Origin of the sequence: Marivita sp. GX14005 (assembly GCF_023370775.1) — a bacterium.
Taxonomy (GTDB): Bacteria; Pseudomonadota; Alphaproteobacteria; order Rhodobacterales; family Rhodobacteraceae; genus Marivita.
Map to the genome: position 1 here is coordinate 1 of NZ_JAMCCQ010000002.1, position 450,812 is coordinate 450,812.

Annotated in this window: 435 protein-coding genes, 9 tRNA genes, 1 pseudogene and 4 riboswitches; of the genes and pseudogenes, 274 read left to right on the forward strand and 171 right to left on the reverse strand. The window is 62.3% G+C overall.

Annotation, left to right across the window (positions count from 1 at the left end):
- Positions 1 to 6 precede the first annotated feature (6 nt).
- From M3465_RS06205 to M3465_RS06210, 3 genes are all read left to right on the forward strand, one after another.
- A tRNA-Met gene (locus M3465_RS06205) sits at positions 7 to 83 on the forward strand.
- A gap of 236 nt (positions 84 to 319) precedes the next feature.
- Complete coding sequence (locus M3465_RS17185) at positions 320 to 889, forward strand: MOSC domain-containing protein (protein WP_502846106.1); 570 nt, start codon at positions 320 to 322, stop codon at positions 887 to 889.
- Between the two features lie 99 nt (positions 890 to 988).
- Positions 989 to 2,665 (forward strand): ABC transporter permease, encoded by a 1,677-nt coding sequence (locus M3465_RS06210; protein ID WP_249500875.1) that lies wholly within the window; start codon positions 989 to 991, stop codon positions 2,663 to 2,665.
- A gap of 31 nt (positions 2,666 to 2,696) precedes the next feature.
- On the opposite strand, the gene M3465_RS06215 is transcribed toward M3465_RS06210, so the two are convergent.
- From M3465_RS06215 to M3465_RS06235, 5 genes are all read right to left on the reverse strand, one after another.
- The gene (locus tag M3465_RS06215) at positions 2,697 to 3,722 is read right to left on the reverse strand and encodes a Fe(3+) ABC transporter substrate-binding protein (protein ID WP_249500876.1); all 1,026 of its coding nucleotides are present in this window, start codon (positions 3,720 to 3,722) and stop codon (positions 2,697 to 2,699) included.
- A 179-nt stretch (positions 3,723 to 3,901) separates the two neighbouring features.
- Positions 3,902 to 6,028: a DUF4214 domain-containing protein gene (locus M3465_RS06220; protein WP_249500877.1), complete on the reverse strand. Its 2,127-nt coding sequence runs from the start codon at positions 6,026 to 6,028 to the stop codon at positions 3,902 to 3,904.
- A gap of 181 nt (positions 6,029 to 6,209) precedes the next feature.
- Positions 6,210 to 6,629: a universal stress protein gene (locus tag M3465_RS06225; RefSeq protein WP_249500878.1), complete on the reverse strand. Its 420-nt coding sequence runs from the start codon at positions 6,627 to 6,629 to the stop codon at positions 6,210 to 6,212.
- Positions 6,630 to 6,639: 10 nt separating this feature from the next.
- Positions 6,640 to 9,258 (reverse strand): TRAP transporter permease, encoded by a 2,619-nt coding sequence (locus tag M3465_RS06230; protein WP_249500879.1) that lies wholly within the window; start codon positions 9,256 to 9,258, stop codon positions 6,640 to 6,642.
- Between the two features lie 115 nt (positions 9,259 to 9,373).
- On the reverse strand, positions 9,374 to 10,345 hold the full coding sequence (locus M3465_RS06235; RefSeq protein ID WP_249500880.1) for a TAXI family TRAP transporter solute-binding subunit: 972 nt from the start codon (positions 10,343 to 10,345) through the stop codon (positions 9,374 to 9,376).
- A gap of 226 nt (positions 10,346 to 10,571) precedes the next feature.
- A riboswitch (cobalamin riboswitch) is annotated at positions 10,572 to 10,778 on the forward strand.
- A gap of 134 nt (positions 10,779 to 10,912) precedes the next feature.
- Here M3465_RS06235 and M3465_RS06240 point away from each other — a divergent pair.
- From M3465_RS06240 to M3465_RS06250, 3 genes are all read left to right on the forward strand, one after another.
- Complete coding sequence (locus M3465_RS06240) at positions 10,913 to 12,745, forward strand: TonB-dependent receptor plug domain-containing protein (protein ID WP_249500881.1); 1,833 nt, start codon at positions 10,913 to 10,915, stop codon at positions 12,743 to 12,745.
- A 2-nt stretch (positions 12,746 to 12,747) separates the two neighbouring features.
- Positions 12,748 to 13,563, forward strand: a complete 816-nt coding sequence (locus M3465_RS06245) for an ABC transporter substrate-binding protein (protein ID WP_249500882.1) — start codon at positions 12,748 to 12,750, stop codon at positions 13,561 to 13,563.
- Positions 13,564 to 13,659: 96 nt separating this feature from the next.
- The gene (locus M3465_RS06250; protein ID WP_249500883.1) at positions 13,660 to 14,772 is read left to right on the forward strand and encodes an S-(hydroxymethyl)glutathione dehydrogenase/class III alcohol dehydrogenase; all 1,113 of its coding nucleotides are present in this window, start codon (positions 13,660 to 13,662) and stop codon (positions 14,770 to 14,772) included.
- Here M3465_RS06250 and M3465_RS06255 read toward each other — a convergent pair.
- Positions 14,769 to 16,181: an aldehyde dehydrogenase family protein gene (locus tag M3465_RS06255; protein ID WP_249500884.1), complete on the reverse strand. Its 1,413-nt coding sequence runs from the start codon at positions 16,179 to 16,181 to the stop codon at positions 14,769 to 14,771. The two genes, M3465_RS06250 and M3465_RS06255, sit on opposite strands and share 4 nt — an antisense overlap.
- Positions 16,182 to 16,426: 245 nt before the next feature.
- On the opposite strand from M3465_RS06255, the gene M3465_RS06260 reads away from it, so the two are divergent.
- From M3465_RS06260 to M3465_RS06290, 7 genes and pseudogenes are all read left to right on the forward strand, one after another.
- A complete protein-coding gene (locus M3465_RS06260; RefSeq protein WP_249500885.1) occupies positions 16,427 to 18,043 on the forward strand; it encodes a peptide ABC transporter substrate-binding protein in 1,617 nt (538 codons plus the stop codon).
- 70 nt (positions 18,044 to 18,113) lie between these two features.
- A complete protein-coding gene (gene oppB, locus M3465_RS06265) occupies positions 18,114 to 19,037 on the forward strand; it encodes an oligopeptide ABC transporter permease OppB (protein WP_249500886.1) in 924 nt (307 codons plus the stop codon).
- Between the two features lie 11 nt (positions 19,038 to 19,048).
- Positions 19,049 to 19,975: an ABC transporter permease subunit gene (locus M3465_RS06270; protein WP_249500887.1), complete on the forward strand. Its 927-nt coding sequence runs from the start codon at positions 19,049 to 19,051 to the stop codon at positions 19,973 to 19,975.
- Between the two features lie 4 nt (positions 19,976 to 19,979).
- On the forward strand, positions 19,980 to 20,945 hold the full coding sequence (locus tag M3465_RS06275; protein ID WP_249500888.1) for an oligopeptide/dipeptide ABC transporter ATP-binding protein: 966 nt from the start codon (positions 19,980 to 19,982) through the stop codon (positions 20,943 to 20,945).
- Positions 20,942 to 21,970 carry an oligopeptide/dipeptide ABC transporter ATP-binding protein gene (locus tag M3465_RS06280; protein ID WP_249500889.1) on the forward strand — a complete coding sequence of 343 codons (1,029 nt, stop codon included), beginning with the start codon at positions 20,942 to 20,944 and terminating at the stop codon, positions 21,968 to 21,970. The genes M3465_RS06275 and M3465_RS06280 overlap by 4 nt, the downstream gene beginning before the upstream one ends.
- A 143-nt stretch (positions 21,971 to 22,113) precedes the next feature.
- Positions 22,114 to 22,989 (forward strand): annotated as a pseudogene (locus M3465_RS06285) (integrase core domain-containing protein).
- Positions 22,990 to 23,540: 551 nt separating this feature from the next.
- Positions 23,541 to 24,887, forward strand: a complete 1,347-nt coding sequence (locus M3465_RS06290) for a tyrosine-type recombinase/integrase (protein ID WP_249500890.1) — start codon at positions 23,541 to 23,543, stop codon at positions 24,885 to 24,887.
- Between the two features lie 343 nt (positions 24,888 to 25,230).
- Here the strand turns inward: M3465_RS06290 and M3465_RS17055 are convergent, their stop codons facing one another.
- From M3465_RS17055 to M3465_RS06320, 7 genes are all read right to left on the reverse strand, one after another.
- Complete coding sequence (locus M3465_RS17055) at positions 25,231 to 25,359, reverse strand: hypothetical protein (protein WP_283254968.1); 129 nt, start codon at positions 25,357 to 25,359, stop codon at positions 25,231 to 25,233.
- Positions 25,359 to 26,594: an AIPR family protein gene (locus tag M3465_RS06295; protein WP_249500891.1), complete on the reverse strand. Its 1,236-nt coding sequence runs from the start codon at positions 26,592 to 26,594 to the stop codon at positions 25,359 to 25,361. Before M3465_RS06295 ends, M3465_RS17055 begins: the two co-directional genes overlap by 1 nt.
- 769 nt (positions 26,595 to 27,363) lie before the next feature.
- The gene (locus tag M3465_RS06300) at positions 27,364 to 30,327 is read right to left on the reverse strand and encodes a type I restriction endonuclease subunit R (RefSeq protein WP_249500892.1); all 2,964 of its coding nucleotides are present in this window, start codon (positions 30,325 to 30,327) and stop codon (positions 27,364 to 27,366) included.
- Positions 30,324 to 30,734 (reverse strand): hypothetical protein, encoded by a 411-nt coding sequence (locus tag M3465_RS06305; RefSeq protein ID WP_249500893.1) that lies wholly within the window; start codon positions 30,732 to 30,734, stop codon positions 30,324 to 30,326. The genes M3465_RS06300 and M3465_RS06305 overlap by 4 nt, the downstream gene beginning before the upstream one ends.
- Positions 30,731 to 32,068 (reverse strand): restriction endonuclease subunit S, encoded by a 1,338-nt coding sequence (locus M3465_RS06310; protein ID WP_249500894.1) that lies wholly within the window; start codon positions 32,066 to 32,068, stop codon positions 30,731 to 30,733. Before M3465_RS06310 ends, M3465_RS06305 begins: the two co-directional genes overlap by 4 nt.
- On the reverse strand, positions 32,032 to 32,940 hold the full coding sequence (locus M3465_RS06315) for an Abi family protein (protein WP_249500895.1): 909 nt from the start codon (positions 32,938 to 32,940) through the stop codon (positions 32,032 to 32,034). The genes M3465_RS06310 and M3465_RS06315 overlap by 37 nt, the downstream gene beginning before the upstream one ends.
- A 166-nt stretch (positions 32,941 to 33,106) precedes the next feature.
- A complete protein-coding gene (locus M3465_RS06320) occupies positions 33,107 to 35,128 on the reverse strand; it encodes a type I restriction-modification system subunit M (RefSeq protein WP_249500896.1) in 2,022 nt (673 codons plus the stop codon).
- 397 nt (positions 35,129 to 35,525) lie between these two features.
- On the opposite strand from M3465_RS06320, the gene M3465_RS06325 reads away from it, so the two are divergent.
- Both M3465_RS06325 and M3465_RS06330 read left to right on the forward strand, forming a co-directional pair.
- A complete protein-coding gene (locus M3465_RS06325; protein WP_249500897.1) occupies positions 35,526 to 35,855 on the forward strand; it encodes a hypothetical protein in 330 nt (109 codons plus the stop codon).
- Between the two features lie 3 nt (positions 35,856 to 35,858).
- Positions 35,859 to 37,301 carry a relaxase/mobilization nuclease domain-containing protein gene (locus M3465_RS06330; RefSeq protein WP_249500898.1) on the forward strand — a complete coding sequence of 481 codons (1,443 nt, stop codon included), beginning with the start codon at positions 35,859 to 35,861 and terminating at the stop codon, positions 37,299 to 37,301.
- 83 nt (positions 37,302 to 37,384) lie between these two features.
- Here M3465_RS06330 and M3465_RS06335 read toward each other — a convergent pair whose 3' ends face one another.
- The 3 genes from M3465_RS06335 to M3465_RS06345 all read right to left on the reverse strand — a co-directional run bounded on the left by M3465_RS06335 (position 37,385) and on the right by M3465_RS06345 (position 40,121).
- Positions 37,385 to 38,842, reverse strand: coding sequence for a hypothetical protein (locus tag M3465_RS06335; RefSeq protein ID WP_249500899.1), 1,458 nt, complete (start codon positions 38,840 to 38,842; stop codon positions 37,385 to 37,387).
- Positions 38,843 to 38,864: 22 nt separating this feature from the next.
- Entirely contained in the window at positions 38,865 to 39,440 is a 576-nt protein-coding gene (locus M3465_RS06340; protein ID WP_249500900.1) for a hypothetical protein, read from the reverse strand.
- Between the two features lie 138 nt (positions 39,441 to 39,578).
- Positions 39,579 to 40,121, reverse strand: a complete 543-nt coding sequence (locus M3465_RS06345; protein ID WP_249500901.1) for a hypothetical protein — start codon at positions 40,119 to 40,121, stop codon at positions 39,579 to 39,581.
- A gap of 195 nt (positions 40,122 to 40,316) precedes the next feature.
- Between M3465_RS06345 and M3465_RS06350 the strand changes: the two genes are divergently transcribed.
- On the forward strand, positions 40,317 to 40,562 hold the full coding sequence (locus tag M3465_RS06350; RefSeq protein ID WP_249500902.1) for a helix-turn-helix domain-containing protein: 246 nt from the start codon (positions 40,317 to 40,319) through the stop codon (positions 40,560 to 40,562).
- Between the two features lie 10 nt (positions 40,563 to 40,572).
- On the opposite strand, the gene M3465_RS06355 is transcribed toward M3465_RS06350, so the two are convergent.
- A complete protein-coding gene (locus tag M3465_RS06355) occupies positions 40,573 to 40,761 on the reverse strand; it encodes a ribbon-helix-helix protein, CopG family (protein ID WP_249500903.1) in 189 nt (62 codons plus the stop codon).
- Positions 40,762 to 40,955: 194 nt separating this feature from the next.
- Here M3465_RS06355 and M3465_RS06360 point away from each other — a divergent pair, with 194 nt between their 5' ends.
- The 4 genes from M3465_RS06360 (at position 40,956) to M3465_RS06375 (ending at position 45,367) form a co-directional block, all read left to right on the forward strand.
- Complete coding sequence (locus M3465_RS06360) at positions 40,956 to 41,405, forward strand: hypothetical protein (RefSeq protein WP_249500904.1); 450 nt, start codon at positions 40,956 to 40,958, stop codon at positions 41,403 to 41,405.
- A 144-nt stretch (positions 41,406 to 41,549) separates the two neighbouring features.
- On the forward strand, positions 41,550 to 42,482 hold the full coding sequence (locus M3465_RS06365; protein WP_249500905.1) for a GIY-YIG nuclease family protein: 933 nt from the start codon (positions 41,550 to 41,552) through the stop codon (positions 42,480 to 42,482).
- Between the two features lie 77 nt (positions 42,483 to 42,559).
- Positions 42,560 to 44,629, forward strand: coding sequence for an AAA family ATPase (locus M3465_RS06370; RefSeq protein ID WP_249500906.1), 2,070 nt, complete (start codon positions 42,560 to 42,562; stop codon positions 44,627 to 44,629).
- Positions 44,630 to 45,031: 402 nt separating this feature from the next.
- Entirely contained in the window at positions 45,032 to 45,367 is a 336-nt protein-coding gene (locus M3465_RS06375; RefSeq protein WP_249500907.1) for a helix-turn-helix transcriptional regulator, read from the forward strand.
- Positions 45,368 to 45,475: 108 nt separating this feature from the next.
- Here M3465_RS06375 and M3465_RS06380 read toward each other — a convergent pair.
- Positions 45,476 to 45,550, reverse strand: a tRNA-Phe gene (locus M3465_RS06380).
- Between the two features lie 176 nt (positions 45,551 to 45,726).
- Here M3465_RS06380 and rnhB point away from each other — a divergent pair.
- Both rnhB and M3465_RS06390 read left to right on the forward strand, forming a co-directional pair.
- The gene (gene rnhB / locus M3465_RS06385; RefSeq protein WP_249500908.1) at positions 45,727 to 46,356 is read left to right on the forward strand and encodes a ribonuclease HII; all 630 of its coding nucleotides are present in this window, start codon (positions 45,727 to 45,729) and stop codon (positions 46,354 to 46,356) included.
- Positions 46,357 to 46,448: 92 nt separating this feature from the next.
- A complete protein-coding gene (locus M3465_RS06390; RefSeq protein ID WP_249500909.1) occupies positions 46,449 to 47,552 on the forward strand; it encodes a site-specific DNA-methyltransferase in 1,104 nt (367 codons plus the stop codon).
- A gap of 84 nt (positions 47,553 to 47,636) precedes the next feature.
- Here M3465_RS06390 and M3465_RS06395 read toward each other — a convergent pair whose 3' ends face one another.
- Together M3465_RS06395 and aroC are read right to left on the reverse strand one after the other, a co-directional pair.
- Positions 47,637 to 49,115, reverse strand: coding sequence for an ATP-dependent nuclease (locus tag M3465_RS06395; protein WP_249500910.1), 1,479 nt, complete (start codon positions 49,113 to 49,115; stop codon positions 47,637 to 47,639).
- A gap of 26 nt (positions 49,116 to 49,141) precedes the next feature.
- Positions 49,142 to 50,233 (reverse strand): chorismate synthase, encoded by a 1,092-nt coding sequence (gene aroC / locus M3465_RS06400; RefSeq protein WP_249500911.1) that lies wholly within the window; start codon positions 50,231 to 50,233, stop codon positions 49,142 to 49,144.
- 94 nt (positions 50,234 to 50,327) lie between these two features.
- Positions 50,328 to 50,428: riboswitch (TPP riboswitch) on the forward strand.
- A 35-nt stretch (positions 50,429 to 50,463) separates the two neighbouring features.
- On the opposite strand from aroC, the gene M3465_RS06405 reads away from it, so the two are divergent.
- The 3 genes from M3465_RS06405 to M3465_RS06415 are packed head-to-tail and all read left to right on the forward strand — an operon-like array spanning position 50,464 to position 53,628.
- Positions 50,464 to 51,453: a thiamine ABC transporter substrate-binding protein gene (locus M3465_RS06405; RefSeq protein ID WP_249500912.1), complete on the forward strand. Its 990-nt coding sequence runs from the start codon at positions 50,464 to 50,466 to the stop codon at positions 51,451 to 51,453.
- Complete coding sequence (locus tag M3465_RS06410) at positions 51,429 to 52,940, forward strand: thiamine/thiamine pyrophosphate ABC transporter permease ThiP (RefSeq protein WP_249500913.1); 1,512 nt, start codon at positions 51,429 to 51,431, stop codon at positions 52,938 to 52,940. Before M3465_RS06405 ends, M3465_RS06410 begins: the two co-directional genes overlap by 25 nt.
- Positions 52,933 to 53,628 (forward strand): thiamine ABC transporter ATP-binding protein, encoded by a 696-nt coding sequence (locus M3465_RS06415; RefSeq protein ID WP_249500914.1) that lies wholly within the window; start codon positions 52,933 to 52,935, stop codon positions 53,626 to 53,628. The genes M3465_RS06410 and M3465_RS06415 overlap by 8 nt, the downstream gene beginning before the upstream one ends.
- 57 nt (positions 53,629 to 53,685) lie before the next feature.
- Here M3465_RS06415 and M3465_RS06420 read toward each other — a convergent pair whose 3' ends face one another.
- The 3 genes from M3465_RS06420 to petA are packed head-to-tail and all read right to left on the reverse strand — an operon-like array spanning position 53,686 to position 56,433.
- Positions 53,686 to 54,477, reverse strand: a complete 792-nt coding sequence (locus M3465_RS06420; protein WP_249500915.1) for a cytochrome c1 — start codon at positions 54,475 to 54,477, stop codon at positions 53,686 to 53,688.
- Between the two features lie 18 nt (positions 54,478 to 54,495).
- The gene (petB, locus tag M3465_RS06425) at positions 54,496 to 55,842 is read right to left on the reverse strand and encodes a cytochrome b (protein WP_249500916.1); all 1,347 of its coding nucleotides are present in this window, start codon (positions 55,840 to 55,842) and stop codon (positions 54,496 to 54,498) included.
- 12 nt (positions 55,843 to 55,854) lie between these two features.
- Positions 55,855 to 56,433, reverse strand: coding sequence for a ubiquinol-cytochrome c reductase iron-sulfur subunit (gene petA, locus M3465_RS06430; RefSeq protein ID WP_249500917.1), 579 nt, complete (start codon positions 56,431 to 56,433; stop codon positions 55,855 to 55,857).
- A 219-nt stretch (positions 56,434 to 56,652) separates the two neighbouring features.
- Here petA and M3465_RS06435 point away from each other — a divergent pair, with 219 nt between their 5' ends.
- Positions 56,653 to 57,315, forward strand: a complete 663-nt coding sequence (locus M3465_RS06435; protein ID WP_249500918.1) for an outer membrane beta-barrel protein — start codon at positions 56,653 to 56,655, stop codon at positions 57,313 to 57,315.
- A gap of 18 nt (positions 57,316 to 57,333) precedes the next feature.
- Here M3465_RS06435 and pssA read toward each other — a convergent pair whose 3' ends face one another.
- The 6 genes from pssA to fsa form a co-directional block, all read right to left on the reverse strand.
- A complete protein-coding gene (gene pssA / locus M3465_RS06440) occupies positions 57,334 to 58,098 on the reverse strand; it encodes a CDP-diacylglycerol--serine O-phosphatidyltransferase (RefSeq protein WP_249500919.1) in 765 nt (254 codons plus the stop codon).
- Positions 58,095 to 58,757, reverse strand: a complete 663-nt coding sequence (locus tag M3465_RS06445; protein WP_249500920.1) for a phosphatidylserine decarboxylase — start codon at positions 58,755 to 58,757, stop codon at positions 58,095 to 58,097. Before M3465_RS06445 ends, pssA begins: the two co-directional genes overlap by 4 nt.
- Before the next feature lie 66 nt (positions 58,758 to 58,823).
- The gene (locus M3465_RS06450) at positions 58,824 to 59,423 is read right to left on the reverse strand and encodes a glutathione S-transferase family protein (protein ID WP_249500921.1); all 600 of its coding nucleotides are present in this window, start codon (positions 59,421 to 59,423) and stop codon (positions 58,824 to 58,826) included.
- A gap of 127 nt (positions 59,424 to 59,550) precedes the next feature.
- Positions 59,551 to 60,477: a tyrosine recombinase XerC gene (locus tag M3465_RS06455; RefSeq protein ID WP_249500922.1), complete on the reverse strand. Its 927-nt coding sequence runs from the start codon at positions 60,475 to 60,477 to the stop codon at positions 59,551 to 59,553.
- Positions 60,474 to 61,178, reverse strand: coding sequence for a DUF484 family protein (locus M3465_RS06460; RefSeq protein ID WP_249500923.1), 705 nt, complete (start codon positions 61,176 to 61,178; stop codon positions 60,474 to 60,476). Before M3465_RS06460 ends, M3465_RS06455 begins: the two co-directional genes overlap by 4 nt.
- A gap of 102 nt (positions 61,179 to 61,280) precedes the next feature.
- Positions 61,281 to 61,934 (reverse strand): fructose-6-phosphate aldolase, encoded by a 654-nt coding sequence (gene fsa, locus M3465_RS06465; protein WP_249500924.1) that lies wholly within the window; start codon positions 61,932 to 61,934, stop codon positions 61,281 to 61,283.
- Between the two features lie 82 nt (positions 61,935 to 62,016).
- On the opposite strand from fsa, the gene M3465_RS06470 reads away from it, so the two are divergent.
- From M3465_RS06470 to uvrC, 5 genes are all read left to right on the forward strand, one after another.
- On the forward strand, positions 62,017 to 64,212 hold the full coding sequence (locus M3465_RS06470; protein ID WP_249501600.1) for a primosomal protein N': 2,196 nt from the start codon (positions 62,017 to 62,019) through the stop codon (positions 64,210 to 64,212).
- Positions 64,213 to 64,431: 219 nt separating this feature from the next.
- The gene (locus tag M3465_RS06475; protein WP_249500925.1) at positions 64,432 to 65,229 is read left to right on the forward strand and encodes a S49 family peptidase; all 798 of its coding nucleotides are present in this window, start codon (positions 64,432 to 64,434) and stop codon (positions 65,227 to 65,229) included.
- A 170-nt stretch (positions 65,230 to 65,399) separates the two neighbouring features.
- Positions 65,400 to 66,356, forward strand: coding sequence for a calcium/sodium antiporter (locus tag M3465_RS06480; RefSeq protein ID WP_249500926.1), 957 nt, complete (start codon positions 65,400 to 65,402; stop codon positions 66,354 to 66,356).
- A gap of 15 nt (positions 66,357 to 66,371) precedes the next feature.
- Positions 66,372 to 67,151, forward strand: coding sequence for an SDR family oxidoreductase (locus M3465_RS06485; protein ID WP_249500927.1), 780 nt, complete (start codon positions 66,372 to 66,374; stop codon positions 67,149 to 67,151).
- Between the two features lie 309 nt (positions 67,152 to 67,460).
- The gene (gene uvrC, locus M3465_RS06490; protein WP_249500928.1) at positions 67,461 to 69,323 is read left to right on the forward strand and encodes an excinuclease ABC subunit UvrC; all 1,863 of its coding nucleotides are present in this window, start codon (positions 67,461 to 67,463) and stop codon (positions 69,321 to 69,323) included.
- A 78-nt stretch (positions 69,324 to 69,401) separates the two neighbouring features.
- Here uvrC and M3465_RS06495 read toward each other — a convergent pair whose 3' ends face one another.
- From M3465_RS06495 to trpS, 13 genes are all read right to left on the reverse strand, one after another.
- Entirely contained in the window at positions 69,402 to 70,160 is a 759-nt protein-coding gene (locus tag M3465_RS06495) for a TIGR02186 family protein (protein WP_249500929.1), read from the reverse strand.
- Positions 70,160 to 71,074 carry a sulfite exporter TauE/SafE family protein gene (locus M3465_RS06500; protein WP_249500930.1) on the reverse strand — a complete coding sequence of 305 codons (915 nt, stop codon included), beginning with the start codon at positions 71,072 to 71,074 and terminating at the stop codon, positions 70,160 to 70,162. Before M3465_RS06500 ends, M3465_RS06495 begins: the two co-directional genes overlap by 1 nt.
- Positions 71,075 to 71,181: 107 nt before the next feature.
- Positions 71,182 to 72,147, reverse strand: a complete 966-nt coding sequence (locus tag M3465_RS06505; RefSeq protein WP_249500931.1) for an ABC transporter permease — start codon at positions 72,145 to 72,147, stop codon at positions 71,182 to 71,184.
- Positions 72,147 to 73,238 carry an ABC transporter permease gene (locus M3465_RS06510; protein WP_249500932.1) on the reverse strand — a complete coding sequence of 364 codons (1,092 nt, stop codon included), beginning with the start codon at positions 73,236 to 73,238 and terminating at the stop codon, positions 72,147 to 72,149. The genes M3465_RS06505 and M3465_RS06510 overlap by 1 nt, the downstream gene beginning before the upstream one ends.
- A complete protein-coding gene (locus tag M3465_RS06515; RefSeq protein WP_249500933.1) occupies positions 73,231 to 75,033 on the reverse strand; it encodes an ABC transporter ATP-binding protein in 1,803 nt (600 codons plus the stop codon). Before M3465_RS06515 ends, M3465_RS06510 begins: the two co-directional genes overlap by 8 nt.
- A gap of 100 nt (positions 75,034 to 75,133) precedes the next feature.
- Positions 75,134 to 76,138: a BMP family lipoprotein gene (locus tag M3465_RS06520; protein WP_249500934.1), complete on the reverse strand. Its 1,005-nt coding sequence runs from the start codon at positions 76,136 to 76,138 to the stop codon at positions 75,134 to 75,136.
- Positions 76,139 to 76,260: 122 nt separating this feature from the next.
- Positions 76,261 to 76,701, reverse strand: a complete 441-nt coding sequence (locus M3465_RS06525) for a GNAT family N-acetyltransferase (RefSeq protein ID WP_249500935.1) — start codon at positions 76,699 to 76,701, stop codon at positions 76,261 to 76,263.
- Positions 76,698 to 77,273, reverse strand: a complete 576-nt coding sequence (gene tsaB / locus M3465_RS06530; RefSeq protein WP_249500936.1) for a tRNA (adenosine(37)-N6)-threonylcarbamoyltransferase complex dimerization subunit type 1 TsaB — start codon at positions 77,271 to 77,273, stop codon at positions 76,698 to 76,700. The genes M3465_RS06525 and tsaB overlap by 4 nt, the downstream gene beginning before the upstream one ends.
- Positions 77,263 to 77,826 (reverse strand): NifU family protein, encoded by a 564-nt coding sequence (locus M3465_RS06535; RefSeq protein ID WP_249500937.1) that lies wholly within the window; start codon positions 77,824 to 77,826, stop codon positions 77,263 to 77,265. Before M3465_RS06535 ends, tsaB begins: the two co-directional genes overlap by 11 nt.
- Positions 77,827 to 77,912: 86 nt before the next feature.
- Complete coding sequence (locus M3465_RS06540; protein WP_249500938.1) at positions 77,913 to 78,431, reverse strand: hypothetical protein; 519 nt, start codon at positions 78,429 to 78,431, stop codon at positions 77,913 to 77,915.
- A gap of 41 nt (positions 78,432 to 78,472) precedes the next feature.
- Positions 78,473 to 78,928 (reverse strand): universal stress protein, encoded by a 456-nt coding sequence (locus M3465_RS06545; protein WP_249500939.1) that lies wholly within the window; start codon positions 78,926 to 78,928, stop codon positions 78,473 to 78,475.
- Between the two features lie 62 nt (positions 78,929 to 78,990).
- On the reverse strand, positions 78,991 to 79,851 hold the full coding sequence (locus M3465_RS06550) for a branched-chain amino acid aminotransferase (protein WP_249500940.1): 861 nt from the start codon (positions 79,849 to 79,851) through the stop codon (positions 78,991 to 78,993).
- 82 nt (positions 79,852 to 79,933) lie between these two features.
- The gene (gene trpS / locus M3465_RS06555; RefSeq protein ID WP_249500941.1) at positions 79,934 to 80,965 is read right to left on the reverse strand and encodes a tryptophan--tRNA ligase; all 1,032 of its coding nucleotides are present in this window, start codon (positions 80,963 to 80,965) and stop codon (positions 79,934 to 79,936) included.
- A gap of 79 nt (positions 80,966 to 81,044) precedes the next feature.
- On the opposite strand from trpS, the gene M3465_RS06560 reads away from it, so the two are divergent.
- Complete coding sequence (locus tag M3465_RS06560) at positions 81,045 to 81,734, forward strand: rhomboid family intramembrane serine protease (protein WP_502846107.1); 690 nt, start codon at positions 81,045 to 81,047, stop codon at positions 81,732 to 81,734.
- Here the strand turns inward: M3465_RS06560 and murJ are convergent.
- Positions 81,731 to 83,275 (reverse strand): murein biosynthesis integral membrane protein MurJ, encoded by a 1,545-nt coding sequence (murJ, locus tag M3465_RS06565; protein WP_249500943.1) that lies wholly within the window; start codon positions 83,273 to 83,275, stop codon positions 81,731 to 81,733. The two genes, M3465_RS06560 and murJ, sit on opposite strands and share 4 nt — an antisense overlap.
- A gap of 299 nt (positions 83,276 to 83,574) precedes the next feature.
- Here murJ and M3465_RS06570 point away from each other — a divergent pair, with 299 nt between their 5' ends.
- Complete coding sequence (locus tag M3465_RS06570) at positions 83,575 to 83,883, forward strand: type II toxin-antitoxin system Phd/YefM family antitoxin (RefSeq protein WP_249500944.1); 309 nt, start codon at positions 83,575 to 83,577, stop codon at positions 83,881 to 83,883.
- Between the two features lie 28 nt (positions 83,884 to 83,911).
- On the opposite strand, the gene M3465_RS06575 is transcribed toward M3465_RS06570, so the two are convergent.
- Together M3465_RS06575 and M3465_RS06580 are read right to left on the reverse strand one after the other, a co-directional pair.
- Complete coding sequence (locus M3465_RS06575) at positions 83,912 to 86,665, reverse strand: [protein-PII] uridylyltransferase (RefSeq protein WP_249500945.1); 2,754 nt, start codon at positions 86,663 to 86,665, stop codon at positions 83,912 to 83,914.
- A gap of 9 nt (positions 86,666 to 86,674) precedes the next feature.
- Positions 86,675 to 87,856, reverse strand: a complete 1,182-nt coding sequence (locus tag M3465_RS06580; RefSeq protein ID WP_249500946.1) for a penicillin-binding protein activator — start codon at positions 87,854 to 87,856, stop codon at positions 86,675 to 86,677.
- An 84-nt stretch (positions 87,857 to 87,940) separates the two neighbouring features.
- Here M3465_RS06580 and rsmI point away from each other — a divergent pair, with 84 nt between their 5' ends.
- From rsmI to gshB, 3 genes are all read left to right on the forward strand, one after another.
- Positions 87,941 to 88,795: a 16S rRNA (cytidine(1402)-2'-O)-methyltransferase gene (gene rsmI, locus M3465_RS06585; RefSeq protein WP_249500947.1), complete on the forward strand. Its 855-nt coding sequence runs from the start codon at positions 87,941 to 87,943 to the stop codon at positions 88,793 to 88,795.
- A 39-nt stretch (positions 88,796 to 88,834) separates the two neighbouring features.
- Entirely contained in the window at positions 88,835 to 89,227 is a 393-nt protein-coding gene (locus tag M3465_RS06590) for a YraN family protein (RefSeq protein WP_249500948.1), read from the forward strand.
- 64 nt (positions 89,228 to 89,291) lie between these two features.
- Positions 89,292 to 90,224, forward strand: coding sequence for a glutathione synthase (gshB, locus tag M3465_RS06595; protein WP_249500949.1), 933 nt, complete (start codon positions 89,292 to 89,294; stop codon positions 90,222 to 90,224).
- A 264-nt stretch (positions 90,225 to 90,488) separates the two neighbouring features.
- On the opposite strand, the gene M3465_RS06600 is transcribed toward gshB, so the two are convergent.
- Positions 90,489 to 92,000 (reverse strand): YifB family Mg chelatase-like AAA ATPase, encoded by a 1,512-nt coding sequence (locus tag M3465_RS06600; RefSeq protein WP_249500950.1) that lies wholly within the window; start codon positions 91,998 to 92,000, stop codon positions 90,489 to 90,491.
- 235 nt (positions 92,001 to 92,235) lie between these two features.
- Here M3465_RS06600 and M3465_RS06605 point away from each other — a divergent pair, with 235 nt between their 5' ends.
- From M3465_RS06605 to M3465_RS06630, 6 genes are all read left to right on the forward strand, one after another.
- Entirely contained in the window at positions 92,236 to 93,114 is an 879-nt protein-coding gene (locus tag M3465_RS06605; RefSeq protein ID WP_249500951.1) for an RNA polymerase factor sigma-32, read from the forward strand.
- Between the two features lie 17 nt (positions 93,115 to 93,131).
- A complete protein-coding gene (locus tag M3465_RS06610) occupies positions 93,132 to 93,893 on the forward strand; it encodes a ChaN family lipoprotein (RefSeq protein WP_249500952.1) in 762 nt (253 codons plus the stop codon).
- A gap of 55 nt (positions 93,894 to 93,948) precedes the next feature.
- Complete coding sequence (coaBC, locus tag M3465_RS06615) at positions 93,949 to 95,142, forward strand: bifunctional phosphopantothenoylcysteine decarboxylase/phosphopantothenate--cysteine ligase CoaBC (protein ID WP_249500953.1); 1,194 nt, start codon at positions 93,949 to 93,951, stop codon at positions 95,140 to 95,142.
- A gap of 70 nt (positions 95,143 to 95,212) precedes the next feature.
- Complete coding sequence (gene dut, locus M3465_RS06620; RefSeq protein ID WP_283254981.1) at positions 95,213 to 95,647, forward strand: dUTP diphosphatase; 435 nt, start codon at positions 95,213 to 95,215, stop codon at positions 95,645 to 95,647.
- Positions 95,644 to 96,705: a HesA/MoeB/ThiF family protein gene (locus M3465_RS06625; protein ID WP_249500954.1), complete on the forward strand. Its 1,062-nt coding sequence runs from the start codon at positions 95,644 to 95,646 to the stop codon at positions 96,703 to 96,705. Before dut ends, M3465_RS06625 begins: the two co-directional genes overlap by 4 nt.
- A 51-nt stretch (positions 96,706 to 96,756) precedes the next feature.
- Entirely contained in the window at positions 96,757 to 98,769 is a 2,013-nt protein-coding gene (locus M3465_RS06630; protein WP_249500955.1) for a M3 family metallopeptidase, read from the forward strand.
- A 43-nt stretch (positions 98,770 to 98,812) separates the two neighbouring features.
- On the opposite strand, the gene M3465_RS06635 is transcribed toward M3465_RS06630, so the two are convergent.
- Positions 98,813 to 99,148 (reverse strand): ArsR/SmtB family transcription factor, encoded by a 336-nt coding sequence (locus M3465_RS06635; protein ID WP_249500956.1) that lies wholly within the window; start codon positions 99,146 to 99,148, stop codon positions 98,813 to 98,815.
- Positions 99,149 to 99,348: 200 nt separating this feature from the next.
- On the opposite strand from M3465_RS06635, the gene M3465_RS06640 reads away from it, so the two are divergent.
- From M3465_RS06640 to M3465_RS06660, 5 genes are all read left to right on the forward strand, one after another.
- Positions 99,349 to 99,726: an AtpZ/AtpI family protein gene (locus M3465_RS06640; protein ID WP_249500957.1), complete on the forward strand. Its 378-nt coding sequence runs from the start codon at positions 99,349 to 99,351 to the stop codon at positions 99,724 to 99,726.
- Complete coding sequence (locus M3465_RS06645) at positions 99,710 to 100,471, forward strand: F0F1 ATP synthase subunit A (RefSeq protein ID WP_249500958.1); 762 nt, start codon at positions 99,710 to 99,712, stop codon at positions 100,469 to 100,471. The genes M3465_RS06640 and M3465_RS06645 overlap by 17 nt, the downstream gene beginning before the upstream one ends.
- A gap of 61 nt (positions 100,472 to 100,532) precedes the next feature.
- Positions 100,533 to 100,757: a F0F1 ATP synthase subunit C gene (locus tag M3465_RS06650; RefSeq protein ID WP_249500959.1), complete on the forward strand. Its 225-nt coding sequence runs from the start codon at positions 100,533 to 100,535 to the stop codon at positions 100,755 to 100,757.
- Between the two features lie 86 nt (positions 100,758 to 100,843).
- Positions 100,844 to 101,404: a F0F1 ATP synthase subunit B' gene (locus M3465_RS06655; protein WP_249500960.1), complete on the forward strand. Its 561-nt coding sequence runs from the start codon at positions 100,844 to 100,846 to the stop codon at positions 101,402 to 101,404.
- Positions 101,401 to 101,961: a F0F1 ATP synthase subunit B gene (locus M3465_RS06660; protein WP_249500961.1), complete on the forward strand. Its 561-nt coding sequence runs from the start codon at positions 101,401 to 101,403 to the stop codon at positions 101,959 to 101,961. Before M3465_RS06655 ends, M3465_RS06660 begins: the two co-directional genes overlap by 4 nt.
- A gap of 116 nt (positions 101,962 to 102,077) precedes the next feature.
- Here M3465_RS06660 and M3465_RS06665 read toward each other — a convergent pair whose 3' ends face one another.
- The 3 genes from M3465_RS06665 to M3465_RS06675 all read right to left on the reverse strand — a co-directional run bounded on the left by M3465_RS06665 (position 102,078) and on the right by M3465_RS06675 (position 105,258).
- Positions 102,078 to 102,737, reverse strand: coding sequence for a YggS family pyridoxal phosphate-dependent enzyme (locus tag M3465_RS06665; protein WP_249500962.1), 660 nt, complete (start codon positions 102,735 to 102,737; stop codon positions 102,078 to 102,080).
- A complete protein-coding gene (locus M3465_RS06670; protein WP_249500963.1) occupies positions 102,728 to 104,200 on the reverse strand; it encodes a tetratricopeptide repeat-containing sulfotransferase family protein in 1,473 nt (490 codons plus the stop codon). Before M3465_RS06670 ends, M3465_RS06665 begins: the two co-directional genes overlap by 10 nt.
- 98 nt (positions 104,201 to 104,298) lie before the next feature.
- Positions 104,299 to 105,258: a porin gene (locus tag M3465_RS06675; protein ID WP_249500964.1), complete on the reverse strand. Its 960-nt coding sequence runs from the start codon at positions 105,256 to 105,258 to the stop codon at positions 104,299 to 104,301.
- A gap of 271 nt (positions 105,259 to 105,529) precedes the next feature.
- On the opposite strand from M3465_RS06675, the gene M3465_RS06680 reads away from it, so the two are divergent.
- A complete protein-coding gene (locus M3465_RS06680; protein ID WP_249500965.1) occupies positions 105,530 to 106,018 on the forward strand; it encodes a DUF3576 domain-containing protein in 489 nt (162 codons plus the stop codon).
- Here M3465_RS06680 and M3465_RS06685 read toward each other — a convergent pair.
- Positions 106,015 to 107,277 carry a glycosyltransferase gene (locus tag M3465_RS06685; protein WP_249501602.1) on the reverse strand — a complete coding sequence of 421 codons (1,263 nt, stop codon included), beginning with the start codon at positions 107,275 to 107,277 and terminating at the stop codon, positions 106,015 to 106,017. The two genes, M3465_RS06680 and M3465_RS06685, sit on opposite strands and share 4 nt — an antisense overlap.
- A 136-nt stretch (positions 107,278 to 107,413) precedes the next feature.
- On the opposite strand from M3465_RS06685, the gene leuS reads away from it, so the two are divergent.
- The 5 genes from leuS to M3465_RS06710 all read left to right on the forward strand — a co-directional run bounded on the left by leuS (position 107,414) and on the right by M3465_RS06710 (position 114,764).
- The gene (gene leuS / locus M3465_RS06690) at positions 107,414 to 109,999 is read left to right on the forward strand and encodes a leucine--tRNA ligase (protein ID WP_249500966.1); all 2,586 of its coding nucleotides are present in this window, start codon (positions 107,414 to 107,416) and stop codon (positions 109,997 to 109,999) included.
- Positions 109,986 to 110,474: an LPS assembly lipoprotein LptE gene (gene lptE / locus M3465_RS06695; RefSeq protein WP_249500967.1), complete on the forward strand. Its 489-nt coding sequence runs from the start codon at positions 109,986 to 109,988 to the stop codon at positions 110,472 to 110,474. The genes leuS and lptE overlap by 14 nt, the downstream gene beginning before the upstream one ends.
- On the forward strand, positions 110,471 to 111,496 hold the full coding sequence (gene holA / locus M3465_RS06700; protein ID WP_249500968.1) for a DNA polymerase III subunit delta: 1,026 nt from the start codon (positions 110,471 to 110,473) through the stop codon (positions 111,494 to 111,496). Before lptE ends, holA begins: the two co-directional genes overlap by 4 nt.
- Before the next feature lie 88 nt (positions 111,497 to 111,584).
- Complete coding sequence (gene fdhF / locus M3465_RS06705; RefSeq protein WP_249500969.1) at positions 111,585 to 114,350, forward strand: formate dehydrogenase subunit alpha; 2,766 nt, start codon at positions 111,585 to 111,587, stop codon at positions 114,348 to 114,350.
- A gap of 63 nt (positions 114,351 to 114,413) precedes the next feature.
- Complete coding sequence (locus M3465_RS06710; RefSeq protein WP_249500970.1) at positions 114,414 to 114,764, forward strand: PRC-barrel domain-containing protein; 351 nt, start codon at positions 114,414 to 114,416, stop codon at positions 114,762 to 114,764.
- Positions 114,765 to 114,767: 3 nt separating this feature from the next.
- Here M3465_RS06710 and M3465_RS06715 read toward each other — a convergent pair whose 3' ends face one another.
- Both M3465_RS06715 and M3465_RS06720 read right to left on the reverse strand, forming a co-directional pair.
- Positions 114,768 to 115,469 (reverse strand): response regulator transcription factor, encoded by a 702-nt coding sequence (locus tag M3465_RS06715; protein ID WP_249500971.1) that lies wholly within the window; start codon positions 115,467 to 115,469, stop codon positions 114,768 to 114,770.
- Positions 115,466 to 117,352: a hybrid sensor histidine kinase/response regulator gene (locus tag M3465_RS06720; protein WP_249500972.1), complete on the reverse strand. Its 1,887-nt coding sequence runs from the start codon at positions 117,350 to 117,352 to the stop codon at positions 115,466 to 115,468. Before M3465_RS06720 ends, M3465_RS06715 begins: the two co-directional genes overlap by 4 nt.
- A gap of 209 nt (positions 117,353 to 117,561) precedes the next feature.
- On the opposite strand from M3465_RS06720, the gene M3465_RS06725 reads away from it, so the two are divergent.
- From M3465_RS06725 to M3465_RS06765, 9 genes are all read left to right on the forward strand, one after another.
- On the forward strand, positions 117,562 to 119,526 hold the full coding sequence (locus M3465_RS06725) for an AMP-binding protein (RefSeq protein WP_502846108.1): 1,965 nt from the start codon (positions 117,562 to 117,564) through the stop codon (positions 119,524 to 119,526).
- A 187-nt stretch (positions 119,527 to 119,713) separates the two neighbouring features.
- Positions 119,714 to 120,472, forward strand: coding sequence for an ABC transporter ATP-binding protein (locus M3465_RS06730; RefSeq protein ID WP_249501603.1), 759 nt, complete (start codon positions 119,714 to 119,716; stop codon positions 120,470 to 120,472).
- A gap of 128 nt (positions 120,473 to 120,600) precedes the next feature.
- Positions 120,601 to 121,554: a branched-chain amino acid ABC transporter permease gene (locus M3465_RS06735; protein WP_249500974.1), complete on the forward strand. Its 954-nt coding sequence runs from the start codon at positions 120,601 to 120,603 to the stop codon at positions 121,552 to 121,554.
- A 57-nt stretch (positions 121,555 to 121,611) separates the two neighbouring features.
- Positions 121,612 to 121,860, forward strand: coding sequence for a hypothetical protein (locus M3465_RS06740; protein ID WP_249500975.1), 249 nt, complete (start codon positions 121,612 to 121,614; stop codon positions 121,858 to 121,860).
- Between the two features lie 20 nt (positions 121,861 to 121,880).
- Positions 121,881 to 123,110, forward strand: a complete 1,230-nt coding sequence (locus M3465_RS06745) for a branched-chain amino acid ABC transporter permease (RefSeq protein WP_249500976.1) — start codon at positions 121,881 to 121,883, stop codon at positions 123,108 to 123,110.
- Between the two features lie 44 nt (positions 123,111 to 123,154).
- A complete protein-coding gene (locus M3465_RS06750; protein ID WP_249500977.1) occupies positions 123,155 to 124,450 on the forward strand; it encodes an ABC transporter substrate-binding protein in 1,296 nt (431 codons plus the stop codon).
- Positions 124,451 to 124,523: 73 nt separating this feature from the next.
- Positions 124,524 to 125,348: an ABC transporter ATP-binding protein gene (locus M3465_RS06755; protein WP_249500978.1), complete on the forward strand. Its 825-nt coding sequence runs from the start codon at positions 124,524 to 124,526 to the stop codon at positions 125,346 to 125,348.
- A gap of 45 nt (positions 125,349 to 125,393) precedes the next feature.
- Positions 125,394 to 126,590, forward strand: a complete 1,197-nt coding sequence (locus M3465_RS06760; protein WP_249500979.1) for a phenylacetate--CoA ligase family protein — start codon at positions 125,394 to 125,396, stop codon at positions 126,588 to 126,590.
- Between the two features lie 76 nt (positions 126,591 to 126,666).
- Positions 126,667 to 128,334, forward strand: coding sequence for a peptidoglycan-binding domain-containing protein (locus M3465_RS06765; RefSeq protein ID WP_249500980.1), 1,668 nt, complete (start codon positions 126,667 to 126,669; stop codon positions 128,332 to 128,334).
- Between the two features lie 52 nt (positions 128,335 to 128,386).
- Here M3465_RS06765 and ykgO read toward each other — a convergent pair whose 3' ends face one another.
- Positions 128,387 to 128,512, reverse strand: a complete 126-nt coding sequence (gene ykgO, locus M3465_RS06770; RefSeq protein ID WP_005850168.1) for a type B 50S ribosomal protein L36 — start codon at positions 128,510 to 128,512, stop codon at positions 128,387 to 128,389.
- 81 nt (positions 128,513 to 128,593) lie between these two features.
- A tRNA-Val gene (locus M3465_RS06775) sits at positions 128,594 to 128,668 on the reverse strand.
- A 146-nt stretch (positions 128,669 to 128,814) separates the two neighbouring features.
- On the opposite strand from M3465_RS06775, the gene M3465_RS06780 reads away from it, so the two are divergent.
- A complete protein-coding gene (locus M3465_RS06780; RefSeq protein WP_249500981.1) occupies positions 128,815 to 129,678 on the forward strand; it encodes an N-formylglutamate amidohydrolase in 864 nt (287 codons plus the stop codon).
- 4 nt (positions 129,679 to 129,682) lie between these two features.
- Here M3465_RS06780 and lpxK read toward each other — a convergent pair whose 3' ends face one another.
- The 5 genes from lpxK to M3465_RS06805 all read right to left on the reverse strand — a co-directional run bounded on the left by lpxK (position 129,683) and on the right by M3465_RS06805 (position 133,570).
- Positions 129,683 to 130,672: a tetraacyldisaccharide 4'-kinase gene (lpxK, locus tag M3465_RS06785; RefSeq protein WP_249500982.1), complete on the reverse strand. Its 990-nt coding sequence runs from the start codon at positions 130,670 to 130,672 to the stop codon at positions 129,683 to 129,685.
- Entirely contained in the window at positions 130,669 to 131,895 is a 1,227-nt protein-coding gene (locus M3465_RS06790) for a 3-deoxy-D-manno-octulosonic acid transferase (RefSeq protein ID WP_249500983.1), read from the reverse strand. The genes lpxK and M3465_RS06790 overlap by 4 nt, the downstream gene beginning before the upstream one ends.
- A 4-nt stretch (positions 131,896 to 131,899) precedes the next feature.
- Positions 131,900 to 132,136, reverse strand: coding sequence for a DUF4170 domain-containing protein (locus tag M3465_RS06795; protein ID WP_249500984.1), 237 nt, complete (start codon positions 132,134 to 132,136; stop codon positions 131,900 to 131,902).
- A gap of 64 nt (positions 132,137 to 132,200) precedes the next feature.
- The gene (locus M3465_RS06800; RefSeq protein ID WP_249500985.1) at positions 132,201 to 132,821 is read right to left on the reverse strand and encodes an enoyl-CoA hydratase/isomerase family protein; all 621 of its coding nucleotides are present in this window, start codon (positions 132,819 to 132,821) and stop codon (positions 132,201 to 132,203) included.
- Positions 132,818 to 133,570 carry an SDR family oxidoreductase gene (locus M3465_RS06805; protein WP_249500986.1) on the reverse strand — a complete coding sequence of 251 codons (753 nt, stop codon included), beginning with the start codon at positions 133,568 to 133,570 and terminating at the stop codon, positions 132,818 to 132,820. The genes M3465_RS06800 and M3465_RS06805 overlap by 4 nt, the downstream gene beginning before the upstream one ends.
- Positions 133,571 to 133,705: 135 nt before the next feature.
- On the opposite strand from M3465_RS06805, the gene M3465_RS06810 reads away from it, so the two are divergent.
- The gene (locus M3465_RS06810) at positions 133,706 to 135,232 is read left to right on the forward strand and encodes a DUF2125 domain-containing protein (protein WP_249500987.1); all 1,527 of its coding nucleotides are present in this window, start codon (positions 133,706 to 133,708) and stop codon (positions 135,230 to 135,232) included.
- Between the two features lie 137 nt (positions 135,233 to 135,369).
- Here the strand turns inward: M3465_RS06810 and M3465_RS06815 are convergent, their stop codons facing one another.
- Entirely contained in the window at positions 135,370 to 136,623 is a 1,254-nt protein-coding gene (locus tag M3465_RS06815; RefSeq protein WP_249500988.1) for a UbiH/UbiF/VisC/COQ6 family ubiquinone biosynthesis hydroxylase, read from the reverse strand.
- 46 nt (positions 136,624 to 136,669) lie between these two features.
- Between M3465_RS06815 and M3465_RS06820 the strand changes: the two genes are divergently transcribed.
- From M3465_RS06820 to M3465_RS06835, 4 genes are all read left to right on the forward strand, one after another.
- Positions 136,670 to 137,998, forward strand: coding sequence for an amidase (locus M3465_RS06820; RefSeq protein ID WP_249500989.1), 1,329 nt, complete (start codon positions 136,670 to 136,672; stop codon positions 137,996 to 137,998).
- 111 nt (positions 137,999 to 138,109) lie between these two features.
- Positions 138,110 to 139,300, forward strand: coding sequence for an aminotransferase class I/II-fold pyridoxal phosphate-dependent enzyme (locus tag M3465_RS06825; RefSeq protein ID WP_249501604.1), 1,191 nt, complete (start codon positions 138,110 to 138,112; stop codon positions 139,298 to 139,300).
- An 11-nt stretch (positions 139,301 to 139,311) separates the two neighbouring features.
- Positions 139,312 to 142,230, forward strand: a complete 2,919-nt coding sequence (locus M3465_RS06830) for a DNA translocase FtsK (RefSeq protein ID WP_249500990.1) — start codon at positions 139,312 to 139,314, stop codon at positions 142,228 to 142,230.
- 92 nt (positions 142,231 to 142,322) lie between these two features.
- The gene (locus M3465_RS06835) at positions 142,323 to 142,919 is read left to right on the forward strand and encodes a LolA family protein (protein ID WP_249500991.1); all 597 of its coding nucleotides are present in this window, start codon (positions 142,323 to 142,325) and stop codon (positions 142,917 to 142,919) included.
- Positions 142,920 to 142,925: 6 nt separating this feature from the next.
- On the opposite strand, the gene M3465_RS06840 is transcribed toward M3465_RS06835, so the two are convergent.
- Positions 142,926 to 144,047, reverse strand: a complete 1,122-nt coding sequence (locus tag M3465_RS06840) for an AI-2E family transporter (protein WP_249500992.1) — start codon at positions 144,045 to 144,047, stop codon at positions 142,926 to 142,928.
- Between the two features lie 180 nt (positions 144,048 to 144,227).
- Here M3465_RS06840 and M3465_RS06845 point away from each other — a divergent pair, with 180 nt between their 5' ends.
- Positions 144,228 to 144,803, forward strand: a complete 576-nt coding sequence (locus tag M3465_RS06845) for a hypothetical protein (RefSeq protein WP_249500993.1) — start codon at positions 144,228 to 144,230, stop codon at positions 144,801 to 144,803.
- Between the two features lie 135 nt (positions 144,804 to 144,938).
- Here the strand turns inward: M3465_RS06845 and M3465_RS06850 are convergent, their stop codons facing one another.
- Positions 144,939 to 145,529 (reverse strand): transglycosylase SLT domain-containing protein, encoded by a 591-nt coding sequence (locus tag M3465_RS06850; RefSeq protein WP_249500994.1) that lies wholly within the window; start codon positions 145,527 to 145,529, stop codon positions 144,939 to 144,941.
- A gap of 226 nt (positions 145,530 to 145,755) precedes the next feature.
- Here M3465_RS06850 and hspQ point away from each other — a divergent pair, with 226 nt between their 5' ends.
- Entirely contained in the window at positions 145,756 to 146,082 is a 327-nt protein-coding gene (hspQ, locus tag M3465_RS06855; protein ID WP_249500995.1) for a heat shock protein HspQ, read from the forward strand.
- 59 nt (positions 146,083 to 146,141) lie between these two features.
- Here the strand turns inward: hspQ and M3465_RS06860 are convergent, their stop codons facing one another.
- The 9 genes from M3465_RS06860 to M3465_RS06900 form a co-directional block, all read right to left on the reverse strand.
- Entirely contained in the window at positions 146,142 to 147,185 is a 1,044-nt protein-coding gene (locus tag M3465_RS06860; protein WP_249500996.1) for a threonine aldolase family protein, read from the reverse strand.
- Positions 147,185 to 147,658, reverse strand: coding sequence for a YcgN family cysteine cluster protein (locus M3465_RS06865; protein WP_249500997.1), 474 nt, complete (start codon positions 147,656 to 147,658; stop codon positions 147,185 to 147,187). The genes M3465_RS06860 and M3465_RS06865 overlap by 1 nt, the downstream gene beginning before the upstream one ends.
- Positions 147,655 to 148,587 carry a bifunctional riboflavin kinase/FAD synthetase gene (locus M3465_RS06870; protein ID WP_249500998.1) on the reverse strand — a complete coding sequence of 311 codons (933 nt, stop codon included), beginning with the start codon at positions 148,585 to 148,587 and terminating at the stop codon, positions 147,655 to 147,657. The genes M3465_RS06865 and M3465_RS06870 overlap by 4 nt, the downstream gene beginning before the upstream one ends.
- Before the next feature lie 108 nt (positions 148,588 to 148,695).
- Positions 148,696 to 149,139: a MaoC family dehydratase gene (locus M3465_RS06875; protein WP_249500999.1), complete on the reverse strand. Its 444-nt coding sequence runs from the start codon at positions 149,137 to 149,139 to the stop codon at positions 148,696 to 148,698.
- A gap of 103 nt (positions 149,140 to 149,242) precedes the next feature.
- On the reverse strand, positions 149,243 to 150,115 hold the full coding sequence (locus M3465_RS06880) for a TIGR01459 family HAD-type hydrolase (RefSeq protein WP_249501000.1): 873 nt from the start codon (positions 150,113 to 150,115) through the stop codon (positions 149,243 to 149,245).
- A gap of 84 nt (positions 150,116 to 150,199) precedes the next feature.
- Positions 150,200 to 151,120, reverse strand: coding sequence for a manganese-dependent inorganic pyrophosphatase (locus M3465_RS06885; protein WP_249501001.1), 921 nt, complete (start codon positions 151,118 to 151,120; stop codon positions 150,200 to 150,202).
- An 82-nt stretch (positions 151,121 to 151,202) separates the two neighbouring features.
- Positions 151,203 to 152,780, reverse strand: coding sequence for a KpsE/RkpR family capsule polysaccharide export protein (locus M3465_RS06890; RefSeq protein ID WP_249501002.1), 1,578 nt, complete (start codon positions 152,778 to 152,780; stop codon positions 151,203 to 151,205).
- On the reverse strand, positions 152,758 to 153,417 hold the full coding sequence (locus M3465_RS06895) for an ABC transporter ATP-binding protein (protein ID WP_249501003.1): 660 nt from the start codon (positions 153,415 to 153,417) through the stop codon (positions 152,758 to 152,760). Before M3465_RS06895 ends, M3465_RS06890 begins: the two co-directional genes overlap by 23 nt.
- A 114-nt stretch (positions 153,418 to 153,531) precedes the next feature.
- A complete protein-coding gene (locus tag M3465_RS06900; protein WP_249501004.1) occupies positions 153,532 to 154,455 on the reverse strand; it encodes a sulfotransferase family 2 domain-containing protein in 924 nt (307 codons plus the stop codon).
- A gap of 346 nt (positions 154,456 to 154,801) precedes the next feature.
- Here M3465_RS06900 and M3465_RS06905 point away from each other — a divergent pair, with 346 nt between their 5' ends.
- From M3465_RS06905 to M3465_RS06925, 5 genes are all read left to right on the forward strand, one after another.
- Entirely contained in the window at positions 154,802 to 155,905 is a 1,104-nt protein-coding gene (locus tag M3465_RS06905; RefSeq protein WP_249501005.1) for an ABC transporter ATP-binding protein, read from the forward strand.
- Positions 155,906 to 156,009: 104 nt separating this feature from the next.
- Positions 156,010 to 157,116 (forward strand): extracellular solute-binding protein, encoded by a 1,107-nt coding sequence (locus tag M3465_RS06910; RefSeq protein WP_249501006.1) that lies wholly within the window; start codon positions 156,010 to 156,012, stop codon positions 157,114 to 157,116.
- 78 nt (positions 157,117 to 157,194) lie between these two features.
- On the forward strand, positions 157,195 to 157,482 hold the full coding sequence (locus M3465_RS06915; protein WP_249501007.1) for a DUF1330 domain-containing protein: 288 nt from the start codon (positions 157,195 to 157,197) through the stop codon (positions 157,480 to 157,482).
- A gap of 4 nt (positions 157,483 to 157,486) precedes the next feature.
- Positions 157,487 to 159,199 carry an ABC transporter permease gene (locus M3465_RS06920; protein WP_249501008.1) on the forward strand — a complete coding sequence of 571 codons (1,713 nt, stop codon included), beginning with the start codon at positions 157,487 to 157,489 and terminating at the stop codon, positions 159,197 to 159,199.
- Positions 159,200 to 159,202: 3 nt separating this feature from the next.
- Complete coding sequence (locus tag M3465_RS06925; RefSeq protein ID WP_249501009.1) at positions 159,203 to 160,393, forward strand: ABC transporter permease; 1,191 nt, start codon at positions 159,203 to 159,205, stop codon at positions 160,391 to 160,393.
- Positions 160,394 to 160,512: 119 nt separating this feature from the next.
- Here the strand turns inward: M3465_RS06925 and M3465_RS06930 are convergent, their stop codons facing one another.
- On the reverse strand, positions 160,513 to 161,382 hold the full coding sequence (locus tag M3465_RS06930) for a branched-chain amino acid aminotransferase (RefSeq protein WP_249501010.1): 870 nt from the start codon (positions 161,380 to 161,382) through the stop codon (positions 160,513 to 160,515).
- A gap of 159 nt (positions 161,383 to 161,541) precedes the next feature.
- Here M3465_RS06930 and M3465_RS06935 point away from each other — a divergent pair, with 159 nt between their 5' ends.
- Genes M3465_RS06935 through dxs form a run of 6 tightly spaced genes read left to right on the forward strand, consistent with a single transcriptional unit; the run spans position 161,542 to position 166,796 of the window.
- Positions 161,542 to 162,051 (forward strand): MarR family winged helix-turn-helix transcriptional regulator, encoded by a 510-nt coding sequence (locus tag M3465_RS06935; RefSeq protein ID WP_249501011.1) that lies wholly within the window; start codon positions 161,542 to 161,544, stop codon positions 162,049 to 162,051.
- A complete protein-coding gene (locus M3465_RS06940; protein ID WP_249501012.1) occupies positions 162,051 to 162,752 on the forward strand; it encodes a response regulator in 702 nt (233 codons plus the stop codon). Before M3465_RS06935 ends, M3465_RS06940 begins: the two co-directional genes overlap by 1 nt.
- 52 nt (positions 162,753 to 162,804) lie before the next feature.
- Complete coding sequence (locus M3465_RS06945; protein ID WP_249501013.1) at positions 162,805 to 163,731, forward strand: histone deacetylase family protein; 927 nt, start codon at positions 162,805 to 162,807, stop codon at positions 163,729 to 163,731.
- Positions 163,728 to 163,970: an exodeoxyribonuclease VII small subunit gene (locus M3465_RS06950; protein WP_249501014.1), complete on the forward strand. Its 243-nt coding sequence runs from the start codon at positions 163,728 to 163,730 to the stop codon at positions 163,968 to 163,970. Before M3465_RS06945 ends, M3465_RS06950 begins: the two co-directional genes overlap by 4 nt.
- Positions 163,971 to 163,979: 9 nt before the next feature.
- Positions 163,980 to 164,849: a polyprenyl synthetase family protein gene (locus M3465_RS06955; RefSeq protein WP_249501015.1), complete on the forward strand. Its 870-nt coding sequence runs from the start codon at positions 163,980 to 163,982 to the stop codon at positions 164,847 to 164,849.
- Between the two features lie 21 nt (positions 164,850 to 164,870).
- On the forward strand, positions 164,871 to 166,796 hold the full coding sequence (dxs, locus tag M3465_RS06960) for a 1-deoxy-D-xylulose-5-phosphate synthase (RefSeq protein ID WP_249501016.1): 1,926 nt from the start codon (positions 164,871 to 164,873) through the stop codon (positions 166,794 to 166,796).
- Here the strand turns inward: dxs and M3465_RS06965 are convergent.
- The 3 genes from M3465_RS06965 to M3465_RS06975 form a co-directional block, all read right to left on the reverse strand.
- A complete protein-coding gene (locus M3465_RS06965) occupies positions 166,793 to 167,422 on the reverse strand; it encodes an exopolysaccharide biosynthesis protein (protein WP_249501017.1) in 630 nt (209 codons plus the stop codon). The genes dxs and M3465_RS06965 overlap by 4 nt on opposite strands.
- Positions 167,419 to 168,282, reverse strand: a complete 864-nt coding sequence (locus M3465_RS06970; protein WP_249501018.1) for an SDR family oxidoreductase — start codon at positions 168,280 to 168,282, stop codon at positions 167,419 to 167,421. The genes M3465_RS06965 and M3465_RS06970 overlap by 4 nt, the downstream gene beginning before the upstream one ends.
- 96 nt (positions 168,283 to 168,378) lie before the next feature.
- Positions 168,379 to 169,368: a DNA topoisomerase IB gene (locus M3465_RS06975; protein WP_249501019.1), complete on the reverse strand. Its 990-nt coding sequence runs from the start codon at positions 169,366 to 169,368 to the stop codon at positions 168,379 to 168,381.
- Between the two features lie 121 nt (positions 169,369 to 169,489).
- Here M3465_RS06975 and M3465_RS06980 point away from each other — a divergent pair, with 121 nt between their 5' ends.
- Both M3465_RS06980 and M3465_RS06985 read left to right on the forward strand, forming a co-directional pair.
- On the forward strand, positions 169,490 to 170,974 hold the full coding sequence (locus tag M3465_RS06980) for an AMP nucleosidase (RefSeq protein WP_249501020.1): 1,485 nt from the start codon (positions 169,490 to 169,492) through the stop codon (positions 170,972 to 170,974).
- Positions 170,975 to 171,159: 185 nt separating this feature from the next.
- A complete protein-coding gene (locus tag M3465_RS06985) occupies positions 171,160 to 171,447 on the forward strand; it encodes an HU family DNA-binding protein (protein ID WP_249501021.1) in 288 nt (95 codons plus the stop codon).
- Positions 171,448 to 171,586: 139 nt separating this feature from the next.
- On the opposite strand, the gene M3465_RS06990 is transcribed toward M3465_RS06985, so the two are convergent.
- Positions 171,587 to 171,662 (reverse strand) — tRNA-Ala (locus M3465_RS06990).
- 67 nt (positions 171,663 to 171,729) lie between these two features.
- Positions 171,730 to 172,047: a TIGR02300 family protein gene (locus tag M3465_RS06995; RefSeq protein ID WP_249501022.1), complete on the reverse strand. Its 318-nt coding sequence runs from the start codon at positions 172,045 to 172,047 to the stop codon at positions 171,730 to 171,732.
- 105 nt (positions 172,048 to 172,152) lie between these two features.
- Here M3465_RS06995 and M3465_RS07000 point away from each other — a divergent pair, with 105 nt between their 5' ends.
- A complete protein-coding gene (locus M3465_RS07000) occupies positions 172,153 to 172,842 on the forward strand; it encodes a M48 family metallopeptidase (RefSeq protein ID WP_249501023.1) in 690 nt (229 codons plus the stop codon).
- Between the two features lie 30 nt (positions 172,843 to 172,872).
- Positions 172,873 to 173,523 carry a GntR family transcriptional regulator gene (locus M3465_RS07005; RefSeq protein WP_249501024.1) on the forward strand — a complete coding sequence of 217 codons (651 nt, stop codon included), beginning with the start codon at positions 172,873 to 172,875 and terminating at the stop codon, positions 173,521 to 173,523.
- A gap of 14 nt (positions 173,524 to 173,537) precedes the next feature.
- Here M3465_RS07005 and M3465_RS07010 read toward each other — a convergent pair whose 3' ends face one another.
- Positions 173,538 to 174,377 carry a universal stress protein gene (locus M3465_RS07010; protein ID WP_249501025.1) on the reverse strand — a complete coding sequence of 280 codons (840 nt, stop codon included), beginning with the start codon at positions 174,375 to 174,377 and terminating at the stop codon, positions 173,538 to 173,540.
- Positions 174,378 to 174,578: 201 nt separating this feature from the next.
- Here M3465_RS07010 and ccoN point away from each other — a divergent pair, with 201 nt between their 5' ends.
- From ccoN to ccoS, 8 genes are all read left to right on the forward strand, one after another.
- Complete coding sequence (ccoN, locus tag M3465_RS07015; RefSeq protein ID WP_249501026.1) at positions 174,579 to 176,189, forward strand: cytochrome-c oxidase, cbb3-type subunit I; 1,611 nt, start codon at positions 174,579 to 174,581, stop codon at positions 176,187 to 176,189.
- Between the two features lie 12 nt (positions 176,190 to 176,201).
- On the forward strand, positions 176,202 to 177,044 hold the full coding sequence (ccoO, locus tag M3465_RS07020) for a cytochrome-c oxidase, cbb3-type subunit II (RefSeq protein WP_249501027.1): 843 nt from the start codon (positions 176,202 to 176,204) through the stop codon (positions 177,042 to 177,044).
- 9 nt (positions 177,045 to 177,053) lie between these two features.
- On the forward strand, positions 177,054 to 177,251 hold the full coding sequence (locus M3465_RS07025; RefSeq protein ID WP_249501028.1) for a cbb3-type cytochrome c oxidase subunit 3: 198 nt from the start codon (positions 177,054 to 177,056) through the stop codon (positions 177,249 to 177,251).
- Complete coding sequence (gene ccoP / locus M3465_RS07030) at positions 177,248 to 178,120, forward strand: cytochrome-c oxidase, cbb3-type subunit III (RefSeq protein WP_249501029.1); 873 nt, start codon at positions 177,248 to 177,250, stop codon at positions 178,118 to 178,120. The genes M3465_RS07025 and ccoP overlap by 4 nt, the downstream gene beginning before the upstream one ends.
- Positions 178,121 to 178,461: 341 nt before the next feature.
- On the forward strand, positions 178,462 to 179,898 hold the full coding sequence (gene ccoG / locus M3465_RS07035; protein ID WP_249501030.1) for a cytochrome c oxidase accessory protein CcoG: 1,437 nt from the start codon (positions 178,462 to 178,464) through the stop codon (positions 179,896 to 179,898).
- A complete protein-coding gene (locus M3465_RS07040) occupies positions 179,898 to 180,359 on the forward strand; it encodes a FixH family protein (RefSeq protein WP_249501031.1) in 462 nt (153 codons plus the stop codon). Before ccoG ends, M3465_RS07040 begins: the two co-directional genes overlap by 1 nt.
- A 4-nt stretch (positions 180,360 to 180,363) precedes the next feature.
- The gene (locus tag M3465_RS07045) at positions 180,364 to 182,550 is read left to right on the forward strand and encodes a heavy metal translocating P-type ATPase (protein ID WP_249501032.1); all 2,187 of its coding nucleotides are present in this window, start codon (positions 180,364 to 180,366) and stop codon (positions 182,548 to 182,550) included.
- Between the two features lie 13 nt (positions 182,551 to 182,563).
- Positions 182,564 to 182,722, forward strand: a complete 159-nt coding sequence (ccoS, locus tag M3465_RS07050) for a cbb3-type cytochrome oxidase assembly protein CcoS (RefSeq protein ID WP_249501033.1) — start codon at positions 182,564 to 182,566, stop codon at positions 182,720 to 182,722.
- Positions 182,723 to 182,731: 9 nt separating this feature from the next.
- On the opposite strand, the gene M3465_RS07055 is transcribed toward ccoS, so the two are convergent.
- Entirely contained in the window at positions 182,732 to 184,186 is a 1,455-nt protein-coding gene (locus tag M3465_RS07055) for a D-alanyl-D-alanine carboxypeptidase family protein (RefSeq protein ID WP_249501605.1), read from the reverse strand.
- 294 nt (positions 184,187 to 184,480) lie between these two features.
- The gene (locus M3465_RS07060; RefSeq protein WP_249501034.1) at positions 184,481 to 185,179 is read right to left on the reverse strand and encodes an HAD family hydrolase; all 699 of its coding nucleotides are present in this window, start codon (positions 185,177 to 185,179) and stop codon (positions 184,481 to 184,483) included.
- Between the two features lie 94 nt (positions 185,180 to 185,273).
- On the opposite strand from M3465_RS07060, the gene clpS reads away from it, so the two are divergent.
- From clpS to hemF, 4 genes are read left to right on the forward strand one after another with little or no spacing between them, the layout of a single operon-like run.
- On the forward strand, positions 185,274 to 185,621 hold the full coding sequence (gene clpS, locus M3465_RS07065) for an ATP-dependent Clp protease adapter ClpS (RefSeq protein ID WP_249501606.1): 348 nt from the start codon (positions 185,274 to 185,276) through the stop codon (positions 185,619 to 185,621).
- 21 nt (positions 185,622 to 185,642) lie between these two features.
- Positions 185,643 to 186,656 carry a class I SAM-dependent methyltransferase gene (locus M3465_RS07070; protein WP_249501035.1) on the forward strand — a complete coding sequence of 338 codons (1,014 nt, stop codon included), beginning with the start codon at positions 185,643 to 185,645 and terminating at the stop codon, positions 186,654 to 186,656.
- Between the two features lie 18 nt (positions 186,657 to 186,674).
- Positions 186,675 to 187,478, forward strand: coding sequence for an SDR family NAD(P)-dependent oxidoreductase (locus M3465_RS07075; protein WP_249501036.1), 804 nt, complete (start codon positions 186,675 to 186,677; stop codon positions 187,476 to 187,478).
- Between the two features lie 23 nt (positions 187,479 to 187,501).
- Positions 187,502 to 188,395: an oxygen-dependent coproporphyrinogen oxidase gene (gene hemF / locus M3465_RS07080; RefSeq protein WP_249501037.1), complete on the forward strand. Its 894-nt coding sequence runs from the start codon at positions 187,502 to 187,504 to the stop codon at positions 188,393 to 188,395.
- A 79-nt stretch (positions 188,396 to 188,474) separates the two neighbouring features.
- On the opposite strand, the gene M3465_RS07085 is transcribed toward hemF, so the two are convergent.
- Both M3465_RS07085 and M3465_RS07090 read right to left on the reverse strand, forming a co-directional pair.
- Entirely contained in the window at positions 188,475 to 189,020 is a 546-nt protein-coding gene (locus tag M3465_RS07085; protein WP_249501038.1) for a pseudouridine synthase, read from the reverse strand.
- A complete protein-coding gene (locus M3465_RS07090) occupies positions 189,017 to 189,478 on the reverse strand; it encodes a nucleoside deaminase (RefSeq protein ID WP_249501039.1) in 462 nt (153 codons plus the stop codon). The genes M3465_RS07085 and M3465_RS07090 overlap by 4 nt, the downstream gene beginning before the upstream one ends.
- A 62-nt stretch (positions 189,479 to 189,540) precedes the next feature.
- Here M3465_RS07090 and M3465_RS07095 point away from each other — a divergent pair, with 62 nt between their 5' ends.
- The 8 genes from M3465_RS07095 to M3465_RS07130 all read left to right on the forward strand — a co-directional run bounded on the left by M3465_RS07095 (position 189,541) and on the right by M3465_RS07130 (position 197,054).
- Positions 189,541 to 190,374 (forward strand): pseudouridine synthase, encoded by an 834-nt coding sequence (locus tag M3465_RS07095; RefSeq protein ID WP_249501040.1) that lies wholly within the window; start codon positions 189,541 to 189,543, stop codon positions 190,372 to 190,374.
- Between the two features lie 53 nt (positions 190,375 to 190,427).
- Positions 190,428 to 190,625, forward strand: a complete 198-nt coding sequence (locus M3465_RS07100; RefSeq protein ID WP_249501041.1) for a hypothetical protein — start codon at positions 190,428 to 190,430, stop codon at positions 190,623 to 190,625.
- The gene (locus tag M3465_RS07105) at positions 190,622 to 191,479 is read left to right on the forward strand and encodes a hypothetical protein (RefSeq protein WP_249501042.1); all 858 of its coding nucleotides are present in this window, start codon (positions 190,622 to 190,624) and stop codon (positions 191,477 to 191,479) included. Before M3465_RS07100 ends, M3465_RS07105 begins: the two co-directional genes overlap by 4 nt.
- Positions 191,480 to 191,652: 173 nt before the next feature.
- Positions 191,653 to 192,552, forward strand: a complete 900-nt coding sequence (locus M3465_RS07110; RefSeq protein ID WP_249501043.1) for a 5-bromo-4-chloroindolyl phosphate hydrolysis family protein — start codon at positions 191,653 to 191,655, stop codon at positions 192,550 to 192,552.
- 28 nt (positions 192,553 to 192,580) lie between these two features.
- Positions 192,581 to 193,780 (forward strand): toxic anion resistance protein, encoded by a 1,200-nt coding sequence (locus M3465_RS07115; protein ID WP_249501044.1) that lies wholly within the window; start codon positions 192,581 to 192,583, stop codon positions 193,778 to 193,780.
- Positions 193,781 to 193,786: 6 nt separating this feature from the next.
- On the forward strand, positions 193,787 to 194,752 hold the full coding sequence (locus M3465_RS07120) for a DUF2927 domain-containing protein (protein ID WP_249501045.1): 966 nt from the start codon (positions 193,787 to 193,789) through the stop codon (positions 194,750 to 194,752).
- 15 nt (positions 194,753 to 194,767) lie between these two features.
- Entirely contained in the window at positions 194,768 to 195,886 is a 1,119-nt protein-coding gene (locus M3465_RS07125; protein ID WP_249501046.1) for an SPFH domain-containing protein, read from the forward strand.
- A 55-nt stretch (positions 195,887 to 195,941) separates the two neighbouring features.
- Complete coding sequence (locus M3465_RS07130; RefSeq protein ID WP_249501047.1) at positions 195,942 to 197,054, forward strand: TFIIB-type zinc ribbon-containing protein; 1,113 nt, start codon at positions 195,942 to 195,944, stop codon at positions 197,052 to 197,054.
- Here the strand turns inward: M3465_RS07130 and fnrL are convergent, their stop codons facing one another.
- Entirely contained in the window at positions 197,055 to 197,798 is a 744-nt protein-coding gene (gene fnrL / locus M3465_RS07135) for a transcriptional regulator FnrL (RefSeq protein ID WP_249501048.1), read from the reverse strand.
- Positions 197,799 to 197,858: 60 nt separating this feature from the next.
- Here fnrL and hemN point away from each other — a divergent pair, with 60 nt between their 5' ends.
- Positions 197,859 to 199,214, forward strand: coding sequence for an oxygen-independent coproporphyrinogen III oxidase (gene hemN, locus M3465_RS07140; RefSeq protein WP_249501049.1), 1,356 nt, complete (start codon positions 197,859 to 197,861; stop codon positions 199,212 to 199,214).
- Here hemN and M3465_RS07145 read toward each other — a convergent pair.
- The 5 genes from M3465_RS07145 to M3465_RS07165 form a co-directional block, all read right to left on the reverse strand.
- Positions 199,211 to 200,803: an ABC transporter ATP-binding protein gene (locus M3465_RS07145; RefSeq protein ID WP_249501050.1), complete on the reverse strand. Its 1,593-nt coding sequence runs from the start codon at positions 200,801 to 200,803 to the stop codon at positions 199,211 to 199,213. The two genes, hemN and M3465_RS07145, sit on opposite strands and share 4 nt — an antisense overlap.
- Before the next feature lie 31 nt (positions 200,804 to 200,834).
- Complete coding sequence (locus M3465_RS07150) at positions 200,835 to 202,025, reverse strand: ABC transporter permease (protein ID WP_249501051.1); 1,191 nt, start codon at positions 202,023 to 202,025, stop codon at positions 200,835 to 200,837.
- A 4-nt stretch (positions 202,026 to 202,029) separates the two neighbouring features.
- Positions 202,030 to 203,184: a microcin C ABC transporter permease YejB gene (locus M3465_RS07155; RefSeq protein ID WP_249501052.1), complete on the reverse strand. Its 1,155-nt coding sequence runs from the start codon at positions 203,182 to 203,184 to the stop codon at positions 202,030 to 202,032.
- A gap of 13 nt (positions 203,185 to 203,197) precedes the next feature.
- Positions 203,198 to 205,144 carry an extracellular solute-binding protein gene (locus M3465_RS07160; RefSeq protein ID WP_249501053.1) on the reverse strand — a complete coding sequence of 649 codons (1,947 nt, stop codon included), beginning with the start codon at positions 205,142 to 205,144 and terminating at the stop codon, positions 203,198 to 203,200.
- Positions 205,145 to 205,324: 180 nt separating this feature from the next.
- Positions 205,325 to 205,843 (reverse strand): c-type cytochrome, encoded by a 519-nt coding sequence (locus M3465_RS07165; RefSeq protein ID WP_249501054.1) that lies wholly within the window; start codon positions 205,841 to 205,843, stop codon positions 205,325 to 205,327.
- Between the two features lie 115 nt (positions 205,844 to 205,958).
- On the opposite strand from M3465_RS07165, the gene M3465_RS07170 reads away from it, so the two are divergent.
- Positions 205,959 to 206,792 (forward strand): prephenate dehydratase, encoded by an 834-nt coding sequence (locus tag M3465_RS07170; protein WP_249501055.1) that lies wholly within the window; start codon positions 205,959 to 205,961, stop codon positions 206,790 to 206,792.
- A gap of 82 nt (positions 206,793 to 206,874) precedes the next feature.
- On the opposite strand, the gene M3465_RS07175 is transcribed toward M3465_RS07170, so the two are convergent.
- The 6 genes from M3465_RS07175 to M3465_RS07200 form a co-directional block, all read right to left on the reverse strand.
- A complete protein-coding gene (locus tag M3465_RS07175) occupies positions 206,875 to 207,189 on the reverse strand; it encodes a DUF3253 domain-containing protein (RefSeq protein ID WP_349305029.1) in 315 nt (104 codons plus the stop codon).
- A complete protein-coding gene (gene ileS, locus M3465_RS07180) occupies positions 207,131 to 210,121 on the reverse strand; it encodes an isoleucine--tRNA ligase (protein WP_249501057.1) in 2,991 nt (996 codons plus the stop codon). The genes M3465_RS07175 and ileS overlap by 59 nt, the downstream gene beginning before the upstream one ends.
- Positions 210,122 to 210,411: 290 nt before the next feature.
- Positions 210,412 to 211,134 carry a VIT1/CCC1 transporter family protein gene (locus tag M3465_RS07185; protein ID WP_249501058.1) on the reverse strand — a complete coding sequence of 241 codons (723 nt, stop codon included), beginning with the start codon at positions 211,132 to 211,134 and terminating at the stop codon, positions 210,412 to 210,414.
- A gap of 103 nt (positions 211,135 to 211,237) precedes the next feature.
- A complete protein-coding gene (locus M3465_RS07190; RefSeq protein WP_249501059.1) occupies positions 211,238 to 212,248 on the reverse strand; it encodes a YcjF family protein in 1,011 nt (336 codons plus the stop codon).
- A complete protein-coding gene (locus M3465_RS07195) occupies positions 212,245 to 212,688 on the reverse strand; it encodes a GNAT family N-acetyltransferase (protein ID WP_249501060.1) in 444 nt (147 codons plus the stop codon). Before M3465_RS07195 ends, M3465_RS07190 begins: the two co-directional genes overlap by 4 nt.
- On the reverse strand, positions 212,685 to 214,100 hold the full coding sequence (locus M3465_RS07200) for a YcjX family GTP-binding protein (RefSeq protein WP_249501061.1): 1,416 nt from the start codon (positions 214,098 to 214,100) through the stop codon (positions 212,685 to 212,687). Before M3465_RS07200 ends, M3465_RS07195 begins: the two co-directional genes overlap by 4 nt.
- A gap of 110 nt (positions 214,101 to 214,210) precedes the next feature.
- Between M3465_RS07200 and truA the strand changes: the two genes are divergently transcribed.
- The 3 genes from truA (at position 214,211) to argF (ending at position 217,394) form a co-directional block, all read left to right on the forward strand.
- On the forward strand, positions 214,211 to 214,981 hold the full coding sequence (truA, locus tag M3465_RS07205) for a tRNA pseudouridine(38-40) synthase TruA (protein ID WP_249501062.1): 771 nt from the start codon (positions 214,211 to 214,213) through the stop codon (positions 214,979 to 214,981).
- A 290-nt stretch (positions 214,982 to 215,271) separates the two neighbouring features.
- The gene (locus M3465_RS07210; RefSeq protein WP_249501607.1) at positions 215,272 to 216,453 is read left to right on the forward strand and encodes an aspartate aminotransferase family protein; all 1,182 of its coding nucleotides are present in this window, start codon (positions 215,272 to 215,274) and stop codon (positions 216,451 to 216,453) included.
- Positions 216,454 to 216,467: 14 nt separating this feature from the next.
- Entirely contained in the window at positions 216,468 to 217,394 is a 927-nt protein-coding gene (gene argF / locus M3465_RS07215) for an ornithine carbamoyltransferase (RefSeq protein WP_249501063.1), read from the forward strand.
- A gap of 33 nt (positions 217,395 to 217,427) precedes the next feature.
- On the opposite strand, the gene M3465_RS07220 is transcribed toward argF, so the two are convergent.
- The 4 genes from M3465_RS07220 to rpmH form a co-directional block, all read right to left on the reverse strand.
- Positions 217,428 to 218,807, reverse strand: a complete 1,380-nt coding sequence (locus tag M3465_RS07220; RefSeq protein ID WP_249501064.1) for an NAD-dependent succinate-semialdehyde dehydrogenase — start codon at positions 218,805 to 218,807, stop codon at positions 217,428 to 217,430.
- Positions 218,808 to 218,869: 62 nt separating this feature from the next.
- Positions 218,870 to 219,094, reverse strand: coding sequence for a membrane protein insertion efficiency factor YidD (gene yidD, locus M3465_RS07225; RefSeq protein WP_249501065.1), 225 nt, complete (start codon positions 219,092 to 219,094; stop codon positions 218,870 to 218,872).
- Complete coding sequence (rnpA, locus tag M3465_RS07230; protein ID WP_249501066.1) at positions 219,091 to 219,510, reverse strand: ribonuclease P protein component; 420 nt, start codon at positions 219,508 to 219,510, stop codon at positions 219,091 to 219,093. The genes yidD and rnpA overlap by 4 nt, the downstream gene beginning before the upstream one ends.
- A 25-nt stretch (positions 219,511 to 219,535) precedes the next feature.
- Positions 219,536 to 219,670: a 50S ribosomal protein L34 gene (gene rpmH / locus M3465_RS07235; RefSeq protein WP_082055838.1), complete on the reverse strand. Its 135-nt coding sequence runs from the start codon at positions 219,668 to 219,670 to the stop codon at positions 219,536 to 219,538.
- A 229-nt stretch (positions 219,671 to 219,899) separates the two neighbouring features.
- Between rpmH and M3465_RS07240 the strand changes: the two genes are divergently transcribed.
- From M3465_RS07240 to M3465_RS07255, 4 genes are all read left to right on the forward strand, one after another.
- Complete coding sequence (locus tag M3465_RS07240; RefSeq protein ID WP_249501067.1) at positions 219,900 to 220,625, forward strand: TVP38/TMEM64 family protein; 726 nt, start codon at positions 219,900 to 219,902, stop codon at positions 220,623 to 220,625.
- Positions 220,626 to 220,628: 3 nt separating this feature from the next.
- Complete coding sequence (locus tag M3465_RS07245; protein ID WP_249501068.1) at positions 220,629 to 222,047, forward strand: dihydrolipoyl dehydrogenase family protein; 1,419 nt, start codon at positions 220,629 to 220,631, stop codon at positions 222,045 to 222,047.
- Between the two features lie 24 nt (positions 222,048 to 222,071).
- Positions 222,072 to 223,454, forward strand: coding sequence for a sensor histidine kinase (locus M3465_RS07250; RefSeq protein WP_249501069.1), 1,383 nt, complete (start codon positions 222,072 to 222,074; stop codon positions 223,452 to 223,454).
- A gap of 76 nt (positions 223,455 to 223,530) precedes the next feature.
- Positions 223,531 to 223,607 (forward strand) — tRNA-Arg (locus tag M3465_RS07255).
- Between the two features lie 321 nt (positions 223,608 to 223,928).
- On the opposite strand, the gene mdh is transcribed toward M3465_RS07255, so the two are convergent.
- Entirely contained in the window at positions 223,929 to 224,891 is a 963-nt protein-coding gene (gene mdh, locus M3465_RS07260; RefSeq protein WP_249501070.1) for a malate dehydrogenase, read from the reverse strand.
- A gap of 432 nt (positions 224,892 to 225,323) precedes the next feature.
- On the opposite strand from mdh, the gene M3465_RS07265 reads away from it, so the two are divergent.
- The 11 genes from M3465_RS07265 to M3465_RS07315 all read left to right on the forward strand — a co-directional run bounded on the left by M3465_RS07265 (position 225,324) and on the right by M3465_RS07315 (position 234,255).
- Positions 225,324 to 226,181 carry an HpcH/HpaI aldolase/citrate lyase family protein gene (locus tag M3465_RS07265; RefSeq protein ID WP_249501071.1) on the forward strand — a complete coding sequence of 286 codons (858 nt, stop codon included), beginning with the start codon at positions 225,324 to 225,326 and terminating at the stop codon, positions 226,179 to 226,181.
- A 3-nt stretch (positions 226,182 to 226,184) separates the two neighbouring features.
- Positions 226,185 to 226,736: an NnrU family protein gene (locus M3465_RS07270; RefSeq protein WP_249501072.1), complete on the forward strand. Its 552-nt coding sequence runs from the start codon at positions 226,185 to 226,187 to the stop codon at positions 226,734 to 226,736.
- 4 nt (positions 226,737 to 226,740) lie between these two features.
- Positions 226,741 to 226,944, forward strand: coding sequence for a DUF1737 domain-containing protein (locus M3465_RS07275; RefSeq protein ID WP_249501073.1), 204 nt, complete (start codon positions 226,741 to 226,743; stop codon positions 226,942 to 226,944).
- 19 nt (positions 226,945 to 226,963) lie between these two features.
- Positions 226,964 to 227,995 (forward strand): MaoC family dehydratase, encoded by a 1,032-nt coding sequence (locus M3465_RS07280; protein ID WP_249501074.1) that lies wholly within the window; start codon positions 226,964 to 226,966, stop codon positions 227,993 to 227,995.
- Entirely contained in the window at positions 227,992 to 228,705 is a 714-nt protein-coding gene (locus M3465_RS07285) for a DUF4344 domain-containing metallopeptidase (protein ID WP_249501075.1), read from the forward strand. Before M3465_RS07280 ends, M3465_RS07285 begins: the two co-directional genes overlap by 4 nt.
- Positions 228,706 to 228,896: 191 nt before the next feature.
- Positions 228,897 to 229,283 carry a succinate dehydrogenase, cytochrome b556 subunit gene (gene sdhC, locus M3465_RS07290; RefSeq protein ID WP_249501076.1) on the forward strand — a complete coding sequence of 129 codons (387 nt, stop codon included), beginning with the start codon at positions 228,897 to 228,899 and terminating at the stop codon, positions 229,281 to 229,283.
- Positions 229,284 to 229,293: 10 nt separating this feature from the next.
- Complete coding sequence (gene sdhD / locus M3465_RS07295; protein ID WP_249501077.1) at positions 229,294 to 229,665, forward strand: succinate dehydrogenase, hydrophobic membrane anchor protein; 372 nt, start codon at positions 229,294 to 229,296, stop codon at positions 229,663 to 229,665.
- Positions 229,666 to 229,686: 21 nt separating this feature from the next.
- Positions 229,687 to 231,489: a succinate dehydrogenase flavoprotein subunit gene (sdhA, locus tag M3465_RS07300; protein ID WP_249501078.1), complete on the forward strand. Its 1,803-nt coding sequence runs from the start codon at positions 229,687 to 229,689 to the stop codon at positions 231,487 to 231,489.
- Complete coding sequence (locus M3465_RS07305; protein ID WP_249501079.1) at positions 231,489 to 231,797, forward strand: hypothetical protein; 309 nt, start codon at positions 231,489 to 231,491, stop codon at positions 231,795 to 231,797. The genes sdhA and M3465_RS07305 overlap by 1 nt, the downstream gene beginning before the upstream one ends.
- Before the next feature lie 9 nt (positions 231,798 to 231,806).
- The gene (locus M3465_RS07310) at positions 231,807 to 232,586 is read left to right on the forward strand and encodes a succinate dehydrogenase iron-sulfur subunit (RefSeq protein ID WP_249501080.1); all 780 of its coding nucleotides are present in this window, start codon (positions 231,807 to 231,809) and stop codon (positions 232,584 to 232,586) included.
- A 499-nt stretch (positions 232,587 to 233,085) separates the two neighbouring features.
- Positions 233,086 to 234,255, forward strand: coding sequence for a type III PLP-dependent enzyme (locus M3465_RS07315; RefSeq protein ID WP_249501081.1), 1,170 nt, complete (start codon positions 233,086 to 233,088; stop codon positions 234,253 to 234,255).
- A 305-nt stretch (positions 234,256 to 234,560) separates the two neighbouring features.
- Here M3465_RS07315 and deoD read toward each other — a convergent pair whose 3' ends face one another.
- The 3 genes from deoD to M3465_RS07330 all read right to left on the reverse strand — a co-directional run bounded on the left by deoD (position 234,561) and on the right by M3465_RS07330 (position 237,701).
- Positions 234,561 to 235,265, reverse strand: coding sequence for a purine-nucleoside phosphorylase (gene deoD / locus M3465_RS07320; protein ID WP_249501082.1), 705 nt, complete (start codon positions 235,263 to 235,265; stop codon positions 234,561 to 234,563).
- Position 235,266: 1 nt separating this feature from the next.
- The gene (locus M3465_RS07325; protein ID WP_249501083.1) at positions 235,267 to 235,581 is read right to left on the reverse strand and encodes an H-NS histone family protein; all 315 of its coding nucleotides are present in this window, start codon (positions 235,579 to 235,581) and stop codon (positions 235,267 to 235,269) included.
- A 152-nt stretch (positions 235,582 to 235,733) separates the two neighbouring features.
- Entirely contained in the window at positions 235,734 to 237,701 is a 1,968-nt protein-coding gene (locus M3465_RS07330; RefSeq protein ID WP_249501084.1) for an ethylmalonyl-CoA mutase, read from the reverse strand.
- Between the two features lie 177 nt (positions 237,702 to 237,878).
- Between M3465_RS07330 and M3465_RS07335 the strand changes: the two genes are divergently transcribed.
- The 5 genes from M3465_RS07335 to M3465_RS07355 all read left to right on the forward strand — a co-directional run bounded on the left by M3465_RS07335 (position 237,879) and on the right by M3465_RS07355 (position 244,041).
- Positions 237,879 to 239,222: a 1-acyl-sn-glycerol-3-phosphate acyltransferase gene (locus M3465_RS07335; RefSeq protein WP_249501085.1), complete on the forward strand. Its 1,344-nt coding sequence runs from the start codon at positions 237,879 to 237,881 to the stop codon at positions 239,220 to 239,222.
- A 136-nt stretch (positions 239,223 to 239,358) separates the two neighbouring features.
- Entirely contained in the window at positions 239,359 to 240,645 is a 1,287-nt protein-coding gene (gene ccrA / locus M3465_RS07340) for a crotonyl-CoA carboxylase/reductase (protein WP_249501086.1), read from the forward strand.
- A gap of 354 nt (positions 240,646 to 240,999) precedes the next feature.
- Positions 241,000 to 241,719 (forward strand): helix-turn-helix transcriptional regulator, encoded by a 720-nt coding sequence (locus tag M3465_RS07345; RefSeq protein WP_249501608.1) that lies wholly within the window; start codon positions 241,000 to 241,002, stop codon positions 241,717 to 241,719.
- Between the two features lie 112 nt (positions 241,720 to 241,831).
- Positions 241,832 to 242,470: an acyl-homoserine-lactone synthase gene (locus M3465_RS07350; protein ID WP_249501087.1), complete on the forward strand. Its 639-nt coding sequence runs from the start codon at positions 241,832 to 241,834 to the stop codon at positions 242,468 to 242,470.
- Between the two features lie 38 nt (positions 242,471 to 242,508).
- Entirely contained in the window at positions 242,509 to 244,041 is a 1,533-nt protein-coding gene (locus M3465_RS07355) for an ATP-dependent DNA helicase (RefSeq protein ID WP_249501088.1), read from the forward strand.
- Here the strand turns inward: M3465_RS07355 and M3465_RS07360 are convergent, their stop codons facing one another.
- The 8 genes from M3465_RS07360 to M3465_RS07395 are packed head-to-tail and all read right to left on the reverse strand — an operon-like array spanning position 244,042 to position 252,367.
- The gene (locus M3465_RS07360; protein ID WP_249501089.1) at positions 244,042 to 245,061 is read right to left on the reverse strand and encodes an NADP-dependent oxidoreductase; all 1,020 of its coding nucleotides are present in this window, start codon (positions 245,059 to 245,061) and stop codon (positions 244,042 to 244,044) included. It lies immediately after the preceding gene.
- Positions 245,062 to 245,114: 53 nt separating this feature from the next.
- Positions 245,115 to 245,795, reverse strand: a complete 681-nt coding sequence (gene rpe, locus M3465_RS07365) for a ribulose-phosphate 3-epimerase (RefSeq protein ID WP_249501090.1) — start codon at positions 245,793 to 245,795, stop codon at positions 245,115 to 245,117.
- Between the two features lie 30 nt (positions 245,796 to 245,825).
- Positions 245,826 to 246,761 (reverse strand): 2-hydroxyacid dehydrogenase, encoded by a 936-nt coding sequence (locus M3465_RS07370; RefSeq protein WP_249501092.1) that lies wholly within the window; start codon positions 246,759 to 246,761, stop codon positions 245,826 to 245,828.
- Between the two features lie 3 nt (positions 246,762 to 246,764).
- The gene (rodA, locus tag M3465_RS07375) at positions 246,765 to 247,904 is read right to left on the reverse strand and encodes a rod shape-determining protein RodA (RefSeq protein WP_249501093.1); all 1,140 of its coding nucleotides are present in this window, start codon (positions 247,902 to 247,904) and stop codon (positions 246,765 to 246,767) included.
- Positions 247,901 to 249,844, reverse strand: a complete 1,944-nt coding sequence (gene mrdA / locus M3465_RS07380) for a penicillin-binding protein 2 (protein ID WP_249501094.1) — start codon at positions 249,842 to 249,844, stop codon at positions 247,901 to 247,903. Before mrdA ends, rodA begins: the two co-directional genes overlap by 4 nt.
- Entirely contained in the window at positions 249,841 to 250,377 is a 537-nt protein-coding gene (locus M3465_RS07385) for a rod shape-determining protein MreD (RefSeq protein ID WP_249501609.1), read from the reverse strand. Before M3465_RS07385 ends, mrdA begins: the two co-directional genes overlap by 4 nt.
- The gene (gene mreC / locus M3465_RS07390) at positions 250,377 to 251,288 is read right to left on the reverse strand and encodes a rod shape-determining protein MreC (RefSeq protein WP_249501095.1); all 912 of its coding nucleotides are present in this window, start codon (positions 251,286 to 251,288) and stop codon (positions 250,377 to 250,379) included. Before mreC ends, M3465_RS07385 begins: the two co-directional genes overlap by 1 nt.
- A gap of 32 nt (positions 251,289 to 251,320) precedes the next feature.
- On the reverse strand, positions 251,321 to 252,367 hold the full coding sequence (locus M3465_RS07395) for a rod shape-determining protein (RefSeq protein WP_249501096.1): 1,047 nt from the start codon (positions 252,365 to 252,367) through the stop codon (positions 251,321 to 251,323).
- A 328-nt stretch (positions 252,368 to 252,695) separates the two neighbouring features.
- On the opposite strand from M3465_RS07395, the gene M3465_RS07400 reads away from it, so the two are divergent.
- Positions 252,696 to 255,209: a GcvT family protein gene (locus M3465_RS07400; RefSeq protein WP_249501097.1), complete on the forward strand. Its 2,514-nt coding sequence runs from the start codon at positions 252,696 to 252,698 to the stop codon at positions 255,207 to 255,209.
- A gap of 123 nt (positions 255,210 to 255,332) precedes the next feature.
- On the opposite strand, the gene M3465_RS07405 is transcribed toward M3465_RS07400, so the two are convergent.
- Together M3465_RS07405 and M3465_RS07410 are read right to left on the reverse strand one after the other, a co-directional pair.
- Entirely contained in the window at positions 255,333 to 257,021 is a 1,689-nt protein-coding gene (locus M3465_RS07405; RefSeq protein ID WP_249501098.1) for an acyl-CoA dehydrogenase family protein, read from the reverse strand.
- A 169-nt stretch (positions 257,022 to 257,190) separates the two neighbouring features.
- Entirely contained in the window at positions 257,191 to 258,789 is a 1,599-nt protein-coding gene (locus M3465_RS07410; RefSeq protein ID WP_249501099.1) for a phosphoenolpyruvate carboxykinase, read from the reverse strand.
- A 338-nt stretch (positions 258,790 to 259,127) separates the two neighbouring features.
- Here M3465_RS07410 and M3465_RS07415 point away from each other — a divergent pair, with 338 nt between their 5' ends.
- Genes M3465_RS07415 through M3465_RS07440 form a run of 6 tightly spaced genes read left to right on the forward strand, consistent with a single transcriptional unit; the run spans position 259,128 to position 263,636 of the window.
- Positions 259,128 to 259,832, forward strand: coding sequence for a response regulator transcription factor (locus M3465_RS07415; RefSeq protein ID WP_249501100.1), 705 nt, complete (start codon positions 259,128 to 259,130; stop codon positions 259,830 to 259,832).
- Positions 259,833 to 259,834: 2 nt separating this feature from the next.
- Positions 259,835 to 261,547 carry a sensor histidine kinase gene (locus M3465_RS07420; protein ID WP_249501101.1) on the forward strand — a complete coding sequence of 571 codons (1,713 nt, stop codon included), beginning with the start codon at positions 259,835 to 259,837 and terminating at the stop codon, positions 261,545 to 261,547.
- A 4-nt stretch (positions 261,548 to 261,551) separates the two neighbouring features.
- Positions 261,552 to 261,986, forward strand: a complete 435-nt coding sequence (locus M3465_RS07425) for an HPr kinase/phosphorylase (protein ID WP_249501102.1) — start codon at positions 261,552 to 261,554, stop codon at positions 261,984 to 261,986.
- Positions 261,979 to 262,932, forward strand: coding sequence for an RNase adapter RapZ (gene rapZ, locus M3465_RS07430; RefSeq protein WP_249501103.1), 954 nt, complete (start codon positions 261,979 to 261,981; stop codon positions 262,930 to 262,932). The genes M3465_RS07425 and rapZ overlap by 8 nt, the downstream gene beginning before the upstream one ends.
- Positions 262,929 to 263,330, forward strand: coding sequence for a PTS sugar transporter subunit IIA (locus M3465_RS07435; protein ID WP_249501104.1), 402 nt, complete (start codon positions 262,929 to 262,931; stop codon positions 263,328 to 263,330). Before rapZ ends, M3465_RS07435 begins: the two co-directional genes overlap by 4 nt.
- Before the next feature lie 27 nt (positions 263,331 to 263,357).
- Positions 263,358 to 263,636 carry an HPr family phosphocarrier protein gene (locus tag M3465_RS07440; RefSeq protein ID WP_249501105.1) on the forward strand — a complete coding sequence of 93 codons (279 nt, stop codon included), beginning with the start codon at positions 263,358 to 263,360 and terminating at the stop codon, positions 263,634 to 263,636.
- Between the two features lie 6 nt (positions 263,637 to 263,642).
- Here M3465_RS07440 and M3465_RS07445 read toward each other — a convergent pair whose 3' ends face one another.
- On the reverse strand, positions 263,643 to 264,518 hold the full coding sequence (locus M3465_RS07445; RefSeq protein ID WP_249501106.1) for a 3-hydroxybutyryl-CoA dehydrogenase: 876 nt from the start codon (positions 264,516 to 264,518) through the stop codon (positions 263,643 to 263,645).
- A 148-nt stretch (positions 264,519 to 264,666) separates the two neighbouring features.
- On the opposite strand from M3465_RS07445, the gene M3465_RS07450 reads away from it, so the two are divergent.
- Positions 264,667 to 265,485 (forward strand): DUF6473 family protein, encoded by an 819-nt coding sequence (locus M3465_RS07450; protein ID WP_249501107.1) that lies wholly within the window; start codon positions 264,667 to 264,669, stop codon positions 265,483 to 265,485.
- A gap of 51 nt (positions 265,486 to 265,536) precedes the next feature.
- On the opposite strand, the gene M3465_RS07455 is transcribed toward M3465_RS07450, so the two are convergent.
- From M3465_RS07455 to M3465_RS07465, 3 genes are all read right to left on the reverse strand, one after another.
- Positions 265,537 to 266,466 (reverse strand): electron transfer flavoprotein subunit alpha/FixB family protein, encoded by a 930-nt coding sequence (locus M3465_RS07455; protein ID WP_249501108.1) that lies wholly within the window; start codon positions 266,464 to 266,466, stop codon positions 265,537 to 265,539.
- The gene (locus tag M3465_RS07460; protein ID WP_249501109.1) at positions 266,466 to 267,224 is read right to left on the reverse strand and encodes an electron transfer flavoprotein subunit beta/FixA family protein; all 759 of its coding nucleotides are present in this window, start codon (positions 267,222 to 267,224) and stop codon (positions 266,466 to 266,468) included. The genes M3465_RS07455 and M3465_RS07460 overlap by 1 nt, the downstream gene beginning before the upstream one ends.
- Positions 267,225 to 267,378: 154 nt before the next feature.
- Positions 267,379 to 269,694 (reverse strand): DNA topoisomerase IV subunit A, encoded by a 2,316-nt coding sequence (locus tag M3465_RS07465; protein ID WP_249501610.1) that lies wholly within the window; start codon positions 269,692 to 269,694, stop codon positions 267,379 to 267,381.
- Between the two features lie 138 nt (positions 269,695 to 269,832).
- On the opposite strand from M3465_RS07465, the gene M3465_RS07470 reads away from it, so the two are divergent.
- From M3465_RS07470 to M3465_RS07485, 4 genes are all read left to right on the forward strand, one after another.
- The gene (locus M3465_RS07470; protein WP_249501110.1) at positions 269,833 to 270,378 is read left to right on the forward strand and encodes an SH3 domain-containing protein; all 546 of its coding nucleotides are present in this window, start codon (positions 269,833 to 269,835) and stop codon (positions 270,376 to 270,378) included.
- A gap of 1 nt (position 270,379) precedes the next feature.
- A complete protein-coding gene (locus M3465_RS07475) occupies positions 270,380 to 271,204 on the forward strand; it encodes an SDR family NAD(P)-dependent oxidoreductase (RefSeq protein ID WP_249501111.1) in 825 nt (274 codons plus the stop codon).
- A gap of 67 nt (positions 271,205 to 271,271) precedes the next feature.
- Positions 271,272 to 271,472, forward strand: coding sequence for a twin transmembrane helix small protein (locus tag M3465_RS07480; protein WP_249501113.1), 201 nt, complete (start codon positions 271,272 to 271,274; stop codon positions 271,470 to 271,472).
- 2 nt (positions 271,473 to 271,474) lie between these two features.
- A complete protein-coding gene (locus tag M3465_RS07485; RefSeq protein ID WP_249501114.1) occupies positions 271,475 to 272,047 on the forward strand; it encodes a cob(I)yrinic acid a,c-diamide adenosyltransferase in 573 nt (190 codons plus the stop codon).
- A gap of 129 nt (positions 272,048 to 272,176) precedes the next feature.
- Here the strand turns inward: M3465_RS07485 and M3465_RS07490 are convergent, their stop codons facing one another.
- Positions 272,177 to 272,494 carry a DUF1244 domain-containing protein gene (locus tag M3465_RS07490; RefSeq protein ID WP_249501115.1) on the reverse strand — a complete coding sequence of 106 codons (318 nt, stop codon included), beginning with the start codon at positions 272,492 to 272,494 and terminating at the stop codon, positions 272,177 to 272,179.
- An 11-nt stretch (positions 272,495 to 272,505) separates the two neighbouring features.
- Positions 272,506 to 273,243, reverse strand: a complete 738-nt coding sequence (locus M3465_RS07495; RefSeq protein WP_249501116.1) for an N-formylglutamate amidohydrolase — start codon at positions 273,241 to 273,243, stop codon at positions 272,506 to 272,508.
- 139 nt (positions 273,244 to 273,382) lie between these two features.
- Here M3465_RS07495 and pyk point away from each other — a divergent pair, with 139 nt between their 5' ends.
- From pyk to mscL, 10 genes are all read left to right on the forward strand, one after another.
- Positions 273,383 to 274,828, forward strand: a complete 1,446-nt coding sequence (gene pyk, locus M3465_RS07500; RefSeq protein ID WP_249501117.1) for a pyruvate kinase — start codon at positions 273,383 to 273,385, stop codon at positions 274,826 to 274,828.
- A gap of 37 nt (positions 274,829 to 274,865) precedes the next feature.
- Positions 274,866 to 275,087 carry a hypothetical protein gene (locus M3465_RS07505; RefSeq protein ID WP_249501118.1) on the forward strand — a complete coding sequence of 74 codons (222 nt, stop codon included), beginning with the start codon at positions 274,866 to 274,868 and terminating at the stop codon, positions 275,085 to 275,087.
- A 118-nt stretch (positions 275,088 to 275,205) separates the two neighbouring features.
- Positions 275,206 to 275,406, forward strand: coding sequence for a 50S ribosomal protein L35 (gene rpmI / locus M3465_RS07510; protein WP_249501119.1), 201 nt, complete (start codon positions 275,206 to 275,208; stop codon positions 275,404 to 275,406).
- A 12-nt stretch (positions 275,407 to 275,418) separates the two neighbouring features.
- Complete coding sequence (gene rplT, locus M3465_RS07515) at positions 275,419 to 275,784, forward strand: 50S ribosomal protein L20 (protein ID WP_249501120.1); 366 nt, start codon at positions 275,419 to 275,421, stop codon at positions 275,782 to 275,784.
- Positions 275,785 to 275,911: 127 nt separating this feature from the next.
- Positions 275,912 to 276,982 carry a phenylalanine--tRNA ligase subunit alpha gene (gene pheS, locus M3465_RS07520; RefSeq protein ID WP_249501121.1) on the forward strand — a complete coding sequence of 357 codons (1,071 nt, stop codon included), beginning with the start codon at positions 275,912 to 275,914 and terminating at the stop codon, positions 276,980 to 276,982.
- A 69-nt stretch (positions 276,983 to 277,051) separates the two neighbouring features.
- Entirely contained in the window at positions 277,052 to 277,333 is a 282-nt protein-coding gene (locus tag M3465_RS07525; RefSeq protein WP_249501122.1) for a YrhK family protein, read from the forward strand.
- Positions 277,334 to 277,405: 72 nt separating this feature from the next.
- Positions 277,406 to 279,802 (forward strand): phenylalanine--tRNA ligase subunit beta, encoded by a 2,397-nt coding sequence (gene pheT, locus M3465_RS07530; protein WP_249501123.1) that lies wholly within the window; start codon positions 277,406 to 277,408, stop codon positions 279,800 to 279,802.
- Between the two features lie 21 nt (positions 279,803 to 279,823).
- Positions 279,824 to 280,456: a class I SAM-dependent methyltransferase gene (locus tag M3465_RS07535; protein WP_249501124.1), complete on the forward strand. Its 633-nt coding sequence runs from the start codon at positions 279,824 to 279,826 to the stop codon at positions 280,454 to 280,456.
- A 57-nt stretch (positions 280,457 to 280,513) separates the two neighbouring features.
- Positions 280,514 to 280,963: a YtoQ family protein gene (locus M3465_RS07540; RefSeq protein ID WP_249501126.1), complete on the forward strand. Its 450-nt coding sequence runs from the start codon at positions 280,514 to 280,516 to the stop codon at positions 280,961 to 280,963.
- 137 nt (positions 280,964 to 281,100) lie between these two features.
- Entirely contained in the window at positions 281,101 to 281,535 is a 435-nt protein-coding gene (gene mscL / locus M3465_RS07545) for a large conductance mechanosensitive channel protein MscL (RefSeq protein WP_249501127.1), read from the forward strand.
- A gap of 49 nt (positions 281,536 to 281,584) precedes the next feature.
- Here the strand turns inward: mscL and ald are convergent, their stop codons facing one another.
- Positions 281,585 to 282,703: an alanine dehydrogenase gene (gene ald, locus M3465_RS07550; protein ID WP_249501128.1), complete on the reverse strand. Its 1,119-nt coding sequence runs from the start codon at positions 282,701 to 282,703 to the stop codon at positions 281,585 to 281,587.
- Positions 282,704 to 282,839: 136 nt separating this feature from the next.
- Between ald and M3465_RS07555 the strand changes: the two genes are divergently transcribed.
- The 3 genes from M3465_RS07555 (at position 282,840) to M3465_RS07565 (ending at position 284,295) form a co-directional block, all read left to right on the forward strand.
- Positions 282,840 to 283,298, forward strand: coding sequence for an Lrp/AsnC family transcriptional regulator (locus tag M3465_RS07555; RefSeq protein ID WP_249501129.1), 459 nt, complete (start codon positions 282,840 to 282,842; stop codon positions 283,296 to 283,298).
- Positions 283,299 to 283,364: 66 nt separating this feature from the next.
- Complete coding sequence (locus M3465_RS07560) at positions 283,365 to 283,760, forward strand: VOC family protein (RefSeq protein ID WP_249501131.1); 396 nt, start codon at positions 283,365 to 283,367, stop codon at positions 283,758 to 283,760.
- 100 nt (positions 283,761 to 283,860) lie between these two features.
- Positions 283,861 to 284,295 (forward strand): FKBP-type peptidyl-prolyl cis-trans isomerase, encoded by a 435-nt coding sequence (locus M3465_RS07565; RefSeq protein ID WP_249501133.1) that lies wholly within the window; start codon positions 283,861 to 283,863, stop codon positions 284,293 to 284,295.
- 98 nt (positions 284,296 to 284,393) lie between these two features.
- Here the strand turns inward: M3465_RS07565 and metG are convergent, their stop codons facing one another.
- On the reverse strand, positions 284,394 to 286,112 hold the full coding sequence (metG, locus tag M3465_RS07570; protein WP_249501134.1) for a methionine--tRNA ligase: 1,719 nt from the start codon (positions 286,110 to 286,112) through the stop codon (positions 284,394 to 284,396).
- A 75-nt stretch (positions 286,113 to 286,187) separates the two neighbouring features.
- Entirely contained in the window at positions 286,188 to 286,829 is a 642-nt protein-coding gene (locus M3465_RS07575) for an ImuA family protein (RefSeq protein WP_249501135.1), read from the reverse strand.
- A gap of 121 nt (positions 286,830 to 286,950) precedes the next feature.
- Here M3465_RS07575 and modA point away from each other — a divergent pair, with 121 nt between their 5' ends.
- Genes modA through modC form a run of 3 tightly spaced genes read left to right on the forward strand, consistent with a single transcriptional unit; the run spans position 286,951 to position 289,549 of the window.
- Positions 286,951 to 287,724: a molybdate ABC transporter substrate-binding protein gene (modA, locus tag M3465_RS07580; protein ID WP_249501136.1), complete on the forward strand. Its 774-nt coding sequence runs from the start codon at positions 286,951 to 286,953 to the stop codon at positions 287,722 to 287,724.
- On the forward strand, positions 287,721 to 288,419 hold the full coding sequence (gene modB, locus M3465_RS07585) for a molybdate ABC transporter permease subunit (protein WP_249501137.1): 699 nt from the start codon (positions 287,721 to 287,723) through the stop codon (positions 288,417 to 288,419). Before modA ends, modB begins: the two co-directional genes overlap by 4 nt.
- Positions 288,377 to 289,549 (forward strand): molybdenum ABC transporter ATP-binding protein, encoded by a 1,173-nt coding sequence (modC, locus tag M3465_RS07590; protein WP_349305030.1) that lies wholly within the window; start codon positions 288,377 to 288,379, stop codon positions 289,547 to 289,549. Before modB ends, modC begins: the two co-directional genes overlap by 43 nt.
- On the opposite strand, the gene M3465_RS07595 is transcribed toward modC, so the two are convergent.
- Together M3465_RS07595 and M3465_RS07600 are read right to left on the reverse strand one after the other, a co-directional pair.
- On the reverse strand, positions 289,525 to 290,232 hold the full coding sequence (locus M3465_RS07595) for an NUDIX hydrolase (protein WP_249501138.1): 708 nt from the start codon (positions 290,230 to 290,232) through the stop codon (positions 289,525 to 289,527). The two genes, modC and M3465_RS07595, sit on opposite strands and share 25 nt — an antisense overlap.
- Before the next feature lie 12 nt (positions 290,233 to 290,244).
- Positions 290,245 to 290,640 carry a DUF983 domain-containing protein gene (locus M3465_RS07600; RefSeq protein WP_249501139.1) on the reverse strand — a complete coding sequence of 132 codons (396 nt, stop codon included), beginning with the start codon at positions 290,638 to 290,640 and terminating at the stop codon, positions 290,245 to 290,247.
- Between the two features lie 233 nt (positions 290,641 to 290,873).
- Between M3465_RS07600 and M3465_RS07605 the strand changes: the two genes are divergently transcribed.
- The 4 genes from M3465_RS07605 to M3465_RS07620 all read left to right on the forward strand — a co-directional run bounded on the left by M3465_RS07605 (position 290,874) and on the right by M3465_RS07620 (position 292,818).
- The gene (locus M3465_RS07605; protein ID WP_249501140.1) at positions 290,874 to 291,350 is read left to right on the forward strand and encodes an EF-hand domain-containing protein; all 477 of its coding nucleotides are present in this window, start codon (positions 290,874 to 290,876) and stop codon (positions 291,348 to 291,350) included.
- Between the two features lie 80 nt (positions 291,351 to 291,430).
- On the forward strand, positions 291,431 to 292,024 hold the full coding sequence (locus M3465_RS07610; protein WP_249501141.1) for a sigma-70 family RNA polymerase sigma factor: 594 nt from the start codon (positions 291,431 to 291,433) through the stop codon (positions 292,022 to 292,024).
- 10 nt (positions 292,025 to 292,034) lie between these two features.
- Positions 292,035 to 292,337: a hypothetical protein gene (locus M3465_RS07615; RefSeq protein WP_249501143.1), complete on the forward strand. Its 303-nt coding sequence runs from the start codon at positions 292,035 to 292,037 to the stop codon at positions 292,335 to 292,337.
- Between the two features lies 1 nt (position 292,338).
- Positions 292,339 to 292,818, forward strand: coding sequence for a periplasmic heavy metal sensor (locus tag M3465_RS07620; RefSeq protein WP_249501144.1), 480 nt, complete (start codon positions 292,339 to 292,341; stop codon positions 292,816 to 292,818).
- Positions 292,819 to 292,821: 3 nt separating this feature from the next.
- Here the strand turns inward: M3465_RS07620 and M3465_RS07625 are convergent, their stop codons facing one another.
- Positions 292,822 to 294,237 (reverse strand): diguanylate cyclase, encoded by a 1,416-nt coding sequence (locus M3465_RS07625; protein ID WP_249501146.1) that lies wholly within the window; start codon positions 294,235 to 294,237, stop codon positions 292,822 to 292,824.
- Positions 294,238 to 294,330: 93 nt separating this feature from the next.
- Between M3465_RS07625 and M3465_RS07630 the strand changes: the two genes are divergently transcribed.
- From M3465_RS07630 to M3465_RS07655, 6 genes are all read left to right on the forward strand, one after another.
- Entirely contained in the window at positions 294,331 to 294,615 is a 285-nt protein-coding gene (locus M3465_RS07630) for a DUF3572 domain-containing protein (RefSeq protein WP_249501148.1), read from the forward strand.
- A complete protein-coding gene (locus M3465_RS07635) occupies positions 294,612 to 295,334 on the forward strand; it encodes an HAD family hydrolase (protein WP_349305031.1) in 723 nt (240 codons plus the stop codon). Before M3465_RS07630 ends, M3465_RS07635 begins: the two co-directional genes overlap by 4 nt.
- 69 nt (positions 295,335 to 295,403) lie before the next feature.
- The gene (locus M3465_RS07640) at positions 295,404 to 295,994 is read left to right on the forward strand and encodes a heme NO-binding domain-containing protein (protein ID WP_249501149.1); all 591 of its coding nucleotides are present in this window, start codon (positions 295,404 to 295,406) and stop codon (positions 295,992 to 295,994) included.
- Positions 295,991 to 296,989 (forward strand): diguanylate cyclase domain-containing protein, encoded by a 999-nt coding sequence (locus M3465_RS07645; protein ID WP_249501150.1) that lies wholly within the window; start codon positions 295,991 to 295,993, stop codon positions 296,987 to 296,989. Before M3465_RS07640 ends, M3465_RS07645 begins: the two co-directional genes overlap by 4 nt.
- A 58-nt stretch (positions 296,990 to 297,047) precedes the next feature.
- Positions 297,048 to 298,409 (forward strand): mechanosensitive ion channel family protein, encoded by a 1,362-nt coding sequence (locus tag M3465_RS07650; RefSeq protein WP_249501151.1) that lies wholly within the window; start codon positions 297,048 to 297,050, stop codon positions 298,407 to 298,409.
- A 60-nt stretch (positions 298,410 to 298,469) separates the two neighbouring features.
- Positions 298,470 to 298,544, forward strand: a tRNA-Gln gene (locus M3465_RS07655).
- Positions 298,545 to 298,589: 45 nt separating this feature from the next.
- On the opposite strand, the gene M3465_RS07660 is transcribed toward M3465_RS07655, so the two are convergent.
- Positions 298,590 to 299,090 carry a MarR family winged helix-turn-helix transcriptional regulator gene (locus M3465_RS07660; RefSeq protein ID WP_249501152.1) on the reverse strand — a complete coding sequence of 167 codons (501 nt, stop codon included), beginning with the start codon at positions 299,088 to 299,090 and terminating at the stop codon, positions 298,590 to 298,592.
- A 235-nt stretch (positions 299,091 to 299,325) separates the two neighbouring features.
- On the opposite strand from M3465_RS07660, the gene ectA reads away from it, so the two are divergent.
- Genes ectA through M3465_RS07680 form a run of 4 tightly spaced genes read left to right on the forward strand, consistent with a single transcriptional unit; the run spans position 299,326 to position 303,051 of the window.
- Entirely contained in the window at positions 299,326 to 299,862 is a 537-nt protein-coding gene (gene ectA, locus M3465_RS07665) for a diaminobutyrate acetyltransferase (protein ID WP_249501153.1), read from the forward strand.
- A gap of 57 nt (positions 299,863 to 299,919) precedes the next feature.
- Positions 299,920 to 301,212, forward strand: a complete 1,293-nt coding sequence (ectB, locus tag M3465_RS07670; RefSeq protein ID WP_249501154.1) for a diaminobutyrate--2-oxoglutarate transaminase — start codon at positions 299,920 to 299,922, stop codon at positions 301,210 to 301,212.
- A 6-nt stretch (positions 301,213 to 301,218) separates the two neighbouring features.
- A complete protein-coding gene (locus tag M3465_RS07675) occupies positions 301,219 to 301,614 on the forward strand; it encodes an ectoine synthase (RefSeq protein ID WP_249501155.1) in 396 nt (131 codons plus the stop codon).
- A gap of 3 nt (positions 301,615 to 301,617) precedes the next feature.
- Positions 301,618 to 303,051, forward strand: a complete 1,434-nt coding sequence (locus M3465_RS07680) for an aspartate kinase (protein ID WP_249501156.1) — start codon at positions 301,618 to 301,620, stop codon at positions 303,049 to 303,051.
- Between the two features lie 58 nt (positions 303,052 to 303,109).
- On the opposite strand, the gene M3465_RS07685 is transcribed toward M3465_RS07680, so the two are convergent.
- The 6 genes from M3465_RS07685 to M3465_RS07710 form a co-directional block, all read right to left on the reverse strand.
- Entirely contained in the window at positions 303,110 to 304,066 is a 957-nt protein-coding gene (locus M3465_RS07685) for an ABC transporter ATP-binding protein (RefSeq protein WP_249501157.1), read from the reverse strand.
- Positions 304,063 to 305,040, reverse strand: coding sequence for an ABC transporter ATP-binding protein (locus M3465_RS07690; protein ID WP_249501158.1), 978 nt, complete (start codon positions 305,038 to 305,040; stop codon positions 304,063 to 304,065). The genes M3465_RS07685 and M3465_RS07690 overlap by 4 nt, the downstream gene beginning before the upstream one ends.
- A gap of 3 nt (positions 305,041 to 305,043) precedes the next feature.
- On the reverse strand, positions 305,044 to 305,949 hold the full coding sequence (locus M3465_RS07695) for an ABC transporter permease subunit (protein ID WP_249501159.1): 906 nt from the start codon (positions 305,947 to 305,949) through the stop codon (positions 305,044 to 305,046).
- Between the two features lies 1 nt (position 305,950).
- Positions 305,951 to 306,958: an ABC transporter permease subunit gene (locus M3465_RS07700; protein ID WP_249501160.1), complete on the reverse strand. Its 1,008-nt coding sequence runs from the start codon at positions 306,956 to 306,958 to the stop codon at positions 305,951 to 305,953.
- Positions 306,952 to 308,061, reverse strand: coding sequence for a M24 family metallopeptidase (locus M3465_RS07705; RefSeq protein WP_249501161.1), 1,110 nt, complete (start codon positions 308,059 to 308,061; stop codon positions 306,952 to 306,954). The genes M3465_RS07700 and M3465_RS07705 overlap by 7 nt, the downstream gene beginning before the upstream one ends.
- A 73-nt stretch (positions 308,062 to 308,134) precedes the next feature.
- Positions 308,135 to 309,721 carry an ABC transporter substrate-binding protein gene (locus tag M3465_RS07710; protein WP_249501162.1) on the reverse strand — a complete coding sequence of 529 codons (1,587 nt, stop codon included), beginning with the start codon at positions 309,719 to 309,721 and terminating at the stop codon, positions 308,135 to 308,137.
- A 168-nt stretch (positions 309,722 to 309,889) separates the two neighbouring features.
- Between M3465_RS07710 and M3465_RS07715 the strand changes: the two genes are divergently transcribed.
- The 3 genes from M3465_RS07715 to M3465_RS07725 are packed head-to-tail and all read left to right on the forward strand — an operon-like array spanning position 309,890 to position 312,977.
- Positions 309,890 to 311,050, forward strand: a complete 1,161-nt coding sequence (locus M3465_RS07715) for an acyl-CoA dehydrogenase family protein (protein ID WP_249501163.1) — start codon at positions 309,890 to 309,892, stop codon at positions 311,048 to 311,050.
- Positions 311,050 to 312,144 (forward strand): CaiB/BaiF CoA transferase family protein, encoded by a 1,095-nt coding sequence (locus M3465_RS07720; RefSeq protein ID WP_249501164.1) that lies wholly within the window; start codon positions 311,050 to 311,052, stop codon positions 312,142 to 312,144. Before M3465_RS07715 ends, M3465_RS07720 begins: the two co-directional genes overlap by 1 nt.
- A gap of 2 nt (positions 312,145 to 312,146) precedes the next feature.
- Positions 312,147 to 312,977, forward strand: a complete 831-nt coding sequence (locus M3465_RS07725; protein WP_249501165.1) for an HTD2 family dehydratase — start codon at positions 312,147 to 312,149, stop codon at positions 312,975 to 312,977.
- A 21-nt stretch (positions 312,978 to 312,998) separates the two neighbouring features.
- On the opposite strand, the gene M3465_RS07730 is transcribed toward M3465_RS07725, so the two are convergent.
- The 5 genes from M3465_RS07730 to irrA form a co-directional block, all read right to left on the reverse strand.
- The gene (locus M3465_RS07730) at positions 312,999 to 314,147 is read right to left on the reverse strand and encodes a CaiB/BaiF CoA transferase family protein (protein ID WP_249501166.1); all 1,149 of its coding nucleotides are present in this window, start codon (positions 314,145 to 314,147) and stop codon (positions 312,999 to 313,001) included.
- Positions 314,147 to 315,361: an acyl-CoA dehydrogenase gene (locus M3465_RS07735; RefSeq protein ID WP_249501167.1), complete on the reverse strand. Its 1,215-nt coding sequence runs from the start codon at positions 315,359 to 315,361 to the stop codon at positions 314,147 to 314,149. The genes M3465_RS07730 and M3465_RS07735 overlap by 1 nt, the downstream gene beginning before the upstream one ends.
- A gap of 169 nt (positions 315,362 to 315,530) precedes the next feature.
- Complete coding sequence (locus M3465_RS07740; RefSeq protein ID WP_249501168.1) at positions 315,531 to 315,701, reverse strand: PLDc N-terminal domain-containing protein; 171 nt, start codon at positions 315,699 to 315,701, stop codon at positions 315,531 to 315,533.
- A 234-nt stretch (positions 315,702 to 315,935) separates the two neighbouring features.
- Positions 315,936 to 319,565, reverse strand: a complete 3,630-nt coding sequence (locus M3465_RS07745) for a DUF4214 domain-containing protein (RefSeq protein ID WP_249501169.1) — start codon at positions 319,563 to 319,565, stop codon at positions 315,936 to 315,938.
- 356 nt (positions 319,566 to 319,921) lie between these two features.
- Positions 319,922 to 320,338, reverse strand: a complete 417-nt coding sequence (gene irrA, locus M3465_RS07750) for an iron response transcriptional regulator IrrA (RefSeq protein ID WP_249501170.1) — start codon at positions 320,336 to 320,338, stop codon at positions 319,922 to 319,924.
- Between the two features lie 174 nt (positions 320,339 to 320,512).
- On the opposite strand from irrA, the gene fabA reads away from it, so the two are divergent.
- The 5 genes from fabA to M3465_RS07775 all read left to right on the forward strand — a co-directional run bounded on the left by fabA (position 320,513) and on the right by M3465_RS07775 (position 325,002).
- Entirely contained in the window at positions 320,513 to 321,022 is a 510-nt protein-coding gene (gene fabA / locus M3465_RS07755) for a bifunctional 3-hydroxydecanoyl-ACP dehydratase/trans-2-decenoyl-ACP isomerase (RefSeq protein ID WP_249501171.1), read from the forward strand.
- A gap of 79 nt (positions 321,023 to 321,101) precedes the next feature.
- On the forward strand, positions 321,102 to 322,331 hold the full coding sequence (locus M3465_RS07760) for a beta-ketoacyl synthase N-terminal-like domain-containing protein (protein WP_249501172.1): 1,230 nt from the start codon (positions 321,102 to 321,104) through the stop codon (positions 322,329 to 322,331).
- Positions 322,332 to 322,333: 2 nt separating this feature from the next.
- Positions 322,334 to 323,125 (forward strand): enoyl-ACP reductase FabI, encoded by a 792-nt coding sequence (locus M3465_RS07765; protein ID WP_249501173.1) that lies wholly within the window; start codon positions 322,334 to 322,336, stop codon positions 323,123 to 323,125.
- Between the two features lie 78 nt (positions 323,126 to 323,203).
- Positions 323,204 to 323,878, forward strand: a complete 675-nt coding sequence (locus tag M3465_RS07770) for an FAD-binding oxidoreductase (protein ID WP_249501174.1) — start codon at positions 323,204 to 323,206, stop codon at positions 323,876 to 323,878.
- A gap of 95 nt (positions 323,879 to 323,973) precedes the next feature.
- Positions 323,974 to 325,002: a PAS domain-containing protein gene (locus M3465_RS07775; RefSeq protein ID WP_249501175.1), complete on the forward strand. Its 1,029-nt coding sequence runs from the start codon at positions 323,974 to 323,976 to the stop codon at positions 325,000 to 325,002.
- 2 nt (positions 325,003 to 325,004) lie between these two features.
- Here M3465_RS07775 and M3465_RS07780 read toward each other — a convergent pair whose 3' ends face one another.
- The gene (locus tag M3465_RS07780; protein ID WP_249501176.1) at positions 325,005 to 325,871 is read right to left on the reverse strand and encodes a hypothetical protein; all 867 of its coding nucleotides are present in this window, start codon (positions 325,869 to 325,871) and stop codon (positions 325,005 to 325,007) included.
- Between the two features lie 111 nt (positions 325,872 to 325,982).
- On the opposite strand from M3465_RS07780, the gene miaB reads away from it, so the two are divergent.
- The 14 genes from miaB to M3465_RS07850 all read left to right on the forward strand — a co-directional run bounded on the left by miaB (position 325,983) and on the right by M3465_RS07850 (position 339,293).
- Positions 325,983 to 327,305, forward strand: coding sequence for a tRNA (N6-isopentenyl adenosine(37)-C2)-methylthiotransferase MiaB (gene miaB, locus M3465_RS07785; protein WP_249501177.1), 1,323 nt, complete (start codon positions 325,983 to 325,985; stop codon positions 327,303 to 327,305).
- Positions 327,306 to 327,435: 130 nt separating this feature from the next.
- Positions 327,436 to 327,960, forward strand: a complete 525-nt coding sequence (locus M3465_RS07790) for an OmpA family protein (protein WP_283254969.1) — start codon at positions 327,436 to 327,438, stop codon at positions 327,958 to 327,960.
- A 5-nt stretch (positions 327,961 to 327,965) separates the two neighbouring features.
- On the forward strand, positions 327,966 to 328,268 hold the full coding sequence (locus tag M3465_RS07795) for a hypothetical protein (protein WP_249501178.1): 303 nt from the start codon (positions 327,966 to 327,968) through the stop codon (positions 328,266 to 328,268).
- A 76-nt stretch (positions 328,269 to 328,344) separates the two neighbouring features.
- Entirely contained in the window at positions 328,345 to 329,322 is a 978-nt protein-coding gene (locus M3465_RS07800; protein ID WP_249501179.1) for a PhoH family protein, read from the forward strand.
- Between the two features lie 58 nt (positions 329,323 to 329,380).
- A complete protein-coding gene (gene ybeY / locus M3465_RS07805; RefSeq protein WP_249501180.1) occupies positions 329,381 to 329,890 on the forward strand; it encodes an rRNA maturation RNase YbeY in 510 nt (169 codons plus the stop codon).
- Positions 329,891 to 329,923: 33 nt separating this feature from the next.
- A complete protein-coding gene (locus tag M3465_RS07810; RefSeq protein ID WP_249501181.1) occupies positions 329,924 to 330,847 on the forward strand; it encodes a hemolysin family protein in 924 nt (307 codons plus the stop codon).
- A 19-nt stretch (positions 330,848 to 330,866) separates the two neighbouring features.
- Positions 330,867 to 332,315 (forward strand): apolipoprotein N-acyltransferase, encoded by a 1,449-nt coding sequence (gene lnt / locus M3465_RS07815; protein WP_249501182.1) that lies wholly within the window; start codon positions 330,867 to 330,869, stop codon positions 332,313 to 332,315.
- Between the two features lie 33 nt (positions 332,316 to 332,348).
- Positions 332,349 to 332,396, forward strand: a riboswitch (SAM-SAH riboswitch).
- Between the two features lie 3 nt (positions 332,397 to 332,399).
- Entirely contained in the window at positions 332,400 to 333,581 is a 1,182-nt protein-coding gene (gene metK / locus M3465_RS07820) for a methionine adenosyltransferase (RefSeq protein WP_249501183.1), read from the forward strand.
- A gap of 124 nt (positions 333,582 to 333,705) precedes the next feature.
- Entirely contained in the window at positions 333,706 to 334,422 is a 717-nt protein-coding gene (gene trmB, locus M3465_RS07825; protein ID WP_249501184.1) for a tRNA (guanine(46)-N(7))-methyltransferase TrmB, read from the forward strand.
- A complete protein-coding gene (locus M3465_RS07830; protein WP_249501185.1) occupies positions 334,419 to 335,045 on the forward strand; it encodes a (d)CMP kinase in 627 nt (208 codons plus the stop codon). The genes trmB and M3465_RS07830 overlap by 4 nt, the downstream gene beginning before the upstream one ends.
- A 194-nt stretch (positions 335,046 to 335,239) precedes the next feature.
- On the forward strand, positions 335,240 to 336,949 hold the full coding sequence (rpsA, locus tag M3465_RS07835; RefSeq protein WP_349305034.1) for a 30S ribosomal protein S1: 1,710 nt from the start codon (positions 335,240 to 335,242) through the stop codon (positions 336,947 to 336,949).
- A 186-nt stretch (positions 336,950 to 337,135) separates the two neighbouring features.
- Entirely contained in the window at positions 337,136 to 338,278 is a 1,143-nt protein-coding gene (locus M3465_RS07840; RefSeq protein WP_249501187.1) for a lytic murein transglycosylase, read from the forward strand.
- A 4-nt stretch (positions 338,279 to 338,282) separates the two neighbouring features.
- Positions 338,283 to 338,744 carry a hypothetical protein gene (locus M3465_RS07845; protein WP_249501188.1) on the forward strand — a complete coding sequence of 154 codons (462 nt, stop codon included), beginning with the start codon at positions 338,283 to 338,285 and terminating at the stop codon, positions 338,742 to 338,744.
- 90 nt (positions 338,745 to 338,834) lie between these two features.
- Positions 338,835 to 339,293, forward strand: coding sequence for an NUDIX hydrolase (locus M3465_RS07850; RefSeq protein ID WP_249501189.1), 459 nt, complete (start codon positions 338,835 to 338,837; stop codon positions 339,291 to 339,293).
- 16 nt (positions 339,294 to 339,309) lie between these two features.
- Here M3465_RS07850 and M3465_RS07855 read toward each other — a convergent pair whose 3' ends face one another.
- Entirely contained in the window at positions 339,310 to 340,566 is a 1,257-nt protein-coding gene (locus tag M3465_RS07855) for a cytochrome-c peroxidase (RefSeq protein WP_249501190.1), read from the reverse strand.
- Between the two features lie 36 nt (positions 340,567 to 340,602).
- Between M3465_RS07855 and M3465_RS07860 the strand changes: the two genes are divergently transcribed.
- Positions 340,603 to 341,079, forward strand: coding sequence for a tetratricopeptide repeat protein (locus M3465_RS07860; RefSeq protein WP_249501191.1), 477 nt, complete (start codon positions 340,603 to 340,605; stop codon positions 341,077 to 341,079).
- Between the two features lie 107 nt (positions 341,080 to 341,186).
- On the opposite strand, the gene M3465_RS07865 is transcribed toward M3465_RS07860, so the two are convergent.
- The 6 genes from M3465_RS07865 to M3465_RS07890 all read right to left on the reverse strand — a co-directional run bounded on the left by M3465_RS07865 (position 341,187) and on the right by M3465_RS07890 (position 346,785).
- Positions 341,187 to 342,245 (reverse strand): TRAP transporter substrate-binding protein, encoded by a 1,059-nt coding sequence (locus tag M3465_RS07865; RefSeq protein ID WP_249501192.1) that lies wholly within the window; start codon positions 342,243 to 342,245, stop codon positions 341,187 to 341,189.
- A gap of 33 nt (positions 342,246 to 342,278) precedes the next feature.
- Positions 342,279 to 343,568, reverse strand: coding sequence for a TRAP transporter large permease (locus M3465_RS07870; RefSeq protein ID WP_249501614.1), 1,290 nt, complete (start codon positions 343,566 to 343,568; stop codon positions 342,279 to 342,281).
- Positions 343,568 to 344,152 carry a TRAP transporter small permease gene (locus tag M3465_RS07875; RefSeq protein ID WP_249501193.1) on the reverse strand — a complete coding sequence of 195 codons (585 nt, stop codon included), beginning with the start codon at positions 344,150 to 344,152 and terminating at the stop codon, positions 343,568 to 343,570. The genes M3465_RS07870 and M3465_RS07875 overlap by 1 nt, the downstream gene beginning before the upstream one ends.
- A 76-nt stretch (positions 344,153 to 344,228) precedes the next feature.
- Positions 344,229 to 344,735, reverse strand: a complete 507-nt coding sequence (locus M3465_RS07880) for a flavin reductase family protein (RefSeq protein ID WP_249501194.1) — start codon at positions 344,733 to 344,735, stop codon at positions 344,229 to 344,231.
- An 8-nt stretch (positions 344,736 to 344,743) separates the two neighbouring features.
- A complete protein-coding gene (locus M3465_RS07885) occupies positions 344,744 to 345,631 on the reverse strand; it encodes an aldo/keto reductase (RefSeq protein ID WP_249501195.1) in 888 nt (295 codons plus the stop codon).
- On the reverse strand, positions 345,631 to 346,785 hold the full coding sequence (locus M3465_RS07890; RefSeq protein ID WP_249501196.1) for an LLM class flavin-dependent oxidoreductase: 1,155 nt from the start codon (positions 346,783 to 346,785) through the stop codon (positions 345,631 to 345,633). The genes M3465_RS07885 and M3465_RS07890 overlap by 1 nt, the downstream gene beginning before the upstream one ends.
- Positions 346,786 to 346,871: 86 nt before the next feature.
- On the opposite strand from M3465_RS07890, the gene M3465_RS07895 reads away from it, so the two are divergent.
- The 6 genes from M3465_RS07895 to M3465_RS07920 all read left to right on the forward strand — a co-directional run bounded on the left by M3465_RS07895 (position 346,872) and on the right by M3465_RS07920 (position 356,842).
- Positions 346,872 to 347,573 carry a GntR family transcriptional regulator gene (locus tag M3465_RS07895; RefSeq protein WP_249501197.1) on the forward strand — a complete coding sequence of 234 codons (702 nt, stop codon included), beginning with the start codon at positions 346,872 to 346,874 and terminating at the stop codon, positions 347,571 to 347,573.
- Positions 347,542 to 348,675 (forward strand): Gfo/Idh/MocA family protein, encoded by a 1,134-nt coding sequence (locus tag M3465_RS07900; protein ID WP_249501198.1) that lies wholly within the window; start codon positions 347,542 to 347,544, stop codon positions 348,673 to 348,675. Before M3465_RS07895 ends, M3465_RS07900 begins: the two co-directional genes overlap by 32 nt.
- A gap of 168 nt (positions 348,676 to 348,843) precedes the next feature.
- A complete protein-coding gene (locus tag M3465_RS07905) occupies positions 348,844 to 352,038 on the forward strand; it encodes an Ig-like domain-containing protein (protein WP_249501199.1) in 3,195 nt (1,064 codons plus the stop codon).
- A gap of 85 nt (positions 352,039 to 352,123) precedes the next feature.
- On the forward strand, positions 352,124 to 353,440 hold the full coding sequence (locus M3465_RS07910; RefSeq protein ID WP_249501200.1) for a TolC family protein: 1,317 nt from the start codon (positions 352,124 to 352,126) through the stop codon (positions 353,438 to 353,440).
- Between the two features lie 56 nt (positions 353,441 to 353,496).
- Positions 353,497 to 355,656 (forward strand): ATP-binding cassette domain-containing protein, encoded by a 2,160-nt coding sequence (locus M3465_RS07915; RefSeq protein ID WP_249501615.1) that lies wholly within the window; start codon positions 353,497 to 353,499, stop codon positions 355,654 to 355,656.
- A 4-nt stretch (positions 355,657 to 355,660) separates the two neighbouring features.
- Entirely contained in the window at positions 355,661 to 356,842 is a 1,182-nt protein-coding gene (locus tag M3465_RS07920) for a beta-barrel domain-containing protein (protein ID WP_249501201.1), read from the forward strand.
- A gap of 124 nt (positions 356,843 to 356,966) precedes the next feature.
- Here the strand turns inward: M3465_RS07920 and M3465_RS07925 are convergent, their stop codons facing one another.
- Positions 356,967 to 357,866, reverse strand: coding sequence for a LysR family transcriptional regulator (locus M3465_RS07925; RefSeq protein WP_249501202.1), 900 nt, complete (start codon positions 357,864 to 357,866; stop codon positions 356,967 to 356,969).
- 181 nt (positions 357,867 to 358,047) lie between these two features.
- Between M3465_RS07925 and M3465_RS07930 the strand changes: the two genes are divergently transcribed.
- Positions 358,048 to 358,377, forward strand: a complete 330-nt coding sequence (locus tag M3465_RS07930) for a hypothetical protein (RefSeq protein WP_249501203.1) — start codon at positions 358,048 to 358,050, stop codon at positions 358,375 to 358,377.
- Positions 358,378 to 358,388: 11 nt separating this feature from the next.
- Entirely contained in the window at positions 358,389 to 361,256 is a 2,868-nt protein-coding gene (gene lanM, locus M3465_RS07935) for a type 2 lanthipeptide synthetase LanM (RefSeq protein ID WP_249501204.1), read from the forward strand.
- A 59-nt stretch (positions 361,257 to 361,315) separates the two neighbouring features.
- Here the strand turns inward: lanM and dtd are convergent, their stop codons facing one another.
- From dtd to M3465_RS07950, 3 genes are all read right to left on the reverse strand, one after another.
- Complete coding sequence (gene dtd / locus M3465_RS07940; RefSeq protein ID WP_249501205.1) at positions 361,316 to 361,759, reverse strand: D-aminoacyl-tRNA deacylase; 444 nt, start codon at positions 361,757 to 361,759, stop codon at positions 361,316 to 361,318.
- Positions 361,760 to 361,762: 3 nt separating this feature from the next.
- Entirely contained in the window at positions 361,763 to 362,725 is a 963-nt protein-coding gene (locus M3465_RS07945; protein WP_249501206.1) for an acetyl-CoA carboxylase carboxyltransferase subunit alpha, read from the reverse strand.
- Positions 362,726 to 362,790: 65 nt separating this feature from the next.
- On the reverse strand, positions 362,791 to 363,387 hold the full coding sequence (locus M3465_RS07950) for a LysE family translocator (protein WP_249501207.1): 597 nt from the start codon (positions 363,385 to 363,387) through the stop codon (positions 362,791 to 362,793).
- 83 nt (positions 363,388 to 363,470) lie between these two features.
- Between M3465_RS07950 and M3465_RS07955 the strand changes: the two genes are divergently transcribed.
- The 3 genes from M3465_RS07955 (at position 363,471) to M3465_RS07965 (ending at position 364,748) form a co-directional block, all read left to right on the forward strand.
- A complete protein-coding gene (locus M3465_RS07955) occupies positions 363,471 to 363,914 on the forward strand; it encodes an Lrp/AsnC family transcriptional regulator (protein WP_249501208.1) in 444 nt (147 codons plus the stop codon).
- 107 nt (positions 363,915 to 364,021) lie between these two features.
- Entirely contained in the window at positions 364,022 to 364,177 is a 156-nt protein-coding gene (locus M3465_RS07960; RefSeq protein ID WP_249501209.1) for a hypothetical protein, read from the forward strand.
- Between the two features lie 94 nt (positions 364,178 to 364,271).
- The gene (locus M3465_RS07965) at positions 364,272 to 364,748 is read left to right on the forward strand and encodes a transglycosylase SLT domain-containing protein (RefSeq protein ID WP_502846109.1); all 477 of its coding nucleotides are present in this window, start codon (positions 364,272 to 364,274) and stop codon (positions 364,746 to 364,748) included.
- Between the two features lie 51 nt (positions 364,749 to 364,799).
- Here M3465_RS07965 and M3465_RS07970 read toward each other — a convergent pair whose 3' ends face one another.
- The gene (locus M3465_RS07970; RefSeq protein ID WP_249501211.1) at positions 364,800 to 365,759 is read right to left on the reverse strand and encodes an L-malyl-CoA/beta-methylmalyl-CoA lyase; all 960 of its coding nucleotides are present in this window, start codon (positions 365,757 to 365,759) and stop codon (positions 364,800 to 364,802) included.
- Between the two features lie 254 nt (positions 365,760 to 366,013).
- On the opposite strand from M3465_RS07970, the gene dgcN reads away from it, so the two are divergent.
- The 7 genes from dgcN (at position 366,014) to M3465_RS08005 (ending at position 372,364) form a co-directional block, all read left to right on the forward strand.
- A complete protein-coding gene (dgcN, locus tag M3465_RS07975; protein WP_249501212.1) occupies positions 366,014 to 367,015 on the forward strand; it encodes an N-acetyltransferase DgcN in 1,002 nt (333 codons plus the stop codon).
- Between the two features lie 76 nt (positions 367,016 to 367,091).
- A complete protein-coding gene (gene dgcA / locus M3465_RS07980; RefSeq protein WP_249501213.1) occupies positions 367,092 to 368,054 on the forward strand; it encodes an N-acetyl-D-Glu racemase DgcA in 963 nt (320 codons plus the stop codon).
- A 12-nt stretch (positions 368,055 to 368,066) separates the two neighbouring features.
- Entirely contained in the window at positions 368,067 to 368,930 is an 864-nt protein-coding gene (locus M3465_RS07985) for a D-amino-acid transaminase (RefSeq protein ID WP_502846103.1), read from the forward strand.
- A 3-nt stretch (positions 368,931 to 368,933) separates the two neighbouring features.
- Complete coding sequence (locus M3465_RS07990) at positions 368,934 to 370,133, forward strand: NAD(P)/FAD-dependent oxidoreductase (protein WP_249501214.1); 1,200 nt, start codon at positions 368,934 to 368,936, stop codon at positions 370,131 to 370,133.
- A gap of 67 nt (positions 370,134 to 370,200) precedes the next feature.
- Positions 370,201 to 370,836, forward strand: a complete 636-nt coding sequence (locus M3465_RS07995; protein WP_249501215.1) for a hypothetical protein — start codon at positions 370,201 to 370,203, stop codon at positions 370,834 to 370,836.
- Positions 370,837 to 370,963: 127 nt separating this feature from the next.
- Complete coding sequence (gene tuf, locus M3465_RS08000) at positions 370,964 to 372,139, forward strand: elongation factor Tu (protein WP_249501216.1); 1,176 nt, start codon at positions 370,964 to 370,966, stop codon at positions 372,137 to 372,139.
- A gap of 149 nt (positions 372,140 to 372,288) precedes the next feature.
- Positions 372,289 to 372,364 (forward strand) — tRNA-Trp (locus M3465_RS08005).
- 70 nt (positions 372,365 to 372,434) lie between these two features.
- Here the strand turns inward: M3465_RS08005 and M3465_RS08010 are convergent.
- Positions 372,435 to 373,196, reverse strand: coding sequence for a hypothetical protein (locus M3465_RS08010; RefSeq protein ID WP_249501217.1), 762 nt, complete (start codon positions 373,194 to 373,196; stop codon positions 372,435 to 372,437).
- Between the two features lie 105 nt (positions 373,197 to 373,301).
- Between M3465_RS08010 and secE the strand changes: the two genes are divergently transcribed.
- The 9 genes from secE to M3465_RS08055 all read left to right on the forward strand — a co-directional run bounded on the left by secE (position 373,302) and on the right by M3465_RS08055 (position 386,925).
- Positions 373,302 to 373,499 carry a preprotein translocase subunit SecE gene (gene secE, locus M3465_RS08015; protein ID WP_249501218.1) on the forward strand — a complete coding sequence of 66 codons (198 nt, stop codon included), beginning with the start codon at positions 373,302 to 373,304 and terminating at the stop codon, positions 373,497 to 373,499.
- Between the two features lie 189 nt (positions 373,500 to 373,688).
- A complete protein-coding gene (nusG, locus tag M3465_RS08020) occupies positions 373,689 to 374,222 on the forward strand; it encodes a transcription termination/antitermination protein NusG (protein WP_249501219.1) in 534 nt (177 codons plus the stop codon).
- Positions 374,223 to 374,347: 125 nt separating this feature from the next.
- The gene (rplK, locus tag M3465_RS08025) at positions 374,348 to 374,797 is read left to right on the forward strand and encodes a 50S ribosomal protein L11 (protein WP_249501220.1); all 450 of its coding nucleotides are present in this window, start codon (positions 374,348 to 374,350) and stop codon (positions 374,795 to 374,797) included.
- 1 nt (position 374,798) lies between these two features.
- A complete protein-coding gene (gene rplA / locus M3465_RS08030) occupies positions 374,799 to 375,497 on the forward strand; it encodes a 50S ribosomal protein L1 (RefSeq protein ID WP_249501221.1) in 699 nt (232 codons plus the stop codon).
- 398 nt (positions 375,498 to 375,895) lie between these two features.
- Positions 375,896 to 376,408 carry a 50S ribosomal protein L10 gene (rplJ, locus tag M3465_RS08035; protein WP_249501222.1) on the forward strand — a complete coding sequence of 171 codons (513 nt, stop codon included), beginning with the start codon at positions 375,896 to 375,898 and terminating at the stop codon, positions 376,406 to 376,408.
- Positions 376,409 to 376,477: 69 nt separating this feature from the next.
- Positions 376,478 to 376,858 carry a 50S ribosomal protein L7/L12 gene (rplL, locus tag M3465_RS08040; protein ID WP_249501223.1) on the forward strand — a complete coding sequence of 127 codons (381 nt, stop codon included), beginning with the start codon at positions 376,478 to 376,480 and terminating at the stop codon, positions 376,856 to 376,858.
- Between the two features lie 245 nt (positions 376,859 to 377,103).
- Entirely contained in the window at positions 377,104 to 381,240 is a 4,137-nt protein-coding gene (gene rpoB / locus M3465_RS08045; RefSeq protein ID WP_249501224.1) for a DNA-directed RNA polymerase subunit beta, read from the forward strand.
- An 87-nt stretch (positions 381,241 to 381,327) separates the two neighbouring features.
- Complete coding sequence (gene rpoC, locus M3465_RS08050; protein ID WP_249501225.1) at positions 381,328 to 385,575, forward strand: DNA-directed RNA polymerase subunit beta'; 4,248 nt, start codon at positions 381,328 to 381,330, stop codon at positions 385,573 to 385,575.
- A gap of 138 nt (positions 385,576 to 385,713) precedes the next feature.
- A complete protein-coding gene (locus M3465_RS08055; RefSeq protein ID WP_249501226.1) occupies positions 385,714 to 386,925 on the forward strand; it encodes a PQQ-dependent sugar dehydrogenase in 1,212 nt (403 codons plus the stop codon).
- A 38-nt stretch (positions 386,926 to 386,963) separates the two neighbouring features.
- Here the strand turns inward: M3465_RS08055 and M3465_RS08060 are convergent, their stop codons facing one another.
- Complete coding sequence (locus M3465_RS08060; RefSeq protein ID WP_249501227.1) at positions 386,964 to 388,340, reverse strand: MATE family efflux transporter; 1,377 nt, start codon at positions 388,338 to 388,340, stop codon at positions 386,964 to 386,966.
- A gap of 146 nt (positions 388,341 to 388,486) precedes the next feature.
- On the opposite strand from M3465_RS08060, the gene M3465_RS08065 reads away from it, so the two are divergent.
- The 14 genes from M3465_RS08065 (at position 388,487) to rplP (ending at position 399,256) form a co-directional block, all read left to right on the forward strand.
- Complete coding sequence (locus tag M3465_RS08065; protein ID WP_249501228.1) at positions 388,487 to 389,383, forward strand: DMT family transporter; 897 nt, start codon at positions 388,487 to 388,489, stop codon at positions 389,381 to 389,383.
- A gap of 369 nt (positions 389,384 to 389,752) precedes the next feature.
- The gene (gene rpsL, locus M3465_RS08070) at positions 389,753 to 390,124 is read left to right on the forward strand and encodes a 30S ribosomal protein S12 (protein ID WP_050931498.1); all 372 of its coding nucleotides are present in this window, start codon (positions 389,753 to 389,755) and stop codon (positions 390,122 to 390,124) included.
- A 12-nt stretch (positions 390,125 to 390,136) separates the two neighbouring features.
- Complete coding sequence (rpsG, locus tag M3465_RS08075) at positions 390,137 to 390,607, forward strand: 30S ribosomal protein S7 (RefSeq protein ID WP_249501229.1); 471 nt, start codon at positions 390,137 to 390,139, stop codon at positions 390,605 to 390,607.
- A 15-nt stretch (positions 390,608 to 390,622) separates the two neighbouring features.
- On the forward strand, positions 390,623 to 392,746 hold the full coding sequence (gene fusA, locus M3465_RS08080) for an elongation factor G (protein WP_249501230.1): 2,124 nt from the start codon (positions 390,623 to 390,625) through the stop codon (positions 392,744 to 392,746).
- Between the two features lie 84 nt (positions 392,747 to 392,830).
- Positions 392,831 to 394,006: an elongation factor Tu gene (gene tuf / locus M3465_RS08085; protein WP_249501216.1), complete on the forward strand. Its 1,176-nt coding sequence runs from the start codon at positions 392,831 to 392,833 to the stop codon at positions 394,004 to 394,006.
- Between the two features lie 136 nt (positions 394,007 to 394,142).
- The gene (rpsJ, locus tag M3465_RS08090; protein ID WP_249501231.1) at positions 394,143 to 394,451 is read left to right on the forward strand and encodes a 30S ribosomal protein S10; all 309 of its coding nucleotides are present in this window, start codon (positions 394,143 to 394,145) and stop codon (positions 394,449 to 394,451) included.
- A 14-nt stretch (positions 394,452 to 394,465) separates the two neighbouring features.
- Complete coding sequence (gene rplC / locus M3465_RS08095; RefSeq protein WP_249501232.1) at positions 394,466 to 395,335, forward strand: 50S ribosomal protein L3; 870 nt, start codon at positions 394,466 to 394,468, stop codon at positions 395,333 to 395,335.
- A complete protein-coding gene (rplD, locus tag M3465_RS08100; protein WP_249501233.1) occupies positions 395,332 to 395,949 on the forward strand; it encodes a 50S ribosomal protein L4 in 618 nt (205 codons plus the stop codon). The genes rplC and rplD overlap by 4 nt, the downstream gene beginning before the upstream one ends.
- Positions 395,946 to 396,242, forward strand: a complete 297-nt coding sequence (locus tag M3465_RS08105) for a 50S ribosomal protein L23 (protein WP_249501234.1) — start codon at positions 395,946 to 395,948, stop codon at positions 396,240 to 396,242. The genes rplD and M3465_RS08105 overlap by 4 nt, the downstream gene beginning before the upstream one ends.
- A 371-nt stretch (positions 396,243 to 396,613) precedes the next feature.
- The gene (gene rplB, locus M3465_RS08110) at positions 396,614 to 397,456 is read left to right on the forward strand and encodes a 50S ribosomal protein L2 (protein ID WP_249501235.1); all 843 of its coding nucleotides are present in this window, start codon (positions 396,614 to 396,616) and stop codon (positions 397,454 to 397,456) included.
- Positions 397,457 to 397,459: 3 nt separating this feature from the next.
- Positions 397,460 to 397,738 carry a 30S ribosomal protein S19 gene (rpsS, locus tag M3465_RS08115; RefSeq protein WP_249501236.1) on the forward strand — a complete coding sequence of 93 codons (279 nt, stop codon included), beginning with the start codon at positions 397,460 to 397,462 and terminating at the stop codon, positions 397,736 to 397,738.
- A 3-nt stretch (positions 397,739 to 397,741) separates the two neighbouring features.
- Positions 397,742 to 398,122 carry a 50S ribosomal protein L22 gene (rplV, locus tag M3465_RS08120; RefSeq protein ID WP_249501237.1) on the forward strand — a complete coding sequence of 127 codons (381 nt, stop codon included), beginning with the start codon at positions 397,742 to 397,744 and terminating at the stop codon, positions 398,120 to 398,122.
- Positions 398,122 to 398,829: a 30S ribosomal protein S3 gene (rpsC, locus tag M3465_RS08125; RefSeq protein WP_249501238.1), complete on the forward strand. Its 708-nt coding sequence runs from the start codon at positions 398,122 to 398,124 to the stop codon at positions 398,827 to 398,829. The genes rplV and rpsC overlap by 1 nt, the downstream gene beginning before the upstream one ends.
- Positions 398,830 to 398,842: 13 nt before the next feature.
- Complete coding sequence (gene rplP, locus M3465_RS08130; RefSeq protein ID WP_249501239.1) at positions 398,843 to 399,256, forward strand: 50S ribosomal protein L16; 414 nt, start codon at positions 398,843 to 398,845, stop codon at positions 399,254 to 399,256.
- A 79-nt stretch (positions 399,257 to 399,335) separates the two neighbouring features.
- Here rplP and M3465_RS08135 read toward each other — a convergent pair whose 3' ends face one another.
- Both M3465_RS08135 and M3465_RS08140 read right to left on the reverse strand, forming a co-directional pair.
- The gene (locus M3465_RS08135) at positions 399,336 to 400,040 is read right to left on the reverse strand and encodes a DUF4386 domain-containing protein (RefSeq protein ID WP_249501240.1); all 705 of its coding nucleotides are present in this window, start codon (positions 400,038 to 400,040) and stop codon (positions 399,336 to 399,338) included.
- A gap of 118 nt (positions 400,041 to 400,158) precedes the next feature.
- Positions 400,159 to 400,779, reverse strand: coding sequence for a 2OG-Fe(II) oxygenase family protein (locus M3465_RS08140; RefSeq protein ID WP_249501241.1), 621 nt, complete (start codon positions 400,777 to 400,779; stop codon positions 400,159 to 400,161).
- A 172-nt stretch (positions 400,780 to 400,951) separates the two neighbouring features.
- On the opposite strand from M3465_RS08140, the gene rpmC reads away from it, so the two are divergent.
- The 21 genes from rpmC to rplQ all read left to right on the forward strand — a co-directional run bounded on the left by rpmC (position 400,952) and on the right by rplQ (position 412,765).
- On the forward strand, positions 400,952 to 401,158 hold the full coding sequence (gene rpmC, locus M3465_RS08145; protein ID WP_249501242.1) for a 50S ribosomal protein L29: 207 nt from the start codon (positions 400,952 to 400,954) through the stop codon (positions 401,156 to 401,158).
- 12 nt (positions 401,159 to 401,170) lie between these two features.
- A complete protein-coding gene (gene rpsQ / locus M3465_RS08150) occupies positions 401,171 to 401,401 on the forward strand; it encodes a 30S ribosomal protein S17 (protein WP_249501243.1) in 231 nt (76 codons plus the stop codon).
- Between the two features lie 78 nt (positions 401,402 to 401,479).
- A complete protein-coding gene (gene rplN / locus M3465_RS08155; protein WP_116133200.1) occupies positions 401,480 to 401,848 on the forward strand; it encodes a 50S ribosomal protein L14 in 369 nt (122 codons plus the stop codon).
- Positions 401,848 to 402,159: a 50S ribosomal protein L24 gene (rplX, locus tag M3465_RS08160; RefSeq protein WP_249501244.1), complete on the forward strand. Its 312-nt coding sequence runs from the start codon at positions 401,848 to 401,850 to the stop codon at positions 402,157 to 402,159. The genes rplN and rplX overlap by 1 nt, the downstream gene beginning before the upstream one ends.
- Positions 402,152 to 402,712, forward strand: coding sequence for a 50S ribosomal protein L5 (gene rplE / locus M3465_RS08165; protein ID WP_249501245.1), 561 nt, complete (start codon positions 402,152 to 402,154; stop codon positions 402,710 to 402,712). Before rplX ends, rplE begins: the two co-directional genes overlap by 8 nt.
- A gap of 14 nt (positions 402,713 to 402,726) precedes the next feature.
- Complete coding sequence (rpsN, locus tag M3465_RS08170; protein ID WP_249501246.1) at positions 402,727 to 403,032, forward strand: 30S ribosomal protein S14; 306 nt, start codon at positions 402,727 to 402,729, stop codon at positions 403,030 to 403,032.
- A 12-nt stretch (positions 403,033 to 403,044) separates the two neighbouring features.
- Positions 403,045 to 403,437, forward strand: a complete 393-nt coding sequence (gene rpsH, locus M3465_RS08175) for a 30S ribosomal protein S8 (protein ID WP_249501247.1) — start codon at positions 403,045 to 403,047, stop codon at positions 403,435 to 403,437.
- Positions 403,438 to 403,450: 13 nt separating this feature from the next.
- Positions 403,451 to 403,984 carry a 50S ribosomal protein L6 gene (gene rplF, locus M3465_RS08180; RefSeq protein ID WP_249501248.1) on the forward strand — a complete coding sequence of 178 codons (534 nt, stop codon included), beginning with the start codon at positions 403,451 to 403,453 and terminating at the stop codon, positions 403,982 to 403,984.
- 12 nt (positions 403,985 to 403,996) lie between these two features.
- Positions 403,997 to 404,353: a 50S ribosomal protein L18 gene (gene rplR, locus M3465_RS08185; RefSeq protein ID WP_249501249.1), complete on the forward strand. Its 357-nt coding sequence runs from the start codon at positions 403,997 to 403,999 to the stop codon at positions 404,351 to 404,353.
- A gap of 134 nt (positions 404,354 to 404,487) precedes the next feature.
- Positions 404,488 to 405,078: a 30S ribosomal protein S5 gene (gene rpsE, locus M3465_RS08190; protein ID WP_249501250.1), complete on the forward strand. Its 591-nt coding sequence runs from the start codon at positions 404,488 to 404,490 to the stop codon at positions 405,076 to 405,078.
- Positions 405,079 to 405,081: 3 nt separating this feature from the next.
- Positions 405,082 to 405,270, forward strand: a complete 189-nt coding sequence (rpmD, locus tag M3465_RS08195; protein WP_249501251.1) for a 50S ribosomal protein L30 — start codon at positions 405,082 to 405,084, stop codon at positions 405,268 to 405,270.
- Positions 405,271 to 405,414: 144 nt separating this feature from the next.
- Positions 405,415 to 406,185: an MBL fold metallo-hydrolase gene (locus tag M3465_RS08200; RefSeq protein WP_249501252.1), complete on the forward strand. Its 771-nt coding sequence runs from the start codon at positions 405,415 to 405,417 to the stop codon at positions 406,183 to 406,185.
- 185 nt (positions 406,186 to 406,370) lie between these two features.
- Positions 406,371 to 407,000 carry a DUF4339 domain-containing protein gene (locus tag M3465_RS08205; RefSeq protein WP_249501253.1) on the forward strand — a complete coding sequence of 210 codons (630 nt, stop codon included), beginning with the start codon at positions 406,371 to 406,373 and terminating at the stop codon, positions 406,998 to 407,000.
- Positions 406,990 to 407,358 (forward strand): hypothetical protein, encoded by a 369-nt coding sequence (locus M3465_RS08210; RefSeq protein ID WP_249501254.1) that lies wholly within the window; start codon positions 406,990 to 406,992, stop codon positions 407,356 to 407,358. Before M3465_RS08205 ends, M3465_RS08210 begins: the two co-directional genes overlap by 11 nt.
- Before the next feature lie 150 nt (positions 407,359 to 407,508).
- Positions 407,509 to 407,982 (forward strand): 50S ribosomal protein L15, encoded by a 474-nt coding sequence (gene rplO, locus M3465_RS08215; RefSeq protein WP_249501255.1) that lies wholly within the window; start codon positions 407,509 to 407,511, stop codon positions 407,980 to 407,982.
- Positions 407,983 to 408,086: 104 nt separating this feature from the next.
- A complete protein-coding gene (gene secY, locus M3465_RS08220) occupies positions 408,087 to 409,454 on the forward strand; it encodes a preprotein translocase subunit SecY (RefSeq protein WP_249501256.1) in 1,368 nt (455 codons plus the stop codon).
- A complete protein-coding gene (locus M3465_RS08225; RefSeq protein WP_249501257.1) occupies positions 409,451 to 410,122 on the forward strand; it encodes an adenylate kinase in 672 nt (223 codons plus the stop codon). Before secY ends, M3465_RS08225 begins: the two co-directional genes overlap by 4 nt.
- Positions 410,123 to 410,314: 192 nt before the next feature.
- The gene (gene rpsM / locus M3465_RS08230; RefSeq protein WP_249501258.1) at positions 410,315 to 410,683 is read left to right on the forward strand and encodes a 30S ribosomal protein S13; all 369 of its coding nucleotides are present in this window, start codon (positions 410,315 to 410,317) and stop codon (positions 410,681 to 410,683) included.
- 15 nt (positions 410,684 to 410,698) lie between these two features.
- Complete coding sequence (gene rpsK, locus M3465_RS08235) at positions 410,699 to 411,091, forward strand: 30S ribosomal protein S11 (RefSeq protein ID WP_249501259.1); 393 nt, start codon at positions 410,699 to 410,701, stop codon at positions 411,089 to 411,091.
- Positions 411,092 to 411,206: 115 nt separating this feature from the next.
- Positions 411,207 to 412,223 (forward strand): DNA-directed RNA polymerase subunit alpha, encoded by a 1,017-nt coding sequence (locus tag M3465_RS08240; protein ID WP_249501260.1) that lies wholly within the window; start codon positions 411,207 to 411,209, stop codon positions 412,221 to 412,223.
- 119 nt (positions 412,224 to 412,342) lie between these two features.
- A complete protein-coding gene (rplQ, locus tag M3465_RS08245) occupies positions 412,343 to 412,765 on the forward strand; it encodes a 50S ribosomal protein L17 (protein ID WP_249501261.1) in 423 nt (140 codons plus the stop codon).
- A 167-nt stretch (positions 412,766 to 412,932) separates the two neighbouring features.
- Here rplQ and M3465_RS08250 read toward each other — a convergent pair whose 3' ends face one another.
- From M3465_RS08250 to M3465_RS08270, 5 genes are all read right to left on the reverse strand, one after another.
- Positions 412,933 to 413,643, reverse strand: coding sequence for an alpha/beta fold hydrolase (locus M3465_RS08250; RefSeq protein WP_249501262.1), 711 nt, complete (start codon positions 413,641 to 413,643; stop codon positions 412,933 to 412,935).
- Position 413,644: 1 nt separating this feature from the next.
- Positions 413,645 to 414,778 carry a cobalamin-independent methionine synthase II family protein gene (locus M3465_RS08255; protein ID WP_249501263.1) on the reverse strand — a complete coding sequence of 378 codons (1,134 nt, stop codon included), beginning with the start codon at positions 414,776 to 414,778 and terminating at the stop codon, positions 413,645 to 413,647.
- 107 nt (positions 414,779 to 414,885) lie between these two features.
- The gene (locus M3465_RS08260) at positions 414,886 to 416,217 is read right to left on the reverse strand and encodes an 8-oxoguanine deaminase (protein WP_249501264.1); all 1,332 of its coding nucleotides are present in this window, start codon (positions 416,215 to 416,217) and stop codon (positions 414,886 to 414,888) included.
- A 115-nt stretch (positions 416,218 to 416,332) separates the two neighbouring features.
- Positions 416,333 to 417,133 (reverse strand): histidinol-phosphatase, encoded by an 801-nt coding sequence (gene hisN / locus M3465_RS08265; protein WP_249501265.1) that lies wholly within the window; start codon positions 417,131 to 417,133, stop codon positions 416,333 to 416,335.
- A gap of 53 nt (positions 417,134 to 417,186) precedes the next feature.
- The gene (locus tag M3465_RS08270; protein WP_249501266.1) at positions 417,187 to 417,567 is read right to left on the reverse strand and encodes a helix-turn-helix domain-containing protein; all 381 of its coding nucleotides are present in this window, start codon (positions 417,565 to 417,567) and stop codon (positions 417,187 to 417,189) included.
- Between the two features lie 295 nt (positions 417,568 to 417,862).
- Between M3465_RS08270 and M3465_RS08275 the strand changes: the two genes are divergently transcribed.
- A complete protein-coding gene (locus tag M3465_RS08275; RefSeq protein ID WP_249501267.1) occupies positions 417,863 to 418,846 on the forward strand; it encodes an NADPH:quinone oxidoreductase family protein in 984 nt (327 codons plus the stop codon).
- 131 nt (positions 418,847 to 418,977) lie between these two features.
- Positions 418,978 to 419,721 carry a Bax inhibitor-1/YccA family protein gene (locus M3465_RS08280; RefSeq protein WP_249501268.1) on the forward strand — a complete coding sequence of 248 codons (744 nt, stop codon included), beginning with the start codon at positions 418,978 to 418,980 and terminating at the stop codon, positions 419,719 to 419,721.
- A 106-nt stretch (positions 419,722 to 419,827) separates the two neighbouring features.
- Here the strand turns inward: M3465_RS08280 and M3465_RS08285 are convergent, their stop codons facing one another.
- Positions 419,828 to 420,229 carry a hypothetical protein gene (locus M3465_RS08285; protein ID WP_249501269.1) on the reverse strand — a complete coding sequence of 134 codons (402 nt, stop codon included), beginning with the start codon at positions 420,227 to 420,229 and terminating at the stop codon, positions 419,828 to 419,830.
- Between the two features lie 154 nt (positions 420,230 to 420,383).
- On the opposite strand from M3465_RS08285, the gene M3465_RS08290 reads away from it, so the two are divergent.
- The 4 genes from M3465_RS08290 (at position 420,384) to M3465_RS08305 (ending at position 425,086) form a co-directional block, all read left to right on the forward strand.
- Positions 420,384 to 422,069: an NAD(P)H-dependent oxidoreductase subunit E gene (locus tag M3465_RS08290; protein ID WP_249501270.1), complete on the forward strand. Its 1,686-nt coding sequence runs from the start codon at positions 420,384 to 420,386 to the stop codon at positions 422,067 to 422,069.
- A 72-nt stretch (positions 422,070 to 422,141) separates the two neighbouring features.
- Positions 422,142 to 423,500 (forward strand): signal recognition particle-docking protein FtsY, encoded by a 1,359-nt coding sequence (ftsY, locus tag M3465_RS08295; RefSeq protein WP_249501271.1) that lies wholly within the window; start codon positions 422,142 to 422,144, stop codon positions 423,498 to 423,500.
- 79 nt (positions 423,501 to 423,579) lie between these two features.
- Positions 423,580 to 424,482 carry an EamA family transporter gene (locus M3465_RS08300; RefSeq protein ID WP_249501272.1) on the forward strand — a complete coding sequence of 301 codons (903 nt, stop codon included), beginning with the start codon at positions 423,580 to 423,582 and terminating at the stop codon, positions 424,480 to 424,482.
- A gap of 4 nt (positions 424,483 to 424,486) precedes the next feature.
- Positions 424,487 to 425,086, forward strand: a complete 600-nt coding sequence (locus M3465_RS08305; protein ID WP_249501273.1) for an inner membrane-spanning protein YciB — start codon at positions 424,487 to 424,489, stop codon at positions 425,084 to 425,086.
- Positions 425,087 to 425,125: 39 nt separating this feature from the next.
- Here M3465_RS08305 and M3465_RS08310 read toward each other — a convergent pair whose 3' ends face one another.
- Entirely contained in the window at positions 425,126 to 425,554 is a 429-nt protein-coding gene (locus M3465_RS08310; RefSeq protein ID WP_249501274.1) for an Lrp/AsnC family transcriptional regulator, read from the reverse strand.
- A 214-nt stretch (positions 425,555 to 425,768) separates the two neighbouring features.
- Here M3465_RS08310 and M3465_RS08315 point away from each other — a divergent pair, with 214 nt between their 5' ends.
- The 3 genes from M3465_RS08315 (at position 425,769) to M3465_RS08325 (ending at position 428,717) form a co-directional block, all read left to right on the forward strand.
- Positions 425,769 to 426,857, forward strand: coding sequence for a type III PLP-dependent enzyme domain-containing protein (locus M3465_RS08315; RefSeq protein WP_249501275.1), 1,089 nt, complete (start codon positions 425,769 to 425,771; stop codon positions 426,855 to 426,857).
- Positions 426,858 to 427,049: 192 nt separating this feature from the next.
- Positions 427,050 to 428,126, forward strand: coding sequence for a T6SS phospholipase effector Tle1-like catalytic domain-containing protein (locus M3465_RS08320; protein ID WP_249501276.1), 1,077 nt, complete (start codon positions 427,050 to 427,052; stop codon positions 428,124 to 428,126).
- A gap of 168 nt (positions 428,127 to 428,294) precedes the next feature.
- Positions 428,295 to 428,717, forward strand: coding sequence for a CoA-binding protein (locus M3465_RS08325; RefSeq protein ID WP_249501277.1), 423 nt, complete (start codon positions 428,295 to 428,297; stop codon positions 428,715 to 428,717).
- A 15-nt stretch (positions 428,718 to 428,732) separates the two neighbouring features.
- Here the strand turns inward: M3465_RS08325 and M3465_RS08330 are convergent, their stop codons facing one another.
- From M3465_RS08330 to hisA, 3 genes are all read right to left on the reverse strand, one after another.
- Positions 428,733 to 429,041: a phosphoribosyl-ATP diphosphatase gene (locus tag M3465_RS08330; protein ID WP_249501278.1), complete on the reverse strand. Its 309-nt coding sequence runs from the start codon at positions 429,039 to 429,041 to the stop codon at positions 428,733 to 428,735.
- The gene (gene hisF, locus M3465_RS08335; RefSeq protein ID WP_249501279.1) at positions 429,038 to 429,799 is read right to left on the reverse strand and encodes an imidazole glycerol phosphate synthase subunit HisF; all 762 of its coding nucleotides are present in this window, start codon (positions 429,797 to 429,799) and stop codon (positions 429,038 to 429,040) included. Before hisF ends, M3465_RS08330 begins: the two co-directional genes overlap by 4 nt.
- A gap of 85 nt (positions 429,800 to 429,884) precedes the next feature.
- Positions 429,885 to 430,607 (reverse strand): 1-(5-phosphoribosyl)-5-[(5-phosphoribosylamino)methylideneamino]imidazole-4-carboxamide isomerase, encoded by a 723-nt coding sequence (hisA, locus tag M3465_RS08340; protein ID WP_249501280.1) that lies wholly within the window; start codon positions 430,605 to 430,607, stop codon positions 429,885 to 429,887.
- Between the two features lie 135 nt (positions 430,608 to 430,742).
- On the opposite strand from hisA, the gene M3465_RS08345 reads away from it, so the two are divergent.
- Positions 430,743 to 431,126, forward strand: coding sequence for a DUF2147 domain-containing protein (locus tag M3465_RS08345; protein ID WP_249501281.1), 384 nt, complete (start codon positions 430,743 to 430,745; stop codon positions 431,124 to 431,126).
- 19 nt (positions 431,127 to 431,145) lie between these two features.
- Here the strand turns inward: M3465_RS08345 and hisH are convergent, their stop codons facing one another.
- Together hisH and hisB are read right to left on the reverse strand one after the other, a co-directional pair.
- Positions 431,146 to 431,781, reverse strand: coding sequence for an imidazole glycerol phosphate synthase subunit HisH (gene hisH, locus M3465_RS08350; protein WP_249501282.1), 636 nt, complete (start codon positions 431,779 to 431,781; stop codon positions 431,146 to 431,148).
- Positions 431,782 to 432,369: an imidazoleglycerol-phosphate dehydratase HisB gene (gene hisB / locus M3465_RS08355; RefSeq protein ID WP_249501283.1), complete on the reverse strand. Its 588-nt coding sequence runs from the start codon at positions 432,367 to 432,369 to the stop codon at positions 431,782 to 431,784.
- A gap of 116 nt (positions 432,370 to 432,485) precedes the next feature.
- Between hisB and M3465_RS08360 the strand changes: the two genes are divergently transcribed.
- Positions 432,486 to 432,884: a hypothetical protein gene (locus M3465_RS08360; protein WP_249501284.1), complete on the forward strand. Its 399-nt coding sequence runs from the start codon at positions 432,486 to 432,488 to the stop codon at positions 432,882 to 432,884.
- 26 nt (positions 432,885 to 432,910) lie between these two features.
- On the opposite strand, the gene M3465_RS08365 is transcribed toward M3465_RS08360, so the two are convergent.
- Together M3465_RS08365 and M3465_RS08370 are read right to left on the reverse strand one after the other, a co-directional pair.
- Positions 432,911 to 432,985: transfer RNA gene (locus M3465_RS08365), tRNA-Gly, on the reverse strand.
- A gap of 22 nt (positions 432,986 to 433,007) precedes the next feature.
- Positions 433,008 to 433,082: transfer RNA gene (locus tag M3465_RS08370), tRNA-Gly, on the reverse strand.
- Positions 433,083 to 433,507: 425 nt separating this feature from the next.
- On the opposite strand from M3465_RS08370, the gene M3465_RS08375 reads away from it, so the two are divergent.
- Entirely contained in the window at positions 433,508 to 434,551 is a 1,044-nt protein-coding gene (locus M3465_RS08375; protein WP_249501285.1) for a hypothetical protein, read from the forward strand.
- Between the two features lie 208 nt (positions 434,552 to 434,759).
- Here M3465_RS08375 and M3465_RS08380 read toward each other — a convergent pair whose 3' ends face one another.
- Both M3465_RS08380 and M3465_RS08385 read right to left on the reverse strand, forming a co-directional pair.
- Positions 434,760 to 438,203, reverse strand: a complete 3,444-nt coding sequence (locus M3465_RS08380; RefSeq protein ID WP_249501286.1) for a pyruvate carboxylase — start codon at positions 438,201 to 438,203, stop codon at positions 434,760 to 434,762.
- 57 nt (positions 438,204 to 438,260) lie between these two features.
- The gene (locus M3465_RS08385) at positions 438,261 to 439,424 is read right to left on the reverse strand and encodes an alpha-hydroxy acid oxidase (RefSeq protein ID WP_249501287.1); all 1,164 of its coding nucleotides are present in this window, start codon (positions 439,422 to 439,424) and stop codon (positions 438,261 to 438,263) included.
- 141 nt (positions 439,425 to 439,565) lie between these two features.
- Here M3465_RS08385 and M3465_RS08390 point away from each other — a divergent pair, with 141 nt between their 5' ends.
- From M3465_RS08390 to M3465_RS08410, 5 genes are all read left to right on the forward strand, one after another.
- A complete protein-coding gene (locus tag M3465_RS08390; RefSeq protein ID WP_249501288.1) occupies positions 439,566 to 441,929 on the forward strand; it encodes an ATP-dependent helicase in 2,364 nt (787 codons plus the stop codon).
- A gap of 134 nt (positions 441,930 to 442,063) precedes the next feature.
- Positions 442,064 to 442,140: riboswitch (SAM riboswitch) on the forward strand.
- Positions 442,141 to 442,197: 57 nt separating this feature from the next.
- Positions 442,198 to 443,376, forward strand: coding sequence for an O-succinylhomoserine sulfhydrylase (metZ, locus tag M3465_RS08395; protein ID WP_249501289.1), 1,179 nt, complete (start codon positions 442,198 to 442,200; stop codon positions 443,374 to 443,376).
- 105 nt (positions 443,377 to 443,481) lie between these two features.
- The gene (folE2, locus tag M3465_RS08400; RefSeq protein WP_249501290.1) at positions 443,482 to 444,570 is read left to right on the forward strand and encodes a GTP cyclohydrolase FolE2; all 1,089 of its coding nucleotides are present in this window, start codon (positions 443,482 to 443,484) and stop codon (positions 444,568 to 444,570) included.
- A 49-nt stretch (positions 444,571 to 444,619) separates the two neighbouring features.
- A complete protein-coding gene (locus tag M3465_RS08405; protein ID WP_283255000.1) occupies positions 444,620 to 445,816 on the forward strand; it encodes a benzoate/H(+) symporter BenE family transporter in 1,197 nt (398 codons plus the stop codon).
- A gap of 48 nt (positions 445,817 to 445,864) precedes the next feature.
- Positions 445,865 to 447,313: a TrkH family potassium uptake protein gene (locus M3465_RS08410; RefSeq protein ID WP_249501616.1), complete on the forward strand. Its 1,449-nt coding sequence runs from the start codon at positions 445,865 to 445,867 to the stop codon at positions 447,311 to 447,313.
- A gap of 129 nt (positions 447,314 to 447,442) precedes the next feature.
- Here M3465_RS08410 and M3465_RS08415 read toward each other — a convergent pair whose 3' ends face one another.
- Positions 447,443 to 450,607 carry a valine--tRNA ligase gene (locus M3465_RS08415; protein WP_249501617.1) on the reverse strand — a complete coding sequence of 1,055 codons (3,165 nt, stop codon included), beginning with the start codon at positions 450,605 to 450,607 and terminating at the stop codon, positions 447,443 to 447,445.
- Between the last annotated feature and the right edge of the window lie 205 nt (positions 450,608 to 450,812).

The following is a 450,812-nucleotide window of genomic DNA, read 5'->3' on the forward strand; positions in this document are numbered from 1 at the left end:
AATTATCGCGGGGTGGAGCAGCCCGGTAGCTCGTCAGGCTCATAACCTGAAGGTCGTAGGTTCAAATCCTACCCCCGCAACCAAATCACCCTTTTCTTACTACCATTCTGCCCCATCGGTTCGGTTGATTTCGCCGCCGACAACTGGGGCCATAGAAGTGCTATCTCAGCCTTCGGTTTATGATACCAATGTTGTCATGAAACCATTTGTCGTATTGGAACTGCGTATCGGGCAGGTCGCACCGCTTGGTCCGAACGGTATTTGTTCGGGAATCGACAAGATGTCTGTCGAAGCACCGACACTGGCGCGGTTCACTGGAATGGCCGGGGACGCCCAAGGCGATAGACGCCATCACGGCGGTCCTGACAAGGCGCTTCATGCTTATTCGGTAAAGCATTACGATGCGTGGGCGCGCGATCTTAGCGGGGATGCACAGCGGTTCCGTCCGGGGGCATTCGGCGAGAATTTGGTCGTCTCCGATGTCAGCGAAGCGGAAATCTGTCTTTTCGATCGGTTTCGTCTTGGTGAGGCCATCGTCGAAGTCAGTCAGTCCCGTCAGCCGTGCTGGAGGCTCAATCTGAGGTTCGGCCGCCAGGATATGGCGCGGCTGGTTCAGCGCTCCGGGCGTACGGGTTGGTACTTCCGTGTGCTACAGGAAGGCCGCATAGCGCCCGGCGATGTTGCCAAGCCTATTGCGCGACCTGCCCCGGGGTGGCCGCTGGATCGCGTCTGGACCTTGCTATACGACGATACGTTGAACCGGGCGGCCTTGACTGATTTCGCCGCACTACAAGGATTGCCGGAGCGATGGCGGATCATGGCCGAAAACCGGCTCGCGCGGGGTGAAGTCGAGGATTGGCGGCGCCGTATTGAGACACCCGGCACATAACCGGATTGTATTTCACCTTCTCTGCCGAGGTGCTATTGAGCCCGGACGAGTGATCTATTCGACCGGGCAGGATCGCGACCCGGCAGGGGTTTGCAGAGCATGGCGGATTTCGCACAATCAACGACCCGGCGAAAAGGTATCGTCGGAGCAGGCTTTCTTTGGCTTGTCGCGGCGATCGCGGCCGCGATTTGCGTCCTGCCGCATGTCAGCGTCCTGATCGCGGCGTTCCTGGGCTCGACCGAAACACTGCAATCCCTGGCGGAGACGGTGCTGGGACGATATACGCGCGCAACGGTTGGCTTGCTTTTCCTTGTTGTGCTGTTCAGCACCCTGATCGGTACCGTTGCAGCCTGGCTCGTGACAACGACGGAGTTTTTCGGCAGGCGCGTTCTGGAGATTGCGCTTGTCCTGCCGCTCGCCTTTCCGGCTTATGTGCTTGCCTATGCCTACACGCATGTGCTCGATCATCCGGGTATCGTGCAGACCACGCTGCGCTCGGTAATGGGCTGGGGGCCTCGCGATTACTGGTTTCCGGAAATCCGATCCCTTGGCGGAGCGGCGGCGATGTTGACGCTCGTTCTCTATCCATATGTGTATCTTCTGGCCCGCGCTGCGTTTTCCGCGCAGAGCGCGACCACGTTCTATGCCGCCCGATCCCTGGGGCAATCGAGGATTGGGGCATTCTGGAGAATTTCCCTCCCTTTGGCCCGTCCTGCCATCGCTTCCGGCGCCATGCTCGTCGGTATGGAAACCATCGCGGATTTCGGAACGGTTTCCTATTTCGGTGTTCAGACGTTCGCGGTCGGTATTTATTCGAGCTGGTTCACCTTCGCCGATCGCGCCGCTGCCGCGCAATTGTCGCTAGGGCTTCTGGCCTTCGCGCTGCTTCTCGCGATTGTCGAGCGGATCAATCGCGGTGAGGCGCGCTATGCTTTTGGGCGCAAGTTCGAGCGGATGCCGAGGGTTCGGCTGACCAAGGGGAAATCCGCACTTGCGTTCCTCGCATGTTTCCTGCCGGCCTTTCTGGGCGGAGTCTGGCCCGTCGTCATGCTGGCCGAGATGGCAATGGGTTCGGAACAAAGCCTGTTCAGTCCGCGATATCTCAAATTCGTTCAGAATTCGATTACATTGGGCGTCGTGGCGGCGCTGGTCACTGTTTCGGTTGCGGTTCTTTTCGGCAGCCTCGCGCGGACGCGGAAATCGTGGTTTGCCACGATCATCCTATATATCGGTCGGCTGGGCTATGCGGTTCCGGGCGGCGTGATTGCGGTTGGCCTTCTGGTGCCGTTCGCGCTTTTCGACAACGCACTCGATGCCTATATGCGCACGACCTTCGGAATCTCGACCGGGCTGCTTTTCACCGGATCGATCTGGCTGCTTGTCTGCGCCTATATGATCCGCTTTCTGGCTGCGGCTATCGGTGCCTATGAGGGCGGCGTTTCGGTTATCAATCCGAACATGGACGCTGCCGCGCGTGTGCTGGGGCAGAACGAATGGGGATTGCTCCGCAGAATTCATTTTCCGTTATTGAGGCCCAGCCTGTTCACCGCCTTGCTCATCGTTTTCGTCGATGTGATGAAGGAACTGCCAGCGACGCTGATCATGCGGCCCTTCAATTTCGACACGCTCGCCGTGCAGGCGCATCGTCTGGCATCGGACGAACGATTGTCGGGAGCGGCGGTTCCGAGCCTCGTCATCGTGGCCATCGGAATCTTGCCGGTGATTTTGCTGTGCCTGAGGATCCGAACGGAGCAAGACGTGAAAAAGGGCGCCTGAGCGCCCTTTTACGGTTTCATTCCGGATCGGCTTATTTCCAGCCAACCTCGTTGAAGATTTTCTGTGCCGTCGGCACGTTCTTTGCCACGTCGGACAGGTCGACATCGTCGGGGCGGAACAGGCCAAGCTGCGCAACCGAGTCCGACAGACCCACGCCGGGAACTGCCGGGTATTCGTCATTCCCGCCGGAAAAGTATTTCTGTGCCTGATCGGAAGCGAGGTATTCGAGAAACTTGACGGCGTTTTCCTTGTTCGGGGCATTGGCCGCGACACCGCCGCCCGAGAGGTTCATATGCGCCCCTTCGGCGTTCTGCGCGGGGAAGACCCAACCGATATTCTCGCGTGCGTCGGCTGGCAGACCGTCGACATCTTTCCGGATCGAACGGGCGAAATAGTAGGTGTTGGCGATGGAAATATCACATTCGCCGGAAACCAAGCCGCGAAGCTGGTCGGTATCGCCCCCCTGGGGCTCGCGCGCGAAGTTGTCGACCATGCCCTGCGCCCATTCGCGCGCCTTTTCCTCGCCATGGTTCTCGATGATCGAGCTCAGCAAGGTCTGCGCGTAAACATTGGTCGAAGAGCGGTGGCAAACCATGCCCTTGTATTGCGGATCGGCCAGCGACAGGTAATCGAGCGGCGGATTCTCCACATCGGTCTTGTCGTAGAAGATGATCCGCGCGCGCTGGCTGAACCCGAACCACTCGTTGTCCTTGTCCTTGAGGGATTCGGGAATGCGTGCCGCCAGAACATCGCTTTCAACAGGCTGCAGAACACCGGCTTCCTTCGCACGTTCGAGCCGCGATGTGTCGACCGTCAAAAGAATATCGGCGGGGGAATTCGCGCCCTCGGCTTCCATACGAGCGATAAGTTCATCGCCCTTGCCCTCGATGCGATTGACGGTGATGCCGGTCGCTTCGGTGAAATCGGAATACAGCCGCTCATCGGTGTCGTAGTGGCGCGAGGAGTAGAGGTTTACTTCTCCGTCTGCAAAAGCGACGGTGCCGAGCGCTGTTGTCGCCGCGAGCGCGAGGAGTGAAGTTTTAGTGAAAAAGGGCATGGGGGTCTCCGTGCTGTTAAACCTTATCGAAAAGGTCAGTTACACGAATCCGCCACAGGTTCAAGACATTCCGACAGAAACACTCGGACTTGGGGCGCGGTGAAATGAGGTCAAGAAAATGGCCCGCCAAGTTGACTTGGCGGGCCATTCTTCGACGAATCATCGATTGCTGACGCGGGTCAGACCGCGAACGGATCGTCGAGCACACCGACCAGCGGCATCAGGAATTCGCCATTTACGGCATCCATTGCCGCGCTGTGCATGATCTCGATCGCCTCGACCGCATCGGACAGGCTCTGTGCGCTGCCGTCGAACAGGGCAAGCGCTTGCGTCGCATTGTCGACGTTGGACATGCCCTTATGAACAGAGAAGAATGCTCCGAGATCGGTTTTCTGCTCCAGATAGAGCTTGTCCGCCGCTTGCCGGTCGAGGAAAGCCTGAGACGCGCCTGCCGGAGCTTCGGCATCGACGCCGCGCAGCACTTCGAGGATGAATTCGCCGCGGGTGACATGACCGTCGTCCAGCGCCTTGGTCCAGAATTGCAGGCCTTCGGAATCCGGCGAGCGACCCAACACGTTCTGATACACATCGTAAGTGAACTTGATGTTGTTGGTGCCTTCCGGATAGACCTCGATCGTTTCCTCCTGGTCGGCGAAGTAATCCGCGATCTCCTCAAGACTCATGCCATCTGCGTATTGCGTGCCCCAATAGGCGAGCCCAAGCGCATCGGGTGCGCGGTTGAAATAGGCGATATACATCTCGATGAAGAATTCCAGCGCTTCGGAATCAAGGCCGGTATGGCCGCCGAACTCGTCCAGCGCCATCGCACCATCCAGCGCCGGAATTTCGGTGCTGAAATCGATCAGTTCTACCGAATCGAGAACGACCTCGCCCCCGTCCGCACGGTTGGCGACGGTTACACCGTTTGCGCTGAAGGAAATCGTGAAGTCCGACTGATCGCCGCCGAAAACAGCGGTATCCACGCCGTCACCACCTTCAATCCGCTCGACATCCTCGGAAACAACCAACGAGTCGTTGCCCGATGTGCCGCTGTGCTTGCCCTCTATCAACTCGAAATTCGTGGCTGTAAGCGGAGATCCGCTTTGGAAATCGTGGAAAACGTCCACGGTGGTGCCGTCGCTCAACGTCACGCGGGAGACGTTTTCGGCGGCTTTGGTGACGGATGCCGCGGCAGCGGCCGTCGTGTCGAAACCGCTGTCAATCAGGCGGATGGTTTCGGTCGCGACGTCGAAGTCGGATATGGTGATCCTGTCATCGTTTTTCGCGATCTCGAAGACGTCCTGTCCGCTTTCGCCGAACAGGGTGTCATTCCCGGCGCCGCCGCGCAGAATGTCGTTGCCGGAGCCGCCTGCAAGGTAATCGTCGCCATTGCCGCCGATAAGAATGTCGTTCCCGGACTGGCCGAACAGGATGTCGTTTCCCGCCCCGCCGAGGAGCCGATCGTCGCCGCCGTCCCCCTGAAGTGTATCGTCACCGACCAAGCCGTTGATCGTATCGTTCACATCGCGACCGAAGACCAATTCACCGCGATCGGTCACGATGGGAGGCGTCGTTCCTTGCTTCGAAAATCCCGTGATCTCGTATCCGATATCCGCCAGGATCGCCTTGTCCACATCGCTGACCAGAACGCGCGTGCCGTCTGTCAGGGACGGATCGAGCGATACCGCATCATCGGCGAAGCCATTGCGGACGTGTCCGCCATCGGACGTTGTCGGGATCGGTCTGCCATCATTCTCGGCGCGTGCATTCGGGCCGGTGAAGCTGCTGCCTGACAGCCATTGATCGAACGCGCCGGAGGTTCCCACGCCGAGGATATGGCCGATCTCATGAACCGCAACCGATACGAAATCGCTCTCGTACCGTCCCGGATTACCAAGGCTGAAAGACCAGTCTGCGCTGGTGTCGAAGGTAATGGTGCCAGCCCAGGGTTCGAAATCGGTGACGGCGCCGGTGCCGCGGAAATCATCGCTGATGCGGGCATCATAAACGTCGCCAGCAGCATCCGTGCCATCGGGGCCGGCCAAGGCCAGCGTTGCGCCAGCCAGGTTCCGTGCACCGACAAAGACGATCAGATCGTCGACGGCTTGTGACAGGGTGACGGTTTCAATCCTGTCCGTCGTCGGATTGCGAATCTCGAATTGTGTGCCGGCGGGAAGATCGTCGAATTCGTCATCGATGACCGTTTCCCACTGCGCGGCGGCCATTTCGAGCGCGGCGCGGCGGTCCGGGCTGTCGAAGAACCCGGAACTGTCGAAGCGATAATCGAATTTGATCGTGAACGTCACGCCGTCATTTCCCTTTTGCTCTCGTTTCCGAAATCGGGCATTTGCCCGAAATTCCGGCGACGGTTGCACCCATCTGGTTGGGAAGGCGTAAACGAGGAGTTTGGCGCTATCGTGATCCAATTGCGGCGAGAAACCCGCCGAATTGGAACAATTTTAGCGTTATGTCGGGCTTCGGAACGGGTCAGTCGCGCAGAACGAGCACCGATTTTGCCGAATGACGTACCAGCCGCGCGGCGTTCGAGCCGAGCAGATAATCCTTCAACTGAGGCTGATGCGCCCCGATCAGGATCAGATCGACATCGAGCGAATTGGCCAGGGCGATGACCCGGTCATAGACGGTTCCCTTGAGCACATGCGCCTGCCCCGTAACGCCCGCCGCATCGATCTGACGTTTCAGCTCGGCTTCGGTCTCGACAAGGGCCGTTCTCTCGAACCCCTCATCGAGATAGGAGCCGACGATCGGCATGCCGACATTTGGAATGACCGACACGACATGCACCTCGCTGCCCCATTTCTCTGCAAAAAGCTTTGCGTGATTCAGCAGTTTCTCGGTTTCCCCCGGCAGGGAAACATCCACCGGGACCAGTATTATGTCGAACATGGAGCTCTCCTTAGAATGGGGGTTGGGTCATCCGGCGGCGTTGCAGCGCGACGACCATCAGAAGCAGCAGCAGGGCCGGGATGAAGAAAATCTCTTTCGGCAGCCTGTCATTCTCGATCTGAACCATCTCGATCTGCGCGGGCTTGTCGCCGTAGAAATCATACTCGTTCGCCAGCGTCTCGAAGAAGGGCGTTCCGGGGAACGGCTCCTCTAGCAGCAGCATGTCGCCATCCTCGATTACGCCAAGCCCGACCGCCTGAAGCCGTTCGATGCCGGAGCCTTCGGCCTCAGGAGTGATCTGGATGGTCTTGGTTCCGACGATCCCGGTGTCGAAATCGGGAGCGGATACCGTGATCCGGGCTTCCTGTCCGACAGGAAGCTCCCCGATTGCGGTCAATGCCGCCGGGCCCGTGTAGTCGGCATATCTCTCTTGCACCTGGTCGAGAAAAAAGCCGGGGCGGAACAGCATGAACACCACGAGCATCATCACGACCGCTTCCCATTTACGGGTCTTGGCGATGAAATAGCCCTGGGTGACGGCCGCGAATGTCAGCATCGCGATGAGCGAAATGAAGAAGACGAAAACAGCCTTCAGCGGTCCGACATCGATCAGCAGAAGATCGGTGTTGAAGATGAACATGAAGGGCAGAAGCGCCGTGCGGATGTCATAGGTGAAGCCCTGCACGCCGGTTTTGATCGGATCGCCCCGCGAGATCGCTGCCGCAGCATAGGCGGCGAGGCCGACGGGCGGCGTATCGTCGGCAAGGATGCCGAAATAGAACACGAACATATGCACCGCGATCAGCGGCACGATCAGACCCGCTTGCGCGCCGACGGAGACAATGACGGGTGCCATGAGTGACGAAACGACGATGTAATTCGCGGTAGTTGGAAGCCCCATGCCGAGGATCAGTGACAGAACGGCCACGAGGAGCAAAAGGATGATGAGGTTCCCGCCGGAAATCACCTCGATCACCTGCCCGATGATCTGATGCGCCCCGGTGAGCGAGATGGTCCCCACGATGATCCCTGCCGCGCCGGTGGCGACGCCGATGCCGATCATGTTGCGCGCACCTGCTTCGAGACCGAGGATGAAATCCTGCACGCCTGCGACGGCTCGATTGGCCAACTCGGATTCGCCCCGGAACAGCGCCTTGAGCGGACGGTGGGTAAGCGCAACGATGATCATCGCGATGGTCGCCCAGAAGGCCGACAGAGCCGGCGAGAGCCGATCCAGATGCTCGGTGCGCACCATGAGGTTCCAGACGAGAACGAAGATTGGCAGCGCGAAATAGGCACCGCCGAGGAAGGTCGGCGTCAGCCGCGGGGCCGAAACGGCCTTTTCCTCGGATTTGTCGACCTTGAGATCGGGAAATTTCGAAGCGAGATAGACCAGCGCGATATAGGCCACGCCAAGCAGCACGAGCGCCGGATAGATCGTGGCGCCCGGCATCAGCGGCTCCAGCGCGGCGCGAAGCAGGACCACCAGATAGGTGATCGCGGCGAGCCCCAGAAAGCCCGACAGGAACAGAATGAGGATCAACGCGATGCCGATGTGACGACCGGGCTTCTCGAGCCCCTTCAGACCCAGCTTCAGGCTTTCCAGATGCACGATGTAAAGCAGCGCGATGTAGGAAATGACCGCCGGGAGAAAGGCGTGTTTGACCACATCGATATAGGGAATGTTGACATATTCGACCATCAGGAACGCCGCCGCCCCCATGACGGGCGGCGTCAGCTGTCCATTGGTCGAGGAAGCGACTTCCACCGCGCCGGCCTTTTCGGACGAAAATCCGATCCGCCGCATTAGCGGGATCGTGAAGGTGCCGGTCGTCACCGTGTTCGCGATGGATGAGCCCGAGATCATCCCCGTCATCATGGAAGACAGAACGGCGGCCTTGGCCGGCCCCCCGCGCAGCGTGCCAAGCAAGGCAATGGCGACCTGGATGAACCAGTTGCCACCACCGGCTTTTTCCAGCAGCGCGCCGAACAGCACGAAGAGAAAAATCATCGAGGTCGAAACGCCGAGCGCAACGCCGAACACGCCTTCGGTCTGCATCCAGTAGTGGCCCATCGCCTTGGAGAAGGACGAACCGCCGTAATTGGTGATGCTGCCGATCCAACTCGAATAGCCGCCGAAGAAGGCAAGCGCGAGGAACAGCGACGCGATGATGACCAGAGGCAGGCCGAGCGAACGATAGACCGCGATCATCAGGACGGTCATGCCGATGGCGGACATCACGATGTCTGTCGTGCTCCAGAGGCCGGGCCGCGCGGCGATATCGAAGCGAAAGACGATGAGATAAAGGCAGGCCGACACACCGAGGACCACGAACGCCCAGTCATAGATCGGAATCCGGTTGCGATGCCCGAAGATCGGAAATGCCAGCGTCGCAAGAGCGAGCGCGAAGGCGAGGTGAACGAAGCGCGCTTGCGCGACGATATTGGCGAAAAGCCCGATGCCGGTCGCCTGCGCCAGCACGCCCGGCAGTTTAGACGCGATATAAAGTTGGAACAGCGACCAGGCGATACAAAGCCCGAAGATCAGCGTGTCGGCGAAGATCCCGGCATTGCGCGCACCGGTATCGGCTTCCGCAACCATGTCCTCGGCGGTTTTGGTCTCTGTCATCTTCCGTCCCCCCTGATCCGCACAATTGGCGTCTTGTTCTTATCTTATACGGCAAAACGCCGGCGCATCCCAAGGACGCGCCGGCGCTGAATGTCAAATTGCAGGCAAAGGGGTGTTATTCCAACAGACCAAGCTCTTCGTATGCCCGCTTGGCACCTTCATGCAGCGGAGCGGAGAGGCCGTCATTGACCATCTCTTCGGCCTTCAGATTGGCGAAAGCCGGGTGCAGGCCGCGGAAATCGTCGAGGTTGGACATGACCGCCTTGGCGACCGTGTAGGCCACCTCATCGGGTACATCCGCCCGCGTCACGAAGGTCGCGCCGACGCCGAAGGTCGTGGTATCCTCGAAATTGCCGTTATACATGCCGCCCGGAATCGTGGCGACGCGGTAATAGGGGTTCTCCTCGACCAGCTTGTCGATCGGCTCACCGACAACATCGACCAGGCGAACATCGCAGGTCGTCGTCGCTTCCTGAATGGCGGCGGCGGGGTGGCCGACGGTGTAGATCATCGCATCGATATTGTCGTCGCAGATCTGTTTGGCCATTTCGGAGCCCTTGTATTCCGTCGCCAGTGCGAAATCGTCCATGCCGATGCCGAACGCGTCCATCACGACTTCCATCGTCGCACGCTGACCGGAGCCGGGATTGCCGACATTCACCCGTTTGCCCTTGAGATCCTCGAAGGACTCGATGCCGCTATCGGCGCGCACCAGAAGCGTGAACGGTTCGGGATGGACCGAGAACATCGCGCGGATTTCCGGGAACGGGTTGTCGGCGAAGGTCGAGGTGCCGTTATAGGCGTGGTACTGCCAATCGGATTGCGCCACACCGAATTCAAGCTCGCCGGCCTTGATCGTGTTGATGTTGTAGACCGAACCGCCCGTGGATTCTACGGCGCAACGGATGCCATGATCCTTGCGCTCGCGATTGACAAGGCGGCAGATCGCGCCGCCGGTCGGATAATAGACGCCGGTGACACCGCCGGTGCCGATCGAGATGAACTGCTGATCCTGCGCGATGGCGGCGCCGCCAAAGGCGATGGAGGCCGCTGCGACCAGACCCGCTGTGAACTTCTGATAGGTCATTTTTCTCTCCCAGGTGTTTTCCGGGCACAATCCCGGTTTGGATGAAACGCTGCCGATGATTGCGCATCGCCCCGCCCATTTCCAGAGGGGCAGGAGATTTTTACGCGTTCCCAACCACATGAAACGTGATTCGCACCGAATGGGCCAGCCCGGCGGCCGAGGGGGTGCGGGAAATCTGCTCCGCGCCGGGGGGCAAACGGCCCTTGACGCAGCGCAAGAGGCTGGTGCAGATGGCGGTGCTTACGGTCCGGGCGCCCATGCGGCGTTCGGTGAAAAGGGAACTGCGGTGTTTCCGATGTCGGAAAATTCCGCGACTGCCCCCGCAACTGTGAGCGGCGAGCGATGCCGAAACTGCCACTGGCCCGAAAGGCTGGGAAGGCCGGCAAAGCGATGACCCGCAAGTCAGGAGACCTGCCGCAAGCCAACACCCAGTCCGGACGCGGGGCGCGTCAGGGCGGCGGCACGTCCGCAGTGGTGTCCATCACCGTCTGCGGATGCGAGCCCCGTATCCCGGATATGTCGTCACTTCCCGGCGCAACGGCGCCGGCCCAGGCCAGGATACGCGTCATGCCACGCCTTACCGCCAAACTTCTTCTTTGCAGCACGCTTGTCGCGCCGTCGCTTCTTTCGGCGCAGGATAGCGGCGGCCCCATCACCGAACTCGACGAAATCGTCATCTTCGGCGGGCTGCTTCCCACCGATCTGAACACCACCGGCACCACGATCGACGTGATCGAACAAGATACGATCACCAGGCAGGGCATCGCAGCTACCGATGCGCTGGAGGCGGTGCCGGGCGTTGCTGTCAGCTCCAATGGCGGGCTCGGCGGCAGCGCGACGGTGCGCATTCGCGGCCTCGGCGGGCCTTATATCGGGGCGCGGGTCGACGGGATCGACGTCACCGATCCGTCGAGTGTGCAAACCTCGTTCAATTTCGGCACGCTGACCACCGGCGCCGTGGATCGCATTGCGGTGGTGAAAGGCGCGCAATCGGCGGTCTACGGCTCCGATGCGATTGCCGGCGTAATCGAGATCGAAACCTGGCGACCCGCTGTCGATGGCCTGTCCGGCCATGCGCAGCTTGAGCTTGGGAGCTACGACACACACTCCGGCGCGCTCAGCCTCGGTTATCTCGATGATCGCGCCGAACTCGCGCTAAGCCTTGGCCGCGTGGCAACCGAAGGGTTCTCGGCCCGTGTCACCGACGATGAAGATGACGGGTTCGAACAGAACAACGCCAGCCTCTTCGTCGCCTATCGCGTAAGCGATGCGATCCGCGTCGGGCTGGCGGGACTCTGGTCGGACGGCACGGCGGAATTCGACCGTTCCGAAACGGACTCGTCCGGCGAGATCGACGAGACCCGCAGGGGGCTGCGGCTTTTCAGCGAGATCCAGACCGGCGCATGGACGCATGAACTGAACCTGAGTTATTTCGAAACGGAACGGTTCGATGCTGACGGGTTCACCCGCGACTTCACCGGCGAACGCGATACGGTGTCCTATCTGGCGCGGGGCGATCTGTCTCCGAACCTTGCGCTTGCCTTCGGTGCGGACTGGACCGAAGAGCGATCCGATCTCGATGGCGATGATGCCGATGCGTCCAACTCGGCCGTCTTCGCCGAAGTCAAATCCACGCCGAACGACGCCGTCGAGTTGTCCCTGACGCTCCGCTACGACGACTACTCGGATTTCGACGGTCAACTCTCCGGCCGGGCGGCGCTGTCCTACCGGCTTAGCGATGCCACGACATTGCGGGCCTCGGCCGGAACGGGATACCGGGCGCCGTCGCTCTACGAACGCTTCGGCCCCTATGGCAATTCCGGCGGGCTGGAACCGGAGGAAAGCCGCAGCCTCGATCTGGGCATCGATCACAGCTACGGCACGCGCGGGACGGTCAGCGCCACGCTGTTCTGGGCGGAGATCGACAACCTCATCGGTTTCGGCACAACGTCCGATTGCCTGCCCTCGCAACCCTTCGGTTGCTACGTTCAGACCGACGGCACATCCACGACACGCGGGCTGGAGTTGAGCGGAAGCTACGAACTGACCGACCGTATCCGCCTCTTCGGGGCATACACGCTTACCGATGCGGAGAACGACGGTGACCGTCTCGTCCGCGTGCCACGCCATGACCTGTCGCTGGCGCTTGAGGCGGACGTGACCGATCAATTGCAGCTTGCCGTCAACATGACCCGCGTTGCCGATATGCTCGACGGGTTCGGAACGCCGACGCGCCTCGACGATTACACTCTGTGGGATCTGTCCGCGCGCTACGATTTGACCGAGAAAGCCTCGCTCTACGGCGCGATCGATAACGTCACCGATGTCGATTACCAGACGGTGCGCGGGTACAATTCCCCCGAGCGGACCATCCGTTTCGGCATCGAAACCGCGTTCTGAGAATGCGGCATCTTGCGGCGCTCGCGATCCTCGCGCTGGCCCCCTGCTGGGCCAGCGCAAAGGATCTGCCGCGCGTCGCCTCCGTCAATGTCTGCACCGATCAACTGGTGCTGATGCTCGCCGATCCGGAACAGATCGTTTCCCTCAGTGCGCTGTCGGACGCGCCGCGCATGTCGGTGATGGCCGGCGAGGCCGTGAAATATCCCAAGAACATCCCCCGCGCCGAAGCGATTGCCGTTGAAGAGCCCGATATCGTCGTTGCCGGCGAATTCAACGATCCCGCGTTCATCGCCATGCTGGAAAACACGGGAACTCCGGTAGAGACATTTCCGCTGACCGTGGCGCTTGAGGATGTTCCGGATGAAATCCGCATGATGGGACGGGTGCTGCAGCAGACCGAGCGTGCGGAAGACGTGGCGCGGGCGTTCGAGGTGCGGCTCAGCCGGATTGCGGAACCCGATGAGGAGGCACCGCTGGCTGCGTTCTTCTTTCCGAATGGCTACGCGCTGGGCGCCGGCACGCTCAGCCACGACATTCTGACGGCGGGCGGGGCGCGCAATCTGTCGGCCGAACTTGGGCTGACCGGCAACAGCCGCCTGACGCTGGAGCAGATCGTGTTGCACAAGCCCGATTTCCTCGTTCAAGCCGCGCCCTATGCCGGTGCGTCCCGATCCGAGGCCATGGCCGCACATCCGGTGCTTGACGGCATCCCGGTTCTGAACAGTTCGGTCAACTGGGTCTGTGCCGCGCCGCAGCTTTTCGATGCTGTCGCGGAGGTCGAAGGCATGGTCGCTCGCGTCAAGGAGGAGCGCGACTGAGAGACCGCGCCTGCGTTGCTTGACCGCGCCAGGCCCGGCTCATACAAATCGCGGATAACGACGATCCTGTCCTGTCCACAACGAACGAGGTCTGCCATGAGAACCCGTGCCGCCGTCGCGCTCGAAGCCGGAAAGCCGCTTGAAATCATGGAAGTGAACCTTGAAGGGCCGCGCAAGGGCGAGGTTCTGGTCGAGATCAAGGCGACAGGCCTGTGCCATACCGACGAATTCACCCGCTCGGGCGACGATCCCGAAGGCATCTTTCCCGCCATTCTGGGTCATGAGGGCGCGGGCGTCGTCGTCGAGGTAGGCGAAGGGGTCACATCGCTGGAAGTCGGCGATCACGTCATTCCGCTCTACACGCCCGAATGTCGCGAATGCGAATACTGCCTCAACCCGAAAACCAATCTTTGCCAGAAGGTCCGCGAAACGCAGGGGCAGGGGCTCTTGCCGGACGGATCGACGCGGTTCTCGATGCTCGATGGCACGCCGATCCATCACTATATGGGCTGCTCGACTTTCGCCAACCACACCGTCGTTCCGGAAATCGCGCTCGCCAAGGTGCGCAAGGACGCGCCGTTCGACAAGATTTGCTATATCGGCTGCGGCGTGACCACCGGTATCGGCGCGGTGATCAACACCGCCAAGGTGGAAATCGGAAGCCGCTGCATCGTGTTCGGGCTCGGTGGTATCGGCCTCAATGTCATTCAAGGGCTGAAGCTTGCGGGTGCCGACCAGATCGTCGGTGTCGATCTGAATGATGACAAGGCGGAGATGGGGCGGCATTTCGGCATGACCGATTTCGTCAACCCCTCCAAGGTCGATGGCGACATGGTTGCGCATCTGGTCGAGTTGACCAAGGGCGGCGCGGACTACACGTTCGACGCCACCGGCAATGTCGACGTAATGCGCACTGCTTTGGAAGCCGCCCACAAGGGCTGGGGCGAGAGCATCATCATCGGCGTTGCGCCCGCCGGGGCGGAAATCAGCACCCGGCCGTTCCAACTTGTCACCGGCCGCGTCTGGCGCGGCACCGCCTTCGGCGGGGCCAAGGGGCGCACGGATGTGCCCAAGATCGTCGACTGGTATATGGACGGCAAGATCGAGATCGACCCGATGATCACCCACAAGCTGACGCTGGACGAGATCAACCACGGGTTCGAGCTGATGCACGAGGGCAAATCGATCCGCGCGGTCGTCGAGTTCTAACCCAGAAATCGCCGGATCAGACCGACAAGCCGTTTCTTACGCCCGTCATACGGCGGAAAGAGAATCGGAAGCGGTGAGAACCGATTGCGCAGGATCGCGCGTTCATGGCTGAACGCGCGGAATCCGTACTCCCCATGCGCCGCGCCGATGCCCGAGGTGTTCACTCCACCGAAGGGCAGACGCGGATGGGTGAATTGCATCACCGTCAGGTTGATCCCGACCCCGCCAGAGCTTGTGCTTTGCACGATCCTTTCGATCCGGCGCTTGTCCGTGTCGAAGATGTAAAGTGCCAGAGGCTTCGGATTGGCGTTGATGCGGTCGATCACATCGGACAAATGCTCATATTCCAAGATCGGCAGGACCGGACCGAAGATTTCCTCGTTATCGACGCGCATTTCCGGCGTGACCGCCTCGATCAGCGTTGGGCCGATGCGGTTGCCGTCGCGCCCGCCATCGCGAAGGATCCGCGCGCCTTTGTCGGTCGCATCCTCGATCAACCCTGCCACGCGGTCCGCATGTCTGGCGTTCACCATTCGCGTCAGATTGGCGCTCGCCGGTCCTTCGCCATAGGCTTCGGCAATCCGCGCCCGCAGCTTGGCGATGAACTCTGCCTTGATCGCGCGATGAACGAAAAGATGATCCGGCGCGATGCAGATTTGCCCAGCGTTGGAGAATTTGCCGAACGTCACCCATTCCGCCGCGCGGTCGAGATCGGCATGCGGGCCGATGATCGTCGGGGATTTCCCGCCAAGCTCCAGCGTGACGGACGCCAGAACCTTGCCCGCCGCCTGCATGACGATCCGCCCGACTTCGGGACTGCCGGTGAAGAAGATATGATCGAACGGCAATTCCAGAAGCGCGGTAGAGGCATCGACGCCGCCTTCGACAACGGTGACGAGTTCGGGCGGGAATGTTTGCGAAATCAGAAGCGCGATGAGCGACGAGGTTGCTGGCGTCATCTCGGAGGGTTTGACGATCGCGCTGTTTCCGGCGGCAAGGCAGGACACGAGAGGACCGAGCGCAAGGATCAGCGGGTAGTTCCAGGGCGCAATGATGAGGCACACGCCGCGCGGCTCCCGCCGCACTTGGGCGCTCGTTCCGAAAGTCGCGAGGGACGGCGACCGCCATGACGGCCGCATCCAGCGTTTTAGGTGCTTCAGCGTATGCCGGATCTCCTGCTGGAGCGGCAGGATCTCGGTCAGGATCGTTTCGGTCTCTGGCTTGCCGAAATCCTCTGTGAGCGCCGCTATGATCGCCGCCTCGTTCTGCCGGATCGCGTCGGACAGATCGCGCAGCGCGCGGCGGCGTTCGCGATAACCGAACGTGACACGGCGCTTTGCGGCCTGATCTCGCTGCCGCTCGAAACGGTTGCGAATCTCGTGAGGGGAAGGCTCGTCGGGTTCTTTCATGAAGATGAAACCTATGGGCCTTTCGCTCGCGCGCAACAGGGTTAGTCGGGATGCTACCAATCGGCGCAGGCGCGATCGATCTTGGCAAAGCACCCAAAGCGCGCTGCGCGTCGCGCGATGCGGGTTTGCTTCGGGTCACTTTCACCATCGGCTTGCAAAGCCGCACGAGTTTGACACAATGGAGCCGGTTTCGATTTTGACGCCCTTAAGGCGCAAGCAGAACCATCCATCAGAGGAGAATGAATATGAAACGTCGGACAATCCTATCCATGACGACAGCGGCCGTTCTGGCTCTTGGCCTGTCGCCAGCCCACGCCGCCACTGTTGCTGAGGGTGACACGCTCGCCGAGAACCAGACCTTTTCCTATCGTCTGCTCGACCAGTTCCCGACGCTCGATCCGCAGCTGAACGAGGAAACCGCCGGCAGCCATGTTCTGCGCCAGATCATGGAAGGTCTGATGACGCAGGACGCGCAAGGCAATCTGCGCCCCGGCGTCGCCACGGATTACGAGGCCAGCGAGAACAACACCGTCTACACGTTCAACCTGCGCGAAGATGCGCGTTGGTCGAACGGCGATCCCGTTACCGCGCAGGATTTCGTCAACGCTTGGCGTCGTGCCGCCGATCCGGCAACAGCCTCGCCCTACGCGTGGTATGTCGAGCTGACGCAGATGAAGAACGCGGCCGAGATCGTCGCCGGCGAGATGGACCCGAGTGAGCTTGGCGTCGAGGCGGTGGACGACCGCACGCTCAAGGTCACGTTGACCAAGCCTGTCCCCTATTTCCCGGCCATGACTTCCTATGCGACGCTGATGCCCATCCACATGCCGACGGTCGAAGAGCACGGCAGCGATTGGACCTCCCCCGAGAACTATGTGGGCAACGGCGCCTACATGCTGGATGAACTGGCGCTCAACGAATATTTCAAACTGGTCAAGAACCCCGAATATTGGGACGCCGAGAACGTCATCATCGACGAGGTGACCGGCCTTATCATCAATGACGTGAATCAGGCGCTGACGCGTTATGAATCCGGCGAATACGACATGCTGGAGCCGCTCCCCGCAGGCACCTATCCGCGCCTGAAGGAAGAGCGCCCCGAGGAAGCGAAGTCCGTGCCCCGCCTGTGTTCCTATTATTACGCGATGAACCAGCGCCCCGAAGGGCCTCCCGAACTCAAGGATCCCCGCGTGCGCCGCGCGCTCAGCCTTGCGGTGGACCGCGATATCATCGTCGATCAGATTCTTCAGGGTGGCCAGCAACCGGGCTATTACTTCACCCATAACGCGACCGCCGGGTTCGAGCCGCCCGAGATCGATTATGCGAACTGGACGCAAGCCGAGCGGGACGAGAAAGCCAAGGAACTGATGGACGAAGCCGGTGTGGACGGGCTCGATCTCAAGCTGATCTACAACACCGACGAGAACCACAAGAAGATCGCCACCGTCGTCAGCCAGATGTGGAAGCAGAAGCTCGGCATCGACGTGACGCTGTCGAACATGGAGTGGTCAACCTATCTCGACGTGCGCCGCGAAGGTAATTTCGACATTGCCCGCGTTGCATGGTGCGGCGACTACAACGAGGCCTCCACCTTCCTCGATATCCTGACCACCGGCCAGGAACAGAACGACGGCAAATGGTCGAACGAGGAATACGACAAGGTGATCGCGGAGTCCAAAACCTCCGGTGACCCTGCGGCAAATTACAAAAAAGCCGAAGAAATCCTTTCGGAGGATATGGGAATCATCCCGATTTACCATTATGCGAACACATTCCTGCTGAACCCGGCAATCAAGGGGTTCCCGATGGAGAACGTCGAGAACAACTGGTATGTCAAGGATTTCTATCGCGTCGCCAACTGACGCGCTTTGAAATGACAGGCAGGGGGGCGGGTTTCCGCCCCTTTGCGTTTTCACAGCTCGAGAGGCGCTCTTGACCGCATTCATCCTCAAACGGCTCGCCATTGCCGTGCCGACCATTCTGCTTTTGATCGTATTCTCCTTCCTTTTGATGGAAGCCGCGCCGGGCAGCCCCTTTGCCACTGAACGCGGCGTGCCGCCTGCGGTTCTGGCTAATCTCGAAGCGAAATACGGGCTCGACAAGCCGCTGATTCAGCGTATGGGCATCTACATCTACGACGTTGTGGTGAATTTCGATTTCGGTCCGAGCTTCAAGTTCAAGGACCGCACGGTCAACGATCTGATCGCGCAGGGCTTTCCCGTCACGCTGACCTATGGCTTCTGGTCCTTCGTCGTGGCCGTCGCGGTTGGCGGCACCCTTGGGGTTCTGGCGGCGGTGTTCCACAATTCCTGGCTCGATTACCTTGCCGTCGGCATCAGCATCGGCGCGCAGGTTCTGCCCAATTTCGTGATGGCGCCGATCCTCGTTCTGATCTTCACGCTCTGGCTCGGATGGTTGCCGGGCGGCGGCTGGCGTGGCGGGCAGATCGAATATCTGATCCTGCCGGTGATCGCGCTGTCGACCTCCTATATGGCCAGCATCGCGCGGATCACGCGCTCTTCCATGCTCGAAGTGCTGAATGCCGGGTTCATCCGCACCGCGCGGGCCAAGGGGCTGCCGATGCGCCGTGTGATTCTGCGCCACGCGCTCAAGCCCGCGATGCTGCCGGTGATCTCCTATCTGGGGCCGGCCTTCGTTGGAATGATCACCGGCTCTGTCCTGATCGACGTGTTCTTCTCCACCGGCGGGATCGGGCAGTTCTTCGTCAATTCGGCCCTGTCGCGCGATTATTCGGTGATCATGGGGATCACCATCCTGATCGGCACGCTGACCGTTCTCTTCAACCTTCTGGTCGATGTGATCTACGCCTGGATCGACCCGAAGATCCGGTATTGAGGAGCCCCGCCATGCTCGCAGGACGCCCCGCAGTCGAAGCGGCCGAACAGGCCGCACATATGGAGCCGGTCAAGGGCCGCTCGCTCTGGCAGGACGCGCGCACGCGGTTCTTCCACAACAAGGCCGCCGTCGCCAGTATGGTGATCCTGGTGCTCGTCGGGCTCTTCGCCGCGTTCGGCCAGTTCGTCACGCCCTGGAGCAACGAGGAAATCGACTGGGCGCTGCTCGGCTCGATCCCCGAGCAGGGCGGGCCCTCATGGGAGAACCGGCACTATTTCGGCGTCGATGAAACCGGCCGCGATCTTTATGCGCGCGTCGTGCAAGGAACGCGCATCTCGCTGATGGTCGGCATCGTCGGTGCACTGATTTCCGTGGTCGTCGGCACCGCTTGGGGCGCGATCGCGGGCTATGTCGGCGGGCGCGTCGATACGATCATGATGCGTATCGTCGATCTGATGATGTCGATCCCCTATATGTTCGTCCTCATCCTGCTGCTGGTCGTGTTCGAGCGATCGATCTTCATGCTCTTTATCGGCATCGGGCTGATCTCATGGCTAGATATGGCGCGGATCGCGCGCGGCCAGACGCTCAGCATCAAGAACAAGGAATTCGTCGAAGCGGCCATTGCCACGGGCGTCAGCACACCGCGCATCATCGCGCGCCATATCGTGCCGAACCTGCTGGGCGTGGTGATCGTCTATGCGACGCTGCTCGTGCCGCAGATGATCATCTTCGAGAGCTTCATCAGCTTCCTCGGCCTTGGCGTGCAGGAACCCAGCACAAGCTGGGGCGCGCTCATCAACATGGGCGCGGACAACATGCGCAATCAGACGCCCTGGATGCTTGGCTTTCCGCTGGCCTTCTTCGTGGTGACGCTCTTTGCATTCTTCTTTATCGGCGACGGGTTGCGGGATGCGCTCGATCCGAAAGATCGGTGATAACATGGCCCTTCTCGATGTAGATAATCTCGCGGTCTCGTTCCGCACGGCGGACGGTATCGTCAATGCGGTCAACGGCCTGTCCATTTCCGTCGATGGCGGTGAAACGCTGGCGATCGTCGGCGAATCCGGTTCGGGCAAGAGCCAGACGGCATTTGCCGTGATGGGCCTTCTGGCGCGCAATGGCTCCGCAAGCGGGTCGATCAAGCTCGACGGAACCGAACTTCTTGGCCTGTCGCAAGCCGAGTTGAACCGCAAGCGCGCCGAACAGGTGGCGATGATCTTCCAGGATCCGATGACCTCGCTGAACCCCTACCTGCGCGTTGGTGACCAGATGGTCGAGGTTCTGACCCTGCACAAGGGTATGAGCAAACGCGCCGCGCTCAAGGAATGTGTCGCCATGCTGGAGGCCGTGCGTATCCCAGACGCAAGGGGCCGGTTGAGTATGTATCCCCACGAATTTTCCGGCGGGATGCGCCAGCGGATCATGATCGCGATGGCGCTTCTGTGCCACCCGCGTCTGCTGATCGCCGATGAGCCGACAACCGCGCTGGACGTGACGGTGCAGGCGCAGATCATGGAGCTTCTGGCCGATATCCGCCGCGATTTCGGCACGGCGATGATCCTCATCACGCATGATCTTGGTATCGTGGCCGATACCTGCGAACGAACGGTCGTGATGTATGGTGGCCGCGTCATGGAACAGGGCGCGACCGCCGATCTTTTCGCACGGCCCTCGCACCCCTACACGCTCGGCCTGCTCAAGGCGGTCCCGCGGCTCGATGTCGATCAGGACGAGCTGGAAACCATCCCGGGCGATCCGCCGGATATGTCGCGCCTGCCCAAGGGCTGCCCGTTCACTCCGCGCTGCGCTTTCCGGCTGGAGCAATGCGCCGATGTGCAGCCCGATTTGCTGCCGTGGCAGAACGTTCTGCGTGCCTGCCACGCCGATCCGGAGAAAGTGAAATGACCCTGCTGCAAGTTCGCGATCTCGATGTCACCTTCGATGTCATGCCGCGCGGCGCATGGCCGTGGACGAAGCCGAACAAGCTTCAGGCTGTGAGCCGCATGAATTTCGACTTGGAAGAAGGCCAGACACTCGGCGTCGTCGGGGAATCCGGTTCTGGCAAGTCGACACTGGCCCGCGCGATCATCGGCACCGTAGAGGCGACCGGCGGGCAGATCCTTTGGGACGGCACCGACCTGCGCACCATGTCCGCACGGGATCGCCGCGCACATCGGCGCGAGGTGCAGATGATCTTTCAGGATCCGCTCGCCGCGCTCAACCCACGCATGACAGTGGGCGAAATCATCGCCGAACCGCTGACGACGCATCAGCCGGACGTTTCGAAAAAGGAAACCCGCAAGAAGGTCGGCGAGATGATGGAGCGGGTGGGACTTCTGCCCAATCTCGTCAACCGCTACCCGCACGAATTCTCCGGTGGCCAGTGCCAGCGCATCGGCATCGCGCGTGCCCTGATCCTCGATCCGCGTCTGGTGATCTGTGACGAGCCGGTGAGTGCGCTCGACGTGTCCGTGCAGGCGCAGGTGGTCAACCTGCTCAAACGGTTGCAGCGCGAGATGGGTCTGTCGATGATCTTCATCGCCCATGATCTCAGCGTGGTAAAACACATCTCGGATCGGACGCTCGTGATGTATCTGGGCCGTCAGATGGAGCAGGCCGAGGCGCGCGAACTTGTCCGCGCGCCGCGCCATCCCTATACGCAGGCACTGATCTCATCGGTGCCGATCCCCGATCCGGTTCGCGAGGCGGCAAGGGAACGCCCCGTTCTGGAGGGCGAGCTACCTTCACCGCTCGATCCTCCCTCCGGCTGCGTCTTTCGGACACGATGCCCGAAGGCGCGCCCGGATTGCGCGAGGGCTCGCCCGCCGCTGGATGAGGTAGAGCCCGGCCATCTGGTGGCATGTCCCTATCAGGAGGTCATCTCTCCGCTGGATACCCCGCTATCGGAACCCGCCGAGCCTGTAGGCTGACCCCCTGCATGTGCGTGCGAGACGAAACCGAACCCGCATTTTTTCTGGAAGCCATGCGAGACGGACCTAAGCTTTTGAGCAAGGGGACGTAAATCGGAACGAGATCTTGCATGGAATGACCTGCCACGGGATTTTTTCTCCATTTGGTATTAGGGTCCGACCCTACGAAGGGACGGACATTAGAGCGATCGAGATACAGCGAAGCACAGATTATCGGCATCCTGACGGAGCATGAGGCAGGCGCGAAGTGTGCTGACCTGTGCCACAAGCATGGCGTCGCGGAAGGCACCTTTATGCTTGGAAAGCGAAGTTTGGGGGATAACGGTTTCCGATGCCAAGCGTCTGAAGACGCTCGAAGACGAGAACGTCAAGCTGAAGAAGTTTCTGGCCGAGCAGATGCTCGATGCCGCGGCGATGAAGGAACTTTTGGCAAAAGATGGTAAGGCCCGCCGTGAAGCGCGAAGCCGTCTAGCATCTACAGGTCAAGCTGGGCCTGTCGGAGCGGCGGGCCTGCCGCCTTGTCGGCGCGGATCGCAACATGATCCGCTACAGTTTAGAAGGCCGCCCGAGATGGAACTGCGCCAACGGCTGCGGGACGTGGCCATAACCTCTAAGCAGCCCTCTTCCCGACGTGCTATGGCACCGAACTGACCAGTAACGCGATCTTAACCTTTGCTACGAAACGCAAGATCGAATGGCTTTTCATCGCACCTGGCAAGCCGATGCAGAACGGGTTCGTGGAGAGTTTCAACGGACGTATGCGCAACGAACTCTTGAATGAAACCATGTTCCGCAACATGCCCCACGCGCGCACTGCGCTGCGCGCCTGAGCGACAGACTACAACGAAGAAATGCCCCATTCGGCACTCGGATACGAAACGCCCAAAGCGCTTGCCGAGCGCCTCTCCGCCTCAACCGGGACCGGCGCTGCGCGAGATGAAAGCTCCGTGCCGCTGCCGGTTGTTCACATCGCGCCAATCGGCGTATCAACCAAACGGACTCAGGTTCAGCACGGATGAAAGTACAATGGCAGGTCAAGCTGGAGATCAATCGGTGGGCGGGGTTGGAAGGCAGCGAGTGATTGCTGCACGATGAAACCGCTTGGACGCGCCAACCGTCATAAATGAATAGCCTGACGTGGTGATATGGGTTCGTAAGTGCTGTTGCGGCCGTGAGCGTCACAAACGGAAATATCGCCAGCGAGTAAGATCATCCGCTGCAAAGTGCTACTCAAATGATACCCACGTCTAATACAACAGAAAGCCCATTGCAAAAAAAGTTGCTAAGTTATTGCTTTCAGATTGTAAAAATGGTGCCCGGGGGCGGAATCGAACCACCGACACGAGGATTTTCAAGCCGAAACGGCCTGATTTTCAGCGCCCTCCGATGCGGTCAGATAACCGCATTTCAGATATGATTTTTCAAATATCGCACTGTTTTTAATAGATAAAATATTACCTCGAGTCGCTCGAATCGAATTGTCTCGCATCGGGGTAGCTTGGCTTCTCTGTGCCACTGTTGTGCCACCAAGAAGCCCACCGCACATCCTTCTCGGAGCAGGAGAAATGTCATGGCGAAAGTCGAACTTACCGAAAAATTCATCAAATCCAAGAAAGTCGCGAAGCGGACGGACATCACCGATACTAGGGAAACCGGCCTGATGATACGTATTTATCCTTCAGGGGTGAAATCCTTCGCATTTCGGCTGCGGGGTCCGGCCGGAGACCTCCAAAGCACACCGATCGGACACTTCGGCGACATTCGCCTTGCAGAGGCACGGCTGGCCGCCGCGGACCTGCGGCGGCGGTTGAAAGCCGGTGAGAACATCACTGCCGCGGCAAAGAAGGAAGCCGCCGAGCGTGCCGCTGCAATGCAGTCCGCCATCCCGACCCTCCAAGAGCTTGTCGAAGAATATGAGAGGATCATGTCTACGAAGCGGAAAACATGGCGACGCACGGTCAACGACAAAGGAAGCGAAGCACGCCGGCGCATCGAACGCGTTTTCCAACCGCACCTGATGACACAAGTAACGGAGATAAGCCTGGATGATCTGGCCCACACCATGACGATATATGTGCCGCGATCCGGTAAGGGCACCGCGAATGGCCAAGTCGCGCGTGCGCGTTCCTACCTGATGACAATGTTCGACTGGGCCGCCCATCGGAACAAGTTCAAACAGATCGGCTTGGGTAGGCGCCCGAAACTTGACGTGGTAGACGTGCGCCAGACCTATGATCCGTCTGTCGAAGATCATTCGATCACCGGCGAGCGGGACCGTGCTCTCGACCATCTGGAACTTGCACGCGTGCTTCCGCTGCTTGTCTGGCCCGCGCCCGAATGTCTTGCCATGAAGGCACGTCCGGAACTTAATGTGCGGCCGATAGCCCTGCGTTTCCTCCTGCTGACCGCCGCCCGCCTGTCCGAACTCGTCGACATGAGATGGGGCGACTTCAAGGAAGAGGTCGGTATTTGGCATAAGCCCTATGTAAAAACGATCTCAGGCCCGCCGAAGCAGCAGAACCTGCCGCTGTCCAACGCGGCCATTGAACTGCTGCGGGGGCTTCCAAATTTCGAGACCCGACAACGTGACGATCTCGTTTTTCCGAATGACGAAGGTGGTAGGCTCGGTAACTGGCAGCGGATTACAGGAGCCGTGCATCGCGAGAGCGCGACGAGCGATTGGCATCGTCATGACCTTCGCAGGACTGCAGCGACGATCATGAAAATCCTGGGCATCTCGCCGCGCGTGATCGACGAGATCCTGGCGCACAATGCGTCCAGCAAGGACGAAGGGAGTTCTCGAGCCTTGGAAAACTATTTCGCGTCATCGCACCTGCTGGAGCACGTTGAGCACCCTCAGAAAGCGGCGCTGGACAAGCTGGCGGAGGCGTTAGAATTCATCGAGAGAAAAGAATGAAATCGTATTATGGTAGGGATAGGGGTGGCCGCCTGCGCGGCAGCCTACCAAACTACAATACTGGTTAAGCGAACTTCGCTTCGATCAACTCTATGAGCGACAGCTGCTGCGTCGTCGTCAGCTTGTTCAGCTCATTCAAGAGATCTTTCAACTCGCCTACGCCCTTCCCTACCTCTGTCATGACCAAGCGCGCACCTATAACCCGGATAGCGGGGCGAGTTTCTGAGCGGGCCATCCAAGCGGCAGGAAGGAAGCTAACGCGTCAAGCAGGCTAGAGAGGTCTTGCTCAGTCGATCCCAGCGGGAGCCGAGGAGACGTTGGTCGCCTCCCCGGAAAGTTGTTACTAAAGCAATGTCGCGAAAGCCATAACGCAAAACACCGCGAAAACGATCACGATGGCAAGGCGTCCGGTTGCATTGGCTTCAAAACTTTCACCAATGCGGATGAGCAGCTTTTCCTTTTCATCCTGCATCATGCACCCCCAGCGGTCAGCCGCTCAATCTCAGACCGCAGGAAGTGGTTTTCGACGGTTCGATACAGGTTGGCCCAATGGTTGCGATTCTTGCCAAGCACGTCCGGGGCGTTGCCGATGGACTTGACCGCCTCTCGCGTCTCGAGAACAAGGTCTTTTCCAATCTCACCCCACACCACCTTCACGTTGTCGAACCCGCCAACCCATTCAGCCTGGTCGCTATCCGGGTTAATCCGAACATAGTTTCGAAACGATCCAAGAATGGGGTATGCTGCGCCCTTTGTGAGCCGTCGATCATGTGGCTCGAGACCCGCAAACCGGAATTGGAAAACACCGGACTTCTTTGGCGCATCCTCAACGATTTTCAGTTTGGCCGCCTGGTTGCTGACTTCCTTAGAGTAGATACGAAGGAAGTCCCGGCGGATAATATCGTAAAGCTCGAGAACTTGCGGCAGGAGGGGTTCGAATTTCGCGTATTTGCGGCCGCCAGGTTCATCCCGGTTTTCCTTGAAATCGTCGCCATACTTTTTAAGCGGCGTTGACCACTTCTCATAGGCCGCGATGGGATGCTTCCCGCTGCGGTTCGGAAAATCAATCACGTTGATGATCTCGAGTGCCGAAATCAATTCCCGAACGTCGATTTCGCTACTGTCGCTTTCCTTATATGCAATGTCGTTCGACCACTCGAATGGAGCGACAACGTCTTTGATACCCTGGAAAGCTCCGTCCAGTTCAAAGATGGACTGCGGCTTCACGGCGATGCCCGTGTTCTGCCCACGCGCAATGTCCACCCGCATGGTATGCTCATTCGGACCTTCAACGCCGGTGATGATCTTCACCTCTACGTGCTGGCCCTCAGCGATGGTGTCGTCGTCTTGGCATTCCCAGATCAGGTTGGCCGTGTGGCCCCCGTTGGCGATACCATAGTCGTCGTCTATCAGGACCTCGAACACCCGCTTGTCGAGGGCCTTAACGTCCTCACCGATGATGGTGATGCCGAGATTGAGCAAGTCGAAGGAACCAGGCAAAGCCTCGTTGCCGCGCAGGCTTTCGCGAACGTCCTTATAGACGTTGCGGTTCATGCCAGTCGCTTCGCGCAAATTGGCTTTCTGCGGGATTTCCTTGGGCAACCGCGCTGCGGGGACCAGGAAGATGTGTTTTTGAATGTTGGGGAAATGAGGATGCTTGAAGCTGCGCGCTTCCGCGACCTCGAACCTAAACGGTCGAATAGCCATAGAATGGCTCCTTTTTTCAGTGCCGACGATGCGGCCTATGTCCTGCGGGCGCGATGGCCCTCCACAGGGGACACGATGGTCCAATTCCAAATTAGCACAGGACAATCGTCGGCACAACATCTCGTGTTGAAGGCGGGCGCACCCCCTATTTAGACATCGTTGGCTATCCCTACGTCCGTTGGTTCCTAGTTCGCAGCGTCAAAGAAATGAAATCAACGCATGGACACCCCGAGCACCCGAACGATGTATCCTCTTTCCGCCGTCCGTGACGTGACGGACGTGAAACCCGGCAAGTTCCAACGCCACTTTTACGGCGATGTCTTGGACCCTGGAACGCGACGGGGGGTTTCCGGCGCAAATATCGGCCCCCATGCGGGGCGTGGGGGTTGGGCGGTTAATGGCCTTGGACGGCGCGATCCGCCTAGAAGTGTTCTTCTGCCTCCAGTCCAGCGGAGGTCCTGCTCGCTGATCCAGATTATGATGCGGATTGGTATCGCGAAGCCCTTGTAGACAACGAAATTTCTCCGTTCATCCGACTAGATAAGTCCGTTAATGGAAATCATGCTCATTGATCGGATTGGCGCGCGACAATCGATCGGGTTCAAGTATTAAGTCTTGCGACCCGCAGACGGTGGTTCCGCCGACGCTGTTGCTACCGACCAAGATCGGATGTGGCCGAATAGCATTTCTGCGCGCTAAGCTACGGAAACTCTTCATTATCGAACGGCGAATTTCCACTTCGCTCCAATTCTACCAGATCTTGTATTTGTCACCCCTCCCGCGCCTGCCGCTGAGCCCGCTTGAAAAAATGCCGCGTGGCCTGCTCGCGCGCGTCCTTGTCGGTCATCACGATGTTCCGCATCTCGTTGTCCTGCTGGAACATCTGCACCATTCCCTGAAAGAACGCTTGGGAAAAGGCATTGTAGACCACGTCGGCCGGGTTGTTGCGAACCATCTCGGTCATATCGTCATCCATTACCGTGCGGGTCACGCGCTCGAAGCGTAAGAAATCCTCACGTGAAAACTGGGTGCCGTGGCGTTCGTTGAACGCGTCGATGATTTCCGACAGCGATCGCTCCTCTTCCTCGGTGTAGGGGTTTGCGCCGAACTCGGTGATTGGCTGCAACTCGGAAGTTTCTTCGGGGTTTAGCGATGCGCTGCCTTCCTCACCCTTCTGCAACTTGAAGGCAGACAGGTTCAGCATATCATCGGTGATCGTGATATCCGCCGGAACGTCCCGTGACGGCAGCAACCGTGACAGCCAGGATGTGTATGCATATAGTTTTTCCAGCCACGCATCGCCTAGCGAAACGACCTGCGCCGCGAACGCATAGAACCGCTGAAAGCTCTTGAGAAGCTGCCGAAATTCCTCTTTCTGCGCGTCATCTTCATCGAGTTCGAACCTGCCGACGGCGAGACGAACAATACCTTCGAGCTTGAGCCGATCTTGCGTTGTCAGATCACCTTTGAAGAACGCTTCCGCAAAACGCTCGACCTCATCCTTCTGCACATAGGTCGAGGACGCAATGCGCTGTTCCAGATCGTAAATCTGGTTGAGGTCCGTGCGCTCTTCCAGCGTGGTCGTCTCGAAGAACGGCGCGAACGCCTCCTTGATGTCCTCCATGGTGTTCTGGAAATCCAGCACGAAGGTTGGCTTGTCCTTGCCGTAGCTACGGTTCAGCCGCGCGAGGGTCTGCACAGCCTGCAACCCGGCCAGCTTCTTGTCGACATACATCGCGACGAGTTTCGGCTGATCGAAGCCGGTTTGATATTTCTCGGCCACGACAAGCACCTGGTATTCGTCCGTGTCGAATTTCCTTGGCAATTCCGTTTCGGCGAATCCGTTGGCCGTTGCTTCTGTCCAGACGTTGCCGTCGATTTCCAGATCGCCAGAAAAGGCCACGAGGGCCTTCAGCCCGGTATATCCCTTGTCCTCGATACATCGGTTCAACTGCTGCCAATACCGGAGCGCGTGTTCGCGGCTCTGCGTGACGATCATCGCCTTGGCCTGACCGTCCAGCTTTTCGGCAACATGGCGGCGGAAATGTTCGACGATCACCTCGACCTTCTGGTCGATCGCGGTCGGATGCAGCGAGGCATAGCGGGCAACCCGCGCCTGCGCCTTCCTGCCCTTGAAGGCCGGATCGTCCTCGATCGTCTTTTCAAGCTGATAATAAGCGCCATAGGTCGTGTAGTTCTTCAGCACATCAACGATGAATTCCTCCTCGATCGCCTGGCGCATCGAATAGAGGTGGAAGGGATGCGGCTTGCCATCTGGCCCGATGCGCCCGAAACGTTCCAGCGTCACATTGCGCGGCGTCGCCGTGAAAGCGAGGAACGAAATGTTTTCTTGCGGTCCGCGCGCCCTCTGGAACGCAAGCACCATATCCTCGATGTCCTCGGAGCTGTTCGCATCGCGGGTCAGCGCGTCGCTCATGGCCTGCGCGGCCTTGCCGGACTGCGAGGAATGCGCCTCGTCGATGATCACGGCGAAATTGCGCCCCGCCTGGCCCGAGATCGTCGCCAGATGCTCCGTCCCGAACTTCTGGATCGTGGTGATGATGATCCGCGCGCCGCCAAGGATCGCGTCCTTCAAATCGCGAGAAGTGCCGTCGATCTTCTTCACAACGCCTTCGGTCTGGGCAAAGCCGCCGATGGTGTTCTGCAACTGCCGATCCAACACCAGGCGGTCTGTCACGATGATCGCGGTATCTAAAAGCGGCGCATCGTCCGCGTCATGCAGGTTGATGATCTGATGCGCGGTCCAGGCGATGGTGTTCGACTTGCCCGACCCGGCGCTGTGCTGGATCAGGTAGTTCCGGCCCGCGCCGTTCGCGCGCGCTTCCGCTAGCACTTTCCGCACCGCGTCGAGCTGCTGGAAACGCGGGAAAATCAGCACCTCCCTGCCACCCCCGCGTTCAAGATGGATATACCGCCCGATCAGGTCGAGCAGCACCTCACGGGAGAAAACCGCGCGCCCCTCGGGCAGATCCTTGTAGAGGTAGGCGGTGCGGTTCTCGCCTTCCACATCCGGGTTGCCCGCGCCACCATCGCGGCCGCGGTTGAAGGGCAAGAACCGCGTCTTGCCATTCATCAGGCGGGTGGTCATCGACACGTTGTCTTGGTCCACCGCGAAATGCACGATGGCGCCGCGCTTGAAGGTCAAAAGCGGCTCACCGGCGGGGGAGCGGTCCTGCCGATACTGTTTCTCGGCGTGCTTCACGTTCTGCCCGGTCAGCAGGTTCTTAACCTCCAGCGTCGCCACCGGGATGCCGTTGACGAAAGTGACAAGGTCGATGGATTTCTTCGGATCCTTGGCGCTGTAATGCACCCGCCGCATCACCGACAGGATGTTCGCCTCGTAAAGCCGCATGAGGTCGGGGTTCAGGTTCGACGCGGGCTTGAAATGGCAGAGCGCGAAGTTAATGTTCGGCACCAGCTTGATGCCCTGCCGCAGCACCACATGGGTCGGGTTTTCCTTCAGCGCCTTTTCCAGCCGCTTGAGCACCTCGGCTTCGGCCTGCGCGCGGTAATGATCCTCCAGCACCTGCCACGCCTCGGGCTGCGTCGTCTTGAGGAAGCGAAAAAGCAATTCGGGGTCGAGCGCGTGGGCCACGTCATACTGCGCCGGGTCGCGTTCGATGTAGCCCTGTTCGCCGGTCAGGCAGGCGACGAGATGCGCCTCGAAGACCTTTTCGCGGTGGATGTCGGCGGTGGTGTGGGTGTCGGTCATGTCATTAATTTCTCAAGGATTGCGCGCGCGTCGTCGATCGAGCGCAAGCCCAGACGCGTGATCGGTTTGGTTCGAAACTCGTCGTAACCCTTGAGGTTACTATTCGCACCGTCGCGCCCCTTGCGCGCCGGATCGGGGTCTTTGTCCTGCCAGCCAGAGCCCGTCCAGACCTTCTTTGCGACGTCCACAGTGGTGGGGGGCGCCGGAGGGGTATACATGCTGACGACCCAGAGGTTCACGCGATCCTTGTGATCGAGTTCGACACCGATTGCGCGGCGCCGCCCTCGTGTAGTCCAAACCGAAAGATGCACTTGTTGACTGTTGGCGGTCTTCGGCGGGACGGGATCGCATTGCGCGGCAAGCTGGGCGCGGATGAAGGACTTGAGGTCTGCAATAGAGTCGCTCATGCGCTCATTTCCTTTTGAATGGCGTCGAGACGGCGGTCGGGCGTGCCGGATCTGGCGTAGGCCGTCACGTCGATCTGCCCCGTGACAGCGGCGGTGATCAGGGCAGAGCGGTATTCCTTGAGGCGGTCGATGGATTTCTCGGTGCTTTGCTGCACCCGGATTATCCGCTCGCGTTCTCTTTCTGCCGAGGTTGCCCGACGAAATTGCTCGCCCCTCTCGACGTATTCGAACCTGAATGAATTCACTTGATCGGGACTTATGTGTGGGACGCTTACGCCAGTCATGATCGGTTCAAAATAAGCCAAGAATTGGCGACTGGTGAGCAGCAGTTTCATGAACTTCTTGTCCAACGTCGTTCGTGGTTCGATCCGACAAACTCGTTGTAACAGCAGGGCAGGCGCATCTTGCTCTGTCACTTCCGCAACGCGGATACCCGATGAGATCCATGGACGGTCCATGCCAAGCACAACATCACCAGAAGCCAGCAAGAATCGCGACACCTCGCCAAGCCGATCACGGGACCAATAGACGGTATCGTCCCACCTGATCGAACCGGGCGAGACATTTGCCCCTCTCAGCAGTCGAATGTTACCTGGATCAGTTGAGAAATCGCTACTCGGGAACGCATAACCCGACAGAATGTCAATGTGGTGGCCGAGTTTCGTCCGCTTGCCTTTTGTCGAGATCGCGTTCTCGACGACACTCGCCCATTTGTCCGCCAGCAACGCCACCAACCGCTGCTTTTTCTCGCTTAGCAGATCTATTCTTGCGGTCTCACGGTCCAGAAAATTGGCAATCCGGCGTTGGGTCGCAAGGTCGGGACGGTAGACCCAATCGTTTGGGAAATCTGCGAACTTCACAGACTGACGAACGCCGCTGCCAAGCGAATAGTAATGCTTCGCCAGATCAAGCGCGAGCAGCGAGTAGAACCAGAAGCGCGGATCGTTGTCGCGCTGAACCTCGACCGCATCATAGGCAGAGGTGATGATACCCCGTTGAGTGACCAGACCTTGCCGAAGGCTGCGTTTGTCGTTTTGAAGATCGGTCAGTCGAAGCACGATATTGCCCGGTTCAACGATCTGATAGCCTTCGAAATTCTCCGGCAGCAGGCCATCGGCAGTCTCGATATCCTTCTGGACGATCCGCCCATAGCTGAGCGACAACAGGTTGTCTTCCCGCATCCCGGTATTCTTGTTGCCGCGCCGAACGCGAAACACCTGATGCAACTTGTCCCATTGCCAGCTTTCTGGCTTGGGCGCGGCATGGACGCGTTCTTGCAGGGTGATAATCTGGCTTTTCATCGAGCGACCCTCCATGAAGGTCTGGTTCGCCATTCGTCAGGAAACCCCATGCTGGCAGGGTCCGCCAGAGGGCATCCGTCGATCAATGCAACAACGCGGCTTCGCCATTCATTTTCCGGCGCGATCATCAGCAACAAGTAATCCAGCATCGCCAATGTGTTGTGCAGGTGGCGGGGGTCGGCACCCTTGACCGCAAGCTCCAGCTTTGCCGGACTTTTCGGCGTGGCCATTGTCACCGTGAACCGCTTGTTCCAAAGCCGACCGTGATGCGCACAAATGTTACGGATATAGCTCATGTGGTGGCAAAAAGACGTCAGAACCCGCTCGTCCAGCCCGAAAGGCTTGGCAATCGCGTTACGATCCGCCCGCCGCTCGAGGTTGAATATCCACTTTGACAGTTGTCCGAACGAAATCGTCTCTGCCGCCATCCAGATCGGCGGAAGGTTGGGTGACGTATATGTGCGGCGGTAGTGTTCGGCGAAGGTCTCGCGGGAGCGTTTGAACTCTTCGGTCAGGGTCGTCACCGCTTTGGCGTGACGGTCTTTACGATGATAGAGCCCCTGATCAAGATATCCGTGCGGCCCATGCGCCATTGCCATGTAATGCGCCCATTGCGCGCGCAAGGCGACCTCAACCCGTTCGATGGCGTCCAGAACAAGGAGCCGCAGCTCACGGTCGAAAATGTAGAGCGTGAGAACATCTTCGAAGTTGGTGCCATCTTGAAAGGCGTGCTGGCCGTTTTCCTTGGCGGGAACCTCAAACGGCAGCCAATAGGCGCGCAACCTGTAGTAGGAGATGAAGCGCAGATAATGCTGCGCGCGCGCATCGTCATCGACAACCATGCCGCGGTTTTTTAAAAGCTTGATTTGGTCGGGGATCGATGTGGAGGGTTTTTCAAACTTCATGCAGCGACACTCCGCTGATGAAGGGATACCCCAAAAACAAGTAACCCGCCGGGGTGCGCAGTGCGAAACCGAGGTTCCGTCCGAGGCGTGGCGGGTCTTGTTGAAACAACATATAGGGAGTGTCCCTTACCAAAGCAATAAGAAACCGAACGGACCAGGACAGGAATCAATCGACCACCTCTTGCAACAGCCCGGCGATCTCGGCTTCCAGCGACTTCAGCTCCGCGTCAATCTCTTCCAGCGGGCGGGGTGGCACGTATTTGTAGAAGTAGCGGTTGAAGTTGATCTCATAGCCTACGCGCCCCACGCCGCCGTCCTGCGCGTCGGTATGGCTCTCGTCCACCCAGGCATCGGGCACGAAGGGCAGCACCTCGCGCGCGACATAGTTTTGCCAATCCTCGACCAGCGGCACCAGTTCGTGATCGCGCAGGTCGGTGTCGGGCTCGGGATTACCCTTCTTGTCGGTGCAAATCTCGGCGTCCTCATCCCGCTCCGACAGGGCCGACAGGATCGCCTTGCGCACCGGCGCACCGATCTTGACGCGCGCCTCCCTGAGCGCAGCGGTGAGCGCGATGTCGAAATCGTCGCGGCAGGTCCACCTCTCATCGTCGGGCAGATGATCCTGCAATGCGCCAATCACGCGGGCCTGCGTATCATCGTCAAGCTTCAGGAACGGCTTGGCATCGCGCAGCGTCTCCAACGCTTCCGACGTCACGGCAAAGGCGAGCTTCAAGGGGCGTTCGACACGGATTTCCCGGTATCCGAAATCGGTCGTGTCGAAGATCTTTGATACATCCGACCAATCGCTGTCGCCGTTCAGCATCTCGGCATAGATGCGGGCGATCTCCTCGGTGGCCTCCTCGGGGATTTCGCGGCGTTTCGATCCCAGCGACTTGCGCATGGATTTCCAGAACCGCTCCCCGCTGGCGTCGATCAGCTGCACCTTGCCGCGCCGGGCCGATTCCTTGCGGTTGGTCAGGAGCCAGACGTAAGTCTGGATGCCCGTGTTGTAGAAGAGGTCCGTCGGCAGCGCGATGATCGCCTCGATCCAGTCGTTCTCCAGCATCCAGCGGCGGATCTCGCTCTCGCCCGAGCCGGCCCCGCCGGTGAACAGAGGCGAGCCGTTCATCACGATCCCGATGCGCGATCCCTGTTCGTCGTTGCGCATCTTGGAGATCATGTGCTGCAGGAACAGAAGCTGCCCGTCCGAGATGCGCGGCAGCCCTGCGCCGAAGCGCCCGCTCATCCCGTCTTCGGCGGCCTCGTCCTTGATCGGGTCGGCGTATTTCTTCCAATCCACGCCGTAAGGGGGATTGGACAGCATGTAGTGAAAGCAGCGGTTCGCGTGGGCGTCCTGGGTCAGCGTATTGCCGAAGGCGATGTTCTCGGGGTTGTGGCCTGTCACCAGCATGTCGGATTTGCAGATCGCGAAGGACTCGGGGTTCAACTCCTGCCCGAACAGCTCGACCCGGATGCGTTCGTTCAGCGCCTTCATCTCCATCTCGGCAATCGCCAGCATCCCGCCCGTGCCGGCAGCGGGGTCATAGACCTGCCGGATGACGCCCGACCCGGTCAGCGCGTCCTTGTCGTTGACCAGGAGGAGCGAGACGATCAGGCGGATCACCTCGCGCGGGGTGTAGTGCTCCCCTGCCGTCTCGTTCGAGATTTCCGAGAAGCGGCGGATCAGGTCTTCGAACAGATACCCCATCTCGAGGTTCGAAATGGCATCGGGGTGCAAGTCAATCTGCGTGAACTTGTCGAACACCTGGTAGAGCAGGCCCGCGTCATTGAGCCGCTTGAGCTGATCGGTGAACAGGAACTTGTCGAGGAAGATGTCGCGGACGTTGCCGGAGAACTTGGTGATGTAATCGAGCAGGTTCTTGTGGATGTCCTTGGCGTCCTGCCCCTTGAGCGAAGCGAAGGTAAACCGCGACAGGTTGTAGAGACGAATGTCCTGACCTACTGCGCCGGACAGCAACGTGTCGCGCGCGTCATCGTCCATATCATCCGGCAGCGACTTCGCCATGTCGAGCACGGCGTGCTTGGTTTCCTCGAGGATGCAGTCAAGGCGGCGCAGGACGACGAAGGGCAGGATGACCTTGCCATATTCCGATTGCTTGAAATCGCCACGCAGGAGTTCCGCAATGGACCAGACAAACGATCCGTGAGATTTGATGTCCGCGCTCATGCCCGCCGTCTGCCCCAAGCTATTGTTTCCGCGCGGGTATCCTCCCGCTCTCGTGTTGGTTGCACGCTAGCATGAGGTTTGCCCCGCGGCCAAGGCAGGAAAGTTCCCCGCGTCACCATTCCGAAAGTATCCGTAAAACGGAATTGCCACCTGTTTCCTATAGGTTCTAATCCCGGGATCCATTTAAGCCCGACCTGGAATACTGCATGGGGCGGCGTCGAACGTCGATGCTTCTTCGGCAGGGTGAATTGGGAAGGGCGAAGTGCAGGTCCAAGCTCTCATCCGGTTTTCCACAACATTCGAACACCCTAATCGATCTACCGGCTCATCAACTGATGACGACGGGCGGGATATTCATATGTGTGTTTCTGAGAAGGCTCGCGAGGCCGGTAAGACGATGGGAAACAAGATGAATGCCAAACCGAAAAAGCGGCCGAGAAACGTTTACGCATACGACGATCAATGGGAGAGGATCGACACGGCACAACGCGATCAGGGATACTCGACACTTTCCGAATACATGGTCAACCGCGCCATGTCAGAGCATGGCTGGATCCTCGGTGAGGTGGCATTCCATCTCGGCCAGCTCGCAACGATCTGCAACGAAGTGCTGACCTCGGTCGAGCATGATGTCCCGACGCAGGCGGATCGCGAAGCGGTGGTGAAAGCGGTCGAGAAGGTGATCGGCGCCTGCGATAAGGTGCTCGATATCTTGAGAAAGGGATGATCGGTGCGACCCTTCCTCACCTCACACGATACCGCTGAGCAATTCCTGGTTTACATGTTGCGGCCCGGCTCAGAGCCGCTCGGCGGCACCGTGCCGATCAAGAACCGGAAGGATGTGATCAGACGTTTCGAACGGCTCCGGCCGCCCGGCGACATGTCCAGCCCATTTCGGCATATCACCCTGTCGTTGCCTGAGGAATACATCGCCGACAAGCAAATCTGGCTCGAGATCGCTCAGACGGCAATCAAGGCGCTCGGCCTGGATCCTATGCGCATGCCCTGGATTGCCGTGCGCCATACAGACAGCAATTGCGATCACATCCATATCGGCATATGTCTTTGTGATTTCACCGGGCGCATTCATCGCATCTCGTCGCCCGAAGCCCGCTGTGAAAAGGCACACGCTTATTTGTGCGACATGCTCGGATTACCGGCCCCCGGCTACTTCGACCCCACCGCACCGCCACGCCTGGATCCGGTTACTCCGGAACGCCGGCTGACATCCGAACAGGCGCGGTTACTGCACACGGATTTGCAACATGTATTCCGGCATTCTCAGCCGGAGAGCCTGCCGGAACTTGATCGGGCTCTTTCATCACGCCCGGGAGAATTTCGAGCCGAGATAACGCCCAACAAATCCGGCCGACCCTCATTCGCATTTACGAACCCGGAGAGCACGATAAGGGGCGGTGAACTCGGAAAGGCCTGGTGGCCGAAGTTCTTGAACGCCCGCCTCTCTTTCGCGCGCGCGCTCCGACGTCTTCGTCACAACCTCGGCCTGGATCATCTAACCCAGATTCTCACACAGCCACACATGGAGAAGCTCCTTGAAAACCTCATCAAAGTCACAGACCAAGCTCGAATTGCCAGAAGATTTGCAGATAATCTACGAGCTGATCAAGATTACGGACGCGAACGTCGTGGCTCTGCATTCCTTGCTGAACCTGTTGGATCGCCCGGACGATCAACAACAGACGCTTGGGGAACGGCTAGCCACCCTGATGCAACACCTGACGGATTCGCAGATTCAGTATCAGGAACAGCTGATAGCGATGACTTCGGAAATGGCGGCACTGCGGGACGACCTGAAAGCGGCAATCGGGACCCAGAAAGAAGATCGGCGGAGACAGGAAAAGAAACTGGATCGCGTCTTGTCGCTCCTGAACCTGCCCATGGATTGACGATGGGCGCGCTCATTGCACGAGCTTGCGAAGCGGCCAGACGGGGCACACCGGGGTGGCGCATAAGACCGCTCGTGAAATCGAGGGGAGTCGCCGTGGCCTTTCATGATCGTAGCGCAGCACTTGCCGGCGTGGGCGGCGCGGAAATCGTGAAGGCAGGCGCTGCGGCCGAGATGTTTTCGAACGAATACAACGCCATCTTCAAAGACAATGAGGCTGGTGAACCCGCCTTGGATGAGGAGGCAAAACTTGGGCTGGGGGCCTGATGGTTCACAACCTTGGGAATTCATAACGGACGCTCCGCCAAGTTGCCTTGGCGGAGCCCTTGGTCCTCGATCGAATCATCGGTTTACTGAAGAACAAATATGATTGGCGTTCTGTTTTCTGCACCTTCAACAGCGAACAGCGCGATCTCGCGCTTGATCGGATTGACTCCCCTGGTGTTTTCCAACGGATCGTAGAACGGTTCGCCCTCCCGGGTTTCGCCCGCACCCGCAACGTAGGCCGCCACGCCACCCGAGTCCTCATACTGGGCCGCAGCGCCATTCTTCAATGCGATCGGATCGTAGCCGAGCTTCGCGGTGAAACCATTGAAGGCTCCTGCGGCTTCGGCACCGACGAGACTTTCAACCGCGGCTTCGGTTGACGCCGCGCGGTCGAGTTCGATCACACCGTAAGCGCGAGTCAGAACATGTCCGCCCTCAGTCGGCGAAAATTCGAGCACCGCGCAGCGATCATTCTTTTCCGGCGTATAGCAAGCCAGACCTGGCCCTGTGCCCTTGATGTCGACGGAGTAAAAGCTGTTCATGCCGGCGAGAACGCTGCTCCCGCTGAACCCGGTCGTTTTTCGCCACGGGCCATCGACCTGCTGGAGAAAGACGCGGAACGTCCGACCCGCTTCGTGCTCGGCATCGGTCACGATAGCACCTTCGTCTACCCTGAAGGCAACCTTCTTGCCGCTATCCAGATACGCGAAATCATCGCTGGCCGCATATGGGTAAGACTGTATCAGCATGCCCTTTGCGTCGGCCCAGGACGTGCCAAGCTCGGGAATTCCTGCCTTCTCGATAATGGTGGCCCTCGCATCGGCAACCATACTTGTCGCGGCATCGGGCGAAAGCGCAGCGTCTTCGACCGCGGTAAATTCGCCCAAGGGCAGGCCGTCCGGTGCGAAGTAGGCGACTTTCGTGATGAACGCATTGTAAGCGTTGGGCCGCGTTTCGGACTTCCGGAAATTGGTCATCGTGACCTCGGCCGCGATCTGGCCCTGGCTCGTTCGCGCACGAATCTCTTTGCCCTGTTCGATAGTGGCCGGGAAGATGTTGTAGTCATCCCAATTGCGGAAGAACAGCTTGTTGAAGCCAAGCCGCATGTGCATGTTCTGCGCGAAAAGGTTCACAGGAAACCCGCCGTTTTCAGAGCTGTAATCGCCGAACTTTGCTCCGAATGCGACTTTGACCTCGGTTTCTGGCACATCGAACTCTGCCTGCTCTTCCTTCAGCCGCGCAATGACGTTCTTCAGCACCTCCGCACGGGTAAATTCACTTGCGGCAAGATATTCAGGATCTTTTTTCGCCAACGCTTCAAAGTCAGGCTGTGCCCCCTCAACCGCTTGGAAGAATTTACCCCACCACCTCTGGTCGGGGTTTTCATAGGTTTCCGAAAAACTTGGAGAACCAAGGATGAGCGCAAGGCCGGTTGCCAATGCGAATCTTGTAATCATGCTGCGATCCTTTCGGTGTTTAGTGCGTGGGGAAAGACCGATCAGCGCCGCAGAGGTGATGCATGCGCCGAGACGAAATTTCATTTCGACATTTTCTTGGCTGCGCTCAGTCGTCAGTCAAAAGCCTGAAGATCGAAATTGCGTGGTCTTGCTTGAGGTTGCGCGCCAGGGTGACGACCTTGGAGCCATAACGTGCCCGCACGCGAAAACGCCGCTTTGCGGAAGACCGCGAAATAGCAAGATTCGCCCCGACCACGGCAGAAGTTGCGGCATGAGTCATTGCGCCCATTGCAGCGACCGAGGCTCCGGCTACGCCGGTTCCACCGACGATCAGCGAAGGTTGACCCACGATCTCAATGCTTTTGTCCATGGGGTTGTCGATTAGAATTTCGGAGATCCTGTCTTGCTCATACTCTACGCCGTTCTTGATGACGCCATTTGGCGTCAGCGTGAAGCTCTGCTTCTGGAACATGAGATAAATCAGGTAGCCCATTCCGATGAGCGCGATGATCGGGATAGGCCAGAGGAACGGCACAGGCAAGGTGAAGCCTAGGATAACCAGAAAGCCGATCGGAAAAACTACATAAGCGGCCCAGGAAATGCCATCTCCGCGGAATGTGACGAGCCGGTTCTCGCCGTCCGGCTCGATCTCGTAGCCTTGATTGAATTTTGCTTTCTTCATGAAGCACTCCTATAGCGGAAGTTGTTTTTCATGCGCACTGCGCGGACGACTAAACCGCCTTACGAACGGCGTCGTCTGGTTGGTAATTGCTGGTGGCTATCGGTCTGGACCGGGCCGTTCCGGTTGATGTCGCCGCGTCTATTCCCGTCGGCATTCCAGCGTGTCGCCACTCGCCGGCGAGTGCCACAGCAAGCTTGATCCGGTGACGTTGAGAAGCGAAAAACGATATCCGTCCGCTAATGTGACGCCGAAATTGTTATCGCCGAACGGCTCAATCGAACGGAAACCCGCACCGTTATACTTGTTGGCGTCGAGCGTGAAGCTCATGTGCTCGCAGTCCCACGACCCGTAAGGCATTGCCTGTGCGGTATCGCTGGTCCGAGTCGCACAGATCCGGGCATTTTCATTCACCCAACACGCACCATCGCGCTTCAGCTTACCCAGCGGATTGTGCGCACGAGGAATGCCTCCACCCCCGTTCCAGTGGGCGGAAGCGGTATTTGCCCCTTCGATGTAAACGTAGGCGAAAGAGTCGCCATCGGGCTGGGTGATCTGAAAGCTACCATCGTTCCCCGACAGAAACCGGAAATTGCATGGTCCGTCGATGTAGGATTGCCCTTCGACCTCAAGCACGCAGGCGACATCCGCTGCACCCGCGGAATGCGAAATGGAAAGCGCCATCAAGGAAGCCACACACAAAGAAATCCTAGTAGACATTACTCAATCCTCCTTAATCACAAGCCCACCCATCTAACGTCTACGCGCATGATAAAGCTGGGATGTTCGACGCAATCCCGATCGGACAATAGTCCAAGCTAGGATTTTGTAGAGTATACTCCGTGGATATATGCTCTACAACCCGTGGATGTCTCGAAAATGAATATTCGAGAGACATTCGCGCGAAATCTGCGCCAGGCACGTCGCGTCAAGGGCTTCTCACAGGAAGAACTCGCTGACAGAGCCGAGCTTGACCGGACCTACATCAGCGCCTTGGAGCGGTCTGTCTACAATGCCACGATCGAGGTTGTTGAGCGGCTTGCGACGGCGCTCGAGATTGAACCGGCCGCCCTGCTTCAGCGTCAGAAAGATCAGGCGTCGAAATCCGACCAGCTGGGCCGATAGAGCAAAACGCTCATTCTCTGTCGAAGCTCTTCTCTTCTAGCCATTCCGCGAGACCGCGCCGGATCATCTCCGGCCGCGTCGGCAGGTCGTTCTCGCGCCGCCGTAGATCATCGATCGCATCGATCATCTTGCGCGGCAGGCGCAAGTTCACGGCTTCCGTATCAACGCGCGGTCTACCTTTTTTCGATTTTTCGCTCATGACACCGAATCTCCGTTTGACTTAATGGTTTTATGGTGTCATATTGTGCGGACGGAAGCAAGGACTCCTACACCCCTGCGACCGTCCTAACCAAGTCGATCTGATAGGAGATCAAGATGGCTACCCAAACCGTTATCACGCCCCCGAGGGCGAATGAAGCCCCGCGCGAAACCCCTGCTTCCAGGACATTTCCCATGCTTCTCGCCGCGCTTCACGATTTCATCGCGGCAGAACGCGATCTGGAAGAAATCAGCTACAACCAGGATCCGGCTTATAGTGCATGGATGCGCGATGCTGAGCTTGCGCATGAGCGCCTAACCGAGACCTTGCGCAGCTTTCATGGGTTGGACGCGGAAGTTCGCGAGGACCAGCCCCTCAAGCGGATGGCGAAAGTGATCGATGAAATGCTGGGGCATGAGGAGCCCGGAGGCGCCCGCCGTTTGCACCTGGCCATGCAGGTGGCGTTCTTCACCCGTTTTCAAGCTTCGGGTATCGGCGCGACGGCAATGCACCGGAACGGACTCTTGGTTCAGGCCCGACATCTCGTGACAGCAATGATCCAGTTGCCGCTCTTCGATAGCGCCTCTCTCGAGGAGGCTGCCAGCGAGCATGATGCGGAAACCGAAATGTGGGCCGCCTTCTAGCGCTGACTTTTTCTGGCAGTTTCTCTTCCGGCCTACGCGGGAAGAGAAGCACCATCCGCTCATCATTCCACAAAGAATTTCAGTCTCTTAGCGCCGCGATCAATGACGCGTGTGCCAAGAGTCAACCTCACCGGAGGAACTTCTATGACTCAAACCCTTATGATCGCCGGCAGCCCTGTTCCTGTCTTTCCCGGGGAAATCCTGCCGCACTGGATCGAAGCCGCACGTGCAAAAGGCTACGAACTTGTTGCTAGAATCTCCGACCGCCTCCATGTCGCACTTCGCTGTTCCCAGTGCGGCGCATTGATCAGGGTTCGCATCTATACGTTGATGTCCGCACATCCGCTGTGCCCGGCTTGCGTTCAGGCTGGCTGGATCACGACGGCGCAGGCCGCAGGTCTGACATATCTCGGTCGTTGCAGTGAGGATCGGCACTATGCGATCTATCGCGCGCAGTGCGGCCATCTGGTCCGTCGGCAGTTTGAACTCGTTGAGCGGTCTGCGGCTGGAAAGACGCGCATCCGTTGCGAGGTTTGCCATAACGATTACGAAAAACAGGAAGCGGCAAAAGAAGGCTGGACGCTGCTCGGTTCTGACCCGGAAGGCAACATAAGTTACCGCAGTTACCAGCATGATGCATGCGGGCATATCCAGCGTCTTGCGAGAGCCAACATTCAGACCGGCCGGGTGTCCTGCGGATCCTGCGGCGACCAGTGGCCCGCCGCACCGAGCCATCTTTATGCAATGCGGTTCGTTTTGCCAAACAGCCATGAGTTGGTCAAATTGGGTTACTCGAACAACCCGCACAGCCGCTTGCACCATCAGTTAATCAAGGACCCGGACCTGCCCTGCGCCATCCTGCGCACCGTCCCCGTGGCGTCGGGACAGGTGGCCATCCAGACCGAAAAGGCTCTGCATCGGAAACTCCGCCGTGAGCATCCCGAAGCCGTTGTCGATCCGAAAATTTATAGGGATGCACTCCGTGTGAAGTCCGAGATCTACGACGCCGATCTGACACCCATGATCGTCGCCGAGCTGGACAAGATCGCCGCGCGAAACTCACCGACCGTCTCCTAACCTCGATCGATCGCACATCTCTTTCCCTCCGGCCAAGCCGGAGGGAGCGCCCCCTAGCTTATACGGAGTATCCGCCCATGCCTGTCTCAACCGAAAGAAACCCCTCTTGGTTCACCTACGCCAACAAACTGATCGACTGCCTGCGGCATCGCCACGGTGTCCGCCAGTTACCAAGAAAGAATGACGCTGAACCGTCTGAACTCGATAATCTTTTTCAGAAACTTGAGGGGCCGGAGCCTGGCGACACCTTTACGGACGCGCCATATGCTTCTTCGCGTCAAGTCCCAGCCCGCCAGCTTCTCACAGTCATCAGGCTCGCCGCGACTATCGGATCGCAAGATCGCGAGCGCGACTGCATGAGATGCGGTGCGCTGACCGTGATCAACGGAATTGACGTCGATGACACGCAGAATTTGAAAGAAGTGGCGACCGAGGTTCTGCCGTCACGGTTGGCGATCTTCTCTCCCGACATCTTGGAGGGAGCACTGTCGAAATCTGCTCAACCCCGTTTCGAGCGCGCGATTGGAGAAGCCCTTGATCGCATCGATCCGGCACTCATTCTCCAAGCCGACGGCGTCAAGCCGCCCAAGGCCGTGACTGCCAGCGCACCGACCGTGCTGACATTCGCCCCGGTCACAGGTGACGTGATCCTCAAGTTTATCGAGGCCGGACATCTGTCTGACCATATCACGGACCGCGGCAAGCTGCGCGATGCGCTCTGCTCTGATGAGGTTTTGGCTAAACTGTCGACAGCTGAAATCTGCGCCGCCCTCCGGGCACCTTCTCTTCACCAGGCCATCGCTCAATTGAGCCAGCTTGCTCAACGAGATCGCCGCACCGATGGGCCTTGTCTGGAAGACATGACCGGTGACGCTCCGGCGCTCGAAGCCGCGCGTCGTATCGTTTCCGACCTGCGGGCCTGGAGCGCAGGCAAAGCCGAATGGAATGAACTCAGTCATTCCCTCCTGTTCTATGGCGTGCCCGGCACCGGCAAAACTTTTCTCGCGCAAGCCATGGCCAACAGTTCCGGCATATCGCTGGTCACGGGCAATTTCGGCACCTGGCAGGCAGCTGGCCATCTTGGCGATATGCTTAGGGAGATGCGCGCAACGTTCACGGAAGCGCGGCGGCGGGCACCCTGTTTGCTGCTGATCGACGAGATCGATGCGGTCGGGTCGCGATTCGACACGGACCGGCATGGGAGCAACTACCGGGCGCAGGTGATCACCACCTTCCTCACCGAACTCGACCGGATCGGCAGCGAGGAAGGCGTTGTTGTGGTTGGGACATGCAATGAAATAGACCGCATCGACCCCGCCGTCATTCGCGCGGGAAGGATGGATGTCAAAATCGAGGTTCCGTTGCCCGATGCCGAGGCCCTTCTTGCCATCCTGCGTTACCATCTGTCGGAAGACATCGCAGACCACGAACTGCGCGTCTTGTCCCGGCGTGCTTTGGGAAAAACGGCGGCGGATATCGACGCCGCTATCCGGGCCGCGCGCTCGGATGCGCGACATCAGCGCAAGCTGTTGACCACGGCAATGCTGAAGAAACAACTGCACGTCGATTCCGCGATGGAAAACCGCGATCTGACATGGCGCATCGCAGTCCATGAAGCCGGACACGCCGTAGTCGCAACGGCACTCGGAACGGGCGACGTCGAGCGGATCTCGATCACCGAGGAAGGCGGGAAAATCTGGTGCCGTCCTCGGCGTCACGAGAGCCGCCTTTCGGATCTGGAGGCCGAGGTGACCTACTCTCTGGCGGGACGCGCAGCCGAGCGGCTCCTGCTTGATGAGATCTCCGCCGGTGCGGGTGGCCCCGCGCATTCCGATCTTGCGCAGGCCACTCGTCAGTCGATCGACATCGAAACCAGGTTCGGGCTCGGTTACGAAGGCCCAGTTTGGCATTCCAAGCCCGAAGCGGTCTACCTCGCGACTCCTCAAATCCGGGACAAGGTTCGTCAGAGGATCATCCGCGCAGAACGCCACGCGGGTGAAATCCTGACGCGAAATCAGCACCACCTTGAGGCATTGGCACGCCATTTGGTCGAGCACCGGTCCATGAAGGCGCAAGCCGTTGCTCGGTTGCTGGAGTGTGTCTCGTCTCCACCGCCGAAGCAACCCGGTCAGGACATATCCGCCTGATACGCCTCAATACCTTTTTCGCCACATCAAAACCCACACCTCCCCTTCGAGAAGGAGCCAAACCCTCACCCCAGCCAACTCACAGTTATAGAAGAAACAGCGGGGCTTAGCCCCGCATTTTCGCGACGCCATAGCGTCCTCAGTAGGCGAAACCTTTTATGGCTTCGCCTCGATCGGCGGTCACTTGGGACCGCCCCAAGAACGATAAGCGAAATAAAATGGGAGCAACCCAAGCGCAATCCACAGGATTCCACCCCTGAAGGCATGAATATCCCGACCTAGGCCGTGCCGCACCATCGCGGATGTCTTATCTTTCTTGGATACGCGGCACCTGCCGCTTCAATACACCCGGTCAGCACTTCTCAACCGCTGAAAACGGCAACAGGCAAGAGGAACCGAACCATGTCAGACACCAACACCTTTCTCCCCAAATGGCTTGCCAAACGGCACTACTGCACGATCAAGGATCTGATGAGGCTCTTCGAGGTGTCGCGGCCCACCATCGACCGCTGGCACCGCGAGAACCCGTCCTTCCCGCGCAAGCACAAGATCGGCAACCCGTTCAACGAAAACTGCAGCACGCGCTTCATCGTCGCCGAGGTGAACGCCTATGTTGCGAGCATCCAGTGTCCGCGGGCAGAGTGGACGAGGCAGTTCGATCTGGTAGATTCGGATGAGAACGAAGATGACCGCGCCGACGCGGGCCCCTCGGGGTCGGTTGCGATGCCGCCCATGTAACATGCTCTGTGCCACCCGTGTGCCACTGAGGGGAAAAACAGCAAAATCAGGGAGAGCGATGCCCATGAACGCAAGCGCGCAAGATACTGAAATTAAGATATTTTTTTATGGTGCCCGGGGGCGGAATCGAACCACCGACACGAGGATTTTCAATCCACTGCTCTACCCCTGAGCTACCCGGGCACGGGTGAACATTCGCATGTTCGGGTGGCCGCGTTCTAGGCGACGGTTCGGGGCGTGTCCAGTGGGATCTCGCGGGAATTTCGCGGAAATTCGGTGTTGGTCCAAAACGGTTCGGTTTGGGCGCGGAGCGACCGGAGAATCCTTGTCAAACCCGGCAGAATCCGCAAATTGCGCGCATGTGGCCGAACTTCGATTTCGAGCAGGAGCAGTGGAGCCGGGGCGCGATCCGTGTCGGCGGGGTCGATGAGGCCGGGCGGGGGCCGTTGGCGGGGCCTGTGATCGCGGCTGCGGTGATCCTTGCGCCGGAGGCCGTCCCTGAGGGTATCCGCGATTCCAAGACACTGCCGGCAGACAGGCGCACCAGCATTTTGGCGCAGATCACGGCGCAGGCGGATGTCGGCATCGGGGAGGCATCGGTTGAGGAAATCGACCGACTCAACATCCTGCGCGCCAGCCATCTGGCGATGTGCCGGGCGGTCGAGGCGCTGCGGCAGCGCCCATGCCACGCACTGATCGACGGCAACCTCATACCGCGCGATCTGGCGCTTCCTGCGACGGCCATCGTCAAGGGGGACGCGCTTTCGCTGTCCATCGCGGCAGCCTCGATCGTGGCCAAGACGCGGCGTGATGCGATCATGTGGGATTTGGCGCAACAGTATCCCGGCTATGGTTGGGAGACCAATCAGGGCTACCCGACGAAATGTCACAAATCGGCGCTCGAAAATCTCGGTGTTACCCCACACCATAGACGTTCGTTCAAACCGGTCTACCAGATATTGTGCCAAGAGAATTTCGTAACTTCTTGATTCAAAAAAGAAATTGACCGCGAATCGGCTTTGACTCATCTTTGTCGCCAATCACAGAGCGCTTCCACCGCGCCGGGACGAATAGGCAGAGAATGACACAGATGACCAAGCCGACCAGCGCCGATGCGCTGCCCATCAACACGATTCTCGCAGGCGACTGCATTGAGGCGATGAACGCGCTTCCCGCCGCGTCGGTCGATCTGATCTTCGCCGATCCGCCCTACAACCTGCAGCTCAAGGGCGATCTGCACCGGCCCGACAATTCGCGTGTCGATGCGGTGGACGACGAGTGGGACCAGTTCTCCAGCTTCAAGGCCTATGACACGTTCACCCGTGCCTGGCTCAAGGCGGCGCGGCGGTTGCTCAAACCCGATGGTGCGATCTGGGTGATCGGCTCCTATCACAACATCTTCCGCGTCGGCGCCGCGCTACAGGACGAGGGGTTCTGGATTCTCAACGATGTGGTGTGGCGCAAATCCAACCCGATGCCGAATTTCCGCGGCAAGCGGCTGACCAATGCGCATGAGACGATGATCTGGGCGTCGAAATCCGAAGGCGCGAAATACACGTTCAACTATGAGGCGCTGAAGGCGCTGAACGAGGGGATCCAGATGCGCTCCGACTGGGTGCTGCCGATCTGCAATGGCGGCGAGCGGCTCAAGGATGCCTCGGGCGACAAGGCTCATCCGACGCAGAAACCGCAGGCGCTCTTGCACCGTATTCTGATCGGCGCGACGAAGCCCGGCGATGTGGTGCTTGACCCGTTCTTCGGCACCGGCACCACCGGCGCGGTCGCCAAGATGCTGGGCCGCGACTGGATCGGGATCGAGAGGGAGGCAAAATATCGCGAGGTCGCCGAGAAACGCATCGCCTCCGTCCGCCGGCTCGACAAATCCGCGCTGGAGGTTTCCACCAGCAAACGGGCCGAGCCGCGTGTGCCCTTCGGCCAGCTCGTCGAACGCGGCCTGCTGCGCCCCGGAGAGGAGCTGCGCAGCATGAACGGCCGCCACAAGGCCAAGGTCCGCGCCGATGGCACGCTGATCGGCAATGACGTGAAAGGCTCCATCCACCAGGTCGGCGCCCATCTCGAAGGCGCGCCAAGCTGCAACGGCTGGACCTACTGGTGCTTCAAACGCGACGGCAAGACCGTCCCCATCGACGTCCTCCGCCAACAAATCCGCGCCGAGATGAATTGACGCGGCTCAGGTTACCGCCAGTGCCAGCGCTCCATCAGCGCGGCACTCGACTTGCCCCGCCGGAGATCCGGCGGGGTTTTTTATCTAAATCTCTATTTTGCTCTTTAGATACGTAAGGAAGTCGCTAACTTCAGCTCGGTAAGTTTCGCTCCATATTGTCGAAAAGGCCATTTGTACAGTTTTCTCTGGCACAAAACCAAGTCTTTCGCCAATTTGATTGAATAAAACGTGTTCATCCAAATTGGCCAGACGAGTTTCCGTAAGAACCTGGTGGACTTTATCGGTGTTCTCAAATTTTTGTAGAAGAGCTACCGTGAGTCGTCCTCCAACTACTGCCCATTTTTCTAGCACGCGATCAAATACATATCCTTCTGGCATCTGGCCAGGAAGTCGGAATGCGTAATCCAACAATGTGTGATCCTGCTCGCTATCTCCATCGATAACGACTAAAGCCGGATTTTTTATGGCTGGATTCTCGTTGTGGGACACTGCCATTTTGTATGCGTTCCCATCTCCGTGAAGTGCATGGATTTCGACTTGATCGAGGAAACTAGTGTTTTCTACCCTTAGGATAGCCTCCACCCAAGTTTTGGCAAAATCATCCTCGACGAAAATTGCAATTTTCTTTTCAATTTTTCCAGATATCGCTCGAAGGGATTCAACGTCCATTTTACCCTGAAAGATTCGATCTGGCGTCGCTACCCAAATCGCTTTATCGGGTAGGACTCCCAAAGCATCATTTGAGTGGGTTGTGAATACTACTTGCGAACTCTTCTCTTTAGCAGCAGAGATAAGATAGTCTACTAATCTCACAGTTGCCACTGGATGCAGGCCGTTCTCGATTTCCTCTATAAGGATCAGCGAATTTTTGTCGGCTGACTCTATTTGCGCAATCATTCGAATAACACTAGATTCGCCCGCGCCGAAATGAAACTCGGAATAGGACGATCCATCCTTGGCGCTGCCCGCCAAGAAGATTACCTTTCCCAACTCGTCTACCTTGAGCCGTTTGAAGAGGGAAATATCTTTCCCGATGACCCGTGAGGCGGCGGAAATTACCTTATCGTTAAAAAGCTCCTCATTTTCTATTGGAACCTGAAAGCTATTAGACGCATATTTTCTGAATTCTTTCTTTTCGGATGCCGGAACAGTTCTGTTAACTCCGAAAATAAGAACGTCACGGATTAGTGAGTCTCTATTCCATCTGAATTGACGGAAGCGTGCTGTTCTTTGAACTGTGCTATTTTTGCTTTCGTCTCGATCAACGAGTTCATACGTGATTTTCCAGTCTTGCATCGTGTCGTCATACTTACCTCCTTTTGGGAAAAAGCGGCCAGGCGGAACACTTTTATAAATCAAGGCGGCCGCACCTAGAATAGTAGTTTTGCCTCCGCCGTTTGGGCCGATAATCGCGGTGACTGGAAATTCAAAATTAACTCGTTGATCGCGTACGCCACGAACAAAATCTAAGTTAAGCGATGCTAAGTATTTCCCGTACTTCTTTTCTCTTACCTTTTCTAGAAGTTGGTTTATATCCGATGTTCGAATGTCACTTCTGATCATTATTACTCCTTAGCCATCGCGATGAGTTATTTCCCATTCCCCCCAACCTGCCCCCGGTGCAGCAACAGATGATCCAGCACCACGCAGGCCATCATCGCCTCGCCCACCGGCACCGCTCTGATCCCGACACACGGATCGTGTCGCCCCTTGGTAATGATCTCGGTTTCCTCGCCCGATTTGGTGATCGTGCGGCGGGGGGTGAGGATGGAGGAGGTGGGTTTGACGGCAAACCGCACGACGATGTCCTGCCCGGTCGAGATGCCGCCCAGCACGCCGCCGGCGTGGTTGGAGCCGTAGCGGGGGCCGTCTTCGCCCATGAAGATCTCGTCCGCGTTGGCCGTCCCGGTCAGCATGGCCGAGGACATACCGGCGCCGATCTCCACGCCCTTGACCGCGTTGATGCTCATCATCGCGGCGGCGAGGTCCGTATCGAGCTTGCCATAGATCGGCGCGCCCAGACCGGCCGGCACGCCGCGCGCCACCACCTCGATGATCGCGCCGACGCTTTCGCCGGATTTGCGCAGGGTGTCGAGACAGTCGGCCCAGCCGGCCGCCGCCTTTGCATCGGGGGCCCAGAACGGGTTGCGCTCGATCTCGTCCCAGTCGAAGCGGCCCCGGTCGATGGCATGCTCTCCCATCTGCACCATGTAGCCGGTGATCCGCACATCCGGCAGCAGCGCCCCGAGCGTGGCGCGCGCCAGACCGCCCGCCGCCACCCGCGCCGCGGTTTCGCGCGCCGAAGACCGCCCGCCGCCGCGATAATCGCGGATGCCGTATTTCTGCCAATAGGTGATATCGGCATGGCCGGGGCGGAATTTCTCCATGATTTCGGAATAATCCTTTGACCGCTGATCGGTATTCTCGATCATCAGCTGCACCGGGGTTCCGGTCGTCTGCCCCTCGAACACGCCCGACAGGATCTTGACCTCGTCGGCCTCGCGCCGCTGCGTGGTGTATTTGTTCTGCCCCGGTTTGCGCCGGTCGAGCCAGTGCTGGATCACCCCTTCGTCGATCGGAACGCCCGGCGGGCAGCCATCCACCGTTGCACCAAGCGCCGGGCCGTGGCTTTCGCCCCATGTCGTGACGCGAAAGAGATGTCCGAACGTATTGAGGCTCATGCGCAAACTCCCTGTGTTGAGGCTGTGTTAGGGCAGGGCGGCATGGCGCTCAAGCGGTTTCGGCTTGAACAAGAGGCGCGGCAGGGCTAGGTCTTGACCCACCTCGGGGGGCCAGTTCCTGGCTGAGATGCATGTTGCGGACCCGTTGAACCTGAACCGGTTAACACCGGCGGAGGGAAGGTCTGGATCCGATCCTGTCTTGCCCTCTCGCCGCAAAACAGGAGGATGCCATGAAACCGGCCCTTGCCTTTGCTGCGGGATTGATCGCCAACACCAGCCTCGCGCTGGCGGACGAAAAGCCCGTTCTCACCGTTTACGCGGGTGATTATATCGTCTCCGAATGGGGCCCCGGCCCCCGGATCGAGGAAATGTTCGAGGCGCAATGCGATTGCGATCTGCAATTCAAGCCCGGCGATCTGCTTCCGCGCATCCTGCTCGAAGGGGCGCAGACCAATGCCGATATCGTCTTCGGGCTGAACACCGACGTGACGAAGAAGGCGCGCGAAAGCGGGCTTTTCGCCCCGCATGGGCAGAATCTTTCGGCGCTTACCCTGCCGATCGATTGGCAGGACGAGATCTTCCTGCCCTTCAATTACGGCCACACCGCCTTCGTCTATGACGAGACCCGCGTTGAAGAAGTGCCCGAGAGCTTCGATGCCCTGCTCGACGCGCCGGACGATCTGAAGATCGTGATCCAGGATCCGCGCGCCTCTGTCTCGGGTCTGGCGCTGGTGCTCTGGGTCAAGGCGGTTTACGGCGATGAGGCGGAAGCGGCCTGGGAAAAACTGGCGCCGAAAATCCTGACGGTCACCAAAGGCTGGTCCGAAAGTTACGGGCTCTTCACCGATGGCGAGGCCGACATGGTGCTGAGCTATACCACATCCCCAGCCTATCACATCATCGCAGAGGAGGATCGGACCAAGAAGGCGGCGATCTTCCCCGAGGGGCATTATTTCATGGTCGAGCTTTCGGCAAAAGTCGCCGGAACGGACGTGCCCGAGCTTGCCGACCAGTTCCTGGAGTTCCAACTTTCCGAGGATTTCCAGACCATGATCGCCACCGGCAACTGGTCGTTCCCCGCAGCATTGCCTCAGGAAAAGTGGCCGGAGGGCTTCAAGGAACTCGCGCTGCCCGAAAAGGCGCTCTTTTACACCGAGGACGAAGCGGCGGCATTGCGGGCGGAAGCGGTTGAGGAATGGCGGCGCGCGTTGTCGCGATAATCGCAGGGCTCAGCGTGGCCGGGCTGGTGATTGGCCCGGTCATCGCTGTTCTGCTGCGCGCCGAGACGTTTTCCGGCTTCGGCCCCGCCGATTGGCAGGCGCTGCGCTTCACCTTGGTGCAGGCGTTGCTTTCGGCGGCGCTCAGCGTGCTCTTTGCGATTCCACTGGCGCGCGCCTTGGCGCGGCGCCGGTTTGTCGGGCGTGGCCTGCTTGTCGCGTTGCTTGGCGCGCCCTTCATACTTCCGGTTATCGTGGCGGTTCTGGGGCTTCTTGCTGTATTCGGCCAATCCGGGCTGCTTAACCGGGTTCTGAGCCCGCTGGGCGCGCCGCAGCTGCAAATCTACGGTTTGCAAGGCGTTCTTGTGGCGCATGTGTTCTTCAACCTGCCGCTGGCGACGCGATTGTTCCTGCAAGGCTGGCTGGCGGTTCCGGGCGAACAATTCCGGCTTGCGGCGTCGCTCGGCATGGGGCCGAGGGCGATGTGGCGCGCAATCGAATGGCCGCTGCTGAAACGCATCGCGCCGGGCGCGTTCGCGGTGATCTTCGTGATCTGTCTGTCGTCATTCGCAGTCGCACTTACACTTGGCGGAGGCCCGCGCGCTACCACGCTGGAACTGGCGATCTATCAATCGGTGCGGTTCGACTTCGACCTCGGACGGGCAGCGGCGCTCGGTCTGGTGCAACTTGCGCTTGCCCTGGCCGCCGGGCTCGTTGCATTGCGTGTGGCCTCCGTTCCGGTGGCGGCGCGCGGGCTGGACCGGATGGTTCCGAGATGGGACGGGCAGGGCAAGGGCGCGCGTATGCTCGATGGCGTCTGGATCGTGGTGGCGGCCGTGTTCCTGCTGATCCCACTGGCCATGGTTGTGCTCAATGGGGCGTCGGGAATTTTGACGCTCGGCGGCTCGGTATGGGTCTCTGCCGCGCACTCCCTTGCCGTCGCGCTTGGTTCGACTGTCTTGTGCCTCGCGTGGGCCTTGCCGCTGACCACACGCTGGGGCGAATGGCTGGGGTTGTCTGGTATCGCTCTGTCGCCGCTCGTGCTTGGGATCGGCCTGTTCCTGATCGTCAGACCGTTCACCAATCCGTTCGAACTGGCGCTCTATGTCACGGCCACGGTCAACGCCTTCGTCAGCCTGCCCTTCGTACTGCGCATCCTTCGGCCCGAAGCCGAAGCGATCCGCGCGGATTACGGGCGGCTTGGCGGTGCTCTCGGCCTGTCGGACTGGGCCTGGCTGCGCTGGGTGCTGCTGCCCCGTCTCAAGCGTCCGCTCGGGTTTGCCGCTGGCCTGACCGCTGCGTTGTCCATGGGCGATCTCGGCGTCATTGCGCTGTTTGCCGATCCGGACAGGGCGACACTTCCGCTCAAGATCTATCAACTCATGGGAGCCTACCGCATGGAACAAGCCGCCGGCGGCGCATTGCTACTTCTGCTCCTGAGCCTGAGCCTGTTCTGGGCGTTCGACAGGGGAGGTCGCGTCGGTGCTTGAACTTGACGCTATAGAGGCGCGGTCGGGTTCGTTCACGCTGACCGCCGATTTCGGGATCGAGGCAGGTGCGCGGGTCGCGATCATCGGCGCGTCCGGATCGGGCAAATCGACCTTGCTCGACGTGATTGCGGGCTTTCTCAAGCCTCGATCCGGTCATGTGCTTTGGAAGGACGCGGACTTGACCGACCTTGCGCCTGCGCGACGTCCTGTCAGCGTATTGTTCCAGGATACGAACCTCTTTCCGCATCTCACAATCGAACGGAACCTCGCGCTTGCGCTCAATCCGCGCAGCGGCACGTTGCGCAAGGGGGATGCCGCCCGGATCGAAGACGCCTTGGCGCGCGTGGGACTCGCCGGTTTCGCGCCGCGCCGCCCATCCGAAATGTCCGGCGGGCAACAAAGCCGCGCCGCGCTCGCGCGCGTTCTCTTGCAGGATCGCCCCGTCCTGCTGCTTGATGAACCCTTCGCCGCGCTGGGCCCGGCGCTGAAGGTCGATATGCTGGATATGGTCGCCAAGGTTGCGGATGCGGAAGCGCTGACCGTGCTTCTGGTCACGCATGATCCAGCGGACGCCCGGCGGTTCGCGGATCAGACGCTGCTTGTCGAGAATGGCATTGTCGGTACACCGCAACCGACGCAAGCGTTGCTTGACGATCCACCAGAAAGCCTGCGGACCTATCTCGGGTGACCCGCCAATAAAAAAGCCCCGCGTCCAGCGCGGGGCTTTTGCGTTCGGCTCGATGCCTTACGATTTCTTGATCCGGTTCTTGACCGGCGCCCAAAGACGCTTGTTGGTCAGGTAGAGCAGGACCGATAGGATCGTCAGGAAGATCACCCCGACGAACCCCGCTTCCTTGCGGGCCATCATCTTCGGCTCCGCCGCCCACATCAGAAATGCGGCGACATCCTCGGCTTCCTGCCGAATGGTGGCTTCGGTGTTGTCCGAATACTCGACATCGTCACCGTAGAGTGGCGGCGCCATCGAGATCCAGCCGCCGGGGAAGGCGGTGTTCTCGTAAAAGAGCGTGCCGGCTTCCTCCTTCTCCTCGCCGGTATAGCCGACGAGAAGGGAGGCGATGTATTCCGCGCCGCCCATGCCCTTGAAGAGCTGGTTCAGGCCGAGCCCGTAAGGCCCGTGGAACCCTGCGCGCCCCTTGGCCATCAGGCTGAGATCGGGCGCGCCGGCGGCAGTGTTGGCCGGAAAATTGTCGGACGGCTTCGCCGGACGCCAATCGTCCAGTTCCTCGTCGAACACTTCGTATGTCTGCTCGGCATAGGCGCGCACCGCGTCTTCCGACAGGCCGACACCCCCTTCGTCATGCAGCGTCCGCAGCGGGACATACTGCAACCCGTGGCAGGATGCGCAGACCTGGGTATAGACCTGCAGACCGCGCTGCAGCTGCGCCTGATCGTAGGTGCCGAACGGTCCCTCGAACGAGAAATCGAAATCCTCGACATGGCCCTCCGCCCCGGCGGCGTAAGCGCCGGACGCGGATGTCAATGCCAGGGTCGCCGCAAGGGCAAGTTTCTTAAACATTGGTTGCATGTCCTTTTCTTACTCGGCCGGGGTCGGATCGACGAGTGTTTTGGTGCCACCGGTCTTGGAGTAATGCTCGACGAAATCCTCTTCGATCGTATCCGGCTGCGGCAGCGGCTTTTCGAGCACGCCGAGCAGCGGCAGGATGACGAGGAAATAGGCGAACCAATAGGTCGCGCCGAGCAGGGCGATATAGGGGTAGATACCTTCGGCCGGGCGCGCACCAACCCATGTCAGCACGACGAAGTTGATCACGAAGACCCAGAACCACCACTTGAACATCGGACGATACCGGCCCGAACGCACCGACGACGTGTCGAGCCACGGCACCAGCGCCATCACGATGATCGCGCCGAACATCGCGAGAACGCCGAAGAACTTCGCATCGATGATGCCGCCGGTCAGCCAGTTGGCAGCGATAACGACCCAGACTTCGGAGTCGAAGGCACGCAGGATCGCGTAGAAGGGCAGGAAATACCATTCCGGCACGATATGTGCGGGCGTCACCAGCGGGTTCGCTTCGATGTAGTTGTCGGGGTGGCCGAGGTAATTCGGCATGAAACCGACGACCGCGAAGAAGATCGCGAGAATCACCGCGAGCGCAAAGAGGTCCTTGATCACGAAATAGGGCCAGAAGGGCAGGGTATCCTTCTCGGCATCGGCCTTGGACGTGCGCCGCACCTCGACCCCGGTGGGGTTATTGTTGCCGGTGCTGTGGAACGCCCAGATATGGACGATCACCAGCGCTGCGATCACGAACGGCAGCAGGAAGTGCAAGGAGAAGAAGCGGTTCAGTGTCGCGTTGTCCACCGCGGGTCCGCCAAGCAGCCATGTCTGAATCGACTCGCCGATGAGCGGGATCGCGCCGAAGAGGCCGGTGATCACGGTCGCGCCCCAGAAGGACATCTGACCCCAGGGCAGAACGTAGCCCATGAAGGCGGTGCCCATCATCAGCAGATAGATAAGCATGCCGACGATCCAGGTGATCTCGCGCGGGGCCTTGTAGGAGCCGTAATAGAGACCGCGGAAGATGTGCAGGTAAACGGCGAAGAAGAACAGCGATGCGCCGTTCATGTGCAGGTAGCGCAGCATCGCGCCGCCATTCACGTTGCGCATGATATGCTCGACGCTGGCGAAGGCCATGTCGATATGCGGCGTGTAGTGCATCGCCAGAACGATGCCGGTGGCGATCTGCAGGACCAGACAGAAGGCGAGAACGATGCCCCAGATCCACATCCAGTTGAGGTTCTTGGGCGTCGGGATCATCAGCGTGTCATAGAGCAGGCCGACAACCGGAAGCCGCGTGTGCAGCCACTTTTCGCCGCGCGTCTTCGGTTCGTAATGATCGTGGGGAATTCCGGACATTCGGGTGTCTCCTTATCCCAGCTTGATTGTTGTATCGTCGACGAATTCCGCCGGCGGAACGTGCAGGTTCTCGGGTGCAGGTCCTTTGCGGATGCGTCCCGACGTGTCGTAATGCGAGCCGTGGCACGGGCAGAACCAGCCGCCGATACCGCCCTCGACCGTGTAATCGCCGGCGCCGACGATCGGCACGCAGCCCAGATGAGTGCACACACCGATCTGCACCAGCCATTCGCCGGTATCGTCGAGCGCGCGGTTCTCATCCGTCGCGGCGGCCGCACCGTCGAGATTGGCGTTGCGCGCGATCTGGTCGGGCAGGTCGGCCAGATCGACGGCCTTGGCGGCCTCGATCTCGACCTCGGTGCGGCGACGGATGAAAACCGGCTTGCCGAGCCATTTGACCGTAAGTTGCGTTCCTTCGGCTACGCCCGACACGTCCACGCGGATCGAGGACAGCGCCAGAACGTCGGCGGAGGGGTTCATCTGATTGACCAGAGGCCAGACGGCGGCACCGGTCGCGACAACGCCGGCTCCGGCGGTCGCATAATACAGGAAGTCCCTCCGGGTGCCTTCGTGGTGTTCTGCGTTGGACACGAGGTTTTCTCCATTCATCGCCATGACGGCGGCCACAATAGGGGTGACGCCCCGGCATCCCGGGACTTGTGAGGCGCTATTTAGCGGGATGACCCTTTGCAGTCCACCTCATCACGGGCTAGGTGAGTGAGAAGCGCCGATGTGTCGCGGTAAAAACGCGGCGCATGTCGACCAAGACGCCTATATGCTGCAAACAACCACGCGACTGGACGATTCCGCATGAAGAAAACGATTCTCTCAGGTATTCTGGCGCTGGGCGCCACGACCGCTCCCGCGCTCGCCGAAACCGAACTGTCGATCTACACCGGATGGCAGACCGCGCCGCACAGCCGGGTGGAAGGCGACTATCCCGGAACCGGAGCCGAGTTCGACAAGCTCATCGGCTGGGAAGGTCGCTCTTTCGAGATGCCGCCCTATTACGGTATTCGCGGAACATGGTGGAAGAACGAAACGCTGGGCTTCGGACTCGAATTCACCCATACCAAGGTTTACGCCCCCGACGATGAAAAAGCCGATATCGGCTTTTCGGACCTTGAATTCACCGACGGGCTGAACATCGTGACGGTCAACGCCTATCGCCGGTGGCCGGGCCTTTGGGCGGATGGTGCGCTGACGCCCTATGTCGGCGGCGGTGTCGGTGTGGCCGTGCCGCATGTGGATATAGACACCACGACCGGGATCGACACTTATGAGTTCCAGTTGACCGGTCCCGCCGCAAGGCTGACCGCCGGTGCGTCCTATAGCATCAATGACCGCTGGGCGGTGTTCGGCGAATACCAGTTCACCTATTCGAGCAATTCCGTCGATCTTCCAGACGGCGGATCGCTCGATACCGACATCAAGACGAATGCGCTCAATGTCGGTCTTTCGCTCAAGTTCTGAAACGCGGCGCAGCGCGGCTCATGGCTCGCGCGGCGCCTTTTCCTTTGCCAGTGCGCGGCGCGAGCTTGGCAGCATCCAGACAACGGCCGAGATATAGACCACGCTCAGGAGCGCGAGCGCGACCCAGGTATAGATCGCGATCGCCGCACCGATGGCGGCGAACCCGACGAGGAACATCTTTACCCGCCGCTGGCTGATTTGCGTCGTCTTGAACGACCAGACGGGAAACCGCCCGATCATCAAAAGCCCGATCACCGCGATGTAAATCGCCAAGAGCGCATCCGGCAGGATGGAGGACCGCTCCATCGCGAAAGAGACATACATCGGCAACATCACGAGGATCGCCCCGGCCGGGGAAGGGATGCCCATGAAATAGGCGTTTTCCGCCCCCGCTCCATCCTCGGCCTTGCGCGCGACGTTGAAGCGCGCCAGCCGCGTGACCGCGCAGACCGCATAAACCAGAACGGCCAGCCAGCCGAGCGAGCGCGTATCGTCGAGCGCCCAGACATAAAGCAGCATCACCGGCGCGACCCCGAAATTCAGGAAATCGGCCAGCGAATCAAGTTCCGCGCCCATCTTGCTGTCGCTGCCGAGCGCGCGCGCGAGACGGCCATCCACACCGTCGAGGATCGCCGCAAGCAGGATAAGCTGAACCGCCAGTTCATAGTTCCCCTGAAGGCCGAACCGGATCGCCGTCAGCCCGGCGCAGATCGCCGTGACCGTCAGCATGTTCGGCAAAAGCTGGATCAGCGTCAGGTGATGCGGGTCGCGTTTCGGGCTCATGCGCGCAGATCCGCGATGACGGATTCGCCGGCGACCATCGTCTGTCCGATCTTCACCGAGGGCTCCACCCCCTCCGGCAGGTAGACATCGAGCCGCGAGCCGAAGCGGATGAGCCCGAACCGTTCGCCGCGGTCGAGCACCGCGCCTTCTTGCGTGAAGCTGAGGATGCGCCGCGCGACCAGCCCGGCGATCTGAACGACGACGAGATCGCGCCCATCCTCCATTCGCAGGATCAGTGAATTACGTTCGTTATCCTCGCTCGCCTTGTCGAGCGACGCATTGAAGAACTTGCCTGGCCGGTAGGCGATCTTTTCGACCTTGCCGGCGGCAGGGGCGCGGTTCACATGGCAGTTGAACACCGACATGAACACGCTTACCCGCATGAGCGGCGTATCGGGCAACCCCAGTTCGCGCGGCGGTATCGCGGGTTCGATCAATGAAACGATCCCGTCTGCCGGACTGACGATCAGGCCTGGCCTGTCCGGCACCACCCTGTCGGGATCGCGGAAGAAATAATAGCACCAGATCGTCAGCCCCACACCGATCCAACCGAGAAAATCCTCGACCAAAAACAGCGAAAGCGTGATCGCCGCGAATATCGCCACGAATTTGCGCCCCTCGGGGTGCATCGGTTTGATGAATGTATCCGTCATCCGCATCGCGGTATGTATCCTTCGATTCCGTTACGTTCCGGTAAGCCGCCGCGCGAACGCCGGCAAGGCGGCTCAGGGCGCGGTTTCGATCATACTCTGGCGCTTGGCGAAACGGTCGAACCAATCCGCCAGCGCATCGCGCCCGGTGCGCCAGCCGCGCTCCGCATGTCTGAAATCCAGATAGGCAAGCGCGCAGCCGATTGCGATATGTCCCATGTCCAACCGCCCGGCCAGATGGCTCATCCAGCGGGTCTCGACCGCATCCAGAGAGCGCGATACCTTGGCCCACTGACCTTCGACCCACGGAGCATACACCATGTCCGCGGGCCGGAACCGCGCTTCATAGACCATCAGCACGGCGGCATCCATCATACCGTCGGCGGTCGCCTCCAGCGTCAACGTGTCCCAAAGCCGATCTTCCGGATAAAGCCCGGCCTTCGCGCGATGATCGAGATAGCGGCAGATCACCCGGCTGTCATAAAGCGTCGGTCCATCGGACCGGATCAGCGCAGGGATCTTGCCCACCGGGTTGGCGGATGTAAGGCGGGTATCCGGCTCGACGGGAGAGGCTGCGACGTCGATCTGCTCGACCTCGTGGACCTGTCCGGTTTCATGCAAGGTTACAAGCACCTTGCGTACGAAAGGGGATGGTCCGGCCCGGAGAAGTTGCATCGAAAAAGCTCCTTGTTGGATGGTTCCTAGGCTATGATCCGGGCGCGCCGATTGCAAAGCCTTGCAAACTGGGGGTTTCACCCCCAGACCCCCGAAGGTATTTTTGGCCCAAAGAAGCGGGGGCGGTTCAATTGGCTTTGGGGTGCGTGGCCTCGTAGACCCTCATCAGATGGACGGTATCGACCGATGTGTAAGCTTGCGTTGTCGAAAGCGACGCATGGCCCAGAAGTTCCTGTATCGCGCGCAGATCGCCGCCGGCGGACAAAAGATGCGTGGCAAAGCTGTGCCGCATCGCATGCGGGGTGGCTGTGGCAGGCAGGCCAAGCTGCAATCGCGCCCTTTCGGTGACCTTCTGCACCAGTCTCGGATTGAGCGGGCCGCCGCGTGCACCGCGAAAAACCGGCGAGTCCCCGGTGATCTCGAACGGACAGATGGCGACGTAGCGCTCTACCGCTGCACGGGCCACCGGCAAAAGCGGCACGATCCGTTCCTTGCTGCCCTTCCCGAGGATACGCAGCGTATCGCCGAGCGGCAGATCGCGCCCGGTCAGGCCCAGCGCCTCGGAAATGCGCAACCCGCAGCCGTAAAGCAATGTCACGACAGCCATGTCCCGCACGCCGATCCAGCTCTTGTGCGATTGCGCACCGACCGTGTCGATCATCGCGCGGGCCGCATCTTCTTTCAGCGGGCGCGGCAGCTTCTTTTCGAATTTCGGTGCGCGCGCGGACAGAACAGCGGTCGGCTCGAAACCCTCGCGCTCAGCCAGCCAGCGATAGAAGGATTTGACCGCCGAAAGCTTGCGCGCCAGCGATCGCGCGCCGATCCCTTCACTGCGCGTTCGCGCCATCCAGGCGCGCATGTCGGTCACGGAAATTTCGGCCAGCGGGGAAAGGCCCAGCGGCGCGCCCTTGTAGCCTGTCATGAAAGCGATGAAATCCACCACATCCGAACGGTAAGCTGCTATCGTCGCGTCCGCGGTTCCGTTCAGGGCGCGGCTCGACGCCAGCCATCCCTCCAGCGCATCGCGCGCGGCCGGAGAGATCTCCGTCGTCACGACAGCCAGCGCCGCATCTGGCGCTCGAAGACGCCGGTGAAGAACGCCAGCAGGTCGGTGCCTTGCTGCGGCGTGAACTGGTGCGGATCTTCCGCCCCGAGCGCGAGCAAACCGGGCAACCGTCCGGGTCCGAAATCGAGCTTCAGGCACGCCTCCGAACGAATCCAATCCGCCTTTTCGCCGTAGATTTCCGGCTCTCCGCTATCGATTTGCCGCAGCGTAACCTGTCGCAGCGGCGCATTGCGTCCGCCGTTGAGATAGCCCTCGATGAACCCCGGTGCGGCGACGGACAGGACCGACCCGAGGCGCTTGATCGCCGGATCGTCATCGTTCTGCACCGATTCCAGCACCAGCTTGACGACATCGACGCGCAGGATCTCGGCAACCTCTCCGCCCAGATCGCGCAGGAACGGCTCGAATTCGACCGGATCCATCAGCCGCAGGATCGCGCGATGGACCTGGTTGGTGCCGGCAAGGTTCTCGTAGGCTGCGGCGATGACCGAGCGATGCGTGTCTTCCAGCCGGTCGAGCCGCGCCTCCAGACGGTCCATCGCGATGCCGCGCAGATCGACGATATTGCCTCCCATCGCCCGCTCGTTCGCCGCGATCAGGGCGCGCATCAGGTCGGGATCTTCAAGGATCACGTCCGGGCGCGTCATGATCGTTTCGCGCAGATCTTCGTCGATACGGGGGCTGCTCATGCCATACTCGTTTTTATCTGTTCGCGAACCGTAGCAGGCGAGATGAAGAGATGCGCCCCTTTTCTCCGGGAAACGCATCCTTGCCGAACGACCTGTGACAGATCAGACGATCTTGATATTAGCGGCTTTCGCGTCCTTGACGAACTGATCGAGGCCCTTGTCTGTCAGAACGTGGTTCGCCATCGCCTTGATCACCGCGGGCGGCGCGGTGGCGACATCCGCACCGATCTTGGCGCAATCGCTCATGTGATTGGCGCTGCGGATCGAGGCCGCGAGGATGTTCGTTTCGAACCCGTAATTGTCGTAGATCTCGCGGATATCGGCGATCAGCTCCAGCCCGTCCAGATTGAGATCATCCAGACGCCCGATGAAGGGGGAAATGAAGGTCGCCCCCGCTTTCGCCGCCAGCAGCGCCTGATTGGCGGAAAAGCAGAGCGTGACATTGACCATCCGGCCCTCATCCGTGAGCACCTTGCACGCCTTCAGACCATCCCAGGTGAGCGGCACCTTGACGGCGATATTCTCGGCGATCCCGGCCAGCTTGCGCCCCTCCGCGATCATGTCATCGGCTTTGAGCGCGATCACCTCTGCGGAAACGGGGCCATCGACGAGATCGCAAATCTCCTTCGTCACTTCGAGAATGTCGCGCCCCGATTTCTTGATCAGCGAGGGGTTGGTGGTCACACCATCCACCATGCCCAGATCGTTGAGCTCGGCGATGGCGTCGATCTCGGCGGTATCGACAAAGAATTTCATGGGGCAGCGTCCTTCGATGGGTTGGCCTTTTCTGCCCCGCGCTTTACCCCAAGATGAGGATCACCGAAAGCCCGAACTCATGATGCAGACGCAAGGCTATTTCGATCAGGGCGCGCTGATCGGCGTGCTGACCACGCAACCGCTGGACCGCGTGCTCGACTATCGCGCGCCCGAGGGCGGCTGTCATCTGGGCGCCTTCGTCGAGGTGCCGCTGGGGCCGCGCAAGGTGCTGGGCGTCGTCTGGGGGGAGGGGCGCGGCGATTGGGATCTGTCCAGGGTGCGTTCGGTCATCCGGGTTCTGGACGCGCCGCCGATGCGTGCCGAACTGATGAGCTTTCTGGACAAGGCCGGTGCCTACACGCTCACTCCGATGCCCGCCATGTTGCGCCTTGCGACGCGCGCACCGGGCTTGGGCGATCCGCCATCCATGCGCAGGGTCTACCGGCTCGGCGATACCGAACCCGTCCGCATGACCGATGCGCGCCGGCGCGTTCTGGAGGTGCTGCGCGACATGGGCGGGCTGTCGCTGACGCTCAAGGAACTGGCCGAGGCCGCCGGCGTGACCACGTCCGTCGTCAAGGGGCTCGTCAAGCACGGAGCGGTTCGGGAAGAGGACAGCCCGCGTGACACCCCGTTCCCGGCGCTCGATCCCGATCTTGGCGGCAAGACCCTGACCGAAGATCAGCAAGCCGCCGCAGCAAGCCTGCGCGCGCGTGTCGCCGCGCGGCGCTACGGCACGACGCTGCTCAAAGGCGTGACAGGTTCGGGCAAGACCGAAGTGTATCTCGAAGCGGTGGCCGAATGTCTGGCGCAGGGTCGACAGGCGCTGGTGCTGCTGCCGGAAATCGCGCTGACGGCGGAATTCCTTACCCGGGTCGAGGCCCGCTTCGGCGCGCGCCCCGCCGAATGGCATTCCGGCGTGACCATGACAGACCGCCGCCGTGTCTGGAAGATGGTGGCGCAGGGCGGCGCGCAGCTCGTCGTCGGCGCACGCTCCGCGCTCTTCCTGCCATTCCGCGATCTGGGCCTGATCGTCGTCGACGAGGAACACGATACCTCCTACAAGCAGGAAGACGGCGTTCTTTACAACGCGCGTGACATGGCGGTCCTGCGCGCCTCGATCTGCGACGCGCAGGTGGTGCTCGCCTCCGCCACCCCAAGCCTTGAAAGCTGGGCCAATGCCGAGGCAGGCAAATACCACCGGCTCGAACTGACCTCGCGTTTCGGCGCGGCGGTGCTGCCCGACATGCGCGCCATCGACATGCGCGCCGAAGACCTCCCCGCCTCGAGCTGGATCTCCCCGACGCTGGCCCGGGCGGTGCAACAGCGGCTGGACCGAAAGGAACAGTCGCTCCTCTTCATCAACCGGCGGGGCTATGCGCCCGTCACCATCTGCCGCGCCTGCGGCCATCAGATCGGTTGCGATCACTGCGATGCGCGCATGGTCGAGCACCGCTTCGTGAAACGGCTCGTCTGCCATCAATGCGGCGAAAGCAGACCGCTGCCGCAAGCCTGCCCTTCCTGCGAGGCCGAGGACCGGCTCGCCCCCGTCGGCCCTGGTGTCGAGCGGCTGGCCGAAGAGGCGCAGGCGCGTTTCCCGGATGCGCGTCTCGCCGTGCTGTCGTCGGATATGTTCGGCTCCGCCCGCGCGCTCAAGGCCGAGATCGAGAGCATCGCCTTAGGCGGCGCCGATCTGATCATCGGCACGCAGCTTGTCGCCAAGGGTCACAACTTCCCGCTCCTGACGCTGGTGGGCGTGATCGACGCCGATCTGGGCCTGCAAGGCTCCGACCTGCGCGCGGCGGAACGCACGTTCCAACTCATACGTCAGGTCGCGGGCCGCGCCGGGCGTGCCGACAAATCAGGCGAGGCGCTTCTGCAAACCTTCCAGCCCGAACACCCCGTCATCCGCGCCATCCTGTCCGGCGACGAGCAGAATTTCTGGAGCGCCGAGGCCGAAGAGCGCCGCGCCGCAGGCGTGCCCCCCTATGGCCGTTTGGCCGGGATCATCCTTTCCTCGACCAATGCACAGGAGGTCTTCGATCTGGGCAACGCGCTCGCCCGTCAGGACGCCCCGCTGCGCCGCGTGGGCGCACAGGTGTTCGGCCCGGCCCCGGCGCCCATCGCCCGCGTGCGCGGCCGTCACCGCGTCCGGCTTCTGGTCAAGGCGCCCAAGGGCGCGCCGCTGCAACCCGCCTTGGCCGATTGGGTCGCGCCTTTCAAACTCAAGGGGGATCTGCGCATGGCCATCGATATCGATCCGCAAAGCTTCTTCTGACCCGCCCGCTCTTTCTTCTTGCCGGAAATATCCCGGGGGGCGCGGGGGGCTGGCCCCCCGTCTCGCGCGGCCGGTGGTTAACCAAAGGTTAATAGGTCCGAACCGGCCCTGATGTTTCGCATGCGAAACAATAGGTCAGCCCTTGCGCCCCATATCCGGCCCGATCATATTTGCCGCCACGCCTTGTATGCCCGGCAACGCCATTCTAGATGAGCCTGCATGAAGCGCTTTATCCCCTTCGTGAAATCCGCACCGCGCGTGTCCGTCGTGCGCTTGCACGGCACGATCGCTGCCGGCACCCGGGGCACGCTCAGCGATGCCAGTCTGCGCAGCCTTCTCGAAAAGGCGTTTCGCAAGGGCAAACCGGATGCCGTGGCGCTCGAAATCAACTCGCCCGGCGGCTCTCCTGTGCAAAGTTCGCTCATCGGCGCCCGTATCCGGCGCCTGTCCGAGGAAACAGGCGTTCCCGTCTACGCCTTTACCGAAGATGTCGCCGCTTCGGGCGGCTATTGGATCGCCAGCGCGGCCGATGAGGTCTTCGCCGATCCCAGCTCGATCCTGGGGTCCATCGGCGTCGTGTCCTCAGGCTTCGGCGCGCAGGTCTTTATCCAGCGGCAGGGGATCGAACGCCGGATCCATACCGCCGGAAAGTCGAAATCCCTGCTCGATCCGTTTCGCCCCGAAAGCGAAGAGGATGTCGCGCGGCTGGGCCGGATGCTCGGCCAGATCCACGAAAGCTTCATCGCGCATGTGAAGACGCGGCGCGGAGGCAGGCTCGCGGACGATCCCGATCTCTTCACCGGGGAAATCTGGATTGGCCAGCACGCGGTCGATGTTGGGCTTGCCGATGGCATCGGCCATCTTGCCCCCGTGATGAAGGAGCGCTTCGGCGACAAGGTGACCTTCCGGCGCTACGAGCAACGCCGCCCGCTGCTGAGCCGTTTCGGGGCGAAACTCGCCGGCGATGCGCTCGGCGCCTTTGAGGAGCGCGCCGAATTCGCGCGTTTTGGGCTCTGACGTGATCCTCAAGATCGTTCTTCTTTTCCTTCTTTTCATGGGTGTGCTTGCCATGTTCGGCAAACTCCGGCTTCCAGGCGCCAATCGTCTTGCCAGCGCGAAATGCCGCAAATGCGGGCGCTACAGGATCGGCAAGGGCGATTGCCCCTGCACCCGGAAGGGGCGCTGAGATGGTGCTGGTCTGGGGAGGTGTGATCGTCGGTCTCGCGATCCTGCTCTTGGCGGGAGACGCGCTGGTCAAGGGGGCCGTGAACCTGTCACTTCGCATGGGCGTGCCGGCGCTGATCGTCAGCCTGACCGTCGTGGCTTTCGGCACTTCGGCACCCGAGCTGCTCATTTCGATCAAGGCGGCGATGAACAACGTGCCGGGTATCGCGCTTGGCAATGTCGTTGGTTCCAATACCGCGAATATCCTTCTGGTGCTCGGCATACCGGCGATGCTGGCGGTAATGCATACCAGTCAATGCGAGACCCGGAAGAGCTATATCATCATGCTCGCGGCTTCGGTGCTCTTTATCGCACTTGCCTTTCGCGGGGTTTTCGATGCCATCGCCGGGCTGATCCTGCTGGCGGCGCTTGCGCTGTCCTTGGGAGATTCGCTGCGCGACGCGCTCGGCCATCGCCGCAATGGCAAGGCGATGGCGGAGATCGAGGATGAACCCGAGGGCGCCGATCCGAACATGCCGTGGTGGAAGATCATCGTCTATCTCGTTCTCGGCCTCGTCGGGTTGCCGCTGGGCGCCGATATCCTCGTCGACAGCGCAACAGAGATCGCGACGATCTTCGGCGTTTCGGATACGGTGATCGGCCTTACGCTGGTGGCGCTGGGCACATCGCTGCCCGAGCTTGCCACGACCGTATCGGCGGCGCTTCGGCGGCAAGCGGATGTTGCGCTTGGCAACGTGATCGGCTCGAATATGTTCAACCTCCTTGCGATCATCGGCGTGGCGTCCCTGATCGCGCCGATCCCGGTCGATCCCGAATTCCTGCGCTTCGATCTCTGGGTGATGCTTGGCGCGTCGCTCCTGATCCTGCCGCTGGTCTTTTTCGGACGCGATCTGACGCGCCTGTGGGGCGTGGGCTTGTCGGCGCTGTATGTGAGCTACATTGCGCTCGTCATCATCTAGACACGGGACAAACGCATGACGAAGGCTTTGGTGACCGGTTCCGGCAAACGGCTTGGACGCGCGATGGCGCTGTATCTCGCGGGCCGCGGATTTGACGTGGCCGTGCACTACGCCACCTCGGAGGACGGCGCGGATGACGTTGCGCAGCGTGTTCGCGAGATGGGTCGCACATCCTGCACGGTCCAAGCCGATCTGCTGAACGAAGACCAGACGCAGAGCCTTGTCGCGCGCGCCTCGGACGGGCTTGGCGGCCCGCTTACGGTCCTCGTCAACAACGCGTCGATCTTCGAATACGATACGCTGGAAACGGCAAGCCGCGACAGCTGGGACCGGCATCTGGAAAGCAACCTGCGCGCGCCTTTTGTGCTGACGCAAGCGTTCGCTGCGCAACTGCCGGAGCCGCCATTGGACGAGTATGACGAACCGGTGGCGCAGGGGCTTGTCGTCAACATGATCGACCAGCGCGTGCGCAAGCTGACGCCGGAATTCATGAGCTACACCATCGCCAAGATGGGGCTCTGGGCCTTCACCCGAACGGCTGCGCAGGCGCTCGCGCCGAAATGTCGAGTGAACGGGATCGGTCCCGGACCGACCCTGCGCGGCAGCCGCCAGAGCCCCGCGCATTTCGCCGCGCAGCGCGCCGGCACGGTTCTCCAACGCGGCGCTGACGAGGGCGACATCACCGCGGCGCTGGGCTATCTTCTGGATGCCAAGGCGGTGACCGGCCAGCTTCTGTGCGTCGATGGCGGGCAGCATCTCGGATGGCAGACACCGGACGTGATCGGCGTCGAATGATGCACCCTTGCGGCAAGTTTTGCACCGGTCGCGGCGCGGTTAAGAAAGCGTTACAAAACTGTTAATGTTATCAATAGTTTGTTAATGCTTGAAAATAATTTCAAGCTTTAACAAAGGCTTAGAAGGCCGCTCAAAAAATGGGCAATTCAGCGAAGACCCCGAAAAACAATGGAAAATACCGGTTCTCAAAAACTTCTCCGCAGCTTTATCCACAGAAGTCGTGGATGTATGAACGGTTGCCTCGGCATGCCGGATTGTGCAGCAGCGGCATGGAATCGGCCCTTTGACGAATGACGACGATCCCGGCCTATGACAGACCCTGAAACCAGCACAGTGACAGGCCACGCCTGTATCCAGAGCTATCTCAAGACGCTGGACAGCAGCCCCGGTGTCTACCGGATGCTCGATGCGCAGGCGCGGGTTCTTTATGTCGGTAAGGCGCGCAATTTGCGTGCGCGAGTGTCGAACTATGCGCGGCCTTCGGGCCATTCGGGGCGCATCGCGCGGATGATCTCGGAAACCGCGTCGATGATGTTTCTCACCACGCGCACCGAGACCGAGGCGCTGCTGCTGGAGCAGAACCTCATCAAGCAGCTCAAGCCCCGCTACAACGTGCTTTTGCGCGATGACAAGTCGTTCCCAAACATCCATGTCACCGATCACGCCTTCCCGATGATCCGCAAGCATCGCGGCGCGAAGAAGGAGAAGGGGGCGTATTACGGCCCCTTCGCCAGCGCGGGCGCGGTGAACCGGACGCTGAACCAGTTGCAAAAGGTGTTTCTGTTGCGAAACTGCTCGGACGCGATGTTCGAAAGCCGCACGCGGCCCTGTCTGCTGTATCAGATCAAGCGATGCTCGGCGCCTTGCGTGGGGCGGATTTCGGAAAGCGATTACGCCGCCTGCGTTGCCGATGCCAAACGGTTCCTGTCGGGTAAATCCACCAACATCCAGGAAACGCTCGCCGCGCAAATGGCGCAGGCGTCCGAGGAGATGGAGTTCGAGCGCGCCGCCGCGCTGCGCGACCGGATCCGCGCGCTCACGCAGGTGCAGACGGCGCAGGGCATCAACCCGCGCGGTGTGACCGAGGCGGATGTGATCGCGCTGCATCTGGAGAAAGGGCAGGCCTGCGTGCAGGTGTTCTTCATCCGCGCGAACCAGAATTGGGGCAACCGCGATTTTTACCCCCGCGTCGGCCCGGATGTGGAGGAGGCAGAAGTGCTGGAGGCGTTCCTCGGGCAGTTCTACGACACCAAGGAGCCGCCGCGCCAGGTCATCCTGTCACACGGAATCGAGAATGCCGACCTTATGACGCAGGCGTTGTCGGACAAGCTGGGGCGCAAGGTCGAGATCGTCGTGCCCCGGCGCGGCGAAAAGGTCGAGCTGATCGATGGAGCGCTGCGCAATGCGCGGGAATCGCTCGCGCGCCGCATGTCGGAATCGGCCACACAGGCCAAGCTCCTGCGCGGATTGGCGGAGGCGTTCGCGCTCGACGCGCCGCCCGAGCGGATCGAGGTGTACGACAACAGCCATATTCAGGGAACCAATGCCGTCGGGGCGATGATCGTCGCCGGGCCGGACGGGTTCATCAAGAACCAGTATCGCAAATTCAACATCCGCGGTGACGATTTGGTGCCGGGCGATGATTTCGGCATGATGAAAGAGGTGCTGACCCGGCGCTTCAAGCGGCTTTTGAAGGACGATCCCGACCGCGAGAAGGGGCTTTGGCCCGATCTATTGCTGATTGACGGCGGCGCGGGGCAGGTGTCGGCGGTGCAGGGGATCATGGAGGAATACGGCGTCGAGGATATTCCGATGGTGGGCGTGGCCAAGGGCGTGGACCGCGACGCCGGCAAGGAAGAATTCCACCGCCCCGGCACGCGTCCCTTTGCGCTGCGCCATAACGATCCAGTGCTCTACTTCGTCCAGCGCCTGCGCGACGAGGCGCACCGTTTCGCCATCGGCACGCATCGCGCCAAGCGGGCCAAGTCCCAGATAGCCAATCCGCTCGATGAGGTGCCGGGCGTCGGTGCCGCGCGCAAGCGGGCGCTGCTGGCGCATTTCGGATCGGCCAAGGCGGTGAGTCGCGCGAACCTTGCCGATCTCAGGGCGGTCGACGGGGTCAGCGAAGCGCTGGCAGAGCGCATTTACGGGTTTTTCCATGAGAACGGCTGATTGCAGCGCGAATCCTGCGTTCGGGAGCCTCCGGCGGAGGTATTTATGGCCCAAAGAAGCCCGATGCGGCGCGATATTTTAGCCCGAACGCACGAGCCGGAAGGCAGCAGAGGCGCCCCATCCGGCGGCGATGGCGATGGCGAGCGACATCAAACCGTAGATGAGCGGCTGTTCGCGCGAAAGCTCGAAAAGCCAGCGTTCCAGTCCGACCTTGCTCACATCGATGCTTGTTTCGTAGGTCGAAAGCACTTCGCCGCCGCGGGTGAGGAAGATGCGGATCGCGTAATCGCCTTCGGTCAGGTTGGCCGGCATGTCGATCTCGGTGCTGAACAGCGTGGACTGGCGCAATTCCACACCGCCCTCGTCGAGCTGGTAGAGACCGTTTTCCTTGCGGATGCGGATCACCGCGTCTGAGAAGGCCTGTGGCTCGGCGACGGACATCGGCGCGCCGACGGAGCGGATGGCTCGGGGGATCGAGATGCGGTGGCGCAGGTCTTCGGTATCGGAAATGGCCTCGTTCCACGGGCCCGATGTGGCGATCGCATAGAAGCTCGGCGCCGCATCCACATCGACCGCGTCGACATTGACCCAGATGCCGAAACGCCGCTCCTTGCGCCGGACCGTGACCGGCGCCAGCGGGCCGGAAACCGTCACGATGACATGCAGCGGGTCGGCCGCCGGGATGGGTTCCTCGCGCTTGATGGCGCCATAGAGGATGATCTCGGAGCCATCGAAATTGGTGGAGATCGCGACCTGATCGCGGCTCAGGCCGAGCACGACCTCCTCTGCGCGCAGCGGAGCCGCGAGCAGCATCAGAAGCAATAGCGCCCACCGCATCAATGCGCCCCTTCCGTGCCGAGGGTGAACAGTTCGGACGGCTGGATCAGCAGGTCGAGCGCGAGCTTGCCGCAAACGACGAGCACGAGAAGCGCCAGCAGTATGCGCAATTGTTCGGCCTGCAGCCGCGCGCCGATCACCGTGCCGATCTGCGCCCCGACGACGCCGCCGACCAGCAGCAGCACGGCAAGCACCATATCAACCGTGTAATTCGTCGTCGCGTGCAGCAGTGTCGTGAAAGCCGTCACGAAGATGATCTGGAAGAGCGAGGTGCCCACGACCACTTTCGTCGGCATGCCAAGAAGGTAGATCATCGCCGGCACCATGATGAAACCGCCGCCCACGCCCATGATGGCGGCAAGCACCCCGACGAGCACGCCGACGACGAGCGGAGGGATGACGGAGATATAAAGTCCCGATGTGCGAAATCGCATCTTGAAAGGCAGCCCGTGCACCCAGTTGTGTTTCTTGCGCGCCGGCGGTTTGCCGCGTTTCGTCTTGCGGATGGCGTTGAGGCTTTCGACGAACATCAGCGCGCCGATGATTCCCAGGAAGACGACATAGCAAAGCCGGACAAGCAGATCGACCTGGCCGAGGCTCTTGAGATAGTTGAAGAGCGCCACCCCGAGCGCGGCGCCGACAAGCCCGCCTACGAGCAGGACGGTGCCCATCTTCAGATCGACCGTCTTGCGTCTGAAATGGGCGAGCACACCGGAGAAGGACGAGGCGACGATCTGGTTCGCTTCGGTCGCGACGGCCACGGCGGGGGGAATGCCGATGAAGAAAAGAAGCGGCGTCATCAAAAACCCGCCACCGACGCCGAACATGCCCGACAGGATGCCGACCATCCCGCCCAGGCCGAGGAGCAGGAATGCGTTGACCGAGACTTCGGCGATGGGGAGGTAAATCTGCATGGATCGTCCATAGCCCCAACCGCGCGCCAGTTTCAAGCGACGCGCGTGTCGGGCCGATGCGGCCGCCCGGTTTTTGCTTCAATCCGGCGGTTCGACGTCCGGTTTGGTCAGCGTTCCTTCACATAGGGCTCGCCGCCGGCGCGGGGCGGGATCGCCTTGCCGACGAACCCGGCGAGAATCACGACGGTGAGAATGTAGGGCAGGGCATCCATGAACTGCACCGGAACGGTGAACGCCCCGAGATCGATGTTCTGATAGCGCAGCGCCACCGCCTGCAGCAGCCCGAAGAGCAGGCAGGCATAAAGCGCATACCAGGGACGCCACTTGGCGAAGATCAATGCGGCGAGCGCGATATAGCCGCGCCCGGCGGTCATGTCCTTGACGAAACCGGCCTGTAGCCCGGTGGCGAGATAGGCGCCGGCCAGCCCGCAAAGCACGCCGCAGATGCCGATTGCGGCATAGCGCAGGCCGATCACGGACACGCCCGCGGTATCCACCGCTTCGGGCGCTTCGCCAACCGCGCGCAGGCGCAGGCCGAAGCGGGTGCGGTAGAGCACCCACCATGTCAGCGGCACCATCGCGAAGGCGACATAGACGAGGATCGAATGGCCGGAAATCAACTCGGCGTAGATAGGGCCAAGGATCGGCACACCCGAGAGCGCATCCGCACCCGGAAGCGTGATGGCCTCGAACCGGCCCTGTCCGATGAGCGAGGGCGTACGACCGCCCTGACTGAACCAATCCTGCGCGATGAGCACCGTCAGTCCGGCGGCGAGGAAATTGATCGCGACCCCGGAGATCAGCTGATTGCCGCGAAACGTGATGGAGGCGAGCCCGTGAACGATCGACAGTGCGAGCGACGCGAGCACGCCCGCGACAAGCCCGATCCAGACATCGCCGGTGATCGACGCGACGGCCGCGGAAAAGAAGGCCGCAGCGAGCATCTTGCCTTCCAGGCCGATGTCGAAAATGCCGGAGCGTTCCGAAAAGAGCCCGGCAAGACAAGCCAGCAGCAGCGGCGTGGCTAGGCGGACGGTGCTGTCGAGCACCTGCAAGAGCGTGGCGAAATCCATCAGGCTTTCCTCCGGCGGGCGAGGAACAGTTTTTCAAGCGGCATCCGCACCATGTTGTCGAGCGCCCCGGTAAAGAGGATGACCAGCGCCTGAATGACGACGATCAATTCACGCGGAATGTTCGTCCAGAGCGCAAGCTCGGCCCCGCCCTGGTAGAGAAATCCGAAAAGCAGCGCCGCCAGCAACACGCCCAGCGGATGAGAGCGGCCCATCAGTGCCACGGCGATGCCGATGAAGCCCGCGCCTTCGGTTGCGTTCATCACCAGACGTTCGGCCTCTCCCATCGTGGTGTTGAGCGCCATCAACCCGGCCAGACCGCCGGAGATGAGCATGGTGATCACCGTGATGCGCACCGGGCTGATGCCGGCATAGCGCGCCGCCGACTGCGATTCTCCGAAAGCGCGGATCTCGTAGCCAAGCCGCGTGCGCCAGATCAGCACCCAGACCAGCAGGCAGGCCGCGAGCGCGATGAAGAAGGTCACATTAGCCGGGGAGCCGCGGAACATCGGCTCGGCGGCGGTTGAGAACATGTCCTGGAAGGTGGGCAGATGCGTCGGTTTGGGGAACCGGGCGGTGGCGGGATCCATCGCGCCGGGCGGGCGCAGGATGCTGACGAGGATGTAGTTGAGCAGCGCCGCCGCGATGAAATTGAACATGATCGTCGTGATAACGATGTGGCTGCCGCGTTTCGCCTGCAGATAGGCCGGGATCAGCGCCCAGAGCGCGCCGAAGATAGCTGCCGACGCGGTCGCGCCGATCAGCGCGATATACCAGTTGGGCCACGGGATGAAGAGACAACAGAGCGCGACACCGAGCCCCCCGATCATTGCCTGACCTTCGCCGCCGATATTGAAGAGCCGCGCGTGGAAGGCGACGGCGACCGCAAGGCCGGTAAAGATGAAATTGGTCGCGTAATAGAGCGTATATCCCCAGCCCGAGGATCGCATCAGCGCACCGTCGACCATGAGCTTAAAGGCGGCGATCGGATCCTCGCCGATGCCGATGATGACGAGCGCCGACAGGATCGCGGCAAGCAGCAGCGAAATCAGCGGAACGAGAAGCGCATCGGCCCAGCCGGGCATCTTATCCATGTTTGTCGGTCTCCTCGGGCTTGGGCGGGGTCGGATCGGTGGCGGAGGATGGCGCGGTCAGGGGGTTCGCCGCATCGCCGCTTTCGGAGGCATCGGCCGGGGCGGGTTGTGCCGGCTTGGGCAGCTCTTCCGTCTCCGGTGCAAGTTTGGGATCGAGCGTGTCGGCGTCGTCATGCGCCGCCTTTTGCATCTCGCCGTCCGAGAGTGCCATCGGAGAATCCGGAACATGGGCGTGCTCGGGATCGGTGATCCCGGCCATCAGAAGGCCCAGTTCCTTTTCGCTGGTCTCCTGGGGTAGCCGTTCGCCCATGATCTGACCGTCGAACATGACCGCGATCCGGTCGGACAGCGCGAAGATCTCGTCCAGCTCGACGGAGACCAGAAGGATCGCCTTGCCTTCATCGCGCAGGCGAATGATCTGCTGGTGGATGAACTCGATGGCGCCGATATCAACGCCGCGTGTCGGCTGGCCGATCAGCAGGATATCGGGATTGCGTTCGATCTCGCGCGCCAGAACGATCTTCTGCTGGTTGCCGCCGGAAAAGTTGCGCGCCGCGAGTTTCGGGTTCGGCGGCCGAACGTCGAACCGTTCCATCTTTGCCGCGGCTTCCTTCTGGATGGCGGCGTTGTCCATCAGCGGGCCGGACTGGATCGCCGGATCGTGGTGATAGCCGAAAACGGTGTTTTCCCAAGCGGTGAACGGCATGATCAGCCCTTCACGGTGGCGATCCTCGGGCACATGGGCGATGCCCCGTGCGCGCCGCGATTGTCCGTCCGAGTTGCGCCCGCTCAGATCGAGCGGCTTGCCATTGACGCGGATCGTGCCGGTCGCCTCGGCATAACCGCCCAGAACTTCGAGGATTTCCGACTGCCCGTTCCCGGCGACCCCGGCAATACCGAGGATTTCGCCGGCGCGCACTTCGAGCGATACGCCCTTGAGCCTTTCGACGCCCTTGTCGTCGGTCAGGCGCAGATCCTCGATCTCCAGAATCGGATCGCCCGGTTTCGCGGCCGTCTTGTCGACTTGCAGCAGCACCTTGCGGCCCACCATCATCTCGGCCAGCCGTTCGGGGCTTGTCTCGGAGGTCTGCACCGTCGCCGTCATCTCGCCGCGCCGCATCACCGAGACGGTGTCGGTCGCATCCATGATCTCGCGCAGCTTGTGGGTGATGAGAATGATCGTCTTGCCCTCGGCGCGCAGGTTGTCGAGGATGCGGAAGAGGTGATCGGCCTCTGCCGGGGTCAGCACGCCGGTCGGCTCGTCGAGGATGAGAATGTCGGCCTGCCGGTAGAGCGCCTTGAGGATCTCGACCCTTTGCTGGTGTCCGACGCTGAGGTTCTCGATTACCGCATCGGGGTCGACATTCAGCTCGTATTCCTCGGCCAGTTGCTTGAGAACGCCGCGCGCCTTGGAAAGCGAGGGGCGGAGCATCGGGCCGTCCTCCGCCCCAAGAATGACGTTTTCCAGAACCGTGAAATTCTGCACCAGCTTGAAATGCTGGAACACCATGCCGATCCCGGCCCGGATCGCTGCCTGGCTGTCGGGAATGTCGGTCTTCTTCCCGTTGATGAAAATCTCGCCGCTATCGGCCTTGTAGAAGCCGTAAAGAATCGACATGAGCGTCGATTTCCCGGCACCGTTCTCGCCGATGATACCGTGGATCGTGCCCGGCTTGACGCTGATCGATATGTTTTTGTTGGCCTGAACCGGCCCGAACGCCTTGGAGATGCCCTTCAGCTCGATGGCCGGCGGCGCTGTTTGCGGGGCGGTGTCCTGCGCGGAAGCGGTATTCATGGCCTATCCCTGAAGGTGATCCCGGTCTTTGCCCGCCCGGTTTACAGCATGGGGCGGCCGTTGCCAGCCGCCCCGTCCGGTTTTCTTGGCAGTCACCGGATCAGAAGTTGATCGCCGGGCAGCTGTCGTTCTCGTAATAGCTGACAACGTCGATCTCGCCGTTGATGATCTTCTCGCGGGCATCCGCGACGGTGCTCAACATCTCCTCGGTCACGATATCGCGGTTGTTGTCGTCGATGGCGACGCCGACACCGTCCTCGGACAAGCCAAGCGTCTTGTTGACGCCGGTTTCCAGATCCTCGCCGGCCATCATCACCTCGTAGACGGCATTGTCCACGCGCTTGAGCATGGAGGTCAGCACCTTGCCCGGATGCAGGTGGTTCTGGTTGCTGTCGACGCCGATGGACAGGATATCCTCGTCAGCGGCGGTCTGCAGCACGCCGACGCCGGTGCCGCCCGCGGCCGCGTAGATCACATCCGCGCCCTGGCTGATCTGCGCCTTGGCCAGTTCCGAGCCCTTGACCGGGTCATTCCATGCCGCCGGGGTGGTGCCGGTCATGTTGGCGATCACCTCGACTTCGGGGTTCTGATACTTGACGCCTTGTGCGTAGCCGCAGCCGAAATGCCGGATCAGCGGCACGTCCATTCCGCCGATGAAACCGACGGTGTTCGATTCCGTGGCAAGCGCCGCCATGATGCCGACGAGGAACGAGCCTTCATGTTCAAGGAAGGTGATGATCTGCACGTTATCGGGGATCTCTTCGAGGAAGCCGTCGATATTGACGAATTTCGTGTCCGGATAATCCGGCGCAACCTCTTCGAGCGACGATGCGATGGCGAAGCCTGTCGTCACGATGGGATTTGCACCCGCCTCCGCGAAACGGCGCAACGCCTGTTCGCGCTGCGCTTCGGACTGGATCTCGATCTCCAGATATTTCTCGCCGGTTTCCTCGGCCCAACGCTTGGCACCGGTATAAGCGGCCTCATTGAAGGATTTGTCGAACTTGCCGCCGAGATCGTAAATCAGCGCAGGTTCGGCCGCAGCGCTGCCGGCGATCATCGCCATCGCGGCGGCAGCGCCGTAGAGTGTTTTCGTAAGCGTCATCTGAAGCTCCCAGGTTTTGACCGCGACGGCTTGATTGCGTCGCTTGATGAGATCGGTTGATCAGATACGATTTAGGCCGCAGCGGGGGCGGAGGGTCAACCGCTTTCTGCATCCACGCGCAGTCACGTCACCGGCGCTTGCGCCGCTGCCGGACGGAGGGAACGGACAAGAAGCAGGGCGTCGTCCTTGCTGCCATCGCGCAGCGTATAGTAGCTCCGGCGCATGCCGAGGCGGGAAAATCCGTGCCGGTCATAGAACGCGCGCGCGGCGTGATTGCGCGCCGCTACGTCAAGGAAAATGCGGTCCGCCGCCTGTTCGGCGGCCATCGTGACGAGCCTGTTCAAAAGCCCCGTGGCCACACCTTGCCGCTGGGCGTCCGGATCGGTGGCGATGGACAGGATTTCACATTCCCCGGCAACGATACGGGCGATAAGCCCGCCCCGCTCGGCGGTCGGAAAGACGACATGCGGCATGGAGAGCGTCGCTTCGATTTCCACCTCGGTCCAGGGGCGCATCTCGGTATAGGCCCGGTCCATCAGCGCCGCGAACGCCTTAGGTGTCACGGCAGGATCACCGGTGCCTCGATGCGCGAGGGCGCGGCGTCGGCCGGTTTGATATAAAGCGGTTTCGGTCGCCCTGCGGCGGCCGCATCGGCGCTCGCGGCGCAGCTCGCAATCGCCTCGGCCAATGCAGCGGCTTCCGGCGCGAATACCGGGTTTGCCACGTCGGCGGCGGTGCGAAGCGTTGCCGTGCCGCCCGGCGGTTGGGCATAGAGCATATCGCGCGGTGCGGTCACGGCGGCCATGGCGCCGAAATGCAAATATGCAATGGCATCGAGCGTCGAAACGCCGATTGCCGGAATGCCGAGCCCAAGCGCCAAACCCCGCGCCGCGGCAACAGAGATGCGGATGCCGGTGAAATTGCCCGGCCCGATCCCCACGCCGATCCGCGCGAGATCGCGCCAGTCATGGCCAGTCTCGTTCAAAATCTCCTGGAGGAACGGCAACAGCCGCTCCGCCTGTCCCTTGGCAAGCGTTTCCGCACGGCTTTCGATCACCGCATCGCCGCAAAGCAAAGCGGCTGCGCAATGCGCAGCCGATGTGTCGAAGGCCAGGATTGGAGGGTCAGACGGCAACCGGGCGCACCTCGGTCACTTCGGGGATGTAGTGCCGCAGCAGGTTCTCGATCCCCATCTTGAGCGTAAGGGTCGAGGACGGGCAGCCGGCACAGGCACCCTGCATATGAAGGTAGACAACGCCCCGGTCAAACCCGTGAAAGGTGATGTCGCCGCCATCCTGCGCCACGGCGGGGCGCACACGGGTGTCGAGCAGTTCCTTGATCTGGCCCACGATCTCGCCATCCTCGCCGCTGTGTTCAGCATGGCCCGAGGGTGCTTGCGCATCGCCCGCCATCACCGGATCGCCCGACTGGAAATGCTCCATGATCGCGCCGAGGATCGAAGGCTTGAGATGATCCCAATCGCGCTCCTCATCCTTGGTGACGGTGACGAAATCATGCCCGAAGAACACGCCCTTCACCCCGTCGATCGCGAAAAGGCGCGACGCCAGCGGAGAGGCGGAGGCACCTTCGGAGGAAGGAAAATCGGCGGTGCCCATATCGAGCACGGTCTGTCCCGGAAGGAACTTGAGCGTGGCCGGGTTCGGCGTGGATTCTGTCTGGATGAACATATCGGAACCTCCTGATGGGCCATTCCTATATGCGTGCGCCGCAGCGGATCGTCAAGGTTTAGAACTGTTCTAAATCGTGATTGCCGTCACTCGACCGGACCGAGAACGACATTGAACGAACCGGAAACATCCGCCGGATCGCTGAGATCGACAGTTCGGCCATAATCCTCGCTCGGACCGACCGCGCCGGAAAAGCTGCCTTCGATGGCAAGAAACGGGCCTTCGACCACGCTCCGGCTGACTTGGACCGTCAGCTTGCCGTCCTCTTCATTGCCAAAAAGCCGCACCAATGCGTCGCCTTCGCCAGCGCGCAAAAGGTAGAGTTCGGGCAGGGATGCCGTGCCATTCGCAAAGTCGAAACCGAGCGACAGGCTCTTGATCTGCTCGCCTGTCGGATCGTCCGCGGGGCGGGCGGAGATACTCACCGAGGCATAGCTTTCCGAGCCGCTCCAATCGCTTTGGCTGGCGTTGAGGGGGAGTTGCATCTCTTTGCCGTCGACCATGAGGGTCACGGCGCCGCGCTCTTCGGCCCCGGCGGGCAGGGCGGCCAGCAGCGTCATGCTTGCGGCGACCAAAAGCTGTGGAATACTCGATTCGAAACTCACATTGCTCTCCCTTGTTACTTCGTCGCAGCACGCTTTCGGCCTCAGGTAATCGCCTCCAGCCGCTCTTTCGATAGCTCTCCGGGAACGATGGTGATCGGGATCGGCAGGGTGCCCGCGTTCTTCGTCAGTTGTGTGACAAGCGGCCCCGGACCTTTCTTGTCGGAATTGGCGCCGAGCACGAGCACGCCGATATCCGGATCCTCTTGAAGCTGTGCCATGATCTCGGCCACCGGCTCGCCCTCGCGGATCACCAGTTCGGGATCGACATTCTGCTTGTCCCGCATCCACTTGGCAAACACTTCGAAATGCGCCTGGATACGTTCCCGCGACTCCTCCCGCATCACGTCCCCGACGCCGATCCAGTGGTTGAACTCATCGCTTGGAATGATCGAAAGAACCGCGACGCCTCCACCTGTGCGATTGGCTCGCATGGCCGCGAAACGCATCGCGTTCAGACATTCACGGCTGTCGTCCAGAACGACCAGGAATTTACGCATCGGTCATCTCCATGGCGCGGATACTGGCGCAGGAGCACCCGGGGCGCAATAGTGGCGGAGGATCATTCCGAATGTGCCCAGTCCCAGTAGAGTTCACGCGTTCGGCGCGTCATCGGACCGACCTGGTAGGACGTATCCTCAAAGCCCGTCACGGCGGTGACCTTGCTCATGTTGCCAGACAGGAACACCTCGTCCGCATCTTCGAAATCGGCGAATGTCAGGACGGTTTCATGAACCTTCACGCCATCGCTCCGCAGGTTCGACATGTGACGCGCGCGGGTGATGCCGGCAAGGAACGTGCCGTTGGCGATGGGCGTGAACACCTCGCCATCCTTGACCATGAAGACATTTGCGGTGGCGCTTTCGGCGACATTGCCCATCGCGTCGGTGACCAGCGCGTTGCCGAAACCGCGGGCGCGGACCTCGGCGATCATGCGGGCGTTGTTGGGATAAAGGCAGCCGGCCTTGGCATCGACGACGGCATCCTCCAGCACCGGACGGCGAAAGCGCGTCTTGCCGAGCGTCACGGTCGCGGTATCGGCAGCGAAGGGAATCTCCTCCAGGCAGACTGCGAAGCCGGTGCGGCCGGCCTGCGGCACGATCGCCGTCTGATCGCCGTCGAGCGCCCAATACATGGGGCGGATATAGACCGCGGCCTCCTTGGGATAGGCGGCGAGCCCGTCCCAGACGATCTGGACCATATCCTCGGGCGTGACGGTCGGCGTGACCATGAGCGCCTCGGCGGAGCGGTTTACCCGCTGGCAATGCGCAAGCAGGTCGGGCGCGATCCCGTTCACATAACGCGCACCATCGAACACGCTGCTGCCGAGCCAGGCGCCGTGATCGGCCGCGCGCATGATCGGCGCATCGCCGTCATGCCATGCGCCGTTGAAATAGGTGCGGATATTCTTGCCTGTCGCCATGACGCCCTCCCTCGAATTTTGCGCAGACTAGGAGCGCGGCTGGGAAACGTCCAGCCGCGAAAAAGCGCCCATCGCCGGCGGTCTAACCGACCATGCCGACGATGTCATAGGTCCGCTTGAGGATCGGTGCCGCGATGGAGCGGGCGCGTTCGGCACCGGAGGACAGGATCGCGTCGATCTCCTCGGGCGCCTGCATGAGCCGGCCCATTTCGGTGGAGATCGGAGCCAGCTTCTCGACCGCGAGATCGGCCAGCATCGGCTTGAACTCGGAGAACGGCTTGCCGCCCACGTCGCGCAGAACATCCTCGACCGACTGTTCGGCCAGCGCGGCGTAGATGTTGACGAGGTTGCGTGCCTCGGGCCGATCCTCGAGCCCGTCGGCTTCCGAAGGCAAGGCCTCCGGATCGGTCCTGGCCTTGCGGATCTTCTGCGCGATGGAATCCGCATCGTCCGTCAGGTTGATGCGGCTGGCATCGGAAGGATCGGATTTCGACATTTTCTTCGAGCCGTCGCGCAGCGACATCACCCGCGTTGCGGCGCCTTCGATCACCGGCTCGGTCATCGGGAAGAACTCTGTCCGGTAGTCGTGGTTGAACTTCGCCGCGATGTCGCGGGTCAGCTCAAGATGCTGTTTCTGATCCTCGCCGACCGGCACATGCGTGGCGTGGTAGACAAGGATATCCGCCGCCATCAGCGCCGGATAGGCAAAAAGCCCGAGCGAGGCGTTTTCCTGGTTCTTGCCGGCCTTGTCCTTCCATTGCGTCATGCGCTTCATCCAGCCCATGCGGGCGACGCAGTTGAACACCCAGGCAAGCTGGGCGTGTTCGGGCACCTGGCTTTGGTTGAAGAGGATCGACCGGTTCGGATCGATGCCGCTCGCGATATATCCCGCTGCCAGTTCGCGTGTCTGGCGACGCAACGCGTCCGGATCCTGCCAGACGGTGATCGCGTGCATGTCGACCATGCAATAGATCGTTTCGAACCCGTGATCCTGCATCTCGGCAAACCGTTTCATCGCGCCAAGGTAATTGCCCAGCGTCAGCCCCCCCGAAGGCTGAATCCCCGAAAAGACACGGGGCGTGAAAACGGGAGAGGTCTGGACCCCCTCGGACATGGCGCAAACTCCGTCTGGAAAACCTGTTCCGCGTGGCTTACTCATGGCACCTGTTGCCGTCAAGCAAGGCCAGGACACCGTGAGCCATCCCCATAACGAACCGCCTCTCAACCCGCTTCCGCCCGTGGTGATCGCTCTGTTCCTGGTGATCGTCGGGCTCGAGATCGCGTTCGGCCTCGGATCGCGCGGGATCGTTGGCGGGCCGGGCGCGGTAGGCTGGCGGCTGGGCGTTCTGGAGCGGTTCGCCTTCTCGGCCGAGATCGTCACCTGGATGCGCGAGACGGGGCGCTGGCCGCCCGAGCACCTGATGCGGTTCGTCACGTATCCGTTCGTTCATGCCAACTTCACCCATGCGCTTTTTGCCGGCGTCATGCTGCTTGCGCTGGGCAAGATGGTCGGCGAGGCGCTGGGCAGTTTCGCGGTGCTGGCGATCTTCTTCGGCTCCGCAGCGGGCGGAGCGCTTGTCTATGCGCTGATCCACGCGAGCGCCCTTCCGCTTATCGGAGCGTTTCCGGCGGTTTACGGGCTGATCGGGGGGTTCACCTACCTGCTTTGGCTGCGGCTCGGCCAGATGGGAGAGAAGCAGATCCGGGCGTTTACCCTGATCGGATTCCTGCTGTTCATCCAACTGATTTTCGGCCTGCTGTTCGGGGCGAGCGCCGAATGGATCGCCGACCTCTCTGGCTTTGCGATCGGGTTCGGATTGGCGACGGTCCTCGTTCCGGGCGGGTGGCAAAAACTGCACTTTCGCCTGCGCCGCAGAAACTAGGTGCCGCGCTTCAGCGCGCGGCGAAAATCGCCGAGAGAGAAAGCGCCTAGGAGCTGACCGGCAAGCGCGTAGACCCCCATGCCCAAAGCGATAAGAGCGAGCAGGCCGAGAAAACGAAAGCCCGGAATTTCGAGGAACGGGCCAAGCAAAACCATTCCGAACCACAGTGCCGCGCCCATGATCGCCGATGCCGCCCCGATCCGCCACAGACGGCGGCGGAACCGTGCATCGAACCGCGCGGTATCGCCCAATCTGCGCCCGCCCGAGGCAAGCATCCAGACCATGACCCAGCCGGCAAGGGTGGTGGCGATGGCTGGCGCGATCCAGCCGATATAGGGCGCGAGCCCGATGGCGGTAGCGGCGTTCACGATCATCGCCCAAACAGCATATTTCAAAGGGGTTTTTGTGTCCTCCCGCGCGAAGAAAAGCGGTTGCAGAACCTTTTGCAGCACGAATGCCGGCAGGCCGAGCCCGTAGATCGCGACCGCCGCGGCGATGGCGGCGCTGTCATCGGGGCCGGTTGCACCGCGTTCGAAAAGGACGGTCGCGATGGGCAGGGGAATCACCATCAGCGCGACCGCTGCCGGAATGGTTAACGCAAGAGCCATTTCTCCGGCGCGCGACAGGGCCGCCTTGGCCCCGGCGTCATCCTGCACGCCAAGCCGGCGTGAGAGGTCAGGCAAAAGCACGATTCCCACGGCGATGCCGACGACGCCGAGCGGCAGCTGATAGAGCCGGTCCGCCGCGTAAAGCCAGCCGACGGCCTTGTCGAAATGAGAGGCAACCTGTTGACCCACAAGCAGATTGATCTGCATCACTCCGCCCGCCAGCGCGGCGGGGATCGCCACGATGACAAGCCGCTTCATCGCGGGAGTCCAGCGCGGCCGCGACAGGCGCAGCCGCAAACCAGCGCGATCGGTCGCGACCCAGACAAGCGCGAGTTGCGCAACCCCGGCAACCGGCACCGCCCAAACCAGCCAAAGGATGACGGTACCGCCCGTCAGATAGGCCCAACCCATTGCGATACATACGAATATATTGAGAAACACCGGCGCCGCCGCAGCGACCGCAAAGCGGCCCGTTGCATTTAGAACGCCGGAGAAGAGCGCCGTCAGGGAAATCAGGAAAATATAGGGAAAGACGACGCGGCCATAGTTAACGGTCAGGTCGAACCGTTCATCCCCGACAAAACCGCCCGCCGTCGCCCAAACCAGCGCAGGCATGAAGATCATCGCCAGCGCGCTCAGGATCAGCAATACGAAGGCCAACCCGCTGAGCGCTTGTTCGGCAAAGCCGCGAGGGTCGTCATCGGCGGCGAGACGCTTGGAAAACATCGGCACGAAGGAGGCATTGAACGCGCCTTCGGCGAAGAAACGGCGGAACATGTTGGGCAGGCGAAAGGCCGCGACGAACGCGTCCATCACCGGGCCGGGGCCGATGAGGGCGAGGATCATCACCTCGCGCAGCACGCCCAGGACGCGGCTGGCGAGGGTCCAGAACCCGACGGTGAGAACACCGGATATCAGGCGGATCGGTTTCATCGGGCTCCTGTTCGAGGTCTGCACGGCGTAGAGCAGAAATCGAGCCGCGAAAAGAGCCTGTTGTACGGCACGGGGGCGTGGACCGTACGGCCGGGAGCGCAATTTACGCTGCATTTGAGGCTAATTCGCAAGTTTGGCGCCGCGCGGCGGCGAGCGGTACGGTTGCGGCCGCGCTGCCGTACAGGACATCCGTACGGGGCGGAATGTGTTGCGCATTTTAACGATCCCGGCGCGGCGCGCTTACCTTTTGTCAACAGTTTGGCACCACGGTGGGCAGACACGCTGCCCGGAGGATCGCGATGTATCGTTACAACCTGTCCGAACTGGAGGATATCGGGACCGAATGGTTCCGCGCCAATCTGCGCCAAGTCTGCGATCAGGTGAGCTATCACGGCGCGCGCTACGCGCTGCTCAGGCGGGGGCGGCCCGTGGCGGGCATCGTTCCGATCACCGAGGCGCGCGCCCTGTTCGAGGCAACGCGGGCAGACAGGGAATACCGGGACATTCACCGGCAATTGCAAACGCGCGACGAGGACCGATTGAGACAGGCCGTGCGGCATGTGGCGGAAGCGGAGTCGGTTTCAGGATATGGCGGCCATGGCCGTTAGACCGGGGATGAGGCGGGCCGAGCCGCATCTATTGCCGCGCACGTTCGGCGCCTTCGGCGATGGCCGCGCGCAACTTGGCTTCGAGTGACCTTTGCTTGGATACGGAATGGAATTTCAGACCGAACATATCCTTGACATAGAATGTATCGACCACCTGTTCGCCGTAAGTGGCGATGACTGCGGAGGCGATATAGACATTCGCGTTGGCCAACGTGCGCGTCAGATCATAAAGCAGGCCGGGCCGATCGCGGGTATCGACCTCGATGATGGTGTAGATTTCCGATCCCTCATTGTCGAACGTGATCGATGTCGGCACGCGAAAGGCGCGTTCGCGTTTCCTGAGCCTGTCGCGCGGCTTGATCGCCTCGCGGGCGACGACGTCGCCGCTGAGGGTCTTGGAAATCATGTCGCGCAGGCGGGGGATGCGCGCACTGTCATAGGGGGAATCGTCGCCATCCTGAATCCAGAAGATCGCGGTGGCGTAGCCGTCCTTGGAGGTAAAGGTGCGCGCATCGACCACGTTCGCGCCGGCGAGCGCCAATGCCCCGGCAAGACGCGAGAAAATGCCGGGGTGATCGGCCAGCACGAAACAGGCGCGCGTGGCGTCGCGATCTTCATCGGGGTGAATATCGATCCGGATTTCATCTGGATGGATGTCGCGCAGAAGTTCGGCGAAGACGACATGTGCGGTGACGTGCAAACCTTGCCAATAGGGCGGATAATGGCGGGCGGTTTCCGCGCGCAGCGCCTTGCTGTCCCAATGCGAAAGCGCCGCCCGAAGAGCCTTTTTCGCCTCGGTTCCCCGGTTCTCGCGATTGAGCGCCTCCATCCCGTCTTCGAGCGCACGGCGGGTTTGCCGGTAGAGCGCACGGATCAGCACTGCCTTCCAGTTGTTCCAGGTGTCGGGCCCCACCCCGCGAATATCGCAGACCGTCAGAACACAAAGCAGATCGAGCCGTTCGCGGGTTTGAACCGCCTTGGCGAAATCGCGCACGGTGCGCGGATCGGCGATATCGCGTTTCTGCGCCATGTCGGACATCAGCAGATGATAGCGCACCAGCCATTCGACTGTGGCGATCTCCTGTTTGCTGAGCCCGAGGCGTGTGGCGACCCGCCGCGCGATCCGGGATCCGAGGACGGAGTGATCCTCGTCCCGCCCCTTGCCGATATCGTGCAGCAGGAGCGCGATATAAAGCACCTTGCGGTTGACCCCTTCGGCCAGGATGCTGCTGGCGACAGGCAATTCTTCGGTCAGCTGCCCATGTTCGATCTCGGACAGGTGCCAGATACATTGGATCGTGTGTTCGTCGACGGTGTAGTGGTGATACATGTTGAACTGCATCATCGCGACGATGGGTTCGAATTCGGGGATGAAAGCCGACAGGACGCCAAGCTCGTTCATGCGGCGAAGGGCGCGTTCGGGGTTGCCGTGTTTGAGCAGCAGATCGAGGAAGATGCGCTTTGCTTCCTTGCTCTGGCGCATGTCATTGTCGATGAGGTGCAGATTGCCGCTGATCAGGCGCATTGCGTCGGAATGGATGAGCAGGCCGGTGCGCAACGCTTCCTCGAAAATGCGCAGGAGATTCATCTTGTCGGCGAGAAAGGCCGCTTCGTCGCGGATGACAAGGCGATTATTGACCACATCGTAATCGGAGCGGACCCTGGGCGCGCGCTTGAAAAGCCGCATGAGAAGCGGCGGTTGCTTTTGCTGCGCCGCCTCGAGCGAGGTAAGGAAAATCCGCGTCAGATCGCCGACAGCGGTGGCATGGCGGAAATAGTCCTGCATGAACCATTCGACGGCGCGGCGCCCGCCCTTGTCGACATATCCCATCCGCTCGGCGATTTCGACCTGCATGTCGAAGGTGAGCTGCTCCGCCGGGCGGCGCGCGGCGAGGTGAAGATGGCAGCGCACGGCCCAGAGGAAGGATTCGGCGCGTGCGAATGTCTCGTATTCATCGGGACGGAAGACCCCGCGATGCACAAGATCCTCGATGTGATCCGTCCGGTGCACATATTTCGCGATCCAGAAGAGCGATTGCAGGTCGCGCAGCCCGCCCTTGCCCTCCTTCACGTTTGGCTCGACCATATATCTTTGGCCTTGCTTGTCGTGGCGCAGATCGCGTTCGGCAAGCTTCGCTTCGATGAATTCCGGTTCGGTGCCTTTGAAAAGCTCGTTCCAAAGCCGCTCGTCGAGTTCGTGGGCCAATGTTTCGTCACCGACGATAAAGCGATGTTCGAGCATTGCGGTGCGAATTGTCATGTCCTCTCGCCCAAGGCGCAGGCAATCGGGCACAGTGCGCGCCGAATGCCCGATTTTCAGCTTCAGATCCCACAGGATATAGAGCATCGATTCGATGACGCTCTCGGCCCAGCCGGTGATCTTGTAGGATGTCAGGAACAGCAGATCGACATCGGAAAAAGGCGCCATTTCCCCGCGCCCGTATCCCCCGACGGCAAGCACGGACAAGCGTTGACCTTCTGTAGGATTCGGATTGGGATGCATTCGTGTGGTCACAACGCGCCAGGCCAATGCGATCAACCGGTCGGTCAGCCATGTGTAGCCCTGCGTGGCGGTCGTGGAATCGAGCGGCTCGGCTTTCAGCTGTGCCGCGATCGCGGACCGCCCGTCTTTCTGCGCTTGGGAAAGGATCGCGACGGTCGCGGCACGGATGTCCCGCTCGTCATGAATAGAGGCGAGGCTGTCATGCAGCGCATGGTCGAGCGCTGCGATGTCCAGTATCCTTGCGCGTTCCGCGTGCTCCACCGGGCCGGATGTCGGCATATGAAAAGATCAGAAGCCTGCGCCGCCGAAGCCGGATGGCGCGGGATCGAGGATGGTCAGTTGGTTGTTGCGCACGGTGGCAATGGCAAGCGCGCGTTCATTGGTGCCATCGGGGCGCAGGCGGAACGCCCCGGTCGCGCCCCGGAAGCCGGAACCCTGCGTCAGCGCACGGCCGCTCAGCGCGTCGGATCGGCCTTGGCGAACCAGCGCGCCGATAGCCGCGATTCCGTCGAAAGCAAGACCGGCGAGCGGATGGGGGTCGGCGCCAAACCGCGCCCGGTAGCGCGTTTCGAATGCCGCGGCGGCGGACGGATCGGCAAGCGTGAAATAGCCGCCCTGCGCGCCCGGCATCGAAAGGATCTGCGCGGGCACGTCCCACCGGGCAAGGCCAAGATATTGCGTGGTGTCTGGCGCGATGCCGGCTTCGGGCATGAGTTGAAGCAGCATTGGCAAAGCACCGGCGGCGGTCGAGGTGAGGAAGACGGAATCGGCGCCGTTCGAGGCGATGCTGTCACGAATACGCGGAACGGCCGCGGCGACGCCTTCCTGAGAGAAAGCGAAGGATTGGATATCGGCAACGCGCACGCCGCTCTGCGCTGCTGCGGCCTGGATCGCGGCTTTCCCGAATTCACCCTCGACATTGCGCGGATGAACGATGACGACAGAATCGCGCCCCTGCCGCGCGGCGTAACGCAGCAATCGGTCCGCGGTGTTTCGGAATGTCGGCCCGAGAATAAAGACATTGCCTCCGGCAATGCTGGGATTGTTGGAGAAGCTCAGGACATTGACCCCGTTATCGGCAACCGCGACGCCGGCGGCATTCGCCGCTTCGCCGAACAGGGGACCGAGGATGATCTTTGCGCCCTCGGCCACGGCGGTTTCGGCCTGGACGGCCGCGCGCTGCGCATTGCCGCCGGTATCGTAGACGCGCAGGTCGATCTCGGCCCCATCGAGCGATTCAAGCGCGAGCTGCGCCGCGTTCTCCAGGCTGCGGGCAACACCGCCGGCGCCGCTGTCGCTGCGCGGCACCAAAAGCGCCACCGGGATCGGCGCGCCGGTGTTGACCCTGGGGCCGGCACCGCCGGCCGGGCCAGACATCATTGCCGGATCGCAGGCGGCCAGAACGATGAATGCCAACACGGCCATCGCGCGATGCACCAGCTTGCGGGGGATGGACAAAACAGCCAACATGAACGGCACTCCCTGACCTGCCGCGACACAGCGCGGCTTTTGTTTTGCGGACGATCATAGACGACGAGAAAGGCGGGTCCAGAGATGAATTGGCAGACGCGCGACATCGCGCCGGGTCTGTATCTGGTGGCGACGCCCCTGGGCAATGCGCGCGATATCACATTGCGTGCGCTCGATCTTCTGGCGAGCGCGGACCTGCTTGCGGCGGAGGACACGCGCACCTTGCGGCGCCTGATGGAGATACACGGGGTCGCGCGCGGCGAACGTCCGTTGATCGCCTACCACGATCACAACGCGGCAAAGGCCCGTCCGCGGCTGATGTCGGCGCTCGCGGCCGGAAAATCGGTCGTCTACGCCTCCGAAGCGGGAACGCCGCTTATTTCGGACCCCGGATTCGACCTGATGCGCGATGCGCTGGCTGCCGGCGTGGCATGCACCAGCGCACCCGGTCCGACCGCCGTGATCGCGGCGCTGACGTTGAGCGGTTTGCCGACTGACAGGTTTCTTTTCGCCGGGTTTCTTCCGAACGGAACGGGAAAGCGGAAAAAGGTTCTGCGCGAGCTTGCGAATGTGCCTGCAACGCTCGTTTTCTACGAATCCCCCAAACGGCTCGCTGCGATGCTGAGAGATGCGGCTGCGGAACTTGGCCCGCGCAAAGCCGTGGTTTGCCGGGAGTTAACCAAAAGGTTCGAAGAACGTTGTGAGGGAAGTCTGGAGGATTTATCGAGACGATATGAGGGGGAAAGCGTAAAGGGCGAAATCGTCGTGATCATCGAACGGGCCGCGCATCAGGATACAGATCCGGCAACGCTCGATGCTGCCTTGAAAAAGGCGCTGACGCGCGGATCGGTGAAGGATGCGGCCAGTGAAGTGGCTCAGAAACTCGGTATATCACGGCGAGAGGCCTATCAAAGGGCGATGGCGTTAGCAAAAAATTAGATGCCCTTGATGTAGGGTGATTCTGAAGGGAGATGCGTGATGCCATTTGACTTTGAGACCGGGCCCGAACGTGGGGCAAAGCAAAGAACGAACTATTACGCCGGGTTGAATGCCGAAAAATCAGTTCAACGCCACTATCAGAGGCAGGGCGCCGAATTGCGCGAAGCGCGATGGCGCGGTCCGGGAGGGGAAATCGACCTGATCCTCGCCGAAGGCGAAAGGATGGTGTTCGTCGAAGTCAAGAAGAGCCGGACGCATGACCAAGCTGCGCAGCGTATCACCGCGCGACAGATGGGGCGCATCCTGCGCAGCGCGGAAAGCTATCTCGGCCGCTGTCCGAAAGGTTCGCTTACGGAGGCGCGGGTCGATATCGCGCTTGTCGATGGGCAGGGGAAAATAGAGATCATTCCGAATGCCAGCATGATGTTCTGACGGCGCTTGTATTGGCGATACCGATGCGGCACATCCCCGGAGGGATTTCGCAAGAGGGGCCAAGATGAAAATCGCGTTTCAGATGGATCCGATCTCCGCCGTCGATATCGACGCCGACAGCACGTTTCGGCTCGCCGAAGCGGCGCAGGATCGAGGCCATGATTTGTTCTATTATTCGCCCGACCGGCTGGCCTATGCCGAAGGGCAGATCATCGCGACGGGGCAGGATTTCACCGTGCAGCGCGTTCATGGCGCGCATGTGCAACTCGGACCGGTAAGGCGTGCCGATATCGCCGATTTCGACACGGTCTGGTTGCGGCAGGATCCGCCGTTCGACATGCATTACATCACCTCGACCCATCTGCTCGATCGGGTGTCGGGCGACACCCTGGTGGCGAATGATCCGTTCTGGGTGCGGAATTTGCCGGAAAAACTGATGGTCCTCGATTTTCCGGACCTCACGCCGCCGACCATGATTGCGCGTGATCTCGAAATGCTCAAGGATTTCAAGGCGCGGCATGGGGACATCATTCTCAAACCGCTTTACGGCAATGGGGGCGCTGGGGTGTTCCGGCTGGATGCGAATGATCGCAACCTCACATCGCTGCATGAACTGTTTACGGGGTTCTCGCGTGAGCCATTGATCGCGCAGAAATTCTTGCCCGCCGTCTCGCGCGGTGACAAGCGCATTATTCTTATCGATGGCGAGCCTGCGGGCGCGATCAACCGGGTTCCGGCTGAGGGGGAGACGCGGTCGAACATGCATGTCGGTGGACGGCCTGAGAAAACCGTCCTGACGGAACGGGACCGGGAGATCTGCGCGCGGATTGGGCCGGTTTTGCGCGAGAAGGGGCAAATATTTGTCGGGATCGACGTGATCGGTGACTATCTTACCGAGATAAATGTCACGTCGCCCACCGGATTGCAGGAACTCGAGCGGTTCGACGGGATCAACGTGGCCGATCTGATTTGGGAGGCCATCGAAGCGAAGCTTTGATCCAGGTGGTCGATGCTCGGCCCACTGCCGGATGCCCAATTGTCAGACGCAGGTCGACGGCGTGATGTTCATCCATGGATCGGCAGTCCGGCTTGACGCGATAGGCCGCTTCCGAAATTGCCGATCTTGTCTTAAGACTGCGCGCCGGAGATGGCCCCCCGGCAGGGACTTGTTCGTAAATTTAGAGTGTCCTCGCGGACCATACGGTTCGGTGGTTGCGGGTAGATCGAATGATGCAGATCCCGAAATGCCTCGTCGTGACTGTCAGCCGGCGCTGGCGGGAAGGCGGTAGCTGAGGGCTTCGGCGATGTGCTCGCGTGAGATGCTGTCCGCGATATCGAGATCGGCAATGGTGCGCGCAACGCGCAGAACGCGGTGATAGCCGCGGGCGGAGAGACCGAACCTTTCGGCGGCGCTGGTGATCAGGGTTCGGGCGGGATCGGAGAGCCGGGTCAGGTTCTCGAGCAGGGCGCCTTGCAGGTCGGCGTTCTGGCGCGCGCCGCCGACGGTGTCGAAACGTTCGGATTGGATCGCGCGGGCGGCGCGGACGCGGGTGGCGATCTCGGCGCTGGAGGCGCCGGCGCTTGGCCCGTCGAGATCGCGGAAGGCGACCGGCGGCACATCGACGCGCAGGTCGAAACGGTCCATGAGCGGGCCGGAGATACGGCCCATGTAATCCTCGCCGCAGACCGGCGCGCGCGAGCAGGCGCGGGCCGGATCGGAGAGATAGCCGCATTTGCAGGGATTGGCGGCGGCCACCAGCATGAAGCGGCACGGGTATTTCACATGCGCATTGGCGCGGGCGATCATGACCTCGCCGGTTTCGATGGGCTGGCGCAGGGTTTCCAGAACGGTGCGGGAAAATTCCGGGAACTCGTCCATGAAGAGCACACCGTTATGCGCGAGGCTGATCTCGCCGGGTTTGGCGCTGCGGCCGCCACCGACGATGGCAGCCATCGAGGCGGTGTGATGCGGCTCGCGAAACGGGCGATGCCGGGAGATGCCGCCGGTGTCGATCAGGCCGGAAAGCGAGTGGACCATCGAGGTTTCCAGTGCCTCCAGCGGGGTCAGGGGCGGCAGGATGCCGGGCAGGCGGGCGGCGAGCATGGATTTGCCGGAGCCGGGCGTTCCGACCATCAGCAGATGGTGACGCCCGGCTGCGGCGATTTCGAGCGCGCGCTTGGCGCGTTCCTGGCCCTTCACATCGCGCATGTCCCGGGGATCGGGGGCGCCGCCGGCTTCTCCGGGTTCGGAGGCGGGCAGCGGGGTGCGCCCGGTAATGTGCTGGATCACGTCCATCAGGCTGGATGCACCGATCACCTGGCAATCGCCGACCCAGGCGGCTTCGGCGCCGGACGCGGCCGGGCAGATCAGGTTGCGGTTCTCCGCCGCCGCGGCCATGGCGGCGGGCAGCGCGCCGATCACCGGGACGAGCGCGCCGTCGAGCGACAGCTCGCCGAGCGCGACGGAATGGGCGGCGATGTCCTTCGGCAGGATGTCCAGTTCGGCCAGCAGCGCAAGGGCGATGGGCAAATCGAAATGGCAGCCTTCCTTGGGCAGATCCGCAGGCGAAAGATTGACGGTGATGCGCTGGCTGGGCAGCGAGATATGCAAGGTGGAGAGCGCGCCGCGCACCCGGTCGCGGGATTCGGAGACCGCCTTGTCCGGAAGGCCGACGATCGAGAATCCGGGCACGCCGGGAGTGATGGCGCATTGCACCTCGACCATACGGGCCTCGACGCCTTCGAAGGCGACTGTGTAGGCGTGTGCGACCATGCGGACCCCATCTTCCTGCGAGGTATAGATGCCGCAGACATGGTTGCGAAAAGGTTAACGTCGGGCGGACGCGTTTTCGAAAACGCGTCGCCCCCGGGCTGGTGGCGCGCAATGCGGGGAACGAATGATCGGGTCTCGACGTTCGGCTGGTGAGAAACTTTGTCAAACATTCTTTTGATCCAGAAGCCCGATTCCGGCGTAACCGGTTCAAGATACCAGCATTGGGGGTTTTCTCATGGCACTCGATACGTTCGACGACCGGACGCTGTCCCGGCGGGCGATGAAGGCGGAGCTTCTTGACGCGGAGACGGAGTTGAAGCTGGCCTATGCCTGGCGAGACCAGCGCGACGAGGTGGCGCTGCATCGGCTGATCACGGCATATATGAGGTTGGCGATCTCCATGGCGTCCAAGTTCAAGCGTTACGGCGCGCCGATGAACGATCTGATCCAGGAGGCCGGGCTGGGTCTCATGAAGGCCGCCGACAAGTTCGATCCCGATCGCGGCGTGCGCTTTTCGACATATGCGGTCTGGTGGATCAAGGCGTCGATCCAGGATTACGTGATGCGCAACTGGTCCATTGTGCGCACCGGCTCGACCTCTTCGCAGAAGTCGCTCTTCTTCAATATGCGCCGCGTGCAGGCTCGGCTCGAAAGGGAAGCTGCGGCGGCCGGCAAACAGCTTGAGGGCCATGAGTTGCGCCGCCTGATCTCCGAAGAGATCGGCGTGCCGATCCATGATGTCGAAATGATGCAGGGGCGGCTTTCGGGCTCGGATTTTTCGCTCAACGCCACGCAATCGGCCGAGGATGAGGGCCGTGAGTGGATCGATGTGCTGGAAGATGACAGTGCTCAGGCCCAGGACACGGTGGAGACCGATCTGGACCGGGCGCAGCTCCGGGAGTGGCTGACCTTGGCGATGAACCGGCTCAACGAGCGGGAGCGGTTCATCGTTCGCGAGCGAAAGTTGCGCGAGGATGGCCGCACGCTAGAAAGCCTCGGCAACGAGTTGGGGCTTTCGAAGGAACGGGTGCGGCAGCTCGAAGCGGCGGCCTTTGCCAAGATCCGCAAGACGCTTGAGGCCGAGAGCCCGGAGGTGCAACATCTTCTGTCATGAAGATGGCGGCGATTCTCATGAGTTTGGCCCCTGCCGCGCTGGCCGCAGGGGCTTTTTTCGCGGCGGCGGATGTCGTTTTCCTCGGGGAATTGCATGACAATCCAGGGCACCATGCGCGGCAGGCGGAATATGTGGAGCGCATCGCACCTACCGCGCTGGTGTTCGAGATGCTCACGCCGGATCAGGCGGCGCGCGTGACGCCGGAGTTGTTGGCAAACCCTAGGGAGATGGCCGAGGCGCTGGATTGGGCCGACAGCGGCTGGCCCGATTTTTCGATGTATCATCCGATTTTCGTGGCCGGCGGCGAGGCGGCGGTTTTCGGGGCAGCCGTGCCGCGCGGCGTCGCGCGCGACGCCATGCGCAGCGGTGTTGTGGAGAGTTTCAGCGGCGATGCGGGGCGTTTCGGGCTGGACCGGGCGTTGCCCGAGGCCGAGCAGGCCGCGCGGGAAGCGGCGCAGATGGCGGCGCATTGCGATGCGCTGCCGGAAGATATGTTGCCGGGCATGGTGGATATTCAGCGGCTGCGCGACGCGGAACTGGCGCGCGCCGCGCTCGAGGCGTTCGAGGCGCATGGCGGGCCTGTGGTTGTGATCACCGGCAATGGTCATGCGCGGCGCGACCGGGGGGCGCCGGTCTATCTGGCCGCTGCCGCGCCGGAGTTGGAGATCGCCGCGCTGGGGCAGGGTGAGGAGGGCGCCGCTGCGCCTGCGGGCGATTTCGACGAGATCGCGTTCTCGCCCCCGGCCGAGCGCGACGATCCATGCGAGGCGTTCCGCTGATTGAGTTTTGCCGCCCCGGCCCGTAACAAGGGCCGAAGCCAGAGGGCATGGACCTATGTTGAGCGGCAAGCGGATACTTCTGATCATCGGCGGCGGTATCGCGGCCTACAAATCGCTCGACCTCATTCGGCGTCTGCGCGAACGGGGCGCTTCGGTGACGCCAGTGATGACGCGCGCCGCCGAGGAGTTCGTCACGCCCCTGTCGGTTGCCGCGCTGGCGGGGGAAAAGACCTATCGCGCGCTGTTCGATCTGACCGATGAGGCGGAGATGGGGCATATTCAGCTTTCGCGCGTGGCCGATCTTGTGCTGGTCGCGCCGGCGACGGCGGATCTGATGGCGAAGATGGCGCATGGTCTGGCCGGCGATCTGGCGAGCACGTTGCTCATGGCGACCGACACGCCGGTAATGATCGCGCCGGCGATGAATGTGCGCATGTGGGAGCATCCGGCCACGCAGCGCAATCTTTCGATCCTGCGCGGTGACGGGATCGCCGTGATCGGGCCGAATGACGGCGACATGGCCTGCGGCGAGTTCGGTCCCGGACGGATGGCGGAGCCGCTGGAGATCGTTGATGCCGTGCAGGCGGCGCTCGGTGCCGGGCGGCTGGCGGGCAAGCGCGTGGTGGTCACATCGGGGCCGACGCATGAGCCAATCGATCCCGTGCGCTATATCGCCAATCGCTCGTCCGGGGCGCAGGGCGCGGCGATCGCAGCGGCCTTGGTCGCCGAGGGCGCGGAGGTGGTTTTCGTGACCGGGCCGGCAGATGTGCCGCCCCCGGCTGGCGTTCGTGCGGTGCCCGTGCAGACGGCTGTGCAGATGCGCGCCGCCGTGCTCGATGCGCTGCCGGCCGATGCCGCCGTCTTCGCGGCGGCGGTGGCCGATTGGCGGGTGGCCGAGACTTCGGCCGGCAAGATCAAGAAACAGGCTGGCGCGCTGCCTGTGCTTCGGTTCGAGGAGAACCCGGACATTCTGGCGGAGGTGGCGCAGATGGGCGATGGCCGGCCGCCGCTGGTGATTGGTTTCGCGGCAGAGACCGACGACGTCGAGGCGAATGCGACGGCGAAGCGGGTGCGCAAGGGCTGTGACTGGATCGTGGCGAATGACGTATCGCCGCAGACCGGAATCATGGGCGGCAGCGAGAACGCGGTGACGCTGATTTCGCCGGAGGGCGCGGAGAGATGGCCGCGCATGGGCAAGGATGCCGTGGCGACGAGGCTCGTCTCCCGGATTGCCGAGCGGATCGCCTGAGGGCGGCGGCGTGCATGAGTATTTGGAACGAAGAGAAGGGCGGGGCGTGGTCGCGATAGAGGTTTCATGGATGGAAGGCGCGGACCGAAGCCTTGGCTTGCCGGATTATGCCACGTCCGGCGCGGCGGGGGCCGATCTGCGGGCGAATTTTCCTGACCGGGGCAATGTGCGCCTTCGCCCCGGCGCGCGCATTCTGGTCCCGACGGGGTTGAGGCTGGCGATCCCCGAGGGTTTCGAGGTGCAGATACGACCGCGGTCGGGGCTGGCGCTTCGGCATGGGATTTCCCTGCCCAATGCGCCGGGGACGATCGACAGTGACTATCGCGGCGAATTGGGGGTTATCGTGATGAATGGCGGGGATGCGCCGTTCGCCATCGCGCATGGCGACCGGATCGCGCAGATGGTGGTCGCGCCAGTGATCCAGGCGCGGTTCGCGGAGGTTTCGGAGCTCGGAGAGACGGAGCGCGGCGCCGGCGGGTTCGGATCGACGGGGGTGGCCTCGTGATCCTGGTTCTGGCGCTTGCGGCGTTTCTTTGGGCGGTCGGGGCGCTGTTGAAGCTGCCCTATCGCGCGCGGCTTTACATGATCGGGCTGCTCTATGTCGGTGTGCTGTTCATCCAGATCGTCTTGCCCCAGGGCCATCCGCTGCGGCTCGCCACCGGGCAAAGTGCGGCGCTCTGGATCATTCTCGGCGTCTTTGCGGCCCTTGCGGCGGCCTATGGTCGCGTTGTGCGCGCGCTCAAGGCGCGGGCGGAGCGAAAGGAGGCGGCGGAGCGGCGTCCGGTGGCGCGGGAGGGGCGTTTCTCGAGCAGCGAGCTGGAACGCTACGCGCGGCATATCGTGCTGCGCGAGATCGGCGGGCCGGGACAAAAGGCGCTGCGAAATGCGCGGGTTCTGGTGATCGGTGCCGGCGGTCTGGGCGCGCCGGCGCTGCAATATCTTGCCGCGGCCGGGGTCGGAACGATCGGGGTGATCGACGATGATGTTGTCGAGAATGCCAATCTGCAACGTCAGGTGATCCACCGGGACGCCGATATCGGAATGCCGAAGGTCTTTTCCGCGCAGGCCGCGATGCTGGCGCAGAACCCACATGTCGAGATCCTGCCCTACCATCGACGGCTCGATGAGGCGATCGCCCATCAGCTTGTCGACGAATATGACGTTGTTCTGGACGGCACCGACAACAGCGAGACGCGATATCTTGTCAACAGGGCGGCTGTCGATCGACGCAAGCCATTGATATCCGGCGCGCTTTCGCAATGGGAGGGGCAGCTTTCGGTGTTCGATCCGGCGCAGGGCGCGCCCTGTTATCAATGCGTGTTCCCGCAAGCGGCGGCAGCAGGGCTCGCGCCTTCCTGTGCCGAGGCGGGGGTGATCGGGCCGCTGCCGGGGGTGATCGGATCGATGATGGCGGTCGAGGCGATCAAGCTGATCGCCGGGGCCGGGCAGGTGCTTCGCGGCGAGATGCTGATCTATGACGCGCTTTGGGCCGAGACGCGTAAAATCAAACTCAAAAGCCGTGCGGATTGCCCGGTATGCGGCAAAAATTCACGCGCGGCTTAAGACGATGGTAACAGGTGTGTTGCTAGAAATGCCGTATGACGGGAGCGCGCGATGACCAACCCTTTGCTCGAACCTTGGACTGCCGAGTTCGCCATGCCGCCTTTCGGGGCGATCCGGGACGATCATTTCGGACCCGCCATCGAAGCGGGGATGGCGCGGCACCTCGCGGAGATCGACGATATCGCCGGCAATGCCGAGCCGCCCGATTTTGCCAATACGATCGAGGCGTTCCTTGCGAGCGGCGCGGCGCTCGACCGGGTCTTGGGCGTGTTTTACAATCTGGCCGGTGCCGATAGCACGCCTGAACGCGAGGCGCTTATGCGGGAATTTTCGCCAAGGCTGGCGGAGCATTCGACGGCGATTTATGGCAATCGGGCGCTGTTCGAACGGATCGAGGCGGTCTGGCAGGCACGCGACGGGCTCGATCTTGCACCTCAGCAGGAACGGGTGCTGATGCTGACGCGCCGCAGCTTCCTGCGTGCCGGCGCTGGGCTGGAAGGGCAGGACGCGGTGCGCATGCGGTACATCAAGAGCCGTCTTGCGAGCCTTGGCACGCAGTTCGGCCAGAACCTTTTGGCCGATGAGCGCGATTGGCAATATGCGTTGAGCGAAGCGGATCTGAAAGGCTTGCCCGAATTCGTGACCGATGCCCTGCATGCGGCCGGGCGGGAACGCGGGGCGAACGGGCCCGTGCTGACGCTGTCGCGGTCGGTTATCGTGCCGTTTCTGCAGTTCTGCCCCGATCGCGCCATGCGCGAGACGGCATGGCGGGCCTGGATCTCTCGCGGGGAACGCGGGGGAGCGACCGACAATCGCGACATCGCCGCCGAAATCCTGGCCTTGCGTCATGAACGGGCGCGGCTATTGGGCTACCCGGACTTCGCGTCCTTCAAGCTGGAAACGGAGATGGCGAAGACGCCTGCCGCGGTGCGCGATTTGCTGATCAAGGTCTGGAAGCCGGCAAAAGCCCGCGCCGATGCGGATGCGCGGCTGCTCGAAAAACGCGTGCAGGCGGAGGGGGTGAACGGGCCGCTGCGCCCCTGGGATTGGCGATATTACGCGGAAGCGCGGCGTCAGGAGGAATTCGCGCTGAACGAGGCCGAGGTGAAGCCGTATTTTCAACTCGACAGGATGATCGAGGCCGCGTTTTCCTGTGCCACGCGCCTTTTCGGGCTGGAATTCACGCTGCTCGATGTGCCGCTTTATCACCCCGATTGCCGCGCCTGGGAGGTGACGCGAAACGGCGCGCATGTAGCGGTTTTCATCGGCGATTATTTCGCGCGCGCTTCGAAACGCTCGGGCGCGTGGTGTTCGGCCTTCCGCGCGCAGCGGGAGTTTCCCGATGCGCAGCGGCCGATCGTCGTCAATGTCTGCAATTTCGCGAAAAGCGATCCGGCGCTTCTGTCCTATGACGATGCGCGCACACTCTTCCATGAATTCGGCCATGCGCTGCACCAGATGCTGTCCGATGTGCGCTACGACATGATCTCGGGCACGTCGGTGGCGCGGGATTTCGTCGAATTGCCGAGCCAGCTATTCGAACACTGGCTTGAGGTGCCGGAGGTGCTTCGGCAGTTCGCCACCCATGCGGACACCGGAGAGCCGATGCCGGCGGACATGCTCGAGAAGGTGCTGGCTGCAGCGACCTACGACATGGGTTTTCAAACGGTGGAATACCTTGCATCGGCTCTGGTGGATCTTGCGTTCCACGAGGGCGCGCCGCCGGAGGATGTCATGGCGAGGCAGCAGGAGGTTCTGGGAAAACTGGACATGCCGGGGGCGATCGTCATGCGTCATGCCAGCCCGCATTTCGCGCACGTCTTTACCGGCGACGGATATTCGTCGGGCTATTACAGCTACATGTGGTCAGAAGTGATGGATGCGGACGCCTTCGCCGCGTTCCAGGAAGCCGGCGGGCCGTTCGATGCCGGCATGGCAAAGAAGCTCGAGCGTCATATCCTGTCGGCTGGCGGATCGGAGGAAGCGGACGTGCTATATAAGAAGTTCCGCGGCCGCATGCCGGGTGTCGAGGCGCTTTTGAAGGGTCGCGGGCTCGCGGCGTAGGCGAACCTTCCGTCGACGGAAGGTCGTAAATGCGTTGACGCATTTACCCCGGCTCCGGTGCGATCCGCTGGTCGATCAGGAAGCGTTCGAAGGCGTCGAGGTTGACGGGTTCGAACTGTCCGAACCCCTGCATCCAGACACTGGCCGCCCGCAGGGCATCGGGTTCGAGCCGGCACCATTTGACACGGCCGCGCTTGTCCTGGCTAATGAGACCGGCATTCGCGAGGATGACGAGGTGTTTCGAAATCGCGGCGAGCGACATGTCGAAGGGCTCCGCCACGTCCGTCACGGCCATGTCGTCCTCCAGCAGCATGGACAGGATGCGGCGGCGGGTCGGGTCGGCGAGCGCGGCAAAGACGATGTCGAGGTTTCGGGCCATACGCCTCAATACCTTTGCGAGTGCAGGATACTCAACTGCAAAGTTGAATATGGGTTTGGGGCGGAATTGCTCCGAACCGCCGATCGGGCGGCCGGGCGATGGGTCGTCGGGATAGGAAAAACATATGTATATCAGAGATATACATGGTGTTCCCGGCCATGCCATGCCGTCTTGACTCTGGCGGGGCCGCGCCATAGCACATGCGCAAAGTTCCAACCGGGGCGGTGGCGGTGTCAGAGCGGGATTCGAGGCAGCGGCTGGCAGAGCTGGAAGCAAGGATCGCGGCGGCCAAGGGGGCCGGCACGGACAAGCCGCACCAGGAGGAACATTACAGCCAGGCACAACATGCCTGGCGGATGGTAATCGAGCTGGTCTCCGGCCTGGGGATCGGGTTTGGCATCGGATACGGGCTGGATGCGCTTTTCGGAACGCAGCCGTTCCTGATGGTGCTGTTTACATTGCTGGGCTTTGCCGCCGGGATCAACGTGATGATCCGCAGCGCAAGGGAAATGCAGAGAACGAACCTGGCCGAACGGGCCGGAGAGAACGAGAGGGATCAGGATGGCAACGGCAGTTGACGATCACGGCGAAGGCGGCGGCCTCGTGTTCCACCCGATGGACCAGTTCATCATAGAGCCGGTCTTCGGCGACGGCGCAGTTGGCATGTTCACCTTCACCAATATCGCGCTTTGGATGCTGCTGGCGGTGGCTTGCGTCGTCGGGCTGATGGTGCTTGGCACCTCGAAGCGCGCGACCGTTCCCTCGCGCACGCAATCGGTGGCCGAATTGGCCTACGGGTTCATCTACAAGATGGTCGAGGACGTGACCGGCAAGGATGCGGTAAAGTATTTTCCCTATATCTTCACGCTCTTCATATTCATCGTGTTCTCGAATTTCCTCGCGCTGATCCCGACCTCGTTTTCGCCCACCTCGCATATCGCCGTCACGGCGGTGCTGGGTTTCGGCGTGTTCATCGCGGTGACTGTTCTGGGCTTCGTCAAGAACGGAGCGAGCTTTCTGGGCCTCTTCTGGGTGTCGAGCGCGCCCCTGGCGCTGCGTCCTATCCTGGCGGTGATTGAGCTCATCTCGTATTTCGTGCGCCCGGTGAGCCATTCCATTCGTCTTGCGGGCAACATCATGGCGGGCCACGCGGTTCTCAAGGTTTTCGCCGGCTTCGCCGCGATCACCGTGGTCGCACCGCTTTCGGTTCTGGGCATCACGGCGATCTACGCGCTTGAGGTGTTGGTGGGCTTCATCCAGGCGTATGTCTTCACGATCCTCACATGCGTCTATCTGAAAGACGCGTTGCACCCGTCGCACTAACGACATCGCCGGGCGGCTTGCCCGGCACGATCTTCAACTTCCAATCGTAAGGAGAATTCACATGGAAGGCGATCTCGCACATATCGGCGCAGGCCTGGCAGCAATCGGTTCGGGTGCGGCAGCACTCGGGGTGGGCAACGTGGCCGGCAACTACCTCGCAGGCGCGCTGCGCAACCCGTCCGCGGCCGCGTCGCAGACAGCCACGCTCTTCATCGGTATCGCATTCGCGGAAGCGCTGGGGATCTTCGCGTTCCTCGTTTCGCTGCTGCTGATGTTCGCCGTCTAAGCATCGGATCCCAATCCTTACGCGCGGGCGGTGCTGCGTTCGACGCAGCCCGCCCGATGTAACGACGAGTTCCGACGGAGGACGACATGGCAACCGAACCCATTGATCTCGAAGCTGCAGGGCTTTGCGTCGGCCCGGATGGCAGCGCCATCGGGATGCCGCAGCTTTGCGCGGACTGGATGCCGAACCAGATCTTCTGGCTCGTGATCACGCTGATCGTGATCTACCTTGTCCTGTCCCGTGTCGCGTTGCCGCGCATTGCGACGGTTCTGGCGGAACGGCAGGGCACGATCACGAATGACCTCGCCACGGCGGAGGATCTCAAGCGCAAGGCGTCCGAGGCCGAAGAGGCCTACAACAAGTCGCTGACCGATGCGCGGGCCGAAGCGCAACGGATCATCGCTCAGAACAAATCCGAAATGCAGGCCGATCTCGACAAGGCAATCGCCAAGGCGGATGCCGAGATCGCCGCGAAAACCGCTGAATCCCAGAAGGCCATCGCCGATATCCGAGCCTCTGCGGTTCAGAGCGTCGAGGCCGTGGCCAAGGAAACCGCGGGCAGCATCGTTGCCGCGCTTGGCGGGCAGGCCGATGATGCGACCATCGCGGCAGCGGTGGATGCGAACATGAAAGGGGCGTCGTCATGAGACCGTTTCTGGTGGCCCTTGCCGCAAGTGTGGTGGCCGTTCCGGCCCATGCCGCGGACGGGCCTTTCATCTCGCTCAACAATACCGATTTCGTGGTGCTGCTTGGCTTCATCGTCTTCATCGGCATTCTGCTCTATTACCGTGTGCCGACACTTCTGATGAAGATGCTGGACAAGCGCGCCGAGAATATCCGGGCCGAACTGGACGAGGCCAAGGCCATTCGCGAGGAAGCGCAGGCGCTTTTGGCGTCCTATGAGCGCCAGCAGCGCGAGGTGCGCGATCAGGCCGACCGGATCATCGCCCATGCCAAGCAGGAAGCGGCGGCCGCAGGCGAGCAGGCGAAGGTCGATCTGAAGAAATCCATCGAGCGCCGTCTTGCGGCTGCCGAGGATCAGATCGCCTCGGCCGAGGCGAGCGCGGTCAAGGAAGTGCGGGACCGTGCGATTGCCGTCGCCGTGGCGGCTGCGCGGGACGTTGTGGCCAAGCAGATGAGCAAGCAGGATGCGGCGAAGACGATCGACGAGTCGATCGCGACCGTGGGGCAGAAACTGCACTGATCGTTTTCAATGGATAGACGAAGCGCCCCGGAGGTTTTCCGGGGCGCTTTCGTTTGAAGAGGAAGGATGCGTTGACGCATCCTGTTGTTTCCGTCGACGGAAACAGGGCGTTGCACTCAGGTTTCGGGCGTTTCGCGTTCGCCGAAAATGGCGGAGCCGACGCGGATATGGGTGGCGCCGAAGGCGATGGCCTGCTCGAAATCCGCTGACATGCCCATCGAGAGTTGCTTGAGGCCGTTGCGCTCGGCGAGTTTCCTGAGCAGGGCAAAATGCAGCGAAGGGGTTTCCTCCGCCGGCGGAATACACATCAACCCGTGGACCGGCAGATCGAGCGCAAGACAGTCCTTGACGAAGGCATCGGTTGCGTCCGGCGCGATCCCGGCCTTTTGCGGTTCCTCCCCGGTGTTAACTTGGATGAAGAGCGGCGGACAATGCCCGGTTTCCTGCGCGAGGCGGGCGAAGGTCTTGGCCAGTTTCGGCCGGTCGAGCGTGTGGATCGCGTCGAACAGCTCGAAGGCTTGTCGGGCCTTGTTCGTCTGGAGCGGGCCGATCAGGTGCAGGTCGATCCCGTCGAACCGGGCGCGGAAATCTGGCCACTTCCCGGCCGCTTCCTGAACGCGGTTTTCGCCGAATGAGCGGTGCCCCTCCCGAAGCACGGCGTCCACGCGCTCATTGGGTTGGACCTTGGACACGGCGATCAGCGTAATGTCCTCGGACGCGCGCCCGGCGTCCCGGGCGGCGGCGGCGATGCGCGATCGGATGTCGGTCAGTCCCATGATGTGTCTCCCCATGCGTCGAAGAAGGGTTGCAGCTCGGCCTCGTAGCGGCGCCAGGCGGCGGCGGAGCTTTGGTAGATCGGTTGGCGCACCTGATGCAGGCTCAGGGTTTTGACGGTGCCGCCGGATTTGTGGAAATCGAGGCAACGGTCTTCCCAGTCCAACCCTGCGCCATCGATCAGCGCGCGGGATCCGGCTTCGGGATCGGAGACGAGATCCTCGTAGCGAATCTCGGTCAGGCGATCCGGCAGGGTGTCGCGCCAATGGGCGGTGATGCGGCGGAAGCTCTTGATCACCTCGGCAATCGCGGCGAGATCGGTGGCATAGCGATGGGTGCCGGTGCTGAAATGGTTCTTGTAGATCGACACAGCGATGTCGCGCGGGTCGCGGTGGACGATGATGAACCGGGCGTTCGGCAGGGTCGCGTGCAGCAGGCCGTAGATCAGGAAGGCCATGATCGACTTGTCGGTGAGGCGCGGCGTGTCCTGCGCGGCGCTGGGGCGGTTGAGCTGTTCGAGCTGCCGGGTGAAACGGATCAACTCGTCGCGGGTGGCCGTTGCGAGCGGTCTCATGGCGGCCCCGGCGCCGAAGCTGGCATAGGCACAGCGCAGCGCCGTCGCCATCTCGCCGCCGGCCTGAACCTGTGAATGGCTGGCGATGATCTGTTCGACCAGCGTCGTGCCGGAGCGGGGGAGGCCGGTGACGAAGATCAGCCCCGGTTTCGTGCCCGGCGCATCGGCAAGCTGCGTCAGGCCGTCCTGCGCGGCGACTGTGCCGGACCATTCGGCGGCGCGGGCGGCGGGATCGTCGGGCCACAGCGCGGCCTGGGCCGCGTTGGCGGGGCGGAGGTGGTGAAAGACACGACCGTGCTGGCCGGTATCCTCCATCGCCTTGGCGAGCGCGAAGTTGATATGCATCCGGCCCGCCGGCGGCAATTTGGGATGTTTGGCGAGGCGCCGCATCGCGCCGATGAGCGGATCGCTTTTGGTAAACCGGTGAGTGGCCGCGAACATGCGGTAAAGCTCGGCATCGTTCGGGTGCTTCTTGAGCAGCCTGCGAAAGAGGGCTTCGGAGGCGTCGAACCGTCCGGCGCGTTGCAGGTAGAGCGCCTTGTCGGCCTGCGGTTTGATCGCCTTGGGATCGAGCGCGATCTGGCGATCGAGGAGGCCGAGCACGTCGTCATGCGCCCCGAGGGCGGTGTAGGTGGCAATCCCCTCGGACAGGATGGCCGGATCGGTCGGGCGCAGGCGCAGCGCGTTGTCGATGGCGCTTTGACGTTTGGCGCTGTCGCCGAGCCGGGCGGCGAGACGGGCGCGGGAGAGATACAGATCGGCGTTTTGCGGGGCTTGCAGGATCAGCCCGTCGAGCAGCGCGGCGGCTTCGCGCAGCGCGCCGGACTGCGCAAGGCGTTGCGCCTTGTCGAACCCGGCCTTGAGCATGGATTGGGGATGTGCCTGCATCATGTGCCCTGTCGTTTCGCCGATAGCTACAGGGGGGATGCGCAAAAGAAAAGAGCGGGCGCAAGGCCCGCTCTTCGCTAACCAAATCTGGTTCAGAGCTATTAGAAGCTCATCGACAGACCGAAGGAGTAGCTGTCTTCGTCGTTGTCGCCGAGACCGTCGACATCGTCGGAGTTGCCGTAGCCAACGTGAGCTGCGAGACCGCCGCCCAGGTCGTAGGTGGCTGCGAGGCCCCAGCCGGACGCATCTTCCGCGCCGACATTGACGGCCCAATCTTCGTACTCACCGTAGTTGACGCCAACGGACAGCGCGTTCCAGGTGTAGCCGAGGCCAATACCCATGAAGGTGCCGTTGTCGGACTGACCTTCGATGTCTGCTTCTGCGTAGTTCACGGCCATCGAGAGGCCATTCGCCAGCGTTGCGTCGATGCTTGCGCCGATCAGCTCGACATCGGCCAGAACGTCGCGGTCAACGGTCTGGTAGCCGAGGCCGAAGCCGAGAGCCGTGCCGCCGAAATCGGTGACGTAGCGAACACCGAGGCCCCAGACGGGATCGTCGTCGCCGCTATCGTCCATTTCAGCCGATGCTGCGACGATGAAGCCGGCAGCGGAGTAGGACACGCGTGCGATCTGGCCGTCATACAGTTCGTCGAGGCCGGAGTTGCCGTTGTAGCCAGAATGTTCGGTCTCGTCGTCGGCGATGGATGCGCCGGCCAGTGCGATTTCCTGAAGAACGGCGTCGTATGCGCCATCGGTGTCGCCCATGTCGAGGCGCATGCCACCATAGGACAGGAACCAGACAGCACCATACTGATCTGTTGCGTCGAATGCGCCGTCTTCCTGGGTCTCGTCGAGATCGACAGTGGCACCGAAGGCGAGGCCGCCATCGGATTCGCCGGTCATGGCGAAGGTGACGTCGATATCTGTGTGGAACTGGTCTTCGTCGCCATAGCGGTCACCGCCGATGACACCGATTTCGGCGTAGCCGGTGATGGAGACTTCTGCGGCTGCGATGCCTGCTGTTGCAACCAGCGCGGTGGAAGCAAGAAGAAGAGTTTTCATTGTTTTCCCTCATGTGTTCGTAAGGCACGGACCAAACCGACTGTTCGGATTAGCTGAGGCTTCTATGCTCCCCGGGGGGGCTTTATTGCAAGGCGAGCGACAAATCGGCATCGAACTTCGCGATCTGTGATGCGCATTTGCCACAAGCCTCGCGGGCGGATTATCGTTCAAACTCCGCGCGCTCCGCCCGGTTTGCAAGTTCGGCTTGTCGTGGATGGGCACGGCTAGTATGCAAAGCGAAAGGCAAACTAGCAGTCGAGGGCAGTCTTTGATGGACCATGCACGTATCAGGACCGGTTTTGGCCTCGCGCTCATCGGTGCGCTGGCGGCCGGATGCGGCGGCGGCGAGCCGGTCGAGACACGCCCGGCCTCCGAGATTGCCGACGACATCATTTACCAGGACCGGATGCGCCCGCAATCGACGCTGTTCGATTTCTTCCGCAACAGGGGCGATGCCGGGCAGGTCGGTGCGGTCAACAAGTATATCTGGAACGCCGCGCTCGAAACGCTGGATTTCCTGCCGGTGCAATCGGTCGATCCGTTCACCGGGGTGATCACCACGGGTTTCGGCACGCCGCCGGGCGGCGGGCGCGCGTATCGCGCGACGATCCTCGTCAACGATCCCGCGCTCGATGCGCGGTCACTGAACCTCGCGCTGATGACCCGCTCCGGCCCGGCGAGCGCGGAGACTGTGCGGGCGGTGGAGGATGCGATCCTGACCCGTGCACGGCAACTGCGCCAGCAGGACAGCCGGCTTTAATCCTGCGGCTTGCGCACCGGGCTGATCCGGGCCAGCGCATCGACCCAATCCAGTTGCCGTGGCAGGCAAATGCCTGACAGGTCGTAGTTTTCCGTAACGAAGCGCCGTGCCGCCCGGCCGAGGGCGGTGCCCCGTTCAGGAGCGTCGAGCAGGGCGCAGGTTTTTTCGACCAGCCTTGCACGGTCGAAGAAATCGACCAGAACCCCGGTCCGGTCCGCCTCGATCACCTCGCGCACCGGTGCGGTGTCGGAGGCGACGATGGCGCAGCCTGCGCTCATCGCTTCGAGCAGGGACCAGGAGAGCACGAACGGATAGGTCAGATAGACATGGACTGTGCTGACCTGAAGCACCGCGAGGAAGCGCGCATAGGAAACACGGCCAAGGAAATGCACGCGCGCCCAGTCGTTATCGGGAATCGCCGGGCGCACCTCTTCGGCGAAGATCCGTTTCCACGTTTGTCCTGCGGGCGGTTTCGCGCCATAGCTCGTCTCGTCGCCTCCCAAGATCACGATCTGCGCCTCGGGCCGCCGGCGCAGCAGGTCGGGCAGCGCGCGCATGAAGACGTGATACCCGCGGTAAGGTTCGAGATTTCGGTTGATGAAGGTGATGACCTCATCGGCGCGCGTCAGGGTCCGGCCGTTCGGAAGCGCAAGTTTCGCCGTCGCATTTGGCGTGACGTGAACGGTATCGATGCCGTCATGGCAGATCGTGATGCGGTCCCGGTAATGCGCGGGGTAGGTCGCGGCCTGAAAGCGCGTGGGGCTGATGCCGGCATCCATGACCTCTTCGTGCAGACGGTTGTTGAGGTTCTTCATCCGAAGGCGCAGCGCATCGCGGCCCGGTGCGGGGCTGGGAAATTCCGGATCGAACCCGGTCTGGTCGGGGCCGGAGCGGTGATAAAGCTCGCAATAGAGACCCATCCGCGCCTCGGGCCAGACATCCTTGAGAAAGAGGCTTTCGCCCCAGCCGTGATGGGCGATGATGACATCGGGAAAGAAGCCGGCGTCGCGCAGGCCGAGCGCCGCGTCATGGCAGCCGGAGCCGCGCAGGATCTTGGTTTCGAAATCCACCAGCCAGGGATGGATGCCGCGCGTGCTGGAGCCGGTGACGGTGTAGGGCAGAACGGTGACGCCGCGCCATTCGGCGGGTTCCGTGACCTTGGGCGTCAGTGCGACAACCGTGTCGCCGCGTGCGGCGAGCGCGGGAGCGAGATGCTTGAATTGGCCGGGGAAATTCTGGTGGATCAGGAGGATTTTCATGGCGCGCCGATGGGTGGTCTTGCCTTCGGTATGCCCGCGCGCCAGGGCGATCACAACGCTGGGCAGGCTTTCACTGGACGATCGGGCGGCATCGCCTTATCACCCGTGCCAAATATGCCATCCGAAGGACAGCCCCATGTCGCGTTACGATCCCTCCGCCATCGAGCCGAAATGGCAGGATACCTGGGAAGCCCAGCAGACCTTCCGTGCCGAGCGGGCGGAGGATAGGCCGAAGTATTACGTCTTGGAGATGTTCCCCTACCCATCGGGCCGCATCCATATCGGCCATGTGCGCAACTACACGATGGGCGACGTGATCGCGCGCTACAAGCGCAGCACCGGGCATAACGTGCTGCACCCGATGGGGTTCGACGCGTTCGGGATGCCGGCGGAGAATGCTGCGATGGCGTCGGGCGGGCATCCGAAGGACTGGACCTATTCCAACATCGACACGATGGTCGGCCAGATGAAGCCATTGGGCTTCGGGCTGGACTGGTCGCGCATGTTCGCCACCTGCGATCCCGAATATTACGGCCAGCAGCAGGCGCTGTTCCTCGACATGCTGGAGGCCGGTCTGGTTTACCGAAAGAACGCGGTGGTGAACTGGGATCCGGTGGATATGACGGTGCTTGCCAATGAGCAGGTGATCGACGGCAAGGGCTGGCGCTCGGGCGCGGAGGTCGAGCGGCGCGAGCTGACGCAGTGGTTCTTCAAGATCAGCGATTTCAGCGAGGAATTGCTGGAAGCGCTCGATACGCTCGACGACTGGCCGGCCAAGGTGAAGCTGATGCAGGCCAACTGGATCGGCAAGTCGCGCGGTTTGCAATTCGCGTTTTCCACCATCGACGCACCCGAAGGGTTCGACCGGATCGAGGTTTACACAACGCGGCCCGACACGCTGATGGGCGCGTCCTTTCTGGGCATCTCGCCCGACCATCCGCTGGCGCGGCAACTGGAGAAGGACAATCCCGACGTCGCGGCCTTCTGCGCCGAGGCGCGCAAGGGCGGCACCACTGCCGAGGCGCTGGAGACCGCCGAGAAGCTGGGTTTCGACACCGGGCTGAAGGTGCGCCATCCGTTCGATACGGCTTGGGAACTGCCGGTCTATATCGCCAATTTCATCCTGATGGATTACGGCACCGGCGCGATCTTCGGCTGCCCGGCGCATGACCAGCGCGATCTGGAATTCGCGCGGAAATACGAGCTGCCGGTCATCAGCACCTTCGTTCCGGCGATGGGCGAGGACGCGTTCATCCTGCCCGAAGAAGGCGGGCCGGCCTATGTGCCGCCGAAACCCGAAACGGTGCGCTACATCAATTTCTTCGCCGGAGAAGAAGCGCAGACCGGCGATGAGGCCATCGAGGCGGCGGTGGAATTTTGCGAGAAGAACGGCGTGGGCCATGGCGTGACCAAGTTCCGCCTGCGCGACTGGGGGCTGAGCCGCCAGCGCTATTGGGGCTGTCCGATCCCGGTGGTGCATTGCGATGCCTGCGGCGTGGTGCCGGAGAAGAAAGAGAACCTGCCGATCGAGCTGCCCTATGACGAGGACGGCGCGGCGATTGACTTCAACATCCCAGGCAATCCGCTGGACCGTCATCCAAGCTGGCGCAACGTGCCGTGTCCGTCCTGCGGTCAGCCGGCGCGGCGCGAGACCGACACGATGGACACGTTTGTCGATTCGTCGTGGTATTTCGCCCGTTTCACCGCTCCGTGTGCAGAGACGCCGACCAACATGGCCGATGCCGAATACTGGATGAATGTCGATCAGTATATCGGCGGGATCGAACATGCGATCCTGCACCTGCTCTATTCGCGCTTCTTCGCGCGGGCGATGCACCTCACCGGGCATCTGCCGGAGAAATGCAAGGAGCCGTTCAACGCGCTTTTCACGCAAGGCATGGTGACGCATGCGATCTACCGGACCAAGGGCGAGGGGGGCCGCGCGGTCTACCATTATCCCGAGGATGTGGAGCTGCGCGACGGCAAGGGATTTCTGGCCGATGGCACCGAGGTCGAGATCATCCCGTCGGCCAAGATGTCGAAATCCAAGAACAACGTGGTCGATCCGGTGCAGATCATCCAGCAATACGGCGCCGATACCGCGCGCTGGTTCGTGCTGTCCGACAGCCCGCCTGAACGGGATGTCGAATGGACGGCATCGGGCGCGGAGGCGGCGTTCAAGCATCTGGGCCGGGTCTGGCGTATCGCGGCGGAGGCGGCGGAGGCGGATGCGCCCGCAAACGAGCACGACGAGGCGCTGCTGCGCGAGATGCACAAGGCGATCCATGACGTGACGCTGGGGATCGAAAGCTTCGGCTTCAACGCCTCGATAGCGCGGCTTTACGCCTTCACCAACGTGCTGGGCAAATCCGGCGCGGGCGGCGAGGCGAAACGGCAGGCGGCGCGCGTTCTGGCGCAGCTCATGTCGCCGATGACACCGCACCTGTCCGAAGAAATCTGGGCCATGCTGGACGGCGAGGGGCTCGTTGCCGATGCCGCGTGGCCGGTCGCCGACGAGGCGATGCTGGTGGAGGATACCGTGACGATGCCCGTGCAGGTCAACGGCAAGCGGCGCGATGAGATCACCGTGCCCAAGGACATGGCCAAGGACGAGGTTGAAAAGCTGGCGCTTAAGGCGCAGGGTGTGCAGCGTGCGCTGAACGGGGGCGCTCCGAAGAAGGTGATCGTCGTGCCGGGCCGGATCGTGAATGTCGTGGCATAGGCGCAGCGCGCTTTTCGCACTCGGTGCCTTGGTTGCCGGGTGCGGGTTTTCCCCGGCTTACGGGCCGAGCGGGGGCGCGTCGCGGCTCGCGGGCAACCTTCGGGTCGAGGCACCGAAACGGCGGGAAGGGTTCCTGATCGCGCAGCGGCTGGAGAACCGGCTGGGCCGCGACGATGCCGGGCGCTACGTGCTGAACGTGACGCCGCAGACACGGCAGCTGGGCCTTGCCACATCGGTCGAAGGAACGACCAACCGTTTCCAGATCACCGGCACCGCGCGCTATCGGCTGAGAGATACCGAAACGGACAGGATTCTGCGCGAGGGCGAAGTGACCAATTTCACCGGCTATTCGGCAACAGGCTCGACCGTGGCGACGCTGGCCGCGGAACGGGATGCCGAAGCGCGGCTGATGGTGATCCTCGCCGATCAGATTGTTGATCGGCTGATCCTGTCGGCGGGCGGCCTTCCGGGATGAAACTTTCCGCGCGCGAGGCGGCGGGGTATTTCGCCAAGCCCGATCCCGACAAGACAGGTGTTCTGATCTTCGGCGAAGACACGATGCGCGTCGCGCTCAAGCGGCAGGAGATGATCGCGGCGCTGATCGGCCCCGAAGGCGAGGCGGAGATGCGGCTGACGCGGATCCCGGCGGCCGAATTGCGGCGCGAGCCGGCGCTGCTGGGCGACGCGATCAAGGCGGTCGGGTTCTTCCCCGGCCCGCGCGTTGCCTTTGTCGAGGACGCGACGGACACGGCGGCCAAGGCGATTGCCGCCGCGCTTGAGGATTGGCAGCCGGGCGATGCGCAGATCGTCGTGACGGCCGGGCAATTGACGGCGAAATCGGCGCTTCGCAAGTTGTTTGAGGGTCATCCAAACGCCTATGCCGCCGCGCTTTACAACGACCCGCCCAGCCGCGCCGAGATCGAGGCGGAACTGACCCGCGCGGACCTTGCGCGCCCCGATGGCACGGCGATGGAAATGCTGACGGCGCTGTCGCGGGAGCTCGATCCGGGGGATTTTCGCCAGACGCTGCAGAAGATCGCGCTTTACAAGCTGGGCGACGACACGCCCCTGAGCCCCGAGGAAGTGACGCTTTGCGCGCCCGGCTCGACGGAGGCGGATCTGGACGATGTGCTCAATATCGTGGCCGAGGGGCGCAGCGGGGAGATCGGCCCCGTGATGGCGCGGCTGGAAGCGCAGGGCATGGCGGCGGTGACGCTGCTCATCATGGCGACACGGCATTTCAAGGCGCTGCATCGCGCTGCGTCCGATCCCGGCGGGGTTGGGCAGGGGATGGGGCGGCTGCGCCCGCCGGTATTCGGTCCGCGCCGCGATCGGATGGCGCGGCAGGCGTCGGGTTGGGAGATGCACCGGCTGGAACAGGCGCTGAGGCTGCTGCTGGAAACCGATCTGTCACTGCGCTCGGCCGGGCAGCACGGGCCGGCGCTGGCGATCGTGGAGCGCGCGTTCATCCGGTTGTCGATGCTGGCACGGCGGTGACGGGGCGCAAACCCGTGGCAAGATGTCGGGATTGCCCATCTGCCATTTCTTCACCGATGCTTTACACTGGGGGTGATAGGGAGGCCCCATGACTGACACGATCCGCTTTACTCTCGACGGCAAGGATGTGGAGGCCCGCCCGGGCGAGACGATCTGGGAGGTCGCCAATGGGCGCGGGTTGAAGATCCCGCATCTGTGCCACACCCCCGCACCGGGCTACCGGCCCGATGGCAATTGCCGCGCGTGCATGGTCGAGGTTGAGGGCGAACGCGTTCTGGTCGCTTCCTGCATTCGCGAACCGCAGGAAGGGATGGTCGTCACCACCGATTCGGCGCGAGCGAAAAACGCGCGGAAGATGGTGATCGAACTGCTCGCCGCCGATCAGCCGGAACAGGAGGCCGCGCATGATCGCTCTTCGCGGTTCTGGGACACCGCGCATGACGCCGGCGTCGCCGAGAGCCGCTTTCCGACGCTGGATGCCGAGCGCATCCCGTTGCTCGACGACAGCCATGTGGCGATGCGGGTCAATCTGGATGCCTGTATTCAATGCGGTCTGTGCGTGCGCGCCTGCCGCGAGGTGCAGGTGAACGATGTGATCGGCATGGCCGGGCGCGGGCATGACGCGTATCCGGTGTTCGACTTCGACGATCCGATGGGGGAAAGCACCTGCGTCGCCTGCGGCGAATGTGTGCAGGCTTGCCCGACCGGCGCGCTGATGCCTGCGAGCGTGGTTGACGAGGAACAGATCGGCGACAGCGCGGATTTCGAGCGTGCGGTAAACAGCATCTGCCCGTTCTGCGGCGTGGGATGTCAGGTCTCGCTCAAGTTCAAGGACGGCAAGGTCAAATATGTGGACGGGATCAACGGGCCGGCGAATGAGGGGCGGCTTTGCGTCAAGGGGCGGTTCGGGTTCGATTACATCCACCACCCGCACCGGCTGACCAAACCGCTGATCCGGCGCGAGGACGCGCCGGAGAAGGGGCTGAATGTCGATCCAGAGAACTGGCAGGAGGTGTTTCGCGAGGCAAGCTGGGACGAGGCGCTGGATGTCGCAGCAAGCAGCCTGAAAGGGCGCGGGCGCGAGGTGGCGGGTTTCGGTTCGGCCAAATGCACCAACGAGGAAGCGTATCTGTTCCAGAAGTTCATTCGGCAGGGCTTTGGCCATAACAATGTCGATCACTGCACCCGGCTTTGTCATGCGTCCTCGGTCTCGGCGCTTTTGGAAAACGTCGGCTCGGGCGCGGTGACGGCCACCTTCAACGAGATCGAGAATGCGGATGTGGCGATCATCATCGGCGCGAACCCGGTGGAGAATCATCCCGTCGCCGCGACCTATTTCAAGCAGTTCACGAAACGCGGCGGCAAGCTCATCGTGATGGATCCGCGCGGTGTTGGCCTGCGGCGGTTCGCGACGCATATGCTGCAATTCCGGCCCGGCGCGGATGTGTCGATGCTCAACGCGATCATGCATGTGATCGTGGAGGAAGGGCTTTACGACAAGCAATATATCGAGGCCTATACCGAGAATTGGGAGGCCGAAAAGGCCCATCTGGCCGATTTTCCACCCGAGAAGATGGCCGCCATCTGCGGCATAGACGCCGAAACCCTGCGGACCGTCGCGCGGGAATTCGCGACCGCAAAGGCGGGGATGATCTTCTGGGGCATGGGCGTGAGCCAGCATATCCACGGCACCGACAATTCGCGCTGCCTCATCAGTCTTGCGCTCATGACGGGGCATGTGGGCCGTCCCGGCACGGGGCTGCACCCGCTGCGCGGGCAGAACAACGTGCAGGGCGCGTCGGATGCGGGGCTGATCCCGATGTTCCTGCCGGATTATCAAAGCGTGACCGACGACGGCGTGCGCCGCGCCTTTACCGAGGTTTGGGACACGGGCGATTTCTCGTCCAAGAAGGGCCTGACAGTGACCGAGATCATGGATGCGGTGCATGACGGCGATATCAAGGCGATGTATATCCTTGGCGAAAACCCCGCGATGTCGGACCCGGATGTGGAACATGCGCGCGCCGCTTTGGCCAAGCTGGATCATCTGGTGGTGCAGGATATCTTCCTGACCGAAACGGCGAATTACGCCGATGTGATCCTGCCCGCCAGCGCGTTCTACGAAAAGACCGGCACTGTGACCAATACCAACCGGCAGGTCCAGATGGGCCGGGCGGCGGTGGCGCCGCCGGGCGAGGCGCGGGAGGATTGGCGGATCGAGGTCGAACTGGCGCGGCGCTGCGGGCTCGATTGGCACTATGACAGCCCGGCGGATGTGTTCGCTGAAATGGCGCTGAACATGCCGAGCCTGAACAACATCACCTGGGAGCGGCTGGAGCGCGAGGGGGCGGTGACCTACCCGTCGCTGTCGCCCGAGGACCCCGGCCAGCCCATCGTGTTCGGAGATGGGTTCCCGCGCGCCGAGGGGCGGGCCCGGTTCACTCCCGCAAGTATCGTGCCGCCCGACGATGTGCCGGATGCGGACTATCCGATGATCCTGACCACGGGGCGGCAGCTGGAGCACTGGCATACCGGATCGATGACGCGGCGGGCCAGCGTTCTGGATGCGGTGGAGCCGGAGGCGAACTGCTCGCTGCATCCCTCCACGCTGCGCAAGCTGGGGGTCGAACCCGGCGGCCATGTGCGGCTGACGACCAAGCGCGGGTCGGTGACGGTGATGGCGCGGGCCGACAGGGCGATTGCGCCGGACATGGTGTTCCTGCCTTTCGCCTATGTCGAAGCGGCCGCGAACATCCTGACAAACCCGGCGCTCGATCCCTATGGCAAGATCCCGGAATTCAAGTTTTCCGCCGTCCGGGTCGAGCCGGCGGAGGCCGGCATGGCGGCGCAATAGCGGGAACCCGGCGATCGAGCGCGCGTTGATCCTTTAGAAACGCAACGTTCAGGAGGATGCCTCATGTTACGCTCAACGTCCATTGCCGCCCTGTTGATGGCAACACCGCTCGCCGCGCAGGATGCCGAGGTCGGCACTGCCGGCCCGAAAGACACGCGCGACGGCACCTATATGCAAAGCGTGGACGATGTCGATGTCTACAACACGAATGGCGAGATGATCGGCGAGATCGAGGAAATCCTCGTCGATCAGGATGGCAAGCCAGCCGGTTTCGTGATCGAGTTCGGCGGCTTTCTGGGCCTTGCGGATTCCGATGTCGCGGTGCCGCTCGATGCGCTGGAATGGGAAGGTTCGCATTACGTGTCGAAAATGACCGCAGAGCAGCTCAAGAAGCTGCGACCGTGGGACGAATGATCGTCATTCCCAGCTGACATCGGCCAGAAAGATATAACCCGCGCCATAGATCGTCTTGATCAGGCGCGGGTTTTTCGGATCCTCGCGCAGCTTGGTTCGCAGGCGCGAGATGCGCACGTCCATCGCCCGGTCGAAGCTCGCCCCGGCTGCGCCGCCGAGCCTGTCTTGCATGTAGTCTCGGGTGATGAGCCGGTTCGGACTTTCGAGAAACAGCCTCAGAACCTCTCCCTCGGCATGTGAAAAGGGCGTTTCCTGCCCGCTTTCGTCGCGCAGCGAATAACGGTCGAAATGCGCCGTCCAGCCGTTGAACCGCGCGACTTGCCCGCTTTGCGCCGGGGCGGCGCGGGTGCGCAGGCGGGCGCGCACGCGAGCGACGACCTCGGCCGGATCGAATGGTTTGATGATGTAGTCATCCGCGCCAAGCTCAAGCCCGGTGATCCGGTCCTGAACCTGCGCGCGGCCTGAAATGATGATGACGGTCGCGCCCTTCTCCAGCGCCAGCCGATGCACAAGGCTGAGCCCGTCGCGGTCCGGCAAACCAAGATCCACAAGGCAGATATCGGGTGCGGTGCGGCGCAGCGCAGCCTCGAAATCGGCGGCGCGTCCGAAACTTTGCGTCGCGAAGCCGGCATCCTGCAATGCTTCGGACAGCATCGTGCGGATGGCCGGTTCATCATCCAGAATAGCGATCATCGGCCGGGTCATGCAGCGGGCTCCTTCTGTCCGAGGAATTTGGCAAGCTCTGCCGCGCTGAAGGGTTTGGGCAGGACCGCCGTTTTCGACGCTGCCGCCACGTGGCGCGGATCGGACGGGGGGAGCGAGGTGGTGAGGTAAACCGGTTTGCCCGGAAGCGCATCCACCAGATCGGTGCCAAGCCGGCCGCCTTCGAGCGAGATATCGGAGAGGATGAACGCGATCTCGGGCAGACCTTGCGCCAGCGCCAATGCCTCGTCCACCGAAGCGGCTTCGATCACGCTATGCCCGAGTGACGTCAGCATATCGCGGATCGTTGCGCGTAGGTCGGGGCTGTCATCGACAAGCAGGACAAGGCCGCCCGGCGCGGGCGTTGCGGCGCGCCGTAGTGGCAGGCGCAGGATGACCCGCGCGCCGCGTTCGGGTGTGTCGATGCTAAGCTGACCGCCCGCAAGCTTGGCCATGTCATAAACCATCGACAGGCCAAGCCCAGTGCCGGCATCGCCCTTTGTGGTGAAGAACGGGTCGAGCGCGTGCCGGCGCGCGGCGGTGGAAAAGCCGGGGCCGGTATCCTCGACAATGAAATCGATCCACGTCTCGCGCATTTCACGCGCCTCCACGCGGATATGGCCGCTTTCGCCGCAGGCATCGCGGGCGTTCAAGATCAGGTTCAGAAGGCCGTCCTGCAACTGGCCGGAATCCAGCAGGATCGGCGCGGGGATCGATGCATCTACTTGCAGCGTGATGCCGGACGGGAGCGATGGCGCGGCGAGCGTGTGCAGATCGGTCAGAAAAGCGGCGACGTCAACAGGTTCGGGGCGCCAGGCGCGATGAGCGGTGATATCTGCAATGCGTCCGAGCAGATCGCCCCCGCGCCGCGCCGCTTGCAGGGTCGCAGTGATGAGCGGATCGGCCTCGGCCGGCAATTCCATGCGCGCCAGTTTGGCCTGCATCCCGAGGATGATCGTCAGCAGGTTGGAAAAATCATGCGCAAGGCCCGAGGTCAGCCGCGCCGCCATTTCACGGCGGCGCGTCTGTTGTAGCGCGGCGCGGGCCTGGGTTTCCTCGGTCACGTCCATCGACAGGATATAGACGCCGTTCTCGCTTTCGTCCGGGGTGAAGGCAGCGCGGATGCGGCGGGAGCTGCCCGTGTCGGTGAATTCAAAGGTCGATTGTTCCCCGGCGAGCGCCATTTGCAGATGCGGCAATACGCGCGAATAGGCATCCGTTCCGAGCGCCTCGGAGATATGCCGCCCAACGATCTGCTGCGGCCGCCCCGGCATCACCGAGGACAGTTTGCGATTGGAAAACGTATAGCGTCCCGCGCTGTCCACATGGGCGATATGGGCCGGCATCATCTCGGTGGTCAGGCGCGTGCGCGCCTCCATCTCGGTCAGCTCGCGCTGCACCTCTTCGAGCGCGGAGACGGTTGCGGCCAGCTTGCGGTTGGTCCGGCTGAGTTCCTCGGAGCGCGCCAGCACCTCCTCGGAAAGCAGTTCGGAGCGTGTGCGCAGCAATTGCTCCTGCGATTTGACCTCGGTGATGTCGGTATAGACGGTCACCCATCCGCCTTGCGGCAAGGGGGCGCCTTCGACGCTGATATACTGCCCGTTCGTGCGCAACCGCTCCATGTAATGCGGCTCGAAGGCGCGGGCCTGCTCGACGCGCAGGCGAACGAATTGGTCAAGATCGTCGATCTCGCCGTATTCACCGCGTTCGGCAAGATGGCGGATCGTGTCCTCGAAGGTCGCGCCGGGGCGGGTCAACCTGTCAGGCAGATCGAACATCTCCGCCAGCCTGGCGTTGCAGACGGCGAGTTTGAGATCGCTGTCGTAGATCGAAAGCGCCTGCCCGATAAGGTTCAGCCCGGCCTGGATGAGCGCGTCGGTTTTCATGCAGCATTGCCCCGAACTTGCGTGCCGGTTCTGGCTACCATCCGCCGGGCGAAGCGCAAAGGGGGAGGGGGCTGTTACAATTCGTTGGAGTCCTGAAAACATCAGGAAAAAGTTGACCGGCAGGCTCGGTTCTGCCCAACATCGGGCAAGGCCGCGAAAAGCGGTGGTCCGGGCAGGCCCGGGCAGAGGGAGGATAGATTTTGGCTCACCTGACCAAGGGCGCGGACGGGCTGCGCTCTGTTCCGGCTCTACTGGCGCGCAATGCAGCGCAATACGGGCGCTCGCCGGCCTACCGGGAGAAGGAATACGGTATCTGGCAAAGCTGGACCTGGGCGGAAACCGCCGCAGAGGTCGAGGCTTTGGCGTTGGGCCTGCTGAATCTCGGCGTGAACGAAGGCGATTTCATCGCAATTATCGGGCGCAACCGGCCCTATCTTTACTGGTCGATGGTGGCGGCGCAGAGCGTGGGTGCGATCCCGGTCCCGCTCTATCAGGATTCGGTCGCCGAGGAGATGGAATACGTCTTGTCGCATTGCGGCGCGCGTTTCGTGATCGCCGGCGATCAGGAGCAGGTGGACAAGGTGATCGAGGTGCAGGAGCATCTGCACCAGTTCGAGCACATGATCTATCTCGACCCGCGCGGTTTGCGGAAATACGATCACCGCCGCTTGCATCAGTTCAGCCATGTGCAGGAGCAGGGCCGCGCCGCGCGCGACGAATTCACCGGCGAGTTGAACAGGCGCCGCGACAAGCTGAATTATGACAGCATCTGCGTGATGCTCTACACCTCCGGCACCACGGGCAAGCCCAAGGGCGTGGTGCTGTCGAACCGCAATATCATCGAGACGGCGCGCGCGTCCTCGGAATTCGATCATCTGAAGCCCGACGACGAGGTGCTGGCCTATCTGCCGATGGCCTGGGTGGGCGATTTCATCTTTTCCATCGGGCAGGCCTATTGGTCGGGCTTCTGTGTCAACTGCCCTGAAAGCCCGGAAACGATGATGACCGATCTGCGCGAGATCGCACCCAGCTATTATTTCGCCCCGCCGCGGGTATTCGAAACGCAGTTGACGCAGATCATGATCCGCATGGAAGACAGCGGCACGTTCAAGAAAAAGACCTTCGATCATTTCATGGCCCATGCCGGCAAGGTCGGGCCGGACCTGCTCGATGGGCGGGAGGTCGGGTTTTACGACCGGCTGAAATATCGGCTGGGCGAGTTTCTGATCTACGGTCCGCTCAAGAACGCGCTCGGGTTTTCGAACGTGCGCGTGGGCTATACCGCAGGCGAGGCGATCGGGCCGGAGATCTTCGATTTCTACCGCTCGCTGGGGATCAACCTGAAGCAGCTTTACGGCCAGACCGAAGCGTCTGTTTTCATTACCCAGCAGCCCGATGGCGAGGTGCGGTCGGACACGGTGGGCGTGCCGTCGCCCGGTGTGGAGATACGGATCGCCGAGGGGGGCGAGGTGTTCTACCGCTCGCCCGGGGTGTTCGTGGAATATTACAAGAACCCCGAATCGACCGCCGATACCAAGGACCAGGAGGGCTGGGTCGCCACCGGGGATGCCGGGTTTATCGAAGAAGCCTCGGGCCATCTGCGCATCATCGACCGCGCCAAGGATGTGGGCGCGATGGCGGACGGGGCGATGTTTGCGCCGAAATATGTCGAGAACAAGCTCAAGTTCTATCCCAACATCCTCGAAGCGGTGGTGTTCGGCGCGGGGCGCGATCGCTGCTGTGCTTTCATCAATATCGACCTCGCGGCGGTAGGGAACTGGGCGGAGCGGAACAACATCGCTTACGCGTCCTATCAGGAGCTTGCGGGGCACAAGCAGGTGCTCGACGCCATCCAGGCGCATATCGAGGAGACGAACGAGAGCATCGCTCAGGATGACATGCTGTCGGGCTGTCAGGTGCATCGCTTCCTGGTGCTGCACAAGGAGCTCGATGCCGATGACGGGGAGCTGACGCGCACCCGCAAGGTGCGGCGCAAGATCATCGGCGAGAAATTCGCTGATCTGGTTGCCGCGCTCTATGACGGCTCGAACAGCGTCTATACCGAGACCGAAGTGACCTATGAGGACGGGCGCAAGGGCAAGATCAAGGCCACGCTGGAGATCCGCGACGCCAAGGTCGTGCCGGTGACGCCCAAGGCGATGGCTGCGGAATGACGGCGGCGCGGCGCTCGTTCTGCGAACCTCGCCCCGCCCGCCGTCCCGCACGGCGCGCTATGGCGGGGCCTGCGCTGGTGGCAGCGGGGGGATCGAGTATTTTCAACGAGAAGAAGCGGGAGCGGGGCGCGTGAAGGATACCGCAGGCTACATCACCGAGGACGGGCGACAGATCGGCGGCACGCTTATGGAGATGCGCAATATCACGCTTCGGTTCGGCGGGGTTGTGGCGATCCAGGATATTTCCTTCGACATTCGCGAGGGCGAGGTGCGGGCGATCATCGGCCCGAACGGGGCGGGCAAATCGTCGATGCTCAACGTTATTTCGGGGTTTTACACGCCGTCGGAGGGGGAGGTCTGGTATCAGGGGAAAAAGCGTCCGCCGATGAAGCCGTATCAAGTCGCAAGGCAGGGTGTGGCGCGGACGTTTCAGAACATTGCGCTGTTCGAGGGGATGACTGTTCTCGACAACGTCATGACCGGGCGGCTGACCCATATGAAAGCCGGGATCGCGAGCCAGGCGCTTTGGTGGGGCCGCGCGAGCCGCGAGGAGGTCGAGAACCGCGAGAAGGTGGAGCGGGTGATCGATTTCCTGGAAATCCAGAACATCCGCAAGACGCCGGTGGGGCGGCTTCCCTACGGTTTGAAAAAACGCGTGGAGCTGGCGCGTGCATTGGCGGCCGAGCCATCGCTGCTGCTTCTGGACGAGCCGATGGCGGGGATGAATGTGGAGGAGAAGGAGGACATGAGCCGCTTCATTCTCGACGTGAATGACGAGTTCGGCACCACGATCTGCCTGATCGAGCATGACATGGGCGTGGTCATGGACCTGTCGGACCGGGTGGTGGTGATGGATTACGGCAAGAAGATCGGTGACGGCACTCCTGACGAGGTGCGCGGCAATGAAGATGTGATCGCCGCCTATCTGGGGGTGCCGCATGACTAGGATCGCAGTGGCGGTTTGCGCGAGGTGTTCATCCGCGCCGGACCTCGCGTCGGAAATCGAAAGCGGACGCTGGATGGTTGAATCCTGCGCGCCCGATCGCGCAGCGGCGACAAGCTGAGGAGACACGGATGTTCGCAGAAATTTTCATCGATCCCTGGGTGGATATGTTCGCCGCGCCGGATTTTCTGATGCAGGTGCTTTGGGAGGGTTTGGTTTCGGGCATCCTTTATGCGCTGATCGCCCTTGGCTTCGTGTTGATCTACCGCTCCAGCCGGATTTTCAACTTCGCGCAGGGGATCATGGTGGTGTTCGCCGCGCTGACGCTGGTGGGGCTGCACGCGATGGGCGTGCCGGCCTGGGTCAGTGTCGCGCTGACGCTGGGGGTGATGTTCGTGCTCGCGGTAACGATCGAGCGGGTGGTGCTGCGCCCGCTGGTGGGGCAGCCCGATATCATCCTGTTCATGGCGACCATCGGTATCACGCTCTTCCTGATCGGGCTTGGAGAGACCATCTTCGGCGGGGAGAACAAAGTGATGATCACCGGGGATCTGGGCATTCCCACGGGCGACACGGTGCTGGAGCCGTTCGGCGGGCTGCTGATCCTGCAGCATCTGGATATTACGGTGGTGATCGTGGCGACGCTGCTGGTGATCGCGCTGCTGGCGTTTTTGAATTACACGCAGATGGGCCGCGCGATCCGGGCGCTTGGCGACGATCATCAGGCGGCGCTGTCGGTCGGGATCAGCCTGCAGACGATCTGGGTTCTGGTGTGGTTCATCGCCGGGATCATTGCGCTGGTGACGGGCATTGCCTGGGGTGCGCGCGCCGGGGTGAGTTTCGCGCTGGAGGTGATCGCCTACAAGGCGCTGCCGGTGCTCATGCTGGGCGGGCTGGAGTCGATCACCGGAGCCATTGTCGGCGGGCTGATGATCGGCGTTCTGGAAAAGCTTTTCGAGATTTACTGGGGCCAGCCGCTGCTGGGCGGCAATACCGAGACATGGTTCGCCTTCGTGCTGGCGCTGATCGTGCTGCTGTTCCGGCCGCAGGGGCTGTTCGGGGAGCGGATCATTGAAAGGGTCTGACGCAGCGCGGGGCGCGCTTTGAGCGAAGAGACGGGAACAAGAAGGGAAGATACCGACATGGCGAAACTGATTGCGATCCTGAACGTCGTTGCATGGTCCGGCTTTTGGGCCTTCGGATATCTCGCGCTGTCGAGCGGATCGGGCTCCGGGCAGACCGTGACGGCCATTCTTCTGGCGGCGCTGGGCGGAGCGGCGGGGCTTTGGGCGTATTTCTGGCTGGTCCGTCATTCCGAAGCGACAGGCTATGCCCGCCCGCGCAACCGCGCGGTGATCCGGGACGATCTTGCCGAAGAACAGCCGCTCTAGAGCGATAGGGACAGGACGAGATGCTTTATAGAACCGCAGGCCAGTTCAAGACGAGCTATACCGCCGATCAGGCGCTGTTCCCGGTCCGGCAGGATGCGGTGCTGCTCGGGATCGTGCTCTTGCTGGTCTGGGTGGTGTTCCCTCTGACCGCGTCGGAATTCGCGTTCCAGACATTGCTGATCCCGATCCTGATCTACGCGCTGGCGGCGATGGGGCTGAACATCCTGACGGGGTTTGCGGGGCAGCTGAGCCTCGGCACCGGGGCTTTCATGGGCGTGGGGGCCTATGCGTGCTACAAGATGGTCACGATCTTTCCCGAATTGAACCCGATCGTCGCGATTCTCTTGTCGGGCATCTTCAGCGCCGGGATCGGGGTGGCCTTCGGTATCCCAAGCCTGCGGATCAAGGGGTTCTACCTCGCCATCGCCACGCTGGCGGCGCAGTTCTTCCTTGTCTGGCTCTTCGAGAAATGGGCGTGGCTTTACAACTATAACGCCAGCGGTGCGATCCAGGTGCCCAATCTGGATATGTTCGGGCTGTATGTATCCGGCCCGCAGGCAGAGTCTGTCACCGAATATTATATCGTTCTTGCAATCGTCACCTTGCTGACCGTGGTCTGCATCAACCTCACGCGGGGCAATCTGGGGCGGACCTGGAAGGCGACACGCGACATGGATATCGCGGCGGAGCTGATCGGGATCAACCTGATGAAATCCAAGCTGACCGCGTTTGCCGTGTCGTCCTATGTCGTGGGCGTGGCGGGTGCGCTCTACGTGTTCATGTGGAAGGGCGCGGCGGAGCCGAACGTGTTCGATATTCCGCTGTCGTTCCAGGTGCTCTTCATTGCCATCATCGGCGGGCTGGGATCGATCATGGGCAATTACCTCGGTGCGATCCTCATAGTCGGGTTGCCGGTGGTGCTGGGCACGGCGGCGGATACGCGGATCTTCGAGATGTCGGCGCTGGCCGGGCTGCTCTGGCTGGCCGGGATACTGGCGGTGGCCTTCCTCTTCTGGGTCGCGCGCAATCTCTGGGGGGTCGCAGCGGCGCTGGGCTTCGGCGCGGCGATGCTGCTTTACGGCTATGCGCAAACCCAGGGATTCCGCGCCGATTCCGCGCTGGTGGAGCATATCAACACGATGATCGTCGGCGCACTCATCATCTTTTTCCTGATCATCGAGCCGCACGGGCTGAACCAGCTTTGGCGGCTCATTCGCGAGAAACTCATCATCTGGCCGTTCCCGCATTAGGGCGGCCCAAGAACCGCAAACGACAGATCCAATGGGAGGACAAAATGAAACGCTACAGGAAAATGGCCCTCACCGCCGCGCTTGGCGCGGTGATCGGCACCGGCGCGATGGCGCAGGAGCTATACACGCCCAACATGGCCTACCGGACGGGGCCGTTCGCGGCGACGGGAATCCCGCTGATGAACGGGCAGGCCGATTACATGACGCTGCTCAACGAACGCGACGGCGGGATCGGCGGTGTGAAGGTCGATTTCGAGGAATGTGAAACCGGCTATTCCACCGAAAAGGGGGTGGAATGTTATGAAAAGACCAAGGGCAAGGCGATCGTGACGCAGCCCTGGTCCACCGGGATCACGCTTCAGGTGCTGCCGAAGGCCAACGTGGATGAGATCCCGATCCTCGCATCCGGTTACGGCTTCTCTCCGATGGCCGATGGCAAAGTGTTCCAGTGGGCCTTCAACGTGCCGGCCGGGTACTGGGACGGGGCGGATATGATCATCCAGTATCTCGAGGAGCAGGGCTCGCTCGATGGCAAGAAGATCGCGTTCCTGCATCTCGATCACCCGTTCGGCAAGGAGCCGTTGCCGGTTCTTGAGATGCATGCCGAGGACAAGGGCTTCGAGCTGGTTCCGATCCCGGTGGGTCTCAAGGAAATGCAGAACCAGTCGGCGCAATGGCTGCAGATCCGCCGCGAACGGCCCGATTACGTGATCATGTGGGGCTGGGGCGCGATGAATGCGGGCGCCATCACCGAGGCGGTCAAGACCAAGTTCCCGATGGAGAACATGATCGGCGTCTGGTGGGCCGGGCATGATGCCGATCTCAAACTCGTGGGCGAGGACGGCAAGGGCTACAAGTCGATTTCCTGGTCCTTCCCGAACCCCGATGCGCCGGTGATGCAGGAGCTTCGGGAAAAGGTCATCGATGCCGGCCTGAGCCAGACCAATCCCGAAGAAGCCGAAGGCGTGTTCTACGGGCGCGGGCTTGTCATGTCGATGATCCTGGCCGAGGCGATTAAGAACGCGCAGGAGAATTTCGATACTGCCGAGATCAGCCCGGAACAGTTGCGCTGGGGTCTGGAGAATATCGATCTGACCGAAGAGCGCATCGCCGAGCTTGGCATGGAGGGGATGGTGCCGCCGTTTTCGACCTCCTGCGCGAACCATACCGGCCATTCGGGCGGCTGGATGCTGGAGTGGGATGGCGAGAAATTCGTCAAGGCGTCCGATCTGCTGAAAGCGAATGTGGACGGGTATCGCGATCTGATCGACTCCTCCGCGGCCGATTATGCCGAAGCGAACGCGCCCTGGCCTGTCAATGAGGACTGCGCGGCCGAATAGGGCGCGCTGATCCGTCACCGGCGACGCGGGCCGTCGCCGGTGCTTTCGAGTATTTTTGACGAGAAGAAGAACGATGCTGGACGCCGGACCCACCGATGAGACCCTGCTCGAGGTCAACAATATCGAGGTGATCTACAATCACGTCATCCTCGTGCTGAAAGGGGTCAGCCTGTCGGTGAAGAAGGGCGGGATCACCGCGCTTCTGGGCGGCAATGGCGCAGGCAAGACGACGACGCTCAAGGCGATTTCCAACCTGCTTCATTCGGAGCGCGGGGAGGTGACGAAGGGGTCCATCCTCTACCAGGGCGAGCGGGTTCAGGATCTCGACCCGGCGGCGCTGGTCAAGCGCGGAGTGATCCAGGTGATGGAGGGGCGCCATTGTTTCGAACATCTGACGGTCGAAGAGAACCTTCTGACGGGCGCCTATACCCGCGGCGACGGCAAGGGCGCGATCGAGGCCGATTTGCAGATGGTTTACGAGTATTTCCCGCGCCTCAAGGAACGGCGCCGCAGCCAGGCCGGCTATACCTCGGGCGGCGAGCAGCAGATGACGGCGATCGGCCGCGCCCTGATGTCCCGGCCGCAGACGGTCCTTCTCGATGAGCCGTCCATGGGCCTTGCACCGCAACTGGTGGAGCAGATTTTCGAAATCGTGAAATCGGTCAACGAGAATGAGGGTGTATCCTTCCTTCTGGCCGAGCAGAACACCAATGTCGCCCTGCGCTATGCGCATCAGGGCTATATCCTTGAGAATGGGCGCGTCGTGCTGGATGGCCCAGCGGCGGATCTGCGCGAGAACCAGGACGTCAAGGAATTCTATCTCGGGATGTCGGACGAGGGTCGCAAATCCTTCCGCGACGTGCGGTCCTACCGTCGGCGCAAACGCTGGCTGGCCTGACGCGATGCACGACACCCGAGTTCGACCGACCCGATGGAGAGCGCCATGAGCCGCTATTACGACGATCTGGAAACCCGCAGCGCGGATGCGCGTCGCGCCGCGCAGGAAGCCGCGCTGATCGAGCAGGTTCGCCGCGTCGCCGCGGCGCCGGGATCCTGGCTCGAGGGGGCCGGGATCGGCTCACTCGATGATTTGCCGCGCCTGCCGGTTCTGCGCAAATCCGATCTGGTGGCGCAGCAGAAGGACAAGCCCCCTTTCGGCGCGGTGCCGGTGTCGAATATCGCGCATGTCTTCCAATCGCCCGGGCCGATCTACGAGCCGGGCGGCGCGGGCCACGATTGGTGGCGCATGGGGCGGTTCCTGCACGCGTGCGGGATCGGGGCGGATGACGTGGTGCAGAACTGTTTCGGCTATCATCTGACGCCGGCCGGCATGATCTTCGAGAACGGTGCGAGTGCGGTCGGAGCAAAGGTGTTTCCCGCCGGCACCGGACAGACAGAGTTGCAGGCGCAGGCCGCGCATGATCTGGGCGTGTCCGCTTTTGCCGGCACGCCGGATTATCTCAAGGTCATTCTGGAGAAGGCCGACGAGATGGGCCTTGCCTTGCGCATTACCCGAGCCGCGGTGGGGGGCGGCGCGCTCTTCCCATCCTTGCGTAGCTTTTATGCCGAGCGTGGCATCATCTGCCGGCAATGTTATGCCACGGCGGATCTGGGCAATATCGCTTACGAAAGCGAGGCCGAGGAGGGCATGATCCTCGATGAGGGGGTGATCGTCGAGATCGTCACGCCGGGGACCGGCGATCCGGTGCCGGAGGGCGAGGTCGGCGAGGTGGTCGTGACGACGCTCAATCCCGATTATCCGCTGATCCGCTTTGCGACCGGCGATCTGAGCGCGATCCTGCCGGGACAAAGCCCGTGCGGGCGCACCAACATGCGGATCAAGGGCTGGATGGGGCGCGCCGATCAGACGACCAAGATCAAGGGCATGTTCGTGCGCCCCGAGCAAGTCGCGGCGCTTGTGGCGCGGCACGAGGAGATCGAGCGCGCCCGCGTGATCGCCAGTCGCGATGGCGAGATGGACGTGATGACCGTGCGGATCGAAACGGCAGCACAGGATGGCGCGATTTTCGAGCCGAGCGTTCTGGAGACACTCAAGCTCAGGGGCCGCGTCGAGCTGGTGCCGCCGGGGGCCTTGCCGCGCGACGGGCTGGTGATCGAGGATGCGCGAAGCTACGACTAGCGCGTTTTTCGGCCCGCTATTGGATAACTTTCGCGTTTTGTGCGTTGTCCTCGTGAGAAAGATGGAGGCTGCGCTTATGAAACGTCTGATTCTACCGCTATCCGCGGCGGCGCTGCTGGCCGGTCCGGCTTGGGCCGAGAGCAGCGATATTCTGATCCTTGGCAACAGCGATCGCGGCGTCTTGCAACGTCTGACGGGCGGCGGCGATCTGAGCGGCCTGCGGGGCGCTTTCGAGGAGCGCGGCGCGGAGGTCAGCCTTGCCACCGATGCCGACGCTGAAACGATGCGCGAGGCGTTTCGCGATTTCGTGGGTGGACTGGACGCGGGCACGGAGGATGTGGTGATCGTCCTGACCGGGCGGTTCGTTTCGACCGTGGCCGGCAGCTATCTTTTGCCCGAGGACAGTAGCGACGATCCGGCGTTGGCCGATGTTCTGATCGAGGGTTTCCCGCTTGATGCCGTTTACGCCGTCGCGGCGAACTATCCGGGGCGGGCGCTGATCGTTCTTGGAGAGACGGATCAGGAGGGCGATCTTGCGCCCGGACTCTCGGTCGAGCTGCCGCTTGGCGAAGTGCCGCAGGGCGTCACCATTGCCATCGGTCCGGCAGGCAACGCCGCCGAGTTCACAGCGCAGCTTGCGGATGCGACAGGGGCGGATGTGCTGCCGCTCGCGCGGGCCGAAGGGCTGAGCCTCAAGGGGTTCGTGCCGCGCGAATTGCCGATGCTCGATGCGGAGGTCACCGATCTGCCGCAGGTCACCGACGATGGTGCGACGCAGGCGAACGCCGAGGCGGACGTCGCCGCCTGGGAGGAGGCGCAAGGGGCCGATACGCAAGCGGCCTATGAGACCTATCTCGCCGCCTTTCCCGAAGGCAGCAAGGCCGCTGAGGCGCGTCAGCGATTGGCGACGATCAAATCCGAACCGTTCTATCGCGAGAAACGGGCGGAGGAGGCGCTTGGCCTCTCCCGCGATGCGCGCCGGGAGATCCAGCGCGATCTGGCGCTTCTGGGCTACAACACGCGGGGGATCGACGGTATTTTCGGCCGCGGCACCCGCGCCGCCGTGACCGCTTGGCAGGAAGAAAACGATGCGCAGGCGACGGGTTATCTGACTGCCAATCAAATCTCGCGGCTGGATGCGCAGGCTGAACGCCGGGCTGCCGAACTGGAGGAGGAGGCCCGCCAGCGGCAGGCCGAGCTCGAGCGCCAGGACCGGACCTTTTGGGAGGAAACCGGCGCCAAGGGCGACGAGGCCGGGTATCGCGCCTATCTCAAGCGCTATCCCGATGGCCAATATGCCGAGGCCGCGCAGGAACGTCTGAACGCCATCGAAGCCCGCCGACGGGCTGAAGCCGAAGATCAGGACGCCACGCGATGGCAGCAGGCGCGTCAACAGGACACGCAGGACGCATATCGCGCCTATCTGAACGAGCGGCCGAACGGTGCCTTCGTCGAGGAAGCGCGCGCGCGGATCGACTGGCTGGAGCGGAACGCCGCGCAAAGCGCCGAGCAGGCGCAGGCCGAGGCCGAGGAAGCGGCGCTGAACCTCAATCCGGCTGCCCGCCGGCTGGCTGAGGCACGGCTCGAATCGCTGGGGTTGGAGCCCGGTGCGGTGGATGGGCGCTTCGATGAGGACTCCCGCCGCGCGATTCGGCGCTATCAGGAGGCGCGCGAGCTGCGCGTGACGGGTTATCTCGATCAGCCGACGGTGGTGCGGCTTCTAGCCGATACGCTGCTGCGCTAATGAAAAAGGCCACCCGTTCGGGGTGGCCTTTCGCGTGTTCTGAGTTCTCCGCTCAGCCCTGGCGGGCCTTGAAGCGGCGCTGCGTCTTGTTGATGACGTAGACGCGGCCCTTGCGGCGCACAACGCGGCAGTCGCGATGGCGGTTCTTGAGCGAACGGAGCGAGTTTCTGACCTTCATCGGTCTCTCCTCATGTCGCGGCGCGCGAGCGCCTCTCGGGTTGCGGTTGCCCTGATCCGGGGATCAGAACGGTGAATTCGATGGTGGGCGATACAAGGTTCGAACTTGTGACCCCTTCGATGTCAACGAAGTGCTCTACCACTGAGCTAATCGCCCTCTATACCGGTTCGGGCCGAAGCGCCCCAAATAAAAGGGGCGCGTCAATCCGCGCCGGTGACGGGTCTATAAAAGGAGTCGGAGGGAGGATCAAGGGCTTTTGATGAACGAAAAATTCGGTCTATTGTAGCGGATACGGAGGGCGTATGCCGAAATTCGCTTATCATCTGTCCGAGCCGGAGATCTGCCAGTCGCGGGTCGTGTTCGCATCGCCCCATTCGGGGCGCGATTACTGCTGGTCGTTCCTGCGGCGCACGGTGCTCGACGAACGGACGATCCGCTCCTCCGAGGATGCCTTTGTCGACAGGCTCTTCGATTGCGCACCGCAATTCGGCGCGCCGTTTCTCAAGGCGGGTGCGCCGCGTGCCTTCATCGATCTCAACCGCAGTGCCGAGGAACTCGATCCCGCATTGGTCGAAGGGGTGCGGCGACAAACCCACAACCCGCGCGTGGCGTCGGGCCTTGGCGTGGTGCCGCGCGTCGTTGCGAACGGGCGCGCGATCTATTCCGGCAAGCTGGCGATGAGCGAGGTCGAGGGCCGGATCGCGGATTATTGGCATCCTTATCACGACAGGTTGCGCGCCTTGATCGCACAGGCGCATATGCGGTTCGGGGAGGCAATTCTGGTCGATTGCCATTCCATGCCGCATGAGGCGCTGGACGGTGTAGCCAAATCGTCCGCGCGCCGTCCGCAGATCGTTCTGGGTGACAGGTTCGGCGCGTCCGCCAGCCGGACAGTGGTGGACCGGATCGAGGCGGCCTTTTCCGATGCCGGTCTGACCGTCGCGCGGAACACGCCCTTTGCCGGTGCCTATATCACGCAGGCTTATGGCCGCCCCTCGCGGGGCCAGCACGCCGTTCAGATCGAGATCGACCGCTCGCTTTACATGGATGAGGTCGCCGTGCGGCCGAATGCGAATTTCCACAATTTCCGCAAGCTTCTGCGCAGCGTCGTGGCCGAGATCGCGGCGATGGGTCAGGCCGACGATATGCCGGTTGCTGCGGAATGATGGCTCAGAAGAGTGCTTCGAGCGCCTGCTTCAGGGGCGCGGTGTCGCGAATCGCGAGCCGGACAGGCACGGTCAGAACCTTCATCCGGTAGCTTTGCGGCAGCCGCACGCCGTCCTTCTCTGTCGTGACCAGTTGGGCATTGGCCGCTGCCGCATCCTTTTCGAGCCGGGCCAGCAAGGCAGGGCCGAGCGTCTGATGATCGTCGAGCGCGCGGGTTTCGATCAGATCGACACCCAGATCGCGCAGCGTGAGAAAGAACTTCTCGGGATGGCCGATCCCGGCAAAGGCAAGCGCACGCAGGCCATCCCAGTCCATGCCCGTTTGAAGCGGCGCGAGATGGCCTGTCAGATGCGGCACGGGAATGCGGGCGCCCCAAAGCTCGGCAAACCGCGATTGCGCGTCATCCGGGCCGATGGAAAGCACCAGATCGGCCCGCGCCATCGCCGCGCCGACAGGTTCGCGCAGCGGACCGGCGGGAATGCAGCGGCCATTGCCGAAGCCCCGAAGGGCATCGACCACGATGATCGAAAGATCCCTGGCAAGAGCAGGGTTCTGAAACCCGTCATCGAGCAGGATCGCCTGCGCCCCCGCACGCACCGCCGCGCGCGCGCCCTCGGCTCGGTCGCGTGACACCCAAACCGGGCCGAAGGCCGATAACAGCAGCGGCTCGTCGCCGACATCGCCCGCCCCGTGCCGGCGTGGATCGACCTGAACCGGCCCGGCGAGCGATCCGCCATAGCCGCGCGAGACGACATGCGCCTGCTTCCCCATATCGCTCAGCATTTGCATCAGCGCGATCACGGTCGGCGTCTTGCCCGTCCCGCCCGCGTTGACATTACCGGCGCAGATCACCGGAACGCCGACGCGCTCGGGCGTGCCGCGCCGCAAACGGCGCTCGGTCAGCTTGGCATAGAGCGCACCGAACGGCGCGAGCAGGCGCGCCTGCCATCCGGGCGCATCGGGCGGCGCTGTCCAGAAGGCTGGCGGTCTCATGGGCTGTCCTCTATCGCGTCGAGCCACTCGTTGACCTGTGCCAGCACCATATCGGCCGTCTCCGCGCCCGAGGATACAACGTTCCAGCCCGCATGGGCCATCGCCGCCGCGCGATCCGGGGCGATAAGATGCGTGACCGCCGCGCTCAGCGATTCCATGTCCTTCACGATCCGCGCGGCGCCGGCGGACACGAGCCGTGAATAGGCGGGCAGGTGATTGCCGACATTCGGCCCATAGAGAATCGCCGATCCCAGCGCCGCGGCCATCATGGGCGATTGCCCACCCGCCCCGCTGACCAGCGATCCGCCAAGGAATGTCAGCGGCGAGATGCGATACCAGAGCCCCAGTTCCGTGTCGTCACCGGCGAGCAGAACCTGCGTGTTCTCGTCCGGCATCTCGCCATGATCCCACCGCGCGAGCCGCAGGCCGACCTGCTGGCAACATTCGGCCATTTCGGGCTCATCATCGGGATCCTGCGGCACGACGACGAGAAGCAGCCGGTGCGACAAACGGCAAGCCCGCCGATGCGCCCGCATCACGGCATCCGCTTCCCTGCTCAACAAACCGGCCGCGAGCCAGACCGGCCGACCGGCAAGCGCCGAGGTCAATTCCTCGTGCAGCCCGTCATGACTGTCGAGGGGCACGATCTCTCGCTCGATCGGCGTCGCCGTTTCGATCTTGCTCGCAGGCACACCGAGACGGCGCATCCTCTGCGCCGCCTGAGCGTTCTGCGCAAAAATCGTGTGGAAGAGCCCCAACGCCCCCGGCGTCGCATCCGGCAGCAACCGCTTCTGCGGTTGCTGCCAGACGGCATCCTCGGCATCGACCAGAAGCATATGCGCGCCCCGATCGGAGGTTTCCGAGATCAGTGCAGGGCGCAGCCCGTTGCCCGCCCAAATCAGAATATCGGGCCGCCAGTGATCCAGAAACCGCTCGATATCGCCGAGCGTTTCGGGCGGCGGTGCGTGGACCTCCGCGCCATCGAGCGAAAATCCCTGGGTTTCCGTCGCATCGCATGTCAACAGGAGCGAGGCATCGCTGCGCTGAAGCCTCAAGCGGGCAATCAGGGTATGGAGCGTTTCGAGCCGCTCGCGCGTATCGCTGTGCAGCCACATCACCGCGCCATCCGGACGATCGGGCCAACGGGCGGCGTCCTCGGCTTGACGCTCGCGCCCGCGCGCCAGGGCCAGATAGGCGCTCAGGGTGAATGGCTTGCGGACCAAGCGCCTAGCCCTGATCCTCGGGTTGGCTCGTGCTGGCATCCATCAGCTTTTCCAGATCGCCGAGGAAATAACGCATATGCGCATTGTCGACGGTGCGCTGAGCCTCGTTCTTCCAGGCGTCATAGGCGGATTTGCGATCCGGGAAAATTCCCACGACATGAATGTCCGCAGGGTTTTTGAAGACGTTGCGCTCCGGCGTTTCAAGTTCGCCGCCGAAGACGATATGCAGATGTTGGCTCATGTCGTGGTCCTTCCTGTTTGGGTCGGCGCCAACCTATGGTCTGCGGCCAAGGGGTCAAGCGGCATCAAAGATGTGGCGCATCGATCAGTTTCTTGATCGCCCGCGTATGATCCGGCGCGGCGGCGCAGATATCCGCGCCGAGCTCGCGCGTGGTTTCGGCCAAAGCCTCCTGCGGCACGATCCTGTCGATCAAACCCCACTCCCGCGCCTCTTCGGCACCGATCTTCTGCCCGGCCATCAGGATCATCTTCGCCCGCGCCGGACCGACAAGCGCCCGCAATCGCGCGGGATCGGATGGTTGCGGCAGAAAGCCGAGCTTCATCACCGGGTAGAAGATCCGAGCCTGGGGCGCCGCGATGCGCAGATCGCAAGCCAGCACCATGCCCATCGCGCCGCCCGCTGCCGTTCCGTTCAGCGCGGCGATGGTCAACCCCGGATGCCCGGCGATGGCTCCCGACAGCTCCTCCCATAGGGGACTCGTCGCGAGCCCCGCTCGCGCCGCGTCGAGATCGGCGCCGGCGGAAAACACCCGCCCCGCGCCCGTCAGGACAAGCACCGGCGCATCGCGCGCGGCGTCGACGGCGTCGCGCAGCGCTTCCAGCATCTCGCCGGTCAGCGAATTGGCTTTCTCGGGACGGTTGATCGTCAGAATCCGCAGCGCACCGTCGTCGGTTGTCTCGATCACGCCAGACCGACCTTTTGCCGGATGGCTTCATCGCGCAGCGAAAGTTCCTCGCCCAGATGGCCGTCGGCCTCCGGGCCGCACATCCACAAAAGCGCCCTGGCTGGCCAGTCGGCCGGAATATGATCCGACCAGTCGAGTTTGCTGACCCGGTTGATCCCGCTCGCCTTGATCTCGCGCTGCATCTGCGTGGCGACCGTGCCCGGAGACAGGCCCATCGCGCGGATGCCCTTGCCCGCCATCTCGGTATGCAGGCACCGCGTCAGCATCGCCGCGCCGGCCTTCGATGCGCAGTAATGCGCCCAGCCTTCGATCGGGTTGTGCGCGGCGCCCGAACTGATCGTCAGGATCGTGCCGCCGCCTTGTCGTTGCATGACGGGCAGGGCGGCGTGGATCCCGTGGAACACGCCCTTGAGGTTGATGTCGATGACCTGCCCCCAGCCTTCGGGATCGACCTCGTTCAGACAAGCGATAGGTTCGATCACCCCGGCATTGTTGACCAGCACATCGAGGCCGCCAAACGCCTTCACGCAATTCGCGACCGCCTGTTCAACTTCCCAATAGCGGCTTATGTCGCAAGGAATGGCCACGGCCTTCGGCCCGATTTCGCCGGCCAGATCGGCGATCTGTTCGGCCGAGCGTGCCAGAAGGGCGACATTCGCGCCTGCGGCGGCGAAAACCCGCGCGGTTTCGGCGCCGATGCCGCGGCTCGCGCCCGTGATGAGCGTGGTTTTTCCCGTCAGGTCGGTCATTGGAACACCTCCTTCATGTCTTGCGTTGGTGCCGGAAAGGTGAGCCTAGAGCGCGCGGTCGGCAGGGTCCAGCCACTTGACCCTGCGATGTAGGCGTCGGAAGCTAGGCCCAAGTTCAGTTCAAAGGAAACCGCCATGCCCTCGCTCCACCGCCTCTCGACCTGTTCCGCCTTCGCCCTCGCCATGGCCGCCGGACCGGCCGCTGCCGATCTGACCGCCCAGCAGGTCTGGGACGGGCTCGAAGCGGCCATGCAGGATTTCGGCTACAGCGTCGAAGCGACCGAAAACCCGGCGGAAGACGGACTGACGGTCCGTGACGTGACCATGCGTTTCGACATGCCCGAGGATGACGGCACCGTGTCCTTCACGCTCGACGAGATCACGTTCACCGAAAACTCCGATGGCTCCGTGGCGATGAGCTATCCGGCCTCCATGCCGATCACCGTGGATGCCGCGCCCGAGGATGGGGAGGCCGTCAAAATGATGCTGAACCTGACGCAATCCGGGCTGTCCATCGTGGCTTCTGGATCGCCCGATGCAATGACCTACACCTATGATGCGGATATGCTGTCGCTGGCGCTGGAAGAGTTGGAGGTCGACGGCGAAACCCTTGGCCGCGACGATGCGAGCTTCACGCTCGCACTGAACGGGCTGGACGGCGTGTCCACGATCGAAAAGGACGGCGCGACCCTAATGAACCAGGATCTGCGCGCCCGGACCGCACGCTATGATTTCGCCTTTGCCGATCTCGAAAGCGAGGGGCGCGCGAAGGTGAGCGGTTCGATGGAGAACCTGACGACCGAAAGCACATCCTATCTGCCGGAAGGGTTCGACAGCGCCGATCCGCAGTCCTTCGCCACTGGCGGGTTTTCCGCAAGCGGTCGTCTGGGCTACGAGAACGGGCGGACCGAATTCACCGTGACCGAGGAAAACGGCGAAACGACCGGCAATACCGCTACCGCCAGCGTCGAGCTGGTATTCGAGATGAACGGCGAGACACTGGGTTACAGCGTGTCGGCCAAGGACCAGAAAGCCGATGTCAACGGCCCGGACATGCCGGTTCCGGTCAGCTTCAGCATGAGCGAGAGTGCCTTCAACTTCACCGTTCCCATCGCCGCCGCGACGGAGCCGCAGGAGATGGCGTTCGGTCTGACGCTGGCCGGCTTCGAAATGTCCGAAGAGCTTTGGGCCCTGTTCGACCGGGGCGGCGCGCTGCCGCGCGATCCGGCGACCATCGCAATCGACGTGACCGGCAAGGTGACGCCTTTCGTCAACCTGTTCGATCCCGAGGAGATGGAGAAGATCGAGGAAACCGGCGCCGCTCCGGGCGAGCTCAACGCGCTGACGCTGAACGATCTGACCATCGAACTTGCCGGCGCGAGCCTCGGCGGAACCGGGTCTTTCACCTTCGACAATGACGATCTGAAGAGCTTTGACGGATTCCCGCGCCCCGAGGGGGCCGTGAACCTGACGCTCGAAGGGGCCAACGCTCTGATCGACCAGTTGATCGGGATGGGCGTCTTGACGCAAGAGGACGCGATGGGCGCGCGCATGATGATCAACATGTTCGCGGTGCCGGGCGATGATCCCGACACGCTGACCTCTTCGATCCAGGTGAACGAACAAGGTCACGTTCTGGCGAATGGAATGCGGATCAGGTGACGGCGGATCGGGCATGTCGTCCCCGGACTTGACCGGGGATGACGTGAACCGCCATCTGTCATCCTCGGATTCGACTTGAGAATCTCATATTCACGAGAACCCCGGGTCAAGCCCGGCGATGGCGCCCAAGAGCCCCATCACCCCCGCATCAAATCAGGCAGATCGCCCCCCAGACCTGCGGCCTCGCGGATGAAAGCGCGGCGGGCGGCGGGGATCGCGTTGATCGCGGCCATGCCCAGATCACGCGCCAAGCGAAGAAAGGAACTGTCGTTCGAAAACAGCCGGTTGAACGTATCCGTCGCGGCCAGAAGCGTGGCGGTATCGAAGCCGCGCCATTGCGCATAGCGGCCCAGAACCTGTGCACTGGCGATATCCTCGCCGCGTCGCAGGGCGTGGGATAGCACATGCGCCAGCGCCGCCACATCGCGCAATCCGGCGTTCAGCCCCTGGCCCGCGATCGGATGCATCCCATGCGCCGCATCGCCGACGAGCGCCAGACGGTCCGCGGTGAAGCGGTTGGCCAGCGTCAGGCCCAGCGGATAGGTGAACCGATCGCCGGCCAGCGAAATCTCGCCCAGAAAATCGCCGAAGCGGGGGCGCAGGACCGTCAGGTAGTCCTCTTCGGGCAGCGCGTTGATCTCTTCGGCCAGATCGCTCTTCTCGGCCCAGACGATGGAGGAGCGATTGCCCGGCAGCGGCAGGATCGCCAGCGGCCCGGCGGGCAGGAAAAGCTGATGCGCGACGCCGCCATGCGGCTTTTCATGCGCAATTGCGCAAACCAGCGCGGTTTGCCCGTAATTCCAGGCAGTGCGGCGGATCCCCGCCCGCTCTGCCGTGCCGCTGCGGCGACCATCGGCGCCGACGATCAGACGCCCGGTCAGCACCTCGCCCGAGGCCAGAGTGACCGACGCGCCCGAAGCCTTCACCTCCTGCGCGACGACCCTTTCGCCTGCGCGATGCGTGACCTTGTCGGCACTTTCCATACCGTCCAGCAAAGCGCGCCGCAAATAGCGATCTTCGAGCATGTGCCCCATCGGGCCTTCCTCGATTTCCGCGCTTTGGAAATGCAGGCCCAAGAACACCTCGGCATCCCCGGCGCGCCCGTCGCTGACCTTGATTTCCCGCATCGGCTGCGCATCGCCCTTCAACCCGTCCCAGAGGCCGAGCGCGTCCAGCATCCGAACGGAGGCGAGAGCCAGCGCATAGGCGCGGCCGTCGAAATTGTCGCTCTTGCGCGCGCCCTCGGGCTGCGCATCGACGACGGTGCTCGTCAGCCCGGCTTGGGCGGCGGCAAGCGCCAGCACCGGGCCATTGAGCCCGCCGCCGACGATCAGAAGGTCGGAAGTCATGGTCATGCCGCGAAATATGGGCGCGCGGGCGGGATTGTCCATGCGCTTCTCTGCCGCTACCGTCCCGCCGGCAGGCAAGGAGGCGCGAATGAGCGACTGGCAGGACATGACGGCGGCCGATCTGGGGCGCGGCATCGGCGCAAAGCAGATCGACCCGGTCGAGTTGACGCGTGACTTTCTGGACCGGATCGACGCGCATCCGTACCGGGATCGCATATATGCGCGCGTCACGCCCGACCGGGCGCTCGCCGAGGCCGGCGCCGCGCACGAGCGCGCGCGGCTCGGTCTGCGCCGCTCACCACTCGATGGTGTTCCGATCAGCTGGAAGGATCTCTTCGACACTGCCGGGACCGTCACCGAAGCGGGATCCAAACTGCTTGAAGGGCGCATGCCGGACGCGGATGCAGAGGTTGTCGCGGCTGCTACGCATCAGGGGCTGGTTTGCCTCGGCAAGACCCATATGAGTGAACTGGCCTTCTCTGGTCTCGGTTTGAATCCCAAGACGAATACGCCGCCCAATGCGCATGACGAGGCCAACGCGCCGGGCGGATCATCCTCCGGAGCGGCGGTCTCGGTGGCTTTCGGGCTGGCGGCCGCCGGGATCGGATCGGACACCGGCGGATCGGTGCGTGTGCCGGCGGCGTGGAACGATCTGGTCGGGCTGAAAACCGCCTCCGGCGTTTTGAGCCTGCAAGGCACGGTTCCGCTCGCGCCCAGGTTCGATACGGTCGGCCCGCTGACCCGATCGGTCGAGGACGCGGCGCTGCTTTTCGCGGCGATGGCGGGGCAGGGGGCTGTCGATCTGGCTGGCGCATCGCTCAAGGGGCGGCGGCTCGCCGTCTTGACCACCGTTGCCTTCGACGACATCCGCGATGCCCCACGCGAAGCGTTCGAAAGCGCCATCGCCGCCTTCCACGCCGCCGGAGCGGAGATCACGGAAATCGCCATTCCCGAGCTTGACGACGCCCTGGCCCTGTCGCCCATCCTCTACGGCTCCGAAGCCTATGGCACCTGGAAAGACGTGATCGAGGCGAACCCGGAGGCCATGTTCTCGGAAATCCTCGCGCGGTTCCGGTCAGGCAAGGAATTCGGCGCCGCCGATTACGTTGCAGCTTGGCATCGGATCGACCGCACTCGCGCGCTTTACCTGCGCGAAACCGCCGGATTCGACGCCGTTCTCTGCCCGACCTGCCCGATCACCCCGCCCAACGTGGAGCGTCTGCTGACCGAAAGCGCCTATTACGTCACCGAGAACCTTCTGACGCTGCGCAATACACGCATCGGCAACCTGATGGGGCTGAGCGTGTTGCAACTGCCCACGGGCGTACCGTCTTGCGGGGTGTCGCTGATGATGCCACCGGCGCAGGAACGGCGGCTTTTGCGTCTCGGCGCGGCGGCCGAAGCGGCACTGGCCTGAAAACCACAACACCCTGATCGCCGCGCTGTTTTTCTGGACGCCTGTGGCCCGGCTATGTAGTTTGGCAGGCAAAGAGGACGCCAACGATCCTCGACCTGAGGCAGTATGACTATGTTTCCCGAGCGGTTTTCCAACCTGCCGCCCTATGCATTCCCGCGTCTGCGCGCCTTGCTCGACATGCACGAGCCGGGCGGCCCGGTGCTGCATATGACCATCGGGGAGCCGAAACACGCCTTTCCCGAATGGATCGGGCAGATCCTCGCGGAAAATATCGCCGGCTTCAACCGATACCCGCCGAACGAAGGCACGCCTGAACTGCGCGCCGCGATTCGCGATTGGCTGGCGCGGCGCTATGGCGTCACGCTCGATGCCGAGACGCAGATCATGCCGCTCAACGGCACGCGCGAAGGGCTCTACAACGCGGGCATGGCGCTCTGTCCCGAGGCGAAACGGGGCGGCAAGCCTGTCGTTCTGATGCCGAACCCGTTTTACCAGGTCTATCTCGTCTCGGCCCTCTCGGTCGCGGCAGAGCCGGTTTTCGTTAACGCGACCGGGGATACCGGCCATCTGCCCGATTTCACCCGGTTATCGCCCGAAACGCTGGACCGCACGGCGCTCGCGTATATCTGCTCTCCGGCCAATCCGCAGGGCGCGGTGGCGGATCCGGACTATTGGCGTGACCTGATCGCGTTGGCCGAGAAACACGATTTCAAGATCCTCGCCGACGAATGCTACTCGGAGATCTATCGCGGCACGCCGCCTGTCGGCGCCTTGCAGGTCGCGAATGAGATGGGCGCCGATCCGGAGCGGGTGGCGGTGTTCCATTCGCTTTCCAAACGCTCCAACCTGCCGGGGCTGCGCTCTGGCTTTGTGGCGGGCGGGCCGCAGACGATCGCGCGCATCCAGCAACTACGCAACTATGCCGGTGCGCCGCTTCCGTTGCCGCTGCAAAAGGTGGCGGAAAAGGTCTGGGCCGACGAGAGGCATGTCGAGGAAAACCGTGCGCTTTACGCAGAGAAATTCGCGCTGGCCGACCGAATCCTCGGGGATGTGCCCGGATACACCGCGCCGGAAGCGGGGTTCTTCCTGTGGCTGCCGGTGGACGATGGCGAGGCCGCGGCGCTGAAACTCTGGCGCGAGACCGGCGTGCGCGTGCTGCCCGGCGCGTATCTTTCGCGCGGCACCGAGGCGGGCAACCCCGGCACGGGCTATATCCGGGTCGCCCTCGTGGCCCCGAAAGACGAAACCGAACGCGGCCTGACGCAGATCAGGGGCTGCCTTTACGGCAGTAAAGAGCAATAAAGAGGCGAGACATGGCATATCACGCACGGGGGCGCGCCCCTCTTTTCGACAGCAACATGCAGGCGGTCATCGAAAAGCGCGGGAAGGAACTGGGCGGGCTCGCGCTGATGGTGCTCGGCATCATGTCTGCGGCGATGATCTGGTCCTATTCGCCCGCCGATCCGAGCTGGCTGTCGGCGACCGACGCGCCGGTGCAGAACTGGCTCGGGCGCACCGGGGCGTCGATTGCCGCGCCGCTGTTCATGATCGTCGGCTGGGCCAGCTGGGGGCTGGCGCTGGTGCTGCTCGTCTGGGGCGCGCGGCTGGCGCTTCACCGGGGCGAGGAGCGTGCCATCTCCCGCCTGATCTTCGCACCGATCTGGATCGCGGTCGCCGCGATCTATGCCGCCGGCGTACCGGAAAGCACCGCCTGGACGCATAGTTTTGGGCTGGGCGGGCTTTTTGGCGACATGATGATGGGCTCGATCCTGACGATGCTGCCGCTTGGCACGAGTTTCGGGCTGAAAGCCGTGATGCTGTTGCTGGGCGGCGTGGTTCTTGCGATGGGGCTTTTCGTTCTGGGCTTCACCAGGCCGGAACTGTCGCGTGTCGGGCGCTTCCTGTTGGTTGGGACGATCATGGTCTATGCCACGCTCTTGTCGCTGCTCGGCAAGGGCGCTTCGGGCGCCGTTGGTGCCGCGCGCCAGATGCAGGAGCGCAGCGCCGAACGCCGCGCGCGCCGCGCCGAATATGCGGCGGAAGAGGCCGATTGGGCCGCCGCGAAGGAACGGCTTCCGGCAGAGCCGCGCGTTCTGCGTGCCGCCACGCCGCCCGCGCCCGAGGCGTTGAAACCCGAGGACAGTTTCGCCGCCGCGCCCGAACCGGCGCGCGCGCCGCAGAAGACCGGCCTCTTCGCCAAGATGCCCTCGCTGATGCGCCGGTCCGATCCCGAACCGGAACTCGTGGAGACCTTCGGGCCGCATGACATGCCCGAAACCCTGCCCGGCGATGACCGCGTGCGCGCCAAGATCGCCGACGCGATCAAATCGCGCGTGCGGGCGAACCCCGCGATCATGTCTGCCGCCGCCGCACCTTTGACCAAAGGGCGGGGCAGGGGGCCCGATCCGCTGATCTTCAAGCCGAATGCCGATCTGCCGCCCGAGCCGCCCGTCACCGCGCGCGCCGCGCCGCAGATGCGCGCCGAGCCGCCCTTGAGCGCCGAGCCGCAAACACCGGTCGAGGACACGTCCGAAGACAATATCTTCGAGGATATGGAATGGACCGATCCGGTGGACCCCGCGCCCATGCCGCCCGCTCCGCCGATGCAGGCGGAGCCGCGCAAGGTGGTTCAACAACCCCAGCGCAAGACCGTGCAAAAATCCCGCCGCGCGCAGGAAGAGGCGCAGCCGCGTCTGAAATTCGACGAGAGCGAAGCCGATTACGAGTTGCCGCCGCTGAACCTGCTCATGGATCCGGCCAATATCGAACGCCACCATTTGAGCGACGAGGCTTTGGAGGAAAACGCCCGGATGCTGGAGGCCGTGCTCGACGACTATGGCGTCAAGGGCGAGATCGTTTCGGTCCGCCCCGGCCCGGTTGTCACCATGTATGAGCTCGAGCCTGCGCCGGGCCTTAAGGCGTCGCGCGTGATCGGGCTGGCCGACGATATCGCGCGCTCCATGTCCGCGCTCTCGGCGCGTGTCTCGACCGTGCCGGGGCGCAGCGTCATCGGGATCGAATTGCCCAATGAAAAGCGCGAGATGGTAAGCTTCCGCGAGATCCTCTCGGCCCGCGACTATGGCGATGGCAACCACAAGCTGCCGCTCGCGCTGGGCAAGGATATCGGCGGCGATCCGATGGTCGCCAACCTTGCCAAGATGCCGCATCTGCTCATCGCCGGGACCACCGGCTCGGGCAAGTCGGTGGCGATCAACACGATGATCCTGTCGCTGCTCTATAAACTCAGCCCGGCTGACCTGCGGCTGGTGATGATCGATCCCAAGATGCTCGAACTTTCCGTTTATGACGGCATCCCGCACCTGCTGTCCCCGGTTGTGACCGACCCGAAAAAGGCGGTCGTGGCGCTGAAATGGGTCGTGGGCGAGATGGAGGACCGCTATCGCAAGATGTCCAAGATGGGCGTGCGCAACATCGACGGCTATAACAGCCGCGTCGCCGATGCCCTGTCGCGCGGTGAGATGTTCGAGCGCACCGTGCAGACGGGCTTTGACGACGAAACCGGGGAGCCGATCTTCGAGACCGAGGAACTCCAGCCCGTCAAGATGCCCTATATCGTGGTGATCGTGGACGAGATGGCCGACCTGATGATGGTCGCCGGCAAGGAGATCGAGGCCTGCATCCAGCGCCTTGCGCAGATGGCGCGGGCGTCCGGCATTCACCTCATCATGGCCACGCAGCGCCCGTCGGTCGATGTCATCACCGGCACGATCAAGGCGAATTTCCCGACACGGATCAGCTTTCAGGTCACGTCGAAGATCGACAGCCGCACCATCCTTGGCGAAATGGGCGCGGAGCAGCTTCTTGGACAGGGCGACATGCTCTATATGGCAGGCGGTGCCAAGATCACCCGCTGCCACGGGCCGTTCGTGTCGGATGAGGAGGTCGAAGAGATCGTCACGCATCTCAAGGCTTACGGCCCGCCCGAATATGTCAGCGGCGTCGTGCAGGGGCCGGACGAGGAAAAGGCCGACGGCATCGATGCGGTGCTAGGCCTCAACACCGGCGGCAACACAGATGGCGAGGATGCGCTCTACGATCAGGCGGTCGCCATCGTCATCCGCGACCGCAAATGCTCCACGTCCTATATCCAGCGCAAGCTTGCCATTGGCTACAACAAGGCCGCGCGGCTGGTCGAGCAGATGGAGGACGAAGGTGTCGTCAGCGCCGCGAACCATGTCGGCAAGCGCGAGATCCTGGTGCCCGAGCAGTAACCCGTGCGCGAGGTCCGGGCGCTGCTATCGCATATCCGCGCCCGGTGCCCCATATAGAGGCGATGAATTCGAGCAGACAGGAGCCCAACCTCATGCGTATTCGTTTCCTCGCGCTGATCGCCGCGCTGAGCCTTATTTCGGTGCTGCCCGCCCAAGCGCAGCAAATCTCGCTCGGCGCGCTGTCGAACTACCTCAACCAGCTGACCAGCGCCGAAGGCAGCTTCACCCAGATCAACGCCGACGGCACCATCTCGACCGGCACGATCTACCTGCGCCGCCCAGGCAAGGTGCGCTTTGAATACAACCCGCCCGAACAGGCGCTCGTCATGGCGAACAACGCCACCGTGGTCGTGTTCGACAAGAAGCTGGGCGGGGAGCCTGAAACGTATCCGCTGAACCGCACGCCGCTGGGGCTGATCCTTGCTCGGAATGTCGATCTGACCCGCGCCAACATGGTCACGCAACATGGATACGACGGCACCGCCACCACCGTGACGGCGCAGGATCCCGCGCATCCCGAATATGGCAGCATCCAGTTGAAATTCACCGGCAATCCCATCGAACTGCGCCAATGGATCATCACCGATGACAGCGGCGCTCAGACGACGGTGATCCTTGGCGAGTTGCAGCGCAAGCAACTGGCGAGCCGGCTTTTCAATATCGAGATGGAGCGGCGCGCGCTGCGCTGAGCATTTTCAGAGCCGCGTCACCTTGTCCAGTTCGTCGTAGGAGGTGACGTTGCTGAGCATCAGCGATACCGGGCGCAGCCTTCCGATCCGCGAACAGGCGATGGTCGTCACGATCAGAACGGGGGTGGACAAAAGCGCCCCCAAGAGCCCCCAGACCCAGCCAAAGACCAGCAGCCCCACGAAAATCACCACAGGTGAGATCGACACCTCGTGCCCCTGCACGCGAGGATCGACATAGTTGCCGATCACCTGCTCGATCACCGTCAACCCCGCGGCCACGATGATCGCGGTGCCGAAATCCTTGGTCAGCAGCGCATAGATCGTCGGCAGGATTCCGGCGACGATCGAGCCGAGATTGGGAATGAAGTTGAGCAGGAAGGTCAGCGCGCCCCAGACAAAGATCAGCCCGACGCCGAACGGCCAGAGCCACAGCATGTAGAGCACTGCCGTCACCGCACCCAGCGCGGCGCGCACGGCCACGAAACGCAGCACGTCGCGGCTCATCACGGCGACGGCGTCGCCGGTTTCATCCGCCGCGCCGGTGCCGAAAACGGATGCAATCCGTGCCCGCCATCGCGGCGCGTCGATCAGAACGAGCAACGCGAGAAAGATCGCGACGACCAGCCCGCTCAGCGTCGCCGCCGCGTATTCAATCCCCGTCAGCGCGATGCCAGAGGCGAATTCCGCCATGCGGGTCGCGATCTGGCTGACCGCCTGATTGGCATTGCTGAACATGCGCTCCAGCGCCCGCACGCTGTCCCCCGCCGATGGGTCGCTGCCCGGATCGAGCCCCGGCAACATTTCCGCGGCGGATGAGAATTCTGCCGCAATTCTTTGCGCGGCAAAGAAGAGGCAGGCCGCGAACACGAGGAGCACCACCAGGATGAGCAGGAATGCCGAGACATGGCCGATCCAGCGATGCCCGGTTTTCGCTATCGTCCAGCGATGAAACGGCGCAACGAGAATCGCAAGGAACAGCGCCGAAAGAATGAGCGCGCTGACCGTCGCGGTCGCATGCAGCGCCCAGCCGATCAGGATCACGAGAGCGGCAATCTGCAGCCCGATCAGCACACGCGGCGCGGAGCGCGGTGCAGGGTTGGCATGGGGGAAGGGGCGTCGATGATCCATCATGCGGCTCCGGCGGTTGCTGCGTTCCCTTCGTCAACCAGTGACGCAATGAGATGTTCCGCACGGTGCCGTCGCACGGCGCGCTGGAACATTCCGCCCGGCGGCCTGTTTCTGGCCTCGTGATCGGAAGACGCCTTCCGACATTTTCGCCACTCACCAACGCAACAGATGGAGAGAGAGATGACAACGATGACACGGAAATTGCTGTCGGCCACCGCCGCGCTTGCGCTTTTCGCCGTGCCGGCAAGCGCACAGATGTTCGGCGACGCCTACGGAACCGATCTCGACTACAACAATTTCGAGGCCGGCTTCAACGAAACCGGGCGATACGAGGCGCTCGACAGGAACGACGATACGTTCCTCGACCGCAGCGAATACTCGACCGGGCTATATGCCGACTACGATCGCGACAATGACCGCATGATCTCCGAAGAAGAATGGGACATGGGGAACGAGCGCTATCTCGGCTCGAATTACAATGCCGTCTACAGCGACTATGATCTCGATGAGGGCGGATTTCTCGATCAGGAGGAGTTCGGCGGCTTCTACGAATCCGAATACACGCCCTATTATGACGGTCTCGATACCGACGGCGACGAAATGCTCTCGCAGTCCGAGTATAATCGCGGGGTCTATGATGCCGCCGATCTCGATTCCGACGAAGTGATCAGCATCGAGGAAGAAGGCTGGTTCGAAGGCTGGTTCGATGGCGATGACATCGAAGCCGAGATCGAAGAGGTCGGCGACGTCTACTGACGCGCCGTAATGCGTCGACGCATCATGCTGTTTGCGTCGACGCAAACAGGCGGTTTGATATTCTTATCAAATCGTTAATGGGTCAGAAGCGGTGACCTGATGTTTCGCGCGCGAAACATTGGGGCCGGTTCGGACCTATCTGATATTGGGGCAACTGGCCAGTTGCACCTGATACATCGCCGCCCGCGCTGCAACCTCGTCGGAGACCCGAAGCAGCCAAGCCTTACGGTTGTAGCTGCCGCGCGAGAATCCGGTGCGCCCTTCGTGATAGGCGAGATATTGATTGCGCGCATCATAAGGTGAAATGCCCAACCGCTGCGTCGACTCCGCCATATACCAGGCCATGAAATCGGACGCATCGCGGATATTGTTTCGCCGCGCGCGGAACCGCCCCTGCGCGTCCTTGTATTCGTCCCACGTTCCGTTGAGCGCCTGGCTATAGCCATAGGCCGAGCTTTGCCGCCCCATCGGGATCACCCCGAGCGCATAGCGAAAGGGCGTCCGGGCGTCCGATTTGAACTTGCTCTCCTGATACATCGAGGCCATCTGGACATGCACCGGCACGCCCCATTTCCGCTCCGCCGCGCGAAACGCGCGGTGATAGCCGGGTCGCTGTTTCAGGATCGAACAGGCGTTATCGAGGTTGCGTGGCGCCGATGTGCCGCCGCCGCCCCCGCAGGAAGCGGCCAGTAAAACGATCACCAAAGCGCGAAAGAGTCTGCTCATCTGCCTCTCGCTAATTTTATGTGAGGGCTGTTTCTGCGCCCTTCTGCTTGGCCTTAGTGTAACGTAAACGCGATGAGGTGGAAATCACATTTCCCGAAAGTGGCACCTGCTCGCCAATCCCAGCCGCTGGTTTAACGCGACTACACAGTTTGTTTCCCTGAAACGCCAATCGGAAAATGGACAATTCGGCAGAAATCGGGCAGATATGTGGCAACGGACAGGACTCATGATCAGACAACGCGCAAAATACAATATCGGGCAGGTGGTTCGGCACCGCAAACACCCCTTCCGGGGCGTTGTGTTCGATGTGGACCCGGAATTCAACAATACCGAGGAATGGTATGATGCCATTCCCGAGGAAAGCCGCCCGAAGAAGCACCAGCCATTCTATCACCTTCTCGCGGAGAACGAGCAGAGCTTCTACGTCGCCTATGTCTCCGAACAGAACCTGATCGCCGATTATTCCGGCGAGCCGGTCGAACATCCCGACGTGCCCGATCTTTTCGGCGCGTTCGAGGATGGCAGCTACGAGCTGCATTTCCAGTATAACTAGTCTCTCTCTTCGTTTGCCACGGTGATAACCAGTTCAGGGCTCCTCCTCGGGAGCCCTTTTTACATGCCTGGCAGTAGCGCTGCGAAACGGTCGATCTCATCGCGCGGGAGCGACCAGTCACAGACGAGCCGGCCGGTCAGGGGTGCATCCTGCCCGCCCTTCGGATCGCCCGACACGTGATAGACCGCGCCGCTGCGCTGCAAATGCCGATGCAAACTTGCGGGAGCTTCGAAGAAGACGATGTTCGCCGCCGCGTCATTGACAAGGCGCAGGCCGGCAGCCTCTGCCATCCGCTCGCGCAGATACGCCGCATTCCCGTTCGCCGCGCGGGCAAGATCGCGCCAAAGATCGTTCCGCAAATACGCAGCCATCTGGGCCGAGAGATACCGGTGCTTCGAGAAGAGATGTCCGCCTCGCTTTCGGCGAAGCTCGAATTCCCATGCGCGCGCCGGATCGAATATCATCACGGCCTCCGCGCCCATCAGCCCGTTCTTTGTGCCGCCGAACACGGCAACATCGATCCCGGCCTTCCACGTCATCTCCGCCGGTGTCGCACCCAGCGCAATCAGCGCATTGGCCAGCCGCGCGCCATCGAGATGAACCGGGAGGTCATAGCCCTTGGCCAGATCGCAAAGCGCGCGAAGATCGTCCGGATCGTAGAGATTTCCGCGCTCCGTGACCTGAGTGACCGACAGCGCGCCGCGCTGGGGGCCATGCACGCCGCGATTTCCCTCGCCCTCGATGGCGGCGCGGAGCGCATCGGGCGTCATCCGGTCGCCGCCCTCCACCAGCGTCAGCTTCGCGCCGCCGGTATAGAATTCGGGCGCGTTGCATTCATCCTCGTGAATATGCGCGCAAGGCGTGCAGAACACAGTGTCAAAGGGCTGCACCAGGGTCGCCAGCGCCAGCGAATTCGCCGATGTGCCCGTCGCCACAAGGTATACGGCGGCCTCCGGCGCTTCGAAGAGATCGCGGAGGCGCGAGCGCACCTCGTCCATCAGCGGATCGGCTCCGTAGCTTGGCGCATAGCCGTTGTTCGCCTCGGCAAGCACATCCATGACGGCTTGCGGCACCGGGCCGCCATTGTCGGAGGCGAAGAACATCAGGTCGGCTCCTCGATGATATGCTCCTCCCAGTCGTCCTCGTCGATCTCGAACTCGGGAACGGTCGCGTTTCGCATCGAAACGCCTGCCTCGTGAACCGTCTCGGGCGTGCCGGAGATCAACGGGTGCCAGTCGTAAAGCGGCTTGCCCTCCCAAAGCAGACGATAGGCGCAGGTACGGGGCATCCAATAGGCGTGCTCGTCGATGTTAGAGGGTTTCAGCACGATACACTCCGGCACGAACTGGTGCCTGATCTCGTATTGCGCGCAGCGGCAAGAGCCGTCATCGAAAAGTCGGCAGGCGACACGGGTAAGCGCGACCTCGCCGGTCTCCTCGTCTTCCAGCTTGTTCAGGCAGCATTTGCCGCACCCGTCGCAAAGCGCCTCCCATTCGGGCGGCGACATCTCGTGCAGCGCCTTGCGCTCCCAGAAACGCGGGGTCAGCCCCGTTCGATCGATCGGATCACGGCTCATTGGTTGTCCAGGATGGTGCGCGCGCGCATGCAGTCCTTGTGCATTTGATCGACCAGTGCCGACACGCTCTCGAACTTGATCTCGGGGCGGAGAAAATCAACCAGCGCGACAGAAACGGTCGCGCCATAAAGATCGCCGCTGAAATCGAAGATGTAGGTTTCCAGATTGGCGCGGTTCTCGCCGAACATGGGCCGAACGCCGATGGAGGCGGCCCCCTGATAGGAGCCGGCATGGGGGCCGTCCAGAATGTCGATCAATACGGCGTAAACGCCGAACTTCGGCGGGTGCAGCCCGTCGATCGACATGTTGGCTGTCGGATAGCCCAGCTTGCGGCCGCGCTGTTCGCCGCTGATGACCTGCCCTTCGATCCGGTGCCAATGGCCGAGCATTTCAGCGGCCAGATGGGGTTGGCCGTCGGTGAGAGCCTGCCGGATCGCGGTCGAGGACACGTTGCCCGAGGGGGACTGGACGAGATCGGCGATGGTGACGCCGAATCCCATCTTGTCGCCGAAGGACGCCAGGTCGCTTGCGTCCCCGGCCCGATCCTTGCCGAAACAGAAATCCGCGCCGACGACGACATGGCTGAGGCCAAGCCCGTCGGCGATCACCTGTTCGGCAAACGCCTGCGGCGTAAGGCTCGCGAGCTGCGTGTAAAACTTCAGCTCGTAGAGGATATCGACGCCGAGCTTTTCGAGCCGCGTGGCGCGTGCCTTGGCGTTCATCAGGCGAAAGGGCGGGGCGTTTGGGGCGAAATACTCGCGCGGATGCGGCTCGAAGGTGAGCACACCGAGCGGAGCATCGGGCGCGGCTTTGCGGGCAAGCTCGATCACCGCGCGATGGCCGAAATGCACGCCGTCGAAATTGCCGATGGCGGCGGTCGCGCCGCGATCCCCGGCCGAGACGTATTGATAATCCCGCACGATCTTCATGGCGCAGCACTAGCTGGCCGCTCGGTGCAGTTCAATCCCCCGGTCCAAGAGCGATTTTTCATCGATGAAAAATCGAGGATGCGTCGACGCATCCTCGCGCTTTGCCGGTCAGTCGAACTTGCGTGACGGAGCGAGCACCTTGGCCTCGCCGATCAACACTTTCTTGCCATCGACAGCGCAATGACAATCCAGCGTCACGCGGCGTTTGGCAACATCGATATCGACAACCTTTACCTCCGCATGGACCATGTCGCCGGGGCGGACGGGAGCGAGGAATTTCAGGGATTGGCCGAGATAGACGGTGCCATGGCCCGGAAGCTGCTCTCCGATCACCGCCGAAATCAGACCGGCGGTCAGCATCCCATGCGCGATGCGCCCCTCGAAGATGGTGTCCTGCGCATAGTCGTCATCGAGATGCACCGGGTTTCGATCCGTCGAGATCTGGGCGAACATCTCGATGTCCTGATCGGTGACCTGCTTTCGCAGATGCCGGGTCATGCCCATCTCGATATCCTCGATACAGATCGTTCCGCGTGGAAGATTGTCCAACATCCTACACCCCATTCCCGGCGCTTCGGTAACAAATATGCCGGCCATAAGGCCGTTCTGGCAAGTTTATTACTTTGCAGGTGCAGAAAATCAAGCAAAACTTGGGTCAGCGAAGCTGTCCTATCGTGTAGGTCGGCGAGGCTTGCTCCTTGGTCAGGTAGGCGTCGAGCGCATCCGGCTCCGGTTGATGCGCCGTTTTCGTTTCGGCCCTGGCCAGCCCGCCAGAGATGAACAGCGAGTCGATATCCTCGCCCATCGCGCCGGCGATATCGGTATGGATTCCGTCGCCAATGGCGAGCATGCGCGCCGGATCGGTATCCTTGCCCATCGCGGCCAGCCGCCGCCGCGCCAGATCGTAGATCGGGGGATGCGGTTTTCCGAAATAGAGGCTCTCGCCGCCCATCTCGGTATAAAGCGCGGCCAGCGCACCGGCGCACCATTCGCGCCTCTCGCCGCGATCCACGATGATATCCGGGTTGGCGCAGAGCAGTTTCAGCCCCTTTTGTTTTGCATAGAGAAACTGCGGCCGGTTCACCGCCGGATCGGCGTGCGGATCGAACGGACCGCAGCAGACGATGCCCTCGGCCTCTTCGAGTTCGACACGCTGGATATCGACAGGATCCTCGATGAGTTTCATCGGCTCGAAGAAGGCGAGATCGCCCTCCTGGCCCATGAACCAGACCTTTTCGCCGACCGCGCCGCGGAACATGGCCGCGCGGGCGCTGTCTCCGCTGGTGGCAATGAGATCATAGGCGTCCTCCGGCACGCCGAAAAGACCGAGCTGTTTGGCCACCCCATGCCGCGCGCGCGGCGAGTTGGTCAGTAAAACGACCGTTCCGCCGCCGCGCCGAAACCCCTTGAGCGCGGCGACCGCGTCGTCATGGGCGCGCACGCCATCATGCACACAGCCCCACAGATCGACCAGCAGCACATCGTATCGGTCTGCGATATCGGCGAGGGAAGAGATGATCCGGGTCATTTTGGGCCTCTGGTGTGGTTTCCTGCAGGACACATGAAAAAGGGGGCGCCGTCCAGCGCCCCCGGAATTTCCGTCTTGGCCGCATCAGACCTTTAGCGCCGGGATGATCTGCTTCTTGCGGCTGACGATGCCGGGCAGCAGGACCGTGTCGCCGGCGCTTTTGGCGCCAAAGCTCTTTTCGGCCACCGTCTTGACGAAATCGTTCGGCAGCAGCAGTGTCGCCTCCTCGTTCAGGATATCGACGATGAAGAGCAGGACTTGATCCACCCCATCCTCGCGCGCGACCTCGGGCATGGCGGCGATCAGGCTGTCCTTGCGCGCAAGAACCGTATCGGGCGATGTGGTTTCGAGCACTGACACCCGGAACGTCGTCTCTCCCAGTTCGAATTCCTTGCTGTCCATGCGCAGCAACTCGGCTTCGGAGAAGGCCGACACGTCGGATTTCGCGGCGAACATCTGCGCTGCGTAGTCGGGGATCGACACGCCCAGATCCTCGGCCAGCGCATGCGCGATGGCGCGGTCCTCCTGCGTCGTGGTGGGGGAGCGGAATTCGAGCGTGTCGGACAGAATGCAGGAGAGCATCGCGCCCTTGATGCCGCGGGGCGCCTGCGCCATGTCGTCGCCGATCAGCTTATACATGATCGTTGCAGTGCAGGCGACCGGCTCGATGCGAATGTCGAGCGGACTGCGTGTTTCCAGACCGCCCACGAGGCGGTGATGATCGATGATGGCGCGAATGTCGGCGCTGTTGATCGCTGGCGGCAGTTCGGCGGGGTTGTTGGTATCGACGATCACGACGGGCTGATCCGCCTCGACATCGGAGATGATCTGCGGCTTGTCGAGCGCCCAGTGATCGAGCACGAAGGCGGCTTCGGTGTTCGGCTCGCCCAGAAGCGCGGGTTTGGCATCCTCGCCCTTGATCTGGTTGAGATACCACGCCCAGATGATCGGGCTGCCGGTGCTGTCTGTGTCGGGGGAGGTGTGTCCGAAAACAAGGGTCGTCATAGGTTTGTCGTTCCTGCCAAATGCCAATCGCGCGCCTTATAGGGCGCGCGATGCGGCTTGTCACCCGCCCGCGAGGGCGCGGTCAGTTCGAGACCTGTTCACGCAGGATTGAGCCGGTGAGCGAGATCAGCAGGTAGATGCCCGAGAAGATCAGGAAGGTCAGCAGCGTGTTCTCGAAGGCGCGCGGATAACTGGGATCCTGAGATGGCAGGGGGTAGACCGAGGTGGTCAGATAGCGCGCCTGGCTGTCGGCATCGCGGCGGGCCTGTTCGAGCCGTTCGAGCGCGGCGGCGAGCATCATGTCGCGCGTCGCCAGATCGGCCTCGGCCAGCTGGATTTGCACCGATGTTTCGGCCAGCGATCCTTCGCCCTCGCTTTCCTCTGTCAGTTCGGCGCCGATCTGCGCCTTGAGCGCCTCGAGGCGGCGAATGTCGGCCTCCACCCCTTCGACGCGGCTGCGATTGGGGCGGGCGTTGTCCATCAGGGCCTGAAGCTGCAGGTTCTTTTCCTGAAGCTGCGTTTCGACATTTTCGATGCGGGCCTGCAATGCCGCGATGCGCGCGCGCGGGTCGAGCACGGTGCTTTGCTGTTGCAGGCGCACCAGCTTTTCCTGCGCCTCGCGGCGTGCGGCTTCTGCCTCCTCCAGCCCGACCCTGGCATCCTTCACGGCGTTCTCGCGCTTGCGGGCTGACAGGTTGTCCACGCGTTCCTCGGCATAGCCGATGAGCGCCTGCGAGAAATCGGTGGCGACCTGCGGATCGGCGGCGGCGACTTCCATGCGGATCACGCCTTCGGTCGGATCGTAGCCGATCTGGACGTATTTTTTGTAAATCTTGAACATTTCCTCGGAGGTTGCATCGGCATCGAGCCGCCGCAGCGGATCGATATCGTCCTGCGAGAAATGCGCCTTGAACCCGACATCGGAATCGAGCCTGAGCATCGCATCTTTCGAGGTGAGGTAGCTTTGAACGGCGATGGCGTCCTGATTGGTGGCGAATTGCGTGCCGGAAAGCAGCCCGCCCATGCCTCCGCCGCTGGTTTCGGCCTTGAGGATGAGGAATTCGGATTTCGTTGCATACATCGGTGTTGCGAGGGTGAAGAAATACCATCCCGCAATCACCGTTGGCAGAAAGACGAAGGCCGCGAGCCGGGCGAACAGCATCCGAAGGCGCAGGTTCCGCCGGCGGGCCATGTCCTGCTGGATCGCCATGATCTCCTGCGCGCGGCGTTCGGACGGGCTGCGGTTGTCGGTCGCGGGCAGGTTGGAGGTTGCCGGCTTGACCGTCTGGGGCAGTTGCGGCTGCCGCGCCAGCGGCTCCTCGGGGGCGGCTGGCGGCTTTTTCGCCGGCACCATCAGGTCGAGCGCGTTTTCGCGCTGGAACGGGTCGATCCCCTTGAGCCGCAGCATGTAGACCGCTTCGAAATCGGTGTTCGGGGTCAGCCCGTGCTTGTGCGCGATGCGCCGTGCCATGCGCAATTGCCGGCCGGTCAGCCCTTCCTTGCGGATCGCCTCGATCGCCTGTTCGACGCCGCCATCGACCGGACGGCTCACGCGTTCCGGCGTCGGGCGCGCTGCGGCGGGCGGCTGGCCGGCGGCGGGCTGGGCCGCGCCGGGGCTGCGCCGGATGCGGAAGCGTTTAGCCTTGGGTTTCGTAGTCATAGAGCTGTTTCGCTTCTTCCAGGGTATCGAACATATGCAGCTGACCGTCCATCAGGACGGCGGCCTTGCTGGCGAATCGCGCGAGGGTTTCGGGCTGGTGAGAGACGATCACCATCGTCGTCGTGCGCAGGCGTTCGGCCAGGATATCGCCGGCCTTGCGGTTGAAATTGACGTCCGTGTAGGTCGGCATCCCCTCATCGACGAGGTAGATATCGAAATCCAGCGCGAGCATCAGCGCGAAGGTGAACCGCGCGCGCATGCCCGAGGAATAGGTGCCGAGCGGCTGATCGAAATATTCCCCCAGATCGCACAGCCAGCGGCAATACGCCTCCACATAGTCGGGATCGAGCCCGTAGAGCCGGGCGATGAAGCGCGAGTTTTCCATCGCGGTATGCTTGGTCACGACGCCGCCCATGAAGCCGAGGGGAAAGGAGACCCGGCTTGTCTTGCGAATCTCGCCCTCGTCGGGTTTTTCCAGCCCCGCCATCATCTTGATAAGGGTCGTCTTGCCAGTGCCGTTCGGCGCGAGGATGCCGAGCGATTGACCCGGTTCCACGCGAAAGGAGGCCCGGTCGAGGATCACCTTTCGGTGCGAGCCGGTCCAGAATGATTTGCTGACATTGTCGAATTCCAGCATGTCGCCCCTTTATCTCCGTACAGGCATCGCACGGGATTGTTTCCAAAGGGTTTAGATTTTGATTTTGACTGGATTGTGACCAATCCGTAGCAAATTCCGGATACTGTTGATGGATCAGTGCCGGATCGTTTGCCTGACTTGCCGGTGAATTGACAGATCGGCGGCGTAATACTCCTCAAGCCGCCCCCGAAGGTCGTATGGCAGGTAACTGTTCAGATCGAGCGTCGGCGCATTGTCCAGATCGCCGGGCAGCAGATCGGCCGCGATGGAAAGGTGCTCGCGCTCTGCACTGCGCGAGGCGTTGATGTGCGGCAGTGTGATTTCCGATCCGATATGCGCGCCCAGATCCTCCGCCAGACGGTCGAGCGCGCGGACGTCGTAGATATGAGTGAAGGGAATATGGCCCATGTAGAAGACCTGTGGCTGCCAGTGACTGTTCAGGGTCTGCGGCTCTTCGGACAGGATGTATTCCGCGAATTCGCGGAATGTGATGCCGTGCGCGTAATCCTCTTCGTTCAGTTCAGGCTTGCCGAAAATGGCGCACAGCACCTCATCTATGGTCTGGCGCTGGTTCTCGCGCGTGCGATTGACGACGAATTTCTCGACATAGGCACTGACCAGACGATCAAGCGGGTGGCGAAAGATCACGAACCGCATCCAGCCATCGCCCGTCAGTGCCGCCCGGATTTCTTCGTCGGAACGGTCCTTGAACTGCAGCCCGGTGTTGCGGCTATCGAGGATGTGATGGATGCCCTCGTCCTTGTCATCGGTCAGACCGCCCAACTCGGCGACCAGCCGCTTGGTCGAAGAACAGGCGTTCTTGGCCACCGGCTGATAAATCAGCTTCAACGTATCGACGATCATTGCCTGACTGGTCGGAGAGCGCTTGCGCGATACCGACAATGGGCAATGCCCCTCACGTTTTCGGCGGGTCAGCCGGGGTTTGACGGGTTGAGGGCCGGCGGGCGTGTTGGGCTCGGCCATCTGCGCCGAAGGGGCAAAGGAGCGGCGCAGTCTGACCAAGAGAGAATTTCCCATCGACCGTCCTTTCGCCAAACGCCTGCTTTTTCAGGCATGCGCCGTAACTACCGCAATTCGATCCGTTTGAGAAGAATCCGCCAGTCCGATTGCGATTACAGGCCGGAGAAGGCCGAATGGCGTGTGAAAAACCGCCGAAATGCGCACAAAGCGACACAATGTCGTTTTTAGCGCTAACGAGGACGGTTTGCGGTGCCTGAACGGCGGCGGCATGGAAATACTCGGCCTCCTATGTCGCTGCTTGCAAAACTTCAGCAACCTTGTTGCATTATGTATCGCAAAGCGGTTTAGTCACGACATAAAAGAACGCGGAAACAATCCGCGGCCATAAACAGGGAGGGCATTTTTGCCAGACTCGTCACACAATGACGCGTTCGTTGAATTTGAACGGGTGCAAAAAAGCTATGACGGCGTGCAGCTCGTCGTCAAAGATTTGAACCTCACCATGCCCAAGGGCGAATTTCTGACGATGCTCGGGCCGTCTGGATCGGGCAAGACGACCTGCCTGATGATGCTCGCCGGGTTCGAAACGGCGACGCATGGCGACATCCGCCTCGATGGCCGGCCGATCAACAACATCCCGCCGCACAAGCGCGGCATCGGCATGGTGTTCCAGAACTACGCGCTGTTTCCGCATATGACGATTGCCGAAAATCTCAGCTTCCCGCTGGAGGTGCGCAAGATCGGCAAATCCGACCGCGAGGCGAAGGTGCGCCGCGCGCTCGACATGGTGGAGATGGGCGATTTCGGCGGCCGCCGCCCGGCGCAGCTTTCGGGCGGTCAGCAGCAGCGTATCGCGCTGGCGCGCGCGTTGGTGTTCGAGCCGGAGCTGGTGCTGATGGATGAGCCGCTCGGCGCGCTCGACAAGCAGTTGCGCGAGAAGATGCAGTTCGAGATCACGCATCTGGCGCACCGTCTGGGCATCACCGTGGTCTACGTGACGCACGACCAGACCGAAGCGTTGACGATGTCGGACCGCGTCGCGGTGTTCGATGACGGCCGTATCCAGCAGCTTGCCCCGCCCGATGAGCTTTACGAGGCGCCGCAAAACAGCTTCGTCGCGCAGTTCATCGGCGAGAACAACACGCTCGAAGGCACCGTGCGCGAGATCGGCGGCAATCGCTGTCTGGTCGAGCTGGATGACGGCGAATTGATTGACGCCTTGCCGGTCAACGTGTCCAAACCGGGCGAGCGCACTCGTGTTTCGATCCGGCCCGAAAGGGTCGAGTTCGACAAGAGCCGCCTGCAGGAAGGCGTGCATACGCTCAAGGCGGAAGTGCTGGAATTCATTTACATGGGCGACATTTTCCGCACGCGGCTCAGCGTGGCGGGGAACGATGATTTCGTCATCAAGACGCGCAACGCCCCCGATCAGGTGCGGCTCGAACCGGGCGCGCAGATCGAGATCGGCTGGCTGCCCGAGGATTGCCGCGCGCTCGACGCGGGCTAGCGGCGCGGCGCCAGTGGGAGGCCGGCGCCTTCAGTCAGATGCGGAATGTTCGATCCGGCGCACCGCATCCTTCGACATAACCGGATTGCAAAGGGAGACCACGAATGAAACTGTCTACAACTCTACTGGCGACGAGCGCCCTGACCGCTGCTGCCGTTGCGGCACACGCGCAGGACATGGCCGATGACATGACGCTCGTCAGCTGGGGCGGCGCGTATCAGGAAAGCCAGAACAAGGCCTATCTTCAGCCCTATCTCGAAGAGCATCCCGAGGTCAGCGCGTCCTGGGATGAAAGCTCTGCCGAGGCTGTGGCCAAGCTGCGTGCGATGAACGAGGCGGGCAACATCACCTGGGATCTGGTCGATGTCGTGGCCTCCGACGCGCTGCGCCTGTGCGACGAAGGTCTGGCGATGGAGCTGGATTTCAACGAGGTTCTGGCCGAGGGCGATGACGGCTCGACGCCCGAAGAAGATTTCGGCGACCTGCTGATCAATGACTGTTTCGTGCCGCAGATCGTCTATTCGACCACCTTCGGCTACCGCACCGACATGGTGGGCGACACCCCGCCATCCTCCGTGTGCGATGTGTTCGATCTGGAAACCTATCCGGGCAAGCGCGCGCTGCAGAAGCGGCCGATCGACAACATGGAATGGGCGCTCTACTGCGACGGCGTCGAGAAGGACGAGATCTACGACGTTCTGGGCACCGACGAGGGTGTCGATCGCGCACTCGCCAAGCTCGACACGATCAAGGATCAGGTCGTCTGGTGGACCGCCGGCGCGGAAACGCCGCAGCTTCTCGCCGATGGCGAGGTCGTCATGGGCTCGACCTTCAACGGTCGCCTCTTCTCGGCCATCGCGGAGCAGGATCAGCCGATCGATATGCTCTGGGACATGCAGTCCTTCGATCTCGACGGCTGGATCATCCCCGAAGGTCTGCCGGAAGATCGTCTGGCGCGGGTGCTGGATTTCCTGAAATTCGCCACCGATACGCAGCGTCTTGCCGATCAGGCGAAGTACATCTCCTACGGTCCGGCGCGCAATTCCTCCGCGCCGCTGGTCGGCCAGCATGCCGAGCTCGGTATCGACATGGCACCGCATATGCCGACCGATCCGGCCAATGCGACGAATGTTCACCTCTATGACTACGAATGGTGGGCTGACAACCGCGATGATCTGGACGCCAAGTTCCAGTCCTGGCTCGCGCAATAATCTCGCCGGGGCGGGGCAACCCGCCCTGCGCTGGGGCAGGCCGACGGCCTGTCCCGTTTCCCGAAGGGACGGAAATTAATGCCCAAAGGCTATATCATCGGTCATATCACCGTGAACGATCCCGAGGCCTACCGGGAATATGTGGAGCGTGATACGCCGATCCTCGAAGGCCATGGCGGGCGGTTCATCGTGCGCGGCGGAGCGTCCGAAACAGTCGAGGGGCAATCGGAGCGGCGACATGTCGTGATCGAGTTCGACGATTTCGAAGCCGCGAAGCGGGCCTATCACGACCCGGCCTATCAGGAAGTCGCCGAGATTCGCCGCCGCACCGCCACCAGCACGATCATTCTAGTCGAAGGCACCTGACGACATGAGCCATCCAGCGACCGATCCCGACAAGATCATCGGAACGACGCCAGACAATGCGCTGCGCAATGCCGATCGGGCCGATGCCCGAGCCGACGGGCCGGTGCTCGCCGCCGATGGCACGCCGCTCAAGCGGTCCCTGGCCCGTGCGCTTCGGGCGCAGAAGCTGCGTGCGCTGGCGCTGATCGCGCCGCTTCTCATCTTCGTTCTCGTCAGCTTCATTGCGCCCATCGGCGATATGCTTTTCCGCTCGGTCGAGAACCAGATCGTCAAGGACACGCTGCCGCGCACGGTTGTCGCGCTGCGCGACTATGATGCGGCCTCCACCGAATTGCCGCGCGACGAGGTGTTCGAAGCGGCCTATTACGATATTTTCTATGCAGCCGAGCGCAAGATCCACACACGGCTCGGCTCGCGCCTGAATTACGAGATGTCGGGCGCATCCTCGCTTTTCCGCAAATCCGGGCGCGGGCTCGACGATGTCGGAGAGCTTTATCAGGATCAGTTCGAGGCTTTGAATGAGGGCTGGGACGAGGCCGGCCCCTGGGTCGAGATCATGGCCGATCCCGAATGGGTGACCGAGCAGGCGGCATGGGACGCCGCGCCGGAAGGCCGGATGCCGCGCTTCGAGCTGCGTGAGGGGATCGCCGAAATCCTGCCGCGCACCAGCGAGGCTTACGAGACCTTCGCCCGGTTCACCCAAGTCGAAGAGGGCGACAGCCCGCTCGAGGAAGAGCCGTGGTCGGCCGTTCACACGGCGCTTTACCAGGATCTCTCGGCCACCGACCTTTCCGGCTATTCCGGCCCGCGCGCCGACATGCTGCAGGCGGCTGACGCTCTCGTGGAGAGTGACGGTTTCGAAACCGTCGCCTTCCGCGATGCCTTTGCTGAGGTCGATGAGGACTGGGTGGAGCCCGAGATATGGCAGACCATCAAGATGTATAGCCCCGCCTACACGTCGGGATATTTCCTCAACTCCATCGACATGCAGAAAACGGCGGACGGTCCGGCGCTGCGCGATGCGGATGAGCGCATCTACGGGCTGCTCTTCTGGCGCACGCTGTTCATGAGCCTCGTCATCACGTTCAGCTGCATCCTTCTGGGGTATCCCATCGCCTATCTTCTGTCGAACCTGCCCTCGGGCAAGGCGAACCTGCTGATGATCCTCGTCCTTCTGCCCTTCTGGACCTCGCTTCTGGTGCGCACGAGCGCGTGGAAGGTGATGTTGCAGCAGCAAGGGGTGATAAACGACGTGCTCGTCTGGCTCGGCATGGTGTCGGATGACGGGCGGCTGGTGATGATCAACAACCAGTTCGGCACCATCGTCGCGATGACGCATATCCTGCTGCCCTTCATGATCCTGCCGATGTTCTCGGTCATGTCGACCATTCCGGTCTCCTATACCCGCGCCGCGAAATCGCTTGGCGCGACCAACTGGACGGCCTTCTGGCGGGTCTATTTCCCGCAATCGGTGCCGGGGATCGGCGCTGGCTCGATCCTCGTGTTCATCCTATCGATCGGCTATTACATCACGCCCGAGATTGTCGGCGGCACCTCCGGCATCTTCATCTCGAACCGGATCGCCTATCACATCTCCAGCTCGCTCAACTGGGGTCTGGCGGCGGCGCTCGGCTCGATCCTGCTGGTGGTCGTGCTGATCCTCTACTGGGCCTATGACCGGATCGTGGGCATCGACAACGTGAAACTGGGGGGCTGATCCATGTCCGAAGCGATACTCACGCCGATCGAGAAAAAGCCCATCGGTTTCACCGTCGGAGTTCTGGCCGCGGCCGGCGCTGTCGCCGGGCTGTTCATCGGCACGGCGCAAGGCTCGGGCCTCGTCGGGATCGTCGCTGGTGCAGTGCTGATGGCCGTGCTGGCCTTCGTCGCGCTCGAGGTGCTGGGCCCAGGAATGGAAAAACCGTTGCGCTGGGGTGTGATCGCGCTTTTCGCGGTGGCGGGGCTTTTGCTGGGGTCGGTGCCGGGGCTCATCCTCGGCGCACTCTTCGGCTGGTTCTTCGGCTGGTTCGCCTATTGGATCGGCATGGGGCGATACCGCGCGCATCTGGTGCCCTACCTGACCGGCGGGCAGGTGCTCTGGCACTACAGTTTCCGCGTCATCTGCGGCGCGATCTTCATCTTCCTGATCACGCCGATCCTCGTGGTGATGCCGCTGTCCTTCAACGCCGAGAACTTCTTCACCTTCACGCCGGGGATGCTGCGCTTCGATCCCGAGGCCTATTCACTCAAGCATTACCGGGATTTCCTGACCAACCCGGAATGGACCAACGCGGTCAAGAATTCGCTGATGGTTGCCCCGGTGGCGACGCTGATCTCGGTCGGGCTCGGCACGCTGGCCGCCATCGGCCTGAGCCAGAGCCACGTGCCGGGGAAGCGCGCGATCATGGCGATTCTGATCTCGCCGATGATCGTGCCGCTGATCATTTCGGCGACAGGGATGTATTTCTTCTACTCCAAGATCGGCATCGTCGGCACATATTGGGGCATCGTGCTGGCCCATGCGGTGCTCGGGATTCCCTTCGTCATCATCACCGTCACGGCAACGTTGGTGGGTTTCGACAGGTCGCTGACCCGCGCTGCGGCGAATATGGGTGCCGATCCGATCCGCACGTTCTTCAAGGTGCAGATGCCGCTGATCCTGCCTGGAGTGATCTCGGGGGGTCTTTTCGCTTTCATCACCTCCTTCGATGAGGTCGTCGTGGTGCTGTTCATCGGCTCGGCGGAATTGCAAACCTTGCCGTGGCAGATGTTCACCGGCCTGCGCGAGCAGATTTCGCCGACGATTCTGGCGGCGGCGACGATCCTTGTCGGCATTTCCATCTGCCTGCTGACCACGGTGGAGATGTTGCGGCGGCGCTCCGAACGGCTCAGGGGGATGTCGCCGAGTTAGGACGCAAGCGTTTTCGAAAACGCTTGCAAGAGCCTTCGAAGGCTCTTGGACGTGGAAATGGGGAAGGCCCTGCACCTGAATGCAGGGCCTTTCCATTTTGCCTGGCCATTTTCGGGCGTTTAGCTGCGCACAAGCTTTTCGTAGCTTTCTGCGATATCGCGGGTCAGCGCGCCGACTTCGAAATTGTAGTCACCGATCTGGCCGACAGGCGTGACCTCGGCGGCAGTGCCGGTCAGCCAGCACTGCTCGAAACCCTCTAGCTCCTCGGGCATGATATGCCGCTCATGCACGGCGACGCCCTTCTGGCCAAGCATGTCGATCACGGTCTGCCGCGTGATGCCGTTCAGGAAGCAATCGGCCTTGGGCGTATGCACCTCGCCATCCTTGACGAAGAACATGTTGGCCCCCGTCGCTTCGGCGACATAGCCGCGATAGTCGAACATCATCGCGTCCGAGCAGCCCTTGGCCTCGGCCGCGTGCTTGGACATGGTGCAGATCATGTAAAGCCCGGCCGCCTTGGCCTGGCTCGGGATCGTTTCGGGGCTGGGCCGCTTCCATTTGGAAATGTCGAGCTTCGCCCCCTTCATCTTGGCATCGCCATAATAGGCGCCCCATTCCCAAGTGGCGACCGCCATGCGCACGGGATTGCGCGCCGAGGCGACGCCCATATCCTCACCGGCCCCGCGCCACGCGAGCGCGCGGACATAGGCGTCCTTCTGGCCGTTCGCCTCCAGCGTCGCGGCCTTGGCGGCCTCGATCTCGTCCACGGTGTAGGGGATCTCGAAATCAATCAGTTCAGCCGATTTGCGCAGCCGCTCCGAATGGTCGCGCGATTTGAAAATCTTGCCGCCATAGGCGCGCTCGCCCTCGAATACGGAGCTCGCGTAATGCAGCGCATGGGTCAGGATATGGACCTTGGCATCGCGCCACTCGACCAATTGGCCATCCATCCAGATCTTTCCGTCACGATCATCGTAAGCGCCTGCCATCGTCTCGCTCCTTGCGTGGCTTTCGAGAAAATTGCGCGTATTAGGGCCGAAGCGGACATAATGTTGCGCAGAAACTGGGATTCGCTACCATTCGAGCCTTGGAATGTCAACAAGACTGACATAAATTGGACCGCAACGAAAAGACCTCTGGAGGCGAGCATGACTGAGGCGCAAGGCACGGCGCACCGATCGGGCGAAGCGCTGCTCTACCTGACCGATGAGCAGCTCCGCCAGGGAATCGAGGCGATGTTCTTCGCCTATCGCGGCTTTACCGCCGATCCCGACCGCATCCTCGAAGGCATGTCCTATGGCCGCGCCCATCACCGCGCGTTGCATTTCATCCAATGCGCGCCGGGCACGACGGTCAACAACCTGTTGATCATCCTGGGCGTGACCAAGCAATCGCTCAACCGCGTGCTGCGCACGTTGATCGAGGACGGGCTGGTCGAGAGCCATGTCGGGCGCAGCGACAAGCGCGAGCGGCATCTGACACTGACGGAGGCAGGCCAGGCGCTGGAACGAGAGCTTTCGGATGCGCAGCGGATGCGGATGCGCGATGCCTATCGCAAGGCCGGGCCGGAGGCCGTTGCAGGCTTCAAGACGGTGCTGGAGGCGATGATGGATGACGATATGCGCGCAGCCTATCTCGCATTGCGGGACGGGCGCTGATGGCCGATCCCGACGCTCACCTTCTGATCGTCGATGACGACGAACGCATTCGCGGGCTGTTGCAGAAGTTCCTCATACGCAACGGCTTTCTGGTCAGCGCGGCGCGTGATGCGGCGCATGCGCGGCGTATCCTTGCGGGGCTGGATTTCGACCTGATCGTGCTCGATGTGATGATGCCGGGCGAAGACGGGATCAGCCTGACACGGGCCATCCGCCAAGGCTCTAGCACGCCGATCCTGCTGCTCACCGCGCGGGCCGAGACAGAGGACCGCATCGCGGGGCTGGAGGCGGGGGCCGACGACTACCTCGCCAAGCCCTTCGAGCCAAAGGAACTGCTGCTCAGGATCAACGCGATCCTGCGGCGGATGCCCGAACAGGCCGCGGCCGATGGTGCGCCGAAATATCTGACGCTTGGGCCGATCCGCTACGATACCGAACGCGGCGAGATGTGGCGGGGCGACACGCTGGTGCGGCTCACCTCGACCGAGATCCAGCTGATGAAGGTGTTTGCCGCCCGCGCCGGCGAGCCCTTGAGCCGCGCGCAACTGGTCGAGGAGCTTGGCCGGGATCGCGGGCAGAGCCAGGAGCGGGCGGTCGATGTGCAGATCACGCGGCTGCGCCGCAAGCTCGAGGACAATCCCAGGCAGCCGCGATACCTGCAAACGGTGCGCGGCGCCGGATATATGCTTGCGCCCGATTGAGGCGTGGGGGTTTCTTGAGTATTCGGAATGAGAAGAAACAAGGGGAGACCCCATGGCGACCGCTTTGCTGACACATGCCGAGTGTCTCGATCATGTCACGCCCGATGGTCATCCGGAACGGGTGGCGCGGCTGGAGCATGTGTTGCACGCGCTGGAAGGGTTGGAACTGCGGCGCGAGACCGCGCCGGAGGTGAAAGAGGCTCATCTGCGCCATTGTCATCCGCAGGCCTATATCGACCGGGTCAGGGCGGCGGTTCCCGAGACCGGGCAGCGGCAACTGGATGCGGATACCTGGCTGTCGCCGGGATCGTGGCGCGCGGCATCCCGTGCGGCGGGCGCGGTCGTGCGCGCGGTGGATATGGTGCTGGGCGGCAAGGCGCCGAACGCCTTTTGCGCCATAAGGCCGCCGGGTCATCATGCCGAAACGGACACGCCCATGGGGTTTTGCCTCTTCGGCAATGTCGCCATCGGCGCGAAGCATGCGCTGGAGGCGCATGGGCTGTCGCGCGTCGCGGTGGTGGATTTCGATGTGCATCACGGCAATGGCACGCAGGATCTGCTGTGGAACGAGGCGCGGGCGCTGACGATCACAAGCCAGCAGATGCCGCTTTGGCCCGGCACCGGCGATCCGTCCGAGCGGGGGGCGCATGACAATGTGCTCAATATCCCGCTGGCGCCCGGCACCGGCGGGGCGGAGATGCGGGCCGTCTATGAGGCGCAGGTGTTTCCGCGGCTTCGCGAGTTCGCACCGGAGCTGTTGCTCCTGTCGGCGGGGTTCGATGCGCATCAGGACGACCCGCTTGCACAGCTGCGTTGGAGCACGGAGGATTTTCGCTTGCTGACGCGCGAGCTGTGCGGTCTGGCTGGCGAGCTGTGCGGCGGGCGCGTCGTCTCGACTTTGGAGGGCGGGTATGATTTGGCCTCGCTGGCGGACAGCGCGCGGGCGCATGTCGAGGAACTGATGGAGGCGGGCAGATGAGCGATACACCTGTTGAGGACATGAGCTTTGAAGCGGCGATGGCCGAGCTTGAAAAGGTCGTGGGTCAGCTGGAGCGGGGCGACGTGGCGCTGGAGCAGTCCATCGCGCTTTACGAGCGCGGCGCGGCGCTCAAGAAGCGCTGCGAGGCCAAGCTGAACGAGGCGCAGGAAAAGGTTGCCGCGATCACTCTTGATGCGGGCGGACAGCCGACCGGAACGCAGCCTGTCGATCCGCAGTGATCTGACGCGATGTTCGCCGATCTTCTGCGCCGCGATGCCGAGTTGATCGGCGCGCATCTCGCGCCTCTCTTGGCGGGCGGGCCAGACATTCCGTTGCAGCACGCGCTGCGTTATGCGCTGTCGGGGGGCAAGCGGTTGCGCGGGTTTCTGGTGCTGGAATCCGCGCGGCTTCACGGGGTCGCTTCGGAACGTGCGCTTTGGCCGGCGGCCGCGATCGAGGCGCTCCATGCCTATAGCCTCGTGCATGACGATCTGCCTTGCATGGACGATGACGATCTGCGCCGCGGGATGCCGACGGTACATCGCCGCTGGGATGAGGGCACGGCGGTTCTCGTTGGTGACGCGCTGCAGGCGCTGGGCTTCGAGCTTGTGTTGAACCCGGCCTGCCATGACGATCCGGCGGTGCGCGCCGATCTGGCGTTGAGCCTTGCGCGCGCGGCTGGGCGGTCTGGCATGGTGATGGGCCAGGCGCTCGATATCGAGGCGGAGGCGGCCGAAGCGCCGCTGACGCTGGAGCGGATCACCGAGCTTCAGGCGGGCAAGACCGGTGCGCTCATCGTCTGGTCTGCGGAGGCAGGGGCGCGGCTCGCCAGCGCGGACGAAGCGCCGATGAGGCGATACGCCGAGGCGCTGGGCCTTGCATTCCAGATTGCCGATGACATTCTGGACGTCGAGGGCGATGCCGCTACCATTGGCAAGGCCACGGGCAAGGATGCCGGGCGCGGCAAAGCGACCTTTGTTTCGCTGCTCGGACTCGATGGCGCAAAGCGGCGCGCCGCCGAACTTGTGGAGGCCGCATGCGATGCCTTGTCGCCTTTCGGTGACCGGGCGCGAAACTTGAATGACGCCGCGCGCTTCGTTATCTCGCGCGACACCTGACGCAACCCGGAGGCGCGGCTCATGTCGCATGAACCCGACACCCCGCTTTTGGACACGGTCGCATCGCCGGCCGATCTGAAGCGGTTTTCCGACCGCCAGCTCGGACAACTCGCCGAGGAATTGCGGCAGGAGACCATCGCCGCCGTGTCGCGCACCGGCGGTCATCTGGGCGCGGGGCTCGGGGTGATCGAGCTGACGGTCGCGCTGCATGCGGTGTTCGATACGCCGCGCGACAAGATCATCTGGGATGTCTCGCATCAATGCTATCCGCACAAAATCCTGACCGGGCGGCGGAGCCGGATGGGCACCCTGCGGCAGGAGAACGGGCTTTCAGGATTCACCAAGCGCTCGGAATCGCCCTACGATCCGTTCGGCGCGGCGCATAGCTCTACCTCGATTTCCGCCGCGCTCGGCTATGCCGTGGCGCGCGATCTGGGCGGAAGTTGCGAGGGCGGGCTGGGCGATGCGATTGCCGTGATCGGCGATGGCGCGATGAGTGCGGGCATGGCCTACGAGGCGATGAACAATGCCGGCGCGCTGGGCAAGCGGCTGATCGTCATTCTGAACGACAACGAGATGAGCATCGCGCCGCCCGTGGGGGCGCTGTCCTCCTACCTGTCGCAGCTTTACGCCGGTGCGCCGTTCCAGGATCTCAAGCAAGCGGCCAAGGGCGCGGTCAGCTTCCTGCCGGAGCCGTTCCGCGAGGGCGCGAAGCGCGCCAAGGACATGCTCAAGGGCATGGCCATCGGCGGCACGCTGTTCGAGGCGCTTGGCTTTTCCTATGTCGGGCCGATCGACGGGCATGATCTCGACCAGCTTCTGCCGCTTCTGCGCACGGTGAAGGACCGTGCCGACGGGCCGATCCTGCTGCATGTCGCCACGCGGAAGGGCAAGGGCTATCCGCCCGCCGAAGATGCCGCCGACAGGGGCCATGCGCGCGCGAAATTCGATGTGATCACCGGGGAGCAGAAAAAAGCGGCGTCCAATGCGCCCAGCTATACAAAAGTGTTCGCGCAGGCGCTGTTGCAGGAAGCGGCCGAGGATTCGCGGATTTGCGCGGTGACGGCGGCGATGCCCGATGGCACCGGGCTCGATCTTTTCGCCGAACGCTACCCGTCGCGTACCTTCGACGTGGGTATTGCCGAGCAGCATGGCGTGACCTTCTGCGCCGCGCTGGCCGCGGGCGGGATGAAGCCGTTCTGCGCGATGTATTCGACTTTTTTGCAGCGCGGTTACGATCAGGTCGTGCATGATGTGGCGATCCAGCGCCTGCCGGTGCGGTTCGCCATCGATCGCGCCGGGCTGGTCGGGGCCGATGGGGCGACCCATGCCGGCAGCTATGACATCGCCTACCTGTCGAATCTGCCCGGCTTTACAGTGATGGCCGCCGCCGATGAGGCGGAGCTCAAGCATATGGTTGCCACTGCTGCCGCGCATGACGGCGGCCCCATCGCCTTTCGCTATCCGCGCGGCGAGGGGCAAGGCGTGGAGATGCCCACGCGCGGCGAGGTGCTGGAGATCGGCAAGGGCCGGATGATTCGCGAGGGCAGCCGAGTCGCGATCCTGTCCTTCGGCACGCGGTTGGGCGAGGTGATGAAAGCCTGCGAGGCCCTCGGCGCGAAAGGGATCACGCCCACCGTGGCGGATGCGCGGTTCGCCAAGCCGCTGGACCGCGATCTGATCCTGACGCTGGCGCGGGAGCACGAGGCGCTCATCACCATCGAGGAAGGCGCGGTTGGCGGTTTCGGCAGCCATGTGGCGCAGCTTCTGGCCGAGGAAGCGGTGTTCGATGACGGTTTGAAGTTCCGGTCCATGGTCTTGCCGGATGTGTTCATCGATCAGGCCAGCCCTGCGCGCATGTATGAGATCGCCGGTCTCAGCGCGAAGCATATCGAGGCCAAGGTGCTCGACGTGCTGGACGTGGCCGCCTTGGGCAAGCGCGCCTAGAAAATCCCGAGGAACAGCGCAACGACGACGCCGAGGCTTGCGCCCATCAGGATATAGCCGCCGATCATCACGAAGCCATCGCGCACCATAAGGGCAAAGGCCGAGAGCGCGATGCCGGCGGCGCTGACCGATGTGAACATCGGCAGGATTTCCAGAAAGGGCCATGTCGCCGCGACAACGATGACGGCGAGAAGCGCAAGACGGTCGAGCGGCGGCGCGGTGAGCAGGCGAAGCCTGTCGCGGCTGCGCGCGTCGAGCCATGTCGCGGGTCGCCGTAGGAACCCGATGGCGCGGGACAGTTGGTCTGCCTTCAGCCGTCTGCCGGACAGAAACCGGGGAAGCCAGAGATGGCGCTTTCCGAAAAACGCCTGCGTGGCGATCGTCAGGATGATGAGCCCGCCCAAGGTGGGCATCAGCGGGATACCAGAGAGTGGCGAGACGAGTATGAGTGCAGGAACCAGAAGCGCGGCGCCGAACGAACGCGTGCCGACGCGATCGAGCATTTGCCGTATCGTCAGCCCATCCCGCGCATCAGGCGCGTCGGGGTCCGCCCCCGTTGCGGCGCTTTCAGGATCGAGCGCATCGAGCAGCTCGGTCAAGGACCGAGGCCCGGCGGGCTCTGTCACGACCCGTCCCGCTCGGCGTCGAACACGGCTTTCAGACCGCTGCGATAGTCCGGATATTTCAACGTCACGCCCAATTCGTCCTTGATCCGATCATTGCGAACGCGCTTGCTCTCAGCATAGAAACTGCGCGCCATGGGCGTCAATTCGGCGTCTTCGAACGGAATCTCGGGCGGCGGGTTCACGCCAAGCAACCGGGCCGCATATTCGATCACGTCCTGCGGCGGCGCAGGATCGTCGTCGCAGAGGTTATAGGCCGCGCCAGGGCTCGGGTGCATCATGGACGCTTCGAGCACCTGCGCGATATCCTCCACATGGATGCGGCTGAACACCTGTCCCGGTTTGATGATCCGCCGCGCCGTGCCGTTGCGCACCTTTGAAAACGGCCCCCGTCCGGGCCCGTAGATGCCGGCCAAGCGGAAGATATGAAGCGGCAGGCCGGGGATCGCCGCCCAGGCCGCTTCTGCATGCACCCGGCGGTGGCCACGCCGGGTCGCCGGGCTGAGCGGAGTATTTTCATCCACCCACCCGCCTTGCGCATCGCCGTAAACGCCCGTGGTCGACAGATAACCGACCCAGCTGAAACGGTCCGCCATCGCCTCTATATCCGGGCGCAGCAACGCAAGCGAAGGATCACTTGTGTCCGACGGGCCGGCTGATACGAGGATATGGCTCGCGTTTTCGAGCCAGGGCAGGATCGCGTCGCGATCCCACAGAAGCGGTGTGATCCCCTGCCCATGGAGTTCGTCGAAATTATCGGCGTCGCGCGTCGTTCCGGCGATCCGCCAGCCCTGCGGCACGAGCCGTTTGGCCAGATAGCTGGCGCTATAGCCATGCCCGAGCGAAAGTAGTGTCTTTTCCATAACTTAAATGTGATGCCCGGGCGAGGAATTGCAAGGCAAATGCACATCTGTCACATAAATGCGATCCCCTTTGCGGTTCCTGCGGTGCGTGATGCGTCAGCCCATCGACAGCAAATGCAGCAGTTGCGCCTCGCGCCGCCGCAACCCGGTCCGGTCCTCGGCGGCGCCGACCAGCCGTTCACGCTCCCGCGCGGAAAGATCGACGAGGTCGATCACCTTCGGGTGGATATAGGAGGATCGCGCAATCGATGGCGTGTTGTGCAACCGTTCCGCAGCGGCTTCGGACAGCGATTTGATCGTCGGTTTATCCCCGGCCAGTGCGGCGTCGAGCGCTGCGACCGACCCGTTCCAGGTGCGAAACGTCTTGGCGGTGAGCGCGCTGTTGTCGAGGTAATCGGTCAGAAACCCGTTGATCTGATCCGACGTGACCGACCGCGCCGCGCCATCCTCGTCGATCCAGCCGATGAGTTCCGGCCCCGGAAGATCATCGAGCCGCGTCAGCACCCGGTTCAGCGTCTGGTCCTTGAGCGTTTTCGTCACCATCTGCCCGCCCTTGCCGCGGTAGCGCAGGCGCAGCCGGTCGCCCGACAGGTCAAGATGCCGGGAGCGCAGTGTCGTCGCGCCATAGGTCTTGTTCTCGCGCGCATAATCCTGCGTCCCGATCCGCAAACCGGCGCGGTCGATCAGGGCCAGAACAGCCGCGATGGCAAAGGCGCGGTCGCCTGCATCGTTGTCGCGCAGATCCGACAGGATGCGGCGACGCAGTCGCGGCAGCGCTTCGCCGAAATCGGCAAGATGATCGTATTTCCGCGCCGCGCGGAACGCCGTCCAATCGGGGTGATAGCGATATTGCTTGCGCGTTCTGGCATCCCGCCCGGTGGCTTGCAAATGACCGGCGGGTAGGGGGCAGATCCAGACATCCTCCCAGGCGGGCGGTACGGCCAGGGCCGTGATCCGCTTGCGTTCGGTGCGGTCGGCTATACGCGTGCCATCGGGCGCCAGATACGAAAACCCGCGCCCGCGCCGCTGCCGGCGAATACCGGGGCGGTCATCGGGATAGTAGATCAGATCGGGCGCGTCGGACATGTCTCAAAACGCCAGCCGCGATGCGCCGGTTCCGGGCCGCGGGCAACCCATCTGCTTGAACCCGCCCCCTCTTGCTGTCACCTTGCGGGCCAAGCAAAGAACCGAAAAAAATGGGGCGCATATGCAGGATCGGTCGATCAATCTCGAAATCATGTCGCCCGATGCGCCGGCACCCGAAAAATTCGACGATGCCAAGGCAGCGGTTCAGCGCCTGCGCGATCTATACACGCTCTCGACCGATTTTCTATGCGAGGCCTTCCAAAGTGCGATGGACAAGGGCCATCCCGGCGTGCGTTACCGCGCCTTCTATCCCGAGGTTCGGATTACCACGACCAGTTTCGTCCAGGTGGACAGCCGCCTCAGCTTCGGCCATGTCTCGCATCCCGGCACCCATGCCGCGACGATCACCCGCCCCGACCTCTTTCGCAAATATCTCGAACAGCAGATCGGTCTTTTGATCGCCAACCACCATGTGCCGGTCCAGATCGGTCTGTCCGACACGCCGATGCCGGTTCATTTCGCCGTCGCCAACGAAGAAACGGTGACGGTGCCGCAGGAAGGCGCGGCCGATTTCACGCTGCGCGACGTGTTCGATGTGCCCGATCTCGGCACCACGAATGACGATATCGTCAACGGTGTCTCCAAGCCCGGCCCGAATGGCGAAGAGCCGCTCGCCCCGTTCACCGCGCAAAGGGTGGATTATTCGCTCGCACGCTTGGCGCATTACACCGCGACCGACCCGGAGCATTTCCAGAACTACGTTTTGTTCACGAATTACCAGTTCTACGTCGCCGAATTCGAAGCCTATGCGCGAGCGCAGCTTGCCGATCCGCAAAGCGGCTATACGAGCTTCGTCAGCACCGGAAATATTGAAATCACTTCGGCTGAGGATCCCATTCCCGAAGTACTCAAGATGCCGCAGATGCCGACATATCACCTGAAGCGGCCCGGCGGTGCGGGGATCACGCTGGTCAATATCGGCGTCGGCCCGTCCAACGCCAAGACGGCGACCGACCATATCGCCGTTCTGCGCCCCCACGCCTGGATGATGGTCGGCCATTGCGCGGGATTGCGCAATTCGCAGCGGCTCGGCGATTTCGTGCTGGCCCATGCCTATCTGCGCGAAGACAGCGTGCTCGACGACGATCTTCCGGTCTGGGTGCCGGTGCCCGCTCTGGCCGAAATCCAGATCGCGCTCGAACAGGCCGTTGCGCAGGAAACGCAGCTTCAGGGCTATGAGCTCAAGCGGATCATGCGCACCGGCACCGTGGCAAGCGTAGACAACCGCAACTGGGAACTGCGCGATCAGCGCGGCCCGGTGCAACGCCTCAGCCAGAGCCGCGCCATCGCGCTCGACATGGAAAGCGCGACCATCGCCGCCAATGGCTTCCGGTTCCGCGTGCCTTACGGAACGCTCCTTTGCGTCAGCGACAAGCCCTTGCAGGGGGAGTTGAAACTGCCGGGCATGGCGTCGGATTTCTACACCAAGCAGGTGGCGCGGCACCTGATGATCGGGATTCGCGCAATGGAGAATCTCCGCGAAATGCCATTGGAACGCATCTATAGCCGCAAGCTGCGCAGTTTCGAGGAGACCGCGTTTCTCTGACCGATTCTCTCTGAATCATCGCCAGCAACGCCGTTTCACGAGGATTTCAGGCCGAAACCTGTGGAAAACCGGTGAAATTCGCAGAAAACCCTTGCCAAGAGACCACCAATCGTTGTGTTTTGCCTCAATATACGGTTAGTTTTTGCACACGAGGCCCAAGATCGGGCAGTGAAGGAGACCACGAAATGGCGAAACCAATGACCAAGACCCAGCTTGTGGCCGCTCTGGCCGAAGAAATGGGCAGCGACAAGAAAACCGCAAGCTCTGCGCTGGACGCAGTCACCGGGATCATCACCAAGGAGGTGTCGAACGGCGGCGCCGTGACGCTCCCCGGTGTAGGCAAGATCTATTGCCGCGAACGCCCCGAACGCATGGTCCGCAACCCGGCCACGGGCGAGCAGTTCAAAAAAGACGCCGACAAGGTCGTGAAGATGACCATCGCGAAGGCGCTCAAGGACAGTGTAAACAACTGAGTTCACGCAATAAGACGAACACATGGCCCGCCTTTATAGGCGGGCTTTTTCGTTCGGTACGCGACGTCCGGCCATCGGAATTCCCGGAGTCTGAATCCGGGCGGCACGCAAAAGATGCAAAAGCTAAGGGGAAATTTTTTGGTGGAGCCTAGGGGGATCGAACCCCTGACCTCTTGCATGCCATGCAAGCGCTCTCCCAGCTGAGCTAAGGCCCCGATTGATGTGCGTTCAATTACGCAAAGCGGGGGGCGGGATCAAGCGCGATTCCGCCCCTTCGGAAAATTAATCTTCGTCCTCGGAGGCAACATCCGCGACCTCGTCGAGCGAGACGTTGTCGTCCTCGTCATCGTCCAGGACATCGTCATCGGCGAGCTCGACATCGACATCATCGTCGTCAAGAACATCCGCGTCCTGCGCTTCCTTGTCCTTGGCCTTGCTCTGGTGATCGGCTTCATCCGCCGCGATCATGCGGGTCTTGCCGGTATCCACCTCGACCACTTCGCCGGTATAGGGGCTGATGATCGGATCCTTGTTCAGGTCATAGAAGCGTTTGCCGGTGGTCGGGCAAAGGCGTTTGACGCCCCATTCTTCCTTGGGCATGGGTCATCCCCTTCAATTGCGTGGTCATATCGACAATCCGCGCCAACTGCCATAACAGCGAAGCCGTGTCAAAGGCTTTGCGGCGCGGATCGGATCGAGCGGTATATGGGCGTCAGAACGCTGCCGGGCAACCCGGATATTTCCATTTCGTTGCGCAGGAACGCGCGTTCCAAGCGGATGACCTTGCGGGTCTCCCGCATCGACGGCGCGGTGACATTGACCGTGCCGCGCGGTATCTCGGATCGCGAGGCGCTGGACTTCGCGGTGCAGCAGGAAAACTGGCTGCACCGACATCTGTCGACGCAGCCGGCGCATGTGCCGGTGGGGCCTGGAACGCGGCTGACGGTGGCGGGCGTTCCGATGACGGTGGAGCAGGGCACGGGAAAGCGGCTTCGCGCAGAAAGGGGGCGTCTGTCGCTGGCGGCTTCCGACCGGGCACTTTTGCAGCTTCGGGCCTGGCTCGCGGAACAGGCGCGGGCAGAACTGCGGCGCGCGTCGGATCGCTATGCGGCCGTGCTCGGGCGCGATTACAGCCGGCTGACATTGCGCGATCCGCGCTCGCGCTGGGGGTCATGTTCCTCTGCCGGGGCGCTGATGTATTCCTGGCGGCTGATCCTCGCGCCGCGCTTCGTGATGGACTACGTCGCTGCGCATGAGGTCGCGCATCTGGCGGAGATGAACCATTCACCGGCCTTCTGGGCGCTGGTCGAACGGCTTTACGGTCCGCATGAAAAGCCGCGCGACTGGCTGCGGCGCGAAGGACCGGGGCTTCACCGTTTCCGTTTCGAGGCTTGACCCCGCTGCCGGCTGTGATCACATATCCGTATGAGTGTTCTTGCCCGTCCTTCGGAGCCGACCGTTTCGGCCCATGATCGCGTGTATCGTGGATTGCGCAATCGTATCATGTTCGGCCAGATCGCTCCTGGTCAGGCGTTGACCCTGCGAGGGATCGGGCGCGAATTCGACGTTTCGATGACGCCCGCCCGTGAGGCCGTGCAGCGCCTTGTCGCCGAGGGCGCACTGTCGATGTCCGCCTCTGGCCGTGTCGCCACGCCCGAACTCAGCCGCGACCGGATCGAGGAGCTGGCCGCTCTTCGCGCGCTGATCGAGGTGGAACTGGCGAGCCGTGCCCTGCCGCGCGCGCATCTTGCGCTGATCGACCGGTTGCAGGCAATCAATGGCACCATCGCCGATGCGGTTTCGAACCGTAACGCGGTGGGCTATTTGCGCACCAATCTCGATTTCCACCGCACGCTCTACCTGCGGGCGCAGGCGCCGGCGATGCTGGCGATGGCCGAAACCGTCTGGCTGCAACTGGGCCCGACGATGCGCTCTCTCTATGGCAGGCTTAGGCGCACGGATGCGCCGCAATACCACCGGCTGATCATCGCGGCGCTGAAGGCCGGGGATGAACCCGGCCTTAGGCTTGCGGTCAGATCCGATGTGACGCAAGGGCTCCGCCTGCTGACGAAATAGCCCCCGCGACCGGTTCAGTGCGCCATGAAGACCGGCACTTCGGAAGTTTCGAGCATGTGCCGGGTCGCGCCACCAAGGATCGCCTCGCGGAATCGCGAATGGCCGTAGGCGCCCATCACGATCATGTCGGCATCCATATCATTCGCGCAACGCAGCATGACATCGGACACGCGCGGCATCGTCTTGGACACGACATCGATTTCGATCTTCGCGCCATGCCGCGCGAGATAGGCGGAAAGCTGACCGCCCGGGTCCGAGCGGTTCGGCCCGTGCTGCGGCGGATCGATGACAACGATATGAACGGTTTGCGCCGATTTGAGGAAGGGCAGTGCACTGCGCACGGCGCGCAGCGCCTCGGCGCTTTCGTTCCAGCCGATGGCGACAGTTTTCGGCATCTGAAGCGCCTTGCCCTTGGTCGGCAGGACGATCACGGGCGCCTGACCTTCGAAAAGCGCTCCCTCGACCACCGGTTCGACCTCGACTCCGCGATCCTCGCCATAGGGGCGGGGCAAAATCGCCAGATCGGAGAACCGTGCATAGGACGCCACCGTGCGCGTGATATCTGCCAGCTGGCAGATCGCCTCGTTGACGCTCCAGCGCAGGCCGGTCCCTTCCATCAGCTTCTTTGCCTTGGCGGCCATCGTCTGTGCCGAGTTCTGTGCTTGCCGGACGGTCTCGTGCAGCATCGAGGCATTCATGCCGGCATAGTAATAGCCGGTCTGCGTCCTATCGACGCCGAGGCAGACGACATCGATATGCGCATCGAGCGCCTCGGCCATGCCAATCCCTTGAGAAATAGTGCTTTCCAGATGGAGGCTGTCGGTTACCACCACCAGAATTGTTTTGAACGACATCTTCGATCCCTTCGTTGATACGGCTTTCCTGTCGAGCCTTCCCTTGTTTTCGGGGACCGCGCTTTGATACCCGTCAAACCGCGAGCGCTATTTTATTGATGCAGATCAAAGATACGTTCGGCGGGAATCCGCGATAAGGGCACAGTCTAAATAACCGCCCGCGCGGGATCTTGCCGCGCGGGTATGACGAAGGGACGAACAATGATGAACTATATCAAGCTGATCGCGCTTGGCCTGGTCACGCTTTTCGCGATGATCGCGGCCAGCTACGCGCGCGATCTGGCCTATCAGGTGCATGCCATCATCGTGATGCTGGTATCTGCCGGGCTCTTTCTGTGGGTGCTGCGCCGGACGGATGAGCCGGTTCCGGCGCGGGTGCTGGAAGCCAGCTACATGGACGGCGTGATCCGCTACGGCGTGATCGCGACGGCCTTCTGGGGCGTGGTCGGGTTCCTGGTGGGAACCTATATCGCCTTCCAGCTTGCCTTTCCGCAGCTCAATTTCGACTGGCTGCACGGCTATGGCAATTTCGGGCGCCTTCGTCCGCTGCACACCTCGGCGGTGATCTTCGCTTTCGGCGGCAACGCCCTGATCGCAACGTCCTTCTACGTCGTCCAGCGCACCAGCGCCGCGCGACTCTGGGGCGGCAATCTGGCCTGGTTCGTCTTCTGGGGCTACAACCTGTTCATCATTCTCGCCGCGACCGGCTATCTCTTCGGGGCCACGCAATCCAAGGAATATGCCGAACCGGAATGGCATACGGATATCTGGCTGACCATCGTCTGGGTCGCCTATCTGGCGGTGTTCGTCGGCACCATCGTCAAGCGCAAGGAGCCGCATATCTATGTGGCCAACTGGTTCTACCTCGCGTTCATCATCACGATCGCGATGCTGCACATCTTCAACAACCTCAGCATCCCTGTGTCGATCTTCGGCTCCAAGTCGGTTCAGGTCTTTTCGGGCGTGCAGGACGCGATGGTTCAGTGGTGGTATGGCCACAACGCCGTGGGCTTCTTCCTGACCGCGGGCTTCCTCGGCATGATGTACTACTTCGTGCCCAAACAGGCCGAACGCCCCGTCTTCTCGTATAAACTGTCGATCATCCACTTCTGGGCGCTGATCTTCCTCTATATCTGGGCCGGTCCGCACCACTTGCACTACACCGCGCTGCCCGATTGGGCCGCGACGCTCGGGATGGTGTTCTCGGTCGTGCTCTGGATGCCGTCCTGGGGCGGCATGATCAACGGTCTGATGACGCTTTCCGGCGCCTGGGACAAGCTGCGCACCGATCCGGTGATCCGCATGATGGTGATCTCGCTCGGCTTTTACGGCATGTCGACCTTCGAAGGCCCGATGATGTCGATCCGCGCGGTCAACTCGCTGTCGCATTACACCGACTGGACCATCGGTCACGTCCATTCCGGCGCGCTTGGCTGGAACGGCATGATCACTTTCGGCGCGCTCTACTTTCTCGTGCCGCGCCTGTGGAACCGCGAGCGGCTCTATAGCCTGAGCATGGTTTCCTGGCACTTCTGGCTCGCCACCATCGGCATCATCCTCTACGCGGCCTCGATGTGGGTCACGGGGATCATGGAAGGCCTGATGTGGCGCGAAGTGGATGCCAACGGCTTCCTCGTGAACAGCTTCGCCGACACGGTGAGCGCCAAGTTCCCGATGTATGTCGTGCGCGCGCTGGGCGGTGTGATGTATCTCACCGGTGCCCTGATCATGTGCTACAACCTGTGGATGACTGTGAAGCGCAGCCCGGCGAAACAAGCCGCGGCCACTTCCGCAGCCGTCGCGGCCGAATAGGAGATCGGATCAATGGCCGACAAGAAAACCCCCAACAACGACCAGATCACGGATCCCGACAAGGATCCGCACGTCTCCACGCTCAAGGATTTCCCCGACGAGATCCCGAACGAGCTGCCGCACCACACGAGCTTTTTCGACAAGCACAAGTTCATCGAGACGAACATCACGCTGCTTTTCGTCTTCAGCCTGATCGTGGTGAGCATCGGCGGTCTGGTGCAGATCGTGCCGCTCTTCTATCTCGACAACACGATCGAGGAAGTCGAGGGCATGCGTCCCTACACGCCGCTCGAACTCACCGGCCGGGACATCTATATACGCGAAGGCTGCTATGTCTGTCACAGCCAGATGGTGCGTCCGATGCGCGACGAGGTGGAACGCTACGGTCACTACTCGCTCGCCGCGGAATCGATGTATGACCATCCGTTCCAGTGGGGCTCGAAGCGGACGGGGCCGGACCTGGCCCGTGTGGGTGGACGGTATTCGGATGACTGGCACCTCGACCACCTGCGCGATCCGCAATCGGTCGTGCCGGAATCGGTGATGCCGAAATACGCCTATCTCGAAAGCACCCTGATCGACGGCGAGCATGTGGATGACCTGTTGTCCACCCATGCCTTCATCGGTGTCCCCTATAGCGACGAGATGATCGAGACCGCCGTGGCCGATTTCCGGGCGCAGGCCGATCCGGACTCCGATTACGACGGTCTGCTCGAACGCTATGGCGAGAAGGTCAACGTGCGGAACTTCGACGGTCAGCCGGGAGTGTCCGAAGCGGACGCGCTCATCGCCTATCTGCAGATGCTCGGCACGCTGGTGGATTTCTCGACCTTCACGCCGGTCGACAACCGCTAGGACGAGAGAATGGAAACCTATTCATTTCTCAGAACCTTTGCCGACAGCTGGATGCTTCTCGTCCTGTTCCTGTTCTTCGTGGCGGTGATCCTCTGGGTCATCCGCCCCGGGAGCAACAAAAAGCACCGCGATATCAAGAACATTCCGTTCCGGCATGAAGATAAACCCGCAGAATCACGCGATGATTCCGAGGAGTCGAAAAAATGAGCGACAAGAAAGACGACGATCTCGATTACGAGACAACCGGCCACGAATGGGACGGCATCAAGGAATACAACAAACCCCTGCCGCGCTGGTGGCTCTGGACCTTCTACGCGACCATCGTTTGGGGCGTGCTCTATACCATCGCCTATCCGGCATGGCCGGGCATCCGCGAGGCAACGCCGGGGCTTCTGGGCTATTCCACCCGCGCCGAGGTTGCCAAGGATATCGACGCGTTCGCGGCGGCCAATGCCGGGATCAACGAAACGCTGGCTTCGGTCGAACTGACCGAGATCCAGAACGATCCCGAGTTGCAGCAATACGCCCAGAACGCAGGCGCCGCGGTCTTCCGCACCTGGTGTGCGCAGTGCCACGGCTCCGGGGCTGCCGGTGCCAAAGGCTATCCGAACCTGCTGGACGATGACTGGCTCTGGGGCGGCGATATCGAGGCGATCCACGAGACCATCGCCCACGGTATCCGCAACGAGGACGACCCCGATGCGCGCTATTCCGAGATGCCCGCTTTCGGCGACCTTCTCGAAGGGGAAGAGATCGTTCAGGTGGTCAATTACGTGATGTCGCTGTCTGGCGAGCCGAATGACGCGTCCCTCGTGGAGGCGGGCGAGACGGTCTACCTGGACAATTGCGCGGCCTGTCACATGGAGGACGGAACCGGAGACCGCTTCCAGGGCGCGCCGAACCTGACGGATGCGATCTGGCTCTATGGCGGGGATTACGACACGCTCATGGAAACGGTCGAATACTCGCGCTTCGGCGTGATGCCCCCCTGGGCCGACCGGCTCGGAGAAGCGCAAATCCGCGCCGTTGCGACCTACGTTCACGGGCTCGGCGGCGGCGAGGCCACTGTCGAATAACACCCCAAACCGCCCTCAACCGGCGGCCTTGCCCGGCGCTCCCGTGAACGGAGCGCCGGGTTTTCCTTTTCCGGCAGGTGACATTGTCGCACGTGCTGGCGCGCCTCTGGAAAACATGCCGCGCGGGCAATACGTGTGCGGTGGCGCAAGGCGCCTGCATCATGCTCGCCCGACATTCACGGAGGTTCAGCGGGCGAAAGCCGTTGGTTTCCCGTCGAAATATCGGCCCGCCCCTGAAAACCTGAATTAAAGATACAGTATTTGATGCAGGTCAATGTCTGGCGCTTCGTGGCCTGAAAAAAGACCATCGAGAAATTCCCATATTCGGAGCACCGTTTTCCGTGTCTCATACAGATAACCAGACCCCGCCCAAGCTCTACGCCGCGCGAGAGCCGATCTTTCCCAAGCGCGTTTCGGGCAGCTTCCGCAATCTCAAGTGGATCATCATGATCGTCACGCTGGGCATCTACTACGTGACGCCCTGGATTCGCTGGGATCGCGGGCCGGCACTGCCCGATCAGGCGGTGCTGGTGGATCTGGCGCATCGGCGGTTCTTCTTCTTCTGGATCGAGATCTGGCCGCACGAATTCTATTTCGTCGCGGGCCTGCTCATCATGGCCGGTCTGGGCCTCTTCCTCTTCACCTCGGCGCTGGGGCGTGTCTGGTGCGGCTACGCCTGCCCGCAAACCGTGTGGACCGATCTCTTCATTCTCGTCGAACGCTGGATCGAGGGAGACCGCAACGCGCGGCTTCGCCTGCACCGGCAGGAAAAGCTCGATTTCCGCAAGGCGCGTCTGCGCGTCACGAAATGGGTGACGTGGTTCCTGATCGCGCTGGCCACCGGCGGGGCCTGGGTGTTCTATTTCACCGACGCGCCGACGCTGCTCGTCGATCTGGTGACGGGCCAGGCCCATCCGGTCGCCTACACGACGATGCTTGTTCTCACGGCGACGACCTTCTTCTTCGGTGGCTTCGCGCGCGAGCAGATCTGCATCTATGCCTGCCCCTGGCCGCGCATCCAGGCCGCGATGATGGACGAGGACACGCTGACCGTCGCCTATCGCGAATGGCGCGGGGAGCCGCGCGGCAAGCACCGTAAATCCGAAGGCTCCGAACAGCTCGGCGATTGCATCGACTGCATGGCCTGCGTGAACGTCTGCCCGATGGGGATCGACATCCGCGACGGTCAGCAGATGGAGTGCATCACTTGCGCGCTCTGCATCGACGCCTGCGACGATATCATGGCCAAGATCGGCAAGCCGCGCGGGTTGATCGACTATATCGCCCTGTCCGACGAGCCGCGCGAACGCGCCGGAGAGACGCCCCGGTCGGCCTGGTATCACATCTTCCGCGTCCGCACGATGATGTATACCGCGCTCTGGGCGCTGGTCGGCGTCGGGCTGGTCTTCGCGCTCTTCATCCGCCCGGATATTGAAATGTCGGTCGCTCCGGTGCGTAATCCGACCTTCGTGACCCTCTCGGACGGAACAATCCGCAACACCTATGATGTGCGGCTGCTCAACAAGCATGGCGAAGATCGGCCATTCGAAATGTCGATCACCGGCCATCCGGCGCTGGAGATGGATCTCGAAGGTGTGGACGGCGACGTGGTAAATGTCCCCGCCAACCAGACCTACCTGCAACGCGTCTATGTGCTGGCGCCCGCAGGATCCGATCCGGCAGAGGCCGAACGCAGCGAATTGCGGCTCTGGGTCGAAGATCTGACCAATGGGCACCGCGCGTCGAAGGAATCGATCTTCAACGGAAAGGGCAACTGATGGCGAAGGAACGCAAACTGACCGGCTGGCATGCGCTGGCGATCTTTGGCGGGTGTTTCGCCGTCATCATTTCGGTCAACCTCGTGCTGGCCTATTCCGCCATCAGCACCTTTCCGGGGGTCGAGGTCGACAATTCCTACGTCGCCTCGCAGCATTTCGACGAACGCCGGGCCGATCAGGAATCGCTAGGCTGGACGGTTGATGCCAAGGCGACGGGCGGGCTGCTCATCCTCAGCATCACCGATGCCGATGGCCGGCCCGTGCAGGCCGGCACGCTCGACGCGGTGCTGGGCCGCGCGACCCATGTGCAGGACGATCGCAAGCCGGAGTTTTCCTTCGACGGCAAGGCCTATGTCGCCCGTGAAAGCTTGCGGCCCGGCAATTGGAACATCCGCATGAAAGCTACCGCGCTCGATGGCACGCCCTTCGAACAGCGCGTCGTTCTGAAGGTCGAAAGCTGAAGCCATGACTGCCGCGATGCGCCCGCCAGCGTCCGCTTGCCCCGCCTGTTCCGCTGCACCGGCTGCCGACGCGCTCGCGCAGCGGGCCGCACCCTCCAAGGCCGATTTCGTCCTGTCGCTGCCATCGATCCACTGCGCCGCCTGTATTTCGGGGGTCGAACGCGCCTTGAACGCCGCGCCGGGGGTGAAGGCCGCGCGCGTCAACCTGACCCTCAAGCGCGCCCAGATCGAGGCCGAGCCGGATGTGGCCGTGGACGACCTGATCGGCGTGCTGCAAGGCGCGGGCTTCGAGGCGCACGAGATGGACGCGACCGCGCTGCGCGCCACCCAGACCGACAAGGCGGGGCGCGATCTGCTGATGCGCCTTGCGGTTGCCGGGTTCGCCGCGATGAACGTGATGATGCTCTCCATCGCCGTCTGGTCCGGCGCCGAAGGGCCGACGCGCGATATGTTCCACTGGATCTCCGCCGCCATCGCGCTGCCGACCATCGCCTTCTCCGCGCAACCCTTCTTCAAACACGCCTGGACGGCGCTCAGGGCCGGGCGGCTGAACATGGATGTGCCGATCTCGCTCGCCATCGCGCTCGCCGTCGTCACATCGCTCTGGGAGACATCGCTTTCGGGCGAACACGCCTATTTCGACGCCGCGCTCACGCTCACATTCTTCCTTCTGGCCGGGCGGTATCTCGATCACCGCACCCGCGCCGCCGCGCGCTCCGCCGCCGAGGAACTCGCGGCGCTCGAAGTGCCGCGCGTTTTTCGGCTGACCGAGACGGGCGAGGAGCAGGTGGCGATGGCAGAGCTTGCCATCGGCGATCTGATCCGCGTGCGCCCCGGCGGGCGGATGCCCGTCGATGGCGAGATCGTGGACGGCCAGTCCGAACTCGACCGCTCGCTCCTGACGGGCGAGACGCGGCCGATCTATGCCGGGCCGGGTCAGAGCGTAAGCGCCGGCGAGGTGAACCTGACCGGCCCGCTTACCGTGCGCGCCGCCGCCGTGGGGCGCGATACCTCGCTGCACCGCATGGCCGATCTCGTTGCCATCGCCGAATCCGGCCGCTCGCGCTATACATCGCTCGCCGACAAGGCGGCCAAGCTTTACGCGCCGGGGGTGCATATCCTGTCGGCTTTGGCCTTCGTCGGCTGGTATTTCTACACCTTCGATCTGCGCACCGCGCTCAATATTGCGGCGGCGGTGCTCATCATCACCTGTCCCTGCGCGCTCGGGCTTGCGGTGCCTGCCGTGACCACCGCTGCCTCGGGCCGGCTCTTCCGCAAGGGGCTGCTGATCAAGGATGCCACCGCGCTGGAGCGTCTGGCGCAGGTCGATACGGTCGTCTTCGACAAGACCGGCACGCTGACCGATGGAACGCCGGAAGTGATGAACCTCTCCGATCACGCCCCGCGCGATCTCGGCATTGCGCTCGCGCTCGCTCGCGCCTCCTCGCATCCGCTCTCGCAATCGCTGGCAGCGGCCATTTCCGAACGCGATCTGCCTGCCGAAGAGGTCACGCGCATTACCGAACGGCCCGGACACGGCACCGAAGGGGTGTGGAACGGGCAAACCGTCCGTTTGGGACGCGCCAGCTGGACAGGCGGAGGCGAAAGCCACGAGACCTGCGCATGGCTGCGCGTCGGCGATGCCGAGGCCGTGCCGTTCCGCTTCACGGATCAAATACGCGACGGCGCGGAGGCGGTCGTCAGCGATCTGCAGGGCAGGGGCCTCGAAGTGATCCTAATGTCCGGCGATACAACGCCTGCGGTCGAGGCGTTCGCCCGCCGGCTCGGAATCGGCAAATGGATCGCCGAGGCGCTGCCGCAGGACAAATCCGCGCGGATCGAGGCGCTGACGAAAAGCGGCAAGCATGTGCTGATGGTCGGCGACGGGCTGAACGACACCGCTGCGCTCGTTGCCGCGCATGTCTCGATCTCGCCCGCCTCCGCGCTCGATGCGGCGCGGGTGGCGTCGGACGTGGTGCTGCTCGGCAAATCGCTGGAGCCGATCTCCGGCGCGCTGGCCACCTCGCAAACGGCAATCCGGCGCATCCGGCAGAACTTCACCATCGCGACATGGTATAACATCATCGCCGTGCCGCTGGCGGTGGCCGGGCTTTGTTCCCCGCTGATCGCGGCCTTGGCGATGTCGAGCTCGTCGATTACAGTATCGCTGAACGCCCTGCGTCTGAAATGAAGCGGAGGTTTCGATGAATATCCTGGCCTATCTCATCCCGATATCGCTGATTCTCGGCGGGCTTGGGCTGGCCGGTTTCGTGTTTACCGTCAAATCGCGGCAATATGACGATCCGAAAGGGGCCGCCGAACGCATCCTGTCGGACGAATACGACGACCGCCCCAAGCAATAGCGCCGGGCGTCAGCCCGGCCCGATCATGAAGCAGGTCACCTGCCGGGCCTGAAGGCGGCGACACGCGAGATCGGCGGCCTCGCGGGTCAGCCCCATGAAATTCGCGTCGAACCCCCGGCTGCCATTCACCACCTTGCGCAAAGAGCCGTCGAGCGTCGTCATCTCCGCCAGCGCGGTCTTGAGCAGCGCCTTTTCGGCTGCGTAGCGGCTCGGGAAGCGCCCGACATTGATACCCCAATGCCGCCCGCCCGAGGTCGAGATACGCGTCACCACCTCGGTTTCGCGCTGAACCACAGGCTGCGCGGGCTCGGCGGCGCGGGCAGAGGCAAGAACCACCGTTTTCGGCCGCACGACGGGCTTGACCGACGCATCGGGCGCAGCCTTTTCACCACGGGCCACGACAGGCGCCGCAGCCGGCGCTGCGGCAACGAGCGCGGCCTTGGCCACCGTTTCTGTCACTTCCTTGACCTCTTCGGTCTGCACTTCGGCCAGAACATTCTGGATATCGTCCTTGAGCTCGGCCACCAGCGCATCGGGCAGTTCCGGCTCCGGTACGGGCCGCGCGGCCGGGCGCAGGCTCTTGGTGACGGCAGCGGCGACGACGCGGATGGACTTGGCGCGTGTTTTGGTCGACGGCACCGAGTTCTTCGCAATCACCGTCTCGCCATCGCCCGGCGCGACGGGGCCGAGATAGGGCGGCTTGCGCGGCTTGCGCAGCGCCATGCGGGTCGGTGCCTTATTGAACCCCAGATCCATCAGTTTGGCGACTTGCGCGTTGCGTGATGCGGTCGAATTGCCGCCGAACACCGTGACGATGATCCGTTCCGATCCCCGCTCCGCCGAAGCGACAAGGTTGAACCCCGCCGCGCGGGTGTAACCCGTCTTGATTCCATCGGCGCCGCGATAGGCGTTCAGAAAGCGCCGGTTCGTATTCGCGACTTTCCGAATCCCGGCATCCGCCGAGCGGCGCGAGAACAGGTTGTAATATTGCGGATAGTCGTAAAGCACATGCCGGCCGAGGATCGTCATGTCCCGCGCCGTCGAAAGGTGCCCGCTCTCGGTCAGCCCATGCGCGTTCTTGAAGGTCGTCCGGCTCATCCCCAGCGCCTTGGCCGTGCGGTTCATCCGGCGCGCGAACGCGGCTTCCGAACCGGAGATTGCCTCGCCGAGCGCCGTTGCCGCATCATTGCCGGACTTGATCGCCGCCGCCCGCACGAGATAGCGCAGCCTGATCTTCGACCCGGCGCGCAGGCCGAGCTTCGAAGGCGGCTCCGACGCGGCCTTGCGCGAGATCGTGACTTCGGTGTCCATCGTGATCTCGCCGTTCTGGACGGCCTCGAACACGACGTAGAGCGTCATCATCTTGGTAAGAGAGGCAGGATGCAGCCGCGTATCGGCGTTCTCGGAATGGATCACTTCGCCATTGCGCGCATCCATGACCATCGCCGCATAGGGCGCGGCCATCGCGCTCAGCGGCAAGAGAATGGCAAACCAGATTCCGGTGATTACATACAGGCCCAATCGGCCCGGCAATTTGCGCCGTCCCGCCACGATATCCGCCTCTTTGCTGCCTCATGCCGCCGAATTTTTTCCGGTCGACGTTATTATTGAGGAAAACGCTAGCACATGAGCGGATGCCGATAAAGCGCTTATTTTTATACGTTTTGTTAACGATTCGAGGGCTCTTGCCCAATATGTTGCGGCTATTGAGGTCAGTCTTACAACCAAGGCGAATATGGCAGGAATATGGCGAACCTGTCAGCCGATTTCCGCCACAAGTTGCGGCAATTCCGAGAGATCCGTCAATTCGCGAAACCGCGCGCTTCGGGGGGCGTCGGCCGCTTCGAGGTCCCACGCAAGATCATGCGGCACGAAAACGCCCCAGCTGCCCGCCTCGATGGCCGGAACCACATCGGATTTCATGGAGTTGCCCACCATCATCGCCGCGTCGGTGCCGCCGGGATGCGCGCCGAAAGCGGCGCGATAGGTGCTTGCCGATTTGTCAGACACGATGGCGACATCGTCGAAAAGATCGCCCAGACCCGACTGCGCCAGCTTGCGCTCCTGATGGAGAAGATCGCCCTTGGTGATCAGCACGATCCGGTGCGTGCCGGCCAGCGCTTCGACCGTATCGCGCACATGGGGCAGCAATTCGACCGGGTGGGCCAGCATCTCCTGCCCGGCATCGAGCAATTCGCGGATGACATGGCCGGGCACCTGTCCATCGGTCACATCGATCGCCGTTTCGATCATCGACAGCACAAAGCCCTTAACCCCGAATCCGTAATGCCCGATATTGCGCCGCTCCGCCGCGATCAGCCGGTCGTGAAGATGCGCCCGTTCGCTATACTCCGTCAGAAGGGTTTCGAACCGATCCTGCGTGAGCTTGAAGAACCTTTCATTGTGCCACAGCGTGTCATCGGCATCGAACCCGATCGTTTCCAGCTTTCGTGCCATGATCCCCGGCCGTGCCTCTTTTCTCGCGCTGCCGACAGGTTATATACAGCGTTCAACAGATGAAACCCGAGGCACCAGTTTCCGCATGACCCGCATGTCCGCCATTGTCGCCTGTCCGACCATCGCCGGCCCCCCGCCGGACGAGGACGACCAGACCGGCGTCGTGATCGAGACGCGCACCAAGACGAAACGCCCGCCGCTCTACAAGGTGCTCCTGCTGAACGACGATTATACGCCGATGGAATTCGTCGTGCACGTGCTGGAGCGGTTTTTCGGCATGAACCACGCGCAGGCCTTCGAAATCATGCTGACCGTCCACAAGAAGGGTCTGGCCGTGGTCGGCGTGTTCAGCCACGAGATCGCGGAAACCAAGGTCGGCCAGGTGATGGATTTCGCCCGCCGCCACCAGCATCCGCTGCAATGCACGATGGAAAAGGAATAGCCGGCCCGCCCGGCGCGCATCATGGCTTCACCCAGATTGATACACGCGGTCGAGACCGGGGCGCTCGATCCTGCCTCCTCGGCGCGCGCCCTGCTGCTCGAACCGGCGGCGGATGCTGCGTTCGACGCGTTCGGCACGCACGATTTGACCGCGCAGCAGAACTTCAAACCGAGTTACGATGCGCTTGAGGCGCAGGGCGTCACGGTCGTGACGCACGCCACTGACCCCGCCGATCTGGTGCACGTCACGGTCCCGCGCAGCCGCGATCTGGCTCGCGGCCTGATCGCGCAGGCCGCCCGGCTCGCGCCGCAGGGCCGGGTGATCGTGGACGGGGCCAAGACCGATGGCATCGATTCGCTTCTGCGCGAGGTCAAGGCGCGCGTGTCCATTGATGCACAACTGTCCAAGGCGCATGGCCGTATCTTCTGGTTTACGCCGGGGGATGCCTTCGCCGATTGGGCGCTTCCCGATCCCGCCGCGGTCGAGGGCGGCTGGATCACCCAGCCAGGCGTCTTTTCCGCCGATGGGCCGGACCCCGGATCGCAGGCGCTGGTCGCGGCGCTTCCCAAGGCGCTCAAGGGGAAGGGGGCCGATCTGGGTGGTGGCTGGGGGTTCCTCACGGCGCATCTGCTTGATCTGCCGGAGGTCACACATGTCGATCTCGTCGAGGCCGACCGCCGCGCGCTGACCTGCGCGGAGCGGAACGTGACCGACCCGCGTGCCGCGCTGCACTGGGCGGATGCAACGACATGGGGGCAGGCGCGCAGCCTCGATTTCGTGGTGATGAACCCGCCGTTCCACACCAGCCGCACACCCGATGCGTCGCTCGGACAGGCGTTCATCCGCGCCGCCGCGCGGCTGCTCAAGCCCAAGGGGCAGCTTGTCATGGTGGCCAACCGCCATCTGCCCTATGAAACGACACTGGCCGCGCATTTCGCGCAGCATGCGGAGCTTGGCGGGGATACGCGGTTCAAAATCCTGCACGCCGCCTCCCCGAATGCCACTGGCGCGGCCCCCCGGCGCAAGCGCCGCTGACCGAAAGGATCGCAACAGATGTCATTTTCCATCGAAGGCAAGACCGCCATCGTCACCGGCGCTGCGAATGGCGTCGGGCTCGCGGTCGCGCGGCATTTCGTCGATCAGGGCGCGAATGTCATGTTCGCCGATATGGACGAGGCGCGGCTGTCGCATGAATGTGGCGAGATTCCCGAGGATGAGGGCAATATCCGCTACTTCGCAGGCGACCTGCGCGAACGCCTGACGCTCGCCAACCTGCTCTCGGCCACGATAGACGCGTTCGACCGTGTCGATATCCTCGTCAATGGCAGCCGTCAGGTGATGCCATCCGATCCGCTCGATCCCGATGACGACAGTTTCGAGACATTGATGAAGCAGAACGTCACCAACACGTTCCGCCTGTCGCAGCTTGTCGCCAAGCGCATGATCAAGCAGTCCGAAGGCAAGGACGAGGGGCAGGCGGGCGCCATCGTCAACCTGTCCTCCATCGCCGCGCGGCGCACGCAGCCGGAGCTGCTCTCCTATTCGGTCTCCACCGCCGCGCTCGACCAGCTCACGCGGTCGCTGGCAGTGGCCTATGCGCAATACCGCATCCGCGTGAATTCCATCGCGCTCGGCTCCGTCATGTCCGCCAGCCTCAAGGATGCGTTGAAGAAGAACGACGACTACCGTGAACAGATCGAGGACATGACCCCGCTCGGCCGCATCGCCGCTCCGCGCGAGCTAGCCGAGGCGGTGCAGTTCCTGTCCTGCGAGGGCGCAGGATTCGTGACGGGCCAGATCATCACCGTCGATGGCGGGCGCACCTTGCTCGACCCCGTCGGCGCGCCGGCGCATTGATCCCGCAACATGCCGAGGAACAGATGACCGACAGTTTCGACACCGAGAAATCCCGCGCCTCCGCCTGGTTCCGCACCCTGCGCGACGAGATCGTCGCGGCCTTCGAGCGGCTGGAGGACACGCATGACACCGGCCCGCTGAGCGATGCCGCGCCGGGCCGGTTCGAAGTTACCGAAACCAGTCGCACCTCCGGGGACGGCAGCGATGCGGGCGGCGGTCTGATGAGCGTGATGCGCGGTGGCCGGGTCTTCGAGAAGGTGGGCGTCAATGTCTCCACCGTCTACGGCACGCTCGGCGCGCGTGCGCAATCCGCGATGGCGGCGCGCAAGGGCATCCCCGGCATGGCGGACGATCCGCGTTTCTGGGCCTCGGGCATCAGCCTGGTGGCGCATATGCAGAACCCGCATGTCCCGGCGGTGCATATGAACACCCGCATGTTCTGGACCCCGCATGCCTGGTGGTTCGGCGGCGGGTCGGATCTCAACCCTTGTATCGAGTATGCCGAAGATACCGCGCATTTTCACGACACGCAGAAGGCGCATCTCGACCCGCATGGCACCGGGGAATACCCGCGCCTCAAGGCATGGGCTGACGAGTATTTCTATATCCCGCATCGCAAACGCGCGCGCGGGGTGGGCGGGATCTTCATGGACGATCGAAACAGCGGCGATTGGGAGGCCGATTTCGCGTTGACGCAGGATATCGGCCGCGCCTTCCTGCCGGCCTTTGTCCCGCTGGTCGAAAAGCGCCGCCTGCAGGACTGGACCGAGGCCGACAAGGACGCGCAGCTCGTGCATCGCGGGATCTATGCGGAATACAACCTTGTTTACGACCGCGGCACGAAATTCGGCCTCGAGACCGGCCATGACGCCAATGCCGTGCTGATGAGCCTGCCGCCGATGGCGAAATGGGTCTAGATACTCCGCGCTTCCGGCATGGGATTGACGGCGGGATTTTCGAGTATTTATAACGAGAAGAAAGACCCGCCACGCGCCCTCAGGCCTCGCGCCAGTCTCCGGGGGCGAGATCACCGAGCGACCATTGGCCGACCGACCACCGCACGAGCCGCAGGCAGGGCAGCCCGACATGCGCCGTCATGCGCCGCACCTGCCGATTGCGCCCTTCGGTGATGGTCAGGCATAGCCAGGCATCGGGGACCGATTTGCGGAAGCGCACCGGGGGCATGCGCGGCCAGAGCGCCGGCGGCGCGATGAGCTCCGCCTCTGCCGGGCGGGTCGGTCCGTCCTTGAGCTTGACCCCGGCGCGTAGATGCGCGAGTTGCTCCTCGGATGGCGCGCCTTCGACCTGTGCGAGATAGGTTTTCGGCGAGCGGAATTTCGGGTTGCTGATCCTCGCCTGCAGCTTGCCATTGTCGGTCAGCACCAGCAGCCCCTCGCTGTCGCGATCGAGCCGTCCGGCGGGGTAGACGCCGGGGATGGCGATGTAATCCGACAGCGTTGGCCGCGCCGTGCCTTCCGTGCCCTTGTCGGTGAATTGCGACAGCACGCCGAACGGCTTGTTGAATAGAAGCACCCGCGTCATGTGCCACCGCCCCGCCGCTCGGAGAAGAACGCCCTGAGCAGCGCGCTGGCGTCGGCCTCGCCGACGCCATCGTAAATCTCTGGCGCGTGGTGGCATTGCGGATGCGAGAAGACCCGCGCCCCATGCGCGACGCCGCCCGATTTGGGATCGGGCGCACCATAGTAGACCCGCCGGATCCGCGCGCTTGATATGGCGCCGGCGCACATCGGGCAAGGCTCCAGCGTGACATAGAGATCATGCCCGGTCAGCCGTTCGCACCCCAGCGCCGCGCAGGCCGAACGGATCGCCAGCATCTCCGCATGCGCGGTCGGATCGTGGTCCTGCCGCGTGCGATTGCCAGCGGCGGCGACGATACGCCCCTCAGGAGAGACGACGACCGCGCCCACCGGCACCTCGCCCCGCGCGGCGGCGGCGCGGGCCTGCTCGAGCGCGTGCGCCATATGAGTTCGAAACACCATGCGCCCCTCTTAGACTGCGCAATGCGCTTTCCCAAGCCGGTGATTTCCACTAAGCCGCCCCCATGAGCCAGCAAACGCCCCCCGGCGACCGTATCGCCAAAGTGATCGCCCGCGCCGGGATCGCCAGCCGCCGCGATGCCGAGAAGCTGATCCTTGCCGGGCGCGTGACCGTGAACGGCAAGAAGATCGACAGCGCCGCGCTGAACGTGACGCCGCAGGACCGGATCACCGTCGATGGCAAGCCGCTTGCCGCGCCGGATGCGCCGCGGCTCTGGCTCTATCACAAGCCCGCCGGTCTTGTGACGACGAACCGGGATGAGCAGGGGCGAAAGACGATCTTCGAGCAATTGCCGGACGAGATGCCGCGCGTGATGAGCGTCGGGCGGCTCGATCTGAATTCGGAAGGGCTGCTGCTGTTGACCAATGACGGCGGCATCAAACGCAAGCTGGAATTGCCCAGCACCGGCTGGCTTCGCAAATACCGCGTGCGCGTCAAGGGCGCGCCGAGCGAGCAAAGCCTTGAGCCGCTGCGCAAGGGGATCACCGTCGATGGCGAGCGATTCGGCGAGATGAATGTGACGATCGACCGCCAGCAGGGCGCGAATGCATGGCTGACGATCGGGTTGCGCGAAGGGAAGAACCGCGAAGTGCGCCGCGCCTTGGCAGCAGTTGGGCTGACCGTGAACCGGCTGATCCGCGTGTCCTATGGCCCGTTCCAGCTTGGCCAGCTCAAGCCCGGTCAGGTCGAGGAGCTGCGCCGCAAGGTCGTGCGCGATCAGCTGGGGCTCGACGAGCCGGGCGAGGCGCGCGCCGGCGGCACGGGCGGGCGCGACAAGCCGGGCCGCAAGACGCTGCGCCGCAAGCCGCGCCCCGGTTCGGGCAGACGGAGTCCCTGAACTTTCCCCCTTCGCGCCCATTTTCCGCCCCGTTTGGCGGCGAATTTGGCGCCATGGTGCTGACCTTCATAACCTCGACGATCCTCGTCATTTCCGTGCTGCTCGTGGTGTCGAACCTCGGCACGGTCGCGGATGACACGGCGCGCGCGCTGCGCGGGGCGTATTTCCGCATGAGGGCGCATGGTGGTCTGGCATCCTTCGTCGCCTTCGGCGTGCTCTGGATCACGATATTCGCACTGGGGTTCCTATGATCGAAATGCAAACGGCGAATTTCGTCGATTATGACAGCAGCGCGGCTCTCGGCAAAACCGTCCCGGTGGAAAACGTGCCTGTCGGTTTCATGGTGCTGGCCTTCTGCCCGCTGATCCTGTGGCTGATGGATGGCACGGTGGCCGGCTTCGCCTCCGCGCTCGTGGTGCTCGCGCTTTTCGCCATCGGCCTGATCTGCCTGTCGGCGGGGCAAAGGGCGCATGTCGCCTATGACGCGGCCGAGATCGCCGCGCGCCCCCGGCTGCCGCTCAAACTCATGGGCAGTTCGATCATCGCGCTTGTCGTCGGCCTTCTGGCGACCGCCAAGATCGGAACGCCGACCGTGCCGATGGTGATCGGCAGCGCAACCTTCATCCTGTGCCTTGTGTCCTTCGGCCTCGATCCGATGCGCGACAAGGGCATGGACAATCCGCTGGTGCGGCTGCGGCTGGCCAATGAGGACTTGTATCGCGCCTTCGAAACACGCTTCGATAGGCTTCTTGCGAACCTGTCCACGCTTGGCGATGACGATCTGTTCGAACGCACGCGGCTTGCGGTGGATACGGTCATGGGGCTTGTCGGAACCATCGATCTCGAATCCCGGACGTTGATGAGGATCGCGCCGACCCTGTCCAAGCTGATCCGCAAGATGGAAGCCGAGGTCGATGCCATGATCGACGCGCAGCCGCGCGGTCTGACGGGTTTCGAGCGGCGCAAGTTCCATATCAAGATGCAGACCCTGTCCGACGCGTTCGAAGCGCGGGCGCGCCGCAGCGGCATCGCCGAGGGTCGCAACAATTTCGAGCTTCAGGCTGATCTGCTTTTCAACAGGATGCAGCGCAACCGCACGGTCTGAGCGGATCTGTGCCGAGTTCCCTCTAGCAAGCACTCCGAACATCCCCTAAGTTTCCAATAAGATTGGTAAAGGGGGTTCCATGTCCAGTTCCGGCCTGCGGCGCCTGAGCTACGCGCTGTTGCTTGCCCTGTTGTTCGGTCTGACCACCGGCCTGTTCGGGGGGCTGTGATCCGATGGCCCGGCGCTATGGCGGAAAATACAGCCCGGACGCGCCTTCCGCGCCGGATGACGAAGCCCTGGCCAAGGGCTATCGCAACGCGGTTGTCGATCCGGTCGGCGCGCGCTCGAACCTGTTGTTCATTCCGCCCGTCATCCTCGCCTTCACCTCGCTCGACGAGGGCGCGATCGGACTCGCCGCCGGGCTGCTGGGCGCGGCTGCGCTGACACTGGGCGCATGGCTCCTGCGCGACGGGTTGCGGGCCGAGGCAGCCTATGACGCGCGCAAGGTCGCGCGCCGGCCGGCCTTTCCTCGCAAGCTGGGCGCGGCAGTGTTCACCGGGATCGGGTGCGCGCTTGCGGCCTGGGTCAACGAGCCGGGATTGCTCGCTCCGGCCATTTTCGGCGGCGCAGGGGCCGCGCTGCATATAGGTGCTTTCGGCATCGACCCGATGCGCGACAAGGGGTTCGAGGGCGTCGACACGTTCCAGCAGGACCGCGTCGCCCGCGCCGTGGAGGAGGCGGAAAGCCACCTCTCGACCATGCGCGATGCCATCGCGCGGGCAGGGGACCGCCGATTGATCGCCCGTGTCGAGCAGTTCCAGACCACCGCCCGCGATCTGTTCCGCACGGTCGAGGACGACCCGCGCGATCTGACCGCTGCGCGCAAATATCTTGTCGTCTATCTGCTGGGTGCACGCGATGCGACCGTCAAGTTCGCCGATGTCTACGCCCGCACCCGCGATCCACAGGCGCGGGCCGATTACGAGGCGCTGCTTGACGATCTGGAGCAGAACTTCTCTGCCCGCACGCGCAGGATGCTGCTCGACGACCGATCCGATCTGACGGTCGAAATCGATGTGCTGCGGGATCGTTTGCAGCGTGAGGGCGTTCACATCGAACGCAAGGGCAATTGACAGCGAAACGGATTTGAAGGGGATAACCATGTCAGAAACAGTGCGCGCCAAGGCGCAGGAAACGCTTGCGATGGTCGATGAGGTCAATGCCGTGATCCTGCCCGAGCCCAAGGACGCCAAGGCGGTGATCCCGCTCGATCAGGCCGATCCCGTTGTCAGCGATGAAATCCGCGCCCGGATGGACGAGATTGACGTGACCGATACGCAATCCATCGTGTCCTTCGGATCGAATGCGCAGGCCGAATTGCAGGAAATCAGCCAGTCAATGCTGGCCGATGTGCGCAACAAGGATGTGGGCCCTGCGGGCGACAGCCTGCGCGGCATTGTCAGCACCATTCGCGGCTTTTCGGTCTCCGAGCTCGATGTGCGGCGCGAACGGTCCTGGTGGGAAAAGCTGATCGGCCGCGCGGCGCCCTTCGCCAAGTTCACCGCCCGCTTCGAAGAGGTGCAGGGCCAGATCGACCGCATCACCGACGATCTACTCAAGCACGAGCATACGCTGCTCAAGGACATCAAATCGCTCGATCTGCTCTACGAAAAGACGCTGCAATTCTACGATGAACTCGCGCTCTACATCGCCGCCGGCGAAGCCAAGATCGCCGAAATCAACGAGACGGAAATTCCCGCCAAGGAAGCACAGGTCAAGACTGCGCCGGAGGGCGAGCAGGTGATGCTGGCGCAGGAATTGCGCGATCTGCGCGCCGCGCGCGACGATCTGGAGCGCCGGGTGCACGACCTCAAGCTGACGCGGCAGGTCACGATGCAATCGCTTCCGTCGATCCGGCTCGTGCAGGAAAACGACAAGTCGCTGGTCACCAAGATCAACTCCACGCTGGTGAACACCGTGCCTCTTTGGGAAACCCAACTGGCGCAGGCGGTCACGATCCAGCGCTCTGCCGAAGCGGCCGCCGCCGTGCGCGATGCGAACGATCTGACCAACGAGCTTCTGACTTCGAACGCGAAGAACCTGCGCGACAGCAACAAGCTGATCCGCGAGGAAATGGAGCGCGGCGTCTTCGATATCGAGGCGGTCAAACAGGCCAATGCCGATCTGATCGGCACGATCCAGGAAAGCCTGCAGATCGCCGATGAAGGCAAGGCCCGCCGCGCCGCAGCCGAAGAGGAACTTCAAAAGATGGAAGCCGAATTGCGCGACACGCTGGCCTCCGCCAAGGCGCGCGCCGACGGCGTTGGCGATACGGCTGCCGGCTCGGTCCCGAAAACCTGAGACGACATGCGGCGGCATCGGCATATCCTCTGGGCCGGTCTTTCGGCCCTCGCCTTGGCGGCATGCGACCCGCTGGGCGGTGACGGACCGGCCGGGGTCAAGCCGCAGGCCCGGCCCGACAGGCCCGCCGCCGCACCCGCACCCAAGCCGAAATTGCCATCGGACGCCGCCTTGCGCCTTGCGCGCTATTATTCCGAGGTCCAGTCCGATCTGCTGGCGCGCGGCCTGCTGCGCACCGATGGCGGCGGGCCGGATACGCCCTTCACCGAATCCATGCTGGTGCGCAATTTCGAACGTATCGCGCTGGCCGAGGAATATACCCGCGGCGGCGGGCTTGAGCCGTCGAGCGGCGATCTGAACGAGATCAAGAAATGGACCGGCCCGGTGCGGATCGGCGTGATCTTCGGCGACACCGTGCCCGACAAGGACCGCGCAACAGACCGCCGGGCGCTCGTTTCCTATACCGCCCGTTTGCGCCGGATCACCGGCCATCCGATTTCCTTCGTGCCGCGCGGTGCGAATTTTCACGTTCTCGTCATGGGCGAGGACGACAAGGACGAGCTGCGCCGCACGCTCGATCGCATCGCGCCGGGGATGGAGCCGTCGAGCAGGGCGATCTTCGCCAACCTGCCGCGCGCGATTCATTGCCTCGTAGTGGCCTTCGCCGATAGTGCCGATGGCAGTTCCTACCGGCAGGCCGTCGCACTCGTGCGTGCCGAGCATCCCGAACTGACCCGCCGCGCCTGCTATCACGAGGAACTGGCGCAGGGGCTGGGCCTCGCCAATGACGATCAGAACGCGCGCCCCTCGATCTTCAACGATGACGAGGAATTCGCCCTTCTGACAAGCCACGACGAATTGCTGCTCAAGATGCTTTACGATCCGCGCCTGCGTCCCGGCATGACCGCCGAGGAGGCCGGCCCCATCATCCGAATCCTAGCAAGCGAGGCTCTGGGCAGCGGCCCGAGCTGATCCGACGGAGGTTACATGCCCATTTTCGATTTTCTCAGCGGCCAGTTCATCGACGTCATCGAATGGACCGACAACACGCGCGACACCATGGTCTGGCGGTTCGAGCGCGAGGGCCACGAGATCAAATACGGCGCCAAGCTGACGGTGCGCGAAGGGCAGGCGGCGGTGTTCGTGCATGAGGGACAATTGGCGGATGTGTTCACACCGGGGCTCTACATGCTCGAGACGAACAACATGCCGATCATGACCAGCCTTCAGCACTGGGATCACGGCTTCCGCTCGCCGTTCAAATCCGAGATTTACTACGTCAATACGACGCGCTTTCAGGATCTCAAATGGGGCACCAAGAACCCGGTGATCTGCCGCGACCCCGAATTCGGACCCGTCCGCCTGCGCGCCTTCGGCACCTATTCGGTGCGCGTGACCGATCCGGCGAAATTCCTGGTCGAGATCGTCGGCACGGATGGCGAATTCACGATGGACGAGATCAGCTTCCAGATCCGCAACATCATCGTGCAGGAATTTTCCCGCACCATCGCCCGCGCCGGGATTCCGGTTCTCGACATGGCGGCGAACACGCGCGAGCTGGGCCGGCTTCTGGCCAAGGAGATCGCGCCTACGCTGGCCGAATACGGGCTGGAGCTCCCCGAGCTTTACATCGAGAACATCTCGCTGCCGCCCGCCGTCGAACAGGTGCTCGACAAGCGCTCGTCCATGGGTGTGATCGGAAATCTCAATGAATACATGCAGTTCCAGGCCGCCGAGGCGCTGGGGCAGGAGGGCGCGGGGGCCGGCGCGATCCAGGCCGGGCTTGGTGCCGGGCTGGGCATGCAGATCGGGCAGGCGGCCGCGCAATCGGGGCCATGGGGCGCGATCCCGTCCGCTGCCGCCCCCACATCACGCCAGGTGCCGCCGCCCCCGCCGCCGATCGAGCATGTCTGGCACGTTGCCGAGAACGGCGCGGCACGGGGGCCGTTTTCCAAGGCGGCACTGGGGCGGATGGCGCGCGAGGGCAATCTGAGCCGCGAAACCTATGTCTGGACGCCGGGCCAGGATGGCTGGATGCGCGCCGAGGATGTGCGCGAGCTGGCGCAGCTTTTCACCGTGCTGCCGCCGCCCCCGCCGGACGCCTAGGGCTGGCGCCGCATATTCGAGTATTTGAAACGAGAAGAAGCAGGGGACACGAGATTTGTCCGAGGATGTGCTGACGGCTCCGGTGGAAGAGCATCGTTTTCCCTGCGACAATTGCGGCGCCGATTTCCGTTACGATCCCGCGCGCGGCCTTCTGCGTTGCGATCACTGCGGCAATACGAGCGAGATCGCCGGGGCGGGACCGTGGGGAAACACGGCACTGCGCGAAATCTCCTTCGAGGAGGGCATCGCCGGGCGCCTCTCCGAGCAGGAGATGGAGGAAACCCGCGTCTCGCATTGCCCCAACTGCGCCGCGCAGGTCGAGTTCGAACCGGGCGTTCATGCCGCGGAATGCCCGTTCTGCGCGACGCCGGTGGTTGCCGATACCGGAGTGAGCCGGCATATCAAACCGAAGGGTCTCCTGCCTTTCGCGCTCGATGAAGCGCGCGCGCGCGATGCGATGAAGGATTGGCTCGGCCGGCTCTGGTTCGCGCCCAACGGGCTCAAGGACTATGCGCGCAAGGGGCGGCGCATGACCGGCGTTTATGTGCCCTACTGGACCTTCGATGCCGATACCGCATCGAGCTATCGAGGAGAGCGCGGCACGGTCTATTACGAAACGCGCCGCGTGCAGCGGGGCGGCAAGACCCAGACCGTCCGCGTCGCCAAGGTGCGCTGGCGCCCGGCATCGGGCCGCGTGGCGCGGTTTTTCGATGACGTGCTGGTGCTGGCCTCGCGCTCCTTGCCCAAGCGCTATACCGACGCGCTGGAGCCCTGGGATCTGTCTGCGATGGAGCCCTATCATCCCGAGTTCCTCGCCGGGTTCCGGGCCGAGGCTTACGGCGTCGAGCTCGAAGAGGGATTCGCGGAAGCGCGGGCCTATATGGACCGGATCATCACCCGCGACGTCAAGTTCGACATCGGTGGCGACCGCCAGCGCGTTCACGCGATCGACACGCGCGTGTCGGACGTGACCTTCAAGCACATTCTTCTGCCGGTCTGGCTCGCCGCCTACAAGTATCGCGGCAAGAGCTATCGTTTCGTCGTCAACGGACGCACCGGCGCCGTGCAGGGAGAACGCCCCTGGTCGAAATGGAAACTGGCTTTCGCGATTCTGACAGGGTTGATCGCCGCGGCGCTGGTTGGCTATGTCGCGGCGACCACCCAGTGATCAGATCAGCATCCCGCCATCGGTGTCGTCTCCCGCTTCTTCGAGCAGGGCGGTCATGTCCGGCACGGTGATGTGCCGCTTGCCTTCGAGCGAGATGATCCCGTCTTTCTTGAGCGCCGAGACCTGACGCGACACCGTCTCCAGCGTCAGGCCGAGGTAATCGGCCATCGCCTCGCGCGTAAGCGGCAGGGCGAAGGTGACAGGCCCGCCCAGCCCGGCAAGGTTCAGCGTCGCATCACGCCGCGCGATGATCGACAGCAGCGACGCGATCTTCTCGCGTGCGGTCTTGCGGCCCAGAACGAGCATCCATTCGCGCGCGGCATCGAGCTCGTCGAGCGTCATCTGCAGCAGGCGCTGGGCGATATGCGGGGTGCGTTCCATCATCTCCTCGAAGGGCGCCTTGCGGAAACAGCACATCACCATGTCGGTCGTCGCAACCACGTCATAGGCCGCCGCCTCGCGGCCCGGCCGGCCGACGAAATCGCTCGGCAGCAGAAGCCCCACCATCTGCGTGCGCCCGTCCTCCATCGTCTGCGTCAGCGTCGCGATGCCGGAGACCACCGAGCCGACGAAATCCATCCGGTCGCCCGACCAGATCACGGTCTGTCCGGCCTCGAACCGGCGATAATACTTGATGTCTTCCAGACGTTCCAATTCATCGGAATCGCAGCGCGCACAGACGGCACGGTGCCGGATGGGGCAATCGCCGCATTGCTGGTTGACGGACAAGTCGATCTGGCTCACGGGAAGTTCCTTTTGATCTGGGTCAAGGCTCTGCCTTGCAGACGCCGATAATGTAGGTCCATGGCAGACAGAACACAACTTTCCCGCTTGGGACTTTTCGACGCGAAGGTGCCTCGTTACACGAGCTATCCGACGTCTCCGCATTTCAAGAACGATGTGACGCCGGGCGATTTCCGGAACTGGATCGAGGCGATTCCCGAAGGCTCGGAAATCTCGCTTTATCTGCATGTTCCGTTCTGCCGGCGGCTGTGCTGGTTCTGCGCCTGCCGCACGCAGGGCACCTCCAGCGATGCACCCGTTACCGCCTATGTCGAGACGCTGAAGGACGAGCTTGCCATGCTCAAGCGGCACCTGCCGCGTGGCGTGCGCCTCTCGCGTCTGCATTGGGGCGGCGGCACGCCGACGCTTCTGTCCCCCGATAACATGCGCGATCTGTCCGCCACCGTCCGTGAGGTGGCCGATTTCGCCGATCATTACGAATTTTCCGTCGAAATCGATCCGAACGAGATCGACGAGGCGAGGCTCGACGCGCTCTTTCAGGGCGGAATGAACCGCGCCTCCATCGGGGTGCAGGATTTCGATCCCGAGATTCAAAAGACCATCGGGCGCGAGCAAAGCTTCGAGATCACCAAGCGCGCGGTCGACATGATTCGCGATCGCGGCATCCAGTCGCTCAATGCCGATATCCTCTACGGCCTGCCGCACCAGACGCAGGAAAAGATCGTCGATTCGGTGCAGAAGCTTCTGTCGCTTTCGCCAGACCGCGTCGCCCTATACGGCTATGCGCATGTGCCGTGGATGGCCAAGCGCCAGCAGCTGATTCCCTCCGACGCGCTGCCGCGCCCCGACGACCGGCTCGATCTGTTCGAGGCGGCGCGCAAGCTCTTCGTCTGGGACAATTACCAGGAGATCGGCATCGACCATTTCGCGGTAAAGGATGACGGCCTGTCCATCGCCGCGCGCAACGGCACGCTGCGACGGAATTTCCAAGGCTATACCGACGATCAGGCAGAGGTTCTCATCGGGATCGGCGCCTCCTCGATCTCGCGTTTCCCGCAGGGCTACGCGCAGAACGCGCCGGCAACGTCCGTCCATACAAAGGCGATTCGCGCGAACGCGTTTTCCACCGTGCGCGGCCATGCTTTCACCGCCGAGGACAAGCTGCGCGGGCGGATGATCGAGATGGTCATGTGCGATTTCCGCGTCGATCTGCCCGAACTGGTGCGCGATCACGGCGTCACCGAAGCCGAGGTGCAGGCCATCTTCAAACGCGTGAATTCCGAGTTCGAGAACCTGCTCGCGGTGGAGGAGGACTGTCTTTATGTTCCGGTCGAAGCGCGACCGCTCACCCGCCTGATCGCCCGCAGCTTCGATGCCTACGAGCTGTCCAAGGCGGGGCACAGCTCGGCGATCTAACCCGCCAGATCGAAGGCGGCGGCCATCAGCGTTCTGGTATATTCCGTGGACGGGGCATCGAACACCTCGTCCGCGGTGCCATATTCCACCACGTCGCCCGCCTTCATCACGATCACCTTGTGCGACATCGCGCGCACGACTTTCAGATCGTGGCTGATGAAAAGATAGGCCAGATCGTATTTCCGTTGCAGATCGCGCAGCAGGTTCACGATCTGCACCTGCACCGTCATGTCGAGCGCCGATGTCGGCTCGTCCAGGACCACCAGTTTCGGGCGCAGCACCATGGCGCGCGCAATCGCGATGCGTTGCCGCTGCCCGCCTGAAAACTCGTGCGGGTAGCGATGCATCATCGCCGGATCGAGCCCGACCTCGATCATCACCTCCCGCACCACCTCTTGCTTTGACCGCCCATCCGGCACGCCATGCACGCCCAGCCCCTCCGCGATGATCTGCTCGCAGGTCATGCGCGGGCTGAGGCTGCCATAGGGATCCTGGAACACGATCTGCATCTCGCTGCGCAGGCGTCGCAGCTGCCGCGTGGACCAATCCCGCACGTTCTGCCCGCGATAGGTGATGCCGCCCTCGGACTGGATCAGCCGCATGATCGCCAGCGCCAGCGTCGTCTTGCCCGAACCGGATTCGCCCACGATGCCGATGGTTTCCCCCGAACGCACCGCGATGGAGGCATCGTTCACGGCCTTCACATGGCCGACCGTGCGTTTCAGGAACCCCTTATGGATCGGAAACCAGATCTTGAGATTCTCGGTCCGCGCGATTTCCTCGGCTGCGGGATCAACCGGGTTCGGCACGCCCGTGGATTCCGCGCGCAGCAGCATCTGCGTATAGGGATGCTGCGGATTGGCGAAAATCTCGGCGGTCGGCCCCGTCTCCACGATCTCGCCATCCTTCATCACGCACACGCGATCGGCGATCTTGCGCACGATGCCCAGATCATGCGTGATGAACAGAAGGCTCATGTCCTCGGCCTCTTTCAGATCGGCCAGAAGCCCGAGGATCTGTGCCTGGATCGTCACGTCGAGCGCGGTCGTCGGCTCATCCGCGATCAGCAGTTCCGGCCCGTTCGCCAGCGCCATCGCGATCATCACGCGCTGTCGCTGCCCGCCGGAAAGCTGATGCGGATAGGCGCCAAGACGGCTCTCGGCATCGCGGATGCCCACCTTCTGCAACAGCTCGATGATCCGCGCCCGCGCCGCTGCGCCGGTCAGCCCCTGATGCAGTGCGATGGATTCCTCAAGCTGCCGTTCCAGCGTGTGCAGCGGGTTCAGCGATGTCATCGGTTCCTGGAAAATGAAGCTGATGTCATTGCCCCGGATGCGCCGAAGCTGCGCCAGATCCGCGCCCACCATCTCCTCGCCATTGTAAAGCACCGATCCGTCAACGATGGCCGAGTCGCCCAGCAGGGACACGGTGGAGAGCGCCGTGACCGATTTGCCCGAGCCCGATTCGCCCACCAACGCCACGGTCTCGCCGCGTTCGATGGCAAAGGACACGCCGCGCACCGCCTGCACGGTTTGCCCGTCCTGCCGGAACCCGACGCGCAGATCGTTCACTTCGAGGATTTTTGTCATGTCTCAGCCCCCACCGGCGCGGCTTGCCTTATCATGAAAACGTCTTCCTCGGATCGAACGCATCGCGCACGCCTTCGAAGATGAAGACCAGAAGCGACAACATCAGCGCAAAGACGAAGAACGCCGTAAAGCCGAGCCACGGCGCTTGCAGATTCTGCTTGGCCTGCAATGTCAGCTCCCCCAGCGACGGCGCCGAGGAGGGCAGGCCAAAGCCAAGGAAATCCAGCCCTGCAAGCGTGGAAATCGTGCCCGTCACGATGAACGGCAGCATCGTGAGCGTCGCCACCATCGCGTTGGGCAGCATGTGGCGAAACATGATGACCGTGTTCGACACGCCCAGCGCCTTGGCCGCGCGCACATATTCGAGGTTGCGCGCCCGCAGGAATTCGGCCCGGACCACGCCCACAAGCGCCGTCCAGCCGAACAGAACCGTCAGGAACACCAGCAGCCAGAAACTTCGCCCCAATATCGCGAAAAGGATGATGATGATGTAAAGCGCCGGGGTGGAGGACCAGATCTCGATGATCCGCTGGAAGATGAGGTCGAGCCAGCCGCCGAAATAGCCCTGAAGCGCGCCCGCCACGATGCCGACGACGCTGGCCAGCACCGTGACGATCAGCGTGAAGAGTATCGACAGCCGGAACCCGTAGATCACCCGTGCCATCACATCGCGCTTGGTATCGTCCGTGCCGAGCCAGTTCTGTTCGTTCGGCGGCAGGGGGGCCGCGCCGGGGCGATCCACTGGTGTCTGGTAATCATAGGGAATGGGCGGCCAAAGCGCCCAGCCTTTTTGGAAATCCCCCTCCGGAACGCCGCCGGCCTCGACCGTCTCGATCAGCCCCTCCGGATCGTCGAAACACGCCTCCAGCCCGCCCGTGGCGATCAGGCATTGCACCTCCGGATCGCGATAGGCCGCTTCGGTGCGGAAATCGCCGCCGAACTCCGTCTCGGCGTAGAAATTGAAGATCGGCGTGTAATATTCTCCGCGATATTGGACGAGGATCGGCTTGTCATTGGCGATGAACTCGGCAAAGAGCGACAGCCCGAACAGCACGCTGAACAGGATCAGCGACCAAAAGGCCCGCCGGTTGCGTTTGAAATTGTTCCAGCGGCGCTGGTTCAGCGGCGACAGAGCACCCCGCCTGCGCTGCGGCGCGACAGGCACCGCCGGGCTGGGTTCGGTGACGATGCCGCGCTCTTCGGGTTCGGGATTGGCCGCCATGCGCTCAGCCCTCCCGTTTCTCGAAATCGATGCGCGGATCGACCAGAACATACATCAGGTCCGACAGGATGCCCACCAGCAGCCCGATCAGTCCGAACACGAACAGCGTGCCGAAGATCACCGGATAATCCCGCGCCACCGCCGCTTCGAAACCGAGCCGGCCCAGACCGTCGAGCGAAAAGATCGTCTCGATGATGAGCGAGCCGGAAAAGAACACGCCGATGAACACCGCCGGAAACCCCGCGATCACGATCAGCATCGCGTTGCGGAACACATGCCCGTAAAGCACCTTGCGCTCGCTCAGCCCCTTTGCGCGCGCGGTGATGACATATTGCTTCTTGATCTCGTCGAGAAAGCTGTTCTTAGTCAGCAGCGTCAGCGTCGCGAAGGCCGCGATGGTCGAGGCGAGCACCGGCAGCGTGATATGCCAGAAGTAATCCGCCACCTTGCCGATCAGGCTCAGGTCCTCCCAATTGTCCGATGTCAGCCCGCGCAGGGGGAATATCTGAAAATACGACCCGCCCGCGAACAGAACCAACAGCAGGATCGCGAACAGAAAGCCGGGGATCGCATAGGCCACGATGATCGCGCCGCTTGTCCAGGTGTCGAAGGACGATCCGTCCTTGACCGCCTTGCGGATGCCGAGCGGGATCGACACCATATAGGCGATCAGCGTTGACCAAAGCCCCAGCGAGATCGACACCGGCATCTTCTCCAGCACCAACTCCATCACCCCGATGGAGCGAAAATAGCTTTCCCCAAAATCGAGCCGCAGATAATTCCACATCATCATGCCGAACCGTTCGAGCCCGCCGATCATCTCCTTCTCGCAGGCCGGATCGTCAACGCTCGGCACCCCGGTGAACCCGTCCTCGCAGACGATGCGGGCAAACCCGAATTCCACCTCCATCTGTTCGATGAACTCCTTGGGCAGCCCCCGTGCGCCGACATAATCGCTGTCGGAGCCGAAGGTCTCCTCCGCCCCCATATCCTGACCGCCCGAAAAGCCCGCGAAAACATCGCCTTCGCCCTGCATCCGGGCGAGCATCTGCTCGATTGGCCCGCCCGGCACGAATTGCACCAGCGTGAAGTTGATGATCATGATCCCGAGCAATGTCGGAATGATGAGCAACAAACGTCTGAGGATATAGGCGCCCAAAATCCGTTGCCCCTTACAGCACGCCGGACGCCTTCAGCGCCGCCAGCTTTTCCTCGTTCAGCCACCAGAAATCCAACACGCCGAGCCCGTAGGGCGGCAGCTCGTCCGGGCGCTCGAAAATATCGTAATAGGCGACCCAGTATTCCGCCACATATCCCGCCGGCGCCATGATCCGCTCGTAGCGCAGCGCGCGGTCCAATGCCGTGAGCGCCGTGATCTCTTCCTCGCGCGATCCGGCCGCCAGCGCCGCCTCGATGATCGCGTCCACCATCGGGCTGCGCAGCGCAGAGGGGTTCCACGACGACACTTCCGCCGTTTCCGAACCGAAGAGCTGTTTCAGGCCCGTTCCGACGGTCGCAAAGGTCTGGATGTTCGTGTAGATCAGATCGTAATCCTTATCGAGAAACCGCTGCTGGCCCTGCGCACTGTCCACGGCGTTGGCGTTCACCCGGATCCCCCAGTTGCGCAGCGTGTTCACATAGGTCTCGATCGTCGCCTTGCGCGTGTCGTCCCAGGTGGACAGCACGAGGAAATCCAGCACCATCTGTTCTCCGTCCGCGTTCACCAGACGGCCCTGATCGTCCACCGTCCAGCCCGCATCGGCGAGAATGCGCAGCGCCTTGCGCTTGTTGCGCCGGTCCACCGGGGTTGCGGGATCCGAGCTATGTGGCATCACCGCCGGTTCGGTCAGCATCTCGGCCGGCACCACATCGCCCAGCGATTGCAGAAACGCCAGCTCCGCCCCTTCCGGCACGCCCTGCGCCTGCCAATCCTGCCCCTGCGCGAAGGATTCGCGCTGCGATGTCAGATCGAATTGCAGCGATTCCCGCGTCCATTCGAAATTGAAGGCCAGCGCCAGAGCCTCGCGGATCTGCCGGTCATCGACCGGTTCGCGCAGCGTGTTGAAGATGATCCCCGCGTTGAGCGGCGCTGTCTGGTCGGGGATCTCTTCCGTTTTCGCCGCACCGCTGTCCAGCGCCGGAAAGTCGTAGCCCGTCGCCCAACGCTTGCTCGATCCTTCGCTGCGGAAGGTATAGACCCCGGCCTTGAACGCCTCGAACTCGGCGGTGTCGTCGGCGAAATACTCGATCCGGATGCGGTCGAAATTATGCCGGCCCACATTGACCGGATGATCCCAGCCCCAGTAATTCGGATTCCGTTCGTAAACGACGTAGCGGTTGAACTCGTAATCACCCACCTGGTAAGGCCCTGACCCCATCGGCGACAGGACCGACGGCTCGTCGAGCCGCTCGCCGGTTTCCTTATACCATTCCTCCGACAGCACGGGCATCCCGCCCACCTGGCTGATGAGCGACCGACGCGAGATACCATCCACGAAATCATAGCGCAGCGTCAGATCGTCGATCACTTCGACGCCCTTTATCCGCTCCTTGACCGACCGCGAGAAGGAGCGGATGCCCTGTTCCAGAAAGAGGTTGAAGGTGAACGCCGCGTCCTGCGCCCTGAGCGGCGCGCCGTTGCGGAACACCACGTCGTCGCGCAGATGGAACACGCACCATTCCTTGGATGCCGGATATTCGACCTCGCGCGCGATCAGGCAATACATCTCGGTCAGCGAATCCGCCGGAACGGGGGTGCCGAACACCTCCGTCGCGAATAACGATTCCCCGACCACGCCCGCGTTGGATTGCGGATTGCCCCGCCAGGCCCAGCGGTTGAACCCGTCAAACGTACCGCGCGCACTCAGCACGATCTCGCCGCCACGCGGCGCGTTCGGGTTCACATAGTTGAAATGCTCGAAATCCGGGGAGTACTGAAGATCGCCGAAGAAGGAATAACCATGCGCGCGGATGATCTCGGTCTCGGCATTGCCCGATTGCGCGATCACGCGCGTTCCGAACCCGCCCGCTGCGGCGGACATCGCCGTCCCGCCCAGCAGCTGCAATGTCCTGCGGCGGTCGATCTCTGCCTCAAGGGGCAGGCGGGGGCGTGTGGGCATCTGGAACTCTCCTCTCCTCGCGGCAGGGCGGCCTGCCTCTGGAGCCTAAGCTAAAAAGCGTTGCTTGGCATGTTCAAGTTGAGAATACGTGAAGATGCGTGAAACGGTGCGCTTCGACAGAAATGTGAAAAGCCGCCATCCCGGGGATAGCGGCTTTAGAACACTCCGTCAGGCCCGATCTCAGTCCGCGAACGTGGCCAGATAGGCGATCAGGTTGACGCGGTCTTCCGATTTATTGAGCCCGGCAAAGCCCATCGACGTGCCCGGCGCATAGCCGCGCGGATCTTCGAGGAAACCGTAAAGATGCTCGGGCGTCCAGACATCGACAACCTCTTCGAGCGCGCCGGAATAGTTGAACCCCTCGGCAGTATCCACAGGACGCCCGACCACGCCATAAAGATACGGCCCCGCTGCATTGGCACCCGCTTCGAGCTTGTGGCAGGCCCGGCACTTGCCGAAGACCTTTTCGCCCTTGCTCGCATCCGCGGCGGCAAACAACGTTTCGAAATCAGCAGCGCCTTCCTCTTCAGCGACCTCTTCCTCGCCCTCGCCGGTATCGATCACATAGACCGCGACTTCCTCGCCATGCGCGCCACCCACATGATAAAGCGTCTCCGCCGCCCAGTTGCCCAGAAGAAAAACCAGCAATGCACCGCAAAGCGCGCCAACGGTTTTCGTTAAGGTCATCGTGTCAAACATCTTGTGGGTATCCGTCCGCTGATTTCGAGTGCGTATGGCGCGGGTATCTATTGCGTCCCTCCGCGCAAGGCAAGATAAAGAAACCGCGACGAAACGCCCGCCTGCCGGAGACTCCATGCCCGAAACAATCGCCTTTCAGGGCGAGCTTGGTGCCTATTCGCACGAAGCCTGCCTCAACGCCCGCCCGGACATGGAGCCGCTGCCCTGCCGCACCTTCGAGGATGTCATCGACGCCGTGCGCTCGGAAAAGGCCGATCTTGCGATGCTCCCGGTGGAAAACACGATCTATGGCCGCGTTGCCGACATTCACCGCCTGTTGCCCAATAGCGGGCTGAAGATCGTCGATGAGGCTTTCGTGCGGGTGCATATCAACCTGCTCGCCGTGCCCGGCGCGCAATTGTCCGACATCACCGAAGCACATTCGCATGTTGTGCTTTTGCCGCAATGCGCCAAATTCCTTGCCGCTCACGGCATTCGCGGCCGCGTCAACGCCGACAACGCCCGCGCCGCCCGCGAAGTGGCCGAACGCGGCGAAAAACACGCCGCTGCGCTGGCCAGCGAACTGGCAGGAGAAATCCACGGCCTGAAGGTGCTCGCCCGCCATATCGAGGATACCGACAGCAACACCACCCGCTTCCTGCTGATGGCCCGCGAGGGCGACAACACCCGCCGGGGCGAGCACGGCATGATGACCACCTTCGTCTTCCAGGTCCGCAATATCCCCGCCGCGCTCTACAAGGGGATGGGCGGTTTCGCCACCAACGGCGTGAACATGACCAAGCTGGAATCCTACATGGTCGATGGCTCCTTCACCGCAACACAGTTCTACGCCGATATCGAAGGCCACCCCGACGATGCCCCCGTCGCCCGCGCGCTCGAAGAGCTGGATTACTTTACCGACATGCTGAACATCCTCGGCACCTACCCCCGCGATCCCCGCCGGGACTGACCCGGCGTTTCACACCCGACCGCGTGAAAGCGTTCGCGGTTTTCGGTCAACCGAAAGCCCCGCAGAACCGCACCCGAACGCGTCAACGCGTTCGTGGCTTTCGATCGATCGAAAGCCGGCCTTCGTCCAGCCCGAGCCGGATTGGCCCGCTGGCCCTGCCGGCATCCACCGGCGCGCCTTTCTGTGTCGCGACAAGCGGCAGCCCGCGGGCCACGCGCCTCACCTCCGGCATCAAGGCACGCCAATCCTCCGCCAGCCGCCGCGCCGCTTCGGAGGGGCAGAACGTCTTGTCCGGCCCCCGCTGCCGCGCGAGGGCCATCAACACATCCGCGATCTCGCTATCCGAGGGCCGCATCACAGCGCGCACAGGTGCCGGGATGCTCGTGCGTGCCGACATCGGGCAGGATCTTCCAGCAGCGCTGGCATTTCTGCCCCTCGGCCTTCTCGAAGACGACGCCGATCCCATCGACTTCCGGCATGCGAAACGCCTCGGCAGGGGAGGGATCGCCGGTCAGATGGATCGCCGAAGTGATGCACAGATCGTCGAAATTCACCGATTTGAGCGCCTCCAGCGTTTCTGCATCGCGCACATGCACCACCGGCGCGGCCTCCAGCGACGCGCCGATCACCTTGTCCGTCCGCTGCACTTCCAGCGCCGCCGTCACCACACGCCGCGCGCGCCGGATCCTGGCCCATTTCTCCGCCAGCGCATCGTCGCGCCAGTCCCCCGGCGTTTCGGGAATGTCTTGCAAATGCACCGAGGATTCCTCTCCGGGGAAACGGTCGAGCCACACATCTTCCATCGTGAACACCAGAACCGGCGCGAGCCACGTCGTCAGCCGGTGGAACAGCAAGTCCATCACCGTCCGCGCCGCGCGCCGCCGCGCCGTATCGCCATCGCAATAAAGCGCATCCTTGCGCACGTCGAAATAGAAGGCCGAAAGCTCCACCGTGCAGAAGTTGAACAGTTGCTGGAACACGCCCTGGAAATCATAGGCGTCATAGCCCTTGCGCACGACCTCATCGAGCTCCGCCAGACGGTGCAGCACATAGCGCTCCAGCTCCGGCATCTCCGCCGGCGCAACCCGGTCGCTCTCCTCGAAATGGCTGAGCGCCCCCAGCATGAAGCGCATCGTGTTGCGCAAGCGCCGGTAGCTGTCGGCGACGCCCTTGAGGATCTCCGGCCCAATGCGCTGGTCATTGGTGAAATCGACCTGCGCCACCCAGAGCCGCAGCACGTCGGCGCCGTATTGTCTGACCACCTCCTCGGGCACGATGGTGTTGCCCAGGGACTTGGACATCTTGTTGCCCTTCTGGTCGAGCGTGAAGCCATGCGTCAGCACGCCCCGGTAAGGCGCCCGGCCCATCGTGCCGCAGGCTTGCAGCATCGAGGAGTGAAACCACCCGCGATGCTGGTCCGTCCCTTCGAGATAGAGATCGGCCAGACCGTCCTCCGAGCCGTCCTCGCGGTCGCGCAAAACGAAGGCATGGGTCGAGCCGGAATCGAACCACACGTCCAGAATGTCGAACACCTGTTCCCACTCGCCGGGATCGTAGTCGTTGCCGAGGAACCGCTCTTTCGCGCCGTCCTTATACCAGGCATCCGCGCCCTCGACTTCGAACGCCTCCAGGATACGCGCGTTCACCGCCTCGTCCTGCAGCAGATAGCCCTCATCGGTGGGCTTTGCGCCCTTCTTCACGAAACAGGTCAGCGGCACGCCCCAAGCGCGCTGGCGCGAAAGCACCCAATCGGGCCGTGCCTCGATCATCGAATAGAGCCGGTTGCGCCCGGTCGGCGGCGTCCATTTGACCAGCTGGTCGATCGATTTCAGTGCCCGCTCGCGGATCGTGGTGCCGTAGGTGTCCTTCCCGTCGCCGACCGGCTTGTCGATGGCGGCGAACCATTGCGGCGTGTTGCGGAAGATCACCGGCGCCTTGGAGCGCCAGCTATGCGGGTAGCTGTGCTTGATCTTGCCGCGCGCCAGCAGGCCGCCCACCTCGACCAGCTTGTCGATCACCGCCTTGTTGGCATCGCCCTCCTTGCCGTTCGGCTTGAGGATGCGCGTGCCGCCGAAAAGCGGCAGGTCGGGGCGGAAGCTGCCATCGTCCATGACGTTATAGGTGATGACCTCGCCCAGCATGCCCAGATCGCGGTAAAGCTCGTATTCATCCATCCCGTGGCTCGGCGCACAATGCACGAAACCCGTGCCTTCCTCGTCGGTCACGAAATCGGCGGCCCGGAAATCGCGCGGCGCATCCCATTCGCCCTGCGCGCCTTCGGCCCCCTTGAGCGGATGGGAGATCGTCATGCCGTCCATCTGCGCCGGTGTCACGCTGCGGACGCGGCGCCACTGATCCTCGGACAGCCGCGCGCGCGTCAGCGTCTGCGCCGCCAGCTTGTCGGCCAGGATGAAACGATCCCCGACCTCGGCCCAACTTTCCTCCGGCGTGCCGGTCACTTCGTAAAGCCCGTAATCGAAATCCGCGCCGTAAACGACCGCCTTGTTCGACGGGATCGTCCAGGGGGTCGTCGTCCAGATCACCACATAAGCGCCCGTCAGGTCATCATGCGCTTGCGCGATCTCGGCCATCACGGCCTCGCGGTCTGCATCGGTGGCTTCCTCATCGGAAAGCTCCACATCCGGCAGATCGAAGCTTTCGACACGGAATTTCACCCAGATGGTGAAGCTTTCCTTGTCGTGGTACTCCACTTCCGCCTCGGCCAGCGCGGTTTCCTCGACGGGCGACCACATCACCGGCTTGGAGCCCTGATAGAGCGTGCCGTTCATCAGGAATTTCTGGAACTCTTCGGCGATGATCCGCTCCGCGCGGTAGTCCATCGTGAGATAGGGATTGTCCCACTTTCCGGTGATCCCGAGCCGCTTGAACTCATCGCGCTGCACGTCGATCCAGCCATCGGCGAAATCGCGGCATTCCTGCCGGAACTCGATGACGTCCACATCGTCCTTGTTCTTGCCCCTGGCGCGGTATTTCTCCTCGATTTTCCATTCGATGGGTAGCCCGTGGCAATCCCAGCCGGGGATATAGCGTGCGTCGCGGCCCATCATCTGCTGGGAGCGCACCACCATGTCCTTGAGGATCTTGTTGAGCGCGTGGCCGATATGCAGATGCCCGTTGGCATAGGGCGGGCCATCATGCAGGGTGAAGGGCTTTCTGCCGTTGGCCTTGTCGCGCAGGCGTTCGTAGATCCCGATCTTCTCCCATTTCTCCAGCCATTCCGGCTCGCGCTTGGGCAATCCCGCGCGCATCGGAAAATCGGTTTTTGGCAGGTTCAGCGTGTCTTTGTAGTCAGGGCTTTCGGCGCTCATGTCAGGCGGTCCCGTATGATCTTGATCTGGATATGAAAGGGTCGGCGCGATTATCCATACGCCTTGTCCCGGCGGCTCGTGAGATCAGAGCGCCGGGCCCGTAATTCGGAAGATGAACGCGGGCCTCGTTGTCATGGCGGCGTTATAGGTCGGCGGTTTCGCGGCGTCCAGACGGTGTTTCCCATCGCTTGCGCGATGGGACCGCTTGGGGGGCCAGCCCCCCAAGCCGCCGATTCATTGGGGGGCCAGCCCCCCAAGCCCCCCGGGATATTTCAGGCAAGAAGAAAGGATCAGAGGTTGAAAAGCGTACCGACCGCATAGGCAATCCCCGCGGCGGTGCCGCCGATGGCGAGCGTCTCCAGCCCCGAGCGCCACCAGGGTGCCAGCGACCATTTCGCCTTGTAGGCGCCGATGCCGAAGAAGGTGGCCAGCGTGGCGATGGTCGAAAGGGTGAAGGCGTTCGGCAGGCCGAAGAGGAAGGGCAGAAGGGGGATCAGCCCGGCGCCGAGAAAGGCTGCGAAGGTTGCCCAGGCTGCCTTGAGCGGATGCGGGTCGACCGACGCGAGCCCGTATTCGCCTTCGAGCATGAGCGCGATCCATTGCTCCTCGTTGCGGGTGATCTGCTCGACCGCGCTGTCCAGCGCATCGCCGGTCAGACCCTTGAGCCGCAGGATTTCGCGCAGCTCGCGGCGCTCGCCTTCGGGGTGCAGACGGATGTGGCGCTGTTCGATCTTGCGCAGGCGTTTGGCGTCATCGAGTTCCGCCTTGGTGCCCGAGTAGTTCCCCGCCGCCATCGAGAAGCCGTCAGCGAGCACATTCGCGACGCCGAGCGCGATGATCACCCAGGTCGAAAGCCCGGCCCCCGCGACGCCTGCGACGATGGCGAAGGTGGTGACCGATCCGTCGATCCCGCCATAGACGATGTCGCGCAGGTAGCCGCGCCCGGCGGGCTGCCCGATTCTCGTTTCGATCTCGGCTTGCGAATGACCGTGTTCGCTGGCGTGAGTCTCCATGACGGGAAATTTTGCAAAGCTTTGGCTGCGGCGCTTTGCTCCAGATCAAATGTCTGTACGGAGTTTCCGTACGGCGCGCGGGGACGGGCTGTACGGCTGCGCCTCAGTCGCCGCCCTTGCCCGGGACCAGCCCGCCGAGCGCCGATTTGATGATCGAGCGCACCGAGGGCCGTTTCGTGCCGGTGAAGGGAAGCGGACGGCAGACCTCGATCGCGGCCACCCCGACCCGCGCGGTCAGCGCGCCGTTGACCAGCCCTTCGCCGAAGCGGCGTGACAGGCGGCTGAGGATGCTGCCGCCGAGGATCGGCTCGATCAGATCGTCCCCGACCGCCACCGCGCCCGTCGCGACGAGATGCGACAGCACAGCGCGGGTCAGCCGCCAGCTGCCCAAAGTGCCTGATCTTCCGCCATAAATTTCCGCGATGCGGCGGATCATGCGCAGGTTCGAGCCGAGCGCGGCCGCGACATCGGCCAGCGCAAGCGGCACTAGGGCCGTCACCGTTGCGACCTGACGCGCGGCGGCCTCGACCTCGCGCCGTGCGGCCTTGTCGAGCGGGGCGAGAAGATCGGACTCCGCCAGGGCGAGCAGGGCAGCGGCGTCGAACATATCGCCTTCCCGTTCGGCCAGCCGTTCGCGCCCCCAGCGCGTGTCGTCCCGCGCAGCGTAAAGCGCCGTCAGGTCGGCGGTGACCTTGCGCGCGCTGCTCAGATCGTCGGCCAGCAGAGCCGCATCGGCGGCATGCTGGATCCTGTCGATCCGGGTGAGCCGTGCGAAGGCGGATAACTCCTTGATAACGATTAGTAATACAACCAGAAGAAACAGCCCGAAAAGGGCTGCCACGGCAAAGCCGAGATAGGGGGTGCGGTTGACGAGATCGGTCACGAAGCCCCATGCGGCAACGGAGATGACCGTTGTGAGCAGCGCCGCCAACAACCCCCAGAACCATCGCGCAAGCCGCGAGACGGGACGTGCGGCGAGGGCGGCAGCGGTGGTCATCGCTTTGCCCTGCGGGATCGGATCGCCAATGTCGGGCACGGGCGGGGCTTCGGACGGAGTGGCGCTGTGCGTCTCGTTCTCGAGATCGAAAAGAACCGGCCCTTTGGCTTTGGTCATGTCGTTTCCCTTTGCCATTCCAAACGGATATCCGGCAGACCCTCGTCATTGCCGGCGCCATCGCCGCGTTCGAATTCGCGGAACCCAAGCCGGCGATAGAACCGCCGGGCGCCGCTGTTTTCGACGAAGCTCCAGAGCTGAAGGCCCGATCGCTCCTTCATGCAGCGCTGCAGGAGCCGCGCGCCGAGTCCCTGTCCACGGGCGGCTGTGTCGATATAGAGCGCATGGACCGTGCCATCGCCTTGCGCGATGAAGCCCATCACGTCCTCGCCGGTCTCTGCCACGATGACCCAACCGCGATCGATCATCGCCCCGGCGCCGGCGATCTCTTCGGCGCGGCTTCGCACGCGGGGCACCCAATGGGTCGCGTCGATCCAGTCTGACAGGATCGTCCCGACGCGGCCCGCATCGAGTGGCGATGCCGGGCGCAGCAAGGTCATAGCCGGTCTCCGATCAGGAACTGCGCCGCGCGGTCGAGCCGGATGTGCGGCGGGCCCATGCCGGGCTTGAGGCTCAGTTGCGCAGGCGCGAAGCGCATGATCTGATACTCGTCGTCGAGCCATCTTTCGGCCCCTGCGCGAGCCGCGCCCAGGAGGTCGGCAGGATTTTCGGGCAATTCGCCAGGGTAGAATGCAGCCTGTTTGCCGCTGCCCAGCAAAGTGCCGCGCACGCAGGGCAGATCGGCGCCGTGATGCGGGCGCATTTCCTCGACCGTGGCACGCAGGCTGGCGATGGACATGGCCGCCGTTTGCGCGCCGGCGAATTGGGCGCGATCGCTTGCATCGCGGGTGAGCGCCTGCATGATCGCGGTCAGGCGGGCGTGTTGCAGGTGGTGCAAATGGTCGGCCTTGGTGGCGGCAAAAAGGATCTTTTCGACCCGCCTGCCGCGCCAGAGCTGTGACAGAAAGGCGTTCTGACCGGGGCGGAATGCGCCGAGGATATCAGCCATCGCCTGCCGCATATCCTCGACCGCGCGAGGACCGGCATGGATCGCGCCGAGCGCATCGACCAGCACGACCTGCCGGTCCACTTTTGCAAAATGGTCGCGGAAGAAGGGTTTGACGACCTGCGACTTATAGGCCTCGAACCGGCGCTCGAATTCCCGCCAGAGCGATTTGCGCGGGACGTCCGGCTGCGGCGGCAGGGGCGCAAAGGTCAGCACCGGGCTGCCTTCGAGATCGCCGGGAAGCAGGAAACGCCCCGGCGTGCAATCCGAATATCCGTCCTGTCGCGCGGCGCCCAGATACTGCGTGAAGCTTTGCGCCAATGCCTGCGCGCGCGGCTCTTCGAGAGGCTGGCGCGCATCTTCGGATCGCATGAGCGACAGAAATTTCGACGCGCTGTCGCGTTTTTCGATCCGCTTAAGGGTTTCTTCAGACCACCCACTGTAGCTTTTGTTCAACAGACCCAGATCGAGCAGCCATTCACCGGGGTAGTCCACGATATCCAGATGCACCGTTCGCGGCCCTTGAATGCCCGACAGAAGACCGGATGGCCGCACCTTGAGGGACAGGCGCAGTTCGCTGATCGCGCGTGTGCTTTCCGGCCAGTGCGGATTTCGCGCCGTGAGCGCGGCAAGATGGGACTCGTAGGCGAAGCGCGGCAGCGTGTCATCGGGTTGCGGTTGCAGATAGGCCGACAGGATGCGGCCTTCGCTTTGCGCCAGAAGGCCCGGCATGCGCCCGCGATCCATGAGGTTCGCCACAAGCGAGGTGATGAAGACGGTCTTTCCCGACCGCGCGAGCCCGGTGACGCCGAGACGGATCACGGGCTCGAGAAACGCGCCCGATACCGTGTCGGTGACGTTTTCGAAGCCGCGGGTCAGCGTGTCGGCGAGGGATGAGATGACCAAAACGGCGGCCCTTTTCTTGCGTGTCGCCCTCACAGATAAAGCCGCGCGGCCCGACATGCCAGTGGGACGAGGGGATTGTCCGAGCCCCCGCAGCAAGTTAAGGGGCCCGCATGGCTCGATATGCTTTGAAGGTCGAATATGACGGGGCGCCCTTTGCCGGCTGGCAGCGGCAGGCCGATCAGCCGTCCGTGCAGGGCGCTATCGAGGCGGCGCTGGCGCGGCTCGAGCCGGGCCCGCATACCATTGCCGCAGCGGGTCGCACCGACGCCGGCGTTCACGCGCGGGGGCAGGTGTGCCATTGCGATCTTTCGAAGGACTGGACGCCTTTCCGGCTGTCTGAAGCACTCAACCATCATCTCAGGCCCGCGCCGGTCGCGATCGTGGCGGCGGCGCGTGTGGCAGAGGATTGGCATGCGCGATTCTCGGCCCGCGAGCGGAGATATCTCTTTCGGCTGGCTGTGCGCCGCGCCCCCATGACGCTGGAGGCGGGGCAGGTCTGGCAGGTGCGCCACGAGCTTGCGGTCGGGCCGATGCGCGAGGCGGCGGAGCATCTGGTGGGGCGGCATGACTTCACCACCTTCCGGTCGAGCATGTGTCAGGCAGCTTCGCCCATCAAAACGCTGGACGCATTGGAGATCGAAAAGCTGGAAACCGATTGGGGGATGGAGATCCGGTTTCACCTGCGCGCAAGGTCGTTTTTGCACAACCAGGTGCGCAGTATCGTCGGAACGCTGGAACGGGTCGGGGCGGGCGCCTGGGCGCCGCAGGATGTGCGCAAGGCGCTATCGGCGTGCGATCGCGCGGCGTGCGGACCGGTTTGCCCGCCGCAGGGGCTCTATCTCATGGAGGCGGTCTACCCGGCCGATCCTTTCGGGGCGTAGGCCAGTTGCGCTGGGACGCGGGGGGCGGATTTTCGGAGAAAATCCGCTTGGGGCGCTGCCCCAAACCCCGGAGTATTTCGAACGAGAAGAAATTGGGGATTGCGTCTCATGCGGCTTGGGCGATACACCGCCCGCATGGTAATCGCGACGGATATCCGACGAGGCGTTTGATCTCTTTCCTCGCCCCGCTGTGGGCGTTCCGTCACCCTTTTGCCAAATTCTCCATCCTTTCCGTTGACTTGGCCCGCGCCGCTTGGCACGGCTTGGGCTTCCGAAATCGAGGCTCGATGATGATCCCCTCCGTTCTTCCGACCTATAACCGTGCGCCGCTTCATTTCGTGAAGGGCGAAGGCTCATGGCTGATCGAAGCCGACGGGCGACGTTTTCTGGATTTCGGAGCGGGCATTGCCGTCAATGCGCTGGGCCATGCGCATCCGGCGCTGGTGAGTGCGCTTGATGAGCAGGCGCGGAAATTGTGGCATGTCTCGAACCTTTACGAGATACCGCAGCAGCAGGCGCTTGCCGACAGGCTGGTCGAGAAGAGCTTTGCCGATACGGTGTTCTTCACCAATTCGGGAACGGAATCCTGCGAACTCGCGGTCAAGATGGCGCGCAGATACTGGCATGAGAGCGGCAGGCCCGACCGGACCACCATCGTCACATTCGGCGGGTCGTTCCACGGGCGATCCTCGGCCGGGATCGCGGCGGCGGGGTCGGAGAAGATGACGCAAGGGTTCGGCCCGCTTCTGCCGGGGTTCCGCCACGTGCCCTGGGGAGATCATGACGCGCTGCATGCGGCCATCGACGAGACGGTCGGCGCGATCCTCATCGAGCCGGTTCAGGGCGAAGGCGGGATCCGTGTCTTGCCGGATCGGTGCCTGCGCGGATTGCGTGCGCTTGGCGACGAGCGGGATATCCTGCTCATTCTCGACGAGGTGCAATGCGGGATCGGACGCACCGGGCGGCTGTTCGCGCATGAATGGGCGGGTGTGACGCCCGATATCATGATGGTCGCCAAGGGTATCGGCGGCGGTTTCCCGCTGGGGGCGGTTCTGGCGACGGAACGGGCCGCCGCCTGCATGACGGCGGGCACGCATGGATCGACCTACGGCGGCAATCCGCTGGCCTGCGCGGTGGGCTGCGCGGTGCTGGATATCGTGGCCGAGCCTGATTTTCTCGAGGATGTGCGTCGCCGGGCCGGGTATCTTCGCCAGAAGCTGGAGGGGCTGGTCGGCGCGCATCCCGATCTCTTCGAGGAGGTGCGCGGCAGCGGGCTGATGCTGGGCCTCAAATGCCGGATCGCGCCGGGGGATCTGGTGCAGGCAGGCTATGGCTGCGGCGTGATCACCGTGCCGGCGGCGGATAATGTGGTACGGCTTTTGCCGGCGCTCAACATGACCGAAGACGAGATCTCCGAAGGGGTGAATCGTCTGGATTTCGCGGCGGACGCTGTCCGTGACGCGCTGAGCTGAGGATTCTTTCGACGATGACGCATTTTCTGGATATTCACAAGACCGGCAAGGCCGAACTACGCGGCATCATCGATGCGGCGCTGCGGATGAAGCAGGCGCGCGGCAATCGCACGAAAGGCGCGGCGGATGACGAGTTGCCGCTGGCGGGCCGAATGGTTGCGCTGATCTTCGAAAAACCTTCGACCCGCACGCGCGTGTCCTTCGATGTGGGCGTGCGGCAGATGGGCGGTCAGACGATGGTTCTGTCGGGCGCCGATATGCAGCTCGGGCATGGCGAAACGATTGCCGACACAGCCCGCGTGCTCAGCCGGTATGTCGATCTGATCATGATCCGAACCTTCGACGAGAGTGTGCTGGAGGAGATGGCCCAATATGCTTCGGTTCCGGTGATCAACGGGCTGACCGACCGGAGCCATCCGTGCCAGATCATGGCCGATGTGATGACCTATGAGGAGCATCGCGGCCCGATCAAGGGCCGGAAGGTGGTTTGGTGCGGCGACGGGAACAACGTTTGTACGTCCTTCCTGCACGCCGCAGCGCAGTTCGGGTTCGATTTCACTTTCACCGGGCCGGTGCAGCTCGATCCGGAAATGGAATTCGTCGGACTGGCCCGCAATGCGGGCGTATCCGTCACCATCGAGCGCGATCCCGTTCGGGCGGTCGAGGGGGCGGATCTCGTTCTGGCCGATACATGGGTGTCGATGCACGACGCGCAATCGGCGCGCGAACGGCGGCACAACATGCTGCGCCCCTATCAGGTCAACGAGGCGTTGATGACCCATGCCAAGCCCGATGCGCTGTTCATGCATTGTCTGCCGGCGCATCGCGGCGAAGAGGTGACGTCGGAGGTCATGGACGGGCCGCAATCGGTGATCTTCGACGAGGCGGAAAACCGGCTCCATGCGCAAAAGGCGATCATGCGCTATTGCCTGGGCGTGTGATGCAGGCGGGCCCCGCGTGGCCCGCCGCTTGGGTTACGAAGGCAGGAAGATCGCCTTTGCGTTGACGAATTCCTTCATCCCGAAGCCACCATGTTCGCGGCCATAGCCTGAATCCTTGACGCCGCCGAAGGGCATGTTCGGATCGGCCGCGCCGAAGGAATTGATGCGCACCATGCCGGTGTCGAACTTGTCGCGGGCCAGTTTGAGAGCGCGATCCTCGTTCGTCGAGAAGATGCCCCCGCCAAGCCCGTAGCGGCTGTCATTGGCGATGCGCATCGCGTCCTCGTCATCTTTTGCGCGAATGATGGATGCGACGGGGCCGAAAATCTCGTCGTCATAGGCCGGCATTCCGGGCGCGACGTCGCCGAGAACCGTCGCTGGGTAGAAGGCGCCGTCACGGTCAGGGACGTTGCCGCCGCACAGGATTTTCGCCCCTTTTTCCACGCTTTTCTCGACCTGTTCCTTCACGCGCTTGAATTGCTCATCGCTGGAAAGCGGGCCGAGTTTCACCTCGTCATCCATCGGATCACCGAGCGTGATCTTTTCCATCTCCGCGACATAGGCCTTGACGAAATCATCATAGACCTTGTCGGTGACGATGAACCGTTTTGCGTTCACGCATGTTTCGCCATTGTTGTATATGCGGCCCATGACGGACCATTTTACCGCCGTTTCGATATCGGCGTCCTCCAGCACGAGATAGGCGTCGTTCGAACCCAGTTCGAGAACCGTTTTCTTGAGCGCCTTGGCGGCGACAGAGCCGATATGGGCGCCCGCGCCGTCGCTACCCGTCATGGTGACGCCGCGCACCTTGGGATGTTCGATGATCTTGTCGCTCGTATCGTGATCGATCAAGATGACCTGGAACAGATCCTCGGGCAGGCCGGCTTCAATACAGATCTCACGCAGGCGCAGCGCCGAGCCGGTGCAGATTTCGGCATGTTTGAGCACGCAACCATTGCCTGCCATCAGGTTGGCGGCCAGCACGCGGATGGGCTGATACATCGGGAAATTCCATGGCTGGATGGAATAGATTACGCCGATCGGCTGATAGGTGACAACGCCGCGTTTGTCGCCGCCTTCATAGGTGCGTTCCTCGTCGGCAAGCTCATCCGGACCGGATTCGGCGGTGAATTCGAGGATGGCAGCGCAAAGCTCGACCTCCTCCTTGCCGTCGCGGAGGAGTTTTCCGACCTCGCGGGTCATCAGCTGTGCAATGTCATCGGCGTGTTCGCGCAGCTTTTCGGCGATCTTCTTGAGATAGGGCGCGCGATCCGATGGGGATTTCTCGCGCCAGTCCAGAAAGGCGCGGTGGCACGCTTCGACCTTGTCGAACGCCTCCTGTTGGCTCATCCGGTCGTAGCTTTGCAGTTCCTCGCCGGTGGCGGGATTGGTTGTCGTGATCTTCGACATGGGGATTGCTCCTTTTCGGTCTCTCGGGATCAACCAACCGAAAAGGGCAACCGTTCCATCGCTCAGGGATCGGGCACGTTGTCGATGCCCGAACCGCCCCAGGGGTGGCACCGCGCGAGGCGGCGCGCGGCGAGCCAGCTTCCCTTCAGGCCGCCATGTTTTTCAAGCGCTTCGAGCGCATAGGCGGAGCAGGTGGGGTGGTAGCGGCAGCCATGACCGACCCATGGGCTGAAGAGAAGACGGTAGGCCTTGACCGGGAGCGCCAGAAGTCGGGCGAGGGGGCTCATCGATCGGCGTGCAGCTTGCGCAGCGCGTAGGACAGATCGCCCTTGAGCGCATCGAAAGGCCGATCCACTGTCACGCCGGGGCGGCCGATCAGGACGTAATCCCAGCCGGGTTTGGCCTGCCCGGCCAGAACCTCGTGTGCGACGGCGCGCAAGCGTCGCTTGGCCCGGTTGCGGGCGACAGCATTTCCGATCTTCTTGGAGCAGGTGTAGCCGATGCGGATCACCGGATCGTCGTCATGGCGATTGCGCGCCTGCACCAGCATCCCGTTCGTGCCGCGCCGGAGCGCGCGGGCGGCACGCAAGAAATCGGCACGCTTGCGCAGCGTGGTGATTTGCGGGGCGGACGGGTTTGAACATGACGATGCCGCCGGAAGCTCTGTCTCCCTCGTTTCCGAAGGGGCTTCCGGCGGTGTCATGTCGTGTAACCCGAAACTGCTGCGCTTACGCGCTGAGCGCCTTGCGGCCGCGTGCGCGACGTGCGTTCAGGATCTTGCGGCCGGCCTTGGTGGCCATGCGCGCGCGGAAACCGTGGCGCCGCTTGCGCACGAGGTTCGAGGGTTGAAAGGTGCGTTTCATCGCGTCCTACTCCGTCTTGTCGGTCCGGGGGCACGGATTCGACCGCCGGTTCTATTCGAAGCCCGTGCTATAGGCAGGAGGGGCAGGCTTGTCAAACGGTAAGCCACGCTTTTTCGGGGCTTCACCGCAGATCAAGCACGCGTGATCCGGGTAGGCAGGAAGCATCCTTCGGGGCATGTTCGCAGGGTGCGCCGATCCGGCAAGCGACATCCTGCAAAAAGGGGCGAGAATGGCAGAAACGAGCAAGAAACCGCGCTTGATGCGCCTCGCACCCATCCTCGGGATCGGTCTTGTCGCGCTGATTGGCGCGATCCTGTTACGTGATACGCTGAGTTTCGACGCGCTGGCCGAGAACCGCGAGGCACTGACCGCATTCCGCGATGCGCATTACGTCGTGACGGCAGCGGCATTCATGCTCGCCTACACCGCCATTGTCGGCTTCTCCTTGCCGGGTGCCACAATCGCGACCCTGACCGGCGGGTTCCTTTTCGGCATCTTTCCCGGCGCTCTGTTCAACGTGCTGGCCGCGACGCTGGGCGCAACTCTGATCTTTCTGGCGGCGCGCTACGGGCTGGGCGACCGGCTCTCGCGGCGGATGGATGCGAGCGAAGGTATGGTGCGCAAAATCAAAACCGGGATCGACGAGAACCAATGGTCGATGCTCTTTCTCATCCGCCTCGTTCCGGCGGTGCCGTTCTTCGTCGCCAATCTGGTGCCGGCACTGGTGAATGTGCCGCTCTATCGCTTTTTCGTCAGCACCGCCTTGGGCATCGTTCCGGGCGCAGTGGTTTATACGTCTGTCGGCGCGGGTCTGGGCGAGGTTTTCGCAAAGGGCGAGACCCCGAATCTTGGCATCATCTTCGAGCCGCATATCCTGCTGCCGATCCTGGGGCTTTGCGCTCTGGCGATCCTGCCGGTCATATTGAACGCCGTGCGCGGCAAGAAAGGGATTTGACACATGGAGCGGATCGAGACCGACATTCTGGTGATCGGGGCCGGTTCTGCCGGCTTGTCGGTTGCCGCCGGAGCCGTGCAGATGGGTGCGAAGGCCGTCCTGCTCGAAGCGCATAAAATGGGCGGAGATTGTCTGAATTACGGCTGCGTTCCCTCCAAGGCGTTGATCGCCAGCGCAAAGAAGGCTCATGGGATGGCCCATGCAGCGCCCTTCGGCATTGCCAATACCGCGCCGAAAATCGACTACGCCGCAGCGCAGGGCCATGTTGCGGACGTGATCGCGCGGATCGCGCCCGTTGACAGCCAGGAACGATTCGAAGGTCTGGGCGTCCGCGTGATCCGCGAACACGGCCGGTTCGTCTCGGACAGGGAGGTGGAGGCCGGAGCCTATCGCATCACCGCGCGGCGCATCGTGATCGCCGCCGGATCCTCGCCCTTCGTTCCGCCCATTCCGGGGCTGAACAAGGTGTCCTATCTGACGAACGAAACGCTGTGGGATCTGCGGCAGGTGCCCGAACATCTTCTGGTGATCGGCGGTGGCCCCATCGGGATGGAGATGGCGCAGGCCCATCGGCGGCTTGGCGCGCGGGTTACGGTCATCGAAGGCGCGGTCGCGCTGGGCAAGGACGATCCGGAACTGACCCAAATCGTGCTGGATACGCTGCGCTCCGAAGGTATCGAGATCGCGGAGCACGCGAAGGCCAAGGAAGTGCGCGGTGTAGGCGGCGCGGTAGAAGTGGAAACCGAGGATGGCCGCGTTTTCAAAGGCTCGCACATCCTAGTTGCCGTCGGGCGGCGCGCGAACACCGACAGGCTGAACCTGGACGCTGCCGGGATCGAGACCACCCGCGCGGGCATCAAGACCGATGACAGTCTGCGCACTACGAACCGGCGCGTCTATGCCATCGGCGATATCGCGGGCGGGCTGCAATTCACGCATGTCGCGGGGTATCACGCCGGTATCGTCATTCGTTCGATCCTGTTCGGCCTGCCGTCGAAGGCGAAGACAGGGCACATTCCCTGGGTGACCTACACCCAGCCGGAATTGGCACAGGTCGGCCTGACCGAAGCGCAGGCGCGCGAGGCGCATGGCGATAAATTGGAGGTGGTGCGCTTCGACTACGCCGAGAACGACCGCGCCATCGCGGAGCGCGAAACGCAAGGTTTCATCAAGGTCACGATCGTCCGGGGCCGGCCCGTGGGCGCATCCATCGTCGGGGCTCAGGCGGGCGAGTTGATCAATCTCTGGGCGCTCGCCATCGCCAACCGGCTCAAGATGAGCCAGATCGCGAACATGGTTGCCCCCTATCCGACGATGGGCGAACTTAACAAACGCGTTGCCGGCGCTTACTTTTCGCCGCGACTGTTCGAAAGCGATGTCGTGAAGAAAGTGGTGCGGTTTGTTCAGAGATGGTTTCCATAATCCGGCGGGGCAGGGCGGGCACATATGCTGAACTCGCTCTCCGGTCGCTTTCTGATCCTGACCGTCATCTTCGTGATGCTGGCGGAGGTCTTGATCTTCCTGCCCTCCGTCGCCCGGTTTCGAGAGGATTTCCTGCTCAACCGGCTTGAACGCGCCCAGCTTGCCTCGCTGGCGCTTCTGGCCGATGACATGATCGATTCCGAACTCGAAGAAGAGCTGTTGCTGAACGCAGGCGTGTTCAACGTCGTGCTCCGTCGGGACGAGGTGCGGCAGCTCGTCCTGTCCTCCCCCATTCCGGGAGAGGTTTCGGCCACGTTCGATCTGCGGGACGCCACTTCCGTCGATCTGATAACAGACGCCATCAAACGCCTCGCGTCGCCCCGCCCCGAGGTGATCAGGGTGATCGGCCATCCCTTCCGCGAAGGCGGGGAACTGATCGAGATCACCCTCGATAGCGCCGATCTGCGTGCGGCAATGGTCGATTACGGGCTGCGCATCCTGCTTCTTTCCGCAGTCATCTCCATCGTGACGGCCGGGCTGCTCTTTCTTGCGGTGCGGGGGCTTCTCGTCAAACCGATCAAACGGGTGGTCAACCATATCCAGAGCTACGCGCAGGCACCCGAAGACGCGCGCCGGGTGATCCAGCCCTCGGCCAGCGTCACCGAGCTGCGCGAAGCCGAAGAGGCGCTGCAATCGCTGCAGACGCAGTTGACGCAGGCTCTCAAGCAAAAGGAACGCATGGCGCAGCTTGGCGGTGCCGTGGCGCGGGTCAGCCACGATCTGCGCAACATCCTCACCTCCGCGCAGCTGTTCACCGACCGGATCGAAACAAGTCAGGATCCGGCCGTTCAGCGCATGGCGCCGAAATTGGTCGGTTCGATCCGCCGGGCGGTGTCGCTTTGCGAAAGCACACTGGCCTTCGGCCGCGCGGAGGAACCCGCGCCGACGCTCCTGCAGATCAACCTGGCCGAACTCGTGAGCGACGTGCTGGACAGTGAACGTCTGGCGATCGGCGACTACGATCTGAGCCTGAGCGAGGATGTGCCCGGCGCCATGATGGTGCGCGCCGATCCCGAGCAGATGTATCGCGTCCTGTCCAACCTGGTGCGCAATGCCCGGCAGGCGATTACCGGATCGGGCCGGGCCGGGGAGATCAATATCTCGGCCACAGCTTCGGACGAGGCGGTTTGCATCGATGTGATCGACACCGGGCCCGGCTTGCCTGCCAAGGCGCGCGAGCATCTTTTTCAACCCTTTCAGGGCGGTGCGCGCAAGGGCGGTTCGGGGCTTGGCCTTGCTATCGCCGAAGAACTGATCCGCGGTCACGGCGGAACGCTGGAGCTCCTGAGAACCGACGAGACTGGCACCGCATTCCGCATACGCCTCCCTGTCGGCGATCTGGGCTGAGCCGTTTCGCTATGCCCGAAACAATTCGAATTTTGCCCTTGCATCACCCGCGCGCTGCGTCTATCCCACGCCTCGTGGACCGATAGCTCAGCTGGATAGAGTACTTGACTACGAATCAAGGGGTCGGGGGTTCGAATCCTCCTCGGTCCGCCACTTTCTCAACATCAAATGACAGACAGAACTGGCTTTCGTGACAGATCGCCGAATCAAGAGGTGAAGCCGTTCTACGTAAGTGTGGCGCTGCCCCGAGTGATTTTGCGACCTCAAGGTCAGGCTCGTCTTGTCTTCGTCAAATCGTGGAAGCCCCGTTTGGCCAAGCGCCTTCCTGCCACCCGCTGAACCGTCGCTCCGCAGTGTGACTGTTTCCCTTGTCGGGACTCGCTCGATCTCAGGCGGGACATGCGAAACGGAACTTGAATCAAGGGTGCGCCGACTGGCGAACGGCGCACCCTTTTGACGATTGTAGAGTTTATATCAGGCCAGGCTTTCGTCTATGCCCTTGCAAGCTTCGACAAGGCCTTTCACGGCATTCACCGAGTTGTCGAACATTGTCTGTTCGTCCTTGTTCAGCTTGATATCCACGATCTTCTCGATTCCGCCTTCGCCGATGACGGTGGGAACGCCGACATAGAAGCCATCCAGCCCGAATTCGCCGTCACAATAGGCGGCGCAGGGCAGAAGGCGTTTTTGGTCTTTCAGATAGGCTTCGGCCATCTCGATGGCGGAGGTGGCCGGTGCGTAGAAGGCAGAGCCGGTCTTGAGCAGGCCGACGATCTCCGCGCCGCCGTCGCGGGTGCGCTGGACGATCGCGTCGAGCTTGTCTTGCGTGGTCCAGCCCATCTTGACAAGATCGGGCAGCGGGATGCCGGCGACGGTCGAATATCGCGTCAGCGGCACCATCGTATCGCCGTGCCCGCCCAGAACGAAGGCGGTCACGTCCCGCATGGACACGTCGAACTCCAGGCTGAGGAAGTGGCGGAAACGCGCGCTGTCCAGCACACCGGCCATGCCGCAGACCTTGTTAGTCGGAAGCCCCGAGAATTTCTGCAGCGCCCAGACCATCGCGTCGAGCGGGTTGGTGATGCAGATCACGAAAGCATCGGGCGCGTTGGCGGCAATGCCCTCTCCCACCGATTTCATGACCTTGAGGTTGATCCCCAGCAAATCATCGCGGCTCATACCCGGCTTGCGCGGCACGCCGGCCGTGACGATGCAGACATCGGCGCCGGCGATATCGGCATAATCCTGTGTGCCTTTCAGCTGCGCATCGAAACCCTCTGCCGGGCCGGATTCTGCGATATCGAGCGCCTTGCCCTCCGGGATACCCTCGGAAATGTCGAAGAGGACAACATCGCCCAGTTCTTTGAGTGCCGCGAGATGGGCAAGCGTGCCGCCGATCTGTCCTGCGCCGATCAGCGCGATCTTGGGTCTGGCCATGGAATTTGTCTCCGGTCCGGTTTGAATTTGCCGATGTGCTAGTCCGACTTATCCGCTTTCGCAAGTGCGGCGCAGCGAAGCAAGCTGCGCGGTCGGAGTGTCGAAAGCAGGGAAGCGCGGGCATTCTAGGAGCTTAGGCGATCAACCGCAGGGAAATTGGGGGCCACGGTTGTCCCGTTTTCAGCGGTGTGCTTGCCGGCCCGGATAGGTTGATCCGGCGCGTCGTTCAACCGATATCCGGGCGATTCTCCCGTGAGGTCGATTGCAAGCCGTCCCGAACTCGCCCGCCGGTCATTGAACGCCGTGCCGCTTGACTGATGCAAGTTTGCCGAAATTTCGGTTTCTGCGCCGCGGCGAGAAATCACTTGAAGTATTCAGAGGAAAATGTAGCTCTTGGCGCAACAATATTTCCCTGCCGCATCAGGAGGACCCATGGACCTGCGACGCCGACCTTATCGTTCCGTTCTCTATATCCCCGGATCGAAGCAGCGGGCACTCGAAAAAGCGCGTTCGCTTCCCGTCGATGCCATCATCTTCGATCTTGAGGATGCAGTTGCCGTGGACGAAAAAGACGCCGCGCGCGAGACGCTTTCCGAAGCGCTCGGCGATGGCGGATACGGGCCGCGGATCCGCATCGTACGGATAAACGGGCTCGATACCGGATGGGGCCCCGCCGATGCCGAGGCGGTCACGAAGATGGAATGTGACGCGGTTCTGCTTCCGAAGGTGGAAAGCTCCGCGCAACTCGACGCGCTCGCGGAACGCACCGGCAGCGTGCCGATCTGGGCGATGATGGAAACGCCGCGCGGCATGCTCAACGCGGTGGAGATCGCCACGCATCCCAAACTTGCGGGCATGGTCATGGGCACGAACGATCTGGCCAAGGAGCTGCAGTCGCGCCCGCGCGCGGATCGTTTGCCGATGCTGACATCGCTGTCGCTTTGCCTGCTGGCCGCCAAGGCCGAAAAACGGGTGATCGTCGACGGTGTCTACAATGCGTTCAAGGACGACGAAGGGTTGCGCGCCGAATGTGTGCAGGGGCGCGATATGGGTTTCGACGGCAAGACGCTGATTCATCCTGCGCAGATCGATATCGCCAACGAGGTGTTCGCGCCGACCGATGAGGAGATCGACCTCGCCCGCCGACAGATCGCCGCGTTCGAGGACGCGCAGGCCAAGGGGCAGGGCGTTGCCGTGGTTGACGGCAGGATCGTCGAGAATCTTCATGTTGCCACCGCACGCGAGATACTGGCAAAAGCCGATGCGATAGAGATGCTCGAAGCGGGGTAGGCCATGATCTGGGTGCTTGTTGCGGGGGTGGCCATCTGGTCGCTCGCACATTTTTTCAAACGCATGATGCCGCAGCGCCGGGCCGGTATGGGTAATGCCGGCAAGGGGATCGTTGCGATCGGCATTCTTGTCGGGCTGGGTCTGATGATCTGGGGCTATCGCGGGGCGGCGTTCGTGCCGCTTTGGTATCCGCCGGATTACATGGTCCATATCAACAACCTTCTGATGCTGATCGCCGTATTCGTCTACGGAATGAGCGCCACGACAGGCCGGCTGAGGGGCAAGATGCGGCATCCTCAACTGACTGCCGTGGTGATATGGGCGGTCGCGCATCTGCTGGTGAACGGGGATGTCGCGGCGTTGGTTCTGTTCGGCGGGTTGCTTCTCTGGGCGGTCGCCGAGATGATCGTCATCAACCGGGCCGAGCCGGTCTGGGACCGGCCGCCGCCGGGCAATCCGAAAAAGGATATTCTGCTGGTCGTGATCACCATCGTGATGTTCGGCGTCATCACTGCCATTCACGCCTGGTTGGGCGTGTGGCCTTTCCCGAGGTAAAAGCATGAAGATCTATCGTTTCCTGACCGAAGACGACACATCGGCCTTCTGTCACAAGGTGTCCGAAGCGCTGAGCAAGGGGTGGGTGCTTTACGGCACGCCGACCTATGCCTTCGATCAGGCCAACGGGGTGATGCGCTGCGGACAGGCCGTAACCAAGGACATCGATACGCCCTACAGCCCGGACATGAAGCTGGGTGCGCAGTAACTTTGCAGGGGAAAGTGCAATGACCAAGACCGATGCGGGGCGTTTTTTCGAGGATTATTCCCTGGGCGAGGTCATCCGGCATGCCGTGCCGCGCACGGTGACGAGCGGGGAGCGCGCACTTTATCACGCACTCTATCCGGCGCGGCATGCGCTTTATTCCTCGAACCTGTTCGCGCAATCCTGCGGCCTGCCGTCCAGCCCGCTGGACGATCTGATCGCGTTTCATGTCGTGTTCGGCAAGACGGTGCCGGACGTGTCGCTCAACGCGGTGGCCAATCTCGGCTATGCCCAAGGTCGGTGGATCACGCCGGTATGGCCGGGCGATACTCTGCGGTCGGAATCCGAGGTGATCGGGCTCAAGCAGAATTCGAACGGCAAGACCGGCGTGGTCTGGGTGCGGACGCGCGGCCTGAACCAGCGCGGCGAGCTGGTCATGGAATACGTGCGCTGGGTCATGGTGCGCAAGCGCGATGAGAATGCACCGGCCCCGGAAACCGTGGTGCCGGAGCTGGCGGGTGCGGTGGCGCCGGGCGATCTGGTTATCCCGGACGGCCTGACCTTTGCGGATTACGATTTCGATCTTGCCGGAGAGCCGCACCGCTGGGGCGATTACGAGATCGGCGAAACCATCGATCATGTGGATGGCGTGACCATCGAGGAAGCCGAACACATGATGGCCACACGGCTCTGGCAGAACACGGCGAAGGTTCACTTCGACGCCACGTTCCGCCCGGACGGTCAGCGCCTGATCTATGGCGGCCACGTTATCAGCATGGCGCGCGCGCTGTCGTTCAACGGCCTTGCGAATGCGCAGATGATCGTGGGGTTGAATGGCGGCGCGCATGCCAATCCGTGTTTCAGCGGCGATACCGTGCGGGCATGGTCCGAAGTTCTGGACAAGGCGCAGACCGGCGCGCCGGGTGTCGGAGCGATCCGGTTGAGGCTCGTCGCGGTGAAAGAGCAGGAGGCGTTCACGCTCAGGAGCGATGACGGGAAATATCTGCCGCATGTGCTGCTCGATCTCGACTACTGGGCGCTGATGCCGCTGTGAAGCGCTTTGCCCTCTGCGCGACGCTCATCGCGTCTGCCGCGGCGGCGGGCGGTGAGGAGGACGCTTTCGTCGAGGCGAATGTGCTCGGCATATTTTTCCACGAACTTGCCCATGCAATTATCGACGTGATGCATGTCCCGATCTATGCGCGCGAGGAGGATGCGGCCGATGTCGCGTCGGTCGTTCTGATCGAAGAGATTTTCAAGCCTGATATAGCGCTCGATCTGGCCTATCACATCGCCGAAGGGTTTCGGGCGGAGGCACAGCGCAACGCCGGGCGCGATCTGCCTGTTTGGGGCGTGCATGGCCTGGATGCCCAGCGGTTCTACAACATGGTATGCTTGTTTTACGGCGCTGAACCCGAAGCGCGCGCCGGTTTTGCGCGTGATATGGGGCTGCCATCGGAACGCGCGGAAAGCTGTGCGGAGGAATACGATCTGGCTTTTGCATCTTGGGCTGCGGTGCTGGACGATCTGAACGCGGGACAGCGCATCGAATTGCAGTCCGAGCCGCCGAACGGGCTTTTCGCACAGGTACTTGTAAACGAGATCGAGGCTCTGACTGATGAGTTCACGTTTCCGGGGGCGATTACGGTGAATATCACCCGATGCGGCAATGCGGATGCGTTTTATGATCCGGAAGACCGGACCATCACCATTTGCACGGAACTCGATGCCGATCTTCGCGAGCTATATCGCCATCTCGACTGACGTATAACCTTATCAAAGCAGTCGGATTCTATAAATGCTAACCCTGTGATCACGCGTTTCCAAACTGTGATCACGAAGCGGGAAAATATCGGCAATTTGTCCGAAAAACCCGGCCGCTGCGCGGTCCTGTCTCGTGACATGGGATCAAAAAGGAATAAAACAGGCCCGAGAGATACGAAAGGACTCAGATCATGGCTGACGTCAATCGGGGCAATCGCCCGCTTTCACCGCATCTGCAGGTGTATCGACCGCAACTGACCTCCATCACGTCCATCCTGACACGGATCACCGGTAATGCGCTCATCGTCGCGGCGCTAATGATCGTATGGTGGCTGATCGCGGCCGCGACCGGACCGGAGGCTTTCGCCGTGGCGGATGGGTTCGTCACAAGCTGGTTCGGCGATCTGGTCATGCTGCTGTCGGTCTGGGCGTTGTGGTATCACACGCTCGCCGGCGTTCGGCACCTGATTTGGGACAATGCCAAGATGCTGGAGATCGACAATGCCGAAACGCTCGGCTGGATCGTTGTCATCGGCTCCTTCGTTCTGACCGTCCTGACGGTCGTGGTTGTGTGGTGAGGAGGCAGACATGAGCTTTATGACCGACCGCAAGCGTGCCATCGGATGGGGCGCCGCGAAATCCGGGACCGAGCATTTCTGGTCGATGAAGAAATCCTCGATTGCCCTGCTCATCCTTATTCCGCTGTTCGTTTTCACCTTCGGAGGCATCCTCGGCGCGTCCTATGAAGAGGTGCTGATCTATTACGCGCGTCCCTTCCCGGCCATCGTTGCCGCATTGACGCTCATCGTCGGGTTCAAGCACTTCAATGACGGTTTCCAGGTCCTGATCGAAGACTACGTTCACGGCGTCTGGGAAAAAATCATCATCCTCGGCATGACTTGCGTCAGCTACGGCGCGGCGGCGATCGGCGTTTTCGCCATCGCTCGGCTCGCCCTCTAAGATATCGGAGTTTCAAGCACTATGGCTGCATACGAATACGAGACGCATGATTATGACGTCGTGGTCGTCGGTGCGGGCGGCGCAGGTTTGCGCGCCACGCTGGGCATGGCCGAACAGGGATTGCGCACCGCTTGTGTGACCAAAGTGTTCCCAACGCGCTCGCACACGGTTGCCGCACAGGGCGGCATCGCCGCGTCGCTGTCGAACATGGGACCGGACCACTGGCAATGGCATATGTATGACACCGTCAAGGGCTCGGACTGGCTGGGCGATACGGACGCGATGGAATATCTGGCCCGCGAGGCGCCGAAAGCGGTCTATGAGCTGGAACATTACGGCGTGCCGTTCTCGCGCACCGAAGAGGGCAAGATCTATCAACGTCCCTTCGGTGGCCATACCACCGAGTTCGGCGAAGGCCCGCCCGTGCAGCGGACTTGTGCGGCGGCCGACCGGACCGGCCACGCGATCCTGCACACGCTTTACGGCCAGTCGCTCAAGAACAATGCGGAGTTCTACATCGAGTATTTCGCCATCGACCTGATCATGACCGATGGCGCCTGCACCGGCGTCGTCTGCTGGAAGCTCGATGACGGCACGATGCATGTCTTCAATGCCAAGATGGTTGTGCTGGCGACGGGCGGTTACGGCCGCGCCTATTTCAGCGCGACAAGTGCCCACACCTGCACCGGTGACGGGGGCGGCATGGTGGCGCGCGCGGGCCTGCCGCTGCAGGATATGGAATTCGTGCAGTTCCACCCGACCGGCATCTATGGTTCCGGCTGCCTCATCACCGAAGGCGCGCGCGGAGAAGGCGGATACCTGACCAACTCCGAAGGCGAGCGGTTCATGGAACGCTATGCGCCCAACTACAAGGACCTTGCGCCGCGCGACTATGTCAGCCGCTCCATGACGATGGAGATCCGCGAGGGCCGCGGCGTTGGCGAGGAGGGGGATCATATCCACCTGAACCTGTCGCACCTGCCGAAAGAAGCGCTGGCGGAGCGTCTGCCCGGCATCTCGGAAAGCGCCAAGATTTTCGCGGGCGTCGATGTCACCAAGGAACCGATCCCTGTGCTGCCGACCGTGCATTACAACATGGGCGGCATTCCGACGAATTACTGGGGCGAGGTTCTGAACCCGACCGAGGACGATCCGAACGCCGTCGTGCCGGGTCTGATGGCCGTGGGCGAGGCTGGTTGCGCATCCGTCCATGGCGCCAACCGCCTCGGCTCGAACTCCCTGATCGATCTGGTGGTGTTCGGTCGTGCGGCCGCGATCCGCGCCGGAAAGGTCGTCGATCCCGAAAGCGCGACGCCGGCCACCAATACAGCGTCGGTCGACAAGGCGTTCGACCGTTTCGACGCGCTACGCAACGCCAAGGGCTCTGTCCCGACCGCCGAGCTGCGTCTCGAGATGCAAAAGACGATGCAAGCCGATGCCGCGGTTTTCCGCACGGCAAAGACGATGAAGGAAGGTCTCGACAAGATGACGGCGATCGCCGCCAAGCTCGACGACTTGCAGGTCACGGATCGCAGCCTCGTGTGGAATTCCGATCTAATGGAAACGCTGGAACTGACCAATCTGATGCCCAATGCACTTGCGACGATCGCCGGGGCGGAAGCGCGTAAGGAAAGCCGGGGCGCCCATGCGCACGAGGATTATTCCGAGCGTGACGATGAGAACTGGCGCGTGCATACGATCGCGCGGGTCGAGGGCAATTCCATTGACCTGAGCTATCGTCCGGTTGTCGTCGATCCCCTCACCACTGAAGACGAGGGCGGTATCGCATTGAAGAAGATCGCCCCCAAGGAACGGACGTTCTGATGCGGGGCGCGCTGCTCCTGATCCTGGGCCTTGCCGCCTGCACCCCGCAGGCGCAGGACCGGATCGCCCGCGACGCAGCGCGTTCCGCCATCGCCCCGGTTCTGGTCGACCGGTTCCCGGGCGTTCCTCTGGAACCCACTCTCGACTGCATGATCGAAAACGCGAGCGCCGCGCAAATACAGGCGCTTGCGGTCGACAGTCTGGCCGGCACGACGCAAAGCACGGTGCAGATTGTGACGGATATCATCTCGCAACCCGAGACATTGACTTGCCTGGCTGCCGAAGGTCTGCCGGCGCTGCTTCGTTAGGAGAAAGACATGGTTCAACTGACGCTCCCCAAGAACTCGAAAATCCGTACAGGCAAAACGTGGCCGAAACCCGAAGGCGCAACGAATGTCCGCAAGTTCAGCATCTATCGCTGGAACCCGGACGATGGCGACAATCCCCGTGTGGATACTTATTTCATCGACATGGACAAGTGCGGGCCGATGGTTCTGGACGCGCTCATCAAGATCAAGAACGAAATCGATCCCACGCTGACCTTCCGTCGCTCCTGCCGTGAAGGGATTTGCGGATCCTGCGCGATGAATATCGACGGCATCAATACGCTGGCCTGCATCTACGGGCTGGATGAAATCGAGGGCGAGGTGAAGATCTATCCGCTGCCGCATATGCCGGTGGTCAAGGATTTGATCCCGGATCTCACACATTTCTACGCGCAGCACGCTTCCATCATGCCTTGGCTGGAGACCAAGACGAACCGCCCGGCGAAAGAATGGAAGCAATCCATCGAGGATCGCAAGAAGTTGGATGGGCTGTATGAATGTGTGATGTGCGCGTCATGTTCGACGGCCTGCCCGTCCTATTGGTGGAACGGCGATCGTTATCTCGGGCCGGCCGCGCTGCTTCATGCCTATCGCTGGATCATCGACAGCCGCGATGAAGCCACCGGTGAGCGGCTCGATCAGCTGGAAGATCCGTTCAAGCTCTATCGCTGCCATACGATCATGAACTGCACCAAGACGTGCCCGAAGGGTTTGAACCCCGCCAAGGCGATTGCCGAAATCAAGAAGATGATGGTCGAGCGGCGCATCTGAGAGCGCCGCACTGTCGCATCCTTCATCGCCGGGCGCGCCGGAACATAGCTTTCCGCCGCCCGTTGGTCCCGTGACCACACGGCTGGAGGAGAGTTTGCCCATTTTTCTGATTGTTCTTTTGATCGGGGTTTTGGCGTATCTGTATTGGCAGCATAAAACCACGACGCTTCGGCGCGAATGTCGGTGGCGGCGAATACAGCCCGGCGCGTGGAGATGCGCCTATTGCGGCGCCGAATTGGCCGCGGAAGCGAGCCCGAAACGCTGCCTGCGCGACGCGACAGACGCTGCCAAAAAAGACTGAGCGCATCATTATTTCTATTGCGCCGAATCCTGTTCGGCGCCATATGCGCGTTTATAGACGCCAACGCACGCACCTCTGGCGGGGTGGGGAAGGCAAAGATGCCTCCCACGTGGTTACGTAGCGACGGTAACGTCTCTGATTGGAATGAGCGGTCTGTGCCGGAAAAACCGGAATGGCCGGGTCTGTTGGAGATGACCAATGAACGCACACGTAACCGGGCTCATCGCCCGCGACGACGCAACTGTGTCCCGCGCAGAGGCATTTATCCTTGCCCGCAAATTCGACCGGCCGACGCTGGTGATCGATACACAGGCGGTCGCCCGCCAATATGCCGCGCTCGCGCAAGGCCTGGGTCGCGCCAGGATTCATTACGCGGTCAAGGCAAACCCGATGCCGGAGATTCTGCAAACCCTGGTTCGGCTCGGAAGCAGTTTCGATGCGGCGTCGCGTGCGGAAATCGAGATGTGCCTCGCCGCTGGCGCCGATGCCGCCCGTATCTCTTTCGGCAACACCGTCAAACGCGCCTCGGACATCGCTTGGGCCTATCGGCAGGGCATTTCTCATTTCGCCGCCGATTCCGAAGAGGAGCTTCGCAAGCTCGCGTCGAATGCCCCCGGCGCGAACGTTTACATCCGTTTGATCGTTGGTTCGCTGCAGGCCGATTGGCCATTGTCGCGCAAGTTCGGATGCGATCTTTCGAAAGCTCCTGCGCTTTTCCGCCTTGCCGCCGATCTGGGCCTGAACCCGGTTGGCCTGTCCTTCCATGTCGGCTCGCAAACCCGTGAAGCTTGGATGTGGGCTGAAACGCTGGATCAGGTTGCAGAGGTCTGGCATGAGCTGATCGCGCAGGGCTTCGATCCGTCGCTGTTGAATATCGGCGGCGGTTTTCCGGCCTTCTATGGCCAAACGGTCGAGGCACCGCAGGATTATGCCGCCGACGTGATGCGGCAGGTCCATGACCGTTTCGGTGACGTGCGGCAAATCATGGCCGAACCGGGGCGCGGGTTGGTTGCCGAAGCGGGCGCGATCTCGGCCGAAGTGCTGCTTGTCTCGCGCAAATGCGACAGCGATCTTCATCGCTGGGTTTATCTGGATATCGGCAAGTTCTCGGGGCTGGCTGAAACGATGGAGGAGGCCATTCGATATCAGTTCCTCACCGATCGCGATCACGAGCCGACAGGAGCGTGCATCCTCGCTGGCCCCTCATGCGACAGCGCCGATGTGCTTTACGAGAAACAGCCGGTACAGTTGCCACTAGGCTTGCAAAGCGGTGACCGGATCGTGATCCGCAACTGCGGAGCATATACGTCGACCTATGCATCGGTCGGGTTCAACGGTTTTCCGCCTCTGGACGTGATTGCAATCTAGATGCGTCAGGCGTCATGCTGGAAACTGGCCGGGTCGTGAGTATTTGGAACGAGAAGAAGCAGGTAACTCTTTTTCAACAAACTTGGGTTTCACTGTCTTCGCGGTACAGGCTGGAGAGCCAATGGCCGTAAGAGGAGACGCCCCGCCATGTTCTTTGTGAGCCGATCACGGCCGGAACACGGCGGGGTGGACCCAACTCTTCTCTTCAAAAATACTCATGACCCAGCCTGATCCGGGGGTCCGAGTATTTGATCGAACGATACGGCCGATGCCGGTCTCTATTTCGGACCCGGCGCGGCGCGACGTCACGCGAAGGCGGAATGAAGCGCGATTTCCACCATGTCGCCGAAGCTGCGCTCTCTTTCTTCGGACGGGAGCGCTTCACCGGTTAGCAAATGGTCCGATACCGTCAGCACAGCGAGGGCGCGCACCGAATGGCGGGCCGCGAGATTGTAGAGTTCGGCAGCCTCCATCTCGACCCCGAGTATCCCGTGGCGCGTCATCTGTTCGTTCAGGTCGGGGCGTTCGTCATAGAACACATCGGACGAATAGATGCCGCCGATATGTGTGGTCACGCCCTTTGCCTCCGCGGCTTCGGCGGCGGCGCTCAGCAAGCCCCAGTCCGCGCAGGGCGCGAAGTTCAATTCCTTGAAGATCCCGCGCGACGGGGTCGAAAGCGTCGATGCCGTCATGGCCAAAACGACGTCTCTGATCCCGACATACGGTTGCATTCCACCGCATGACCCGATGCGGATCAGGGTTTTTGCCCCGTAATCGCGAATGAGTTCATTCGCGTAGATCGACAAAGACGGCATTCCCATGCCCGAGCCCTGAATAGTGACCGGATTGCCGTTCCACGTGCCGGTAAAACCGAGCATCCCGCGCGTTTCGTTGACAAGGCGGGCGTCCTGCAGAAACGTCTCGGCTGCCCATTTCGCGCGATAGGGGTCGCCCGGCATCAATACGGTCTGAGCGATTTCGCCGTCCTTTGCTCCAATATGAACTGTCATTTTAGATCGCCAGATCGTCCAGGGATTGCCCCTGCGCCAAAGCATCATTGATCCAACGCGGTTTGCGTCCTTTTCCCGTCCAGGTCTGTTCGGGATCGGCCGGGTTGCGATATTTGGGAACGCCCTTGGAGCCTTTCTTGCCGGATGCTGCCCCCAGCAATTCGTCGAGTGAGAAACCGTATTCCTTCGCGGCGCTTTCAGCGGCCTTTTTCGCTTCAGCCTTGCGACGGGTTTCAAGCGTTTTCAGGGCCTTTTCGGCATCCGCGATGAGCTTTTGCAACTCGTCCCGGGACATGCTCTCGACATCGATCGTCATTCAAATCTCCAATTCCCATGCATTTCTGTACGGGAATAGAGATGTTTCGCCGCATGTCAATTCGCGCGCGCAATTTGCGCATTAATTCGGTGTGCAGTGCAATTCACGGTTGCCCGCTTCGCTGCGGTGTATCGCGAATAGCGACAGCATCGCTATTCGGCGGCCACTGCCTGCGGATCGGCGAGCGTCACGATATCCATCATGATCGTGTTCAAAGCGAAGTCCTTTGGCGTATAGACGCGGGCAACGCCCATTCGGCGCAGCCTGTCTGCATCGTCCTCGGGAATGATACCACCCACGATGACGGGAATATGGGAAAGTCCGGCATCGCGCATCTTTTGCATCAAATCCTCAACCAAGGGGATATGGCTGCCCGAAAGAATAGACAGACCCACAACATGCGCTTCGCTTTCATGTGCGGCGGTCACGATTTGCTCGGGCGTGAGGCGGATGCCCTCGTAATCGATATCCATACCGCAATCGCGGGCGCGAAAGGCGATCTGTTCGGCGCCATTCGAATGACCGTCAAGACCCGGCTTGCCGACGAGGAATTTCAGGCGGCGGCCCAATCGGTCGCTGACGGCATTGACGGCGTCGCGAATGTCGTCCAGCCCTTCGGTCTTGTTCGACATCGCCTTCGACACGCCCGTCGGGGCGCGATATTCGCCGAAGACGCTGCGCATCTGTTGAGCCCATTCGCCGGTCGTCACACCGGATTTCGCGCAGGCGATGGAGGCGGGCATCACGTTCCGCCCCTCGCGGGCCGCCTCCCGAAGATCGGTCAGGGCCTGCTCGGCAGCCGCGGCATCGCGTTCGCTGCGCCATTGGTTCAGGCGGTCGATCTGATCCTGTTCGACAGCCGGATCGACGACCATGATCCCGCCGTCTTCGGTCTGTAGCGGCGAAGGTTCGCCCTCGGTCCATTTGTTGACGCCGACAACGATGGTCTCGTTGCGCTCGATCCGGTTGAGCCGCTCGGCGTTGGAATCGACAAGCCGGCCTTTCATGTATTCGATCGCGCCGATCGCCCCGCCCATGCTGTCGAGATTGGCAAGCTCGGCGCGCGCGCCTTCCTTGAGCGCTTCGACCTTGGCATCCACTGCCGGGTTGCCATCGAAGAGATCGTCGTATTCCAGCAAATCCGTCTCATAGGCCAGGATCTGCTGCATCCGCATCGACCATTGCTGATCCCAAGGGCGCGGCAGGCCGAGTGCCTCGTTCCATGCCGGCAATTGCACCGCGCGGGCGCGCGCCTTTTTCGACAGCGTGACCGCCAGCATTTCGATCAATATACGATAGACGTTGTTTTCGGGCTGCTGTTCGGTCAGGCCGAGGGAATTGACCTGAACGCCATATCGGAAGCGACGGTATTTCGGTTCTTCCACGCCATATCGTGACTCAAGAATTTCGTCCCAAAGATCGACGAAGGCGCGCATCTTGCACATTTCGGTGACGAAACGGATGCCCGCATTGACGAAAAAGGAGATGCGTCCGCAAAGCGCGGGAAAATCCTCGGGCGCGACGCGCGGCTTCAATTCGTCCAGAACCGCGATTGCGGTTGCGAGGGCAAAGGACAATTCCTGTTCCGGCGTCGCGCCCGCTTCCTGCAGGTGATAGGAACACACGTTCATCGGGTTCCATTTGGGAATATGCGTATAGCAGTATTCCGCCACATCGCCGATCATTTTCAGCGAAGGTTTCGGCGGGCAGATATAGGTGCCGCGCGACAGGTATTCCTTGATCAGATCGTTTTGCACCGTGCCTTGAAGTTTCGACACATCGGCGCCCTGTTCCTCTGCCACCGCGATATAGAGCGCCAGAAGCCAGGGCGCCGTCGCATTGATCGTCATGGAAGTGTTCATCTGTTCGAGCGGTATCTGGTCGAACAGCGTGCGCATATCGCCCAGATGGCAGATCGGCACACCGACCTTGCCCACCTCGCCGCGCGCGAGAACATGATCGCTGTCATACCCTGTTTGCGTCGGCAGGTCGAAGGCGACAGAAAGGCCGGTCTGGCCCTTGGACAGGTTCGAGCGGTAAAGCGCGTTCGAAGCCTTGGCGGTGGAATGACCGGCATAGGTGCGGATCAGCCAAGGGCGGTCTTTGGGTCGGTCTGTCATGACGGTCTCGCTCTGGATGCTGCGAAATATTATTTCTCTTGGCTTTGAATATGGAGAATTTCCCGCAAGTGTCAATTCGCTGCAATGCGGCAATCGCGGGTGCCGAGTTTGAAGGGAGGGAGGCATCAGGGGCAAAATAGAGTTGTCCTCCTGCTCACGCGCTGCAAAGGTCGCCCCATGGGATCGACCGTCGAACTGCCGCTTTGGTTATTCGTCCTGATCGTGCTTTTCGCGGCGGTGACATTCGCGTCGCATTTCCTATTCCCCTCCGTCCGGTGGTTCTTTCGTCGCCGTATGGAGCGTGCGGTCAAGCGGCTGAACGCGAGGCTCGAACGCCCAATCCAGCCGTTCAAGCTCCTGCGGCGTCACGACATGATCCAGAGGCTGGTCTACGATCCAGAGGTCACGCAGGCGATCGTCGAACATGCGGAGGCGATGGGCGTGCGCGAGGATGTGGCCTTCGAGCGCGCGAGACGCTATGCGCGGGAGATTGTTCCTTCCTTCTCGGCATGGGCGTATTTCGGCTTTGCGATCCGCGCGGCGCGGTGGCTCAGCACGTCGCTCTATGATGTGCGGATGGTTCATCAGGATGTGCGTCTGTCGGATATCGATCCGCAAGCGACTGTTGTTTTCGTGATGAACCATCGCTCGAACATGGATTACGTTCTCGTCACCTATCTGGCGGCGGAGCGATCCGCCCTGTCCTACGCAGTCGGGGAATGGGCGCGGGTCTGGCCCTTGTCGCGCCTGATACGCACCATGGGTGCTTACTTCATTCGCCGCAAATCCCGGAACGATCTTTATCGCAAGGTTCTTGCCCGCTATGTCCAGCAGGCGACGGCGGCGGGCGTGACGCAGGCGGTATTCCCGGAAGGCGGGCTCAGTCTTGATGGCAGTTTGGGGGCGCCGAAGGTCGGGATCCTGAAATACATCCTCGAAGGGGCCGGCGCGGCGGATCGGGACGTCGTATTCGTTCCGGTCGCGCTGAACTACGACCGCGTTCTCGAAGACACGATATTGATCGCAGCGAATAGGTCGGGCTCGCGCCGGTTTCGTGCGCGGATCAGCGTCGTTTTCAAGGCCGTGCTGCGCCAGCTCTGGCTGCGGTTGCGCGGGCGCGCGACACGTTTCGGCAGCGCGGCGGTGAGTTTCGGCGCTCCGATGCTGCTCGACGAACTAAGCGAGGAGGCGCGGGATCCCGACCTTCTGTCGGGTTTGATCATGGGGCGTATCGCCGATGCGGTCCCGGTGCTGCCCGTGCCTTTGGTTGCCCGTCTGGTTTTGAACGGCGTGACATCCCGGGCAGCGCTGAAAGACACGTTTTCGAGATGTGCCGGAGCGTCCAGTATCGAAGAGCCGGAAGCGGCTTTCGACAAGGCGCTGGAAAGGCTGCAAAAACGGCAGATACTGACGCGTTCGTGCGATTGCGTCACGATCAATCCAGATCGCGAGGCTTTGCTGACATTCTACGCCAATTCGATCAAGCACCTACCGATCGATCATGCTGCAATTGCGAAGTAAATTCTGCGGTTGCTCGGTTATATAATTACAAAAGCCGTATCCAGATCATTGCATAATTTCAAAACTGCGCATATCTCATGGTCATCTGCCATGATTCTGCATCGCGGCACCTGACGTCCAACTTATGGAGGCTTCAATGGCTCTGGATCAGCAAACCGGCATCGCGGCATATGACGCACCGGAGAAAGACCTGTACGAGATCGGGGAGATGCCGCCGCTCGGTTATGTCCCGCAAAAGATGTATGCCTGGGCGATCCGCCGGGAACGGCACGGCGAGCCCGAAAAGGCTTTCGAGGTCGAAGTGGTCGATACCTGGGAGATCGACAGCCACGAAGTCCTTGTTCTGGTGATGGCCGCGGGCGTGAATTACAACGGCGTCTGGGCCGGGCTCGGCCAGCCGATCAGCCCGTTTGACGGGCACAAGCAACCTTATCACATCGCCGGTTCCGATGCGTCCGGGATCGTCTGGAAGGTCGGTGACAAGGTAAAGCGCTGGAAAGTGGGCGATGAGGTCGTCATCCATTGCAACCAGGATGACGGCGATGACGAGGAATGCAACGGCGGCGATCCGATGTTCAGCCCCACGCAGCGCATCTGGGGATACGAGACGCATGACGGCTCCTTCGCACAGTTCACCCGCGTGCAGGCGCAGCAACTCATGCCGCGCCCCAAGCATCTGACCTGGGAAGAAAGCGCGTGCTATACGCTCACGCTCGCTACCGCCTACCGGATGCTGTTCGGGCATCACCCGCACGAGCTCAAGCCCGGCCAGAACGTGCTGGTCTGGGGGGCGTCGGGCGGTCTGGGCTCCTATGCGATCCAGCTTGCGAACACCGCGGGCGCGAATGCCATCGGCGTGATCTCGGACGAGGACAAGCGAGATTTCGTCATGTCGATGGGGGCAAAGGGTGTCATCAATCGCAAGGATTTCAACTGTTGGGGGCAGTTGCCCACGGTCAATACCCCCGAATACAAGGAGTGGTTCGCCGAAGCGCGCAAGTTCGGCAAGGCGATCTGGGACATCACCGGCAAGGGCAAGAATGTCGACATGGTGTTCGAACATCCCGGCGAGGCGACATTTCCTGTCTCGACACTGGTCGTCAAGAAGGGCGGCATGGTGGTGATCTGCGCCGGCACGAGCGGTTTCAACTGCACTTTTGATGTGCGCTATATGTGGATGCACCAGAAGCGCCTGCAAGGCTCGCATTTCGCCCATCTCAAGCAGGCGGCTTCGGCGAACCAGCTTATGGTCGAACGCCGGCTCGATCCGTGCATGTCCGAGGTGTTCCCGTGGGACGAGATCCCGCAGGCACACACCAAGATGATGCGCAACGAACATAAGCCGGGAAATATGGCGGTGCTCGTGCAATCCCCCAAGACCGGACTGCGCACATTCGAGGATGCATTGGCTGCCAGATCGTAACGAAACGGTTACAAGTTGCCGCTATGCATGAACCCGCGGGCCTCAAGCTCGCGGGTTTTTCGTTGAGGGAAGCGGTTTCAGTGTGATGCAAACGACAACATCCCCATTTTTGGGGAGTGGAAATCAGGGAATTTAACGATTTTTGACCACATGCTAAGGTTGTGTTAACGATCTATTAACTATCTGGAGGTGACGGTGCGATGGGACATGATTGGATCATAGACGTGTTGACGGATCTCAGGACGTTTGCCGCGGCAAACGATCTCGAAGCGCTGGCAGAGAAACTGGGAGACACCCAGTCCTTCGCGCAGGCGGAGCTTTCGTCGCACGGTAAGGGGACGAACCGTGGGATATTTGGAGAAACTGCCGCAATTGGACGGGGTGATTGCCCGGCTGGAGTGCGCCGAGCATCTTGAAGATCTGCAATCGGCGATAGAGTGGTTGCGCGATCATTATCGCGTCGACCACATGGTCTATCACTGGGTGTCGGCCAATGGGGAACAATATGGCTGTGGCACCTACGATCCTGCCTGGGTGCAGCGTTATATCGATCAGGGCTATCTGCGCATCGATCCGGTCGTGCTCGGATGTTATCAGAATTTTCATCCCGTGGATTGGAAGCGGCTCGACTGGTCGAGCAAGTCTGCCCGCAGTTTCCGCAGGGACGCTATGGCGCACGGGATCGGCAACCAGGGTTTTTCCATTCCCATCCGCGGCCCGAACGGGCAGTTCGCGCTGTTCACCGTGAGCCATGATTGCGACGATGAGGAATGGGCCGGTTTCGCCGAACTGAACCGCCGCGATCTCATCCTTCTGGCGCATTATTTCAACCAGACCGCGCTCAAACTCGCGCCGGGCCGGGCGCCGGAGCCGACGCAGCCCCTGTCGCCGCGCGAGGTGGAAACGATGACGCTTCTGGCTGTCGGATACAGCCGCGCGCAGGTGGCCGATACGCTGTCCATATCGGAACACACGCTGCGCGTTTATATCGAAAGCGCCCGGTTCAAACTGGGGGCGCTCAACACCACCCATGCGGTCGCCCGTGCCATGGCGCGGGGCCAGATCGTTGTGTAATAGCGGTTTTCCGATCGGCGATAATTCGCCGCGCAACGGGCAGCGCGCGGTGCGGAAAGAAACAATTCACCTTTGATCCTCAGCCTCTCCTCAACTCACGGAGGATTTGCTGATGATTCGCTACCTGTATGCCAACGATCTCGCGCGCTATCCCAGACTGGCACGCACCATGTTCGAGGATCGCGCCGATCAATTCGCCACCCGCCTCGGCTGGGAGGTCAGCGTCGATGCGCGGGGGCAGGAGCGTGACGAGTATGACACGCTGAACCCGCTCTACGTGATTTGGGAAAAGGCGAATGGCGCGCATGGCGGTTCGATGCGGTTTCTGCCCACGACCGGGCGCACGATGGTGAACGAACACTTCCTGAACCTGACCCAAGGCGTCCCGTTCCAAAGCCCGTTCATCTGGGAATGCACGCGGTTTTGCCTCTCGCGCGACACCGAACAGGGTACCGCCGCCGCGCTGATGCTGGCGGGCGGAGAGATCATGCAGAATTTCCACATCCGGCATTTCGTCGGCGTGTTCGATGCGCGCATGGTCCGCATCTACAATCGCATCGGCGCTGCGCCGGAGGTTCTTGGCACGTCCGGGCAGGGGCGCCAGGCGATCAGCGTCGGGCTATGGGAATTCTCCGACGCGGCGCAAAAACAGGTCTCGCGCGTGGCTGGCGTTCCGCTCGATGCCTCGCGCGCGTGGTTCGATGCCGCGTTCGGCGGCGTTGAGGATCAGCCGGCGATTTCCGCCGCCTGACGCTGGTGCCCGGACCCGGGGGGATATAGGGTCCGGGCATGACGCTTCCCGCCCTGACCTATTCCGACGACCAAGCCGCCGCGCATGACAAGGTGGCCGAACTTCTGCGCGGCGCAGGGGTCGATCTGGAGGGCGGGATTCTGCGCCCTCCAAAGGATGGAAAAACGCCGATCATGGCGATCACCGGCAAGGCCGGATCGGGCAAGACGCTGCTACTGGCGGAGCTGTGCAAGGCCTTGCAAGACGCCGGGGTCGAGGTCGTTTCCGGCGATTACGAAAGCCGGCGCAGCAAGGACAGGCGCACGCTTGCCGTGCTTGCCCCGACGAACAAGGCCGCCAGCGTGCTGCGCATGCGCGGCGTTCCGGCAACGACCATTCACCGCATCCTTTATACGCCCGTCTACGATCCAGAATACGAGCGGATCGCCGAATGGCTGATGGGCAACGACGAACGGCCCGAGATCGCGGATCTGACCGACGAGGCTCTGGCGCGCGCGCAACTGTCCTATGAGACACATAAATCCATTCCCGCCGCACTGGCCGCCGCCGGGCTCCGCGGATCGGATTTCATCACAGGTTGGAAACGCCGCGAGGATCCGCTCGATATCGGGTTCGTCGATGAAGCCTCCATGCTGGATGAGCGCCAGATGGAGGATTTGCGCGAGATTTTTCCCACATTGCTCCTTTTCGGAGACCCGGCTCAGCTGGCGCCCGTCAATCAATCCGGCAAGATGGTATTCGATACGCTCGCCCCCGAACAGGTTCTGACCCTCAAGCGCATCCACCGGCAGGATGCGGACAATCCGATCCTCGATCTGGCTCATGCGCTCGCCGATCCGCAGATGGATTTCTGGGCGTTCGAGCGGATGGTCGAAGATCTGGCGCAGCGCGATGACAGGATCGTCTGGGGCCAGCGCGTCGAATCCGATCTCGTGGCGCGCTCGCCCGTGCTGGTCTGGCGCAACGCGACGCGCATCCGACTGATCCAGGCGTTTCGCGCCGTCTATGACGCACCGCAGGATTCCCTGCTCGAAGGTGAGCCGCTTATTTGCGACGGGCTGGAACTGCCGCTCAAACACCGCAAGAAACGCCTCGATCTAGAAGCGCGCGGTCTGATCAAGGGGGCGCAGGTCGTCTATCTCGGCCCTGGGCGCAAACCCGGCTTTTCGCGGCTGCACGTCATGGGCGCGCTCGATCCGCAGGTCTCTGCCGCGTCCATCGTCAAGATCGAAAAGCCCGGCGAGGAAGAGCCGTTCATCCCCTTCGCCGCACGCATGGGCGCGACCTTCCTGCACGGCGCGGCGGTGACGATCCACAAGGCGCAGGGCTCACAATGGGACGCGGTGCAGGTCTTCGCGCCCGACCTCGAAGTCGCGGCCAGGATGGGCCGGATGGAAGCGGGCCAGCCGCTCTGGAAACGGCTGGCCTATGTCGCGATCACGCGTGCTGCCACGCGTCTGCATTGGGTGGTGCGCGCAAGGCTTTCGAAACCCTCGGCGCCGCTCCGCATCGATGATCTCAAGGCGGCTCCGGCGGCGCCGCTCGAGCTTGAAGCGCAAGCCGACGCGTGATCAGAGCTTTACGATCTGCTTACCGGTATTGCCGCCCTTGAGCATCGCGATGAACGCCTCGGGTGCGTTCTTCAGCCCCTCGGCCACGTCTTCGAGATAGGCAATCTCGCCATTGGCGACCTTCGGGCCGACCTCTTCGTGGAATTCGTCCATCCGGTCGAAATGATCGAAGCTGATAAACCCGGTAACCTGAAGGCGGTTCACCAGAATCGCGCGCCAGACCGAAGGCAGCTGGTTCGTGTCCTTGATATTCTTGCCGTCATACCAGGCGACCATGCCGCAAAGCGGGATGCGCCCGTGCTGGTTCATCAGCGGAAGCACCGCCTCCAGAAGCGGCCCGGCGACGTTCTCCCAATAGATATCCACCCCGTCCGGCGCGGCCTCGGAAACAGCGTCTCGCAGGCTTTCGGCGCTGTCATGGGCATGGTGATCGATGGCGGCATCGAAGCCGAATTTCTCGGTCGCGATCCGGCATTTCTCCTCGCCGCCCGCGATGGCGACGGTGCGCAGCCCTTCCGCCTTGGCCAGCTGGCCCACCATGGAGCCGACCGGCCCGGTCGCCGCACCGACGACAAGCGTTTCGCCTTTCTTGGGCTTGCCGTAAAGCTTCAGCCCGGCCCATCCAGTGAGCCCCGGCATCCCGAGCACACCGAGCGCGGTCGAGGGCGGCAACCTGTCGTCAAGCTTGCGCGCCTCCCCGCCGGACAGGATCGCATGGCTTGCCCAGCCGGTCATGCCGGTCACGGTGTCGCCTTTCGAGAACCCGTCTGCCTTGCTTTCCAGCACCCGGCCGACACCCTGGCCGGTCATCGTCTCACCAAGCTCGACCGAGGCGGCGTAGCTTTCTGAATCGTCCATTCGCCCGCGCATATAGGGATCGAGCGATAGATGCGTGACCTCGATCAGCACCTCGCCATCGCCGGGGCTGGGAATGTCGCAGGTTTCGAATTTGAAATCGTCCGGAACCGGCGCGCCCTCGGGGCGGCGGGCCAGCGTGATGCGGGACATTTGATCGGACATGAAAGCCTCCTGAGATTGTCTTCTCAGGACCAATGCCCCAGATTGCCGAAAGTTCAGGCGGCGGCGCTGCGAATGGCGCGCATATTGTCGCCGTAGGGGGCCGGGTTCTGAACCGATCCGCCCTTGAAGACCGCCGATCCGGCGACAAGCACATCCGCCCCCGCTGCCGTGACGATCGGTGCGGTCCGGGGATCGACGCCGCCGTCGATCTCGATATGCACCTCCCGGTCGCCGATCATCTCGCGCAGTTCGGTCACCTTCTGCACGCAAGAGTGGATGAAGCTTTGCCCGCCGAAACCGGGATTTACCGTCATCACGCAGATCATATCCACCAGATCGAGCAATGGCGCTGCCGCCTCGGCCGGCGTGCCGGGGTTGAGTGCAAGACCGGCCTTTGCCCCCGACGCACGGATCGCCTGCAACGTGCGGTGGATATGCGGGCCGGCTTCGACATGGGCGGTGATGATGTCTGCCCCGGCCTTGGCGAAGGCCTCGATATAGGGATCGACGGGAGAGATCATCAGGTGAACGTCCATCACAGTCTTGATATGCGGGCGGATGGCGGCGCACATCGCCGGGCCGAAGGTGAGGTTCGGCACGAAATGCCCGTCCATCACATCGACATGGATCCAATCCGCGCCCTGTGCTTCGACCGCCTCGATCTCCGCACCGAAATTGGCGAAATCGGCAGCGAGGATGGAGGGGGCGATCTTCACCGAGCGGTCGAATGTCATGGCGCGTGTTCCTATGGGGATGGTCTGGAGTTAATACCCGGCGTCGCGATCCACAAGGTGCAGCATCGGCTCGCCGGTTTCGTTGCGCCGGATGTTCCTTGCGATGGCGCGGGCGGCGCTGGGCGGACGGGTTTCGGATGCGATATGCGGGGTGACGGTCACTTGCGGATGATCCCAATAGGGGTGATCGCGTGGCAGCGGTTCGGTGCGAAACACGTCCAGAGTCGCATGGGCGATCTGCCCGCTATCGAGCGCTGCCAAAAGCGCGTCATCGTCGATCAGCGGCCCGCGCCCCGGATTCAGGATGAACGCCCCGTACGGCAGCATCGCCAGCGTTTCGGCGTTCAGCGTGTTTTGCGTGACGGGTGTGTCGGGCAGGAGCAGGATCAGGATTTGCGCGTTGCTCAAAGTCTCATGCAGCCCGTCCCGTCCATTCAGGCAAGTGATTCCATCAACCGTTTTCTCACTCCGCGACCAGCCTGTGACCGGAAAGCCGAGCCGCGTCAGAGCCAGCCCGCAAGCCGTGCCCAACTCTCCCAGTCCGAGGATGCCGACAGGGCGATCGGCCGAAACCGGCGGCGCAACGTGGCGCCATTCGTGATCCGGATTCACGATATGGGCATCCATGCCCAGATGATGGCGCAACGTGTGGCCCGTCACCCATTCGACCATGCCCTGCGTCAGCCCTTCGTCATCGACCATGCGCGCGAAGGGAACGGTCAGCGTCGGGTTGTCGACCGCGTCCTCGACCCCGGCCCACAGGTTGAGCACCGCCTTGAGCCGCGTATAGGGCCGGAAATCCTGCACTTCGGAATTGGGCGCGTAGATGATGTAATCCACGCTTTCGGGCGCCAGATCGGTGCCGAGCGTGACATCCAGCCCTTCCTCCGCAAACGCGGCGCGCAAGGGCGCTTCGTATCTCGCCCAGCCTTCGCCGCTGGCCGCAAACAGGATCGTGAGGGGCATGGATTACCTCGCGCGGTGGATATGGGCGCTTTGTACAAGCCCGAACGCGATCATCAAGACCAACATCGCCGACCCGCCATAGCTCACAAGCGGCAGCGGCACCCCGACCACCGGCGCGAGCCCCATCACCATCGACATGTTAACGGCGAAGAACAAAAAGAACGTCGCTCCGATACCGAGGATAAGCAGCGCGGAATACCGATCCCGGTTCTGCAACGCGGAGGTGATACAGAAGACCAGCACCAGCACATAAAGGGCAAGCAGGGAAAAGCCCCCGATGAAACCGAATTCCTCTGCCAGCGTGTTGAAGATGAAATCGGTGTGTTTTTCGGGCAGGAAGTTGAGTCGCGATTGCGTGCCTTGCATGAAGCCTCGGCCCGTCCAACCGCCCGAACCCATTGCGATTTTCGCCTGCGTGATGTGATAGCCTGCGCCCAGCGGATCGGTGCTCGGATCGAGGAACGTGTCGATCCGGCGGAACTGGTAATCCTTGAGAAGCTGCCAATCGGTGCCGCGGCTGAGGAAAACGGTATAGATCCCGGCGACGCCGCCGGCAATCAGGGTCACGAAATAGGCCCAGTGCACGCCCGCCAGAAACATCATCAGCCCGCCGCCGGCGACGAGCAATATCGCGGTGCCGAGATCGGGTTGCGTCAGCACCAGCCCGGTGGGCAGCAGGATGATGAACACCGGCAGGATCACCCAGAAGGGATGGGACGTCTTGCGCATCGGCAGCCAGTCGTAATAGGCCGCCAGCATCATCACCATCGCGATCTTCATCAGCTCCGAAGGTTGCAGGCGCATGAACCCGAGATCGATCCAGCGTTGTGCTCCCATTCCGACGGTGCCGAAGAATTCGACCGCGACCAGAAGCGCCAGCGCGATCAGATAGGCCATCACCGACATGTTGCGCCAGAACCAGATCGGCACCATCGCCACCACGAACATCAGCGCGAGCCCCAGCGCGTAGCGCTTGAGTTGCGGCTCCGCCCAGGGCGCCATCGATCCGCCGGCAACGGAGTAGAGCATCAGGAACCCGACGCCCGCCAAAGCGGTGAGCAGCACCACCAGCGGCCAGTTGATGAAGAGCATCTTGCGCCAGCCGGCCGGCACGGTCTTGACGGTGTATTCGAGATAACTCATGCGCGGCTCGATGCCTCGGGGCTGCTCTCTTCGATCAGCTTTTGCAGCCGTTCCTGCTGTGCCGCGATATGCGCGCGATCCCCGGACGGGTAGGCATCGAGCGGCGGCGGGCCGCCGAAAAGCGCCTGCAGCGTCACGTCGCGCCCTATGGGGGCGGCTGCCTTCGACCCGCCCCCGCCATGCTCCACGACGACCGAAACGGCGATCTTCGGATTGTCGTAGGGCGCGTAATTGACGAAAAGCGCATGATCGCGGCGTTTCCAGGGCAGGTCCTCGTTGCGCGTCACACCGCGCGCGCGCTCGGCGGCGGTGATGTTGCGCACCTGGCTGGTGCCGGTCTTGCCCGCCATGCGGTAAGCGTCTTCGATGATGCGCGAGCGATAGGCGGTGCCGCGCCGGTTGTTGCTGACCGCGAACATCGCGCGTCGGATCTGGCGCAGGTGATTTTCGTTGAAGTTCATATCCGCGGCTTCAGAGATCGCCTGCTCCGTATCTCCGATATGACGCACCAGTCGCGGCGCAACCGATCGTCCCGTCGCCAGCCGTGCCGTCATCACCGCCTGTTGCAGCGGCGAGCACAGAACGAAGCCCTGGCCGATGGACGAGTTGACCGTATCGCCGATCACCCAGCTTTTGCCGCGTTCGCGCAGCTTCCATTCCTTGTCGGGGATCAGGCCGTCGGTCACGGCGGACATGCCGATGCTGAACGCATGCCCGAGGCCGAGCCGCTTGGCCGTTTCCGCGATCCGCTCGATCCCGACCTTCAGCGCGAGATCGTAGTAATAGACATCGCAGCTTTCGCGCAGCGATTGTTCGAGGTTCATATGGCCGTGGCCCGCCCGTTTCCAGCAATGGAACCGGCGGCCGCCGACCTTGAGATGGCCGGGGCACCACACGGTTTCATCGGGCGCCACGACACCCGCATCGAGCGCCGCCAGGGCTGTGACCATCTTGAAGGTCGAGCCGGGCGGATAGGCGTCCTGAACCGTCTTGGAGGCCAAGGGCCGGTGATCGTTCTCGCGCAGCGTGCTGTAATCGGCGACCGAGATTCCGCGAACGAACTTGTTCGGATCGTAGGAGGGCGAAGACGCGATCCCCAGAAGATCGCCGTTGTTCACGTCCATCACGACGACCGAGGCGCTTTCCGTGCCGAGCCGCGCTTGAATATAACTTTGCAGCCCGGCATCGACGGTGAGTTGCAGATCCGCGCCCGGCGTGCCCTCGCGGCGGTCGAGCTCGCGCATGACGCGGCCCACCGCGTTCACCTCGACGCGTTTCGCACCCGCGCGGCCGCGTAGCTGTTCCTCGTGCCGCGCCTCGATCCCGACCTTGCCGATCTGGAAACGCGGGATTCGCAGGACCGGATCGGGCTGCTCGTATCTCGCCAGATCGCGTTCGCTGACCGGGCCGACATAGCCGACGACATGCGCGAAATCGCCCTTGCGGGGATAGACGCGCGACAGCCCCACCTCGGGCGTGACGCCGGGCAGGGCAGGGGCGTTGACGGCGACCCGGCTGATATCCTCCCACGAAACACGCTCGGCCACGGTGACGGGCAAAAACGGCGCGCTGCGCTGCATCTCGGCGACCGCGCGGCCCAGCTCGTCCTCATCGAGCTGAACGAGCGCGGACAGCCGGGCGATGGTGTCGTCCACATCGCCGGCATCCTCGCGCACGATGGTGATGCGGTAGGACGGCTCATTGCCGGCGAGGATGACGCCGTTGCGGTCGAAGATCTGGCCCCGGCTCGGCGGAATCAGACGGATATTGATCCGGTTCTCCTCGGCCAGCAGGCGGAACTCGTCGGCCTGATCGACCTGCAGATGCCGCATCCTGAGCGCCAGCGCCCCGGCGAAGGCAAGCTGCGCACCGCCGAGCAGCACGCCGCGCCGGGAAATCCGGCGCATGCTTTCGGCGGAATCCTTAGGTGCGCGTCTCATATCGTCCGTCCCAAACGGTCCACTTCCCCCGGCCCGGCCCGCCGCACGCCGAAGAGCAAGTAGGACATTCCCACGACGAGCGGATAGGCCAATATCGTCATCGCCACCTGAACCGAGGCGAGCGCCAGCGTGCCCGGTGCCACGATAAGCACCATGAGGACCAGCCGGTAGATCATGGTTATCACAATCAGGACAGCGGCAAAGGTCAGCCATTCAAGAAAGAACGTCGTTTCCCGATGACGCCGCTCGCGCGATTTCAGCCATTCGGCGGCGCAGAGCACCAGAACCGACCACAGGCCCGGCGGGCGTTGGAGCAGCAGATCGGCCAACAGCATAACCCCCGCGATGAGCAGGGCCGGAACGAAATCGGGCCGCCGCACCGACCAGCCCAGCACCAACGCGGTCAGCACATCCGGCCCCGCCCAGCGGCTTGGGGTCAGATCGAGCGGCAGAAGGTGGAAAAACAGAACCACCAGCGCGATGAAGGCGAAAAGCGCCCGCATGCCCCATATGCGCAACCGGGCGGCATCCATCACTCAAGCCCCACTGTCATGTCCTCGGGCGCATCCGGCCCGCCGGTCGGTGCCTCCGGCAGAATGAGCGCGGAGGGGTTGGAGACACGCCGCGCGCCGTGATCGCGCAGCACCCGCAGGAATTCGAGCCTTTCATAATCCGCCGCCAGCCGTGTGCGCAGCCGCCCTCCGGGATCCTGCGCCACCTGACCGATCAAGAGGCCAGGCGGGAAGACGTCGCCATCGCCGGAGGTCACGATACGGTCGCCGGGGCGCACCTGATCGGGATCTTCGAGGAAATCGATCGGCGGGGCGGAGGTGTTGTCACCGACGATGAGCGCGCGCTGCCCCGATGGCTGAATGGTCGCCGGTATCCGGCTGGTCGCATCGGTCAGCATGATGACCCGGCTGGTATTCGCGCCGACGCCCGAAATGCGCCCGACAAGTCCGGTGCCGTCCATCGTGGCCCAGCCATCGACGATCCCGTCGCGCGAGCCGACATTGATAAGGATCGATTGCCGGAAGGGCGAGCCGGAATCGGCCAGAACGACCCCGGTGATATAGGTCAGGCGCGGGTCGATCCGCACATTGTTCAGATCGCGCAGCTTGGCGTTTTCCTGTTCAAGCTGAAGCGCGGCTTCCTTCCAGGCCGTCATCTGCCGCAATTCCCGCCGCAATTCCTGGTTTTGTTCATAGATCCGCAGGTAGCTTTGGAAATCGCGCGCGATGTTCACCGTGGCCGTGACCGGACCCATCGCCCAATCGAAGCTGGGCATCACGCGGTCGATCACCGCCGCGCGGAAACGCTCGACCCTCGGGCTATCGATGCGCCAAACGAAAAAGAGCGCAAGCAGGCACAACACGACGACCGCCAGCAGCAAGCGCCTGAGCGGGGTTGTGTAGGTCTCGCTGGTGCTTCGGTCTCTTGCCAATGGTTTCCGTTTCCCGTGAAAGGGCGGGCGGATCAGCTGTCGTAATCGATGGCGTGGCGCAATTGTCGTTCATATTCGAGCGCCTTGCCAGTGCCCATCGCCACGCAATTGAGGCTTTCATCCGCGATGGACACGGCAAGCCCCGTCTGTTCGCGCAACGCCAGATCAAGATCGCCGAGCAGCGCGCCGCCGCCCGTCAGCATGACGCCGCGATCCACGATATCGGCCGCAAGGTCGGGCGGCGTCGCTTCAAGCGCGGTCATCACCGCCTCGCAGATCTGCTGCACCGGCTCGGAAAGCGCCTCGGCGACCTGCGCCTGGCTGATTTCCGTTTCCTTGGGCACGCCGTTCAAGAGATCGCGCCCCCGGATCTGCATGGACGCGCCGCGCCCGTCATCGGGCATCCGGGCAGTGCCGATGGAGGTCTTGATCCGCTCGGCGGTTGAATCGCCGACAAGCAGGTTCTGCTGGCGGCGCAGGTAGTTGATGATCGCCTCATCCATCCGGTCCCCGCCGACGCGGACCGAGCGGGCATAGACGATATCGCCAAGGCTCAGAACAGCGACCTCGGTGGTGCCGCCGCCGATATCGACGACCATGTTGCCGGTCGGATCGGTGATCGGCATCCCCGCGCCGATGGCCGCCGCGATGGGCTCCGCGATCAGCCCGGCCTTGCGCGCGCCCGCAGAGAGCACCGATTGCCGGATCGCGCGCTTTTCAACCGGGGTCGCGCCATGCGGCACGCAGACGATGATCTTGGGTTTGGAGAAGGTCGAGCGGCGATGCACCTTGCGGATGAAATGCTTGATCATCTCCTCCGCCACATCGAAATCGGCGATCACGCCTTCGCGCATCGGGCGGATCGCCTCGATGCTGCCGGGCGTGCGGCCGAGCATCAGCTTGGCATCCTCGCCCACGGCGAGGACTTTCTTCTGACCGTCCTTGATGTGATAGGCGACGACGGATGGCTCGGACAGGACGACACCCCGGCCCTTGATGTAGACCAGCGTATTCGCGGTCCCGAGGTCTATGGCCATGTCCGAGGAAAACATGCCCATGATTTTGTCCAGTCCCAACATATACGCCCTGCCCCAGAAATAAATGCACGGCCCGCGACTCTTTGGAGGCGCAGGCCGGGGTTCTTATAGGCGCGCCGGGTGTCCGGCGAAAGGGCTTGCGGAAGGGTAATCAGCATGAATTTGCCTCGCGCCGCCGGGCGCGAGATAGGTCCGAAGCGGTCTCAATGTTTCGCATGCGAAACAATGGGTCACGCTGGCTGACCTATCATCCTGCAGCGCGCGATATGGCGCAAAGGTCGTTTTCGCCGCTTATTGCGTCGGAAGGATTTCCGCGCGACACGTTGATTGGCGCGATGTATCGCTCAAGATTTCCAAAAGGATCCGGCGCATGAAAACGCATGTCAAAGCTCTGGTCGTCGGCGGCGGCGCTGTCGGCACGTCGATCGCCTATCACCTTGCCCGCGCGGGATGGGACGACGTGATGCTGCTCGAACGCGATGAGTTGACGAGCGGCTCGACATGGCACGCGGCCGGGCTTCTGCCGTATTTCAACATGAGCTATGCGACGACGCATATCCATGACTATTCGATCCGGTTCTACAAGACACTGGAGGAGGAAACCGGCCTCAATGCGGGGTTTTCCGTGGTCGGCAATTTGCGGATGGCCCAGAGCCAGGCGCGCATGGACGAATACATGCTTTATGCCTCGACCGCCGAGACCTGCGGCGTGCCCTATGAATGGCTCAGCCCCGCGCAGATCAAGGAACGCTATCCGCTGGTGCGGACCGAAGATCTGGTTGGCGCGATTTACCACCCGACGGATGGTTACATCAATCCGGCCGATGTGACGATGGCGATGGCCAAGGGCGCGCGTCAGCGAGGCGTGAGAGTAGAGCGCAAATGGCAAGCCGATGGCTATCGCTGGACGGGCGATCATTGGGAGGTCACCTGCACGAAGATGGTCGAAAAGGGCGGCAATCTGGTGCCGTCGGACGAACGGGCCGTCATCCACGCGGAACACGTTGTTACGGCCACGGGCAATCATCCTCAGCGGACGGCGAAACTGCTCGGGATCAAGATCCCGGCGATCCCGGTGGAGCATCAGTTTATCGTCACCGAGCCCGACCCGGCGCTGGTCGAATGGCGCAAGGCCGGCAACCCGGAGCATCCTGTCCTGCGCGATGCCGATGCCAAATGGTATGTGCGCGAGGAACGCGGCGGCTGGATTCTCGGGCCTTATGAACGGAACGCCCCCGCGCGGTTCGAATACGGTGTGCCGGACAGTTTTCGCGCCGATCTCTTCCCGCTCGATCTGGAGCGGATCGAAGAGGAATACATGAGCATGATCCACCGGATTCCGTCTTCGGAGGAGGTGGGGCTCAAGGACGATTTCAACGGCCCGATCTGTTACACGCCCGATGGCAACCCGCTGGTCGGCCCGGCGCCGGGACTGCGCAACATGTGGCTCGCCGAGGGGTTTTCCTTCGGCATCACGGCGGCGGGTGGCACCGGATATTACCTTGCGCAGATGATGGTGGAGGGCGAGGCCGAGATCGACATGGCCTCGCTCGACCCCAAACGCTACGGCGACTGGATGACCACCGAATACGCCGCGCGCAAGAACGAGGAGGCGTATGAACATGTCTATGTCCTGCATCACCCCGACGAGGAGCGCCCCGCCTGCCGTCCTTTGCGCACCGCTCCGGCCTACGACCGGCAAAAGGCGCTAGGCGCGCAGTTCGGCTGTGTGAACGGCTGGGAACGGCCGAATTACTACGGCCCGCTCGATGCGGCGGATACGTTCGACCATGACGCGCGGTCTTTTCGGCGCGGCGCATGGTGGCAATATGCGGTGGAGGAAGCCAAGGCGATCCGCGAGGGCGTCGGGCTGATCGACGCGACCGCCTTCGCCAAGCACCGCGTTTTCGGCCCCGGCGCTTCGGCGTTCCTTGACTGGTTCACCTGCAACGCCTTGCCGAAAGTCGGGCGGATCAACCTGACCTATGCGCTGACCGAAGCGGGCACGGTGCGGACGGAATACACCATCGTCCGGCTTGCGGAGGACGAATACTATCTGGTCTCTGCAGGTGCGTGGGAAGCCTATGACAGCGATTATCTGAAAAAGGCCGAAGAGGATTGGTGGGCCGAAAATGCCGGGCCTGATAACTGGATGGGGATCGAGAACGTCACGACGAAATGGGGCGTGTTCGCCATTGCCGGGCCGAGTTCGCGCGATGTGCTGAAAGAGATCGTCAAGGATGCCGATCCCGATACCGTGCTGAGCAACAAGCGGTTCCCGTGGCTGTCCTGCCGCGATATCGAGCTTGGCATGTGTCCGGTGCGCGCGATTCGGGTGGCCTATACGGGCGAGCTTGGTTGGGAATTGCACCACCCGATCGAGATGCAGACTTACCTTTGGGACCGGCTGATGGAGGCCGGCGCTGGCCACGACATGAGGCTGGTCGGTGCGCGGGCGCAGAACTGGCTGCGGCAGGAAAAGAGCTATCGTGCCTTCGGCAACGAATTGGGCCGTGATGCCACGCCGCTGGAGGCCGACCTGCCGCGTTTCGTCGATCTGTCGAAGGAGTTTCGCGGCAAGGACGCGATGGAGCGGACCGGCGTTCGGTCGAAATGCTGCACGCTGCTGATCGACGGTCCACAAGATGCGGACCCCTGGGGGCGCGAGGCGCTTTACGATGGGGGCAGGCGCGTCGGGCGGCTGACCTCGGGGGGGTATTCGGTGGCCTTCGGCAAGTCGATCGGCATGGGCTATGTGAGCCCGGACCTGGCCGTGCCGGGGACGAGGCTGCAGGTCAAGATGTTCGATACGCTTTGGGATGCGGAAATTGTGCGGGACAGCCCCTACGATCCCGCGAATGAGGCGATCCGCATCGATGGGTGACCGTGTCGGATCGGTGCGGCGGCCGATCCGACAGGACGGGGGGCCAGCCCCCCGAACCCCCGGGATATTTCCGGCAAGAAGAAAGCAGCGCAATGACGCCGGATCTGCGCGCAAGCCGGTTATTCAGCCAAGCAACCGGCGGGCGATCACTTGCGCCTGAATCTCTGCTGCGCCTTCGAAGATGTTGAGGATGCGGGCGTCGCAGAGGATGCGGCTGATCTTGTATTCCAGCGCGAAACCATTGCCGCCGTGGATCTGCAGCGCGTTGTCGGCGGCGGCCCACGCGACGCGGGCGCCGAGCAGCTTGGCCATGCCGGCCTCCAGATCGCAGCGGCGGCCTTCGTCCTTTTCGCGGGCGGAGAAATAGGTGAGCTGACGCGCCACCATGATTTCGACCGCCATCATCGCCAGTTTCGAAGCGACGCGCGGGAAGTTGATGAGCGTCTTGCCGAATTGCTTGCGGTCCTGCGCGTAGGCCATGCCTTCGTCGAGCGCGGATTGCGCGACGCCGATGGCGCGGGCGGCAGTCTGGATGCGGGCGGATTCAAATGTCTCCATGAGTTGCTTGAACCCCTTGCCCTCTTCCATGCCCAGCAGGTTCTCGCCCTTCACTTTGAAATCATCGAAGTTGACGGTGTATTCCTTCATCCCGCGATAGCCGAGCACCTCGATCTCGCCGCCGGAGATGCCTGCGTCCTGCCAGGGTGCATCATCCGTTCCGGGGGTCTTTTCGGCCATGAACATCGACAGGCCCTTGTAATCGTCGGTATCCGGCACCGTTCGCGCCAGCACGGTCATCACATGGGTGCGCGCGGCATGGGTGATCCACGTCTTGTTGCCGTTCAGAATCCAGTCGCCGTTTTCGTCCTTCACGCCGCGCGTGCGCAGCGCGCCGAGATCGGAGCCGGTGTTGGGTTCGGTAAAGACGGCGGTGGGCAGGATCTCGCCCGAGGCCAGGCCGGGCAGCCACTTTTCCTTTTGCTCATCCGTGCCGCCGGCAAGCACCAGTTCTGCCGCGATTTCGGAGCGGGTGCCGAGCGAGCCGACGCCGATATAGCCGCGCGACAATTCTTCGGAGACGACGCACATGGATGCCTTGGACAGGCCCAGACCGCCGAGGTTTTCGGGGATGGTCAGGCCGAACACGCCCATTTCGGCAAGCTCGTCGATGATTTCCATCGGAATCAGCTCATCTTTGAGGTGCCATTCATGGGCATGGGGTTCGACCCGGTCGGCGGAGAAGCGGCGGAATTGTTCGCGGATCATGCCAAGTTCGTCGTCGAGCCCGCAGGCGCCGACGGTCAGTTCCGCGCTGCGCTCCTGCATCAGTTCGACAAGGCGCGTGCGCGCGGCCTGCGTGTTGCCCTCACCAGTAAGCTGCATCACCTCGGTCGTCAGGAATTTGCTGGTGTCTTCTTGGCTCAGACCGATGTCCTTAAGGCGCACGATTTCGCCCTGGTTCATCTGGATGCCGCCGTGGATCTGCCACAGATATTCGCCGAAGGCGATTTGGTGGATCAGTTGCTCCACTTCGCCGAACGCGCCTTCTGCATCCAGCCGTTCGGCCCAGCCCTGCATCTGGCGGAGGGATTCGACATAGGTGGCGAGCCAGGCAAGCGCATGCGCCGCCGTCTGATGCGTTTCGATCAGCGCGCCGGAGATGCGCCCGTCCGCCTCGACCATGGTGCGAACCCGCGCGGTCGCGCGCTCCAGAATATCGTTCGCGGCGGGCAGGGCCGCCTTCGTCAGGGTCAGCAGATCGGGCAGAATGGCGCCCGGGGTCAGGGTGAGGTCTTGTCCGTCATGGGCCATGAATCGCATCCTTCTGTCGCTTGCTGCATAGATAGCACTTCGCAGGTGCAGCGCAACTTAAATGCCGAATTAAAAGCGTGGATGATCGAAAATTGCGCGCTTGCGGCTTGCGTGCTGCGCTGCGGAATGAGGGTCCGGGCCGTTTCGCAGCGGCCCGGACGGGCTATGCTCAGCCGATTGCGGCGGCTTTCACGTCGTCATCGATATACGGGACGTATTGCGCGAAATTGTCGGCAAACATCTGCACCAGCTTTTCGGCTTGCGCGTCATAGGCGTCCTTGTCGTTCCACGTCCGGCGCGGATCGAGCAGCATATCCGGCACACCTTCGACGGCGACCGGCACATCGAAGCCGAAATTGGGATCCTTGCGGAACTCGGCCTCGGCGAGGCTGCCATCCAGCGCGGCGGTCAGCAAGGCGCGCGTTGCCTTGATCGGCATGCGTTGCCCGGTGCCATAGGCGCCGCCAGTCCAGCCGGTATTGACCAGCCAGCAGGTCGCGCCATGTGACGCGATCTTCTCGCGCAGAAGGTTGCCGTAAACCTCGGGCCGGCGGGGCATGAAGGGCGCGCCGAAACAGGTGGAAAAGGTCGGCTCCGGCTCGGTCACGCCGCGCTCGGTGCCGGCCACCTTTGAGGTGAAGCCCGACAGGAAGTGATACATCGCCTGCGCCGGTGTCAGCCGCGCGATGGGCGGCAGCACGCCGAACGCATCACAGGTGAGCATGATGATGTTCTTGGGATGCCCGCCGAGAGCGGTTTTGGACGCGTTGGAGATATAATCGAGCGGATAGGCGCAGCGCATGTTCGCGGTCAGGCTGTCATCCTCGAAATCCAGATCGAAGGTTTCGGGATCGAACACCATGTTCTCGATCACGGTGGCGAACTTGCTCGTCGTGGCGTAGATCTCCGGCTCCGCCTCCGGGCTCAGGTTGATCGTCTTGGCATAGCACCCGCCTTCGAAGTTGAAGGTGCCGCGATCGGACCAGCCGTGTTCGTCGTCGCCGATCAGCACGCGGTTCGGATCGGCCGACAGCGTTGTTTTACCAGTGCCGGAAAGGCCGAAGAAGATCGCGGTATCGACTGGATTGCCGACAGCATGATTGGCCGAGCAATGCATCGGCATGATGCCCTTCTCCGGCAGCAGGTAGTTGAGCAGCGAGAACACGGATTTCTTGTTCTCCCCGGCATATTCGGTGCCACCGATCAGGATCATCTTGCGGTCGAAATTCATCGCGATCACGGTTTCGCTGCGGCAATCGTGCTTTTCGGGATCGGCCTGGAAAGACGGGCAGTTGAACACGGTGAAATCGGCGACGAACGTTCCCAGATCGTCGCGCTCGGGACGGCGCATCATGTGGCGGATGAACAGGCTGTGCCAGGCCAGTTCGGTGACGAACCGCACATCAATGGCGTGTTTCGGATCGGCGCCGCCGACGAGATCCTGAACATAGTAATCGCGGCCCTTCATATGCTCGAGCATGTCGCGATAAAGCGCGTCGAACCCTTCGGGGGACATCTCGGCATTGTTGTCCCACCAGATCTTGTCGGCGACATCGCCCGTCTTGACGACATGCTTGTCCTTGGGGGACCGGCCGGTGAACTTGCCGGTGGTGACAAGAAACGCGCCGCCCTTTCCGAGCGTGCCTTCCTCGCGTTCAAGAGCGGCCTGGATCAGGGCCGGCTCGGTAAGGTTGTAATAGACATTGCCAAGCCCGTCGATCTGTTGATCCTCAAGCCGGAATTCCGGGTTAACCCGTCCAAATGTCATTTGCCAAGCTCCTGTAGCCGCGCGATCAGCGGCGGTATCGTCGAGGGCCGCAGACGCGGTCCGCCCCGGGCGGCGCGCCCGCGGTATCGCGGTCTTAACATGAGCATTCCGAAACTGAACAGGATCCAAACGTGTCGTTAGCGCAACCAAACGGCGGTTAGCGCAACCAGCGGCTGCGGCGTGCGAATGTGGTGATGCAAATTAGTCATCCGTAAGGGTTTTTGCGCCTCAATGGGGAAGAAGGATGGAAGTGATTCGCAAAATTGGATTGGCGGGATGCTGAAAAACACGCATAATGGCAGAAAAATATAATTGAGAGCAGTACAAGGAACACCCCCATGTCGAAAATCGCCCTTGTGGACGATGACAGGAACATCCTGACATCTGTCGCAATCACGCTCGAAGCCGAAGGGTTCGAGGTCGAAACCTATAATGACGGGCAATCTGCCTTGGATGCGTTCAACAAGAAGATGCCGGACATGGCCGTCTTCGACATCAAGATGCCGCGCATGGACGGAATGGACCTGCTTCAGCGCGTGCGTCAGAAATCGAAGATGCCGGTGATTTTCCTGACCTCCAAAGACGACGAGATCGACGAGGTTCTGGGCCTTCGCATGGGGGCGGACGATTATGTCAAAAAGCCTTTTTCCCAAAGGCTCCTGGTCGAACGCATCCGCGCTTTGCTTCGGCGGCAGGATACCATGGCCAGCGATGCCGCCGGCGGCGAGGTCGAAGAGGCCAAGCTGATGGTGCGGGGCGAATTGACGATGGATCCGCTGCGCCATTCCGTCTCCTGGAAAGGGCAGGATGTGTCCCTGACCGTCACGGAATTCCTGCTGTTGCAGGCGCTGGCGCAGCGCCCCGGTTTCGTCAAATCGCGCGATCAGCTGATGGATGTGGCCTATGACGATCAGGTCTATGTCGATGACCGGACCATCGACAGCCATATCAAGCGGCTTCGCAAGAAGATGCGCACTGTCGATAGCGAGTTCTCGGCGATCGAGACGCTTTATGGTATCGGTTATCGCTATAACGAAGAGTGACTATGGCATTGGTCGAGGGTGTGGACATCGGGAAATCCGGGTCTCGCAAGGATGCAGATGTGGTGCTCGGGGACGATTGGATCGCCCCTGACCGGACGGTCGATTCCGAAGTGCGCGACAGCAGCGAACGGCGCGGGCTGTTTTCGCTCAACCGCTCTCCGCTGACCCGCAAGATCATCACCTTCAACCTCGTCGCGCTCAATTTCCTGGTCGCGGGCGTTCTTTTTCTCAATTCCTCCCGCGATACGCTGGCTGAACAAAAGGCGGCGAATGTCCGGGTCGAGGCGGAGCTTGTCGCCGATGTGTTCGAGACTGCCTTGCGTGGGAAAGAGGCGGTCAATCTGGGCACCGGCGACGGTGTCGATGTGGCCGCGGTGCTCGAGGGGGTCAATGTGCCTCCGAGCGCGCAACTCTTCGTCTTCGATGCGGCGCGGTTTCTTGTCGGCGAAATCGGCGGAAACGAGGCCTCGGATTTGTTGGCCGCGCCCGAGAAGCCGACGGTCATCTCCGATTTCCTGCTGACCGTCTGGACGAGCGTTTCATCGGTGTTCCGGTCCGATCCGGCGTTCGATTCATTGACGCTGGAGGATATCCTGCGCCGCCAGATCGAGCAGACGGACCCGGCGCGAACCCGCGTGGATCGCAGCGAAGGGCCGAACGGCGCGACGATTTTCACCGCGCTCAGCCCGATCGAGGTCGAGGACGGGGTGGCCGGAACCGTCGCTCTGGTAAGCTATGCTCCCGAGATCGACGCCGCGGTGCGGCTGGAGCGGGAAAACGTGTTGCAGATGTTCGTGATCGCGACGCTTGTCTCCATCGGGCTGAGCCTCGTTTTGGCATCGACGATCTCCAACCCGATTTCCAATCTGGCCGATGCCGCGGAGGTCGGACGGGAGCGCAACCGCCGGAACGTGTCTTCCGGCCGCATCCGGATTCCCGACCTGACGGCGCGGCCCGACGAGATCGGCCGCCTGTCCGGCGCGCTGCGCGGAATGGTGGCCGCGCTTTACGACAGGATCGATGCGAATGAACAATTCGCGGCAGACGTGGCACATGAGATCAAGAACCCGCTGGCCTCTCTGCGTTCGGCGGTGGGCACCTTGCGCGTCGCCAAGCGCCCGGATCAGGTCGACCGGCTGCTGGACGTGATTGACCATGACGTGCGCCGGCTCGACCGGCTGGTCAGCGATATCTCCAACGCGTCGCGGCTCGACAGCGAATTGGTGAAGGAAGAGGAAACGCAGTTCAATCTGCTAGACATGCTGGGCAACCTGTCGCAGTTCCTCGGCGAAGATGCCCGCAAACGGGGGATTGAATTCATCACCGATCTGCCGTCGCGACCGATCCCGGTGCATGGGCTCGAAGCGCGTCTGGCGCAGGTTTTCGTCAACCTCATCACCAACGCGATCAGCTTTTGCGAGGATGGCGACGCGATACGCCTCTGGGCGCGCCAGCGCGAGAACCGCGTGCTCATCGTCGTGGAGGATACCGGCCCCGGCATCCCGGACGAAGCCTTGACCAAGATCTTCAAACGCTTCTACTCGCAGCGCCCGGAAACCGATTTTGGCAATAATTCCGGCCTCGGCCTCGCCATTTCGAAACAGATCGTCGAAGCGCATGGCGGTGTGATCTGGGCGGAGAATATCCGCCCGACCGAAGCCGACGCCACGTCCGAGCCGCTCGGCGCCCGGTTCGTGGTGGGCCTCCCGCTTTAGGCCGATGGTGCCGCTCCCGTCTATGGTGCTGCATGGCTCGGCGGTGGCGGTCAACGGGCGGGCGGTGTTGATAATCGGGGCGTCTGGGTCCGGTAAATCGGCGCTTGCGCTGGAAATGATGGCGCGGGGCGCGGTTCTGGTGGCCGACGATCAGGTCCGCCTCAATCCGCACGGCAATGGCGTTGTCTTGACCTGTCCGAAGCCTATAGCCGGCATGATCGAGGCGCGAGGCGTCGGCCTGATCCGGGCCGAACATGTATCCGATATTCCGCTCGCACTTGTCGTCGATCTTGACCAATCGGAAACCGAACGGATGCCGCCCGAGCGATCCATCACCTATCTGGGAATACGTTTCCCGCTTATTCACAATGTCGCGCACCGGCATTTTCCCGCCGCTTTGATACAATATCTCAACAGCGTAGAGCGAGTTGATGAATAGCGAAAGCGCCATGACCCGAAACCCCGAGACCGGCCCGGACCGCAACCGCATCGTGCTGGTAACCGGCCCGTCCGGTGCGGGGCGGGCAACGGCTCTTAACGTGCTCGAAGATCTGGGGTTCGAGACGATCGACAACATCCCGTTGAGGATGATCCCGCGTCTCTTCGATGGCGCGCCGCTCGATCATCCGCTCGCGCTGGGTATCGATGTGCGAAACCGCGATTTCTCGCTGTCTGCGCTGATTGATCTTCATGGCGGGCTGTCCCGAAGCCGGGATGGCGGTGTCGCGCTGCTCTATCTCGATTGTCGCCCCGATGTTTTGTTAAGGCGCTACTCGGAAACACGTCGTCGCCATCCGCTAACTCCGTTGGACGCACCGGAGGCGGGCATCCTGCAGGAGATCGCGCTGCTCGGACCGATCGAGCAGCGGGCCGATATCGTGATCGACACATCCGACCTGTCGCCGCATGATCTCAAGAGCGAACTGCATCAATGGTTTGCTGACGGGGCAGGCCAGAGCTTGTCCGTCACGGTGCAGTCCTTCTCCTACAAGCGCGGGATTCCGAACGGTGCTGACATGGTGTTCGACTGCCGGTTCCTTGCCAACCCGCACTGGAACGATGACCTGCGTGACGGCACGGGCCTCGACGGCCCCGTCCGGGCGTTCGTGCAAGCCGATGAAAGATACGACGGTTTTGCGCAGCGCGTCCGCGATCTGTTGCTTTTCATGCTTCCGAGTATAGAAGCAGAGGGCAAAACGCATTTCGTTGTCGGAATCGGATGCACCGGGGGGCAACATCGCTCCGTCGTGATGGCACAGGACGTTGCGTCAACTCTTGCACAGCAGGGGTGGCGGGTGGCACTGAACCACAAGGAATTGGCGCGACGCGGGATCGCGGCCTCCGGCAATTCGTCAGCGCCGGAAGTTGGAAAGGCAGCAAAGTGATCGGGATCGTCATCGTCGCGCATGGGGGCCTGGCGCAGGAATATCTTGCTGCGGTCGAACATGTCGTCGGTCGCCAAAAGGGCATGGTCGCCGTTTCGATCGCCAGCGACCACAACCGCGATGCCAAGCAAACCGAGATCTGCGCCAGGGCCGACGAGGTCGATACCGGCGGCGGTGTCGTGATCGTGACCGATATGTTCGGCGGATCGCCGTCGAACCTGAGCCTGCGCGCCTGCCGGCCGCAGAACCGGCGCATCGTCTATGGCGCGAACCTTCCGATGTTGATCAAACTGGCGAAAAGCCGCGACAAATCCGTGCCCGATGCCGTGCGCGCCGCACTTGAAGCCGGGCGTAAATATATTGACAGTCAGGATATGAGCCTCGATCACAACGTCTGATTGGGGCAGGTTTGGGGGCGCATGCGCATGAACGAAACGGCGCAGCGGAAGCTGAAGATCGTGAACGAAAAGGGCCTGCATGCCCGTGCCTCGGCCAAGCTGGTCGAGGTGGTCGAAGGGTTCGATGCCAGCGCGGAGGTGCGGCGCGAGGGCACGACCGCGCCCGGAGACAGCATCATGGGGCTTCTCATGCTCGCCGCGTCGAAGGGCACGACAATCGAGGTCATAACCCGCGGCCCCGACGCGGAGGCGCTTGCCGCAGCGATCGAAACGCTGGTGGCGGATCGGTTCGGCGAAAACGCCTGAGCCGTTCTACCGGGTCGGCACCGGGGTATCGCCGCGATAGTCGTAAAAGCCGCGTTTCGTCTTGCGTCCAAGCCAACCGGCTTCGACATATTTCGTCAGCAGGGGGCAGGGGCGGTATTTCGTATCGGCCAGCCCGTCATGCAGCACGTTCATGATCGCGAGGCAGGTGTCGAGTCCGATGAAATCGGCCAGTTCCAGCGGCCCCATCGGATGGTTCGCGCCCAGCTTCATCGATTGATCGATGGAGTTGACGTTTCCGACCCCTTCGTAAAGCGTGTAAACCGCTTCGTTGATCATCGGCATCAGGATGCGGTTGACGATGAAAGCGGGGAAATCCTCGGCCGATGCCGCGGTTTTACCCAGCTTTTCGACAACGCCGAGACAGGTTTCGTAGGTCTCCCGATCGGTGGCGATGCCGCGGATCAGTTCGACAAGCTGCATCACCGGAACGGGGTTCATGAAATGGAACCCCATGAATTTCTCGGGGCGATCAGTACGGCTTGCCAGCCGGGTGATCGAGATGGAGGAGGTGTTCGAGGTCAGGATCGTGTTTTCGCCCAGATGCGGCAGCAAACCGTCGAAGATCTTTTGCTTGATCGCCTCGTCTTCGGTTGCCGCCTCGATCACCAGATCGGTCTGCGCCACTTGAGGAAGGTCTTGCGACAAGGTGATGCGGGAGAGTGCATTGTCGCGCTCCTCGGGCGTGATCTTCTCGCGGGTGACCTGGCGGTCGAGATTGCGTTCGATCAATTCGAGGGCTTTTTTCAGCGCATCTTCGCTGATGTCGTTCAGGACAACGTCATACCCGGCCAGCGCCATCACATGCGCGATACCGTTTCCCATCTGGCCGGCGCCGACGACACCGATTGAATTGACTGCCATTTACACGCTCCGTCCGTTCCGCCGGCACAATGGCGCGTGGGGCAGGGGGCTGCAAGGCGGATCGGGAGAAAGACCGCATTTTAGCTTTAGCTTTTTGGGAACCGAATCGCCCCAGTCTCGACCATGGGTAGATAAAGGGGTTGGGGATATGCTTGTTTCCTCCATGCGCGATCATTCGATTGATTATGCGCCATGTCACTACAATGGATCACGGCTTTGGTTCCGCGGGCCGTGCAAGACGTTGCAATCGCCATACATCGCCTGTCTGGGCGGGTGCGAAACCTATGGCCGTTTCGTCGCCGATCCATGGCCGGTGCGGCTTGAAACCATGCTGGGCCGGGCCGTTGTCAATCTCGGGGTGGAGAATACGGGTGTCGATGCCTATCTGAACGACGCCGGCGCGCTTTGCACTGCGGCTCAGGCGCGGCTGGCGATCATCCAGCTGACGGGCTGCCACAACGGATCGAACCGCTATTACACGGTGCATCCGCGCCGCAATGACCGGTTCGTCAAGGCGTCGAGCGCGCTCAAGGCACTGTATCCCGAAATGGATTTCACCGAGGTGCATTTCACGCGGCACATGCTCACGCGCCTCCGTAGCATCTGCCCGGACCGGTTCGCGCTTGTCGCGGAGGAGGCGCGCATCGCATGGCATGCCCGGATGCAGCAGTTGATCGCGCACATGAGCAGTGAGGTCATCCTGTTCTGGTTCGCGCCCTTCGCGCCGGAGAAGTCGAAGGACGACCTTGAGGATGGCGAGATTTTCCTTGATCGGCGCATGGTCGAACGTCTTCAACCACATGCGTTCGAAACGGTGGAACTCGTTGCAGACCCATGGGCCGAAGGACACGACGATACGACTGTATCGCCGCTCGAAACGGGCCGGGCTGCGCGATTGCCCGGAAGATCCGCCCATGAAGCAGCGGCCCGCGCGCTTCAGGATGCGATTGCGGGGGCGCTGCAATGAGAAAACGGCGCGCCACGATGGCGCGCCGTCTCAAAAGCCGCGAATACCTGCCTAGCCGAGCTTTTCGGTCAGTTCGGGCACGGCGGTGAAGAGATCGGCCACAAGCCCGTAATCGGCCACCTGAAAGATCGGCGCTTCCTCGTCCTTGTTGATGGCGACGATGATCTTGCTGTCCTTCATGCCGGCCAGATGCTGGATCGCGCCCGAGATGCCGACCGCGATATAGAGATCGGGTGCGACGACCTTGCCCGTCTGGCCGACCTGCCAGTCGTTCGGTGCGAAACCGGAATCGACCGCAGCGCGCGATGCACCGACCGCCGCGCCCAGCTTGTCCGCCAGTTTCTCGATCATGGCGAAATCTTCTTCGGAGCCGATGCCGCGCCCGCCGGAGACGACGATTCCCGCAGAGGTCAGTTCGGGGCGATCGCTTTCGGCGACCTTGTCCTCGACCCATTCGGACAGGCCGGGATTGTCGCCGGTGGCGATAGTCTCGACCGACGCAGATCCGCCCGTGGGCGCCGCATCGAATGTGGAGGTGCGGAAGGTGATGACCTTCTTGTCGTCCGCCGATTTCACCGTCTGGATCGCGTTTCCGGCATAGATCGGGCGCTCGAACGTGTCGGCATCCACGACCTTGGTCACATCCGTCAGGATCATCACGTCGAGCAGCGCGGCAACGCGCGGCAGGATGTTCTTGGCGTCCGTGGTCGCCGGCGCGGCGATATGCGAATAGTCGCCGGCAAGCGACGCGATCAGGGCGGCAACGGGTTCGGCAAGGCGGTGGCCGTAGAGATCGTCTTCGGCCAGCAGAACCTTCGAGACCCCCTCGATTGTCGCGGCTTCGTCGGCGGCGGCCTTGGCGCTCGCCCCTGCGGCCAGAACGACGACATCGCCCAGCTCGCGCGCGGCACTCACGGCCTTGGCGGTGGCATCCATCGCCAGCGCGCCGTCATTGATTTCTGCAATCAGAAGAACGCTCATCACACGGCCCCCGCTTCCTTGAGTTTCGCCACCAGTTCATCGACCGAGCCGACCTTGATGCCCGCCGCCCGCTCTTCGGGTTCGGAGGTTTTCACGATCTCCAGCCGCGGCGCGGTATCGACGCCGTAATCGGCGGCGGTTTTCTCGTCCATCGGCTTTTTCTTGGCCTTCATGATGTTCGGCAGCGATGCGTAGCGCGGCTCGTTCAGGCGCAAATCGGTCGAGATGATGGTCGGCAGCTTGACCTTCACGGTCTGCAGCCCGCCATCGACCTCGCGCGTGACCACGGCATGATCGCCGTCGATATCGACCTTGTTGGCATACATCGCCTGCGACCAGCCGAGCAGCGCCGACAGCATCTGACCGGTGGCGTTCATGTCGTTGTCGATGGCCTGCTTGCCGCACAGCACAAGGCCGGGCTGTTCCTCCTCGATCACCTTAGCGAGAATCTTGGCAACGGCCAGCGGTTCGATATCCTGATGCACGTCGTCGGCGGCCACGATCAGGATCGCGCGATCAGCGCCCATCGCCAGCGCGGTGCGCAGGGTTTCCTGACTTTGCTTGACACCGATGCTGACGGCAACGATCTCGTCGGCCTTGCCGTTTTCCTTCAGGCGGATCGCCTCTTCGACGGCGATTTCGTCGAACGGGTTCATCGACATCTTCACATTGGCGAGATCGACACCCGAACCGTCCGCCTTGACGCGAACCTTCACGTTGTAGTCGATCACGCGTTTGACCGGCACGAGGACCTTCATAAGCGCGTTCCTTCCGTTGTATCGCGGCGACACCGCGATTCTGACGTTTCGTTCCGGCCAAGGCTTACCTAACTGATCACTGGGGAAACAGGCCAAAATCGCCCCGTTAGCGCCATCGGACGCCGCGTTTCCGCTGATCCTTCGCCCGGCCGGGTCAGATTTGGTTGAACCTGTTGTCGCGGGGAAAGCCGCGCGGTGCCATACGTCCGCTTCCGGCGCGTTTGCCCGTCCATTCGGCCAGATCGGTCTGCGTGCGCGTGCGCCCGGCGGGATCAAGCCATGACAGGCCGTTTTCCAAGGCGAAGGTCGTGGCATCCGACAGGCCACCATCCTTGTATTTCTGCAGCCGAACACCCTTGCCGCGCGACATTTCGGGCAATTCGTCCAAGGGAAACACGAGAACCTTGCGGTTTTCGCCAACCACGGCCACCGCATCGCCCGCCACCGGCTTGCACAGCTTCGCCGTCACGTCGCCGCGCACGTTCAGCACCTGTTTGCCGGCACGGGTCTGGGCCACCACGTCGCTTTCCGGCACGATGAACCCGTCGCCGGCGCTCGATGCGACCATCAGCTTGCGGCCGGGTTTGTGAATGAACAAATCGACGATCTGCGCCTCGTTGGGCAGATCGACCATCAGGCGCAGCGGCTCACCCATACCGCGCCCGCCGGGCAGATTTGCCGCCGATAGCGTATAGAACCGCCCATTGGAGCCGAAGACCAGCAGTCGGTCAGTCGTTTCGGCGTGGAAGATGAAGCGCGGGCCATCACCGTCCTTGAACTTCAACTCGCGCGCCAGATCGATATGGCCTGTCATCGCGCGGATCCAGCCCATCTGCGAGCAGACCACCGTGATGGGTTCGCGCTCGATCATCGCTTCTAGCGGCACATCTTCGACCTCGCCGGCTTCGGCGAATGTCGTCCGGCGCTTTCCGCCGGGATAATCCTTGCCGAAGGTCTTCTTGACCTCCTTGAGCTGCCGGGACACCGCCGACCATTGCAGATCGACACTGTCCAGCAGGTCCTCGAGCCCGGCGCGCTCTTCCATCAACCTGTCGCGCTCGGCCACCAACTCCATCTCTTCGAGCTTGCGCAGCGACCGAAGGCGCATGTTCAGGATTGCTTCGGTCTGAACTTCCGTCAGGCCAATCTCGCCTTTCGCCTCAGGCGGCGATACGTAATCCGCCTCGTCGCGCGCGCGGGGATGATCCTTGCCCCAATCCTCGCGCATCAGCGCCGCCTTGGGATCGTCGTCATAACGAATGATATCGATGACACGGTCCAGGTTCAGAAAGGCGACGATAAGGCCTTCGAGAACTTCGAGCCGATGATCGATCTTGTCCATCCGGTGCTGACTGCGCCGGATCAGAACCTCGCGCCGGAAGTCGAGAAACGCGCGCAGCACCTCCTTCATGGAGCAAACCTTGGGCGTCAGCCCGTCGATCAGCACGTTCATGTTGAGCGAGAACCGCACTTCCAGATCGGAATTGCGATAGAGCATGTTCATCAGGACATTCGGATCCACGTTCTTCGAACGCGGCTCAAGCACCATGCGGATGTCGTCGGCGCTCTCGTCGCGGATATCGGCGAGGATCGGGACTTTCTTGGTCTGGATCACCTCGGCCAGACGCTCGACCAACTTGGATTTCTGCACCTGATAGGGAATTTCGGTCACGACGATCTGCCACTGACCACGCCCGAGATCCTCGACCTCCCATTTGCAGCGGAGCCGCATCGAGCCGCGGCCGGTGCGATAGGCCTGCGCAAGCGTCTCGCGATCCTCGACGATGACGCCACCGGTCGGGAAATCGGGGCCCGGAACGTAGTTGAGCAACGTGTCGTCACGCGCATCCGGGGTGGCGATGAGATGCAGGCACGCGTCGATCAGTTCCGCGATGTTGTGCGGCGGGATGTTCGTGGCCATCCCGACCGCGATGCCCGACGCGCCATTTGCCAGAAGGTTCGGAAACTGCGCCGGCAGGACAGCCGGTTCGGTGAGCGTGCCGTCGTAATTGTCACGAAAATCGACCGCGTTTTCGTTCAGCACGTCAAGTAGCGCCTCGGCGACCTGCGTGAGCCGCGCTTCGGTGTAGCGGGCAGCGGCGGGGTTGTCGCCGTCGATATTGCCGAAATTTCCCTGCCCGTCGACCAGCGGATAGCGAACCGCGAAATCCTGCGCCAGCCGCGCCATCGCGTCATAGATCGCGGCGTCGCCATGCGGGTGATAGTTGCCCATCACGTCGCCGCTGATCTTGGCCGATTTGCGGAACCCCCCCGTGGAACTCAACCGCAATTCGCGCATTGCGTAAAGGATACGGCGATGCACCGGCTTGAGCCCGTCGCGCGCATCGGGAAGCGCGCGGTGCATGATCGTCGAAAGCGCGTATGTCAGATATCGCTCGCCGATCGCGCGGCGCAGTGGTTCGGCCACATCGCGGGAATTTGGATCGGGAGTGTCGACAGGATCGGTCATGGCGGATGTGATAGCCACCCCCTCTGATGCCGTAAAGCAATTGCGCGCATTATTTTCGCCTCTCAGGGCGCGCCGGGCAGCAGAATCGGAGTATTCTGTGCGCGCGGCACTGGTGGAACAGGGCCGCTGGGGGATGAAATGAATAGATATATCATAATTGCCTTCGCCGTCATGGCGTTGGCGTTTTACGAATTGTCAGGAGGCGCGGATTTTGTGCCGGGCGAAAATTCCTTGCGGATATTCGCGCAACCGAAGCCCGTGGCGCCCAGGTCGCAGTCTGCCGATCTCGTCGCGCGCGCCGATACCAGCGCAAGCCGCTTGACCGACGTCGTGCCGGCCCGCGCCGCTCCGGAGCCCGAAACATCGCTCGACCCGGTGCTCAGCGGTGTCTCGTTGGCGTCGGTGGAGCAGATGGCGTCCGCTGCTGAAGACACGGCGACGATTGCAACGCCCGTGCCGCCGAAACCCGAAATACAAAGCGGGCCGGATCTTCGCTTCGTCGATGGCGACCGCGTGAACATGCGCGCCGGCCCCGGCACCGATTTCGCCGTGATCGGACAGTTGCAGCGCAACGACATGATCGAGGTGATTGACGACGAGGGGGATGGCTGGCTGCATATCCGCGCCTCGGCGAGCGGCGAGGATGGCTGGATGGCCGATTGGCTCGTAAGCGCCGCGAACTGACGTGAAGACCCGCAACATCCTGATCACCGGCTGTTCCTCCGGCATCGGCCTCGATACGGCGCGACGACTGAACGCGCTCGGCTGGACTGTGTTCGCGTCCTGCCGGCGGATGGAGGATTGCGCGATGCGCGAAGCCGAAGGGTTCATGGCGCCGCGCATCGATTACGAAGACGAGCGCAGTATCGCGCAAGGCGCGCAGCAGGTGCTGGAGGCAACCGGCGGTCATCTTGATGCCGTGTTCCACAACGGCGCCTATGCCATACCCGGCCCGCTCGAGGATATTCCGACCGCCGCCTTGCGGGCGCAGCTGGAGGCCAATTTCCTCGGTTGGCACGACCTGAACCGCCATATCATTCCCGCAATGCGCGCGGCCGGGCGCGGGCGCATCCTGCTCAACTCATCGGTGCTCGGCCTCGTCGGGATGCGCTATCGCGGCGCCTATGTGTCCAGCAAGTTCGCGCTCGAAGGTTATGCCGATGTGCTGCGCATGGAGATGGCAGATGCCGGGATCGACGTGGTGCTGATCGAGCCGGGGCCGATCGCGACGGAATTCCGCGCAAACGCGATCCGCCAGTTCGAACGATGGGTCGACTGGACAGCTTCCGCGCGGCGCCGCCAATATGAAGAATCTTTGCTGGAGCAGCTGCACGAGGGCAGCAAAGGCCGTCAATGGCCCGCCTCCTCCGTCACCGATGCGGTGATCCGGGCCTTGAACGCCCGCCGACCGAAACCGCGCTATGCCGTTACTGCGCCAACGCACGCGATGGCCATCGCCCGCCGTATCCTGCCCGCGCGAATGCTCGATTGGGTTTTGTCCAAAGGCTGACTTTCCATTCGCCTTCAGGCAAGCTACGGCTACATGGCGCATCATCCGAAGCTGAACGGGGCTCGCCATGACGAACGATCCGCTATTCATCATTGTCGCAATCGCCTGTCTGGCGGTTGTCGCCGTGCTGGTCTTCGGCATCGGCAGCTTTGCCAAGGGCGGAGACTTCAACAAGAAATATGCCAACAAGGCGATGCGCTGGCGCATCATCGCGCAGTTTCTGGCGGTGATCCTGATCCTGCTCTTCGTCTGGGTAAGGGGAGCCTGACCATGGTCGTTCTGAACAAGATCTACACACGCACTGGCGATGCCGGAGAAACCGCGCTGGGCGACGGCACGCGCGTCGCCAAATACGACGCGCGCGTGGAAGCCTATGGCACGAGCGACGAGTTGAACGCGGTTCTGGGGCTGGCGCGCCTGCACGCCTCGGATGAGATGGATGCGCAGCTTTCGCGGATCCAGAACGATCTTTTCGACCTTGGCGCCGATCTTTGCCGGCCGGACCTGTCGGGCGACAAGGACGCCGAATACCCCCCGCTGCGCATGGTCGCGTCCCAGATCGACAGGCTGGAAGCCGAAATCGACGCGATGAACGCCCGTCTCGAGCCGCTGCGCAGCTTCATCCTGCCGGGTGGCTCGGCGCTTTCGGCATATCTGCACCAATGCCGGACGGTCGCCCGACGGGCCGAGCGGCGCGCGGTCGAACTCGCGTCCACCGAAGAGATCAACCCGGCGGCGATCAGATACCTCAACAGGCTGAGCGACTGGTTCTTCGTCGCCGCGCGTATCGCGAATGACGATGGCAAGAACGACGTGCTCTGGGTGCCCGGCGCCAACCGCTGAGGCGCCCTTCCGGCTTCTTTGGGCCTAAAATACCTCGGGAGTGTGAGGGCAGAGCCCTCACCCCCGCCTCCGGCGGGGTATTTCGGTCGACCGAAATACCCGATGCGTCACCGCATCGGCACCCGGCTTTCAGCCTTCGCGATCCGTCACGTTTTCCTTGAAGGCGGTCTCGAACGCCGCCTTCTGCGCCTCGCTCGCCTCTGTCTGATAGCGTGCCTTCCATTCGGACATCGGCATGCCGTAGAAGATCTTGCGGGCCTCGTCCTTGCCCATCTCGATTCCGCGCTCGTTGGCCGCTTCCTGATACCAGCGACTCAGGCAATTGCGGCAAAAACCGGCCAGGTTCATCATGTCGATATTCTGCGCGTCAGGGCGATCCTCGATCAGGTGCCGGCGCAGCCGGCGGAAGGCCGCGGCCTCGATCTGGATGCGGGTCTGGTCGTCCATGCTAACTCCTTTCAGCGTTCGCTTTCGGCCAGCGCGGCCGCCAGAAGGGGCGCAAGGCGCTGCCCCCAGGCTTCCTGCGCGGCTTCGGTTTCGATCAAATCGTTACGCAATTCGATAAGTGTATTGAGGCGTCCGCAATGCAAGGCATGTCGGTCGATCGTATCGCCCGGAAGATGCCCCGGATAGGGCTCGTTGCGCCCCACGACGAGATCGGGTTCGGCCTGAAGACGAGCGATCAGCGGATCGGACAGCCGGCTGTCATAGCCGTGAAGGATCCCGACATGCCAGGGCCGGCTCGGCCGGCCGCGCAACTGCCGGGTGTAGGAATGGATCGACACGATCACGGTATCGTCCCGGCGATTCGCCAATCGCTCCAGCTCCGCGTGATAGGGGCGGTAATAGGCCTCGAGCCGGCGCGCCTTTTCGTCCGCTCCGGCGCTGCGGTTGCCCGGAACGACCGATCCGTCATAAAGCCGCATCAGCAGCGTCGGATCGTCCTCGCCCCGGTTGGGATCGATCACGAGGCGGGAGAAATTCGTCAGGATCGCCGTCCCTCCAAGAGCATCGGCGAGCGCCAGCGAAACCCCCGCCGCGCCAGGGTCGAAGGCGATGTGGCGCGTCATGTCGGCCTCTGGCAGCCCGAGGGTACCGCCCAGATCCGGCGGCACCGTGTTATGCGCGTGATCGCAGGTGATCAGCCATCGCGATGCGCGGTTCTCGGCATGCACAAAGTAAGGTAGATACGACATCGATGCGGATTCTCCCGGTCGCACCCTTTAGTCAAGTTGTGCGGGAAAGGGAAATGGACAATGGCGCGGCGAGCCGTTAGCGATAACGAAGTGATGCGGGCGCCTCGGATGTCGCCCCGCCCAACAGACAGGACCATGAATGAGACGTTTGCGGAATGTGAAGATCGTTGCCACCCTCGGACCGGCCTCGTCGAGCTATGAAATGATCCGCGCACTGCACGAGGCGGGCGCGGATGTGTTCCGGCTCAACATGAGCCATGGCAGTCACGATGAAATTGCCGAGCGTCATGCCATCATCCGCAAGGTCGAGCAGGATCTTGGCAGCACGATCGCCATTCTGGCCGATCTGCAAGGCCCGAAACTGCGTGTCGGCACGTTCGCCAATGGCGAGGAAGAGCTTGAAGAAGGCGCGGCCTTCCGCCTCGATCTGGCCGAGCGCGAGGGCGATGCCACCCGCGTGACGCTGCCGCATCCCGAGATCTTCGCTGCGCTCGAACCGGGGTCGCATTTGCTCGTGAATGACGGCAAGATCCGCCTCAAGGTCGAAAGCTGCGGCAAGGATTTCGCCGATTGCACCGTGTTGACGGGCGGCACGATCTCCAACCGCAAGGGGGTGAATGTTCCCGATGTGGTGCTGCCGCTGGCCGCGCTGTCAGAGAAGGATCGGGCGGATCTGGAATTCGTCTGCGAGCTGGGGGTCGACTGGCTGGCTTTGAGTTTCGTTCAACGGGCCGAGGACGTGAAAGAAGCGCGCGAGCTGTCGAAGGGCCGCGCGGCGATCCTGTCGAAGATCGAGAAGCCGGCAGGCGTCAAGGCGTTCGAGGATATCCTCGCCGTGTCCGACGGGATCATGGTGGCGCGCGGCGATCTGGGCGTCGAACTTCCGGTGCAAAACGTGCCGCCGATCCAGAAGCGTCTGATCCGGCGGTGCAGATCCGCGGCCAAGCCGGTGATCGTGGCGACGCAGATGCTGGAATCCATGATCGAATCCCCGATGCCGACACGGGCCGAAGTGTCCGATGTGGCGACCGCGATCTACGAGGGCTCCGACGCCATCATGCTGAGCGCGGAATCGGCCGCCGGCGACTATCCTGTCGAGGCCGTCACCACGATGAACAATGTCGCCATCGAGGTCGAAAGCGACCCGACCTATACAGAGATCATCGAAGCCTCGCGTACCGCCAAGCGCGAAACCGTGGCCGACGGTATCGTCGCCGCCGCGCGCGAGATCGCCGAGACGACCGACATCAAGGCGATCTGCTGTTTCACCTCCTCTGGTGCCACTGCGCTTTTGACCGCGCGCGAACGCCCACGCGTGCCGATCATCGCGATGACGAGCTATGTGCGCACAGCGCGGCGTCTGGCGCTCACATGGGGGACGAAATGCGTTCTGACCGGAGAGTTGGAGCGGTTCAAGCAGGCGGTCGTCAATGCCGCCCGCGCCGCCCGCTCGGGTGGATATGCGGACGAGAACGACCAGATCCTCGTCACCGCGGGCGTGCCATTCAACACACCCGGCACGACGAACATCCTGCGCGTTGCGCCCTGCGATGAACGTTTGATTTTCAGCACCGATCCGGAGTAACCTTCCGCAAAGTAACCCGTTTTGGAGGTTTGAGCAGATGGCGCCCGACACGTCATTGGTTCTTGGTCTGGCGCTCGGCGTCCTGTCGCTGCCGGCCATTGTCTCGGCGATCTCGCAAGGGCGTAGTCCGCGTGTCGCGACCGTCATTCTGATCCTCGCGGGCGGATTCATTGTCTACGCGCTGAGCCAGAAACCCGGCGGCTACGCGCTCGAGCAGATCCCGGCAGTGGTGGCGCGCGTCCTGCAATCCTGGGTCTGAGCGGCGACGGGCTCTTGCATCCCGAACGATCCCCGCCTATACGGCGCCCTCCACCCGCGCGTCCGGTCGAGATGGCATACCGAGTCGCGCGTCAACCGATCTTTCCAAGGAGACGGAAATGCCGAAGATGAAGACGAAATCGAGCTGCAAGAAGCGGTTCAAGGTGACGGCCTCCGGCCGGATCAAGGCCGGTCAGGCGGGCAAGCGCCATGGCATGATCAAACGCACCAACAAGTTCATCCGCGATGCGCGCGGAACCACCGTACTTTCGAAGGCTGACGAACAGATCGTCAAGCCGATGATGCCCTACGCGCGCTAAGGAGGAATTGATATGCCCAGAGTCAAAGGCGGAACCACCACACACGCCCGTCACAAGAAGGTCGTCAAGGCGGCCAAGGGATATTACGGTCGTCGCAAGAACACCTTCAAGGTTGCCCGTCAGGCCGTCGACAAGGCCAACCAATACGCGACCCGCGACCGTCATAACCGCAAGCGCAATTTCCGCGCCCTGTGGATCCAGCGGATCAACGCCGCCGTGCGCGCGCATGACGAATCGCTGACCTATTCGCGCTTCATCAACGGCCTGACGCTGGCCGGTGTCGAGGTGGATCGCAAGGTGCTGGCCGATCTGGCCGTGCACGAGCCCGAAGCCTTCGGCGCGATTGTCGATCAGGCCAAAGGCGCGTTGCCGGCATAAGAGCTGCGCAGCAACTTCGAAATTTCAAAGCCCCGTCAGATTTGGCGGGGCTTTTTCGTACCCGCCGCCGGCTTGCGTCCCTGCGGCGCTGGGGCTAGGGAACGGGCGACACGAGCCGGAGAGTGACATGGACGATTTGCGCGACAAGTATCTTGGCCTGATTTCGGGTGCTTCGGACGAGGCGACGCTGGAGGATCTGCGCGTTCAGGCTGTCGGCAAGAAGGGCGAGATCAGCCTCAAGATGCGCGAGCTTGGCAAGATGAGCCCGGAAGAGCGGCAGACAGCCGGTCCCGCGCTCAACGCTCTGAAGGCCGAGATCAATTCGGCGCTGTTGGCCAAGAAAGCGGCACTTGAGGACGCCGCGCTCGATGAACGGCTCCGCGGCGAATGGCTTGACGTGACGCTGCCGGGGCGCGCGCGGCGACAGGGCACGATCCACCCGATCAGCCAGGTGACCGAAGAGGTCACCGCGATTTTCGCCGATATGGGTTTTGCCGTCGCCGAAGGGCCGCAGATCGATAGCGACTGGTATAATTTCGACGCGCTCAACATCCCCGGCCACCACCCCGCGCGGGCCGAGATGGACACGTTCTACATGCACCGCGCGACAGGCGACAACCGCCCGCCCCATGTGCTGCGCACTCATACCAGCCCGGTGCAGATCCGCACGATGGAGAAGACCGGCGCGCCGATTCGCGTGATCGCACCGGGCCGCGTCTACCGCGCCGATTACGACCAGACGCATACACCGATGTTCCATCAGGTCGAGGGGCTGGCGATCGACCGCGATATTTCGATGGCGAATCTGAAATGGGTTCTGGAGGAATTCGTAAAGGCCTATTTCGAGGTCGATGACGTCGAGTTGCGCTTCCGCGCCTCGCATTTCCCGTTCACCGAACCGTCGGCCGAGGTGGACATCCGCTGTTCCTGGGAGGAGGGCACTTTGAAGGTGGGCGAAGGCGACGACTGGCTGGAGATCCTCGGCTCCGGCATGGTGCACCCCAAGGTTCTGGAGAACGCGGGCGTGAACCCGGACGAATGGCAGGGCTTTGCTTTCGGCATGGGGATCGACCGGATCGCGATGCTGAAATACGGGATACCGGATCTGCGGGCGTTCTTCGATTCAGACCTGCGATGGCTGCGCCACTACGGCTTTGCCGCGCTGGATGTGCCGACGTTGCATGGGGGGCTGAGCTGAGTCACCGGCGCTTCCGGGAACGCCCCCGCTCGAATTTCGTTTTGCAAGACAGCAAGACGGAGACTGCGCATGAAACTGTTTCGATTGAGCAACCGCGAACGCAACGAGCGATCCAAGGACATATATGCGGCCTATGAACTGGCTTATACGATTGTCGAATTTGGCGCGGCGATATCCTTCCTGATCGGTTCGATCCTTTTTTTCTGGAAGGAATACGAAACGCCGGCCCTGTGGCTCTTCGTCATTGGATCGCTCCTTTTTGCCGCCAAACCGACCATTCGCTTTGCGCGCGAGATCAAGCTGGCGTCTGAGGGTGATGTGGACGATCTGGCCGAGCGCTATGGCGGGTGAGGATCAAGTCTTTCCCCTGTGACGTCGATCCGGTAGGAAGCCGCCAAACGTCACAAATTCGCGGCAGATCCGATGAAATTCACCCTCTCCTGGCTGAAAGACCATCTCGACACCACGGCCACGGTGGACGAGATCACTGATGCGCTGACCGATCTTGGGCTTGAGGTCGAAGGGGTCCATAACCCCGCCGAAGCCTTGAAAGCCTTTACGCTGGCGAAAGTCACCCATGCCGAGCAGCATCCCGATGCCGACCGGCTGCGCGTCTGCACCGTAAAGACGGACGAGGGCGAGAAGCAGATCGTCTGCGGCGCGCCCAACGCGCGCGAGCAAATTACCGTCGTTCTGGCGAAACCGGGTGATTATGTCCCGGGCATCGACGTAACGCTGAGCGTCGGTAACATTCGCGGGGTCGAAAGCCACGGCATGATGGCTTCGGAACGCGAGTTGGAACTGTCGGACGAGCATGACGGCATCATCGAACTGCCCTCGGGCGAGGTGGGCGAGCGGTTCATCGACTGGCTGGCGCAGAACGATCCGGCCAAGGTCGATCCCGTGATCGAGATCGCCATCACGCCGAACCGCCCCGACGCGCTGGGCGTGCGCGGCATCGCGCGCGATCTGGCGGCGCGGGGGCTGGGCACGCTCAAGCCGCGCGAGGTCGATCCGGTGCCGGCGGCGTTCGACGCGGGCATGACCGTGACCATTGACGACGACACGCTCGACGGTTGCCCGCTCTTCTGCGGGCGCGTCATTCGCGGTGTGAAGAACGGCCCGTCCCCGAAGTGGTTGCAGGATGTCTTACGCGCTATCGGGCTGCGGCCGATCAACTTCCTTGTCGATGTGACGAATTTCTTCACCTATGATCGCAACCGCCCGCTGCACGTGTTCGACCTGGCGAAGGTGCAGGGCGATCTGCGTGTGCATCGTGCCCAGGGCGGCGAGGAACTGCTGGCGCTTGACGGCAAGACCTATACGTTCCAGCCCGGCCAGATGGTGATTTCCGACGCGAACGGGGCCGAGAGCATCGCCGGGATCATGGGCGGTGATGCGACGGGCTGCACCGAGGAAACGACGGATGTCTTCGTCGAAAGCGCCTACTGGAACCCGGTGCAGATCGCCTATGCGGGCCGCGCACTCAAGATCAACTCGGATGCGCGCTACCGGTTCGAACGCGGCGTCGATCCGGCCTTCACGCCCGAGGGACTGGAACACGCGGTGCGGATGATCGTGGACAACGCGGGGGGCGAGGCGTCGGAGATGATCGTTGCCGGTGCCGTTCCGGACACGACCCGTGCTTACAGGCTAGATCCCGCGCGGGTGATCTCGCTTGTCGGGATGGACATTCCCGAGGACACGCAGCGGGCCACGCTGACCGCGCTGGGGTTCGAACTCGATGGCGATCAGGCCTATGTGCCAAGCTGGCGGCCCGATGTGACCGGCGAGGCCGATCTCGTCGAGGAGGTCGCGCGCATCGCGTCGCTGACCCGGCTGGAAGGCAAGCCTATGCCGCGCGCCAAGGCCGGTGTGCCCAAGCCGATCCTGTCGCCGATGCAGAAACGCGAACGCGCCGCGCGGCGGACGGCGGCGGCTCTGGGCTACAATGAATGCGTGACCTACAGCTTTATCGATCAGCACTCCGCCGCGCTGTTCGGCGGTGGCGATGATGCGACGATGCTGGCCAATCCGATCAGTTCGGAAATGAGCCATATGCGCCCCGCGCTTTTGCCCGGCCTGTTGCAGGCGGCTGCGCGCAATCAGGCGCGGGGCTATATGGACCTTGCGCTGTTCGAGCTGGGCCATGTGTTCAGCGGCGGCGAACCGGGCGAGCAGCACCTGATGCTGTCGGGCCTTCTGGTCGGGCGCTCCGGGCCCAAGGACGTGCATGGCGCGTCGCGGCCTGTCGATGTGTTCGACGCGAAGGCCGATGCCGAGGCGGTTCTGGCCGCGATGGGTGCGCCGGCCAAGGCGCAGATCCGGCGCGGGGCCGATGAGTGGTGGCATCCGGGGCGGCATGGCGTGATCTGCCTTGGCCCGAAGAAGGTGCTGGGCGTGTTCGGTGAGTTGCACCCCAAGGTGCTCAAGGCGATGGACGTGAAAGGCCCGGCGATGGCGTTTACCCTGTGGCCCGAGGAGATCCCGATGCCGCGCAAGACGGGTGCGACCCGCCCGGCGCTTGCGCTCAACGATCTGCAGGCGGTGGAGCGTGATTTCGCCTTCGTCGTCGATGCCGATGTCGCCGCGCTCGATCTGATGAACGCGGCAGCGGGCGCGGACAAGGCGCTGATCGAGGATGTGCGCGTCTTCGACGAGTTCATCGGCGGCAGCCTTGGGGAGGGGAAGAAATCGCTGGCGATCACGGTCCGGTTGCAGCCCAAGGACAAGACGCTCAAGGAAGCCGAGATCGAGGCGGTCGCGGGCAAGATCGTCGAGAAGGTCCAGAAGGCGACCGGCGGCGTCTTGCGCGGATGAGCGTTGCGCGGGGGGCTGTGCATGCGTGACAGCGCCGCGTTCTGGGATCGCGTCGCCGATCGCTACGCCCGGATGCCGGTCCGCGACCCGGTCGGCTATCGCGAGACGCTGGATCACCTGCGCGGATATCTGGAACCGGATCACCGGATGCTCGAACTCGGCTGCGGCACGGGCAGCACGGCCGTCGCCTTGGCCGGCGATGTTGCGCATATCACCGCGAGCGATATTTCTGGCGCGATGCTTGAGAAGGGCCGTGAGAAGGCGGTTGCGGCGAGGATCGGGAACGTCGATTTCGTGCAGGCCGACGCGGTGGAAGCGCCGCGCGGGCCGTTCGATATCGTGACGGCATTCAATCTTCTGCATCTAATCGAGGACCGGGACGCCGCACTGCGCGCGATCGCGGAGCGGACGAAACCCGGCGGGCTCTTTATCTCCAAGACATTCTGTCTGCCGCGCCGCCGCGGGCTTGTCTGGCTGGCACTCTATACGGTTCTGCCGATGTTGCAGGCGATCGGCAAAGCGCCCTATTTCGCGCGGCTGACGCAGGAGGAGCTGCTTGCCGCCATCGAAGGCGCAGGGTTCGCGACAGTGGAGACGAGGCAGGCATCCGGCCGCGATCCGCGCCTCACCATCGTTGCGCGGCGCAATGGCTGAGTGGCCTTTGCCGCGATACCGCGCTACTGCTTCGGGATCACAGAAAGGAGACAAGACATGGGTTTGAAGGTTTACCTGTCCGGCGAGATACACACAGACTGGCGCGAGCAGATCATCGACGCTTGCGACGGGCTCGATGTCAGCTTTGACAGCCCGGTGACCGATCATGCGGCCAGTGACGATTGCGGGGTCGCGATCCTCGGGGCGGAGGAAAACAAGTATTGGCACGACCACAAGGGCGCGATGGTCAACGCAATCCGCACGCGGAAGGGGATCGCCGATGCCGATGTCGTCGTCGTGCGGTTTGGTGAGAAATACAAGCAGTGGAACGCCGCGTTCGACGCGGGCTATGCCAGCGCGCTCGGCAAATCGCTCATCATCCTACAGCAGCCCGAGCATGACCATCCGCTTAAAGAGGTCGATGCGGCAGCCCTGGCGGTGACGCGGACCCCGCAGGAAGTGGCGCAGATCCTGCGATACGTTCTCACGGGATCGCTCCCCTCTTGATCCAGCCGGCGCCCCGATCGGCGTTGTTCTGCGCTTGGCGCGCCGCTGCGCGCGTTTTGCGTGACAAATCGTTGTCCCATGATAACAATGCATTACCGCCGCAACGATTTCGGCGATTATAACGAGGGGACAAGATTGTGATTCAGGAATTCAAGGATTTTATCGCCAAGGGCAATGTCATGGACATGGCCGTGGGCATCATCATCGGGGCGGCGTTTACGGCAATCGTGACATCGCTTGTCGGGGATATCATCAATCCGATCATCGCGCTCTTTACCGGAGGGATCGATTTTTCGGGATGGTTCTATGTTCTGGGCGAGGGTGACTTTGCGTCCATCGAGGCGGCGACCGAGGCGGGCGTGCCTGTCTTCGCGGTCGGCAAGTTCATCATGGCGGTCATCAATTTCCTGATCATCGCCTTCGTGGTGTTCATGCTGGTGAAAATGGTCAACCGCATCAAGGAAGCGGCGGAAAAACCCGATGAGGTCGCGCCAGAAGTTCCGACCGCGCCGAGCGAGCTCGATGTGCTGCTCGAAATCCGGGATTCCCTGAAAGCGTCGGGCCGCGTCTGACGCCCTGAGGTGCCCCGGCGTGGGGCACCTTCGGACCACCGCCCGTCCGTCAGGACCGGACAACCGCTTCGGGGTCGGTCACGTCGATCCCCAGCGCGTTACCGACAGCGGCGTAGGTCAACGCGCCGTCATGGACGTTCAGCCCGTTCAGAAGGTTCGGATCGTCCGCGCACGCCTGTTTCCACCCCTTGCCGGCGATTGCAAGCATATGGGGCAGCGTCGCGTTGCCCAGAGCAAGGGTCGAGGTGCGCGCCACCGCGCCGGGCATGTTGGCGACGCAGTAATGGACGATTCCATCGACCTCATAGATCGGATCCTGATGCGTGGTGGGTTTCGACGTCTCGAAACACCCACCCTGATCGATTGCGACATCCACGAGCACCGAGCCGGGTTTCATCAGTGACAGTTGATCCCGGCTGACCAGTTTCGGTGCCGCCGCTCCGGGGATGAGAACGGCACCGATCACCAAATCCATCCGGGGCAACAGTTCCTCGATCGCCGCTTGATCGGAATGCTGCGTGGTCAGCTGACCCATGAAAACATCGTCGAGATAGGACAGGCGCGGGACGGAGCGATCGAGCACCGTGACATTCGCGCCCATGCCGACCGCGATCCGCGCCGCCGCCGCTCCGACGACGCCGCCGCCGATGATCGCGACATTGGCAGGCCGGACGCCCGGCACGCCGCCCATCAGAACGCCGCTGCCGCCATTGGCCTTTTGCAGGGCCCAAGAGCCGCTTTGCGGGGCAAGGCGCCCGGCAACTTCCGACATCGGCGCAAGCAAGGGTAGGCCGCCGCTGTCATCGGTGACGGTTTCGTAGGCGATACAGGTCGCTCCTGAAGCGATCAGATCGTGCGTTTGGTCCGGGTCGGGCGCGAGATGAAGATAGGCGAAGAGGATCTGACCCTTCCGAAGCATCTTGCGTTCCGACGCCTGCGGCTCCTTGACCTTCACGATCATCTCGGCGCTTTCGAACACCTCTTCGGCGCTGCCCAATATCGACGCGCCGGCATTGCGGTAGGCTTCATCCTCGAATCCCGCACCGCGCCCCGCGCCTGTTTCGATGACGACCTCATGCCCCCGCGCGACGGCTTCCTGCGCGGCTGCGGGTGTCAGTCCGACGCGGAATTCCTGCGCCTTGATTTCGGTCGGGCATCCGATTTTCATACCTGTCTCCTCTGGGTCTGCCATGTGCCGGCAGGTTTGCAGTTGGCGCGATTATGTGTGGATTTTCATGGATGATCCACTCATTCTGCGCAGGTCTGTTGATAGGCGCGCAGACCAGGGGGAGATTTGCAACGTCATGATACTGGACGACACGGACCGCCGTATCCTGAGGGTCTTGCAGCGCAAGGGACGCATTTCCAATGCAGAGCTTTCGGATGCGGTCAACCTGTCGCCTTCGGCATGCCATCGGCGGGTCCACAGGCTTGAGGCCGAGGGGATGATAGAGCGTTATGTTGCGTTGCTGAATGCGCGGAAACTGGGAAAACCGGCTACCGTCTTCGTCGAGGTGACGCTGAACGGACAGGCGGACGAGCTCCTGGACGCGTTCGAAAAGGCGGTGGCGCGGGTTCCGGACGTTCTGGAATGTCACCTGATGGCGGGGGCGGCGGATTACATCCTGAAGGTCGTGGCCGAGGATACCGAGGATTTCGCGCGCATTCACCGCCAATACCTGACCCGCCTGCCGGGCGTTGCACAGATGCAAAGCTCCTTCGCGCTGCGCACTGTGTTCAAGAGTTCCGCGCTGCCGGTGTGATTTCTGCATCCTGCTGCCGGGCTTCGTGCTAGGGTGGGGATCATGGTGCAGGGATGGAGGAAGAGGATGTCGCAGTCTCATGGAATTGTCGCGTGGAGCGAATTGATGACCCGCGATCTGGATGCGGCCAGGGACTATTACGGCAAGGTCTGTGGCTGGAGCTTCGAGACGATGAAGATGGATAACGGTCAGGATTATATTGTCGGCTCGTGTCACGGGCGCCAGACGGCCGGTCTGATGGACATGACGGGCGATGACGCGTTCGCCGATCTTCCCCCGCATTGGTTCACCTATCTGGGGGTCGATGATGTGGATAAGGCGACCCGACAGACGCGCGACGCGGGCGGCCGGGTGATCCGGGATCCGTTCGATGTGGCGGGTGTCGGACGTATCGCCATTGTCGCCGATCCGACCGGCGCGGCGTTCGGGCTGATCACCGAAGAAGGTCAAGCCGGCGGGTGATTTGCACCCTCAGGCCGGATTTGCTAGGGTGCGGTCTTCATTGGAGCACCCGCGCATGGCGCGGCCTCCGTCAACACACCCCCGACATATCGGAGATTTCATGACGCAGGTCAAAACGGGCGATACCGTTTCCATTCACTACACCGGCACCCTGGCAGGTGGCGAGACGTTCGACAGCTCGGACGGGCGCGAGCCTTTGGAATTCACCGTTGGGCAGGGGCAGATCATCCCGGGCCTGGATCAGGCGATCCCCGGTATGGAAGTCGGCGACAAGAAGACGGTCGAGGTGCCCGCGGATCAGGCTTACGGCAAAATCGACCCGAACGCGCGACAGGCAGTCCCGCGTTCCGAGATACCGGCGGAGATCCCGCTCGAGCCCGGCACGCAGCTGCAGATGCAGACACCGACAGGACAGGTCGTGCCGGTCATGGTGGCCGAGGTCAGCGATAGCGAGGTGACGCTCGATGCGAACCATCCGCTGGCGGGCAAGGATTTGACTTTCAATATCGAACTGGTCGAGATCAAGGCCGCCTGAGCCGGCTCAGGTGTCCGGTCGGCTGCGCCGACCGGACGGGCGAGGGGCGCTGCCCCTCGCGCTCCCCGGGATATTTATGGCAAGAAGAAAGAGAGGCTTCAGGTGCGTGTGCCGGCGAAGCGGGCTTGCCATTCCGAGCGCTCTTCATCCGAAATCTTGCGGAAGGTAACGTCTGGCACGGAAAAGACGTGACCGGCGGGCAACGCGGCGAGCGCGCCTTCAGCGCCGTCAGGCCAGTTTGCGGTTTCCGCCTGCATGGCGGTCAGCAGTTGGGCCGAGGCGTCGGGGATGAAAGGGCTTGAGATCACGCCGTAGAGACGGATGAGGTTGAGCGCGGTGCGGATTTGCATCGCGGCCTTGCCCGGGTCCTGCTTGAAGGTGGCCCAGGGCGCTGCGTCCTGCAGGTATTCGTTGCCCAGCACCCAGAGGCCGCGCAGCGCGGTGGCGGATTTGCGGATGTCGATTGCGTCCATGTGGCGTTCGTAGTCGCCCAGGCCAGCGTTCAGATCGGCGATAAGCTGTGCCTCGCGGGCGCCCGGCGTTCCGCCCTCCGGTACGTGTTCACCGAACTTGGAGCGGCAGAACTTGGTCACGCGGGAGGCGAAATTGCCCAGCACGTCTGCCAGATCCTTGTTCACCGAACCCTGGAAATTCACCCATGTAAATTCGCTGTCCGAGCTTTCGGGCGCGTGGGACAGAAGCCACCAGCGCCAGTAATCCGCCGGAAGAATGTCGAGCGCTTGATCCATGAAGACGCCGCGCCCTTGGGAGGTGCTGAACTGGCCGCCATCGTAGTTGAGGTAGTTGAAGGATTTAATGTAATCCACGAGCTTCCACGGCTCGCCCGAGCCGAGGATCGTGGCCGGAAAGCTGAGCGTGTGGAACGGCACGTTGTCCTTGCCCATGAACTGCGTGTAGCGCACGTCATCCGCACCCTTGTCGGTGCGCCACCAGCGTTCCCAGTCGCCATCGGTCTTGCCATGTGCCTCGGCCCATTCGCCTGCACAGGCGATGTATTCGATGGGCGCGTCGAACCAGACGTAGAAGACCTTGCCTTCCATGCCGGGCCAGTCCTCGGCGCCTTTCTTGACCGGGATGCCCCAGTCGAGATCGCGGGTGATGCCGCGGTCTTGCAGACCGTCGCCATCGTTGAGCCATTTTTTCGCGATCGAGGTGGTGAGGATCGGCCAGTCGGTCTTGCTGTCGATCCATTCTTGCAGCTTCCCACGCATCTCGGATTGGCGCAGATAGAGATGCTTGGTTTCGCGTACCTCGAGGTCGGTCGAGCCGGAAATGGCGCTGCGCGGATCGATCAGGTCGGTCGGATCGAGCTGCTTGGTGCAGTTCTCGCATTGATCGCCGCGCGCCTTGTCATAGCCGCAATTGGGGCAGGTGCCCTCGATATAGCGGTCGGGCAGGAAGCGGCCGTCGGCGTTGGAATAGACCTGTTTTTCGCTGACTTCGCGGATCAGCCCGGCATCGGCCAGACGGCCCGCGAAATGCTGCGTCAGGCGGTGGTTCTGCGGGCTGGAGGAGCGGCCGAAATGATCGAAGCTGAGGCGGAAGCCGCGAGCCAGTTCGGCCTGCACGGCCCACATCTCGGCGCAGTAATCGGCCACGGGCTTGCCGGCCTTGGCGGCGGCAAGCTCGGCCGGCGTGCCGTGTTCGTCGGTGGCGCAGAGGAACATCACCTCGTTGCCGCGCGCGCGCTGGTAGCGGGCATAGAGATCGGCGGGAAGCTGGCTGCCGACGAGGTTGCCGAGGTGCTTGATCCCGTTGATATAAGGGATCGCCGAGGTGATGAGATGTCGTGCCATGCGCAGATGTCCGCCTTGATAGTCCTGCGCCGCTTTAGCGGATCGGCGGGGCGAGGGCCAGAGCGCCCGTCCGTTTCACGAAGAGAGCGTGCCGGCGCAGGGGCTCAGCCCGGCCTGACCGGGCTTCATCAGCCATTGGCGCGGCGGGGCCATGCGGGCGCGAAGGCGATCGAGGTGCCAGCGGCCCTGTTGTGCCACATCCTGTGTCAGATCCTGTGCCAGATGATGCGCCGGGGTCAGCGACCAGCGCGTTTCGATCCCCGGCGCGCCGCCCTCGTCCGGGGTCAGCAAAAGCGCGAGCGGCGTGCAGGTGCCCGCACCGGCTCCCGTTTCGGCGGCCAGATGCAGGCGGCGCACCGGCACGAGAGCGGGGGCGGTGGGCAGATCGCCGATGACGACCGGGGTCTGGCCATCGCGCAGCGCCTCTTCCATCGCCCAGAGCGCCGCGTCGATCTTTGTGGTCCTGACGAACAGAATGTCGCGCGGTTCCACGAAACGGGCGAGCGCATCGGCGCAGAATTGTTCCGTCATGGCTGTGGTGACCCAGAGGATGGGCGCTCCGGCATTGGCGGCAAGAGCAAGGGCCAGCGTGCGCCGAGCCGGGCCGCAAAGCTCGTGCACGCGCCCCAATCTCAGGGCGATCTCGGCATTGCCGAGGGTGAGCTCTGGATAGGGGCGGTGGGGGCGTCGGGACAGGAGGGCGGCGGCGGTCTGCATGGGATGAGTATAAATGTTCGTATTTTGTTCTCAAGAGATTCGTCGTTTCCTCTTGCTTCCATGCGCCGGCCTTGGTCTTTTGCGCCGACATTCGGATAGTCGAAGCGAGGAAACGGACGGAATGTTCCCATATCTGCGCGTGCTTCTGCTCGCCCTGTGCTGCGCGACGCCCGTGCGCGCGGCCGATATCACCGTTTTCGCCGCCGCGTCGCTTGGCGATGCGATGGCCGAAATGGCTCGGGAATGGCAAACACGGACGGGTCATCACGTCACGCTAACGCTGGCCGGAAGTTCGACGCTGGCGCGGCAGATCGGTGCCGGGGCGCCGGCGGACCTTTTCATTTCGGCGAATTCGGAATGGATGGATTGGCTTGCCGAACGGGGCGGGGTCGATCCCGGCAGCTTGCGCGATGTCGCCGCGAACCGTCTTGCGCTGATTGCGCATGGCGAAGGGGCGCCGGACCTGCGCGATTTGCGAAGCGATGAGGATTTGCCTTCTGCGCTCGGCCCGCGCGGGCGGTTGGCGATCGCCCTGCCGGAAGCGGTGCCCGCCGGGATTTATGCCAAGGCCGCGCTGACGCATCTGGGCTTGTGGCAAAGCGTGACAGATCGGCTTGCGCCGACGGATAATGTGCGTGCCGCGCTGGCGCTTGTTGCGCTGGGCGAGGCGCCGCTGGGTGTCGTTTACGCCACCGACGCGCAGGCCGAACCGCGGGTGCGTGTGATCGGTCTATTCCCCGAAGCCTCGCATCCGGTGATCCGGTATCCGGCCGCAATCGTATCCGGCAGCACCGAAGCGAGTGTGGCAACGGCATTTCTCGACTGGCTTGAAACCGATGCGGCCCAAGAGATTTTCGAAAGCCATGGTTTCCTGCCGCCGAGGCCATCTGAATGACCGATTGGCTCGCGCCGGAAGAGTGGCAGGCCGTGGCCTTGTCGCTCAAAGTGTCTTTCTGGGCGACACTCGCCAGTTTGCCGCTCGGGCTCTTCTGCGCGCTCGCTCTGGCACGGGGGCGGTTCATCGGGCGGGACGTTCTGAACTGGCTCGTGCATCTGCCGCTGGTGATGCCGCCTGTGGTGACGGGATATCTGCTGCTACTGAGTTTCGGGCGCCGCGGCCCTGTCGGAGCGTTCCTCTACGACGCTTTCGGCATTACCTTGGCCTTTCGCTGGACCGGGGCGGCGCTGGCGGCGGCGATCATGGCGTTTCCCTTGATGGTGCGTGCCATGCGCCTTGCCATCGAAGCGGTGGACCCGAAGCTCGAAGAAGCGGCTGCCACACTCGGGGCAAGCCGGACGAGGGTTTTCACCACGGTGACGCTGCCGCTGGTGATGCCGGGCGTGATCGCGGGAGCGGTGCTCGCTTTTGCCAAGGCGATGGGAGAGTTCGGCGCGACGATCACCTTCGTGTCGAACATTCCCGGCCAGACGCGCACCGTGCCTTCGGCGATCTATGCCTTCCTGCAGGTGCCGGGGGGCGAGGCCTCGGCGCTGCGGCTCGTCGCTGTTTCGGTCTCCATCGCCATCGCGGCGCTGATCCTTGCCGAATGGCTCTCGCGCCGTGTGGCGCGGCGGATCTCGGGCGGATGACGCTCGATGTGCATATCAGGCGCGATCTGGGCGGGTTCGATCTGACCACGGAGTTCGAGGCGCCCGAAGGTGTAACGGTGCTTTTCGGGCGCTCCGGCAGTGGCAAGACTTCGATCGTCAAATCCATTGCCGGGCTTCTTCGGCCGCACGCCGGCCGGATCGTCCTGAACGGGCGCGTTCTGTTCGATGGCGAGGCGCGAGTGAACCTACCGGTGCATGAGCGCCGGTTTGGCTATGTCTTTCAGGACAGCCGGCTTTTCCCCCATCTGAATGTGCGGGAGAATATGTGCTATGCCGCACGGGCCGGCAGGCGCGGCGCAAGCGATCCGGGTTCGGTGGCCGAGTTGCTCGGCATTTCGCATCTTTTGAATCGCCGCATCCAGTCGCTTTCCGGCGGGGAGGCGCAGCGGGTGGCGATCGGGCGCGCGCTGCTTTCGGGGCCGGACATGCTCTTGATGGATGAACCGCTGGCGTCGCTCGACGGGGCGCGAAAGGCGGAAATCCTGCCCTATCTCGAAACCCTGCGCCGGGAGACAGGGCTGTCGATCCTCTATGTCACGCATAACATGGCCGAAGTTGCCCGGCTTGCGACCCATATCGTCCTGATCGAGGCGGGACGGGCGGTGCGTTCGGGCGCGCCGGACGCCGTGTTGACCGATCCCGATATGGTGCGCGCGCTCGGAATTCGCGATGCGGGAGCGGTCCTTCCGGCGCGCGTTGCGGCACAACACGAGGATGGGTTGAGCGAATTGCAGGTGTCAGGCGGCACGCTTTTCCTGCCATCCATCGCCGCGCCCGTGGGCGCGCAGGTCAGGGTGCGGATACTGGCGCAGGATGTGATGCTGGCGCGCGAGCGCCCGGACGCGCTGTCCGCGCTCAACATCCTGCCGGTGCGGATCACCGCCGTCCGGCGTGGCGTCGGGCCGGGTGTGATCGTCCAGATGCAAGCCGGGTCGGACAGACTTCTTGCCCGGATCACGCGGCGCAGCGCAGATGCGCTTGGCGTGACCGAGGGCGCGGAGTGTTTCGCGGTGATGAAATCGGTTGCCGTGTCACAAACCGATATCGCGACGGGAGTGCAGAATGGCGCGCCCGCGCAGGACGTTCAATCCGGCAGCGGCTTGCCGTAGAGACGCAAAAAGAGGCTTTCCTCATCGTCATTGCGAAAGAACGGGACCGACGCCGGCGGCGTCCGATCGGACGCGCGTGCGGCGATCTCGGCCAGGACGACTTCGGTGATGAAGGGCAGATCGAATTCGCGCACAGCGTCGAGCGCGATCCATTGCAGATGGGACAGCTCATCGCAGGCGGCCGAGAAATCATCGGGATCATTGGCGATATCCTCGGCATCGAGCAGAAAGAACCGCGCATCGAAGCGGCGGGGCCGGCCGGGCGGTGTGATGGCGCGGAACACGAATTGCATCGGCGCGGCGTTGGGCAGATGACCGGCCTGTGCGAAACCGCGCCAATTGTCTGGCACCGTGCCACGCCACGCGCCGGGACGACCGAGGATCAGCCCGGTTTCCTCCCAAAGCTCGCGAATTGCCGCGCCGGCCAGGGCCGGGGCACAGTCTGCCGGCGCGTTATCGGTGAGGCGGGCCGCGCAAAGTTCCTCCAGCGGCTCGGCGAAAGGCACGTGGGCATCCTCCGGATCGACCGCGCCGCCGGGAAAGACGAATTTGCTCGGCATGAAGGCGGCGGTCTTGCCGCGTTGCCCCATCAAAACCTTGGGCCGCGTTTCACGGTCGCGCAGAACGATCACCGATGCCGCATCGCGCAGCGCGGATTTATCGATCTCTCCGGTCTCGCTCATCAGGGTGCTCATTCAAGAGGATGTTCGGCCGGAAAAGCCGTGCATCAGCCGGGCCCATTGAAAGGCGACGATGGCGCCCTTGAATTTAGGCAGAAGATAGAAGGTCAGCCCGGCGCACCCGACTGCAAAGATCGTGAACAGCATCAGCGGCGAAGGCCGATAGGCGACGAACACGATATGGAGCAGCGGCGCCATGAGATGCCCGACGATCAGGATCGTCAGATACGCCGGCCCGTCATCGGCGCGGTGGTGGTGATAGTCCTCATGACAGACCGCGCAGGCATCGCGCACCTTGAGGTAGCTGTGCAAAAGGGCGCCCTTGCCACAATTGGGGCATTTGCCGCGCCAACCCCGGCGCATGGCGGGCCAGGTGGGGCGATCTTGAGCGGTTATCAAATCGGCTGTCATCTATCTCTCCTCGCGAAAGACATGGCGTTCTAGCGGGGCTTTGAACAGATCCGAAGCCCTTCTTGCGTCCGGATGCCGCAAATCACGGCCTCGTGACTTTATTTGCCATCTTCATGCGACGGAAATGGTGCTCTGCCCCGTGGAACACAGTGTGATTGGCAGATGGGGCGATCAGCTCCGCCATCCGGACAGGAACGCGGCACTGCGCCGCGACGGATACAGAGGATAACGATATGACAAGACGATCAAGCATCTCCGCACTTTTCATCGCTACGCTTGTCGCCTCATCGGGCGCGACCATGGTGGCGGCCAAGGGGTTCGATCGTGGCGGGCAGGGCCGTGCCGAGATGTTCCGGGAGATGGACGCGAACGCAGACGGGTCCGTCAGCGCAGAGGAATTCGCGGCACGCAAAACGTTTTTCGACCGGGCCGATACAGATGGCGACGGCCGTCTGACCCGCGGGGAAATCGTATCGGCCGCGCAGGCGCGCGCGGAAAACAGGGCGGACCGCATGATCGCCCGTATGGACGCGGATGGCGATGGCGCTCTTTCGGCCGACGAGATCGGACCGCGCGGGACCAAAGCGCGCATGTTCGAGCGGCTGGATTCGGATGGGGACGGGGCGATCAGTGAAACGGAGTTTCGCGAAGCGCGCGGGATGACGGGATGGGGCAGGCCGCATCATGGCAAGGCGCGTTCCGGGAATTGATCGGCCACGCGGCGCGCGGTGGCGCATTTCGCGTCGCGAGCCGTTATATCGTTTGAAACGTCACGATTTGCAGCATCCGCATGAGTCAAAGCCAAAACGACCCGGCAACCGATGCGGCCTTGCTTCGCGCCTATGCCAAGGGGGACGCCCGCGCCGCGCAGAGTTTGGCGGAGGCGTTTACACCTTTGGTCTATGCGCATGCCTGCCGCATGCTGAACGATCGCGCCGAAGCCGAGGACATTGCGCAAGAGGCGATGCTGCGCCTCTGGCGCGCCGCCTCCGGGTGGGATGCAAACGGCGCCGCGACGATCCGAACCTGGCTCTATCGGGTGACGGCCAACCTGTGCATAGACCGGTTGCGCAAGGCGCGTCCGTCGGAGATGCCGCCCGATTTCGACGTTGCGGATCCGGCCGCCGGACCGGAACAGCGGCTGCAGGAGCGCACGCGGCGCTCGGCCTTGCAGGCCGCATTGATGCGGCTTCCCGAGCGTCAACGCCAAGCGGTTGTGCTGCGCCATATCGATGGGCTCGGCAATTCCGAGATCGCCCGGATCATGGATATCGGACCAAGGGCGGTGGAAAGTCTGACGGCACGAGGCAAGCGCAGCCTGTCGAAGCTGCTTTCGGTGCACCATAGTGAATTGGGGTATGAGGATGAGACACAAAGAGACTGAGGATCGCGCCTTGATCGAGGCTTTCGCGCGCGAAAGGGCGGCACGACATGATCCGCCCGATGGTCTCGTGGCGCGGATCATGGACGATGCGCGCCGTTTGCAGCGCTCGCCAGCGCCGGTCGAGCCGCTTTGGCGCCAGATCCTGCGCGCCCTGGGGGGCTGGCCGGCGGCCGCCGGATTGGCCGCAACCGCCGGTATCGGCCTTTGGATCGGTGTCGAGGTTCCCGCCGCTATGCTTGAAGCCGGGGATAACCAGATTGTCCTCATCGAAAGCGATCTGGGCAGTTTCGATCACTTGCTTCTGGATGGGTGACATGACGGATCGTTCACCGCCTCAATCGCCGTTCTGGATGCGAGCCTTGCTGGTCGTGTCGCTGGGCCTCAACCTTCTGGTCATCGGCGCGCTCGCGGGGTTCGCGGTGACACACGGGCCTGAACGATGGGCCGGCAGACCGCACGCGGCTTCCGGTTCGATCTTCACGCGCACGCTGCCTGCCGAGGAAAGGCGCGCCTTGCGACATGCGTTCATGAGTAGCGCAAGCCGTCCGGGCGGATCGCAACCGATTGCCGCCGATCTGCAAAGAGCCATCGATTTGCTGAGAGAGACCCCCTTCGATGCCGACCGGTTCGCGGCCGCAATGGCGGAACATTCGCGCCACCGCGCCGAACGTGATGAAATCGGACGGCGTTTGATCGCAGACCGTATCGCCGGCATGAGCGATGCCGAACGCGATGCTTATGCCGATCGGGTTCAGGAGGCGTTGGACCGTCTGATCCGGCGCCGCGACCGCTAGACGTTATCCGGTCCGTCGGTGCGGTGTCAGGCGCCCGCTGCTGCGCGGCGCGATAAAATCGGCCGGTGTCGCCTGCTCGATCCGGTTCCGCCCCAACCCCTTGGCGCGATAAAGCGCGGTGTCTGCTGCGCGGCGCAGATCGGCGGTCGATTTGCGCTCCGATTTCCCGGTTAGCGCGATGCCGATACTGATCGTCGCGCGCATAAGCGTTCCGTCTTCCAAAGCTGCCGGCCCGGCGGATACGGCCTTGCGCAACCGCTCCGCGATGCACCGGGCCTGCGCCGCACCGACATTCGGCAGAACGATCAGGAATTCCTCGCCGCCATAGCGCGCCAGCGTATCGCCCCCGCGCAGGTTCGCTTTCAGAACGCCTGCGATATGAGCGAGAATCCTGTCGCCGGCCTCGTGGCCGTGATTGTCATTGATCTTCTTGAAATGATCCACATCGGCCAGCAGGATCGCCAAAGGGGCGGGATGTTCGGCCAGCGAGCGATCTGCGCGCTGCAAATATTCATCTGCATATCCGCGATTGTTCAGACCGGTGAGCCGGTCGGTGTAGGCCTTCTCTCCGAGCGCGTTCAGACTTTCGCGCTCGCGATCGGCGTTTTGCTTGAGCCGCGCGAGCCGCCGGATGCGCAAGGCGAGTTCGGCAGGGGAGGCGGTGCAGGGGACATGGTCATGTGCGCCCAGGTCGAGCGGCGAGGCCATATGCGGTGCGGCATCGGAAACGAAGAGTATCCGGCTATGGCAGCTGCCCGGATGCGAACGCAACGCGCCAAGAAGATCGCGCGCCTCGGCCGGCCGGCTCGCTTCAAGCAGGATGTAGACGTCGGTTTCCGAGCCCGGATCGCGGCGGATATCGCGCTCATCCGCTGCATGAAGGACCAGCCCCGCCGACGCGGGCAACGCATCGCGCAGGGCTTCGGCGCGTTCGGATTCCCCTGCCGAGACGATCTGCGCGACGATGCGATGGGCGAACCCGCTCGGGGCTTCGGCGAAGCCGCCGGCATGTTCGACGGGCGCACGAACGCGGGTTTGCTCTGTCATCTGCCGCGATCGCATGACGTTTCTGAGCCGCGCGCGCAGTTCCGCCGGCTCTGCCGTATATTCGATCAGGTCATGCGCCCCTGCGATCAGCGCGCTGACCCGGGCGGAGTGATTTTCCGACGGGACCGCCACGATGATCGTCGTCAGCTGCGTTTGGGGATTGGCGCGCAACGCCTTGCAGAACCGGTTGAGCTTCAGCTCCGGCAGATCGTGAGCCACGATCACGACATCCGGTGCGGTCTTGCGAATCTGCGCCAGCGCGTCGGTGCCTGTCTCTACAAGGGCAACGGTGTCGCAGACCGTTTTGACCTGCGCCTGCAAGCGAATGCGGCGGGTCGTTTGGGCGTCGAGTATCAGGACAATGCCGGACACGGGGGCTGGCTCCGATCTGGGGCGAGTGCTAAGAATCTGTTCACCAATTCTTTGTCAGTATTGGTTAACAAACTGTGAGGAAATTTCTTAAAAATGGCGGTTTCTCAGGATGCGGCAGAAGCGATCGCGCTAAGAGCCATTGCTTGGCTTGCCGGTAACGACGATCTGCTGCCGGTCTTCATGGGCGCGACGGGTGTGGACGAAGCCGCGTTTCGCAATGGGCTTGCCGATCCCGATTTCCAGGCATCGGTTCTGGATTTCCTCATGATGGACGATGCATGGATCGTCGCCTTCTGCGACGCCGAGGCTTTGCCTTATGAGCGGCTGATGGAGGCGCGCGCTACATTGCCCGGCGGCGCACAGGTGCACTGGACGTGAGCGCCGGAACGGCCGCCCGGCCTGCCGCGATCCTCTTCGACAAGGACGGCACTTTATTCGATTTCCGCGCAACGTGGAACGCGTGGGCTGCGTCGCTGTTGACGCGCCTCGCCGGCGGAGACCTCGCCCGGGCCTCGATGCTCGGTGCGCGCATCGGCTTCGATGTCGAGCGTGCGGAATTCGAGCCCGGCAGCATCGCCATCGCCGGAACGCCGCTGGATGTCGCCAGCGCCCTCGCGCCGGCCATCGGCGGCCTCTCGATCCGGGACTTGGTCGACCTTCTCAATGCCGACGCCGCGGCGGCGCCAATGGTCGAGGCGGTTCCGCTCGCCGAATTGTTCGACGACCTCGCCGCCGCCGATCTGCGGCTTGGCGTGGCAACCAATGACGGCGAAGCGCCGACCATCGCGCATCTCGAAAAGGCAGGCTTGCGGGACAGGTTCGATTTCATTGCCGGCTCCGATAGCGGCTTCGGTGCCAAACCCGGCGCCGGTCAGCTTCTCGCGTTTTGCGAGACGGTCGGTGTCGGGCCGGAACGCGCGATCATGGTCGGCGACAGCACGCATGATCTGATCGCCGGGCGCGCGGCGGGGATGGGCGTGATCGCGGTGCTGACAGGCCTGGCCAGCCGCAGCGATCTGGCGCCATTCGCCGATGCGGTGCTGCCCGATATCGGACATTTGCCGGGCTGGTTGGGCCTGACGGTGAATAATCGCTAAAATCTTACCTGTTTGCGATATGTTAAGGTCGTCCTGCGACGCTGCCAGCAGATATGAGGATCGCGGCTGATGCACGGATTGATTTTTCGAACGGTGGAGGCGTTCGTCACGGACAGTTTCGGGCTGGACAGTTGGACAAAAGCGCTCATCGCGGCCGATGTCCCGCTGTCGAGTTTCGAAGCGATGCTGCAATATGACAGCGTCTATTTCCCAGCTGTGCTCGACGCATGCGCGCGAACGCTCGACCGGTCGGAGGCGAATATCCTGGAGGATATCGGAACCTACCTGATCACCCGCCAGAACCATGTCAGCGTTCGCAGGCTCATGCGGTTCGGGGGGCAGGATTTTCCCGAACTTCTTTATTCGTTGGAGGATCTGCCCGGGCGCACACGGCTTGCCGTTCCGGGGCTCGATCTTCCGCGTATCGTCGTCAGGGAGGTCGAACCCCATTGCTTCGATCTTTGCTGCGAAGGCGAGTTGCCCGGTTTCGGGCATCTTCTTGTCGGTCTTCTGCGGGCCATGGCCGATGATTATGGCGTGCTTGCCGTTCTCGAACATCGCGGATCGAATGACGGGATCGAAGCGATAGCGGCGCGGATCGTCGATATCGGCTTTGCCGAGGACCGAGGATTTTCCTTTGCCAGGGCGATGCGCGCGTGATCGCGGCTCATGACCTGATGGCGCGACTGCGACCAATGCATCTTTGTGTCGATGGGTGCGGCTGTATCACCCAGGTCGGGCGCAGCCTGGACAGGATTGCCGGGGAAACGCTTCTGGGCAGACCCTTTTTCGACAGGGTCGCAATATTCGGCCCGGCTCGCCCGGTCTGCATGGCCGAGCTTGCCGGCCTTGAGACGCAGCCGATCCGTCTGAGCCTCACCGAAATGCCCGATATCGTTCTGCGGGGATGTGTCATTCCCGATGGCGACGGCGGCGCAATTATCGACCTATCGTTCGGGATCGCCATCGTTGACGCGGTCCGGAAATTCAACCTGTCGGCACAGGATTTCGCCCCTTGCGACCTTGCGGTTGAATTGCTGTTCCTGCAGGAGGCCAAATCGAGCGCTATATCCGCAAGCTTCAGCCTGAACGCGCGTCTGAATGGCGAGAAACTCGCTGCCGAGTCCGACGCGGTGACAGACGAGCTTACCGGGCTCGGCAACCGCCGCGCCCTCGACAACGCGATGTCGAGGCTTGGCCGGTCGAATACGGCCTACGCCATGCTCCATCTCGATCTCGATCGGTTCAAGCAGGTGAACGATACGCTGGGTCATGATGTCGGTGATGCACTTTTGAAACATGCGGCGCGGGTCATGCGTCGGGTTCTGCGCAAGGAGGATGTCGTCGCGCGCATGGGCGGCGATGAATTCGTGATCGTCTGCCCCGGGCTCGTCGACCGGGCGCGGCTCGACCAGTTGGCGCGCCAGATCATTGGCGATCTCTCCGCGTCGGTCGATCCACCACTCGCGAAGGTGCCGATCGGCGCCAGCATTGGCATCGCAATGGCGCGCAGCGATCGTAAGCTGGCACCCGACCACGCATTGAAACGCGCCGATATCGCGCTTTACGCAGCGAAACGCTCTGGACGGGGATGCCACAGGTTCTGGCAGCCCGAGCTTGGCGAAACCCTTTGCGATATGGCGCCGGGCGAATGAAGGGGGCGAAAGCGCAATGCGGCTTGCGCACTGCCGGGGCCTGTCGCACTCTCGCCTCATGAAACTTTTCGCACGGCTCTTGCTTTTGATTTGCCTATGCGGCGCGGTATCTCCCGAAGGAAGCATCGCGCAGGAAAGCGGGCAGCCATCCGGCACCATCGCAGTGGAAGACAGCGCCGAAACCGACGCTGCCATTGCAACGCGCATACGCGAAATCCTTGGGCAACTCGATGGGTTTGAGGATGTGACGGTCACCGTCAGCTCGGGTATCGTGACCCTGCGCGGAACCGCGATAGACGGTATGGCCGTGGCGCGGCTCAATGAGCTGGTCGGACGTGTCGAAGGCGTGGTGACGATTGAGAACAAGGTGCAGGAGACAACGGATGTCGCCCGCCGTCTCGACCCCGCGGTGGAGCGGTTCCGGCTTCGGTTCGAACAATTCGTCAACTATCTGCCGCTTGCCGCGATCGCGCTCGGTGCTTTCGCTGTCGTCGTTCTGGCCGGTTTCGCGCTCGCGCGGCTCGATAGGCCGTGGAGCCGCTTTGCGCCGAACGCGTTCATCGCCGATATCTATCGCCAGCTGATCCGCGTGGCTTTCGTGATCGCCGGGCTCGTGATCGCGCTCGATATCCTGAACGCAACGGCGCTTTTGTCGACCATTCTCGGCGCAGCGGGGATCATCGGGCTGGCCATCGGTTTCGCGGTCCGCGACACCGTGGAGAATTTCATAGCTTCCATCATGCTGTCTATTCGCCAGCCGTTCCGACCCAACGACACGGTGGAGATCGAGGGCGATCAGGGCAAGGTCATTCGGTTGACGAGCCGGGCCACCATCCTGCTCAGCTTCGATGGCAATCATATTAGAATTCCCAACGCGACGGTGTTCAAAAGCCGTATCGTGAACTTCACGCGCAACGATGAACGGCGTTTCGTGATCGATCTCGGTGTGGCTTTCGACAGCGACCTCAACCGCGCGCAGGATCTGGCCTTGCAGACCGTCGCGGCGCTCCCCTTCGTGCTGGAAGATCCGGCGCCGGCGGTCTGGATCGAGAAGATGGGCGACAGTGCGGTCATTCTCAACGTCGCCGGGTGGATCCTGCAGCATAAGACAAGCTACGCGAAAGCGCGCAGCGAAGCGTGGCGATCCTGCCTTACCGCATTCGATCACGCCGGGATCGTCATGCCGGAAACGACGATCCGCATCGTCGGTCTCGATGGCGGCTCCGAAAGTTCTGCAGAGGATGCCACGCCCAGCCCGGACAAACGGCCGCGATCGAATGCCGAGGCAATCGCCGTGGCAACACAATCGCTGGGAGATGTAGCTGCGGAAATGGACCGGGAACTGAACCGTATCGTCGCCAGCGAACGCGCCGAGAAACAGGACAACGACCTTCTGCACAAGAATGCGCCGGAAGAATGAGATTTTCGATTTTCGGGTCTTGATCCCGTTAATTTCCGCGAGTAGACACCGCCGCACGGTTGGGGTGTAGCCAAGTGGTAAGGCAACGGTTTTTGGTACCGCGTACCGCAGGTTCGAATCCTGCCACCCCAGCCAGTTCCTCCTGACATCGGGCGTTCGATATGGTGCAGGTGCGCGGACTCAGCCGATTGGCGGATCGGTCGGCAACTCACCTGTCGTCAGCACGGGCGAGGCATCGATGCTGATCGCATCAAGCATGCTCGCCACTCGTTCAAGCGAGGCGACAAGCTGCGCCTGCTCCCAATCGGCCAGATCGGCAAATGCGCGCGCGTAGCGTTGCTGCAGCGGATCGGGTGCTTGGCTCAGGGTTGTGCCGCCAAGTTCCGTCATCACCACATTGATCTGTCGCCGGTCGCTTTGGGACGAGACGCGCTGCACCAGCTTCCGGGCCACCAGCTTGTCGACCAAGGCGGTCACCGTCGCCTGGCTCACCCGCATCTGCGCGGCAAGCGCCTTCGGCGTGACCGAGCCCCGTTCCTCAACGATCTGCAGCACGCGGAGCTGCGCGGGTGTCATGCCTGCAGCTTGAGCGAGATCGCGCGCATAGATTTCCGTCGCGCGCAGGATGCGGCGCAGCGCGATCAGGCTGTCATCGGTGCGATCATGGGGCTTTGACGTCATGGGAGGATCATCGCACAAAATCTATAAAAACTTCAATCTTCTAAGCACTTGTGAATGTTCCGGTCGGGTGATCTCAACCGCATCGGCTTATCCTTCGGAGATCGAAAGATGCGCGATCCTCATGTGACACAAAATCTGGTTCAATTTCTATATTTCGGCATTTTTTAGCTAGATGTTGAGTTTTCCGCTGCAGCACACTATTTAGTCAATCGAACTACAAGAGAGGTCTTTGCACATGCCCGATGGAACCACCCCTGCCCGAACGCCCAAACCACAGCTCCGCAAGCCGGTCGCGGAAGATGGAGCGGCCATCTGGGAGTTGATTCGCAGCTGCGCGCCGCTGGACGAAAATTCGATGTACGCGAACCTGATCCAGGCCGATCATTTCCGCGATACATGCGTCGTGGCCGAAGCAGGTGGCGAGATCGTGGGTTGGATTTCGGGGCACATGATCCCGAACGAAGACGCATTTTTCGTCTGGCAGGTGGCGGTCAGCCCGAAAGCACGCGGTCTCGGGCTCGGCAAGACGATGCTTTTCGAGCTTTTGAACCGCGAGGAGGTTCAGGACGCCGAAGCGCTGAAGACCACGATCACCAAGGACAATGATGCATCCTGGGGGCTTTTCCGAAGCCTCGCCCGCGACATCGGCGGCGATCTGACGGATACGCCGTATTTCAAAGAAGAAACCCATTTCGATGGGGCGCATGATACCGAGCACATGGTGACGATCACGCTGCCTGCGCAGGGCATCACGCTCAAGCGCGCCGCTTAAGACCTCGTTCACATCACGATGATAGACACACCCTTAGCCGAGGGGGAAAGGAAACTCATGCCCAAGGACATGACTGCCGAAACCACGATCTACGAACGCCGCGAAAGCAACGCGCGGTCCTATTGCCGCAATATGAGCGCGACCTTCACACGCGCTTCCGGTGCGGAGATGTTCGATGCCGATGGCAACCGCTACATCGATTTTCTGGCTGGATGCTCGTCGCTCAATTACGGCCATAATGACCCTGATATGAAGGCCGCGCTGATGGAGCATATCGCTGGTGACGGCATTGCACATGCGCTCGACCTGCACACTGACGCCAAGGCCGCATTTCTCCATGCGTTCGAGGAAAATATCCTCGCGCCGCGCGATATGGACTACAAGGTGATGATGACGGGCCCGACCGGAACCAATGCTGTCGAAGCGGCGGTGAAGCTCGCGCGGAAGGTGACAGGGCGGCGCAATGTGATCTCCTTTACCAACGGTTTCCACGGCATGACGATGGGCGCGCTGGCGCTGACCGGCAATGCCGGAAAGCGCGGCGGTGCCGGAACCGGATCGCTGACGGACGTGACGCATATGCCGTTCGAAGGCGCGATGGGCGAGAGTGTCGATACGCTGGAACTCATCGATGCCATGTTGTCGAACCCGTCTTCGGGCATCGACGCGCCGGCGGCGTTTATTTTCGAGCCGATCCAGGGGGAGGGCGGTCTGAACGCGGCCTCCGATGAGTGGATGCGCGGCATCGAGAAGATCGCGCGCAAGCATGGCGCCTTGCTTATCATTGACGATATCCAGGCGGGCTGCGGCCGGGCTGGAACGTATTTTTCCTTCGAGGCAGCGGGCATCCAGCCGGACATGATCACGCAGGCCAAATCGCTTTCCGGCTTCGGGCTTCCCTTCGCGGCGCTTCTGATCAAGCCGGAACACGATATTTGGGGCCCGGCGGAGCACAACGGAACATTCCGGGGCAACACGCATGCATTCGTCACCGCACGTGTCGCGCTTGAAAAGTTCTGGTCCGATGACGCGTTCGAAAAGGCCGTGGCCCATAAATCAGTGGTCCTCACAACGGCGCTGAGCGATGTCGCCGATCTGATCGACGGAGCCACGCTCAAGGGGCGCGGCATGATGCAGGGGGTCGATGTCGGCTCTGGTGAGCTTGCGAGCGCGATCTGCGCACGCGCCTACCAGCTGGGCCTCGTGATCGAGACATCCGGTGCGCATGACGAGGTCGTCAAGTTCCTCGCCCCGCTCACCATTTCGCAGGAGGTCATGCGCGAGGGGTTCGATATCCTCATGCAGGCGACACGCGATGTGACCGGAGAGATGAAACTGGCGGCGGAGTAACCGGACATGATCGTACGAGATTTCAACGAGTTGAAGAAAACCGATCGCCACATCGCCGATGCGAAATGGACATCGACGCGCATGCTGCTCGCCGACGACGGGATGGGGTTCTCGTTCCACATCACCGTGCTCGAGGCCGGTTCGGAACATACGTTCCACTACAAGCACCATTTCGAGAGCGTCTATTGCATGCAGGGCAAGGGCTCGATCACCGATCTTGCCACGGGCAAGACGCATGAGATCAAGCCGGGTGTGATGTATGCGCTGGACCAGCATGACAAGCATGTCCTGCGCGCGGAAGAAGAACTTCACATGGCGTGCTGCTTCAATCCGCCGGTGACGGGCAAGGAAGTGCACCGCGAGGATGGCTCCTACGCGCCGGCCGAGGAATTGGAGGCTTAACCCATGTCACGTTCATCCTATACGGTCGAGAAGATTGGCGGAACGTCCATGTCTCGCGTCCGCGAATTGAAGGACACGCTCTTTATCGCCGGGCGCGCGGGGGCCGATCTTTACGGGCGCGTGTTCGTCGTATCGGCGTTCGGCGGCATCACCAACCTGCTTCTGGAACACAAGAAATCCGGGGAGCCGGGCGTTTACGGGCATTTTTCGAGCGCACAATCCGATCACGGTTGGCATGACGCGTTGAACCGCGTGTCCGATGAGATGCAGGCGTTGAACCACAGCGTTCTCGATCATCCAGGAGATATCGAACAGGCCGATGCTTTCGTTTCGGAGCGCATCCTTGGTGCCCGCAACTGCCTGATCGACCTGCAGCGCATTTGTTCCTACGGTCATTTCCGCCTTGCGGAGCATCTGCTGCAAATCCGTGAAATCCTGTCGGGATTGGGCGAGGCGCACTCCGCCTTCGTCACAACGCTGCTGCTGCAGCGGGCCGATGTGAACGCGCGGTTCGTCGATCTGTCGGGTTGGCGCGACGAGGGGGATGCAACGCTTGAGGAACGCATCGCGGGCGCGATGGACAGGATCGATCCCTCCACCGAAATGCCGATCGTTACCGGCTATGCGCAATGCGCCGAAGGGCTGATGAAGCGGTTTGATCGCGGCTATTCGGAGGTCACGTTCTCCAAGATTGCGGCCATGCTCGGCGCGCGGGAGGCGATCATCCACAAGGAATTTCACCTCTCTTCGTCGGACCCGAACCTTGTCGGGGCGGAGAATGTGCGCAAGCTGGGACGGACGAATTATGACGTCGCGGATCAGTTGTCCAACATGGGGATGGAGGCGATCCACCCGCTTGCCGCCAAGACGCTGCGGCAGGCCGATGTGCCGTTGCGCGTGACCAACGCGTTCGAGCCGAACGATCCCGGCACGTTGATCGACGACCGCGCCGCAGAAACGCCAGCGGTGGAGATCATTGCCGGGCTCGATATCCTCACGCTTGAGGTGTTCGAACAGGACATGGTCGGGGTGAAGGGCTATGACGCGACCATCCTCGATGTGCTCAAGCGTCACAACGTGCGCATCGTGTCGAAAGTGTCGAACGCCAACACGGTCACGCATTATCTCGACACCTCGCTCAAGACGATGCGGCGGCTCGAGAAGGATATCGCCAAGGAATATCCGGCCGCGGAGATCACGATGCGCACAGCGTCGATGGTGTCTGTGATCGGACGCGACCTCGCTGGTCTGTCGGTTCTGCAACGCGGATTGGTCGCGATTGCCGAGGCCGGCCATTCCGCCATCGGCGCGTCGCAGGGGCCGCGCAATGTCGATGTGCAGTTCATCGTCGATCGAGCTCAGAAGGATTCGATCATCAAGACGTTGCACGGCGCGTTCATCGAAGAGGCCAAGCCGGAGCTTTCGCGCGCGGCATAAGGCGCCGGCAATGACATGAAAACGGCCCGGTCCATTGCGAGGACCGGGCCGTTTTGTTTCAGACGTTTTCGGGAAAGAAACAGGCGGCGGTGTGGTTGCCTTCGCCGAGCAAAGGCAACTCTTCGCGGCACTTGTCCTGCGCCTTCCAGCAGCGCGGCGCGAAGGGGCATCCATCGGGGATTGCCAGCGGTGATGGCAACTCGCCCTTGAGCTTGATGCGTTTCTTATCCGCCACCGGGTCGGCTTGCGGCGTCGCGGACAGCAACGCGACGGTATACGGATGGCGCGGGGCAGCGAACAGCGCTTCCTTCGGGCCTTTTTCGACGGCACGGCCCAGATACATGACGATCACGTCATCGGCGACATGGCGCACCACGCTGAGATCGTGGCTAATGAAGAGATAGGCCAATTGCAGCCGTTCCTGCAATTCCAGCAACAGATTGAGGATCGCGCTCTGGATCGACAGATCGAGTGCGGAAACCGGCTCATCGAGCACCAGAACCTTGGGATCGAGCATCAGCGCGCGCGCAATGGCGATCCGTTGGCGCTGGCCGCCGGAGAACATATGCGGATAGCGATCGAAATGCTCGGGGCGCAGCCCTACGAGGTTCAGCATCTCGCGCGCTTTCGCCTCGCGGTCGGCTTTGGGCAGATCGGTGTTGATGACAAGCGGCTCCATCAGGATCGTGCCGACGCGCTGGCGCGGGTTGAGCGAGCCGTAGGGATCCTGAAAGACGATCTGCACGGATTGCCGCAGATCGGCCCAATCCTCGCGCCGCACCGGTTTGCCGTCGAGCGTCAGCGTGCCGTCCGTCGGCTCCTCGATCATGGCGACCATGCGGGCGAGAGTGGATTTGCCGCACCCGGATTCGCCGACGACCGCCAGCGTCTTGCCCGGCGTGACGTCGAAATCGACGCCGCCCACCGCCTTGAGGATACGCGGCTTGCGGAAGAGCCCGCCGCCGACTTCGTAATGCCGCTGCAAGGCTTTGGCGTGCATGACCGGCGTTGTCATGAGGCGACCCTTTCATCGGTATTGAGCGGATAGAAGCAGCGCGCATAGCCTAGATCGGCGCCCAGGGGAGGCGGCGGGGTGGATTTGCACTTCGCATCCGCGTATTTGCACCGCGGCGAGAAAAGGCAGCCTTGCGGGCGGTCGAACTGGCCGGGCACGACGCCTGGAATGGTCGGCAGCATCCGGTCGGTCGCGCGTTCGGGCAGCGCGTCGAGCAGGGCAGCGGTATAGGGATGATGCGGCTGCGAAAAAAGCTCGCGCACGGGCTGTTCCTCGACCTTTTGGCCGGCATATTGCACGCTCACCCGTTCAGCCGTTTCCGCGACGACGCCCATGTCATGGGTGATGAGCACAAGGCCCATCCCTGTTTCATCGCGCAGGGAGGCCAGCAGATCGAGGATCTGCGCCTGAATGGTCACGTCGAGCGCGGTTGTCGGCTCGTCCGCGATCAGCAGCTTCGGTTTGCAGGCGATCGCCATCGCGATCATCACGCGCTGGTTCATGCCGCCGGACAGCTGGTGCGGGAAGGCGGACAGACGCTTTTCGGGATCGGGGATGCCCACCTGCTCGAAAAGCTCCACCGCGCGGGTGTGTCGGTCGCGGCGGCTGAGACCAAGATGAAAGCGCAAGGCTTCCTTGATCTGCCAGCCCACGGTGAAGCAGGGATTGAGCGAGGACATCGGTTCCTGAAAGATCATCGCCAGATCGTTGCCGACAATCCGGCGCCGCGCCTTGCGGTCGATATTGAGCATATCCTGCCCGTCGAACGTGATCTCGTCGGCGGTGATCGTCGCGGTCCAGGGCAGGAGGCCCATGACGGCGAGCATGGAAACCGATTTGCCCGACCCGCTTTCACCGACAATGGCGAGGATCTCGGCGGTATCGACATCTTGATCGACGGAATCGACGGCGCGGAAGGAGCCCGAGGCGGTCGCGAAATCGACGCTGAGATTGCGGATGCGCAGAAGTGACATGGCCTAGCTCCGCTTCAGTTTCGGATCGAGCGCGTCGCGCAACCCGTCGCCCATCAGGTTGATCGCCAGCACCGTCACGAGGATCGCAAGGCCGGGGAAGGTCACAACCCACCAGGCGCGCAGGATGAACTCGCGCGCTTCGGCCAGCATGGTGCCCCATTCCGGCGTGGGGGGCTGCGCGCCCATGCCAAGGAACCCGAGCGCGGCGGCATCGAGGATGGCAGTCGAAAAGGACAAAGCCGCCTGCACGATGATCGGCGCAAGACAGTTTGGCAGGACGGTGACGAACATCAGCCGGAAATACCCCGCCCCGGCCACACGCGCGGAGGTGACGTAATCTTTCTGCTTTTCGGACAGGACGCTGGCGCGGGTGAGCCGGACGTAATGCGGCTGCAGCACGATGGCGATGGCGATCATCGCGTTGGTGAGCGACGGCCCGAGCACGGCAACCAGCACCAGCGCCAGCAGCAGCGAAGGGAAGGCGAGGATGATATCCATGATCCGCATGATGATCGTGTCGAGCCATTTCGGCGCAAACCCCGCGATCAGGCCGATCAGGATGCCGCCGGTTGCCGCCACGGTGACGACGACGATGCCGACGAAGAAGGAAAACCGCGCGCCGACGATCAGGCGAGACAGCATATCGCGGCCCAGTGGATCGGTGCCGAGGATGAAATCCCAGTTGCCCCCGTCCTGCCAGGCCGGCGGGATCAGAGTGTAGTCGCGAAACTGCTCGGTCGCGCTATGCGGTGCGATCCACGGGCCGAAAAAGGCCAGGAAGGTGAACACGGCAAAGATGCACAGCCCCACGACAGCGCCGCGGTTTTCGCGGAAATAGAACCAGAACTCCCGGAGCCGCCCCGGACGTTCGTTGACCATCTTCGCTTCGGCGGAAAGAGCGTCGTCCATGTCAGCGCTTCCTGATCTTGGGGTTGATGATACCGTAGAGCATGTCGACGGTCAGGTTCACCACCATCACCATCACGGCGATCAGCAGCAGACCGCCCTGAACCACCGGGTAATCGCGGCGGAAGATGCTGTCGACCATCCATTTGCCGATGCCGGGCCAGCTGAAGATCGTCTCGGTCAGGATCGCGCCCGCAAGAAGCGTGCCGACGCTGAGGCCGATCACCGTGATGACCGGGATCATCGCGTTGCGCAGTGCGTGGATGCCGTTGATCCGTGCCGGTGACATCCCCTTTGCGCGGGCGGTGCGGATGTAATCCTCGCCCAGCACTTCCAGCATGGCGGACCGTGTTTGCCGCGCGATGACGGCAAGAGGGATCGTTCCTAGCACGATCGCCGGCAGCAGAAGGTGCAGCAAGGCAGAGGAGAACGCGCCTTGTTGGCCTGACATGAGGCTGTCGATCAACATGAAGCCGGTCGCGTCCGGAAAGTAATACATAAGGCTGATGCGCCCGGAAACCGGCGTCCAGCCGAGGTTGCCCGAGAAGACGATGATGAGCAAAAGCGCCCACCAGAAGATCGGCATCGAATAGCCGACCAGCGCCGTGGACATGAGCGCGCGGTCGAAAAACTTGCCACGGTTGACCGCCGCGATCACGCCTGCAGGCAGACCGAGAACGACGGCAAAGATCATCGCGCAGATCGACAATTCCAGCGTCGCGGGGAAAAGCGCGAAGAACTCATCGAACACGGGGCGTTTCGTCACGAATGAAGTGCCCAGATCGCCCTGAAGAACGCCCGTGAAATAGTCCCAAAACTGCACATAGATTGGCTGGTCGAAACCGTATTGCTTCGACAATTCGGCATAGCGTTCATCTGACAGCCCGCGTTCGCCGGCCATGACGACGATCGGATCGCCCGGCAGCGCGCGGATGAAGCTGAAGGAAATCAGGGTGACGCCAAGGAAAGTGGGGATGAAAGTCAGCAAGCGGCTGAGAACGTAATTCAGCATGACAGCACCGTCAGTTCCTTGGTAAAGGTGGTCAGCGTCCGGTAGCCGTCTTCGGTGACAAGCACATCGTCCTCGATCCGGACGCCGAATTTGCCGATCTCGTATAATCCCGGCTCGTTGGTGTAAACCGTGCCGGCGGGTAACGTCATGTGATTGCCGCGCATGATGTAAGGGGCTTCATGCACCTCGCGGCCCAGACCGTGACCCGTCTTGGTGCGGATGCGGTCCCTGAAGGGCGATGCTTCAAGAACCGAGGTTGCGGCATCGTCGATCTTGTGCGCGGTCACGCCGGCGCGGGTGGCATCGAGCCCGGCGAGGTTGGCGCGCAGCACGGTGTCATAGACCGCGCGCGCTTCGTCGGAGGCGTGGACAAGGAACACCGTGCGCGTGATATCGGAACAGAACCCGTCCTTGCGCACGCCGAAATCGATCAGCAGCGCGTCGCCCGACTGCACCTTGTAATCAGCGCGCGCCTTGGCGTGGGGCCTGGCGGAATTGTCGCCCGCGGCGACAATGGGTGCGAAGGCGAGATCGTCCGCGCCCTCGGCGAAAACGCTCTGGATGAGAACCTGCTCGATATCCTTCTCGGTCTGGCCGAGTTTCACGCTGTCGAAGGTGCGCGCAAGCGCGCGCTCGGAAATGTCGATTGCGGCCTGCATCGCGGCGATGTCGGCGTCCGTCTTGATCATGCGTAGCGCAGAGATCTCGCGCTCGGCGTCGATGATCGTCAGGTCGGGCTGCGCGGCCTTGAGCGCGTGATGCACGAAAACGCGCATGATCTGACCTTCAACCCCCAGTGACTTGATTGAAAGATGCCGCATCATCGCGTCGAACGCGGCGGCGTAGCCGTCCTGATCGCGCCAGTCGAAGACTGCGCCGTCAAAGCCGATGAGATCCCAGCTTCCCAGTTCGAGGTTCGGAACCAGCGCCGCGGCAGCCCCCTGCGCCGGGATCACCAGAACGAAGGGGCGTTCATGGCTCATGAAGTTGTGCTGCACGGTCCGGGTGAAGTTCGGACCCGGCACGAGCGCCACAGCATCGACATTCAGATCGGACGCGACACTGGCATAGGCGGCAAGACGGTCGGCAAGCGTATCGGACAAAGGAAATTCCTGTCGGAAATGAGAAGGAGGCGGGCGATAGAATCGCGCCGCCTCCCCCCGGTAGCATGAGTGCTTACTTCAGGCCAACCTGATTGAAGATGTGCCCGCCGAGCGGGTGAACGACGTAATTGTCCACTTCGGGGCGCATCGTCATATACACGACCGAATGCGCGATGGTGGCCCAGGGTGCCTGATCCTTGAAGACTTCCTGCGCTTGCTTGTAAAGTTCGGCGCGCTCTTCCTGGCTCGACAAGGTCTTGGCCTTATTGACCAATTCGTCGAACTCCTCGTTGCACCACATGGCGCGGTTCGAACCGCCAACGGCGTCACAGCTGAGCAGGACAGCAAGGAAGTTGTCCGGATCGCCATTGTCGCCGGTCCAGCCAAGAAGGACAGCGCCATCGCGGTCCTCGGCCTTGGAACGCTCCAGATACTCGCCCCACTCGTAAGAGACGATTTCAACATCGACCCCGATCTCGGCCATATCGGCCTGGATCAATTCGGCCATGCGACGCGCATTCGGGTTGTAGGGGCGCTGCACCGGCATCGCCCAGATCTTCATCGACAGATCGGAAACGCCCGCTTCTTCCAGCATCTGCTTGGCCTTCTCGGGGTCGTAATTGTCGTCCTCGATGGCTTCGTTATAGGACCACATGGTCGGCGGGATCGGGTTCTTGGCGATCTGGCCGGAGCCCTGGAACACAACGTCGATGATCGCCTGCTTGTCGATGGCGTGGTTGAGCGCCTTGCGGACCTTCGGATCGTCGAACGGCTCGACCTTGGTGTTATAGGCCAGATAGCCGACATTCAGGCCTTCCTGCTCCATGACCACGATATCTTCGGCGTCTTTCATCGCCTGGATATCGGCCGGGTTCGGATAAGCCATGACATGACACTCGCCAGCCTGAACCTTCTGGTAGCGCACGCTCGCGTCCGGCGTGATCGCGAATATCAGGTTCTGAACGCGGGCCTTGTCGCCATAGTAATCGTCGTTGCGGACATAGCGGATGACGGCGTCTTTCTGGTAGTCCTGGAACTTGAAGGGGCCGGTGCCGATGGGTTTCTGGTTGAGCATCTCGGGCGTGCCGGCTTCGAGCATGGCGTCCGCATATTCCTTGGATAGGATGGACGCGAAATCCATCGCCATGTTGGCGATGAACGGTGCTTCGGGGCGGGTCAGGTTGAACCGGACCGTGTAGTCATCGACCTTCTCGATGCTCTCGATCAGCTCGGGCATGGACATGCCGCCGTAATATTCCCACGTGCCGCCGGAATAGGAGTTATACGGGTTGTCCGGGTTGCCCTGACGGTCGAAGCTGAAGATCACGTCATCGGCGTTCATGTCGCGCGTCGGCGTGAACAGATCGTTGGAATGAAACTGCACCCCTTCGCGCAGCTTGAAGGTAACGGTCTTGCCGTCCTCGCTGATCTCCCAGCTTTCGGCCAGGCCCGGCTCGACCTCGGTTGTGCCGACCTTGAATTCGGCGAGGTGATCGTAGATCGGGTGGCTGGACGCATCGAAGGTCGTACCGGAGGTGTAGAGCGCGGGGTCGAACCCTTCGGGCGAGCCTTCGGAGCAATAGACCAGAGACTGCGCCGAGGCGGACATGCCCATCGCGGCCAAAAGGACGCTACCGGCGAGAGTGTGTTTGAAAGACATTCTTCATTCTCCGTAGTTGATCGGTTTCTTATTGGCCGTAACCGGACCTTATCTTTCGGGAATCGTCAAGGGCCGGCGACAGGCGACGCGAGGGGAACCATGTGTTTGCGCCGGCGCGCGGGCCGGACTACCAATGCCCTGACCGCAGAGATCGAGAGAGGCTGCAGCATGAATTTTCTGTCCGACGAGTATCAGGATATCCGCGACGGCGTTGCCGCCGTCTGCGCCCAGTTTCCGGCCGAATATCACCGCGAGATTGACGAGAAACGCGGCTATCCCGAAGCCTTCGTCGATGCACTGACCCGCGAAGGTTGGCTGGCCGCGCTGATCCCTGAGGAATATGGCGGCTCGGGGCTTGGCCTCGTCGAAGCCAGCGTGATCATGGAAGAGATCAACCGCAACGGGGGCAATTCCGGCGCCTGTCACGGCCAGATGTATAACATGAACACCCTCGTGCGCCACGGCAGCGAGGAACAACGCCAGCGCATCCTGCCCAAGCTGGCCAGCGGCGAGTTGCGACTGCAGTCGATGGGCGTGACCGAACCCACCACCGGCACCGATACGACCAAGATCAAGACGACCGCCGTGAAGAAGGGCGACAGATACGTCATCAACGGCCAGAAGGTCTGGATCAGCCGAGTGCAACATTCCGATCTGATGATCCTTCTGGCGCGCACGACGCCGCTTGCGGAAGTGAAGAAGAAATCGGAAGGGCTTTCGATCTTTCTCGTCGATATCAAGGAGGCGACGAAAAACGGGATGCAGGTCAAGCCGATCCCGAACATGGTCAATCACGAGACCAACGAGCTTTTCTTCGACAATCTCGAGATCCCGGAGGAAAACCTGATCGGCGAGGAAGGCAAGGGGTTCAAGTATATCCTGACCGGGCTGAACGCGGAACGCGCGCTGATCGCGGCTGAGTGCATTGGCGATGGTTATTGGTTCACCGACAAGGTCACCGCCTATGTCAACGAACGCAACGTTTTCGGTCGCCCCATCGGGCAAAACCAGGGCGTGCAGTTCCCCATCGCCGAGGCGTTCATTGAAATCGAAGCCGCGAACCTGATGCGCTACAAGGCCTGCGCGCTATACGATGCAGGGCAGCCCTGCGGGGCCGAGGCGAACATGGCCAAGTATCTGGCCGCCAAGGCAAGTTGGGAAGCGGCAAATGCGTGCATCCAGTTCCACGGCGGCTTCGGTTTCGCCAATGAATACGATGTCGAGCGCAAGTTCCGCGAAACGCGGCTCTATCAGGTCGCGCCGATCTCGACCAACCTGATCCTGTCCTATGTGGCCGAGCATATCCTCGGGATGCCGAGGTCGTTCTGATGCTGCCGCTGCAAGGACTGGAAGTCGTCGCCATCGAACAGGCGGTCGCGGCTCCCTTCGCGTCCTCGCGCCTTGCTGATGCGGGCGCGCATGTGGTCAAGATCGAACGTCCCGAAGGCGATTTTGCGCGCGGCTATGACGATGTCGCGGCCGGGCAGTCGAGCTATTTCGTTTGGCTCAACCGCGGCAAGGAAAGCGTGACGCTCGATCTGGCCTCAGAGGCGGGCAAGGCGGCGCTGGGTGACTTGCTGGGCAAGGCCGATGTGCTGATCCAGAACCTCAAGCCGGGCGCGCTCGCGCGGCTGGGGTTCGGGCTGGATAGGTTGCGAAAGGATCATCCAAGGCTCATCACCTGTTCGATCTCCGGCTATGGCGAAGATGGTCCGATGGCGGACCGCAAGGCCTATGATCTGCTGATCCAGGCTGAAAGCGGGCTTTGCTCGATCACTGGCGGGCCGTCGGAGCCAGCGCGGGTCGGTGTTTCGGTCGTCGATATCGCCACCGGCGCGACGGCCCATGCGGCCATTCTGGAGGCGCTGATCCGGCGCGGGATCACGGGGCAGGGGGCGCAAATCTCGGTGTCCATGTTCGACGTGATGGCCGATTGGCTGACCGTGCCGCTCTTGAATCATGAAGGCGGCAAGACTCCGCAGCGAGTCGGGCTCGCCCATCCGTCGATTGCACCTTACGGGGTTTTCCACCCCAAGGGCGGCGCGCCGATCCTTATCTCGATCCAGAGCGACCGCGAATGGGTCAAGCTGTGTGCCGATTTCATCGGCGACGCGGCGCTGGGCCATGATCCGCGGTTTGCCACCAATGTGGCGCGTGTGGCGAACAGGGCCGAAACGGATGCCATCGTGGCGGCCGCCTTTGCGAAATACGACGCGGCAGAGGCCATAGACCTGTTGGAAAACGCCAAGATCGCGCTCGCATCGGTCAATGACATGGCGGGCCTGTCGGAGCACGCGCATCTTCGGCGGATCACGGTGGACAGCCCGAACGGGCCGGTGTCGTTCCCGGCGCCCGGTGCCCGGTTCGTCGGAGAGGCGCGCGAATACGGCGCGGTCCCGGCCCTTAACGCGGCGGAGGAATGAGCATGGATATCGACCATCTGCGCAGCTGGATCGGGCGCGAGCAGAGCGACGCCGAGGTTCTGACGCCGATGCTCGTGCGTCAGTTCAACGCCACCTTTGACCGGAAGGGAAGCACCGAGGAAGGCGATATCGCTCCGCTGCTTATTCATTTCTGCCTGACCCAGCCGGTCAGCCCCGAATCCGAACTCGGCCCCGACGGCCATCCGGCACGGGGCGGGTTCCTTCCGCCGGTGCCACTTCCACGTCGCATGTGGGCGGGCGGTGCGTTCGCGTTTCACGGCGATATCCGCATCGGCGAAAGGGTCGAGCGGCGCTCGACCATCAGGGACGTGGTGCTGAAACAGGGGCGCAGCGGGCCGCTTTGTTTCGTCACCGTCGAACACGAAATCACCAGCGGCGGCAAACCCGCCCTGACCGAGCGGCAGGATATCGTCTACCGCGATGCGCCGGCCGGCGAGCAGACGATGCCCGAAGGCGAGGCTGCGCCGCAGGGGCGCCATACGCGCCGGATCACGCCGACCGCAACGCTGCTCTTCCGCTACTCGGCGATGACGTTCAACGGCCATCGCATCCACTATGACATCCCCTATGCCACCGAAATCGAGGGTTATCCCGGCCTCATCGTTCACGGCCCGATGCAGGCAACGCTGCTTTGTCAGACCGCCGCGGATCTGCGCGGCACGCGACCCGAGCGTTTTAGCTTCCGCAGCCTGTCGCCGATCTTCGACACTGCCGATTTCACCGTGAACGCCGACGACAAGGCCGGAGCGATGCGTCTGTGGATCGCGCGTGTTGGAGGCCCGCTCGCAATGGAGGCCTTGGCCGAATGGTGACGCGCCCTGCGCATCCGATCTTCAACCGTTTCGTTCAGGCCAGCCCGAGAGCCTGATTCTCTCCGTATGTTCGCCCAATTTGGGAGCCGTGCGATCAAGCGCCAACTCCGCGTCGCTGAACATCACCGGGGTGCGCACACCAGCCACGCCTTCAGGCGCGATCTCCATCTGACGGTGCCGAATTTGCGGATCGGCGAACACCTCGGCAACCGTGTTGATCGGCGAGGCGGGCACGTGAACGCGCTCCAACGCGGCCAGCAAGTCCAACTTGCTGTGGCGCACGGTCGCTTGCCTCAAAATGGGGATAAGTTCATCGCGGTGACGAACCCGTCCGGCATTGCTGCGAAAGCGCGGATCTTCCGCGATTTCCAGAACTTCGCACAGCCTTTGAAACTGCCGGTCATTGCCGGCGGCGATGATGATGTCTCCATCGGCCACGGGAAACACCTCGTAGGGCACGATATTGGGATGCTGATTGCCCATGCGTTTTGGCGCGGTGCCGGTGGCCAGAAAATTCATCGCCTGATTGACGAGCGTGGCCGTACCGGCATCGAAGAGGCTCATGTCGATATGCTGCCCGCGCCCGGTCTTTTCGCGCTGGCCGAGCGCCGCCTGGATCGCGATCACGGAATATAGCCCGGTATAGACATCCATGACGGCAACGCCGACCTTCTGCGGCTCCCCGTCGGGCGGCCCGGTGATCGACATGAGGCCGGACATGCCCTGGATCAGGTAGTCATAGCCCGCGCGTTCCGAGTAGGGTCCGCTCTGCCCAAAACCGGTGATGGAGCAATAGACAAGCGCCGGGTTCCGCGCTGCAAGGGAAGTGTAGTCGAGGCCGAACTTCGCCAGACCGCCTTTCTTGAAATTCTCGACAACGACATCCGCATCCTTCGCCAGATGCCGAATGAAAGCCTGGTCGTCGGGCTCTGCCAGATCGGCGATTACCGAATATTTACCGCGATTGCACGAATAGAAATAAGCCGCCGACGGGCTTTCTTCTTCCTCGCGCGCGATGAAGGGCGGGCCCCATGTGCGCGTATCGTCGCCCGACGGGCTTTCGACCTTTATCACCGTCGCCCCGAGATCGGCCAACGTCTGACCGACCAAAGGGCCGGCCAGGATACGCGCCAGTTCGAGGACCCTGAGCCCTTCGAGCGGTGCCGGCATCAGAAGAACGCCTGCAGCCCTGTTTGCGCACGACCCAGGATGAGCGCATGCACATCATGCGTGCCCTCATAGGTGTTCACCGTTTCAAGGTTCTGCGCGTGACGCATAACGTGATATTCGGCCATTATGCCGTTGCCGCCATGCATGTCGCGGGCCTGCCGCGCGATATCGAGCGCCTTGCCGCAATTGTTGCGCTTGATGAGGCTGATCGCTTCGGGCGCCGCGGTGCCGGCGTCCAGCATCCGACCGACTTGCAACGCCGCGTGCAGGCCAAGCGTGATCTCGGTCTGCATATCGGCCAATTTCTTCTGGAAAAGTTGCGTTTGGGCGAGCGGACGGCCGAATTGCGTACGGTCGAGCCCGTATTGCCGCGCGCGGTGCCATGCATCCTCCGCCGCGCCCATCACGCCCCAGGCAATGCCGTATCGCGCCCGATTGAGGCAGCCGAAAGGCCCCTTCAGCCCCTCCACCTCGGGCAACATCGCATCCTCGCCGACTTCGACATTATCCATCACGATCTCTCCGGTGATCGACGCGCGAAGCGATAGCTTGCCTTCGATCTTGGGAGCCGACAGCCCCTTCATCCCTTTTTCGAGGATGAAGCCGCGAATTTTCCCGTCATGCGCATCGGACTTGGCCCAAACGATGAAAACATCGGCGATCGGGCTGTTCGAGATCCACATCTTCGCCCCGTTGAGTACATAGCCCGCATCAGTCCTTCGGGCGGTTGTCTTCATCCCGGCAGGATCGGAGCCTGCATCGGGTTCGGTCAGTCCGAAACATCCGATCAAGGTGCCGGCAGCGAGGCCCGGAAGGTATTTCTGTTTTTGCGCATCGCTGCCATAGGCATGAATGGGATACATGACGAGAGAGCTTTGAACGCTCATCATCGAGCGATACCCGCTATCCACCCGCTCGACCTCGCGCGCGACCAGCCCGTAGCTGACATATCCGGCACCAAGCCCGCCGAATTCTTCGGGAATGGTGACGCCGAGAAGGCCCATTTCGCCCATCTCTGCAAAGATTTCGGGCGCAACGCCTTCACTCAGATACATTTCCGACACGCGCGGCATGAGCTTGTCGGCGGCATAGGCGGCGGCACTCTCCGCGATCATGCGCTCGTCTTCCTCCAGCCGGCTGCGAAGACCGAGGGGATCTTCCCAATCGAACTTGGCGAGCGAGGGCCCGCGTCCGGCTTGCGATGCGTCGAGCATGAGAAATCTCCTCCTTTTTCATCCGCTCTGGGCAGCGGACACGCTGCGCTCTATTTAGCGTGTTGCGCGCGAAACCGGAACACCCCGTTTTCGGGCGTTGGAAGAGGCAGAAGGCAAAACGGGGGCCATATGATCGCTCCCGTTTACATGTCGTGTCTTCTTTGGCTTCTCAGGCGCCTTTCGGTCCGGCGATGAACCAGATGATGAAACCGACCACCGGGAGGATGAGGATCAGCAACGTCCAGAGCACCTTTGCCCCGGTCGATGCCGCGCTCGACCAGATTTTGACCAGCGCATAGATGTCGAGCACGAGGACGATCAGTCCGAGAATAAATTCCATTGTCGCGTTCCTTTTTCCAATCTGGAAAGCCAACGCGAGCCGATAAGGCCGGGTTCCGAATGGTCAAATCGTGCTTTGAACAGGGTTTTTTAACACATCGCGCCTATAGCCTTCTGAATATTGTGTGTAACGGAACGAATTCGAATGATGACCTTGCTTCTGTTTTGCGGTGTCCTGTTCATGTGCGGCGCGGGATGTGTGTGCGGGGCTGCCATGGCCCCGCTGCCGGTCGGGCTACAAGATGAACGCATCCTCCGATATTCCGACGATTTGCATCAGGAAGCCGTCCGCCACGCCGTCCACGATCTCGGTGAATGCGGTGTCCGTCTGCGATACCGCGTCCTCCAAGCCGGCTTGGGATCCGTCGAAGGTCTGCATCACCGCGCGTGCCATATCCAGGTCCGACATGCCGCGCGTGACGGCAAAATGCCCCCCTAGCACGACCTTGTCGGCGAGATAGGCGGCATCGGCCGCGCTTCCCGTCGCGGCCTTCGCGCCTGCCAGGATGGCCTGAATGAAATTCGGTGCCGCTATCGTGCCCTCTTCGAGCTGACCCAGCCAGTAGGACATTCCCTGCGCGTCGGGCTCCCGCCCCAGGACATTGCGATAAACGGAGGTGACAAAACTATCGATGTCGTCAAGAGAGCCGTAAAGAGACCGTGTTTCCGGCTGATCGAAAAACGCTTCGGCAATACGTTCGAGGCTCATTCCATCTGCCAGCCGATCACCCCAGTAGTTGAGGCCGATCGCGTCCGGCGCGCGGTTGAAATAGGCGATGTAAAGCTCGGTCAACGCCATCATGTCCGCCGTGCCGAGCGCGGCCATGCCGTCGAACAGGCCAATGGGCATTCCCTCCGGGCCGAAGGGCGCGCTTTCGGTTTCGAAATCGAGGAATTCGACGTTCCGCATCGTTGCCGTCTCAGCCGCACCGCGTTGAGTGACGGTGAGTGTGTCACCGGACAACAGCAGCGTGTAATCCGATTGCGCCCCTCGCAGAACGACCGCGTCCGCGCCCGCCCCGCCGTCGATCTCATCGCGACCGCCCCCGGAAAAGATCTTGTCATCACCCCCACCGGCTTCGATTCTGTCATCGCCATTCGTGCCGCGCAGCGTTTCGCTCGCGTCGCTGCCGGTGACGGCGTTGAGCGATGCCGGAGCGTGCGCGCTGTCGACGAAGGGGCCAACGATCGGATCGGGAGGCGCGGCGGTCTGATGCTCTGCCAACCAATCGACGATCCGATCGAAATTCTCCGCGACGCTCGGATGGATTGTGTCCGCCAAATCCATGCCGGCAGGCGGCGCCTTCCCGTAAAGCGTCGCGTAGTGGATGAGCGATGCAAGGAAATAAAGGGTCGGCGTGCCTTGCCCGCTGTCATCGGCGAAAAGATCCGCCGGATCGAGACCCGAAAGTTCGAGTGCGGGATCATCCAGCATGGCAGCGATTTCGGGACCGGCGGCGATCAGCCGTATATTCAGATCGGGCCGCGCCGCCTGCAGCGCGTCGGTCAGGGATACCCACCAATCGTTCCACTCGCCAAGCATGTAGTCACGCCATGCGGCGTATTCCGCATCGGTCGGCGGAAAGGAGGAGGTGGACCCATCGAGCTCCGGCCAGGTCTGGTAAATGTTGATGGCCGCGCCGGGCGCGCGCGCCTCGGCCCAGTCGATGGTCTTGAGGGCGGAGGCGATGGGCGTTGTGCTCGGGTCGATCCAGTAGGGACGATCCGGCGTTTGGTCCTGCACAAAATTGACCGCCGAAATCGTGATCTGGTTGAACCCTGCTTCATCGAAGCGCTGCCCTGCATCACGATCCCAGGCTTCCTGCACCGTATCGACAAGAACATGAGGATTCGCGGGAAGATCGTCATGCTTGGTCAGCATTCCGGTCTGAATGGCGGCGGCATAGCTGCTCCCGGCGCTCTCGGCCATGACATTCGTCCAATGTGCGACCGAAAGTTCGGGATCGCCGATGGCCCAGGCGAAAAGGCTGTTTCCGAACACGTATTCTCTGACATCATCCATCGGCGCGGTCGGGTTCGGCTCCGGTTGCGGGTTTGGCGCGGGATCAGGAACTGGCTCGGGGATCGGATCGGGCGACGGCTCCGGCGGGGTGTCGGGTTCGGGATCGGGGTCGATGTCCGGCGGAGGGCTATTGTCCGAACCGCTTCCCCAGGTGCCGTCCTTCATATGGTCCGGCGCGGGATGCGATTGCATCAAATCCTCGATCGCGTCATGCCGTGCGGTATCGTCGAGCAGGTGGCGCAGCGAGCCCCAGCTGCCCCATTTGTTGGGATCGGAGACATCGACAAATGCGTTGAAAAGCGTGCCACCAGCCGCTTCCCATCCGGCGAGCAACTCGCTGTAGAGCTGCCCCATGCCGCCCGAATAGTTCAGATAGGTGAAGAATTCGGTCAGAAGATCGTTATTGGCCCAATTGCCGATGCCCACCACATGCGTGCCGCCCTCGTACATCACGAGGTCGAGCCCGTGCGCATCGGCGACGGATTTGTGATAGGCGAAAAGATCGAACAGCCCGGCCAGCGAATCCTCGCCATCGCCGGTGACGGATCCATCGCGCAATTCGCGCACGGCCAGTTCCTCGGCAAGATCGAAGCGGTGTTCGGCAACGTACCGATCCGCATCGGGTCCGCGGAGCCCGCGCGACGATGCCTCCTGCCGCGCCTGCGCCTCGCTTTGGGCAATCCAGTCGAGAACGGTGGGCGCCTTGGCATCGGTGCCGAGGCTATTGCCGAAATATCCCGTGATCGCATAGGTGTCGAAGGACAGGAAGGGCGCAGCGTTCGCCGCGCTTTGCGCTTGCCAAGCCGGCGCTTCGAGGATCGCTTCTTCCAGACCCGGCCAGTATGTGTGGGTCGAGATGACCTTGACCAGCCGATCGGGATCGTTGGCGTAAACCTGATCGAGAACGCGTGCCATTTCCGCCGAGCGCGCGCCGTATTCCTGAACCCAACCATCGCCAAGCGCCTGACCGAAGCGCGCCTCAGCCGATTGCGCGGCATCCTGCGCCTGATCGAACATCCAGTTCCAGACCTCGTTCGACAGCTCGATATGCGCGCGCAGATCGGGGTCGAGGTGATCGCGCACATAGGCCGCGAATTCCCGGATATAGGTCGCATCGGCATCCCAGGGGATGTTGAACCAAGGCTCCGTTCCGGTGAGATTGGCAAGCTCGACCATCACTTCGACCGGCACGCCGGTATGGTAACTGTAATCGCCGGGCGCGGGGCGGTCTTCCCAATGCCGCAGGGTGGAATCGTTGGTTTCCTGCCAATCCATGAATCGCAGGGAATGTGCGTCCTTGATGACGTCGAGCCAGAGGGGATTGAAAAGCTGCCCGGACTCGTAGGCTCCGATATGTTCCTCTTTCACGACCTCGATATTGCGCAGATAGTCACCGCGCCCCGCCGGATCGGTCGACCGTATCGACACGGTCACCATGTTCTCGCCATTGGGCTCGTAGTCGAACCAGATTTCCCCGTCACGCTCCGAGATGACATCGGCACCGGAAACGGATATATCCCCCGCGCCGTCATAGCTCAGCCGATAGACACCTGCCGTGTAGCTTGCTTCGGTCGGCATCTCGGTGAGAAGGAAACTGTCGATCCGTTCAACGCCGGGCGGCAGTTCGGTGATCCAGCCGTTTTCATCCAGAACGCCCATCGCCTCGAGATCGTCGGCCCGGTAGGCGCCCCATTGCCCTTCGGTATGGGCGTGCCACGGGCGCGCCGATTTGAAGACGTTGAGAAAGGGTTGTTGAACGCTCCAGTCCACAACGCCGCGCAGTCCGAACGCCATCGCGGCTGCAGAGGTTTGCGTGCCGAACACATCGGTCAAGGGTTCCATGTCCCACTCCAATTTCGTTAGCCTCATCGGTCTTGTTCGAGGCTGAAATCGGATCGTGTTTTCAAAGCGGCATGTTTGCGGAGAATTTGGCTTCAGGACGGACGTTCCGCAGGGCGATCACGGCCACAAGACCGCCGTAAAAATAATTAAAACCAGTTACTTATGAGGATTTCTCCAATAAGGCTGTTTTGTGGCGAACCGCCTGACCTCGCGGCATGCAATATCGAAAATTTGGCTAAAATAGCGTAGCGTCGCCGCATCAGTTCGATGCGTCCGAAACATAAGATATTTAGATATTTTGAACTAAACTAATGCTACCATGGCGACGCGGCCTAATCGCCGCAATCGCCCGGCGATCAGGTCTTGCGCAGTTTGATCACGACATTGACGCTCGCGATTTCCGCACCCTTTGGCGGGTTGGGAATCCGCGCGATCTCGAGCTGTTCGGCCGGTGCGTCGGTCAGTCTGCCGTCGTCTTCCCAAAAGAAGTGCGGATGGTCATGTGTGTTGGTGTCGAAATAGCTGCGCGCGCCATCAACGGTGACCTCCTGCATGAGTCCGGCATCGCAAAAGGCCCGCAGCGTGTTGTAGACGGTCGCGAGCGAAACCTGTTCCCCGGTATCCTTGACGGCGGCAAAGAGGCTTTCCGCAGTCACATGGCGGTTCTTGCCGTCCCCGACCAGAAGCGAGGCGAGCGCCACGCGCTGACGGGTGGGGCGAATCCCGCCCTCGGCCAACCATTGCGTTCCGCGTTCCGTTTCTGTCGAGGCCATGCCATTCTCGTTTGCCGTGTCTTGCCTTTATATAAGGTGCGGCGCAGGGGGTTTTCAAACGAAAATCCCGTATTTCCATGTGTCGCTGGCGTTTCCGGCGCGGGCTTGCATGGGCGACGGGGGCGGTGGTAGACGAAGCGAACCGCATATATTCCAGTCAGGAGCCGCTTGCCCATGTCCGATTATCCGCGCAGTTTCGATCGCGACGACCTGTTGAAATGCGCGCGTGGAGAGCTGTTCGGCCCCGGCAATGCCCAGTTGCCCGAACCGCCGATGCTGATGATGGACCGGATCACCGACATTTCGGAAGATGGCGGCGCGCATGGCAAGGGCCATGTGGTTGCCGAGTTCGACATCAAACCGGATCTGTGGTTCTTCGAATGTCACTTTCCGGGCAATCCGATCATGCCGGGGTGCCTTGGCCTTGACGGGCTGTGGCAGCTTACCGGTTTCAATCTCGGCTGGCGCGGTTGGCAGGGGCGCGGATACGCTCTGGGTGCGGGTGAGGTGAAGCTGACGGGTATGGTGCGCCCCAATCGCAAGATGCTGACCTATCACGTCGATTTCACCAAGGCCGTGCAGACGCGTCGCCTCACGATGGGCGTGGCCGATGGCCGTGTCGAGGCGGATGGCGAAACGATTTATCTCGTCAAGGACATGAAAGTCGCGCTGTCCGAAAGCTGAGGCCGGCATATCGCGCGGCCTCTTGCCCCTCCCCCCGCTCCTGCCCTACACACGGCTGAAACATTTGTAAGGAGCCGTGATGCGCCGAGTTGTCGTTACCGGAATGGGGATCGTGTCCTCCATCGGAAATTCGGTGGAGGAGGTCGCGGAGAGCCTTAAGGCCGGCCGGTCCGGGATCACCGCCAATGCCGAGATGGCCGAGCACGGGTTCCGGTCGCAGGTTGCCGGGGCCATTGATCTCGATCCGGCGGAACATGTCGACAAGCGCACGCTGCGCTTCATGGGGCCGGGCGCGGCCTATGCCTATATCGCGATGCGTCAGGCCATCACCGATGCCGGTCTGACCGAGGCGGAAGTGGTGGATCCCATGACGGGGCTGATCGCCGGTTCCGGCGGGCCATCGACCAGCGCCATGCTGACGGCGCATCAGACGGTTCTGAAAACCGGCGGCACGAAACGTATCGGGCCTTTCGCGGTGCCCAAGACCATGTCTTCGACGGTCAGCGCCAATCTCGCGACGGCCTACCAGATCAAGGGGCTGAATTTCTCGATCACCTCCGCCTGTTCCACGTCGCTGCATTGCATCGGAATGGCCGCGCAGCAGATCGCGCTCGGCACACAGGACGTGATGTTCGCCGGCGGCGGCGAGGAGCTGGACTGGACGCTGTCCTGCCTGTTCGACGCGATGGGCGCGATGTCGTCCAAGTTCAACGACACGCCGGCGAAGGCCAGCCGTGCCTTCGACAAGGATCGCGATGGTTTCGTCATTTCGGGCGGCGGCGCGATGGTGGTGCTCGAGCCGCTCGACCGTGCGCTCGCACGCGGCGCGACGATCTATGCGGAGGTGACGGGCTTTGCCGCGACTTCGGACGGTGCCGATATGGTCGCACCATCGGGCGAAGGCGGCGAGCGCGCCATGCGCGGCGCGCTGAAAACTTTGCCCGAGGATCGGAAGGTCAGTTATATCAACGCGCATGGCACATCGACCCCGGTGGGCGATGTGGGCGAGATCGAGGCGGTGCGCCGCGTCTTCGGAGACGGTAGCACGCCGCCTGTCAGCTCGACCAAGTCAATGACCGGGCACAGCCAGGGCGCGACCGGCGCGCAGGAAGCGATCTATTGCCTTCTGGCGCTGCGCGACGATTTCCTCATCCCCTCGATAAATGTCGAAACGCTCGACCCCGCGCTCAAGCCCGAAGAGATCGTGACCGAGCGTGTCGATAACGCGGCTCTCGATACGGTGATGACCAACTCCTTCGGGTTCGGCGGCACGAACGGATCGATGCTGCTGTCGAAGTATCGGGGGTGAGCATGGGCAACCAGTTGCAGGGCAAGCGCGGCCTGATCATGGGCGTGGCGAATGAACGCTCCATCGCATGGGGTATTGCCAAGGCAATGCACGAGGCCGGGGCGGAACTCGCCTTCACATATCAGGGCGAAGCCTTCGGCAAGCGGCTCGAACCGCTCGCGCAATCCGTGGGTTCGGATTTCATGGTCGATGTCGATGTCACCGATGATGCCTCGCTGGATGCCGCGTTCGAAAAGCTGGCGGCGCGTTGGCCGAGCATCGATTTCGTCGTTCACGCGATCGCCTATTCCGACAAGTCGGAACTGCAGGGGCGCATCCTCAACACCAGCCGCGAGAACTTCAAGACGTCGCTCGATATTTCTGCCTACAGTTTCATCGACGTGGCGCGCCGCGCGCATCCGATGATGGTGGAGCATGGCGGCACGCTTCTGACGCTGACCTACATGGGCTCCACCCGCGTGACGCCGAATTACAATGTGATGGGCGTGGCCAAGGCGGCGCTCGAATCCTCGGTCCGGTATCTTGCCAACGATCTCGGCCCCGAGGGGATCCGCGTCAACGCGATCAGCCCCGGCCCGATGAAAACACTCGCCGGCGCCGCGATCGGGGGGGCGCGCAAGACCTACAAGCACACGGACCAGAACGCGCCCCTTCGTTCCAACGCGACGCTGGACGCGGTAGGTGGAACGGCCGTCTATCTCGCTTCGGATGCAGGGGCCTGCACCACAGGGGAGATCGTGCGTGTGGATGGCGGCTTCCACGTTCTGGGAATGCCGCAATACGATCACCTCTGAGCCTTCGCCGCGCGCTCCGGCGTGCCGTCCCGGAACCGCAAGGTGTTTGCCGGGTTGGCTTGGCAAAGGAGAGTTTTCGTGACCCACAAGCTGACACTGCAAAGCATCGAGCCGGTAACGCACGACACCCATCACCTCGTGTTCAACAAGCCCGAAGGTTTTGAATACACACCCGGTCAGGCGACCGATCTGTCGCTCGACCGCGATGGGTGGCGCGACAAGAAACGGCCCTTCACCTTCGTGAACCTGCCATCCGATTCCACGCTGGAATTCGTCATCAAGTCCTATCCGGACCATGACGGCGTGACCGAACAGATCGGCCAGATGAAGATGACCGATCAGGTGTTGATCGAAGAGCCGTGGGGCGCGATCGAGGACAAGGGGCCGGGCGTGTTCATCGCCGGTGGCGCAGGGATCACGCCGTTCATCGCGATCCTCAAGCGCCGTCTGCAAACCCACGGAACGCTTGAGGATTGTCATCTGGTATTTTCAAACAAGACAGAACAGGACATCATTCTGCGCGATGCGTTCACCTCCATGCCGGGGCTCAACTGCCACTTCGTTGTCACCGACGAGCCGGACAGCGAGCTTTATCGGGAGCGGATCGATGCGGAATACCTGAAGGACATTCTCGCGCAAAGCGATGGTCCGGTTTACATCTGCGGTCCCAAGCCGATGATCTCCGACATGAGCGACGCCGCACAGCAACTCGGCGTGTCCGAGGACAGGATCGTGGTCGAGGATCTCGACTGACCGGCCGCATCGCTATCGGATTTATTCTATAGCCAAGCCGCTGTTCTTGGCATAATCAACAGGTTATCCATTAGAGCGGCAGGAGTATCGGGCGCATGGCGATGGACAGGAATGTTTCGCTGAGACCAGGAGAGTTGAACGAGCAGGACGCCGCGGCGATCTTCTCATCTTCGACGGTTGCCATGGTCCTGACCAATCCGCGCCTACCGGACAATCCCATTGTCTATGTCAACCGCGCGTTCGAGCGGCTGACCGGCTACGCCTCCGGCGAGGTCATGGGGCGAAACTGCCGCTTTCTTCAGTCCGAGCGCACTTCCGAAAGCAAGATCGCGGAGCTTCGCGAGGCCATAAAAGCAGGCAAGGAAGTTGCAACCGTTCTGAGCAATCGGCGCGCCGACGGAGAGCATTTTCTCAATGCGCTGTTGATCTCACCGGTTCTGGATAGCGAGGGGGAGCTGAATTATTTCGTCGGTCTGCAAAGCGAGGTCGAAAGCGACAAACAGGCCGACCGCCTCAAGCAGTTCGAGACGGTGATGTCCGAAATCCAGCACCGGGTGAAGAACCACCTGTCCATGATCCTCGGACTGATCCGCATGAAAGCTCGCGAAAGCAGTGCGCCGGACGATTATCGCGACCTGTCGCGCCGTATCGAGAGCCTGCAGCTTCTTTATGAAGAACTGTCAGCTGCGTCGCTCGAAAGAAATGACGGGAAAATCCAACTCGGCTCTTATCTTGGACGGGTCGCCAATGCCATTGCCTATCTCGATGGTCGCGCCGGCGTTCGGATGAATGTCAATGTCGAACCGCTACTTGTCGATTCAGAAATCGCCGTTCGTGTCGGGCTTGTCGTGTCCGAAATACTGACCAATGCGATGCAGCACGCATTCGCCGATCAGGCTTCCGGCCTTGTCGAACTTCGTGTCACCCGGACGGATCGCGGTGGGATGCGCGCGATCGTGACTGACGACGGCGTCGGTTTTCCCGAAGGCGTGGATTGGCCCAATCCGGGCAGTCTGGGCGGTCGGATCGTCCAGAGCCTGAGCGATGGACTGAACGCAACGCTGTCAGTTGTCCCGGGCGCCGTCGGCACATCGATCATCCTCGATGTGCCCGAAGCGACCTAGCTTCAGAACCATTGGCCCGGTTCCATCAGGCCAAGATCGAGAAGTTGACGCGAGTGCCATTCGAAAGGCACGGAATTGTGCCAGTGAAACGTCTCGATCTGGTAAGTCGAGCCGGGATTGCGCTTGAGCGCCTTTGCGGTGCGGAAGGAGATCACGGCAGCGGTCAGGTTGTTGTGCCAAGGACAGGCGTAAGTGTTGTATTCCTCGTCGTTGAACGTGTGATCGTCACGCATCTGCAGCCCCGGCTTGGCCCGGAACAGCGCGATCCGGTCGATCTTGCGCCGCTCGGGCGGCACATGTTCTTCATAGCGCCATCGCAACCCGCCGAAGAAATCGAGTTGCCTATCCTTGGGATGGTTGGTTGCCGGATCGATACGGCCGAGCGCATAGTAGCCCGATCGGTCGAGATAGGCATCCTCGATGCAGACCGCGCCGGGATGGGCGTTCAGATCGCCCGCATAGACATCGACCGCAAAGCATAGCATCGCGTCGCGCCGTTCTTCGGTATGAAAGGCGAGGAGTTCACCCACCGTGCGCGTTTCGCAGAACGGAAAGAACAGGAACTCCGCGTTGTAACAGACATAGAGCCAAACACCCGGTGCGCGCTCGATGATGCGATTGACGATGGTTTCACGCGGTATATCGCGGGCGATATTCGCGTCGACCCGGATCACGCGATCGGCGACGTCCTGCGCGAGATCGAATTCTGGCAGCATGAACACGATCGTCTGCGCGAACCCAAGTTGCATGTTGTGCCGGAGCGTCGCGTCTATCTCCACATCGTCTTCGGCGAAGACCAGCGCCAAAGGCCCTTTCGCAAGCAACTCGGAGCCGCGTTTGAGAAGATCGTCGATGCCGGAATAGCGCATGTATGGCCTCTGCCCGTTTTTTTCCGCAGGTTCGATGAAAAATCCGTGCATTGCAAGATGGGGGCGAGTCGCGCTATCCGCACGGCCTGAACCCGTTCGGAGGATCGGCGCATGACCGACGCGAAGAAGCTCTATATCAAAACCTATGGCTGTCAGATGAACGTCTATGACAGCGAACGCATGGCCGAAGCGCTGGGCGGACAAGGTTACGTGGAGACCGACACCCCCGACGATGCGGATATGATCCTGCTCAACACCTGCCATATCCGCGAGAAAGCAGCCGAAAAGGTGTATTCCGAGCTCGGCCGCTACAAGGGGCTGAAGGCCGAAAAGCCCGATCTCAAGATCGGCGTCGCGGGCTGCGTCGCGCAGGCCGAGGGCCAGGAGATCATGCGCCGGCAGCCGATGGTCGATCTCGTCGTCGGCCCGCAAAGTTACCACCGCCTGCCCGAGCTCGAAGCGCGCGCGCGGACCGGGCAGAAGGCGCTTGATACGGACTTCCCGCTGGATGACAAGTTCGAAGCGCTGAAATCCCGGCCCAAGGCCAGGCGCGGCCCGACGGCGTTCCTGACGGTGCAAGAAGGCTGCGACAAGTTCTGCGCCTTTTGCGTCGTGCCCTATACGCGCGGTGTCGAGGTGTCGCGCCCCGCCGCCCGCATCCTCGACGAGGCGCGCGATCTGGTGGACCGCGGCGTGCGCGAGATCACGCTTCTGGGCCAGAACGTGAACGCCTATCACGGCGCGGGGGAGGGCGGCGACTGGTCTCTGGCCCGCCTGATCTGGGCGTTGAACGAGATCGAAGGGCTGGAGCGCATCCGCTTCACCACAAGCCATCCCAATGACATGACCGACGATCTGATCGAGGCGCATGGCACCTGTCCCAAGCTCATGCCCTATCTGCACTTGCCGGTGCAATCCGGCTCCGACCGGATCCTCAAGCGGATGAACCGCCAGCATACGGCCGAAAGCTATCTCGCGATCATCGATAAACTGCGCGCCGCGCGTCCCGATCTGCTGCTCTCGGGCGATTTCATCGTCGGCTTCCCCGAAGAGACCGAAGAGGATTTCCAGGCGACATTGGAGATCATCCGGGCGTCGAATTACGGCTACGCCTACAGTTTCAAATACTCCACCCGCCCCGGCACGCCGGCCGCCGAACGCGACCAGCTTCCCGAGGATGTGAAGGATGATCGCCTGCAGCGCCTTCAGACCCTGATCGCGGAGCAGCAAAAGGCCGCGCAGGACGCGATGGTCGGGCAGGAGGTCGGTGTGCTCTTCGAGAAACCGGGCCGCTTGCCGGGGCAGATGGTCGGCAAATCCGATCACCTGCACGCCGTTCACGTTCAAGCCGATGGGCTCACCGCCGGAGATCTTCGTCGCGTTCGCATCGTCGAAAGCGCGCGCAACTCCCTGAAGGGGGAATTGGCTGCGTAGCCACAATCCATAGCGCCTGACACGACATCTTGCGGATGGCCCTTCCCAGCGCCGATGTGAGTGCTATGCTCGATCCATCCCGCCGCCGGCATCCCGGCGCCCGGGACCCGCGGCGCATCAGGAGACGTGAATGAAACACCGATTGTCAACGGCGATCTGCACCGCACTGGCGCTGCTTCCGAGCCAGCTCTTGTCAGCCGAACGCTACATTCCCGGCGTCTGGATCGATCCCGATGGCTGCGAGCATTGGGTGATGGATGACGGTATCGAAGGGTATATGAGCCCGCATCTGCGCCGCGATGGCACTCCGGTCTGTCACAAGGTCAGCCGCTGCGCGGTCGTTTCCGCAGACACGCTCTTCGCCAGCGCGAGCGCGCGCGTTCGGCCCGGCGGCGTGACGGCATTGCGAAATTTCTTCGCCGCGAACCGCGCCAACGGCTTCGTGATCGAAGGCCATACCGACAGCCGCGCATCGGATGCATCGAACATGGCGCTCAGCGAACGCCGCGCCGCCGCCGTCGCCGCGATTGCGCAGGACGCCGGGGCCCGCGTCTATTCCGTGCGCGGTTTCGGGGAACGCCGCCCGGTTGCCGACAACGCGACGGCCAGCGGCATGCAACAGAACAGACGGGTCGAAATCCTGTGCCTGCGATAGGAAAGATGACGATGAAGAAACCCCTCCTGCTGTTGTCCGTGACGCTCTCCCTTGCCGCCTGCGAGCGTAGCAGCGCGGACAAGGGCGTCGATCGCGGCTGGGACGACAAGCCGCTGAGCCGCCTGCAGGCCGGGATCTGGATCGATCCGAACGGCTGCGATCACTGGATCATTGACGATGGCGTCGAAGGCTATCTCTCGCCGCGGCTCGACCCCGCTGGCCGACCGGTCTGTTCGGGCGCGGAGCCAAACATGGCGGTCGGGGACTTCAAGGGCGGTGCCACTTCGATCATCGGCGATGCCTTGTGACCTGTGGTTGCGCATGCTTGCACATCGGGCCGATCCTTGACACGCTGCTTTTGCGACCCCTGCACCGGAGACCCGTGTGACCACCGACACCCTGTCCGAAACGCTCGTCGAATTTCCCGATAACCGTTTGCTGATAGACCTTTGCGGCGAATACGACCGCAACCTGACGGAAATCGAATCCCGGCTCGGCGTGCAGATCCTGAGGCGCGGGAATCAGCTTGCGATCCACGGTGAGCCCGAGGCCCAGGCAGAGGCGCGCGAGGTTTTGATGGCGCTCTACCAGCGCCTCGAACAGGGGCGCAGCGTCGCGCCGGGCGATATAGACCGCGAATTCCGCATGGCCCCCGATACGCCCGAGGGCCAGGACCAGATCGAGATGTTCGAAGGCGGCCCGGTCGAGATCAAGACCCGCAAGAAGCTGATCGAGCCGCGCACCGACGCGCAGCGCGCCTATGTCAAGGCGCTGTTCGAGAACGAACTGGCCTTCGGCATCGGCCCGGCGGGCACCGGCAAGACCTATCTCGCCGTCGCCGTCGGCGTGAACATGTTCATCACCGGCCAGGTCGACCGCATCATCCTCAGCCGCCCCGCCGTGGAGGCGGGCGAAAAGCTCGGCTATCTGCCCGGCGACATGAAGGACAAGGTCGATCCCTACATGCAGCCGCTCTACGACGCGCTGAACGATTTTCTCCCGGGCAAGCAACTGGCCCGCATGATCGAGGAAAAGACCGTCGAAATCGCGCCGCTCGCCTTCATGCGCGGGCGCACGCTTTCCAACGCCTTCGTGGTGCTCGACGAGGCGCAGAACGCCACCTCCATGCAGATGAAGATGTTCCTGACCCGCCTCGGCGAGGGATCGCGCATGGTTGTCACCGGCGACCGCACCCAGATCGACCTTCCGCGCGGGGTCTCCTCGGGCCTGCGCGATGCCGAGCGTCTGCTCGCCGATATCCCGCAGATCAGCTTCAACTATTTCACCAGCAAGGATGTGGTGCGCCATCCGCTCGTGGCCGCTATCATCGAGGCCTACGAGAAGGATGCAGAGGTGCCCTGATCTTCTTCTCGTTGAAAATACTCCGGGGGTCTGGGGGCTGGCCCCCAGAAACGCGACTTTGACAGATTTGACAGACACCATAATCGAGGATGCGCGGTGGAATGCTCTTCCAATCGCCGACCTGTCAGAGCGCGCGGCGCTCAGCACGTTGAATTTTCTCGGTCATCCGGTGTCAGGATACGAAATATCCGTGCTCGCCTGCGATGACGATCATATCGCGGAATTGAACGCGCAATTCCGGGGCAAACCCACCCCGACCAATGTGCTGAGCTGGCCGGCGCATGACCTCGCGGCCGCCCGCGATGGCGCGGACCCGTTGCCGCCGCCGCCCCCCGATCCTCGCATGGGCGAGGCGCTCGGCGATATCGCCATCGCCTATGAAACATGCGTAAGCGAGGCGCGCGCCGCGTCGAAGCCGCTGGAAAACCATGTAACGCATTTGCTTGTTCACGGTTTGTTACATCTTCTGGGCTATGACCACCTTCGTGACGGCGACGCCACGCTGATGGAAGGGCTGGAAAAGGAAATACTTGGCAAGATGGGCCTGCCGGACCCATATAGGGATTGATCCGGGCCCGGTGCCCTCAAGGAAAAGGAAAAAATGGACGACAACGACGAATCGTCTAACGCGGCGCATTGCGCGCAGCAGATGGCGGATAACAGCGCGGACCGCGGAATTTTCACGCGCCTTCGCGATTGGATGGGCGGGATGCCCGAAGAAAATGACGAGAGCCCCGATCACGGTGGGCCGAACGGCGCGATGCCGCTTCCCGGCATGCTGAACCTGCGCCGGATGCGGGTCGAGGATGTCGCCGTTCCGCGCGCCGATATCGTTTCGGTGCCGGACAGCATCTCCAAGGACGATCTTGTAAAGGTGTTCCGCGAAAGCGGTCTCACGCGGTTGCCGGTCTATTCCGGCACGCTCGATACGCCTGTCGGCATGGCCCATATGAAGGATCTCGCACTCAAGCATGGCTTCAATGGAAGCCACGATGAATTCGACTTGACGGAGCTTCTACGCCCGCTGCTTTTCGTGCCGCCCTCGATGCCGATCGGGGTGCTGCTTGCCAAGATGCAGACCGAACGCCGTCATATGGCGCTCGTCATCGATGAATATGGCGGCGTCGACGGGCTGGTGACGATCGAGGATCTCATCGAACAGGTGATCGGCGAGATCGAGGACGAGCACGATCTGGAGGAAGGGCGCAATTTCACCCGCGAAGCTCCGGGCGTTTTCATGACCTTCGCGCGCACACCTCTTGAGGAGTTCGAGGCCGAGATTGGCATGAACCTCACCGAACACGAGGATATCGACGGCGAGGAAATCGATACGCTGGGCGGTCTGGTCTTCATGCTCGCCGGTCATGTTCCGGCGCGCGGCGAGGTGGTGCCGCATCCGAACGGGCCGGAATTCGAAGTGATCGACGCCGATCCGAGACGCATCAAGCGAATGCGCGTGCGGGTGAACGCCACCAGCAAGGGTCAGCTCGAACCCGAACGATCCGAGGCCAGCGCTGCGTCGTGAGAAGGCGGCAGGCGGCGTGATGCGCGGCGCGGCCGCTTTGGCGCTCGGTGCGGTTTTCGCGCTGGGCCAGCCGCCTTTTGATCTGTGGTGGGCGGCCATCCTCGCTCTCGTGGCGCTCTTCGCCGTGCTTCGGGATACCGGCGCAAAGGCAGCGGGCTGGTCCGGATGGCTTTTCGGCACAGGCTATTTTGCCATATCGCTTCACTGGATCCTGCAGCCGTTTCAGGTCGATGCAGCGGCGACGGGCTGGATGGCCCCCTTTGCGCTGGTCGGGTTGTCTGCGGGGCTGGCGCTATTCTGGGCCGCGGGCATCTGGGCCGGGCGCAGACTTGCGCCGGGGCCGTTCGGTATTGGGATTTGCTGGGCTGCGGCGGAACTCGCGCGTGCTTATCTCTTCACCGGCTTTCCCTGGGGGCTTGTCGGATATCTCTGGGCGCCCACACCGGTGGCGCAATGGCATGCGGTGACCGGCCCGCATGGGCTGAGCCTCGCAACTTTGCTCCTGGCGGGTTTCGCGGCCATGGCGGCGCGGTTCGGCTGGCGCGCGTGGGCCGCGTTCGGAGGCATCGCCGCCATGTGGCTCGGCGGCCTGTGGCTCACGCCCGCGGGGCAAACGCCCCAGGACGGGCCGATCGTTCGCCTGGTGCAACCCAATGCACCACAGCACCAGAAATGGGACCCCGACTACATTCCGCTGTTTTTTAACCGGCAGATCGATTTCACCGCCGCGATGCCCCGGCCCGATCTGATCGTCTGGCCCGAAACCTCCGTTCCGAACCTTCTAAAGAACGCCGATTATGCGCTGGATATCATTTCCGAGATGGCGGGCGGAGTGCCGGTCGTGCTTGGCATACAGCGCGAAAACGATGGGAATTACTACAATTCCCTGATCGTTCTGAACGCGGCGGGAGAGGTGGGCGAGACCTATGACAAGCACCATCTCGTGCCGTTCGGCGAATACATGCCCTTCCCCGAACTCTTCGCGCGTTTTGACATTCTGGGCCTCGCCGCACGTGCGGCCAGCGGCTATTCCGCCGGTCCGGGCCCCGACCTGATCGATCTCGGCCCGCTCGGTCGCGCGCTCCCGCTGATCTGTTACGAGGCGGTCTTTCCGCAGGATGTCGGCGCCGCGCCCGAGCGGCCCGATGTGCTCGTGCAGATCACCAACGACGCCTGGTTCGGAACATATGCTGGCCCGCAGCAACATCTGGCCCAGGCCCGGCTGCGCGCCATCGAGCAAGGCCTGCCGTTCATACGCGTGGCGAATACCGGCATCTCGGCGGTGATTGATCCGGCAGGGCGGATCGTGGGCTCGCTTGGCCTCGGACGGGCCGGGTATCTCGATGTAACGGTGCCCCAACCGGCGGCGCCGACTGTCTATAGCCGGACCGGCGACTGGCCCGTCATCATCGCGCTTTTCGGGGCACTGGCGGCGCTGATCGCCGTCAAACGCCGCGCGCCCCATTGACCACGCCCGGGCAGCGGCGTAACGGAACGAAACATCCCGTCACAACGGCTTCCTGACGTGACGGCAGACCTTATTGGAGCAACCATGTCCCGGAAAAACTACATCTTTACCTCGGAATCCGTTTCCGAGGGGCACCCCGACAAGCTGTGCGACCGCATCTCCGACGCCGTTCTCGATGCATTCCTCAGGGAAGAGCCCGAGGCGCGTGTGGCGTGCGAGGCGTTTGCCACCACCAATCGCGTCGTGATCGGGGGCGAAGTCAAGCTTTCCGACAGGGACAGGCTCGCCGAACATCTCGACCGCGTTCCCTCCATCGCACGCGCCTGCATCAAGGATATCGGATACGAGCAGGACGCGTTTCACCACGCCACATGCGAAATCAACAATCTGCTGCACGCGCAATCGGCACATATTGCCCAAGGCGTCGACGCGGCCGAAGGCAAGGACGAGGGCGCGGGCGATCAGGGGATCATGTTCGGCTACGCCACCAATGAGACCGATGCTCTGATGCCGGCGCCGATCCAGTTCGCCCATGCGATCCTGCGCCGCCTCGCCGAAGCGCGCAAGTCCGGTGCCGAACCGCTCCTCCGCCCCGACGCAAAGTCGCAAATCTCCGTGCGCTACGAGGACGGCAAGCCTGTTGGCGTGACTTCCATCGTGCTCTCGACGCAGCATGCCGATGAAAGCCAGAGCTCGGCCGATATCCGCGCCATCGTCGAGCCCTATGTGCGCGAGGTTCTGCCCGATGGCTGGATTACGCCGCAGACCGAATGGTGGGTCAATCCGACCGGCACTTTCGTGATCGGCGGTCCCGATGGCGACGCAGGGCTGACGGGGCGCAAGATCATCGTCGACACCTATGGCGGCGCGGCGCCGCACGGGGGCGGGGCGTTCTCCGGCAAGGATCCGACCAAGGTGGATCGTTCCGCCGCATATGCCGCGCGCTATCTGGCCAAGAACGTCGTGGCGGCGGGGCTGGCCGACAAATGCACGATCCAGCTCAGCTATGCGATCGGGGTCTCCAAGCCGCTCTCCATCTATGCCGATACGCATGGCACGGGGGATGTGCGCCCGGCCGAGATCGAGGCCGCGATCCCGAAAGTGATGGATCTCAGCCCGCGCGGCATCCGGACGCATCTGGCGCTGAACCGTCCGATCTACGAACGCACCGCCGCCTACGGGCATTTCGGCCGCGCGCCCGATGCCGATGGCGGGTTCAGTTGGGAACGGACCGACCTTGTCGAGGCGCTGAAAGCCGCGATCTGATCCGGGCGATCTGCGGCTGGAGCGTTTCGGTCGACCGAAACGGGCGGATGCGTCAACGCATCCGCGCCCGGCCCCGGCGCAAGGCCTGTTGCGAGCGCGCATCGCGCAGGCTAAACCGCGCAGCATGACCGAACGCAAGCATCCCTCAGGCGCGCCGTGGCGCAATTTCTATGGCCGCTTCAAGGGCAAGACGCTGCGCAAGTCGCAGGAAGCCTATCTCGAGGAAGATTTGGCCAGCCTCAGCCCCGGCGCGGTCTCGTGGGAGGATAATCCCGAACGGAAGCCGCTCGATCCGGGCGCGCTGTTCGACGGGCGCCCGGTCTGGCTCGAAGTCGGCTTCGGCGGCGGCGAGCATCTGGTGCACCAGGCGCATCGCAATCCCGGCGTCGGGATCATCGGCTGCGAGCCCTTCATCAACGGTGTCGCGATGCTGCTTGGCAAGGTGCGCGACGCGGGTGTGACGAACCTGCGCGTCTTCCCCGGCGATGCGCGCGATCTTTTCGATGTGCTTCCAGAGCGATCCATCGACAAGGCGTTTTTGCTCTATCCCGATCCCTGGCCGAAAAAGCGGCATCACCGCCGTCGGTTCGTCACGCCCGAACATCTGGAGCCGCTGGCCCGCGCAATGGCGCCGGGCGCGGAATTCCGTGTCGCGACGGACATTCCAGATTACGTGCGCCAGACGCTGATCGAAGTGCCGAAGGCCGGTTTCGCATGGGAGGCGGAGCGTCCGCAGGATTGGCGCTTGCCCTGGGACGACTGGATTTCCACTCGATACGAGCAAAAGGCGCTTCGCGAAGGCCGTGTGCCGCATTACCTCACCTTTCGGAGGGCGGGATGACCGGGCCGTTCACCATCGCCATCGACGGGCCGGCCGCCGCCGGCAAGGGCACGATCAGCAAGGCCGTTGCCGCGCATTTCGGGGTGGGCCATCTCGATACGGGTTTGCTTTACCGCGCCGTCGGGGCACAGATGTTGACCGGGGCCCCGCCCGAAGAGGCGGCGCGTCGGCTCGTGATCTCGGATCTGGACGATGCGGCTCTGCGGGGGGCCGAAGTTGCTCAGGCGGCATCGAGGGTGGCGGCCATTCCGCAGGTGCGAGCGGCGCTGCTCGATTTTCAGCGCGCCTTTGCACGGCGCGCCGGGGGTGCGGTTCTCGATGGGCGCGATATCGGCACGGTGATCTGCCCGCAGGCCGAGGCCAAGCTCTTCATCACCGCACGCCCCGAAGTGCGCGCGCAGCGGCGCTTTGCCGAACTGCGGGAGCGCGGGGCGCAGACTGATTTCCAGAGCGTGCTTGACGATGTGAAGGCGCGCGATCATCGCGACATGACCCGTGCGGATGCCCCTCTGACCGCAGCGCCGGATGCGATTGTTATCGATACGTCGGATCTGACGATCGAGGCGGCCATCGCAGCGGCCATCGACGCAGTCGATGCCAAACGCAAGGAGGCATCGGGCTGAAGGCTTGATCCCGGCGACGCGCTGCGCTATAGCCCGCGCGTCGCATAAGGGCAGTCAATGCCGCAAGACGAGGATCGGGCAGGGGTCGGCATACACCGGCCCTCTTTCGTTTTGCGTTTGCCCTGACCAATCCCGTTCACCCAAGGTGGACATCCCTCAGACCGGCGGAGACAACCGCGCGGCCAGAAAAAACGATACGTAAAGGACACACACGCCACATGGCTCAGAACGCATCTATGGAAGACTTCGAGGCAATGCTCAACGAGAGCCTCGAAATGGACACACCGGACGAAGGTTCGGTCGTCAAAGGCAAGGTCATCGCAATCGAAGCGGGCCAGGCCATTATCGACGTCGGCTACAAGATGGAAGGCCGCGTCGATCTCAAGGAATTCGCAAACCCCGGAGAGACGCCCGACATTTCCGTCGGCGACGAGGTCGAAGTTTACCTGCGCGCGGCTGAAAACGCGCGCGGCGAAGCGGTCATCAGCCGCGAAATGGCCCGCCGCGAGGAAGCGTGGGACCGTCTTGAAAAAGCCTATGCCGACGATGCGCGCGTCGAAGGCGCGATCTTCGGCCGCGTCAAGGGCGGCTTTACCGTCGATCTCGGCGGCGCCGTGGCCTTCCTGCCCGGCTCCCAGGTCGATGTGCGCCCGGTGCGCGATGCCGGTCCGCTCATGGGTCTCAAGCAACCGTTCCAGATCCTCAAGATGGACCGCCGCCGCGGCAACATCGTCGTGTCGCGCCGCGCGATCCTCGAAGAGAGCCGCGCCGAACAGCGTGCCGAGGTCATCGGCAACCTGCATGAAGGCCAGGCGGTTGATGGTGTCGTCAAGAACATCACCGAATACGGGGCCTTCGTGGACCTTGGCGGCGTGGACGGCCTGCTGCACGTCACCGACATGGCATGGCGCCGTGTGAACCACCCGTCCGAGATCCTGTCGATTGGCGAGACGGTCAAGGTTCAGGTCATCAAGATCAACAAGGAAACGCATCGCATCAGCCTCGGCATGAAGCAGCTGCAGGAAGATCCGTGGGATCTGGTCGCTGCCAAGTATCCGCTGGAATCGGTGCATGCGGGCCGCGTGACCAACATCACCGATTACGGCGCCTTCGTGGAGCTGGAGCCGGGTGTCGAAGGTCTGGTTCACGTTTCCGAAATGAGCTGGACCAAGAAGAACGTGCATCCGGGCAAGATCGTGTCCACCTCGCAAGAGGTCGAGGTCATGGTGCTGGAAATTGATCAGGCCAAGCGCCGCGTGTCGCTGGGTCTCAAGCAGACCATGCGCAACCCGTGGGAAGTCTTTGCGGAAACGCATCCCGAGGGCACAGAAGTCGAGGGCGAGGTCAAGAACATCACCGAATTCGGTCTCTTCGTCGGCCTCGACGGCGATATCGACGGCATGGTTCACCTCTCGGATCTCAGCTGGGACGAGCGCGGCGAGGACGCGATCCAGAGCTATCGCAAGGGCGATGTGGTTCAGGCGGTCGTCACGGAAACCGATGTCGAGAAAGAGCGCATCTCGCTTTCGATCAAGGCGCTGGGCGGCGACAAGTTCGCCGAAGCCGTTGGCGGCGTGAAGCGCGGCTCGATCATCACCGTTGAAGTCACCGCGATCGAAGATGGCGGGATCGAAGTGGAATACGAAGGCATGAAGTCCTTCATCCGCCGCTCCGACCTGAGCCGCGACCGTGCCGAGCAGCGCCCCGAGCGCTTCAATGTCGGCGACAAGGTCGATGTGCGTGTGACCAACGTGGACAGCAAAACCCGCCGCCTGGGCCTGTCGATCAAGGCACGCGAGATCGCCGAAGAGAAGGAAGCCGTGCAGCAGTATGGTTCCTCCGATTCGGGTGCGTCGCTGGGCGATATCCTCGGCGCGGCGCTGAAATCGGGCGACGACAAGTAATCGCCGGGCACCCCGACCGAAACGAAAAACCCCCGCATCCATCCGGTGCGGGGGTTTGTTCTTGCAAGGACAAGAATTTACAGTTTGCCGTCTTTCGCGCGCCGGGGTCGGCGCGTCAGGAAGGCGTTGAGAATTGTCCGGTCTGTCCGCAGAATGACGAAAAACGACGACAGGCGGAGCAGCGACATGCAGACAAATCGACGGACGGTCATGGCTGGCCTTGCAGGCTTCGGGCTCATCGGATGTGCGCCCGGCGGGGTTTCAGGTATCTCCTCGCGGGGCGCGGGCGGTTTGCCGCCCGACCTCCTGCCCGCGCTGAACCCGGACTATGATGCCTGGGTTCTGGCGTTTCAGGATCGCGCGCAGGCTCAGGGTATTTCCGGCAATGTATTGGCAGCCGCCTTCCGCGGCACGGGCTATCTTCCGGGCGTGGTATCGCGTGATCGCAACCAGACCGAGTTCAAGCGGACGCTGGAGGATTACCTGTCGATTGCGGCATCGGACGAGCGCGTGCGCAAGGGACGTGCCGCTTTTTCGCGCCACGAGGGCACGTTGCGCGCGCTCGAAGGGCGCTACGGTGTCGATGCGCATATCATCGCGGCGATCTGGGGGTTGGAGAGCTTTTACGGCGAACGGCGGGGTCAGGTGCCGGTCGTGTCGGCAACCTCGACACTGGCCTATGACGGGCGGCGGGGGCGGTTCTTCGAACAGCAACTGCTGGCAGCGCTGCGCATCCTGCAAAGCGGCGATACCACGCCCGCGAGCCTGACCGGCAGCTGGGCCGGTGCGATGGGACATACGCAGTTCATTCCAACGTCCTATCTGGAATTCGCGGTGGATTTCACCGGCGACGGTCGGCGCGATATCTGGTCGGACGATCCGACCGACGCGCTGGCGTCGGCGGCAGCTTACCTTGCGCGCAATGGCTGGCGACGCGGCTTGCGCTGGGGGGCGGAGGCTACGGGCACCGGTTCGGGCGACCTTGTCCAGCCGCAGCCGGGCGGGCCGCGATTTGCGGTCACGCGGAATTTCGGCGTCATCAAACGCTACAACAATTCCGACGCCTACGCGATCGGCGTGGGCCATCTGGCCGATCGCATCGCCGGGGGCGGCCCGCTTCGCGGCAGTTTTCCGCCAGATGCGAACGGAATGACCAAATCCGACCGGATCGCGTTACAGCAGGGTCTGACGGCACGCGGGTTCGACACCGGCGGGGCGGATGGCGTGATCGGACCGGATACCAAGGCCGCGATCCGCGCCTACCAGACGCGGCGCGGCCTTCCGGTCTCTGGCGAGCCGTCGCAGGCGCTGCTCGAATCGTTGCGCTGAGCCAATGCGGCGCCTCTTCCGGTTTCTGCGTTCGACGGCGCTGCTTGTATGGCTATGCGGCGCGCTTGCGATTGGCACCGTCACGCTGGCATTCCAGACCTTCGCGCTCTCGGCTCAGGTGGCCGGCCTGACCGCCAACGCGGCAAGCACGGCCCTGCGCCACCGCAAGGAAGTGACGAAAGCCGTCGCCAGAGCCAAGGCGCGCGAAAAGGCAAAAGCGCGCCTGCGCCGCGCGCTCGTTGCGGTGCCGTTCGTCGGCGGCGGTGTCGCCGTCGCGCTGGAGGCCCAGGATTACCGCGAATGGCAAGAGGCGAACCCGGCGCTTGGCTTCGACGATTACGCCTGCGATGTCGCCGCGCTCAGCGCAGAGGTGATCGACGAGGTGCTGCAAGACCTTCCCGAGAGCCTCCGCCCGGCACCTGATGCCGTTCTAGGCCGATTGCCCAAGTGCGACAGGCCGATCTAGCGGTCTTCCCCGGCGCTATTTGCAGAATGTGAATTTCTAACCTATCTTCATTCCACAGCAGAATAATAACAAAAGATTGCGCAAGCGACGATGGCAAAGACAGGCAAACAGATTGCAGCGCTTCCCATGCGCTGGACGAAAGACGGCAAATTTCAGGTGCTCATGGTGACCTCGCGCGATACCGGGCGCTGGATCATGCCCAAGGGTTGGACGATGGATGGCAAGAAGCCCTGGACGGCAGCCGAAATCGAGGCGCTCGAAGAGGCGGGTGCCGTGGGCCATATCGGTCGCGAGACGATTGGCAAATATACCTACGACAAGAAGCTTGGGGATGGCTCTGCCATAAAGTGCAAGGTCGATGTCTATCCGATGGTGGTCGAGCGTTTGAAACGCGACTGGAAGGAGCGGGACGAGCGCACCCGCAAATGGTTCAGCGCGAAAGCGGCCGCAAGGAAAGTGAGCGAGCCGGAACTTGCAGAATTGCTCAAGACCCTGAAGGACAAGCCGAAAAAACAGCCCGTGATCCGCGAGGTTCTGAAGGACCTCTAGCGCGCGCCATCACGCATCAATCGACCGGCAGGCCGCTTGGCACATCGAGCGGGCGGCCCAGCGGGCGGTTTTGCGCGGAAGCGCCGGTGAGGCTGTGGAGGAAGGCGACCAGATCGTCGATCTCCCCGTCATTCAAGCCAACCGGTTGCGTGTCCAGCGCGTGGGCCTGGCGCTGCATCTCCAGCCGGTCGGATTGGATGATGAAATCCGCCGGGGCAAGCCAAGGCGCTTGGGGCAAGAGCGCTTTGCTCGGTGTCCATGCGGCTCGCGCCCTTGCCGGATCGGCCATATGCCTGACCATGTCGCGCAGTTCGGCATAAGCGCCGTTGTGGCCGTAGGGGGCCGTCAACGCGACGTTTCTCAGGCTCGGTGTTCGGAAACGGTATGCATCGTGCAGATCGTCGGTCGCGCCCATGCGCCCCACATCGCGGGGCAGCGGATCCCAGCGCCGCGTCCGGCCGGGGCCGAAAGCCGGTAGCCCCATGGCGTAGAACTCCTGATCCGTAAACAGCGGCCCGTTGTGGCATTGCGCGCAGCCCGCCTTGCCGAAAAACAGCAGCCGACCACGTTCGGCGGCTTCGGGAAGGGGCGTGCCGTGCGCAACGAAGGCGTCATATGGGCTGTCGTAATTTGCCCATTCGGTGCCGATGAAGGCTGCGAGCGCATTGCCGATCTCGACGATGCTCACATCCTCTGGCCGCTCGATATGATCGAACGCCTCGACAAAGAGCGTGCCATAGGCCGGAATGGTCCGCACACGCGCGGCGATGATCGGCCAGGCCTTGTCGATCCGGTCATGAACGGCACCCGCGATATCGTTCTCGCCGGGATTGCCCGCCATCTCGAATTGCGAGGTCATCGGAAAAAGCGACTGCGCCGCCAGAAGCGATGTCAGCCCCCGAGGGAGCCATTCCTCTGCCGGGCTGTCATAGCCATTGCCGTAGATCTCCGACGGCTCCAGCCGGCCGTCATGGAACATCACGCGAATATCGCGATGGCCGAGGTTCCAGAGCGCCGGAGCGTTGCGCGGGATGCGCTTGCGGATCCGCTCTTTCCCGTGGCCTGCCATTCGCGCCGGCCCAAGCCCTGAGCCGCCCTCGCCGATCCCGAGCGACAGGCCGTCACTGCTGCCCAGATCGTGATGGTGACAGGTGCCGCAGGATATATTCTTGTTGCCGCTCAGGATCTTGTCATAAAAAAGGAGTTGGCCGAGCCTTGCTTGCGTTTCGTCGAAGGGCAGGAAATCATCCTGCGTGATCGGCTGAGCGGACACGGCCGGCGCAAGGATGCAGAAGATGAGCAGAGCGAAATGACCCCGATCCGACTTGCCATCGTGGTTTTGCTGATCGCCGGTGCGGCCCGCGCCGATATCGAGGATGCGCGCGATCTGATGGAAGAGGGGCGCTTCGAGGAGGCGCGCGGGGCGCTTTGGCCAGCGGCGCGGTCGGGCAATGCGGAGGCCGAGGAACTGATCGGCGTCATGTATGCGATGGGTCTGGGTGTCGACCCCGATCCGGTCCGCGCGTTCGAATGGTATCTGCGCGCCGCGATGAAGGGCCATGCCGGGGCGCAATCGGGTGTTGGATGGTATTTTGAAACCGGGCAGGGCATCGCCGCGCCCGACCTGGTGCGCGCGTTCCTGTGGTATCAGCTTTCCACGATCGGCGGCGACCCCGATGCAGCGATCTCCGTCGAGGAGGTGGCCAGGAAGATGACGCCGGATGAAATCGAACATGCGCAGCGGCTCGTGGATGACTACAGGGTGTGGCTCTATCCGTTTCGGTAGCTGCGCCTTATCACTGCGATTGGGCAGCAATAAGGCGGTAGAGCGGTTTGGAACCCGTTTGGCCAAGCCATCCGAAAATGGCTTGGCGCTGCGTTCGGACGTGCGGCCTAGTTCAGATCGGCGTCATAGGCTGCGTCCAGCTCGGCTTCGGCTTCATTCACAGCATCGGTAAGCGCCGTGAAGATTTCCTCCCCGCCGCCTACGTTCTGCTTGAACCATTCATAGACCGGCTCGGCGGCCGCCCGGAAGGCTTCCTTTTCCTCGGGCGAAGGCACATAGAGATCGCCCCCGCCTTCCACGAATTCCTCGTAAGCGGCAATGGACTTGCGCTTTGGGCTGGCGAAAGTTGCTTGCTGCAGCGCGGCAAAGCCATCAACGACAACCCGGCGCAGATCCTCGGGCAGGCCGAGGAACGCCTGATTGTTCATCACCCAGATCGCGCCCATATAGGCGTGCCCGTCCAGCGTGACGTATTGCAGCCCGGCATCGGGGAACTTCATGTTCATGATGTCGGTGATACCGTTCTTGGATCCTTCGACAACGCCCGTCTGCAGCGATGTGAAAAGCTCCGGCCAGCTGATCGGTGTGGGCGAGGCGCCGAGCGTCTTGACCAGCTCCTGTGGCAGATCGGCGACGACGGTGCGGATCTTCATGCCCGCCAGATCCTCGGGTTTCGTCACGCGTTTCTGTGTATTGGCGAAGTTGCGCCAGCCGCCGGTATTGCCGATGGTCATGATGCGGATCGTATCGCCGCTATCGGCCAGCGCCATGTCGCGCATCTTGCGGGTGAAATCGCCCGAAAGCACATGCTCGGCCACGCGGTCATTCGCCATGAGATAGGGCAGATCGAGCACCTGCACATAGGGGAAGATCCCGGCGGCCCCACCGGATGTGGTGACAAAGATGTCGATCGTGCCATCGGCCACGCCCTGCAGACATTCTGCGCCGCCCGAACAGAGTTGCGTGCCGATGAAAAGCTCGACGGCGATCTGCCCGTTCGAGGCGTTCTCGACGTAGTTCTTGAAGACGACGAGCCCGTCGTAATCTTCGTCATTCTCGTTGGAATTGGCGGTCGCGCGCAGCGTATACTCCTGCGCCGAGGCTGCGATGGCGCTCCCGGCCAACATGGCCGCGGTCAGCGCCGCCTTGGTCAGTCGTTCAAGCATTCTTAATCTCCCTGTTTTATGCATCGTGGTGGGTCAGTCGGCAAATCCCGTCATGCGCGGAATTGCCATGGATAGTTCGGGAACGAAGGTGATGAGGAAAATGACAAGAATTTCGATGGCAAGGAAGGGGAGGATCGCGCGTGCGATGGTCTGCACCTTTTCGCCCGAAACGGAGCTTGCCACGAAAAGCACGAGCCCCATCGGCGGCGTGGCGAGCCCGACGGTCAGGTTGACCGACATGATGATCGCGAAGTGAATGGGATCGATGCCGAGATCGGTGAAGATCGGGCCGAGGATCGGACCAAGAATGATGATCGCCGGACCTGCATCGAGGAACATCCCGACGATGAACAAAAGCAGGTTTATCAGGAACAGCAGGATCAGCGGATTTTCGGACAGGCCAAGGATGATCGCCGCCAGTTGTTCGGGTGCGTGACTGAGGCTGACCACCGTCTTGAAGGCCATTGCAGCACCCACGAGCAACAGCACGACAGCGCTCGTCATTGCGGCGTTTTGCAAAACGCCGGGAATTTCATGCAGGTGAAGGCTGCGCATGATGAAGATGCCGATGATCAACGCATAGGCGACCGCCACGGCTGCGGCTTCGGTCGGGGTGAACACGCCCCCGAGAATGCCGCCAAGGATGATCACCGGCGTCATCAGCGGAAAGAACGCCTTGAGGCTCGCCTCACCCTTTTCACCCCAGCTCGATCGGGCGCGGCTGGCCGGAAAATCGTAGCGATCGGCCATAAGCTTGACCGTCAGCATCAATCCAAGCCCGACGAGGATGCCGGGAAGGATCCCGGCCAGAAAGAGCGCGGCCACGGATTCGCCCATGACATAGGCGTAGATAATCATGATCCCCGACGGCGGAATGATCGGCCCGATCACGGAACTGGCCGCCGTGATCGCGGCGGCAAAACGACGTGTATAGCCTTCCTTCTCCATCGCGGGGATGAGCATGGAGCCGAGCGCCGATGTGTCCGCCACGGCGGAGCCCGAGAGCCCGGCAAAGAGCATCGAGGACAGGATGTTAACATGCGCCAGCCCGCCGCGGAAATGACCCATCATCGCCTGGCTGAATTCGACCAGCCGCAGCGTGATTCCGCCGCGGTTCATCAATTCGCCGGCCAGCATGAAGAACGGGATCGCCATGAGCGGAAAGCTGTCCATCCCGTTATAGACATTGCGGTAAAGCAGCGCGAGATCGCGCTCTTGCCCGTTGAGGAAGAGCAGGATGCCGGGCGCCGCGAGCAGTGCGAAAAACACTGGCAAGCCGATCATCAGGAACACGAGAAAGAGCGGGAGAAACCAGACCAGCATCATTCCACCGCCAGATCCGTTTCGCGCATGGGTCGCAGTCGATCTTCGCCGCCGAGGAGCGAGACCACGGCGCGCAGGATCAGTTCGACATTGACGATGGCAAGGAGGATCAGCCCGACATAGAGCGACAGGTACATCCAGGCGAGCTTGAGCTTGAAGCCCGTCATTCCGATCAATTCGAGCGGAACGTAGAGAGAGGACGAGGCAAAGAGCCATCCACTTTTGACATGGCTATGGCCCATGTCGATCCCCGTGATCAGAACCAGCATCGCCAAGCCGAGCAAAAAGAGCGACAGAAGCGCAGCTACGCGTCTGGGCAGGGCTTCGACCGCCATGTCGATGGACACGAACCCGCCGCGCCGGTAGGCCGAGGGCGCCATCAACCCGGTCATCCAGAGCATCAGGAACCGCGCGGCCTCTTCCGGCCACGGCTGCGCGTTGCCGAGCGCGTAGCGGAAGAAGACCTGCAAGAGGATCGCCAGGACCATCAGGCCGATGGCGACCACGCCGATGGCACGGCCAATACGCAGCACGATGTCGTTGAACATCTGCAACGGGGCCAGAAGCCCGAGCAATATGGCCATCCTTGGCCGCCTCCTCCTGTTGTCGCATCCCGCGATGCGCTGCCCCGGATCGTTTGCTGTTGTTACTTTGGGGCGTTTAGTGTGGTTCCGTAAAGCCTCCGAACTGGCCACCGAAGAAGATGAGCGGCGTGCCCTTGTTGGTGGTGACGCGGCGCACGCGGGCCACGATGATGGAATGGTCGCCGCCGTCATGCGCGGCGGTTCTGGTGCATTCGAAGCGGCTCAGGCACCCCCCGAGAAGCGGCACGTCCCTGTCGCCATAGCTCCAGTCGCAATCGTGGAACGCGTCGCCTTCGCGGGCGAAAGCCTTTCCCAGATGCGCCTGCTCGGCGCCGATCACATGGATCGCGAAATGCTCGGCCTCCATGAAGAACGGGTAGCGTGCCGACGCCTTCGCCGGCGCCCAAAGCACCAGCGGCGGGTCGAGCGAGACGCTGGCAAAGCTGTTCGCCGTGATGCCGATCGGCCCGGTCTGCGTCTGGCAGGTCACGACGGTCACGCCCGTGCCGAACTGGCCGAGCGCCGCGCGAAAGGCCGCGTCGTTCTCGATCGAAGGGTCGAAGCTATGCGTCAAGGCGTTCATCGGTCAGGTCAGGCCACGTCATGGCCAAGCGCGTGCGTGTAAAGGTCAAACCATGTCTCCCGGTCGATCTGGACGCGCCCAACATCGCCGATACGCGCAATGCGGTCCAGATTGTTGGTGCCGAGCACAGGTAGGATATTTGCCGGGTGTGCCAAGAGCCAGGCCACGGCAACAGCCGCGATATCAACGCCTTGCGCCTCTGCGACTTGCCGCAATGCGCGTTGAAGCGCGGCGTGCGCATCGCTGAAAAGCGCCCCGCCGCCCAGCGGCGACCATGCCATGGGCGGGGTTGCGTTTTGTTGATGGAAAGCCAGATCGCCGTTGGTGAAGGGCGTATGGTGCAACAGGCTCATCTCGATCTGATTGGTTGCCAGAGGCGTTCTCATGCCCGATTGCAGCAAGTCCCAGTCCCAGGGGCGGAAATTCGACGTGCCGACCGCCCGGACCTTGCCCGAAGCGACCAGATCGTCAAGCGCCGCGCCGGTCTCAAGATGGTTCATCAGCGGATCGGGGCGGTGGATGAGCAACAGATCGATATGGTCGATCTTCATCAGCCGGAGCGAATGATCAACCGATGCCATGAGATGTGCGCGGCTGGTGTCGTAATGCTTGACGCGCGCCTGGGAATACCGCCCAGCCGGGGCGACGATGCCGCATTTGGTGACGATCTCGATCCGGTTGCGCAGATCGGGCGTCAGTGCCGCGCCGAGCAATTCTTCGGCTGCGTAACCGCCGTAGATATCGGCCTGATCCATCGTGGTGATACCCTGGTCCAGACAGGCGGCGATCTTCTTGCGGATATGTGCCGGGCTGGTATCGGCATCGTCGCCCAGCCGCCACATGCCATAGACGAGGCGGCTGAGATCGAGCGTGTCGGTGAGGGCAATGCGATCCATCAGCGGCGTTCTCCGTTGCCAAGGGGGGTTGCGGGTGTGGTTGCGGGAACGCGGCCGTAGACCTGCGGCAGCGAACAGGTTTCGAGCTGTGGCAAGACGCGGGTGCCAAACTCGCGGCATTCGTCGAGATGCGGGTATCCCGACAGGATGAACGCCCTTATGCCCATTTTACGGTAGCTTTCCAGTTCCGAGAGCACCTGGTCGGTCGAGCCAACCAGCGCCGCACCGCAACCCGACCGCGCCCGGCCGATCCCCGTCCATAGATGCGGCTCGACGAAGCCCTCCATATCCGCGAGGTCTCTGTTCCTCGACTGGTGCGATACGCCCAGCGATCCGGCATCGAGAGCGCGCTCTCGGATACTGCGGCCTTGCTCGTCGTCCAGTTTCGACACGAGATGCCGGGCATAGTCCCGCGCCTCCGCCTCGGTGTCGCGCACGATGACATGCACGCGCAGGCCGTAATCGAGTGTGCGGCCATGGCGTTCGGCCACAGCGTTCACATCCTTCATGCGCTGCGCCAGCGCGTCCTTGGGTTCGGGCCACATCAGGTAGACATCGCAATGCTCTCCGCAAAGTTCGAGCGCGGCCGGGGAATAGCCGCCGAAATAGAGCAGCGGCCCGCCGGTCTGGTAGGGTTTGGCGGGATCGGTCGTCAGCCCTTCGAACTGGTAGACCTCGCCTTTGTGGTTGATTTCGTCCTGCGTCCAGGCCTGCTTGAGGATTTCCACCACTTCGCGCGAGCGCTGGTAGCGGAAGGCGCTTTCCGCCGTCTCGCCGGGAAAATCGCTGCTGATGATGTTCACCGTCAGCCGCCCCTCGAGCATGTGATCGAGCGTCGCGATGGTGCGGGCGAGCATGATCGGTTGCATCTCGCCGCAGCGCACGGCGGCGAGCATGTTGATGCGCGTCGTGATCGGCGCGCAGCCGGCGACGAAGCTGAGCGTGTCCTGCCCGACCTGGTAGGAGGAGGGGCAGAGGATGTTGCGAAAGCCCTGCCGTTCGGCCTCCTGCACGATGGCTGAGCAATGCGCCCAGCTTGACCGCAAGCGCCCGTCCGGCACACCGAGATATTCGTAATCGTCCGAACACAAGGCGGCGAACCATGACACTTCGGCGGCGTCGAGATCGGGAGAGGTGATTGGCACGATCGTCATAAGGTGTCTTTGGCTTGCATCATTTTATCTTGCGTAGCACCGGAGTTTGTGTAGATCAATAGTGTATCAATCGTGGATCTTTCGAAATGCCGCAGCCACATTCCCTGCCGAAATATGTCCAGATCAGTGAATTGCTGATCCGCGACATCCAGGCCGGGCGGCTGACGGATGGTGAGCGTCTTCCGCCCGAGCGCGATATGGCCGCGCGGCTTGGTATTTCCGTCGGCACCTTGCGGCGGGCGCTGGATGAGCTGACCGGGCGCGGGTTTCTCGAACGGGTGCAGGGATCGGGGAACTATGTGCGCGCACGGGCGGACGCGTCTTCCATCTACGCGTTCTTCCGCGTCGAACTGATCGAGGGCGGTGGGTTGCCGACCGCCGATCTTCTTTCGGTGCAGCGGCTTGTCAAACCTGCCGGTTTGCCGCGCTTCGGCCAGAGCGCCGAAGGCCACCGGATCCGTCGGATGCGGCGGCTCAACGATGTGCCTGCCGTGCTGGAGGAGATCTGGCTCGATGGCAGCTACACCGACCGTGTCGACGCAGATGCGCTCAGCGAGTCGCTTTACCTTTACTACCGCGAGGCGCTTGGCCTCTGGATCACCCGAGCGGAGGACCGGATCGGCCTGAGCGCCTTGCCGGATTGGGCGCCCGGCAGCTTCGGCAAGCGTCCCGGCACGGCGTGCGTCTGCGCGACGCGGCGCAGCCACGCGCAGGACGGTGCGATCGCGGAAATGTCCCTGAACTGGATCAATACCGATGTTGCAGCGTATGTCGCCCGGATCACCTGATGGGCTCGCGGTGAAGACAATCAATTACGGCATCATCGGCTGCGGCATGATGGGGCAGGAGCATTTGCGCAATATCGCGCTTCTCGATGGTGCGCGGGCGGCGGCGATTTTCGAACCGAACGAGGCGATGGCGGCGGCTGCGCTGGCGATCGCCCCGTCGGCGGAACTGTGCGGCTCGCTCGATGCGCTTCTGGGGCGCGAGGATCTCGATTGCCTGTTGGTCGCCAGCCCGAACCATTGTCATGTCGACGCGTTGGAGCGGATCGCGGCAACACGGCCGCTGCCGCTTTTGATGGAAAAACCGCTTTATACCGATTCCGCCGATCTCGCGCGGGTCGAGGCCGTCGCGGCGCGTTATCCAGCCCCGATCTGGGTCGCGATGGAATATCGCTACATGCCGCCGATCCAGACCTTTTTGCACGAGGTGCAGCGCGTCACCGGTGGGGTGACGATGCTGAGCATCCGCGAGCATCGCTTTCCGTTCCTGAACAAGGTCGGTGACTGGAACCGCTTCAACCGCACCACCGGGGGAACCCTGGTCGAGAAATGTTGCCATTTTTTCGATCTCATGCGTCTGATCCTCGGCTCGGATCCGGTGCGCATCTCCGCCAGCGCCGGCCAGATGGTGAATCATCTGGACGAGCGATATGGCGGCCGTGTGCCGGATGTGTGGGACAGCGGCTATGTCACCGTCGATTTCGCCAGCGGCGCGCGCGCGATGCTGGAGCTGTGCATGTATGCCGAAGGCGCACGCTTCCAGGAGGAGATCAGCGCCGTGGGGCCGAACGGCAAGCTCGAAGTGTTCGTGCCGGGGCCGGGCCGGTTCTGGCCGGCGGAGCTTGGTGATGCGCCGGTCGCGCAGGTGGTGGCGAGCCCGCGCGCGCCGAAAGGACCGCGAGCGGTGAATATCCCGGTGGAAGAGACCATTCTGGACGCCGGAGACCACAACGGATCGACCTATTTTCAACATGCCCGCTTCATCGATCTGCTGCGCCGGGGCGGGGTGCCGGAGGTCGGTTGGGCGGATGGCGCATGGGCGGTTCGGATGGGGCTCGCCGCGCAGGAGGCGGCGCGGAGCCATCGGGTGATGGCCACATTTTGAACACATTTCGACCGTAATTTTCTCGCAACACTTTGCCGTTGCATAAGAAAAACCCCGGCTGACATTATATTCGTTCTTTGAGCCACAGGTTTTTTGCGCTACGTCAAAATCAGAACAAAAATAAGCCGAACCCGAAAACGGGCGGCCTTGAGGTAAAGCGGTGTTGTTATGAATGCGATTGATTTCGTTGCCCGTACCCCTGCGGGTGCGACCGAGCGCGGTGTTGTCGGGGAAAGCGGACAGGCTCTTCTGATCGACGCCGGGGGTGGGCGTCAGGTGTCCCTCAACCTTCATCGAAACGATCTGCGCGGCTACGACCGCGCGGGAAACGATCTGCAGATCACGCTGGCCGATGGGCGCGTGATCGTGCTGGAGGATTATTTCGGCGCCGAAGGGTCGGGCCGCCTGTTCCTCAGCACGGACGGTGTTCTGCACGAGGTCAGTTTCGCGCAGGGCGATGGCGGTGCGCTGTTCGCGCAATATGGCGAGGTAGCGAGTTGGGGCAAGTGGAGCCCCGACGATGCGCTGATCTTCTTTGACCGGCCCGAGGTGGTTGCGGCCGATATGGTCGCGGCCGAGGAGGAGGGTGGCGTGTCCATGCTGGCAGCCGGTTTGCTGGCCGGCGGCGGGTTGCTCCCGGTGCTCGGCGCGGGCGCCGCTGTGGCGACCGGCGCGGCGGTGATGGGCGGCAATGGCGACGGCGACGACGATGGCGGCAAGCTGGTCGACTCGGGCGGCGAAGCGGGCGGTCCGATCACTCCGACGGTGAATGACGGCGAGGTGAAGATCGGCGGCGACGATCTGACCGACGAGGACCGCACCGTTCTGGTGAGCGGCACCGCCAATCCCGGCGATACGATCACCGTGGTAATCGGCGACAAGACGCAGACAACCACGACCGGCGATGACGGAACATGGGAGGTGATCTTCACCGGCCCCGATTTCCCGGCCGATGGCAGCTACACCGCCGATGTGACGGTGACCGGAGAGGTGGACACGACATTGACGGGTCCCACGGTCATCATCGACACCACGCCGCCGCCCGTCGCCATCACCAGCGGCACGATGGCGAGCGGAGAGATCATCACCGACAGCGAATTCGACGGCGGCGCGACCGTGACCGGCACCACCGAACCGGGCGCCTCTGTCGCGCTGGTCGCTGGCGGTGTGAGCCACGGCGCCGATGTCGATGCGCAGGGCAACTGGAGCGTCACGCTGACAAGCTCGACTTTCGAGCGGGGCGAATACGTCGCCGATATCAAGGTCGTGGCGACCGACAGTTTCAACAATTCCACGACGATTACCGATGGCATCCAGATCGACACCGTGTCCGGCGTGACCATCGATGCCGCCATGATCGAGACCGATGGCGTCATCAATGACGAGGAACGCGCCGATGGTGTGCAGATCACCGGCACCACCGATCCCGGCTCGGATGTTTCGGTCGAGATGAACGGCTATACGCGCGCGGCCAATGTCGATGCGCAGGGCAACTGGAGCGTCACGTTCGCGGCAACGGAAATTCCCGTGGGCGAGCAGATGCTGACGATCAACGCGACCGCGACCGATGCGGTCGGCAATGTCAGCGAAGCGGCGGGCGATGTGCGACTCGATACATGGGTGCGCAATTTCGACATCACCAGCGAAGCGGGCGGCGCGGATGGCGTCGTCAATGGCGAGGAAGCGGAGCAGGGCCTGAGCGTCACCGGCACGACAGAGCCGGGCGCAAATGTCACGATCAGCCTCGGCGGCGTTTCCCGCCCCGGAACCGTCGATGCGCAAGGCAACTGGAGCGTGACCTTCCTGCCGGGCGAATTGCCGGGCGGCGAGCAGAGCGCGATCCTCACGGCAAGCTCGACCGATCCGGCGGGCAATACCGTGACCGAGACCCGCAACGTGGTGTTCGACACCGACGCGGGCCTTCTGACGATCAGCCCCGAACCGGTCGAGGGCGATGATATCGTCAACCAAGTCGAAGCCTCCGATGGCGTGACACTGACCGGCACATCGACGCCGCATCAGATGGTTGATGTGGCGCTCGATGGCGTGACCAAGACGGTCCAGACCGATGCGTTCGGGCTCTGGTCCGCGTCCTATGGGGCGGGCGAAGTGCGCCCCGGTGAACATGAGGCGCAGATCACCGCCTATACCGTCGATGCCGCCGGCAACGAACTAACGCGCACCGACAGCGTGATGGTCGATACCATCGTGCGCAATTTCGCGGTCAGCAGCGCGCCTGTCACCACCGATAACGTCGTGAACGGGGCCGAACATGCCGCCGGCGTGACGCTCAGCGGCACGACCGAGCCGGGCGGCTCGGTCACCGTGGCTGTCGAGGGGATCACGCGGATCGCCACTGTCGATGCGCAGGGCAACTGGAGCGTCAGTTTCTCGCCTGTCGATCTGCCGACCGGCACCTACAGCACCACGGCGCAGATCAGCACCGAGGATGCCGCCGGAAATACCGCGACGACAACCAAGATGTTCCGTGTTGATACCGAGGTTGCGCCGCTCACCTCGACAACCACTCCCGGCGGCGCCGATGGTGTTGTAAACGCGGCCGAAGCCAAGCAGGGCTTTACCCTGACCGGCGATGTGGAGCCGGGCTCGAGCGTCACGGTCACGATCGACGGTCAGACGATGACAGCGCAGGTCGCGGTCAGCGGCGCTTGGTCCGTGGCCGTTCCTGCGAGCATGATCCCGGCGGCCGATGGGGATACGGTCTCCATCGGGATTTCCGCCACGGATCGGGCGGGCAATACTGAATCCATCACGCAGGAGATGGTCGTCGATACCATCGCCCCGGATGCGCCGGACATGACCTCGATCACCCGTGACGATAGCGAGCAGGTGCGCGGTCTGACTCTGGAAACGACGGAGCATGACGTCGCGATCAGCCGCGTGACGGGGAGCGGCGGGCATCAGCCGGTGGAAGTGACCGAATACGTTCAGGGCGATGAGACGCAGTATAGTTTCAATCAGAACGTCCCGGACGGCTCGCATCTTGTCGTCACGCAGACCGATGCGGCGGGCAACACGTCCGGCACCTATATCTTCGTCGATGATCCGGCCTCGACGCAGAACGGCGTGACCGTGATCGGCAATCAGGGCGCGAACGAGATCAAGTCCATCGATCTCGAATTCGCCGACAACGCATCGCTTACCCTGACCGAAGCACAGGTTCTGGCCCTGTCGGGAGACACGAACGAAGTGCAGGTGCATGGCAACGCGAACGATTCCGTAACCCTTGCGGGCGCCACAAAAAGCGGCGCGCGCACCGAGAACGGAACGACATTCAACGTCTACGATCTGGGCGATGCCACCGTGCTGATCGACGAAGATATCGGAAACGTCACGATCTGACGCGAAGGACCGATCGTTCGGACCGGCAAGACGCGCGGTCCGGGCCCCGACACAAGACAAGGTTTTACGCGGGGGCTCAGGGAAGATGAGGCAGAGCAGAAGAGCCATCGCTGGCGCATTGCTTGCGGCGACCGCCTTGTCGGGATGCCTGAAGGACGTTCGAGACGGAGATGCCGTCTCGCGTTTCCTGAACGTCCTGCCGGGCGCGGAAGGCCCGCGCGTGCCGCCCGCCACCGACAGGCAGGCCGCGGTCTCGCCAGTCATCCTCGATCTCTCGGCGCGGCAAAGCGTTCTTGAACCGGGCACCCCCTATGCCGAGGTTGCCGCCGGTGTGCTGGCCGCCGATGCGCGGGTGGCCGAGGCGGAGCTGCAGGTCGCCCAGCTTCGCGCCGAGGCCGCGTCGCGTAACTGGCTGCCGACCCTTTCGCCGCGCGTGTCGCTGACCTCGCTGGGCGATCTCGTCGCCGACCTGGTGCTCAATCAGGTGCTGTTCGACAATGGACGCAAGAAGGCCGAGCGGGACCTTGCGAAAGCCGATGTCGAACTGGCCGCTGTCGCTTTGTCGGAAAGCAGCAATTCGCGGGTGCATGAGGGGCTGAGCCTCTACCTGCAGGCCGAAGAAGGCCGCGCGGCAAGCCGGCTTTACGCGCAGGCGCTCGACGAGATGGCGCGGTTCGAATGGGTCATGCAGGAGCGCGTAAGGGGCGGGGTGTCGGATCTGTCGGATCTCAGCGTGGTGCGGCAGAAGCTTGCCAATCTGCGCGCGCGGCATGCGGCGGCAGAGGAAAAGACGGTTCGGGCAGTGGCGGAGCTGGAGGCGATGGCGTCCGTGCCGCTCGGGGATCTGCGCGGGCTTGGAGATCTGCGCCAGGTAACCCAGGTTGAGCCGCCCGAGGTCCTGCGCGTCATGGTCGAACGCGACCGGCAGCTGGCGAAGGCGCGCATTGCGCGGGCGCAACATCTGCCCGGTCTGTCCTTGGGCGGGAGCGCACGTGGCGGCGCCGATAGCGTCACGCTGACGGGCAGCAGCGACACGCCGCTCGGTTTCGGCACGGGCGCTGCGCTCCGTGCCGCCGAGGCGGGCAAGCTGACCGCTGATCGCAAGGTCACCGAAGCGCGCGATCTGGCCCGCCGCGCCATCGAGGCCGACGCACGTGAGCAGGCCGCGCTGGCCCGGCAAGCGGAGGAAGCCGCGCTGCTGACCCGGCAGGCGAAGGAAAACCTCGATCTCTTCCGCCTGCAATACGAATCCGGCACGCGGCAGGTCATGGATGTGGTCGGAGTTTACGAAACCTTCCTGCGAGCGTTGGAGAAGGAACTCGATCTGAAATACCGCGCCGCACGGGCAAGGCTCGACGCGGCGAAGCGGCTGGGCGTTCTGGCCGATGGGGCGCGGATTTGAGCGGGCTGTCGAATATCAGGCTCGTCGGCGGGCCAGCGGGCAATGCCGTGCTGCGCATGGCCCCGGAGAGCCGCGCGGCCGCGAACGAGCCGGGCCGCGCGCCGCGCCATTCGGACCGCATCCGCGCGCGCACCGAATTGATCCGCGCTTATGCGGGCCGGCTCGGCCTTCCCACCGCCGCCGCCGATATTCAGGACGCGATGAGCCGGCATCCCGGCACAGACGGCGCTGTCGGCGAAGCGGCGCTTCTGGCAGGTGTGAAAGCGGCCGGGATGCTCGCGCAGAGCCGCCATGGCGCGCATCTGACGCCGGACCAATGGCCGGCCATCGCACTGATGACGAATGGCCAGGCGGTGCTGGTCCTGTCACAGGACCGCATGACGCTCACCATCTGGGACGAAACGGCCCCGGACCGAACCGAACGGGTAGAGGCATCGGAGTTCGCGCCGTTTTTCAGCGGTGTGCTGATCCGGGGCGAGGCACCTGTCGAAACGCTGGTTGGACTGCACGCCGAAAAGGGTGATGATCCGCACTGGTTCTGGGGCAGTTTCGCGCAATATGGGCGCCAGTTCGGCGAGGTCGCTCTGGGATCGTTGGTCGCCAACCTGCTCGCGGTGGCCGTCGCGCTTTTCTCGCTGCAGGTCTATGACCGCGTGATCCCGCATCAATCGACGGCCACGCTCTGGGTGCTGGCGATCGGGGCGGGAATGGCGATCGTTCTGGAAGGGTTCCTGAAAGTCGCGCGGTCCAGCTTGCTCGATGGCGCGGGGCGGCAGATCGAAACCGGCGTGCAGAAGACGCTTTTAAACCGGATCCTCGGGATGCGCTCCGACACTCCGGGCCGCGCGCCCTCGCAGCTTTTCGCCGCCATGCGCGAATTCGCCTCTGTGCGCGAGTTCTTCACCGCATCGACCATCGGCGCTTTGGCCGATATCCCGTTCATTCTGCTGTTCCTCTTGCTCGTGTGGTCCATCGCGGGCAGCGTTGTCTGGGTTCTGATCGCGGGCGCGCTGCTGATGGTCGTGCCGGGCTTCCTGCTTCAAAAGCGAATGATTCGCATCACGCAAGCGATGCAGGGCGCCTCGACCCGGCAATCGCGCCTGCTCAACGAAGCCGTGAGCGAGCTCGACACGATCAAGACGCAGCGCGCCGAGGACCGTTTCGCCCGGCAATGGGAAGAGTTGACGAGCGTTCAGTCGCTCAAATCCTCCGAACAGCGCCGCCTTGCAGCTGCGCTGACATTCTGGAGCCAGGGCGTGCAGCAGGCCACTTATGTCGCCGCCGTCATTGCGGGCACCTATCTGGTGTTCGCCGGCGAATTCACCGTCGGCTCGATCATCGCCGTGGGCATCCTGACCTCGCGCACGCTTGCGCCTCTGACCCAGCTTTCGGGCATCATGGCGCGTTGGGGCAACGTCCGGGCCGCGCTCGATGCGCTGGGCGGGGTGGCGGAACTTCCGCAGGATCGCAGCGACGGCCGCAAATACCTGCGCCGCGACCGGCTGAACGGGCGGTTCGAGCTGCGCGAAGTGGCGTTTCGCTATGACAAGGAAAGCGTAGCGGTTCTCGATATCCCCGGCCTTGCGATCCAGCCCGGCCAGACGCTCGCCATCCTCGGTGCGAACGGGTCGGGCAAATCCACCCTGCTCAAGCTTCTCGCCGGGCTTTATGGGCCGACTTCCGGAACGATCCTGATCGACGGCACGGACATGAGCCAGATCGACATGCGCGATCTGCGCCGCTCCATCGGCTATCTCGGTCAGGACGTCCGGCTGTTCCATGGCAGCCTGCGCGACAATCTGAACCTCAACATGCTGGAGCGCGATGACGACCGGCTTCTGGCCGCGCTGGATTTTGCCGGGCTCGGCCCGTTCCTGCGCGGCCATCCGCAAGGGCTTGACCTGGAGATCCGCGATGGCGGGGAGGGGCTTTCTGTCGGGCAGCGCCAATCCATCGGCTGGGCGCGCCTCTGGCTTCAGGATCCGGCGATTTGCCTGCTCGATGAGCCGACCGCGGCGCTGGACCAGACCTTGGAGAAAACGCTGATATCGCGGCTCGAAACCTGGCTTGAGGGCCGGACTGCGGTAATCGCGACGCACCGGGTGCCGATCCTTTCGCTGGCAAGTCGGACCAGCGTGCTGGCCAATGGCCGCCTCGTCGTGGACGGGCCGCGCGACCGGGTGCTCGACCATCTGCGCACGGCGCAGGGAACTTGAGCCGATGACGCTGAGCACGACCGACCTTTCCGCCCAACTCGGTCGCCGACTGCGCGGCCCGTCGCTGGTGATCTGGCTGTCGGCCGCGGCGCTGTGGCTCTTCGTCATCTGGGCGGCCTATGCCTGGATCGACGAGATCGTGCGCGCCGAAGGCGAGTTCATCTCGACGTCGCGGCCTCAAAGCATCCAGAACCTCGAAGGGGGTATCCTGGCCGAATTGCTTGTCCGGGAGGGCGACGAGGTCAAGAAGGGCGACATCCTCGCCCGGCTCTACGGCACGCAATTCGAATCCTCCGTAGGCGATCTCGAGGACCAGATCACCGCGCTGGAGATCCGCCGGCTGCGGATCGAGGCCGAAATGGCCGGACTGGTCGAGTTCGTCATCCCGCCGCATCTGGCGCAGCGCAGCCCGGAAATGGCGGCGTCCGAAAAGGCGCTTCTGGCAGCGCGACAGCTCGATTTCGAGGCGCGGCGCGACGGCGCGCGCCGCGTTCTGGAGCAGGCGACCGAGGAAAAGCGGCTTTTGGAGGACCTTCTGACCAAAAAGGTCGTCGCGCTGATCGAGGTGACCCGCGCGCGAAAGGCCCATGCCGATGCCCGCATCAAGCTGGACGAGATCGTGACCCAGGCCGAGCTACAGCGCGCGCAAGCCTATTCCGAGACATTGAAGGAACTCGCCACGCTGAAGCAAAACCTGCGCGCCTCCCGCGACCAGTTGAACCGGACGGTGTTGACCAGCCCGATGCACGGGATCGTCAACAAGCTGGGCGTGACGACGATCGGCGGCGTCGTGCGGCCGGGCGAGGAGATCCTGCAGATCATCCCGCAGGACGAGGAGCTTTTCGTCGAGGCCCAGGCGGCCCCGCGAGATATCGGCGGGCTGCGCCCGGCGCAGGCGGCGACGATCAAACTGTCGGCCTATGATTACACGATCTACGGATCGTTGAGGGGCCATGTCGACGTGATCTCCGCCGACAGCTTCAAGGATCCCCGCCGCCCCGAGGCGCCGGCGCATTACAAGGTCACCGTCCAGATTGATCCGACTTCGATCACCGAGCGGCAGCGCAGCCTCGACCTTCGCCCCGGCATGCAGGCGACGGTCGAGTTTCACACTGGAGAAAAGACGGTGCTGCAATACCTGCTCAAGCCGCTCTACAAGTCCCGCGAAGCCCTGCGCGAGCCATAGACGTGGAAACGTGCGCGATCCCCGTCGCGAGCCTCTTCACCGGGTTGCCGAGCATTCGGAAATAGAAGAGGCGGGGGCGGCGTTTGCGGATGAACAGGTTTTGCCATCGTCCAAGGGCGGCAGGCTACCGCATGGATGCAGAAGACGGATGTTGGTAAAACGCGCTGTGCGGTGCCGGGAGGAACACCTGCGGAAAGATGCTGTGCAGCCAATCGACCACGGTATGTACCTTTTTCATCTCGCAGGTGTCCGGGTGCAGATGCAGTTTCAGGGTCCGGTGCAATTCCGGCGGACCGGGCGCGACACGCCGGAGGCGGCGGTCCTGTTCGGCGAGACACATCGGCAAAAGACCCTTGCCGATCCCGCCCGCGATGGCCGCAAGGAGAATGCCGGCGTCGGTTGCCGAAAGGCGGACCTTTTCATGGGGTCGGCGCATCTGCAAAGCGGCATTGGTAATCGTTTTCGGGGCGGCGTCTTCATCGAGGAAGATCACCCAATCGTCGGTGTTCGGCGGTGCCTTGCGTGACCGGTAGAGCGCATAGGGCACCTGACCGAGCGCTACGGCGAATTCACCATCACGCGGGTCAACCTCGAACCAGAGGGACACCGAGGCCTCGCCGCGCGCGATAACGCGCGGGGTCAGGCTCAGAAGTCGCAACTCCAGTCGCGGGTGTCGGGCCAGAAAGGCGGGCATCGCGATATCGGCGAGCCTGTTGAGCATCCACGCGTTGCCGAGCAGGCGCACAAGGCCGGCCGAGCCCTCCATGGCGGTTTCGGACATGTCCTCGGCGAGGGCATGCGCGGCCGTTTCGATCAGGATCGCATGGCGCAGGGCGATTTTTCCGGCGTCGGTCAGGACGAGGCCGGACTTGGTCCGGACGAACAGGATCACCCCAAGCTCGGCTTCGAGGCAGGACAGCCTGCGCGCGACGGTGGACTGATCCATTCCGAGGAACAGCGCGGCCTTCGATTGAGATCCCTCGCGATGCACCGCCAGCAGGATCTTGAGGTTTTCCCATGTCATGTTCCGTGGCCTTCGAGCGAGAAACGGGTATTGCCGCATAAAGCCTATGTATTGGTGCCTATTCCGCCGCCTGTCACCTTACGGCTAGCATCGATCCTAGCACAGGCAGCGCCCGACGCCGAGATCGGCTGTGAAAGGCCTGCCGCATTGCCCGAAAATCGCAGCCGTGGAGGAATATGACATGCCGATCACGTCGACAGAGCTCGAACGGGTCCTGCTGGATGCCAGCCTGCTCAGGGATTTCCGCAGGAAACTGCTCACCGATCCCGTCGAAACCCTGCGCGGGCGGGGCGTCGATATTCCCGATGGTGTCGAGATCAGGATCGTGGAAGACGATTTAAGATCGGTCACGATCCCCATTCCGCCTTTCGTCGGGCGCAACATAGCCGCCAATTCGCTCAACGAGGAATTCGCCGATAACGACTGGACGGCTTGCACGTTATGCGTGCTCACCTCGATCATCTGCACCGCCGGCACGACCACGTCGATCATCGTGGCGACGCAGGACTAGGGTTTTCGCGAATGGACATGAGGCCTGCTGTCCTGTCGTTGAGGGAGGCGGAACGGTTGGCCTGCACGCCCGTCCTCGGCCCGGTCTTTGCAGAGCATCTCGCCGAGGAGGAGCGCACGCTCGAGGCCGCGCTTGGCCGATTTGCGCCGGAGCGCATCGATCATGCCCAGATCAAACGCGATGCGCTGGATTGGCTGCAGGTCATTCTCGGGCGGCTCACGAACGAATTTGTCTTTGAACGCTTTGCTGCATTTCGTGCGGTTCATGACCGCTTCTGGAGACCGGGCGTCTCCACAGGTCCGGCGCGACGAACGCTGGTGAACTCTTTTTCGTCATCCTCGTTCTGGCGTGACTGCCTTGATGACAGTGGCACCCCGACGCCCCTCGGGCGTCTTTTGGCGAGCCTGACGGAGAACTGGCGTTCGGCTGTCATGGAAACGGTCGAACGGCTCGACATGCATCGAAAAGAGGCGGCGGCGATCATCAGCCCGGGCGCGACCGATCCGGGACGACTAGAAACGCTGGAATTCGGTCTTTCCGATCTGCATTGCCACGGACGTTCCGTGGCGATCGCGCGTTTTGCCTTGGGGAGCGTGGTCTACAAACCGCGCGACATCACCACCGAGCAGGTCTGGAACGACACCTTCGCCTACGTCTTGCAGCGCACGTTCGGGGGAACGACCGATATGCCGCGTGTGGCGAGGATGGCCGGTTTTGGACTGGTCGAACACATCCGTCCGGCGCCCTGCGAAACCGAAAGCGATGTGGAGGACTGCTACAGGCGCTTCGGTGCTATCGCCGCGCTTGCGCATGGGCTCGGCGCGACCGATCTGCATCACGAGAACATCATCGTTCGCGAGGCTGTCCCCTACGTAATCGATGCCGAAACAATGTTGCCTGCGAGCCTGCGGCCGCGGGACGAGGCTGTTTGTCATGCCGCGCATTCCCTGAACGCGCCCCTTCGGACTTTCCCGTCAATCTATGCGTCGGGCCTGCTTCCCGTCCGTGTCGCACAGCGGCGTGCGGCAAGCGGGTCGCAGAAGAGCGCCGAGAGCGAACATACGATGGGCGGTCTGGCTCCGTTCGGGTTGGAGGCGATCAATGTGCTGGTGCCGGTCAACCCCGATACGGACGAGCTTTCCTATGCCGCCTGTCCGGCATGTGAGCGAAGAGTGAGCAACCTGCCATTTCGGGTGGGCCGAACCGTGCTTCCCGTGGACAAGGTAGGTTTTGTCGTCGAAGGATTTGCCCGGGCCTATGACACGGTTCTCAAGGAAAAAGATGCAATCCGCGATCGCGTGGCCGCCGGTCTGGACACGGCGCCGATCCGCCTCGTTCCTCGACCGACCCGAATGTATGCAGCGGTCATTGCCAGATCGCTTTGTGCCGAGACGCTGGCGTCACCATCCCGCCGGCGCGCCGCAATTCGGAGCGATCTTTCCAGCGCGTCCCGTGCCGAGATCGATGTGGACAATACGCTGCTCGAAACCGAGGTTGCACAGGTTTTGCACGCGGATGTGCCCTATTTCGCGCTCGGTATCCGCGAAAGCATGATCGACGGCGCCGAACTGGGTGCGACGCCCCTGAGGCAGATGAGCGATCGCCTTGGCGAATTGGGCGACGACGACAAGGTGTTGCAGACGGCAACGCTCGGGCTTTCTGTCGGGGCGGAGGCAAACATCGTGGACTCGCCGCAGCCGGAAGCGGACCCTCGATTGCGCAGGTTGAACACGCTGTTGCGGGTCATATCCGAGGCGGCGCAATATGACGCATCGGGATTATGGTGGCCGCAGGTGACGAATGATGAAGGCCGGCCCGGAACCCGAGCGCATCGCGACCGCGAGGCGCTTTACGATGGCTCTGCCGGTACGGCCATCGTGCTTGCAGAGGTGGGGCGTATTCTCGGTCGATCCGAGCTTTGCGAGATGGCAAGGGCTGCGTTGCTCTATCCCGGATGCGGCGAACTCGCGGCTGAACGGGGTCCCGGCCTCGCACGGGGTCTGGGCGGATTTTGCTTTGCATTGCTTCGCGCTGGAACGGCTTTGCAGGATGATGCGATGATCGCACGCGCATTTGATTTGCTGCATCGCCATGCGCCGCGAATGGTCGGATCGGACAGCCCGAGCGACTTGATGTTCGGGCGTGCGGGATTGTTGATGGCGCTGCTTGCCGCCGAAGCGGCGGAACCCGGTCCGGGCCTTCGGGCAATCGCAGACGGAGTGGCGCGCAATCTGATCGCGGACAAGGTGGATGGACCTGAAGGATGTTTCTGGCCCGGTGGCACGGGCCGCCCGGCACTTCATGCCGCGCATGGAGCGACCGGAATCGCGGTGGCATTGGCGCGTTGGACGGCCTTGCGCGGCGATGGGTCGAGCCTGGATACGGTGCGCGCAGCGCTGTCTGCGGATGATCGTTTCTGGCGCGATCATCTGAACGGCTGGCAGCACGTTCCGAACATAGAACCGCCTGCGGCCGGCTGGAGTTGGTGCGGCGGGCGGGCCGGGGCAGTTTCCGCCCGGAGTCTGGTATGGAATTTGGTCGGGCATCCGTTCGATATCGAACGCGCGTATCGCGCCGCTTCGGCAGAGGCCGGGGGAAGTCTGGTCCGACCGGCGCTGGGGCTGTGCTGCGGAACGTCCGGCATATTGGATGCGCTGTTGACAGGGGCGCGGGCTTTGTCAGGCGGCGCTACCCGTGAACTGCAGGCCAGAATGGTGCAACGTGCGGGTGAGGCAGAAGAAATCTTGATCGGCTCGACTGCGCTCGGAAAAGTGAATCCTCTATTCACAACGCTTTTTTCGGGCGGCGGCGGCGCTGCCGGAGCGCTCGCCCGGAGCCTTTGGCCGGATCGGATCGGCTCACTGGTCTGGTTCGAATGAAGCGCGGGCGATCCCGGCGGATCGCTTGCCGACGTCGCGACCGGTTGCGCCGCGAACGGCTACGCGTTGCTGTCCATCCAGATCGTAACGGGGCCATCATTTGTCAGGGCGACCTTCATATCGGCGCCGAAACGGCCCTTGGCCATCGGGATCCCAAGTTGGCTGATCCGATCAGCAAAACACTCGTAGAGCCGTTCCCCCTCTTGCGGGGCAGCCGCCGTGGAAAAGCCGGGGCGATTGCCGCGCGAAGTGTCGGCGGCGAGAGTGAACTGGCTGACGATCAGTGCGCTGCCGCCGCTGTCGATGATGGAGCGGTTCATGCGACCCTCCTCATCTTTGAAGATACGCAGCTTGGCGATCTTTGCAGCGAGTTTTTCGGCGTCGGCTTCATCATCACCCTGCATCGCGCAGACGAGGATCAGCAGCCCGGGGCCGATCTTGCCGATCATCTCGTGATCGACGGTTACGGAGGCGTCGCTTACGCGTTGGAGGAGCGCGCGCATCTGTCAGGCCGCCAGCCCGTGCGCACCCATATCGAGGAACTTGCGCCGGCGAGCCGCGATCAGCTGCTCGGGTGCGGTTTCCTGTAGCTCATCCAGCATTTGCCGCAACGTGTCCCCGACAGCCTGAATGGTCTCGGGAGCGTCGCGATGTGCCCCGCCGAGCGGTTCGGGGATGATCCGGTCGGCGACGCCAAGCTTGTGCAGATCCTGCGCGGTAAGGCGAAGCGCTTCCGCCGCCTCTCGCATCTTCTCCGCGTCTTTCCAAAGGATGGATGCGCAACCTTCCGGCGAGATGACGGAGTAGACCGAGTGTTCCAGCATCGCCAGCCTGTCGGCGGTGGCAAAGGCCACCGCGCCGCCCGATCCGCCTTCGCCGATAATGACCGACAGCAGCGGCACTCCGATCTGCAGGCATTTTTCCGTCGATCTCGCGATGGCCTCCGACTGGCCGCGCTCTTCCGCGCCCTTGCCGGGGAAAGCGCCGGGCGTGTCCACCAAAGTGATGACGGGAAGGCGAAACCGGTCCGCGAGATCCATGAGCCGGACGGCCTTGCGGTATCCTTCGGGCCGGGCCATGCCGAAATTGCGCTTCAGGCGGCTTTGCGTGTCGTGCCCCTTTTCGTGGCCGATCACGACGACCGGGCGATCGTCCAGCCGCGCGAGACCCCCCATCACGGCGTCGTCATCGGCGAAGTTCCGATCGCCGGCCAGCGGTGTATATTCGGAAAAGAGCGCTTCGATGTAATCCTTGCAATGCGGGCGTTCGGGGTGGCGGGCGATCTGGCATTTGCGCCAGGGCGTCAACTTCTTGTAGAGATCCCGGAGCAGCGTCGCAGCCTTCGCATCGAGCGCGCGCGCCTCGTCTTCGATATCCATCTCTTCGTTGGCCCGCGCCATGGCGCGCAGTTCTTCGGCCTTGCCTTCGATTTCAGCCAGCGGTTTCTCGAAATCGAGATAGTTTGTCATGCGCCTTGCGTCCTTTCGCCCTTGGCTGCCGGCTTATATGACTGGCTCGCGCGCGATTTGCAACGCTACGGAAGCACCACCGGAACCAGGGAGGCAACGAGCAGCAAGGCCATCGCGCCGTTGAAGATCCGCAAGCGGGCCGGGCGGTTCAGCAAGCGCCGCAACTGCTGGCCGAGGATCGTCCAGCTTGTCGTCGAGATACAGCCCATCGCGACATAGGTGCAGGCAACCCAGAGGATCGCCGCCAGATCGCGTCCCGTGGCGTAAAGCGTGATCGCTCCGAGCGCCATCGACCATGCCTTGGGGTTGACCCATTGGAAGGCCGCCGCCTGCAGGAAGCTCAGCGGCGTGCCGGCGCCGTCGGGCGCATCCTTGGGCGGCGCGGCATTGGCGATCTTCCAGGCGAGCCAGAGCATGTAGAGCACCGAGGCGACCTTCAGGACCGTATAGGATACCGGCCACATATCAAAAACCTGCATCACGCCCAGACCGACTGGCACGATCATCAGCGGAAACCCGAGCCCGACACCGATCATATGCGGGATAGACCGGCGAAATCCGAAGTTCGCGCCGGAGGTCATGAGCATCAGATTGTTCGGCCCCGGCGTGATGACCGTGACAAGGGCGAACCCGGCAAGGGCGATGAAGATGTCGAGTGTCATGGCGTGCAGGATATGCGATCCGAATTGCGGTGTGGTTGCGATTTATGGATACCATCGGATGAATTTCGCAATATAAATCGAACATGGATGAGATTGATCGCAAGATATTGCACTGCTTGGAACAAGATGGCCGAATAAGTAACCTCTCGCTGGCCGAGCGGGTGGGGCTGTCGCCGTCTGCATGTCTGCGCCGTGTCGGGGCGCTCGAACGGTCGGGTGTCATCAAGGGGTATCGCGCGGTTCTCGACCTCGAAAAGACCGGGGCGGGGTTTGTAGCCTATGTCGCGGTCGGCTTGAACCAGCACACCAAGTCTGCGCAGGAAGCATTCGAGCGGGGAATTCTGCGCTGCGCGGATGTTCGGGAATGTCACAATATCACCGGAACCGTCGAATATCTGTTGCGCGTCGAGGTTGCCGATCTGGCGGCCTACAAGCACTTCCATACCGAGGTTCTGGGCGTTCTTCCGCAGGTCAATGCGTTGACCTCCTATGTCGTCATGGGATCGCCCAAGGATGACCGTGGGTAAGCTATGTTTGAAGCACAAGGCGGGCTTGCGGGGTTGGCGGTAGCGCTGACAGCCCGCTGGCATACATTAGCCGCACGGAGGAGAACATCTGCCCAAAGGTAAGTTCCGTGGACCATAAAATTCGAACCGCACCCGCAACACCGGCCGCCGAAGCCCTGGCCATTCTCGACGAAGCATACGCCTATTACCGCCCGGAGCCGAAGCTCGTCAGTGTGACCAACTCCGCACCGGCCCCGGTGATCAGCGAATACTACGCCGCCTGACGCGGCCATCCGACCTGTTTGTGCGGAGCGCCGCCGATACGCGCGCCCCGCGCTTGATCGGGGCCGGATTTTGGGTCAGAGCTTCGGCATGAACATGCCCCTGACGCTCCGATTTTCAGCGCTGATGAGCCTTTGCCTGGTCGCGGCCTGTTCGACGCCCGCGCCGGAGCCAACCGTGTCGCGCGCGCTCTATCCCAACGAAACGCCGGAATTGCGCCGCCTGATCGTTGAAGCGGCGAATGAGAACGATGTGCCGGTCAGCCTGGTGCAGCGCGTCGTCATTCGCGAGAGCACCCATCGCCCCGAGGCCCGGAACGGGCCGTATTTTGGGCTGATGCAGATCCTCCCAGCAACTGCGCGCACGATGGGGTTTCGCGGCGCGCCATCCGATCTGCTCGATGCCGAAACGAACCTGAGATACGCAACGCGCTATCTGCGCGGCGCATGGCTCGTTGCCGAAGGCGATGAGGCAGAGGCGGTCGGCTGGTATGCGCGCGGCTATTATTACGAGGCCAAGCGCATGGGCCTGCTGGACGAAACCGGCGTGCACGGGCGCAAGGATTGGGATTGAGCGGGGCCGGATCTTCCTAAAAGTCTGACCCCCTCGCGGTTCTAGCGTCGCTTACTGCTTGGCGATCATCTCGGATTGCCGCACGATCACCTCGGCCTGTTTGATTGAGGCGATATCGACAAGTCGGCCCTTGTAGACGGTCGCGCCTTCCCCTTTCGCCTTGGCGTCTTCCATCGCGGAGAGAATTTCGCGCGCTTCCGTGACCGCGTCATCCGAGGGGGTGAAGATCTCGTTCGCAAGCGGGATCTGTTTGGGGTGGATGGCCCATTTTCCCACCATGCCGAGCGTTGCGGATCGGAGCGCCTGCGCACGAAAGCCCTCATCGTCCGAGAAATCGCCGAACGGGCCGTCCACGGGCAGCACGCCATGCGTTCGGCAGGCCGCCACGATGGCCGTCTGCGCCCAGTGCCAAGGATCGGACCAATATTTCGCGCCGTCCTTCAGCATGTAGTAGTTGTCCTGCGTGCCGCCGATCCCAGTCGTCTGCATCCCCATCGACGCCGCGAAATCCGCCGCGCCGAGGCTCATCGCTTCGAGCCGCGGGCTGGAGGCGGCGATCGCCTCGACATGCGCAAGCCCGGCGGCGGATTCGATGATGACCTCGAAGGCGAGTTTCTTCTCGCGGCCCTTCGCAGCCTCCACCGCTGTCACCAGCGCATCAACCGCATAGATGTCCTCGGCGCAGCCGACTTTGGGGATCATGATCTGGTCGAGCCGCGGCCCCGCCTGTTCGAGCAGATCGATCACATCGCGATACCAGTAGGGCGTATCCAGTCCGTTGATCCGCACGCTCAGTGTCTTGTTGCCCCAATCGACATCGTTGATCGCCTCGATCACGTTGCTACGTGCGCTGTCCTTGTCTGTCGGGGCAACGCTGTCTTCCAGATCGAGATTGATCACATCGGCCGCCGATCCCGCCATCTTTTCGAAAAGCTTGGTGTTGGAGCCGGGACCGAACAATTGGCACCGGTTTGGGCGGGCCGGCGCGGTAGGTTGGATTCGGAAGGACATGATGCACCTCTTGGTAAGGATGTTTCGTGTATCGCTTCTCTCGGGTTAGGAAATTGCACGATGCTTCGCAAGCGCATTTTGCAGATGCAGAAAGATCAAATGATGGCCGAGTTTGTCGAAGATTGTCCCGCGTATTATGAGATTTGCGATATAATATTCGCAAAAATCGGCGTTTGGCATCAGGATTTGCAGAGAATTTGAATTGCCTTCATTCCAAGCTTCCGCAACCGACATACCCGACGACGAGGTCTCCCATGATCCGCACGCCCTATCTTCTGTTTCTTGGCGACGCACCCGATGCGCTGGCAGCAAAGGTCGCCTATGGCATACGCGATTGGCGCCCCGAAAACTGCGTCGGACAATACCGCCTCGAAGGCTGTGGAACGGATCTCGGCCTTGCCGACATGAGCCTCTCCGAAGCCAGGGCCGCCGGCGCCGAAACGCTGGTGATCGGCGTTGCCAATCGTGGAGGAGTGATTTCGCAGGCGTGGAAAAAGGTGCTGGTCATGGCGCTGGAAGAGGGATTCGATCTTGCCTCGGGGCTGCACAACCTTCTGCGCGACGAGCCCGATCTCGTTGCCGTGGCCGAGGCAACGGGCCGCGCGTTGCACGATGTCCGGGTGCCCGAGGTGGCCTATCCGATCGCCGATGGCGTGAAGCGCCGCGGCAAGCGCGTGCTGGCGGTGGGCACGGATTGCTCTGTCGGCAAGATGTATACCGGGCTCGCGCTTGATCGCGCGATGCGCGACAAGGGGATGAAGGCGACCTTTCGGCCGACCGGCCAGACGGGGATCCTGATCACCGGCGATGGCGTTCCGCTGGATGCGGTGGTGGCCGATTTCATGGCCGGTTCCGTCGAGTGGCTGACACCGGACAATGAAGACGATCATTGGGATATCATCGAAGGGCAGGGCAGCCTGTTCCATGTCTCCTATTCCGGGGTCAGTCTTGCGCTCATTCATGGCGGACAGCCCGATGCGCTGATCCTGTGCCACGAGCCGGTGCGCAGTCATATGCGCGGATTGCCGGGATATTCGCTGCCATCGCTCGAAGCGCTGCGCGACACCGCCCTGCTATTGGCGCGGATGGCCAACCCGGCTTGCGAGGTGGTGGGCATTTCGATCAACACGCAGCACATGAGCGCCGAAGATGCGGAACGCTATTTGCAGGAAGTGGAAGCGCGCATGGGGTTGCCTTCTGTCGATCCGTTCCGGCAGGGTGCGGATCGGCTGGCGGACGCTTTGGCGGCGTTGTAGGCCTGCCCCATCGCCGCGCGTTCGTCAGCGGCGGATATGAGTATTTGGAACGAGAAGAAACGGGAAGGGGGCGCTCGTGATCGAGGTGACGCGTGATGTATTCCGCTTGGCTCAGGTGTTCACGATCTCGCGCGGAAGCCGCACGGAGGCACAGGTTCTGACGGTGCGGATCACGCGGAATGGCGCGCAGGGACGCGGTGAATGCGTGCCCTATGCCCGTTATGGCGAGACATTGGACAGCGTGACGGCGCAGATCGAGAGCCTGCCGCAGGATATCGACCGCGCGGGTTTGCAGACGGCGTTGCCCGCCGGAGCCGCGCGCAACGCGGTGGATTGCGCGCTGTGGGATCTGGAGGCGAAACGTGCCGGATGCCGTGTCTGGGAACTTGCCGGGCTGCCCGAGCCTGGGCCGGAGGTGACGGCCTATACCTTGTCGCTGGATACGCCGGAGGCCATGCGCGCGCAGGCGACGCGCAATGCGCAGCGCGCGCTGCTCAAGATCAAGCTCGGCACGCCGGACGACATGCCGCGGCTCGAAGCAGTGCGCGCGGGGGCGCCGGAGGCGAGGATCATCGTGGATGCGAATGAAGGGTGGAGCGCGGAGGTCTATTCCGATCTCGCGCCGCATCTGCAAAGGCTGGGCGTGGCGCTGGTGGAGCAGCCCTTGCCGGCAAGCGAGGATGACGCGCTTCTGGGGCTGGACCGCCCGGTTCCGCTGTGTGCCGACGAGAGCTGCCATGACCGGGCATCGCTGCCGGGGCTGATGGGCAAGTATGACATGGTCAACATCAAGCTCGACAAGACGGGCGGGCTGACCGAGGCGCTTGCGCTGCGCGACGCGGCGCGGGCCGAGGGGTATGACATCATGGTCGGGTGCATGGTGGGCTCGTCGCTGGCGATGGCGCCGGCGGTGCTGGTGGCGCAGGGCGCGGCGATCACCGATCTTGACGGGCCGCTGCTTCTGGCCGAAGACCGGGACGAGCCGTTGTTGTTTGACGAAGCGGGCGTGCATCCCCCGGCGCCCGGTCTTTGGGGATAAGGAGATCCGCCCATGACGCGCACCGTTTACGTGAACGGAGAATATCTGCCCGAGCATGAGGCGAAGGTCTCAATCTTCGATCGCGCCTTTCTGATGGCCGATGGCGTTTACGAGGTGACGAGCGTTCTTGGCGGCAAGCTCATTGATTTCGCGGGTCATGCCCGGCGGCTGGAGCGTTCCCTGCGTGAGCTCGATATTCGGAAGCCGGCGATGTTCGACGACCTGCTGGAGATTCACCGCGAGCTTGTGCGGGTGAACGGCATCGAGGACGGGCTGGTCTATCTGCAAATCACGCGCGGCGCGCCCGGCGATCGCGATTTCGTCTTTCCCGATCCCGAAACGACGGAGCCGACGGTCGTGCTTTTCACGCAGAACAAGCCGGGCTTGGCCGATAACCCGGCTGCCAGGACCGGGATCAGGATCATCTCCATCGACGACGCGCGCTGGGCGCGCCGCGACATCAAGACCGTGCAGCTTCTGTATCCCTCGATGGGCAAGATGATGGCCAAGAAGGCGGGCGCGGATGACGCATGGATGGTGCAGGATGGCTGCGTGACCGAAGGCACGAGCAACAACGCCTATATCGTCAAGGGCAACACGATCGTCACGCGTGCGCTGTCGAACGATATCCTGCACGGGATCACCCGCGAGGCCGTACTGCGCTTTGCCGATGAGGCGCAAATGCAGGTTGAGGAGCGCGATTTCACCATCGATGAGGCCAAGGCGGCGGATGAGGCCTTCATTACCTCGGCATCGGCCTTCGTGATGCCCGTGGTCGAGATCGATGGGGTGCCGCTGGGCGACGGTGCGCCGGGGGCGCGGACCTTGCGACTGCGCGAGATATACCTCGACGAAAGCCGCAAGGCGGCGGTCTGAGCCTTGACGCTCGAGCGGCCCGAGAGACCCGCCTATGATGTCGTGATCGTCGGCGGCGCGATCATGGGCTCCGCCGCGGCATGGTTCCTGACCGATCTGGGCTTCAACGGAACGATCCTCGTCATCGAGCGCGATACGAGTTTCGCGAACTGCGCCACGGCACATTCGACAAGCTGCATCCGCCAGCAATTCAGCACCGCGCTCAATGTGCGGATCAGCCAGTTCGGCGCGGATTTTATCGAGTCCATGCCGGACCGCATGGGCACGCAGGATGTGCCCCAACTGGCGATCCGCAATTTCGGGTATCTCTATCTCGCCGATAGCGAGGGCTTTGCACAGGAGCTTCGACAGCGGCAGCGCATTCAGACTGCGGAGGGCGCCGCGACGCGGCTGCTTGCGCCGGCCGAGATTGCGGCAGAGTATCCGTTCTACGCGCTCGGCGATATCGTTCTCGGTTCGATCAATACCGACCGGGAGGGATATTTCGATAGCATGGCCGTGTTCGATGCGCTCCGGCGTCAGGCGCAAAAACGCGGTGCCGTCTATATCCAGAACGAGGTTGTCGGAATGGCCGCGCAAGCCGGGCGCGTGGAAAGCGTGACGCTGGCGAGTGGCGAAGTCATCGGCTGCGGCGCTGTGGTCAATGCCACCGGCCCGAGGGCGGCGCAAACGGCGGCGATGGCGGGAATCGCGGTGCCGGTGGAGCCGCGCAAGCGCTGTTCGTGGATCTTCCGCGCCGAAACGCCGCTGCCGCGCGACCTGCCGCTCACGATCGACCCGTCCGGCCTGCATGTGCGCGAGAATGGTGGCGGCACTTATCAGGCGGGCGGGCATTTCGGCGATGACCGGGTGGAGGGATACGACGATTTCGCCATGGATCATGGGCTTTGGGAAAACGAGGTCTGGCCGCGTCTGGCGCGGCGTATCCCGCAATTCGAAGCGATCCGACTGACGCACAGCTGGTGCGGGCACTATGAGATGAACGTCGTCGATCACAACGCCATTCTCGGCCCGCATCCGGATATAGGGAATTTTCTGTTCATGAACGGTTTTTCGGGCCACGGGCTTCAGCAGGCTCCGGCGATGGGGCGCGGGGTGGCGGAATGGCAGTGTTATGGCGGCTACCAGACGCTCGATCTGAGCGCGTTTCATTTCGACAGGCTGGCAGGCGCTGCTGCTCCGGCGGAAGCGGCGGTGATCTGACCCTGCCTTGCGTTGCGCGCCCTGCGCAGCTTCGATAGACAGGATAAAACCGCGAGCCGGGGGCCTGATGCTTCGATTACCTGCCGTCCTTTTGCTTACCCTTGGCTTGACCGCCTGTGGCAGTTCGACCCGCGATCTCGAAGAGCCGACGGAGCCGCTCGGCGATTTCGGTCTCGGGCATATCGGCGTGGTCGCGCCGAACCTGCAAAAGCTCCTGATCTCGCGCGAGGCGACCGCCGATGAATGGACCGAAACGGTCGAGGCCGCTTTCGCCACGCGGTTCAAGCGGTTCGAGGGGGAGAAATACTACCATTTCGGCATCAGCGCAGAGGCCTATTCCCTTCCGCCGCCCATCGTGCCGGGGAAATCGGCGCTGGCTTTGAATGTGACGGTTTGGGACGATGCCGCTCAGGCCAAGCTGAACGAGACGCCGGAACAGATACAGGTCATCAAGGTGTTCGAATCCCGGCTCACGAAAAGCCGCGAGGACCAGATGAAAGGTCTGGCCGAGGAAGCCGCGCGGCTGACCGAAGTGTGGCTGCGCGAGATGCAGGAAAGCGACGGTTGGTTCGGCGGCGCGTCACCGGAGCGGGTGGACGGCCCAGCCGAAGGCCAAGACGCGTCCGCCGCCGAAAAGATCGTGGTGCCTGCCGGGGTTGCGCAAACCATGCGCGCCGCGGCGGCACGCCCCGACATGCGCTGATAGCGGCGGCCACCACGCCTGTTCGGCACGCCGGTTTGGGCTTGATTTCCCGCATTTTCGCGCATAAACGGCGCGCGATGAAAACCGGGCCGCGACCGGCCCCCCAACGCACGAGGCGTCTGAAAAGATGGGCAAGGAAAAGTTTGAGCGCGGCAAGCCGCACTGCAACATTGGCACGATCGGTCACGTTGACCACGGCAAGACGACGCTGACGGCGGCGATCACGAAGTATTTCGGCGATTTCCGTGCCTATGACCAGATCGACGGCGCGCCGGAAGAGAAGGCGCGCGGGATCACGATCTCGACCGCGCATGTGGAATACGAGACCGACGCGCGCCACTACGCGCATGTCGACTGCCCCGGCCACGCCGACTACGTCAAGAACATGATCACCGGCGCAGCGCAGATGGACGGCGCGATCCTGGTGGTGAACGCCGCCGACGGTCCGATGCCGCAGACGCGCGAGCACATCCTGCTGGGCCGCCAGGTGGGCATTCCGGCGATGGTCGTGTTCCTCAACAAGGTCGACCAGGTGGACGATCCCGAGCTTCTCGAGCTGGTCGAGATGGAGGTGCGCGAGCTTCTGTCCGAGTATGATTTCCCGGGCGACGACATTCCGATCATCGCGGGCTCGGCGCTGGCGGCGATGGAAGGCCGTGATCCGGAAATCGGCGAGGAGAAGATCAAGGAGCTGATGGCGGCGGTCGACGAATACATCCCGCAGCCCGAGCGCGCTGTGGATCAGCCGTTCCTGATGCCGATCGAGGACGTGTTCTCGATCTCCGGCCGCGGCACCGTGGTGACGGGCCGTGTCGAGCGGGGCGTGATCAACGTCGGCGACGAGATCGAGATCGTCGGCATCCGCGACACCAAGAAGACGACCTGCACGGGCGTCGAGATGTTCCGCAAGCTGCTCGATCGCGGCGAGGCGGGCGACAATATCGGCGCGCTGCTGCGCGGCGTGGACCGTGACGGTGTCGAGCGCGGGCAGGTTCTGTGCAAGCCGGGTTCGGTGACGCCGCACACCAAGTTCGAGGCCGAGGTCTACATCCTGACCAAGGAAGAGGGCGGCCGCCACACGCCGTTCTTCGCGAACTACCGTCCGCAGTTCTACTTCCGCACGACGGATGTGACCGGCACCGTGACGCTGCCCTCGGGCACCGAGATGGTGATGCCGGGCGACAACCTGAAGTTCGAGGTCGAGCTGATCGCACCGATCGCGATGGAAGAGGGCCTGCGCTTCGCCATCCGCGAAGGCGGCCGCACCGTCGGCTCCGGCGTCGTGTCGAAGATCGTCGAGTAATCGCAATGCCGGGCCGGGCGCATGTGTCCGGCCCAACGAAATCAGGGGCGGCCCAGTGCCGCCCTTTTTCTTTGCTCAAAATCCTGCGGCGCGTTGCGATCCGCCTCTTGATCTTCGTCATGTCTTGGAATACGCGTCTGCACGGCGATAGGGGTATAGCTCAGTTGGTAGAGCGACGGTCTCCAAAACCGTAGGTCCCGGGTTCGAGCCCTGGTGCCCCTGCCATTCCCGAGACGACGAACAAAAAAAGGCCGCCCGAATGGACGGCCTTTCGATCGGTGGTGCGGAAGCGCGCTTAGTTCAGCAATGCCTGGATTCGCTCCACTTTCTCACCGCGGGACATGCCGCTATGGGCATAGGCGAGCGCGAGTTCAAGTTCGTCTTCCGTCAAGCCGGCGAGGTCGGCATCCGGAACATAGGAGCGCAGAATGTTGATGCGTCCGGTGTTCATTGCAGCCGTCGTCTCGTCGTCCATCTCCTTACCTTGCAGGATGCTGGCAACGCGGGACGCAGCTTCAGCTTCGGAATTGGCGCCATAGGATACGGCCAGCGCCGCTTCGGCTTGCGCTTGCGTGACATTGGTCAGATCGGCATCGGGCGCATATTCGCGCAGACGTGCGATTTCTGCTTCGCTCAGGCGGACGGGGCCCATATCGATATTGTTGTCATGCTCAAGCGCCTTCAGCTTGGCGGTCTTCTCACCATGGGACATGCCCGAATGAATGATGCCGTAGGCGATATTGTAGTCTTGCTCGGTATAGCCGGACGTGTCGATATCGGTGTTGAAGGTCTGCACCTCGATCATTTCGGCTTCGGTCAGGGCGAACGCGCCGGTGCCGAGGGTGGTTGCGAGGGCCGTTGCAATCATCAAGCGTTTCATTTCGATCCTTTCCAGCCCGGCGGGCTGATTACTCAAACTCTCTCCGGTCGGTCGTCTTTGCCTCCGGTTCTGGGGAGACAACAGTCTGCCCGAAATATCGTTCCCGGCGTGCCCGAAAAAATTTCGCCGGCCCTGTGAGCGCTCACATGGAATGCGCGTCGCGCTGCCTTCCAGCATGCGCTCTCACGTATATATGTGCTGCGCGATATGGTCTCATTGCTTGAAAAGACGCGCGGGCTTGGTTAAGTGCGGGGCAGATCAAGTCAACATGAGGCCAGACGCATGGCAACGACCAATCCGCTTCAGTTCATCCAGCAAGTTCGCGCTGAAGTGTCCAAGATCGTCTGGCCGACCCGGCGGGAGGTGCTGTTGACCACGGTGATGGTGTTCATCATGGCGGCGCTGACGGCGGTGTTCTTCGCGTTGGTCGATATTCTGATCCGCAGCGGTCTGCAGGGGATTCTCGCGCTGTTCGGATAGGGCGGTCGGCTCTTGATTGTCCCTCGCCGAGGCTGTAGGGAAATTTTCGAACGGAATGTGGCGTGCATCGATTCGAGTTGCACGCCGATTTTTTATCCCGGTTTGCGATCCGGGGCGGGCCGGCGGTTCCGGCCGCGATCAGAAACGAGACGGCGTTTTCGTCGCTTGAACAAAGAGGTTTGTGACCAGATGGCGAAGCGGTGGTATTCGGTCAGTGTCCTGTCGAATTTCGAGAAGAAAATCGCCGAGCAGATCCTTCAGGCGGTCGAGGAGCAGGGGCTTCAGGACCAGATCGAGGAAGTGCTCGTGCCCACCGAGGAGGTGATCGAGATTCGCCGCGGCAAGAAGGTCACGGCGGAGCGGCGTTTCATGCCCGGTTACGTTCTTGTGCGCATGGAGATGTCGGACCAGGGCTATCACCTCATCAATTCGATCAACCGCGTCACCGGCTTTCTGGGGCCGCAGGGCCGGCCCATGCCGATGCGAGATGCCGAGGTGCAGGCGATTCTCGGCCGTGTTGCCGAGGGTGAGGAAGCGCCGCGTCAGCTCATCCATTTCGAGGTGGGCGAGAAGGTCAAGGTCAACGATGGCCCGTTCGAGGATTTCGACGGCATGATCGAGGAAGTGGACGACGACAACCAGCGCCTCAAGGTGTCGGTCGTCATCTTCGGCCGGGAAACCCCGGTCGAGCTGGAATACACGCAGGTCACGAAACAGGGCTGACGTGTTCGGCGGGGCGACCCGCCACCCGAGCGTGGGAGGCGAGCGGCGCGCGCGTCGCGGACCGGACCACACAACATGAATGATCGAGGGGCGCGCCCCGAGGTCGTTGGATAAGGAGAGGCCAGATGGCCAAGAAACTCGCCGGCAAGATGAAGCTGCAGATCCCTGCAGGTCAAGCCAACCCCAGCCCGCCCGTCGGCCCCGCACTGGGTCAGCGCGGCATCAACATCATGGAATTCTGCAAGGCGTTCAACGCGAAAACGCAGGATATGGAGCAGGGTGCTCCCTGCCCGACGGAGATTGTCTATTACCAGGACAAATCCTTCACCATGAACATCAAGACGCCGCCCGCGTCCTACTATCTCAAGAAGGCCGCCGGTCTGAAGCCGGTGGGCAAGCGCAACCGCCCGCGCGGTGCCGAAACGCCGGGCCGTGAAACCATCGCGACCGTCACCGTCGCGCAGGTGCGCGAGATCGCGGAAGCGAAGATGAAGGATCTCAACTCCAATGACGTTGAGAGTGCAATGAAAACCATCGTGGGCGCGGCGAAGTCCATGGGTATCGAGGTGAAGTAAGATGGCGAAACTTGGAAAACGCACCCGCGCCGCACGCGAGGCTTTCGCCGGCAAGGAAGACATTTCCGTCGAGGAAGCGGTCTCCCTGATCAAGGCCAATGCCAACGCGAAATTCGATGAAACTGTCGAGATCGCGATGAATCTCGGCGTCGATCCGCGCCATGCCGACCAAATGGTGCGCGGTGTCGTCGGTCTGCCGAATGGCACCGGCAAGACCGTGCGCGTCGCCGTCTTCGCACGCGGTCCCAAGGCCGATGAGGCCAAGGAAGCGGGCGCCGATATCGTCGGCGCAGAGGATCTGATGGAAACGATCCAGTCCGGCGAAATCAACTTCGACCGCTGCATCGCAACGCCCGACATGATGCCGATCGTCGGCCGTCTGGGCAAGGTGCTGGGTCCGCGCAACTTGATGCCGAACCCCAAGGTCGGCACCGTGACGATGGACGTCAAGGAAGCCGTCGAGGCGGCGAAGGGCGGCCAGGTGCAGTTCAAGGCAGAGAAGGCCGGTGTCGTCCATGCGGGCGTCGGCAAGGTCTCCTTCGACGAGGCCAAGCTGGTCGAGAACGTCAAGGCGTTCGTCGATGCGGTTGCCAAGGCCAAGCCGAGCGGCTCCAAGGGCACCTACATGAAGAAGATCGCGCTGAGCTCGACCATGGGTCCGGGCGTCAGCGTTTCGGTCGAGGACGCGGCCAGCCAGTAAATCAATGCGTTGACGCATTGACCTGTTTGCGTCGACGCAAACGGGGCTTCGATTCCAAGGCGGCGCTCTACCGGGCGCCGCTTTTTGCCGTTCTGGCAGGATCGATTTGACATTCGGCGAAAACCGGCTTTCCGGGGTTGGCAATCGGGGAGGAACGCAGTATGCCACCCGCTGTAAGAGAGCGCGCGATTCGTCCCGCGCTCTTTTGCATTACGTCCGAGACGGTGGGTGGCGGCGCGAGCTGCGATAAATCCTGCCCGAGGCGGGAACAGACCGAATGCCGAGGCTCGACCGTCGAGCGCGCGGCGGGTTTGGGACCGCTTGATGCGGACCAAAACCGCCGGAGCGATCCGGTATGACTGAGCCGGGGGGCTCGCCCCCCAAACTGGAGAAAACCTGTGGATAGAGCCCAAAAAGAGAAAGTGGTCGAGGAACTCGGCCAGATCTTCGAAAGCTCTGGCGTCGTTGTGGTTGCCCACTACGAAGGTCTCACAGTTGCCGAGATGCAGGATCTGCGGGGGCGCGCACGCGCTGCTGGCAGTTCCGTACGTGTCGCCAAGAACCGTCTGGCCAAGATCGCGCTCGATGGGAAGCCTTGCGAGAGCATCGCAAGCTACCTGAGCGGGATGACGGTTCTCACCTATTCCGAAGACCCCGTGGCTGCAGCCAAGGTGGCCGAGGATTTCGCCAAGGAGAACAGCAAGTTCGAGATCCTTGGCGGTGCGATGGGTGAGAACGCACTTGACCGGGCCGGCGTTGAAGCCGTGTCGAAGATGCCGTCGCGCGAGGAGCTTATCGCTACCATCGCTGGCATGATCGGCGCACCCGCTTCGAACATCGCCGGGGCGATCGGCGCACCTGCATCGAATATCGCGTCCATTCTTTCGACCATCGAAGAGAAAGCGGCGTAAGGCAACAGTCGAAACCCTCGTGGGGTTGTAACCCTGACGTTGGAACACATCTTATCAAGGAAAGTCACAATGGCTGATCTGAAAAAACTCGCAGAAGAGATCGTTGGTCTGACGCTTCTCGAAGCACAAGAACTGAAAACCATCCTGAAGGACGAATACGGCATCGAGCCCGCAGCAGGCGGCGCCGTGATGATGGCGGGCCCGGCCGATGCAGGCGGCGGCGCTGCTGCTGAAGAGCAGACCGAATTCGACGTCATCCTGAAGTCGGCAGGTGCTTCCAAGATCAACGTGATCAAGGAAGTCCGCGGCATCACCGGTCTTGGCCTCAAGGAAGCCAAGGAGCTGGTCGAAGCAGGTGGCAAGGCCGTCAAGGAGCAGGTTTCCAAGGACGAAGCCGAAGAGATCAAGGGCAAGCTGGAAGCAGCTGGCGCCGAGGTCGAGCTTAAGTAATCCGCGCCGGGGCAACCCGGAGTTGGACTTTTTCAAGGCTGGGTTCGGGAATTTCCGAGCCCAGCCAAGCCTGTCTTGGAGAGGCCCTTTCGAACAGGGGCTTTTCTCAGGCAGGACCCGAGGATCGGGAGGCGCGCGGTGGGACGCGTGCCATGAATTGATCGGGGTCTTGTTGTCTCTATTGGGTAGCTCGCCGGGGCCCGACGGCGCAGCGCTCAGGTGAGAATGAAAAGGTGATATCGACCATGGCGCAAAGCTACCTTGGCCAGAAACGTCTTCGTAAGTATTACGGCAAAATTCGCGAGGTTCTGGAGATGCCGAACCTCATCGAGGTTCAGAAATCCTCCTACGATCTCTTCCTGAAATCCGGCGACCAGCCCGATCCGCTCGATGGCGAGGGGATCAAGGGCGTGTTCCAATCGGTCTTCCCGATCAAGGATTTCAACGAAACCAGCGTGCTGGAATTCGTCAGCTACGAGCTGGAAAAGCCCAAATACGACGTCGAGGAATGTCAGCAGCGCGACATGACCTATGCCGCGCCGCTCAAGGTAAAGCTGCGTCTGATCGTGTTCGATGTCGATGAAGACACCGGTGCGAAATCCGTGAAGGATATCAAGGAACAGGACGTGTTCATGGGCGACATGCCCCTGATGACGCCCAACGGCACCTTCGTGGTGAACGGCACGGAGCGGGTGATCGTCTCCCAGATGCACCGCTCGCCGGGCGTGTTCTTCGACCATGACAAGGGCAAGACGCACAGCTCGGGCAAGCTGCTCTTCGCCTGCCGGATCATTCCCTACCGCGGCTCCTGGCTGGATTTCGAATTCGACGCCAAGGATCTCGTCTTCGCGCGCATCGACCGCCGCCGCAAGCTGCCGGTGACGACGCTGCTCTATGCGCTTGGACTCGATCAGGAAGGCATCATGGATGCCTATTACAACACCGTAAATTACACGCTGCGCAAGGGCGAGGGCTGGGAGACGAAGTTCTTCCCCGAGCGCGTGCGCGCCACGCGCCCGGCCTTCGATCTGGTTGACGCGGCCACCGGCGAGGTGTTCGCCGAAGCAGGCAAGAAAGTCACGCCGCGCGCCGTCAAGAAGATCATCGACGAGGGCAAGATCATCGATCTTCTGCTCCCGTTCGAGCAGATCGTCGGCAAGTTCGTCGCCAAGGATATCATCAACGAGGATACCGGCGCGATCTATGTCGAGGCCGGGGACGAGTTGACATGGGTGGTCGACAAGGATGGCGCGGTCACGGGCGGCACGCTCAAGGACCTGATCGATGCGGGCATCACCGAGATCCCGGTGCTCGACATCGATAACGTCACCGTCGGGCCCTACATGCGCAACACGATGGCGAACGACAAGAACATGAACCGCGAAACCGCGCTCATGGACATCTATCGCGTCATGCGCCCCGGCGAGCCGCCCACCGTCGATGCGGCGTCTGCGTTGTTCGAAACGCTGTTTTTCGACAGCGAACGCTATGACCTGTCGGCTGTCGGCCGGGTCAAGATGAACATGCGCCTTGCGCTGGACAAGCCCGACACGCAGCGCACGCTGGACCGCGAGGATATCGTCGCTTGTATCAAGGCGCTAGTGGAACTGCGCGACGGGCGCGGCGACATCGACGATATCGACCATCTCGGCAACCGCCGCGTGCGCTCGGTCGGCGAGCTGATGGAAAACCAGTATCGCGTCGGCCTGCTGCGCATGGAGCGCGCCATCAAGGAACGCATGTCATCGGTCGAGATCGACACGGTGATGCCGCAGGACCTGATCAATGCGAAACCGGCGGCTGCGGCGGTGCGTGAATTCTTCGGCTCCAGCCAGTTGTCGCAGTTCATGGACCAGACCAACCCTCTGTCGGAAGTGACGCACAAGCGGCGCCTGTCGGCGCTTGGGCCGGGCGGTCTGACCCGTGAACGGGCCGGTTTCGAGGTCCGCGACGTGCATGCCACGCATTATGGTCGCATGTGCCCGATCGAAACGCCGGAAGGCCCGAATATCGGCCTGATCAACAGCCTCGCCACCTTCGCGCGTGTGAACAAATACGGCTTCATCGAAACGCCCTATCGCCGGGTCGAGAACGGCCGGGTGACGGATGATGTGCAATACATGTCCGCCACTGAGGAGCAGCGTCATACCGTGGCGCAGGCCAACGCGACGCTGGACGAGGATGGCAAGTTCATCAATGAATTCGTCAACACCCGTCAGGCCGGCGAATACACGCTTGCGCCGAATGAAAGCGTCGATCTAATCGACGTGTCGCCGAAACAGCTGGTCTCGGTTGCGGCCTCCCTTATTCCGTTCCTGGAAAACGACGACGCGAACCGCGCCCTGATGGGCTCGAACATGCAGCGTCAGGCGGTCCCGACACTCCGTTCCGAGGCGCCGCTGGTGGGCACGGGGATCGAAGGTGTGGTTGCACGGGATTCCGGCGCGGCCATCATGGCGCGCCGGGCAGGTGTGATCGACCAGGTCGATGCAACGCGTATCGTTGTCCGCGCGACCGAGGATCTGGAGCTGGGCGATGCCGGCGTGGACATCTACCGTCTGCGCAAGTTCCAGCGTTCCAACCAGAACACCTGCATCAACCAGCGTCCGCTGGTCAATGTGGGCGACACGGTGGGCAAGGGCGAGGTGATCGCCGATGGCCCCTCGACCGATCTGGGGGAACTGGCGCTCGGCAAGAACGTGATCGTCGCGTTCATGCCGTGGAACGGCTACAACTACGAAGACTCGATCCTGATCTCCGAGCGGATTTCGCGGGACGACGTGTTCACCTCCGTCCATATCGAGGAATTCGAGGTCGCGGCGCGCGACACGAAACTCGGGCCGGAAGAAATCACCCGCGATATTCCGAACGTCGGCGAGGAAGCGCTGCGCAACCTCGATGAGGCGGGCATCGTCTATATCGGCGCGGATGTCGAACCGGGCGACATTCTCGTCGGTAAAATCACACCGAAGGGCGAAAGCCCGATGACGCCCGAGGAAAAACTCCTCCGTGCGATCTTTGGTGAGAAAGCCTCGGACGTGCGCGATACGTCGCTGCGCGTTAAGCCGGGCGATTTCGGCACGGTTGTCGAAGTCCGGGTCTTCAACCGCCACGGTGTTGAAAAGGACGAACGTGCGCTTCAGATCGAGCGGGAAGAGGTCGAAAGCCTCGCCCGTGACCGGGACGACGAGTTGGCCATTCTGGACCGCAACATCTATGCGCGTCTCAAGGATCTGATCCTTGGCAAGACCGCCGTCAAAGGCCCCAAAGGTGTGAAAGCGAACAGCCAGATCACCGAAGAGCTGCTGGATAGCCTGACCCGCGGTCAGTGGTGGCAGCTGGCGCTCGAAGACGAAGACGACGCCAAGATCATGGAGGCCCTGAACGAGCAGTACGAGGCGCAGAAGCGTGCCCTCGATGCCCGTTTCGAGGACAAGGTCGAAAAGGTCCGTCGCGGCGACGATCTGCCCCCGGGCGTGATGAAGATGGTCAAGGTCTTTGTCGCGGTAAAGCGCAAGCTGCAGCCGGGCGACAAGATGGCCGGACGTCACGGCAACAAGGGAGTTATTTCCAAGGTGGTCCCGATGGAGGACATGCCGTTCCTCGCGGATGGCACGCCGGTCGATTTCTGCCTCAACCCGTTGGGTGTTCCATCGCGGATGAACGTCGGTCAGATCCTCGAAACCCACATGGGCTGGGCCGCGCGCGGTCTGGGCGTCAAGATCGACGAAGCGTTGCAGGATTATCGCCGCTCCGGCGATCTGACCCCGGTGCGCGAAGCGATGCGGATTGCCTATGGCGACGATGTCTATCAGGAGGGCATCGCCGACATGGAAGAGGCCGAGCTTGTCACTGCGGCAGGCAACGTCACGCATGGTGTGCCGATCGCGACGCCGGTCTTCGATGGCGCCAAGGAGGCGGATGTGAACGACGCGCTGACACGCGCGGGCTTCGATACCTCGGGCCAGTCCATCCTCTTCGACGGTCGCACCGGCGAGCAATTTGCCCGCCCCGTGACCGTGGGCGTGAAGTATCTGCTCAAGCTGCACCACCTTGTCGACGACAAGATCCATGCGCGCTCGACCGGGCCTTACAGCCTCGTCACCCAGCAGCCTCTGGGCGGCAAGGCGCAGTTCGGCGGCCAGCGCTTCGGTGAGATGGAGGTCTGGGCGCTGGAAGCCTATGGCGCGGCCTACACCTTGCAGGAGATGCTGACGGTGAAATCGGACGACGTGGCGGGCCGGACCAAGGTCTATGAAAGCATCGTCAAGGGCGAGGACAATTTCGAAGCGGGCGTTCCCGAGAGCTTCAACGTGCTCGTGAAAGAAGTCCGCGGCCTCGGCCTGAACATGGAACTCCTGGATGCGGAGGACGAAGAATAAGCGACCGCGGTCGCACCGGGCGCCAATTTCTTCGAAGGAATTGACGCCCGGCTTCATCCCCCACGCCCCCATTTTTGAGGAATACTCATGAACCAGGAATTGACGAACAACCCGTTCAACCCCGTCGCGCCGCAAAAGGTGTTCGACGAAATCAAGGTCTCTCTGGCCAGCCCGGAGCGGATCCTGTCGTGGTCCTTCGGGGAGATCAAGAAGCCCGAAACCATCAACTACCGCACGTTCAAGCCCGAGCGTGACGGCCTGTTCTGCGCGCGTATCTTCGGCCCGATCAAGGATTACGAATGCCTTTGCGGCAAATACAAGCGCATGAAGTATCGCGGCGTCGTCTGCGAGAAATGCGGCGTCGAGGTGACGCTGCAAAAGGTGCGCCGCGAGCGGATGGGCCATATCGAACTGGCCGCGCCCTGCGCCCATATCTGGTTCCTCAAATCGCTGCCGTCGCGCATCGGCCTGATGCTGGACATGACGCTGCGCGACCTGGAGCGGATCCTCTATTTCGAGAATTACGTGGTGATCGAACCCGGTCTGACCGATCTCACCTACGGTCAGTTGATGACCGAGGAAGAATACATGGACGCGCAAGACGTCTATGGCATGGACGCGTTCACCGCCAATATCGGTGCTGAGGCGATCCGCGAGATGCTGGCCAATATCGACCTTGAATCCGAGGCGGAGCAACTGCGCGCGGATCTCAAGGAAGCGACGGGCGAACTGAAGCCGAAGAAGATCATCAAGCGCCTTAAGGTGGTGGAATCCTTCCTGGAATCCGGCAACCGCCCTGAATGGATGGTGATGACGGTCATTCCGGTCATTCCGCCCGAACTGCGCCCGCTGGTGCCGCTCGATGGCGGCCGGTTCGCCACGTCCGATCTGAATGACCTCTATCGCCGGGTCATCAACCGCAACAACCGCCTCAAGCGGCTGATCGAGCTGCGCGCGCCCGACATCATCGTGCGCAACGAAAAGCGGATGCTCCAGGAATCCGTTGACGCGCTGTTCGACAACGGCCGTCGCGGCCGCGTCATCACGGGCGCCAACAAGCGTCCGCTCAAGTCGCTGTCCGACATGCTCAAGGGCAAGCAGGGCCGCTTCCGTCAGAACCTTCTGGGCAAGCGTGTCGACTTTTCGGGCCGATCGGTCATCGTGACCGGGCCGGAGCTCAAGCTGCACCAGTGCGGGCTGCCGAAGAAGATGGCGCTCGAGCTGTTCAAGCCGTTCATCTATTCGCGGCTTGAGGCCAAAGGTCTGTCTTCGACTGTGAAGCAGGCGAAAAAGCTGGTCGAGAAAGAGCGTCCCGAGGTTTGGGATATCCTCGACGAGGTGATCCGCGAGCACCCGGTTCTTCTGAACCGCGCGCCAACGCTGCACCGCCTTGGCATCCAGGCGTTCGAGCCGGTTCTGATCGAAGGCAAGGCGATCCAACTTCATCCGCTGGTCTGTTCGGCCTTCAACGCCGATTTCGACGGCGACCAGATGGCCGTTCACGTTCCGCTGAGCCTTGAGGCGCAGCTCGAAGCACGTGTCTTGATGATGTCGACGAACAACGTTCTGTCGCCCGCCAACGGCGCGCCGATCATCGTGCCGTCGCAGGACATGATCCTTGGTCTCTATTACACCTCGATCATGCGCGAAGGCATGAAGGGCGAGGGCATGAAATTCGCCTCCATCGAAGAGGTCGAACATGCGCTGAATGCCGGGCTCGTGCATCTGCACACCAAGATCGAATGCCGCGTGAGGCAGATCGATGAGGAGGGCAACGAGATCACCAAACTGTACGAAACGACCCCCGGTCGCGTACGGCTCGGCGCGCTGCTTCCGATGAACGCCAAGGCGCCGTTCGATCTGATCAACACGCTGCTGCGCAAGAAGGACGTGCAGCGGGTGATCGACACCGTCTATCGTTATTGCGGTCAGAAAGAGAGCGTCATCTTCTGCGACCAGATCATGTCCATGGGCTTCAAGGAAGCGTTCCGCGCGGGCATTTCCTTCGGCAAGGACGACATGGTGATTCCAGAGTCCAAGTGGCCGATCGTGGAGGAAACCCGCGAGCAGGTGAAGGATTTCGAACAGCAATACATGGATGGCCTGATCACCCAGGGTGAGAAATACAACAAGGTCGTCGATGCGTGGTCGAAATGTAACGACAAGGTCACCGAGGCGATGATGTCCACCATCTCGGCGGCCAAGACCGACGAGGCGGGCGCGGAGATGGAGCCGAACTCGGTTTACATGATGGCCCATTCCGGGGCCCGTGGCTCCGTCACGCAGATGAAGCAGCTGGGCGGGATGCGCGGCCTGATGGCGAAGCCGAACGGCGACATCATCGAAACGCCGATCATCTCGAACTTCAAGGAAGGTCTGACCGTCCTTGAATACTTCAACTCGACGCACGGCGCGCGGAAAGGTCTGTCCGACACCGCTCTGAAAACGGCGAACTCGGGTTACCTGACACGGCGTCTGGTCGACGTGGCACAGGATTGCATCGTTCGGATGCATGATTGCGGCACCGAACGTGCCATCACGGCGCAGGCCGCGGTGAACGATGGCGAGGTCGTCGCCTCGCTGGCGGAGCGTATCCTCGGCCGCGTTGCGGCGGATGATGTGGTCAAGCCGGGCGGAGACGAGGTGCTTGCACGCGCCGGTCAACTGATCGACGAGCGTATGTCGGACGCGATCGAGGAGGCGGGCGTGCAATCCATGCGCATCCGCTCGCCGCTGACCTGCGAGGCCGAAGAAGGCGTCTGCGCCATGTGCTATGGCCGTGATCTGGCGCGCGGCACGATGGTGAACACGGGCGAGGCCGTTGGCATTATCGCAGCGCAATCCATCGGTGAGCCGGGCACACAGCTGACGATGCGGACCTTCCACATCGGCGGCGTCGCGCAGGGTGGTCAGCAGTCCTTCCAGGAAGCCAGCCAAGAGGGCAAGATCGCGTTCGAAAACGAATCTACGCTCGAAAACTCCTCGGGCGAAACGCTCGTGATGGGCCGCAACATGAAGCTGCGGATCATGGACGAGCATGGCGAGGAACGCTCCAGCCATAAGCTGGGCTACGGCACCAAGCTGTTCGTGAAGGAAGGCGATACCGTGTCGCGCGGCGACAAGCTGTTCGAGTGGGATCCCTACACGCTTCCGATCATCGCCGAGAAGGATGGCGTCGCCAAACATGTGGATCTGACCGCTGGCGTGGCCGTGCGCGACGAAACCGACGATGCGACAGGCATGACCCAGAAGATCGTGATCGACTGGCGAGCCGCGCCGAAGGGCAACGAGCTCAAGCCGGAGATCATCCTGATGGACAAGGACGGCGAACCGCTGCGCAACGACGCGGGCAACCCGATCACCTATCCGATGTCCGTCGATGCGATCCTGTCGGTCGAGGACGGCCAGGAGGTCAAGGCCGGTGACGTCGTGGCGCGTATCCCGCGTGAGGGTGCCAAGACCAAGGACATCACCGGCGGTCTGCCGCGCGTGGCCGAGCTTTTCGAGGCACGGCGTCCGAAGGATCACGCCATCATCGCGGAAATCGACGGTTATGTGCATTTCGGCAAGGACTACAAGAACAAGCGTCGCATCTCGATCAACCCAGCGGAAGAGGGGCTGGAGCCGGTGGAATACATGGTGCCTAAGGGCAAGCATATTCCGGTGGCCGAAGGCGATTTCATCCAGAAGGGCGATTACATAATGGACGGCAACCCTGCGCCGCATGACATCCTGTCCATCATGGGTGTCGAGGCGCTGGCGAACTACATGATCGACGAGGTTCAGGACGTCTATCGCCTGCAAGGCGTGAAGATCAACGACAAGCATGTCGAGGTGATCGTGCGCCAGATGCTGCAGAAGTGGGAGATTCTCGACAGTGGGGATACCACGCTTCTCAAGGGCGAGCATGTGGACAAGGCCGAATTCGATCTTGCCAACGAAAAAGCGGAGAAGAAGAACGGCCGTCCGGCGCAGGGTGAACCGATCCTTCTGGGCATCACCAAGGCGTCGCTGCAGACCCGCAGCTTCATCTCGGCAGCGTCCTTCCAGGAAACCACCCGCGTGCTGACCGAAGCGTCTGTGCAGGGCAAGAAGGACAAGCTGGTCGGCCTGAAGGAGAACGTCATCGTGGGCCGCTTGATCCCGGCAGGCACCGGCGGCGCGACGCAGAAGATGCGCCGCGTGGCGCAGGAGCGCGACAATGTCGTGATCGAGGCCCGCCGCGAGGAAGCCGAAGCCGCCGCCGCACTGGCTGCGCCGGATGCTTCCGGCGATGTCGTCGGCGGGGACGAGTTCGACAATATCATTGTCGATACGCCCGAAAGCCGCGAATAAACCGTCGTTTCCATAAAAATTTCGAACCCCCGCCATCCGGCGGGGGTTTTTCGTTCTCCGTTCACGCCCGCGTCATGAGCCGGAACGCGTATGAGCCCAGGCACGTTGCTTTCCAAGCAATGCAAAGGGAGATTTCACATGAGACGTTTCATTCTGACGACAACTGCCATGGCGATGCTATCCATTCCCGCAACAGCGCAGGAAATGCATCAGTGGGGTGACAAGAAAGCCGATTTCGAGCCGGCCTTCGACAATCAGACGCGGGCCGAACTGGTGCAGACCGACGCATCCTTTGCGTTCGATGATCTCGTGACCGGGCTCGAACACCCTTGGGCGGTCGAGCAATTGCCGAACGGGCAGGGGCTTCTGGTCACGGAACGGCCGGGCCGGCTGGTTCATGTCACGCTGGACGGCGAGGTCTCGGAACCGATTTCCGGGCTGCCGGAGATTTTCAATCAATCCGCCGGCGACAGCACGCAGGCCGGATTGCTCGACGTGAAGATCGGGCCGGACTTCGAAAGCGAACGGTGGGTCTATTTCACCTATGCCAAGGGCAAAGGGGACGGCATGTCCGTCACCGCCGCCGCGCGCGGGAAGTTGTCCGACGACATGACCGCGCTGACCGATGTGCAGGAAATATTCGAACAGACGCCACCATCCCCCGCAGCCATGCATTACGGCAGCCGGATCGTGTTCGACGGTCAGGGACACGCCTTTATCACCACCGGCGAGCATTTCACCGACACCGAACGCGAGAAGGCGCAGGATCTGGGAACGACCTATGGCAAGGTCGTGCGGGTGAAGCTCGATGGATCGATCCCCGAGGACAATCCCTTTGTCGGCGAAGAGAGCGCCATCGACAGCATTTGGTCCTACGGTCATCGCAATATCCAGGGCGCGGCGATGCGCGGCGATCAGCTTTACATCGTCGAACATGGCCCTGCCGGTGGGGATGAGATCAACATCCCGCTGCCGGGCGCGAATTACGGCTGGCCGGTCGTGTCCTATGGTGTGCGCTATGATGGCGGGCCCATCGGCAGCGGCGATGCCCGCGCCGACGGCATGGAACAGCCCGCCTATTACTGGGATCCGGTGATCGCGCCCGGCGACATGATTTTCGTCGAGGGCGATATGGTGCCGGAATGGCAAGGCGACAGCCTGATCGCCGGGCTTGTCGCCGACGGGATCGTTCGGCTCGAATGGGACGGGGATCGCGTGTCTGCCGAGGAACGGCTTTTCACGCAATACGGCCGGGTTCGCGATATCGAGGAACTGGACGATGGCAGCCTGATCCTCGCCACCGATTACGATGACGGCAAGCTGGTGCATGTCACCCGCGAGGGCCAGTAACAGAACAGGGGCGCGGGCCTTCGCCTGCGCCCCAACCGTCAGGCGGGAGCGGGGCGCAGCCCGTTCATCTCGCGGCGCGAGATGCGGAATGCCACAAGCAGCGCAACGACCCAGCCGCTGGATACGGCAGTCGCGATGCCGAGCCAGACGCCCCATATCCCCGACCCCAGGACAAAGACGTAAAACCAGATGAAAAAGGCGACGCCGAAACCCTGACGATAGATGCTGATCCAAAGCGTGTAGATCGGGCGCTTCAATCCCTGAAGATAGGAGTTGACTGAAAACAGCATCATGTAAACGGGGAAAAGAAAGCCATCCACCAGAAGGTAGCTTGCACCGATCTCGATTACCTCCGCGTCCGATGTGAACGGGCGCATGGCCCATGCCCCGGCGAACCACAGCAGCGGCATGGCGACGGCGGCGATGGCAAAACCGAGCTTCCAACACAAAAACAACGCCTCGCGCACCCGGTCGAACTGCCGCGCGCCGAAGTTTTGCCCGGTGATCGGAAGCAGAGCGCCGGTCATCCCCAGCACCGGCAGAAGCAGGATCTGCTCGATCCGGAGCGCAACGCCATAGCCTGCAATCGCTTCCTCGCCGAATTCCTTGAGCGCGAATTGCACGACAAAGCCCGACACGAACATCACGATCATGGCGGTGCTGGCCGGAGCCATCTGTTCGACTATGGCTTTGAAACAAGACGGATCGGGAACGAACTCGGCGCGGTGGACACGGTCCATCAGCGGCAGGCGGAAGATGCGCGTCAGGATGAAAAGCATCACGCCGGTCTGGCTCAGAATTGTCGAAGCGGCGATGCCGTCGAAGCCCATCCCGCCCCAAAGGCCGGGGATACCCCAGATCAGCAGCGGATTGAGCACGACATTCGCAACGAACGCTGCCATCAGCGCGCGCTGCATCGAGTGGGTATCGCCATGCGCCTGCAGGATCCCGTTGGCCCCGTAGGCCATCAGGAAACCGGGCAGGGCGAAGATCAGCCAGCCGAAATATCCCAGCGCCGCGTCGCGATAGCCGCCCGGTTCCGAGATCAGCCGGATCAGGTGCGGGCCGCCCCACGATCCGAGCAGCATGAGCAATGCGGTTGCGATTGCGCCGAATGTCAGCCCCTGCGCCGCAAGGCTTCGCGCCGCGCCGGGATTGCGTTCGCCCTTGGCGTTGCTCACCAATGCGCTGAGGGCGGAGCCGAGGCCGAAACCGACCGCCATCATGATGAAGAACGCCTGATAGCCGATCGCCAGCCCGGCCTGCGCCTCGGTCGAGAGGCGACCGGCGAAATAGACGTCGACGACATTGTAGAGCGTCGCGAACAGCATTCCGAACGCCGACGGAATGGCAAGATTGCGGTAATGCGTCAGAAGCGACCCGGTGGTCAGGTCGTCGGTTTGGGCAGCGGCCAAGGGATTTCCTTCATTGTTTTGCTCTGCGCGCCTGCCGCACGCCTTCGAGGACATACGCCGATTGCAAGAAATTCCAAATTTTTCAACCTGTCGCTTTTGACGTGGAGCCGCCTTGGCCGTGCTGCTAAGCCTCGGCCATGGTGCAAATGTCCGACAATCTGCGCGGTGCGCTTCTGATGTGTGCCGCAATGGCGGCGCTGACATGCGGCGATGTGGCGATCAAGGCGACGGGTGGCGCGATGCCGCTCTCGCAGCTATTGGTCATTCGCGGGATTTTCGCCTCTTCGGCGCTTCTGGTGATGGCGCGGTATTTAAACGCGCTGCGGCTCGATCTGCCGAAATCGGACTGGCTGCTGATGGCCGTACGCGGATTGGCCGAGGCGCTGGCGGCGTTCTTCTTTCTGACGGCGCTCTTGTCGATGCCGATCGCCAATGCGACGGCGCTCATGCAGATGTTGCCGCTTACGGTGACGCTCGGCGGGGCGGTGGTGTTTCGTGAAGCCGTGGGTTGGCGGCGCTGGACGGCGATCGTGATCGGGTTCTTCGGCATGTTGCTGATCGTGCGGCCCGGCACCGAAGGTTTCTCCGGCTCGTCGGTCTACGTGCTTTGCGCCGTCGCGGCCGTGACGGTGCGCGATCTGGTGACGCGGCGGATGTCGTCGGCGGCGTCCTCGCTGACGGTCACATTCGTCTCATCGGTGATCGTGACGCTTTTCGCTGGGGTCTGGTCGGTCGGGCAGGACTGGGTGGCGCTGACGCCGCGGCTGACATTTCTGGTGATGACGGCGTCGATCTTCATCATATTCGCATACCTTGCCGGCGTTGCGGTGATGCGGGTCGGTCAGGTCAGCTTCGTTGCGCCGTTCCGTTATACGGGGCTGATCTGGGCCTTGATCCTGGGATTTGTCCTGTTCGGTGAATGGCCCGAGCCGCTGACCCTGATCGGGGCCGCGATCATCGTGGCGACGGGCGTGTTCAGCCTGCTGCGCGAGGCGCGGTTTCGGCGGAAGGTGCGAAAGCCCGCGCTACCGCGTCAGCCGTGAGCGCGAAGCGCCGGTTTCGACCTGCCTTTTGTTTCGGGCGAAGCTGACGCGGCGCGCGCGGGCATACAGGCGTTCGGGTGCTGTTGACAAGGCCGACGACTCTCCATATACGCCCGCTTAATTCGGCGGGGTTGATACCTTTTGTGCCGATTTACAGGACTGGAGCGGTCAAGATCCGGGCGTCATGCCCCGATCCTCTGGAAATCCACCGCATCGCTTCCGCAAGGGGAGCGGATGCGGTCTTTTGCGTCGTTCCGCAAGGGCGACGTGCCTTGAGAGAGTATCGCGGACGCGCGGCGCTCAATGAACAACCCGCACGGGGATAGCCTCGTGCACCACATATGTGAGCTACACGGGGAAAGAACCGGAATGCCAACGATCCAACAGCTGATCCGCAAGCCGCGGCAGCCGAAAATCAAACGCTCGAAATCGATGCATCTCGAGCAGTGCCCTCAGAAGCGCGGCGTCTGCACGCGTGTCTATACCACCACTCCGAAAAAGCCGAACTCGGCGATGCGGAAGGTGGCCAAGGTGCGGCTGACCAATGGCTACGAGGTCATCAGCTACATTCCGGGCGAGAGCCACAACCTTCAGGAGCACTCCGTCGTCCTGATCCGTGGCGGCCGTGTGAAAGACCTTCCCGGTGTGCGCTATCACATCCTGCGCGGTGTTCTGGATACCCAGGGCGTCAAGGACCGGAAACAGCGCCGTTCGAAATATGGCGCGAAGCGTCCGAAGTAAGAGGAATTACAGATGTCTCGTCGTCACGCCGCAGAAAAACGCGAAGTGCTGCCCGATGCCAAGTATGGCGACCGGGTGCTGACCAAATTCATGAACAACCTGATGATCGACGGCAAGAAGTCGGTCGCGGAAAGCATCGTCTACCACGCGCTCGACCGGGTCGAGAGCAAGGTCAAGCGTGCGCCGGTGGAAATCTTCCACGAGGCGCTGGACAACATCAAGCCGTCGGTCGAGGTGCGCTCCCGCCGGGTTGGTGGTGCAACCTACCAGGTGCCCGTCGAAGTGCGTCCCGAGCGCCGCGAGGCCCTGGCGATCCGCTGGCTCATCAACGCGAGCCGCGCGCGCAACGAAAACACGATGGAAGAGCGCCTGGCCGCCGAGCTGCTGGATGCCGTGAACTCGCGCGGTTCCGCGGTGAAGAAGCGCGAAGACACTCACAAGATGGCCGACGCGAACAAAGCGTTCAGCCACTATCGCTGGTAACAGGAGCCAACTCACATGGCACGTGACTACCCCCTAGAGCGCTACCGGAATTTCGGGATCATGGCGCATATCGACGCCGGCAAGACGACGATGACCGAGCGGATCCTGTTCTACACCGGCAAGAACCACAAGATGGGCGAAACCCACGAGGGTGCGTCCACGATGGACTGGATGGAGCAGGAAGCCGAGCGCGGGATCACCATCACCTCCGCCGCGACGACGACGTTCTGGCAGCGCCAGGAAGATCCGACGCCGGAAGGCACATCGGAAACCAAGACGCGCTTCAACATCATCGACACCCCCGGCCACGTCGATTTCACCATCGAAGTCGAACGGTCGCTGGCCGTCCTCGACGGCGCTGTCGCGTTGCTCGACGGTAACGCCGGCGTGGAGCCGCAGACCGAAACCGTCTGGCGCCAAGCCGACCGCTACAAGGTGCCGCGTCTGGTCTTCGTCAACAAGATGGACAAGATCGGTGCTGATTTCTTCAACTGCGTCGAGATGGTCAAGGATCGCACCGGCGGCACGCCGCTGCCGATCGCGCTGCCCATCGGTGCGGAAGACACGCTCGAAGGCATCGTCGATCTGATCAAGATGGAAGAGTGGGTCTGGATCGGCGAGGATCTGGGTGCATCCTGGGAACGCCGCCCGATCCGCGACGATCTGCAGGAACTGGCCCAGAAATGGCGCGACAACATGATCGAGCTTGCCGTGGAGCAGGACGATGATGCGATGGAAGCCTATCTCGAAGGCGAAGAGCCGGACGAGGCGACGCTGCGCAAGCTGATCCGCAAGGGCACGCTGTCGCTGTCGTTCTTCCCGATGCTGGCCGGCTCCGCGTTCAAGAACAAAGGCGTTCAGCCGCTTCTCAACGCCGTGGTCGATTTCCTTCCCGGTCCGCAGGACGTGCCGACGCTCATGGGCTTCTCGCCCGACGATGAGAGCGAAGAGCGCAACATCCCGCGCGAGGCATCCGACGACACGCCGTTCTCGGCGCTGGCGTTCAAGATCATGAACGACCCGTTCGTCGGCTCGCTGACCTTCACCCGTATCTATTCGGGCAAGATCAACAAGGGCGACAGCATCCTCAATTCGACCAAGGGCAAGAAAGAGCGCATTGGCCGGATGATGATCATGCACGCGATCGAGCGTGAGGAAATCGACGAGGCCTTCGCCGGCGACATCATCGCGCTGGCCGGTCTGAAGGACACCACCACGGGCGACACGCTGTGCGCCGCCGACAAGCCGGTGGTTCTGGAAACGATGACCTTCCCCGATCCGGTGATCGAGATTGCCGTCGAGCCCAAGACGAAGGCCGACCAGGAGAAAATGTCCCAGGGTCTGCAGCGTCTTGCTGCCGAAGATCCGTCCTTCCGCGTCGAAACCGATCTGGAATCGGGCCAGACGATCATGAAGGGCATGGGCGAATTGCATCTCGACATCCTCGTCGATCGTCTGAAGCGCGAGTTCAAGGTCGAAGCCAATATCGGCGCGCCGCAGGTGGCTTACCGCGAGACGATCGGTCACGAGGTCGAGCACACCTACACCCACAAGAAGCAGTCGGGTGGTTCGGGTCAGTTCGCCGAGGTCAAGCTGATTATCTCGCCGACCGAACCAGGCGAAGGCTATTCCTTCGAATCCCGTATCGTTGGCGGTGCGGTTCCGAAGGAATACATCCCCGGCGTCGAGAAGGGCATCAAGTCGGTCATGGATTCCGGTCCGCTGGCGGGCTTCCCGGTGATCGACTTCAAGGTGGCACTGGTCGACGGCAAGTTCCACGACGTGGACTCCAGCGTTCTGGCCTTCGAAATCGCGGCCCGCATGGGCATGCGCGAAGGCATGAAGAAGGCCGGTGCCAAGCTTCTGGAGCCGATCATGAAGGTCGAGGTGATCACGCCCGAGGATTATACCGGCAGCATCATCGGCGATCTGACCAGCCGTCGCGGCCAGGTCACGGGCCAGGAACCGCGCGGCAATGCCGTGGCGATCAACGCGATGGTTCCGCTCGCCAATATGTTCGGCTACATCAACAACCTGCGCTCCATGTCCTCGGGCCGCGCGCAGTTCACGATGCAGTTCGATCACTACGATCCGGTTCCGCAGAACATCTCTGACGAGATCCAGTCGAAATACGCTTAACGGGATGCCGGGCAATCGCCCGGCCTACCCACTCACCGTAGGCCGGGTCTGAATCCGGCACCCGAAAGAAAAAGGAGCTTTGCAATGGGCAAGGAAAAGTTTGAGCGCGGCAAGCCGCACTGCAACATTGGCACGATCGGTCACGTTGACCACGGCAAGACGACGCTGACGGCGGCGATCACGAAGTATTTCGGCGATTTCCGTGCCTATGACCAGATCGACGGCGCGCCGGAAGAGAAGGCGCGCGGGATCACGATCTCGACCGCGCATGTGGAATACGAGACCGACGCGCGCCACTATGCGCATGTCGACTGCCCCGGCCACGCCGACTACGTCAAGAACATGATCACCGGCGCAGCGCAGATGGACGGCGCGATCCTGGTGGTGAACGCCGCCGACGGCCCGATGCCGCAGACGCGCGAGCACATCCTGCTGGGCCGCCAGGTGGGCATTCCGGCGATGGTCGTGTTCCTCAACAAGGTCGACCAGGTGGACGATCCCGAGCTTCTCGAGCTGGTCGAGATGGAGGTGCGCGAGCTTCTGTCCGAGTATGATTTCCCGGGCGACGACATTCCGATCATCGCGGGCTCCGCGCTGGCGGCGATGGAAGGCCGTGATCCGGAAATCGGCGAGGAGAAGATCAAGGAGCTGATGGCGGCGGTCGACGAATACATCCCGCAGCCCGAGCGCGCTGTGGATCAGCCGTTCCTGATGCCGATCGAGGATGTGTTCTCGATCTCCGGCCGCGGCACCGTGGTGACGGGCCGTGTCGAGCGGGGCGTGATCAACGTCGGCGACGAGATCGAGATCGTCGGCATCCGCGACACCAAGAAGACGACCTGCACCGGCGTCGAGATGTTCCGCAAGCTGCTCGATCGCGGCGAGGCGGGCGACAATATCGGCGCGCTGCTGCGCGGCGTGGACCGTGACGGTGTCGAGCGCGGGCAGGTTCTGTGCAAGCCGGGTTCGGTGACGCCGCACACCAAGTTCGAGGCCGAGGTCTACATCCTGACCAAGGAAGAGGGCGGCCGCCACACGCCGTTCTTCGCGAACTACCGTCCGCAGTTCTACTTCCGCACGACGGATGTGACCGGCACCGTGACGCTGCCCTCGGGCACCGAGATGGTGATGCCGGGCGACAACCTGAAGTTCGAGGTCGAGCTGATCGCACCGATCGCGATGGAAGAGGGCCTGCGCTTCGCCATCCGCGAAGGCGGCCGCACCGTCGGCTCCGGCGTCGTGTCGAAGATCGTCGAGTAATCGCAATGCCGGGCCGGGCGCATGCGTCCGGCCCAACGAAATCAGGGGCGGCCCAGTGCCGCCCTTCCGGTTCGATGAAGGTGCGGGGTGGTCCTGCGCCCTCCTCTCAACCGCAACGCCAATGAAGGCAAGACCAATGCAAAGTCAAAATATTCGCATTCGGCTCAAGGCGTTCGATTATCGTGTGCTCGACGCGTCGACACAGGAAATCGTCAACACCGCCAAGCGGACCGGCGCACAAGTGCGCGGACCGATTCCGCTGCCGAACAAGATCGAGAAGTTCACCGTCCTGCGCAGCCCGCATGTCAACAAGAAGTCGCGCGACCAGTGGGAAATTCGCACCCACAAGCGTCTGCTCGACATCGTCGACCCGACGCCGCAGACCGTGGACGCCCTGATGAAACTCGACCTCGCCGCCGGCGTGGATGTCGAGATCAAGGTATAAGGGGGTATCGAACGATGCGCTCTGGTATCATTGCAAAGAAGGTCGGCATGACCCGGCTCTTCATGGAAGACGGAAAGCAGATTCCCGTGACCGTCCTCCAACTCGACAAGCTTCAGGTGGTCGCGCAGCGCACCGCCGACAAGCATGGTTACTCCGCTGTCCAGCTGGGCACCGGATCGATCAAGGCAAAGCGCGTGTCCAAGGCAATGCGCGGTCACTTCTCCGCAGCGAATGTGGAGCCCAAGCGCAAGGTCGCGGAATTCCGTGTGGCGCCCGAGAACCTGATCAACGTTGGCGAGGAAATTACCGCCGACCACTATTTCGAGGGTCAGTTCGTGGACGTTTCCGGCACCTCGATCGGTAAGGGGTTCGCCGGTGCCATGAAGCGGCACAATTTCGGCGGTCTGCGGGCCTCGCACGGCGTGTCGATTTCGCACCGTTCGCACGGCTCGACCGGCCAGTGTCAGGATCCGGGCAAGGTGTTCAAGGGCAAGAAGATGGCCGGACACATGGGCGCGGTGAAGGTGACGACGCAGAACCTTCAGGTCGTGAAGACCGACGCGGAACGCGGCATCATCATGATCAAGGGCGCCGTTCCCGGCTCCAAGGGTGGCTGGGTCACCGTCAAGGATGCCATGAAGAAGCCGGTGCCGGAAAACGTCATCCTTCCCGCCGCGTTGCGGTCGGCGGCTGACGAAGCCAAGCGCCTGGCCGAGGAAGCCGCAGCACAGGCCGCCGCCGAAGAGGCCGCGGCAGCAGAAGCCGCAGCAGCCGAGCAGGTCGCCGCGGAAGAAGCCGCGCTGAAAGAGGCCGAAGCCGAAATCGCCGCCGAAAAGGGTGTCGAGACAGGCGAGACGCCCGAGAAGAAGGAAAGCGACGAATGAAACTCGACGTGATCAAACTGGACGGCGGCAAGGCCGGGTCGGTCGAGCTCGGCGACGACATCTTCGGGCTCGAGCCGCGTGCGGACATCCTGCACCGTGTGGTTCGCTGGCAGCGCAACAAGGCGCAGCAGGGCACACACAAGGTCAAGACACGGTCCGAAGTGAGCTACTCGACCAAGAAGATCTATCGCCAGAAGGGCACCGGCGGCGCACGCCACGGCGCGCGCTCGGCGCCGATCTTCCGCAAGGGTGGCATCTACAAGGGTCCGGTTCCGCGCAGCCATGCGCATGACCTGCCCAAGAAGGTGCGCAAGCTGGGCCTCATGCACGCGCTGTCGGCGAAGGTGAAGGACGGCTCGCTCGTCGTGATCGAGAATATCGACACCGACGGCAAGACCGCATCGCTGGCCAAACAGGTGCGCGATCTGGGCTGGAAACGCGCGCTGGTCATCGACGGGGCCGAGGTGAACGAGAACTTCGCCCGCGCCGCAGCGAATATCGAGGGACTCGATGTGCTGCCGTCGATGGGCGCAAATGTCTATGACATCCTCAAGCGTGACACGCTCGTGCTCACGAAGGCGGGTGTCGAAGCACTGGAGGCTCGGTTGAAATGAGCGCGAAAGCAGAACATTACGACGTGATCCGCAAGCCGATCATCACCGAGAAATCCACGATGGCGTCCGAGAATGGCGCAGTGGTTTTCGAAGTGTCGATCGACGCGGCCAAACCCCAGATCAAGGACGCCGTCGAGGCGCTCTTCGGTGTGAAGGTCAAGGCGGTCAACACGACGATCACCAAGGGCAAGGTCAAGCGGTTCCGGGGCAACCTCGGCAAGCGCAAAGACGTCAAGAAAGCCTACGTGACGCTCGAAGAGGGCAACACGATCGACGTGACCACCGGTCTTTAATCGGGTCGGGCCGAGGCCCGGATTGTGAGAATGAGAAAGCCCCCCGCCAGTGATGGCGGGGGGCTTTTGCGTTGGAGGGCCGTGTCCCTGAAAGCGCATGCTGCGCCCGATTGTTCGGGGTTCGAGGGCGCGGAAATGAAAAACCGTCATCCTCGGGCTCGCCCCGAGGATGACCCTGCCTTAAATCGATGTGCGGCCCTTGACGCCCCATCCCCCACCGCCTAAGAACCCCCAACCGCGCAGCCCCGGATTCGTCCGGGGCTTCGCTGTTGCGAAAGCCGGGGACCTTCGGGGCCCTTTACCATAGGCGGATACGTCCGCCCGAACATAGGCGGGGCGACCCGCCGTCTGCTATACGGAAGACAGAAAGCATGGCACTCAAGTCGTATAAACCGACGACGCCGGGCCAGCGCGGGCTGGTGCTGATCGACCGTTCGGAGCTTTGGAAAGGCCGTCCGGTCAAATCCCTTACAGAGGGTTTGACCAAGTCGGGTGGCCGGAACAATACCGGACGTATCACATCGCGCCGTCGCGGTGGTGGAGCGAAGCGGCTCTACCGGATCGTTGACTTCAAACGCAACAAGATGGATGTGGGCGCCACCGTCGCGCGCATCGAATATGACCCCAACCGGACCGCGTTCATCGCGCTGGTGCAATATGACGATGGCGAGCAGGCCTATATCCTGGCGCCGCAGCGCATGGCCATCGGTGACCGGATCGTCGCTTCGGCCAAGGCCGACGTGAAGCCGGGCAACGCGATGCCGTTCTCGGGCATGCCCATCGGCACGATCGTTCACAATATCGAGCTGAAGCCGGGCAAGGGCGGGCAGATCGCGCGCGCCGCAGGCACCTATGCGCAATTCGTCGGCCGCGATGGCGGCTATGCGCAGATCCGCCTTTCGTCGGGCGAGCTTCGCATGGTGCGCCAGGAATGCATGGCGACCGTCGGTGCCGTGTCGAACCCCGACAACAGCAACCAGAATTACGGCAAGGCCGGCCGCATGCGTCACAAGGGCATCCGTCCGAGCGTCCGCGGCGTCGTGATGAACCCGATCGACCACCCGCATGGTGGTGGTGAGGGCCGCACCTCGGGTGGTCGCCACCCGGTCACGCCATGGGGCAAGCCCACGAAGGGCAAGCGCACCCGCAACACCAACAAGGCGTCGCAAAAGCTGATCATCCGCTCGCGTCACGCCAAGAAGAAGGGGCGGTAAACCATGTCGCGCTCTGTATGGAAGGGCCCGTTCGTCGATTCCTATGTCTTGAAGAAGGCAGAGGCGTCGCGCGAATCCGGCCGCAACGAAGTCATCAAGATCTGGTCGCGCCGCTCGACGATCCTGCCCCAGTTCGTGGGCCTGACGTTTGGCGTCTACAACGGTCAGAAGCATGTTCCTGTCAACGTCACCGAAGACATGATCGGTCAGAAGTTCGGCGAATACTCCCCGACTCGCACCTATTACGGTCACGCGGCTGACAAAAAAGCGAAGCGGAAGTAAGTCATGGGCCAGGAAAAGAACCCCCGCCGCGTGGCTGACAACGAAGCCATGGCGAAGCTGCGGATGCTGCGCACCAGCCCGCAGAAACTGAACCTCGTCGCCGGTCTCATCCGCGGCAAGAAAGTGGACAAGGCGCTCAACGATCTGACCTTCTCCAAGAAGCGGATCGCGGTGGATGTGAAGAAATGCCTTCAGTCCGCGATCGCCAATGCCGAGAACAACCACGGGCTCGACGTGGACGAACTGATCGTCGCTGAAGCCTATGTGGGCAAGAACCTCGTGATGAAGCGTGGCCGTCCGCGGGCGCGTGGCCGGTTCGGCAAGATCATGAAGCCGTTTTCGGAGATCACCATCAAGGTGCGTCAAGTCGAGGAGCAAGCCTAATGGGTAACAAAACCAACCCGATCGGTATGCGTCTTCAGGTCAACCGCACCTGGGACAGCCGCTGGTATGCGGACACCAAGGATTACGGCAACCTTCTGCTGGAAGATATCGCCATTCGCGCGTTCATCCACGAAGAGTGCAAGCAGGCCGGTGTCGCGCGTGTCATCATCGAGCGTCCGCACAAGAAGTGCCGCGTCACGATCCACACCGCACGCCCCGGCGTCATCATCGGCAAGAAAGGCGCGGATATCGAAACGCTGCGCAAGAAGCTGAGCAAGATGACCGATAGCGAGTTGCATCTCAACATCGTCGAGGTGCGCAAGCCGGAACTCGATGCGCAACTCGTCGGCGAAAACATCGCCCAGCAGCTCGAACGCCGGGTGTCGTTCCGCCGCGCCATGAAGCGCGCGGTTCAGAACGCCATGCGCATGGGCGCGCTCGGTATTCGCGTGAACGTCGCGGGCCGTCTCGGCGGTGCCGAGATCGCGCGGACCGAATGGTATCGCGAGGGCCGTGTGCCGCTGCACACGCTGCGGGCCGATATCGATTACGCCAATGTCGAGGCGGAAACCGCTTACGGCATCATCGGAATCAAGGTCTGGATCTTCAAGGGCGAGATCATGGAGCATGATCCCTCCGCGCGGGATCGCAAGGCCCAGGAACTCCAGGATGGTCCGGCCCCCCGTGGCGCCGGTGGCCGTCGCTAGGAAGGAATGAGAGATGCTACAACCGAAACGCACTAAATTCCGCAAGATGTTCAAGGGCCGGATCAAGGGCGAAGCCAAGGGCGGCTCTGATCTGAACTTTGGCACTTTCGGCCTCAAGGCCACCCAGCCCGAGCGCGTCACAGCACGCCAGATCGAGGCAGCACGCCGCGCCATGACACGCCATATGAAGCGTCAGGGCCGCGTCTGGATCCGGATTTTCCCGGACGTGCCGGTCTCGTCCAAGCCCACCGAAGTCCGTATGGGCAAAGGCAAGGGTTCGGTCGATTACTGGGCCGCCAAGGTCAAGCCGGGCCGCGTGATGTTCGAAATCGACGGCGTCGGCGAGGATATCGCCCGCGAAGCCCTGCGCCTTGCGGCAATGAAGCTTCCGCTCAAGACACGGGTCGTCGTTCGCGAGGACTGGTAACGGGCGAACGGCCTGCCCGGCCACCGAAACGAAATGCCCCCGACGCGAAAGTGCCGGGGGTTTTTCTATCCTGGCTGGCTTACTCGTGGGTTTGGCACCGCCCCTTTAGCAGCAGCCAAAGCGCAAAGCCGATCTCGGACAATGTGACAATGCCCAGAAGCCCCGCGCGCAGGTAACCCAAGGCAACGGCATTCGGGTAGGCAAAGGCGAACGCGCTATCCAGGATGTAGCCGGCGCCCCCCACAATTAAGCCGACGCCCAATATGCGCGGAAATAATCCGGATTTCAGGATCAATGCGCCCAAAAGCCAAAGGTGCAAGGTAAAGAAAATCTGCCAGACCCAGACGCCGGAATCGTGCGCGTAGAGCATTGCGCTTGCCAGTTGCAGCCGTTGTGCTTCTGTGAATTCGGTGAGGAATGCCCCGTCGGCGAAGCGTAGCATCGCGGCGTAGAAGATCAGCATGACCGCCATTGTCGTAACCATGGTCAGACGTGACAGCGCGGCGGCAAGCGACAGGGTCGGATTGGTGGCGCGGAACATGAAAAACAGCATCGGCGTGATCAGCAGTTCCGCAAGCATCATTGTGACATCGCCGCCAATCCCGGCGAGAAACATCGGTCGTGCGTCTATCAGGGACTGCACCGACGCCGCCGGATCGCCCGGAACGTAGAGCTGCGACGGCACATAGGCGATCGCAAAGCCGCCGGACACCGCGATAAGCAAATACAGCGCGCCAGCGACGCGCGCATATGACCGAGACGCCGGGTCGGCAAAGACTGACATGGCATTTCCTTTCGGACGTTTCCATCACACACCCGGCGCGTTCTGTCCGCTCGGCCGCGTCGGTGCGCCTACGTCATACGAGAAATACCTCGCATCGCCAAAAAGCGAAAATCCGCAGCTACTCCCACCGATAATTGAAACTCACCGAAACCCGCTCGTCCTCGGACTGGTTCATCACCACCTCGTGGCGCAGCCAGCTTTCCCAGAGCAGCACATCGCCGACCGTCGGCTTGAGGTAGATGAAGCTGCGCATCTCCTCGCGGGCGTCCTTGCGGCGGGGCGGGGCGGCCATCATCATCGCGTGGCGCGGGTCTTCGAGCCTGAGCGCGGAGGCGCCTTCGGGCATGGCGACATATGTCGTGCCCGAGATCACCGAATGCGGGTGGATATGGGCCGAATGGTAGCCGCCTTCGGGCAGGATGTTGATCCAGAGATCCTCCAGCACGAGCTTGCGCCCATCGAGATCGAACTCGAGATCCTCGGCGAAGGCGGCGACATGCGCGTCGAGCGATTGCACCAGATCGGCGAAGATCGGGAAGCGCCAGGGCAGATCGGCGAGGGAGGCATAGGACGTATAGCCCGGATAGGCGTTGTCCTCGCACCATTGCTGGCCAGCCTCGTCATCTTCGGCGATCGCGAAACAGGAGTTTTCCATTTCTTCGGTGTCGATGCCTGGTCCGTGTTCGGACAGGGGTGCTTGGTAAAGGCGGGTCACGAAGAGGGAGGATATTGTGCTCATGAAACGCTCATATTACGAGTTGCTCGGCTTGGCGAGAGCCCGCGCGAACAAATGGGTTGCGCGCTGCCGCCATCCCGCCTATACGCCCCCTTCATCCACCTCCACCGGGAATCAGGGTGACCCGCGCCAATGACGGGGCCTGCCGGTGATGTTGATAGAAAGGAATGGCGACATGAACGCCAAGGAACTGAACGACAAGACGCCGGACCAGCTCCGCGACGAGCTTGTCTCGCTGAAGAAGGAGGCGTTCAACCTCCGTTTTCAGCAGGCCACGAGCCAGCTTGAGAATACCGCGCGCATTCGCCAGGTGCGCCGGGATGTTGCGCGGGTCAAGACCGTGCTGAACCAGAAGGCCGCCGCTGCGGCCAGCGACGCGTAAGGAGCCGGCAAGATGCCCAAACGTATTCTTCAAGGCACCGTCACATCGACAGCCAACGCCCAGACCGTGACTGTTTCGGTGGAGCGCCGCTTCAAGCACCCGGTTCTTCAGAAGACGATCCGGAAGTCGAAGAAATATCGCGCCCATGACGAGGCCGAGAAATTCGCCGTAGGCGACGTTGTCCGTATCCAGGAATGTGCGCCGAAATCGAAGACCAAACGCTGGGAGGTTGTTGCTGAATAAGCAACGGCCTTTCGGCATTTACGAAACCCCCGGGCCAATGCCTCTGAGAGAGCGGTCCGGGACGTCGGGAGACCAAACATGATCCAGATGCAGACCAATCTGGATGTCGCTGACAACTCCGGCGCACGCCGAGTTCAGTGCATCAAGGTTCTGGGTGGGTCCAAGCGGAAATACGCGTCGGTGGGTGACATCATCGTCGTTTCCGTGAAGGAAGCCATCCCGCGCGGTCGCGTGAAAAAAGGGGACGTCCGCAAGGCCGTCGTCGTGCGCACCGCAAAGGAAGTTCGCCGTGAAGACGGCACAGCCATCCGTTTCGACCGCAACGCCGCGGTGATCCTGAACAATTCGGGTGAACCCATCGGCACGCGTATCTTCGGACCGGTCGTGCGCGAGCTGCGCGCCAAGAACTTCATGAAGATCATCTCGCTTGCTCCGGAGGTGCTGTAATGGCTGCGAAACTCCGTAAAGGCGACAAGGTCGTCGTGCTCGCCGGCAAGGACAGGGGCAAGGAAGGCACCATCGCATCCGTCGATCCCAAGGCGGGCAAGGCCGTGGTCGATGGTGTGAACATGGCGATCCGCCATGTGCGCCAGTCCCAGACGAGCCAGGGCGGCCGCACACCCAAGGCGATGCCGATCGATCTGAGCAATCTCGCGCTGATCGATGCGAACGGCAAACCGACCCGCGTCGGCTTCAAGGTCGAAGGCGACAAGAAGGTCCGTTATGCCAAGACAACAGGGGATGTGATCGATGCTTGATGCTGCAAACTACACCCCGCGTCTGAAGACGACGTTCCGGGAGACGATCAAGCCCGCTCTGAAGGAAGAGTTCGGCTACAAGAACGATCTGATGATCCCGCGTCTCGACAAGATCGTGCTGAATATCGGTTGCGGTGCCGAAGCTGTCAAAGACAGCAAGAAGGCGAAATCGGCGGTTGAGGATCTGACCAAGATCGCCGGCCAGCAGGCCGTGACGACCAAGGCGAAGAAATCCATCGCCGGCTTCCGCGTTCGCGAGGAAATGCCGCTCGGTGCCAAGGTCACGCTGCGCGGCGACCGGATGTATGATTTCCTCGATCGCCTGATCACCGTGGCGATGCCCCGCATCCGCGACTTCCGCGGTGTGAAGCCGTCCTTCGATGGCCGCGGCAACTTTGCCATGGGCATGAAAGAGCACATCGTGTTCCCCGAGATCGACTTCGACAAGGTCGATGAGGTTTGGGGGATGGACATCATCATCACGACGACCGCAAAGACCGATGCGGAAGCCAAGGCGCTGTTGAAGCATTTCAACATGCCGTTCAACGCCTGAGGGGATCCGAATTCATGGCGAAGAAAGCAATGATCGAACGCGAGAAGAAGCGGCAGCGGCTGGTGGCGAAATACGCCGACAAGCGCGCATCGCTCAAGGAAATCGCGAATGACGAAAGCAAGCCGATGGAAGAGCGTTTCAAGGCGCGCCTGAAGCTTGCGAAACTGCCGCGGAACAGCGCGCCTTCGCGCCTGCACAACCGCTGCATGCTCACCGGGCGTCCGCATGCCTATTACCGTAAACTCAAGGTCAGCCGGATCGCGCTTCGCGAGCTTGCCAGCAATGGCAAGGCTCCCGGCATGGTCAAGTCGAGCTGGTAAGGAGGGTTTGGCATGAACGATCCAGTCGGTGATATGCTCACCCGTATCCGCAACGCCCAAATGCGCGGCAAGTCGACCACGTTGACGCCCGCATCCAAGCTGCGTGCGCGTGTGCTCGACGTGATGGCGGATGAAGGTTACATCCGCGGTTACGAGGAAACCAAGGACGAGCGGGGCCACCCCGCTTTCGAAATCAGCCTGAAATACTATGACGGCACCCCGGTCATCCGCGAAATCAAGCGCGTGTCCAAGCCGGGCCGCCGCGTGTATCTCGGCGTGAAGGATGTCCCGCAGGTCCGCCAGGGTCTCGGCGTGTCCATCGTGTCCACGTCCAAGGGCGTCATGACAGATGCAAACGCTCGCAGCCAGAATGTTGGCGGCGAAGTGCTTTGCACCGTCTTCTAAGGAGGTCTGGTTAATGTCTCGTATTGGCAAGAAACCGGTCGAGCTGCCCTCGGGTGTCTCTGCATCCGTGTCGGGCCAGACCGTCGAAGTGAAGGGCCCCAAGGGCACCCAAAGCTTCACCGCGACCGATGATGTCACCATCACGGTCGAGGACAATGTGATCAAGGTTGACCCGCGCGGCAAATCCAAGCGCGCACGCCAGCAGTGGGGCATGTCCCGCACGATGGTGGCGAACCTGGTGCATGGCGTGACCGACACGTTCAAGAAGGAACTGGAAATCCAGGGCGTCGGCTACCGGGCGCAGCTTCAGGGCAATGTCCTGAAACTGAACCTCGGCCTGAGCCATGATGTCGATTTCCAGATCCCCGAAGGTGTGACGGTGACCGTGCCCAAGCAGACCGAGATCGTGGTCGAAGGCCATGATTACCAGCAGGTCGGGCAGGTCGCGGCCAACATCCGCGAATGGCGTCCGCCGGAGCCCTACAAGGGCAAGGGCATTCGCTACAAGGGCGAGTTTATCTTCCGCAAGGAAGGCAAGAAGAAGTAAGGACGCAAGGACATGGCAAACAGTAAACGTGATCTGTTCCAGAAGCGCCGCCTGCGCGTTCGGAACAAGCTCCGCAAGGTCAATGCCGGGCGTCCGCGCCTGAGCGTTCACCGTTCCAACAAGAACATCAGCGTTCAGCTGATCGACGATGTGAACGGCGTGACGTTGGCATCGGCCTCGACGATGGAAAAGGATCTTTCCGGCGGCAAGAACGACGTCGAAGCGGCCACCAAGGTGGGCGCGGCGATCGCCGAGCGCGCCAAGAAGGCCGGTATCGAAGAGGCCTATTTCGACCGTGGCGGGTTCCTCTTCCACGGCCGCGTCAAGGCGCTTGCCGATGCGGCCCGTGAAGGCGGTTTGAAACTCTGAAATCTGTGCCGGGCCTTGGGCCCGGCGCATGATTTGCGGAAGGCTCGTCCTTCCCGATGATCCGGGAGCGCCAAGGCTCACCTGGATTGGACAACCGGGCCCGAGCGCCCTTGAAGCAAAGGATGCCTGAAAACATGGCAGAACGTGAAAACCGTCGGGGCAATCGCCGCGACCGCGAAGAGCAAACCCCGGAATTCGCCGATCGCCTCGTCGCGATCAACCGGGTGTCTAAGACCGTCAAGGGTGGTAAGCGTTTCGGCTTTGCCGCGCTTGTCGTCGTGGGCGATCAGAAAGGCCGTGTCGGCTTCGGCAAGGGCAAGGCCAAGGAAGTGCCCGAGGCGATCCGCAAGGCGACCGAGCAGGCCAAGCGCAAGATGATGCGCGTTCCGCTGAAAGAGGGCCGCACCCTGCATCACGATGTCGAGGGCCGTCATGGCGCGGGCCGCGTCACCATGCGCACCGCACCGACCGGCACCGGGATCATCGCGGGTGGTCCGATGCGGGCCGTCTTCGAGATGCTTGGCGTTCAGGACGTGGTTGCCAAGTCGATCGGCTCGCAGAATCCCTATAACATGATCCGCGCCACGCTGGACGGTCTGGGCCGCGAAGCCAGCCCCCGCTCCGTCGCACAGCGCCGCGGCAAGAAAGTGGCCGATATCCTGCCCAAGCGCGACGATCACCCGCGCGCCGATGGCGAGCAGGCCCCCGTGTCCGAGGAGGCATAAACCATGGCAAAGACAATCGTCGTCAAGCAGGTCGGCTCGCCGATCCGTCGCCCCGCCATTCAGCGCCAGACGCTGATTGGCCTTGGGCTGAACAAGATGAACCGCACCCGCGAGCTCGAAGACACCCCCGCCGTGCGCGGCATGGTGGCCAAGGTCTCGCATATGGTCGAGATCATCGAAGAAAAGGGCTGAGTTTCCGTCAACGGAAACTCCCGTTCGCGTCGACGCGAACGCCGCCTGGCCTCAAGCGCCCTCCGAGAATTCGGGGGGCGCTTTCTTGTGCGATGATCGCGGCGCGCTATGCTTCTTCCTGAAATGACAACAGGGAGGCTTTTCATGACTTTCACGCGCAGAACTCTCATCGCATCCGCCGGCGCCGCCGGCGCGGTCACGTTCCTGCCCTTCCGGGTGCGCTCCGCAACGGAGGGTGCCGACAGCTTTGCCTTCGACGGGGGCGAAATCTTCGTGCATCCGGTGGAGCATGCGTCCTTCGTCATGCAAACGCCCGCCGGCACGATCTATGTCGATCCCGTCGGGGCGGCGGATCGATATTCCGATCTGCCGGCCCCGGATCTCATCCTGATCACCCATGAGCATGGCGATCACTACAATGCCGAGACGCTGGGCGCCGTGATGACTGACCAGACGCGGATGATCACCAATCCAGCGGTGTTCGACATGCTTCCCGAAGATCTGGCCTCACGTGCGTCGGCGATGGCGAATGGCGATGAGATGGACATGGATGGCATAACCGTCAACGCGATCCCGGCCTACAACATGACGGAAGGGCGCCTGCAATTCCATCCCGAAGGGCGCGACAACGGCTATGTGCTCGATTTCGGAGGCTTTCGGGTCTACATCTCCGGCGATACGGAGGATATCCCGGCGATGCGCGAGCTGGAAAATATCGATCTGGCCTTCGTCTGCATGAACTTGCCCTTCACGATGGATGCCTCCGCCGCGGCGTCCGCAGTATCCGATTTCGCGCCGACCTTCGTCTATCCCTACCACTATCGCGGCCGCGATGGAGGAACGCAGGATCCGGCCGAGTTCGCGAAAATGGTGGAGGGTGATGTCGAAGTGAGAATGGGGGAGTGGTATGGCTAAGTGTTTACGAGTAACTTCATTTAGTTCACCCCGCTATACGTTTCTATTGCATGACGGTCACAGGTGTCGGTTTGGATTAGCTCAATTCTATTGTAGGTTGTTCGCTGGTAAACTAGCGTTTCGAAGACCGGTATCCGAAGCGTTCGCGTTCTGATGCCTGACAGCTGAGTAGAGAGAGTATGTATATGACCGACCGCACACCTGTCTCTTCCAGATCGGACGATGCAACGCTTGTCACCTCCGAAAGCGCGAAGATCCCCCATCCTCTGGATACCCGGTGGCATGTTCAAATCAACGGTCAGGTATACGGCCCGTTTTCAGGGCATGACTTGAAGGAGCAAGCCGCAGAAGGTCGATTCGAGTTCGATAGTCTGGTGCAAAGAGTGGGTGGGCCGGACAAATGGCTGCAAGCTAGCGAAGAGCGCTCGCTCAAAAGGTTCTTCATTCCTGAATCGCCCCAATCGCCTCCGAAATCTCCGTCAGTTGCCGCCGGTGGCGGTGCTCAAGTTGTGAATGTAACGAACACGATCACGGCACCCGCGTATATCGGAGAGAAGCCGGTAGACAAGTCGCCGTGGGTTGCAGCACTTCTATCTCTACTTATCGTTGGAGTGGGGCAAATGTATAATGGGCAAGTCGGCAAGGGTATTCTTATGCTGATCGGTTGCATATTCCTGTGGAGTATAATGCTGGGCTGGATTGTGAATCTATGGTCGATCGTTGACGCATGGTCGGTCGCATCGCGGAAACATGATGCGTTTGAACGATGGATGGAGGCAAATGCGGCGGCTGCCCGCGCGCAACATGCGGCTTGACGTCGGTTTCACAGTGGCTTGGGTTCGACATTTCCCGCCAGTTTTGCGCGCCCTCGCCATCAAGGTCGGCGCGCGACCTGCAGGTCAGGTTGCAATGTTGCTTGCGGTCTTCCCTGTCGTGCTTCCGGCACAGATGTTGTCGTTTATAATCGCCTGCCGCGGCCTCACCCGTTCGGACGCGCAGCGCCAGCGCTGGCTTATGATTGCAACAGTTGCAGTTGTTAACATGATCGTAAGTTGCATCGCTATCGCTATGCTTTGGGCCTACATCTCGGACGCAGTGTTTGATCTTATGGAGCAATCGCCATTTTGGCCGCGCCTTGACTCTTCACCCGATTTAAGCCCGATCGAAGTATGAATTTCGCAAGCGCTTTTCCCACTTGCACTTGATCCCGTTCGGCCAACGCTCTATACGCCCCCGGTGGCCTCAGTCGTCACGATTCACGATCAAAAAAGCCGTGTGCGCCCCGTATCGCTTCGGGGGTGTTTCCGGCAAAGGAGAAGCGACATGAAATTGAATGAACTGCGCGACAACCCCGGCGCGACCAAGCGCAAGAAGCGCGTCGGGCGCGGGCCCGGCTCCGGTGTGGGCAAGATGGGTGGCCGTGGTATCAAGGGTCAGAAATCCCGCTCGGGCGTAGCGATCAAGGGCTATGAAGGCGGCCAGATGCCGATCTACCAGCGCCTGCCCAAGCGCGGCTTCAACAAGCCGAACCGCAAGTCCTTCGCGGTCATCAACCTCGGTTTGATCCAGAAATTCGTCGATGCCGGCAAGCTCGATGCGGGCAATGCAATCGACGAAGATGCACTGATCGCGGCCGGCGCGGTTCGGCGCAAGCTGGACGGGATTCGCGTTTTGGCCAAGGGCGATCTTTCGGCCAAGGTGAACCTCACCGTCACCGGCGCATCCAAGTCCGCTGTCGAAGCGGTCGAGAAGGCGGGCGGTTCCCTGACGGTCACAAGCGCGCAGGCAGCCGAATAAACGGTTGTGAGCGGCGCGCGCGCCGCTTACATAGCCGCGAGAGCTTTCCAAACGCCGCCTGAGCCGGACCGCTCATGGCGGCGTTCATCATAAAAGAGACCCGCATGGTATCAGCAGCAGAACAAATGGCCGCGAACACAAGCTGGTCTGCGCTCGGCAAGGCAACCGATCTGCGCAACCGCATCCTGTTCACGCTCGGCCTTCTGATCGTCTACCGCATCGGCACCTTCATCCCCGTTCCGGGGATCGACGGCATCGCCCTGCAGGAGTTCATGGAACAGGCCCAGCAGGGCATCGGCGGCATCCTGACGATGTTCACCGGCGGTGCGCTCGGTCGTATGGGCATCTTCGCGCTCGGCATCATGCCCTATATTTCGGCCTCGATCATCGTGCAGCTTCTCGCGTCGATGGTGCCATCGCTCGAACAGCTCAAGAAAGAGGGCGATGCAGGGCGCAAGAAGATCGCGCAATACACGCGCTACGGCACGGTTCTGCTGGCAACATTCCAGGCCTACGGCCTTGCGGTGAGCCTTGAGGCGGGCGATCTCGTGACCGATCCGGGCTGGTTCTTCCGTGCCTCCTGCGTGATCACCCTTGTCGGCGGCACCATGTTCTTGATGTGGCTTGGCGAACAGATCACCGCGCGCGGCGTCGGCAACGGCATCTCGCTTATCATTTTCGTCGGCATCATCGCCGAAGTGCCCGCCGCTCTGGCGCAGTTCTTCGCGTCGGGCCGTTCGGGTGCGATCAGCCCCGCGGTGATCGTTGGGGTGATCCTGATGGTCATAGCGGTCATCATGTTCGTCGTCTTCATGGAGCGGGCGCTACGAAAGATTACGATTCAATATCCGCGCCGCCAGATGGGCATGAAGATCGCCGAGGCGCAGAACAGCCATCTGCCGGTCAAGGTCAACCCGTCGGGCGTGATCCCGGCAATCTTCGCCTCGTCGCTACTTTTGTTGCCGACCACGATCGCGACCTTCAGCGGACAGCAGACCGGCCCGGTGATGTCGACGATCCTGGCCTATTTCGGCCCCGGCCAACCGCTATACCTGCTCTTTTTCGGAGCGATGATCGTGTTCTTCGCCTATTTCTACACGTTCAACGTGTCGTTCAAGGTGGAGGACGTTGCGGACAACCTGAAGAACCAGAACGGTTTCGTGCCGGGGATCCGTCCGGGCAAGAAAACCGCCGAATATCTGGAATATGTCGTCAACCGGGTGCTGGTGCTCGGCTCGGCCTACCTGACGGCGGTTTGCCTGCTTCCTGAAATCCTGCGCGGCCAGTTCGCCATTCCGTTCTATTTCGGCGGCACGTCGGTTCTGATTGTCGTGTCGGTCACGATGGACACGATCCAGCAGGTTCAAAGCCACTTGCTCGCGCATCAGTATGAGGGCTTGATCCAGAAGTCGCAGCTGCGCGGCCGCGGGAAGGGAAAAGGCAAGAAGAAACGGAGCCCGGCGCGTCGATGAATATCATTCTTCTCGGACCGCCGGGGGCGGGCAAGGGCACGCAAGCCCGCATCCTTTGCGAAGAGCGGGATATGATTCAGCTTTCCACCGGCGACATGCTGCGTGAGGCCAAGCAAAGCGGCACCGAGATGGGCCAACGCGTGGCCGATGTCATGGCGCGGGGCGAGTTGGTAACGGATGAGATCGTCATTGGCCTGATCCGCGAGAAACTCGAAGGCGAGAAAAAAGGCGGCTTCATCTTCGACGGCTTTCCCCGGACCTTGGCGCAGGTCGATGCGCTCGCCGATCTGTTGGCCGAGGAGGGCGAAACGCTCCATTCGGTGATCGAGATGCGCGTCGATGACGATGCGCTCGTCGCCCGGATTACCGCCCGGTCCACCTGTGCCAATTGCGGAGAGGTCTATAACGATCTGACCAAGCCGATCCCCGAAGATGGCAAATGCGCCAAATGCGGCGGAACCGAGTTCACCCGCCGTGCCGATGACAACGAGGAAAGCCTCAAGCAGCGCTTGATGGAGTATTACAAGAAAACCTCGCCGCTGATCGGCTATTACTACGCCAAGGGCCAGCTCGCCCCGGTCAACGGGCTGGGCGAGATCGCGGAGGTCAGGGCGGCAATCGCTCGGGTTCTGGACGCTAGCGAGGGCGCTGCGGGCCGCGATGCATGATCGGCCTTGACGCCCCGGTCAATCGCCTCTATCCACGCGCATCTCTTGAAGAGAATCATACGCAAGGCGGGGCGCGCCCGGCTTGCGGATCACCTGATCAGCTAGGGCCCGAAGGTTGCGAATAACCGCCGGGCTTCATGTTGTGAAAAAAGGGTCTGGCGTTACGGACCCGCAACGAAAAGGAAGACCTACGTGGCACGTATTGCTGGCGTGAACATTCCCACTGGGAAACGTGTTCCAATCGCCCTCACCTATATCACCGGCATCGGTCAATCCTCGGCAAAGGACATTTGCGAGGCGACCGGTATCGACCAGTCCCGCCGTGTGAACGAACTGAGCGATGCCGAAGTGCTCGCCATTCGTGAGCATATCGACGCCAACTACACCGTCGAAGGCGATCTGCGCCGCGAAGTGCAGATGAACGTCAAGCGCCTGATGGATCTCGGCTGCTACCGCGGACTGCGTCACCGCCGCAACCTGCCGGTTCGCGGACAGCGCACCCATACCAACGCACGCACGCGCAAGGGCCCCGCAAAGGCCATTGCCGGCAAGAAGAAATAAGGGAGGGCTGGTATCATGGCACGCGATACACGACGCGCAGGCAAGAAGAAGGTCTCCAAGAACATCGCCGCTGGCGTTGCGCATGTGAATTCTTCGTTCAACAACACCAAGATCCTGATCTCCGACGTGCAGGGCAACGCGATCTCCTGGTCGTCCGCCGGCACGATGGGGTTCAAGGGCTCGCGCAAATCTACACCCTATGCCGCACAGTTGGCAGCGGAAGATGCGGGCAAGAAAGCACAGGATCACGGCGTCAAGACGCTTGAGGTCGAAGTTCAGGGCCCCGGTTCGGGCCGCGAATCGGCTCTGCGCGCTCTGGCAGCCGTCGGCTTCAACATCACGTCCATCCGCGACGTGACGCCGATCGCCCATAACGGCTGCCGCCCGCCGAAGCGCCGCCGCGTCTGAGGCAATTCGCTTTTCTGGCATGGCTCTGCCCACCGGCAGGGCCATGCTTTCGTCATTTTAACCTCGAGCGTCTTTGCCTTTCGGACATGGGGCAGGGACAAGGATGGAGGGACGCATGATCCACAAGAACTGGGCCGAACTCATCAAGCCATCGCAGCTTGACACCAAGCCGGGCGCCGATCCGTCGCGCGTGGCCACCGTGGTTGCGGAGCCGCTCGAGCGGGGCTTCGGCCTGACGCTGGGTAACGCGCTGCGCCGCGTGCTGCTGTCTTCGCTGCAAGGTGCGGCAATCACATCGGTGCAGATCGACAACGTGCTGCACGAATTCTCCAGTGTCGCCGGTGTGCGCGAAGACGTGACCGATATCGTGCTCAACCTCAAGGGCGTGAGCCTGCGCATGGAAGTCGAAGGCCCCAAGCGCGTGTCGATCAACGCCAAGGGCCCCGGCGTCGTCACCGCAGGTGACATTTCGGAAACCAATGGGATTGAGGTTCTGAACCGCGACCATGTGATCTGCCATCTCGACGAGGGTGCCGATCTCTACATGGAACTGACGGTCAATACCGGCAAGGGCTATGTCTCCGCCGACAAGAACAAGCCCGAAGATGCGCCCATCGGCCTGATGCCGATCGACGCGATCTATTCGCCCGTCAAGAAGGTCGCCTATGACGTGCAGCCGACCCGCGAGGGCCAGGTGCTCGACTATGACAAACTGACCATGAAAGTCGAAACCGACGGTTCGATCACACCCGAGGACGCGGTCGCCTATGCGGCGCGTATCCTGCAGGACCAGCTTTCGATTTTCGTCAACTTCGACGAGCCGGAATCGGCGCGTCAGCAGGACGAGGATGACGGGCTCGAGTTCAACCCGCTGCTTCTCAAGAAGGTGGACGAGCTGGAACTCAGCGTCCGCTCGGCGAACTGTCTGAAGAACGACAACATCGTCTATATCGGCGATCTCATCCAGAAGACCGAAGCCGAGATGCTGCGCACGCCGAACTTCGGCCGCAAGTCGCTGAACGAGATCAAGGAAGTGCTGTCCGGCATGGGTCTGCACCTTGGCATGGATGTCGAGGATTGGCCGCCCGACAATATCGAGGATCTGGCGAAGAAGCTGGAAGACAACTTTTAAGACTTTGGGCGAAGGGAAACCTTCGCCCACGGGCATGATGCCCCAAGGAGAGCCGCTGACACGCATCGGTGGCCGGACAAAGCAAAATCGCCCGTAGAGGGCACATTAGGAGAAGACACATGCGTCACGCACGAGGCTACCGCCGCCTGAACCGCACACATGAGCACCGCAAGGCGCTTTTCGCAAACATGGCCGGCTCGCTCATCGAACATGAGCAGATCAAGACCACGCTGCCGAAGGCCAAGGAACTGCGCCCGATCGTCGAGAAGCTGATCACGCTCGGCAAGCGCGGCGATCTGCATGCTCGCCGTCAGGCGCGCGCGCAGCTGAAGGAAGACAAGGATGTCGCCAAGCTGTTCGACGTGCTCGGCCCCCGCTATGCCGAGCGTCAGGGCGGTTATATCCGCATCCTGAAGGCCGGCTTCCGCTACGGCGACATGGCCCCGATGGCGATCATCGAATTCGTGGATCGCGACACCGATGCAAAGGGCGCAGCCGACAAGGCCCGTCTCGAAGCGTTCGAGACCGAGAGCGAAGAATAAGTCCCTTCCCTTATAGGAAGATCAAGCCCCGCCGGTCTCCGGCGGGGTTTTCGTTTTCGCGCCCATCGTCCTCCCAAGGCTTGACCCGAGATTCCGCGGCGCAGCTATCGCCGGATCAAGCCCGGCAATGACGGTCGGGCGGTGGCGTAACCCCGCAGCGGCGCGCGCTACCGCAGGACGTAAGGCTGCTCCAGCCACTCCCGAAGCGCATCGGACACGGCGTCCGGCGTCTCCAGCGTCGGCAGATGCCCGGCGTCGTCGATCACCGCGAGCCGCGCGTGGGGGATCAGTTCGGCCATGAACACATGCCGCTTGACCGGGCAGAGTGCATCATGCGCGCCGCACAGCACGAGTGCGGGCTGGCGGATCTTGCGCAGGGTCGGCTGCTGATCGCGGCGGCGTTGCAATGCGCGCGACTGGCGAACGAAGACCTCGGGTCCGAGGGTCTGCGCCATCTCCATCACCGTTTGAAGCACCGAAGGGCGCTGCGGCCCCGGCGCGAGGTAATTCGGCTTGAGCTCGTCCCTCATCACCTCGGCAAGCTTGCCGGCCTTGACCTTGATGATCTGCGGCTCACGGTTCGCGGCCATCTGGGGCGTTTCGGCAAGGCAGTTGGTGTCCATCAGGGCGATGCGCGTCACCCGGTCGGGCGCGCGGCGCAAAAGCTCCATCGCCACGATGCCGCCCATGCTGAGCCCGGCGAGCGCGAATTTCTGCGGCAGCGCGTCGAGCAGGCCGGATGCGATTTCCTCGATCCTCTGGCCCTGCGTGATCGGAGCGACCATGACGGGATGCGTGGCCGAAAGCGCCCTGATCTGCGGCTCGAACAGCCGTGCGTCGCACATCATGCCGGGCAGAAGGACGATCGGTTCGATCATGTCAAAGCCGGCGCGAGGCGAGGCGCGCACCCTCGGCGAGCGCACCGAGCTTGGCATAGGCGATCTCGGGATCGACGGCGCCGAAACCGGCGAAAGTGCCGAAGCCGCAATCGCTGCCCGCGATCACGCGATCCGCGCCCACGATCCCCGCGAACCGTTCGATCCTCTGGGCGACGAGCTCGGGGTGCTCGACGAAATTGGTAGTCGAATCGATCACGCCCGGCACCAGCACCTTGTCATCCGGGATCTCGGCACGCCGGTCGCGGAACACGGTCCACTCATGCGCATGGCGCGGGTTCGATGTCTCGAACAGGATTTGCGAGGCATTGGCCTTCATCAGGACGGGAAACACCTTGTCCATGTCGATATCGCAGACATGCGGACCCTCGTAATTGCCCCAGCAGATATGCACGCGCACGCGCGCGGGATCGATGCCCTCCAGGGCGTGGTTCATCGCCTCGACATGACCCTCGGCGATCCTGAGGAATTCCGCATCGCTCAGATCGGTGAACAGCATGTGCCGCGAAAGCGCCAGATCGGGGCAATCGAGCTGCAGCATGAGCCCCGCGCCGACGATGGTGCGATACTCGTCCCGCATCGCATCGGCCAGCGCGGCAAGATAGGCATCGCGCGTTTTGTAATGGTCATTCTGCAGAAAGAGCGAGATGACACCGGGCGAGGCGGCGTTCATGAAGCCTTCGGTCGCGCCATGCGTATCCATCCCCGCTTTGAGATTGGCGATATCGGTTTGCAATTCGCCCTGACCCTTCGGTTTCACCTCTCCCACACACATCGGGCGGGCATAGGTCGGCGTTCCGCCATCGTCCTTCAGCCGTTCGAGAAAGGACGGGTAGAGCTTCAGATCCGCGGGGGCATTGCGCGGGCTGTCGCCGTCGAACCCGGTGTAGCGGTCCTTGACATAGGTGGCATAGCTGATCTTGGAGGTTTCCCCATCGCTGACCACATCGATCCCCGCATCGACCTGACGGCGCACCGTTTCGGAGGCGGCTTCCTGCATGGCGGCGTCGAAACCTGCCCCGTCATAATCGTCACCCCGCTCGCGGGCGAAGATGAAATCGACCACCTTTTGCGTGCGTGGCAGGGAGCCGACATGGGTGGTCTTGATCGCTGTCACGGGGGGCCTCTTGGTCTTGCATAGGTTTGCAGGCACTCTAGCAAATCATGCGCGACGTGCCAGATGCTTCGAAACATCCGGCACGCTTTTGCAAAAGCGTGTCGCGCTCAATCGGCCAGCGCGAGCGCCAGCGCATTTTGCCGTTCTATGGCGCGGGGCAGATCGATCGTCGCAAGCTGCCCGTCCCGGACGATCTGCCGGCCCTCGACGAAGAGGTGTTTTACCCGGCTCGGTCCGGCCAGAAGCAGGGCCGCCTTGTCCCAGCTTCCGGCGCTTTCCACGCCCGAAACATCCCAGATCGCCAGGTCCGCGCGTTTTCCGGGCGCGATCTGCCCGCAATCCTGCCGGCCCAGAACCTCCGCACCGCCGCGCGTCGCGATATGCAATGCCTCGCGCGCGCTCATCGCATCGGCGCCACTGTTCACCCGTTGCAGCAACATGGCCATCCGCGCCTCGGCCGCGAGATTGCCGCTGTCGTTGCTGGCAGAGCCATCTACGCCCAGACCGACGCGCACACCGGCATCGCGCATCCGGCGCACCGGGGCGATGCCGGAGCCCAGCCGGCAATTGGAGCAAGGACAATGCGCAACGCCGGTCCCGCTTCGGGCGAAAAGGTCAATCTCGCTGCCGTCAAGTTTCACGCAATGCGCGTGCCACACATCCTCGCCAGTCCAGCCGAGATCCTCTGCATACTGACCGGGACGGCAGCCGAATTTTTCGAGGCTATAGGCAATGTCCTCATCGTTTTCGGCAAGATGGGTGTGCAGCATTACCCCCTTGTCGCGCGCCAGAAGCGCCGCGTCACGCATCAAATCACGGCTGACCGAGAATGGCGAGCAGGGCGCGACGCCGACGCGAACCATCGCGCCGTCGGCGGCATCGTGATGCGCGTCGATCACGCGGATGCAATCGTCCAGGATATCCGCCTCGCGCTCGACCAGACTGTCGGGAGGCAGACCGCCATCGCTTTGCCCGATGCTCATGGCGCCGCGCGTCGGGTGAAAGCGCAGGCCGACCTCCTGCGCCGCCGCGATGGTGTCATCGAGCCGCGCGCCGTTCGGGTAGAGGTAGAGGTGATCGGATGTCAAAGTGCAGCCCGACAGGGCCAGCTCCGCCAGCCCGATCTGCGCGGAGACGAAGATTTCCTCCGGTCCGAACCGTGCCCATATGGGATAGAGCGTCTGCAACCACCCGAAGAGCAGCGCGTCCTGCCCGCCGGGCACAGCGCGCGTCATGCTTTGATACAGGTGGTGATGCGTGTTCACCAGCCCCGGCGTGATCAGGCAACCCGATGCGTCGATGATTTCGTCGGCATCTGCGTCGTTCGGGCCGATCTCGGCGATCACGCCATTCTCGATCAGCAGGGACGTGTTCGAAAGTTCCCGCCCGGCATCGTCCATCGTCAGGATCGTTTGGGCGTTTTTGATGAGGGTTTTCATATCATTCCTTCCCGCTTGCGATGCGTCCCTTTCGGTGATGCCGAGGCCGGGCGACAGAAAGGGAACGGAAGGACTCGCGCCAGCCTGACTTGCCTAGCGCAATTTTTCACCCGTGTCAGCCATTGAGATGCGCCATCGCCGCTGCGTGCAGGTCTTCATTCGCCGCGGCGAGCACACGGCCGCCCAAATGAGCCGGATTGCCGTCCCAATCGGTCACGATCCCGCCCGCGGCCTCGATCACTGCAATCGGCGCCTGAACGTCATAGGCGTTCAGGCCGGCTTCGATGACGAGATCGATATGCCCCGCGGCCAACAAGGCATAGGCATAGCAATCGCAGCCGAAGCGGGTCAGCTGCACCTCGCTCATGACGCGCTCAAAGGCCGTTCGGTCCTGCGGCGTGCCGATTTCGGGAAAGGTGGAAAACAGGATCGCGTTTGCAAGGCCAGACGTTTTGCGGGTTCCCAAAGGCGCTTTGCGGCCCGGACCCGTCCAGCCGGCGCGGCCGAGCCCGCCCATGAAACGCTCACCGGTATAGGGCTGATCGATCAGACCGAGGAGCGGCCCGTCCTTGTCCGACAGGGCGATCAGAACGCCCCAGGTCGGTGTGCCGCTGATGAACGCGCGCGTGCCGTCGATCGGATCGAGCACCCATGTCAGTCCGCTCGTGCCGGGTGCGCTGCCGAGTTCCTCGCCGAGGATCGCATCCTCGGGGCGCTCCCGCGCAAGGATTTCGCGCATCGCCTTTTCGGCGGCGCGATCCGCCACCGTCACCGGATCGAATCCTCCGGCCAGCTTGTTGTCAGCAGACAGCGTCGGAGAGCGGAAATGCGGAAGGATGGCCGCGCGTGCCGCGTCAGCCATTCTTTCGGCGATGCGCCACAGCGCGCTCGCGTCTTGTTCCCGGATGGAAGTCATTTCGCGCCTCCCGAAATCAACCCGCGCCGGGCTATCTCAGACGCGTTTCGTGCTCAAGCCACGTCCGACAGAACGCGGGCCAGTTCAAAGAGGCGGCGGCGCTGGTTTTCCGGTATCGAGTAGTAGGATCGGATCAGATCGAGCGCTTCCTTGTCGCCCATCAGATCGGATGGCACGGCCTCGGCCTTGCCGTTTGCCGATTCTTCGTGCTGCGCTTCCTCGATCCCTTCGAAGAAGAAGGCCACGGGCACGTCGAGCGCGTCCGCAATATCCCAGAGGCGGGATGCGCTGACCCGGTTGGCGCCTGTCTCGTATTTCTGGATTTGCTGGAATTTGATACCGACCTTTTCGGCCAGCTGTTGCTGGGTCATGCCGACAAGCCAGCGGCGATGTCGAATCCGCTTGCCTACATGGACGTCAACCGGATGTGCCATTCGTGCTCCCTTTCATCAGACGTAATCACTCGTCCTGTAATGTGGACAGGCGTGGTGGAGCAGCGGCGCGCTGATCCCGATGGAAACAACCTATCCGAATATTGCTAACGAAATGCTATAGCATGACAGGTATCGGAGCAAGAAATTTGAGTTTCGAAAACACAAAATGGTTAACAAATCGCAAGCAAGCGCAAAAAATCGCCGAAGGATCGCGGTTGCGTCTCAGGCGCTGAAAAGCCCAATGTTGCGCGCTAACTTCAAAGCACGCAATGATAAACTCAAGAACGGGGGAAATATGAAAGCTTACCGCATCACGTCACATGGCCAGCCGCCGGAACAGGATGACGTTGCATCCCCCGAGCCCGCACCGGGAGAGATTCGGCTACGCATTTACGCCTGTGGGTTGAATTTTGCCGATTTGCTGATGCAGGAGGGCAGCTATCAGGACACACCGGCGCTGCCCTTCACTCCCGGTATGGAGGTGGCCGGAACGGTCGAGTCGCTTGGCTCCGAGGTCTCGAATTTTGCGCCCGGCGACCGGGTCGCCGTTTTCGGCGGGCAGGGTGGTTTGGCGGAGTTCGGCTGTTTCGACGCGGCCCGCGCTGTCAAATTGCCGGACGTCATGTCGATGATCGATGCCGCGGCGTTCCAGATCGCCTATGGCACCAGCCATGTCGCGCTCGATCACCGCGCGCGGCTTCAGAAAGGTGAAACGCTGCTCGTGCTCGGCGCCGCCGGCGGGGTGGGGCTCACGGCCGTTGAGATCGGCAAGCTGATGGGGGCCACTGTCGTCGCCTGCGCACGCGGCACGGCCAAGCTGGACGCGGCGCGGGCAGCTGGCGCGGACTACCTGATCGATGCCGAAACGCAGGACATCCGCGACGAAATGCGGACGCTGGGCGGCGCGGACGTGGTCTATGACCCGGTCGGGGGCGCGCAGTTCGAGGCCGCGTTTCGCGCCTGCAAGCCCGAGGCCCGGCTTCTTCCCATCGGCTTTGCCAGCGGAGAGGTGCCGCAGATCAAGGCGAATCACCTTCTGGTGAAAAACCTCTCGATTCTCGGTGTTTATTGGGGCGGCTATCTCAAGTTTCGTCCCGACGTCGTCACCGACAGCCTGTGCACTCTGTTGGATTGGTATGATGCCGGACGGATCAAACCCCATGTGAGCCATGTTCTGCCCTTCGATCGAGCGAATGACGGGCTGGAGCTTCTTCGCAGCCGAAAATCCACCGGAAAGGTCGTGATCGAGATTGCGAAAGAGGCGGCAACGCATGAATAATGCATAAAAGTCGCAACTTTTTGCGCGTGAAGGCGTTGCGAGCGACTTGAAATGAAGCGCTCCTGACACGATATTCGTTCCATCTGTCCCCGCAGGAGCGGGAGACACCTGAATTCTTTGCGGAGGGATAAATGGCTGAATTCAACACAATCCGGACGACCGGCGTTGCTGGCGCCCGAGCCGCCCAGATTGATGAGGGTCTGCGCGCGCATATGAACAAGGTGTATGGCACCATGTCTGTCGGCATGCTGCTCACCTTCGCCGTGGCATGGGCGGTGGGCACAAGCCCCGACTTGCTGGCGGTGTTCCGCGACCCCATGACCCTGCAGCCCAATATCCTCGGCTGGATCGTCATGTTCGCGCCGCTCATCATGGTTTTCGCGTTCGGCGCGATGATGAACAAGATGTCCGCCGCCGGCGCGCGCCTGTTCTTCTACGCCTTCGCAGCTGTCATGGGGCTGAGCCTGAGCTGGATCTTCGTGGCCTTCACCGGCTTCTCCATCGCGCAGGTGTTCCTCGTGACGTCCATCGCCTTCGCCGGCCTGTCGCTCTGGGGCTATACCACCAAGAAGGACATTTCCGGCTGGGGCGCGTTCCTGATCATGGGCGTGATCGGCCTGATCGTGGCGTCGATCATCAACATCTTCCTGGCGTCGCCGGCGATGATGTTCGCGATCTCGATCATCGGTGTCCTGATTTTCGCCGGGCTCACTGCCTATGACACGCAGTCGATCAAGAACGAGTATATCCAGCACGCGGCCCATGCCGATCGCGAATGGCTGGAGAAATCGGGTATCATGGGCGCATTGCGGCTCTACCTCGACTTCATCAACATGTTCATGTTCCTGCTGCAACTGCTCGGCAATCGCGAATAAAACTTACCACAAACGTGCGAAAGGCCGGTTTCCGAACCGGCCTTTTTCATGCGCGCCAAAGCGTCTTCGAAGACGCTTTTCCGGCTTTTCGAAAAGCCGGTCTGCGCTAGACGCCCACGTCCGGGCCGAGACAAACCATCGGCTGATCGTCCTGTTGTGCTTCGTATAGCGTGGTGGCCGCAGGGTCGTTCTCGAAAATCGCCCGAAGCCCGCCCGGCTCCTCGAAAAAGGACCAACATTGCGGCACCGGATTGTCCTCGTAGACAAAGCAGATCATGCCGCTGTCCTCGTACCAGATGCCATCCTTGCAGCGCCCATCCAGGAACGACCATCGCACTCGCCGGTTCTCGCGATATTCCTCGACCCCGTAAGCCTCGCCGTTCTGCCCGAAATAAAGCGTCTTGCCCGTCACGTAGGCCTCGAATTCGGGCCCGTTCATCGGCTCGGCGGCCGCGATCGGAAGCGCGGCACAGCAGAAAATCATTGCGGCGACATGGCTGGCTTTCATGCGGGACAGCCTACAAGGAAAGCGTTTCCGGTTCAAAGGGCCAAAGCGCCCCACATAAGGCGACCCAGGCGCAGGGATCGCCTTGGCCGTCGTTTTCAGGCTCGTCTTCGCCCGCCCGCCATGCCACTGTTCCGCAAAAGACGGGAGATGCGACATGGCGCTCGACGAACGCAAGGGGGTCTGGAAATCCGGGCGCGGGAAGGGCCGCGTGACCCCCAAGGGGCGGCAATACACCGACGAGGCGCTCGCCGAGGTTGCGGAGCTCTTGGAGGGCCGCCCACGCCGGCGCGATCTGCTGATCGAACATCTGCACCTCATCCAGGACGCGTATGGCCATCTCAGCGCGGCACATCTGCGCGCATTGGCCGAACTGATGCGCCTGTCCATGGCCGAGATCTATGAGACCGCCTCGTTCTATGCGCATTTCGACATCGTGAAAGAGGGCGAAACCCCACCGCCCGCCTTGACCATCCGTGTATGCGATAGCCTGTCTTGCGAGCTCGCCGGTGCGCAGGCCTTGAAAACGGCGCTCGAAGACGGGCTCGATCCGCAGGAGGTCCGCGTGCTGCGCGCGCCCTGCATGGGCCGCTGCGACACTGCTCCGGTGCTGGAACTGGGACATCATCATATCGGTCACGCGACGCCCGAAAAGGTTCAGGCTGCTATCGCCGCGGGCGACACGCATGCCCATGTGCCGGACTATCAGCCGCTTGCCGATTACCGCGCGAGCGGCGGCTACGAGGCGCTTTCGGCTCTGCGCGAGAACGGCGATTGGGAGGCGGTGCAGGACAAGGTGCTGGAAAGCGGTTTGCGCGGTCTGGGCGGCGCGGGGTTTCCGTCTGGCAGGAAATGGGGCTTCGTTCGCGCCGGTGCCGGGCCGCGTTACCTCGCCGTCAATGGCGACGAGGGCGAGCCCGGCACATTCAAGGATCGCTACTACCTGGAGCGTGAGCCGCATACGTTCCTCGAAGGCATGCTGATCGCCGCATGGGCGATCGAAGCGGATCGCTGCTTCATCTACATGCGCGATGAATATCCGGCGGTTCTCGAAATCCTGCGCCGCGAGATCGCTGCGCTGGAAAATGCCGGGATCGTTCCGCAAGACTATATCGACCTGCGGCGCGGCGCGGGCGCCTATATCTGCGGCGAAGAATCCGCGATGATCGAATCCATCGAAGGCAAGCGCGGCCTGCCACGCCATCGCCCGCCCTATGTCGCGCAGGTCGGCATCTTCGGTCGTCCGACACTCGTGCATAATGTCGAAACGTTGCACTGGGTCGCCCGCGTCTGCCGCGAAGGTCCCGACTGTCTGAACGCCACCGAAAAGAACGGACGCAAAGGTCTGCGCTCCTATTCGGTGTCGGGGCGCGTGGCCGAACCCGGCGTCTACCTGCTGCCAGCCGGCTCCACCATCCTCGATATCATTGATGCCGCAGGCGGCATGGCCGAAGGGCACGCCTTCAAGGCCTATCAACCCGGCGGTCCGTCCTCTGGCCTCCTGCCGGCCTCGATGGACGACATCCCGCTCGATTTCGACACGCTGCAGCCGCACGGATCGTTCATTGGCTCGGCAGCGGTGGTCATACTCTCGGATCAGGACAGCGCCCGCGCGGCGGCGCTCAACATGCTGCGTTTCTTCGAAGATGAATCCTGCGGTCAATGCACCCCTTGCCGCGTGGGCTGCGAAAAGGCAGTCAAGCTGATGCAGGCGAAGCGCTGGGACCAATCGATGCTCGAAGAGCTCTGCACCGCGATGGCGGATGCATCGATCTGCGGTCTGGGGCAGGCGGCGCCGAACCCGATCCGGTCCACGATCCGGCACTTCCCAGAAGAGCTTTAGCCCCGAGCCTTCCATCTTGCCGCGCGAGCCACTAACTCAGAAGGACATATGTCTCAACGCGAAGGCAGGCCCATGTCCTTTTTCGGCAAGCTGAAAACCAAACTCTTCAAATCCTCGTCGAAGCTCGACGAGGGGCTGGACGCGATCGTCTCCGAAGGTGCGCAGGAAACGCCTGAGCCGGAGATCCCGCCCGCCCCGGCACCCGATCCGAAGCCAGATCCCGGCCCCGGTCCGGATATCTCGCCGCCGTCCGAGCCCGATCCGGTGTCGGAGCCGCCCGACGCCCCCGTCACCCCGCCCGCGCCCGAGGAGGTGCCGGAGCCAGATCTGCCACCGCAGCCGGTGCGCCCGCCGAAACGCGACGTGCCGAACCAGCCCGATCCCCAGCCCAGCGAGCCGCCGCGCGAAGCGCCCCAACCGGACGATCCCGTCCCGTCCTCGCCGCCCGAAGCCCCGCCCGCCCCGCCAACCGAAGTGCCGCCTCCCTCCGCGCCCCCTGGCGGGCCGGTCACGCTGAAGGATTCCCCGGTTCGCCAGGAGACCAAACCGAGCCTGCTCGACCGGCTCCTCAAACGCGACAGCGCACCGTCGGAAATTCGGCGCGAGCTCGATGACGACATGCTCGAACAGCTTGAGGAATTGCTGATCCAGGCCGATATGGGCGTCGATACCGCGCTGCGCGTCACCGCCAATATCGCAGAAGGCCGGTTCGGCAAGAAACTCTCGGCGCGCGAAATCAAGGAAATCCTCGCCGCCGAGGTCGCACGCATCATGGAGCCGGTGGCGCGCCCGCTTCCGCTTTATCCCAGCAAACCGCAGGTGGTGCTGGTCGTTGGCGTGAACGGTTCGGGAAAGACCACGACCATCGGCAAACTGGCCAGCCAGTTCCACGCCGCCGGCAAGAACGTGGTGATCGCCGCCGGCGACACGTTCCGGGCCGCCGCCGTGGAGCAGTTGCAGGTCTGGGGCGAACGCGCCGGCGTTCCGGTCCTCACCGCCCCCGAAGGATCGGACCCGGCCAGCCTTGCCTTCGACGCGCTGACGCGTGCGCAAGCCGATGGCGCGGATTTGCTGATGATCGACACGGCCGGGCGTCTGCAAAACCGCGCCGATCTGATGGAGGAACTGGCCAAGATCGTCCGCGTCATCCGCAAGAAGGATCCAAGCGCACCGCACAACACCCTTCTGGTGCTCGACGCGACCACCGGCCAGAACGCGCTCAGCCAGGTCGAGACTTTCCGCAAGCTCGCCGATGTCTCCGGCCTCGTGATGACGAAACTCGACGGCACAGCGCGCGGAGGCGTGCTGGTCGCGCTGGCCGACAAGTTCGGGCTGCCGATCCATGCCATCGGCGTCGGCGAGCAGATCGACGATCTGCAACCTTTCGATCCCAAGGAATTCGCCGCCGCGCTGACCGGCATCGCCGCCTGATGGCTTCTTTGGGCCTCAAATACCTCGGGGGTATGGGGGCTGGCCCCCATGAAATCTTCCAGAGCCCAGACACCACCCCATGAGCGCGTGGCTGTTGTCCCTCGAAGGCACCGAAGCGGGCCATCAGCTTGCCCTGGCGCTCGCGCTGTCCGCCGCGCTGCTGCACGCGATCTTCGGCGCGCTGCAAAAGGGCCGGCACGATCCCTGGCTGTCGCGCGGCGCGATCGATGCCAGCTACGGGCTGATGGCGGCGCCTTTCGCGCTTTTCGTCGTGCCCTGGCCGGAGCCGCATATGTGGCCCATCTTTGCCGGCGCCTTCATCATCCATCTCGGCTACAAGCTGCTTCAGGCGCAGGCCTACACCAAGGGCGCCTACACCGTCGTCTACCCGGTCGTGCGCGGCACGGGTCCGCTTTTCGCGGTGATCGGCGCCTATATCATCTTCGGCGAGACATTTTCCTGGGTGCAGTGGTCCGGCCTTGGCGTGCTGCTCCTCGGCATCTTCGGGCTTGCGGTCTACAACCTCGCCTACCTGCGAACCGCGCGCGAAACGCTCCCGGCCGCGCTGGGCCTTGCGTTCGCCACCGGACTTTTCGTGGCGCTCTATACGACCTACGATGCCTACGGTATCCGCGCAACCGCGGACCCCTTCACGTTCCTCGCGTGGTTCTTCATGCTCGACGGGATCGCGATGCCGATACTCGCGGGCCTGCGCTACCGCTCGATGACCTACCGACCCGCCTTGCCGCCGCTTGCGCTGCGCGGCGTGATCGGCGGCGTGATCGCCTTTGCCAGTTTCGGCTCGGTGATGATGGCCACGCGGCTCGATCAGGTCGGCGAGGCGGCGGTGCTGCGCGAAACCTCCACTGTCTTCGCCGCCATCATCGGCTGGTTGTTTCTGAAAGAAACCGTCGGACCGCGCAGGATTGCGCTCATGGCCTTGATTGCGCTAGGGGCGGTCATCGTCGAAATCGGAGGCTGAACCCGTGGCACGCAAACAACTTCCCCAATGGGCCAAAACCGCGCTGGAATTGGGTCCGGTCATCGGGTTCTTCGTCGCCTATCTCTGGGTCAAGGAAGACGTGTTCACCGTTCGCGGGACGGATTACGAGGGATTTATTATCGTCACTGCTGCCTTCATTCCGGTCATTCTCGCATCTATGGGCGTGCTTTGGTGGCTGACGGGGCATATCAGCCGGATGCAGATCGTCACTGCGGTTCTGGTCGTGGTGTTCGGCGGCCTCACGGTCTGGCTGAATGACGATCGGTTCATCAAGATGAAGCCGACAATGGTCTATGCGCTGCTGGGCGGGGTTCTTGCGATCGGGCTCTTGCGCGGGCAAAGTTATCTGCGCGTCGTCATGGGCGAGCTGCTTCCGATGGAGCAGGAAGGATGGATGATCCTGACCCGACGCATGACCGCGTTCTTCTTTTTCCTTGCAGCCGCGAACGAGGCGGTCTGGCGCACGCAGAGCACGGAGGTCTGGGTCTATTTCGAAACCTTCGTGCTGACCGGCGCGCTGTTTTTCTTCTTCATCGCGCAATCGGGGCTGATCCAGAAATACAGCACGGCGGAAGAAGAGTAGGGGGATGTCGCAGAAGATCTGACGGCCAGAACACGCAACCTACCTCCGCCGGTCGAGCTTCGTGCTCAGGTGAATGAGGCTTTCCGAGCTTTTCACACCGCGCGCCTCGGCGATCACGTCGAGCGTGCGGTCAAGTTCGTCCGTGCTGTCCGCGCTCAGTTCCACGATCAGATCGACCCGCCCCGATACGGTGTGAACGCTGCGCACGTTCGGCAGGGTTTTGAGCCGCGCCAAGACCTCTGCGGCGGTGCGCGGCGCAATGGACACGAGCGCGGTCGCGCGGATCGGAGGCTCGTGCGCCGCGCCTTTGCGAATGGTGAAACCGGCAATCGCACCGCGAGCGACCAACCGCTCTATCCGGGCCTGAACCGTGGTGCGCGCGATGCCGAGCCGGCGCGCGAGATCGGCAACGGGAAGCCGCGCATTCTCGGTGAGCAAGGAGACGAGTTTCTGATCCGTTTCGTCCATCTGTCCAAACGTTTCGTCATATAGCCGGAGCTTTCCTGTCAAACTGTCACATCTGCGCGGTTAAATCGACAGGTTTCCATGTCAGGCTGGGAATAGTCCAATACGCGAGGTCACGATGCAGGCAAAGCATGATGCAGAATTTCAAATGATACCGAGAGGCAGTGTCTCGGGTGCCGTGGCTTATCTCCGCCGCGAGTTGCCCGATGAGCCGGTGATGTTTCTGCATCCGGACGCCCTCGCGACGCAAGCGCAACGGTTCCTTTCAGGCTTCCCCGGCCGCGTCAGCTATGCCGTCAAGGCAAACCCCGACGAAGTGGTGCTGCGGTATCTGGCGCTGGCGGGGGTCGATACGTTCGATGTCGCGTCCGTGGAGGAAATGCATCGCGTGCGCCGCATCGCACCGGATGCGCGGCTGCATTATCACAACCCGATCCGTTCGAACGCCGAGATCGCCGAGGCCAAGCGGTTCGGCGTAGCCTCGTGGTCGGTGGATCGCCTTTCCGAGCTTCGCAAACTCGGGGATTTGCCCTCTGATACCGAAATCGCGGTGCGGCTTTCCTTGCCACGCCCCGGCGGGGTCTATGATTTCGGCAGCAAGTTTGGGGCCACGCCAGAGCTTGCGGCATCGCTGCTGCGCGAGGTGTCTATTATGGGCTGCCGCCCGGCAATCACCTTTCACCCCGGCACCCAATGCACCGATGCCGGTGCGTGGCAAGACTATATCGCAGCGGGTGCCGAGGTTGCGAAACGCGCCGACGTTCGTCTTCAAAGCCTCAATGTCGGAGGCGGGTTCCCGTCGCTGGTCGGAGACAGGCCGGAAAGGCTGACGCGCATCTTTCAGGCGATTGAAGCCGCGGCCAAGGCCGCCTTCGGTCCGAACGGCCCCGTGCTCTGGTGCGAGCCGGGGCGCGGTATGGTGGCACCGGCCATGTGTTTGCTGCTGCGTATCAAGTCGAGGACGGTCGACGCGGTAACCTTGAATGACGGGCTCTACGGCGCGCTTGGCGAATGGCGCGATCTGGCGCCTCCGGCGCGGCTCGTCGTCCTCTCGCCGAAAGGCTCGGTGCGCTCTGGTCGGACGGCGCCTTTTACGGTGTTCGGGCCGACCTGCGACAGTCTCGATTGTCTGCCCATGCCGTGGCATCTGCCAATGCATGTGCAGGAGGACGATTACATCCTCCTCGACGGGGCAGGGGCTTATGCCCAGACGCTGACCACCCATTTCAACGGATACGGGCTGAGGCGCGTTGTGGAACTGCCCGAAGAACAATCGGGCTCTCGACAAGACCGCATGGCCGGCTAGTCTGCGCATGAAGCAGACGAAGGCAGACCTGTGCAAAGGACCGACGCAAGCTTGCTCAGAACAGGCGAAAGAGACTCGCAAAACCGGGCATCGCAGGCGCTGTCCGACATAGGCGGCCGACGATCCGGTTCCAGCCAACAGCGCGGTATACCGCCTGCACGATTGCGTGTCCGGCGTGGAGTGTTCTGAAACATGCGCCCATCCCGCGCGGTCAATGCCGTTCTCGGCTGGTTCCGCAAACGCTTCACCTCGGATCATTCCCGGATCGCCCCCCGGCGCGGGCCGCGCGATCATGTTGTCATACTTGATGGAACGCTGTCCTCACTCGATCCGGGGCATGAAACCAATGCGGGGCTATTGTATCGGCTGTTGCAGGAATTGAACGGGGAGATCTCGCTCTATTACGAAAACGGGCTGCAATGGGAGGATTGGCGCAGCTTCTCGGACATCATGCTGGGGCGGGGCATCAATCGGCAGATCAAGCGGGCCTATGGCTATCTGGCCTCGCGATACCGTCCGGGCGACCACATTTTTCTCTTCGGCTATTCGAGAGGCGCCTTTGCCGTGCGGTCGCTTGCCGGGGTGATCGACAGTATCGGCTTGCTGCAGGCCGAACATGCGACCGAGCGCAATATCCGCCAAGCCTATCGCCTGTATCGCGACGCTCCCGAAAGCGCGGCAGCGGGCGATTTCACGCGACTTTTCTGCCACCCGGACACGGTGATCGAGGTTGTCGGCGTCTGGGACACGGTGAAGGCGCTGGGACTGCGCTTGCCACTTTTGTGGCATCTGAACGACCGGCGGCATGGGTTCCACAGCGATCAACTCGGCCCCGCGATCCGGCATGGCTTTCACGCGCTCGCCTACCATGAACGGCGGGTGGCCTATGCGCCGGTGCTCTGGTCCTCCGCGCCCGAATGGAACGGGCGGCTCGAACAGGTCTGGTTTCGCGGCGTGCATGGCGATATCGGCGGCCAGTTGCGCGGTTTCGAAGAGGCGCGGCCGCTATCGAACATTCCGTTCGTCTGGATGCTGGAGCGTTCCGAAGGCGCGGGGCTCCGGCTACCCGAAGGTTGGAAAAGGCGGTTCGTTCAGGATGTCACCGCCCCGTCGCGCGGGAACTGGCGCGGCTGGGGCATCGTGTTCTGGCATCGCAGGCGGCGAGTCATAGGGGCGGATCCGTCCGAGCGGCTGCATGAAACGCTGCAGGATGCTCTGACCGAGGCAGAGCGATCCGCCGTCCCGAAACCGCTGCTAACGCGCTTGTGATCGGCGATGCGGCGCATCGCCTTTAAATCCTGCATTGGCCGCCTATCTAAAGATCAGAGCGCGGGTCTGGAACGCCCGCAGCCTCTTCACTGTCCCTCGTTCCAACACTGGCGCCCAAGGTCTCCTTGGGCGCTTTTTCTTTGTCCTCATGCAGGTTAGGCTCGGTTTATGACGAATACAGACGATCAATTGCGCGACATACTGGCTCGGACGAAAACCATCGCCCTGGTCGGTGCATCGATGAAACCGGACCGTCCGTCCAACTATGTCGGACGCTATCTTTTGGACAAGGGCTACCGGGTGATCCCCGTGAACCCCGGCCACGCAGGCGAGCCGCTTTTCGGCACCGAAGTCGTCGCCACCTTGTCGGAGATCGACGCGCCGATAGATATGGTCGATATCTTCCGCCGCTCCGAAGCGGTGCCGGCCATCGTCGATGAGGCCCTGGAGGCGTTTCCCGATTTGCAGACGATATGGATGCAGATCGGCGTCAGGCATCCCGTCGCGGCGGCGAAAGCCGAAGCGCGCGGCGTCGATGTCGTGATGGACCGCTGTCCGAAGGTGGAAATTCCGCGCCTGATGGGACGATAGGCGGGACGAAGCGGCTTAGCCTCGTCCGGCCTTTTCGGCGAGGCCGGATTGCGACTGGCGGCGTTCGAGCTCCGCCATGACATCGGCCAAAGCCACGTCGCGGGATTTCAGCATGACCAGCAGATGAAAGAGCACATCCGCCGCTTCCGATGTGAGCCCTGCACGATCGCCCTTGACGGCCTCGATGATTGCTTCGACGGCTTCCTCGCCGAACTTCTCGGCGCATTTCTCGGGCCCTTTGGACAGCAGCTTGGCGGTCCAGCTGTCCTCGGCGCTGGCCCCGGCGCGGGCGGCGATGATGCGGTCAAGATCGTCAAGCGTCATGACAGCCTCACCGGAATGCCTGCCGCGGCCATATGCGCCTTGGCATCCCCGATCGTGTGTTCGCCGAAATGGAAGATCGATGCGGCCAGCACCGCGCTGGCTCCGCCTTCCGTTACGCCTTCGACCAGGTGATCGAGCGTGCCGACCCCGCCCGAGGCGATCACCGGCACGTTCACGGCATCCGAGATCGCGCGGGTGAGCGGCAGGTTGAAGCCCGATCTGGTGCCGTCGCGGTCCATCGAGGTCAGCAGGATTTCTCCGGCGCCTTTCTCGGCGACCGTCCGGGCGAACTCCACCGCGTCGATGCCCGTGGGTTTGCGGCCCCCGTGGGTGAAAATCTCCCATTTGCCGGGCGCGACCGTCTTGGCATCGATGGCGACGACGATGCATTGGCTGCCGAAATGATCCGCCGCTTCGGCCACGACATCCGGATTGGCGACGGCGGCCGAATTGAACGACACCTTGTCCGCGCCGGCCAGCAGAAGCGCGCGCACATCCGCGACGCCGCGCACGCCGCCGCCGACCGTGAGCGGGATGAAGCATTGCTCTGCCGTGCGGGTGACGACATCGAACATCGTGCCGCGGTTTTCATGCGTGGCATGGATATCGAGGAAACAGATCTCGTCGGCGCCGGCGGCGTCATAGGCGCGGGCGGCATCCACCGGATCGCCGGCATCGCGAAGATCGACGAAGTTGACACCCTTGACGACGCGCCCGTCGGCGACGTCGAGACAAGGGATGATGCGGGTTTTCAGCATGTGGCGGGCCTGTCGATCCGGTTTCGCGTCTGGGAAGGGGAGACCGTTGGAATATGAGTATTTGTAAAGAGAAGATGCGGGAAGGTCACGCGTTCAGCACACGTAGCGCCTCTTTCAGATCGAGCGCACCATCATAGAGCGCGCGGCCGGAGATTGCGCCATTCAGCTGCGCGCCGCAATCGCGCAGTGCGATCAGATCGTTCAGCGACGATACACCGCCGGAGGCGATGACCGGGATCGAGACTGCGCGAGCGAGAGCGGCGGTGGCCTCGATATTCGGGCCTTGCATCGCGCCGTCGCGGTTGATGTCGGTATAGATGATCGCGGCAACACCCGCATCTTCGAAGGAGCGGGCGAGATCGGTGACCATGACATCCGTTTCCTCGGCCCAGCCCTTGGTGGCGACGCGCCCGCCCCGCGCATCGATCCCGACGGCGACCTTGCCGGGAAAGACGCGCGCGGCCTCGCGCACGAGGTCGGGGTTTTCCACGGCCACGGTGCCGAGGATCACGCGCGCGAGGCCCTTGTCCAGCCAGGTTTCGATGGTTTTCATGTCGCGGATGCCGCCGCCGAGCTGCGCCGGGATGCTTGTTTGCGCGAGGATTGCCTCGACCGCCGCCGCGTTGACCGGCGCGCCGGCGAAGGCGCCGTTCAGATCGACGAGGTGCAGCCATGCGCAGCCGGCCTGTTCGAACTCCTGCGCCTGGGCGGCGGGGTCGTCGTTGAACACCGTGGCTTTTTCCATATCGCCGCGCAGCAGGCGCACGGCCTTGCCGTCTTTCAGGTCGATGGCGGAATAGAGGATCATGGGCGCGCTCCGGGGTTTGTTTGCGCGTTGCTTTGGCATGGCGGCGAAATACATGCAACGCGACCTTGCGTCAGGCTTGATCGGTCGCGCGGTTGCGGGCGAGGATCGGCTCGGGTTTTGAAGGGAGGAACCGCGATGAAATGGATGACGATGGCGGCCGGATTGACAATCGCCGCGAGCGGCGCATTGGCCGATCCCGCGCATGGAACTTGGCAGACCGAAGTGGATGACGGCAATTACGCGCATATTCGCATGGTGCCTTGCGGCGAAATGGTCTGCGGCGTGATCGCGCGCAGTTTCAATGCGCAGGGGGAGTTCGCCTCGCCCAATACCGGCAAGACACTGGTGATCAATATGGTGCCTCAGGGCGGCGGCAAATACGAGGGCAGGGTCTGGCGGCCGTCGAATGACAAGATCTACATGGGCAAGATGCAGCTTCGCGGCGACACGCTGGATCTGTCGGGCTGTGTCGCGGGCGGGCTTTTGTGCTCCAAGCAGACCTGGAGCCGCGTGAAGTAGGGCGGGGCCATAGACGGCATCAGGGGCGCCAGCTCAGGAAATTGGCGATCATCCGCAGCCCTGCAGCCGCGCTTTTTTCCGGGTGGAACTGGAAGCCGATCCGCGTATCGCGCGCGACGATGGCGGTGACGTCGCCGCCATAATCCGCATGGGCGAGCCGCTGCTCCGGGCTGTCGATGCGCATCTGGTAGGAGTGGACGAAATAGGCGTGATCGCCGGTTTCGATGCCATCGAGGACGGGGTGGGGCGCGTCGATCACCAGATCGTTCCAGCCCATATGCGGCACCTTGAGAGCCGGATCGCCCGGCGTGATCCGTTCGACCTCGCCGTCGATCCAGCCGAGGCCCATCGTCTCTTCGTATTCATGCCCGATACGGGCCATGAGCTGCATGCCGACGCAGATGCCGAGGAAGGGGCGGGCCTTGACCTCGACCGCCTCGACCATCGCGGCGAAGGCGCCCGAAGCGCGCAGGGCTTTCGCGCAGGCCGGGAACGCGCCGTCTCCGGGCAGGACGATGCGGTCGGCGCGGGCGATCACGTCGGGATCGGAGGTGACCGCGATCTGGCCCGTGCCGTTTTCGAGCGCCATTTTCTGGAACGCCTTTTCAGCCGAATGCAGGTTGCCGCTTTCGTAATCGATGATCGCTGTCAGCACTTACAGGGCACCCTTGGTGGAGGGGATCGCATCGGATTTGCGCGGATCTGTCTCCAGCGCATCGCGCAGCGCGCGGGCGACCGCCTTGAACGCGGCTTCGGCGATATGGTGGCTGTTGATGCCGTGCAGCATGTCCACATGGAGCGTGATGCCGCCATGTGTGCTGAGCGCCTGGAAGAACTCGCGCACCAATTCGCAATCAAAGGTGCCGATCTTCGACGTCGGCAACGCCACGTTCCACACCAGATAGGGCCGGCCCGAGAGATCCAGCGCCGCACGCACCAGCGCGTCGTCCATCGGCAGAAGGCACGCGCCATAGCGCACGATCCCGCGCTTGTCCCCGGCCGCCTGCGCCAGTGCCTGACCTAGGGCGATGCCTGTATCCTCTACCGTGTGGTGATCGTCGATATGCAAATCGCCCGTGGCCCGGATGGTCATGTCGATCAGCGAATGGCGGGCCAACTGGTCCAGCATGTGATCGAAGAACCCCACGCCGGTTTCATTGTCATAGCGGCCCGTGCCGTCGAGATCGATCTCGACGGTGATATCGGTTTCGGCTGTCTTGCGTGTGATGGTTGCGCTGCGCATAGGGTTCCCCGGAATGGTCGCGGCCTTATAGGCGGCGCGGGCGCCCGGGCCAAGCGAGGAACGTCCGCTTGACAGAGAAGGCGGCAGAAGGTGGTTTTCGAGAAACGGAGGTGCCGATGACGACGCGCTCGATCACAGCCGGTCTGACCTATGGGCTTGCGGTTTTCATGCTGGGCTTTGCCTTGGGCGTGCTGCGCACGATCATGCTGCATCCGCTCGTCGGAGAGCTTTGGGCGGTGGCTCTCGAAATCCCGATCATCCTTGCAGCCGCCTGGGCGATCTGTGCGGCGGTCTTGCATCGGTTTCGCGTTGCGGCCCGGTGGCCGGCTCGGCTTGCGATGGGCGGTGTTGCCTTGTTCTGCGTGCTGATTGGCGAGGCGGGTGTGTCGCTCTGGATGTCGGACCGAACGCTCAAGGCGCATCTGGCGCTCTATGCCACTCCGAGATCGGCTCTTGGACTGCTGGCACAGTTTGCCTTCGTGCTCTTCCCGGCCCTGCAACTGCGCCGCCGCTGAAATATCATTCGACAAGAGGAAACCGATGGAGCGGGCGAGGCGATTCGAACGCCCGACCCTAACCTTGGCAAGGTTATGCTCTACCCCTGAGCTACGCCCGCGCTGCCATCGTTTTGACCGGATTGGAGCGGGCGAGGCGATTCGAACGCCCGACCCTAACCTTGGCAAGGTTATGCTCTACCCCTGAGCTACGCCCGCGCTGCCAATCTGGTATGCGCGGATTTAGTGGGTGTTGCGGCGGGGTGCAAGGGGAAAATTTTGGGGCGGGGTAGGGGCAACGTTCATAGGCAAGACATAATATCAGTTGCGATCTGTGAGAGCGAAAAGTGTTGCTTCGCCGCAATCGTAAAATTGCCTGCCTCCACTGGCGAAAGCGGTCTTCAGGATTATTAGTCGCGCATTCGACCTACGCGGGTGGGTTCGCTCACGAGATAAACCTTGCGCGTGTTACGATTGCGCTCATGCTTCGTTTTTCACACGAACTCCATAACTTAGACGCATTTTCGCATGACAGTGCACTTAGCCTTAGTTGTTCAAAACCTTAGGAAGGCTCGTGATGCCACCAAAGTGATGAACCAGTAGCCACGAGAAACCAGAACAGATAGCAAAAGAAAGCGCGGCCAGTGATCGAAGACGTTACGACTAGTTTGTTAGCTCAAAGCGGAATTGAGCTTTGGGTGGACTTAGGCATATTGCTTTTCGGATTTGCCCTGGCACTGCTCATACATCGACGCAGTTCGTGGACACTTCGGCGGATTCCATACTTTGTGGCCGTTACCGGACTTTTTTTTCTTCATTCTGTATTTTTAACGGTTTCGTTGATATTTTCCGACGTGATTCAACCAAGTGGTCTATGGTTGTTTATCGTTACGGTCTTGTTTGCACAGATGGTATTCGGGTACCTTTACGGCGTAATTTCTCTTGCACGCTCGCTTGACAGCTATGGCAACGGGCACATGGCTTGGGTTGCGTTCGTCCCAATCGCGTTTCTCGTTTTGTGGTTCAAGGCACCTCTTAATAATAAAAAGCCGATTAGTGCCGCTCGCATGGTGGGTAACGCTGCTGCAGTGTTTTTGGGGCTTGCTTTCTTTGCCCTGCGTGCAATTAACGACCCCTTTAATGAAGCTGCTTTCGAATACATGATTGATCATACCGAAGCCAATGCAGACTTGAGCGCCGCGGCTCGTCTTGCAAAAGCGCAGTCTCAGACGCTGTCGCAAGCGCAGGCTCCGACACGCCTGCCGGCACTGAGGAACGAAGTGATTCAAATCAAAGGGCTCCACAATGGTATGGAATTGAACCAAGCGCTTTTGGCAATATATAGAAGAGGCGGTACCTGTTCCTCTAGTGAAAGTCGCGACGACTTCTCTAACAAGACAGTTGTCTGGACCTCATGCGAAATCCATGACGAGACCCGCCAAGACGATTGGAACAAAACAGACATTTACCTTAGTTCGGATCGCACCCGGAGCGGGCTGGTACTGACACACATTCATTTCCAATGTGAGTATATAAATACTTGTGGAATGTCCTTCAATGAGATTACTAAAGCTCCACGAAGCGCTGGCGTGCTTTCAAGAAATTCAGATGATCGCAATATTCGTATCAACGACAACGGAAATATCACGCTTCCAATAATCGGAACCGACGAACCAATTTTCAACTAATGCACAGACATCGTCTACAAGTCTTCAGCGGGTGAAAATCGAGACGCGAGACGATCACTTCGACTCGCACACTACTAGTTGGTCAGCAACTCGATTTTGCCCATTTCGCGAATGGCCGGAATGCGAGCGGCATTTGGGTAGGGCGCCGAGAGCCCGGCGTTCACTGAAATCGACCGCACTAAGGGACAGGTCTAAGGCGATTCATCCCTCACCCCAACTCCACCAATAAATCCTTCGCGTCGATCTGCCCGCCCGCTTGCACATGCACCGCCTTGACCACCGCGTCCTTCTCGGCGTGCAGGCCGGTTTCCATCTTCATCGCCTCGATGGTCAGCAGCAGATCGCCGGTCTTGACCTTCTGGCCTTCGTTCACGGCCACGCTGGCAATGACCCCCGGCATTGGAGCGCCGATATGGTCGGGGTTGGACGGGTTGGCTTTGGGGCGGGCGGCGGCCGTGGCCTTGATCTTGCGATCGGCGACGCGAATCATGCGGGCCTGACCGTTGAGTTCGAAGAACACCTTGACGTCGCCGTCCTCGTTTGTCTCGCCTACCGTTTGTAGCTGAATCTCCAGCGTTTTTCCGGGGTCGATCTCGACGCTGATTTCCTCGCCCGGTTGCATGCCGTAGAAGAAGGTCCGTGTCGGCAGGGTGCGGACCGGGCCATAGGTGCGATGGCGGCCCATGTAATCGAGGAACACCTTGGGATACATGAGGTATCCATTGAGGTCCTCGTCATCGATCTGCCGCCCCTCAAGCTCGGTTTTCAGCTTCTCGCGTTCCGCGTCGATATCGATAGGGTTGGCATGTTTGCCGGGGCGGTCGGTGAAAGCGGTTTCCCCCTTGAGCACTTTCTTCTGCAGTTTCTCGGGCCATCCGCCCGGCGGCTGACCGAGATTGCCGCGCATCATGTCGATCACGCTGTCGGGAAAGCTGACATCGACGGCGGGGTCTTCGACCTCGGCGCGGGTCAGGCCCTGTGAGACCATCATCAGCGCCATGTCGCCGACGACTTTCGAGGACGGCGTGACCTTGACGATATCGCCGAACATGCGGTTCACGTCCGCATAGGTCTGCGCGACCTCGTGCCAGCGCTCCTCGAGTCCCATGGAACGCGCTTGCGCCTTGAGGTTGGTGAACTGCCCGCCGGGCATCTCGTGAAGGTAGACTTCGGAGGCAGGCGCTTGCTGGCCGCTCTCGAACGCCGCGTATTGGCCGCGCACGGCTTCCCAGTAATTGCTGATCTCGCGTATGGCCGAGATATCGAGCCCGGTCGCGCGATCCGTATGCTCCAGCACCTCGACGACCGATCCCAGTGTCGGTTGCGACGTGTTGCCCGACAGCGCATCCATCGCCGCATCGACCGCATCGACGCCAGCGGCGGAGGCCGCCATGATCGTGGCGATCCCCGCGCCGGACGTGTCGTGCGTGTGGAAATGCACCGACAAGCCGACCTCTTCCTTCAGCGCGGTGATGAGCGGCCCAGCGGCGGCGGGTTTGAGCAGGCCCGCCATGTCCTTCAGCCCGAGGATATGCGAACCCGCATCGCGCAGATCCTTGCCCATCTGGACGTAGTATTTCAGATCGTATTTGGAGCGTGCCGGATCGTTGAGATCGCCGGTATAGCAAATCGTGCCTTCGAGCATTTTCCCGGTATCGAGCACCGCATCCATCGCGACACGCATGTTCTCGACCCAGTTGAGGCTGTCGAAGACGCGGAACACGTCCACGCCGGTCTCGGCCGCCTGCCGGACGAAGAACTGCACCACGTTGTCGGGATAATTCGTATACCCGACGCCGTTCGCCCCGCGTAAGAGCATCTGGGTCATCAGATTCGGCATGGCCGCGCGCAGATCGCGCAGGCGCTGCCAGGGACATTCCTGCAAGAAGCGATAGGCCACGTCGAATGTCGCGCCGCCCCAGCATTCGACGCTGAACAGCTGCGGCAGGTTGGCGGCATAGGCGGGCGCCACCTTGATCATGTCGATGGAGCGCATCCGGGTGGCCAGAAGCGACTGGTGCCCGTCGCGCATGGTGGTGTCGGTGATCAGCACCTGTTTCTGCGCCGCCATCCAGTCGGCCACCGCTTGCGGGCCTTCGCGGTCGAGCAGGTTTTTCGTGCCGGGCGCGGGCGTATCGGTGCGCAGTTTCGGCACCCGCGCGGGTTTGAGATCCTCGGCCGGGCGCGGGCGGCCCGCGACCTCGGGATGCCCGTTGACGGTGATGTCGGCGATATAGGTCAGCACCTTGGTCGCCCGGTCGCGGCGTTTGGCGAAGTGGAAAAGCTCCGGCGTCTCGTCGATGAACTTGGTGTGGTATTGGTTGTTGAGGAAGGTCGGGTGCTTGAGCAGGTTCTCGACGAAGGCGATATTCGTGCTAAGCCCGCGAATCCGGAACTCGCGCAGTGCGCGGTCCATCCGGGCGATCGCCTTTTCCGGCGTCTGCGCCCAGGTGGTGACCTTTTCCAGAAGCGAATCGTAATAGCGCGTAATCACCGCGCCGGAATAGGCCGTGCCCCCGTCAAGCCGCACGCCATTGCCGGTGGCGACGCGATAGGCGGCGATGCGGCCATAATCGGGGATGAAGTTGTTCTGCGGATCCTCGGTGGTGATCCGCGTTTGCAGCGCGTGGCCGTTCAGCTTGATATCGTATTGGCTGGCCTTGCCCGTCGCTTCGGCCAGCGATTTGCCCTCCGCGATCATGATCTGGGCCTGCACGATGTCGACCCCGGTGACTTCCTCGGTCACGGTATGTTCGACCTGAACGCGCGGGTTCACCTCGATGAAGTAGAACTTGCCGGTTTCCATATCCATCAGGAACTCGACCGTGCCGGCACATTCGTAATTCACATGCGCGCAGAGCTTGCGGCCAAGCTCGCAGATCTCCTCGCGCTGCGCATCGCTGAGATACGGCGCGGGCGCGCGTTCGACGACCTTCTGGTTGCGGCGCTGGACCGAACAATCGCGCTCGTAGAGGTGATAGATGTTGCCCTGCTTGTCGCCGAGGATCTGCACCTCGACATGCCGTGCGCGGGTGATCATCTTTTCCAGATAGCCTTCGCCATTGCCAAAGGCCGCTTCGGCCTCGCGCCGCCCTTCGAGCACTTTTTCCTTTAGCTCGTCAGGCCCGTTGATCGGACGCATCCCGCGACCGCCGCCGCCCCAGGACGCCTTGAGCATCAGTGGATAACCGATCTCTTCGGCCTCTTTGGCAATTGCGTCCCAATGGTCGCCAAGCACATCGGTGGCCGGAATCACCGGAACGCCAGCCTCGATGGCGACCTGGCGCGCGGACGCTTTGTCCCCGAGCGCGCGCATGGTCTGCGCGCGCGGGCCGATGAAGGCGATGCCATTGGCGTCGCAGGCATCCACCAGATCGGGGTTCTCGGACAAGAGTCCGTAGCCCGGATGCACCGCATCCGCGCCCGACTGGCGGGCAACGCGTATGATCTCGTCGATGTTCAGATAGGCGGCGACAGGTCCCAGACCTTCGCCGATGCGGTAGGCCTCATCCGCCTTGAACCGGTGCAGGCCGAGCTTGTCCTCCTCGGCATAGACGGCGACCGTGCGTTTGCCCATCTCGTTGGCGGCCCGCATGATGCGAATGGCGATCTCGCCGCGGTTGGCGATGAGGATTTTCTTGAAGTCGGGCATGATATCGGTCCTGTCGCAGGGTCAGTTCTGGGGTTCGAGATAGGGCGCGTGCCTGTTTCAATCTGGTGGTTCGGGTCTCCACAAGCGCGCCGCGCCGCGCAGGTCGTCGGGGCGTTTCGCGCCAAGTTGGCCGAGATTTGCTTCGATGTCCTTACGCAAAACGTCGGTTAGATGCGCCGGACCGTCATCGCCCAAAGCGGCCAGCGCGTAATGCCACGCGCGGCCAAGCATCACGAAATCCGCGCCAAGCGCGATGGCGCGCAGGATATCGAGCCCCCCTTCGATGCCGCTGTCCAGAATGAGCGGCAGATCGGTCCTCTCCCGCATCGCCGGAAGAACCTCGATCGGGGCAGGGGCGGCATCGAATTGCCGTCCGGCATGGTTCGACAGCCAGATTGCATCGACACCAGCACGCTCCAGCGGCTCGGTATCCGCCGGATCGAGCACACCCTTGACGAAAAACGTGCCTTCCCAGGCATCACGCAGCCAGCGCAAGTAATCCCAATCGGGCGAGGTGCGCAGCAGGTAGCCTGCATGTTCCGTCGAACTCAGCCCGGTGATCTGGCCGGCGTAATCGTCAATCAGCCGCATGCGCGGCATTCCCGTTCGCGCGATCCCGAAGGCCCATGCCGGGCGCGTTGCGATCTGCGCCAGGATCCGTGGCGTCAGGCGCGGAGGGGTGGTCAGACCCGAACGAACCTGCCGTTCGCGGCGCGACGCTACGGGCACATCCACCGTCAGAACCAGTGTGCCAAACCCCGCATCTCGCGTGCGGCGTAACATATCGGTGCGGATCGCGGCGTCGCGCGGCGGATACATTTGGAACCAGCCATTGCCGTCAAGACAGGGGGCCACATCCTCGGGCCTTCGCGTGGCGACGGTGGACAGGCAATAGGGCAGCTGCGCCGCCGCCGCGGCGCGGGCGAGCCTGCGTTCGGCATCGGGCCAGATCAATCCCGACATTCCGACGGGGCCGATACCCAATGGCAGCGCATAGTCCTGATCGCATAGCCGCGCGCGCAGGTCGGGTGCGATTTCGCCATGCAGGATCGACGGCGTGAACAGCACCCTGTCGAGCGCCGCCCGGTTTCGCCGACGCGTTGCTTCGGTGCCGGTCGCGCTGTCCAGATACTCCCAGACGAATTTCGGCACCCGCCGCTTCGCGCGGGATTTCAGATCGCTGACAGCGGGATAGCGGGCATGGTGATCCATGCGCCGCATTTGGGGGCAGGTCCGCGCGTTTGTCCAGAACCGGATTTTCCGAAAATCCGGCCGTTTCCGTCGACGGAAACGGTGGCCGGTTCATGTGAACATTATCGGAACATCTTTTACTTCGCCGCATCCGGGGTTATCTTGGCGGCCATGAGCAGTTTCGATGAATTGGACGCGTTCGAGAACGCCAGCCTCTCCGCCCGCGCCATGGCCGCGCGCCCGCAACCCTATCTGGACGATCTCAACCCCGCGCAACGCGAGGCGGTCGAGACGCTGGACGGTCCGGTGCTGATGCTGGCCGGCGCGGGCACCGGCAAGACAAAGGCACTGACCACGCGAATCGTGCATTTGCTGAGCACCGGCCGCGCGCGCCCGAACGAGATCCTCGCAGTGACCTTCACCAACAAGGCCGCGCGCGAAATGAAAGAGCGCGTCAGCCGCACGCTGGGTCAAACGGTCGAGGGCATGCCGTGGCTCGGCACGTTTCACTCGGTTTGTGTGAAACTGCTGCGCCGCCATGCGGAACTGGTGGGGCTTAAATCCAACTTCACGATCCTGGATACCGACGATCAGCTGCGTCTGATGAAACAACTGATCCAGGCCGCGGGCATCGACGAAAAGCGTTGGCCGCCCCGAATGCTGTCGGGGATCATCGACGGCTGGAAGAACCGGGCGATCACGCCGGACAAAGTGCCGGCGGCCGACGCGGGTGCGTTCAACCAGCAGGGGCCGAAGCTTTATGCGCTCTACCAGGCACGGCTGATCGAACTGAACGCGGTGGATTTCGGTGACCTGCTTTTGCACATGGTCACGATTTTCCAGGCGCACCCCGATGTGCTCGAACAGTATCAACGCTGGTTCAGATACATCCTGGTCGATGAGTATCAGGACACCAATGTCGCGCAATATCTTTGGCTGCGACTGCTGGCCTCTTCGCACAAGAACATCTGCTGCGTCGGTGATGACGATCAGTCGATCTATGGCTGGCGCGGCGCCGAGGTAGGCAACATCCTGCGTTTTGAGAAGGATTTCGAGGGCGCGCATGTGGTGCGGCTCGAACAGAATTACCGCTCCACGCCGCATATCCTGGCCGCCGCAAGCTCGGTCATCCGGGGCAATGCCTCGCGGCTGGGCAAGGAACTCTGGACGGACGCGGAGGAGGGCGAGAAGGTCCGCCTGATCGGGCATTGGGATGGCGAGGAAGAGGCGCGCTGGATCGGTGAGGAAATCGAGGCGATGCAGGCGGGCACGCGCGGCATGCGGGCCATGTCGCTCGATGAGATGGCGATCCTCGTGCGCGCATCGCACCAGATGCGCGCCTTCGAGGATCGGTTTTTGACCATCGGTCTGCCCTATCGCGTGATCGGCGGCCCGCGTTTCTATGAGCGGATGGAGATCCGCGATGCGATGGCCTATTTCCGGCTTGTCGTGTCGCCCGACGACGATCTGGCTTTCGAGCGGATCGTGAACACCCCCAAGCGCGGGCTTGGTGACAAGGCGCAGCAGACCATCCAGACGGTCGCTCGCGCGAATGGCACGAGCCTTGTCGACGGGGCGCGGCACGCCGTGGAGCAGGGCCTGATCAAGGGCAAGGGCGGCACCGAACTGGCCCGGCTTGTGGACAACCTTGCCCGCTGGGGCCGCATGACGAACGATGTCGGTCATGTCGAACTCGCCGGGCAGGTGCTCGACGAGAGCGGCTATACCGCGATGTGGCAGAACGACAAGACGCCCGAAGCGCCGGGGCGACTGGAAAACCTCAAGGAGCTTGTCAAGGCGCTCGAGGAATTCGAGAACCTGCAAGGGTTCCTGGAGCATGTCAGCCTGATCATGGATAACGACAAGGGCGGCGATGGCGAGAAGGTGTCGATCATGACCCTGCACGCCGCCAAGGGGCTTGAATTTCCCGCCGTGTTCCTGCCGGGTTGGGAGGACGGGCTGTTCCCGTCGCAACGCAGCATGGATGAAAGCGGTGTGAAGGGGCTCGAAGAGGAGCGCCGGCTTGCCTATGTCGGCATCACCCGCGCCGAGGAGCTTTGCACCATCTCCTTCGCCGCAAATCGCCGCGTCTTCGGGCAATGGCAATCGGCGCTGCCGTCCCGCTTTATCGACGAGCTGGATGAAGATCATGTCGAGGTGCTGACCCCTCCGGGGCTCTATGGCGGCGGCTATGGTGCTGCCGGCATGGCGTCTCCGGCGATGCAGATGATGGCCGGGTCGGATCTGCACGAAAAGGCAGCCGAGGCGAATGTCTATAACTCGCCGGGCTGGCGGCGCCTGCAGGCACGGGCCTCCCAAAGGCCGGTCAGCCAGCCGTCCGAGGCGCGCAACACCGTGATCGATGCGACAGCGATCTCGTCCTACGCGCTGGGCGAGCGGGTGTTTCACCAGAAGTTCGGCTATGGCGCGGTTCAGGGGATCGAGGGAGACAAGCTGGAAATCGCATTCGACAAGGCCGGCACGAAAAAAGTCGTCGCGCGGTTCATTTGTGCGGCAGACGATGTGCCGTTCTAGGCGCGCGGACGCGTCGACGCGTCCGGGATTTTCAGTCGACTGAAAATCTGGAGGCTCTGCCTCCAGACCTCCGAGGTATTTGAGGCCCAAAGAAGCGCAAGTCGGCGCCTTGATTCTCGGCGTTCCGGGCGGTATGCACGCGTTGTGGCGATTTGTTACCGGATTGCGGGCCACGTTAAACACTCCGCTAAAAGGCCTGCCGAAAGCCCCCTTTCGCCGTGCCGGAACGGGGCTTTACTTATTTTGGCGCAGGCCGAGGGGATACAGGATGGAAAACAGGAAACCGCGTACGCGCATGGTTCATGGCGGCACCAGGCGCAGTCGCTGGAACGAGGTGAGCGAAGCGATCTTCCTCACCCAGGGGTTCGTTTACGATAGCGCTGAGCAGGCCGAGCAGCGTTTCGTGTCATCGGGGCCGGATGAATATATCTATGCCCGCTACGGCAATCCGACGGTTGCGATGTTCGAGGAACGCATGGCGCTGCTGGAAGGCGCGGAAGACGCTTTCGCCGCTGCCAGCGGCATGGCGGCGGTCAACGGGGCGCTGACATCCATGCTGAAGGCCGGCGATCATCTGGTCTCGGCGCGGGCGTTGTTCGGATCATGCCTGTATATTGTGGAGGAAATCCTGCCCCGGTTCGGGGTCGAGGTCACGCTGGTCGATGGCAGCGATCTGGATGCGTGGCGCGCGGCAGTGCGGCCCGATACGAAGGCGGTCTTCTTTGAATCGATGTCGAACCCGACGCTCGATCTGGTCGATATCGAGGCCGTCGCGAAGATCGCGCATGCGCAGGATGCGGTGGTCATTGTGGATAACGTCTTTTCGACCCCTGTATTTTCCCGCGCGGTCGAGCAGGGTGCGGATGTCGTGGTCTATTCCTCGACCAAGCATATAGACGGGCAGGGGCGCACGCTTGGCGGGGTGATCCTTGGGCAGCGCGAGCATATTCGCGGCGTTGTCGAGCCTTATATGAAGCATACCGGTGGATCGATGTCGCCTTTCACCGCCTGGGTGCAGCTGAAGGGGCTCGAGACGATCGATCTGCGGGTGCGAGCGCAGGCCGGCTCGGCGCAGGCGATTGCCGAGGCGATCAATGGGCATGATGCGCTTGAAAAGGTGATCTATCCCGGTCTGCCGGGCCATCCGCAGTCCGATCTGGCGCGGCGTCAGCTGGGCTCCGGCGGCACGATGCTGGCGCTGGAACTTGTCGGTGGCAAGGAGGCGGCGTTCCGCTTTCTCAACGCGCTGGAAATCGTGCTCATTTCCAACAATCTCGGTGACGCCAAGAGCATCGTCACGCATCCCGCCACGACGACGCATCAGCGTCTGACGGCGGAGCGGCGGGCGGATCTCGGGATCGGTGACGGTTTGGTGCGCCTCTCAGTCGGGATCGAGGATACCGAGGACCTGATCGATGATATTCTGTCCGCGCTGGACGCGGTTTGATCAGGCGTAGGTGATCCGAACGGGCGCGGCCTGCGTAATATGTTGGAAATCATACCTGCCGTGCTTATGTTCGGTGGGTGCCGCCCGGGCAAGGGGAGCCTGCATATGAACGCTCACGCAAGCGATATCAGTAGAGAGCCCACGCGCGAGGACGCGGAGGCGGCCGTTGCGGTGCTTCGGCAATGGGCGGCCCGTAACGGTGGGCAGGCGGGTTTTCCGGATGCGCTCTCCGAAGCGTCCTCGGCAGGCATGGCCTATCCCGATTTCCTGCGCGATTATCCCGATGCGTTCCGCGTCGATGCCGCCTATCGGGCCGGTCTGCCCGATCTGCAGAACGGGCCGGCGGCGCTCATCCGTGGGGCGAACCGGAATATCCAGCATGTCGGAATTTCGAATTTCCGTCTGCCGATCAGCTATCACACGCGCGATAATGGCGATGTGGTGCTCGAAACCAGCGTGACCGGGACCGTCAGCCTCGATGCCGACAAGAAAGGCATCAATATGAGCCGCATCATGCGGTCCTTCTATACCCATGCGGAAAAGACGTTCAGTTTCGGGGTGATCGAAGCGGCGCTCGACGATTACAAAAGCGATCTCGACGCTTTCGATGCGCGCATCAACATGCGCCTGTCCTTCCCCATGCGGATGGATAGCCTGCGCTCCGGGCTGTCGGGGTATCAGTATTACGACATCGCGCTGGAGCTCGTCGACAGCGGGGGCGTGCGGCGCAGTATCCTGCATCTCGATTTTGTCTACAGCTCGACCTGCCCCTGTTCGCTGGAGCTGTCCGAACACGCCCGCCGCACGCGCGGGCAACTGGCCACGCCCCATTCACAGCGCTCCGTTGCGCGGATTTCGGTCGAGGTTCTGGACGGCAAATGCCTCTGGTTCGAGGATTTGATCGATATGTGCCGCGCCGCCGTGCCGACTGAAACGCAGGTGATGGTCAAGCGCGAGGATGAACAGGCCTTTGCCGAGTTGAACGCCGCCAATCCGATTTTCGTTGAGGACGCGGCGCGGCTTTTTGCGCAGCAGTTGCAGGCCGATCCGCGTATCGGCGATTACCGTGTTCTGGCGAGCCATCAGGAGAGCCTGCACAGTCACGATGCGGTTTCGGTGCTTACCGAAGGCGAACTCTTTGCCGCCGAAAGCCTTGATCCGAAACTTTTTTCGACGTTGTTCCACGTCGGTTAAGAGCGGCGACCTTGCTCCGGCCCGGCGCAGGCTCTAGGAAAGCGCGGTCCTGAAACAAGTCGGATCGCGCCGCGCCGTGTCATTTTCGCCTCCACCGCCGCAGACGATCTCGACGGGCTTCGTCGCCGCAATCGTCGGCTTTTTCAGCTCGTTTCCGATCGTGCTGCAAGGGCTCGGCTCTGTCGGCGCGTCGCCGGCGCAAGCGGCTTCGGGGCTGATGGCCGCGGCGATCGCGATGGGGTTGGCGGGGATCGCGCTGTCGCTCTGGTATCGCCAGCCGATCAGCGTGGCGTGGTCGACACCGGGCGTTGCGCTGCTGGCGGTCACGCCGGCGGCGGCGGGCGGGTTCTCGGAAGCGGTGTTCGGCTTCCTCGTCGCCGGGCTTTTGACCGTGCTGGCCGGGCTGGTGCGACCGCTCGGGCGGCTCATCACCATGATCCCGGCGCATCTTGCCCAGGCGATGCTGGCCGGGGTGCTCGTGCCGCTTTGCCTCGTGCCGTTCCAGGCCGTCGCGGAAACACCATCCACCGCCATCCCGATTGTTGCGGTCTGGCTTGTCGCGGGTCTGGTGAACCGCCACTATGCAGTGCCTGCTGCGGTTCTGGCGGCGCTGGCGGTGACATTTCATGCGACAGGAGGCGATATCGCCCTTCCGGGGCATCTGCTCACCCGGCCCGAACTGGTGATGCCGCAGGTCGGCCTCGCCGGGGTTCTGGGCATCGGAGTGCCGCTTTTCATCGTCACGATGGCGACGCAGAATATCCCCGGCACTGCCGTGCTGCGCAGTTACGGCTTCACCCCTCCGGCGGGGCCGCTTCTGACAACGGTTGGCGGCGCCAGCGTTCTGAGTGCGGGGTTCGGCGCGGCGGCCACCTGCCTCGCGGCGATCACGGCAGCCATCTGCGCCAACGAGGACTCGCATCCCGATCCGGCGCTGCGCTACTGGTCGGCGGTCGTGACCGGGGTCATTTACTGTATCTTTGGGCTCGTTGCCGCCACGACCACTGCCATCGCGGCAGCCGCGCCGCCTTTGGTGCTGGGCACATTGGCCGGTGTCGCGCTCATCAACGTCTTCGCCGGATCGACCGCCGCGGCCCTGTCGCATGCCGCGCACCGGGAGGCGGCAGCGGTCACGTTGCTGACCACCGCGTCGGGCATGGCGATCTTTGGCCTCAGCGCGGCGGTCTGGGGATTGATCTTTGGCGGGGCGGTGCATGTTGCCAAGACGCGACTGGCGCGGCCGTGAGGGGGCCGCTGCTTGACACGGCGCGGCCGGGACGCCAACGCTAGCCGGATGTTCGACCTGCGCCCCGTTGCCTATGTGATCGGCCTTCTCGTGACCGTGCTCGGGGCCACGATGCTGCTTCCGATGCTTGTCGATCTGGCCGAGGGACGCGGCGAATGGCATGTGTTCGCCGAAAGCGCCATGCTGACGGTATTCTCCGGCGGATTGATCGCGCTGGCCTGCCATAACGGGGTGCGCGAAGGGCTGTCGATCCAGCAGACATTCCTTCTGACAACAGGGGTCTGGGTTGCGCTGCCGATTTTCGGGGCGATCCCCTTCGTGTTGGGTGAAACCGATGCGCGCTTTGTCGATGCGTTTTTCGAGGCGATGTCGGGGCTGACCACGACCGGCTCGACCGTGTTCAGCGGGCTCGACGGCCTGCCCAAGGGTATCCTTCTGTGGCGCGGGATACTGCAATGGCTCGGGGGCATCGGGATCATCGTCGTGGCCATGGTCTTCCTGCCGGAACTGCGCGTTGGCGGGATGCAGATCTTCCGCTCGGAAAGCTTCGACACGATGGGGAAGATCCTGCCCCGCGCAACGCAGATCAGCTCCAGCATCTCCTCGATCTACATCGTTCTGACCTTCGCCTGCATCATGAGCTACATGATGACCGGCATGTCTGTCTTCGATGCGACGGTTCACGCGATGACGACCGTATCGACCGGAGGCTTTGCAAATTACGACGCCTCTTTCGCCGCGTTCAGCGGAGCTGCGGAATGGGTGGCAGTGGTTTTCATGATACTCGCGGCGCTGCCCTTCGTGCGCTATGTGCAGCTCGTCAACGGCAACGATCTGACCATTCTTCGCGACAGTCAGGTGCGGGCTTTCTTGGCGACGCTGGGTGTGATTATCGGAATAACCGCCGTCGTGCTTCTGATCGATCAAGTGTATTTTGCCGAACGGGCCGTGCGCGTAGCGGCGTTCAACATCACCTCGATCATGACGGGAACCGGCTATGCCAGCGCGGATTACATGCTCTGGGGAGGATTCTTGGTATCGATCTTCTTCTTCACCGGGCTGATCGGCGGCTGCGCCGGATCGACCTCCTGTTCGATCAAGATCTTCCGGTATCAACTTCTCTTCGCCTCGATCCGGGCGCAGCTCAAGAAGGTCCGCTCGCCGCACGGCGTGTTCACGCCGCGCTATGACGGGCGACCGGTCTCCGACGATGTGCTCAACTCGGTCATCTCGTTCTTCGTCTTTTTCGTCATCACACTCGGCGTCCTTTCCGTCGGGCTGAGCATGACGGGGCTCGATCTGACAACATCGGTTTCGGGCGCGGCCACGGCGATCGGCAATATCGGCCCCGGGCTGGGAGACCGGATCGGACCTTCGGGCAATTTCGCGGGGCTCAACGACACGGCGAAATGGATGCTGATTTTCGGGATGCTGATCGGTCGGCTTGAATTGCTGGCGGTCTATGCGATCTTTACCGTCAATTTCTGGCGGGCATGATCGCGCAGGTCGTTTGACGACTCGATCGGCGGCAGCGGCCTGCGGCGAGGGGCCAGCCCCTCGCGCTCCCCGGGATATTTTCGGCAAGAAGAAAGCAGGGCCGGCGGCGCGAGCCGGCCCGCCTTATCGTCAGCCCAGTTCCTTGAGGCGCGCCATCGCTTCTTTCAGCTTGGCCTGTTCAGCTTCGCGCGCATCGAGATTGCCGCGGGTTTCCTCCACGACCTCGGGCGGGGCGCTTTGCACGAAATTCGGGTTTCCGAGCCGTCCTTTCATGCCGCCGATTTCCTTGTCGAGCTTCTGGATCGCCTTGTCGAGACGCGCCTTTTCGGCGCCGACATCGATGATGCCCGCCAGTGGGAGACCGAACACCGCGCCTTCGGCCGGCACGGTCGCGCAGCCCTTCGGGAAGCTCGTCACCTCTTCGAGCGACTCCACCCTTGCAAGGCGCTTGATGAGGGTTTCGTTGCGCTCCCAGGCGCCGCGCGCGTCATCGCTCATCTCGCGCACCATCAGCGGCAGGTAGAGCCCGACGGGCACATGCACCTGCTGGCGCGCCGAGCGGATGGATTCGATGAGCGCGATCACCCAGTTCATCTCGCGATCCGCGCCGGGGGCGATCAGATCGTCGCCGTAATCCGGCCAGTCGGCCAGAACCAGCAGCGTGTCGCGCCGGTTGCGGCTGAGGCCCCAGATCTCTTCGGTGATGAAGGGCATGAACGGGTGCAGCAGGATCAGGCACTGGTCGATCACCCAGCCCATGACGGCGCGCGTCTCGTCGCGTTCGGGCGCGTCTTCGGCCAGGAGAGGCTTGGCGAATTCGACATACCAGTCGCAGACCTTGCCCCAGACGAAACGGTAGAGCGCGGCGGCGGCATCGTCGAAACGATAAGCGGCAAGCGCCGCGTCGACTTCGGCGCGCACGCGGGCGGTCTCGCCGATGATCCAGGTGTTCACCGTCGCCTTGGCATCGGGGATGCCGTCTTGCGGCGATGCGCTGAAGGCGCCGTTCATTTCCGCGAAACGGGCCGCGTTCCAGAGTTTCGTGCCGAAATTGCGATAGCCCGCGATGCGCTGCATGTCGAGCTTGAGCACGCCGCCCAGTGAGGCCATCGCCGCGTTGGTGAAGCGCAGCGCGTCGGCGCCGTATTCGTCGATGATCTCGAGCGGATCGATGACATTGCCGAGGCTCTTGGACATCTTCTTGCCCTTGGCGTCGCGCACCAGCCCGTGCAGATAGACCTGCCGGAAGGGCACCTGATCGACGACGGCAAGCTGCATCATCATCATCCGCGCGACCCAGAAGAAGAGGATATCCTGCCCGGTCACGAGCACATCGGTCGGGAAGTATTTCTCCAGCGCTTCGGTCCTGTCGGGCCAGCCAAGCGTTCCGATGGGCCAGAGCCCGGAGGAGAACCACGTATCCAGAACATCGGGATCGCGCCAGACCGGATAGACGAGTTCCGTCGGATTCTGGTTGTTCGCCTCGTAGCGCGCCAACCCCTGCGCCAGGACATGCGTCGCCTCCTCGCGATCCGCGACCTCGACCACGCGCGCATGGTTGAGCGGCGTCGGCAAGCCGGAGAGCACATCGCCGAACCTCGCTTGCAATTCCTCGAAACCGGCAGCGGCGTGGTGGCGGTCGGTGCGGCGGCGTAGCGCCTGGGAGTCGAGAAGGCGGCTCATTTCGACAAGATCGAGCGCGCCATCGCCCTCGTCATCCGTAAACCCTTCGCCGGACAGATCGAACCCGTACCAGACCGGAATCTGATGCCCCCACCAAAGCTGGCGCGAGATGCACCAGGGCTCGATATTTTCCAGCCAGTGGTAGTAGGTCTTCTCGCCCGAGTCCGGGATGATCCGAACCTCGCCCGAACGCACCGCCTCAAGCGCCGGGCCGACGATCCTTTCGGCATCGACGAACCATTGATCGGTCAGCATCGGTTCGATCACGACCTTGGAGCGGTCGCCGAAGGGCTGCATGATGGGCTTCGACTCGACCAGCGGCACAAGCGTCTCGCTGCGCGCCTCGCCACCTTCTTCGGGGGCGAGCGGTGTTCCTGCCGTCCCGAGCCGCGGGTCGTTCGCCTGAACCATCACGGCCAGACCTTCTTCGGTGATCTCTTCGACAACGCGCTTGCGCGCCTCGAAGCGGTCCAGCCCGCGCAGGTGATCGGGAACGAGGTTGAGCCGGTCGATATCGGCTTCCGAAAGTTCCGTCTCGCCGCGCGCGACGCCGCCCGCGGTGATCGCCTCCTGCTCGTAGGGTGCGCCGTCCGCGCGCATCAAGCCCTTGGTGTCCATCAGCCGGTAGCAGGGGATCCCGTTGCGCTTGGCCACGCCGTAATCGTTGAAATCATGCGCGCCGGTGATCTTGACCGCGCCGGAGCCGAAATTCGGATCGGGGTATTCATCGGTGATGATCGGGATCTGGCGCCGGTGTTCCTTGGGTCCGACAGGGATCTCGCAGAGCTTGCCGACAATGGGCGCGTAGCGTGCATCGCTGGGATGCACAGCCACCGCACCATCGCCCAGCATCGTCTCGGGCCGGGTGGTGGCTATGGAGATATAGTCCCGCTCTTCCTCGAAAAGCACGTTCCCGTCCTCGTCCTTTTCGACATAAGTATAGGTCGCGCCGCCCGCGAGCGGGTATTTGAAGTGCCACATATGGCCGGGCACTTCGACATTCTCGACCTCGAGATCGGAGATCGCGGTCTCGAAATGCGGATCCCAGTTCACCAGCCGCTTGCCGCGATAGATCAGCCCCTTGTCATACATATCGACAAAGACCTTGATCACAGCGTCATGGAAATTCGGCGCGTCGCCCTTGTCGGGATCGCCCTGAGCGCCGCCCATTGTGAACGCCTCGCGCGACCAGTCGCAGGATGCGCCGAGGCGCTTGAGCTGGCCGATGATGGTGCCGCGCGACTTGACCTTTTGCTGCCAGACCCGCTCGAGAAACGCCTCGCGCCCCATCTCTGCGCGGGTCGGCTCGCCATTCGCCGCCATTTCGCGTTCGGTGACCATCTGCGTGGCGATGCCCGCATGATCGGTGCCCGGCTGCCAGAGCGTGTCGAATCCGCGCATCCGGTGCCAGCGTACCAGGATATCCTGCAACGTGTTGTTGAACGCGTGGCCCATATGCAGCGAGCCGGTGACGTTGGGCGGCGGGATCATGACGCAGAAGGTCTCATCGCGGGATGCACCGGCTCCGGCCTTGAATGCGCCGGACTCTTCCCATGCCCTGTAGATGCGATCCTCGGCTTCTTTCGCGTCGAATTTCTTTTCCATCGCCATCGCTTGCGTCCCGCTCATTGTGCCGCCATTCGGCGACAGGTGATCCTGTGCCAACTCGTCTAGCGAATGGGCAGGCAAAGGAAAAGCCGAAGGGGGCGGGAAAGCGACGATGCCGGCAAAGAAAAACGGTGATGCCAAGGGAGGAGAGGCATCACCGTTTCCAGGTCACGGTGCCCAGGGAGGAGGAGAAGGCACCGATTTCGAT

Excerpts from the sequence above, each read along its gene's own strand:
- M3465_RS17185 (WP_502846106.1), top strand. The coding sequence starts at position 320 with ATGGCCGGGGACGCCCAAGGCGATAGACGCCATCACGGCGGTCCTGAC.
- M3465_RS06210 (WP_249500875.1), top strand. The coding sequence starts at position 989 with ATGGCGGATTTCGCACAATCAACGACCCGGCGAAAAGGTATCGTCGGA.
- M3465_RS06215 (WP_249500876.1), bottom strand. The coding sequence starts at position 3,722 with ATGCCCTTTTTCACTAAAACTTCACTCCTCGCGCTCGCGGCGACAACA.
- M3465_RS06225 (WP_249500878.1), bottom strand. The coding sequence starts at position 6,629 with ATGTTCGACATAATACTGGTCCCGGTGGATGTTTCCCTGCCGGGGGAA.
- M3465_RS06230 (WP_249500879.1), bottom strand. The coding sequence starts at position 9,258 with ATGACAGAGACCAAAACCGCCGAGGACATGGTTGCGGAAGCCGATACC.
- M3465_RS06235 (WP_249500880.1), bottom strand. The coding sequence starts at position 10,345 with ATGACCTATCAGAAGTTCACAGCGGGTCTGGTCGCAGCGGCCTCCATC.
- M3465_RS06240 (WP_249500881.1), top strand. The coding sequence starts at position 10,913 with ATGCCACGCCTTACCGCCAAACTTCTTCTTTGCAGCACGCTTGTCGCG.
- M3465_RS06245 (WP_249500882.1), top strand. The coding sequence starts at position 12,748 with ATGCGGCATCTTGCGGCGCTCGCGATCCTCGCGCTGGCCCCCTGCTGG.
- M3465_RS06250 (WP_249500883.1), top strand. The coding sequence starts at position 13,660 with ATGAGAACCCGTGCCGCCGTCGCGCTCGAAGCCGGAAAGCCGCTTGAA.
- M3465_RS06255 (WP_249500884.1), bottom strand. The coding sequence starts at position 16,181 with ATGAAAGAACCCGACGAGCCTTCCCCTCACGAGATTCGCAACCGTTTC.
- M3465_RS06260 (WP_249500885.1), top strand. The coding sequence starts at position 16,427 with ATGAAACGTCGGACAATCCTATCCATGACGACAGCGGCCGTTCTGGCT.
- M3465_RS06270 (WP_249500887.1), top strand. The coding sequence starts at position 19,049 with ATGCTCGCAGGACGCCCCGCAGTCGAAGCGGCCGAACAGGCCGCACAT.
- M3465_RS06275 (WP_249500888.1), top strand. The coding sequence starts at position 19,980 with ATGGCCCTTCTCGATGTAGATAATCTCGCGGTCTCGTTCCGCACGGCG.
- M3465_RS06280 (WP_249500889.1), top strand. The coding sequence starts at position 20,942 with ATGACCCTGCTGCAAGTTCGCGATCTCGATGTCACCTTCGATGTCATG.
- M3465_RS06290 (WP_249500890.1), top strand. The coding sequence starts at position 23,541 with ATGGCGAAAGTCGAACTTACCGAAAAATTCATCAAATCCAAGAAAGTC.
- M3465_RS17055 (WP_283254968.1), bottom strand. The coding sequence starts at position 25,359 with ATGCAGGATGAAAAGGAAAAGCTGCTCATCCGCATTGGTGAAAGTTTT.
- M3465_RS06295 (WP_249500891.1), bottom strand. The coding sequence starts at position 26,594 with ATGGCTATTCGACCGTTTAGGTTCGAGGTCGCGGAAGCGCGCAGCTTC.
- M3465_RS06300 (WP_249500892.1), bottom strand. The coding sequence starts at position 30,327 with ATGACCGACACCCACACCACCGCCGACATCCACCGCGAAAAGGTCTTC.
- M3465_RS06305 (WP_249500893.1), bottom strand. The coding sequence starts at position 30,734 with ATGAGCGACTCTATTGCAGACCTCAAGTCCTTCATCCGCGCCCAGCTT.
- M3465_RS06310 (WP_249500894.1), bottom strand. The coding sequence starts at position 32,068 with ATGGCGAACCAGACCTTCATGGAGGGTCGCTCGATGAAAAGCCAGATT.
- M3465_RS06315 (WP_249500895.1), bottom strand. The coding sequence starts at position 32,940 with ATGAAGTTTGAAAAACCCTCCACATCGATCCCCGACCAAATCAAGCTT.
- M3465_RS06320 (WP_249500896.1), bottom strand. The coding sequence starts at position 35,128 with ATGAGCGCGGACATCAAATCTCACGGATCGTTTGTCTGGTCCATTGCG.
- M3465_RS06325 (WP_249500897.1), top strand. The coding sequence starts at position 35,526 with ATGGGAAACAAGATGAATGCCAAACCGAAAAAGCGGCCGAGAAACGTT.
- M3465_RS06335 (WP_249500899.1), bottom strand. The coding sequence starts at position 38,842 with ATGAAATTTCGTCTCGGCGCATGCATCACCTCTGCGGCGCTGATCGGT.
- M3465_RS06340 (WP_249500900.1), bottom strand. The coding sequence starts at position 39,440 with ATGAAGAAAGCAAAATTCAATCAAGGCTACGAGATCGAGCCGGACGGC.
- M3465_RS06345 (WP_249500901.1), bottom strand. The coding sequence starts at position 40,121 with ATGGCGCTTTCCATTTCGCATTCCGCGGGTGCAGCGGATGTCGCCTGC.
- M3465_RS06350 (WP_249500902.1), top strand. The coding sequence starts at position 40,317 with ATGAATATTCGAGAGACATTCGCGCGAAATCTGCGCCAGGCACGTCGC.
- M3465_RS06355 (WP_249500903.1), bottom strand. The coding sequence starts at position 40,761 with ATGAGCGAAAAATCGAAAAAAGGTAGACCGCGCGTTGATACGGAAGCC.
- M3465_RS06360 (WP_249500904.1), top strand. The coding sequence starts at position 40,956 with ATGCTTCTCGCCGCGCTTCACGATTTCATCGCGGCAGAACGCGATCTG.
- M3465_RS06365 (WP_249500905.1), top strand. The coding sequence starts at position 41,550 with ATGACTCAAACCCTTATGATCGCCGGCAGCCCTGTTCCTGTCTTTCCC.
- M3465_RS06370 (WP_249500906.1), top strand. The coding sequence starts at position 42,560 with ATGCCTGTCTCAACCGAAAGAAACCCCTCTTGGTTCACCTACGCCAAC.
- M3465_RS06375 (WP_249500907.1), top strand. The coding sequence starts at position 45,032 with ATGTCAGACACCAACACCTTTCTCCCCAAATGGCTTGCCAAACGGCAC.
- rnhB (WP_249500908.1), top strand. The coding sequence starts at position 45,727 with ATGTGGCCGAACTTCGATTTCGAGCAGGAGCAGTGGAGCCGGGGCGCG.
- M3465_RS06390 (WP_249500909.1), top strand. The coding sequence starts at position 46,449 with ATGACACAGATGACCAAGCCGACCAGCGCCGATGCGCTGCCCATCAAC.
- M3465_RS06395 (WP_249500910.1), bottom strand. The coding sequence starts at position 49,115 with ATGATCAGAAGTGACATTCGAACATCGGATATAAACCAACTTCTAGAA.
- aroC (WP_249500911.1), bottom strand. The coding sequence starts at position 50,233 with ATGAGCCTCAATACGTTCGGACATCTCTTTCGCGTCACGACATGGGGC.
- M3465_RS06405 (WP_249500912.1), top strand. The coding sequence starts at position 50,464 with ATGAAACCGGCCCTTGCCTTTGCTGCGGGATTGATCGCCAACACCAGC.
- M3465_RS06410 (WP_249500913.1), top strand. The coding sequence starts at position 51,429 with ATGGCGGCGCGCGTTGTCGCGATAATCGCAGGGCTCAGCGTGGCCGGG.
- M3465_RS06420 (WP_249500915.1), bottom strand. The coding sequence starts at position 54,477 with ATGTTTAAGAAACTTGCCCTTGCGGCGACCCTGGCATTGACATCCGCG.
- petB (WP_249500916.1), bottom strand. The coding sequence starts at position 55,842 with ATGTCCGGAATTCCCCACGATCATTACGAACCGAAGACGCGCGGCGAA.
- M3465_RS06435 (WP_249500918.1), top strand. The coding sequence starts at position 56,653 with ATGAAGAAAACGATTCTCTCAGGTATTCTGGCGCTGGGCGCCACGACC.
- pssA (WP_249500919.1), bottom strand. The coding sequence starts at position 58,098 with ATGAGCCCGAAACGCGACCCGCATCACCTGACGCTGATCCAGCTTTTG.
- M3465_RS06445 (WP_249500920.1), bottom strand. The coding sequence starts at position 58,757 with ATGCGGATGACGGATACATTCATCAAACCGATGCACCCCGAGGGGCGC.
- M3465_RS06450 (WP_249500921.1), bottom strand. The coding sequence starts at position 59,423 with ATGCAACTTCTCCGGGCCGGACCATCCCCTTTCGTACGCAAGGTGCTT.
- M3465_RS06460 (WP_249500923.1), bottom strand. The coding sequence starts at position 61,178 with ATGAGCAGCCCCCGTATCGACGAAGATCTGCGCGAAACGATCATGACG.
- fsa (WP_249500924.1), bottom strand. The coding sequence starts at position 61,934 with ATGAAATTCTTTGTCGATACCGCCGAGATCGACGCCATCGCCGAGCTC.
- M3465_RS06470 (WP_249501600.1), top strand. The coding sequence starts at position 62,017 with ATGCAGACGCAAGGCTATTTCGATCAGGGCGCGCTGATCGGCGTGCTG.
- M3465_RS06475 (WP_249500925.1), top strand. The coding sequence starts at position 64,432 with ATGAAGCGCTTTATCCCCTTCGTGAAATCCGCACCGCGCGTGTCCGTC.
- M3465_RS06480 (WP_249500926.1), top strand. The coding sequence starts at position 65,400 with ATGGTGCTGGTCTGGGGAGGTGTGATCGTCGGTCTCGCGATCCTGCTC.
- M3465_RS06485 (WP_249500927.1), top strand. The coding sequence starts at position 66,372 with ATGACGAAGGCTTTGGTGACCGGTTCCGGCAAACGGCTTGGACGCGCG.
- uvrC (WP_249500928.1), top strand. The coding sequence starts at position 67,461 with ATGACAGACCCTGAAACCAGCACAGTGACAGGCCACGCCTGTATCCAG.
- M3465_RS06495 (WP_249500929.1), bottom strand. The coding sequence starts at position 70,160 with ATGCGGTGGGCGCTATTGCTTCTGATGCTGCTCGCGGCTCCGCTGCGC.
- M3465_RS06500 (WP_249500930.1), bottom strand. The coding sequence starts at position 71,074 with ATGCAGATTTACCTCCCCATCGCCGAAGTCTCGGTCAACGCATTCCTG.
- M3465_RS06505 (WP_249500931.1), bottom strand. The coding sequence starts at position 72,147 with ATGGATTTCGCCACGCTCTTGCAGGTGCTCGACAGCACCGTCCGCCTA.
- M3465_RS06510 (WP_249500932.1), bottom strand. The coding sequence starts at position 73,238 with ATGGATAAGATGCCCGGCTGGGCCGATGCGCTTCTCGTTCCGCTGATT.
- M3465_RS06515 (WP_249500933.1), bottom strand. The coding sequence starts at position 75,033 with ATGAATACCGCTTCCGCGCAGGACACCGCCCCGCAAACAGCGCCGCCG.
- M3465_RS06520 (WP_249500934.1), bottom strand. The coding sequence starts at position 76,138 with ATGACGCTTACGAAAACACTCTACGGCGCTGCCGCCGCGATGGCGATG.
- M3465_RS06535 (WP_249500937.1), bottom strand. The coding sequence starts at position 77,826 with ATGTTCATCCAGACAGAATCCACGCCGAACCCGGCCACGCTCAAGTTC.
- M3465_RS06545 (WP_249500939.1), bottom strand. The coding sequence starts at position 78,928 with ATGCGTAAATTCCTGGTCGTTCTGGACGACAGCCGTGAATGTCTGAAC.
- M3465_RS06550 (WP_249500940.1), bottom strand. The coding sequence starts at position 79,851 with ATGGCGACAGGCAAGAATATCCGCACCTATTTCAACGGCGCATGGCAT.
- trpS (WP_249500941.1), bottom strand. The coding sequence starts at position 80,965 with ATGTCCGAGGGGGTCCAGACCTCTCCCGTTTTCACGCCCCGTGTCTTT.
- murJ (WP_249500943.1), bottom strand. The coding sequence starts at position 83,275 with ATGAAACCGATCCGCCTGATATCCGGTGTTCTCACCGTCGGGTTCTGG.
- M3465_RS06570 (WP_249500944.1), top strand. The coding sequence starts at position 83,575 with ATGTATCGTTACAACCTGTCCGAACTGGAGGATATCGGGACCGAATGG.
- M3465_RS06575 (WP_249500945.1), bottom strand. The coding sequence starts at position 86,665 with ATGCCGACATCCGGCCCGGTGGAGCACGCGGAACGCGCAAGGATACTG.
- M3465_RS06580 (WP_249500946.1), bottom strand. The coding sequence starts at position 87,856 with ATGTTGGCTGTTTTGTCCATCCCCCGCAAGCTGGTGCATCGCGCGATG.
- rsmI (WP_249500947.1), top strand. The coding sequence starts at position 87,941 with ATGAATTGGCAGACGCGCGACATCGCGCCGGGTCTGTATCTGGTGGCG.
- M3465_RS06590 (WP_249500948.1), top strand. The coding sequence starts at position 88,835 with ATGCCATTTGACTTTGAGACCGGGCCCGAACGTGGGGCAAAGCAAAGA.
- gshB (WP_249500949.1), top strand. The coding sequence starts at position 89,292 with ATGAAAATCGCGTTTCAGATGGATCCGATCTCCGCCGTCGATATCGAC.
- M3465_RS06600 (WP_249500950.1), bottom strand. The coding sequence starts at position 92,000 with ATGGTCGCACACGCCTACACAGTCGCCTTCGAAGGCGTCGAGGCCCGT.
- M3465_RS06605 (WP_249500951.1), top strand. The coding sequence starts at position 92,236 with ATGGCACTCGATACGTTCGACGACCGGACGCTGTCCCGGCGGGCGATG.
- M3465_RS06610 (WP_249500952.1), top strand. The coding sequence starts at position 93,132 with ATGAGTTTGGCCCCTGCCGCGCTGGCCGCAGGGGCTTTTTTCGCGGCG.
- coaBC (WP_249500953.1), top strand. The coding sequence starts at position 93,949 with ATGTTGAGCGGCAAGCGGATACTTCTGATCATCGGCGGCGGTATCGCG.
- dut (WP_283254981.1), top strand. The coding sequence starts at position 95,213 with ATGGAAGGCGCGGACCGAAGCCTTGGCTTGCCGGATTATGCCACGTCC.
- M3465_RS06630 (WP_249500955.1), top strand. The coding sequence starts at position 96,757 with ATGACCAACCCTTTGCTCGAACCTTGGACTGCCGAGTTCGCCATGCCG.
- M3465_RS06635 (WP_249500956.1), bottom strand. The coding sequence starts at position 99,148 with ATGGCCCGAAACCTCGACATCGTCTTTGCCGCGCTCGCCGACCCGACC.
- M3465_RS06640 (WP_249500957.1), top strand. The coding sequence starts at position 99,349 with ATGCGCAAAGTTCCAACCGGGGCGGTGGCGGTGTCAGAGCGGGATTCG.
- M3465_RS06645 (WP_249500958.1), top strand. The coding sequence starts at position 99,710 with ATGGCAACGGCAGTTGACGATCACGGCGAAGGCGGCGGCCTCGTGTTC.
- M3465_RS06650 (WP_249500959.1), top strand. The coding sequence starts at position 100,533 with ATGGAAGGCGATCTCGCACATATCGGCGCAGGCCTGGCAGCAATCGGT.
- M3465_RS06655 (WP_249500960.1), top strand. The coding sequence starts at position 100,844 with ATGGCAACCGAACCCATTGATCTCGAAGCTGCAGGGCTTTGCGTCGGC.
- M3465_RS06660 (WP_249500961.1), top strand. The coding sequence starts at position 101,401 with ATGAGACCGTTTCTGGTGGCCCTTGCCGCAAGTGTGGTGGCCGTTCCG.
- M3465_RS06665 (WP_249500962.1), bottom strand. The coding sequence starts at position 102,737 with ATGGGACTGACCGACATCCGATCGCGCATCGCCGCCGCCGCCCGGGAC.
- M3465_RS06670 (WP_249500963.1), bottom strand. The coding sequence starts at position 104,200 with ATGATGCAGGCACATCCCCAATCCATGCTCAAGGCCGGGTTCGACAAG.
- M3465_RS06675 (WP_249500964.1), bottom strand. The coding sequence starts at position 105,258 with ATGAAAACTCTTCTTCTTGCTTCCACCGCGCTGGTTGCAACAGCAGGC.
- M3465_RS06680 (WP_249500965.1), top strand. The coding sequence starts at position 105,530 with ATGGACCATGCACGTATCAGGACCGGTTTTGGCCTCGCGCTCATCGGT.
- M3465_RS06685 (WP_249501602.1), bottom strand. The coding sequence starts at position 107,277 with ATGAAAATCCTCCTGATCCACCAGAATTTCCCCGGCCAATTCAAGCAT.
- leuS (WP_249500966.1), top strand. The coding sequence starts at position 107,414 with ATGTCGCGTTACGATCCCTCCGCCATCGAGCCGAAATGGCAGGATACC.
- lptE (WP_249500967.1), top strand. The coding sequence starts at position 109,986 with ATGTCGTGGCATAGGCGCAGCGCGCTTTTCGCACTCGGTGCCTTGGTT.
- holA (WP_249500968.1), top strand. The coding sequence starts at position 110,471 with ATGAAACTTTCCGCGCGCGAGGCGGCGGGGTATTTCGCCAAGCCCGAT.
- fdhF (WP_249500969.1), top strand. The coding sequence starts at position 111,585 with ATGACTGACACGATCCGCTTTACTCTCGACGGCAAGGATGTGGAGGCC.
- M3465_RS06710 (WP_249500970.1), top strand. The coding sequence starts at position 114,414 with ATGTTACGCTCAACGTCCATTGCCGCCCTGTTGATGGCAACACCGCTC.
- M3465_RS06715 (WP_249500971.1), bottom strand. The coding sequence starts at position 115,469 with ATGACCCGGCCGATGATCGCTATTCTGGATGATGAACCGGCCATCCGC.
- M3465_RS06720 (WP_249500972.1), bottom strand. The coding sequence starts at position 117,352 with ATGAAAACCGACGCGCTCATCCAGGCCGGGCTGAACCTTATCGGGCAG.
- M3465_RS06730 (WP_249501603.1), top strand. The coding sequence starts at position 119,714 with ATGGAGATGCGCAATATCACGCTTCGGTTCGGCGGGGTTGTGGCGATC.
- M3465_RS06735 (WP_249500974.1), top strand. The coding sequence starts at position 120,601 with ATGTTCGCAGAAATTTTCATCGATCCCTGGGTGGATATGTTCGCCGCG.
- M3465_RS06740 (WP_249500975.1), top strand. The coding sequence starts at position 121,612 with ATGGCGAAACTGATTGCGATCCTGAACGTCGTTGCATGGTCCGGCTTT.
- M3465_RS06745 (WP_249500976.1), top strand. The coding sequence starts at position 121,881 with ATGCTTTATAGAACCGCAGGCCAGTTCAAGACGAGCTATACCGCCGAT.
- M3465_RS06750 (WP_249500977.1), top strand. The coding sequence starts at position 123,155 with ATGAAACGCTACAGGAAAATGGCCCTCACCGCCGCGCTTGGCGCGGTG.
- M3465_RS06755 (WP_249500978.1), top strand. The coding sequence starts at position 124,524 with ATGCTGGACGCCGGACCCACCGATGAGACCCTGCTCGAGGTCAACAAT.
- M3465_RS06760 (WP_249500979.1), top strand. The coding sequence starts at position 125,394 with ATGAGCCGCTATTACGACGATCTGGAAACCCGCAGCGCGGATGCGCGT.
- M3465_RS06765 (WP_249500980.1), top strand. The coding sequence starts at position 126,667 with ATGAAACGTCTGATTCTACCGCTATCCGCGGCGGCGCTGCTGGCCGGT.
- ykgO (WP_005850168.1), bottom strand. The coding sequence starts at position 128,512 with ATGAAGGTCAGAAACTCGCTCCGTTCGCTCAAGAACCGCCATCGCGAC.
- M3465_RS06780 (WP_249500981.1), top strand. The coding sequence starts at position 128,815 with ATGCCGAAATTCGCTTATCATCTGTCCGAGCCGGAGATCTGCCAGTCG.
- lpxK (WP_249500982.1), bottom strand. The coding sequence starts at position 130,672 with ATGAGACCGCCAGCCTTCTGGACAGCGCCGCCCGATGCGCCCGGATGG.
- M3465_RS06795 (WP_249500984.1), bottom strand. The coding sequence starts at position 132,136 with ATGAGCCAACATCTGCATATCGTCTTCGGCGGCGAACTTGAAACGCCG.
- M3465_RS06805 (WP_249500986.1), bottom strand. The coding sequence starts at position 133,570 with ATGACCGACCTGACGGGAAAAACCACGCTCATCACGGGCGCGAGCCGC.
- M3465_RS06810 (WP_249500987.1), top strand. The coding sequence starts at position 133,706 with ATGCCCTCGCTCCACCGCCTCTCGACCTGTTCCGCCTTCGCCCTCGCC.
- M3465_RS06815 (WP_249500988.1), bottom strand. The coding sequence starts at position 136,623 with ATGGACAATCCCGCCCGCGCGCCCATATTTCGCGGCATGACCATGACT.
- M3465_RS06820 (WP_249500989.1), top strand. The coding sequence starts at position 136,670 with ATGAGCGACTGGCAGGACATGACGGCGGCCGATCTGGGGCGCGGCATC.
- M3465_RS06825 (WP_249501604.1), top strand. The coding sequence starts at position 138,110 with ATGTTTCCCGAGCGGTTTTCCAACCTGCCGCCCTATGCATTCCCGCGT.
- M3465_RS06830 (WP_249500990.1), top strand. The coding sequence starts at position 139,312 with ATGGCATATCACGCACGGGGGCGCGCCCCTCTTTTCGACAGCAACATG.
- M3465_RS06835 (WP_249500991.1), top strand. The coding sequence starts at position 142,323 with ATGCGTATTCGTTTCCTCGCGCTGATCGCCGCGCTGAGCCTTATTTCG.
- M3465_RS06840 (WP_249500992.1), bottom strand. The coding sequence starts at position 144,047 with ATGGATCATCGACGCCCCTTCCCCCATGCCAACCCTGCACCGCGCTCC.
- M3465_RS06845 (WP_249500993.1), top strand. The coding sequence starts at position 144,228 with ATGACAACGATGACACGGAAATTGCTGTCGGCCACCGCCGCGCTTGCG.
- M3465_RS06850 (WP_249500994.1), bottom strand. The coding sequence starts at position 145,529 with ATGAGCAGACTCTTTCGCGCTTTGGTGATCGTTTTACTGGCCGCTTCC.
- hspQ (WP_249500995.1), top strand. The coding sequence starts at position 145,756 with ATGATCAGACAACGCGCAAAATACAATATCGGGCAGGTGGTTCGGCAC.
- M3465_RS06860 (WP_249500996.1), bottom strand. The coding sequence starts at position 147,185 with ATGTTCTTCGCCTCCGACAATGGCGGCCCGGTGCCGCAAGCCGTCATG.
- M3465_RS06865 (WP_249500997.1), bottom strand. The coding sequence starts at position 147,658 with ATGAGCCGTGATCCGATCGATCGAACGGGGCTGACCCCGCGTTTCTGG.
- M3465_RS06870 (WP_249500998.1), bottom strand. The coding sequence starts at position 148,587 with ATGAAGATCGTGCGGGATTATCAATACGTCTCGGCCGGGGATCGCGGC.
- M3465_RS06875 (WP_249500999.1), bottom strand. The coding sequence starts at position 149,139 with ATGTTGGACAATCTTCCACGCGGAACGATCTGTATCGAGGATATCGAG.
- M3465_RS06880 (WP_249501000.1), bottom strand. The coding sequence starts at position 150,115 with ATGACCCGGATCATCTCTTCCCTCGCCGATATCGCAGACCGATACGAT.
- M3465_RS06885 (WP_249501001.1), bottom strand. The coding sequence starts at position 151,120 with ATGACGACCCTTGTTTTCGGACACACCTCCCCCGACACAGACAGCACC.
- M3465_RS06890 (WP_249501002.1), bottom strand. The coding sequence starts at position 152,780 with ATGACTACGAAACCCAAGGCTAAACGCTTCCGCATCCGGCGCAGCCCC.
- M3465_RS06895 (WP_249501003.1), bottom strand. The coding sequence starts at position 153,417 with ATGCTGGAATTCGACAATGTCAGCAAATCATTCTGGACCGGCTCGCAC.
- M3465_RS06900 (WP_249501004.1), bottom strand. The coding sequence starts at position 154,455 with ATGGGAAATTCTCTCTTGGTCAGACTGCGCCGCTCCTTTGCCCCTTCG.
- M3465_RS06910 (WP_249501006.1), top strand. The coding sequence starts at position 156,010 with ATGAAACTGTCTACAACTCTACTGGCGACGAGCGCCCTGACCGCTGCT.
- M3465_RS06915 (WP_249501007.1), top strand. The coding sequence starts at position 157,195 with ATGCCCAAAGGCTATATCATCGGTCATATCACCGTGAACGATCCCGAG.
- M3465_RS06920 (WP_249501008.1), top strand. The coding sequence starts at position 157,487 with ATGAGCCATCCAGCGACCGATCCCGACAAGATCATCGGAACGACGCCA.
- M3465_RS06925 (WP_249501009.1), top strand. The coding sequence starts at position 159,203 with ATGTCCGAAGCGATACTCACGCCGATCGAGAAAAAGCCCATCGGTTTC.
- M3465_RS06930 (WP_249501010.1), bottom strand. The coding sequence starts at position 161,382 with ATGGCAGGCGCTTACGATGATCGTGACGGAAAGATCTGGATGGATGGC.
- M3465_RS06935 (WP_249501011.1), top strand. The coding sequence starts at position 161,542 with ATGACTGAGGCGCAAGGCACGGCGCACCGATCGGGCGAAGCGCTGCTC.
- M3465_RS06940 (WP_249501012.1), top strand. The coding sequence starts at position 162,051 with ATGGCCGATCCCGACGCTCACCTTCTGATCGTCGATGACGACGAACGC.
- M3465_RS06945 (WP_249501013.1), top strand. The coding sequence starts at position 162,805 with ATGGCGACCGCTTTGCTGACACATGCCGAGTGTCTCGATCATGTCACG.
- M3465_RS06950 (WP_249501014.1), top strand. The coding sequence starts at position 163,728 with ATGAGCGATACACCTGTTGAGGACATGAGCTTTGAAGCGGCGATGGCC.
- M3465_RS06955 (WP_249501015.1), top strand. The coding sequence starts at position 163,980 with ATGTTCGCCGATCTTCTGCGCCGCGATGCCGAGTTGATCGGCGCGCAT.
- dxs (WP_249501016.1), top strand. The coding sequence starts at position 164,871 with ATGTCGCATGAACCCGACACCCCGCTTTTGGACACGGTCGCATCGCCG.
- M3465_RS06970 (WP_249501018.1), bottom strand. The coding sequence starts at position 168,282 with ATGGAAAAGACACTACTTTCGCTCGGGCATGGCTATAGCGCCAGCTAT.
- M3465_RS06975 (WP_249501019.1), bottom strand. The coding sequence starts at position 169,368 with ATGTCCGACGCGCCCGATCTGATCTACTATCCCGATGACCGCCCCGGT.
- M3465_RS06980 (WP_249501020.1), top strand. The coding sequence starts at position 169,490 with ATGCAGGATCGGTCGATCAATCTCGAAATCATGTCGCCCGATGCGCCG.
- M3465_RS06985 (WP_249501021.1), top strand. The coding sequence starts at position 171,160 with ATGGCGAAACCAATGACCAAGACCCAGCTTGTGGCCGCTCTGGCCGAA.
- M3465_RS06995 (WP_249501022.1), bottom strand. The coding sequence starts at position 172,047 with ATGCCCAAGGAAGAATGGGGCGTCAAACGCCTTTGCCCGACCACCGGC.
- M3465_RS07000 (WP_249501023.1), top strand. The coding sequence starts at position 172,153 with ATGGGCGTCAGAACGCTGCCGGGCAACCCGGATATTTCCATTTCGTTG.
- M3465_RS07005 (WP_249501024.1), top strand. The coding sequence starts at position 172,873 with ATGAGTGTTCTTGCCCGTCCTTCGGAGCCGACCGTTTCGGCCCATGAT.
- M3465_RS07010 (WP_249501025.1), bottom strand. The coding sequence starts at position 174,377 with ATGTCGTTCAAAACAATTCTGGTGGTGGTAACCGACAGCCTCCATCTG.
- ccoN (WP_249501026.1), top strand. The coding sequence starts at position 174,579 with ATGATGAACTATATCAAGCTGATCGCGCTTGGCCTGGTCACGCTTTTC.
- ccoO (WP_249501027.1), top strand. The coding sequence starts at position 176,202 with ATGGCCGACAAGAAAACCCCCAACAACGACCAGATCACGGATCCCGAC.
- M3465_RS07025 (WP_249501028.1), top strand. The coding sequence starts at position 177,054 with ATGGAAACCTATTCATTTCTCAGAACCTTTGCCGACAGCTGGATGCTT.
- ccoP (WP_249501029.1), top strand. The coding sequence starts at position 177,248 with ATGAGCGACAAGAAAGACGACGATCTCGATTACGAGACAACCGGCCAC.
- M3465_RS07040 (WP_249501031.1), top strand. The coding sequence starts at position 179,898 with ATGGCGAAGGAACGCAAACTGACCGGCTGGCATGCGCTGGCGATCTTT.
- M3465_RS07045 (WP_249501032.1), top strand. The coding sequence starts at position 180,364 with ATGACTGCCGCGATGCGCCCGCCAGCGTCCGCTTGCCCCGCCTGTTCC.
- ccoS (WP_249501033.1), top strand. The coding sequence starts at position 182,564 with ATGAATATCCTGGCCTATCTCATCCCGATATCGCTGATTCTCGGCGGG.
- M3465_RS07055 (WP_249501605.1), bottom strand. The coding sequence starts at position 184,186 with ATGGCCGCGCCCTATGCGGCGATGGTCATGGATGCGCGCAATGGCGAA.
- M3465_RS07060 (WP_249501034.1), bottom strand. The coding sequence starts at position 185,179 with ATGGCACGAAAGCTGGAAACGATCGGGTTCGATGCCGATGACACGCTG.
- clpS (WP_249501606.1), top strand. The coding sequence starts at position 185,274 with ATGTCCGCCATTGTCGCCTGTCCGACCATCGCCGGCCCCCCGCCGGAC.
- M3465_RS07070 (WP_249501035.1), top strand. The coding sequence starts at position 185,643 with ATGGCTTCACCCAGATTGATACACGCGGTCGAGACCGGGGCGCTCGAT.
- M3465_RS07075 (WP_249501036.1), top strand. The coding sequence starts at position 186,675 with ATGTCATTTTCCATCGAAGGCAAGACCGCCATCGTCACCGGCGCTGCG.
- hemF (WP_249501037.1), top strand. The coding sequence starts at position 187,502 with ATGACCGACAGTTTCGACACCGAGAAATCCCGCGCCTCCGCCTGGTTC.
- M3465_RS07085 (WP_249501038.1), bottom strand. The coding sequence starts at position 189,020 with ATGACGCGGGTGCTTCTATTCAACAAGCCGTTCGGCGTGCTGTCGCAA.
- M3465_RS07090 (WP_249501039.1), bottom strand. The coding sequence starts at position 189,478 with ATGGTGTTTCGAACTCATATGGCGCACGCGCTCGAGCAGGCCCGCGCC.
- M3465_RS07095 (WP_249501040.1), top strand. The coding sequence starts at position 189,541 with ATGAGCCAGCAAACGCCCCCCGGCGACCGTATCGCCAAAGTGATCGCC.
- M3465_RS07100 (WP_249501041.1), top strand. The coding sequence starts at position 190,428 with ATGGTGCTGACCTTCATAACCTCGACGATCCTCGTCATTTCCGTGCTG.
- M3465_RS07105 (WP_249501042.1), top strand. The coding sequence starts at position 190,622 with ATGATCGAAATGCAAACGGCGAATTTCGTCGATTATGACAGCAGCGCG.
- M3465_RS07110 (WP_249501043.1), top strand. The coding sequence starts at position 191,653 with ATGGCCCGGCGCTATGGCGGAAAATACAGCCCGGACGCGCCTTCCGCG.
- M3465_RS07115 (WP_249501044.1), top strand. The coding sequence starts at position 192,581 with ATGTCAGAAACAGTGCGCGCCAAGGCGCAGGAAACGCTTGCGATGGTC.
- M3465_RS07120 (WP_249501045.1), top strand. The coding sequence starts at position 193,787 with ATGCGGCGGCATCGGCATATCCTCTGGGCCGGTCTTTCGGCCCTCGCC.
- M3465_RS07125 (WP_249501046.1), top strand. The coding sequence starts at position 194,768 with ATGCCCATTTTCGATTTTCTCAGCGGCCAGTTCATCGACGTCATCGAA.
- hemN (WP_249501049.1), top strand. The coding sequence starts at position 197,859 with ATGGCAGACAGAACACAACTTTCCCGCTTGGGACTTTTCGACGCGAAG.
- M3465_RS07145 (WP_249501050.1), bottom strand. The coding sequence starts at position 200,803 with ATGACAAAAATCCTCGAAGTGAACGATCTGCGCGTCGGGTTCCGGCAG.
- M3465_RS07150 (WP_249501051.1), bottom strand. The coding sequence starts at position 202,025 with ATGGCGGCCAATCCCGAACCCGAAGAGCGCGGCATCGTCACCGAACCC.
- M3465_RS07160 (WP_249501053.1), bottom strand. The coding sequence starts at position 205,144 with ATGCCCACACGCCCCCGCCTGCCCCTTGAGGCAGAGATCGACCGCCGC.
- M3465_RS07165 (WP_249501054.1), bottom strand. The coding sequence starts at position 205,843 with ATGTTTGACACGATGACCTTAACGAAAACCGTTGGCGCGCTTTGCGGT.
- M3465_RS07170 (WP_249501055.1), top strand. The coding sequence starts at position 205,959 with ATGCCCGAAACAATCGCCTTTCAGGGCGAGCTTGGTGCCTATTCGCAC.
- M3465_RS07175 (WP_349305029.1), bottom strand. The coding sequence starts at position 207,189 with ATGTCGGCACGCACGAGCATCCCGGCACCTGTGCGCGCTGTGATGCGG.
- ileS (WP_249501057.1), bottom strand. The coding sequence starts at position 210,121 with ATGAGCGCCGAAAGCCCTGACTACAAAGACACGCTGAACCTGCCAAAA.
- M3465_RS07185 (WP_249501058.1), bottom strand. The coding sequence starts at position 211,134 with ATGGAGACTCACGCCAGCGAACACGGTCATTCGCAAGCCGAGATCGAA.
- M3465_RS07190 (WP_249501059.1), bottom strand. The coding sequence starts at position 212,248 with ATGACCAAAGCCAAAGGGCCGGTTCTTTTCGATCTCGAGAACGAGACG.
- M3465_RS07195 (WP_249501060.1), bottom strand. The coding sequence starts at position 212,688 with ATGACCTTGCTGCGCCCGGCATCGCCACTCGATGCGGGCCGCGTCGGG.
- truA (WP_249501062.1), top strand. The coding sequence starts at position 214,211 with ATGGCTCGATATGCTTTGAAGGTCGAATATGACGGGGCGCCCTTTGCC.
- M3465_RS07210 (WP_249501607.1), top strand. The coding sequence starts at position 215,272 with ATGATCCCCTCCGTTCTTCCGACCTATAACCGTGCGCCGCTTCATTTC.
- argF (WP_249501063.1), top strand. The coding sequence starts at position 216,468 with ATGACGCATTTTCTGGATATTCACAAGACCGGCAAGGCCGAACTACGC.
- M3465_RS07220 (WP_249501064.1), bottom strand. The coding sequence starts at position 218,807 with ATGTCGAAGATCACGACAACCAATCCCGCCACCGGCGAGGAACTGCAA.
- yidD (WP_249501065.1), bottom strand. The coding sequence starts at position 219,094 with ATGAGCCCCCTCGCCCGACTTCTGGCGCTCCCGGTCAAGGCCTACCGT.
- rnpA (WP_249501066.1), bottom strand. The coding sequence starts at position 219,510 with ATGACACCGCCGGAAGCCCCTTCGGAAACGAGGGAGACAGAGCTTCCG.
- rpmH (WP_082055838.1), bottom strand. The coding sequence starts at position 219,670 with ATGAAACGCACCTTTCAACCCTCGAACCTCGTGCGCAAGCGGCGCCAC.
- M3465_RS07240 (WP_249501067.1), top strand. The coding sequence starts at position 219,900 with ATGGCAGAAACGAGCAAGAAACCGCGCTTGATGCGCCTCGCACCCATC.
- M3465_RS07245 (WP_249501068.1), top strand. The coding sequence starts at position 220,629 with ATGGAGCGGATCGAGACCGACATTCTGGTGATCGGGGCCGGTTCTGCC.
- M3465_RS07250 (WP_249501069.1), top strand. The coding sequence starts at position 222,072 with ATGCTGAACTCGCTCTCCGGTCGCTTTCTGATCCTGACCGTCATCTTC.
- mdh (WP_249501070.1), bottom strand. The coding sequence starts at position 224,891 with ATGGCCAGACCCAAGATCGCGCTGATCGGCGCAGGACAGATCGGCGGC.
- M3465_RS07265 (WP_249501071.1), top strand. The coding sequence starts at position 225,324 with ATGGACCTGCGACGCCGACCTTATCGTTCCGTTCTCTATATCCCCGGA.
- M3465_RS07270 (WP_249501072.1), top strand. The coding sequence starts at position 226,185 with ATGATCTGGGTGCTTGTTGCGGGGGTGGCCATCTGGTCGCTCGCACAT.
- M3465_RS07275 (WP_249501073.1), top strand. The coding sequence starts at position 226,741 with ATGAAGATCTATCGTTTCCTGACCGAAGACGACACATCGGCCTTCTGT.
- M3465_RS07280 (WP_249501074.1), top strand. The coding sequence starts at position 226,964 with ATGACCAAGACCGATGCGGGGCGTTTTTTCGAGGATTATTCCCTGGGC.
- sdhC (WP_249501076.1), top strand. The coding sequence starts at position 228,897 with ATGGCTGACGTCAATCGGGGCAATCGCCCGCTTTCACCGCATCTGCAG.
- sdhD (WP_249501077.1), top strand. The coding sequence starts at position 229,294 with ATGAGCTTTATGACCGACCGCAAGCGTGCCATCGGATGGGGCGCCGCG.
- sdhA (WP_249501078.1), top strand. The coding sequence starts at position 229,687 with ATGGCTGCATACGAATACGAGACGCATGATTATGACGTCGTGGTCGTC.
- M3465_RS07305 (WP_249501079.1), top strand. The coding sequence starts at position 231,489 with ATGCGGGGCGCGCTGCTCCTGATCCTGGGCCTTGCCGCCTGCACCCCG.
- M3465_RS07310 (WP_249501080.1), top strand. The coding sequence starts at position 231,807 with ATGGTTCAACTGACGCTCCCCAAGAACTCGAAAATCCGTACAGGCAAA.
- M3465_RS07315 (WP_249501081.1), top strand. The coding sequence starts at position 233,086 with ATGAACGCACACGTAACCGGGCTCATCGCCCGCGACGACGCAACTGTG.
- deoD (WP_249501082.1), bottom strand. The coding sequence starts at position 235,265 with ATGACAGTTCATATTGGAGCAAAGGACGGCGAAATCGCTCAGACCGTA.
- M3465_RS07325 (WP_249501083.1), bottom strand. The coding sequence starts at position 235,581 with ATGACGATCGATGTCGAGAGCATGTCCCGGGACGAGTTGCAAAAGCTC.
- M3465_RS07330 (WP_249501084.1), bottom strand. The coding sequence starts at position 237,701 with ATGACAGACCGACCCAAAGACCGCCCTTGGCTGATCCGCACCTATGCC.
- M3465_RS07335 (WP_249501085.1), top strand. The coding sequence starts at position 237,879 with ATGGGATCGACCGTCGAACTGCCGCTTTGGTTATTCGTCCTGATCGTG.
- ccrA (WP_249501086.1), top strand. The coding sequence starts at position 239,359 with ATGGCTCTGGATCAGCAAACCGGCATCGCGGCATATGACGCACCGGAG.
- M3465_RS07350 (WP_249501087.1), top strand. The coding sequence starts at position 241,832 with ATGATTCGCTACCTGTATGCCAACGATCTCGCGCGCTATCCCAGACTG.
- M3465_RS07355 (WP_249501088.1), top strand. The coding sequence starts at position 242,509 with ATGACGCTTCCCGCCCTGACCTATTCCGACGACCAAGCCGCCGCGCAT.
- M3465_RS07360 (WP_249501089.1), bottom strand. The coding sequence starts at position 245,061 with ATGTCCGATCAAATGTCCCGCATCACGCTGGCCCGCCGCCCCGAGGGC.
- rpe (WP_249501090.1), bottom strand. The coding sequence starts at position 245,795 with ATGACATTCGACCGCTCGGTGAAGATCGCCCCCTCCATCCTCGCTGCC.
- M3465_RS07370 (WP_249501092.1), bottom strand. The coding sequence starts at position 246,761 with ATGCCCCTCACGATCCTGTTTGCGGCCAGCGGCGAAGGCTGGGCGAGA.
- rodA (WP_249501093.1), bottom strand. The coding sequence starts at position 247,904 with ATGAGTTATCTCGAATACACCGTCAAGACCGTGCCGGCCGGCTGGCGC.
- mrdA (WP_249501094.1), bottom strand. The coding sequence starts at position 249,844 with ATGAGACGCGCACCTAAGGATTCCGCCGAAAGCATGCGCCGGATTTCC.
- M3465_RS07385 (WP_249501609.1), bottom strand. The coding sequence starts at position 250,377 with ATGGATGCCGCCCGGTTGCGCATATGGGGCATGCGGGCGCTTTTCGCC.
- M3465_RS07395 (WP_249501096.1), bottom strand. The coding sequence starts at position 252,367 with ATGTTGGGACTGGACAAAATCATGGGCATGTTTTCCTCGGACATGGCC.
- M3465_RS07400 (WP_249501097.1), top strand. The coding sequence starts at position 252,696 with ATGAAAACGCATGTCAAAGCTCTGGTCGTCGGCGGCGGCGCTGTCGGC.
- M3465_RS07405 (WP_249501098.1), bottom strand. The coding sequence starts at position 257,021 with ATGGCCCATGACGGACAAGACCTCACCCTGACCCCGGGCGCCATTCTG.
- M3465_RS07410 (WP_249501099.1), bottom strand. The coding sequence starts at position 258,789 with ATGACATTTGGACGGGTTAACCCGGAATTCCGGCTTGAGGATCAACAG.
- M3465_RS07415 (WP_249501100.1), top strand. The coding sequence starts at position 259,128 with ATGTCGAAAATCGCCCTTGTGGACGATGACAGGAACATCCTGACATCT.
- M3465_RS07420 (WP_249501101.1), top strand. The coding sequence starts at position 259,835 with ATGGCATTGGTCGAGGGTGTGGACATCGGGAAATCCGGGTCTCGCAAG.
- M3465_RS07425 (WP_249501102.1), top strand. The coding sequence starts at position 261,552 with ATGGTGCCGCTCCCGTCTATGGTGCTGCATGGCTCGGCGGTGGCGGTC.
- rapZ (WP_249501103.1), top strand. The coding sequence starts at position 261,979 with ATGAATAGCGAAAGCGCCATGACCCGAAACCCCGAGACCGGCCCGGAC.
- M3465_RS07440 (WP_249501105.1), top strand. The coding sequence starts at position 263,358 with ATGAACGAAACGGCGCAGCGGAAGCTGAAGATCGTGAACGAAAAGGGC.
- M3465_RS07445 (WP_249501106.1), bottom strand. The coding sequence starts at position 264,518 with ATGGCAGTCAATTCAATCGGTGTCGTCGGCGCCGGCCAGATGGGAAAC.
- M3465_RS07450 (WP_249501107.1), top strand. The coding sequence starts at position 264,667 with ATGCTTGTTTCCTCCATGCGCGATCATTCGATTGATTATGCGCCATGT.
- M3465_RS07455 (WP_249501108.1), bottom strand. The coding sequence starts at position 266,466 with ATGAGCGTTCTTCTGATTGCAGAAATCAATGACGGCGCGCTGGCGATG.
- M3465_RS07460 (WP_249501109.1), bottom strand. The coding sequence starts at position 267,224 with ATGAAGGTCCTCGTGCCGGTCAAACGCGTGATCGACTACAACGTGAAG.
- M3465_RS07465 (WP_249501610.1), bottom strand. The coding sequence starts at position 269,694 with ATGACCGATCCTGTCGACACTCCCGATCCAAATTCCCGCGATGTGGCC.
- M3465_RS07470 (WP_249501110.1), top strand. The coding sequence starts at position 269,833 with ATGAATAGATATATCATAATTGCCTTCGCCGTCATGGCGTTGGCGTTT.
- M3465_RS07480 (WP_249501113.1), top strand. The coding sequence starts at position 271,272 with ATGACGAACGATCCGCTATTCATCATTGTCGCAATCGCCTGTCTGGCG.
- M3465_RS07485 (WP_249501114.1), top strand. The coding sequence starts at position 271,475 with ATGGTCGTTCTGAACAAGATCTACACACGCACTGGCGATGCCGGAGAA.
- M3465_RS07490 (WP_249501115.1), bottom strand. The coding sequence starts at position 272,494 with ATGGACGACCAGACCCGCATCCAGATCGAGGCCGCGGCCTTCCGCCGG.
- M3465_RS07495 (WP_249501116.1), bottom strand. The coding sequence starts at position 273,243 with ATGTCGTATCTACCTTACTTTGTGCATGCCGAGAACCGCGCATCGCGA.
- pyk (WP_249501117.1), top strand. The coding sequence starts at position 273,383 with ATGAGACGTTTGCGGAATGTGAAGATCGTTGCCACCCTCGGACCGGCC.
- M3465_RS07505 (WP_249501118.1), top strand. The coding sequence starts at position 274,866 with ATGGCGCCCGACACGTCATTGGTTCTTGGTCTGGCGCTCGGCGTCCTG.
- rpmI (WP_249501119.1), top strand. The coding sequence starts at position 275,206 with ATGCCGAAGATGAAGACGAAATCGAGCTGCAAGAAGCGGTTCAAGGTG.
- rplT (WP_249501120.1), top strand. The coding sequence starts at position 275,419 with ATGCCCAGAGTCAAAGGCGGAACCACCACACACGCCCGTCACAAGAAG.
- pheS (WP_249501121.1), top strand. The coding sequence starts at position 275,912 with ATGGACGATTTGCGCGACAAGTATCTTGGCCTGATTTCGGGTGCTTCG.
- M3465_RS07525 (WP_249501122.1), top strand. The coding sequence starts at position 277,052 with ATGAAACTGTTTCGATTGAGCAACCGCGAACGCAACGAGCGATCCAAG.
- pheT (WP_249501123.1), top strand. The coding sequence starts at position 277,406 with ATGAAATTCACCCTCTCCTGGCTGAAAGACCATCTCGACACCACGGCC.
- M3465_RS07535 (WP_249501124.1), top strand. The coding sequence starts at position 279,824 with ATGCGTGACAGCGCCGCGTTCTGGGATCGCGTCGCCGATCGCTACGCC.
- M3465_RS07540 (WP_249501126.1), top strand. The coding sequence starts at position 280,514 with ATGGGTTTGAAGGTTTACCTGTCCGGCGAGATACACACAGACTGGCGC.
- ald (WP_249501128.1), bottom strand. The coding sequence starts at position 282,703 with ATGAAAATCGGATGCCCGACCGAAATCAAGGCGCAGGAATTCCGCGTC.
- M3465_RS07555 (WP_249501129.1), top strand. The coding sequence starts at position 282,840 with ATGATACTGGACGACACGGACCGCCGTATCCTGAGGGTCTTGCAGCGC.
- M3465_RS07560 (WP_249501131.1), top strand. The coding sequence starts at position 283,365 with ATGTCGCAGTCTCATGGAATTGTCGCGTGGAGCGAATTGATGACCCGC.
- M3465_RS07565 (WP_249501133.1), top strand. The coding sequence starts at position 283,861 with ATGACGCAGGTCAAAACGGGCGATACCGTTTCCATTCACTACACCGGC.
- metG (WP_249501134.1), bottom strand. The coding sequence starts at position 286,112 with ATGGCACGACATCTCATCACCTCGGCGATCCCTTATATCAACGGGATC.
- M3465_RS07575 (WP_249501135.1), bottom strand. The coding sequence starts at position 286,829 with ATGCAGACCGCCGCCGCCCTCCTGTCCCGACGCCCCCACCGCCCCTAT.
- modA (WP_249501136.1), top strand. The coding sequence starts at position 286,951 with ATGTTCCCATATCTGCGCGTGCTTCTGCTCGCCCTGTGCTGCGCGACG.
- modB (WP_249501137.1), top strand. The coding sequence starts at position 287,721 with ATGACCGATTGGCTCGCGCCGGAAGAGTGGCAGGCCGTGGCCTTGTCG.
- modC (WP_349305030.1), top strand. The coding sequence starts at position 288,377 with ATGGCTCTCGCGCCGTGTGGCGCGGCGGATCTCGGGCGGATGACGCTC.
- M3465_RS07595 (WP_249501138.1), bottom strand. The coding sequence starts at position 290,232 with ATGAGCGAGACCGGAGAGATCGATAAATCCGCGCTGCGCGATGCGGCA.
- M3465_RS07600 (WP_249501139.1), bottom strand. The coding sequence starts at position 290,640 with ATGACAGCCGATTTGATAACCGCTCAAGATCGCCCCACCTGGCCCGCC.
- M3465_RS07605 (WP_249501140.1), top strand. The coding sequence starts at position 290,874 with ATGACAAGACGATCAAGCATCTCCGCACTTTTCATCGCTACGCTTGTC.
- M3465_RS07610 (WP_249501141.1), top strand. The coding sequence starts at position 291,431 with ATGAGTCAAAGCCAAAACGACCCGGCAACCGATGCGGCCTTGCTTCGC.
- M3465_RS07620 (WP_249501144.1), top strand. The coding sequence starts at position 292,339 with ATGACGGATCGTTCACCGCCTCAATCGCCGTTCTGGATGCGAGCCTTG.
- M3465_RS07630 (WP_249501148.1), top strand. The coding sequence starts at position 294,331 with ATGGCGGTTTCTCAGGATGCGGCAGAAGCGATCGCGCTAAGAGCCATT.
- M3465_RS07640 (WP_249501149.1), top strand. The coding sequence starts at position 295,404 with ATGCACGGATTGATTTTTCGAACGGTGGAGGCGTTCGTCACGGACAGT.
- M3465_RS07650 (WP_249501151.1), top strand. The coding sequence starts at position 297,048 with ATGAAACTTTTCGCACGGCTCTTGCTTTTGATTTGCCTATGCGGCGCG.
- M3465_RS07660 (WP_249501152.1), bottom strand. The coding sequence starts at position 299,090 with ATGACGTCAAAGCCCCATGATCGCACCGATGACAGCCTGATCGCGCTG.
- ectA (WP_249501153.1), top strand. The coding sequence starts at position 299,326 with ATGCCCGATGGAACCACCCCTGCCCGAACGCCCAAACCACAGCTCCGC.
- ectB (WP_249501154.1), top strand. The coding sequence starts at position 299,920 with ATGCCCAAGGACATGACTGCCGAAACCACGATCTACGAACGCCGCGAA.
- M3465_RS07675 (WP_249501155.1), top strand. The coding sequence starts at position 301,219 with ATGATCGTACGAGATTTCAACGAGTTGAAGAAAACCGATCGCCACATC.
- M3465_RS07680 (WP_249501156.1), top strand. The coding sequence starts at position 301,618 with ATGTCACGTTCATCCTATACGGTCGAGAAGATTGGCGGAACGTCCATG.
- M3465_RS07685 (WP_249501157.1), bottom strand. The coding sequence starts at position 304,066 with ATGACAACGCCGGTCATGCACGCCAAAGCCTTGCAGCGGCATTACGAA.
- M3465_RS07690 (WP_249501158.1), bottom strand. The coding sequence starts at position 305,040 with ATGTCACTTCTGCGCATCCGCAATCTCAGCGTCGATTTCGCGACCGCC.
- M3465_RS07695 (WP_249501159.1), bottom strand. The coding sequence starts at position 305,949 with ATGGACGACGCTCTTTCCGCCGAAGCGAAGATGGTCAACGAACGTCCG.
- M3465_RS07700 (WP_249501160.1), bottom strand. The coding sequence starts at position 306,958 with ATGCTGAATTACGTTCTCAGCCGCTTGCTGACTTTCATCCCCACTTTC.
- M3465_RS07710 (WP_249501162.1), bottom strand. The coding sequence starts at position 309,721 with ATGTCTTTCAAACACACTCTCGCCGGTAGCGTCCTTTTGGCCGCGATG.
- M3465_RS07715 (WP_249501163.1), top strand. The coding sequence starts at position 309,890 with ATGAATTTTCTGTCCGACGAGTATCAGGATATCCGCGACGGCGTTGCC.
- M3465_RS07720 (WP_249501164.1), top strand. The coding sequence starts at position 311,050 with ATGCTGCCGCTGCAAGGACTGGAAGTCGTCGCCATCGAACAGGCGGTC.
- M3465_RS07725 (WP_249501165.1), top strand. The coding sequence starts at position 312,147 with ATGGATATCGACCATCTGCGCAGCTGGATCGGGCGCGAGCAGAGCGAC.
- M3465_RS07730 (WP_249501166.1), bottom strand. The coding sequence starts at position 314,147 with ATGCCGGCACCGCTCGAAGGGCTCAGGGTCCTCGAACTGGCGCGTATC.
- M3465_RS07735 (WP_249501167.1), bottom strand. The coding sequence starts at position 315,361 with ATGCTCGACGCATCGCAAGCCGGACGCGGGCCCTCGCTCGCCAAGTTC.
- M3465_RS07740 (WP_249501168.1), bottom strand. The coding sequence starts at position 315,701 with ATGGAATTTATTCTCGGACTGATCGTCCTCGTGCTCGACATCTATGCG.
- M3465_RS07745 (WP_249501169.1), bottom strand. The coding sequence starts at position 319,565 with ATGGAACCCTTGACCGATGTGTTCGGCACGCAAACCTCTGCAGCCGCG.
- irrA (WP_249501170.1), bottom strand. The coding sequence starts at position 320,338 with ATGGCCTCGACAGAAACGGAACGCGGAACGCAATGGTTGGCCGAGGGC.
- fabA (WP_249501171.1), top strand. The coding sequence starts at position 320,513 with ATGTCCGATTATCCGCGCAGTTTCGATCGCGACGACCTGTTGAAATGC.
- M3465_RS07760 (WP_249501172.1), top strand. The coding sequence starts at position 321,102 with ATGCGCCGAGTTGTCGTTACCGGAATGGGGATCGTGTCCTCCATCGGA.
- M3465_RS07765 (WP_249501173.1), top strand. The coding sequence starts at position 322,334 with ATGGGCAACCAGTTGCAGGGCAAGCGCGGCCTGATCATGGGCGTGGCG.
- M3465_RS07775 (WP_249501175.1), top strand. The coding sequence starts at position 323,974 with ATGGCGATGGACAGGAATGTTTCGCTGAGACCAGGAGAGTTGAACGAG.
- M3465_RS07780 (WP_249501176.1), bottom strand. The coding sequence starts at position 325,871 with ATGCGCTATTCCGGCATCGACGATCTTCTCAAACGCGGCTCCGAGTTG.
- miaB (WP_249501177.1), top strand. The coding sequence starts at position 325,983 with ATGACCGACGCGAAGAAGCTCTATATCAAAACCTATGGCTGTCAGATG.
- M3465_RS07790 (WP_283254969.1), top strand. The coding sequence starts at position 327,436 with ATGAAACACCGATTGTCAACGGCGATCTGCACCGCACTGGCGCTGCTT.
- M3465_RS07795 (WP_249501178.1), top strand. The coding sequence starts at position 327,966 with ATGACGATGAAGAAACCCCTCCTGCTGTTGTCCGTGACGCTCTCCCTT.
- M3465_RS07810 (WP_249501181.1), top strand. The coding sequence starts at position 329,924 with ATGGACGACAACGACGAATCGTCTAACGCGGCGCATTGCGCGCAGCAG.
- lnt (WP_249501182.1), top strand. The coding sequence starts at position 330,867 with ATGCGCGGCGCGGCCGCTTTGGCGCTCGGTGCGGTTTTCGCGCTGGGC.
- metK (WP_249501183.1), top strand. The coding sequence starts at position 332,400 with ATGTCCCGGAAAAACTACATCTTTACCTCGGAATCCGTTTCCGAGGGG.
- trmB (WP_249501184.1), top strand. The coding sequence starts at position 333,706 with ATGACCGAACGCAAGCATCCCTCAGGCGCGCCGTGGCGCAATTTCTAT.
- M3465_RS07830 (WP_249501185.1), top strand. The coding sequence starts at position 334,419 with ATGACCGGGCCGTTCACCATCGCCATCGACGGGCCGGCCGCCGCCGGC.
- M3465_RS07840 (WP_249501187.1), top strand. The coding sequence starts at position 337,136 with ATGCAGACAAATCGACGGACGGTCATGGCTGGCCTTGCAGGCTTCGGG.
- M3465_RS07845 (WP_249501188.1), top strand. The coding sequence starts at position 338,283 with ATGCGGCGCCTCTTCCGGTTTCTGCGTTCGACGGCGCTGCTTGTATGG.
- M3465_RS07850 (WP_249501189.1), top strand. The coding sequence starts at position 338,835 with ATGGCAAAGACAGGCAAACAGATTGCAGCGCTTCCCATGCGCTGGACG.
- M3465_RS07860 (WP_249501191.1), top strand. The coding sequence starts at position 340,603 with ATGACCCCGATCCGACTTGCCATCGTGGTTTTGCTGATCGCCGGTGCG.
- M3465_RS07865 (WP_249501192.1), bottom strand. The coding sequence starts at position 342,245 with ATGCTTGAACGACTGACCAAGGCGGCGCTGACCGCGGCCATGTTGGCC.
- M3465_RS07870 (WP_249501614.1), bottom strand. The coding sequence starts at position 343,568 with ATGCTGGTCTGGTTTCTCCCGCTCTTTCTCGTGTTCCTGATGATCGGC.
- M3465_RS07875 (WP_249501193.1), bottom strand. The coding sequence starts at position 344,152 with ATGGCCATATTGCTCGGGCTTCTGGCCCCGTTGCAGATGTTCAACGAC.
- M3465_RS07880 (WP_249501194.1), bottom strand. The coding sequence starts at position 344,735 with ATGAACGCCTTGACGCATAGCTTCGACCCTTCGATCGAGAACGACGCG.
- M3465_RS07885 (WP_249501195.1), bottom strand. The coding sequence starts at position 345,631 with ATGGATCGCATTGCCCTCACCGACACGCTCGATCTCAGCCGCCTCGTC.
- M3465_RS07890 (WP_249501196.1), bottom strand. The coding sequence starts at position 346,785 with ATGACGATCGTGCCAATCACCTCTCCCGATCTCGACGCCGCCGAAGTG.
- M3465_RS07895 (WP_249501197.1), top strand. The coding sequence starts at position 346,872 with ATGCCGCAGCCACATTCCCTGCCGAAATATGTCCAGATCAGTGAATTG.
- M3465_RS07900 (WP_249501198.1), top strand. The coding sequence starts at position 347,542 with ATGTTGCAGCGTATGTCGCCCGGATCACCTGATGGGCTCGCGGTGAAG.
- M3465_RS07905 (WP_249501199.1), top strand. The coding sequence starts at position 348,844 with ATGAATGCGATTGATTTCGTTGCCCGTACCCCTGCGGGTGCGACCGAG.
- M3465_RS07910 (WP_249501200.1), top strand. The coding sequence starts at position 352,124 with ATGAGGCAGAGCAGAAGAGCCATCGCTGGCGCATTGCTTGCGGCGACC.
- M3465_RS07915 (WP_249501615.1), top strand. The coding sequence starts at position 353,497 with ATGGCCCCGGAGAGCCGCGCGGCCGCGAACGAGCCGGGCCGCGCGCCG.
- M3465_RS07920 (WP_249501201.1), top strand. The coding sequence starts at position 355,661 with ATGACGCTGAGCACGACCGACCTTTCCGCCCAACTCGGTCGCCGACTG.
- M3465_RS07925 (WP_249501202.1), bottom strand. The coding sequence starts at position 357,866 with ATGACATGGGAAAACCTCAAGATCCTGCTGGCGGTGCATCGCGAGGGA.
- M3465_RS07930 (WP_249501203.1), top strand. The coding sequence starts at position 358,048 with ATGCCGATCACGTCGACAGAGCTCGAACGGGTCCTGCTGGATGCCAGC.
- lanM (WP_249501204.1), top strand. The coding sequence starts at position 358,389 with ATGGACATGAGGCCTGCTGTCCTGTCGTTGAGGGAGGCGGAACGGTTG.
- dtd (WP_249501205.1), bottom strand. The coding sequence starts at position 361,759 with ATGCGCGCGCTCCTCCAACGCGTAAGCGACGCCTCCGTAACCGTCGAT.
- M3465_RS07945 (WP_249501206.1), bottom strand. The coding sequence starts at position 362,725 with ATGACAAACTATCTCGATTTCGAGAAACCGCTGGCTGAAATCGAAGGC.
- M3465_RS07950 (WP_249501207.1), bottom strand. The coding sequence starts at position 363,387 with ATGACACTCGACATCTTCATCGCCCTTGCCGGGTTCGCCCTTGTCACG.
- M3465_RS07955 (WP_249501208.1), top strand. The coding sequence starts at position 363,471 with ATGGATGAGATTGATCGCAAGATATTGCACTGCTTGGAACAAGATGGC.
- M3465_RS07965 (WP_502846109.1), top strand. The coding sequence starts at position 364,272 with ATGCCCCTGACGCTCCGATTTTCAGCGCTGATGAGCCTTTGCCTGGTC.
- M3465_RS07970 (WP_249501211.1), bottom strand. The coding sequence starts at position 365,759 with ATGTCCTTCCGAATCCAACCTACCGCGCCGGCCCGCCCAAACCGGTGC.
- dgcN (WP_249501212.1), top strand. The coding sequence starts at position 366,014 with ATGATCCGCACGCCCTATCTTCTGTTTCTTGGCGACGCACCCGATGCG.
- M3465_RS07985 (WP_502846103.1), top strand. The coding sequence starts at position 368,067 with ATGACGCGCACCGTTTACGTGAACGGAGAATATCTGCCCGAGCATGAG.
- M3465_RS07995 (WP_249501215.1), top strand. The coding sequence starts at position 370,201 with ATGCTTCGATTACCTGCCGTCCTTTTGCTTACCCTTGGCTTGACCGCC.
- tuf (WP_249501216.1), top strand. The coding sequence starts at position 370,964 with ATGGGCAAGGAAAAGTTTGAGCGCGGCAAGCCGCACTGCAACATTGGC.
- M3465_RS08010 (WP_249501217.1), bottom strand. The coding sequence starts at position 373,196 with ATGCTGGAAGGCAGCGCGACGCGCATTCCATGTGAGCGCTCACAGGGC.
- secE (WP_249501218.1), top strand. The coding sequence starts at position 373,302 with ATGGCAACGACCAATCCGCTTCAGTTCATCCAGCAAGTTCGCGCTGAA.
- nusG (WP_249501219.1), top strand. The coding sequence starts at position 373,689 with ATGGCGAAGCGGTGGTATTCGGTCAGTGTCCTGTCGAATTTCGAGAAG.
- rplK (WP_249501220.1), top strand. The coding sequence starts at position 374,348 with ATGGCCAAGAAACTCGCCGGCAAGATGAAGCTGCAGATCCCTGCAGGT.
- rplA (WP_249501221.1), top strand. The coding sequence starts at position 374,799 with ATGGCGAAACTTGGAAAACGCACCCGCGCCGCACGCGAGGCTTTCGCC.
- rplL (WP_249501223.1), top strand. The coding sequence starts at position 376,478 with ATGGCTGATCTGAAAAAACTCGCAGAAGAGATCGTTGGTCTGACGCTT.
- rpoB (WP_249501224.1), top strand. The coding sequence starts at position 377,104 with ATGGCGCAAAGCTACCTTGGCCAGAAACGTCTTCGTAAGTATTACGGC.
- rpoC (WP_249501225.1), top strand. The coding sequence starts at position 381,328 with ATGAACCAGGAATTGACGAACAACCCGTTCAACCCCGTCGCGCCGCAA.
- M3465_RS08055 (WP_249501226.1), top strand. The coding sequence starts at position 385,714 with ATGAGACGTTTCATTCTGACGACAACTGCCATGGCGATGCTATCCATT.
- M3465_RS08065 (WP_249501228.1), top strand. The coding sequence starts at position 388,487 with ATGTCCGACAATCTGCGCGGTGCGCTTCTGATGTGTGCCGCAATGGCG.
- rpsL (WP_050931498.1), top strand. The coding sequence starts at position 389,753 with ATGCCAACGATCCAACAGCTGATCCGCAAGCCGCGGCAGCCGAAAATC.
- rpsG (WP_249501229.1), top strand. The coding sequence starts at position 390,137 with ATGTCTCGTCGTCACGCCGCAGAAAAACGCGAAGTGCTGCCCGATGCC.
- fusA (WP_249501230.1), top strand. The coding sequence starts at position 390,623 with ATGGCACGTGACTACCCCCTAGAGCGCTACCGGAATTTCGGGATCATG.
- tuf (WP_249501216.1), top strand. The coding sequence starts at position 392,831 with ATGGGCAAGGAAAAGTTTGAGCGCGGCAAGCCGCACTGCAACATTGGC.
- rpsJ (WP_249501231.1), top strand. The coding sequence starts at position 394,143 with ATGCAAAGTCAAAATATTCGCATTCGGCTCAAGGCGTTCGATTATCGT.
- rplC (WP_249501232.1), top strand. The coding sequence starts at position 394,466 with ATGCGCTCTGGTATCATTGCAAAGAAGGTCGGCATGACCCGGCTCTTC.
- rplD (WP_249501233.1), top strand. The coding sequence starts at position 395,332 with ATGAAACTCGACGTGATCAAACTGGACGGCGGCAAGGCCGGGTCGGTC.
- M3465_RS08105 (WP_249501234.1), top strand. The coding sequence starts at position 395,946 with ATGAGCGCGAAAGCAGAACATTACGACGTGATCCGCAAGCCGATCATC.
- rplB (WP_249501235.1), top strand. The coding sequence starts at position 396,614 with ATGGCACTCAAGTCGTATAAACCGACGACGCCGGGCCAGCGCGGGCTG.
- rpsS (WP_249501236.1), top strand. The coding sequence starts at position 397,460 with ATGTCGCGCTCTGTATGGAAGGGCCCGTTCGTCGATTCCTATGTCTTG.
- rplV (WP_249501237.1), top strand. The coding sequence starts at position 397,742 with ATGGGCCAGGAAAAGAACCCCCGCCGCGTGGCTGACAACGAAGCCATG.
- rpsC (WP_249501238.1), top strand. The coding sequence starts at position 398,122 with ATGGGTAACAAAACCAACCCGATCGGTATGCGTCTTCAGGTCAACCGC.
- rplP (WP_249501239.1), top strand. The coding sequence starts at position 398,843 with ATGCTACAACCGAAACGCACTAAATTCCGCAAGATGTTCAAGGGCCGG.
- M3465_RS08135 (WP_249501240.1), bottom strand. The coding sequence starts at position 400,040 with ATGTCAGTCTTTGCCGACCCGGCGTCTCGGTCATATGCGCGCGTCGCT.
- M3465_RS08140 (WP_249501241.1), bottom strand. The coding sequence starts at position 400,779 with ATGAGCACAATATCCTCCCTCTTCGTGACCCGCCTTTACCAAGCACCC.
- rpmC (WP_249501242.1), top strand. The coding sequence starts at position 400,952 with ATGAACGCCAAGGAACTGAACGACAAGACGCCGGACCAGCTCCGCGAC.
- rpsQ (WP_249501243.1), top strand. The coding sequence starts at position 401,171 with ATGCCCAAACGTATTCTTCAAGGCACCGTCACATCGACAGCCAACGCC.
- rplN (WP_116133200.1), top strand. The coding sequence starts at position 401,480 with ATGATCCAGATGCAGACCAATCTGGATGTCGCTGACAACTCCGGCGCA.
- rplX (WP_249501244.1), top strand. The coding sequence starts at position 401,848 with ATGGCTGCGAAACTCCGTAAAGGCGACAAGGTCGTCGTGCTCGCCGGC.
- rplE (WP_249501245.1), top strand. The coding sequence starts at position 402,152 with ATGCTTGATGCTGCAAACTACACCCCGCGTCTGAAGACGACGTTCCGG.
- rpsN (WP_249501246.1), top strand. The coding sequence starts at position 402,727 with ATGGCGAAGAAAGCAATGATCGAACGCGAGAAGAAGCGGCAGCGGCTG.
- rpsH (WP_249501247.1), top strand. The coding sequence starts at position 403,045 with ATGAACGATCCAGTCGGTGATATGCTCACCCGTATCCGCAACGCCCAA.
- rplF (WP_249501248.1), top strand. The coding sequence starts at position 403,451 with ATGTCTCGTATTGGCAAGAAACCGGTCGAGCTGCCCTCGGGTGTCTCT.
- rplR (WP_249501249.1), top strand. The coding sequence starts at position 403,997 with ATGGCAAACAGTAAACGTGATCTGTTCCAGAAGCGCCGCCTGCGCGTT.
- rpsE (WP_249501250.1), top strand. The coding sequence starts at position 404,488 with ATGGCAGAACGTGAAAACCGTCGGGGCAATCGCCGCGACCGCGAAGAG.
- rpmD (WP_249501251.1), top strand. The coding sequence starts at position 405,082 with ATGGCAAAGACAATCGTCGTCAAGCAGGTCGGCTCGCCGATCCGTCGC.
- M3465_RS08200 (WP_249501252.1), top strand. The coding sequence starts at position 405,415 with ATGACTTTCACGCGCAGAACTCTCATCGCATCCGCCGGCGCCGCCGGC.
- M3465_RS08205 (WP_249501253.1), top strand. The coding sequence starts at position 406,371 with ATGACCGACCGCACACCTGTCTCTTCCAGATCGGACGATGCAACGCTT.
- M3465_RS08210 (WP_249501254.1), top strand. The coding sequence starts at position 406,990 with ATGCGGCTTGACGTCGGTTTCACAGTGGCTTGGGTTCGACATTTCCCG.
- rplO (WP_249501255.1), top strand. The coding sequence starts at position 407,509 with ATGAAATTGAATGAACTGCGCGACAACCCCGGCGCGACCAAGCGCAAG.
- secY (WP_249501256.1), top strand. The coding sequence starts at position 408,087 with ATGGTATCAGCAGCAGAACAAATGGCCGCGAACACAAGCTGGTCTGCG.
- M3465_RS08225 (WP_249501257.1), top strand. The coding sequence starts at position 409,451 with ATGAATATCATTCTTCTCGGACCGCCGGGGGCGGGCAAGGGCACGCAA.
- rpsK (WP_249501259.1), top strand. The coding sequence starts at position 410,699 with ATGGCACGCGATACACGACGCGCAGGCAAGAAGAAGGTCTCCAAGAAC.
- M3465_RS08240 (WP_249501260.1), top strand. The coding sequence starts at position 411,207 with ATGATCCACAAGAACTGGGCCGAACTCATCAAGCCATCGCAGCTTGAC.
- rplQ (WP_249501261.1), top strand. The coding sequence starts at position 412,343 with ATGCGTCACGCACGAGGCTACCGCCGCCTGAACCGCACACATGAGCAC.
- M3465_RS08250 (WP_249501262.1), bottom strand. The coding sequence starts at position 413,643 with ATGATCGAACCGATCGTCCTTCTGCCCGGCATGATGTGCGACGCACGG.
- M3465_RS08260 (WP_249501264.1), bottom strand. The coding sequence starts at position 416,217 with ATGAAAACCCTCATCAAAAACGCCCAAACGATCCTGACGATGGACGAT.
- hisN (WP_249501265.1), bottom strand. The coding sequence starts at position 417,133 with ATGACTTCCATCCGGGAACAAGACGCGAGCGCGCTGTGGCGCATCGCC.
- M3465_RS08270 (WP_249501266.1), bottom strand. The coding sequence starts at position 417,567 with ATGGCACATCCGGTTGACGTCCATGTAGGCAAGCGGATTCGACATCGC.
- M3465_RS08275 (WP_249501267.1), top strand. The coding sequence starts at position 417,863 with ATGAAAGCTTACCGCATCACGTCACATGGCCAGCCGCCGGAACAGGAT.
- M3465_RS08280 (WP_249501268.1), top strand. The coding sequence starts at position 418,978 with ATGGCTGAATTCAACACAATCCGGACGACCGGCGTTGCTGGCGCCCGA.
- M3465_RS08285 (WP_249501269.1), bottom strand. The coding sequence starts at position 420,229 with ATGAAAGCCAGCCATGTCGCCGCAATGATTTTCTGCTGTGCCGCGCTT.
- M3465_RS08290 (WP_249501270.1), top strand. The coding sequence starts at position 420,384 with ATGGCGCTCGACGAACGCAAGGGGGTCTGGAAATCCGGGCGCGGGAAG.
- ftsY (WP_249501271.1), top strand. The coding sequence starts at position 422,142 with ATGTCCTTTTTCGGCAAGCTGAAAACCAAACTCTTCAAATCCTCGTCG.
- M3465_RS08300 (WP_249501272.1), top strand. The coding sequence starts at position 423,580 with ATGAGCGCGTGGCTGTTGTCCCTCGAAGGCACCGAAGCGGGCCATCAG.
- M3465_RS08310 (WP_249501274.1), bottom strand. The coding sequence starts at position 425,554 with ATGGACGAAACGGATCAGAAACTCGTCTCCTTGCTCACCGAGAATGCG.
- M3465_RS08315 (WP_249501275.1), top strand. The coding sequence starts at position 425,769 with ATGTTTCTGCATCCGGACGCCCTCGCGACGCAAGCGCAACGGTTCCTT.
- M3465_RS08320 (WP_249501276.1), top strand. The coding sequence starts at position 427,050 with ATGCGCCCATCCCGCGCGGTCAATGCCGTTCTCGGCTGGTTCCGCAAA.
- M3465_RS08325 (WP_249501277.1), top strand. The coding sequence starts at position 428,295 with ATGACGAATACAGACGATCAATTGCGCGACATACTGGCTCGGACGAAA.
- M3465_RS08330 (WP_249501278.1), bottom strand. The coding sequence starts at position 429,041 with ATGACGCTTGACGATCTTGACCGCATCATCGCCGCCCGCGCCGGGGCC.
- hisF (WP_249501279.1), bottom strand. The coding sequence starts at position 429,799 with ATGCTGAAAACCCGCATCATCCCTTGTCTCGACGTCGCCGACGGGCGC.
- hisA (WP_249501280.1), bottom strand. The coding sequence starts at position 430,607 with ATGATCCTCTATTCCGCCATCGACCTGAAAGACGGCAAGGCCGTGCGC.
- M3465_RS08345 (WP_249501281.1), top strand. The coding sequence starts at position 430,743 with ATGAAATGGATGACGATGGCGGCCGGATTGACAATCGCCGCGAGCGGC.
- hisB (WP_249501283.1), bottom strand. The coding sequence starts at position 432,369 with ATGCGCAGCGCAACCATCACACGCAAGACAGCCGAAACCGATATCACC.
- M3465_RS08360 (WP_249501284.1), top strand. The coding sequence starts at position 432,486 with ATGACGACGCGCTCGATCACAGCCGGTCTGACCTATGGGCTTGCGGTT.
- M3465_RS08380 (WP_249501286.1), bottom strand. The coding sequence starts at position 438,203 with ATGCCCGACTTCAAGAAAATCCTCATCGCCAACCGCGGCGAGATCGCC.
- M3465_RS08385 (WP_249501287.1), bottom strand. The coding sequence starts at position 439,424 with ATGCGGCGCATGGATCACCATGCCCGCTATCCCGCTGTCAGCGATCTG.
- M3465_RS08390 (WP_249501288.1), top strand. The coding sequence starts at position 439,566 with ATGAGCAGTTTCGATGAATTGGACGCGTTCGAGAACGCCAGCCTCTCC.
- metZ (WP_249501289.1), top strand. The coding sequence starts at position 442,198 with ATGGAAAACAGGAAACCGCGTACGCGCATGGTTCATGGCGGCACCAGG.
- folE2 (WP_249501290.1), top strand. The coding sequence starts at position 443,482 with ATGAACGCTCACGCAAGCGATATCAGTAGAGAGCCCACGCGCGAGGAC.
- M3465_RS08410 (WP_249501616.1), top strand. The coding sequence starts at position 445,865 with ATGTTCGACCTGCGCCCCGTTGCCTATGTGATCGGCCTTCTCGTGACC.
- M3465_RS08415 (WP_249501617.1), bottom strand. The coding sequence starts at position 450,607 with ATGGCGATGGAAAAGAAATTCGACGCGAAAGAAGCCGAGGATCGCATC.